Source organism: Roseovarius sp. THAF27 (assembly GCF_009363655.1).
GTDB lineage: Bacteria > Pseudomonadota > Alphaproteobacteria > Rhodobacterales > Rhodobacteraceae > Roseovarius.
This window is the reverse complement of the sequence record NZ_CP045393.1, coordinates 1-448153: the sequence shown is the minus strand read 5'-3', so window position 1 is coordinate 448153 and position 448153 is coordinate 1. Positions and strand designations below refer to the sequence as shown.

Annotated in this window: 450 protein-coding genes, 4 tRNA genes, 1 other RNA gene, 3 pseudogenes and 1 riboswitch; of the genes and pseudogenes, 236 read left to right on the top strand and 222 right to left on the bottom strand. The window is 65.2% G+C overall.

Going from position 1 to position 448153, the window contains the following annotated elements; genetic code table 11:
- Nucleotides 1-101: 101 nt before the first annotated feature.
- Nucleotides 102-287 (bottom strand): XRE family transcriptional regulator, encoded by a 186-nt coding sequence (locus tag FIU89_RS02245; protein WP_152491106.1) that lies wholly within the window; start codon nt 285-287, stop codon nt 102-104.
- A 169-nt stretch (nt 288-456) separates the two neighbouring features.
- Between FIU89_RS02245 and FIU89_RS02240 the strand changes: the two genes are divergently transcribed.
- The 6 genes from FIU89_RS02240 (at nt 457) to FIU89_RS02215 (ending at nt 3236) form a co-directional block, all read left to right on the top strand.
- Complete coding sequence (locus tag FIU89_RS02240) at nt 457-1068, top strand: hypothetical protein (protein ID WP_152491105.1); 612 nt, start codon at nt 457-459, stop codon at nt 1066-1068.
- 15 nt (nt 1069-1083) lie between these two features.
- A complete protein-coding gene (locus tag FIU89_RS02235) occupies nt 1084-1284 on the top strand; it encodes a hypothetical protein (protein ID WP_152491104.1) in 201 nt (66 codons plus the stop codon).
- A gap of 14 nt (nt 1285-1298) precedes the next feature.
- The gene (locus FIU89_RS02230; protein WP_152491103.1) at nt 1299-1547 is read left to right on the top strand and encodes a hypothetical protein; all 249 of its coding nucleotides are present in this window, start codon (nt 1299-1301) and stop codon (nt 1545-1547) included.
- The gene (locus FIU89_RS02225; RefSeq protein WP_152491102.1) at nt 1547-1744 is read left to right on the top strand and encodes a hypothetical protein; all 198 of its coding nucleotides are present in this window, start codon (nt 1547-1549) and stop codon (nt 1742-1744) included. The genes FIU89_RS02230 and FIU89_RS02225 overlap by 1 nt, the downstream gene beginning before the upstream one ends.
- Nucleotides 1745-1819: 75 nt before the next feature.
- Nucleotides 1820-2317, top strand: a complete 498-nt coding sequence (locus FIU89_RS02220; protein WP_152491101.1) for a hypothetical protein — start codon at nt 1820-1822, stop codon at nt 2315-2317.
- Between the two features lie 274 nt (nt 2318-2591).
- Nucleotides 2592-3236, top strand: a complete 645-nt coding sequence (locus FIU89_RS02215; RefSeq protein WP_172977995.1) for an NYN domain-containing protein — start codon at nt 2592-2594, stop codon at nt 3234-3236.
- A gap of 140 nt (nt 3237-3376) precedes the next feature.
- Here FIU89_RS02215 and FIU89_RS02210 read toward each other — a convergent pair.
- Nucleotides 3377-3453, bottom strand: a tRNA-Met gene (locus FIU89_RS02210).
- A 101-nt stretch (nt 3454-3554) separates the two neighbouring features.
- Here FIU89_RS02210 and FIU89_RS02205 point away from each other — a divergent pair.
- The 5 genes from FIU89_RS02205 (at nt 3555) to FIU89_RS02190 (ending at nt 8645) form a co-directional block, all read left to right on the top strand.
- Nucleotides 3555-4988, top strand: coding sequence for an FAD-binding oxidoreductase (locus FIU89_RS02205; RefSeq protein WP_152491099.1), 1434 nt, complete (start codon nt 3555-3557; stop codon nt 4986-4988).
- 433 nt (nt 4989-5421) lie between these two features.
- Nucleotides 5422-6807, top strand: a complete 1386-nt coding sequence (locus FIU89_RS02200) for an ammonium transporter (protein WP_152491098.1) — start codon at nt 5422-5424, stop codon at nt 6805-6807.
- 15 nt (nt 6808-6822) lie between these two features.
- Nucleotides 6823-6993, top strand: coding sequence for a hypothetical protein (locus tag FIU89_RS22155; protein WP_172977994.1), 171 nt, complete (start codon nt 6823-6825; stop codon nt 6991-6993).
- Between the two features lie 139 nt (nt 6994-7132).
- The gene (locus FIU89_RS02195) at nt 7133-7936 is read left to right on the top strand and encodes a PHB depolymerase family esterase (RefSeq protein WP_254701769.1); all 804 of its coding nucleotides are present in this window, start codon (nt 7133-7135) and stop codon (nt 7934-7936) included.
- 67 nt (nt 7937-8003) lie between these two features.
- Complete coding sequence (locus FIU89_RS02190; protein ID WP_152491096.1) at nt 8004-8645, top strand: NAD(P)-dependent oxidoreductase; 642 nt, start codon at nt 8004-8006, stop codon at nt 8643-8645.
- 185 nt (nt 8646-8830) lie between these two features.
- Here FIU89_RS02190 and FIU89_RS02185 read toward each other — a convergent pair whose 3' ends face one another.
- The 13 genes from FIU89_RS02185 to FIU89_RS02125 all read right to left on the bottom strand — a co-directional run bounded on the left by FIU89_RS02185 (nt 8831) and on the right by FIU89_RS02125 (nt 23960).
- The gene (locus FIU89_RS02185) at nt 8831-9583 is read right to left on the bottom strand and encodes a TIGR02186 family protein (RefSeq protein ID WP_152491095.1); all 753 of its coding nucleotides are present in this window, start codon (nt 9581-9583) and stop codon (nt 8831-8833) included.
- Nucleotides 9583-10497 carry a sulfite exporter TauE/SafE family protein gene (locus FIU89_RS02180; RefSeq protein ID WP_152491094.1) on the bottom strand — a complete coding sequence of 305 codons (915 nt, stop codon included), beginning with the start codon at nt 10495-10497 and terminating at the stop codon, nt 9583-9585. Before FIU89_RS02180 ends, FIU89_RS02185 begins: the two co-directional genes overlap by 1 nt.
- A gap of 153 nt (nt 10498-10650) precedes the next feature.
- Nucleotides 10651-11598: an ABC transporter permease gene (locus FIU89_RS02175; protein ID WP_152491093.1), complete on the bottom strand. Its 948-nt coding sequence runs from the start codon at nt 11596-11598 to the stop codon at nt 10651-10653.
- 4 nt (nt 11599-11602) lie between these two features.
- On the bottom strand, nt 11603-12238 hold the full coding sequence (locus FIU89_RS02170; protein WP_152491092.1) for a LysE family translocator: 636 nt from the start codon (nt 12236-12238) through the stop codon (nt 11603-11605).
- Nucleotides 12239-12335: 97 nt separating this feature from the next.
- A complete protein-coding gene (locus tag FIU89_RS02165) occupies nt 12336-13433 on the bottom strand; it encodes an ABC transporter permease (protein ID WP_152491091.1) in 1098 nt (365 codons plus the stop codon).
- A complete protein-coding gene (locus FIU89_RS02160; protein WP_152491090.1) occupies nt 13426-15060 on the bottom strand; it encodes an ABC transporter ATP-binding protein in 1635 nt (544 codons plus the stop codon). The genes FIU89_RS02165 and FIU89_RS02160 overlap by 8 nt, the downstream gene beginning before the upstream one ends.
- Nucleotides 15057-15407, bottom strand: coding sequence for a molecular chaperone GroEL (locus FIU89_RS02155; protein ID WP_152491089.1), 351 nt, complete (start codon nt 15405-15407; stop codon nt 15057-15059). Before FIU89_RS02155 ends, FIU89_RS02160 begins: the two co-directional genes overlap by 4 nt.
- Before the next feature lie 50 nt (nt 15408-15457).
- Entirely contained in the window at nt 15458-16447 is a 990-nt protein-coding gene (locus FIU89_RS02150; RefSeq protein ID WP_152491088.1) for a BMP family protein, read from the bottom strand.
- A gap of 269 nt (nt 16448-16716) precedes the next feature.
- Nucleotides 16717-18306: an ABC transporter ATP-binding protein gene (locus tag FIU89_RS02145; protein ID WP_152491087.1), complete on the bottom strand. Its 1590-nt coding sequence runs from the start codon at nt 18304-18306 to the stop codon at nt 16717-16719.
- On the bottom strand, nt 18303-19409 hold the full coding sequence (locus FIU89_RS02140; RefSeq protein WP_152494368.1) for an ABC transporter permease: 1107 nt from the start codon (nt 19407-19409) through the stop codon (nt 18303-18305). The genes FIU89_RS02145 and FIU89_RS02140 overlap by 4 nt, the downstream gene beginning before the upstream one ends.
- Nucleotides 19410-19413: 4 nt before the next feature.
- Nucleotides 19414-20499 carry a microcin C ABC transporter permease YejB gene (locus FIU89_RS02135; RefSeq protein ID WP_152491086.1) on the bottom strand — a complete coding sequence of 362 codons (1086 nt, stop codon included), beginning with the start codon at nt 20497-20499 and terminating at the stop codon, nt 19414-19416.
- 63 nt (nt 20500-20562) lie between these two features.
- Nucleotides 20563-22509, bottom strand: coding sequence for an extracellular solute-binding protein (locus FIU89_RS02130; RefSeq protein ID WP_152491085.1), 1947 nt, complete (start codon nt 22507-22509; stop codon nt 20563-20565).
- Between the two features lie 212 nt (nt 22510-22721).
- The gene (locus FIU89_RS02125; RefSeq protein WP_152491084.1) at nt 22722-23960 is read right to left on the bottom strand and encodes a cytochrome c family protein; all 1239 of its coding nucleotides are present in this window, start codon (nt 23958-23960) and stop codon (nt 22722-22724) included.
- Between the two features lie 140 nt (nt 23961-24100).
- Between FIU89_RS02125 and FIU89_RS02120 the strand changes: the two genes are divergently transcribed.
- The gene (locus tag FIU89_RS02120; RefSeq protein WP_152491083.1) at nt 24101-24934 is read left to right on the top strand and encodes a prephenate dehydratase; all 834 of its coding nucleotides are present in this window, start codon (nt 24101-24103) and stop codon (nt 24932-24934) included.
- A gap of 333 nt (nt 24935-25267) precedes the next feature.
- Nucleotides 25268-25732 carry a hypothetical protein gene (locus tag FIU89_RS02115; RefSeq protein ID WP_152491082.1) on the top strand — a complete coding sequence of 155 codons (465 nt, stop codon included), beginning with the start codon at nt 25268-25270 and terminating at the stop codon, nt 25730-25732.
- A gap of 75 nt (nt 25733-25807) precedes the next feature.
- On the opposite strand, the gene FIU89_RS02110 is transcribed toward FIU89_RS02115, so the two are convergent.
- Nucleotides 25808-26275, bottom strand: a complete 468-nt coding sequence (locus FIU89_RS02110; RefSeq protein ID WP_152491081.1) for an SRPBCC family protein — start codon at nt 26273-26275, stop codon at nt 25808-25810.
- A gap of 78 nt (nt 26276-26353) precedes the next feature.
- The gene (nudC, locus tag FIU89_RS02105; protein WP_152491080.1) at nt 26354-27310 is read right to left on the bottom strand and encodes an NAD(+) diphosphatase; all 957 of its coding nucleotides are present in this window, start codon (nt 27308-27310) and stop codon (nt 26354-26356) included.
- A 218-nt stretch (nt 27311-27528) separates the two neighbouring features.
- On the opposite strand from nudC, the gene FIU89_RS02100 reads away from it, so the two are divergent.
- Together FIU89_RS02100 and ffs are read left to right on the top strand one after the other, a co-directional pair.
- Nucleotides 27529-29502: a bifunctional 2',3'-cyclic-nucleotide 2'-phosphodiesterase/3'-nucleotidase gene (locus tag FIU89_RS02100; RefSeq protein WP_152491079.1), complete on the top strand. Its 1974-nt coding sequence runs from the start codon at nt 27529-27531 to the stop codon at nt 29500-29502.
- Between the two features lie 9 nt (nt 29503-29511).
- Nucleotides 29512-29610: signal recognition particle sRNA small type (ffs, locus tag FIU89_RS02095), an RNA gene on the top strand.
- A 258-nt stretch (nt 29611-29868) separates the two neighbouring features.
- Here the strand turns inward: ffs and FIU89_RS02090 are convergent.
- From FIU89_RS02090 to FIU89_RS02045, 10 genes are all read right to left on the bottom strand, one after another.
- Entirely contained in the window at nt 29869-31647 is a 1779-nt protein-coding gene (locus tag FIU89_RS02090; protein WP_152491078.1) for a histidine kinase N-terminal 7TM domain-containing protein, read from the bottom strand.
- 433 nt (nt 31648-32080) lie between these two features.
- Complete coding sequence (locus FIU89_RS02085) at nt 32081-33055, bottom strand: dipeptidase (protein ID WP_152491077.1); 975 nt, start codon at nt 33053-33055, stop codon at nt 32081-32083.
- 13 nt (nt 33056-33068) lie between these two features.
- Nucleotides 33069-33767: an ABC transporter ATP-binding protein gene (locus FIU89_RS02080; protein WP_172977993.1), complete on the bottom strand. Its 699-nt coding sequence runs from the start codon at nt 33765-33767 to the stop codon at nt 33069-33071.
- A 7-nt stretch (nt 33768-33774) separates the two neighbouring features.
- Nucleotides 33775-34539 (bottom strand): ABC transporter ATP-binding protein, encoded by a 765-nt coding sequence (locus tag FIU89_RS02075; RefSeq protein ID WP_152491075.1) that lies wholly within the window; start codon nt 34537-34539, stop codon nt 33775-33777.
- A 4-nt stretch (nt 34540-34543) separates the two neighbouring features.
- On the bottom strand, nt 34544-35509 hold the full coding sequence (locus FIU89_RS02070) for a branched-chain amino acid ABC transporter permease (protein ID WP_254701768.1): 966 nt from the start codon (nt 35507-35509) through the stop codon (nt 34544-34546).
- 7 nt (nt 35510-35516) lie between these two features.
- Nucleotides 35517-36386 carry a branched-chain amino acid ABC transporter permease gene (locus FIU89_RS02065; RefSeq protein ID WP_152491073.1) on the bottom strand — a complete coding sequence of 290 codons (870 nt, stop codon included), beginning with the start codon at nt 36384-36386 and terminating at the stop codon, nt 35517-35519.
- A gap of 60 nt (nt 36387-36446) precedes the next feature.
- Nucleotides 36447-37577 (bottom strand): ABC transporter substrate-binding protein, encoded by a 1131-nt coding sequence (locus tag FIU89_RS02060; RefSeq protein WP_254701767.1) that lies wholly within the window; start codon nt 37575-37577, stop codon nt 36447-36449.
- A gap of 112 nt (nt 37578-37689) precedes the next feature.
- Nucleotides 37690-38316: a TetR/AcrR family transcriptional regulator gene (locus FIU89_RS02055; protein WP_152491071.1), complete on the bottom strand. Its 627-nt coding sequence runs from the start codon at nt 38314-38316 to the stop codon at nt 37690-37692.
- A 324-nt stretch (nt 38317-38640) separates the two neighbouring features.
- A complete protein-coding gene (locus tag FIU89_RS02050) occupies nt 38641-39123 on the bottom strand; it encodes a protein-tyrosine phosphatase family protein (protein WP_152491070.1) in 483 nt (160 codons plus the stop codon).
- A gap of 13 nt (nt 39124-39136) precedes the next feature.
- On the bottom strand, nt 39137-39967 hold the full coding sequence (locus FIU89_RS02045) for a neutral zinc metallopeptidase (protein WP_152491069.1): 831 nt from the start codon (nt 39965-39967) through the stop codon (nt 39137-39139).
- Nucleotides 39968-40066: 99 nt separating this feature from the next.
- On the opposite strand from FIU89_RS02045, the gene FIU89_RS02040 reads away from it, so the two are divergent.
- Together FIU89_RS02040 and FIU89_RS02035 are read left to right on the top strand one after the other, a co-directional pair.
- Complete coding sequence (locus FIU89_RS02040) at nt 40067-40459, top strand: YidH family protein (protein WP_152491068.1); 393 nt, start codon at nt 40067-40069, stop codon at nt 40457-40459.
- A 76-nt stretch (nt 40460-40535) separates the two neighbouring features.
- Nucleotides 40536-42314: a DNA polymerase III subunit gamma/tau gene (locus FIU89_RS02035; RefSeq protein ID WP_152491067.1), complete on the top strand. Its 1779-nt coding sequence runs from the start codon at nt 40536-40538 to the stop codon at nt 42312-42314.
- Nucleotides 42315-42333: 19 nt separating this feature from the next.
- Here FIU89_RS02035 and FIU89_RS02030 read toward each other — a convergent pair whose 3' ends face one another.
- Nucleotides 42334-42708 (bottom strand): hypothetical protein, encoded by a 375-nt coding sequence (locus FIU89_RS02030; RefSeq protein WP_152491066.1) that lies wholly within the window; start codon nt 42706-42708, stop codon nt 42334-42336.
- Nucleotides 42709-42779: 71 nt separating this feature from the next.
- Between FIU89_RS02030 and FIU89_RS02025 the strand changes: the two genes are divergently transcribed.
- Both FIU89_RS02025 and FIU89_RS02020 read left to right on the top strand, forming a co-directional pair.
- On the top strand, nt 42780-43193 hold the full coding sequence (locus FIU89_RS02025; RefSeq protein WP_152491065.1) for a hypothetical protein: 414 nt from the start codon (nt 42780-42782) through the stop codon (nt 43191-43193).
- A 67-nt stretch (nt 43194-43260) separates the two neighbouring features.
- Nucleotides 43261-43485 carry a hypothetical protein gene (locus FIU89_RS02020; protein ID WP_152491064.1) on the top strand — a complete coding sequence of 75 codons (225 nt, stop codon included), beginning with the start codon at nt 43261-43263 and terminating at the stop codon, nt 43483-43485.
- A gap of 80 nt (nt 43486-43565) precedes the next feature.
- Here FIU89_RS02020 and FIU89_RS02015 read toward each other — a convergent pair whose 3' ends face one another.
- Nucleotides 43566-43937 carry a thermonuclease family protein gene (locus FIU89_RS02015; protein WP_254701766.1) on the bottom strand — a complete coding sequence of 124 codons (372 nt, stop codon included), beginning with the start codon at nt 43935-43937 and terminating at the stop codon, nt 43566-43568.
- A 442-nt stretch (nt 43938-44379) separates the two neighbouring features.
- Here FIU89_RS02015 and FIU89_RS02010 point away from each other — a divergent pair, with 442 nt between their 5' ends.
- The 4 genes from FIU89_RS02010 to FIU89_RS01995 are packed head-to-tail and all read left to right on the top strand — an operon-like array spanning nt 44380 to nt 46598.
- The gene (locus tag FIU89_RS02010) at nt 44380-44715 is read left to right on the top strand and encodes an SH3-like domain-containing protein (protein ID WP_254701765.1); all 336 of its coding nucleotides are present in this window, start codon (nt 44380-44382) and stop codon (nt 44713-44715) included.
- On the top strand, nt 44712-44984 hold the full coding sequence (locus FIU89_RS02005) for an SH3-like domain-containing protein (RefSeq protein ID WP_152491063.1): 273 nt from the start codon (nt 44712-44714) through the stop codon (nt 44982-44984). Before FIU89_RS02010 ends, FIU89_RS02005 begins: the two co-directional genes overlap by 4 nt.
- A 5-nt stretch (nt 44985-44989) precedes the next feature.
- The gene (gene nthA / locus FIU89_RS02000; protein WP_152491062.1) at nt 44990-45634 is read left to right on the top strand and encodes a nitrile hydratase subunit alpha; all 645 of its coding nucleotides are present in this window, start codon (nt 44990-44992) and stop codon (nt 45632-45634) included.
- A gap of 31 nt (nt 45635-45665) precedes the next feature.
- Nucleotides 45666-46598: a lysophospholipid acyltransferase family protein gene (locus FIU89_RS01995; protein WP_152491061.1), complete on the top strand. Its 933-nt coding sequence runs from the start codon at nt 45666-45668 to the stop codon at nt 46596-46598.
- 166 nt (nt 46599-46764) lie between these two features.
- Here FIU89_RS01995 and hemF read toward each other — a convergent pair whose 3' ends face one another.
- From hemF to clpS, 4 genes are read right to left on the bottom strand one after another with little or no spacing between them, the layout of a single operon-like run.
- Nucleotides 46765-47652 (bottom strand): oxygen-dependent coproporphyrinogen oxidase, encoded by an 888-nt coding sequence (gene hemF / locus FIU89_RS01990; protein WP_152491060.1) that lies wholly within the window; start codon nt 47650-47652, stop codon nt 46765-46767.
- Between the two features lie 49 nt (nt 47653-47701).
- Nucleotides 47702-48502: an SDR family NAD(P)-dependent oxidoreductase gene (locus FIU89_RS01985; protein ID WP_152491059.1), complete on the bottom strand. Its 801-nt coding sequence runs from the start codon at nt 48500-48502 to the stop codon at nt 47702-47704.
- Nucleotides 48503-48548: 46 nt separating this feature from the next.
- Nucleotides 48549-49550 (bottom strand): class I SAM-dependent methyltransferase, encoded by a 1002-nt coding sequence (locus tag FIU89_RS01980; protein WP_152491058.1) that lies wholly within the window; start codon nt 49548-49550, stop codon nt 48549-48551.
- A 1-nt stretch (nt 49551) separates the two neighbouring features.
- Nucleotides 49552-49890, bottom strand: a complete 339-nt coding sequence (clpS, locus tag FIU89_RS01975; RefSeq protein WP_103763109.1) for an ATP-dependent Clp protease adapter ClpS — start codon at nt 49888-49890, stop codon at nt 49552-49554.
- Between the two features lie 92 nt (nt 49891-49982).
- Here clpS and FIU89_RS01970 point away from each other — a divergent pair, with 92 nt between their 5' ends.
- The gene (locus FIU89_RS01970; RefSeq protein WP_152491057.1) at nt 49983-50684 is read left to right on the top strand and encodes an HAD family hydrolase; all 702 of its coding nucleotides are present in this window, start codon (nt 49983-49985) and stop codon (nt 50682-50684) included.
- 274 nt (nt 50685-50958) lie between these two features.
- On the opposite strand, the gene FIU89_RS01965 is transcribed toward FIU89_RS01970, so the two are convergent.
- Entirely contained in the window at nt 50959-51672 is a 714-nt protein-coding gene (locus tag FIU89_RS01965) for a thioredoxin family protein (protein ID WP_152491056.1), read from the bottom strand.
- Nucleotides 51673-51893: 221 nt separating this feature from the next.
- Here FIU89_RS01965 and acnA point away from each other — a divergent pair, with 221 nt between their 5' ends.
- The 5 genes from acnA (at nt 51894) to FIU89_RS01940 (ending at nt 58072) form a co-directional block, all read left to right on the top strand.
- Nucleotides 51894-54683, top strand: coding sequence for an aconitate hydratase AcnA (gene acnA, locus FIU89_RS01960; protein ID WP_152491055.1), 2790 nt, complete (start codon nt 51894-51896; stop codon nt 54681-54683).
- Between the two features lie 116 nt (nt 54684-54799).
- Nucleotides 54800-55870, top strand: coding sequence for a dienelactone hydrolase family protein (locus tag FIU89_RS01955; protein WP_152491054.1), 1071 nt, complete (start codon nt 54800-54802; stop codon nt 55868-55870).
- Between the two features lie 222 nt (nt 55871-56092).
- Nucleotides 56093-56437, top strand: a complete 345-nt coding sequence (locus FIU89_RS01950; RefSeq protein WP_152491053.1) for a YbaB/EbfC family nucleoid-associated protein — start codon at nt 56093-56095, stop codon at nt 56435-56437.
- Between the two features lie 17 nt (nt 56438-56454).
- The gene (gene recR, locus FIU89_RS01945; protein WP_152491052.1) at nt 56455-57048 is read left to right on the top strand and encodes a recombination mediator RecR; all 594 of its coding nucleotides are present in this window, start codon (nt 56455-56457) and stop codon (nt 57046-57048) included.
- A 346-nt stretch (nt 57049-57394) separates the two neighbouring features.
- Entirely contained in the window at nt 57395-58072 is a 678-nt protein-coding gene (locus FIU89_RS01940; protein WP_216647046.1) for a DMT family transporter, read from the top strand.
- Nucleotides 58073-58081: 9 nt separating this feature from the next.
- Here FIU89_RS01940 and FIU89_RS01935 read toward each other — a convergent pair whose 3' ends face one another.
- Complete coding sequence (locus tag FIU89_RS01935) at nt 58082-58951, bottom strand: AraC family transcriptional regulator (protein WP_152491051.1); 870 nt, start codon at nt 58949-58951, stop codon at nt 58082-58084.
- Nucleotides 58952-59125: 174 nt separating this feature from the next.
- Here FIU89_RS01935 and FIU89_RS01930 point away from each other — a divergent pair, with 174 nt between their 5' ends.
- Complete coding sequence (locus FIU89_RS01930; RefSeq protein ID WP_152491050.1) at nt 59126-59884, top strand: SDR family NAD(P)-dependent oxidoreductase; 759 nt, start codon at nt 59126-59128, stop codon at nt 59882-59884.
- Between the two features lie 94 nt (nt 59885-59978).
- Here the strand turns inward: FIU89_RS01930 and FIU89_RS01925 are convergent, their stop codons facing one another.
- On the bottom strand, nt 59979-60740 hold the full coding sequence (locus tag FIU89_RS01925; RefSeq protein ID WP_152491049.1) for a DUF1013 domain-containing protein: 762 nt from the start codon (nt 60738-60740) through the stop codon (nt 59979-59981).
- A gap of 131 nt (nt 60741-60871) precedes the next feature.
- On the opposite strand from FIU89_RS01925, the gene FIU89_RS01920 reads away from it, so the two are divergent.
- Nucleotides 60872-61501, top strand: a complete 630-nt coding sequence (locus FIU89_RS01920; protein WP_152491048.1) for a ribonuclease T2 — start codon at nt 60872-60874, stop codon at nt 61499-61501.
- 604 nt (nt 61502-62105) lie between these two features.
- Here FIU89_RS01920 and FIU89_RS01915 read toward each other — a convergent pair.
- The 4 genes from FIU89_RS01915 to FIU89_RS01900 all read right to left on the bottom strand — a co-directional run bounded on the left by FIU89_RS01915 (nt 62106) and on the right by FIU89_RS01900 (nt 65677).
- Nucleotides 62106-62657 carry a hypothetical protein gene (locus FIU89_RS01915; RefSeq protein WP_152491047.1) on the bottom strand — a complete coding sequence of 184 codons (552 nt, stop codon included), beginning with the start codon at nt 62655-62657 and terminating at the stop codon, nt 62106-62108.
- Nucleotides 62654-63772 (bottom strand): exo-alpha-sialidase, encoded by a 1119-nt coding sequence (locus tag FIU89_RS01910; protein WP_152491046.1) that lies wholly within the window; start codon nt 63770-63772, stop codon nt 62654-62656. Before FIU89_RS01910 ends, FIU89_RS01915 begins: the two co-directional genes overlap by 4 nt.
- A 4-nt stretch (nt 63773-63776) precedes the next feature.
- Nucleotides 63777-64760 (bottom strand): NAD(P)H-quinone oxidoreductase, encoded by a 984-nt coding sequence (locus tag FIU89_RS01905; protein WP_152491045.1) that lies wholly within the window; start codon nt 64758-64760, stop codon nt 63777-63779.
- Nucleotides 64761-64993: 233 nt separating this feature from the next.
- Nucleotides 64994-65677 (bottom strand): COQ9 family protein, encoded by a 684-nt coding sequence (locus FIU89_RS01900; RefSeq protein WP_152491044.1) that lies wholly within the window; start codon nt 65675-65677, stop codon nt 64994-64996.
- 126 nt (nt 65678-65803) lie between these two features.
- Between FIU89_RS01900 and rpsU the strand changes: the two genes are divergently transcribed.
- The 9 genes from rpsU (at nt 65804) to FIU89_RS01855 (ending at nt 74179) form a co-directional block, all read left to right on the top strand.
- A complete protein-coding gene (gene rpsU, locus FIU89_RS01895) occupies nt 65804-66010 on the top strand; it encodes a 30S ribosomal protein S21 (RefSeq protein WP_007818122.1) in 207 nt (68 codons plus the stop codon).
- A 149-nt stretch (nt 66011-66159) separates the two neighbouring features.
- Entirely contained in the window at nt 66160-67341 is a 1182-nt protein-coding gene (gene rlmN / locus FIU89_RS01890; RefSeq protein WP_152491043.1) for a 23S rRNA (adenine(2503)-C(2))-methyltransferase RlmN, read from the top strand.
- Between the two features lie 143 nt (nt 67342-67484).
- Nucleotides 67485-67898, top strand: a complete 414-nt coding sequence (locus tag FIU89_RS01885; RefSeq protein ID WP_152491042.1) for a universal stress protein — start codon at nt 67485-67487, stop codon at nt 67896-67898.
- A gap of 192 nt (nt 67899-68090) precedes the next feature.
- A complete protein-coding gene (locus FIU89_RS01880) occupies nt 68091-70331 on the top strand; it encodes a mechanosensitive ion channel domain-containing protein (RefSeq protein ID WP_152491041.1) in 2241 nt (746 codons plus the stop codon).
- Nucleotides 70332-70658: 327 nt separating this feature from the next.
- Entirely contained in the window at nt 70659-70847 is a 189-nt protein-coding gene (locus FIU89_RS01875; RefSeq protein ID WP_152491040.1) for a hypothetical protein, read from the top strand.
- A gap of 68 nt (nt 70848-70915) precedes the next feature.
- Nucleotides 70916-71788, top strand: a complete 873-nt coding sequence (locus tag FIU89_RS01870) for an S-methyl-5'-thioadenosine phosphorylase (protein WP_152491039.1) — start codon at nt 70916-70918, stop codon at nt 71786-71788.
- 14 nt (nt 71789-71802) lie between these two features.
- Nucleotides 71803-72426, top strand: coding sequence for a LysE family translocator (locus FIU89_RS01865; protein WP_152491038.1), 624 nt, complete (start codon nt 71803-71805; stop codon nt 72424-72426).
- Complete coding sequence (locus tag FIU89_RS01860; RefSeq protein ID WP_172977992.1) at nt 72423-73703, top strand: DoxX-like family protein; 1281 nt, start codon at nt 72423-72425, stop codon at nt 73701-73703. Before FIU89_RS01865 ends, FIU89_RS01860 begins: the two co-directional genes overlap by 4 nt.
- Nucleotides 73704-73705: 2 nt before the next feature.
- On the top strand, nt 73706-74179 hold the full coding sequence (locus FIU89_RS01855) for a DUF2269 domain-containing protein (RefSeq protein WP_152491036.1): 474 nt from the start codon (nt 73706-73708) through the stop codon (nt 74177-74179).
- A 5-nt stretch (nt 74180-74184) separates the two neighbouring features.
- Here FIU89_RS01855 and FIU89_RS22150 read toward each other — a convergent pair whose 3' ends face one another.
- Nucleotides 74185-74352, bottom strand: coding sequence for a hypothetical protein (locus FIU89_RS22150; RefSeq protein ID WP_172977405.1), 168 nt, complete (start codon nt 74350-74352; stop codon nt 74185-74187).
- 189 nt (nt 74353-74541) lie between these two features.
- Here FIU89_RS22150 and FIU89_RS01850 point away from each other — a divergent pair, with 189 nt between their 5' ends.
- Nucleotides 74542-75081 (top strand): adenine phosphoribosyltransferase, encoded by a 540-nt coding sequence (locus FIU89_RS01850; protein WP_152491035.1) that lies wholly within the window; start codon nt 74542-74544, stop codon nt 75079-75081.
- Here FIU89_RS01850 and FIU89_RS01845 read toward each other — a convergent pair.
- Entirely contained in the window at nt 75078-75896 is an 819-nt protein-coding gene (locus FIU89_RS01845) for a TIGR00730 family Rossman fold protein (protein WP_152491034.1), read from the bottom strand. The genes FIU89_RS01850 and FIU89_RS01845 overlap by 4 nt on opposite strands.
- Nucleotides 75897-75985: 89 nt before the next feature.
- Here FIU89_RS01845 and FIU89_RS01840 point away from each other — a divergent pair, with 89 nt between their 5' ends.
- The 4 genes from FIU89_RS01840 to FIU89_RS01825 all read left to right on the top strand — a co-directional run bounded on the left by FIU89_RS01840 (nt 75986) and on the right by FIU89_RS01825 (nt 79008).
- The gene (locus tag FIU89_RS01840) at nt 75986-76912 is read left to right on the top strand and encodes a threonine/serine dehydratase (RefSeq protein ID WP_152491033.1); all 927 of its coding nucleotides are present in this window, start codon (nt 75986-75988) and stop codon (nt 76910-76912) included.
- A 125-nt stretch (nt 76913-77037) separates the two neighbouring features.
- Nucleotides 77038-77640 (top strand): DUF1236 domain-containing protein, encoded by a 603-nt coding sequence (locus tag FIU89_RS01835; protein ID WP_152491032.1) that lies wholly within the window; start codon nt 77038-77040, stop codon nt 77638-77640.
- Between the two features lie 174 nt (nt 77641-77814).
- Nucleotides 77815-78642 carry a 2,3,4,5-tetrahydropyridine-2,6-dicarboxylate N-succinyltransferase gene (gene dapD / locus FIU89_RS01830; RefSeq protein WP_152491031.1) on the top strand — a complete coding sequence of 276 codons (828 nt, stop codon included), beginning with the start codon at nt 77815-77817 and terminating at the stop codon, nt 78640-78642.
- Nucleotides 78643-78675: 33 nt separating this feature from the next.
- The gene (locus tag FIU89_RS01825) at nt 78676-79008 is read left to right on the top strand and encodes a hypothetical protein (protein WP_152491030.1); all 333 of its coding nucleotides are present in this window, start codon (nt 78676-78678) and stop codon (nt 79006-79008) included.
- 13 nt (nt 79009-79021) lie between these two features.
- Here FIU89_RS01825 and FIU89_RS01820 read toward each other — a convergent pair whose 3' ends face one another.
- Together FIU89_RS01820 and FIU89_RS01815 are read right to left on the bottom strand one after the other, a co-directional pair.
- A complete protein-coding gene (locus FIU89_RS01820; RefSeq protein ID WP_152491029.1) occupies nt 79022-80092 on the bottom strand; it encodes a Hint domain-containing protein in 1071 nt (356 codons plus the stop codon).
- A gap of 2 nt (nt 80093-80094) precedes the next feature.
- Nucleotides 80095-81681: a Hint domain-containing protein gene (locus FIU89_RS01815; protein ID WP_152491028.1), complete on the bottom strand. Its 1587-nt coding sequence runs from the start codon at nt 81679-81681 to the stop codon at nt 80095-80097.
- Nucleotides 81682-81979: 298 nt separating this feature from the next.
- Between FIU89_RS01815 and dapE the strand changes: the two genes are divergently transcribed.
- The 3 genes from dapE (at nt 81980) to rnr (ending at nt 86160) form a co-directional block, all read left to right on the top strand.
- Entirely contained in the window at nt 81980-83137 is a 1158-nt protein-coding gene (gene dapE, locus FIU89_RS01810) for a succinyl-diaminopimelate desuccinylase (RefSeq protein ID WP_152491027.1), read from the top strand.
- The gene (locus FIU89_RS01805; protein ID WP_152494365.1) at nt 83137-83715 is read left to right on the top strand and encodes a TIGR04282 family arsenosugar biosynthesis glycosyltransferase; all 579 of its coding nucleotides are present in this window, start codon (nt 83137-83139) and stop codon (nt 83713-83715) included. The genes dapE and FIU89_RS01805 overlap by 1 nt, the downstream gene beginning before the upstream one ends.
- A 153-nt stretch (nt 83716-83868) precedes the next feature.
- The gene (gene rnr / locus FIU89_RS01800; protein WP_152491026.1) at nt 83869-86160 is read left to right on the top strand and encodes a ribonuclease R; all 2292 of its coding nucleotides are present in this window, start codon (nt 83869-83871) and stop codon (nt 86158-86160) included.
- Here rnr and FIU89_RS01795 read toward each other — a convergent pair.
- On the bottom strand, nt 86157-87134 hold the full coding sequence (locus FIU89_RS01795) for a calcium/sodium antiporter (RefSeq protein ID WP_368373309.1): 978 nt from the start codon (nt 87132-87134) through the stop codon (nt 86157-86159). The two genes, rnr and FIU89_RS01795, sit on opposite strands and share 4 nt — an antisense overlap.
- 181 nt (nt 87135-87315) lie before the next feature.
- On the opposite strand from FIU89_RS01795, the gene FIU89_RS01790 reads away from it, so the two are divergent.
- Nucleotides 87316-88017, top strand: coding sequence for a YafY family protein (locus FIU89_RS01790; protein ID WP_152491024.1), 702 nt, complete (start codon nt 87316-87318; stop codon nt 88015-88017).
- Nucleotides 88018-88114: 97 nt separating this feature from the next.
- Nucleotides 88115-89452 (top strand): lytic murein transglycosylase, encoded by a 1338-nt coding sequence (locus tag FIU89_RS01785; RefSeq protein ID WP_152491023.1) that lies wholly within the window; start codon nt 88115-88117, stop codon nt 89450-89452.
- Here FIU89_RS01785 and FIU89_RS01780 read toward each other — a convergent pair.
- The 5 genes from FIU89_RS01780 to FIU89_RS01760 form a co-directional block, all read right to left on the bottom strand.
- On the bottom strand, nt 89430-90290 hold the full coding sequence (locus FIU89_RS01780; RefSeq protein ID WP_152491022.1) for a class I SAM-dependent methyltransferase: 861 nt from the start codon (nt 90288-90290) through the stop codon (nt 89430-89432). The genes FIU89_RS01785 and FIU89_RS01780 overlap by 23 nt on opposite strands.
- The gene (speB, locus tag FIU89_RS01775; protein WP_152491021.1) at nt 90287-91249 is read right to left on the bottom strand and encodes an agmatinase; all 963 of its coding nucleotides are present in this window, start codon (nt 91247-91249) and stop codon (nt 90287-90289) included. Before speB ends, FIU89_RS01780 begins: the two co-directional genes overlap by 4 nt.
- Nucleotides 91246-92100 (bottom strand): NlpC/P60 family protein, encoded by an 855-nt coding sequence (locus FIU89_RS01770; protein WP_152491020.1) that lies wholly within the window; start codon nt 92098-92100, stop codon nt 91246-91248. The genes speB and FIU89_RS01770 overlap by 4 nt, the downstream gene beginning before the upstream one ends.
- Nucleotides 92097-93476: a M17 family metallopeptidase gene (locus FIU89_RS01765; RefSeq protein ID WP_152491019.1), complete on the bottom strand. Its 1380-nt coding sequence runs from the start codon at nt 93474-93476 to the stop codon at nt 92097-92099. Before FIU89_RS01765 ends, FIU89_RS01770 begins: the two co-directional genes overlap by 4 nt.
- Before the next feature lie 65 nt (nt 93477-93541).
- Nucleotides 93542-93922, bottom strand: a complete 381-nt coding sequence (locus FIU89_RS01760; RefSeq protein WP_172977991.1) for a hypothetical protein — start codon at nt 93920-93922, stop codon at nt 93542-93544.
- 152 nt (nt 93923-94074) lie between these two features.
- Here FIU89_RS01760 and FIU89_RS01755 point away from each other — a divergent pair, with 152 nt between their 5' ends.
- From FIU89_RS01755 to FIU89_RS01745, 3 genes are all read left to right on the top strand, one after another.
- Entirely contained in the window at nt 94075-94725 is a 651-nt protein-coding gene (locus FIU89_RS01755) for a carbonic anhydrase (RefSeq protein WP_152491018.1), read from the top strand.
- 107 nt (nt 94726-94832) lie between these two features.
- Nucleotides 94833-95810 carry a sodium-dependent bicarbonate transport family permease gene (locus FIU89_RS01750; RefSeq protein WP_152491017.1) on the top strand — a complete coding sequence of 326 codons (978 nt, stop codon included), beginning with the start codon at nt 94833-94835 and terminating at the stop codon, nt 95808-95810.
- Nucleotide 95811: 1 nt separating this feature from the next.
- Nucleotides 95812-96123, top strand: coding sequence for a transcriptional regulator (locus FIU89_RS01745; protein WP_152491016.1), 312 nt, complete (start codon nt 95812-95814; stop codon nt 96121-96123).
- 78 nt (nt 96124-96201) lie between these two features.
- On the opposite strand, the gene FIU89_RS01740 is transcribed toward FIU89_RS01745, so the two are convergent.
- Nucleotides 96202-97839 (bottom strand): DUF4139 domain-containing protein, encoded by a 1638-nt coding sequence (locus tag FIU89_RS01740; protein WP_152491015.1) that lies wholly within the window; start codon nt 97837-97839, stop codon nt 96202-96204.
- A 159-nt stretch (nt 97840-97998) separates the two neighbouring features.
- A complete protein-coding gene (locus FIU89_RS01735) occupies nt 97999-99021 on the bottom strand; it encodes an aspartate-semialdehyde dehydrogenase (RefSeq protein WP_152491014.1) in 1023 nt (340 codons plus the stop codon).
- 156 nt (nt 99022-99177) lie between these two features.
- On the opposite strand from FIU89_RS01735, the gene FIU89_RS01730 reads away from it, so the two are divergent.
- The 6 genes from FIU89_RS01730 (at nt 99178) to FIU89_RS01705 (ending at nt 105392) form a co-directional block, all read left to right on the top strand.
- Nucleotides 99178-99534: a helix-turn-helix transcriptional regulator gene (locus tag FIU89_RS01730; RefSeq protein ID WP_152491013.1), complete on the top strand. Its 357-nt coding sequence runs from the start codon at nt 99178-99180 to the stop codon at nt 99532-99534.
- Nucleotides 99527-100555, top strand: a complete 1029-nt coding sequence (locus FIU89_RS01725) for a permease (protein WP_152491012.1) — start codon at nt 99527-99529, stop codon at nt 100553-100555. Before FIU89_RS01730 ends, FIU89_RS01725 begins: the two co-directional genes overlap by 8 nt.
- A gap of 206 nt (nt 100556-100761) precedes the next feature.
- Nucleotides 100762-101421 (top strand): ABC transporter ATP-binding protein, encoded by a 660-nt coding sequence (locus FIU89_RS01720; RefSeq protein ID WP_152491011.1) that lies wholly within the window; start codon nt 100762-100764, stop codon nt 101419-101421.
- Nucleotides 101399-103039, top strand: a complete 1641-nt coding sequence (locus FIU89_RS01715; RefSeq protein ID WP_152491010.1) for a capsule biosynthesis protein — start codon at nt 101399-101401, stop codon at nt 103037-103039. Before FIU89_RS01720 ends, FIU89_RS01715 begins: the two co-directional genes overlap by 23 nt.
- 3 nt (nt 103040-103042) lie before the next feature.
- Entirely contained in the window at nt 103043-103885 is an 843-nt protein-coding gene (gene kdsA / locus FIU89_RS01710) for a 3-deoxy-8-phosphooctulonate synthase (RefSeq protein ID WP_152491009.1), read from the top strand.
- A gap of 10 nt (nt 103886-103895) precedes the next feature.
- A complete protein-coding gene (locus FIU89_RS01705) occupies nt 103896-105392 on the top strand; it encodes a phosphomannomutase/phosphoglucomutase (RefSeq protein ID WP_152491008.1) in 1497 nt (498 codons plus the stop codon).
- Nucleotides 105393-105544: 152 nt separating this feature from the next.
- Here the strand turns inward: FIU89_RS01705 and FIU89_RS01700 are convergent, their stop codons facing one another.
- From FIU89_RS01700 to FIU89_RS01640, 13 genes are all read right to left on the bottom strand, one after another.
- Entirely contained in the window at nt 105545-107995 is a 2451-nt protein-coding gene (locus tag FIU89_RS01700) for an FAD-dependent oxidoreductase (RefSeq protein ID WP_152491007.1), read from the bottom strand.
- The gene (locus FIU89_RS01695) at nt 107988-108662 is read right to left on the bottom strand and encodes a hypothetical protein (protein WP_152491006.1); all 675 of its coding nucleotides are present in this window, start codon (nt 108660-108662) and stop codon (nt 107988-107990) included. Before FIU89_RS01695 ends, FIU89_RS01700 begins: the two co-directional genes overlap by 8 nt.
- A gap of 13 nt (nt 108663-108675) precedes the next feature.
- Nucleotides 108676-109575, bottom strand: a complete 900-nt coding sequence (locus tag FIU89_RS01690; protein WP_152491005.1) for a homocysteine S-methyltransferase family protein — start codon at nt 109573-109575, stop codon at nt 108676-108678.
- A gap of 22 nt (nt 109576-109597) precedes the next feature.
- On the bottom strand, nt 109598-110668 hold the full coding sequence (locus tag FIU89_RS01685; RefSeq protein ID WP_152491004.1) for an alcohol dehydrogenase family protein: 1071 nt from the start codon (nt 110666-110668) through the stop codon (nt 109598-109600).
- The gene (locus FIU89_RS01680; protein WP_152491003.1) at nt 110665-111291 is read right to left on the bottom strand and encodes a LysE family translocator; all 627 of its coding nucleotides are present in this window, start codon (nt 111289-111291) and stop codon (nt 110665-110667) included. Before FIU89_RS01680 ends, FIU89_RS01685 begins: the two co-directional genes overlap by 4 nt.
- Nucleotides 111288-111845: a hypothetical protein gene (locus FIU89_RS01675; protein WP_152491002.1), complete on the bottom strand. Its 558-nt coding sequence runs from the start codon at nt 111843-111845 to the stop codon at nt 111288-111290. Before FIU89_RS01675 ends, FIU89_RS01680 begins: the two co-directional genes overlap by 4 nt.
- Before the next feature lie 4 nt (nt 111846-111849).
- Nucleotides 111850-114294, bottom strand: coding sequence for an FAD-dependent oxidoreductase (locus FIU89_RS01670; protein WP_152491001.1), 2445 nt, complete (start codon nt 114292-114294; stop codon nt 111850-111852).
- A 39-nt stretch (nt 114295-114333) separates the two neighbouring features.
- Complete coding sequence (locus FIU89_RS01665) at nt 114334-114702, bottom strand: GFA family protein (RefSeq protein WP_152491000.1); 369 nt, start codon at nt 114700-114702, stop codon at nt 114334-114336.
- On the bottom strand, nt 114695-115096 hold the full coding sequence (locus FIU89_RS01660) for a GFA family protein (RefSeq protein WP_152490999.1): 402 nt from the start codon (nt 115094-115096) through the stop codon (nt 114695-114697). The genes FIU89_RS01665 and FIU89_RS01660 overlap by 8 nt, the downstream gene beginning before the upstream one ends.
- A gap of 1 nt (nt 115097) precedes the next feature.
- Nucleotides 115098-115718 (bottom strand): LysE family translocator, encoded by a 621-nt coding sequence (locus tag FIU89_RS01655; protein ID WP_152490998.1) that lies wholly within the window; start codon nt 115716-115718, stop codon nt 115098-115100.
- Between the two features lie 10 nt (nt 115719-115728).
- Nucleotides 115729-116277 carry a helix-turn-helix domain-containing protein gene (locus tag FIU89_RS01650; protein ID WP_152494363.1) on the bottom strand — a complete coding sequence of 183 codons (549 nt, stop codon included), beginning with the start codon at nt 116275-116277 and terminating at the stop codon, nt 115729-115731.
- A gap of 162 nt (nt 116278-116439) precedes the next feature.
- Nucleotides 116440-116895, bottom strand: coding sequence for a GAF domain-containing protein (locus FIU89_RS01645; RefSeq protein ID WP_152490997.1), 456 nt, complete (start codon nt 116893-116895; stop codon nt 116440-116442).
- A gap of 69 nt (nt 116896-116964) precedes the next feature.
- Nucleotides 116965-118137, bottom strand: a complete 1173-nt coding sequence (locus tag FIU89_RS01640; RefSeq protein WP_152490996.1) for an acetyl-CoA C-acyltransferase — start codon at nt 118135-118137, stop codon at nt 116965-116967.
- Between the two features lie 112 nt (nt 118138-118249).
- Here FIU89_RS01640 and FIU89_RS01635 point away from each other — a divergent pair, with 112 nt between their 5' ends.
- The 3 genes from FIU89_RS01635 to FIU89_RS01625 all read left to right on the top strand — a co-directional run bounded on the left by FIU89_RS01635 (nt 118250) and on the right by FIU89_RS01625 (nt 120850).
- Nucleotides 118250-118588 (top strand): STAS domain-containing protein, encoded by a 339-nt coding sequence (locus tag FIU89_RS01635; RefSeq protein WP_152490995.1) that lies wholly within the window; start codon nt 118250-118252, stop codon nt 118586-118588.
- Between the two features lie 9 nt (nt 118589-118597).
- Entirely contained in the window at nt 118598-119044 is a 447-nt protein-coding gene (locus tag FIU89_RS01630) for an ATP-binding protein (protein WP_152490994.1), read from the top strand.
- Nucleotides 119045-119272: 228 nt separating this feature from the next.
- Nucleotides 119273-120850 (top strand): gamma-glutamyltransferase family protein, encoded by a 1578-nt coding sequence (locus tag FIU89_RS01625; RefSeq protein WP_152490993.1) that lies wholly within the window; start codon nt 119273-119275, stop codon nt 120848-120850.
- Between the two features lie 67 nt (nt 120851-120917).
- On the opposite strand, the gene hspQ is transcribed toward FIU89_RS01625, so the two are convergent.
- Complete coding sequence (gene hspQ / locus FIU89_RS01620; protein WP_152490992.1) at nt 120918-121244, bottom strand: heat shock protein HspQ; 327 nt, start codon at nt 121242-121244, stop codon at nt 120918-120920.
- A gap of 201 nt (nt 121245-121445) precedes the next feature.
- Here hspQ and FIU89_RS01615 point away from each other — a divergent pair, with 201 nt between their 5' ends.
- The gene (locus FIU89_RS01615) at nt 121446-122039 is read left to right on the top strand and encodes a lytic transglycosylase (protein WP_152490991.1); all 594 of its coding nucleotides are present in this window, start codon (nt 121446-121448) and stop codon (nt 122037-122039) included.
- 20 nt (nt 122040-122059) lie between these two features.
- Here FIU89_RS01615 and FIU89_RS01610 read toward each other — a convergent pair whose 3' ends face one another.
- The 5 genes from FIU89_RS01610 to FIU89_RS01590 all read right to left on the bottom strand — a co-directional run bounded on the left by FIU89_RS01610 (nt 122060) and on the right by FIU89_RS01590 (nt 129142).
- Nucleotides 122060-122656, bottom strand: coding sequence for an outer membrane lipoprotein carrier protein LolA (locus tag FIU89_RS01610; RefSeq protein WP_254701763.1), 597 nt, complete (start codon nt 122654-122656; stop codon nt 122060-122062).
- A gap of 112 nt (nt 122657-122768) precedes the next feature.
- The gene (locus tag FIU89_RS01605) at nt 122769-123347 is read right to left on the bottom strand and encodes an exopolysaccharide biosynthesis protein (protein WP_152490989.1); all 579 of its coding nucleotides are present in this window, start codon (nt 123345-123347) and stop codon (nt 122769-122771) included.
- 86 nt (nt 123348-123433) lie between these two features.
- Nucleotides 123434-126409: a DNA translocase FtsK gene (locus FIU89_RS01600; RefSeq protein WP_152490988.1), complete on the bottom strand. Its 2976-nt coding sequence runs from the start codon at nt 126407-126409 to the stop codon at nt 123434-123436.
- Nucleotides 126410-126424: 15 nt separating this feature from the next.
- On the bottom strand, nt 126425-127603 hold the full coding sequence (locus FIU89_RS01595; protein ID WP_152494362.1) for an aminotransferase class I/II-fold pyridoxal phosphate-dependent enzyme: 1179 nt from the start codon (nt 127601-127603) through the stop codon (nt 126425-126427).
- 210 nt (nt 127604-127813) lie between these two features.
- The gene (locus FIU89_RS01590; RefSeq protein ID WP_152490987.1) at nt 127814-129142 is read right to left on the bottom strand and encodes an amidase; all 1329 of its coding nucleotides are present in this window, start codon (nt 129140-129142) and stop codon (nt 127814-127816) included.
- Nucleotides 129143-129230: 88 nt separating this feature from the next.
- Between FIU89_RS01590 and FIU89_RS01585 the strand changes: the two genes are divergently transcribed.
- Nucleotides 129231-130481, top strand: a complete 1251-nt coding sequence (locus FIU89_RS01585; RefSeq protein ID WP_172977990.1) for an FAD-dependent monooxygenase — start codon at nt 129231-129233, stop codon at nt 130479-130481.
- Between the two features lie 128 nt (nt 130482-130609).
- Here FIU89_RS01585 and rsmD read toward each other — a convergent pair whose 3' ends face one another.
- Together rsmD and FIU89_RS01575 are read right to left on the bottom strand one after the other, a co-directional pair.
- Nucleotides 130610-131164 (bottom strand): 16S rRNA (guanine(966)-N(2))-methyltransferase RsmD, encoded by a 555-nt coding sequence (gene rsmD, locus FIU89_RS01580; RefSeq protein WP_152490986.1) that lies wholly within the window; start codon nt 131162-131164, stop codon nt 130610-130612.
- Nucleotides 131161-132366 carry an NAD(P)/FAD-dependent oxidoreductase gene (locus FIU89_RS01575; RefSeq protein WP_152490985.1) on the bottom strand — a complete coding sequence of 402 codons (1206 nt, stop codon included), beginning with the start codon at nt 132364-132366 and terminating at the stop codon, nt 131161-131163. Before FIU89_RS01575 ends, rsmD begins: the two co-directional genes overlap by 4 nt.
- A gap of 90 nt (nt 132367-132456) precedes the next feature.
- On the opposite strand from FIU89_RS01575, the gene FIU89_RS01570 reads away from it, so the two are divergent.
- The gene (locus FIU89_RS01570; protein WP_152490984.1) at nt 132457-132945 is read left to right on the top strand and encodes a peroxiredoxin; all 489 of its coding nucleotides are present in this window, start codon (nt 132457-132459) and stop codon (nt 132943-132945) included.
- Between the two features lie 290 nt (nt 132946-133235).
- Here the strand turns inward: FIU89_RS01570 and FIU89_RS01565 are convergent, their stop codons facing one another.
- From FIU89_RS01565 to FIU89_RS01535, 7 genes are all read right to left on the bottom strand, one after another.
- Entirely contained in the window at nt 133236-133670 is a 435-nt protein-coding gene (locus tag FIU89_RS01565; RefSeq protein WP_172977989.1) for an ester cyclase, read from the bottom strand.
- Between the two features lie 367 nt (nt 133671-134037).
- Complete coding sequence (locus FIU89_RS01560) at nt 134038-134337, bottom strand: 4a-hydroxytetrahydrobiopterin dehydratase (protein ID WP_152490982.1); 300 nt, start codon at nt 134335-134337, stop codon at nt 134038-134040.
- A complete protein-coding gene (locus FIU89_RS01555) occupies nt 134334-135521 on the bottom strand; it encodes a GNAT family N-acetyltransferase (protein ID WP_152490981.1) in 1188 nt (395 codons plus the stop codon). The genes FIU89_RS01560 and FIU89_RS01555 overlap by 4 nt, the downstream gene beginning before the upstream one ends.
- 60 nt (nt 135522-135581) lie before the next feature.
- Nucleotides 135582-136349 carry a glycerophosphodiester phosphodiesterase family protein gene (locus tag FIU89_RS01550; protein ID WP_152490980.1) on the bottom strand — a complete coding sequence of 256 codons (768 nt, stop codon included), beginning with the start codon at nt 136347-136349 and terminating at the stop codon, nt 135582-135584.
- Nucleotides 136346-136807, bottom strand: a complete 462-nt coding sequence (locus FIU89_RS01545) for a RidA family protein (protein ID WP_152490979.1) — start codon at nt 136805-136807, stop codon at nt 136346-136348. The genes FIU89_RS01550 and FIU89_RS01545 overlap by 4 nt, the downstream gene beginning before the upstream one ends.
- A gap of 217 nt (nt 136808-137024) precedes the next feature.
- On the bottom strand, nt 137025-138332 hold the full coding sequence (locus tag FIU89_RS01540; protein ID WP_152490978.1) for an HlyD family type I secretion periplasmic adaptor subunit: 1308 nt from the start codon (nt 138330-138332) through the stop codon (nt 137025-137027).
- Complete coding sequence (locus tag FIU89_RS01535) at nt 138329-140065, bottom strand: type I secretion system permease/ATPase (protein WP_152490977.1); 1737 nt, start codon at nt 140063-140065, stop codon at nt 138329-138331. The genes FIU89_RS01540 and FIU89_RS01535 overlap by 4 nt, the downstream gene beginning before the upstream one ends.
- 206 nt (nt 140066-140271) lie before the next feature.
- On the opposite strand from FIU89_RS01535, the gene FIU89_RS01530 reads away from it, so the two are divergent.
- The 3 genes from FIU89_RS01530 (at nt 140272) to FIU89_RS01520 (ending at nt 142743) form a co-directional block, all read left to right on the top strand.
- The gene (locus tag FIU89_RS01530; protein WP_152490976.1) at nt 140272-141030 is read left to right on the top strand and encodes a VacJ family lipoprotein; all 759 of its coding nucleotides are present in this window, start codon (nt 140272-140274) and stop codon (nt 141028-141030) included.
- A gap of 1 nt (nt 141031) precedes the next feature.
- Nucleotides 141032-141625 carry a phospholipid-binding protein MlaC gene (locus tag FIU89_RS01525; RefSeq protein ID WP_152490975.1) on the top strand — a complete coding sequence of 198 codons (594 nt, stop codon included), beginning with the start codon at nt 141032-141034 and terminating at the stop codon, nt 141623-141625.
- A gap of 131 nt (nt 141626-141756) precedes the next feature.
- Nucleotides 141757-142743 carry a YihY/virulence factor BrkB family protein gene (locus FIU89_RS01520; RefSeq protein ID WP_152490974.1) on the top strand — a complete coding sequence of 329 codons (987 nt, stop codon included), beginning with the start codon at nt 141757-141759 and terminating at the stop codon, nt 142741-142743.
- Nucleotides 142744-142781: 38 nt separating this feature from the next.
- Here the strand turns inward: FIU89_RS01520 and FIU89_RS01515 are convergent, their stop codons facing one another.
- On the bottom strand, nt 142782-144974 hold the full coding sequence (locus FIU89_RS01515; protein WP_152490973.1) for a transglycosylase domain-containing protein: 2193 nt from the start codon (nt 144972-144974) through the stop codon (nt 142782-142784).
- Between the two features lie 329 nt (nt 144975-145303).
- On the opposite strand from FIU89_RS01515, the gene FIU89_RS01510 reads away from it, so the two are divergent.
- From FIU89_RS01510 to FIU89_RS01490, 5 genes are all read left to right on the top strand, one after another.
- Nucleotides 145304-145642, top strand: coding sequence for a P-II family nitrogen regulator (locus FIU89_RS01510; protein ID WP_152490972.1), 339 nt, complete (start codon nt 145304-145306; stop codon nt 145640-145642).
- Between the two features lie 28 nt (nt 145643-145670).
- Nucleotides 145671-147014 carry an ammonium transporter gene (locus FIU89_RS01505; RefSeq protein WP_152490971.1) on the top strand — a complete coding sequence of 448 codons (1344 nt, stop codon included), beginning with the start codon at nt 145671-145673 and terminating at the stop codon, nt 147012-147014.
- 125 nt (nt 147015-147139) lie between these two features.
- Nucleotides 147140-148036, top strand: coding sequence for a CPBP family intramembrane glutamic endopeptidase (locus FIU89_RS01500; RefSeq protein WP_152490970.1), 897 nt, complete (start codon nt 147140-147142; stop codon nt 148034-148036).
- 61 nt (nt 148037-148097) lie between these two features.
- Nucleotides 148098-149060 carry an acetyl-CoA carboxylase, carboxyltransferase subunit beta gene (gene accD, locus FIU89_RS01495; protein ID WP_152490969.1) on the top strand — a complete coding sequence of 321 codons (963 nt, stop codon included), beginning with the start codon at nt 148098-148100 and terminating at the stop codon, nt 149058-149060.
- Nucleotides 149057-150331 (top strand): folylpolyglutamate synthase/dihydrofolate synthase family protein, encoded by a 1275-nt coding sequence (locus tag FIU89_RS01490; protein ID WP_152490968.1) that lies wholly within the window; start codon nt 149057-149059, stop codon nt 150329-150331. Before accD ends, FIU89_RS01490 begins: the two co-directional genes overlap by 4 nt.
- Nucleotides 150332-150447: 116 nt before the next feature.
- Here the strand turns inward: FIU89_RS01490 and FIU89_RS01485 are convergent, their stop codons facing one another.
- Together FIU89_RS01485 and FIU89_RS01480 are read right to left on the bottom strand one after the other, a co-directional pair.
- Complete coding sequence (locus FIU89_RS01485; RefSeq protein WP_152490967.1) at nt 150448-151314, bottom strand: SDR family oxidoreductase; 867 nt, start codon at nt 151312-151314, stop codon at nt 150448-150450.
- 9 nt (nt 151315-151323) lie between these two features.
- The gene (locus FIU89_RS01480; protein WP_152490966.1) at nt 151324-151767 is read right to left on the bottom strand and encodes a VOC family protein; all 444 of its coding nucleotides are present in this window, start codon (nt 151765-151767) and stop codon (nt 151324-151326) included.
- A gap of 96 nt (nt 151768-151863) precedes the next feature.
- Here FIU89_RS01480 and FIU89_RS01475 point away from each other — a divergent pair, with 96 nt between their 5' ends.
- From FIU89_RS01475 to FIU89_RS01460, 4 genes are all read left to right on the top strand, one after another.
- On the top strand, nt 151864-153348 hold the full coding sequence (locus FIU89_RS01475; protein WP_152490965.1) for an AMP nucleosidase: 1485 nt from the start codon (nt 151864-151866) through the stop codon (nt 153346-153348).
- A gap of 205 nt (nt 153349-153553) precedes the next feature.
- Nucleotides 153554-153988, top strand: a complete 435-nt coding sequence (locus FIU89_RS01470) for a universal stress protein (RefSeq protein ID WP_152490964.1) — start codon at nt 153554-153556, stop codon at nt 153986-153988.
- A gap of 41 nt (nt 153989-154029) precedes the next feature.
- A complete protein-coding gene (locus FIU89_RS01465; protein ID WP_152490963.1) occupies nt 154030-155574 on the top strand; it encodes a sodium:alanine symporter family protein in 1545 nt (514 codons plus the stop codon).
- Nucleotides 155575-155941: 367 nt separating this feature from the next.
- Nucleotides 155942-156631: a metal-binding protein ZinT gene (locus FIU89_RS01460; RefSeq protein ID WP_152490962.1), complete on the top strand. Its 690-nt coding sequence runs from the start codon at nt 155942-155944 to the stop codon at nt 156629-156631.
- A 300-nt stretch (nt 156632-156931) separates the two neighbouring features.
- On the opposite strand, the gene FIU89_RS01455 is transcribed toward FIU89_RS01460, so the two are convergent.
- Complete coding sequence (locus FIU89_RS01455; protein ID WP_152490961.1) at nt 156932-158002, bottom strand: histidine kinase dimerization/phosphoacceptor domain -containing protein; 1071 nt, start codon at nt 158000-158002, stop codon at nt 156932-156934.
- A 111-nt stretch (nt 158003-158113) separates the two neighbouring features.
- The gene (locus FIU89_RS01450; protein WP_172977988.1) at nt 158114-158791 is read right to left on the bottom strand and encodes a Crp/Fnr family transcriptional regulator; all 678 of its coding nucleotides are present in this window, start codon (nt 158789-158791) and stop codon (nt 158114-158116) included.
- Between the two features lie 146 nt (nt 158792-158937).
- Here FIU89_RS01450 and FIU89_RS01445 point away from each other — a divergent pair, with 146 nt between their 5' ends.
- From FIU89_RS01445 to FIU89_RS01425, 5 genes are all read left to right on the top strand, one after another.
- On the top strand, nt 158938-159783 hold the full coding sequence (locus FIU89_RS01445; RefSeq protein ID WP_152490959.1) for a helix-turn-helix domain-containing protein: 846 nt from the start codon (nt 158938-158940) through the stop codon (nt 159781-159783).
- Nucleotides 159780-160778 carry an ArsJ-associated glyceraldehyde-3-phosphate dehydrogenase gene (locus FIU89_RS01440; protein ID WP_152490958.1) on the top strand — a complete coding sequence of 333 codons (999 nt, stop codon included), beginning with the start codon at nt 159780-159782 and terminating at the stop codon, nt 160776-160778. Before FIU89_RS01445 ends, FIU89_RS01440 begins: the two co-directional genes overlap by 4 nt.
- Nucleotides 160775-162055: an organoarsenical effux MFS transporter ArsJ gene (gene arsJ, locus FIU89_RS01435; RefSeq protein WP_152490957.1), complete on the top strand. Its 1281-nt coding sequence runs from the start codon at nt 160775-160777 to the stop codon at nt 162053-162055. Before FIU89_RS01440 ends, arsJ begins: the two co-directional genes overlap by 4 nt.
- 346 nt (nt 162056-162401) lie before the next feature.
- On the top strand, nt 162402-162689 hold the full coding sequence (locus FIU89_RS01430) for an HU family DNA-binding protein (protein WP_057790788.1): 288 nt from the start codon (nt 162402-162404) through the stop codon (nt 162687-162689).
- Nucleotides 162690-162762: 73 nt separating this feature from the next.
- Nucleotides 162763-163632 (top strand): DMT family transporter, encoded by an 870-nt coding sequence (locus tag FIU89_RS01425; protein ID WP_152490956.1) that lies wholly within the window; start codon nt 162763-162765, stop codon nt 163630-163632.
- Nucleotides 163633-163754: 122 nt separating this feature from the next.
- On the opposite strand, the gene aroC is transcribed toward FIU89_RS01425, so the two are convergent.
- On the bottom strand, nt 163755-164858 hold the full coding sequence (gene aroC / locus FIU89_RS01420; protein ID WP_152490955.1) for a chorismate synthase: 1104 nt from the start codon (nt 164856-164858) through the stop codon (nt 163755-163757).
- 172 nt (nt 164859-165030) lie between these two features.
- On the opposite strand from aroC, the gene FIU89_RS01415 reads away from it, so the two are divergent.
- From FIU89_RS01415 to FIU89_RS01400, 4 genes are all read left to right on the top strand, one after another.
- On the top strand, nt 165031-166662 hold the full coding sequence (locus tag FIU89_RS01415; RefSeq protein WP_152490954.1) for an ABC transporter substrate-binding protein: 1632 nt from the start codon (nt 165031-165033) through the stop codon (nt 166660-166662).
- Between the two features lie 555 nt (nt 166663-167217).
- On the top strand, nt 167218-168567 hold the full coding sequence (locus FIU89_RS01410; protein WP_152490953.1) for an aminotransferase class III-fold pyridoxal phosphate-dependent enzyme: 1350 nt from the start codon (nt 167218-167220) through the stop codon (nt 168565-168567).
- Nucleotides 168568-168748: 181 nt separating this feature from the next.
- Nucleotides 168749-170125 carry a cytochrome ubiquinol oxidase subunit I gene (locus FIU89_RS01405; RefSeq protein ID WP_152490952.1) on the top strand — a complete coding sequence of 459 codons (1377 nt, stop codon included), beginning with the start codon at nt 168749-168751 and terminating at the stop codon, nt 170123-170125.
- Nucleotides 170126-170130: 5 nt separating this feature from the next.
- Complete coding sequence (locus tag FIU89_RS01400) at nt 170131-171141, top strand: cytochrome d ubiquinol oxidase subunit II (protein WP_152490951.1); 1011 nt, start codon at nt 170131-170133, stop codon at nt 171139-171141.
- 20 nt (nt 171142-171161) lie between these two features.
- Here FIU89_RS01400 and FIU89_RS01395 read toward each other — a convergent pair whose 3' ends face one another.
- Nucleotides 171162-171449 (bottom strand): hypothetical protein, encoded by a 288-nt coding sequence (locus tag FIU89_RS01395; protein ID WP_152490950.1) that lies wholly within the window; start codon nt 171447-171449, stop codon nt 171162-171164.
- Between the two features lie 158 nt (nt 171450-171607).
- Between FIU89_RS01395 and FIU89_RS01390 the strand changes: the two genes are divergently transcribed.
- A complete protein-coding gene (locus FIU89_RS01390) occupies nt 171608-172024 on the top strand; it encodes a TIGR01244 family sulfur transferase (protein WP_152490949.1) in 417 nt (138 codons plus the stop codon).
- On the top strand, nt 172021-172743 hold the full coding sequence (locus tag FIU89_RS01385) for a 2-dehydro-3-deoxygalactonokinase (protein WP_152490948.1): 723 nt from the start codon (nt 172021-172023) through the stop codon (nt 172741-172743). Before FIU89_RS01390 ends, FIU89_RS01385 begins: the two co-directional genes overlap by 4 nt.
- Here FIU89_RS01385 and FIU89_RS01380 read toward each other — a convergent pair.
- Genes FIU89_RS01380 through FIU89_RS01365 form a run of 4 tightly spaced genes read right to left on the bottom strand, consistent with a single transcriptional unit; the run spans nt 172740 to nt 176639 of the window.
- Nucleotides 172740-173672, bottom strand: a complete 933-nt coding sequence (locus FIU89_RS01380; RefSeq protein WP_152490947.1) for a metal ABC transporter permease — start codon at nt 173670-173672, stop codon at nt 172740-172742. The genes FIU89_RS01385 and FIU89_RS01380 overlap by 4 nt on opposite strands.
- Nucleotides 173669-174868, bottom strand: coding sequence for a metal ABC transporter permease (locus tag FIU89_RS01375; RefSeq protein ID WP_152490946.1), 1200 nt, complete (start codon nt 174866-174868; stop codon nt 173669-173671). The genes FIU89_RS01380 and FIU89_RS01375 overlap by 4 nt, the downstream gene beginning before the upstream one ends.
- 6 nt (nt 174869-174874) lie before the next feature.
- Entirely contained in the window at nt 174875-175669 is a 795-nt protein-coding gene (locus tag FIU89_RS01370) for a metal ABC transporter ATP-binding protein (RefSeq protein ID WP_302849002.1), read from the bottom strand.
- A gap of 4 nt (nt 175670-175673) precedes the next feature.
- Nucleotides 175674-176639 carry a metal ABC transporter solute-binding protein, Zn/Mn family gene (locus FIU89_RS01365; RefSeq protein ID WP_152490944.1) on the bottom strand — a complete coding sequence of 322 codons (966 nt, stop codon included), beginning with the start codon at nt 176637-176639 and terminating at the stop codon, nt 175674-175676.
- A 210-nt stretch (nt 176640-176849) separates the two neighbouring features.
- Here FIU89_RS01365 and FIU89_RS01360 point away from each other — a divergent pair, with 210 nt between their 5' ends.
- From FIU89_RS01360 to rfbA, 5 genes are all read left to right on the top strand, one after another.
- The gene (locus FIU89_RS01360; protein WP_152490943.1) at nt 176850-178265 is read left to right on the top strand and encodes a mannose-1-phosphate guanylyltransferase/mannose-6-phosphate isomerase; all 1416 of its coding nucleotides are present in this window, start codon (nt 176850-176852) and stop codon (nt 178263-178265) included.
- Nucleotides 178266-178369: 104 nt separating this feature from the next.
- Nucleotides 178370-178936, top strand: a complete 567-nt coding sequence (gene rfbC, locus FIU89_RS01355; RefSeq protein WP_152490942.1) for a dTDP-4-dehydrorhamnose 3,5-epimerase — start codon at nt 178370-178372, stop codon at nt 178934-178936.
- Nucleotides 178933-179982, top strand: a complete 1050-nt coding sequence (rfbB, locus tag FIU89_RS01350; RefSeq protein ID WP_152490941.1) for a dTDP-glucose 4,6-dehydratase — start codon at nt 178933-178935, stop codon at nt 179980-179982. Before rfbC ends, rfbB begins: the two co-directional genes overlap by 4 nt.
- A 91-nt stretch (nt 179983-180073) precedes the next feature.
- Entirely contained in the window at nt 180074-180934 is an 861-nt protein-coding gene (rfbD, locus tag FIU89_RS01345) for a dTDP-4-dehydrorhamnose reductase (protein ID WP_152490940.1), read from the top strand.
- Nucleotides 180935-180988: 54 nt separating this feature from the next.
- Entirely contained in the window at nt 180989-181855 is an 867-nt protein-coding gene (gene rfbA, locus FIU89_RS01340) for a glucose-1-phosphate thymidylyltransferase RfbA (protein WP_152490939.1), read from the top strand.
- Between the two features lie 502 nt (nt 181856-182357).
- Here the strand turns inward: rfbA and FIU89_RS01335 are convergent.
- The 3 genes from FIU89_RS01335 to FIU89_RS01325 form a co-directional block, all read right to left on the bottom strand.
- Entirely contained in the window at nt 182358-183470 is a 1113-nt protein-coding gene (locus FIU89_RS01335; protein WP_152490938.1) for a site-specific DNA-methyltransferase, read from the bottom strand.
- 93 nt (nt 183471-183563) lie between these two features.
- The gene (locus FIU89_RS01330) at nt 183564-184208 is read right to left on the bottom strand and encodes a ribonuclease HII (protein ID WP_152490937.1); all 645 of its coding nucleotides are present in this window, start codon (nt 184206-184208) and stop codon (nt 183564-183566) included.
- Nucleotides 184209-184313: 105 nt separating this feature from the next.
- Complete coding sequence (locus tag FIU89_RS01325; RefSeq protein ID WP_152490936.1) at nt 184314-184844, bottom strand: hypothetical protein; 531 nt, start codon at nt 184842-184844, stop codon at nt 184314-184316.
- A 210-nt stretch (nt 184845-185054) separates the two neighbouring features.
- Between FIU89_RS01325 and FIU89_RS01320 the strand changes: the two genes are divergently transcribed.
- The 3 genes from FIU89_RS01320 to FIU89_RS01310 all read left to right on the top strand — a co-directional run bounded on the left by FIU89_RS01320 (nt 185055) and on the right by FIU89_RS01310 (nt 187759).
- Complete coding sequence (locus tag FIU89_RS01320) at nt 185055-185297, top strand: hypothetical protein (protein ID WP_152490935.1); 243 nt, start codon at nt 185055-185057, stop codon at nt 185295-185297.
- A gap of 18 nt (nt 185298-185315) precedes the next feature.
- Entirely contained in the window at nt 185316-186020 is a 705-nt protein-coding gene (locus tag FIU89_RS01315; protein WP_172977987.1) for a hypothetical protein, read from the top strand.
- 128 nt (nt 186021-186148) lie between these two features.
- Entirely contained in the window at nt 186149-187759 is a 1611-nt protein-coding gene (locus tag FIU89_RS01310; protein ID WP_152490934.1) for a BCCT family transporter, read from the top strand.
- A 497-nt stretch (nt 187760-188256) separates the two neighbouring features.
- Here FIU89_RS01310 and FIU89_RS01305 read toward each other — a convergent pair.
- Nucleotides 188257-188333 (bottom strand) — tRNA-Arg (locus FIU89_RS01305).
- A 191-nt stretch (nt 188334-188524) separates the two neighbouring features.
- On the opposite strand from FIU89_RS01305, the gene FIU89_RS22770 reads away from it, so the two are divergent.
- The 6 genes and pseudogenes from FIU89_RS22770 to rpsO all read left to right on the top strand — a co-directional run bounded on the left by FIU89_RS22770 (nt 188525) and on the right by rpsO (nt 193946).
- Nucleotides 188525-190510 (top strand): YadA-like family protein, encoded by a 1986-nt coding sequence (locus FIU89_RS22770; protein WP_152490933.1) that lies wholly within the window; start codon nt 188525-188527, stop codon nt 190508-190510.
- A complete protein-coding gene (locus tag FIU89_RS01295; protein WP_172977986.1) occupies nt 190498-191040 on the top strand; it encodes a hypothetical protein in 543 nt (180 codons plus the stop codon). Before FIU89_RS22770 ends, FIU89_RS01295 begins: the two co-directional genes overlap by 13 nt.
- A 69-nt stretch (nt 191041-191109) precedes the next feature.
- Nucleotides 191110-192138, top strand: coding sequence for a LacI family DNA-binding transcriptional regulator (locus FIU89_RS01290; protein WP_152490931.1), 1029 nt, complete (start codon nt 191110-191112; stop codon nt 192136-192138).
- A gap of 70 nt (nt 192139-192208) precedes the next feature.
- Nucleotides 192209-192349: pseudogene (locus tag FIU89_RS01285) on the top strand (NAD(P)-dependent oxidoreductase); the annotation flags it as partial.
- Nucleotides 192350-192508: 159 nt separating this feature from the next.
- The gene (locus FIU89_RS01280; RefSeq protein ID WP_152490930.1) at nt 192509-193516 is read left to right on the top strand and encodes a calcium-binding protein; all 1008 of its coding nucleotides are present in this window, start codon (nt 192509-192511) and stop codon (nt 193514-193516) included.
- A 160-nt stretch (nt 193517-193676) separates the two neighbouring features.
- Complete coding sequence (gene rpsO, locus FIU89_RS01275; RefSeq protein ID WP_152490929.1) at nt 193677-193946, top strand: 30S ribosomal protein S15; 270 nt, start codon at nt 193677-193679, stop codon at nt 193944-193946.
- A gap of 142 nt (nt 193947-194088) precedes the next feature.
- Here the strand turns inward: rpsO and FIU89_RS01270 are convergent, their stop codons facing one another.
- The 7 genes from FIU89_RS01270 to FIU89_RS01240 form a co-directional block, all read right to left on the bottom strand.
- Complete coding sequence (locus FIU89_RS01270; RefSeq protein WP_152490928.1) at nt 194089-194649, bottom strand: F0F1 ATP synthase subunit B; 561 nt, start codon at nt 194647-194649, stop codon at nt 194089-194091.
- Nucleotides 194650-194654: 5 nt separating this feature from the next.
- Complete coding sequence (locus tag FIU89_RS01265) at nt 194655-195206, bottom strand: F0F1 ATP synthase subunit B' (RefSeq protein WP_152490927.1); 552 nt, start codon at nt 195204-195206, stop codon at nt 194655-194657.
- Between the two features lie 210 nt (nt 195207-195416).
- Nucleotides 195417-195653 (bottom strand): F0F1 ATP synthase subunit C, encoded by a 237-nt coding sequence (locus FIU89_RS01260; protein ID WP_057790696.1) that lies wholly within the window; start codon nt 195651-195653, stop codon nt 195417-195419.
- Nucleotides 195654-195747: 94 nt separating this feature from the next.
- On the bottom strand, nt 195748-196527 hold the full coding sequence (locus tag FIU89_RS01255) for a F0F1 ATP synthase subunit A (protein ID WP_152490926.1): 780 nt from the start codon (nt 196525-196527) through the stop codon (nt 195748-195750).
- Nucleotides 196517-196879, bottom strand: coding sequence for an AtpZ/AtpI family protein (locus FIU89_RS01250; RefSeq protein WP_152490925.1), 363 nt, complete (start codon nt 196877-196879; stop codon nt 196517-196519). The genes FIU89_RS01255 and FIU89_RS01250 overlap by 11 nt, the downstream gene beginning before the upstream one ends.
- Nucleotides 196880-197189: 310 nt before the next feature.
- Entirely contained in the window at nt 197190-197726 is a 537-nt protein-coding gene (locus FIU89_RS01245) for a prolyl-tRNA synthetase associated domain-containing protein (protein WP_152490924.1), read from the bottom strand.
- A 31-nt stretch (nt 197727-197757) separates the two neighbouring features.
- Nucleotides 197758-199059: a hypothetical protein gene (locus FIU89_RS01240; protein WP_152490923.1), complete on the bottom strand. Its 1302-nt coding sequence runs from the start codon at nt 199057-199059 to the stop codon at nt 197758-197760.
- A 364-nt stretch (nt 199060-199423) separates the two neighbouring features.
- On the opposite strand from FIU89_RS01240, the gene ffh reads away from it, so the two are divergent.
- The 7 genes from ffh (at nt 199424) to FIU89_RS22145 (ending at nt 203803) form a co-directional block, all read left to right on the top strand.
- Nucleotides 199424-200926 (top strand): signal recognition particle protein, encoded by a 1503-nt coding sequence (gene ffh, locus FIU89_RS01235; protein ID WP_152490922.1) that lies wholly within the window; start codon nt 199424-199426, stop codon nt 200924-200926.
- Between the two features lie 99 nt (nt 200927-201025).
- On the top strand, nt 201026-201595 hold the full coding sequence (locus FIU89_RS01230; protein ID WP_152490921.1) for a GNAT family N-acetyltransferase: 570 nt from the start codon (nt 201026-201028) through the stop codon (nt 201593-201595).
- Nucleotides 201592-202134, top strand: a complete 543-nt coding sequence (locus tag FIU89_RS01225; RefSeq protein WP_152490920.1) for a GNAT family N-acetyltransferase — start codon at nt 201592-201594, stop codon at nt 202132-202134. Before FIU89_RS01230 ends, FIU89_RS01225 begins: the two co-directional genes overlap by 4 nt.
- Nucleotide 202135: 1 nt before the next feature.
- The gene (locus tag FIU89_RS01220) at nt 202136-202741 is read left to right on the top strand and encodes a GNAT family N-acetyltransferase (protein ID WP_152490919.1); all 606 of its coding nucleotides are present in this window, start codon (nt 202136-202138) and stop codon (nt 202739-202741) included.
- The gene (locus FIU89_RS01215; protein WP_057790679.1) at nt 202734-203033 is read left to right on the top strand and encodes a chorismate mutase; all 300 of its coding nucleotides are present in this window, start codon (nt 202734-202736) and stop codon (nt 203031-203033) included. Before FIU89_RS01220 ends, FIU89_RS01215 begins: the two co-directional genes overlap by 8 nt.
- Before the next feature lie 107 nt (nt 203034-203140).
- Nucleotides 203141-203557 (top strand): 30S ribosomal protein S16, encoded by a 417-nt coding sequence (gene rpsP / locus FIU89_RS01210; protein WP_152490918.1) that lies wholly within the window; start codon nt 203141-203143, stop codon nt 203555-203557.
- 93 nt (nt 203558-203650) lie between these two features.
- A complete protein-coding gene (locus FIU89_RS22145) occupies nt 203651-203803 on the top strand; it encodes a hypothetical protein (RefSeq protein ID WP_172977985.1) in 153 nt (50 codons plus the stop codon).
- Between the two features lie 90 nt (nt 203804-203893).
- On the opposite strand, the gene FIU89_RS01205 is transcribed toward FIU89_RS22145, so the two are convergent.
- Nucleotides 203894-205108 carry a peptidoglycan-binding protein gene (locus FIU89_RS01205; protein WP_254701762.1) on the bottom strand — a complete coding sequence of 405 codons (1215 nt, stop codon included), beginning with the start codon at nt 205106-205108 and terminating at the stop codon, nt 203894-203896.
- Nucleotides 205109-205333: 225 nt separating this feature from the next.
- Here FIU89_RS01205 and rimM point away from each other — a divergent pair, with 225 nt between their 5' ends.
- The 6 genes from rimM to FIU89_RS01175 all read left to right on the top strand — a co-directional run bounded on the left by rimM (nt 205334) and on the right by FIU89_RS01175 (nt 209469).
- Nucleotides 205334-205840 carry a ribosome maturation factor RimM gene (rimM, locus tag FIU89_RS01200; protein ID WP_152490916.1) on the top strand — a complete coding sequence of 169 codons (507 nt, stop codon included), beginning with the start codon at nt 205334-205336 and terminating at the stop codon, nt 205838-205840.
- A 2-nt stretch (nt 205841-205842) separates the two neighbouring features.
- Nucleotides 205843-206658, top strand: coding sequence for a hypothetical protein (locus FIU89_RS01195; RefSeq protein WP_152490915.1), 816 nt, complete (start codon nt 205843-205845; stop codon nt 206656-206658).
- Between the two features lie 31 nt (nt 206659-206689).
- Nucleotides 206690-207487: a tRNA (guanosine(37)-N1)-methyltransferase TrmD gene (trmD, locus tag FIU89_RS01190; RefSeq protein WP_152490914.1), complete on the top strand. Its 798-nt coding sequence runs from the start codon at nt 206690-206692 to the stop codon at nt 207485-207487.
- A 355-nt stretch (nt 207488-207842) separates the two neighbouring features.
- Nucleotides 207843-208226, top strand: coding sequence for a 50S ribosomal protein L19 (gene rplS / locus FIU89_RS01185; protein WP_057790669.1), 384 nt, complete (start codon nt 207843-207845; stop codon nt 208224-208226).
- 12 nt (nt 208227-208238) lie between these two features.
- Nucleotides 208239-208460 (top strand): 50S ribosomal protein L31, encoded by a 222-nt coding sequence (gene rpmE, locus FIU89_RS01180; protein ID WP_152490913.1) that lies wholly within the window; start codon nt 208239-208241, stop codon nt 208458-208460.
- 199 nt (nt 208461-208659) lie between these two features.
- A complete protein-coding gene (locus FIU89_RS01175) occupies nt 208660-209469 on the top strand; it encodes a division plane positioning ATPase MipZ (protein ID WP_152490912.1) in 810 nt (269 codons plus the stop codon).
- Nucleotides 209470-209542: 73 nt separating this feature from the next.
- On the opposite strand, the gene FIU89_RS01170 is transcribed toward FIU89_RS01175, so the two are convergent.
- Together FIU89_RS01170 and FIU89_RS01165 are read right to left on the bottom strand one after the other, a co-directional pair.
- Nucleotides 209543-210205 carry a 5-formyltetrahydrofolate cyclo-ligase gene (locus FIU89_RS01170; RefSeq protein WP_152490911.1) on the bottom strand — a complete coding sequence of 221 codons (663 nt, stop codon included), beginning with the start codon at nt 210203-210205 and terminating at the stop codon, nt 209543-209545.
- Nucleotides 210202-211059, bottom strand: a complete 858-nt coding sequence (locus tag FIU89_RS01165; RefSeq protein WP_152490910.1) for a DMT family transporter — start codon at nt 211057-211059, stop codon at nt 210202-210204. The genes FIU89_RS01170 and FIU89_RS01165 overlap by 4 nt, the downstream gene beginning before the upstream one ends.
- A 320-nt stretch (nt 211060-211379) precedes the next feature.
- Here FIU89_RS01165 and FIU89_RS01160 point away from each other — a divergent pair, with 320 nt between their 5' ends.
- Nucleotides 211380-211847 carry an N-acetyltransferase gene (locus tag FIU89_RS01160; protein WP_152490909.1) on the top strand — a complete coding sequence of 156 codons (468 nt, stop codon included), beginning with the start codon at nt 211380-211382 and terminating at the stop codon, nt 211845-211847.
- A gap of 198 nt (nt 211848-212045) precedes the next feature.
- On the opposite strand, the gene FIU89_RS01155 is transcribed toward FIU89_RS01160, so the two are convergent.
- The 11 genes from FIU89_RS01155 to FIU89_RS01105 form a co-directional block, all read right to left on the bottom strand.
- Complete coding sequence (locus tag FIU89_RS01155) at nt 212046-213266, bottom strand: phenylacetate--CoA ligase family protein (RefSeq protein ID WP_152490908.1); 1221 nt, start codon at nt 213264-213266, stop codon at nt 212046-212048.
- 43 nt (nt 213267-213309) lie between these two features.
- Entirely contained in the window at nt 213310-213897 is a 588-nt protein-coding gene (locus tag FIU89_RS01150) for a hypothetical protein (protein WP_152490907.1), read from the bottom strand.
- Entirely contained in the window at nt 213894-214721 is an 828-nt protein-coding gene (locus tag FIU89_RS01145) for an ABC transporter ATP-binding protein (protein ID WP_152490906.1), read from the bottom strand. The genes FIU89_RS01150 and FIU89_RS01145 overlap by 4 nt, the downstream gene beginning before the upstream one ends.
- A gap of 110 nt (nt 214722-214831) precedes the next feature.
- Nucleotides 214832-216112: an ABC transporter substrate-binding protein gene (locus FIU89_RS01140; RefSeq protein ID WP_152490905.1), complete on the bottom strand. Its 1281-nt coding sequence runs from the start codon at nt 216110-216112 to the stop codon at nt 214832-214834.
- A gap of 91 nt (nt 216113-216203) precedes the next feature.
- Complete coding sequence (locus tag FIU89_RS01135) at nt 216204-217280, bottom strand: branched-chain amino acid ABC transporter permease (protein WP_152490904.1); 1077 nt, start codon at nt 217278-217280, stop codon at nt 216204-216206.
- A gap of 99 nt (nt 217281-217379) precedes the next feature.
- Entirely contained in the window at nt 217380-217628 is a 249-nt protein-coding gene (locus FIU89_RS01130) for a hypothetical protein (protein WP_152490903.1), read from the bottom strand.
- Entirely contained in the window at nt 217625-218014 is a 390-nt protein-coding gene (locus FIU89_RS01125) for a VOC family protein (protein WP_152490902.1), read from the bottom strand. The genes FIU89_RS01130 and FIU89_RS01125 overlap by 4 nt, the downstream gene beginning before the upstream one ends.
- Complete coding sequence (locus tag FIU89_RS01120) at nt 218011-218223, bottom strand: hypothetical protein (RefSeq protein ID WP_152490901.1); 213 nt, start codon at nt 218221-218223, stop codon at nt 218011-218013. The genes FIU89_RS01125 and FIU89_RS01120 overlap by 4 nt, the downstream gene beginning before the upstream one ends.
- Before the next feature lie 3 nt (nt 218224-218226).
- Nucleotides 218227-219216, bottom strand: coding sequence for a branched-chain amino acid ABC transporter permease (locus FIU89_RS01115; RefSeq protein WP_152473376.1), 990 nt, complete (start codon nt 219214-219216; stop codon nt 218227-218229).
- 188 nt (nt 219217-219404) lie between these two features.
- Entirely contained in the window at nt 219405-220223 is an 819-nt protein-coding gene (locus FIU89_RS01110; RefSeq protein ID WP_152490900.1) for an ABC transporter ATP-binding protein, read from the bottom strand.
- A gap of 64 nt (nt 220224-220287) precedes the next feature.
- Nucleotides 220288-222261 carry an AMP-binding protein gene (locus FIU89_RS01105; protein ID WP_152490899.1) on the bottom strand — a complete coding sequence of 658 codons (1974 nt, stop codon included), beginning with the start codon at nt 222259-222261 and terminating at the stop codon, nt 220288-220290.
- A gap of 518 nt (nt 222262-222779) precedes the next feature.
- Between FIU89_RS01105 and FIU89_RS01100 the strand changes: the two genes are divergently transcribed.
- From FIU89_RS01100 to FIU89_RS01070, 7 genes are all read left to right on the top strand, one after another.
- Nucleotides 222780-223382, top strand: coding sequence for a 2-hydroxychromene-2-carboxylate isomerase (locus FIU89_RS01100; protein ID WP_152490898.1), 603 nt, complete (start codon nt 222780-222782; stop codon nt 223380-223382).
- On the top strand, nt 223379-225280 hold the full coding sequence (locus tag FIU89_RS01095) for a PAS-domain containing protein (protein WP_254701761.1): 1902 nt from the start codon (nt 223379-223381) through the stop codon (nt 225278-225280). Before FIU89_RS01100 ends, FIU89_RS01095 begins: the two co-directional genes overlap by 4 nt.
- On the top strand, nt 225277-225990 hold the full coding sequence (locus FIU89_RS01090) for a response regulator transcription factor (RefSeq protein ID WP_152490897.1): 714 nt from the start codon (nt 225277-225279) through the stop codon (nt 225988-225990). The genes FIU89_RS01095 and FIU89_RS01090 overlap by 4 nt, the downstream gene beginning before the upstream one ends.
- 244 nt (nt 225991-226234) lie before the next feature.
- Complete coding sequence (locus tag FIU89_RS01085; protein WP_152490896.1) at nt 226235-226885, top strand: histidine phosphatase family protein; 651 nt, start codon at nt 226235-226237, stop codon at nt 226883-226885.
- Nucleotides 226886-226898: 13 nt separating this feature from the next.
- The gene (locus tag FIU89_RS01080) at nt 226899-227528 is read left to right on the top strand and encodes a glutathione S-transferase family protein (RefSeq protein WP_152490895.1); all 630 of its coding nucleotides are present in this window, start codon (nt 226899-226901) and stop codon (nt 227526-227528) included.
- A complete protein-coding gene (locus FIU89_RS01075; protein ID WP_152490894.1) occupies nt 227525-228571 on the top strand; it encodes a saccharopine dehydrogenase in 1047 nt (348 codons plus the stop codon). The genes FIU89_RS01080 and FIU89_RS01075 overlap by 4 nt, the downstream gene beginning before the upstream one ends.
- 13 nt (nt 228572-228584) lie before the next feature.
- Nucleotides 228585-229727, top strand: a complete 1143-nt coding sequence (locus tag FIU89_RS01070) for a saccharopine dehydrogenase family protein (RefSeq protein ID WP_152490893.1) — start codon at nt 228585-228587, stop codon at nt 229725-229727.
- 66 nt (nt 229728-229793) lie between these two features.
- Here the strand turns inward: FIU89_RS01070 and FIU89_RS01065 are convergent, their stop codons facing one another.
- From FIU89_RS01065 to FIU89_RS01035, 7 genes are all read right to left on the bottom strand, one after another.
- Nucleotides 229794-230408: an outer membrane protein gene (locus tag FIU89_RS01065; protein ID WP_172977984.1), complete on the bottom strand. Its 615-nt coding sequence runs from the start codon at nt 230406-230408 to the stop codon at nt 229794-229796.
- 192 nt (nt 230409-230600) lie between these two features.
- The gene (locus FIU89_RS01060; protein ID WP_152490891.1) at nt 230601-230927 is read right to left on the bottom strand and encodes a DUF3775 domain-containing protein; all 327 of its coding nucleotides are present in this window, start codon (nt 230925-230927) and stop codon (nt 230601-230603) included.
- 70 nt (nt 230928-230997) lie between these two features.
- A complete protein-coding gene (locus FIU89_RS01055) occupies nt 230998-231732 on the bottom strand; it encodes an SDR family oxidoreductase (protein WP_152490890.1) in 735 nt (244 codons plus the stop codon).
- Nucleotides 231729-232313, bottom strand: coding sequence for a DUF3833 domain-containing protein (locus tag FIU89_RS01050; RefSeq protein ID WP_152490889.1), 585 nt, complete (start codon nt 232311-232313; stop codon nt 231729-231731). Before FIU89_RS01050 ends, FIU89_RS01055 begins: the two co-directional genes overlap by 4 nt.
- Nucleotides 232310-233575 (bottom strand): MFS transporter, encoded by a 1266-nt coding sequence (locus FIU89_RS01045; protein WP_152490888.1) that lies wholly within the window; start codon nt 233573-233575, stop codon nt 232310-232312. Before FIU89_RS01045 ends, FIU89_RS01050 begins: the two co-directional genes overlap by 4 nt.
- Nucleotides 233572-234327: a DUF1365 domain-containing protein gene (locus tag FIU89_RS01040; RefSeq protein WP_152490887.1), complete on the bottom strand. Its 756-nt coding sequence runs from the start codon at nt 234325-234327 to the stop codon at nt 233572-233574. Before FIU89_RS01040 ends, FIU89_RS01045 begins: the two co-directional genes overlap by 4 nt.
- Nucleotides 234324-235622, bottom strand: a complete 1299-nt coding sequence (locus tag FIU89_RS01035; protein ID WP_152490886.1) for an NAD(P)/FAD-dependent oxidoreductase — start codon at nt 235620-235622, stop codon at nt 234324-234326. Before FIU89_RS01035 ends, FIU89_RS01040 begins: the two co-directional genes overlap by 4 nt.
- A gap of 115 nt (nt 235623-235737) precedes the next feature.
- On the opposite strand from FIU89_RS01035, the gene FIU89_RS01030 reads away from it, so the two are divergent.
- Both FIU89_RS01030 and FIU89_RS01025 read left to right on the top strand, forming a co-directional pair.
- The gene (locus FIU89_RS01030) at nt 235738-236397 is read left to right on the top strand and encodes a sigma-70 family RNA polymerase sigma factor (RefSeq protein ID WP_152494358.1); all 660 of its coding nucleotides are present in this window, start codon (nt 235738-235740) and stop codon (nt 236395-236397) included.
- Between the two features lie 8 nt (nt 236398-236405).
- Nucleotides 236406-237056, top strand: a complete 651-nt coding sequence (locus FIU89_RS01025; protein WP_152494357.1) for a ChrR family anti-sigma-E factor — start codon at nt 236406-236408, stop codon at nt 237054-237056.
- A gap of 102 nt (nt 237057-237158) precedes the next feature.
- On the opposite strand, the gene FIU89_RS01020 is transcribed toward FIU89_RS01025, so the two are convergent.
- Entirely contained in the window at nt 237159-237569 is a 411-nt protein-coding gene (locus FIU89_RS01020) for a helix-turn-helix domain-containing protein (RefSeq protein ID WP_152490885.1), read from the bottom strand.
- Between the two features lie 68 nt (nt 237570-237637).
- On the opposite strand from FIU89_RS01020, the gene FIU89_RS01015 reads away from it, so the two are divergent.
- Nucleotides 237638-239053 carry an MFS transporter gene (locus FIU89_RS01015; RefSeq protein ID WP_152490884.1) on the top strand — a complete coding sequence of 472 codons (1416 nt, stop codon included), beginning with the start codon at nt 237638-237640 and terminating at the stop codon, nt 239051-239053.
- 236 nt (nt 239054-239289) lie between these two features.
- On the opposite strand, the gene FIU89_RS01010 is transcribed toward FIU89_RS01015, so the two are convergent.
- A complete protein-coding gene (locus tag FIU89_RS01010) occupies nt 239290-240033 on the bottom strand; it encodes a glutamine amidotransferase (protein ID WP_152490883.1) in 744 nt (247 codons plus the stop codon).
- A 192-nt stretch (nt 240034-240225) separates the two neighbouring features.
- On the opposite strand from FIU89_RS01010, the gene FIU89_RS01005 reads away from it, so the two are divergent.
- A complete protein-coding gene (locus FIU89_RS01005; RefSeq protein WP_152490882.1) occupies nt 240226-241446 on the top strand; it encodes a 3-deoxy-D-manno-octulosonic acid transferase in 1221 nt (406 codons plus the stop codon).
- Nucleotides 241446-242438 (top strand): tetraacyldisaccharide 4'-kinase, encoded by a 993-nt coding sequence (lpxK, locus tag FIU89_RS01000; protein WP_152490881.1) that lies wholly within the window; start codon nt 241446-241448, stop codon nt 242436-242438. The genes FIU89_RS01005 and lpxK overlap by 1 nt, the downstream gene beginning before the upstream one ends.
- Nucleotides 242439-242504: 66 nt before the next feature.
- On the opposite strand, the gene FIU89_RS00995 is transcribed toward lpxK, so the two are convergent.
- Genes FIU89_RS00995 through FIU89_RS00985 form a run of 3 tightly spaced genes read right to left on the bottom strand, consistent with a single transcriptional unit; the run spans nt 242505 to nt 244852 of the window.
- Nucleotides 242505-243626, bottom strand: a complete 1122-nt coding sequence (locus FIU89_RS00995) for a CaiB/BaiF CoA-transferase family protein (RefSeq protein WP_152490880.1) — start codon at nt 243624-243626, stop codon at nt 242505-242507.
- Nucleotides 243623-244324 (bottom strand): DsbA family protein, encoded by a 702-nt coding sequence (locus FIU89_RS00990; RefSeq protein WP_152490879.1) that lies wholly within the window; start codon nt 244322-244324, stop codon nt 243623-243625. Before FIU89_RS00990 ends, FIU89_RS00995 begins: the two co-directional genes overlap by 4 nt.
- A 9-nt stretch (nt 244325-244333) precedes the next feature.
- Nucleotides 244334-244852 (bottom strand): DUF721 domain-containing protein, encoded by a 519-nt coding sequence (locus FIU89_RS00985; RefSeq protein ID WP_152490878.1) that lies wholly within the window; start codon nt 244850-244852, stop codon nt 244334-244336.
- 83 nt (nt 244853-244935) lie between these two features.
- Here FIU89_RS00985 and mutY point away from each other — a divergent pair, with 83 nt between their 5' ends.
- Both mutY and FIU89_RS00975 read left to right on the top strand, forming a co-directional pair.
- The gene (mutY, locus tag FIU89_RS00980) at nt 244936-246015 is read left to right on the top strand and encodes an A/G-specific adenine glycosylase (RefSeq protein WP_152490877.1); all 1080 of its coding nucleotides are present in this window, start codon (nt 244936-244938) and stop codon (nt 246013-246015) included.
- 66 nt (nt 246016-246081) lie between these two features.
- A complete protein-coding gene (locus FIU89_RS00975; protein ID WP_152490876.1) occupies nt 246082-247242 on the top strand; it encodes an alkane 1-monooxygenase in 1161 nt (386 codons plus the stop codon).
- Between the two features lie 119 nt (nt 247243-247361).
- Here the strand turns inward: FIU89_RS00975 and FIU89_RS00970 are convergent, their stop codons facing one another.
- From FIU89_RS00970 to petA, 3 genes are read right to left on the bottom strand one after another with little or no spacing between them, the layout of a single operon-like run.
- On the bottom strand, nt 247362-248150 hold the full coding sequence (locus FIU89_RS00970; protein ID WP_152490875.1) for a cytochrome c1: 789 nt from the start codon (nt 248148-248150) through the stop codon (nt 247362-247364).
- A gap of 17 nt (nt 248151-248167) precedes the next feature.
- A complete protein-coding gene (gene petB / locus FIU89_RS00965) occupies nt 248168-249508 on the bottom strand; it encodes a cytochrome b (RefSeq protein WP_152490874.1) in 1341 nt (446 codons plus the stop codon).
- Nucleotides 249509-249520: 12 nt separating this feature from the next.
- Nucleotides 249521-250099, bottom strand: coding sequence for a ubiquinol-cytochrome c reductase iron-sulfur subunit (gene petA, locus FIU89_RS00960; RefSeq protein WP_152490873.1), 579 nt, complete (start codon nt 250097-250099; stop codon nt 249521-249523).
- Nucleotides 250100-250323: 224 nt separating this feature from the next.
- Here petA and FIU89_RS00955 point away from each other — a divergent pair, with 224 nt between their 5' ends.
- The 4 genes from FIU89_RS00955 to FIU89_RS00940 all read left to right on the top strand — a co-directional run bounded on the left by FIU89_RS00955 (nt 250324) and on the right by FIU89_RS00940 (nt 253694).
- Complete coding sequence (locus FIU89_RS00955) at nt 250324-251004, top strand: outer membrane protein (protein ID WP_152490872.1); 681 nt, start codon at nt 250324-250326, stop codon at nt 251002-251004.
- A gap of 40 nt (nt 251005-251044) precedes the next feature.
- Nucleotides 251045-251437 carry a hypothetical protein gene (locus FIU89_RS00950; protein WP_152490871.1) on the top strand — a complete coding sequence of 131 codons (393 nt, stop codon included), beginning with the start codon at nt 251045-251047 and terminating at the stop codon, nt 251435-251437.
- Nucleotides 251438-251481: 44 nt separating this feature from the next.
- On the top strand, nt 251482-252888 hold the full coding sequence (locus tag FIU89_RS00945) for a PepSY domain-containing protein (protein WP_152490870.1): 1407 nt from the start codon (nt 251482-251484) through the stop codon (nt 252886-252888).
- Nucleotides 252889-252992: 104 nt separating this feature from the next.
- Nucleotides 252993-253694, top strand: coding sequence for a calcium-binding protein (locus FIU89_RS00940; RefSeq protein ID WP_172977983.1), 702 nt, complete (start codon nt 252993-252995; stop codon nt 253692-253694).
- A 1-nt stretch (nt 253695) separates the two neighbouring features.
- Here the strand turns inward: FIU89_RS00940 and FIU89_RS00935 are convergent, their stop codons facing one another.
- From FIU89_RS00935 to dapF, 5 genes are all read right to left on the bottom strand, one after another.
- The gene (locus FIU89_RS00935) at nt 253696-254298 is read right to left on the bottom strand and encodes a glutathione S-transferase family protein (RefSeq protein ID WP_152490868.1); all 603 of its coding nucleotides are present in this window, start codon (nt 254296-254298) and stop codon (nt 253696-253698) included.
- Between the two features lie 60 nt (nt 254299-254358).
- Nucleotides 254359-254979, bottom strand: coding sequence for an FMN-binding negative transcriptional regulator (locus tag FIU89_RS00930; protein WP_152490867.1), 621 nt, complete (start codon nt 254977-254979; stop codon nt 254359-254361).
- Nucleotides 254980-255062: 83 nt separating this feature from the next.
- Nucleotides 255063-255452 carry a nuclear transport factor 2 family protein gene (locus FIU89_RS00925; RefSeq protein ID WP_152490866.1) on the bottom strand — a complete coding sequence of 130 codons (390 nt, stop codon included), beginning with the start codon at nt 255450-255452 and terminating at the stop codon, nt 255063-255065.
- A gap of 31 nt (nt 255453-255483) precedes the next feature.
- Entirely contained in the window at nt 255484-256752 is a 1269-nt protein-coding gene (gene mtaB, locus FIU89_RS00920; RefSeq protein ID WP_152490865.1) for a tRNA (N(6)-L-threonylcarbamoyladenosine(37)-C(2))-methylthiotransferase MtaB, read from the bottom strand.
- The gene (gene dapF, locus FIU89_RS00915; protein ID WP_152490864.1) at nt 256749-257582 is read right to left on the bottom strand and encodes a diaminopimelate epimerase; all 834 of its coding nucleotides are present in this window, start codon (nt 257580-257582) and stop codon (nt 256749-256751) included. The genes mtaB and dapF overlap by 4 nt, the downstream gene beginning before the upstream one ends.
- Nucleotides 257583-257689: 107 nt before the next feature.
- Between dapF and FIU89_RS00910 the strand changes: the two genes are divergently transcribed.
- Nucleotides 257690-257765, top strand: a tRNA-Lys gene (locus FIU89_RS00910).
- 217 nt (nt 257766-257982) lie between these two features.
- Here the strand turns inward: FIU89_RS00910 and FIU89_RS00905 are convergent.
- The 5 genes from FIU89_RS00905 to FIU89_RS00885 form a co-directional block, all read right to left on the bottom strand.
- Nucleotides 257983-261105, bottom strand: a complete 3123-nt coding sequence (locus tag FIU89_RS00905) for an efflux RND transporter permease subunit (protein ID WP_152490863.1) — start codon at nt 261103-261105, stop codon at nt 257983-257985.
- A gap of 12 nt (nt 261106-261117) precedes the next feature.
- Nucleotides 261118-262323: an efflux RND transporter periplasmic adaptor subunit gene (locus tag FIU89_RS00900; protein ID WP_254701760.1), complete on the bottom strand. Its 1206-nt coding sequence runs from the start codon at nt 262321-262323 to the stop codon at nt 261118-261120.
- A 296-nt stretch (nt 262324-262619) separates the two neighbouring features.
- Nucleotides 262620-263708 carry an ABC transporter substrate-binding protein gene (locus FIU89_RS00895; RefSeq protein ID WP_254701759.1) on the bottom strand — a complete coding sequence of 363 codons (1089 nt, stop codon included), beginning with the start codon at nt 263706-263708 and terminating at the stop codon, nt 262620-262622.
- Nucleotides 263705-265096: a sensor histidine kinase gene (locus tag FIU89_RS00890; RefSeq protein ID WP_152490862.1), complete on the bottom strand. Its 1392-nt coding sequence runs from the start codon at nt 265094-265096 to the stop codon at nt 263705-263707. The genes FIU89_RS00895 and FIU89_RS00890 overlap by 4 nt, the downstream gene beginning before the upstream one ends.
- The gene (locus FIU89_RS00885; RefSeq protein ID WP_254701758.1) at nt 265086-265757 is read right to left on the bottom strand and encodes a response regulator transcription factor; all 672 of its coding nucleotides are present in this window, start codon (nt 265755-265757) and stop codon (nt 265086-265088) included. Before FIU89_RS00885 ends, FIU89_RS00890 begins: the two co-directional genes overlap by 11 nt.
- A gap of 162 nt (nt 265758-265919) precedes the next feature.
- Between FIU89_RS00885 and FIU89_RS00880 the strand changes: the two genes are divergently transcribed.
- From FIU89_RS00880 to FIU89_RS00870, 3 genes are all read left to right on the top strand, one after another.
- The gene (locus FIU89_RS00880) at nt 265920-266903 is read left to right on the top strand and encodes a tripartite tricarboxylate transporter substrate binding protein (RefSeq protein WP_152490861.1); all 984 of its coding nucleotides are present in this window, start codon (nt 265920-265922) and stop codon (nt 266901-266903) included.
- A 241-nt stretch (nt 266904-267144) separates the two neighbouring features.
- Nucleotides 267145-267627, top strand: coding sequence for a tripartite tricarboxylate transporter TctB family protein (locus FIU89_RS00875; RefSeq protein ID WP_152490860.1), 483 nt, complete (start codon nt 267145-267147; stop codon nt 267625-267627).
- Between the two features lie 12 nt (nt 267628-267639).
- Complete coding sequence (locus FIU89_RS00870; protein WP_152490859.1) at nt 267640-269154, top strand: tripartite tricarboxylate transporter permease; 1515 nt, start codon at nt 267640-267642, stop codon at nt 269152-269154.
- 94 nt (nt 269155-269248) lie between these two features.
- Here FIU89_RS00870 and FIU89_RS00865 read toward each other — a convergent pair whose 3' ends face one another.
- Nucleotides 269249-270229, bottom strand: a complete 981-nt coding sequence (locus tag FIU89_RS00865) for a PleD family two-component system response regulator (protein ID WP_172977981.1) — start codon at nt 270227-270229, stop codon at nt 269249-269251.
- A gap of 94 nt (nt 270230-270323) precedes the next feature.
- Nucleotides 270324-270530 carry a hypothetical protein gene (locus FIU89_RS00860; protein ID WP_152490857.1) on the bottom strand — a complete coding sequence of 69 codons (207 nt, stop codon included), beginning with the start codon at nt 270528-270530 and terminating at the stop codon, nt 270324-270326.
- 533 nt (nt 270531-271063) lie between these two features.
- On the opposite strand from FIU89_RS00860, the gene FIU89_RS00855 reads away from it, so the two are divergent.
- From FIU89_RS00855 to FIU89_RS00845, 3 genes are all read left to right on the top strand, one after another.
- Nucleotides 271064-271798, top strand: a complete 735-nt coding sequence (locus FIU89_RS00855; RefSeq protein WP_254701757.1) for a class I SAM-dependent methyltransferase — start codon at nt 271064-271066, stop codon at nt 271796-271798.
- 25 nt (nt 271799-271823) lie between these two features.
- Nucleotides 271824-272513, top strand: coding sequence for an acyl-homoserine-lactone synthase (locus FIU89_RS00850; RefSeq protein ID WP_152490856.1), 690 nt, complete (start codon nt 271824-271826; stop codon nt 272511-272513).
- A gap of 285 nt (nt 272514-272798) precedes the next feature.
- On the top strand, nt 272799-274139 hold the full coding sequence (locus FIU89_RS00845; protein WP_254701756.1) for a cell wall metabolism sensor histidine kinase WalK: 1341 nt from the start codon (nt 272799-272801) through the stop codon (nt 274137-274139).
- A gap of 167 nt (nt 274140-274306) precedes the next feature.
- Here FIU89_RS00845 and bhcD read toward each other — a convergent pair whose 3' ends face one another.
- From bhcD to bhcA, 4 genes are all read right to left on the bottom strand, one after another.
- Nucleotides 274307-275272 carry an iminosuccinate reductase BhcD gene (bhcD, locus tag FIU89_RS00840; protein WP_152490854.1) on the bottom strand — a complete coding sequence of 322 codons (966 nt, stop codon included), beginning with the start codon at nt 275270-275272 and terminating at the stop codon, nt 274307-274309.
- A 69-nt stretch (nt 275273-275341) separates the two neighbouring features.
- Complete coding sequence (gene bhcC / locus FIU89_RS00835; RefSeq protein WP_152490853.1) at nt 275342-276505, bottom strand: 3-hydroxy-D-aspartate aldolase BhcC; 1164 nt, start codon at nt 276503-276505, stop codon at nt 275342-275344.
- Nucleotides 276506-276616: 111 nt separating this feature from the next.
- Complete coding sequence (bhcB, locus tag FIU89_RS00830; protein WP_152490852.1) at nt 276617-277588, bottom strand: beta-hydroxyaspartate dehydratase BhcB; 972 nt, start codon at nt 277586-277588, stop codon at nt 276617-276619.
- Complete coding sequence (gene bhcA / locus FIU89_RS00825; protein WP_152490851.1) at nt 277588-278778, bottom strand: L-aspartate--glyoxylate aminotransferase BhcA; 1191 nt, start codon at nt 278776-278778, stop codon at nt 277588-277590. Before bhcA ends, bhcB begins: the two co-directional genes overlap by 1 nt.
- Before the next feature lie 166 nt (nt 278779-278944).
- Here bhcA and bhcR point away from each other — a divergent pair, with 166 nt between their 5' ends.
- Nucleotides 278945-279787: an HTH-type transcriptional regulator BhcR gene (gene bhcR, locus FIU89_RS00820; protein WP_152490850.1), complete on the top strand. Its 843-nt coding sequence runs from the start codon at nt 278945-278947 to the stop codon at nt 279785-279787.
- Between the two features lie 57 nt (nt 279788-279844).
- Nucleotides 279845-282028 carry an alpha-ketoacid dehydrogenase subunit alpha/beta gene (locus FIU89_RS00815; RefSeq protein ID WP_152490849.1) on the top strand — a complete coding sequence of 728 codons (2184 nt, stop codon included), beginning with the start codon at nt 279845-279847 and terminating at the stop codon, nt 282026-282028.
- Between the two features lie 184 nt (nt 282029-282212).
- Here the strand turns inward: FIU89_RS00815 and FIU89_RS00810 are convergent, their stop codons facing one another.
- The 6 genes from FIU89_RS00810 to msrB all read right to left on the bottom strand — a co-directional run bounded on the left by FIU89_RS00810 (nt 282213) and on the right by msrB (nt 286680).
- A complete protein-coding gene (locus FIU89_RS00810; RefSeq protein WP_152490848.1) occupies nt 282213-283610 on the bottom strand; it encodes a TRAP transporter large permease in 1398 nt (465 codons plus the stop codon).
- Entirely contained in the window at nt 283610-284239 is a 630-nt protein-coding gene (locus FIU89_RS00805) for a TRAP transporter small permease subunit (protein ID WP_152490847.1), read from the bottom strand. Before FIU89_RS00805 ends, FIU89_RS00810 begins: the two co-directional genes overlap by 1 nt.
- Nucleotides 284240-284242: 3 nt before the next feature.
- Nucleotides 284243-284503 (bottom strand): hypothetical protein, encoded by a 261-nt coding sequence (locus tag FIU89_RS00800; protein WP_152490846.1) that lies wholly within the window; start codon nt 284501-284503, stop codon nt 284243-284245.
- Nucleotides 284504-284561: 58 nt separating this feature from the next.
- The gene (locus FIU89_RS00795) at nt 284562-285578 is read right to left on the bottom strand and encodes a C4-dicarboxylate TRAP transporter substrate-binding protein (protein WP_152490845.1); all 1017 of its coding nucleotides are present in this window, start codon (nt 285576-285578) and stop codon (nt 284562-284564) included.
- 149 nt (nt 285579-285727) lie between these two features.
- Nucleotides 285728-286237 carry a peptide-methionine (S)-S-oxide reductase MsrA gene (gene msrA, locus FIU89_RS00790; RefSeq protein ID WP_152490844.1) on the bottom strand — a complete coding sequence of 170 codons (510 nt, stop codon included), beginning with the start codon at nt 286235-286237 and terminating at the stop codon, nt 285728-285730.
- Nucleotides 286237-286680 carry a peptide-methionine (R)-S-oxide reductase MsrB gene (gene msrB / locus FIU89_RS00785; RefSeq protein WP_152490843.1) on the bottom strand — a complete coding sequence of 148 codons (444 nt, stop codon included), beginning with the start codon at nt 286678-286680 and terminating at the stop codon, nt 286237-286239. Before msrB ends, msrA begins: the two co-directional genes overlap by 1 nt.
- A gap of 410 nt (nt 286681-287090) precedes the next feature.
- Here msrB and FIU89_RS00780 point away from each other — a divergent pair, with 410 nt between their 5' ends.
- Nucleotides 287091-287492 carry a response regulator gene (locus FIU89_RS00780; protein ID WP_152490842.1) on the top strand — a complete coding sequence of 134 codons (402 nt, stop codon included), beginning with the start codon at nt 287091-287093 and terminating at the stop codon, nt 287490-287492.
- Between the two features lie 6 nt (nt 287493-287498).
- Here the strand turns inward: FIU89_RS00780 and FIU89_RS00775 are convergent, their stop codons facing one another.
- From FIU89_RS00775 to FIU89_RS00750, 6 genes and pseudogenes are all read right to left on the bottom strand, one after another.
- Complete coding sequence (locus FIU89_RS00775) at nt 287499-287843, bottom strand: response regulator (protein WP_152490841.1); 345 nt, start codon at nt 287841-287843, stop codon at nt 287499-287501.
- A gap of 22 nt (nt 287844-287865) precedes the next feature.
- Nucleotides 287866-292227 carry a chemotaxis protein CheB gene (locus FIU89_RS00770; RefSeq protein ID WP_152490840.1) on the bottom strand — a complete coding sequence of 1454 codons (4362 nt, stop codon included), beginning with the start codon at nt 292225-292227 and terminating at the stop codon, nt 287866-287868.
- 167 nt (nt 292228-292394) lie between these two features.
- Nucleotides 292395-292859, bottom strand: a complete 465-nt coding sequence (locus FIU89_RS00765) for a DUF4112 domain-containing protein (RefSeq protein WP_254701755.1) — start codon at nt 292857-292859, stop codon at nt 292395-292397.
- A 380-nt stretch (nt 292860-293239) separates the two neighbouring features.
- A pseudogene (locus FIU89_RS00760) lies at nt 293240-293770 on the bottom strand (transposase); the annotation flags it as partial.
- Between the two features lie 714 nt (nt 293771-294484).
- Nucleotides 294485-294560, bottom strand: a tRNA-Ala gene (locus tag FIU89_RS00755).
- A 95-nt stretch (nt 294561-294655) separates the two neighbouring features.
- Nucleotides 294656-294982, bottom strand: coding sequence for a TIGR02300 family protein (locus FIU89_RS00750; protein ID WP_152490839.1), 327 nt, complete (start codon nt 294980-294982; stop codon nt 294656-294658).
- A gap of 114 nt (nt 294983-295096) precedes the next feature.
- On the opposite strand from FIU89_RS00750, the gene FIU89_RS00745 reads away from it, so the two are divergent.
- From FIU89_RS00745 to FIU89_RS00730, 4 genes are read left to right on the top strand one after another with little or no spacing between them, the layout of a single operon-like run.
- Nucleotides 295097-295786, top strand: coding sequence for a M48 family metallopeptidase (locus FIU89_RS00745; protein ID WP_152490838.1), 690 nt, complete (start codon nt 295097-295099; stop codon nt 295784-295786).
- A 45-nt stretch (nt 295787-295831) separates the two neighbouring features.
- Nucleotides 295832-296509, top strand: a complete 678-nt coding sequence (locus FIU89_RS00740; protein ID WP_057791516.1) for a GntR family transcriptional regulator — start codon at nt 295832-295834, stop codon at nt 296507-296509.
- 43 nt (nt 296510-296552) lie between these two features.
- The gene (gene ubiG / locus FIU89_RS00735) at nt 296553-297272 is read left to right on the top strand and encodes a bifunctional 2-polyprenyl-6-hydroxyphenol methylase/3-demethylubiquinol 3-O-methyltransferase UbiG (protein WP_152490837.1); all 720 of its coding nucleotides are present in this window, start codon (nt 296553-296555) and stop codon (nt 297270-297272) included.
- Nucleotides 297269-297667: a DUF4149 domain-containing protein gene (locus tag FIU89_RS00730; RefSeq protein ID WP_152490836.1), complete on the top strand. Its 399-nt coding sequence runs from the start codon at nt 297269-297271 to the stop codon at nt 297665-297667. Before ubiG ends, FIU89_RS00730 begins: the two co-directional genes overlap by 4 nt.
- Here the strand turns inward: FIU89_RS00730 and FIU89_RS00725 are convergent.
- Complete coding sequence (locus tag FIU89_RS00725) at nt 297664-298626, bottom strand: acetyl-CoA carboxylase carboxyltransferase subunit alpha (RefSeq protein ID WP_152490835.1); 963 nt, start codon at nt 298624-298626, stop codon at nt 297664-297666. The two genes, FIU89_RS00730 and FIU89_RS00725, sit on opposite strands and share 4 nt — an antisense overlap.
- Before the next feature lie 109 nt (nt 298627-298735).
- Between FIU89_RS00725 and FIU89_RS00720 the strand changes: the two genes are divergently transcribed.
- Together FIU89_RS00720 and FIU89_RS00715 are read left to right on the top strand one after the other, a co-directional pair.
- Nucleotides 298736-299293 carry a helix-turn-helix domain-containing protein gene (locus tag FIU89_RS00720; RefSeq protein WP_152490834.1) on the top strand — a complete coding sequence of 186 codons (558 nt, stop codon included), beginning with the start codon at nt 298736-298738 and terminating at the stop codon, nt 299291-299293.
- Entirely contained in the window at nt 299290-299817 is a 528-nt protein-coding gene (locus tag FIU89_RS00715; protein ID WP_152490833.1) for an N-acetyltransferase, read from the top strand. Before FIU89_RS00720 ends, FIU89_RS00715 begins: the two co-directional genes overlap by 4 nt.
- Here the strand turns inward: FIU89_RS00715 and FIU89_RS00710 are convergent.
- Nucleotides 299814-300437, bottom strand: a complete 624-nt coding sequence (locus FIU89_RS00710; RefSeq protein ID WP_152490832.1) for a hypothetical protein — start codon at nt 300435-300437, stop codon at nt 299814-299816. The genes FIU89_RS00715 and FIU89_RS00710 overlap by 4 nt on opposite strands.
- A 43-nt stretch (nt 300438-300480) precedes the next feature.
- Nucleotides 300481-301086, bottom strand: a complete 606-nt coding sequence (locus FIU89_RS00705; protein ID WP_152490831.1) for a LysE family translocator — start codon at nt 301084-301086, stop codon at nt 300481-300483.
- 81 nt (nt 301087-301167) lie between these two features.
- Between FIU89_RS00705 and FIU89_RS00700 the strand changes: the two genes are divergently transcribed.
- Complete coding sequence (locus FIU89_RS00700; protein WP_172977980.1) at nt 301168-301611, top strand: Lrp/AsnC family transcriptional regulator; 444 nt, start codon at nt 301168-301170, stop codon at nt 301609-301611.
- Nucleotides 301612-301667: 56 nt separating this feature from the next.
- Here the strand turns inward: FIU89_RS00700 and FIU89_RS00695 are convergent, their stop codons facing one another.
- The 4 genes from FIU89_RS00695 to FIU89_RS00680 all read right to left on the bottom strand — a co-directional run bounded on the left by FIU89_RS00695 (nt 301668) and on the right by FIU89_RS00680 (nt 306129).
- Nucleotides 301668-302828, bottom strand: coding sequence for a cation:proton antiporter (locus tag FIU89_RS00695; RefSeq protein ID WP_152490830.1), 1161 nt, complete (start codon nt 302826-302828; stop codon nt 301668-301670).
- 109 nt (nt 302829-302937) lie between these two features.
- Nucleotides 302938-304248: an ABC transporter permease gene (locus FIU89_RS00690; RefSeq protein ID WP_152490829.1), complete on the bottom strand. Its 1311-nt coding sequence runs from the start codon at nt 304246-304248 to the stop codon at nt 302938-302940.
- Nucleotides 304245-305051 (bottom strand): taurine ABC transporter ATP-binding protein, encoded by an 807-nt coding sequence (locus tag FIU89_RS00685; RefSeq protein ID WP_152490828.1) that lies wholly within the window; start codon nt 305049-305051, stop codon nt 304245-304247. The genes FIU89_RS00690 and FIU89_RS00685 overlap by 4 nt, the downstream gene beginning before the upstream one ends.
- A gap of 88 nt (nt 305052-305139) precedes the next feature.
- A complete protein-coding gene (locus tag FIU89_RS00680; protein WP_152490827.1) occupies nt 305140-306129 on the bottom strand; it encodes an ABC transporter substrate-binding protein in 990 nt (329 codons plus the stop codon).
- A gap of 400 nt (nt 306130-306529) precedes the next feature.
- Between FIU89_RS00680 and FIU89_RS00675 the strand changes: the two genes are divergently transcribed.
- Nucleotides 306530-307915, top strand: a complete 1386-nt coding sequence (locus FIU89_RS00675; protein ID WP_152490826.1) for an aspartate aminotransferase family protein — start codon at nt 306530-306532, stop codon at nt 307913-307915.
- A gap of 93 nt (nt 307916-308008) precedes the next feature.
- On the opposite strand, the gene FIU89_RS00670 is transcribed toward FIU89_RS00675, so the two are convergent.
- The gene (locus FIU89_RS00670) at nt 308009-308680 is read right to left on the bottom strand and encodes an OmpA family protein (RefSeq protein WP_152490825.1); all 672 of its coding nucleotides are present in this window, start codon (nt 308678-308680) and stop codon (nt 308009-308011) included.
- 152 nt (nt 308681-308832) lie between these two features.
- Complete coding sequence (locus tag FIU89_RS00665) at nt 308833-309696, bottom strand: bifunctional helix-turn-helix domain-containing protein/methylated-DNA--[protein]-cysteine S-methyltransferase (RefSeq protein ID WP_152490824.1); 864 nt, start codon at nt 309694-309696, stop codon at nt 308833-308835.
- Between the two features lie 97 nt (nt 309697-309793).
- Between FIU89_RS00665 and nth the strand changes: the two genes are divergently transcribed.
- Together nth and FIU89_RS00655 are read left to right on the top strand one after the other, a co-directional pair.
- Complete coding sequence (nth, locus tag FIU89_RS00660; protein ID WP_152490823.1) at nt 309794-310438, top strand: endonuclease III; 645 nt, start codon at nt 309794-309796, stop codon at nt 310436-310438.
- The gene (locus tag FIU89_RS00655; protein ID WP_152490822.1) at nt 310435-311421 is read left to right on the top strand and encodes an adenosine kinase; all 987 of its coding nucleotides are present in this window, start codon (nt 310435-310437) and stop codon (nt 311419-311421) included. The genes nth and FIU89_RS00655 overlap by 4 nt, the downstream gene beginning before the upstream one ends.
- Nucleotides 311422-311849: 428 nt before the next feature.
- On the opposite strand, the gene FIU89_RS00650 is transcribed toward FIU89_RS00655, so the two are convergent.
- Nucleotides 311850-312668 (bottom strand): sulfotransferase family protein, encoded by an 819-nt coding sequence (locus FIU89_RS00650; protein ID WP_152490821.1) that lies wholly within the window; start codon nt 312666-312668, stop codon nt 311850-311852.
- Between the two features lie 149 nt (nt 312669-312817).
- Here FIU89_RS00650 and FIU89_RS00645 point away from each other — a divergent pair, with 149 nt between their 5' ends.
- From FIU89_RS00645 to FIU89_RS00635, 3 genes are read left to right on the top strand one after another with little or no spacing between them, the layout of a single operon-like run.
- On the top strand, nt 312818-314395 hold the full coding sequence (locus tag FIU89_RS00645) for a DUF5928 domain-containing protein (RefSeq protein WP_152490820.1): 1578 nt from the start codon (nt 312818-312820) through the stop codon (nt 314393-314395).
- Between the two features lie 11 nt (nt 314396-314406).
- The gene (locus FIU89_RS00640) at nt 314407-314793 is read left to right on the top strand and encodes a histidine triad nucleotide-binding protein (protein ID WP_152490819.1); all 387 of its coding nucleotides are present in this window, start codon (nt 314407-314409) and stop codon (nt 314791-314793) included.
- 49 nt (nt 314794-314842) lie between these two features.
- Complete coding sequence (locus FIU89_RS00635) at nt 314843-315673, top strand: ion transporter (protein ID WP_152490818.1); 831 nt, start codon at nt 314843-314845, stop codon at nt 315671-315673.
- A 6-nt stretch (nt 315674-315679) separates the two neighbouring features.
- Here FIU89_RS00635 and FIU89_RS00630 read toward each other — a convergent pair whose 3' ends face one another.
- A complete protein-coding gene (locus FIU89_RS00630; protein WP_152490817.1) occupies nt 315680-316609 on the bottom strand; it encodes an ABC transporter ATP-binding protein in 930 nt (309 codons plus the stop codon).
- Between the two features lie 74 nt (nt 316610-316683).
- Here FIU89_RS00630 and FIU89_RS00625 point away from each other — a divergent pair, with 74 nt between their 5' ends.
- Both FIU89_RS00625 and FIU89_RS00620 read left to right on the top strand, forming a co-directional pair.
- Complete coding sequence (locus FIU89_RS00625) at nt 316684-316863, top strand: zinc-finger domain-containing protein (protein WP_103762793.1); 180 nt, start codon at nt 316684-316686, stop codon at nt 316861-316863.
- Complete coding sequence (locus FIU89_RS00620) at nt 316809-317567, top strand: DUF2459 domain-containing protein (protein WP_152490816.1); 759 nt, start codon at nt 316809-316811, stop codon at nt 317565-317567. The genes FIU89_RS00625 and FIU89_RS00620 overlap by 55 nt, the downstream gene beginning before the upstream one ends.
- A 192-nt stretch (nt 317568-317759) precedes the next feature.
- Here the strand turns inward: FIU89_RS00620 and FIU89_RS22765 are convergent, their stop codons facing one another.
- On the bottom strand, nt 317760-317888 hold the full coding sequence (locus FIU89_RS22765) for a hypothetical protein (protein ID WP_261391447.1): 129 nt from the start codon (nt 317886-317888) through the stop codon (nt 317760-317762).
- Nucleotides 317889-318321: 433 nt separating this feature from the next.
- On the opposite strand from FIU89_RS22765, the gene polA reads away from it, so the two are divergent.
- The 3 genes from polA to FIU89_RS00610 all read left to right on the top strand — a co-directional run bounded on the left by polA (nt 318322) and on the right by FIU89_RS00610 (nt 322320).
- Nucleotides 318322-321120 carry a DNA polymerase I gene (gene polA, locus FIU89_RS00615; RefSeq protein WP_152490815.1) on the top strand — a complete coding sequence of 933 codons (2799 nt, stop codon included), beginning with the start codon at nt 318322-318324 and terminating at the stop codon, nt 321118-321120.
- Between the two features lie 328 nt (nt 321121-321448).
- Nucleotides 321449-321574, top strand: coding sequence for a hypothetical protein (locus FIU89_RS22760; RefSeq protein WP_261391446.1), 126 nt, complete (start codon nt 321449-321451; stop codon nt 321572-321574).
- A 164-nt stretch (nt 321575-321738) separates the two neighbouring features.
- Nucleotides 321739-322320 (top strand): YdeI family protein, encoded by a 582-nt coding sequence (locus tag FIU89_RS00610; protein WP_152490814.1) that lies wholly within the window; start codon nt 321739-321741, stop codon nt 322318-322320.
- A 13-nt stretch (nt 322321-322333) separates the two neighbouring features.
- Here the strand turns inward: FIU89_RS00610 and FIU89_RS00605 are convergent, their stop codons facing one another.
- Nucleotides 322334-322915: a DUF1285 domain-containing protein gene (locus FIU89_RS00605; protein WP_152490813.1), complete on the bottom strand. Its 582-nt coding sequence runs from the start codon at nt 322913-322915 to the stop codon at nt 322334-322336.
- Nucleotides 322916-322984: 69 nt separating this feature from the next.
- Between FIU89_RS00605 and FIU89_RS00600 the strand changes: the two genes are divergently transcribed.
- Genes FIU89_RS00600 through FIU89_RS00585 form a run of 4 tightly spaced genes read left to right on the top strand, consistent with a single transcriptional unit; the run spans nt 322985 to nt 329683 of the window.
- The gene (locus tag FIU89_RS00600) at nt 322985-323992 is read left to right on the top strand and encodes a MoxR family ATPase (RefSeq protein ID WP_152490812.1); all 1008 of its coding nucleotides are present in this window, start codon (nt 322985-322987) and stop codon (nt 323990-323992) included.
- Entirely contained in the window at nt 323989-324867 is an 879-nt protein-coding gene (locus FIU89_RS00595; protein ID WP_152490811.1) for a DUF58 domain-containing protein, read from the top strand. The genes FIU89_RS00600 and FIU89_RS00595 overlap by 4 nt, the downstream gene beginning before the upstream one ends.
- A complete protein-coding gene (locus FIU89_RS00590; protein ID WP_152490810.1) occupies nt 324864-327638 on the top strand; it encodes a DUF4159 domain-containing protein in 2775 nt (924 codons plus the stop codon). Before FIU89_RS00595 ends, FIU89_RS00590 begins: the two co-directional genes overlap by 4 nt.
- Complete coding sequence (locus FIU89_RS00585; RefSeq protein ID WP_152490809.1) at nt 327635-329683, top strand: hypothetical protein; 2049 nt, start codon at nt 327635-327637, stop codon at nt 329681-329683. Before FIU89_RS00590 ends, FIU89_RS00585 begins: the two co-directional genes overlap by 4 nt.
- Before the next feature lie 168 nt (nt 329684-329851).
- On the opposite strand, the gene FIU89_RS00580 is transcribed toward FIU89_RS00585, so the two are convergent.
- Nucleotides 329852-330211 carry a hypothetical protein gene (locus FIU89_RS00580; RefSeq protein ID WP_152490808.1) on the bottom strand — a complete coding sequence of 120 codons (360 nt, stop codon included), beginning with the start codon at nt 330209-330211 and terminating at the stop codon, nt 329852-329854.
- Nucleotides 330212-330356: 145 nt separating this feature from the next.
- Here FIU89_RS00580 and FIU89_RS00575 point away from each other — a divergent pair, with 145 nt between their 5' ends.
- The 7 genes from FIU89_RS00575 (at nt 330357) to FIU89_RS00545 (ending at nt 337044) form a co-directional block, all read left to right on the top strand.
- The gene (locus tag FIU89_RS00575; protein WP_152490807.1) at nt 330357-331796 is read left to right on the top strand and encodes an FAD-linked oxidase C-terminal domain-containing protein; all 1440 of its coding nucleotides are present in this window, start codon (nt 330357-330359) and stop codon (nt 331794-331796) included.
- A 42-nt stretch (nt 331797-331838) separates the two neighbouring features.
- Entirely contained in the window at nt 331839-332975 is a 1137-nt protein-coding gene (gene glcE / locus FIU89_RS00570) for a glycolate oxidase subunit GlcE (protein WP_152490806.1), read from the top strand.
- On the top strand, nt 332972-333328 hold the full coding sequence (locus tag FIU89_RS00565) for a hypothetical protein (protein ID WP_152490805.1): 357 nt from the start codon (nt 332972-332974) through the stop codon (nt 333326-333328). The genes glcE and FIU89_RS00565 overlap by 4 nt, the downstream gene beginning before the upstream one ends.
- Nucleotides 333329-334615, top strand: a complete 1287-nt coding sequence (glcF, locus tag FIU89_RS00560; protein WP_152490804.1) for a glycolate oxidase subunit GlcF — start codon at nt 333329-333331, stop codon at nt 334613-334615.
- Between the two features lie 81 nt (nt 334616-334696).
- Complete coding sequence (locus FIU89_RS00555) at nt 334697-335512, top strand: serine protease (protein ID WP_152490803.1); 816 nt, start codon at nt 334697-334699, stop codon at nt 335510-335512.
- Between the two features lies 1 nt (nt 335513).
- Complete coding sequence (locus tag FIU89_RS00550; protein WP_172977979.1) at nt 335514-336368, top strand: serine protease; 855 nt, start codon at nt 335514-335516, stop codon at nt 336366-336368.
- A gap of 208 nt (nt 336369-336576) precedes the next feature.
- Entirely contained in the window at nt 336577-337044 is a 468-nt protein-coding gene (locus FIU89_RS00545) for an Hsp20 family protein (RefSeq protein ID WP_152490801.1), read from the top strand.
- Between the two features lie 232 nt (nt 337045-337276).
- On the opposite strand, the gene FIU89_RS00540 is transcribed toward FIU89_RS00545, so the two are convergent.
- From FIU89_RS00540 to FIU89_RS00525, 4 genes are all read right to left on the bottom strand, one after another.
- On the bottom strand, nt 337277-339298 hold the full coding sequence (locus tag FIU89_RS00540; protein ID WP_152490800.1) for a VWA domain-containing protein: 2022 nt from the start codon (nt 339296-339298) through the stop codon (nt 337277-337279).
- Nucleotides 339295-339831, bottom strand: a complete 537-nt coding sequence (locus FIU89_RS00535; RefSeq protein WP_172977978.1) for an RNA polymerase sigma factor — start codon at nt 339829-339831, stop codon at nt 339295-339297. Before FIU89_RS00535 ends, FIU89_RS00540 begins: the two co-directional genes overlap by 4 nt.
- Nucleotides 339832-340020: 189 nt before the next feature.
- Complete coding sequence (locus FIU89_RS00530) at nt 340021-340905, bottom strand: dihydrodipicolinate synthase family protein (protein WP_152490798.1); 885 nt, start codon at nt 340903-340905, stop codon at nt 340021-340023.
- A gap of 8 nt (nt 340906-340913) precedes the next feature.
- Entirely contained in the window at nt 340914-342392 is a 1479-nt protein-coding gene (locus FIU89_RS00525; protein WP_152490797.1) for an NAD-dependent succinate-semialdehyde dehydrogenase, read from the bottom strand.
- An 83-nt stretch (nt 342393-342475) separates the two neighbouring features.
- Here FIU89_RS00525 and FIU89_RS00520 point away from each other — a divergent pair, with 83 nt between their 5' ends.
- Entirely contained in the window at nt 342476-343264 is a 789-nt protein-coding gene (locus FIU89_RS00520) for an alpha/beta hydrolase (protein ID WP_152490796.1), read from the top strand.
- 107 nt (nt 343265-343371) lie between these two features.
- On the opposite strand, the gene FIU89_RS00515 is transcribed toward FIU89_RS00520, so the two are convergent.
- On the bottom strand, nt 343372-344370 hold the full coding sequence (locus tag FIU89_RS00515; RefSeq protein WP_152490795.1) for a P1 family peptidase: 999 nt from the start codon (nt 344368-344370) through the stop codon (nt 343372-343374).
- Between the two features lie 163 nt (nt 344371-344533).
- Here FIU89_RS00515 and FIU89_RS00510 point away from each other — a divergent pair, with 163 nt between their 5' ends.
- Nucleotides 344534-345772, top strand: a complete 1239-nt coding sequence (locus tag FIU89_RS00510) for an aminopeptidase P family protein (protein ID WP_152490794.1) — start codon at nt 344534-344536, stop codon at nt 345770-345772.
- A gap of 63 nt (nt 345773-345835) precedes the next feature.
- Here the strand turns inward: FIU89_RS00510 and FIU89_RS00505 are convergent, their stop codons facing one another.
- The 3 genes from FIU89_RS00505 to FIU89_RS00495 form a co-directional block, all read right to left on the bottom strand.
- A complete protein-coding gene (locus FIU89_RS00505) occupies nt 345836-346141 on the bottom strand; it encodes a hypothetical protein (protein WP_152490793.1) in 306 nt (101 codons plus the stop codon).
- A 37-nt stretch (nt 346142-346178) separates the two neighbouring features.
- Nucleotides 346179-346853, bottom strand: a complete 675-nt coding sequence (locus tag FIU89_RS00500) for a PspA/IM30 family protein (RefSeq protein ID WP_152490792.1) — start codon at nt 346851-346853, stop codon at nt 346179-346181.
- A 91-nt stretch (nt 346854-346944) separates the two neighbouring features.
- The gene (locus tag FIU89_RS00495) at nt 346945-347544 is read right to left on the bottom strand and encodes a TetR/AcrR family transcriptional regulator (RefSeq protein WP_152490791.1); all 600 of its coding nucleotides are present in this window, start codon (nt 347542-347544) and stop codon (nt 346945-346947) included.
- A gap of 185 nt (nt 347545-347729) precedes the next feature.
- Between FIU89_RS00495 and FIU89_RS00490 the strand changes: the two genes are divergently transcribed.
- Nucleotides 347730-348326, top strand: coding sequence for a DUF1523 family protein (locus tag FIU89_RS00490; protein ID WP_152490790.1), 597 nt, complete (start codon nt 347730-347732; stop codon nt 348324-348326).
- Between the two features lie 2 nt (nt 348327-348328).
- Here the strand turns inward: FIU89_RS00490 and FIU89_RS00485 are convergent, their stop codons facing one another.
- From FIU89_RS00485 to FIU89_RS00450, 9 genes are all read right to left on the bottom strand, one after another.
- Nucleotides 348329-349201 (bottom strand): DmsC/YnfH family molybdoenzyme membrane anchor subunit, encoded by an 873-nt coding sequence (locus FIU89_RS00485; protein WP_152490789.1) that lies wholly within the window; start codon nt 349199-349201, stop codon nt 348329-348331.
- The gene (locus FIU89_RS00480; RefSeq protein ID WP_152490788.1) at nt 349201-349980 is read right to left on the bottom strand and encodes a 4Fe-4S dicluster domain-containing protein; all 780 of its coding nucleotides are present in this window, start codon (nt 349978-349980) and stop codon (nt 349201-349203) included. Before FIU89_RS00480 ends, FIU89_RS00485 begins: the two co-directional genes overlap by 1 nt.
- A complete protein-coding gene (locus FIU89_RS22140; RefSeq protein ID WP_172977977.1) occupies nt 349977-350129 on the bottom strand; it encodes a hypothetical protein in 153 nt (50 codons plus the stop codon). The genes FIU89_RS00480 and FIU89_RS22140 overlap by 4 nt, the downstream gene beginning before the upstream one ends.
- A 112-nt stretch (nt 350130-350241) precedes the next feature.
- Complete coding sequence (locus FIU89_RS00475) at nt 350242-353067, bottom strand: molybdopterin oxidoreductase family protein (protein WP_152490787.1); 2826 nt, start codon at nt 353065-353067, stop codon at nt 350242-350244.
- Between the two features lie 123 nt (nt 353068-353190).
- Nucleotides 353191-354249 (bottom strand): acetate/propionate family kinase, encoded by a 1059-nt coding sequence (locus FIU89_RS00470; RefSeq protein WP_152490786.1) that lies wholly within the window; start codon nt 354247-354249, stop codon nt 353191-353193.
- The gene (locus FIU89_RS00465) at nt 354246-355178 is read right to left on the bottom strand and encodes a phosphate acyltransferase (RefSeq protein ID WP_152490785.1); all 933 of its coding nucleotides are present in this window, start codon (nt 355176-355178) and stop codon (nt 354246-354248) included. Before FIU89_RS00465 ends, FIU89_RS00470 begins: the two co-directional genes overlap by 4 nt.
- An 82-nt stretch (nt 355179-355260) precedes the next feature.
- A complete protein-coding gene (gene xsc / locus FIU89_RS00460; RefSeq protein WP_152490784.1) occupies nt 355261-357039 on the bottom strand; it encodes a sulfoacetaldehyde acetyltransferase in 1779 nt (592 codons plus the stop codon).
- 245 nt (nt 357040-357284) lie between these two features.
- Nucleotides 357285-358742, bottom strand: a complete 1458-nt coding sequence (locus FIU89_RS00455; protein ID WP_152490783.1) for a PLP-dependent aminotransferase family protein — start codon at nt 358740-358742, stop codon at nt 357285-357287.
- Nucleotides 358743-358836: 94 nt separating this feature from the next.
- Nucleotides 358837-359532, bottom strand: a complete 696-nt coding sequence (locus tag FIU89_RS00450) for a helix-turn-helix transcriptional regulator (protein ID WP_152490782.1) — start codon at nt 359530-359532, stop codon at nt 358837-358839.
- Nucleotides 359533-359607: 75 nt separating this feature from the next.
- Here FIU89_RS00450 and FIU89_RS00445 point away from each other — a divergent pair, with 75 nt between their 5' ends.
- Nucleotides 359608-359934 (top strand): NIPSNAP family protein, encoded by a 327-nt coding sequence (locus tag FIU89_RS00445; RefSeq protein ID WP_152490781.1) that lies wholly within the window; start codon nt 359608-359610, stop codon nt 359932-359934.
- Nucleotides 359931-360278 carry an antibiotic biosynthesis monooxygenase gene (locus tag FIU89_RS00440; protein WP_152490780.1) on the top strand — a complete coding sequence of 116 codons (348 nt, stop codon included), beginning with the start codon at nt 359931-359933 and terminating at the stop codon, nt 360276-360278. Before FIU89_RS00445 ends, FIU89_RS00440 begins: the two co-directional genes overlap by 4 nt.
- 9 nt (nt 360279-360287) lie before the next feature.
- Here the strand turns inward: FIU89_RS00440 and FIU89_RS00435 are convergent, their stop codons facing one another.
- Nucleotides 360288-360680 (bottom strand): VOC family protein, encoded by a 393-nt coding sequence (locus FIU89_RS00435; protein WP_152490779.1) that lies wholly within the window; start codon nt 360678-360680, stop codon nt 360288-360290.
- A gap of 143 nt (nt 360681-360823) precedes the next feature.
- On the opposite strand from FIU89_RS00435, the gene FIU89_RS00430 reads away from it, so the two are divergent.
- The 5 genes from FIU89_RS00430 (at nt 360824) to FIU89_RS00410 (ending at nt 366104) form a co-directional block, all read left to right on the top strand.
- Nucleotides 360824-361987 (top strand): exo-alpha-sialidase, encoded by a 1164-nt coding sequence (locus FIU89_RS00430; RefSeq protein ID WP_152490778.1) that lies wholly within the window; start codon nt 360824-360826, stop codon nt 361985-361987.
- Between the two features lie 81 nt (nt 361988-362068).
- On the top strand, nt 362069-363268 hold the full coding sequence (locus FIU89_RS00425) for a PLP-dependent aminotransferase family protein (protein ID WP_152490777.1): 1200 nt from the start codon (nt 362069-362071) through the stop codon (nt 363266-363268).
- Nucleotides 363269-363313: 45 nt separating this feature from the next.
- Nucleotides 363314-364606, top strand: a complete 1293-nt coding sequence (gene pncB / locus FIU89_RS00420) for a nicotinate phosphoribosyltransferase (RefSeq protein WP_152490776.1) — start codon at nt 363314-363316, stop codon at nt 364604-364606.
- Nucleotides 364603-365034, top strand: coding sequence for a polysaccharide deacetylase family protein (locus FIU89_RS00415; RefSeq protein ID WP_152490775.1), 432 nt, complete (start codon nt 364603-364605; stop codon nt 365032-365034). The genes pncB and FIU89_RS00415 overlap by 4 nt, the downstream gene beginning before the upstream one ends.
- Nucleotides 365013-366104, top strand: coding sequence for a CaiB/BaiF CoA-transferase family protein (locus FIU89_RS00410; protein WP_152490774.1), 1092 nt, complete (start codon nt 365013-365015; stop codon nt 366102-366104). Before FIU89_RS00415 ends, FIU89_RS00410 begins: the two co-directional genes overlap by 22 nt.
- A gap of 30 nt (nt 366105-366134) precedes the next feature.
- Here FIU89_RS00410 and FIU89_RS00405 read toward each other — a convergent pair whose 3' ends face one another.
- Nucleotides 366135-366839, bottom strand: coding sequence for a YafY family protein (locus tag FIU89_RS00405; protein ID WP_152490773.1), 705 nt, complete (start codon nt 366837-366839; stop codon nt 366135-366137).
- Nucleotides 366840-366922: 83 nt separating this feature from the next.
- On the opposite strand from FIU89_RS00405, the gene FIU89_RS00400 reads away from it, so the two are divergent.
- The 4 genes from FIU89_RS00400 to FIU89_RS00385 are packed head-to-tail and all read left to right on the top strand — an operon-like array spanning nt 366923 to nt 368831.
- Nucleotides 366923-367384 (top strand): hypothetical protein, encoded by a 462-nt coding sequence (locus FIU89_RS00400; protein ID WP_216647045.1) that lies wholly within the window; start codon nt 366923-366925, stop codon nt 367382-367384.
- The gene (locus FIU89_RS00395) at nt 367381-368199 is read left to right on the top strand and encodes an isocitrate lyase/phosphoenolpyruvate mutase family protein (protein ID WP_152490772.1); all 819 of its coding nucleotides are present in this window, start codon (nt 367381-367383) and stop codon (nt 368197-368199) included. Before FIU89_RS00400 ends, FIU89_RS00395 begins: the two co-directional genes overlap by 4 nt.
- A gap of 1 nt (nt 368200) precedes the next feature.
- Nucleotides 368201-368383 carry a hypothetical protein gene (locus FIU89_RS00390; protein ID WP_152490771.1) on the top strand — a complete coding sequence of 61 codons (183 nt, stop codon included), beginning with the start codon at nt 368201-368203 and terminating at the stop codon, nt 368381-368383.
- Complete coding sequence (locus FIU89_RS00385) at nt 368376-368831, top strand: hypothetical protein (protein WP_216647044.1); 456 nt, start codon at nt 368376-368378, stop codon at nt 368829-368831. The genes FIU89_RS00390 and FIU89_RS00385 overlap by 8 nt, the downstream gene beginning before the upstream one ends.
- Nucleotides 368832-368867: 36 nt before the next feature.
- On the opposite strand, the gene thiD is transcribed toward FIU89_RS00385, so the two are convergent.
- A complete protein-coding gene (thiD, locus tag FIU89_RS00380) occupies nt 368868-369698 on the bottom strand; it encodes a bifunctional hydroxymethylpyrimidine kinase/phosphomethylpyrimidine kinase (protein WP_152490770.1) in 831 nt (276 codons plus the stop codon).
- A 38-nt stretch (nt 369699-369736) separates the two neighbouring features.
- Nucleotides 369737-369825: riboswitch (TPP riboswitch) on the bottom strand.
- Between the two features lie 242 nt (nt 369826-370067).
- Between thiD and smpB the strand changes: the two genes are divergently transcribed.
- The 4 genes from smpB to FIU89_RS00360 all read left to right on the top strand — a co-directional run bounded on the left by smpB (nt 370068) and on the right by FIU89_RS00360 (nt 373054).
- Nucleotides 370068-370544 (top strand): SsrA-binding protein SmpB, encoded by a 477-nt coding sequence (smpB, locus tag FIU89_RS00375; RefSeq protein WP_152490769.1) that lies wholly within the window; start codon nt 370068-370070, stop codon nt 370542-370544.
- Nucleotides 370545-370640: 96 nt separating this feature from the next.
- The gene (locus FIU89_RS00370) at nt 370641-370931 is read left to right on the top strand and encodes a hypothetical protein (protein ID WP_152490768.1); all 291 of its coding nucleotides are present in this window, start codon (nt 370641-370643) and stop codon (nt 370929-370931) included.
- Nucleotides 370932-371012: 81 nt separating this feature from the next.
- Entirely contained in the window at nt 371013-371870 is an 858-nt protein-coding gene (gene sseA, locus FIU89_RS00365) for a 3-mercaptopyruvate sulfurtransferase (protein ID WP_152490767.1), read from the top strand.
- Nucleotides 371870-373054: an amino acid aminotransferase gene (locus FIU89_RS00360; RefSeq protein WP_152490766.1), complete on the top strand. Its 1185-nt coding sequence runs from the start codon at nt 371870-371872 to the stop codon at nt 373052-373054. Before sseA ends, FIU89_RS00360 begins: the two co-directional genes overlap by 1 nt.
- 85 nt (nt 373055-373139) lie before the next feature.
- On the opposite strand, the gene FIU89_RS00355 is transcribed toward FIU89_RS00360, so the two are convergent.
- Both FIU89_RS00355 and FIU89_RS22135 read right to left on the bottom strand, forming a co-directional pair.
- Nucleotides 373140-373757, bottom strand: a complete 618-nt coding sequence (locus FIU89_RS00355; RefSeq protein WP_152490765.1) for a TetR/AcrR family transcriptional regulator — start codon at nt 373755-373757, stop codon at nt 373140-373142.
- Between the two features lie 126 nt (nt 373758-373883).
- Nucleotides 373884-374045: a hypothetical protein gene (locus tag FIU89_RS22135; RefSeq protein WP_172977976.1), complete on the bottom strand. Its 162-nt coding sequence runs from the start codon at nt 374043-374045 to the stop codon at nt 373884-373886.
- 198 nt (nt 374046-374243) lie between these two features.
- Between FIU89_RS22135 and mbfA the strand changes: the two genes are divergently transcribed.
- The 9 genes from mbfA (at nt 374244) to FIU89_RS00310 (ending at nt 383084) form a co-directional block, all read left to right on the top strand.
- A complete protein-coding gene (gene mbfA / locus FIU89_RS00350; protein ID WP_152490764.1) occupies nt 374244-375221 on the top strand; it encodes an iron exporter MbfA in 978 nt (325 codons plus the stop codon).
- Between the two features lie 45 nt (nt 375222-375266).
- On the top strand, nt 375267-376202 hold the full coding sequence (locus FIU89_RS00345; protein ID WP_152490763.1) for an AEC family transporter: 936 nt from the start codon (nt 375267-375269) through the stop codon (nt 376200-376202).
- A gap of 169 nt (nt 376203-376371) precedes the next feature.
- Nucleotides 376372-377205 (top strand): S-formylglutathione hydrolase, encoded by an 834-nt coding sequence (fghA, locus tag FIU89_RS00340; protein WP_152490762.1) that lies wholly within the window; start codon nt 376372-376374, stop codon nt 377203-377205.
- Nucleotides 377206-377208: 3 nt separating this feature from the next.
- Nucleotides 377209-378639 carry a Si-specific NAD(P)(+) transhydrogenase gene (gene sthA / locus FIU89_RS00335; protein ID WP_152490761.1) on the top strand — a complete coding sequence of 477 codons (1431 nt, stop codon included), beginning with the start codon at nt 377209-377211 and terminating at the stop codon, nt 378637-378639.
- Nucleotides 378640-378694: 55 nt separating this feature from the next.
- Nucleotides 378695-379669, top strand: a complete 975-nt coding sequence (locus tag FIU89_RS00330; RefSeq protein ID WP_152490760.1) for a phosphotransferase family protein — start codon at nt 378695-378697, stop codon at nt 379667-379669.
- A 92-nt stretch (nt 379670-379761) separates the two neighbouring features.
- On the top strand, nt 379762-380211 hold the full coding sequence (locus tag FIU89_RS00325; protein WP_152490759.1) for a YaiI/YqxD family protein: 450 nt from the start codon (nt 379762-379764) through the stop codon (nt 380209-380211).
- On the top strand, nt 380208-381161 hold the full coding sequence (locus FIU89_RS00320) for a DMT family transporter (RefSeq protein WP_152490758.1): 954 nt from the start codon (nt 380208-380210) through the stop codon (nt 381159-381161). The genes FIU89_RS00325 and FIU89_RS00320 overlap by 4 nt, the downstream gene beginning before the upstream one ends.
- A gap of 70 nt (nt 381162-381231) precedes the next feature.
- Nucleotides 381232-382149, top strand: coding sequence for an ornithine cyclodeaminase family protein (locus FIU89_RS00315; RefSeq protein ID WP_152490757.1), 918 nt, complete (start codon nt 381232-381234; stop codon nt 382147-382149).
- Nucleotides 382131-383084, top strand: coding sequence for an alpha/beta fold hydrolase (locus FIU89_RS00310; RefSeq protein ID WP_254701754.1), 954 nt, complete (start codon nt 382131-382133; stop codon nt 383082-383084). The genes FIU89_RS00315 and FIU89_RS00310 overlap by 19 nt, the downstream gene beginning before the upstream one ends.
- Here the strand turns inward: FIU89_RS00310 and FIU89_RS00305 are convergent.
- Together FIU89_RS00305 and FIU89_RS00300 are read right to left on the bottom strand one after the other, a co-directional pair.
- Nucleotides 383081-383689, bottom strand: coding sequence for a hypothetical protein (locus tag FIU89_RS00305; RefSeq protein WP_152490756.1), 609 nt, complete (start codon nt 383687-383689; stop codon nt 383081-383083). The genes FIU89_RS00310 and FIU89_RS00305 overlap by 4 nt on opposite strands.
- A gap of 11 nt (nt 383690-383700) precedes the next feature.
- Nucleotides 383701-384942, bottom strand: coding sequence for an MFS transporter (locus FIU89_RS00300; RefSeq protein WP_152490755.1), 1242 nt, complete (start codon nt 384940-384942; stop codon nt 383701-383703).
- Between the two features lie 135 nt (nt 384943-385077).
- Here FIU89_RS00300 and zapE point away from each other — a divergent pair, with 135 nt between their 5' ends.
- Complete coding sequence (gene zapE, locus FIU89_RS00295; RefSeq protein ID WP_152490754.1) at nt 385078-386139, top strand: cell division protein ZapE; 1062 nt, start codon at nt 385078-385080, stop codon at nt 386137-386139.
- Nucleotides 386136-387782: a choline dehydrogenase gene (locus FIU89_RS00290; protein WP_152490753.1), complete on the top strand. Its 1647-nt coding sequence runs from the start codon at nt 386136-386138 to the stop codon at nt 387780-387782. The genes zapE and FIU89_RS00290 overlap by 4 nt, the downstream gene beginning before the upstream one ends.
- On the opposite strand, the gene FIU89_RS00285 is transcribed toward FIU89_RS00290, so the two are convergent.
- Both FIU89_RS00285 and FIU89_RS22755 read right to left on the bottom strand, forming a co-directional pair.
- Nucleotides 387779-388501: a type 1 glutamine amidotransferase gene (locus tag FIU89_RS00285; RefSeq protein WP_152490752.1), complete on the bottom strand. Its 723-nt coding sequence runs from the start codon at nt 388499-388501 to the stop codon at nt 387779-387781. The two genes, FIU89_RS00290 and FIU89_RS00285, sit on opposite strands and share 4 nt — an antisense overlap.
- Before the next feature lie 92 nt (nt 388502-388593).
- Entirely contained in the window at nt 388594-389553 is a 960-nt protein-coding gene (locus FIU89_RS22755) for a GlxA family transcriptional regulator (protein ID WP_254702881.1), read from the bottom strand.
- Nucleotides 389554-389638: 85 nt separating this feature from the next.
- On the opposite strand from FIU89_RS22755, the gene FIU89_RS00275 reads away from it, so the two are divergent.
- The 5 genes from FIU89_RS00275 (at nt 389639) to FIU89_RS00255 (ending at nt 395752) form a co-directional block, all read left to right on the top strand.
- Nucleotides 389639-390889, top strand: coding sequence for a sarcosine oxidase subunit beta family protein (locus FIU89_RS00275; protein ID WP_152490750.1), 1251 nt, complete (start codon nt 389639-389641; stop codon nt 390887-390889).
- A gap of 13 nt (nt 390890-390902) precedes the next feature.
- Nucleotides 390903-391190, top strand: a complete 288-nt coding sequence (locus FIU89_RS00270; protein ID WP_152490749.1) for a sarcosine oxidase subunit delta — start codon at nt 390903-390905, stop codon at nt 391188-391190.
- Entirely contained in the window at nt 391187-394135 is a 2949-nt protein-coding gene (locus FIU89_RS00265) for a sarcosine oxidase subunit alpha family protein (RefSeq protein WP_152490748.1), read from the top strand. The genes FIU89_RS00270 and FIU89_RS00265 overlap by 4 nt, the downstream gene beginning before the upstream one ends.
- The gene (locus FIU89_RS00260; RefSeq protein ID WP_152490747.1) at nt 394128-394694 is read left to right on the top strand and encodes a sarcosine oxidase subunit gamma; all 567 of its coding nucleotides are present in this window, start codon (nt 394128-394130) and stop codon (nt 394692-394694) included. Before FIU89_RS00265 ends, FIU89_RS00260 begins: the two co-directional genes overlap by 8 nt.
- Before the next feature lie 62 nt (nt 394695-394756).
- Nucleotides 394757-395752 carry a helix-turn-helix domain-containing protein gene (locus tag FIU89_RS00255; protein ID WP_152490746.1) on the top strand — a complete coding sequence of 332 codons (996 nt, stop codon included), beginning with the start codon at nt 394757-394759 and terminating at the stop codon, nt 395750-395752.
- Between the two features lie 53 nt (nt 395753-395805).
- Here FIU89_RS00255 and FIU89_RS00250 read toward each other — a convergent pair whose 3' ends face one another.
- Complete coding sequence (locus FIU89_RS00250; protein ID WP_152490745.1) at nt 395806-398655, bottom strand: hypothetical protein; 2850 nt, start codon at nt 398653-398655, stop codon at nt 395806-395808.
- Nucleotides 398656-398803: 148 nt separating this feature from the next.
- On the opposite strand from FIU89_RS00250, the gene FIU89_RS00245 reads away from it, so the two are divergent.
- On the top strand, nt 398804-399478 hold the full coding sequence (locus FIU89_RS00245; RefSeq protein ID WP_152490744.1) for a thiamine diphosphokinase: 675 nt from the start codon (nt 398804-398806) through the stop codon (nt 399476-399478).
- 3 nt (nt 399479-399481) lie between these two features.
- Here FIU89_RS00245 and FIU89_RS00240 read toward each other — a convergent pair whose 3' ends face one another.
- Both FIU89_RS00240 and FIU89_RS00235 read right to left on the bottom strand, forming a co-directional pair.
- Entirely contained in the window at nt 399482-400396 is a 915-nt protein-coding gene (locus FIU89_RS00240; RefSeq protein WP_152490743.1) for a DMT family transporter, read from the bottom strand.
- 6 nt (nt 400397-400402) lie between these two features.
- Nucleotides 400403-401776 carry an L-serine ammonia-lyase gene (locus tag FIU89_RS00235; RefSeq protein ID WP_152490742.1) on the bottom strand — a complete coding sequence of 458 codons (1374 nt, stop codon included), beginning with the start codon at nt 401774-401776 and terminating at the stop codon, nt 400403-400405.
- Nucleotides 401777-401974: 198 nt separating this feature from the next.
- On the opposite strand from FIU89_RS00235, the gene FIU89_RS22750 reads away from it, so the two are divergent.
- The 7 genes from FIU89_RS22750 to FIU89_RS00205 all read left to right on the top strand — a co-directional run bounded on the left by FIU89_RS22750 (nt 401975) and on the right by FIU89_RS00205 (nt 408693).
- Entirely contained in the window at nt 401975-402103 is a 129-nt protein-coding gene (locus FIU89_RS22750; protein WP_302848999.1) for a hypothetical protein, read from the top strand.
- A gap of 108 nt (nt 402104-402211) precedes the next feature.
- Nucleotides 402212-403000: a ribose-5-phosphate isomerase RpiA gene (gene rpiA / locus FIU89_RS00230; RefSeq protein ID WP_152490741.1), complete on the top strand. Its 789-nt coding sequence runs from the start codon at nt 402212-402214 to the stop codon at nt 402998-403000.
- Between the two features lie 13 nt (nt 403001-403013).
- Nucleotides 403014-404468 (top strand): FAD-dependent oxidoreductase, encoded by a 1455-nt coding sequence (locus tag FIU89_RS00225; protein ID WP_152490740.1) that lies wholly within the window; start codon nt 403014-403016, stop codon nt 404466-404468.
- Nucleotides 404469-404540: 72 nt separating this feature from the next.
- Complete coding sequence (gene hflK, locus FIU89_RS00220) at nt 404541-405719, top strand: FtsH protease activity modulator HflK (RefSeq protein ID WP_152490739.1); 1179 nt, start codon at nt 404541-404543, stop codon at nt 405717-405719.
- The gene (gene hflC / locus FIU89_RS00215) at nt 405719-406846 is read left to right on the top strand and encodes a protease modulator HflC (RefSeq protein WP_152490738.1); all 1128 of its coding nucleotides are present in this window, start codon (nt 405719-405721) and stop codon (nt 406844-406846) included. Before hflK ends, hflC begins: the two co-directional genes overlap by 1 nt.
- The gene (locus FIU89_RS00210; protein ID WP_152494347.1) at nt 406846-407040 is read left to right on the top strand and encodes a DUF2065 domain-containing protein; all 195 of its coding nucleotides are present in this window, start codon (nt 406846-406848) and stop codon (nt 407038-407040) included. The genes hflC and FIU89_RS00210 overlap by 1 nt, the downstream gene beginning before the upstream one ends.
- Before the next feature lie 195 nt (nt 407041-407235).
- Entirely contained in the window at nt 407236-408693 is a 1458-nt protein-coding gene (locus tag FIU89_RS00205; RefSeq protein ID WP_152494346.1) for a Do family serine endopeptidase, read from the top strand.
- Between the two features lie 74 nt (nt 408694-408767).
- On the opposite strand, the gene FIU89_RS00200 is transcribed toward FIU89_RS00205, so the two are convergent.
- The 5 genes from FIU89_RS00200 to rbfA form a co-directional block, all read right to left on the bottom strand.
- On the bottom strand, nt 408768-409526 hold the full coding sequence (locus tag FIU89_RS00200; protein WP_172977975.1) for an integrase core domain-containing protein: 759 nt from the start codon (nt 409524-409526) through the stop codon (nt 408768-408770).
- A gap of 78 nt (nt 409527-409604) precedes the next feature.
- Entirely contained in the window at nt 409605-410162 is a 558-nt protein-coding gene (locus FIU89_RS00195) for a DUF1643 domain-containing protein (protein ID WP_152490736.1), read from the bottom strand.
- Nucleotides 410159-411079 carry a tRNA pseudouridine(55) synthase TruB gene (gene truB, locus FIU89_RS00190; RefSeq protein ID WP_152490735.1) on the bottom strand — a complete coding sequence of 307 codons (921 nt, stop codon included), beginning with the start codon at nt 411077-411079 and terminating at the stop codon, nt 410159-410161. Before truB ends, FIU89_RS00195 begins: the two co-directional genes overlap by 4 nt.
- A gap of 131 nt (nt 411080-411210) precedes the next feature.
- Nucleotides 411211-411942, bottom strand: a complete 732-nt coding sequence (locus FIU89_RS00185) for a phosphodiester glycosidase family protein (RefSeq protein ID WP_152490734.1) — start codon at nt 411940-411942, stop codon at nt 411211-411213.
- A 4-nt stretch (nt 411943-411946) separates the two neighbouring features.
- Complete coding sequence (gene rbfA, locus FIU89_RS00180) at nt 411947-412342, bottom strand: 30S ribosome-binding factor RbfA (protein WP_152490733.1); 396 nt, start codon at nt 412340-412342, stop codon at nt 411947-411949.
- A gap of 84 nt (nt 412343-412426) precedes the next feature.
- On the opposite strand from rbfA, the gene dapB reads away from it, so the two are divergent.
- Complete coding sequence (gene dapB / locus FIU89_RS00175; RefSeq protein WP_152490732.1) at nt 412427-413245, top strand: 4-hydroxy-tetrahydrodipicolinate reductase; 819 nt, start codon at nt 412427-412429, stop codon at nt 413243-413245.
- A 70-nt stretch (nt 413246-413315) separates the two neighbouring features.
- Nucleotides 413316-413669 (top strand): dihydrodipicolinate reductase, encoded by a 354-nt coding sequence (locus FIU89_RS00170; RefSeq protein ID WP_152490731.1) that lies wholly within the window; start codon nt 413316-413318, stop codon nt 413667-413669.
- Between the two features lie 22 nt (nt 413670-413691).
- Here the strand turns inward: FIU89_RS00170 and FIU89_RS00165 are convergent, their stop codons facing one another.
- Nucleotides 413692-413868, bottom strand: a complete 177-nt coding sequence (locus tag FIU89_RS00165) for a DUF1674 domain-containing protein (RefSeq protein WP_152490730.1) — start codon at nt 413866-413868, stop codon at nt 413692-413694.
- A 67-nt stretch (nt 413869-413935) separates the two neighbouring features.
- Between FIU89_RS00165 and FIU89_RS00160 the strand changes: the two genes are divergently transcribed.
- The 7 genes from FIU89_RS00160 (at nt 413936) to FIU89_RS00130 (ending at nt 422505) form a co-directional block, all read left to right on the top strand.
- A complete protein-coding gene (locus FIU89_RS00160) occupies nt 413936-415201 on the top strand; it encodes an RsmB/NOP family class I SAM-dependent RNA methyltransferase (RefSeq protein ID WP_152490729.1) in 1266 nt (421 codons plus the stop codon).
- Between the two features lie 92 nt (nt 415202-415293).
- The gene (locus tag FIU89_RS00155; protein ID WP_152490728.1) at nt 415294-417036 is read left to right on the top strand and encodes a heparinase II/III family protein; all 1743 of its coding nucleotides are present in this window, start codon (nt 415294-415296) and stop codon (nt 417034-417036) included.
- A gap of 36 nt (nt 417037-417072) precedes the next feature.
- Nucleotides 417073-418662: a bifunctional phosphoribosylaminoimidazolecarboxamide formyltransferase/IMP cyclohydrolase gene (gene purH / locus FIU89_RS00150; protein WP_152490727.1), complete on the top strand. Its 1590-nt coding sequence runs from the start codon at nt 417073-417075 to the stop codon at nt 418660-418662.
- Nucleotides 418663-418716: 54 nt separating this feature from the next.
- The gene (lspA, locus tag FIU89_RS00145; RefSeq protein ID WP_152490726.1) at nt 418717-419181 is read left to right on the top strand and encodes a signal peptidase II; all 465 of its coding nucleotides are present in this window, start codon (nt 418717-418719) and stop codon (nt 419179-419181) included.
- 50 nt (nt 419182-419231) lie between these two features.
- The gene (locus tag FIU89_RS00140; protein ID WP_152490725.1) at nt 419232-419771 is read left to right on the top strand and encodes a DUF3035 domain-containing protein; all 540 of its coding nucleotides are present in this window, start codon (nt 419232-419234) and stop codon (nt 419769-419771) included.
- 89 nt (nt 419772-419860) lie between these two features.
- On the top strand, nt 419861-421195 hold the full coding sequence (locus FIU89_RS00135; RefSeq protein ID WP_152490724.1) for a pitrilysin family protein: 1335 nt from the start codon (nt 419861-419863) through the stop codon (nt 421193-421195).
- A complete protein-coding gene (locus FIU89_RS00130) occupies nt 421192-422505 on the top strand; it encodes a pitrilysin family protein (protein WP_152490723.1) in 1314 nt (437 codons plus the stop codon). The genes FIU89_RS00135 and FIU89_RS00130 overlap by 4 nt, the downstream gene beginning before the upstream one ends.
- A 304-nt stretch (nt 422506-422809) precedes the next feature.
- On the opposite strand, the gene FIU89_RS00125 is transcribed toward FIU89_RS00130, so the two are convergent.
- From FIU89_RS00125 to FIU89_RS00110, 4 genes are read right to left on the bottom strand one after another with little or no spacing between them, the layout of a single operon-like run.
- Nucleotides 422810-423709 carry a helix-turn-helix transcriptional regulator gene (locus FIU89_RS00125; RefSeq protein WP_152490722.1) on the bottom strand — a complete coding sequence of 300 codons (900 nt, stop codon included), beginning with the start codon at nt 423707-423709 and terminating at the stop codon, nt 422810-422812.
- A 55-nt stretch (nt 423710-423764) separates the two neighbouring features.
- Entirely contained in the window at nt 423765-424577 is an 813-nt protein-coding gene (locus tag FIU89_RS00120) for a substrate-binding domain-containing protein (RefSeq protein ID WP_254701894.1), read from the bottom strand.
- Between the two features lie 33 nt (nt 424578-424610).
- Complete coding sequence (locus FIU89_RS00115) at nt 424611-425366, bottom strand: ATP-binding cassette domain-containing protein (protein WP_152490720.1); 756 nt, start codon at nt 425364-425366, stop codon at nt 424611-424613.
- Nucleotides 425359-426066 (bottom strand): ABC transporter permease, encoded by a 708-nt coding sequence (locus FIU89_RS00110; RefSeq protein WP_152490719.1) that lies wholly within the window; start codon nt 426064-426066, stop codon nt 425359-425361. The genes FIU89_RS00115 and FIU89_RS00110 overlap by 8 nt, the downstream gene beginning before the upstream one ends.
- A 158-nt stretch (nt 426067-426224) precedes the next feature.
- On the opposite strand from FIU89_RS00110, the gene tsaA reads away from it, so the two are divergent.
- From tsaA to FIU89_RS00085, 5 genes are read left to right on the top strand one after another with little or no spacing between them, the layout of a single operon-like run.
- Nucleotides 426225-426695, top strand: a complete 471-nt coding sequence (gene tsaA, locus FIU89_RS00105; protein WP_152490718.1) for a tRNA (N6-threonylcarbamoyladenosine(37)-N6)-methyltransferase TrmO — start codon at nt 426225-426227, stop codon at nt 426693-426695.
- A gap of 33 nt (nt 426696-426728) precedes the next feature.
- Nucleotides 426729-427520, top strand: coding sequence for a molybdate ABC transporter substrate-binding protein (locus tag FIU89_RS00100; RefSeq protein WP_152490717.1), 792 nt, complete (start codon nt 426729-426731; stop codon nt 427518-427520).
- Between the two features lies 1 nt (nt 427521).
- Nucleotides 427522-428550 carry an iron ABC transporter substrate-binding protein gene (locus FIU89_RS00095; protein ID WP_172977974.1) on the top strand — a complete coding sequence of 343 codons (1029 nt, stop codon included), beginning with the start codon at nt 427522-427524 and terminating at the stop codon, nt 428548-428550.
- On the top strand, nt 428523-429545 hold the full coding sequence (locus tag FIU89_RS00090; protein WP_152490715.1) for an iron ABC transporter permease: 1023 nt from the start codon (nt 428523-428525) through the stop codon (nt 429543-429545). The genes FIU89_RS00095 and FIU89_RS00090 overlap by 28 nt, the downstream gene beginning before the upstream one ends.
- Complete coding sequence (locus FIU89_RS00085; RefSeq protein WP_172977973.1) at nt 429545-430369, top strand: ABC transporter ATP-binding protein; 825 nt, start codon at nt 429545-429547, stop codon at nt 430367-430369. Before FIU89_RS00090 ends, FIU89_RS00085 begins: the two co-directional genes overlap by 1 nt.
- Here the strand turns inward: FIU89_RS00085 and FIU89_RS00080 are convergent.
- Entirely contained in the window at nt 430324-430533 is a 210-nt protein-coding gene (locus FIU89_RS00080; protein ID WP_152490713.1) for a molybdopterin-binding protein, read from the bottom strand. The two genes, FIU89_RS00085 and FIU89_RS00080, sit on opposite strands and share 46 nt — an antisense overlap.
- A gap of 111 nt (nt 430534-430644) precedes the next feature.
- Here FIU89_RS00080 and FIU89_RS00075 point away from each other — a divergent pair, with 111 nt between their 5' ends.
- From FIU89_RS00075 to FIU89_RS00045, 7 genes are all read left to right on the top strand, one after another.
- On the top strand, nt 430645-431799 hold the full coding sequence (locus FIU89_RS00075; RefSeq protein ID WP_152490712.1) for a putative sulfate/molybdate transporter: 1155 nt from the start codon (nt 430645-430647) through the stop codon (nt 431797-431799).
- Between the two features lie 105 nt (nt 431800-431904).
- Nucleotides 431905-432792 carry a LysR family transcriptional regulator gene (locus FIU89_RS00070; RefSeq protein WP_152490711.1) on the top strand — a complete coding sequence of 296 codons (888 nt, stop codon included), beginning with the start codon at nt 431905-431907 and terminating at the stop codon, nt 432790-432792.
- 92 nt (nt 432793-432884) lie between these two features.
- Nucleotides 432885-433361, top strand: a complete 477-nt coding sequence (locus FIU89_RS00065) for a formate dehydrogenase subunit gamma (RefSeq protein WP_152490710.1) — start codon at nt 432885-432887, stop codon at nt 433359-433361.
- Nucleotides 433358-434866: an NADH-quinone oxidoreductase subunit NuoF gene (locus tag FIU89_RS00060; RefSeq protein ID WP_152490709.1), complete on the top strand. Its 1509-nt coding sequence runs from the start codon at nt 433358-433360 to the stop codon at nt 434864-434866. The genes FIU89_RS00065 and FIU89_RS00060 overlap by 4 nt, the downstream gene beginning before the upstream one ends.
- Nucleotides 434863-437796: a formate dehydrogenase subunit alpha gene (gene fdhF / locus FIU89_RS00055; protein ID WP_152490708.1), complete on the top strand. Its 2934-nt coding sequence runs from the start codon at nt 434863-434865 to the stop codon at nt 437794-437796. The genes FIU89_RS00060 and fdhF overlap by 4 nt, the downstream gene beginning before the upstream one ends.
- The gene (gene fdhD / locus FIU89_RS00050) at nt 437793-438623 is read left to right on the top strand and encodes a formate dehydrogenase accessory sulfurtransferase FdhD (RefSeq protein ID WP_152490707.1); all 831 of its coding nucleotides are present in this window, start codon (nt 437793-437795) and stop codon (nt 438621-438623) included. Before fdhF ends, fdhD begins: the two co-directional genes overlap by 4 nt.
- Nucleotides 438613-438819 carry a formate dehydrogenase subunit delta gene (locus tag FIU89_RS00045; RefSeq protein WP_152490706.1) on the top strand — a complete coding sequence of 69 codons (207 nt, stop codon included), beginning with the start codon at nt 438613-438615 and terminating at the stop codon, nt 438817-438819. Before fdhD ends, FIU89_RS00045 begins: the two co-directional genes overlap by 11 nt.
- A gap of 264 nt (nt 438820-439083) precedes the next feature.
- Here the strand turns inward: FIU89_RS00045 and FIU89_RS00040 are convergent, their stop codons facing one another.
- From FIU89_RS00040 to dnaA, 9 genes and pseudogenes are all read right to left on the bottom strand, one after another.
- A complete protein-coding gene (locus FIU89_RS00040; protein WP_172977972.1) occupies nt 439084-439713 on the bottom strand; it encodes a GNAT family N-acetyltransferase in 630 nt (209 codons plus the stop codon).
- Nucleotides 439710-439856: a hypothetical protein gene (locus FIU89_RS22130; protein ID WP_172977971.1), complete on the bottom strand. Its 147-nt coding sequence runs from the start codon at nt 439854-439856 to the stop codon at nt 439710-439712. The genes FIU89_RS00040 and FIU89_RS22130 overlap by 4 nt, the downstream gene beginning before the upstream one ends.
- A gap of 108 nt (nt 439857-439964) precedes the next feature.
- Nucleotides 439965-440264 (bottom strand): NAD(P)-dependent oxidoreductase, encoded by a 300-nt coding sequence (locus FIU89_RS22425; protein WP_216647043.1) that lies wholly within the window; start codon nt 440262-440264, stop codon nt 439965-439967.
- A gap of 12 nt (nt 440265-440276) precedes the next feature.
- Nucleotides 440277-441350 carry a glycosyl transferase family protein gene (locus FIU89_RS00030; RefSeq protein ID WP_152490704.1) on the bottom strand — a complete coding sequence of 358 codons (1074 nt, stop codon included), beginning with the start codon at nt 441348-441350 and terminating at the stop codon, nt 440277-440279.
- Nucleotides 441350-441621 (bottom strand): annotated as a pseudogene (gene nirD / locus FIU89_RS00025) (nitrite reductase small subunit NirD). The gene FIU89_RS00030 and the pseudogene nirD overlap by 1 nt, the downstream one beginning before the upstream one ends.
- 188 nt (nt 441622-441809) lie before the next feature.
- A complete protein-coding gene (gene gyrB / locus FIU89_RS00020; RefSeq protein WP_152490703.1) occupies nt 441810-444227 on the bottom strand; it encodes a DNA topoisomerase (ATP-hydrolyzing) subunit B in 2418 nt (805 codons plus the stop codon).
- Nucleotides 444228-444381: 154 nt separating this feature from the next.
- Nucleotides 444382-445485 (bottom strand): DNA replication/repair protein RecF, encoded by a 1104-nt coding sequence (gene recF, locus FIU89_RS00015; RefSeq protein ID WP_152490702.1) that lies wholly within the window; start codon nt 445483-445485, stop codon nt 444382-444384.
- Nucleotides 445486-445570: 85 nt separating this feature from the next.
- On the bottom strand, nt 445571-446689 hold the full coding sequence (gene dnaN, locus FIU89_RS00010) for a DNA polymerase III subunit beta (protein WP_152490701.1): 1119 nt from the start codon (nt 446687-446689) through the stop codon (nt 445571-445573).
- A 90-nt stretch (nt 446690-446779) separates the two neighbouring features.
- Entirely contained in the window at nt 446780-448153 is a 1374-nt protein-coding gene (dnaA, locus tag FIU89_RS00005) for a chromosomal replication initiator protein DnaA (RefSeq protein WP_152490700.1), read from the bottom strand.

Sequence of the window (448153 nt, the reverse complement as noted above, 5' to 3'; positions counted from 1 at the left end):
ACTGATTTCTATGATGAAAGCGGCGACCGTCTGCGATTGGCGGTTGCCGCATTTTTCATTTTTCAGGGCTGCTTACGACAAAATAATGGCTAGTAGTCGTTCTATTCTTGCGGCTTCAAAGCCACGCCTGGCCCTGTAGCCACCTGACCATCATCGAGGAACTGGATGCCACGCCCCTCCAAAGCGGTCTGAACTTTTTCCAAATTCTGCCCGGAAGACGGAGGCGTGTTCTCGACTAATTCCATGCGTTTTATTGTTGATTCAGCCACGCCGGAAATTTCAGCCAAGCCTTTTACGGAAAGCCTAGCGTACCCTCGAGCCATTCGGATTTGAGCGCCTGTAATCATGTGTATGGCCTATTTTGGTTCATATATGATCTATAATGGTTGACTTCATGCCATACCTGACCTAAATTAGTTCATATACGAGCTGAAAGCAAGGTTAGGAGTTTCTTCCATGCACTACGACCGCGCAGAAATCATGAAAGCCGCCTGGGTGATCGTTCGCCGCTTTCACGGCAATGGCGAACCTTTCAAATCCTTGATGTCCCGGGCGTTGGTCAGCGCATGGGACAAAGCCCGCCAGAAAGCGTCTGTTGCACGGCGCTTGGAGCAATCCCGGCGTGAGGCAGAGACGCTTGCTGCGCGCACTTCCAGCCAGCTTGCAGCCGAAACCACTGACCTCGACAATCGCAGTTACCTCGGCCATGAAGGTCAGGAGAAGCTGCGCGCGCTCAGGGCCGCCCATACGGCTGCATGTGAGCGCGAAGCGCAGGAGGCCAAGCGCGCCCTGATTGATAGCGCAAGGGGCCGCTTTGCGTCTGTCACCTTCACGAAGAAGGACGGGACTGAGCGCGTGATGCGCGTACAGCCCGCGACGCTCAAGTACCACGTCAAAGGTTCTGCTGCATCTGAGGCCGCACAGAAGGCCGTACAGGCCCGCGCAGAGCGTCACCCGCACCTTATGCCCCTCTGGGATGCGGAGGCCCAAGCGCCTCGCTCCGTGAACCTCGCAACCATTTCCCGGATCGCCGTCAACGGTGCGGTCCACGAATACGCCATTCACTAGGAGAGGAGTGACAAATTGGGAAAGAAAAAGACCAAAGGCAAAATGAGCCGGCAAGAAATGCAGGACCAAGCGCTGGTGATCGAAAGCTTGCTCAGCACCGCAATGGCCATGTTGTCCGAGCGTGATCCAACCGACGCCTATGAGATGATCGAAAAGGCTCAGGATCGGGCTACCCGGCTCAACAGCGCTTTGGATTCGATCAACGCAGCAGACTGAGAGAGGATTAGACCATGGCTAAAACAGTTTACGAACTAGGGAACGACGCAGTTTTCCTTGCCGGCCTGATTGGCGGGGCAGAACTTATTGCGGATACGGTCAACACCAGTCAGCCGACCGGAGAAGAATACCGACTGGCAAGCAATTCTCTGCTGCCCATTTTTGAAGACCTGCGCCGACGTGCGGACGCTCTAGTGCGTGATATCGAGACGCTTGATCTTCAGTCGACTGAAGGTGCGGGCACCCACCGGAGGAGCGCGTAATGTCAGAGCAAGCAAGCACCGACGTTTTCTCCAAGGCCGCAGACCTGCACTCGCTACTCCGTTGCGCAATGCTGGCAGAAGAGAACGAAACCTCCGGCCTGGAGTGGACTGGCCTTGATCGCGTCCTGGGCCTCGCTGAGCGCTTGGCCTACGAAATCATGAATGAGGTGGAGAGCGTGAAAGGAGCTGAAAACTGAAAATCGCCCTTTTCCTTGTCGTCGGAGGCAGCCTGCAATCGTGGGCTGCCTTTACCCATTAAGGCTATTTCAAGAATGACATTTCAGTACGACATTAACCGCCAGTGGTCTGACCAGTTCATACCGCAGATCAAGAGCATCGTCGGCAGTCACCTATTGCAAGCGGCTCCCGACATGCTCGACATGACCCAAGCAACGGATCTGGTGATGCTCGATGTCCGCGACATGCGGATTGCGGCACGGGTGCGCAGGCCGGGATATGCCGACCGCTACCCATACCAGTTTACCGTGCGCTCACGGCTTCCCTCAGGTGCTGAGACGGAGCTTTCGAAGATAGTGAACGGGAAAGGCGACTGGCTGTTCTACGGCCACGCCAACGCCTCTCAGACGGCTGTGGAGCGCTGGTATCTGATCGACCTTAACGCATTCCGGGCAGCGCTGATCCGGCAAGGCTCTGAGGGTCTGTGCTGGGGGAACAAATGCAACCCGGATGGAACGCGGTTCACCTGGTTCGATGTACGCAGCTTTCCGGCTGATCCCCCGTTGGTGGTGGCAAGGTCAGCTTCCCAATAAAACGGGGCCTTTAACAGACGCACCGATTGGTAAGCATCTAGGTTGACACACCGGTTAGCCGCAGCAGGAAAGAGTATTGCCTACGGACGACCTAGCCATAGAATTCTTTACAAGATATTGTTAAAAAGCTATGACAGCGGGCTAGAAATAGTAAGCCCCGCCGACCGTAGTCGAGCGGGGCGGCTACTGGGCGCACCATGCAGCGTTGCACGTTTTATATGCCGCCACAGATGCCGAAAGTCAATAGGAGGCGGTTGTGCGCGGGGCGGTATATGTGGACGGTTTCAACCTTTATCACGCAATTGATGATTTGAGGCAACAACACCTCAAGTGGTTAGACCTATGGCGGTTGGGAGAACTTGTTGCACGCGGGCACGCATCGTCAATTGAAGAGGTAGTATTTTGTTCTGCATATTTCCCGGGCAACCACGGAAAGAAAGTTAGGCATACCGCTTACAAGGACGCGCTAGAAAACGCGGGCGTTCGGTGCCTCATGGGCCACACCACAAAAGAGCCCATGGAGTGCAAAACCGAAATCAACGGCTGCGGGAATAGGTGGGACCAACCTCGCGAAAAGGAAACAGATATTAACCTAGCCTTATCGCTCTACAATGGCGCGATTGACGACATCTATGATGTGGCCTTTTTGATCACTGCAGATACGGATCAGGCAGCAACATTGAAGATGGTGCGTCGCAGGTTTGCAGACAAGCAATTGATTGCCGTTTACCCTCCTGGGCGGCAGGTTTCAAAGCACCTTAGAGATTTAACAGACAAACAAATCAGACTGAAAGAGCAGCACATAGATGAGTGCCTGTTTCCCCCAATGGTCATGGCAAAGGGTAAGAGAACGATAATTCGCCCGCACGAATACGCGCCTCCTGAAGATTGGGTTCACCCTGACAAAAGGCCGAAGTAATGCATGCCCACCCTCGCGCCCAGCCACTCCCAATGCTCAAGATTCGACCTTAAGTCAGACCCGATGATGGTATAAATGATGGGACACGGCACTGGCCACGCCACTTTTTCATTAATAATCAGAAACTTACAGGGGTGTTTTGGTAGCGGAGGAGGGACTTGAACCCCCGACACGCGGATTATGATTCCGCTGCTCTAACCACCTGAGCTACTCCGCCAAACCGTGGCGCTAGTTAAGACAGGCACATCACTGCGTCAAGCCGGAAATCCAACGCATTTCACCTTGCAGCCGCCCGGCACCGGGCGCAGTTTGCACATCATGACGACAGATACCACTCTCCTGCTTTCCGATCTGCGCGCGGCGCTCGGCGACGCCTGCGTGCTCACCGGCGAGGCCGCAGCACCCTACCGCATCGACTGGATGGGCGACACGCGCCCGGAACCGCTCGCCGTGCTGCGTCCCGCGGACACGGGCGAGGTCTCGAAGGCGCTGCAATGCGCCTTGCGCCACGGCACCCCCGTCGTGCCGATCTCCGGCAATACCGGGCTGACGCACGGCACCGATGCCGGCGGTGCGCTGCTCTTGTCGCTCGACCGCCTGAACACCATCCGCGAGATCCGGCCCGACGCGCGCGTCGCCGTGGTCGAGGCCGGCGTGATCCTCGCCAACCTGCACGAGGCGGCCGACGCCCACGACCTGATTTTCCCGCTCACCTTCGGCGCCCGCGGCTCGGCGATGATCGGCGGGGCGCTGTCCACCAATGCGGGCGGCTCGAACGTGGTGCGCTACGGCTCAACCCGCGGCCTCTGCCTCGGCATCGAGGCGGTCCTGGCCGACGGTCGCGTGCTCGACCTGATGAGCGCGGTACACAAGGACAATTCCGGCTATGACCTGCGCGACCTTCTGATCGGCGCCGAAGGCACGCTGGGCATCATCACGGCCGCCGTCCTGAAACTCGCCCCCAGGCCCCGCGCCTATGTCAGCGCCATGGCCGCCTGCCCCTCAATCGCCGCGGCCCTCACGCTCCTGCACCGGCTTCAGGCCGAGACCGCGAACTCGGTCGAGGCGTTCGAGCTGATGCCCGGCAACTACATCGACGCGCATCTCACCCGCTATCCCGACGCCCGCGCCCCGTTCGAGCAGCGTCACGACGTCAACATCTTCCTTGAACTCGGCGCCCTGTCGGCCCGTGACGCCACGCCCGACGCCACCGGCGCCGTGCCCATGGCCAGCCATCTGGAAACCGTCCTCTCCGACATGCTCGAGGCCGGCGATATCCTCGACGCCACCGTCGCCCAGAACGCCGCGCAGCGGTCCGAGATGTGGGCAAGGCGCGAGGCCGCCGCCGAACTCACACGCCTTCATTCTCCCGTGGTGGACAACGACATCGCCGTCCCGCTCGACCGCATGGCCGACCTGATCGCCGGGATCGAAACCGAAACCCGGGCCATCGACCCGGGCATCCGCTTCCTGCACGTGGCGCATCTGGGCGACGGCAACCTGCACTTCTCCGGCTGGCCCACCACCGACGATCCGGAGGTGCACGCCGCCGTCAATCGCGCAGTCGAAAACGTGGCGATATCCCTCGGCGGCTCCTTTTCCGCGGAACACGGCGTCGGCCTGTCGAAACGTCCCGCGATGGCCCTGCACAAGGATGCCGTGGCCCTGGACGTGATGCGCAGCATCAAGGCCGCGCTTGACCCGCAGAACATCCTCAACCCCGGCAAGGTCCTGCCCGGTCCGCCCGGCTGAGCCTGTCCTGCGGGCAACCTGATCCGGTACAACTCCGGTCTGGTTGCCTGCATCTTTAGCGCCGGCTGCCTATTTACTGTGCAAACTTTGGTCTATATTTGGACCATCCCAAAACGCGATACCAAATTTTTCACGCACAACCCTGCGGCGACGAAAATGCGCTTGCTTTCCAATACCGAGCGCAACCATACCCCCATGCCCCTCGTGATTACCTAAAAGTTTCATAACCTTACGGCAAACCACGCCTTGTCGGCGCCTCCCGCTCCCCTTTGCCCCGTGCATCCTGCACCCGCGAAAACGGCGCTTTCCCCGCCGCGCGCGGGGAGAAAAAAAGGTTTGGCGGAACGCCGCCGACCCGCTTGAGTAATGGCGTCGCCGGAATCGAAGCGTACGGGACTGCGCGCTCCGGCCAACACGGAGGTTAAAAAGAAAAATGGAAGAACAACTCGCGGAACTTGCGGCCCAGGTGGCCGCGATGGAGGCGAAGGGGAACATGACCAACACCATGTTCGCGGAGACGTATTACTACCTCTCCATCCCCCTCATGATCATCATCCACGCAGGCTTCCTGGCCTATGAAATGGGCGCATCGCGCGCCAAGAACGCGCTCTCGTCGGGGGTCAAGAACATCCTCGCCTTCGCGTTCGTCATTCCGGCCTTCTACTTCTTCGGCTGGTGGGTCTACTGGGGCTTCCCCACGGGCTTCTCGCTGTCCGAGGGGCCGAACGGCATCTCCGGCGCAGCCTATGCCAACTCCATCGCTTTCCCTTGGGGGGAATCAGCGGCCTACATGGGCCCCAATACCGAAGACCAGATCGACGGCGTCTTCTGGGGCGCGTTCACGCTCTTTGCCGCCACCACCGCCTCGATCATGTCGGGTGCCGTCATCGAGCGCATCCAGACCGTGGGCTTCGTCATCCTCGCCATCATCCTCGGCGGGTTCAGCTGGACGCTGGCCGCCGCCTGGGGCTGGCACGCGGATGGCTGGCTTGTGCAAAACTGGGGTGTACATGACTTCGGCGCCGCCGGGCTTGTCCACGCTGTCGCGGCCTTCTTCGCGCTCGGCGTGCTGATCAACCTCGGCCCGCGCATCGGCAAGTTCAATCCCGACGGCACCGCCAACAACCTTGCCGGCCACAACATGCCCTTCACGGCAACGGGCCTCATGCTCATCGTCGTGGGCTTCTGGGGCTTCCTGATGGCCTGTCTGGTCGTCGGCGGCGAGGCGTGGTCCTGGGGTGCAAACTTCACCACGATCTACGGCACGCCCACCAACCTTGGCGCACTGACCTTCAACATCCTGATGGGTGTCTCGGGCGGCATCATCGGCGCATGGCTCTTCACCCGCGATCCGTTCTGGATGATGTCCGGCGCACTGGCCGGCCTCATCTCGGTGGCCTCGGGTCTCGACATCTACTTCCCGTCGCTGACCTTCATCATCGCCATCGTCGCGGGCATCATGCTGAAACCTGCCGCCACGATCCTCGAAAACATGGGGATCGACGACGCGGTGGGTGCCGTCACCGTGCACGGCACGATGGGCATCTTCGGGATGCTGATGTTGGGCATCTTCGCGTCGGGCTACCCTGCCCTCACCGGCGAAGGCGCCCCGACGGTCAGCCTGATCGGCCAGCTTGTCGGCATCGTCGTCTTCGTCGCGATCGGGTTCAGCACCGGCTACGTCAGCTCTCTCATCCTGAAGATGTTGGGAATGCTGCGCGTGCCCGAGGCGGCCGAAATCGCGGGTCTGGACACGGTCAAGGTACCGGCACAGGCCTATCCCGAAGGCATCATGGCGTCGCCCCCGGCGTCGCAGTAACGAAAGGAAAGAACCATGGGATTTCCCTTTGAGAACGCATCCTGGGACGGTGTCAGCGGCGTGATCTTCGTTGGCGGCGCGGGTGGCCACACGCTGGTCTACAGCCTGATCGCCATCGGCATCTGCGTTGCCGCCCTGTTCTTTGGCAACGGCATCGAGTCGACCAAGTACAAGAAGCACAAGTAAACCTCGGCCTGCTTGGCCGAAACGCCCCGCGGGTTGCCTGCGGGGCGTTTTGCATTCGGGCAGGGTCAAATGACCGTGAAATCCCCCATTGGCCCTGTCACCGGGCGCCGGCGGTGCTAATCCTTGCGGCATGAAACACTTGGCTGCCCTCCTCACCCTCACGCTCGCCCTGACGCTGCCCGGTCTTCCGGCCGTCGCCTGCGGCCTCGACACCGACTGCCGGATCGGTGACCGCAGCTACCGCATCTACCTGCCACAGGGGCAGGACGGCTCCATGCCCATGGGCGCGCTGATCTTCGCCCACGGCTACAAGGGCTCGGCGGCGGGCACGATGCGCAACGGTTCGCTGCGCGCCATGGCCGACCGGCTTGGCATCGCGCTGGTCGCGGCCAACGCCAAGGGCGACGACTGGCGCCTGCCCGGCACGCCCTCCGGCGGCGTCACCTCGCCCGACACGGAACTGGCCTATTTCGACGCCCTGCGCGCCGACATTCTGGACAGGAACCCGATCGACCCCGACCGCATCGTCATGGCCGGCTTTTCCGCCGGCGGCATGATGACCTGGACCCTGGCCTGTCACCGGCCCGCCGACTATGCCGGCTTCATTCCCGTCGCCGGCACTTTCTGGGCGCCCACGCCCGACAGCTGCGCGATGCCTCCCGCCGACATCATCCATGTCCACGGCACGTCCGACCGGATCGTTCCACTTGCGGGCCGCGCCATCGGCGAGGCGCGCCAGGGCGATGTCGAAACCGTCCTCTCGATGTACCGCAAGCTCGCCGGGCACGAACCCTCCAAGGCCCCCGCGTTGCATGACGGCCTGACCTGCGAAGCCTGGACCGCCCCCAACGACACCCGGCTGCTCAAATGCCTGCATCCCGGCGGCCACAGCTTTCGCACGGACTGGATCGCCGCCGCCTGGGATCTGATCTTCTCCGGTTGACCCAAGGAACTTTACCTCGCCCCCGCCGCCGCTAGGTCCTGACACGAACGCCACGCAAGGGACCCGCATGAGCCAGCACATCACCATCTTCGGCGCCACCTCCGGCATCGGCCAATGCGCCGTCGAGGAGGCGCTGCGCCGCGATCACACAGTCCGCGCCTTCGCCCGCTCCGCCGGCGATATGACCGCCCGCCCGGGGCTCGAGCCGTTCCCCGGCGACGCGCTCGACCCCGGCAACGTGGCCGAGGCGCTGAGAGGCACCGACGCGGTGATCTACGCGCTGGGGATCAAGGAAAGCGTCTCGATGCTCTGGAAAGAGGTCACGCTTTTTTCGAAGACCACCCGCATCCTTCTGGACGCCATGCAGACGGCGGACGTCTCCCGCCTCGTCGCCGTCACCGGCTTCGGCGCGGGCCGCAGCCGGTCGGCCATGAGCAGCGTCGAAAGCCTCGCCCACAAGGCCATCTTGGGCCGCCCCTACGCCGACAAGGACCGGCAGGAGGCGCTGATCATGGACAGCCCCCTCGACTGGACCATCGCGCGCCCCGTGCTCCTGACAAACGGCACGCGCACCGGCAGCTACCAGGTGCTGCGCGACCCCAAGGCGTGGCGCAACGGCCTGATCTCGCGCGCCGACACCGCCTGCTACCTCATCGACGCGATCGAGCAGGGTCTGGACATCCGCGGGGACGTCGTTCTCGCCCGGTGAATTCGGACGAACTGGACCTATGGATTTTACGTCTTCTTAAGTTTTGATGCTGCGGCCGCGAAATCCGCGCGGTCCGTTAACCTGCTGTGCGACAGAAATCGCACCGTCGCGATACCGCCCGGATACCGACGCGGGTACCGACATGCGAAACATGGTGAATCAGGAACGTTAACCCTGGATCCGGCTCAGCGGTCCCGTATCGCCCGGAACGCCGCCGACGCCCCCCAGCCCGCCGCGATGGCGATGGCCAGCGACATCAACCCGTAGATCAGCGGCTGTTCCCGCGACAGGTTGAAGATCCACCGCTCCAGCCCGACCTTCTGCACGCCGATGGCCGTCTCGTAGGTCGACACGACCTCGCCGCCCCGGGTCAGGAAGATGCGCGTCTTATAGGCCCCTTCCGTCAGGTTCGCAGGCATGGCAATGGAGGTACGGAACAGCGTCTGCTCGTCCAGCGACACCGCCCCTTCCTGCAAAGAGTAGGCCCCGTTGGCCTTGCGGATGCGGATGATCGCCTCGGTAAAGGCCTGCGGATCGACCGTGTCGCTCGCCGTGCCCACCGCCCGAATCGCCCGCGGGATCGAAATGCTGTGCCGCAGGTCCTCGACATTCGACAGCACCCGGTCCAGCGGCCCGGTCGTGGCGATGGCATAAAACGACGGCGCCCGGTCCACCTCGACCGCGTCCGTATTCACCCAGATACCGAACCGCCGTTCCTTGCGGCGCACCACCACCGGCTTGCTCGGACCCGCGATGGCCACGATCACGTCCAGCGGTTCCTCGGGGATCTTCTCTTCCCGCTTGACCGCACCGAACACCAGTATTTCCGAACCATCGAAGGTGGCGGTGATCGCCACCTTGTCGCGGCTCAGGCCCAGCACGACCTCCTCCGCCATCACCGGCCCAGCCATGAACAGAAAGGCGATCAGCCAACGCATCAATGCCCCTCCGCCGCGCCAATGGAATAAAGCTCGGAGGGGACAAGCAGCAGGTCCAGCGCCAGCTTGAAGCACACCGCCAGCACCATCAGCGCCAGCAGGATCCGCAGTTGCTCGGCCTTCATCCGCGTGCCGATCGTGGTCCCGACCTGCGCCCCGATCACGCCCCCGATCAACAGCAGCACCGCCAGCGCCACGTCCACGGTAAAGTTCGTCGTGGCGTGCAGAAGCGTGGTAAAGGCCGTCACGAAAATGATCTGGAAAAGCGACGTGCCCACGACCACCTTGGTGGGCATCCCCAGCAGGTAGATCATCGCCGGCACCATGATGAACCCGCCGCCCACACCCATGATCGCCGCCAGGATGCCCACGCAAACCCCCACGATCACCGGGGGAATGACGCTGATATACAGCCCGCTCGTGCGGAACCTCATCTTGAACGGCAGCTTCTGGATCCAGGTATGTTTCTTGCGCGCCGCGGGCTTGCCCGACTTGCTGCGCCGGATCGCCCGCAGGCTTTCAAAGAACATCATCCCGCCGATGATGCCCAGGAACACCACGTAGCACAGCCGCACCAGCAGATCGACCTGCCCTAGCGACCGCAGGTAGTTGAAGACCACGACGCCCAGCGCGGCCCCTATAAGGCCGCCAATCAGCAGCACCGTGCCCATTCGGAGGTCCACGGTCTTGCGCCTCAGATGCGCCAGCACGCCCGAAAAGGACGACGCCACGATCTGGTTGGCCTCGGTCGCCACGGCCACCGCCGGCGGGATGCCGATGAAGAACAGCAGCGGCGTCATCAGGAACCCGCCGCCCACACCGAACATCCCCGAAAGCACGCCCACCAATCCACCCAGCCCCAAAAGCAGGAACGCGTTGACCGAAACCTCGGCGATGGGAAGGTAGATCTGCATAACCCGTGTTAGCCCCGGCTCAGGGCTTTTTGCAAGCGCGGCATGGGCTTTGCCGTCTCAGGTCTGATCAATTTATGTGAACTGGCCTTACGAAGTGTGAACGCATCGGTCCATGCGCTTCCGTTTCCAAAACTTTTGAGACTCTCGGGGCAGTTAGCGCTCTTTCACGTAAGGCACGCCGCCCGATTTCGGCGGAATCGCCTTGCCGACGAACCCCGCAAGGATCACAACCGTCAGGATATACGGCGCCGCATCCATCAGCTGCGTCGGAACCGCGATCCCGCCCAGCTCGAGCGTCTGGTACCGCAGCGCCACCGCCTGCAACAACCCGAACAAGAGCGTCGCCCACAGCGCGTACCACGGTCGCCACTTGGCAAAGATCAGCGCTGCCAGCGCGATGTATCCGCGCCCCGCCGTCATGTCCTTGACGAACCCGGCCTGCAACGCGGTAGACAGGTACGCCCCCGCGACCCCGCAAAGCGCGCCGCAGATCGCCAGTGCCGCGAACCGCATGCCCGGAACGCTGATGCCCGCCGTGTCGACCGCCTCGGGGTTCTCGCCCACAGCGCGCAGCCGGAGACCGAACCGGGTGCGGTACAGCACCCACCAACTCGCCGGCACGCAGAGAAATGCCAAGTAAACCAGTATCGTATGCCCGGACACAACCTCGCCATAGACCGGCCCGAGACTGCTCGCAAAGGGCAGGTCGATCGGCTCGAACCGCGCGCCCGTGCCCAACGACGGCGTCCGCCCCGCTTCCTGAAACCAGTCCGCCGCGATCAGCACCGTCAGCCCTGCTGCCAGGAAATTGATCGCCACGCCCGAAATCAACTGATTGCCCCGAAACGTGATGCTGGCCAGCCCGTGCAGACCCGACAGCAGCATCGACGACCCGATCCCCGCCAGCAGCCCCACCCAGGCCGACCCCGACACATAAGCGACGGCAGCCGAAAAGAACGCCGCCATCAGCATCTTGCCTTCCAGCCCGATGTCGAAAATCCCCGCCCGCTCGCTGAACAGCCCCGCAAGACACGCCAGCAACAGCGGTATGGCCAGCCGCACCGTGCTGTCGAGAACTTGCAGAAGGGTCAGAAACTCCATGCGGTCAACTTTCCGACGTGGCCATTTTGTACGCGGCAAAGGTGAAAAAGCTGCCCAGCCCCGCCTCGATCCACCGCCGCCCGCCGGCATAGGCCGCGCGGATTGGCCCCGAGGACAGGAACAGCGCCCAGGCCGCGTGCATCGTGAAACTGATCGCAAAGGCCCCGGCGACGAAGGCGGCAATCACGGTCCCCGGCGCCCCTTCGACCGCGCCCACCGCCGCGATGGCTAGCCAGAAGACAATCGCCTTGGGGTTCGTCACCTGCAACGCGTAACCTTGCGCAAACAGCTTCGCCTTCGCCTGTTTCGGCGTCTTCATCACCGACAGCTTCGGCGGGTTCAGCGCCTTTTTGAATGCGCCATAGGCCAGCCACACCAGGTAGGCCGCACCGATCAGCTTCAAAAGGCTCATCGCCCACGCCGCCTGCGACAGGATCAGCCCCACGCCCAGCATCGTCAGGATGTTGATCGTCATGCTGCCGGTGGCGATGCCCGCGCAGGTCACCAATGCCGGCCCCCGCCCCTGGTTGGTCGAGATACCCAGCAGCATCGCCACTGCCGGCCCGGGCGAGGACGCGCCCACCAGCAGGATGGCATAGGCGGCGATAAAGCCCGGAAGATAAGGTGCGAAATCAGTCATGGTACGCGGCTCCGAAAATGTGTGTCTCTCGCACAATGCCACACATCAACACCCATCCCCAGCCTCAACACTTCGCTCCAGACCGAACCATGCACGCTCATGCCTTACGCCTCCGCCGCAGCGCGCCATAGGCCCGCTCCATCGGCATCCGCACCATGTTGTCCAACGCCCCGGTGAACAGGATCACCAGCGCCTGGATCACCACGATCAACTCGCGCGGGATCGAAGTCCAGAGGCCCAGCTCTCCGCCGCCCTGGTACAGAAACCCGAATAGGATCGCCGCCAGGAACACGCCCAACGGATGGTTCCGCCCCATCAGCGCCACCGCGATCCCGATGAACCCCGCGCCCTCGGTGGGGTTCAAGAGCAGCCGCTCGGCCTCGCCCATCACCACGTTCACGGCCATCAACCCCGCGAGGCCGCCCGAGATCAGCATCGCCACCACGACGATCTTCACCGGCCCGATCCCGGCATAACGCGAGGCCGTCTGCGAATACCCCAGCGCCCTGATCTCGTATCCCAGCCGCGTCCGCCAGATCAGCAGCCAGACGATGAGGCAGGCCAGCACCGCCACGAACAGGCTGATATTCACCGGCGCGGCCTTGGAAAACGAAATGCCCAGCGGCGCCAGCATGTCGTGCAGCGTCGGCAAAGTGGCCCCCTCGGGAAACCGCGCCGTGGCCGAATCCACCGAACCCGCCGGGCGCAGAACCCCGCCCAGAAGATAGTTCAGCAAGGCCGCCGCAATCAGGTTGAACATGATCGTCGTGATCACGATGTGACTGCCCCGCGTCGCCTGCAACCACGCCGGGACCAGCGCCCAAAGCGCGCCGAACACCGCGCCCCCCGCCATCGCGGCGGGCAAGGCCAGCGCCCAATGCGGCCAGGGCAGTGCCAGGCACACCAGCGCCACGCCAAGCCCACCCAGCATCGCCTGCCCCTCGGCCCCGATATTGAACATCCCCGCGTGGCTGGCGACGGCAAAGGCCAGCCCGGTGAACATGAAAGTCGTCGCGTAATAGAGCGTATAGCCCCAGCCATAGGTCGACCCGAACGCGCCGGTGATCATGATCCGCAGCGCTTCGACCGGGCTTTCCCCGATGCCAAGGATCACCAGCGCCGACAGCAGTGCCGCCAGCAACAGCGACACCAGCGGCACCAGCACCGCATCGGCCCAGCCCGGTAGCCTATCCATGCCTGCCTCCCTGCCCGGGCCCATGCGCCGTGCCGTGTTCCTCGGCGTGTTCCTGCGCCTGCACGGCCTGTGCCTCCTGAACCGCGGCGGCGGCATCCTCGGGCCTACCCTCGATCCCGGCCATCAGCAGGCCCAGCTCGGTCTCGTCGGTCTCAGCCGGCAGGCGTTCGCCCATGATCCGCCCGTCGAACATCACCGCGATCCGGTCGCTCAGCGCCATCACCTCGTCCAACTCCACGCTGACCAGCAATATGGCCTTGCCCGAATCGCGCAGCGCGATGATCTGGGCGTGGATGAACTCGATCGCCCCGATATCCACGCCCCGCGTCGGCTGGCCCACCAGCAACAGGTCCGGGTTCCGCTCGATCTCCCGCGCCAGAACGATCTTCTGCTGGTTGCCGCCGCTGAAATGCCTGGCCGACAGTTTCGCATCTCGGGGCCGCACGTCGAACCGCTCCATCTTGGCCGCCGCCTCGGTCAGGATGCCAGCGTTGTCCATCAACAGGCCGCCCCCAGAGGCCGGATCCCGATGATACCCGAACACACTGTTTTCCCAAGCGGAAAACGCCATGATCAGCCCTTCGCGCTGTCGGTCCTCGGGCACGTGCCCCACGCCCGCCGCGCGCCGCGCCTTGCCATCCGCGCCACGTCCGGTCAGGGCCAGATCCACGCCGTTCACCGCCACGCGCCCCGTCGCGGGTCGCATTCCGCCCAGCACCTCCAGCAGTTCCGACTGCCCGTTCCCAGCCACCCCAGCCAGCCCCACGATCTCGCCGCGGCGCACCTGCAGGTTGATGCCGCGCAGCCGCTCCACCCCCTGCCCGTCGACCACGTGCAGGTTCTTGACCTCCAGCACCACGTCGCCGGGCCGAGCCGCCTCCTTCTCGACACGCAACAGCACCTTGCGCCCCACCATCAGCTCGGCCAGTTCCTCCGGCCCGGTCTCGGCGGTCTTCACTGTTGCCACCATCTCGCCCCGCCGCATGACGCTGACATCGTCGGTGATCTCCATGATCTCGCGCAGCTTGTGGGTGATCAGGATGATCGTCTTCCCCTCGTCCCGCAGCCGGGCCAGAATGCGAAACAGCTGGTCCGCCTCGGCGGGCGTCAGCACGCCTGTCGGCTCGTCCAGGATAAGGATATCCGCCTGCCGGTACAGCGCCTTCAGGATCTCCACCCGCTGCTGCATCCCCACGCCGATATCCTCGATCAGCGCATCCGGCGTCACGTTCAGCTCGTATTCACGGGCCAGCGCCGCCAGTTCCCGCCGCGCCTTGGCCAGGCTCGGGCGCAACAGCGCCCCGTCCTCGGCCCCAAGGATAACGTTCTCCAGCACGGTGAAATTCTCCACCAGCTTGAAATGCTGGAACACCATGCCGATCCCTGCCGCAATCGCCGCCTGGCTGTCGGGAATGCGGGTTTCCCGCCCTTTTATGAAAATTCGGCCACTATCGGCCTTGTAGAACCCGTAAAGGATCGACATCAGCGTCGATTTCCCGGCCCCATTCTCGCCGATGATCCCGTGGATCGTGCCGGGCGCGACCCGGATCGAGATACCCTTGTTGGCCTGCACCGGGCCGAAGGCCTTGGATATCCCCTGCAACTCGATGGCCGGCGCCACGCTCATGCGCCGGTGCCCTTGAACCCCACCAGCCGGGTCAATTGCCCCGCCGCGTCGGCCTCGATCATGTACTGTCCAAGCTGCATCTGACCGTCCGCCATGATGAACTCCACCGTCGCGCGCGTGATGCCGTCGCGGGTCTCCAGACCCGCGATCTGCGCAATCGCGCCGGGGGCCATCTGCGCGAACTGCCCGACATAATCGATCACCGCCGCCGTCCCCACCAAGGCCTCCTCCAGCCGCGGGTCCGCATAGCGCACGCCCGAGGCCAGCACGTCGTTCAGCACGGCCATCCGCGCCTCCGCGTCGCCGTCGCCCCAGGCGTTGAAAAACCGTCTGACGCTGTCACTCATGGCGGTCTCCGGCAGCGGCCGAGCCACCCTCGCGGCCCGGCCCGGTGTGATCAGGACGCCGGACAGCTGTTGTCGGACATGTAGTCATGCACCTCCAGCCCGCCATTCGCGATCTCTTCGGCGGCGGCGTCCACGGCCTCTTTCATCTCGGCCGTCACAAGGTCTTCGTTATGCTCGTCCAGCGCATAGGCCACCCCGTCATTCTGGAGGCCCATCACGTTCACGCCGGTCTCGACGTCCGCGCCCGCCGACATCGCGTCATAGACAGCGTTGTCCACGCGCTTGACCATCGAGGTCAGAACGCTGCCCGGATGCAGGTAGTTCTGGTTGCTGTCCACGCCGATGCCCAGCACGTCCTCGTCGGCGGCGGTCTGCAACACGCCCGTGCCGGTGCCGCCCGCCGCGTGATAGATGACGTCCGCGCCCTGGCTGATCTGCGCCTTGGTCAGCTCCGACCCCTTGACCGGGTCGTTCCACGCCGCCGGGGTCGTGCCGGTCATGTTCTGGATCACCGTGGCGTCCGGGTTGGCCGCCTTCACGCCCTGCACGTAGCCGCAGGCGAACTTGCGGATCAGCGGAATGTCCATGCCGCCGATAAAGCCCACTGTGCCGGACTCGCTGGCCATCGCCGCCATCATCCCCACAAGGTAGCTGCCCTCGTGCTCGTTGAACACGACCGAGCGCACGTTCGGCTCTTCGACCACCATGTCGATGATCACGAACTTGGTGTCGGGATAGTCCGGCGCCACCTCGCCCAGGATATCGCCGAACGCGAAGCCCACCATCACGATCGGGTTGTTGCCGTTCTCGGCAAAGCGGCGCAGGGCCTGCTCGCGCTGCGCCTCGGATTGCAGCTCGACCTCGTTATAGCTGCCGCCGGTTTCCTCGGCCCAACGCGACGCCCCGTTATGGGCGCTTTCGTTGAACGACTTGTCGAACTTGCCGCCAAGATCGTAGATCAGCGCCGGATCGGCCAATGCGCCCGCCGCGCTCAAAGCCAGCGTTGCGGCGGCGCCCATGAGGCTTTTCATCAATGTCATGCATGTCTCCCTGAGGTTCGGCGGCGGTACATGGCTGACCGGAAGGGTTGAATCACGCCCGCCCCCTTTTTGATTTCGGCAAGTAGGCCGCAACTGGCCCCATGGGTCAAGGTGCTCGGCGGCTTGCCGCAAGGTAAGCCTGCTTGTCCCGCCCCGGTGCGCGCCACGCGGGTCCATCCGCAAACGCCGTTCCGGACCTGATCAGGGACCTCCCGACGCAATCGCGCGCTTGCCGGCCCGCGTAGGGTGGGTGAAAACCCACGCGCCTCCTAGACCTTCAAATCAAGCGCCGCCTGCAACAACGTCTTGGCATACTCGGTCTGGGGATTGTTGAAGATGTCCTCGGACGCCCCGTATTCCACGATATCGCCCTGCTTCATCACCACCACCTTGTGGCTCATCGCCCGCACCACGGCGAGGTCATGACTAATGAACAGATAGGTCAGCCCGTATTTCACCTGCAACCGGCGCAGCAAGTCCACGATCTGCACCTGCACCGTCATGTCCAGCGCACTCGTGGGCTCGTCCAGCACCACCAGCTTGGGCCGCAGGATCATCGCGCGGGCGATGGCGATCCGCTGCCTCTGCCCGCCGGAAAACTCGTGCGGATAGCGGTCCATCGTCTCGGGGTTCAGCTCGACCTCGCGCATCACCTCGGCCACCAGTTCGCGCACCGGCCGTCCGTCGGGGTTGCCATGCACACCCAGCCCCTCGGCAATGATCTGCTCGCAGGTCATGCGCGGGCTCAGGCTGCCCACCGGATCCTGGAACACGATCTGGATGTCCGAGCGTTTGCGCCGCAGCTGCCGCGTGGACCACGCGCGCATGTCCTCGCCCTCGAACCGCATCCCGCCCTCGGAGTCGATCAGCCGCATCAGTGCCAGCGCCAGCGTGGTCTTGCCCGATCCGCTTTCGCCCACGATGCCCAGCGTCTCGCCCCGGCGCACCTCGATATCGGCTTCGTTCACCGCCTTCACATGGCCTACCGTGCGCTTCAACAACCCCTTCTGGATCGGGAACCAGATGCGCAGCCCATGGGTCTCGACCAGCGTCTCGGCCTTCTCCGGCACCGGCTCCGGCACGCCCGAGGGCGCGGCCCCCAGCAGCTTTTTCGTGTAGTCATGCTGCGGATTACCGAAAATCTCTTCGGTCGGGCCGCTCTCAACGATCTCGCCATCCTTCATCACGCAGACCCGGTCGGCAATGCGCTCCACCACGCCAAGGTCATGGGTGATGAAGAGAAGCCCCATATCCTCCTCGCGCTTCAGCTCCGCCAGCAGCTCCAGGATCTGCGCCTGGATGGTCACGTCCAGCGCCGTGGTGGGCTCATCCGCGATCAGCACATCGGGCTTGTTCGACAGCGCCATGGCGATCATCACCCGCTGCCTCTGCCCGCCCGACAACTGGTGCGGATAAGCGCCCAGCCGGCTTTCGGGGTCGCGGATGCCCACGCGGTTCAGCAGCTCCAGGATGCGCTCCCGCACCGCCGCACCGCGCAGCCCCTGGTGCAGCTCGATCGACTCGGTCAGCTGCTTTTCCAGCGTGTGCAGCGGGTTCAAACTCGTCATCGGCTCCTGGAAGATAAAGCTGATGTCGTTGCCCCGCACCTTGCGCAGCAGCTTGTCATTCGCGCCGATCATCTGCTGCCGGTCATAGGTGACGCTGCCCTCGACAATCGCGCTGTCCCCCAACAGCGACACGGTGCTCAGCGCCGTCACCGACTTGCCCGAGCCACTCTCGCCCACCAGCGCCACGGTCTCGCCCCGATCCACGCTGAACGACACGCCATGCACCGCCTGCGTCACCGCCCCGTCCTGGCGGAACCCCACCTTCAGGTCTTTCACTTCAAGCAGGCTCATTGAAAGGTCTTCCGTGGGTCGAACGCATCGCGCACGCCTTCAAAGATGAAGACCAGCAGCGACAGCATGATCGCGAAGGTGAAAAACGCGGTAAAGGCCAGCCACGGCGCCTGCAGGTTCTGCTTGGCCTGAAGCGTCAGTTCCCCCAGCGACGGCGCCCCCGACGGCAGGCCGTAGCCCAGGAAATCCAGCGTCGCCAGCAGGCTGATCGTACCGGTGATTATGAACGGCAAAAAGGTCAGCGTCGCCACCATCGCGTTGGGCAGCATGTGACGGAACATGATCTTCATGTTGCCCACGCCCAGCGCCTTGGCCGCGCGCACATACTCGAAATTGCGCGCGCGCAGGAACTCCGCGCGCACAACGCCCACCAGCGCCATCCACCCGAACGCCACCATGATCCCGACGAGCAGCCAGAACCCCCTTGGCAGTATAGAGAACAGGATGATGATCACGTATAGCTGCGGCGTCGACGCCCAGATCTCGATGAACCTTTGAAAGAACAGGTCGATCCGCCCGCCGAAATACCCCTGCACGGCCCCGGCAACGACCCCGATGACGGACGAAAAGAACGTCACCACCAGCGTGAACATCACCGCCAGCCGGAAACCGTAGATGACAATCGCCAGCACGTCCCGCTTGGTCCCGTCCGTGCCCAGCAGGTTCTGCTCGTTGGGCGGCAGCGGCGCGGCGCCGGGGCGGTCCACGGGCGTGTCATGGCTGTAGGGGATAAGCGGCCAGAGCGTCCAGCCTTTCTCGATCGGCTCACCCATCACCTCGCCGTCCTGGGCATCCTCGATGATCCCCTCGGGATCGTCGAAGCAATCCACCAGCCCGCCCGACACGATCAGGCACTCCACCTCCGGATCGGCATAGACCGCCTCGGTCCGGAAATCCCCGCCGAACTCGGTCTCGGGATAGAACTTGAAGATCGGCATGTAATAGGCGTCTCGGTACTTCACCAACAAAGGCTTGTCATTCGCCACGAACTCGGCAGGCAGGGTGATCACGCACAAAAGCGCAAAGATGATCAGCGACCAGAACGCCCGCCTGTTGCGCTTGAAATTGCGCCAGCGCCGCTGGTTCAGGGGGTTGAGCTTGATCATCTCAGCCCGACCTCTTCTCGAAGTCGATGCGCGGGTCGATCAGCACGTAGGTCAGGTCCCCGATCAGCGCCACGATCAGCCCGATCAGCGTGGTCAGGTAAAGCGTGGCGAACATCACCGGGTAATCCCGCCCGATCGCGGCCTCGAAAAAGAGCCGCCCCAGTCCGTCCAGCGAGAAGATCGTCTCGATCAGCAGGCTGCCCGTGAAGAACACGCTCACGAAAACGCCCGGGAAGCCCGCGATCACGATCAGCATCCCGTTGCGGAACACGTGACCGTAAAGCACCCGCCGCTCTGTCAGGCCCTTGGCCCGCGCGGTCATCACGTATTGCTTCTTGATCTCATCGAGGAACGAATTCTTGGTCAGGATCGTCAGCGTGGCGAACCCGCCGATGCTCAGCGCGGTGACCGGCAGCACGATATGCCACAGGTAATCCAGCACCTTGCCGATGACGCTCAGCTCCTCCCACCCGTCCGAGGTCAGGCCCCGCAGCGGGAAGATCTGCCAGTAACTGCCCCCCGCGAACAGCACCAGCAGCATGATCCCGAACAGAAACGCGGGGATCGCATAGGCCGCGATGATGATCCCGCTCGTCCATGTGTCGAAACTGCTGCCGTCCTTCACCGCCTTGCGGATGCCCAGCGGGATCGACACGAGGTAACTCAGCAGCATCGTCCAGATCCCCAGCGTGATACTGACCGGCATCTTTTCCAGCACCAGGTCCATCACGTCGATCTTGCGGAAATAGCTCTCTCCGAAATCGAAGGTCGCGTAATTCCCAAGCATGGTCAGGAACCGCTCCAGCGGCGGCTTGTCCAGCCCGAACTGCGCCTCCAGCTCGGCGATGAACTCCGGCGGCAGGCCCTGCGAGCCGATATAGCCGCTGTCGCCCTCATTGCCCGTCACGGCCCCGTCCTGCTCGCCGCCCGCAAAGCCGCCGAACACGTCGCCCTGCCCCTGGATGTCGGCAATCGCCTGCTCCACCGGGCCGCCGGGCAGGAACTGCACCAGCGCAAAGTTGATAATCATGATCCCGATCAGCGTCGGGATGATCAGCAACAGCCGTCTTACGATATAGGCGCCCACCCGTGGCCCCCTATGCCCGCGCGGCGCGCGTCAGCGCCCCGTCTTCCAGAACCTGCCAGATCGTCAAAGCGCCCCCGCCTCTCTCAGCTTTTCGGCCTTCTCGGCGTCGTACCACCAGAAGTCCAGCGTTCCCAGCAGGTAGGGCGGAATTTCCTCGGGACGCGCGTACTGGTCCCAATAGGCGACCCAGTGATCGGGCGCATAGCCGTCGGGGATCAGGACGAATTCGTGCCGCAACGCCCGGTCCAGCGCGCGGATCGTCATGTCCTCTTCCTCCTGGCTTTCGGTCATCAGCGATTCCTCGATGATCCGGTCCACCATCGGGCTGCGCAATCCCGCAGGGTTGAAAAGGTCGTCGGCCGCCTCGCTCCCGAACCGCTGCGCCAGGCCCGTGCCCGTGCCCATCAAGGCCGGATAGCCATCGAAAACCAGGTCATAGTCGTGATCGCGCTCACGCTTGGTGAACTGCGCGCTGTCCACGGCCTCCAGCCGCGCATCGAGGCCCAGGTCCTGAAGGTTCGAGATGAAATTCTCGGCCACGGCCTTTTCCGTGGGCTGCCCCGACGCGTTCAGCAGGAAATCCAGCCGCAGCACCTTGCCGTCCTCGCCGCGCATCTTGCCGTCGTCGCCCACCGTGTACCCGGCTTCCTGCATCAGACGCAGCGCCTGCCGCTTGTTCTTGCGCGACGTCAGCCGCGACGGATCGCTCGTATGCGGCACCCACGGCTCGGTCGTCTTGACCTCCTCGGGCACCGCGTCGCCCAGCGAATTCAGGAATTCCAGCTCGTCGCCCTCGGGCAAGCCCGTAGCTTCCAGCGGGGTGCCCGTGGAAAAGGATCGCTGCTGCTCGTAGAACCCGGCAAACAGCGACTCGTTTGTCCACTCGAAGTTGAACATCAGCGCCACCGCCTGCCGCACGCGCTTGTCCTTCAGCACATCGCGGCGGGTGTTGAACACGATGCCCGTCATCTGCGGCGGCGAGCCATCCGGGATCGCCTCCAGCTTCACCCAGCCCTTGTTGGCGGCGGGAAAGTCATAGGCGCTGGCCCACTGCTTGGGGTCGGCCTCGGTGCGATAGGTCACCTCGCCCGCCTTGAACGCCTCGAAGGCAGCGGTGGAATCCGCGAAATACTCCAGCCGGATCGTATCGAAATTGTGCCGGCCCTTGTTGATCGGAAGGTCCCATCCCCAGTAATCGGGGTTGCGCTTTATCACCACGCGGCGGTTCGGCACCACCTCGTCGATCACATACGGGCCCGACCCCGGCGAAATGTCCAGCCGCGGCTCGTCCAGCCGCGCGCCGGTTTCCTCGTACCACGCCTTGGACCAGATCGGCACCGTGCCCACCTGGTCGATCAGGCTGCGGCGCGAAATGCCTTCGGCGAAATAGAACTTCACCGTATGCTCATCCAGCACCTCAACCTTCGGAATGCGCTTGCGCACCGCCTCGGCATAGCTTTTCAGCCCCTGGTCCAGCAGCAGGTTGTGCGAAAACGCCACATCCTCGGCGGTGACCGGCGTGCCGTCGGAAAAGGTCGCTTCGGGCCGCATGTGAAAGATCACCCACGACTTGTCCTCGGGGTATTCGACCGTGTGCGCCACCAGACCATAGAGCCCGTTCATGTCGTCGCCCGGCAGGCTGCCCGATCCGGCCAGCACCTGGCCCAGCAGGCTCTCGTACCCGATCGTCGACAGGGCCGAGGCGCGGCCATTCCGCGTGTAGGGGTTCATCGAGTCGAAACTGCCCGCCAGCGCGATGGAAATCTCGCCGCCCTTGGGCGCATCCGGGTTCACATAGCTGAAATGCTCGTAATCCTCGGGGTATTTCAGCTCTCCGAAATACGAATAGCCGTGGCTCTTGATGATGGTCTCGTCCGCGGCCTCGTCCTGCGCCAGCGCGGTGGTCGCGGCCAGCGCCGCGATGCACAGCCCGGTCAGCGCGGCGGTCAGGAAACGGGTGCGGGAAACGGCGATGGCCCGGGGCGTGGCCCGGCTCTGGCGTCGGGTCATGTGTCTCTCCTCTTGACCTGCCTCATTTGGGGTCAGTCTCATTGCAAGGCAAGCTAAAGGAGGTTTGAAACGGGTTTCAAGCGCCGAAAGCGGGATTCCCGATCAAACTTCCGACAGGGCGACGGCTTGCCGACGCGACGCCGGAGACCGCCAAACAAAAGGCCGCCGCTCCGGGCAGGAACGGCGGCCTTCGCAATCCAGGTCCGACCGGCTCAGTTGGCGGTGCTCTCCAGGTACTTGACCAGCGCCGCGCGCTCTTCTTCCTTGCGCACGCCGCGATAGGCCATCTTGTTGCCCGGCGCATAGCCTTTGGGGTCTTCCAGCCAAGCGTTCAGTTCGTCCGCCGTCCATTGTCCGTCCAGGCCGGCCAGCGCGTCGGAATAGTTGAAGCCGTCGACCGAGCCGATATCGCGGCCCACCACACCCACAAGGTGCGGACCGACGCCGTTGGCTTCTTCCTCGGCCTTGTGGCAGGCGGCGCACTTGCGGAACGCCTTCTCGCCATCGGCCGCGTCCGCCGCCGCGACGAGTTGCTCGAACTCCGAGCCGCCACCGTCGCCGCCCGAGCTTTCCTCGGCGGCCTGCTCTTCCGAGCCGCCCTCGTCAGAGCCTTCTTCGGCTGCGGCTTGCTCGGTGGCTTCTTCTTCCGAACCTTCTTCGGCCGCGGCCTCTTCGGTCGCTTGCTCTTCGGAACCTTCCTCGGCCGACGCCTCTTCGGTCGCTTCTTCTTCAGAGCCTTCCTCGGCAGATGCCTCCTCGGCCGCCTGCTCTTCGGAACCTTCCTCGGCAGAGGCTTCTTCGGTGGCTTGCTCTTCCGAACCCTCTTCGGCAGACGCCTCCTCGGTGGCCTCTTCCTCGGTGCCCTCCTCGGACGACGCGCTCTCTTCCGACGCGCCTTCCTCGGCCGCAACCTCGGTCATGTCGCCATCCGTCTGGTCAAGAAAGGCGATGACGTTGGCGCGGTCTTCCGGCTTGGGCAGGCCGTTGAAACCCATCGTCGTGCCCGGCGCATAGCCTTTCGGGTCCTCCAGGAACGCGAACAGGTTCTCGGGCGTCCAGACGTCCGCCGCCTCTTCCAGCGCGCCGGAATAGCTGAAGCCGTCGACCGCGTCGACGTCACGCCCGACCACACCGTAAAGATGCGGACCGACGCCATTGGCACCGTCCTCCGCCTGGTGGCAGGCCTTGCATTTGCCGAACACGCGCTCGCCTGCGCCCACGTCCGCTTCGGAGTAAAGCGAGGCCAGCGTCACCGCTTCCTCTTCTTCTCCGCCGCCGCCGCCGCCTTCGCCTTCGTCCACCTCGATGACGTAGGCCGCTTGGTGCTCCTCGCCGTGACCGCCGCCGCCAACGTGATAGATCTCTTCCGCAGCCCACTTGCCAAGAAGAAAGACCAGGAACGTGCCGCAAAGGCCGCCCATGATCTTTGTGAAGGTCATTGTGTCAAACATAGCCCGCTTCCATCTGAATCTCTCGCGCGGTATCTATCCGCTTCCCCTCGGGCGGTGCAAGGTGTAGTTTCCGCGACCAAACGCCCGCCTTTCGTCGAATAAAGCGGGAAACAGTAAAAAACAGGCGAAGAACCAAGCAGATGACCAAACGCATCGCCTTTCAGGGAGAGCCCGGCGCCTACTCCCACCAGGCCTGCCGCGACACCTATCCCGACATGGATACCCTGCCCTGCCGCACCTTCGAGGACGCGATCGAGGCCGTCCGCTCGGGCGAGGCGGACCTGGCCATGCTGCCCGTCGAAAACTCGACCTTCGGGCGGGTCGCCGACATTCACCACCTTCTGCCGGCATCCGGCCTGCACATCATCGCCGAGGCCTTCGTGCGCGTGCACATCAACCTTCTGGCGCTGCCCGGCGTGCCGCTGGAACAGATCAAGCGCGCCAAAAGCCACACGATGCTCCTGGGCCAGTGCCGCCAGTTCCTGGCACAGCACGACATCCAGCGCGTCACCGGCGCCGACACCGCCGGCTCTGCGCGCGAGGTCGCCCAAGCCGGCGAGCCCGATATGGCCGCGCTGGCCTCCGAACTGGCCGGAGAGATCTACGGCCTCGACATCCTCGCCCGCGAGATCGAGGACGAGAGCAACAATTCCACCCGCTTCCTCGTCATGTCGCGCGAGCCCGACCACTCCTATCGCGGCGACGACGGCATGATGACCACCTTCGTGTTCCAGGTCCGCAACATCCCCGCGGCGCTCTACAAGGCGATGGGCGGTTTCGCCACGAACGGTATCAACATGACCAAGCTGGAAAGCTACATGGTCGGCGGCTCCTTCACCGCAACCCAGTTCTATGCCGATATCGAGGGCCACCCCGACGATCCCGGCGTCAAGCTGGCGCTGGAAGAGCTGGATTACTTCACCTCGGACGTCACGCTTCTGGGTGTTTATCCCGCCGACCCGCGCCGCCACTGAGCGGGAACGACCGGCCGCACCGTGCGTCGGCACCTGAAATGTTACGAACGTACCGTCACATCCAAAATCGCACCAATTTCGTGCATTTGTGCACAGTCCGGATGTTACAGTAATTTTCGCTTTTTTACAGTTATTTTTTGAAGATTCTCCCGCGCAGAACACGCGGGCCGAGAGCATCACGACAGTTTTCCTCACACTTCTGTGCATTCACGTGAAGCGCCAGTAACGAGAAGCGGAGGCCCCCTGTGCTGGTGCCCTGCTTGTGTCCATCTTGCTTTCAGACGACGCGGACAGACCGCGCCGCCCAGATACAAACAATGAAAGGAACACATCATGCGTATCATCAGTACAGTCGCGGTCATCGCCGCTCTCGCCACCCCCGCCGCCGCCCTTCAGGTCGTCAACGTCCTGGGCCAGCACAGCACGCCGCTCAACAGCAGCGTCCTGACCAACGGCGCTCCGTATTTCGATGAAGACAAGGACAATCAGCTGGGCTTCGGCTTCGGCGCTCCCTTCCAGGACGAAGAGAAAGACAACCAGCTGGGCCTCGCCGCAAACTTCGGCGCCCCTTTCGTCAACCAGGAGCAGGATGACCAGCGCGGCTATGGCGCCGACGCCTCGACCTTCGAGGTTGTCTCCAACTACGGCGCGCCCTTCGTCAACGAAGAAAAGGACAACCAGCTCGGCTTCGGCTTCGGCGCCCCCTACTTCGATGAAGAGAAGGACAACCAGCTGGGCCTGGCCTACGGCTATGGCGCACCTTACTTCGATCAGGAGAAAGATAATCAGCTGGGCTGATATCGGCCCTGCCTGAAACGGGAAAACGGGTCGCCAACCTCGGCGCCCCGTTTTGCGTTCGGCCCGCCACCGCCCTCAAGCCACGTCCTTGTATCGGTCTTCAAGGTCCTTGGCATAGCCCGCGACACGCTGGCGGAACCGCTTCGTCAGGTTGCCCTTCGCCAGCTTCATCGACTGGACCAGCAGCTTGGCCGCCAGCGTCCTGGGGGTCATGTCGATCTTGACATTGATCCGCGTGCGCGAGCGCGACAGCGCAACCAGGTCCAGCACCATCTGCCCGCCCATGTTGGGCGAGCGCGACGCAATGACGATGCCGTTGGGCCGGTCCAGCTCGGTCAGCTCCAGCTGCATCTCGCGCCGTTTTCCGCGCAGGTCGAAGGCCGCATCCCATTTCATGCCGGGCCGCGTCTCCTCCAGGTCGTCGACCCGCTGCACCTCGGCACCGCGCCGCAGGACCGATCGCTCGATCGCGGCAAAATCACTGACCTGATCGAACACGAACTCGATCGGGGCTTCTACATCCTCGTGGGCCACGAATTTCATCTCTGCGCCTCTTTTCGTCTTCTGCATCCGGGTCTTTCTCGCCCGGCTGGGTAACTTCGGTGTTCCGGCTCGTCCGGACTATAGCGTATCCGCCAGCCAGTTGCGCAGCAAAAATTGAGCAATCGCTCCTTTTCGCGCCGGGCTGAGCACAGTATGCGATCCGGCGAAGGCCTGCATCATCTCTTCCCGGCTGATCCACATCGCGTCCTCGATCTCGACCGGGTCGATGGTGATCTCGCGGCTCAGCGCCACGCCCCGGCACCCGAACATCAGCGACGCCGGAAAGGCCCAGGGCTGGCTCGCCAGGTACTCGACCGCGCCCACGCGCACGCCGGCCTCTTCCCGGACTTCGCGTCTCACGGCGGCCTCGATGGTCTCCCCCGGCTCCACGAATCCCGCCAGCAGGGAATACATGCCCGCCGGCCAGTGCGGCGATCGCCCCATCAGCACGCTGTTGCCATGGGTGATCAGCATGATCACCACCGGATCGGTGCGTGGAAAATGATGCGCGCCGCAAGAGGCGCACACCCGCTGCCACCCAGCCTGCGCCGGTGCGCTCTGCGCGCCGCACCGGGCACAGAAACGGTGACTGACATGCCAGTGCAGCACACCCTTGGCCGTGGCCGCCAGTTCCGCGTCGCGCGGGCTCAGCCGGGTCATCACCCGCCGCAGTTCGGCAAAGACCTCCGTCTCGCGCATCAGCGGATGGCGCTGCTCGCTCACATCCACGAAGCTGTTCATCTGGTCGGGATCCACGTCCTCGGGCTCCCAGTCGACCAGTTCCCGCGCCTCGATCAGCCGCCCGTCTTCCTGCCGTCCCAGCAACACGGCCTCGGGGTCGGCCAGCGACAGCACCGAGTGATCCACCGGCAGCCTCACCAGCCGGTCCAGCCCCGGCCCCTCGACCAGCGGCTTGCCGCGCCACAGCAGCACCACGTCGCGCGCGGCCGCGGCAATCTCGTCGGGCTTGTCCCGCAGCTCGGCGGCCCTGTCCAGAGCCGACCCGCCGAAGGTCACTGTTTCAGCATGGCGCATCCCTGTCTCCTTCGGCTGCAGACCTGCCACAGCCCCCCGCGAACGGCAAGCGACGCCGTTCACAGGGCGCGACGATCTTGCCTGGCACTCGGGCGAGCCCAATCTGAAGGCGATCCTAAATAAGTGACATCAACCAAAAGGCGATTGCCCGACGCCACCTCAATGTGCCAATCTGGTGCTTTGAAGGTTTTGCCAAGTATTAAGAGATAGGTTTCGCAATGCCCTCCGACCTGATCTGGCCGCACGAGACCTCAGCGTCGGCAGGGGACCCCAACCACCCGCATGTCTGGCTCCGCCTGCTCGAAACGACCGATGTGCATGGCCATCTCATGCCCTACGACTACACCCGCGACACCGACACGCCCGGCTATGGCCTCGCCCGCACCGCGACGCTGGTCGCCCGCGCCCGGACCGAGGCGCACAACTCCCTGCTGTTCGACAATGGCGACTTCCTGCAAGGCTCGGTGCTCAGCGATATCGTGGCCGCCCCGGACAGCGGGTGGACCGGCCCGCACCCGGTCATCGACGCGATGAACCACATGGGCTACGACGCCGCCGCGCTTGGCAATCACGAGTTCAATTTCGGACTCGACTGGCTGATGCGCACGCTGAAGGACGCGCGCTTTCCGGTGCTGTGCGCCAATGCCCGGCTTTCGGGCCCGGACGAGGCGCCGCTGCGTCCGCCCTCGGTGCTGCTGCGGCGCGAGATCCGCGACTCCGCCGGTCGGACGCACCCGCTGCGGCTCGGGGTTCTGGGCCTTCTGCCGCCCCAGGTCACCACCTGGGACCACGTCCACCTGCAGGGCCGGCTCGTCACGCGCGGCATCGTCGAAACGGCGATGTCCGAAGTGCCCCGACTGCGCGCGGCGGGGGCCGACATCGTGGTGGCGCTGGTGCATTCCGGCATCGGCTCCGCCGTGCGCCGCCCCGAAGAGGCGCAGGCGGACCAGGAACACGCCGCCCTCGCACTTGCCACCGTGCCCGGCATCGACGCGCTTCTGTGCGGGCACAGCCATCAGGTCTTCCCCGACCCGTCCGCAGACACGGCGACGACGGGCGTCGATCATCAGGCGGGCACCTTTGCCGGCGTGCCCGCGGTGATGGCGGGCTTTCGCGGCTCGCATCTGGGCGTGATCGACCTCTGCCTCGTGGCGCGAGACGGCGGCCGCTGGCATGTCGGTGCGGCACACAGCCGCGCGCGCCCCGTCCGGCCCGGTTTTCACGCCGCGCCCGTGCCCCCAGAGACCGGGCTCGTGGATCGCGTGCGCGCCGCCCACCGGGCCGCGCTGACCCACGCGGCCCGCCCGATCGGGCACACGACCCGGCCGCTGCGCAGCTATCTGTCGATTCTGCGTCCCGGTGACACGCTCCGCCCCGTGCTCGACGCCAAGGCAGCGGCGCTTCGGACCGCCCTGGCCGACACGCCCCACGCGCATCTGCCGGTGCTGGCAACCTCGGCCTGCTTCAAGACCGGCGGGCATGGCGGCCCCGATCATTTCATCGACATTCCGCCCGGGCCGCTGACACTGGGCCACGCAGCAGAGCTCTATCCGTTTCCCAACACGCTGGTCGGACTGCGGCTGACCGGGGCCGAGGTCGCGGACTGGCTCGAGCGCGCCGCGTCCTGTTTCCAGCAGGTTCACCCCGGGCTTGGCGACAGGCCGCAACCGCTCTGGAACCCCGCCTTTGCCGGCCACAGCCTGGACACGGTGTCGGAACTGACCTACCGCATAGACCTGTCGCAACCGCCGCGCTACGACCCGATGGGCCGGCTGCTGAACCCCGAGGCCACGCGCATTCGCGACCTGCGCCACCACGGCACCCCCGTCGCCGCCGATGCCGTCTTCGCCATGGCCACGAACAATTTCCGGGCCTTCGGCGGCGGCCCCTTCCCCAAGGCCGGCACGGATCGCATCATCCACGAGACGCGGCGCAAGGTGCGGGACTACCTTGTCGACCGCTTGCGTGACACCGGCGTGCGGTACCCCGCGGCACCGGCCTATGGCTGGTGGCTCGACGGTCCCTGCGATGCGACCGTGCTCCTCGCGACCGGGCCGGGCATCCGGGCCCACCCCGAAGAGATCGCGGCCCTGTCGGCGCGGGATCTCGGGCTCTGCGAAAAGGGCTTCGTGCAGCTCGCTGTACCGATGACTGCCCTTGCACACCTTGCGAATCCCGCCGCGACGTCCTAGATACCCCCTCGAGAGGTTGGCGCGGGCAGGCGCCTCGCCAACCCGGTCAGGTCCGGAAGGAAGCAGCCGTAACGAGCCCCGCTTGGGTCGTTGTCCAGCCTCTCACCCAAGTAAACCGGACGCAGTCCGGTTTATGACGGCCGACAGGGGATGCACCGCATCCCCGAAAGGCCCGCCCAGACCAGCCCTGTGCCCCAACCGTCCGCCGCCTCCGGCATTTTTCGCTTGAGAAACAGCCGTCCGTTCATTGGCTTAAAGCGTTTCGCCTTTTACCTGAGCCATCGGCGAAAGGCGAAACGCGTGCAACGATTGCCCGATGTGCTGCATTTCGCGATAAGCTGTCCTTCAGGTTTATCGCGAAACACTTTAGCCGGCCAATCGGTCTTCATTCTGTGCCATCGCGGCAAACTCCAGATGAAAATTCGTGCCGACGCCCAGGGTGCTGTCATAGGTCAGGTCGCCATGCATCTGACAGGCCAGCCGTTTGGAAATGTGCAAGCCCAGGCCCGAGCCTTGCGTCGAATGCTGGCTCTGGTTGGCGACCTGTCCGAAGCGCCCGAAAACGCGGTCTTCCATCCCCTCGGGGATGCCGTGGCCGGCATCCTTGATCGACAGGCGCAGCTTGCCATTGGTCATATGCACCGCGCCTTCCACGGTGCCGTTCTCGGGCGAAAACTTGATGGCGTTGGACAGAAGGTTGTCGATGATCTGGCGAATGGCGAAGGCATCGCCCTGGACCAACGCGTGCGAAACGGTGGACTTCTTCACGAGCGTTATCTTGCGCTCCGTGGCGAAGATGCGGTTTTCCTCGATGCTGTCCGCGAGCAGCCTGTCGAGATCGACAGCGTCTTCGTCAAGCTGAAGCGCTCCGATGTCCATCTTCTGCGCCAGGAGAATCTGGTCGATCAGGCGCGAAAGGCGAATACCGTTGCGGTGGGAAATTTCCAGCAGCGCGCGCATCTGGTCGCTCATCTCGCCGATATGTCCGCTAAGGGCGAGCGCAAGGCCGCCTTTCAGAGACGTCAGCGGCGTGCGCATCTCGTGGCTGACCACAGAGACGAACTCGTCCTTGGCGCGATTGGCGGCGTCGGCGGCCCTCAGGGCCTCCTGCAACGAGGTATTTATCGCCATGCGGTCGGTGACGTCGACAAGGGTCACGCTCCATCCCAGGATTTCGGCGGATGGGTTCAGGGGGTTACGGACCTTCTGTATCCGGGGTTCGTAAGCGCGGCGGCCAATGTGCAGGTGCGAGCCATCGGCGGCCGTGGCCAGGTCATCATGCCCCGCGAAAAGGTCGCGCAGCATTTGGGTGTTGCCATTGCCCAGCCCGCGCTTGCGGGCCGCGGCATTCGTCAACACGATGCTTCGCTTCCGGTCGATCAGGACGACTGGTTCGCTGCTCGTGTCGAAGAGGACCGACTTGCCGACCGCGGCCATGTCCATGGTTTTGCTCACCACCAGCATCCAGGAGAACGCCAGAACGCCCAGCGTGAACATGAAGGCCGTGGGATCGAGACTGAAGAAGGTGAAGTCCAGACCGACATAGGCGGCGTTCACCACCAGCGGCGACAAGGTGATGGCGGTCAGCATGCTCAGCAGTGGCCAGGCGCTCCGCTTGGCCCGGACAAACCCCCTTATCAGGCAAACGAAGGTGGCCATGACGAAGGTGTAGAGCAAGGCGATGATCGTGAAAAAGCCCGGCCCGTGAACGTATTCGATCTGCTCGCTGCCGACCGGAAGCATCGTGTCCCCGGTATAGACGAGCTGGTGCCACGAATTTGTGGCGACCACGGCAAATATTCCCAGCGTAACGCCAAGCAGAAGCGCGGTTGCGCGACGCGTGCGGACCCAATCGGCGCCTCCGACGTAATTGAAGACAAAGTAGCACCACGAGGTCGTCACCAATCCGTGCCCCAGCCACGCGAGCGTCGCCCATTGCATATTGCAGGCATACGTCGCTGACGCCGCCTCGAGACCAACGCAGAGAAGCGCCCACATGACACCGATGAAGGTGAGCGCGTAGAAGCGCTTTCCGTTGAAATCCTGCGATTTCAGGGTCCAGATCATGGTGAAGGCAGCAAGTGCGATCACCGCCACGGCCACCAGGAAGACCGGGCTGGAGAATGCTCTTTCAAAGCAGGTCATGGAAACCCCAATTGCAAAATACCGAGTTAAAAAGACACTCGAATTTGCTTAGAATACGGCGTCATGGTGACCTTTTGCTTCAACCCCGGTGGAGTGGGTCAAAAATGCCGCTGGCCACGCTATGACTTTTTCAAGCGTTTTCGGAAAAATGCAAGGGATGTGGCGCCCGGACAATCGCGTTTAAGCGCGCAAGCAATTCGGGTTCGGCAGGTGCATCGAACCAAAGAGCACTGTCTATTACCCAAAATCGTACTGATGATCGCTCCAAGCGTCGTCATCTCGCAGAATGTTAACGTGCACCATATAATGGATGCGGCGCCACATTCCGCCTTCGCACGCATTCAAACCTAATTGGGTTCGCAACCTGCCTTGTCGATGACCGCGAAACAATAAAGGGCAGCCACAGGTTTGGCTGCCCCGAGGGGAACCGATATCACCAGACCCGGTCGAGCACCGAAAGCCAGTTCTCGCCCATGACCTTGCGTATCTTGGACTCGGACCATTTAGCCCGCTCCATTGCGGCGGTCAGGTTGGGGAAATCAGCGATGCTTTCGAGCCCATCGGGAAATTCGACATCCCAGATCTCGGTCAGTTGCCGCCCCGTGCCCTTGTCACGATTGAGATACTCGAAAAAAGGCTTGCCGTATCCGACGGTAAAATCTGTGCCGAAGCCGACCCGGTCCTCGCCAACCAGGTTCACGACGTAGTCGATCGCGCTGACATAGTCGTCTACGGTCGAGTCGTTTCCGCGCGGCAGGAAAGGCGGAAACATGGTGACGCCGACGAACCCGTCATGATCCGCGATAAGGCGAAGCTGCTCATCGGTCTTGTTGCGAGGGTGCGCCTTCAGACCATGCGGCAGACAATGGCTGTAGGCGACGGGACGTCGAGAGGCGCGGATCACATCTTCGGACGTTTTCGGGCCGACATGGGAAAGGTCGCACAGCATGCCGACCCGGTTCATTTCGGCGACGATGTCGTGACCGAAATCCGAAAGACCGCTATCGGTGCTTTCATAACAGCCGCTACCGACCAGATTCTGCGTGTTATAGGTCATCTGAACGATGCCCACGCCCTGCTGCTTGAACAGCTCGACGAACTCCACCCGGTCTTCGAACGCGGTCGTATTCTGAAACCCCAGGACGATTGCCGTCTTCCCGTCTTTCTTGGCGCGGCGAATATCCTCTACGGAAGTGGCCTTCGTGATCTGGTCCTCATGCTCGGAAAGCATTCGGTTCCACGCCCCGATATTGAGCATGGTGTCGCGGAAATTCTCCCACACCGAACAGGTGCAGTTGGCGGCTGTAAGACCACCCTTGCGCATCTGCCCGAAGACTTCGCTGCCCCAATTCGAAATTATCAGCCCGTCAAAGACGATGAGATCTTCGTGGAGGTTGTTCTTGGTCATGTTCTTTCCATTCTCAGAGGTAGATGTTCTTGATGATCGCGTCGTGGTCGTGCTCCATCGCCTTGACGTCGCCACCGTCCACCACGACCCCGTCGCGCAGGACGATGAAGCGGTCCGCCGCGCGGAAGGCGAGCTTGAGGTTCTGTTCCACCATCAGCAGGGTGACGCCCTCGGCCTTCAGCCCGTCCATCAGGACAGCGATCTCTTCGCAGAACTCGGGTGACAGACCCCCGGAGGGTTCATCGAGCAGCAGCAGACGCGGTCGCGACATGAGCGCCCGGCCAATGGCGACCATCTGCTGTTCCCCGCCCGACAATGTCCGCGTGGCCTGCTTGCGGCGTTCGGCCAAGCGCGGGAAGCGGCTGTAGACGCTGTCGAGGGTCGCCGCGGACTCCTTGCCGCCCCGGCGCATGGCGCCCAGACGCAGATTGTCCTCAACCGACAGATCGGGAAACAGATCGCGGGCCTGGCTGACCTGTGCCACGCCGTGGGCAAAAACCTGGTGCGGCGCAAGCTGAGCAAGCTCGGTATCGCCAAGGATGACCGATCCCGAACCGGGACGGACAAAGCCACAGATCGCGTTCAGGGATGTGGACTTGCCCGATCCGTTTGCGCCCAGAAGCGTCAGGCATTCGCCTTTGAGGATGTCGTAGCTGGCGCCACGCAGGATCGGTTTCTTGCCGTATGCGACGTGAAGGTCGCGTATTTTCATCAATGTCTCAGGCATGTCCAAGATAAGCCTCCAGCACGGCGCGGTCTTCGCGGATTTCTGCGGGGGTTCCTTCGGCGATGCGCTGGCCTGCCGCCATCACCATGATCCGGTCGGCCCCGGCCATCACCAGTTCGACCGCGTGCTCGATCAATAGGATGCCAACACCCTTTTCGCCGGCCATACGATTGATGATGTCCATCATCTGGTCCCGCGCCAACGGGGACAGGCCGACCGCTGGTTCGTCGAGCAAAAGAACCGGCGGCTCGGATGCCACGGTGCGGACGATCTCGACGATACGTTGCTGCCCGCCGGAGAGATCCGCAGCCCTTGTGTCTGCCATATGATCCATCTGCATGAGCGACAAAAGCTCGCGCGACTTGGCGATCATCTCACGTTCCGACGCCAGGGCACGTCTGCGCCCCAAGATCACGTCCAGGAAAGAGCCGTGGGTCTGGGCGTGCAGACCCGTCAACACGTTCTCGAGAACCGTCAGTGCGGGAAACAGCCCGCCGTTCTGAAAGGTCCGCCGGATCCCGTGTTCGGCGATGCTGTGCGGCGAGAGCCGGGCAACGTCGTGCCCCCTGAGGCGCACGCTTCCGCCGCTGGGCCGCACATAGCCGGAAATGGCATTGAAGAGTGTTGTCTTGCCGGCGCCGTTCGGGCCGATCACGGCCGTGATCTGTCCCGCCTCGAGGCCGAGTGATACATCGCGCAAGGCGTGCAGGCCGGCGAACTGGACATCGAGAGACTCGACTTCGAGAAGCTGCGTCATCGGTTCATTCCCTGTAGTAGCGTTCGACAAATATCGGCGACAGCTTGCGCAGGAGGCTTGCCAGCCCCTCGGGCAGCGCCAGAAGCACACCGATTACGATCAGGCCGAAGAACAGCTCTTCCATGCCGGGAAAACTGCGCAGGTATTCGGGCAGGATGGTCAGCGTGGCCGCCCCCAGCACCGCGCCGATCACAGAGCCGAGCCCACCCACCAGGACCATCGCGAAGCTGACGATCAGGTGAAGCATCCCGAAGCTCTCGGGGAAGACGTAGCTTGTGTGCAGTGCAAAGAGCGCCCCGGCGCAGCCCACGACGAAGCCCGACCAGATGAAGGCGAAGACGATGATCTTCGCGGTCGGAATGCCCAGCGACGCGGTGGCGACCTCGTTTTCCCGGACGGCCATGACCGAGCGCCCGATGCGGGATCGCAGCAAATTCAGCGTCGCCTTGAACAGCAGAACCGCGACAGCCAGGAAGATGTAGAACTTGGCGTGATCCCCGGTCAGCGATATCCCGAAGATCGACTGCGCCGGGAGGCCCATGCCATCCGTCCCGCCGGTGACCGATTTGCCGTGGACATAGAGCCAGCGCATCAGTTCTCCGAAGGCCAGCGTGATGATCGCCAGGTAGTAGAGGCGAATACCGCGCAATGCCGCCGCCGAGGCGAGAAAGCCCCCCGCCGCGCCCGCCACGCCGGCGAGCGGGATGGTCAATATCCATGGCAGGCCGAAGGCGTTGACGAGGATGGCGGAGCCATAGGCGCCCAGGCCGAAAAGCGCGGTGTTGGCAAAGGCCAGCTGGCCGAGATTGCCGATCACGAAATTGAAGCCCAGCGCGACGAGTGCGAAGATGACGATGCTGTTGGCGATGAACTGCACGTAGGCGTTCGCGACCAGCGGCAACAGCAAGAGCAGCAGCGGAAACGCCCAGAACAGGACGGTGCGAAAACGAAGTTGGGAAGCTGTCGGCATCATGGCATCACACCTTCACTACGGCTTTGCGCCCGAAGAGACCCTGCGGCCGGACAAAGAGAACGATCACGATCACGAGGTAGGCGGTGATATCGATCAGGGCGGAGTCGATATAGGCCCCGGCATATTGCTCGCTCAGGCCCAGAAGCAGGGCGCCCAGGACCGCCCCGTAGAGCGAGCCGAAGCCGCCCAGGGTCATCGCCGCGAAGCCCTTGATCAGGAAACTGGCGCCCAGGTCGGGATGCAGGAGCGAGATCGGCGCGATCAGGATACCGCCGATTGCGCCAAGCGCTGCGCCTATGCCCCAGGTGAAGTCGTTGAAACGGTCGACATTGATGCCGATCAGCTGCGCGCCGCGTGCGGACTGATAGACCGCCTGAACCATCTTGCCGATATCCGTAAGTGCAAGAACACTGAAGAACACCACCAGCATGATCGCCGTGGTCGACAGGATGAATATCGCGTCGCCCGTGATGATCAGGTCGCCCAGAAAGATCGGGTCGATGTCGAAGACGCGCGGCATCGGCAGGACCTCCCGGCCCCAGACGATGCGGGCAATCCCCCGAAACACGTAGCCCGCCGAGATGCACATCAGCGCGAAACCGATATGCGGGCCGCCCCGGATGGGCCGGATGAGCCCCCGGCTGAACGCGAGCCCCAGAAGGAACATCGCGACGACCGCCAGCATGGCCGCGGGCACGAAGGCGACGCCAAGCAGGACCACCAGCACGTAGCTGATAAAGGCACCCGCCATCACGAAATCGCCGTGACCGAAGTTGACGATCGTGGTCGAACGGTAAACGATCGTGAGGGACAGGGCGATCAATGCATAGATCGCACCCTGAGAGATCCCACTGATCGTGAGTTGCATCAGCATTTCCAAAACTCCCTGAAGAGACGCTGAGGGTCAGTGACCCTCAGCCTTTGCTTGGATGGATCAATAGGGCGTGTTCCAAGCGCTCAACACGGTGGGCTCGCCATCCACGAACCCGGCAACGGCCGACCCCTTCACGCCCTGGTGGTCCGTCTCGCTCCATGTGATCGGCGCGGACAGCACACCCGTCTCAAAGCTCTCGATGCCTTCCATTGCGTCGATCAGTTTCTCGCGCGTGAGATCGGGCCCCGCGGCCTCGAGTGCGGCGACGAGAGCCTTGGCCGAGCCGATCGAGACGAAGCTGAAGGTCGAAAGCTCTTCATCCGGGGCGTATTTGGCCAGGATGTCACGCACCGGCTGAAGCTTCGGCCCGTCGAGGTTGTCGACATAGGAATGGATCACGAAGTAGTTCTTGACCGTCTCGAAGTCGCCCACGCGCTTCAGCGTGTTCTCGAGGTCGGTGCCGGCCGTGCCCATGACGGGGATATCGCCCAGCCCGTATTTCTTGAGGTCGCGCAGGAAAATCGCCGTTTCGGCTTCGTAGATCGCGGCGATGATGAAGTCCGGCTTCGCTTCGCGCAGCTTGAGGATTTGCGCGGTCGCATCCGTTTGTCCGCGCTCCATCGTAAGCTCGGCGACCGGCTCGATACCATTCTCAGACAGATACTCCCTGGCCGGGTTGGAATAGCTGTGCGCCCAGTCGTTCGAGTGCTCGATGATCGCGACGCGTTCCGTGTCGGGCTTGGACAGCACGAATTGCGCCATGGCGCGTCCGTTCGCGGAGCCGGTCGGCACGCCGTGAAAGATATTCCTTGCCAGGGGCTCCGAGATGGAGTCGCTCACGGCATGGGCGACCAACCAGGGCAGCCCCGCCTCTTCGACCACCGGGCGGATTGCAACCGCCACGCCGGAGCAGGAATTGCCGTGCAGCATGAAGACCTCGTCCTGGTGAATGAGCTTCTTGGCCGCGGCGAGCCCCTTGCTGGGGTCGCACGCGGTATCCTCGGGTATCGCGACCAGCTTGCGACCGTGCACGCCACCTTCCGCGTTGACCTTGTCGTAGTAGGCCATCATCCCGACCAGCGCCTTGCTGTAGGAAGACGCGTTGCCGGAAAATGGCCCCATGACGCCGATGGAGATGCTGTCGTCGGTGACACCGGGCACATCCTGCGCCGTGGCAGGCAGGCCGGCCATGACGAGGGCGGCAATCAATTTCAGGCTGTTTTTCATTTCGTATTCTCCAGTCTGTTGGATTTCGAGGATGCTGGCTACAAACAAACCAGTCTGTTTTTTTATTTTGAAACCGTTACTTTACGATCGGCGCGACCTTTTCTTGAAGAAGATCGGCCATTTCTTTCAGCATGTCGTTCAGGAACTCTCTGTCGGGACGCAGAACCGCCTGAACCGCCATGCCGCGGCACATGTTCATGACGATGTTCATGATGACCACAGGGTCCGAATTCGATCCGGTCGCCGGAGCAAACGTGCTGCGCCAAATGGATTCGAACCGATTGTGAAGCGAGAATATTGCAGGCTGCAGGCGCCTTTGCAGTTCCTCATCACCACGCGCCGCCACGATTATCTCGAGAGAAGCGTAGAACCAGTCGCCCTCGAGCATGCGTTTCCAGACCAGATCCAGGAACTCGTCGAGGCTGACCTTGCCAGAGCGCAATTCAGCGGCCAGTTTCGCCAGGCCTTCCGCGAAGCCGTCGAACATGTCCTCGGTCGCGGCGACGATCAAGTCGATCTTTTCAGGATAGTGATGCGTCTGAGCACCGCGTGATACGCCGGCACGCTTGGCGATACCAAGCGAGGTCGTGTTGGAGTAACCAACCTCCATCAACAGATCCACGGTCGCCTCGTGCAGGCGCCTGCGCGTTCGATCGCTGCGTTCGGTCTGGGTTCTACGAGTCTGTTTCAAGAGATTCGACATACCGACCAGACTGTTTGTAAGTTGGCGGTCCTGTCAAGAATTTCTTTTCAGGAGGTGTCTTCCGGGGTCGAATACGAAAACTGAAACGACATTCTCCATCATTTGCTCGGGGAAACGAGCACGCGTCTTTCTTGATCCACGGTCACAAGTCTGCATCTGACCTATTGTTTTAGGACACACGGCGATGCACCGCCTCCCCGCAAGGCCCGCACAGACCAGCCCGCGCCCCACCCGTGCGCCGCCACCAGAATTTTTCGAAAATTCTGACCCGGAAAATTCGAAATTTTCCGCCCCAAATTTTTCCACGAAAAATTTGCCCGCGTCTCAGCCCGCGCGCGCCCATTGCAGCTGCTCGTCGGTCTCCACCGCACAGGGCCGCACCGAGCGCAGCCGGGCCAACGCGGCCTCGGCCTCCTCGCCCGCTTCGACCATCAGGCGCAGGGCCGCCATGCCCGACCGCCCGCACCCGCCAAAACAGTGGATCAGCACGCGCCCGCCGCCTTGCAGCGCCGCCAGCGCGGTCTTGCTGGCCGTATGCCATTCCTCGATCCGCTCCTGTGCCGGCACGCCCATATCCTCCACCGGCAGGTGGATCCACCGCGTGCCCTTGTCCTGGATCTCGGCGCCCATGTCGGCAAGCCCATGCGTGACCTGCTCGGACACCGTCGTCATCGACACGACCAGCGCCGGCTTCCAGTCCGCGAGGTGCTGCAGATCGTCCTGCCAGTGGCCGCCCCGTCCCGGCATCGGCGCGATGCCGAGGATCCCCTCGGCCACCGGCAACGCGTAGATGACGAAATCCGACATACGCCCGCGCCCCTCAGAGGCGATCCGCCGCGAAAGTGTCACAGGACCGCACGGCACCGCTCTCATAGCCGGTCGCGAACCAGCGCGACCGCTGCTCCGACGTGCCGTGGGTAAAGGTATGCGGCTGCGGAACCCGCCCCGCGCGTTTCTGCAGGTGGTCGTCGCCGATCCGCCGCGCCGCGTTCAGCGCCTCCTCGATGTCGCCGGGCTCCAGCAGCCCTTCGACCGACCGCGCCCAGACCCCCGACAGGCAATCGGCCTGCAATTCCAGCCGCACGGTCAGCCGGTTGGCCTCGACCTGGCTCGCCTGCTGCCGCGCGCGGTTGACCTGCGGCAGGATTCCCAGCTCGTTCTGGACGTGATGCGCCACCTCGTGGGCAATGACATAGGCGGCGGCGAAATCTCCCCTGGCCCCCAGCTCCCGCGACAGCGTGCCGAAGAACTCGGTATCCAGGTACGCCTTGCGGTCCGCCGGGCAGTAGAACGGCCCCGTCGCCCCCGACGCGCCGCCACAGGGGCTTTGGGTCACGCCCGAATACAGCACCAGCACCGGCGGCACGTAGGTCTCGCCCAGCTGCGCCTCGAACACACCTGTCCAGACCTCCTCGGTGGTGGCCAGCACGCGCGACGTGAACTCCGCCGCCGCCTCGTCCTCGGCGCTGATCTCGCGCGGCGCCGTCTGCTGACCGCCCGCGCCTTCCAGAAGCGGCGTGATGTCGATCCCGGTGAAATACCCGATCGCCAGCACGATCAGCAGCCCGACACCACCAAGGCGCAGCCCGCCGCCGCCCATGCCACGCCGATCCTCGATATTCCGGCTGCGCCGAAACCCTTTCAACCGCATGATGTCCCCCCAAGGACGATATACCGCAACCAACATAGCCCGGTTTTCGTTCATTCGGATATACTGAATTTCAAACGGAAAATCCCGACGGAGCCGCACATGCCCCAAGACGATGCCGACCACGGCGAGCAGGACAAGAAAACCAGGTGGGCCGAGAACCGCACCGACTGGGCCTCGGACCGCACGATCCTGGCCAACGAGCGCACCTTCAACAGCTGGATGGGCACCGGTCTGGGCGCGGTCGGCGTCGCCATCGGCCTCAAGGCCGTCTTCGGCGATTTCGAACCCACATGGGCCGCCAAGGCCGTCGCCTCGGTCTTCCTCGGCATCGCCATCGTCGTCTTCTGGGCCGCCCGCCACCAGGCCCGCAAGACCATCAGCAGCATGGAAACCCACGATGCCGCTCCAATGCCCACCCGAAACTTCACCCTGCTGGCAAGCCTGATGACGCTGGCCACTCTCGCCGTCGGCGCCATCCTCTGGAGCCTATGATCCCCGCACCCCCTGCTGGACCCCGGCGCGTGCCGCCTCTACTCTGCTCGCAAATCCGAATCCCAAAAGGCGTGGCATGAGCGAGACCCAAGACAGCGGCTACCAGGTTCTGGCCCGGAAATACCGCCCCGAGACCTTTGCCGATCTCGTCGGACAGGACGCCATGGTGCGCACGCTCAAGAACGCGTTCGCCGCCGACCGCATCGCGCAGGCCTTCATCATGACCGGCATCCGCGGCACTGGCAAGACCACCACCGCCCGGATCATCGCCAAGGGCATGAACTGCATCGGCCCGGATGGCAACGGCGGCCCCACCACCGATCCCTGCGGCCAGTGCGAGCATTGCAAGGCCATCATGGAAGGCCGGCATGTGGACGTGCTGGAAATGGACGCGGCGTCGAATACCGGCGTCGGCAACATCCGCGAAATCATCGAAAGCGTGCACTACCGCGCCGCCTCGGCCCGCTACAAGGTCTACATCATCGACGAGGTCCACATGCTCTCCACGGGTGCGTTCAACGCGCTCCTGAAGACGCTCGAGGAACCCCCCGCGCATGTGAAATTCATCTTCGCCACCACAGAGATCCGCAAAGTTCCTGTAACGGTCCTCTCGCGCTGCCAGCGTTTCGACCTGCGCCGGATCGAACCCGAGGTAATGCTCGACCTCCTGCGCCGCATCGCCACCGCCGAAAACGCCCAGATCGCCGAGGATGCGCTGGCGCTCATCACCCGCGCCGCAGAAGGCTCCGCGCGCGATGCCACCTCGCTGCTGGACCAGGCGATTTCCCATGGCGCGGGCGAGACCACCGCCGAACAGGTCCGCGCCATGCTGGGCCTCGCCGACCGGGGCCGGGTCATGGACCTCTTCGATCTCGTGATGAAGGGCGACGCGGCGGGCGCCCTGACCGAGTTGTCCTCGCAATACGCCGAAGGCGCCGACCCGATGGCGGTCCTGCGCGATCTCGCCGAGGTCACCCACTGGGTCAGCGTCGTCAAGATCACGCCCGAGGCCGCCGAGGACCCCACCATCGGCCCCGACGAACGCACCCGCGGCGGCCAGATGGCCGAGGCGCTGCCGATGCGCGTGCTCACCCGCATGTGGCAGATGCTGCTGAAGGCGCTGGAAGAGGTCGCCGCCGCCCCCAATTCCATGATGGCCGCCGAGATGGCGATCATCCGTCTCACCCACGTGGCCGACCTCCCCACGCCCGAGGATCTCGTGCGCCGCCTGCGCGACAACCCTCCATCCGGGCCTCCCTCCGGCCCCGCGCCCACGCCGCCCTCCGGCGGCAACGGCGCATCCCACGGCGCGCCCGCGCCACAGTCTGGCCAGTCCGGCGGATATGCCCCGACGCAAACGTCCGGCGGCGGCCATGGCGGCGGCGTCACCGCGCTCGCGACCCAGGCCGAAAGCGCCTTGGCCCACTACCCAACATTCGACCACGTGGTCGAACTCATCCGTGCCCACCGCGACGTCAAGCTGCTGGTCGAGGTCGAGACCTGCGTGCGCCTCGCGGCCTACCAGCCGGGCCGCATCGAGTTCGTCCCCACGGATGCCGCCCCCACCGACCTGGCCCAGCGCCTCGGCACCCGCCTGCAAACCTGGACCGGCAACCGCTGGGGCGTCACCGTGGTCAACGATGGCGGCGCCAAAACCATCGCCGAGGTCCGGGACGCCGCCCGCAACGCGCTCGAGGCCGAGGCCCGCGAACACCCCCTGGTGCAAGCCGTCTTCGCCGCCTTCCCCGAGGCCCGCATCGACGACATCCGCACGCCCGAGGACATCGCCGCAGAGGCCCAGGCCGACGCGCTGCCCGAGGTGGACGAGGAATGGGACCCCTTCGAAGAGGACTGACCCCTGTCGCCCCCGCCGCTCAGGGCCGCCGGACGCACGCCCTGGCCGCGAACCGATCGACCGCGGCAAAATCGTCGGCCCGCGCCCGTGTGACCAGTGACACGCGCTCGGGTTCTGGCAGGCCCGGCGCGACCTCCAGCGCGTAGACGTAATCGTCCCCGGCCATGTCCATTCGGCACGCACCGTCGCAGATGAACACGTAAGGCAGATCGTCCCCGTACCCCGTCCGTGTCTCAAGAAAGGCGGAATGGACCGCAACGTCATGGGCGTAGATGCGCAGGACACTCGAAACCAGGCTGGTCCCGCCCCCCGGCGCCAGGCTGCATTCTGTCACCGCCGCCGCTGCGGGCCACGGCGCCGCCAACACGCCGGCCCACATAAGGTGTCGCACCATGCCTCGTCCTTCCAATTGACCGTCCCCGGTAATACGCTCAACTCGGACCCGCTCAAGGAAAGTCTTGCCCGATGCGCCGCTACACCTGCCTGTCGATCTGCGCCGCGCTGCTGGCCGCCCTTCCCGTGCCCGCCCGCGCGCAGGAGGTCTGCGCGCGCGTCCGCCCCGACTGGGACGGCGCGCCCGTGCCCGCGTGGGAGGAAGCGATCCTGCTCTTCGGCTCGCCCGCCTCCCTGGTGCTGCTCCTCGCCTCCGCCCTCGTCCTGCGCTTCCGCAGCGCCTGGGGCGCGCTCGCCGTCTTCGTCGGGTGGAGCCTGCTGGTCTCGGCCTTCACTCTCTTCGACCCCACCGGCGGCCAACGCATCGCCGCCGCTGCCGAGGGCTGCATCGGCTCGCCAGTGCTCTTCATCTCGATCGTCATGGCCATCGGCGTGGGCCTGCTGCTCTATACCGGCAAACCGAAGGACGACACGCCCCGCTCCTGACGCACGCAGCGCCTCATTATCGCCCAAAACCGCTGCTACCTTTCCGCGCCGGGGCAAAGGTGATGAAATGTCAGTCGGATTCAACAGACCCTCTCGCGACTACGCGCAGTTGCGCCGGTGCCACCGCTGCGCCGGCTCGGGCCAGGCACCCTGCCAGGTCTGCTTCGGCCACGGCACCACGCACCGGCGGACGGACCGCTTCGGCAAACCCGTCCACGACCGCTGCGACGGCTGCTTCGGACGCAAGACAACCCGCTGCGGCCTGTGCAACGGCGACGGCTTCATCTCCTGACCACCGGCTTTGTAGGGTGGGTGAAAACCCACGCGCCTTAGTTGATGGGCATGCTGCGCACGCGCCAAAGTGCTGGGACTTCAACCTTTGCCACGTGCACGCTCCTGCGCCTCGAATTTTTCCCAGACGTGCATACGCCCGTTTTGCCGGGCATCTGCTAGCCACAGCTTTTTGCGCACGTCCGGCAGCTCCATTGACTTGTACTTACCCCCGGAAAATTTTGGCCAATCGATGGCCATTCCAATCTTGACCATCTCTGCGGAAATATCCCGACCATCGGGCAGAGAACACTTTGCAACCGTTCTGCCGTGAACATCCTTCTCAGTGACTTCCGCGGTGATCACCTGCCCCTTGCAAAGAGAAACCAAGGCCCACTTCGCTTTTTTCCCGTACGGGTGGTTTAGTTCCGGTGCGTCGACCCCAAAAAGGCGCACCTGGGTTTTCTGGATCACCAAAGTGTCACCATCAATGATATATGCACGCCCTTCCAGTATGACTGGCGGCTTGACCGGCGCCGCACCCTTGGGTTCAAACCTAGGAGACTCCGCACGTCTGCCCTCGTGGGACTTGCTTTCGGAGACTGCGGTTTTGTGCTTGCTAACTCTCGTGATGGTTCGACGCGGCCGACCTCTTTTCACGAAAGCGAAAAGGACACACACTGAGACTATGATGACAATGATTTCCAAGCTGAGAATTCCTAAAAAAATATCGTCAGAAAATTTCGAAAAGCCTGCGTTGTATCCTTAACTCATACCGCCCGCAGGCATACTCGAACACGCGCCTATGGATCGGGCAATGCGCCACGATTGCTTCGCTGAGAATTTCAAGACACCGTTACCTAAAGCACTCAATCCCCATGGACACACCCCGCCCCGCCGTCCTACCCTTCGGCGCATGACAGACACACCCGAACACCGCTGGCATGACATGGGCGGCCGGCCCGCCGGCCCCATCCCGATGGAAGGCCACGATTTCGCGCTGTGGGAAAAACGCGTCGACGCCCTCATGGTCCTCTGCGGCGCCAAGGGCCTCTTCACCGTCGATGGTCTCAGGCGCGCGCTCGAGGACATGGGCGAAGACGCGTTCGAGAAATACTCCTATTACGACCGCTGGATCGCCGCCACCAACCAGAACCTCATCGAGGCGGGCGTCTACACGCTCGAGGAACTGGGCCAACGCATGGAAGAAGTCGCCCGCCGCGGCGCCACCTATGGCGAGGCGCAGGAATGACGCCCGCCGGCACGAAGGTCCGCGTGAAGACGATGACCCCGCCGGGCCATGTCCGCGCGCCGTCCTACCTGCGCGGAAAGACCGGCAAGGTCGAGCGCGTCCTCGGCAGCTTCAGGAACCCCGAGCAACTCGCCTACGGCCTGCCCGCCCCGGAAAAGACCCTCTACCGCGTCCGCTTCACCATGGCGGAACTCTGGGGTGACGCGGCGGAAAACCCCGCCGACACCGTCGACGCCGAGATCTACGACCACTGGCTGGAAGAGGCCTGACGCACATGCCCCACGACCACCACGATCACCTCTCGCCGTCGGGCCACCCCTACCGACAGGACAACGACGCGCCCCTGACCTATTTCCAGCGCATGGAAATCGCCGTGCGCGAGCTTCTGATCGAAAAGGGCCACCTCACCGCGGCCGAGATCGCCACCCAGATCGACGCGATGGATGCCCGGTCGCCGGCCAACGGCGCCGCCGTGGTCGCCCGTGCCTGGACCGACCCGGACTTCAAGGCCCGGTTGATGGACAACGCCGGCGACGCCACCCGCGAGATGGGCTTCGACATCGGCCCCCTGCACCTGGTGGCGGTCGAGAACACCGCCGACACCCACAACATGATCGTCTGCACGCTCTGCTCGTGCTACCCGCGCAACCTGCTGGGCCTGCCGCCCGACTGGTACAAGACCCGCGCCTACCGCTCCCGCGCGGTACGCGAACCCCGCGCGGTCCTGCGCGAGTTCGGCGTGGAGCTGCCCCAGACCACCCGCATCCGCGTCCACGACAGCACCGCCGACATGCGCTACATCGTCCTGCCCGCCCGGCCCCCGGGCACCGAGGGCATGGACGAGGCCGCGCTGGCCAAGCTGGTCACCCGCGACTCCATGATCGGCACCGGCCTGCCCCTCGCGCCTGAAAACACTTGAGGCGACCCCGCCCCCGGCGTATCCCCTGTCCATGAGCCGCGAGACCGACAAAATTCCCCTCGGCGAACGCCTGACCGGCGCGGCCCTCGTCGCGCCCATCCGCCTGGCCCGCCTGCTGCCCTACCGCTGGCGCATCCCCTTCGCCGCCTGGCTGACGACGCGCGTGCTGGCGCCGCTTGCGGGCTACCGCAAACGCGTCCGCGAAAACCTCGCCCTCGTCCGCCCGGACCTGTCGCGCGCAGAAGTCGAGAGCCTCGCCCGCCGCGTCCCCGACAATGCCGGCCGCAACATGATGGAGCTCTACTCGCCCGAGTTCCCCGACAACGCCCGCAAGTCGCCGGTCGTCGGCCCCGGCCTGCCGGATGTGCGCGCCGCCCGCGACGCCGGCCGCCCGGTCATCTTCGTGACTGGCCATTTCGGCAGCTTCAACGCCGCGCGCATGGCGATGATGGAACAGGGCTTCAACATGGGCGTGTTCTATCGCCCCATGGCCAACCGCCCGTTCAATTCGCATTATGTCCAGGCGATGGCCGACCTCTCCGAGCCGATGTTCGAACAGGGCCGCAAGGGGATGATGCAGATGGTCAAGCACCTGCGCTCGGGCGGCGTGCTGGCGATTCTCAACGATCTCAACGCCCATGACGGCGTGCCGCTCGATTTCTTCGGCAAGCCCGCGCTGACATCGCTCGCCACCGCCGAGATGGCACTGAAATTCGACGCCCTCCTCGTCCCGGTCTGGGGCCTGCGCGACCCCGACGGACTGCACTTCACCATCCAAACCGAGACGCCCATCGCCCATTCCGACCCGGTCACCATGACCCGCGAATTCAACGCCCGGCTGGAAGCGGCCGTGCGCGACAACATGGAACAATGGTTCTGGATTCACCGCCGCTGGAAAGACGGCACCGGGCCGCTGGCCGACCGCGGCGCCGACTACCTGCGCGAACTGGAAGAAAAAGCCTGATCCGAAGGTGCGGCTGTGCCGCGCTCTATTCGTTTAATGAGGGGCGCTGCCCCTCAAACACCCCCCTCAAACTCCCCGGAGTATTTCCAGCAGGAAAAGCCCGGACCACTCCAGCTCTTCCTCTGGCCATAAATATCCCCGCCGGAGGCCTGAAACTCTTATCGTCTCACGTCCATTTCGCCACCGGCGGCAGGCTCATCAGCACCGCATCCGCATCATGCCCCGTGGCCAGGCCGAACTTGGTGCCCCGGTCGTAGACAAGGTTGTATTCCGCATAAAGCCCGCGATGAACCAGCTGCGCCTCCTTGTCGGCCTCGCTCCATGCCTGCGCCCGGCGTTTCTCGACCAGCGGCAGATAGGCCTTCAGAAAGGCCCGCCCGATATCCTGCGTGAGGGCGAAATCCGCCTCCCAGTCGCCGGTATTCCGGTCATCCATGAAAATGCCGCCCACGCCCCGCGCCCGGTGGCGGTGAGGGATATAGAAATACTCGTCCGCCCAGGCCTTTAGCGCCGGATAGATTTCGGGCCCGTGCGGATCCAGGTGCGCCTTCTGCTGGTCATGGAAATGCGCGGTGTCCTCGTCATACTCTATGCAGGGATTCAGGTCCGACCCGCCGCCGAACCACCAGGCGTGCGGCGTCCAGAACATCCGCGTGTTCATGTGCACCGCCGGCACGTGCGGGTTCTGCATATGCGCCACAAGGCTGATCCCGCTGGCCCAGAAGCTGGGATCGTCCGCCATTCCCGGCACGCCCCGCGCGGCCATCGCCTTCTGCGCCTGCTCTCCCAGCTGGCCGAAGACTTCCGACACGTTTACGCCCACCTTCTCGAACACGCGCCCCCCGCGCATCACGCTCATCAGCCCGCCGCCCGCGTCCGATCCGTCCTCGCTGGTGCGCCTGGTCGGCTTCACCTCGAACCGCCCCGGCGCCGCGTCCGACACCGGACCGCTCTCGTGGCTGTCCTCCAGCGCCTCGAAGGCCGCGACGATCTCGTCGCGCAACTGGTGAAACCACGTCGCCGCGCGGGATTTCTGTTCTGTCATGTCCGTCATGGTACTTCCTTCGGCCGGGCCGCCCGCAAAGGCGGACGAGCGGGCCTCATTAGTGCGCGGGCGCCGAGACCGGGTCAAGCAGCGACCGGCCGCCATCCACCGTCATGATCTGCCCGGTCATGAAGCTCGACCCGTCGCAGGCCAGGTACTGCACGGCCTCGGCCATCTCGTTCGGCGCCGCGATCCGGCCCAGGGGCGTATGCGCCTCGATATCCTCGCGGTAGGTCTTGTTGTCGCGCAGCGTGTCCTGCAGCGACGCGCTCATGACCGAGCCGAACGCCACCGCGTTCACCCGGATCCGGTGCGGCGCCAGCGCCACCGCCAGGCTGCGCGTCATCTGGTCCACCGCCGCCGAGGCGATGGAATAGCCCAGAAGGTCGGGATGCGTCCGCCGCCCGGCGATCGACGACAGGTTCACGATCGAGCCCACCGGCCCCTCGTCCCGCCCTTCCGCCTGCTTGATCATCCGCTTGGCCACAAGCTGGCTCAGCCGCAGCGCCGTCATCAGGTTCTGGTTCAGAAGCTGCTCCACCGCGTCGTCGTCGGGGTTCAGCGGATCCGACGGCAGCAATTGCCGCCACGCGTTGACCAGGACATCCACATCCTCGTAGGCGTCGATCGTCGCCGACAGGAGGTTCGCCAGCGTCAGCTTTTCCCGCAGGTCGCCCGCGAACCATCGCTTGCTGGCGCCATCCTCGTTCTCGCCCAGCTCGTGCTTGAGCTGCTTTTCGTTGAGGTCCGCGAACATCACGTTCGCCCCCTTGTCGACGAAATGCCGCCCGATGGCGAGGCCCACGCCACTGGCCGCGCCGGTCACGATGACCGTCTTTCCCTGTATCGAAAAGGACATGGCTCGATCTCTCCCTGATGGCCCGCCCGGACCGTTCTAGCGCAACTCAGCCCCGGGTGCGAGACGGTCGTGCCGCCTGCACGATCTTGAACCGGTTGTCGCCGCCGATCTCGCGCACCTCGCCGTAGGCCGCCGCAAGATCGCCCTCGTAAGGCAGGTGTCGGTTGGCCACCATGTAAAGCTGCCCGCGCGGGCTCAGCATGCGGGCCGCCGCCCGGATGAAGGCGCGTCCCAGCTCCGGGTCACTGGCCCGCCCGATATGAAAGGGCGGGTTCATCACCACCGCATCCACCGGCCCCGGCGCGGTCCAATTCCGCGCGTCGGCCCAGTGAAATTCGGCCCGCGCGTCGCTCACGTTCTCGCGCGCGCAGTCCAGCGCGACGCGATCGGCCTCCACAAGGTGCAGCGCCTGCACGGCGTCGCGCCTCAGCACGTGATGCGCCAGGTACCCCCAGCCCGCGCCCAGGTCGACCACCTGCGCGCCCAGCTTCTCGGGCAGTGCCTCGGCCAGCAGGCGCGAGGCCGGGTCCACACCGTCGGCCGAGAAAACACCCGGCGCTGTGACGAACGCCTTTCCGTCATCCTCCACCGTCGTGCTGTCCGCCAGCGCCCAGTCCGGGAAATCAGCGCCCGCGCCGATGCTGAAAAGCTTGCCATGCGCCTTCGACAGCGGCGCGGACACATCGGACCTCTTGCGGCAGGCTTTCAGGATCGATTCGATCCCGTCCGTCTTGGTGCCGTCCACCACGACGATCCCGTCGCTGACGCCCGCGGCCTCGGCGATCAGCCCCTGGCACTGCGCCTTGGCCCGCGTGGCAAAGACCAGCGCCGCGCCGTAGCGCCCCTCGGGCGCCAGCACACAGTCCCATCCGGCGGCCTGGAACGCCTCCAAGTCGGGCCGGAACCGGGTGATGATCTGCGTGCGGTCCTTCGGCAGCGCCGACAGGTCCGCCCCCGTGCGCGGCGCAAACACGGCCACCCGCGCGCCCTCGGGCCACGCGATCGTGCCATCCTCCACGGCCAGCGACAGGCGGGATGCCGTGCTCACCCTATTCCTTTTCCATGGTGCATTGCAGCGGATGCTGGTGACGCCGGGCGAAATCCATCACCTGCCCCACCTTGGTCTCCGCAATCTCGTGGCTGAACACGCCCACGACCGCGACGCCCTTCTTGTGCACGGTCAGCATGATCTCGAACGCCTGCGCGTGATTCATGCCGAAGAACCGCTCCAGCACCGCGACGACGAATTCCATCGGGGTATAGTCGTCATTCAGCAGCAACACCTTGTAAAGCGGCGGCCGCTTCGTCTTGGGCTTGGTATCGACGACCACGGCGGCATCGCCGTCGCCGTCATCGTCCTTGCCCGACATGATCACCTGGTGCTGCATCAATCCCCGTGCTGCGTATGGCGTTTCGTGAGCGGTTTATATAACTTCCCTGAAGCGTCTGAAAAGGGGGCGCGTCGGGGGCAAGGGCCGCAATGACGCAAAATCTCACGACAATCGCCTTCGATGCCGACGACACGCTCTGGCACAACGAACGGTTCTTCAAGCTGACCGAGGACAGATTCGCCGATCTCCTGCGCGATTACGTCGAAGGGCACCACCTGGCCGAGCATCTTCTCGCCGCCGAGAAACGCAATCTCGGGCACTATGGCTTCGGCATCAAGGGCTTCACCCTGTCGATGATCGAAACCGCCATCGACGTCACCGACGGCCGCGTTCCGGCGTGCGTCATCTCCGAACTGATCGCCGCGGGCCGCGAGATGCTGGAACATCCCATAGAGCTTCTGCCGCATGCGCGGGAGGCGGTCGAGGCCGTGGCCGACACCCACCGCGTGCTTCTGGTGACCAAGGGCGACCTTCTCGACCAGGAGCGCAAGCTGGCCCAGTCCGGGCTGGGCGATCTCTTCGACGCGGTCGAGATCGTGTCGGACAAGACGCCCGAAATCTACACCCGCATCTTCGATCGCCACGGCACCGGCGCGGCCCATGCGCTGATGGCGGGAAATTCCCTGCGCTCGGACGTGAACCCGGTGATCGCCGCCGGCGGCTGGGGCGTGCACGTCCCCCACGACCTCACCTGGGGCTACGAGGTGGACGACGCCCCCAAGGACGCCACGCGATTTCGAAAGGTGAAGGATTTGGGCGAATTGCCCGCGCTGGTCGACGCGATCGGATGACGCCGTGCGAAAGCGCGGCCAAGCCGAATGCGTAGGGTAGGTGAAACCCACGCGCCACTCCCGTAGGGTGGGTTTCCAACACACCAAGCCCGAACGCGCACCCCTACTCCTGAACCGCCGCCCCCGGGCTGGCAATCGCACGCCCCCATTCGGCAGGCGTCTCGAATCTCGTCCCGTGCCTCTGCCCTGCTCGGTCAAAACGTAGGGTGGGTGAAAACCCACGCGCCACCCCTGTAGGGTGGGTTTCCAACCCACCAAACCCCGACGCGCACCCCTACTCCAGGACCGCCGCCGCCTCGATCATCCCCGCGCCGCCCTTGTTCTGCAACAGCACCGCCACCGGCGCGTCGCCCCCGGCCTCGGCGCTGACGCGCAACGGGGCGGCCCCGTCCCATACGCCCAGCACCCGCATCTCGGTCACCACGTTGGCATAGCTGATCGTCCGGCCCGCATTCTCGCCGCGCTTGATATGCACTGTGCTCTCGGGCCGGAACCGCACCAGCTGTACCGTCAACGGTCCGTCCAGCCCCTTCACGCTTTCCGCCTCAACCAGCACGCTGTCGCCTTTCCGCGTTAGGTCCAGCGCAACCGTCTTCGGCAGGCGCCGGTGCCGGTCGATCACGTCCACCACGTCCATGGGCCGGTTGCCCACCACGTCGTCGGCCCCGTTGATCACCATCTGCGGCGTGTAGATCACGTTGCGCTCCGCCAACTTGGCATAGGCCCTCTGCCGCTTGGTGTTCGCCGGGCTGGCAAAGCTGTCCTTCCAGCCGATGTAATCCCAGTAATCCACGTGCATCGACAGCGCGATCACGCCCTCGTGGCCCGCCACCTTGTGAAAGAACCTGTCCGCCTCGGGACAGGACGAACAGCCCTGGCTGGTGAACAGTTCCACCACCACCGGGCGGCCCGTTTCCTGCGCCATCGCCGGTGCCGCGAAAAACAGCACAAGGGCCGCGACCCCCGTGAACACTCTGCTGAAATTCATGTCTGGCGCTCTACTTCATTGTTCGTGACACCGCTTCTGAGTATTCATCCCGGCATGAAACTGCCAATCAAGGTTTCGAGAGAGTCGCGTGAAAACTGTAACATTCATCAATTGTGTGCAATAGTATACAAAACCTGCCGACCCCCTCTTGAACGACTCCGCGGATTCGGTCAGAAGCAAGCCAGACAATCCTGCCTTCCTAAGTGAAAGGATATCCAGAAATGCCCATTACAGTCGGTCACGACTCGTCCAACACCCGCAAGACGCTGAAGGTCGGCGACACCTCCGTCGCCTACTATTCCATCGCCGCCGCCGAAGAAGCGGGCCTGGGCGATTTCTCCAAGCTGCCCGCCGCGCTCAAGGTGGTGCTGGAAAACATGCTGCGCTTCGAGGACGGCAAGACCGTCACCACCGACGACATCAAGGCGTTCTCCGACTGGGCCAAGGATGGCGGCAAGGGCACCAAGGAACTGGCCTACCGCCCCGCCCGCGTGCTGATGCAGGACTTCACAGGCGTCCCCGCCGTGGTGGACCTCGCGGCAATGCGCGACGGGATCAAGGAACTGGGCGGCGACGCACAGAAGATCAATCCGCTCAACCCCGTCGACCTGGTGATCGACCACTCGGTCATGATCGACGAATTCGGCAACCCCCGTGCCTTCCAGATGAACGTCGACCGTGAATACGAGCGGAACATGGAACGCTACCAGTTCCTGAAATGGGGCCAGGGCGCGTTCAACAACTTCCGCGTGGTCCCGCCGGGCACCGGCATCTGCCACCAGGTCAATCTCGAATACCTCGCCCAGACCGTCTGGACCGACGAGGATCAGAACGGCGAAACCGTCGCCTACCCCGACACGCTGGTTGGCACCGACAGCCACACCACCATGGTCAACGGCGCGGCCGTCCTTGGCTGGGGCGTCGGCGGGATCGAGGCCGAGGCCGCCATGCTGGGCCAGCCGATCTCGATGCTCATCCCCGAGGTCGTCGGGTTTGAACTCACCGGCAAGATGGTCGAAGGCACCACCGGCACCGACCTCGTGCTCAAGGTCGTCGAAATGCTGCGCGAGAAAGGCGTCGTCGGCAAGTTCGTCGAGTTCTACGGCGACGGGCTCGACACGCTGCCGCTGGCCGACCGCGCCACCATCGCCAACATGGCCCCCGAATACGGCGCCACCTGCGGCTTCTTCCCGATCGACGACGAAACCCTGCGCTACCTGCGCCAGACGGGCCGCGACGAAGACCGCATCGCGCTGGTCGAGGCCTACGCCAAGGAAAACGGCTTCTGGCGCGGGTCGGATTACAACCCGGTCTACACCGACACGCTGCATCTCGACATGGGCACCATCGTGCCCGCCATCTCGGGCCCCAAACGCCCGCAGGACTATATCTCGCTCGACAAGGCCGCCAAGGCCTTCCACGAGTACGTGCGCGGCATCCGCGAAGGCAAGGATGCCGGCCCCGACACCGAGGCCCGCTGGGAAGCCGAAGGCGGCGCACCCGAGCCGCGCGACATCCCCGGCAACGAAGGCCATCACAAGAAAGGCTGGTACACCGACGAGGACGGCGGCAAGCACCAGCTGCATGACGGTTCGGTCGTGATCGCCTCGATCACGTCCTGCACCAACACCTCCAACCCCTACGTGATGATCGGCGCGGGGCTGGTGGCGCGCAAGGCGCACGAAAAGGGTCTGACACGCAAGCCCTGGGTCAAGACCTCGCTCGCGCCCGGCTCGCAGGTCGTGTCGCACTATCTGGAAGCGGCAGAGCTTCAGGACGATCTCGACGCCATCGGCTTCAACCTCGTGGGCTATGGCTGCACCACCTGCATCGGCAACTCCGGCCCGCTGGCCGAACCGATCTCCAAGTCGATCAACGACAACGACCTGATCGGCGTCTCGGTGCTCTCGGGCAACCGTAACTTCGAGGGCCGCATTTCGCCCGACGTGCGCGCCAACTACCTCGCCTCGCCGCCGCTGGTGGTGGCCTATGCCCTGGTGGGCGACATGAATGTCGACATCGCCAAGGACCCGCTGGGCCAGGACAAGAACGGCAACGACGTCTACCTCAAGGACATCTGGCCGTCGCAAAGCGAAATCGCCGAGCTGGTCGAAAAGACCGTCACCCGCGAGGCGTTCCAGTCGAAATACGCCGACGTCTTCAAGGGCGACGAGAAATGGCAGGAGGTCGAGACCTCCGACGCCGAAACCTATGACTGGCCGCCGCAATCGACCTACGTCCAGAACCCGCCCTACTTCCAGGGCATGAGCAAGGACCCTGGCACGATCTCGAACATCGAGGGCGCCCGCGTCCTGGCCCTTCTGGGCGACATGGTCACCACCGACCACATCTCGCCCGCGGGCTCGTTCAAGGAAACCACCCCCGCCGGTGAGTACCTGCGCGAACGCCAGGTGCCGGTGCGCGAGTTCAACTCCTACGGCTCGCGTCGCGGCAACCACGAGGTCATGATGCGCGGTACCTTCGCCAACATCCGCATCAAGAACGAGATGCTCGATGGCGTCGAGGGCGGCTACACCAAGGGCCCCGACGGCAAGCAGACCTCGATCTACGACGCCGCCATGGCCTACCAGGAGCAAGGCACGCCGCTGGTGATCTTCGGCGGTGAACAATACGGCGCGGGCTCCAGCCGCGACTGGGCCGCGAAGGGCACCGCGCTTCTGGGCGTCAAGGCCGTCATCGCCGAGAATTTCGAGCGTATCCACCGCTCGAACCTCGTTGGCATGGGCGTCATCCCGTTCGAGTTCACCGGCGGCGACACCCGCAAGACGCTGGAACTGACCGGCGACGAAGAGGTCTCGATCCACGGTCTGGACGACATCAAGCCCCAGGCCGAAGTGCCCTGCACGATCAAATACGCCGACGGCACGACGAAAGAGATCACCCTCAAGTGCCGCATCGATACGGCGATCGAGATCGAATACGTCGAACACGGCGGCGTGCTGCACTACGTCCTGCGCAACCTCGCGCAGGAGCCGATGGCCGCCGAGTAAGCAACGCCGGACACCACGAACAAAGGGCGGGGATTTTCCCCGCCCTTTCAATTTAGTGACGCCGAACGTTAAACGCGCTATACTCTGCGCGATTTCAACAACTGATTGAACACGACATGCACCGGCGTTCGATTATTGTCGCTTCTGCAGTGGTTGTGTGTCTGGCAACACACTTGGCAAATGCACAGCAGGCTCCCGGCTTGCATAACAGCAGCAAGACATTCACCGACCCCGACGCCATCACCCAAGCCGATATCGTCGACCCCCAAGAGGTCGAACGCACCTGGCAGGCCGCCCTCGTCAGGGTGCCAACCGGGCTGGGTCGCTCCCAACGTACCACGTTCGAAGACCTCGCCGCCCAATACGGCGACGGGTCGCGAAAGTTCCCGGTGGCCATCTATATGCACGGCTGCTCCGGCATCTGGCGCGGCACGCATTTACGCGTGAAGTTCCTGGCCGATAACGGCTTTCTGGTCATCGCACCGGCAAGTTTCGCACGCACCGTTTATGCACAGTCCTGCGATCCCTCGCGCCATGAGGGTAGCATGTTCCGCGATGTTATTAAGATGCGCAAGATGGACGCCGGCCATGCCATCGAACTGGCCAAGTCCCTGCCGTATGTCGATCCCGAAAACGTACTCCTGATCGGGCTCAGCCAAGGCGGCGTTACAACCGCAAAGCACACCGTCTTCAACGAGCGTCGAAGCGTGACCGCCCGCGTGATCGAAGGCTGGACCTGCAACGCAGGATGGTATGAATACATCGGTCTAGACGCCCCGAAGGACGAACCGGTGTTGTCGTTGGTCGGCAGCAAAGACCCCTGGTACCAAAACGAACGGAACGAGGGCGATTGCTGGGAAGCGATGAACAAGGAAAATGGCAGCATCTCCATCGTGTATGACACGGGGCCGCTCGCCACGCGCCATGAGTTACTTGAATTCAAAAGCGTACAGAAAACGACGCTGGAGTTCCTGCACAAACACATGAACTTGCCGCTGAACGCCGTGCAAGTGCAGCGAATTCTGACCGATCAGGGCTACGATCCCGGACCCATCGACGGAATCTGGGGCCAAAAGTCATTGGCGGCGCTGAACGAGTTGCGCGCCGAAAGATCCCTGCCGCCCGTTGCTGACTTTGAAGCTAGTAGTCAAGAACTTCTCAAAAATCTGCTGCGTCGCGAAAACTAGCATCTTCTCAGCTAAAGCCGGTACGAAAACCGGCCTAGCCCCTTGGCAGTAGAATTCGAGCATGCAGCGCTTCGGTCGGCGGATCGACATCGAGTACGTCCAGCCAGGACCCGCAACGTCTTAAGGCGGCTAAAACCCCACGCCTTTCCCACCCTCCCCTTGCCGACACCCCCCACGGCCCGTATCTATGACTCAACACCCCTCAAACCCCGGGAGAGACATATGTTCAAAGGACTAGGCCAGCTCGGCGACATGAGCAAAATGATGAAGGCCGCGCAGGAAATGCAGACCAAGATGGCCGAGCTTCAGGAAGAGATGCACAACATCACCGTCACCGGCGAATCCGGCGCGGGCCTGGTAAAGGCCGTCTGCTCCGCCAAGGGCGAACTCAAAAGCCTCGACATCGACCCCTCGATCTTCAACTCCGACGACAAGGAAGTGGTCGAGGACCTGATCCTCGCCGCCATCAAGGACGCGCAAGCCAAGGCCAGCGACAAGGCGCAGGAAGAGATGGGCAAGCTGACCGAGGGCATGGGCCTGCCCGAAGGCATGAAGCTGCCGTTCTGAGGCGCCCCCCCGCGCTCATGAACTCCACCCGCGACATCGACGCCCTGATCGAGATGATGGCCAAGCTGCCGGGCCTCGGCCCGCGCTCGGCCCGCCGGGCGGTCCTGCACATGATCCGCAAGCGCGAGCTTCTGCTCTCGCCGCTTGCGGACCTCATGGGCCAGGTCGCCCTCACGGCCCGCGAATGCATCGTCTGCGGCAATGTCGGCACCACCGAGACCTGCGATATCTGCCTGTCTGAAAAACGCGCCAACGGCATGATCTGCGTGGTCGAGGACGTGGCCGACCTCTGGGCGATGGAACGCGCGGGCGTCTTCAAGGGCCGCTACCACGTGCTCGGCGGCACGCTTTCCGCGCTCGACCAGGTCGGCCCCGAACAGCTCCGCATCCCCCGGCTCGTGGACCGCATCGAGGCGGAAGACATCACCGAGGTCATCCTGGCGCTGGCCGCCACCGTCGACGGCCAGACCACCGCGCATTACATCGCCGACCAGCTCGAGGACCGCGTCACCCTCACCTCGCTGGCGCAAGGCGTCCCCATCGGCGGCGAGCTCGATTATCTCGACGACGGCACCATCACCGCCGCCCTCAACGCCCGCAAGGCGCTCTGACGCGACCTGGCCGCAACATCCCGTAGGGTGGGTGAGAACCCACCACTTTGGTGGGTGACAACCCACCACTCCGATGGGTGACAACCTACGCCTCCCACACCATGACATCCCCGAACAACACCGCCCGCGCCATTCTCGTCATCACCCTCGCGGTGGCGGCCCTCGCGCTCGGCGACGCGCTCATCAAGCTCTCGTCGGGCGCGATCTCGCTCTGGCAGATGTTCCTCCTGCGCTCGGCCCTCGTACTGCCCGTATTGCTGGCCCTCATGGCGCTCTTTGCGCGGTCGGCGTTCGCCCTGCGCCACCCCGGCTGGACCGGCCTGCGCAGCTTGGTCCTTGTCGCCATGTGGGTCGCCTATTATGCCGCCCTGCCGCCCTGCCGCATGTGCCCCTGTCGGTCGCGGCGGCGGGCTATTACACCTCGCCGCTCTTCATCACGCTCTTCGGCGCCCTGGCCACCCGCAGCCCCATCACCCCGCGTCACTGGCTCGCCGTCGCGATCGGCTTTGCCGGCGTGCTCCTGATCATCAAGCCCACCGCCTCGGGCCTTTCGGCCTACGCGCTCCTGCCCCTGATGGCGGCCATGCTCTATGCCGTCGCCATGCTGATGACCGGAACGCGCTGCCGGGGCGAGCACCCGCTGATGCTCTCGGCCGTGCTGAACGTCGCCTTCATCCTGGCGGGCGGTCTCGCCTTCGCCCTCCCGCCGGCCGCGACGGGCACGCCCGCGCCCTTCACCGCTGCCTGGAAAGCGCTCGACTCCGCCGACTGGCGCACCATCGCGGTCCTCGCCACCGCCATCCTGATCGGCAGCATCGGCGCCGCCTATGCCTACCAGAACGGCCCGCCGGCGGTGATCGGCACATTCGACTTCACCTATGTCGGGTTCTCCGCGCTCTGGGGCTGGCTCATCTTCCACCGAGCGTCCCGACGCGCTCTCGTCGCTCGGGATCGCGCTGATCGTCGGCGCGGGCCTGCTGGCCATCACGCGTCCCGTGCCGGCCCCGCCCCGCCCCGGACCTGATCCGGGGCCTCACGCCCGCATGTCTTCGCGCGGCGGCGCGCCGAACTTGCGCGTGTATTCCCGGCTGAACTGCGTCGGGCTCTCGTAGCCCACGGCGAACGCCACCGACGAGACGCTCTGCCCGCCCAGCCGCAAGTGCTCACGCGCCTGCAACAGCCGCATCTCCTTCTGGTACTGCAACGGCGTCGTCGCCGTCACCGCCTTGAACCGTGCGTGAAAGGTCGACCGGCTCATCCCCGCCAGACGCGCCAGCGCCTCGGTCCGCACCGGCTCGGCCACATGCGCCCGCAAATGCGCGATCACGTCCGAGATTCGCCCGGCGGGCCCGCCCGCCAGCAATGCCCGCAACGTCGCCCCCTGGGGCGACACCAGCAGCCGGTAGTGGATTTCCCGCTGCACCAACGGCCCCAGCACACCGGCCTCGCCTGGCCGCTCGACCAGGTCCAGCAAACGCGCGAACGCATCGCATAGCGGGTCATCCGCCTCGTGCAGCGTCATCGCACGTCCCGTGCCACCGGCCCGGTCCTCGTCCACCTCCGACACCAGTTCCCGCAGGATCGACAGGTCCAGCGGCAGGATCAGCGCGATATAGGGCCGGTGCGGCGTCGCCTCCACGATCCGCGACACGATGGGCACGTCGTGGCTCACCACCAGCATCCGCCCGGCAGAGGCACGCACACCGCCGCCCTGGGTCCCGGTGTCCTTTGCGCCCTGCAGGACGAAACACACCAGCGGCTCATAGATCATCGCCTCCAGCGGCGACAGCGCCGGACGCCGTGCGATGGCCAGCCGCGCCACGCCGGTATCGACCGTGCCATCGGCCACGCCCGCCGCCGCGCAAACCCGCTCCGCCGCGGCGATCATCCTGTCCATCGTCATCTGCGCCTCCGCACTCCGATCCGTCGTTTTATGGCATGTTTCGCGCCCCGGGCCACCGCCCCACCCATCGCTTCCGGAGGATCAGGCAAGTCTTCCGGACAATCCGGCAGGCACGGATGCGAAGCCCGGTGCATATCCCTTCCATCCAAACCAACCCGGACAAGGAGTGTCACAATGACCGACAGAATCGCATTCATCACCGGCGGCAGCCGCGGCCTCGGGCGCAGCATGGCGCTGAAACTGGCCAAGGCCGGCATCGGCGTGGTCTTCACCTACCTGGGCAACAAATCCGCCGCCGACGCCACCCTGGCCGAGATCGAGGCGGCAGGCGGCACCGCCGCCTCCCTGCAACTCGACGTCGCCGACACAGCCCAGGTGGCGGCCCTGCCCGACCGCCTGCGCACCACGCTGCGGGAAACCTTCAACCGCGACACCATCGACCACGTGGTCAACAATGCCGGCACCGGCGTCTGGGCGCTCTTTGCCGACACCACGCCCCAGCAACTCGACGCGCTATTCGCCATGCATGTCAAGGGCCCCTTCCTGCTGACGCAAGCCCTGCTGCCGATGATCGAGGATGGCGGCAAGATCGTCATGATCTCCTCGGGCCTCGCCCGCTTCGCCTTGCCCGGTTACTCGGCCTACGCCGCGATGAAAGGCGCGGTCGAGGTCATGACCCGCTATCTTGCGCAGGAACTGGGGGAGCGGCGCATTTCGGTCAACACCATCGCCCCCGGCGCGGTCGAGACCGATTTCGGCGGCGGCGCCGTGCGCGACAACCCCGAGGTCAACCGGATGATCGCGGACAACACCGCCTTGGGCCGCGCCGGCCTGCCCGACGATATCGGCGGCGCCGTCGCCGCCCTTCTGGCGGGCGAGACGCACTGGGTCACCGCGCAGCGGATCGAGGTTTCCGGCGGCATGAAAATCTGACAGCGCAGCGGACCCCGCTACGAAAAACGCCTGCCGGATCTTCGCCGGCAGGCGTTCCATGATCGTCTCATCAGGCGCAGCCTCGGTCAGTGCCTTACGCCTTGTCGTCATCCTCGTCGTCGTCACCGTCATCGTCGGGCAGGTTGAAGAAGGTCTCGGCGTCGTATTCCTTTTCCTTCTGTTCCTCGCCGGCGGTATCGTCCCCGCCCAGGCTGAACGTTTCCAGCCCCTCGATGGCCGTGGGCATCCGCGGCTCTGCATCCGACTCCAGGCTCTGCTCGGTCGACAACAGCTTGCGCCGCTCGTCATCGTCCATCGGCTGGCCTTCCTTGGCCTTCTTCGCCGCGGCCTTCTGCACGGCGGCATCAAGCTCGGTCTGCTTGCACAGGCCCAGAGCGACAGGGTCGATCGGCTGCATGTTGGCGATATTCCAGTGGGTCCGCTCGCGGATCGTCTGGATCGTCGGCTTGGTCGTCCCCACCAGCTTGGCGATCTGCGCATCGGCCAGCTCGGGGTGGAACTTCACCAGCCACAGGATCGCGTTCGGCCGGTCCTGCCGCTTGCTGAGCGGGGTGTAACGCGGCCCGCGCCGCTTTTCCTCGCCCACGGCGGCGGCGTTGAACTTCAGCTTCAGCTTGTGCAGCGGGTCCTTCTCGGCCTTGTCGATATCGTCCTGCGTCAGCTGGTTGTTGGCGATCGGGTCGAACCCCTTCACGCCGGCGGCCACGTCGCCATCGGCGATCCCCTGGATCTCCAGCTCGTGCATCCCGACGAAATCGGCGATCTGCTTGAAACTGATCGTGGTGTTGTCCACCAGCCAGACGGCGGTGGCCTTGGCCATCAACGGTTTCGACATCCTTCAAAGACTCCTTCACGCATATCTTTCCCCTCGCCTGAAACGGCGGTCCCGGGGGCCGGGACGGGTTCTCGTTGTCGGGGAACTTGGCGGCTATATAGTAGCCTCCGACGCAAAAAGAAAGAGCGAACATGCGCGCGTTTCTCGCCCTGCTTTTCTCCGCCACCGCGGCCCTGGCCGAGGGCGACCGGCCCGGTGAATTCGACTATTACGTCCTCAGCCTCAGTTGGTCGCCCACCTGGTGCGCCATCGAGGGCGACCACCGCAACTCGCCGCAATGCGACGCGTCGCGCGACCTGGGCTGGGTGCTGCACGGCCTCTGGCCGCAATACCACCGCGGCTGGCCGGACCATTGCCAATCGCCCCAACGCCCGCCCACCCGCGCCATGACGAACGACATGGCCGACATCATGGGCACTCCCGGGCTGGCGTGGTACCAGTGGAAGAAACACGGCACCTGCTCCGGCCTCTCCGCCCCCGCCTACTACGCCCTTGCCCGCGAGGCCTACAGCCGCATCGCGAGGCCCGAGGTCTTCCGCAAACTGAAAGACCCCGTCAAACTCCCCGCCTCCGTGGTCGAAGAGGCCTTCCTCAAGGCCAACCCCACGCTCGACCCCGACGGCATCACCATCACCTGCCGCGCGGGCCGCATCCAGGAGGCCCGCATCTGCCTCTCCCGAGACCTCGCCCCGGTCCCCTGCGGCCGCGACGTGATCCGCGACTGCACGCTGGACGATGCGCTCTTTGATCCGATTCGCTAGGCGCCTGCCACGCGCATCTGCGCCTGCGACCCTTGAAACCTCGCAAAAGACCGAATTGCGGACCTTGCTGCTGCCATTCACGACGGAGGCGAGCGTCAGCCCCTGGGGTGGCGATCCGACGGCAATTCTGCAGCACTTTATGCCTGCCAAACATATCCTCGGAAGGATCGTCGTGCCCAGCCTCAGCCAAATCGCCAGCCCGAGGGAGGGGCTGACGATGGCCGGGCCGCTGCGCGGCTGTTAACCGGCTGGGGGCTCGACACTGATGTCTCGCAAATGCTCGATCCCGTCATTCGTTGCGACCACCACGAATGACGGCAGTGCGGGACCTTGCTGCCGTTCACGACGGAGGCCATCGTCAGCCCCTGGGGTGGCGATCCGACGGCAATTCTGCAGCACTTTATCCCTGCCAAATACATCCTCGGAATGATCGGTGCGCTCTGACTCAGCCAAATCGCCAGCCCAAGGGAGGGGCTGACGATGGCCGGGCCGCTTCGCGGCTGTTAACCGGCTGGGGGCTCAAACCCAATGCCTCACAAGGGATCGAAACCGCCGTTGTCTTCGGTGTCCAATCCCCACCTGCAAAGACCACGCCCGCCCCTCCTCAAAACAGCCGCATCACCAGCACCACCGCCGCCACCGGCACCAAGAGCACATGCAGCACCATGTCGAACCAGTTGCTGCTGCCCCATCCCATCACCCAGGCCAACTGCCCCAGCACCGCCACCCCCGCCAGAAACCAGTTCCCCGTCACCAGCGCATAGACACACACCGCCAGCACCATCCCCGCCACCGGCCATGGGGCATAGCCCAAACGGTACACATCCACCGGAATCACCCCGAACGCGGAAGCCAGGAACGCCACGTAGGCACACAGGAACACCGCGATCACCACGCCAGAGAATCCCGGCACCTCGACGCCGACCGACACCGCCACATGCCGCAGCGCCAGCGCCGGCAGCATCACCCCGAACGGCGCCAGCACCGCCACCGCGCCACTCACCGCCACGGTATCGCGCCACAACACGCCGACCAGAACCGCGGCCACCAGCGCCAGCCCGGCGGCCAGCGAGGACGACAGCACCAGCCCGCTCAGCGCGAACACCACCCAGCCCAGCACCACCGCCACGCCCAAAGTCGCCCCGACGGCGCTCATTGCGCTGCCACCCAGGCACCGTTCAGCACATGCGCCCGAAGCCCCGTCTTGTTCCCCACCGAGTAGGCCAGCGCGATCTCTCCCCCGTCCAACCGCCGCAACATCGGGTACCGTGCCCCCGCCCCGTTCGGCTCAAGCTCCCGCAGGACGCGCCAGCTGTCTCCTTCATCGTCCGACAAGAGCAGCCGCAATCGGTCTCCCCCCTCGGGATCGTCATTCGCCGCCATCAGGATGCGGCCCCCGCCCAGGCCCAGCGCCGCCACCGGCGCGCTCCGGTTCGGCATATCCGAGGGCACCACCTCCGACCACGTTCTGCCGCCATCCTCCGAGTAGCTCGCCAACAGCCGCCCCGACGGCGCGAAATCCCGCAGCCACGCCACCGCCCGGGTCTCGCCCAAGGGCACCACCATCGGCTGGATCGGCTGACCCGCCCCCGCCATCCGCGCCGTGTCGCGCACCCGGCCGTCACGCCCGAACCGCACCAGCACCCCATGCGCCGCGCCCATCTCGAAATAGGCCGGCAACCCCATGCTCCCGCCGGCAAATTCCACCATCGGCGACTTCACCAGGTGCGAGCGGTTCAGGAATGGCGACAGGGTCAGCTTCCGCGCGGCCACAGGCCCGCCCGTCCCCATCTTCACATCGGCGACCGAGGCCATGGCCCAGCCGCCCACCGACACCACCGTCGCAAAAACATGCCCCGGCGCGGCCTCGTTCTCCACCGTGTTGCCCAGCGTCACCACCAACTGCGCCGGGTCCATCGCACGGCCCAGCGCGCCCCGCGTGATCCGCACATCCCGGCCCGTCCCGGCCCATCCCTCCGGCCCGCGCCGAAGTGAAACCCCGTGAATATCCACATCCGCCTGCGCCTCCGCCGAGCCTTCGAACCACAGCACGTCAAAGCCGCCGTCGGTCACCACCACCGACGCCGAATGCGCGTGTCCCGCGGCGACATCGTACTGGAACACCGTCTCGAAGCGCGGCGCCCCCGTCTCCGGCACCGCCTCCGGCACCGCGAAGCGCCAGACCGGCGGCACGTCCCGCGCCACCGCCCAGGCGCTCAGGCCCAGGCTCAGCGCCATCAGGCAAAGGATCGCCAACTGCGCCGCGCCCATCGCCTCAGCCCACCTTCAACACGATCTTGCCGATATGCGCGCTCGTCTCCATCCGCGCATGGGCCTCTGCGGCCTCCGCCAGCGGAAACTCCGAATCCATCACCGGCGCCACCCGCCCCGCCTCCAGCAATGGCCAGACCTCGCGCCGCAACTCCGCCGCGATCCGCGCCTTGGCCAGCCCGCTCTGGGGCCGCAGGGTCGAGCCGGTGACGGTCAGCCGCCGCGTCATCACTTGGGTAAAGTCCATCTCCACCTTCGGCCCCTGCAAAAAGGCGATCTGCACCAGCCGCCCCTCATCCGCCAGCGCGGCGATGTTCCGCGGCAGGTACGCGCCCCCCACCATGTCCAGAATCAGGTGCGCGCCCCCGCGCGCGCGCATCTCCTCCACGAAATCCGTCTCGCGATAGTTGAACGCCCGCTCCGCGCCCAATTCCTCGCACACCAGGCATTTCTCGTCCGTCCCTGCCGTCGCGAACACCCGCGCGCCCCGCGCCACGGCCAGCTGGATCGCCACCGTCCCGATCCCGCTCGATCCGCCATGCACCAGGAACCGCTCACCAGCCGTCAGCCGCCCCCGGCCGAACACGTTGGTCCACACGGTAAAGAACGTCTCCGGCAGGCACGCCGCCCGGTCCATCGACATGCCCCCGGGCACCGGCAGACAATGCGCGGCCTCCGTCACCACGGCTTCGGCATACCCGCCTCCCGGCACCAGCGCACAAACCCGGTCGCCCGCCTGCCATCCGGTCACGCCCGGCCCAAGCGCCGCGATCTCGCCCGACACTTCCAGCCCCGGCAACTTGCTCGCCCCCGGCGGCGGATCATACAACCCCGCCCGCTGCAACGCATCGGGCCGGTTCACCCCGGCATAGGCCACCCGGATCACCACCTCGCCATGCCCGGGCTCCGGCCAGTCCCGCTCGGCCAGCGCCAGCACCTCCGGCCCGCCCGGCGCGGTGATCTCGACAACCTTCATCCTGTCCGGCATCATCTTCCCCCCGTCGTCCCGTCGTACCAGCCCCCCCGGAAAAAGCAACAAACGGCACCAATCGGCACCGCTCCGAAGGCCTCCAAAGCCCCACCTCTTCCTCTGGCCATAAATATCCCCGCCGGAGGCTCCCGCGGATGCCACCGGGCGCACCGCCCGCCTGTACGTAGGGTGGGTGACAACCCACAGCCCCGGTGGGTGACAACCCACCGCTCCCACAAGGGAAAAACCCGCTACCGCGTCCAGCGCCCCGGCAATCCGCCGGTCCGCCCCGGCGCGGGCTTGCGGATCTTCGACAATACCGCCAGCGGTCCCGCCATCAACCCGCTCACGACCCGGTTCTCCCGCGCCTTCGCCTTGACCTTCTCGATCTGCATCACGTCCTCGATCCGCCGGTCCAGGAAATCCCAGGTCCGGGCGTGGCCCTCGCTCTCGTCGCCCAGCCAATAAAGCACCGTGGACGAATAAACCCCCGACAGGGTCGCGCGCTTGGTGTACCAGTTCACGTCGTCCGAGGTATCGCCCAGCGCCTCCCAGATCCTGTCGCAGGTGCCCCAGATCGCCCTGGCCCCGTCCACCGCGTGATGCGGCAGCGCAAACAGCGTCACCCCCCGGCGCACCAGTTCCTTGTCCTCGACCGCCTCCAGCCGAAAGCGCACGGCGGCCGCGACCCGCGCGCTGTACCACATCTGGCTCAGGTCCTCCTGTTCCATCCGCGCCAGCATGGCCGCGTCGCCTTCCTCGTGAAAGGCGAGCGCCAAATCCACCGCGCCCCGCGGGCAGGCGGCCTTGGCCACGCCCATGGAAAGCCCCGCATCCTCCACCGCGGCGCGGAACGTGGCCTCGCTCCACCCGTCAAAGGCCACATGCGGTTTCGCCGCCTCCAACAGCTGCGTTTTCACGTCGGGATCACTCATTCCGGGGCTCCTTTTCGTGCTGCGTCCGTGTCGCGCGTCTGCGCCTAGACAAACTAGAACGGCTTTGCTATACGGCCACTTCCTGCAAATTATGCAACTTTAACCTAGAAAGGTGGTGACAACCACATGCAGGTCAGTGTTCGCGACAACAATGTCGATCAGGCGCTTCGTGCCCTGAAAAAGAAACTGCAGCGTGAGGGCGTTTTTCGCGAGATGAAGCTTCGGCAACATTTCGAGAAACCGTCCGAGAAAAAAGCGCGCGAAAAGGCCGAGGCTATCCGCCGCGCCCGCAAGCTCGCACGCAAGAAGGCCCAGCGCGAAGGTCTCCTTTAAGACCCGCCGCCAGGGCCACACGCATTGTCATGACGACCCCCGGGCACCCGCTTCGGGGGTTTGTCTTTATTTCAGGGGGCACTCCCCCGTTTTGGAATCAGCCGCCCGCGCCTATATGATGGCGCAACGCCAACCCGATGAGACGTGCCATGACCGAATCTGCGCCCATCACCCAGGATGTCCTGACCATCCCCCGCAAGCTGCCCGAGGGGCCGATCAACCTTGTCGGCCTCACCCGCGACGCCCTGCGCGACACCCTGATCGCCCATGGCACCCCGGAAAAGCAGGCCAAGATGCGCGTGAACCAGATCTGGCAATGGATCTACCAGTGGGGCGTGCGCGACTTTGCCGCCATGACCAACCTCTCCAAGGCCTACCGCGCCGAACTGGCCGAGAAATTCGTCATCGACCTGCCCGAAATCGTCGACCGCCAGGTCAGCGCCGACGGCACCCGCAAGTACCTGGTGCGAATCGCAGGCGGCCACGAGGTCGAAACCGTCTATATCCCCGAGGAAGACCGCGGCACGCTCTGCATTTCCTCCCAGGTCGGCTGCACCCTCACCTGCTCGTTCTGCCACACCGGCACCCAGAAACTGGTGCGCAACCTTACGGCCGGTGAAATCATCGGCCAGGTCATGCTGGCGCGCGACGATCTCGATGAATGGCCCAAACCCGGCGTCGGCATGGGCACCGACGGCCCGCGCCTTCTGTCGAACATCGTGCTGATGGGCATGGGCGAGCCGCTCTACAATTTCGAAAACGTCCGCGACGCCATGAAAATCGCGATGGACGGCGAAGGCATCGCGCTCTCGCGCCGCCGCATCACGCTCTCGACCTCCGGCATCGTCCCGGAGATTCACAAGACGGCGCAGGAAATCGGCTGTATGCTCGCTGTCAGCTTCCACGCCACCACCGACGAGGTGCGCGACAAGCTGGTGCCGATCAACCGCAAATGGAACATCGCCGCTCTCCTGGATGCGCTCCGTGCCTATCCCAAGGCGTCCAATTCCGAGCGCATCACCTTCGAGTACGTGATGCTCAAGGACGTCAACGACAGCGACGAGGACGCCCGCCGCCTGGTGCAGCTGATCAAGGGCATCCCGGCCAAGATCAACCTCATTCCGTTCAACGAATGGCCCGGCGCTCCGCACCAGCGCTCCGACTGGGACCGGATCGAGAAATTCGCCGATATCATCTACAAGGCCGGCTACGCCTCGCCCATCCGCACCCCGCGGGGCGAGGACATCATGGCCGCCTGCGGCCAGCTCAAGTCCGCCACCGAACGCCAGCGCAAGTCCCGGCGCGAGATCGAGGCCGAGGCCGGCCTTTGAATTTCATCGCATCCCGGGCTTGACCCGGGATCACCGCCTCTCTTAAACCCCCGGACCAAGCCCCGGGGGATCATTGAGCCGACCTCCCTGCCACCCGCCATCCCGCCCGCTTTCGATCCACCACGCATAAACTGGAATACCCGATGGCCAAAGACGTCGAACTGCTCCTCTGCCCCGTGAACCTGCGTCACCTCGAAACCAACACCCGCGCCTATGACGAGGCCGTCTCGATGGCCAAACGCCGTCGCGCCAAGCTCATCGTGGCCACCGTCGCCCCGGAAATGGAACGCAACCTCAACATCCGCGACTCCGAGGCCTACTGGTCCCAGCAGCTGGCGAAGTTCCTCAGCGACAACCCGCCCGATGGCGTCCAGGTGGAAACCGTCGTGCGCAAGGGCGCGATCCACCGCCAGATCGTCAAGCTCGCGGACGAGCGCAAGGTCGACGTCATCGTGATGAACTCGGCCAACCCCAAGGTGCAGGACTACCTGCTCGGCACCACCGCCAGCCACGTCGTCACCCACGCCAAGTGCTCGGTCTACGTGGTCCGCGGCTGACGCACGCACCGGGACCGCCACGGCAACGGGCCCGCCGGCCCCCCCCACACCGGGTATTCGATCCCGGTCCGACCGGCCCTGGTGCCGCGGTTTCCCTCGGCACTGGCGTGGCCGTGCGCGCAAGGCCAAGGTTGCTGTCACCGCTCACAGTGCTAAGTCTCCGGCAAATCGAAGACCAGCACTGGACGACCCATGTATCTTTTGACCCGTATTCTGCTTGTGGCCGCGCTCGGCCTGTTTTTCCTCACCCCCGCCAGCGCGCAAGAGGCCAACGTGCCCTCTGCCGAGGCACAGCAACTCATTGATCTGCTCGAAAATCCCGAGGCCCGCGACGCGCTGATCCAATCGTTGCGCGGCGCGGCCGAAACCACCACCACCGAGGTCGTCGATCCCGAGGAAGACACCTCGATCGGGCGCCAGCTGGCCGATTTCACCAAGTCTTTCTTCGAGACCGCCGCCACGTCCGTCGGCTCCGCCCTGGGTGCGGTAATCGCCCTGCCCACCACGCTCCTGGCGCTCGATGGCGGGCAGCTCGACGTGTTGTGGGAGGCGCTTCAGGCGCTGGCCGTGGTCATCGTCGTCACCGTCGGGGCCTACCTCGTGCTGCGGGCCGGGGCGCGGCTGATCTATCGCCGCATGGGCGACAAGGCCCATGACTGGGGCTTCGTGCGCACCCTCGCGGTGGTCGCCGCCACCTGCCTCATCGACATCTTGGTGGTCCTCGCGGCCTGGGGCCTCGGCTATCTCGTCGCGCTTTATCTGTACGGCGAAACCGGCGTCATCGGCGTGCGCCAGACGCTCTATCTCAACGCCTTCCTGCTCGTCGGACTGGCCAAGGTGGCCATCCGCGCGGTTCTCGCACCCTCGACGCACGAACTGCGCTTCGTCGCCATCTCCGACGTCGCCGCCCGGCGCATGTCCTCGTGGTTCGGCGCCATCGCCTCGGTGATCGGCTATGGCCAGCTTCTTATCGTCCCCATCGTCAACCGGCAGGCCTCCTATGCCGCCGGGCGGGGCATCTCGACCCTGCTGGCCTTCATCGCCATCGCCATGGCCGCCATCCTGGTGGTGCGCTCGCGCAAGGACGTGGCGGGCTGGATCCTCGGCCCCGCCCCCGAAGAGCGGCCCAGCGCCCTGCGCTTCATCGGACGCAACTGGTACATCCCGGTGCTGCTCTACCTGGCGGGCCTCGCCGTCATCGTGGCCGCACGCCCCGACGGGCTGATCCTGCCGCTGCTGATCAGCTCGGCGCAGGTGGTCGGCATCATCATCCTCGGCGTGCTGATCTCGGGCGGGCTCTCGCGCTTCGCGGTGCGCGGCATGCACATGCCGATGAACGTCAGCAGCCGCATGCCCACGCTCGAGCCGCGGATCAACTCCCTTCTGGGCCGCGTGATCCAGGTCGTGCGCGTCTTCATCGTGATCGGCGTCCTGGCCTTCGCGCTCGACGCCATCGGCCTGTGGGACATCTCCGGCCTGATGCGCAGCGAGTTCGGCGTCTGGGCCGCCGGTGCCATCGTCAGCATCGCCTTCATCCTGCTGGCCGGCGCGATCCTGTGGCTGGCGCTGGTGTCATGGGTCGACTACCGCCTGAACCCCGAGTTCGGCTCTGCCCCAACCTCGCGCGAGATCACGCTGCTGACGCTTCTGCGCAACGCCGCCACCATCGCGCTCATGGTCATCATCGTGATGTTCGTGCTGGCCGAGCTTGGGGTCGACATCGCCCCGCTCATCGCCTCCGCCGGTGTGCTCGGCCTGGCGATCGGTTTCGGCGCGCAGAAAATGGTGCAGGACATCATCACCGGCATCTTCATCCAGTTCGAGAACGCCATCAACGTGGGCGACGTGGTGACGCTTGGCGGCACCACCGGCACGGTCGAGAAACTGACCATCCGCTCGGTCACCCTGCGCGACGTGCACGCCGTCGTTCACCTGATCCCGTTCTCCTCCGTGGACATGGTGTCGAACTACGTGCGCGATTATTCCTACTTCGTCGCGGATGTGGGCATCGCCTACCGAGAGAACGTCAACGACGGCAAGGACGCCATGGTCGACGCCTTCGAGGAACTGCGCGCCAGCGAAGCCGGCGAGAACATCACCGGCGATCTGGAATGGTTCGGCGTCCAGTCCCTGGGCGACAGCGCCGTGGTCCTGCGCGCCCGGATCAAGACCGTTCCGGGCACGCAATGGGGTACCGGCCGCGCCTTCAACGAGATCTGCAAGCGGATCATGGACGAACGCGGCATCGAGATCCCCTTCCCGCACCAGACCATCTATTTCGGCGAGGACAAGAACGGCGCCGCCACCCACCTGCGCCTCGACCGCGCCGCGGACGACGCCAGAACAATCGAAGGGTCCAGCCAGGCTCCGGCGCAGGACACCAAGAAAACCCAGGATCCCCATCTCGACATGGAAGACGACGCAGACGTCTGACGGGGGCGGCCCGCACAACACGGTCGGACGCATTCTCCACGCGGAGAATGCCCCGGAGAATGCGCATTTTCCGGGCGCGGAAATTTTGAAATTTCCGCACCGCCCCGTGCGGTTCGTCAAGCCGCCAAACGTGCGAAAATCGCACCGTCGTCATACCACCCGGATACCGACGCGATACCGACGTCCCGTTTCGGCGCCCTGACCCGCCGTTAACCATTCTGTCAGCAATTTGCAGAAATCTTCTCCGCGCCACATTTCGGCACGATTGTTGCCACGTGCCGTGAATATCGCTGTTTCATCAACCTATTTGTGGAAGGGTAGGAAACGATGGGATTTGAGACCAAGAACGACATCCGCAACTTCGTCATGCGCGAACGCGAACTCTGCGTCTCCGACCGGGAATGGAAGTTCCGGCTGCGCGGCTACGGCTTTGCCATCCGCGACACCGACGAGGGCCGCATAATCACCTCGCTGACCGGCCGCGGCGATCTCTGCACGCTGGGCGCCGGCGCCTGATAGATCCCGTTCAGGGTTGAATTTCCGCGCCGCACGGTATTCGCTGTGGCAAAGCGGAAAGGACATCCATGACATCGTATCTCGGCGTGATCGGGGGCTCGGGCCTCTATGAAATAGAGGGCCTGCAACACCCCGAATGGGTCACGGTGGACACCCCCTGGGGCGCACCCTCCGACCAGGTCCTGACCGGGATGCTGGGCGACACCTACATGGCCTTCCTGCCCCGTCACGGGCGCGGCCACGTGCATTCGCCCTCGACGGTGCCCTACCGCGCCAATATCGACGCGCTGAAACGCATCGGCGCGACCGACATCGTCAGCGTCTCCGCCTGCGGCTCGTTCCGCGAAGACATGGCGCCCGGCGATTTTGTCATTGTGGATCAATTCATTGACCGCACCGTCGCCCGCGAGAAATCCTTCTTCGGCCAGGGCTGCGTCGCCCATGTCAGCGTGGCCCACCCCACCTGTCCGCGCCTCGGGTCGGCCTGCGCCGCGGCCGCCCGCGCCGCCGGCGTGACGGTCCATGACATCGGGACCTACCTCGCCATGGAAGGCCCGCAATTCAGCACGCTGGCGGAATCGAAAATGTACCGCGAAAGCTGGGGCGCCGACGTGATCGGCATGACCAACATGCCCGAGGCCAAGCTCGCCCGCGAGGCCGAGCTTTGCTACGCCTCCGTCGCCATGATCACCGACTATGACAGCTGGCACCCCGACCACGGAGAGGTCGACGTCACGCAGATCATCGCCACCCTTCTCGGCAACGCCGACAAGGCCCGCGACATGGTCGCCCGCCTGCCCGCGCTGCTGGGGTCCGAGGACCGCGAGCCCTGTCCCCATGGCTGCGACCGCGCGCTGGAACACGCCATCCTCACCGCCCCCGAGGCCCGCGACCCGGCCCTGGTGGCGCGTCTCGACGCCGTCGCGGGCCGCGTCCTTTAGAAAGGCTTAACCCGATGCCCCTAGATCTCTGGCTGACATTCGTGGCGGCGACCCTCGCGCTTTTGTTCATCCCCGGCCCGACCGTGCTTCTGGTCCTGTCCTACGCTCTCAGCCAGGGCAAGCGAATCGCCGTCGCCTCCGCCACCGGTGTGGCCCTTGGCGATCTCGTGGCGATGACCGCGTCCCTTCTGGGGCTCGGCGCATTGGTGCTGGCCTCGGCCACGCTCTTTACAGTGCTGAAATGGATCGGCGCGGCATATCTGGTGTATCTCGGCATCAAACTGTTGCGCAGCCCGCCCAGCACCGGGCTGGATCACACGACCGCCGCGAAACCCGCCAGCGGCGTCTTCTGGCACGCCGCCGCGGTCACCGCGCTGAACCCCAAATCCATCGCCTTCTTCATCGCCTTCGTGCCGCAATTCGTCAGCGTCGACAGGGCTTTGGCCCCGCAATTCGCCATCCTGATCGCCACCTTCGTGGGTCTCGCCTGGCTCAACGCGCTGATCTATGCGATCCTGGCCGACCGCCTGCGCCAGACCATCGGGCGGCCTTCGGTCATCACCTGGCTCACCCGCGGCGGCGGCGCGGCGCTCGTGGGCATGGGCGTGATGACAGCCGCCCTGCGCCGCACCGCGTGAGCGCCGCGCCCGGCACCGTCCTCGTCCTCGGGGCCGATGGATTTATCGGCCGCCACCTCGCCTACGGTCTCCGCGACGCGGGCTGGAACGTGCGCGCCTGCGCCCGCCGCACCGCACGCCTAGAACGCATGGGGTTCGAGACACTGAAGGTCGACCTCACCGACCCCCAGGCCCACGACCCAGCCTTCTGGCGCAGCCGCCTCTCCAGTGTCACCCACTTCGTCAACAGCGCCGGCGTCCTCGACGCGCCCGAGCCCATCTACACCGCCGTCCACGTCAGCGCCCCGGAGGCGCTTTACGCTGCGCTGCCCGACGCGCAGGGCTTGCTCATTTCCGCCGTCGGCATCGACGGCGCCGCCACCGACTTTGCCCGGTACCGTCACGCGGGCGAGAAAATCGCCTCGGATCATGACGTTACCATCCTCCGCGTCGGGCTGGTGCTGGGCGAAACCTCCTATGGCGGCTCGTCGCTCGCCCGCGCTCTGGCCGCCCTGCCGGTCGTCACCCCGGTCGTCGGCGACGGGCAACAGACGTTCAACCCGATCCACGCCGCCGACCTTGCCCGCGCCGTCGATCACCTGCTGCGCCATCCCCCCGGCCCCGGCCCGCATGACATCGGCGGTCCCGAGACGGTAACCCAGGCCGGGATGCTGCACTCCCTCCGCGCCTGGTTCGGCCTGCCCTCCACCCGCCTGTTACGCCTGCCTGTCGGGCTTGCCAAAGCCATGGGCCGGATTGGCGACGCCATGCGCCTCGGCCCGATCTCCGCCACTTCGGTCGCGCAACTCCAGAACGGCGTCCTGGCCGACCATGCCAAGCTGACCGAGACCCTGCCGGACAAACCCCGCGGCCTCTCGAACTTCCTCGACAGCCGCCCGGCCGGCACACAGGATCTCTGGCATGCCCGCCTCTACCTCGCCCGCCCGGCCCTGCGCATCGTGCTGGCCCTTCTGTGGCTGGCCTCCGGCTTCTTGGGCCTGTTCCTGCCACGCGCCGATTTCCTGCCCCTGATCCCTGACACGACCCTCCCGGACGCAGCCCTCGTCGCGATGGCCCGTCTGGGCGGCCTCCTGGACCTTGCCCTCGCCGCTGCCCTTTTCCGCGGCTGGCGCCCCCGATTGGTCGCCGGGCTTCAGGCGGCGCTGGTCCTCTCCTACACCCTCGCCTTCACGATCCTTGCCCCGGGCCTGTGGCTGCTGCCCCTGGGCGGACTGCTCAAGAACCTGCCCATCCTCGCCCTCATCTCGGTCCACGCCATCCTCGAAGACGAGCGCTGACGATGGACCCCTACCTGATCACCAAATGGCTCCATATCCTCAGCTCAACCGTCCTCTTCGGTACCGGCATCGGCACCGCGTTCCAGATGGTCTGGGCGATGCGCACGGGCCGCGTGCAGACAATCCATTCCGTCGCCTCTGGCGTGGTGTTGGCCGACTGGCTCTTCACCACCCCCGCCGGGATCGTGCAGCCGCTCACCGGCCTTGCGCTCATCCACATGGCAGGCTTCGACCCCTTCGCACCGTGGCTCCTGGCGACCTACGCTCTGTACGTGCTGGCCTTCCTCTGCTGGGCGCCCGTCGTGCGCCTGCAAATCCGCATCCGCGACCTCGCCGCCGAGGCCCTGCGCACCGACGCCCCCCTGCCGCAGGCCGCGCACCGCGCCTACCGCCTCTGGTTCGCCCTCGGCTGGCCCGCCTTCGCGGCGCTGACATGGGTCTTCTGGCTGATGGTCACGAAACCCGCGCTGTGGTAGGCGCGTCAGCTGTTCTTCTTGATGAATTTCCGGATGAACCCGCGGATTTCCCGAGCCGCGCTGGTGTCCATCTCCTTGCACAGCTCGATGAACGTGTCGCGGTCATCCTTGTTCAGCCGCAGGATCAGCTGGCTGTCTTTCTTCCCGGCTTTCTTGTCGTCACTCTTGGCCACGAGAGCTCCTGATTTGCGTTTTCCGTCACCGGCTCGCCAAGGTATATACAAAGCATATGCAGCCTTGGCAAACCCTCTTGCATATCAATTCCCTGACCTCCGAAACCGTGCCGATCCCAGCCAAACCTTGCGATTTTGCGCCAGTTGCGCCAAACGCAAGAGCGGACAGGCCCAACCGGAGACACCGCCATGCCCAACGCGAAAACGGTCAAGGATTACATCCGCACAATCGTCGACTTCCCGCATGAAGGCATCATGTTCCGCGATGTCACCACGCTCTTTGCCGACCCGCGCGGACTGCGCCTTGCGGTGGATCAGTTGCTGCATCCCTACGCCGGTATGGCAATCGACAAGGTCGCGGGGCTCGAGGCGCGCGGCTTCATCCTCGGTGGCGCCGTGGCGCACCAGCTGGGCAAGGGATTCGTGCCGATCCGCAAGAAGGGCAAGCTGCCCGGCAAGGTGATTTCCGAGGAGTACCTGCTGGAATACGGCGAGGCCATCGTCGAGATCCACGACGACGCCATCACCCCCGGCGAAAAGGTCCTGCTGGTCGATGACCTTCTGGCCACCGGCGGCACCGCCGAGGCGGGTATCAAGCTGATCGAACGGCTGGGCGGCGAGATCGTCGGCTGCGCCTTCGTCATCGACCTGCCCGAACTGGGCGGGCGCAAACGGATCGAGGCGCTCGGCATGGACGTCCACACCCTCTGCGAATTCGACGGGGCCTAAAGCTCTTCGTACCAATCGTCGATGATCTTCACCGCCTCCTCGGCGCTTTCGACAAACTGAAAGAGGTCGAGGTCCTCGGCGCTGATCGTTCCGGCCTCCGACAGCGCCTCCCAGTTGATGATCTTGCGCCAGAACTCCTCGCCGAAAAGCAGGAACGGCACACGTTTCATCCGGTCCGTCTGGATCAGCGTCAGCGCCTCGAACATCTCGTCCAGCGTCCCGAACCCGCCGGGGAAACAGCAGATCGCCTTCGCGCGCATCAGGAAATGCATCTTGCGAATGGCGAAGTAATGGAAGTTGAAGCACAGCCCCGGCGTCACGTATTCGTTCGGCGCCTGCTCGTGCGGCAGCACGATGTTCAGCCCGATCGACGTACCGCCTGCATCGGCCGCCCCGCGGTTGCCCGCCTCCATCACGCCGGGCCCGCCGCCCGTCGCCACGACGAACTCGCGCCCGTAGCTCTGCATCGACTTTTCGGTCAGCATCTTCGCAAAGCTGCGCGCCTCGTCATAAAACCGCGACAGCTCCGCCAGCGTCTCGGTCCGCGCGGTGTCCTTGACCGCTGGTTCGGGAATCCGCGCACCGCCGAACAGGACAACCGTGCTTTCGATGCCGCGTTCGTTCAGGATCATCTCGGGCTTCAGTAATTCCAGCTGCAACCGCACGGGCCGCAGCTCGTCGCGACACAGGAAATCGTCATCGGCAAAGGCCAGCCTGTAGGCCGGCGCACGGGTCTGCGGCGTGTCGGGCACCTGCTCGGCGGTGTTGCGGTCGGAATGCGCGTCCCGAAACTGGCTATTGCGGTCGTCTTTCATCCTGAACTTCCCTGTTGGGTTCGTTTTTCCACCCGTATAGGGTTCCACGCGATTTGCCTAGATACGGGGCATACAGGAAAGGCTTTGAAATGGACTGGAAAACCGAGATCGCCGCCGCGAAATTCCGCATCGCTCCGTACCTGCGCCGCACCCCGGTGGCGCAGGTGTCGGGCTTCGGCCTCGACCGCCCCATCGAGCTCAAGCTGGAGCACACCCAGCACACCGGCAGCTTCAAGCCGCGCGGCGCCTTCAACACCCTTCTGTCGCAGGACGTCCCCAAGGCCGGGCTGGTCGCAGCCTCGGGCGGCAACCACGGTGCCGCCGTGGCCTATGCCGCCGCAAAACTTGGCCACCGTGCCCGCATCTACGTGCCCGAAATGGCCGGCCCCGCCAAGATCGCCCTGATCCGCGACCAGGGCGCCGATTTGCACGTGGTCGAAGGCGCCTATTCCAATGCGCTCGATGCCGCCCGCGAATACGAGGCCGAAACCGGCGCGATGCAGATCCACGCATACGACGCGCCCGCCACCGTGGTGGGCCAGGGCACCTGCATGGCCGAGTGGGAGGACCAGGGACTGGAGGCCGATACCGTCCTGATCGCCGTCGGCGGCGGCGGCTTGATCGCCGGCGCGCTGGCTTGGCTCGACGGGCGTCGCAAGGTCGTCGCGGTCGAGCCTGAGACCTGCGCCGCGCTGAATGCCGGACTCGAGGCCGGCAAGGCCGTCGATGTCGAGGTCTCGGGCGTCGCGGCCAACGCGCTTGGCGCGCGGCGCATCGGGTCGATCTGCCTCGACCTCGCGCAAGCGCACGACGTGACCTCCGTCACTGTCAGCGACGACGCCATCACCGCCGCTCAGCATGCGCTCTGGAAAGACGCCCGCCAGCTTGTCGAACCCGCCGGTGCCACCGCTCTCGCCGCGTTGAGCAGCGGCGCCTACCGGCCTGAAAAAGATGAGCGCGTCGCGGTCTTGGTCTGTGGCGGCAATCTCACGCCAGACCCCTTATCGGCGGATTGACGCCCGTTTTCACGCTTTGCCGAAACGACCGGGAACGCTCTTGGAAATCGCCGCGTTGAGGAGTCAGATTGCCGGCGGACATTCCGTCTGCATGGCACGCCCATGTGAGTGAGGAGGATTTCCAAATGAAGACCCGACTTCTGAGCCTGACCCTTGCCGGCACTCTCGGCGCTGGCGCCGCCATGGCGGATGTCGACGCAACCGCTGTGACCGACCTGAACCTGCGCGCGGGCCCCAGCCCGGCGCAACCCGTGATCGCCGTGATCCCCAATGCCAGCGCCGTCAGCATCCAAGGCTGCATCGAGGCCAGCTCCTGGTGCGAGGTCAGTTACAATGGCACCCAGGGATGGGCCTATGGCGACTATCTTGCCGCGTCCACCGATGCCGGTTCGGTCCGCGTCATCGAGAACCGCAGCACGATGCAGCTTCCGACCGTGACCTATGACTACAGCGAAGCCGACACCGTCGCGGCTGGCGGTGCCATCGGCACGGTGGTCGAAGACACCTACGTCACCCCGATCACGCCGCCCGACAACACGGTTGTCTACGTGCGCGACAACCCGGTGGAGCCGATCTATCTCGACGGCGAAGTCGTGACCGGCGCCCAGCTGCCCGCGGCCGTGACGCTGCAACCCGTCCCCGATACCGAGTATCGTTACGCCTATGTGAACGGCGTGCCGGTGCTGGTGGAACCGGCAGAGCGCCGCGTGGTCTACGTGGTACGGTAACGCCGTATCCCGACCCCTTGTCCCTCGGCGGGCGTCCTCGGACGCCCGCCTTTTCATGCGCGCACGGCGGAACCTGCCGCGAATGACCGGCGTCGCGTCGCATTGCGATCCCCCCCGTCCGCCCGTATAGGGCATTTCAGCACAACACGACCTGCCAAGGGGAGCACGCAACAGATGTCCAACGCACAGCTTGAAACCGCAATTGAGTCCGCATGGGAAACCCGCGACCAGATCACACCCTCGACCGGCGGCGAGACGCGCGAGGCCATCGAGGCGACGCTTGACGCTCTCGACAGCGGCAAACTGCGCGTGGCCGAACGGCAGGACAACGGCGACTGGCTCGTCAACCAATGGGCCAAGAAGGCCGTGCTGCTGGGCTTCCGCCTCAAGGACATGGAGCCACAGGCGGGCGGCCCGCAAGGCAGCACCTGGTGGGACAAGGTCGACAGCAAGTTCAAGGGCTGGGGCGACACCGAATGGAAAGAGGGCGGCTTTCGCGCCGTGCCGAACTGCATCGTGCGCAAATCGGCCTATATCGCCCCCGGCGTGGTGCTGATGCCCTCTTTCGTGAACCTCGGCGCCTATGTGGACGAAGGCACGATGGTCGACACCTGGGCCACAGTCGGCTCCTGCGCGCAGATCGGCAAGGGCGTGCACCTGTCGGGCGGCGTCGGCATCGGCGGCGTGCTGGAACCGATGCAGGCCGGCCCCACGATCATCGAGGACAACTGCTTTATCGGCGCCCGCTCCGAGGTCGTCGAGGGCTGCATCGTGCGCGAAGGCTCGGTTCTGGGCATGGGCGTCTATATCGGCAAATCCACCAAGATCGTCGACCGCGAAACCGGCGAGGTCTTCATGGGCGAAGTGCCGCCCTACTCGGTCGTCGTGTCGGGCTCGATGCCCACCAAGAACAACCTCAACCTCTATTGCGCCGTGATCGTAAAGCGCGTGGACGAAAAGACCCGCTCCAAGACCGCCATCAACGAACTGCTGCGCGACTGATCCCTGCGCGGCAGGCCCGGCACGAGGTCCCTCATGGCCAAAGATCCTGACAAGAAAAAGCCTCAGCAGGTCTTCACCCTGCTAGTCGAGATCGGACGCAAGTCCGGCGACGGCCTGCCGGACAAGGCCACCGGGGCCGCGCTGGTCGTCTATGCCTCTGGCGTGGACGAGGCCGAGGCGGTGCGCGAAACCGTGGCGATCCTGAAACAGGCCGACACCGCGCCCCTGGATGTCTCGGGCTACGGCACACTCGACGAACGCCTCGCCGAAGGCCACGAGATCGGCGAGGACGAGCGCGACCTCATGCAGCGCGCGCTCGATGAGAACGCCGTTATCGTCGCCCAGATGACGCCCTTCTACGACTAGACTGCCGCGCGGCTCAGGCCGCGCGGCTGGTGGCCAGCGTCACCGCCTCGAAGGGTTTCAGCACCGGCCAGACCGGCTTGGCATGTTCCGGCAGACGGTTGCGGTCGAACGACGCCAGCACGCTTGCGGCAATGGCCGCGGGCTTGCGCCGCAGCCGCCCGATATAAAGGCTTTCCAGCGCGCATCCCGCCGCCAGGACGGCTTCGTGTCCCGGCAACAGCAGGTGGTGATAGGTCACAAGGTCCGGCCCCTTGGCGTGAAAGGCGGAGCGGTCGTTCACAAGGTGCCGCGCCGGCACAAGAACCGCCTCGCGGCCGAACATGTATTCGACCTCGCTGCCGTGCATCACCAGCCGCTGCTGCGGCGAGACCACGATGTCCTGCGTCAGCTTGAAATAGGGCGCCCGCAGGCGGATGGGCCGGAAACTGCCCCGCGCGGGAACGGTCCGCTTGACCACCTGCAACACCGGCACGCGCTGGCCGTCATCCGTCAGCACAACGTCGCCACGGCGGATCTCGCCTGCCGGACGCTCGCCCCGGTCTGTCATGATCGGCACCTGCGCAGTCAGTGCGGGCAGCGGTCCCACCGGCTCGATCCGGTCGGACAGGGCCAGGAACATCACCTCCTCGTCCACTTCGAAATTGCATCCATGGGCGAAAACCGCGTTCAGGTCGTCGATCGGCAGGGGCAGCGTGGCAGTCATCGCCACGGTGTGCACCTGGTCGGATTCGGGCCGCTCCAGCGTCAGCCGGGCCCACCCTTCGGTGCTGTCCCAGGAATAGGTCAGGCGCAGGATATCCAGCCGCCCGTCGCCATCCACCGGCAGGGTTGCGTGACAGATGTCGTCGCCCTGCGCGTCCACCAGGACGATACCGCCCTGCGGCAACGCCTGGATCGAAAACAGGCCCGGCATCGGCCATGTCCGGCGGAACGCCAGCATGGTCTGCGGCCGTATATCAGCCGAGATGCGGCTCTCGACCACCAGGCTGCCACGGTGCAGCACCCGGTCCGCCCCGGTTTCCGTCAGCCGCGGGTCCGGCTTGAACCAGCCATCGTCGCGATCACGCAGTCCGATCCATCCCATTGTCACGCCACCCATTTCTTTGAAAGGATCTGCGCCTCGAAGCCGCGCAGCATCCGTCTTGCCGCGGGGCTGTAGCCTTCGGCGGTTTCGGGGTCGATTTCGGGGAACAGGGTGCAGATCTCTTGCAGCACCTCGGCCTCGAAACTGTCCTTGATCTGCGGCCCGGGCAGAAAGCTTTCGGTCGGCAACCCTTCCGAGACGATGACCTGATGCCGGTCGAACAGCAGGTGAAAGTAATCCACGGTGTCGACCTCGACGCGTCGCACGCTGCGGTCGTTGACCAGGTCCTTGGCCGCCACCAGCACCTCGCGCTCACCGAACAGCAGCTCGGCCAGGCTGTCGCGGATCAGGATCCGGTGCAGCGGCGAAAGCCACAGTTCACCATGCGCGCCGAACGTGCCCGCCTGAATGCGGATCGGGGCGTACTGCCCCGTTCCGGCAACCTCTCGGTGGCCGATCCAGCGCACCGGCTGCAACCCTTCGTCGCGCGTCATGACAAGATCGCCCACGCACAGGTCCTCGACCGCGACCTCGCCGCGCTCGCACCGAATGCGCGACCCGCGCACGAAACACGGGATCGAATTCAGCGTGACAAAGCCGGTATCGCTCTGCCCGTTCGCGCTTTCGACCGTGTAGGTAAAGTTGACTTCCTCGACGTCGCCATCCCCCACGACCGTAAGGGTGCCGTCCGCGTTCAACTGCACCGTCTGTCCGGTGGCCAGCGTGACCGTGCTGCCCGCAACGACGTTCTGCCCGTTGATCTGCGTGATCGTCAGCGCACCGGAGGTGTTGTTCACGTCGTTGTCCAGAACATCCAGCGTCTTCGACCCTGTCGGATACAGCTTGGACACATCGTCCAGCGCCACCAGCGTCGTCTGCACGCTGTTGCCCGCGATGATCAGCGTCGAGTCGTAATTGGCGTCCGTAACATCCGCGATACCGATCCGGATCGAGTTCACATCGCCCGAATTGACCGGAATCGTCAGCGTCATCGTAACGGTGAAACCGTCCATCTCGGTGTTGTACTGGTCCGAGGTATTGTCGACGTACAGGTTCGCGTTAGACCCGGCATTCAGGTTGTTGGGGTCGATATCCCCGTCCCCTACGCTCAGCGGGACCTGCGTGCCGTTGATCCAGACTCCGACGAAATCCTGAAAGGAACCCACCGCGTATTCGGGGAATTCTTCCGAGGCGAAGACGAACTGCATCGTCATCACGTCGCCCGTCGGAATGAAATCGACGTCGAGGTAAGAGGCGTCGTAGGTATTGGCTCCGGCCGCCGCGTTGAACATCGGGTCGTTGTTGGGACCGCTGGAACTGGTCGTGGTCTGACTGGACTGGTTGGAATCGTTCGACCACCACCAAGTCGAATTGGTGAATCCGTTCAGGTCCCCGGTCGAAAACATGACCCCGGTATCCGACGGCATCACACCCGGCGAGACCGAGTTGCCTTGCGTGTATATCCCCGAAGAATCGTTGTCGCCGGTGTAAGAGGCGCTGATCACCTGAACACCGTCACCAAAGATCGTCTCGGCCATTTCTCTTGCCGACGCGCGATCGTCTATAGGGATTTCAACGCCCCTGACCATACTGCCCACCTCATGTACGTCCAAGGTCAGCGCACGCCAAGAATCGGCTTTTCCGGTGGTCCGGTCTGACACGTCGCGGCTTGTTTTTATGTGCCTGCTTGCGTGTCGGGCGATTTGCCCAGCTGCTCTTTTGCCCTGCCTCGGGTCATTTATTAAGGATCGGTTACCACGTTTTTTTCGCTTTGTTAAGGAATTCCGTCACCGATCCCGATCCGGAGGCAAAGTTTTTTCCCGGCGCGGGTTTGCGGTTACAGACCGTGCAGGCTAGGTCTGTCGAAAGTTCACAGGATAGACCTCCATGCCACAAGACTCCGCCCCCATCGACCCCGTCGACCTGACCGCACAACTGGTGCGCTGCGCCTCGGTCACCCCCGAGGAAGGCGGCGCGCTCGTGTTGCTGGAAAACCTGCTGTCCGAGGCGGGCTTCACCTGCACCCGCGTGGACCGGGGCGGCATCGCCAATCTCTTCGCGCGCTGGGGCGAGAAGGGCGCGGCCCGCAGCTTTGGCTTCAACGGGCATACCGACGTGGTGCCGGTGGGCGATGCCGCAGCTTGGACCGCCGATCCCTTCGGCGCGGAGATTCGCGACGGCCAGCTTTGGGGCCGCGGCGCCACCGACATGAAATCCGGCGTCGCCGCTTTCGCCGCCGCGGCAATCGACTTTGTGCGCACCACGCCGCCCGAGGGCGCGATCCTGCTCGCCATAACCGGCGACGAGGAGGGCGATGCGCAGGATGGCACCGTGGCCCTGCTTGACTGGATGGCAACCAAGGGCGAAGCGATGAGCGCCTGCCTCGTGGGCGAGCCCACCTGCCCCGAAACCATGGGCGACATGATGAAGATCGGCCGCCGCGGCTCGATGTCGGCGTGGATCACGCTGACCGGGGTGCAGGGGCATTCCGCCTACCTGCACCGGGCGCTGAACCCGCTTCCGGCAATGGCACGGCTGGCCGACCGCCTGTCCAGCCACGTGCTGGACGACGGCACCGATCATTTCGACCCGTCAACGCTCGCCGTGGTGACCATCGACACCGGCAACCCGGCGACCAACGTGATCCCCGAAAGCACGCGCATGACGGTCAACATCCGTTACAACGATGCCCATAGCGGCGACAGCCTGACCAGGTGGCTGCAATCCGAGCTGGATGCGGTCTGCGACAGCTTCGGCGTCACCGGCGAGATGACGGTGAAGAATTCCGGCGAAAGCTTCCTCACGCCACCGGGGCCGCTTTCGGACCTCGTGTCGAGCGCGGTTCAGGCCGAGACAGGCCAGACGCCGGTCCTGTCGACCAGCGGCGGCACATCCGACGCGCGCTTCGTCAAGGATCACTGCCCGGTGGTGGAATTCGGCCTGGTGGGGCAGACCATGCACCAGGTCGACGAGCGGGTGGACATCGCCCATATCGAACAGCTCAAGGCGATCTATGACCGCGTGCTGAAAGACTATTTCGCGTGATCCGCCGCCAGCTGGTGGTGATGCTGAAAGAGCCCCGGCCGGGCCGGGTGAAGACCCGCCTGGCCCGCGACATCGGTCCTGTCGCCGCCACGTGGTGGGTCCGTCATCAGACCACCCGTCTCCTGCGCCGCCTGCGCGACCCTCGCTGGGACCTCGTGCTGGCCGTCGCCCCGGACGTCGCCGGCCTGTCCAGCCGCGCCTGGCCGGATGACCGTGAACGCATGCCCCAGGGCCCCGGCAACCTCGGCGACCGCATGGCGCGGGTGATGCGCACGCGACCGCCCGGTCCGGTCTGCATCATCGGCGGCGACATTCCCGGCATCACTCCCGCCCATATCGCCCGGGCCTTTGCCAGTCTTGGCCGGAACGACGCGGTCTTCGGCCCGGCCCCCGACGGCGGCTACTGGCTGATCGGGATGAAACGCACCCGCGCGGTGCCCGCGACCTTCCTGCAAGACGTCCGCTGGTCCACCGAGCACGCGCTGGCAGATAGCCGCGCAACACTACCGGACTCGCGGATCGGTCTGGTCGACACGTTGCGGGATGTGGACACGGCGGACGATCTTCGCGCGCCGTAACCCGTTTCGCCGCGGGCCAAGCCCGCGTCGACCGGCTGGGGGTTTCACCCCCAGACCCCCGAGAGGATTTACGGCAAGAAAAAGCAGGCGCTCCGGCGCATGCCGGCAATCTTCGCATGGAACGCCCCCCACCTTCGTGCTACGTCCCGAGGCATGAGCGAGTTGCCTTCCAAATCACAGGTCCTGCAATGGATCTCGGACAATCCGACCCTGACCTCCAAGCGGGACATTGCCAAGGCGTTCGGCATCAAGGGCGCGGCGCGGATCGACCTCAAGCGCATCCTGAAGGAGCTGGAGGCCGAGGGACACCTGGAGAAGCGCAAGAAGACCTATCGCGACCCCGACAAGCTGCCGCCCGTGAGCGTGCTGCAGGTCAGTGACCAGACGCCCGACGGCGAGCTTCTGGCACGTCCCCTGGAATGGCATGGCGAGGGGGTCGAGCCTGTCGTCCTGCTGATCCCCCGCGCCAGCGATCCCGCGCTCGGCCCCGGCGACCGCATCCTGGGCCGGTTGCAGGAGGTCAAGGGCGAGGCACATCACTACGAGGCGCGGCTCATCCGCCGGATCGGGACCAACCCGCGCAAGGTGCTGGGCGTCTTCAAGAAAACCGCCGAGGGTGGGCGCATCCTGCCGATCGACAAGGGCGACGGCAAGGAATGGCTGGTCGCGTCCTCCACCACCGGCGGCGCCAAGGACGGCGAATTGGTCGAGGCCGAACAGGCCGGTCCCAAGGGTCGCATGGGCTTGCCGCAGGCCCGCATCCTCGACCGTCTGGGCGACCCGACCGCGCCCAAGGCCGTGTCCCTCATTGCCATCCACCAGCACGGCATCCCCGACGATTTCCCGGATGACGTCATCGCCGAGGCCGACGCGCAGAAACCCCAGGGCCTCAAGGGCCGCGAAGACCTGCGCGACCTGCCGCTCGTCACCATCGACCCCGCCGATGCCCGCGACCACGACGACGCCGTCTGGGCCCACGCCGACGACGACCCCAAGAACGAGGGCGGGCATGTCATCTGGGTCGCCATCGCCGATGTCGCCTGCTACGTCACCCCCGGCTCTGCCCTCGATGCCGAGGCCCGCAAGCGCGGCAACTCCAGCTATTTCCCCGACCGGGTAGTGCCGATGCTGCCCGACCGGCTGTCGGGCGATCTCTGTTCCCTGCACGAAGGCGTGCCGCGCGCCTGCATCGCCGTGCGGATGCAGATCGACGCCCATGGCGAGAAAATCGGCCACCGCTTCGTGCGCGGCCTGATGCGCTCCGCCGCCTCGCTCACCTACCAGGACGTGCAGGCCGCCCGAGACGGCGCGCCTAACGACAAGTGCGGGCCGCTCATGGACGAGGTCATAAACCCGCTCTACGAGGCCTTTGCCGCCCTGCAAGAGGCCCGCGCCAACCGCCAACCGCTCGACCTCGATCTGCCCGAACGCAAGGTCGTGCTCAGCGACGAGGGCAAGGTCACCTCCGTCAACTTCGCCGACCGCCTCGATGCCCACAAGCTGATCGAGGACATGATGGTGCTGGCCAATGTGGCCGCCGCCGAGACGCTGATTGCAAAAAAATCCCCCCTCCTCTTCCGCGTCCACGAGGAACCGCCGCCGGAAAAACTCGACACCCTGCGCGACGTGGCCGAGGCCGCGGGCCTGACGCTGGCCAAGGGGCAGGTGCTAAAAACTTCGCACCTCAACCAGTTGCTGCACGGCGCGGCGGGCACCGACCATGTCGAGGTCATCAACCTCGCCACCCTGCGCTCGATGACGCAGGCCTATTACGCGCCGTCCAATTTCGGGCATTTCGGTCTCGCGCTGCAATCCTACGCCCATTTCACGTCGCCCATCCGCCGCTATGCCGACCTGATCGTGCACCGGGCACTGATCTCGGCGCATGGCTGGGGCGAGGACGGGCTTTCAAAGGCCGACGAGGAACGACTGCAAAGCACCGGCGAGCACATCTCGGAAACCGAGCGCCGCTCGATGATGGCCGAGCGGGACACCAATGACCGCTATCTCGCGGCCTTCCTGTCGGAACGCATCGGCGAGGAATTCACCGGGCGGATCAGCGGCATCGCCAAGTTCGGCGCCTTCGTGCGGCTGGACGAGACCGGCGCGGACGGCCTCATCCCCATGCGCGCGCTTGGCAACGAGTATTTCCACCTCGACCGCGACCGCGGCACGCTCATGGGGTCCGATACCGGCATCGTCATCGGCCTCGGCCAGCGCGTCGTCGTCCGCCTCAGCGAGGCGGCGCCGGTCACCGGCGGCCTCGGCCTCGAACTGATACGCCTCGACGGCAAGGCGATCACGCCCGGCGGCTCGGGCACGCCCCGCACGGGGCGCGGACGCGGCAAGCCCAAAGGCGGGCGCGGCGGACCCAAGCGCAAACTGGCGCGCGAAAAGCACAAGGCCGACAAGACCAAGCGCAAGGTCTCGCGCAAGCGTCGCTAAACGCCCGCCGGCAACCAGACCATGTAACCACCGTAGGCCGCCAGCAGCCAGATCATGTAAGCACCGTAGGCCGCCAGCAGCACCGCGCCCTCGCGCCGGTCGATCCGCGCGCCGGTGAAGGCAAACGCCACGAACACCACCGCCGAGCCCAGCAGCACGGCGAGGTCCAGCCCCGCGATCGGCAGAGGCGCGGCCATTGGCACCACCAGCACCGTCGCTCCCAGTATCCCCAGAATATTGAAGATATTGCTGCCGATGATGTTGCCAAAGGCGACGTCACCCTGCCCCTTGCGCGCGGCCAGCACCGAGGTCACCAGCTCCGGCATCGACGTGCCGATCGCCACGACCGTCAGCCCGATCACCGAGTCGCTCATCCCCAGCATCTGCGCCAGCCCCACGGCCCCCGACACCAGAAACCGCGCCCCAGCCAGGATCACCACCAGCCCGAGCAACAGCCCCAACGCCGCACGGCCCGCGCGCACCGGCGCTTCGGGCAACAAATCGCCTTCCGCGACATAAACCTCGCCCGCCGCCGTCGGCCCCTTGCGCTCAGCCATAAACGTAAACGCCAGGTAGCCCGCCAGCGCCAGCATCAGGCCCAGCCCGGCCACGCGCCCCATCTCGCCGCTCAGCACCAGCGCCGCGCAGGCCAACGTCGCGCCCAGCATCACGGTCCCATCCCGCGCCAGTGCCCGCCGCGCCACCAGAATGGGCGAGATCAGCGCCGCGATCCCCACGATCAGCAACGTGTTCCCGATATTGCTGCCCACCACGTTGCCCAGGGCAATCCCCGGCGACCCGACCCAGGCCGCCTGCAAGCTGGTCACCAGTTCCGGCGCGGACGTGCCGAAGCCCACAATGGTCAGCCCGATCACCAGCGGCGACACGCCCAGGCCTCGGGCCAGCTGCACCGCGTTGCGCACCAGCAACTCGCCACCAAGGAGCAGCCCCGCCAGCCCGGCGATCACGAACACGATATCCAATTCGGATAACTCCAATCCCGCGCAAAAGGCGCGTTGCTGGGAATTTGAGCAGGCTCCGTCCCACTTCAAGATAGCGCCGGAAAGAATCCGCTGCCGTGACAGGTTCATCGCGCCTCATGCCCGCAAACCCTGCTGACAAAAACCGTCACCATGTGGCATCATACTCCGCGCCATGACCCGGACCGAACGCCTTTTCAAACTGATGCAGGCCCTGCGCATCGTCCCGGCCCCCGCCACGGCGCAGGCGCTGGCGGACCGGCTCGACGTGACCGCCCGCACCATCTATCGCGATATCGACGCCCTGCGCGGGCTTGGCGCGGTGATCGACGGTGCGGCGGGCTTCGGCTATCGCCTGATAGAGGATGCCGCCCTGCCCCCGCTCAACTTCGACGAGGACGAGCTGGAGGCGCTGGTGCTGGGCCTGCGCGAGGTGGGCGAGGTGGGCGACAGCACCCTGGCCGACGCCGCGCAATCGGCGCTTGCCAAGCTGCGCGCCCGCCTGCCGCAGACGCAGGCGCACCGGCTGGATCACGCCGTCCTCTCGGCCCGCCGCTTCACCCCCCTGCCGCAATCGGGCGTTGACACCGCCCGCCTGCGCCGCGCCACGTGGGAGGAAAAGACCATCCGTTTCGATTATTCCGACGCCGAGGGCCGCGAAACCACCCGCGAGGTCGACCCCCTGTCGGTCGTCCTCATGCAATCCTCGCTCTGTCTTCTGGCCTTCTGCCACCTGCGCGGCGATTTCCGTGCCTTCCGCCTCGACCGGATGCGCGGGCTGGACCTCACCGGCGCGTCCTTCCGGCCCCGCCGCGCGATCCTGTTGCGCGAATGCCTTGCCGCCATGACCTGCGACACGGGCCAGGAAACGGCCTGATCACAGGCGACACTTCGCCCGGCCACATGATTGAATGCTTTTGAAACAAACTGTTTCAGGCTATGCTCCGATCAAACCCAGCAAAAAGGGGCGAGCAATGTTTGTCAGGTATCTCTTTCCAGTTCTGGGCGCGGCGCTATTGTCCGGCGGCGCGGCGGCCACGGCCCTCGAATCGTCGATCCGGCCCGTCGCGCGACCCGCCGCCGCCACGCCAACCCCGCAGGTCACCCGCGTTTCCGTATCCACCAGATCGCTACGTCCCAAGCTGCGCCCCGAGGCGCTGAGCGACAACTCCGGCGAGGCGCAACTCACCCGCGTCTCCAACCCCGCCTTCGACAACTGGGTTCGCTCCTTCCGTGGCCGTGCCCTGTCGCGCGGGGTCAGCGCGCGGGTCTTCGACGCCGCCTTCCAGAACATCAACTACAACGCCGACGTGGTCTCGAAAGACCGCAACCAGGCCGAGTTCAAACGCCAGATCTGGGATTACCTCGACAGCGCCGCCTCGCCCGAACGCGTCGACATGGGCCAACAGGCCCTCAGCCGCCACCGCAGCGCGCTAAGCCGGATCGAACAGGCCTACGGGGTCGAGGCCGAGGTCGTCACCGCCGTCTGGGGCCTGGAAAGCAAGTACGGCACCCGCATGGGCGACATCCCGGTGATCGAGGCCCTGTCCACGCTGTCTTTCGACGGTCGCCGCGGCGCCTTTTTCGAAAAGCAACTGATCGCCGCGCTGAAGATCCTCCAGAACGGCGACACCACGCCGCGCAATTTCCTCGGCTCCTGGGCCGGGGCAATGGGTCACACGCAGTTCATTCCCACCTCCTACGAGGCCTATGCCGTGGATTTCACCGGCGACGGCCGCCGCGACATCTGGTCGAACGATCCCTCCGACGCGCTCGCCTCCACCGCCGCGTACCTCAAACGCTTCGGCTGGCGCAAAGGGATGCCCTGGGGCGTCGAGGTTCGCGTGCCCAATGGCGCCCGCTACGGCAACACCAGCCGGATGCCCTCGCAATGGGCCGCGCAGGGCATCGTCGGCGTCGATGGCCGCCCGGTGCGCGACTATGGCTCGGCCCGCATCCTGCAACCGGCGGGCCCCTCGGGCGCGTCCTTCATGGTCTTTTCCAATTTCGACGTGATCAAGCGCTACAACAACGCCGACGCCTACGCCATCGGCGTCGGGCACCTGTCAGACCGCATCAAGGGCGGCCCCGCGATCCAGGCCGCCTGGCCACGCGGCTACACCCCCGTCAGCTTTGAAGAACGCAAGGAGATCCAGCGCCGGCTCAAGCAGATGGGCTATCCGCTGGAAAAGATCGACGGCATCATCGGACCTAACACCGCCAAGTCTATTATGAACTTCCAGCAAAGCGCCGGTATGAAGACCGACGGCTTCGCCTCGCGCGAAGTGCTCAAACGCCTGCGCTCGCGCTGACCACGTGCACCCGCCCCGGAACGCGCAGCGCGCCGTCCGGGGCCTCGAACTCTTTCAAGGCGTCGCGCAGCTTCTCCGCCACGGCGGCATAGTCCCCGCGGCCGCCGCCCATATCCTTGACGATCCGCCCCGCCGGCCCCTCGCGTGACGCGAAGGTGGCGTTCTGCTCCAGATCGCCAATGGGCGTCAGCGTGATCTCTTCCGTGGTCAGCCCGATCCCCTCGAACCCGGCCTGCCCCAGGGTGTCCCGCACATAGTCCGCCTCTGAAAACGCCATCGGCCCCGGCGCGCGCGGGTCCTGCGGCGGCGGCGCGCCGACCACGGATTTCGCCGCCTCGGCGGGGACACGGAACCACGGGTTGCCGTCCATCCCGGCCCAGCACACGAAGGTCACGCGCCCGCCCGGCTTCAACGCGGTCCGCATGTTCGCGAAGGCCGCCCTCGGGTCGTCAAAGAACATCACGCCGAAACGTGACACAAGGTGATCCGCCGCCACGTCCCCGAACGGATGCACCTGCGCATCCGCCAGAACACAGGTGGCATTTGCGACGCCCTCCGCATCCAGCCGCTCACGGGCCAGGTCCAGCATCGGCCCCGACACGTCCAGCCCGATCACATGGCCAGCCTCGCACACGATCTTCGCTTCGGCGATCAGGCCTGCCCCGGTGCCGCAGCCGATATCGACGACCTTGTCGCCCGCCCGCAACCCGGCGCGGTCCAGCAGCAGGTCCAGAACCGGCGCCATCAGACCGTCGAACATCGCCTGTTCCCGCACCCAGACTTCGCCCGCCTTGCCGGACCAGTGATCCGCCTGCTCGGTGTTGACGATCCCGCTCATGCCGCCCGGCCCGCGGCCATCACGCACAGGATCTCGAACATGATCGATACACCCAGGAACGCGGTGTTGCCGCTGGCGTCGAACGGTGGTGACACCTCGACCATGTCCGCGCCCACGATATTGACGCCCTCAAGCTCCCGGCACACCTGCAACGCCTGATACGAATTCGGCCCGCCTACCTCGGGCGTGCCGGTGCCGGGCGCAAAGGTCGGATCGACGAAATCGATGTCATACGAGATATAGGTCGGTTTACCCCCCACGATCTCCCGAGCCTCGGCCATCACGTCGGCGACCCCACGCTCGAAGAACTCCTCGATCAGGATAAGCCGGATGCCCTCCGCGCGGGCGAAATCGCGATCCTCGGAATCGTACATGCTACCCCGCAGCCCGATCTGCACCACCCGCTTGGGGTCCAGCAGCCCCTCCTCAACCGCGCGGCGGAAGGGCGTGCCGTGGGTATACATCTGCCCGTTGAAATAGCTGTGAAAAAGGTCCGTATGGCTGTCGAAATGCACCATGCCCAAGGGTCCGTCCTTGGCCACTGCGCGCAGCACCGGCAGGCTGGTCAGGTGATCGCCCCCCGCCGTCAGCGGCGTGATCCCCGCATCCACCACGCCTTTGTAGAATGTCGTGATCCGCTCCATGCTGTCGGCGATATCAGCGGGGTTCGGCCCCACATCGCCCAGATCGGCGCAATTCAGCGCCTCGAACGGCCGCACCCCGCTCACCGCGTGCTGCGCACGGATCATGGTGGACGCATCGCGCAACTGCCGTGGCCCGTGCCGAGGCCCGGGCCGGTTGGTCGTCCCGCTGTCCCACGGCACACCGATCACGCCCACATCCACATCGCCATAGCGCGCATGGTCGGGCAGCACATGGGGCAGCCGCATGAAGGTCGGCACCCCCGCGAAACGCGGCAGCTCAAAGCCCGAAACGGGCTGGAAAAACGGGTCACTCATGTCTTTTTCTCCAGTCTCTTGCGGGCCGTCACCGGCCCATCTCCCTGCGCCTCGATCCGCGCGATGGCCTCGGCCATCGGCTCAAAGGCGACGGCCATGTGATGCGCATTGGCATGTAACAGCGTCTCGGGGTCAACCACCCAGGCCACATGCCCCTTCCAGAACAGCAGGTCGCCGCGCCGCAACGGCGCATCTTCGGGCAGCGCTTCACCAAGCTCCGCCTCCTGCATGTCGCTGTCGCCGGGGCAGGCCAGGCCGCAGGCCAGGCAGCCCGCCTGTACCAGCCCCGAACAGTCGATCCCCAGCGCCGAGTTCCCGCCCCAGACATAGGGCGTTCCGATCAGCCGCTCCGCCACGCGCACCGGATCGGGCTCGACCGCACTGGCCACGCGCAAATGCGTTGCCGGCACGTACATCCGGCCCTCCGGTGCAAAAATCTCGGCCCAGCGCCCCTCGGTGCCGGTCACGCTCACCCAGGCCCCCAGGCTCAGTATCAGATGCTCGGTCTGCGCCTTGAAATCCGGTTCCCCCAGAGCATGGGTCATCCGTGCCTGCACCACGTGGTTCGGTGGTCCCTTCGGCACAGCAAGATCCCCCGCGGCGAAATATCCGGCATATCCATCGCGCAGCGCATAGCCGAACACCCAGCCGCCCCGCTCTTCCAACAGGCGCACGCCCTCGCCGAAAACCAGTTCGCGCTCGCGCCTGCCGTCCGGCTCTGACAGGATCGGCGTGACCGGCACGATCACCTGCCGGTCGTCGCCCTCCACGAACAGCTCCGCCTCGACCTGCCCCAGCAGCCCCGCATCGGCCACGCGCCCGTTGGAATGCAGCCGCCGCCGGTCGGTCACAGCGCCAGCACCTCGGGCAGCGCCTGCAAGAGCGCCCGCGCGCCCATGCCGACCCCGCCCTTGGGACGGCCCGGCGCGGCGCTCTGGTTCCAGCCGTAGATGTCGAAATGCGCGTAGCGCGTCGCCCCGGCGAACCGCCGCAGGAACAGCGCCGCCGTGATCGCGCCGGCAAACCCGCCCTTGGGCGCGTTGTCCAGATCGGCAATCCCCGGCTCGATCATCGCCTCGTAGGGCTCGTGGAACGGCAGCCGCCAAACCGGGTCTGCCACCGCCTGCGCCGCGGCGTCCAGCGCGCCCGAGAGTACGCCATCATCGGTGAAATAGGGCGCGATATCCGCTCCCACCGCCACCCGCGCGGCCCCCGTCAAGGTCGCCATCGAGATCATCAGGTCCGGCTCCGCCTCGGCCCCAAAGCTCAGCGCGTCGGCCAGCACCAGACGCCCCTCGGCATCGGTGTTGTTGATCTCCACCGTCATCCCGTTGCGCGCGGTCAGGATATCGCCGGGCCGGAACGCATTGCCGCTGACCGAATTCTCCACCGCCGGGATCAGCACACGCAAGCGCACCGGCAGCTTCAGCGCCATTATCATCCGCGCCAGCCCCAGCACGGTCGCGGCCCCGCCCATGTCCTTTTTCATCAGGCCCATGCTGGCCCCGGGTTTCAGGTTCAGCCCCCCGGTGTCGAAACATACACCCTTGCCCACCAGAGTCAGGTTCGGCCCCGTGTCGCCCCAGCGCATGTCGATGAGGCGCGGCGCCTGGTCGGCGGCGCGGCCCACCGTGTGGATCATGGGGAAATTCTCGTCCAGCAGCGCCTCGCCACGGATCACCTCGATCTCCGCGCCCTGCTCCTTGGCCAGATCGGCACAGGCCGCCTCCAGCTCGACCGGCCCCATGTCCGAGGTCGGCGTGTTGATCAGGTCGCGCGTCAGCGCCTCGCCCGCCGCAATCGCCTCCAGCCGGGCCGCGTCGACGCCCGCGGGGGCCACCAGCGTCGCCTTGGCGGGTTTCTGATCCTTGTATCGGTCAAAGGCGTAGCCCGCGAAGAGCCAGCCCAGCGCCTCTTCCGCAGCGCGCTCCTGCGCCAGCCCTTCCAGACGATAGACACCCTCGGGCAGGCTCGCGGCCTGCGCGGCCAGGTGGAACCGCCCCCGCTTGCGCGCGGCCTCGGTGCCATACCCTGCCACCGCCATCTCCGGCGCGCCATTGCCGTCCGGCACCAGCAGCGATTGGCCCAGCCCGCCGGTAAACCCCGCCGCCTGCACCCAGGTCGCAACCGTGGCCGACTGGCCCGACAGCCAGTCCTCCAGCGCGTCCTGTTCGATCACGTGAAGCGGAAGGGCATCGGCCCCTTCCGGTGCAAACTCAAGCGGCATGGCGCATGTCCCGGGATGGTTTCGTTCACCCGCAGCCTAGCCTGACCCGCAGCACCTGCAAGACCTCAGACGGAATAATCCTGCACGTCCCAGATTTCGTGCAGCGACGTCTCGCCGATCCTCAGAAGCCGCGACAGCGTGGCCGCGATCGCCACCCTGTCATGCAGGTCGATGCTTTGCGTGACGTCCCGCGCCACCCGCGCCAGCTTGCTCATCCCGACCTGCTCGGCAATGGCGATCAGGCTGCGGGCGCTCTTGCGCATGTCCTGCACCCGGTCGCTGCGATAACACCTCTCGGTATGCGACAGGCGCACCGCCAGTTCTTCCAGTGCGCGGCACACGACATCTTCGGCCCCGGCTTCGCCCAGTTGAAGGTAAAGCTGTTCCAGCCGCCCCTGGTCCAGCTGCGCGACCTCGGTCTGGTTCAAAAGGGTAATTCTTTCCACGGTCTTTCCCACATTTCCATGCCCCCTCGGCGGGGCCGACCATGCCTGCAAAGCCTTTTGAATTGGTTTGCCATCCACCAATTTCTATCTCGAATTCTTCTAGAATCCCGATTATCACCCTCCGGACCAGTGACAGACCCAAAGGCGCCATCATGAAAAGAGTCCGCCCGCTCCCCAGCTACCTCGTGCAACGCTACAAGGGCTGGAAGGCCACGAAATATCAGGACAACCAGGCCTGGTACCGTCACCTGGCGCAAGAGGGCCAGCACCCCCGCGCAATGATCATCTGCTGCTGCGACAGCCGCGTGCATGTCACCGCGATCTTCGGCGCCGACCAGGGCGAATTCTTCCTGCACCGCAACATCGCCAACCTGGTGCCGCCCTTCACCCCCGACGGCCAGCAGCACGGCACCTCGGCAGCGGTGGAATACGCCGTCACCGCGCTCAAGGTGGCCCACGTGATCGTGCTGGGCCATTCCAACTGCGGCGGCGTGCGCGGCTGCGACGCGATGTGCTCGGGCGACGCGCCCGAACTCAACGACAAGACCAGCTTCGTGGGCCGCTGGATGGATATCCTGCGCCCCGGCTACGAACGGGTGAAAAAGATCAAGGACACCGAAGAACGCGTCGCGGCTCTTGAAAAGCAGGCCGTTCTCGTCAGTCTTGAAAACCTCGTGACATTTCCCTTCGTGGCCGCGGCCATCGAGAGCGGCCACCTCACCCTGCACGGCCTCTGGCACGACATCGGCGAGGGCGAGATCGAACATTACGTGCCCGAAGAAGGCGGGTTCGTCACGGTCTGACATCGCACCGGGCCTGCCGCACAATCCATTATGCCGCGCGGGGTTCCTGTTGCCTTCCTCCGCCAATGCCATAAATCACTCCAAATTTCATTCGGAGGGGATGCTGGATGATGGAGATACTCGCCCTGGCCGCCGACAACCTGATCTCGCCGATCGTGTTGTCCTTCGTGCTCGGCCTGGCCGCCGCGCTTGCGCGATCGGACCTTTCTGTGCCCGAGGCCGCGGCAAAGGCCCTGTCGATCTACCTGCTTTTCGCCATCGGGTTCAAAGGCGGGGTCAGCGTGGCCGATCACGGCATCGACGCCACGCTGGGTCTGACGCTTCTGGCCGGCGTGATCCTCTCCGGCCTCCTGCCCTTCGTGGCCTACCTTCTGCTACGCATCGTCACCCGGATGGACCGCCTGAACGCCGCCGCCGTCGCGGGGCATTACGGCTCGATCTCCATCGTCACCTTCGTCGCCGCCACCTCCGTACTGGAAAGCCGCGGTATCGGGTCCGAGGGCTACATGGTGGCCGTCGCCGCCGCGATGGAGGCGCCGGCCATCCTGTCGGCCCTCTGGCTGGTGTCGCGGGGCGAGAAATCGGGCCGCATGGATGCCGGCCTCTGGCGCGAGATCCTTCTGAATGGCTCGATCGTCCTGCTGGTCGGCAGCTTTCTCATCGGGTGGGTGACCGGCCCCGAGGGCCTTGAGGAAATCAGCAGCTTCATCGTCGCCCCCTTCAAGGGCGTGCTCTGCCTCTTTCTTCTGGACATGGGCCTCGTCGCCGGGCGTGGCATGGCCAAGGGCCGCCATGACATCGGCCTTGGCGGTCTTGTCTTCGGCCTCGTCATGCCCATGGTCGGCAGTCTCTTCGGCCTCGGCGCCGCGCTGCTTCTGGGCCTGTCGACCGGGGGCGTGGTCCTGCTGATGGTGCTCGCGGCCTCGGCCAGCTATATCGCCGTGCCCGCCGCCATGCGCGTCGCCCTGCCCGAGGCGAACCCCTCGATCTATCTCACGCTGTCGCTCGGCGTGACCTTCCCCTTCAACCTTGTGCTGGGCATCCCGCTTTACGTGGCCATCGCCCGCGCCGCGACAGGAGGCTGACATGCAGACCCATGATGCGAAGCGTGTCGAGATCACCATCGAGAAAGTCATGAAAACCCGCCTGACCAAGGCGCTTCATGACGCAGACGTCACCGGCTATACGATCCTGCCCGTGTTGGGCGGGTCGGGCCGGTCCGGCGAGTGGGACCGCGAAGGTCAGATCGGCCGCGCCGACGGCATGGTACAAGTGGTGTGCATCATCCGCCCCGAACGGCTGGACAACCTGCTCGAGGCCGCGTTTTCCGTGGTCGAGCGGCATATCGGCGTGGTCTGCGTCACCGATTGCCAGGTGCTGCGGGCGGAACGGTTCTAAGGCAAGTATCCAGCCGACACCATATGCACCGCCCCCTCAGGGCCGGTGCATATGTGCTTCCGAAATCCAGAGCGCCGCTCAGCGCAGCACCATCCCGTCCGGCCACTTGATCGTGTGGCTCAGGCGGATCTCCCGGCGTTCGCCTGCGCCCAACTCGAACTCCCACGCCAGCACGCCGCGCTTGTCGTCGACCGTCTCCTCGGCCGGGGTCGGCGTCGCCTCCCAGCTGATCTTCAGATCCTCCTGCTCGGACACCGGCACCCGGTCCAGCACCCGCAACGGCCAGCTCTCTCCGGTCAGGTTCTCGACCTCGATGCGCACCGTTTCCTCGATCCGGTTCGATTTCGAGATCACGCCGCGGTCTCCCTCGGCCCGGTCCTCGACCGTGCGCAAGAGGCGCAACCCGTCGATGGGGCCGAAGGACAGCTCCGCCGCCTCTCCCGCCGGGATCAGATCAAGGTAACGCTGCCCTACGAAGCGCCCGTCGAGATAAAAACTCGCCTCGGCAGTGGGCAGGATCAGTTCGCCCGTGTCATTGGTGAACTCCGCCACCAGGAACGCGCTAGGATCGTTCAGCGGCACCGCCTTGGCGACGGTCTCGGCCTGCGTTTCCAGCGTGCCCAGCGCCAGGCGCACCCGGTCCGCCCCCGTGGCGACGTCGACCGTGCCGGGATAGCTGTAGGTCACCGACAGCCCGTCGAAATCCGCCGCAGCGACGATCGCCTCAGGCGACACGGCCAGGGCTTCTTCCTTCGCGGCGCCTGCGGCCATGTCGGACTCCGCAACGCTGCGCGCGAGCGGCACGGGCTGCATCGGCGGCTCCTCGTAGATCCGGCGCAGCCACGGCCAGACCTCACTGGGCGCGGTCTGTTCGCTGGGGCGCACGGTCGACAGGGTCAGCTCCGCCGCCTGCCAGTTCTCGCCCGTGGACTGCGCAACATACGCGCCCCGCTCCAAGGTCAACGCGCCGCTCTTACGATCCAGCCGCAGATCATACACCGGCTCCCACCCGGCCGCATCGGTGTTGTAGGTCACCGTCAGCACGCCGTCCGTTTCGGCATCTGCGCTGACCGCCACGGCCAGCATCGCGCGGTCCTCCTCCTCGGGCACCAGCGCGGCCTCGGCCTGTTTCGCGCGCTTCAGCTCGTCTTCCAGATCCTCCAGCGACCGCGCCACCGCATCGGCCCGCCGCTCGGCATCCTGGGCCGTGCGCAGCGCCGCCAGGGTCTCTTCGCCGATCATCGCCGACAGGTCGCGCAGGGCGGCAATGTCCAGCGCTGTCACCCCCTCGCCCTCGCCCAGCTTTTCAAGAAACGCCACACGCGCCCGCGCCGCCTCGGCCTCCAGACGGATCGTGTCGACCGCGGCGCGCGCATCGCGCAGCTCGTCCTCCAGCCGCTCCACCTCGGCGCGGGCGGTCTGCAACGCGGCGGTCTCTTCCTCTGTCCGCGGCGGCACGAAATCGCGCCGCGCCGTCACGCTGCCCATCGCCGCGCCCTCGACCGCCACCCGGACCGAGGCCAGCGGCGTCGACCGCGGCAAATCCGTCAGGATCAGCTGATGCTGCCCCGCCGGGATGCTGTAGGGCACCTGCCGCGTAATGGTGGCGCCTTGAGGATACAGCGTGACCGCGCCGACGTCGCTGGTCAGGGCGAAATCTTCGGCCAGCGCGGGAAACGGCAGGGCGGCAAGGATGATCAGGGAAAGCGAACGCATGGTGTCTACTCCAGAATAATTGGCCGGATGATCGGTCTCTAATGGGACGCGCGCAAGTCCGCCCTTCTTGGCCGCACGGTGAAATTTTTCCACGAAAAGAAAACGCGCCGCCCTTGGCAAAGGACGGCGCGGCAAAAATCTCACAGCGATGAAAAGGGCTTAGCCCTTCTGCAGCACCCGGTTGCCCAGCGTCTCGGCGATCTGCACCGCGTTCAACGCGGCACCTTTGCGCAGGTTGTCGCTGACGCACCAAAGGTTGATGCCGTTCTCGATCGTGCTGTCCTGCCGGATCCGGCTGATGAAGGTGGCGAAATCGCCCACGCATTCCACCGGCGTCACGTATCCACCGTCCTCGCGCTTGTCGACGACCATGATCCCCGGCGCCTCGCGCAGGATGTCGCGCGCCTCGTCCTCGTCCAGGAACTCCTCGAACTCGATATTCACCGACTCCGCGTGGCCCACGAAGACCGGCACCCGCACGCAGGTCGCAGTGACCTTGATCGACGGATCGACGATCTTCTTAGTCTCGACCACCATCTTCCACTCCTCCTTGGTGGAACCATCCTCCATGAAGACGTCGATATGCGGAATGACGTTGAAGGCGATCTGCTTCTGGAACTTCTTCGGCGGCACTTCGTCCGTGGGGTTGTAGATCGATTTCGTCTGATCCCACAGCTCGTCGACGCCTTCCTTGCCCGCGCCCGACGTCGCCTGGTAGGTGCTGACCACCACCCGCTTGATCCTGGCGCGGTCATGCAGCGGCTTCAGCGCCACGACCATTTGCGCGGTGGAACAGTTGGGGTTCGCGATGATGTTCTTCTTGGAATAGCCCGTGATCGCGTCCGCATTCACCTCCGGCACGATCAGCGGCACGTCCGCGTCGTAGCGATAGAGCGAAGAGTTATCGATCACCACGCAACCCGCCTTGGCGGCGATAGGCGCGTATTTCTTCGTCGCTTCCGAGCCGATGGCAAAGAGCGCCATATCCCAGCCGGTGAAATCGAACCCCTCGATGTCCTTGGTCTTCAAGGTCTTGTCGCCAAAGCTGACCTCTGTGCCGATGGACCGGCGGCTGGCAAGCACCGCGATCTCGTCGACAGGGAACTGGCGTTCGGCCAGGATGTTCAGCATTTCGCGGCCCACGTTGCCCGTGGCGCCCGCGACGACGATCTTGTAACCCATCTTGGGAAATCCTCTTCGGTTCGGGTCTCTTTGCGCCGCTCATACCGCAGCGCAGCACGATGTTAAAGGGGCTGCACATGGGGCGCACAGTCTGTCATTTCGATATTTCTAGAAATATGGCTTGCAACAAACCTTCATTTCTATAATCCTAGAAATATGAAACAGAAGCCGATTCCCGACCTCGACCTTGCCCTCGCGGCCTCCACCTTTGCGGCACTTGGCTCCGAACAGCGCCTCGCCGTGCTGCGCACCCTCGTGCGCGCCGGCCCCGAGGGCTTGCGAATCGGCGAGTTGGGCGAGCGTGCGGGTGTCACCGGATCCACTCTGACCCATCACATGAAAATCCTGTCACAGGCCGGGCTCGTCCGGCAGGAAAAACAGGGCCGCAGCATCCTCTGCGCCGCCGTCGCCTATGACGAACTGCACGCGCTGGCCGATTTCCTTTTGCGCGAATGCTGCGCCGACAGGGACCACTGCGCCCACGAGGACACCAAGGACCACGATCATGGCTGACATCACCGCCCCCACCCTGCGCCGCAGATGGGCCAGCCTCGACAAGGCCTGGCTGGCGGTCGCGCTGATCCTCGCCGCCGTCGCGGTGCTCGACCCGCCGCAGGCCTGGCCCACCGTCACCTTCACCGCCGGCGCGCTCCTGCACACCGCCCCCTTCATCGTCTTCGCCGTCCTCGCCGTGGCTTATATGAAGGCCACCGGGGCCGAGACCCTGCTGGCCAAGGCGTTCGAGGGCCGCCAGGTCCGCATGATTTTCCTCGCGGCCCTCCTGGGCGGCCTCTCGCCCTTCTGCTCGTGCGAGGTCATTCCCTTCATCGCCGCCATGCTGGCGCTCGGCGCGCCGCTTGGGGCCGTGATGGCCTTCTGGCTGGCCTCGCCGCTGATGGACCCGGCCATGTTCCTCATTACCTCCGGCACCATCGGCTGGGATTTCGCTGTGGCCAAGGCCGCCGCGGCGGTGGGCCTCGGCCTCATGGGCGGATTCGCCACCATGGCGCTGTCCCGCTCGCCCCTCTTTGCCGATCCCCTGCGCGAAAACCGCCAAACCGGCGGCTGCTGCGGCGCCAAGAAACCGTTCGAGGGCAAGCCTGTCTGGCGCTTCTGGTCCGACGCCGACCGCACCGCCACCTTCCGCGAGAACGTCATCGACAACGGGATCTTCCTGCTGAAATGGCTGACGCTCGCCTACGTGATCGAGGCGGTGATGCTGAAATACATCCCCGCAGACGCCATCGCCACTGTCCTGGGTGGCGACGGCATCGGCACGATCCTTCTCGGCGCTCTGGTGGGCGCGCCCGCCTACCTCAACGGCTATGCCGCCGTGCCGCTGGTCGACGCCCTGCTGGCCCAGGGCATGAGCCAGGGCGCCGCCATGAGCTTCGTCATCGCCGGCGGCGTCAGCTGCATCCCCGCCGCCATCGCGGTGTGGGCGCTGGTCAAGCCACGTATCTTCTTCGCCTATTTCGGCTTCGGCCTCACCGGCGCCGTGCTCGCCGGCATTGCGTGGCACGCCGTCGCCTGACCCTGCAAACCCCTCCATCTCAACCACGCGGCGCGAGAACTTCCCCGCTTTCGCGCCGCTTCCTCGTTTTTTCTCATCTCGAGCACAAAATTGCCCCGATTTGTTGTCACATCGTGGACAATTCCGACATAATGTGCGGGATCAAGACCAATACGGTCTTAAGAAAACCTCGCTAAACGAGGGCAAGAGCAGCGACGGAGCCCCTGATGCTCGAGTTCGACAATGTCAGCAAGTCCTTCTGGACGGGCACGCAGCGCAAGGTGATCCTTGACCGCGTCTCGTTCCGGGTGAAGCTTGGCCGTTCGCTCGGCATCCTCGCGCCCAACGGCACGGGCAAGACCACGCTGATCAAGATGATGGCGGGCCTGGAAAAACCCGACGAGGGCGAGATTCGCCGCGGTTGCCGCATTTCGTTTCCGCTGGGTTTCATGGGCGGTGTCATCAGCCGCGTTTCGGCCCGCGAAAACGCGCGCTACATCGCCACGCTCTACGGGCTCGATCCCGATTACGTCGAGGCGTATTGCCGCTATGTCTGCAATCTGGGCGAATATTTCGACCAGCCGCTCGGCACCTACTCGACGGGCATGAGATCGCGCTTCACCTTTTCGTTGATGCTCGCGCTGGATTTCGACATGTACCTCATCGACGAGGGCATGCCCAGTTCCACCGACGTCGAATTCAACCGGCGCGCGGGCGACATCCTTCGGGAACGACTGCGCACGACCACAGTGGTGATCGTATCGCACCAGCCCGCCACGCTCGAGAAATTCGCGCAGGAGGCCGCCGTCCTGATGGACGGCAAACTGCATATGTTCGACACCTTGGAAGAGGCAAAACAGCTCTATGACTACGAAACCCAAGGCTAGAAAGTTCCGCATCCGCCGCACGTCCGGCGGCAGCGCCCATGCCGCCGCCCCCGGCCCGGAGACCCCCGCCGAGGAGGTCCCGCAGACGCCGGACACCACGCCGCAGCAGCCCCCCGCAGACCGCGCCGACGCGCCCCGCCTGCACGAGGGCGAGGTGACATCCGCCCGAGAGGTTTCGGTGTCTCAGAACATCGATGACATCCGCAAGGAGGGCCTGACCGGGCGGCAACTGCGCATGGCGCGGCGCATGGCCCAGAAACACGGCCTCGCGCCGACATCCGACTTCGACGCGGTCCGCCTGCTGCGGGCCCGTGGCATCGACCCGTTCCAGGGCTCCAATATCGTCCAGCTTGTGTCGGCGGGGGAAAACACCCAGCCGGCCCAGACCGGCGACGAGCGCATCCAACTGCCCCAGACCGTGCCGGTAGGGCAGGTGGCCCTGCCCTCAACCGAGCTCAGTCCGGCCGACCGGCGCGCCCAGGAAATCCAGAAGATCCAGCGCGACATCGCCTCGCGCCGCCGCAAGAAGATGCTGCTGCTCATCTCGCGGCTGGCGGCCTTCGTCATGCTGCCCACGCTGATCGCGGGGTATTATTTCTACAACATTGCCACGCCGATGTACTCGACCAAGTCGGAATTCCTGATCATCACCGCCGACGGCTCGGGCGGTGGCAAGGGGGGCCTCGGCGGCCTTCTGCCCTCGCAATTCGCCACCGGGCAGGATTCCATCGCGGTCCAGTCCTACCTTGAATCCAAGGATGCCATGCTGCGCCTGAACGAGGATGTCGGCTTCAAGGCCATGTTCAGCAGCGACGAGATCGACCCGATCCAGCGGCTCGATCCCGACGCCACCAACGAAGAGGCCTACAAGGTCTATCAGAAATACGTAAAGCTGGGCTATGACCCGACCGAGGGCGTGATCCGGCTGGAGGTCGCCACCGCCGACCCCGAAACCAGCCGCGAGTTCTCTGAAAAGCTGATCGAATATGCCGAGGAAAATGTCGACTCGCTCAGCCAGGAAAAACGTTTCGACGCCGTGAAAACCGCCGAGGCCGCTCTTGAAGAGGCCAAGGAAGAACGCCGCGCGGCCCAGCGCCGGCTCGTCGAGTTGCAGGAAGGCTCGATCCTCGACCCCGAGGGCGAAATCGCCAATATCCGTCAGCTGATCGGCAATGTGGAATTGCAGCTCCAGGAAAAGCAGCTGGCGCTCAACACCCAGCTTGCCAACGCCCGGCCCAACACCGCCCGGGTCGAGGCGCTGCGCTCCGAGGTGCAGGTCCTGTCGCGCGAACTCGCCAAGCAGAACGCCCGCCTGACCGAGGCGACCGAGGAACGCACCTCGCTCGCCAGCCAGGCCGCCGAGATCCAGATGGCGCAGGCCGACCTCGCCACCGCCGACCTCGTGCTGCAATCCGCGCTGGAAACCAAGCGCCAGTCCGAGATCGAGGCGAACAAGCAGGTGCGCTACCTCACGGTCGCGGTCAAACCCGTCGCTTCGCAGGATCCCTCCTATCCGCGCAAGTTCGAGAACACTTTGCTTGCGTTCCTGATCTTCGGCGGTATCTACCTGCTCTTGTCGCTCACCGCGTCGGTCCTCAAGGAACAGGTTTCGTCGTAAGACATGAAAACAGTTGAAATCGCAGACCTGCGCGTCGGAAACGACGCGCCGCTCACCGTCATCGCCGGCCCCTGCCAGTTGGAAAGTGCCGATCACGCCCAGATGATCGCGGGCCAGATGAAAGAGGCCTGCGCCGCCGCAGGCGCCCAATACGTCTTCAAGGCGTCCTTCGACAAGGCCAACCGCACGTCCCTGTCAGGTAAGCGCGGCCTCGGCATCGACGACGGCCTCAAGGCGCTCCAATCCGTCAAGGATGCGCTCGGCGTTCCGGTCCTGACCGACATCCACCTGCCCGACCAATGCGCCCCCGTGGCCGAGGTGGTGGATATCCTGCAAATCCCCGCCTTCCTCTGCCGCCAGACCGATCTTCTACTCGCCGCCGGCGCGACCGGCGCCGCGATCAACGTCAAGAAGGGTCAGTTCCTCGCCCCCTGGGACATGCCCAACGTCATCTCCAAGGTGGAGAGCACCGGCAACACCCGCATCCTGCTGACCGAACGCGGCACATCCTTCGGCTACAACACCCTCGTAGCCGACATGCGGTCTCTGCCCCAGATGGCTGCCACCGGCTATCCGGTCGTGATGGACGCCACCCATTGCGTGCAACAGCCCGGCGGCAAGGGCGGCAGTTCCGGCGGCCAGCGCGAGTTCGCCCCCGTCATGGCCCGCGCTGCCGTTTCTCTGGGCATCGCCGCCGTCTTCATCGAGACCCACGAGGCGCCCGACACCGCACCCTCCGATGGCCCAAACATGATCCCGCTGGACCAGATGCCCGCCCTCTTGCAGAGCCTCATGCAATTCGACAAGCTCGCCAAGGAACACCCCTGCCGCATTGATCCAAACTAAAGGTATTTCCGTGACCAAGCCTGCCGCCACCGTGACCCAGAACACCTGGGAATTCCTCCGCGACCCGATGATCACGCCCACGGGGTTCCGCGAATACGACGCCCGCTGGAAATACCCCGACGAGATCAATCTGCCCGGAATAACCGCCCTCGGTCTCGGCCTCGGCACCCAGATGCGCCGTCGCGGCATCGATCCGGTGATCGCGGTCGGCAACGACTACCGCGACTATTCGCTCTCGATCAAGAACGCGCTCATCGTCGGCCTGATGCAGGCCGGTATCCACGTCAAGGATATCGGCCCGGCGCTCTCGCCCATGGCCTATTTCTCTCAGTTCCACCTCGACGTGCCTGCCGTCGCCATGGTCACCGCCTCGCATAACCCGAACGGCTGGACCGGGGTCAAGATGGGCTTCGACCGCCCCCTCACCCACGGCCCCGACGAGATGGGAGAGCTGCGCGACATCGTCCTGAATGGCGAAGGCGAGCCTCATTCCGGCGGCGGCTACGAATTCGTCAATGGCGTGCGCGAGGCCTATCTCGAGGACCTCGTCGGCGACTTCCGCATGTCCCGCAAATTGCGCGTCGTCTGCGCCACCGGCAACGGCACCGCCTCGGCCTTCGCGCCCGAGATGTTCGAGCGTCTCGGCGTCGAGGTCGTCCCCTCGCACAACAGGCTCGACTACACCTTCCCCAACTACAATCCCAACCCCGAAGCCATGGAAATGCTGCACGACATGGCCGCCTCGGTGAAAGAGTCGGGCGCCGACTTCGCCCTCGGCTTCGACGGCGACGGCGACCGCTGCGGCGTGGTCGACGACGAGGGTGAAGAGATCTTCGCCGACAAGATGGGCGTCATCATGGCCCGCGACCTCAGCAAGCTGCACCCCAATGCCACCTTCGTGGCCGACGTCAAATCCACCGGGCTTTTCGCCGCCGACCCCGAGTTGCAGAAGAACGGCGTGAAAGCCGACTACTGGAAAACCGGCCACAGCCACATGAAACGGCGGGTCAAGGAACTGGGCGCACTCGCCGGGTTCGAAAAATCCGGTCACTACTTCCTGGCCGAACCCGTGGGCCGCGGCTACGACTGCGGCATGAGGGTGGCTGTGGAAATCTGCAAGCTGATGGACCGCAACCCCGACATGTCCATGTCCGACCTGCGCCGTGCTCTGCCCACCACGTGGTCGACCCCCACCATGTCCCCCCACTGCGCCGACACCGAGAAATACGACGTGCTCGAGCGCCTGGTGCAAAAACTCGTCGCCAAGTTTGATGCCGGCGAAACCTTCGCCGGGCAGCCCATCAAGGAAGTCGTCACCGTCAACGGCGCGCGGGTCATTCTCGAAAACGGCAGCTGGGGGCTGGTGCGCGCATCGTCCAACACCCCCAACCTCGTCGTGGTCTGCGAAAGCGCCACGTCCGACGAGGAAATGCGCGCCATCTTCGCCGAGATCGACACCGTCATCCGCACCGAACCGTCGGTCGGCGAGTACGATCAGACAATCTAGGCGGACTGGCGGCGCCACGCTGTCTTCGTTGATCGGGGACCAGCCCCAAAACTCAGGTTGAATTGGGGGCCAGCCCCCAACCCCCGGAGTTTTTCCGGAACAGTGAAAGCCGCCCGCCTCTCATCCGTTTTGGAATACCCCCGCCGCAGGCATCAAACCTTCACGCGCTCCGAATTCGGGTCGTACATCGGACGCAAAGACGCCTCCGCCTTCACCCGCGTGCCCGCCACGTCGATCTCGTAGCTCGAGGCCAGCACTTGCTCGGCGCTTTCCCCGGCGCAAGGCACATAACCCATGCCGATCGCCCCACCCAGGTGATGACCATACGCCCCCGAACTGAGGTAGCCCACGATCTCCCCGTCCCGCAGCACGGGCTCGTTATGATAGACCATCGGCTCGGGGTCGGTCAGCCGGAACTGCAGCAGCCGCTTGGTCAGCCCCGCCTCCTTCTTGCGCAGCACCGCGTCGCGCCCGATGAAATCCGGTTTCGAGGTCTTCACCGCAAAGCCCAGCCCCGCCTCCAGCACGTGATCCTCGCAGGTGATGTCATGCCCGAAATGCCGGAACCCCTTCTCGATCCGGCACGAATCCATCATGTGCATCCCGCAAAGCTTCAGCCCATGCGCTTGCCCCGCGTCGTATAGCGTCTCGAACGCATGCCCCGCCATGTCGGCACCGATGTAAATCTCCCAGCCCAACTCTCCGACGTAGCTGACCCGGTGAACCCGGGCGAGCCCCATGCCCAGCTCGATCTCCTGCGCCGTGCCGAACGGGTTGGCCGCGTTGGAGAAATCATTCGGGCTGACCGCCTGCATCAATTTGCGGGCATCCGGCCCCATCACCGCCAGCACGCCTTCGCCTGCCGTCACATCGGTGATCACGACGTTGAGATCACCCCGGTGCCGCGCCATCCAGGTCTGGTCCGCCAGCCGCGTCGCGGCGGGCGTCACCACCAGATACGCCGTCTCGCTCAGACGCGTCACCGTCACGTCCGCCTCGATCCCGCCGCGGTCGTTCAGGAACTGGGCGTAGACGATCTTTCCATTCGGCACCGAATAGTCGCCGCCACCCACATGGTTCAGAAACGCCTCCGCATCCGGCCCCTCGACCCGGATCTTGCCGAAGCTCGACATGTCGTACATCCCCACGCCGGTACGGATCGCGCGATGCTCGGCCGCGGCGTTCTCGAACCAGTTCTGCCGCCCCCAGCCATAGCGATACTCCCGCTCCTGACCGTCCGTCGCAAACCAGTTCGCCCGCTCCCAGCCGGCAATCTCTCCCATCACCGCGCCGCGTTCCAGCAGGTGATGATGAAACGGCGACCGCCGCACGCCCCGCGCCGTGCGCTTTTGCAGGAAGGGAAAGTGATCGGCGTAGAGCAGCCCCAGCGTCTCCTTCGACCGTTGATACAGATAATGCCGGTTCCCCTGGAACGGCTGCATCCGGGCAATGTCCACGTCGCCCAGATCGAACGGCTTCTCGCCGCTGTCCATCCACTGGCTCAGCGCGTGCCCCGCGCCGCCCGCGCTTTGGATCCCGATCGAGTTGAACCCGGCAGCCACCCACACATTGTCCATCTCGGGCGCAAGGCCCAGATGATAGGCGTCATCCGGAGTGAAACTCTCCGGCCCGTTGAAGAACGTGTGAATTCCAGCCTCGGCCAGCATCGGCATCCGGTGAACCGCCGCCTCAAGAATCGGCTCGAAATGGTCGAAATCCTCGGGCAACTGGTCGAACTCGAAACTGTCGGGAATGCCGTTCATCCCCCAAGGCTTGGCGTTCGGCTCGAATGCCCCCAGCAGGATCTTGCCCGCATCTTCCTTGTAATAGGCACATTCATCCGGCACCCGCAGCACCGGCAGTTGCCCCAGCCCGTCGATGCCCTCGGTGACGATATAGAAATGCTCGCAGGCATGAAGCGGCACGTTCACGCCCGCCATGCGCCCCACGGCGTGGCCCCACATGCCCGCGCAGTTCACGATCGTGTCGCAGGCGATATGGCCGGTCTCGCCGCCCGCGTCGGCGGCCCAGTCCACGCCCGTCACCCGACGGCCATCCCGCGCGATGCCGGTGACCTTCACCCGCTCCTTCACCAGCGCCCCGTTCTGCCGCGCCCCCTTGGCCAGCGCCAGCGCGATATTCGCCGGGTCGGCCTGCCCGTCAGTCGGCAACCAGACACCCCCGGTCACGCCATCAAGGTTGATATGCCCGTATCTCTGCTTGATCTCGTCCGGCGACAGTTCATCAACCGGCACGCCAAAGGCCCGCGCCATGGCCGCCTGCCGGTTCAGTTCCTCGCGCCGCTCGGGCGTCAGCGCGACCGAAATCGACCCGCCCTGCCGCAGGCCCGTCGCCACGCCGGTCTCGTCCTCCAGCCCGCGATACAGCTCCGCCGAATAGCGTGCCAGCTTCGTCATGTTGGCACTGGCCCGCAACTGCCCGATCAGCCCTGCCGCGTGCCACGTCGTCCCGCTGGTCAGTTGCTTGCGCTCCAGCAGCACCACGTCCTGCCAGCCCAGCTTGGCCAGGTGATAAGCCACGGAACATCCCACCACGCCGCCGCCGATAATCACCACGCGGGCGTGCTTCGGAAGGTCACTCATCGCCAGTCTCCTTGAACGCGGCATAAAGGTTCTGCCACTGGTTGGTCATCGGCCCCACCGTGCGCCATTCGACGTGCAAGCCATCACGCTCGAAATGCCGCTCGAGCCAGTGCTCGACCGCCCTTGGCCGCGACATCGAATAGTTGCTTGCCCCGACCTCGAACAGCGGCAGATCGGCGTCGATCTCGCACGCGCGCCCGAACTCGTCCTTCGCCTGCACCTGCACCCGGTACCGATCCGGCGGCACATGGCTCAGCGACAGCTTCAGCACATCGGTCGACCCGTAAGACCCTTCCTGAATGGCCGCCGGCGCCTCCGGCACATCGGGCGTCCTGTCCCAATCGAAATCGACCGTCACACCGTCCAGCGCACCCCGGTCCCGGCTGGCCAGATCGGCCTCGCGAATCGTCAGCCATTCCGTCGTCAGCGCGGGCGCCAGCAGATAGGCCATATCCGCATCGCCGCTCTCGTGCGGGATCTCCTGCGGGCGCGCCGCGATCATGATGTTCAGCTGAACGCCCTCGGTCTCCTGCTCGTTCTCAAAACTCTTCCACAGGATGAACTTCGCATGGCTCACGTCGAAATCCAGCCGCCCGAACTCTTTGCTTTCATAGCGGAATCGCCCACTTGCCGGGACCATGCCGGGGGGAAGCGTGCCGTCACTCATCTCGTCACCTCCTTCATACGATCTCGTGCCCCGCCGCCTGAAGGCTGCGGGCAATCTCCGCGATATGCGCCGGCCCGATCTCGCAGCAGCCGCCGACGATGGTGGCCCCCTGCCCGACCCAGCCCATGACATATTCGGCATAATCCAGCGGCCCCATGTCCTTGCGCTGCTCCAGCGCGTCGACGGTGGGCGCATCGCCCAGGAATCCTTCGCTGATTTCCGCGAACCCGTTGCCATAGGCGCCGAACGGCACGCCGAACCCCTTGATCACCTCCAGTGCCGCCCCAATCACCTCGGGGCGCGAACAGTTCACCAGTACCGCGTCGGGCGCATGCCTGGCCACGGTCTCCGCCAGGTCCGCCACCGGCTCGCCCGAGCGCAGGCGCGTGCCGTCATGATCATCAACGCTCACCGCCAGCCACACCGGCAGGCCCTGCCCCGTCACGGCCCTCAGCGCGCCCTCGGCCTGGTCCACCGACGACATCGTCTCCAGCAGGAACAGGTCCACGTGGTCCTTCATCAAACCGACCGGCTCGGCATACATCTTCGCGGCCTCGGCAGGGGGCGGGCAGGTCTCGGGCTTGTAGGACTGCACCAGCGGCCCGATGGCGCCCGCCACCCGGCCCTTGCCACCGCTTGCCGCCCGGGCCCGGCGCGCGGCCCGCACCGCCGTATCGGTCAATTGCCCGACCTTGTCCTCCAACCCGATCCGCACCAGTCGGTCGCGCAGCACCGCGTAGGTGTTGGTCGTGGCCACCGTTGCGCCGACGTTGAAATAGTCCAGGTGCACCTCGCCCACCAGCTTGGGATGGTCGATCATCACCTGTGTCGACCACAGCGGCGTCGCCCGGTCACCGGACCGTTTCACCAGCTCCTGCCCGATCGAGCCGTCCAACAGCGTAACTTGTGCCAAGTCTTTCCTCCCGCGCCCTTGTTCAGATGTCGATGCCATCCGGGATCAGCACCAGCTTCCCGGCATGTCGCTTCGACATGAACTCTTCCTGCGCACTGTCAATCTCTCGCATGGGAAACGTCTTGGCGATCAGCGGTTTCACGGCCCCGTGCCGCACCATCCCGACCAGGCGGGCAAAGACCGCGCGCGACTGGAAGGTACAGCCGTGGATCGTGATGTCCCGCAGATAGATGCGCCGCAGATCCGCCTCCACCACCGGCCCCGCGATGGCCCCCGCCACCGTGTAATGCCCCCCCGGCCGCAGCGCGTCGATCAGCGCGCCCCAGCCCGGCCCGGCCACCAAGTCGATCACCGCGTGAAACGTATCGGCAGTCGGCACGTCATCCCGCCCGATCACCGCCACAGCCCCCGCATCGCTCACACAATCGGCCTTGGGTGCCGAGGACACCCCCGTGACCTTCGCCCCCAGCGCCGTGGCCAGTTGCACCGCCGCCAACCCTACGCCACCGGATGCTCCGGTGATCAGCACGCTTTGCCCCTCACTCACACCGGCCCGGTCCAGCAGCCCCGCCGCCGTGCCGAAGGCACACGGGATCGCCGCCAGTTCTACGTCGCTCAACGGCGCATCAGTGACGTCGAATAGATCTCCCTCCGGCACCACGCAATACTGCGCGAACGCGCCGTCATATTCCGAGCCCAACGCCTCGAACCCCACCGGGTTGTCGTCGGTCGGGCGCGGCTGGTTGATCGGGCAGATCACCCGCATCCCCTCTGCCACCGCGCGCACGCCCGCGCCCAGCGCCACGACCTCGCCGCACAGGTCCCCGCCCTGGATCCGCGGAAAGTCCAGCGCCCCGGACCAGCCGCCCGCCTCGACTCCATCCTGCAATTCTCCGGTCGCCCCTGTCACATCCGCCGAATACCAGCCCTCGCGCGTGTTGATGTCGGTGTTGTTCACCCCCGCCGCCAGCACCCGCACCAACACCTTGCCCGGCCCGGGCCGTGGCACGGGAATATCCTCGCGCCATTCCAGCTTGTCCGGCCCGCCATGGCCGGTCAGGTACACGCCCGACATGGTCTCCGGCAGGCTCATCGCGCCGCCCCCTTGTCCAGATCCTTCAGCCCCAACAGCACCGCCGCGCCCACCATCAGCGCCCCGCTGACCCGGTTGATCCACACCCCCGTCAGCGCCTTGACGCGCCCCAAGGTCCGCGTCGCGGCCCACCCCCACAAGAGCAGCACCAGACCGTCCACCACCAGGTAGGTCACGCCCAGCACCAAAAGTTGCGGCAGGATCGGCGCGCTCGCGTCGATGAACTGCGGAAACAGCGCCCCGAAGAACACCACCGCATAGGGATTGGCCGACGAGGTGACAAAGCCCTGCCGGAACAGCCGCCCCTTGGCCGCAGACCCCGGGGCCTCGGCCCCGCCTCGCGTAAACATCAGCCGCAGCCCGATCCAGACCAGGTACGCGACCCCCGCCCATTTCACGACCCACAGCGCATCGGCATTGGCCGCGATCACCGCCGTCAAGCCGAAGGCGGCCAGCGTCATCTGCACTGCGTTGGCACTGAGGTCGCCCGCCACCGTCGCCAGCGACCGCCGCAACCCGTGCCGCAGGCTGTTGGAAATAATCAGCAACTGACTGGTATCCGGCGGCGTCAGGAAAAACGCCGCCAGCACGCCAAGATAGATCAGGTAGGTCTCGATACTCATGGGGCTGTCCCTTCCGGCTGCGCAATCACGCCGCCCGCCCGCATCTCTTTCACGCTCACCTTCACGCCATCCGGGAACAACGCGCGTGCCAAATCCGCGCCCGGCTCCATCCCGGCCTCCGCTGTCACCGACAGCAGGTGCAGCGGCAAGTCCACGCGAAACACGTGCCCGCTCTCACTCTGCCCTTCGGCCTCGACCGCATAATCGCCCGTCGCATCACATCGCAGAGCGAAACCAAGACGAGCAAGGCTTTCGTGATCCCAGTAATAGAAGAACCCCTGGTCAAACTCAGGCACGCCGTCATAGACAACGGTGCGCCCGCGCAACCCCGTGCGGTCGTCCGGCACGACGTGGTCGCTGACCACAAGGTTCAGCCCGACCGGCGCGTCCCATCCCGGCGCGGCCCGGTCATCAGTCGTCAGGCCCGGCCGCGTGCCAAGCAGGTTCACATCCAGCAAAAGACCTTTCTGCCGCTTCAAGGCAAGCCGCAATTCCGCCCTGTGCACCTCCATCGCGATGGGCGGCTTGTCCTTGAATGTCACTTGAAACGTCATCGGCTCAGGCCCGCAGCCGCGCGTTCTCGGGGTCCCAAAGCGGCTGATCCGGCTGCACGACCGCGCGGCGCCGCTCGCCATAGATCTCCACTTCCAGTTCCGTGCCCGCCGCCGCCACGTCCGTCCGCAACATCGCCAGCGCCACGCTCGCATTCACCCGGTAGCCCCACGCGCCGCTCGTGGTCTCGCCCACGATCTCGTCGCCGCTCCAGATCGTCGACATATAGGGCGCATCCGCCTCGCCCGCGTCGATGATCAGCGGCGCAAAGGCTTTCTTGCGTCCCTGCTGTTTCTCCGCCAGCAGCGCCGCCTTGCCGGTGAAGTCCTGGTCCTTGTCGAACTTCACGAACCGCTCCAGCCCGGCTTCCAACATCGAGTAATCTGTGCTCAGGTCGCCCTTCCAAGCCCGGTACCCTTTCTCGACCCGCAAGCTGTTCAGCGCATACATCCCGAAGGGCTTCGCGCCCGCCTCCAGTATCGCCTCGTAGATCCCAGGCATCTCGGGATTGTCGGCATGAACCTCCCAGCCCAGCTCGCCGGTGAAACTCACCCGGATCAGGAACGCGGGCCGCCCCGCCACCGTGCAGTGCTGATGGCTCAGCCACCCGGCCTCCAGATCCGCATCGCTGATCCCCGCCAGCACCTCGCGGCTCTTCGGCCCTGCCACGAGCAGTGCCGACCGCTCGGTCGTCGTCTCGGTCACGGTCACACCTTCCGGCACGCTGTTCCGAATGAGCTCCCCATCATGCCATTGCGCCGTGGCCGCAGTGATCAGAACGAAATCGTTCTCCGCCAGCCGGATACAGGAAAACTCCGTCACGATCCGCCCTTGGGTATTGGCGACGTAAACCAGGTTCATCCGCCCCACCTTGGGCAGCCCGCCGGTCACGAAGCCGCGCAGCCACTCATCGGCCCCCGCGCCCTGCACCCTGAACCGCGAAAAGCCCGGCAGGTCCAGCACGCCACAGGCATCGCGCACCGCTTCGCATTCCTCGCGGATGCGCTGATCCCACGGGCCCTTGCGGTTCCACGTATGCGTGCTCCCCTCCGACGTGTCGTCATCCGGCTGCGCGAACCAGTTGGCCCGCTCCCAGCCGTTATAGGCCCCCATCACGCCGCCCAGTTCCAGCACCTTGCCGTGATTGGGCGACAGCTTCTTGTCGCGCCCCGCGGGCCATTCGTGCCACGGAAAATGCATGGCGTATTCGTTGCCGTAGACCTCCATCCCCTTGGCGACGCAATAGTCGTGATCGGTGTAGTCGGTATAGCGGCGTGGGTCGACCGACCACATGTCCCACTCGGGCGCGCCGTCCACGATCCACTCGGCCAGCACCTTGCCAGCCCCGCCCCCCTGCGCGATCCCGAAGGTAAAGACACAGGCCTCGAACGCATTCTTCACCCCCGGCATCGGCCCCAGCAGGGGCAGGCCGTCGGGCGCATAGGGGATGGGCCCGTTGATGATCCGGCTGATCCCCGCCGTACCCGCCACCGGCACCCGCTCCATCGAATCCGCCACGATATCCTCGATTCGCTCAAGATCGTCCGACCACAGTTGAAAGCTGAAATCCTCGGGCATCGGGTCCGAGGGCTCTACCCAATGCGCGCGGCAATTGGGCTCGTAGGGGCCGATGTTGAACCCGTGCTTCTCCTGCCGGAAGTAATAGGACACGTCCACGTCGCGCAGCAGCGGCAGCTTGCGGCCCGTCTCCTTGCTGTAGGCCTCGACCTCGGGGATCTCGTCGGTCAGCACGTATTGATGGCTCATCACCATCATCGGCACGGTCCGCCCGCCATAGGGCTTGAACCACTCGCCCACCGTCTGAGCATAATACCCGGCCGCGTTCACCACGAAATCACAAGCGATATCGCCCTTGTCCGTATGCATGATCCAGCTGTCGCCATCCTGCGTCACGCCCGTCGCCGGACAGAACCGCGCGATCGTCGCCCCCATGTCCCGCGCGCCCTTGGCCAGCGCCTGCGTCACCTGCGCCGGGTCGATATCGCCGTCGTTCGGGTCATAGAGCGCGCCCACGATGTCATGCGTCTCGATGAACGGATACCGCGCCTTGATCTCGTCGGGGGTCAGGATTTCCAGCTCCATCCCCTGATGCCTGCCCATGCCGCGGGCGCGCTCGAACTCCTGCATCCGCTCCTTGGAATGCGCCAGCCGGATCGACCCGGTCTGGTGATAGTTCATCGGATAGTCCACCTCGCCCCCCAGCCGGGCATAAAGCTCGGTGGAATACCGCTGCATGTTCATAATCCCCCAGCTGGTCGAGAAGGTCGGCACGTTCCCCGCCGCGTGCCACGTGCTGCCGGCGGTCAGCTCGTTCTTCTCCAGTAGAACGCAGTCGCTCCACCCTTTCCTGGCCAGGTGATACAGCACCGAGCATCCCACGACGCCCCCGCCGATGATGACCACTTTCGCGTTTTTCGGCAGATCAGCCATTTCCATCTCTCCCCGGTCGAGGGCCATCAAGCGGCCCGATCATTTCTGCGGAACCCCGTCCGCGATCTGGTAGTAATCCCCCTTGTCGGCGGTAAAGATATGCTTCTCCAGCCGCAGCCCCGTGGGTCCGTCCAGCGCCCCCAGGGCAAAGCTCATCGTGTCCTCGTCATGCGCCTTCCAGAACAGGAACGCCCCGCAGGTCGCGCAGAAGCCCCGCTTGGCCTGTGGCGTCGCCTCGTACCACGTCACCTCGCCGGTGATCTCCAGGTCCGTCTCCGGCACGAAGGCCGAGGACCACACATGCCCCGATTGCTTGCGGCACTGCCCGCAATGACAGGCCGACACGCCCTGCGGCGCACCCGTCACGCTGAACCGGATATTTCCGCACAAACAACTTCCCTCAAGCATTCTCACCTCCACTGAACCGCGCGAACTGCGGCAACCCGTCGCCGATCTCGTAATAATCGCCCTTGTCCTCCAGAAAGACATGGGCGGTCATCTTCAGCCCATGCCCCGGCTCCAACGATGCCGCGGCAACGACCGTGCGCGGCGCATCCTCCGGCTTCCAAAACAGGCCGGACCCGCAAATCTTGCAGAAGCCCCGCCGCGCCATCTGGCTGGACTGGAACCACGCCAGCCCATCGTCGCGCTCCATCACCAGGCCTTCGTCCGCCACCGAGGTCGCCGCCCAGTAAAACCCCGATTGCTTGCGGCACTGCCCGCAATGGCACCCCAGGATGTCCCGTGCCTTGCCCTCCAGCCGGAACGCCACCGCCCCGCACAGGCACGCACCCTTGATCATCTCAAGCCCTCCCCGGCGTCGAAGCCGCGCCCAGCAGCACGCCGTAGATCACGAAACACGCCGCCAGCCCCCGGCGCAGCCACACGTTGAACACCGCCCCCAGCGCCGCCCGGCCCAGCCCCGCGCCCAGCGCCGTGTAGCCCATATAGCTCAGCGCCGTCAGGCTCAGCGCGGTGGGAAAGATCACCCACATCTGGCTCCAGATCGGCACGTCCGGCTGCACGAACTGGCTGAACGCGGCCAGGTATCCCGCCACGCTCTTGGGGTTGATCGTGGCGATGGCAAGGGCCCGCCAGTAGATGCCGCGCCCGTCCGGCGCGGCCACGACCATCTGCCGCCGCGCCATGATCCAGCCGCGTATCCCGAGATAGATCAGGAACCCGGCCCCGATGAATTTCGCCACCTGGAACGCTTCCGGCGAGGCCGCGATCAGCGCCGTCACCCCCGCCGCCGACAAGGTCAGGAACAGCGCCGCCTGCGTCAGGATCGCCGCCACCCCCCACAGGCTGCGGCGAAACCCCATCGTCATGCCGTTGGTGATGCAATTGACCGCGTTCGGCCCCGGCGTGGTCACGAACACCACCCAGAAGAGCGCGAACACGGTCCATCCCTCCAGGCTCATGCCATCACCATCAATAAACCGGCGGCGCGATCACCCAGATCGCGACACACGGCTCATCATAAGGGTTTGACCACGCATAGGTTTCATGCCGGATTCGAAAACTGTCCCCCGGCCCCACGGTAAAATCCCGGCCGCCGATGCTTAGGTCCAGCCGGCCCGACACCACGTAGCCCACCTCCTGCGTCGGCCGCGTGGCAGGGCGCTGCATTTTCGATCCGGGCCGGAACGTCGAGTGGATCACCTCGAAATCGTCACTCAGGTCCGGCGACAGCAATTCCTCTATCAGGCCTTCCTCGCCCGACCCCATCCGCCGCCGCGATCCTTCGCGCACGATGATACCCTGCTCGTCCGCCGGGGCACTGGCATGGGCAAAGAGAAACGACATCGGCACGTCAAACGCGCCCGCAATCGCCCGCAGGTCGGAAATCGACGGCTCCGACAGGTCCCGCTCCACCTGGCTCAGCCAGCCCACCGACCGACCCAACGCCTGCGCCATATCGCTCAACGTCAGCCCCCGTGATTTTCGCAAGGCCCGCAGATCGGCCCCGAGGCTGCGCATGGCGGAGATCTGGCTCTGTTCCAAAGGGCACTCTTCCCGTGAAATTCTTCGGTCAGTTTTCACGCTGCGCGAGTCGCGTGAAAAAATCAATAAAAATTTCACTGCCCCCGAAACACGCCCGCCGGAGGCTTCACCCCCCGCACCGCGCGCGCCTGCGAATCTCTACAGGCGTCCGAACACCATCTTGAGGATCGCACCCAGCCCGTCGGCGTCCGCCGCGTCGAACGCGGCTGGCCGGTCGCTGTCGATATCGAGCACGCCCAGCAACCGCTCCTGCCCGTCCCATACCGGCAGCACGATCTCCGACCGGGTCGAACTGGCACAGGCGATATGCCCGTCGAAACTGTCGACATCGTCCACCAGCTGCACCTCGCCCGTCCGAGCCGCCGCCCCGCAGACGCCGCGCGAAAACGGGATCTGCAAACAGCCATGCCCGCCCTGGTACGGGCCGATCTTCAACAGCTCCGGCCCGGTCACCCGGTAGAACCCGGTCCAGTCGAAGCGCGCGTCCGCGTGGTGCAACTCGCACACCAACGTGGCCATCAGCGCCACCTCATCGGTCTCGCCCTCGGTCAGCGCCCCGATGGTTTTCGCCAGGTCTTCATAATCCGCACGCATCGCGCACCTCCCACGCCAAGAGTTTTCATGAAAACTCTTGGCAAATCTTTTCCCAAAAGATTTGCGGCCTCAGACCCGCTCGATCGCGATGGCCGTGCCTTCGCCCCCGCCGATGCAGATCGCCGCAACACCGCGTTTCAGATCTCGCCTTTCCAACGCGTTCAGCAGCGTCACCATGATCCGCGCCCCGCTCGCCCCGATGGGGTGCCCCAGCGCACAGGCCCCGCCATGCACGTTCACCTTCTCGCGCGGCAGGCCCATCTCGTGCATGAACGCCATGGGGACCACGGCAAAGGCCTCGTTCACCTCCCACAGGTCCACGTCGTCCTTCGTCCAGCCGATCCGTTCCAGCAGCTTCTGCGCCGCGGGCACCGGCGCCGTGGTGAACCATCCCGGCGCCTGCGCGTGGCTTGCATGGCCCAGGATCCGCGCCCGGATCTTCAGCCTCTGCGCCTCTGCGGCCTCGCGCGAGGCCAGCACCAGGGCCGCCGCCCCGTCGCTGATCGAGCTTGAATTGGCCGCCGTCACCGTCCCGCCCTCGCGGAAAGCAGGCTTCAACTGCGGGATCTTCTCGGGCCGCGCCTTGCCGGGCTGCTCGTCGGTCTCGACCACGACCGTGCCCTTGTGCGTCTCCAGCGTCACCGGCGCGATCTCGCCCGCGAACGCACCCGATTTCTGCGCCTCCAGCGCCCCTTCCAGAGACCCGATGGCATAGGCATCCTGCGCCTCGCGGGTGAATTGATATTTCTCGGCGCAATCCTCGGCGAAGGTGCCCATCAGCCGCCCCTTGTCATAGGCGTCTTCGAGCCCGTCAAGGAACATGTGGTCGATCACCTGCCCATGCCCGATCCGCGCCCCGCCGCGCATCTTGGGCAAGAGGTACGGCGCGTTCGACATGCTCTCCATGCCGCCCGTCACCATCGTGTCGGTGTGGCCCAGCGCGATCTGGTCGAACCCGATCATCGCCGCCTTCATGCCCGAACCGCACATCTTGTTCAGCGTGGTCGCCGGCACCTCTTCGCCCAGCCCCGCCTTGAACCCCGCCTGGCGCGCCGGAGCCTGCCCCTGGCCCGCCGGCAGCACGCAGCCCATCAACAACTCGCTCACGGTCGCGGCGCCCGCATCCTTCAGCGCCGCGGCAATCGCTGCGCCGCCCAGGACGCTGGCCTCGACGCCATCGAAATCCCCCTGGAAGCCGCCCATCGGCGTGCGCGCCGCGCCTGCGATCACAACGTCTTTCATGCTGATTGTCCTTTCGTCCTTGGGTGCCACGCCGGGAAAGCTCACGGGGCCACACGGTTTGGTAAGGAATTGCGCCTAGGCTGCGCGCAACATCCATGTGTCCGGAGGCATCATGCAACTCACCTGCGCCACTCACAACAACATCAACGTTATCACCGTCGAAGACAACCGGATCGACGCCGCCTCCGCCATCCGGTTCAAGGACGAGATGCGCCGCCTCACCGAAGATGGCCCCGCCCATGTGGTGCTCGACCTCTCCGGCGTGGCGTTCGTCGATTCCAGCGGCCTCGGCGCCATCGTCGCCTCGATGAAGCAGATGGGCGACGGCCGGCGGCTGGACCTGGCCGGCCTGACGCCGGACGTGGCCAAGGTCTTTCGCCTCACGCGCATGGATTCGATCTTCGTCATCCACCCCGACATGGCCGCGGCGCTGCAACGCGCGGCGGGCTGATCCTGGGCCGTGGCCACCACCGCCCCCTCCCTGCCCGATCCGCTGATCTCGTGGTGCACGACAGCGACGAACCTGCACGTGCGCGACATGGTCGAAAGCTTGGCCAGCAACCTGGACGAGGCCGGGATCGACAGGGACCTGCGCGGCTCCATCGCGCTCGCGGTCAGCGAAGCGCTCAACAACATCACCGAACATGCCTATGCCGACCGCGCGCCTGGTCCGGTCACCATGACGGTCGACCTGCTGCCCGACCGCGTGGACGTGATCCTGATCGACAGCGGCCGCGCCATCCCCGGCCAGGATCTGCCTCCGGCCCACCTGCCGGACAGCGCCGGCCCCCGGTCGACTCTGCCCGAAGGGGGATTCGGCTGGTTCCTCATTCACAGCCTGTGCCGCGACCTGAGCTACACCCGAACGTCAGGACAAAACACGCTCAGCCTGCGGTTTCCGCGCTGAAACACGCGGCGCGGCAAACCGCGCCACCAAATCGCCCAATTCCCATCGCAACGCCGCCCCAAAGCCCCCGCATATACCAACCTGTAGCTGCATATGGCTTCCCTCGGCGCCGCGTTTAACAGCCCCCACCCAGTGCGCGGCGTCGAGGTACTTCTTCTTCCCATCACATTGGCATTCCCGAGCGCGCCCCCTAAGGTGCCGCACAGCATTGCAATCAACGGGAAAACCATGCGCGACTTCCAACGTCCCGGCCGCTCGGCCGTCCTCGCCACCAACGGCATGTGCGCCACGTCGCACCCCTTGGCCGCCCAGGCCGCCATCGACATTCTGAAACGCGGCGGCAACGCCATGGACGCCGCCATTGCCGGCGCCGTTCTGCTGGGCATCTGCGAGCCGCAGATGACCGGCATCGGCGGCGACTGCTTCGCGCTGTTCACCCGGCCCGGCAGCGACGACATCCATGCGCTGAACGGCTCCGGCCGCGCCCCGGCCGCCGCCAGCGCCGCCGACCTGCGCGCCCGTGGCCTCGACACCGTCCCGTTGCACGGGCCCGAAGCGGTCACCATCCCCGGCGCGGTCGACGCCTTCTGCCACTTGTCGGACGCACATGGCAAACTGGGTCTCGACGCCCTTCTGCAACCCGCAATCCACTACGCCGAAGAGGGTGTGCCGGTGGCCCCCCGCGTCGCCAATGACTGGCCCCGGGCCGCCGAAAGCCTGCAGGGCCACGGCCTGACCCATTACATCAACGGTGGCCAACCGCTGAAGCAGGGCGAGATGTTCCGCGCCCCCGGACAGGCCGAGGTGCTGCGCCGAATCGCCCGCGACGGGCGTGACGCCTTCTACAAGGGCGAGGTGGCCGACGACATGGTCGCCGCGCTCAACGCCGAGGGCGGCGTGCACACCGGCGACGATTTCGCCGCCACCGCCGCGACGCCCACCGACCCCATCAGCGGCAGCTATGGCGGCATCGACCTGGTCGAGCATCCGCCCAACGGCCAGGGCGCCACGGCGATCCTGCTGCTCAACATCCTGGCCCAGTTCGACATCGCGTCGATGGACCCGTTCGGCACAACGCGCGCCCATATCGAGGCCGAGGCGACCAAGCTGGCCTACGACGCCCGCAACCGCTTCATGGCCGATACCGACCGCACCGCGCGGCTGGATCACATGCTGTCGATGGACACCGCCCGCGCGCTCGCCGCCCTGATCGACCCGAAAAAGGCGATGCCGTCCGCCACCTCGCTCAGCGAGGCCGTGCACCGCGACACGATCTACATCACCGTGGTCGACCGCGACCGCATGGCGGTGTCGCTGATCTATTCCATCTTCCACGGGTTCGGCTCGGGTATCGCGTCGGAAAAATTCGGCATCCTGCTGCAAAACCGCGGCGCGGGCTTCACGCTCGAAGAGGGCCACGCGAACGAGATGAACGGCGGCAAACGCCCGATGCACACGATCATTCCCGGCATGCTGCGCGAGGGGGGCCGTGTCACCATGCCCTTCGGCGTGATGGGCGGCGCGTACCAGGCAAACGGCCACGCCCGCTTTGTCTCGAACCTGCGCGATTTCGGCCTGTCCCCGCAGGAGGCCATCGACGCGCCGCGCTGTTTCCCCGACGCGGGCGAGCTTCGGGTCGAAACCGGCTACGCGCCGGACGTGCACCGCGAACTGGCAGATCTGGGCCACAACGTGGTCGAGGCCGACGAGGCGATCGGCGGCGCCCAGGCAATCGAGATCAAGGAGAACGGGGTTCTCGAAGGCGGCTCCGACCCGCGCAAGGACGGCTGCGCCCTGGGCTACTGACCCCGCAGACCGGCGCCATGAACCGGCGCCAAAAAACCGGCATGGGGCGCGGCAGCGCGCCCCGGCCTCAGTTCAGTTGGAAATGCAGCGGGTACTGCCCGTCCTCGAACGGGCCGAAAAGGTCGGGAATGTCAGGATGCCCCACCGGCTCGCCCGAATAGTCGGCGATCAGGTTCTGTTCGCTGACATAGGCCACGTAATAAGTCTGATCGTTCTCGGCCAGCAGGTGATAGAACGGCTGGTCTTTCACCGGGCGGCTGTCCTCGGGAATCGAGTCGTACCATTCCTCGGTGTTCGCAAACTCGGGATCCACATCGAAAATCACGCCGCGAAACGGATGTTTGCGGTGTTTCACGACCTGTCCCAGGTGATATTTCGCGCGTGTCTTCAACATTCAGATAGCCCCTAACGACACACTGTACTGCGTTCAACCGAGTTTTGTCCAATCGCTGTGCGCATTTTGTCGGGAAACAGTCTGTGAACCGCCGTCAGACAGTGCCCCTCCTCCGCCCCGGCTCGAAGGCCCAAATCCGGCATTTCCAAGCGCCGAAATTTTGGTTAAACTGAAAAGAAAAACAAACATAGCGAGAGGCAGATGAGCAGACGTCTTCGCACGATTCTATCAATGGTGGCCCTGGCCACCCTGAACGCCTGTGGTGGTGGTCCCAGCGGCCCGCCGCCCGACAATCTGGACAATGCCTGCGCCATCGTGGCGCAGAAACCGCATTACCTGCGGGCCTTCCGCGCGACCGAGCGTCGCTGGGGCGTGCCGGTGCCGGTGCAGATGGCCACGATCTACCAGGAAAGCAAGTTCGACGGCGAGGCGCGCACGCCCTTCCGCTGGACCCTCGGCGTGATTCCCATGGGCCGCCAAAGCTCCGCCTACGGCTACAGCCAGGCACTGGACGGCACGTGGGACGAGTACGTGAAGGACGGCAACCGGGCCGCGCGGCGCAACGACATCCGCGACGCGACCGACTTCATGGGCTGGTACATGGCGCAGTCGAACCAGCGTCTGGGCATCCCGATGCACGACGCCCGCAACCACTACCTCGCCTATCACGAGGGGCGCACGGGCTACAGCCGGGGCAGCTATAACGCCAAGCCATGGCTCTTGCGCGTTTCGGGAGAGGTCGGCCAGCGCGCCGTCGTCTACGATCAGCAGTTGCGGGCCTGTGGGCGGCGCTAAGCCGCCCCGCTTCGCCCGGCCTACCTGTCGATCCGCTTGAACTTGTCCTTGCCCGGGATGACGAACCTGTCATTGCCCAGCTGCGTGCCCGTGGTCAGATCGCCCAGCACCACGGTGGTCTTGCTGCCACCGCTGTCGTTGATCACCCACTGACGCAACTCCACCGGGCTGCCGGTGAAGACCAGCTCGATATTGCCGTATTCGGGATGCGCCGGGTCCTGCGCGCGCACCGTGGTGGTCTTGCCGTCGCTGCTGTGACCCGTCACCATCCGCGCACGGCCGAAATCCACGTTGCGTTGCAGGATGATCTTCAGCGGCGTGCGGTCCAGCGGATAGGCCTCGCCCCCGGTATTGGACTTGGGGTCGATGATACCCACCGTATCGCCATCGGCCACCACCAGCGTCTGTTCCGGCGGGTTGTACTCGAACCGAACCCGCCCTGGCCGCTTGATATAGATTTGCCCCGTGCTGATCGTGCCGTCATCGTTGATCTGGGTAAATTCGCCGGTCGCCGAACTGAAGCTGTTCAGGTATTGCGAAATCTCGTTCAACGACAGCTTTTCGGCCATCGCGGGCGTGGCCATCAGGAAAGTCAGGGCCAAAGCAACCATACGCATGAGGGGAAACCTCTCCTTTTTCATTCTCGCCAAAAGATAGGCGCACACACGGCGTTATGCGATAGCAATCGGTGCAAATGCGTGTGAACGCCCTTTTTTCCGGTCCAATGCATCAGAACGGCAGAAATCGGATCGCCGCAAAAAGCGCCCCGGCGCTGGCCGCGAACGCCACCACCATCAGCACCCCGTCCCGCACCGTGATCGCCAAGCCCAGAAGCGCTATGGCCGCGAACGGAATGAGCGCCGCAAAGGGCACCACCTCCAGCGGCGGGATCATCGCGCACAGACCCACCACGACAAGCGCCGCCGCAAGCTGCGCCGGACGCCCGGTCAACGCCTCGAGCCTGTGACCGAAATGCCGGTCCATCCACTCTGCGGCGGGGCGCGCCTTGTCGACCGAGCGCGCGACCCTGTCATCGGTCACCGCCCTGTTGCCGATCCGGTCCGGCATCCAGAAACTGCGCCGCCCGAAGAGGATCTGCACCGCGATGAGGATCAGTATGATCGCAAACAGCGTCGGCACGCCCGGGATGCCGCCCAGGGGCGACGCGCCCAACAGCGCCGTGACGAAAATGATCGGCCCAAAACCGCGCCCGCCAATCGCATCGACCACGTCCTTGACCGAGACGGTGTCCCCGCCGTCGGCCAGGTCATCGATCTCGTTCAGCAGCGTCCCGGCATCTCCGGCCATTCACCCGTCCTTCTTCGCGTTGGCGTTTCCTTGCACGCCAACGCAACAGACCGGCAAACGTTTCCCCTCGGCCCTTTTCGGAGGCGTTATTGCTCGGGCACCAGGATTTCGCGCTTGCCCACGTGGTTCGCGGCACTCACGACACCCTCATCCTCCATCTGCTCGACCAGGCGTGCCGCCTTGTTATAACCGATGGCCAGCTTGCGCTGGATATAGGAGGTGCTGCATTTCCGGTCGGTGATGGCGATCTGCACGGCCTGATCGTACAGCGCGTCCTCGCCATCGGTGTTGCCGCCCGTCGACAGGCCCAGGACCGCGTCGATCTTGTCGGCCTTCTCGTCCTCGGGGCCGTCCTGCACGCCGCCCACGTAAACCGGCGGGCCGAAGGCCTTGAGGTGATTCACCACCTCCTCGACTTCCTCGTCGCTGACGAACGGCCCGTGACAGCGGGTGATCTTGCCGCCGCCGGCCATGTACAGCATGTCGCCCATGCCAAGCAGCTGCTCCGCGCCCATCTCGCCCAGGATCGTGCGGCTGTCGATCTTGCTGGTCACCTGGAAGGAAATCCGCGTCGGGAAGTTCGCCTTGATCGTACCCGTGATGACGTCCACCGACGGGCGCTGCGTGGCCATGATCAGGTGGATGCCCGACGCCCGCGCCATCTGCGCCAGCCGCTGGATACAGGCCTCGATCTCCTTGCCGGCGACCATCATCAGGTCCGCCATCTCGTCGACGATGACCACGATGAACGGCATCTTCTCGGGCGCGAACTCCTCGGTCTCGAACACCGGCTCGCCGGTTTCGTCGTCGAACCCCGTCTGCACCGTCCGGCTGAACATCTCGCCCTTGGCCAGCGCATCGGCCACGCGGCTGTTGTACCCGTCGATGTTGCGCACGCCCATCTTCGACATCTTGCGATAGCGGTCTTCCATCTCCGCGACGACCCATTTCAGCGCCACCACGGCCTTCTTCGGGTCGGTCACCACCGGGCTCAGCAGGTGCGGAATGCCGTCATAAACGCTCAGTTCCAGCATCTTGGGGTCGATCATGACCAGCCGCAGCTCCTCGGGAGTCAGCTTGTAGAGCAGGCTCAGGATCATCGTGTTGATCGCCACCGATTTACCCGAGCCCGTCGTCCCCGCGATCAGCAGGTGAGGCATCTTGGCCAGGTTCGCCACCATCGGGTCACCGCCGATATCCTTGCCCAGCGCCAGCGGCAGCTTCTGGTTGCCGTCGCCATAGTCGCGGCTCGACAGGATCTCGCGGAAGCTGACCATCTCGCGGTTGTCGTTGGGCAGTTCGATGCCGATCACCGACCGCCCCGGCACGGTGCTGACCCGCGCCGACAGGGCCGACATCGACCGCGCGATATCGTCCGCGAGGCCGATCACCCGGCTCGCCTTCAGGCCCGGCGCCGGTTCCAGCTCGTACATCGTCACCACCGGACCGGGGCGCACGCTAACGATCTCGCCCTTCACGCCATAGTCGTCCAGCACGGTTTCCAGCATCCGGGCATTCTCCTCCAGCGACTCGTCGCTCAGGTGATGGCGCTGGATATTGACCGGGTTGGTCAGCAGGTTCAGCGGCGGCAGCTCGTACTCGATCTGCGGCTTTTCCTCGAATTGCAGCTTGGGCTGCGCCTCGGCCTGCGCCCGTGCGGACGGCTGCGGCGCGCGGCGCGGCGGATGCTGCACGACCTTCTTCGGCTCGGCGACAGGCACCTCCTGGGGCGTCGCGGCGCGGGTATAGACCGGCACCTCCGGCTCCGCCCCGTAGCTGTCATATGCGCCGTAGCCGTCGTCGATCACCTCGTCCTCCGGCGTCGCCTCGACCATCTCCTGCATCGGTGCGTGCACCGGCGTTTGGGCGGCATCCGGCACGGCGTGCTCGGCGGTCAGCGGCGGCTCGGCCCGCACCGCGCTGCGCGGCGCGGTGTTCAGGATCAGCGGGTCCGGCCCCCGGCCCCGGCCACGGGTCAGCGGCGCGACCGTCTCGACCTGCACGGCGGGGTTCTTGCGCACCCGGCTCTTGATGACATCGGCAATCTTGGCGCTCACCCGGTCGCCGCTAGGTGCGGGCATGTCGGGCATCTCGGACGCCTCGATCAGTTCCGGCTCCGGCGTGCGCTCGGGCCGCCGCATCAGCGACGGCATCCGCGACAACAGCCCGCCGGTCCGTTCCGGCGCTTGGCTCACCTCGTAACCGGGCATGGCGGTTTCGATCGGCGCGGCATGGCCCTGGTGCCGGACGGCTCCGGCCAGGGCGGGCTCGGCACGGCGCACCCGCGGCTCGGGCACGGCGGCCTCGGCCAGGGCCAGTTCGTGGGCCTCGGCGCGTTCCTGCATCCGGCGGTCCCAGCGATCTGCAGCCTTGGCCTGCGCGGTCTTCGCGGCCCCTGCCGCCACCCCGCCGCTGCGGGCCAGCACGGCGCGCAACGTGGCATAGGTCATGATCGTGCCAACCACCAGGAAGCGGGTGATCTGCGACAGCTCAAGCCGGCTGAACCCCAGGATGAACGCGCCCAGCGCCACCATCCCCACCGCCAGAAGCAGCGACAACAGCTTCAGCCCGAAGGTCGCACTGATCGGCAGGAAACCCAGCACCGTGCCCAGCGCCATTTCCCCGAACAGCCCGCCATAATCGAAACTGTGCGACGCCGACCACTCCGCGCTCGGTTCCAGCGACGAGGCATACATCGCCAGAAGCGCGATCCAGATCGGCGCGTAGATCAGCCGACCAATCGCCCGGTCCTGGCCGCGGTGCAGGGCGAAACGCACACCCCACGCCCCCAGGACAATCGCAAGGCCCCACGCGCCCCAGCCCACGATCATGAACAGCGGCGCCGCAATCGACGCCCCCATCCGGCCAAGCAGGTTCTGCACCGGCGCGTCCGTCGCGGCCATCCAGCTGGGATCATCGGGGTTGTAGGATGCGATCATCATCGCGGCGGCCAGACCCAGCGCCAGCAGCGCAAGTCCCAGAAGTTCCTTGCCTCGCTTCTCGATCGCCTCCGCCATCGAGCTGTCCAAAAGCGGGTCACGTCCGCGCGTCTGATATGCCATGTTGCCTCTTCCTCGTTAATTATAAAGACAGTCACGCAGCTGCGTCAGGCCGCGTGCCACCTCTTTCTTTGGGGCCACCATCGCGACCCTTATGTATGCGTTGCCGGGGTTCAGGCCCCCGGCCTCCTGCGCCAGGTACGCGCCGGGCAGCACCCGCACGCCTGTCTCTTTCCACAGTTTCAGCGCCGCCGCCTCGCCATCCTCGACCGGCAGCCACAGGAAAAACCCCGCCTCGGGGCTCTGGTATCCCGGCACACCGTCAAGGATCTCGTCGGCCAGCCTGTATTTTTCCCGGTAAAGCCCGCGGTTCACCTCGACATGCTTTTCGTCCGCCCAGACCTTGGCCGCCGCATGCTGCAACGGCAGCGGCAGCGGCGTGCCCGCATAGGACCTCAACTGCCGGATCCGCTTCATGCTCTGCGGCCCCGACGCCACGAACCCCGAGCGCAACCCGGCCAGGTTCGACCGTTTCGACAGGCTGTGAAAAGCCACCACCCGCTCGGGGTCGGCCCCCATCTCCTTCGCGACTTCCAGCGCGCCCACAGGCGGCGCATCGCGGTAGATCTCCGAATAGCATTCGTCGGCGAAAACCTTGAAATCGTGCTTTTCCGCCAGCCCGATCAGCGTCTTCCAGTACTCCGCATCCGCCACCGCGCCCTGCGGGTTGGACGGCGAGCACAGATAGGCCACCGTCACCCGGTCCAGCACCTCGGCGTCCAGGCTGGTGAAATCCGGCAGGAACCCCGTCTCGCGCGTCGCCGGCAGGAACATCGGCTCGGCCCCCACGCTCAGCGCGGCCACCATGTAAACCTGGTAGAACGGGTTCGGCAGCAACACGATCGGCTGCTTGCCGTTCTTGGTTTCGGGCGACAGCGTCATCATCGCGTTGTACAGCCCCTCGCGCGTGCCATTCAGCGCCATCACATGCCGGTCCGGGCTCAACTCCACGCCATAGCGCCGCGAAACCCAGTCGCAGAACGCCGTGTTCAGCGCCGGAATGCCCTCGTTCACCGGGTACTTGCGAAACTCCTCCGCATGTCTCTCGATCACATCCATGATCCAGCCCGGAAAATCGTGCTGCGGCTCGCCGATGGTCATGTGAATCACATCACCGCCGGGATCGTGCACGTCCAACAGGGTCCGCAAACGCGGAAACGCATATTCCGGAAGGTTCGAAAACCGCTCGGGAAACATCAACACTGCCTCTAGGTTACGGGATCGTTTTCGCCCCGTTTGGATCAAATCTACAAAAGCCCCCGCGTTGCGTCCAGCAAAACCAACCGGGGGTGCGGGGATTGTGGCATTTTTGGCAAGAGGTTAGCGGATACCTCTAAAGTAGGCCAAGTATTGTGGCCGGCTTGCATCAGCCGGGCAACATTTTGCGTCCAGTAACGATTTTGCCCGTCAGGCCAGCGCCGCCTCGGCGGCCTTTGCGACCCGCAGAATCCGTTCCTCGCCGAAGGCTTCACCGCACATCATCAGCCCACAACCGGGCGTCCCGGTGGGCAGGTTGACGGCCGCCAGACCCATCAGGTTGCCCACCCGCGTGTTGCGCAGCGCCAGCAGATTTTCGGTCACGTAATAGTCGTCGTCGGTCATCAGACGGTCCACCTCGGGCGGCAGGTTCGGCGCCGTCGGCATCAGCACCGCATCATAGGGTTTCATCCGTTCGGCCCACTGGATTCGCAGCGCTGTCAGCAGGTTCCAGCCCGCCACGTAATCGCAGGCCCGGAACTCACGCCCGGATTCGAACCGCTCGCGAATGGGCTTGAACATCTTGTCCGGGTTGGCCGAAATCACGTCGCCCCAGATACCATACGCCTCGGACGTGAACAGGATCGCCGACAATGGCATCGCCTGTTCGGCCTCGGGCGACTCGACCTCCTCGATCCGCGCGCCGGCCGCCTTCAGCCGCTCCAGCGCGCTGAAATAGGCGTCGCGCGGTGCGTCGCGGATGTCGTCGAACACCACCGACTTCAACGCGGCAAAGCGCATCCCCTCCAGCGACACGCCCTCCAGGTCCGCCGCCCGCCCGCCTTCCAATGCGGCCAGCACCAGCGCGCAATCCTCCACGCTGCGGCCCAGCGGCCCAACCGTGTCGAACTTCGCGCAAAGCGGCACGACCCCACCCAGCGACACGCGCCCCGACGTGGTCTTCAGCCCCACCAGATCGTTCCACGCCGATGGGATACGGACCGATCCGCCCGTGTCTGACCCGATGCCGCAGGCCGCCAGCCCATGCGCCACGCTCGCCGCCGCCCCCGAGGAGGATCCCCCCGGCACCAGCTTCGGATCGTTCACATTCGGCGGCGTCGCCGTCATCGGGTTCAGCCCCAGCCCGGAAAACGCCAACTCGCTCATATGCGTCTTGCCCAGGCACACCAGCCCCGCAGCCGTCGCGTTGCGCAGCACGTCCGCGTCCCGCTCCGGCACCCGGCCCTTCAGCAGCCGCGTGCCGGCCTCCGTCGCTGTCCCTGCGCTGTCGAACAGGTCTTTCCAGCTGACCGGCACGCCATCCAAGGGCCCCAGCCGCCGCCCGGCCTGCGCCCGTGCCTCTGCCGCCTGCGCCTCGGCCCGGGCGCGGTCATGAGTGACCACCGAATAGATCTCGTCCCGCGCCGGATGCGCGTCGATGGCCGCCAGGTACGCCTCAGCCAGCACCACCGGCCCGATCTCGCCCGCCTCGATCCCGCGCCCCAGCTCCGCCGCGCTCATCGTCAGCCACTCGTTCATCCCCGGATCCTCCGCGCCTTTGCCAAATCGCCTGCATGAACGCAGATGCCCCGGCGCAAGGCAAGCCCGCCCAACGACAATCCGGCGCATGGACAATCCGGCCCGCGCCGGCATATTGATCCGCATGGACCATGACAGCGATATCCTGATCGTCGGCGGCGGCCTCACCGGCCCCGCGCTGGCACTGGCCGCGGCGCAGGCGGGCCTGACCGTGACCGTCATCGACACCCTGCCCCAGACCGTGCGCGAAGATGCCGCCTTCGACGGTCGCGCCTACGCGCTGGCGCTGGCCTCGGTGCGCCTGCTGAGCAATATCGGCATCTGGTCCCGCGTGGCCGACAACGCGCAAGCAATGCTGGAAATCAAGGTCTCCGACGGCCGCGCGGGCGAAGGGGCCGCGCCGTTCTTCCTGCATTTCGACCATGCGGAGATCGAGGAAGGCCCGATGGGCCACATGCTCGAAGACCGCTACCTGCGCCGCGCGTTCCTGGAGGCGATGCAGGACGAAGATCGCATCTCGCAAGTCACCGACACCGTCACCGCGCAGGACGTCACGCCCACCGGCGTCACCCTCACCCTCGCCTCCGGCAAGACCCTCGCGGGCCGCATCGTCGTGGGCTCCGATGGGCGCGCCTCGGGCACCGCGCAACGCGCCGGCATCGCCCGCACCGGCTGGAATTACGGCCAGACCGCGCTGGTGGCCGCCATCGAACACGAACAGCCGCATAACGGCATCGCGCACCAGTTCTTCATGCCCCCCGGCCCGCTCGCCATCCTGCCCCTGCCCGGCAACGTCAGCTCCATCGTCTGGTCCGAGACCGAGGCCACGGCGGCCCGCTTCGCCGCCCTGGACGATGCCGACTTCCAGGAGGTCCTGCGCCCCCGCTTCGGCGATTTCCTCGGCGACATCACCCTGCGCGGCAAGCGCTTCACCTACCCGCTGAACCTCACGCTCGCCAACGCCTTCGTGGCCGAGCGGCTGGCGCTGATCGGCGACGCGGCGCACGGGATGCACCCAATCGCCGGCCAGGGCCTCAACGCCGGCCTGCGCGACGTGGGCGCTCTGGCGCAGGTCCTGACAGACGCCACCCGCCGGGGCGAGGATTTCGCCGCCTCCGACGTGCTGGCCCGCTACCAGCAATGGCGCCGCTTCGACACCGCGACGCTGGCGGTGACAACCGACCTCACCAATCGGCTCTTTTCCAACGACAACCCCCTCCTGCGCGCCGCGCGCGACCTCGGCATGGGCGCGCTGTCGGCCATGCCGACCCTGCGCCGCACATTCATCCGAGAGGCGGCAGGCCTGACCGGCGACCTGCCGGAGTTGATGAAGGGGTGAAGCCGTGCGAGCGGCAGACCTGCCTGTCCCGGACTTGATCCGGGACCTCCCGGCCAAAGATATCCTCGGATCAAGTCCGAGGATGACGGCCGCGCAACGCGTAGGGTGGGTGAAAACCCACGCGCCACCTACCCCGCCTCGAACACCCGGATCACCGTATCCCCGTACCCCCGCTCATCGAGCAGGCTCCACCCCTCCGGCACCGCCACCGCGCCGCCGTCCTCCCAAACCACCAACGCCCCGGCCGCAATCCACCCCCCGGCCATTGCCGCGCCCAAAGCCGCCTCACCCAGCCCCTTGCCATAGGGCGGATCGAGAAACACCAGCCCGCAGGCCTCGCTCGCCGCACCCAACTTGCGCGCATCCCGGCCCACGACCTGCACGCGGTCCCCGACCCCGCAAATCCCGATATTCTCCCGGACCAGCCTTTGCCCCACGCGCCCGTTCTCCACGAACGTCGCGCTTGCCGCCCCACGCGACAACGCCTCCAGCCCCAGCGCCCCGGTCCCGGCAAAAAGGTCCAGCACAACGGCCCCCTCCACCCGGTCGCCGAACCGCGCCATCAACACGTTGAACAGGCTCTCCCGCACCCGGTCCGAGGTGGGCCTCAGGCGCGCGCCCTCGTCCCCCTTGCCAACCGAAGCCAGCCGCCGCCCGCGAAACTCGCCACCGATGATCCTCACGCCTTCAACAGCGCCTTAAGGTCAGCGCCGGGGTCAGCCACCACCGCCGGATCGGCGGTTTTGCCGTTGTCGATCAACCGCTTGCCCACCATGTAGGCCCGCGCGTCATTGGCCGCGTCCACCGCCAACAGCGTGTCACCCTGGTAGTACCAGAAGGAAATGCCGCCCTCGCTTTCGCGTGTCACCACCCGGTCGTAGCCCACGTTCAGCCCCGCGATCTGCAACTTCACATCAAACTGGTCCGACCAGAACCACGGCTGCGGCACATAGGTCTTCTCCGCGCCCATGATGTTCTCGGCCACGCATTCCGCCATGTCGATGGCATTCGGCACACTCTCCAGCCGCAGCCGCTCACCTCGGAACGGAAAGCTCGCGCAATCCCCGGCGGCCCAGATCGACGGGTCGCTGGTACGTCCCTGCGCATCCACCTTGATCCCGTTCTCGACATCGACTCCGGCAGCCTCGGCCAAAGCCGTGGCGGGGGTGATCCCCACACCCACGATGACGAAGTCCGCCTCCAGTTCCGTGCCGTCGCTCAACAGCGCCCCGCTGACCCGGCCCTCGCCGGTCAGCCGCTCCAGCCCAACGCCCTCGCGAATGTCGACACCTTTCGAGCGATGCAACGCCCGGAAGTAATCCGACGTCTCCTGCGCCGCCACGCGCTGCAGGATCCGGTCCGCCATCTCGACCAGCGTCACCTGCAAACCCTTCGAGGCAGCCACGGCGGCGGCTTCCAGCCCGATATATCCGCCCCCCACGATCAGAACCTTCGCGCCGTCGCGAAACTCGGGCGCCATCCTGTCCACGTCGCGCAGGTCGCGCACCACGTAAACGCCGTCCAGCGCACCACCGATCGCCGGCGGCAACCGCCGCGGCACCGACCCCGTGGTCAGCACAAGATGCTCGTAAGGCACCGCCTGCCCGCCCGCGACAACCACCTTGTCAGCGGGATCAATCGCCGACACCGCCGCATCCAGCCGCAGGTCGATCATGTTCTCCGAATAAAAGCTTTCCGGCCGCAGGTAGAGCCGCTCAATATCCATCTCGCCCAAGAGGTATTTCTTCGACAAGGGCGGCCGCTGATAAGGCGGCGCGTGCTCTTCCCCGATCAGCGTCACCTTGCCGTCATAGCCAAGCGCCCGCAGCTTCGCCACCAGCGAACTGCCCGCCTGACCCGCGCCCACGACAACAACTCCTGCCATGTCCCCTCCTGCAAATTCCACATGGCCCTCGGGCCGTCAGGGCCTATACTTACAGGCATTCCAAACGCAAACGAAAGACAGGATGCGACAATGACGATCACCACCGGCGACAAACTCCCCGATGCGACGCTGCTCAAGATGGGTGCGGACGGCCCCGAAGAGGTCGCGCTGTCCGACAAGACCAAAGGCCGCAAGGTGGCGATCTTCGCCGTTCCCGGCGCCTTCACTCCCACCTGTCACTCCGCCCACGTGCCCAGCTTCATCCGCACCAAGGCCGATTTCGACGCCAAGGGCGTGGACGAAATCATCTGCATCTCGGTCAACGACGCCTTCGTGATGGATGCCTGGGGCAAGGACACCGGCGCCAGCGACGCCGGCATCACCATGCTGGGCGACCCGCAATCGGAGTTCACCAAGGCCGTCGGCATGGATTTCACCGCGCCGCCTGTCGGCCTCATTGCCCGCTCCAAGCGCTATGCCATGCTGGTCGAGGACGGCACCGTCAAAGTCCTGCATGTCGAGGACAATCCCGGCACCTGCGAGACCTCCGCCGGCGAGTCGCTGCTCGACGCGATCTGATTGATGTGAAACGTCGAGAATCTTTGACTCAATGGAGCTGGTTTTCTGAAACTTTCTAGGGCGCCGCGTCACGCAATATTGGCCCAATCGTTAAGCACTTCTGACCCAAACCGGACCTTGAGCGCGGTATAGGTCAAGGTCCGGCAGGCGGACCAAGCTGCCATTCGATCAAAACTCCGGAGGTCCGGTTTGAGCCCGATTGCTGACTTGGCCTTATTTCTCGGATGTGCCCAAGTTCAGACATCGGTGCCAATGGTAATAGAATCCGGCTGTTAGGCAAAAGCAGCGAACTACAGGGGCAATCCGAGGGACTCATTGAGGCGTCGATCATCCAGTATTCCCCAGTAATCAGAGATCTTGTCGTCTCGAATCCCATAGATGCTGATAAGTTCCCACTCTACGCGTTTGCCCGTGGCCGCGACACCCATCCACGGCCCGAGGTGAGTCGCCCTGAAAGACTTATGTGCGACTACCTTATCGCCCTCGGCCAGTAGATGGTTGATTGTAACCTCCAAGTCGGGAAACGCGCCCAAGATTGAAGCCAACCCTTGGGAAAGTTGGGCCAGTCCACCGTCAAACATTCCACCAGCTACCCGAGAATGATCGACAAAATCCTCTGCAAAGATTTCCCCGATCGTCGACAACGAGTGTTGCTCTTGCACCTCTTTGACATAGCGCATGACCAAAGTCTTGTTCTTGTCAATTTTTACATGACAGTCGCTCATCATTTTTTTCAACCTGCCTGAAAGCGAACAGCGAGGGGATAGCATTCAATGAGCAGATGCTCAATTCAGATAACCGCAATGGGTCAGAAATACGCATAACGCATGGTTTCTGGACGTCCGTTTGATCTCAGATTGCCGCCGTTCGAACGCGGTGCAGCATTCGGTAGATTGGGCTCAAAGCCGACAGTCGCTGCACCCGGTTCGAATGACAGCTCTCGCTAACTTAGGGCTTCATACTCTTCCGGTTTGTAGTGCCTGGGTCAGTTTATGACGCAAAGGTCAATTTCATCTGACGTCCAACAATTGACAAACGCTAGGGGGCCGGGGCACAGACGCGTCCCGGCCTCCAATTCACGCGCCCTGGCGCTCAGCCTTCGGCCAGCTTGTCCATTTTCCGCGCCAACTTGGTGTCGCGCGAACTAAGACCTTCCACGTCATGGCTGGTCAGCGTCACCTCGACCGTCTTGTAGACGTTCGACCATTCCGGGTGGTGGTCCCACTTCTCCGCCCAGATCGCGCAGCGGGTCATGAAGCCGAAGGCTTCCACGAAATTCTCAAACTCATAGGTCTTGTGGATCGCATCGCGCCCGTCGACCATCGCCCAGCCGCTCTCGAACAGCGGCTCCAGCGTCGTCTTCCGCGCCGTGTCACTCAGTTTCTCACTCATTCCTGCTCCTCCACATTTGCTTTTCTGAACGGGCCGAAGCTCGTCAGGATCTCGATATCCTCCGCCACGGCTTCGCGTTCCGACTCAAGGTAATGCGCCACCGCATCGGAAAAAGGCGGGTCGCGAAACCAGTGCAGCGAGTGGGTCTCGACCGGCAGATATCCGCGGGCCAGCTTGTGCTCGCCCTGCGCGCCCGCCTCGACGCGGCCCAGACCGTGCGCGATGGCGTAGTCGATGGCCTGATAGTAACACAACTCGAAATGCATCGCAGGATGATGCGCCGTGCAGCCCCAATACCGGCCATAAAGCGCGTCGCGCCCAATCATGTTCAGCGCGCCTGCCACCGGCACGCCGTCTTCCAGCGCCAACACCAGCAGGATATCGTCGCGCAGCCGCTCCTGCGCGATGTCGAAGAATTTCCGCGTCAGGTACGGCATCCCCCATTTGCGCGCCCCGGTGTCCTGGTAGAATTCCCAGAACGCCTCCCAGTGCTCGGGCCGGATCGCGTCGCCGGTCAGTTGCACGATCTCGCCGCCAAAGCCCTGCGCCTGCGCCCGCTCCTTGCGGATGTTCTTGCGCTTGCGCGAACTCAGGCTGCCAAGGAAATCGTCGAAGCTCTCGTATCCCCGGTTCAGCCAGTGATACTGCTGCGTGATCCGCGGCAACAGGCCCATCTCGGTGCCCACCTCCCGCTCGAACCGCGTGCAGAAGGTCACGTGCAGCGACGACAGCGCATTCCGGTCCCCGATGCTGACGGCGGCCTGCATCAGCGCATCGCGCCCCGGCTGCCCGTAGCCCGGCCGGGTCAGCATCCGCCGTCCGGTGACGGGCGTGAACGGCACCGCCATCTGCAACTTGGGATAATACCGCCCGCCCGCGCGCTCATAGGCATGGCCCCAGTTGTGGTCGAAGATATACTCGCCCTGGCTGTGCCCCTTCACGTAAAGCGGCGCGCAGGCGATCACCTGGCCGTCCATCTCCGCCACCAGGTAATGCGGCTGCCATCCCGTTCCGGCGCCGACCGACCCGCTGTCCTCCAGCGCCCTCAGGAAACGATATGTGGTGAACGGGTCTTCCGCCCGGCCGCCGTCTTCGGCCTCGGGACAGGCGCAGGCGTCCCAGTCGGCCTGCGCCACGTCGCCCAGGCTTTCGTAGACGCTCACAAGGACAGATCCGCCATCCATCAGGGCCGCTCATTGGTTCGGGAAATCATACCCTTCAATCTGTGGCCTGCCCGCCCCGGTTCAAGCGGGAATCGCGGGCAGGTACCCCTCGAAGGTGATGTTCTGCGCCACGCGCCGCGCCTTTGCCTCGTCCTGCGGCGACCGGATCGTCCAGCACAGAACGTCCGCCCCCGCGCCCTGCAACGCGGCCACCCGCGCACGGCCCAGGTCCTGCGCCTGGTGGCTGAGGAACGCCGCGCCGGCGCGGTCGTAATCCGGGATCTCCCGCAACCGCGCGCGCACCTCGGCCCGCAGCAGTGTCCAGTCCCCGGGGTCGTAATCGCATGTCACGATCCCGCGCGCCACCTCCGGCGCAAGGTCGCGCATCGCCACCATCATCTCGGGGTTGAACGACATCACCGCCACCGGCCCGGAATAGCCCTTCAGCGCCACCGCCGTCGCCGCCTCCAGCCGCCCATCGGTCTGGCCCATCTGCCCCTGCTGGTCCTTCAGCTCGATCAGAAGCGGCACTCGGCCCCCGACCAGCTCCAGCACCTCCGGCAGCGTCGGAATCCCCTCGCCGCCGCCCAGCAGCGCAACGCCACACAGCTCCGCCGCCTCCCGCTGCTGCACCGGCCCGGACTGCCCGGTCAGGCGCTTCAGGTCATAGTCGTGGAACACCATCGCGGCACCGTCCCGGCTCAGCTGCAGGTCGATCTCGATGCCATAGCCATGGGCCATGGCCGCCGAGATCGCCGCCCGCGAATTCTCCGGCCGGCCATCCGCCACGTCATGCAGCGCCCGGTGCGCCAGCGGCGCACGCAGAAACTCCGGGTCGAGCCGCGTCATCCGATCTGGAATACGCCTTCGATCTCGACCGCCACGCCGAACGGCAGCGCCGGCGACGACACCGCGGCGCGGGCGTGCTTGCCCGCCTCGCCCAGCGCCTCGCCGATGAAATCCGACGCACCGTTGATCACCTGCGGCTGCTGGGTGAAATCCGGCGTCGAGTTCACGAACCCGCCCAGCTTCACCACCCGCTTCAGCCGGTCCAGATCGCCTTCGCAGGCCGCCTTGACCTGCGCCAGCAGGTTGATCGCGCAGGCCTTCGCCGCCTCGGCGCCCGCGGCCACGTCCATGTCGTCGCCCAGCTTGCCGATCATCATCTCGTCGCCCAGCTTCGGCAACTGACCCGAGACGAACAGCATGTCACCCACCAGCACGTACGGCACGTAATTCGCCGCAGGCGCCGCCGCCTCGGGCAGGGTCACGCCCATCTCGGCCAGCTTGTCCTCGAATTTTCCCATGGTCCCGACCTCCTCGGTTGCGTTGCCGCGCACGCTAGACGCTCCGGGCACCGATGCAACCGCAAAAACAGGCCCGTGCTTTTTCTTGCGATAAATACTCACTATGCCGTCGCCGGCCACGCGCCCCGTCCCTCGCCCCCGCGCATCACGCCCGCCACGCGCCCCGAGACGTCCCGCAGGGACGCCGAGACAAGCCTGCGCGCCGCAGGCGCTCCGCTTACTCGCGAAACGCCTTGGCGAAGTAGTCCGTCAGCGGTTTCGTCAGATACGCCAGCGGCGTGCGGTCGGCGGTGCGGATGAAGGTCTCGACCGGCATGCCGGGAATCAGCGTCACGTCCTCCGGCAGACGCTCGCGCTGGCCTTCGCTCAGCGCGATCTCGGCCCGGTAATAGCTTTGCTGCGTGGCGTCGTCCCGGAACGCATCGGCCGAAATCTGCATCACCTGTCCCACCAGTTCCGGCGTCGTGCGCTGGTCCAGCGCCGAGAATCGCAGCGTCACCTCCTGGCCGACATATATCTTGTCGATATCCGTGGGCGGGACCCGTGCGTCGATGATCAGCGGCCGGTCCTGCGGCACCACGTAGAGGATCGGATCGGCCGGCCGGATGACCGACCGCAGCGCAAACACTTGCAAGCCGTACACCACCCCGCCCACCGGCGCGGTGACGTCCAGCCGGCTCATCTGCTCGATCAGCGCACGGCGCTCCTCCAGCAGCTCCAGCTCGCGGAACTGCAGGTCGCGCAGGGTCGTGATCGCCTCCTCGCGGCGCCGCGTGCCCAGCTTCAGCACTTCGATGTCGATCTCCGTGATCCGGCCTTCGGATTGCGCCGCCTGCGCCACCAGTTCGCCCAGCTGGCCCAGCAGCCGCGATTTCTCCCGCTTCAGCGCCAGCACGCGCGACGCCTGCGCCAGGCCCCGGTCCAGAAGCGATTGCTGGTCGGCCAGTTCCCTCTCGATCAACGCCAGCTGTTCGTTCATGGCCTTCTGCTGCGCCTCGATCCCGCCAATCTGGTCGGCGATCTGCCCGCGGCGCTTTTCCAACTGCGAAATCTCGCTGGCCACGGTTTCGTTGCGCGCGCTCAGCAGCCGCCGCTGACCGTCCAGCAGCCCGGCCACCTCGGCGCTCCGGGCCGCCATTTCGCGCACGAGGTCGGGAAACTCGATCTCCTCCCGGCCGTCCCGCTCCGCTTCCAGCCGGCCGCGCCGCGCCTGCAGTTCGAACAGCTGGTTCTCGGTGATCGCAAGTTGCGAGCGCAAGGCGGTGGCATCCAGCCGCAGCAGCACCTGCCCGGCCTCCACCGTGTCGCCCTCGTCGACCTCGATAGCAGCCACGACACCGCCATCGGGATGCTGCACCACCTGCCGGTTCTGGTCGACCACGATCTGCCCGCTGGCGATCACGGCGCCCGAGATCTGCGTCACCGCGGCCCAGCTTCCGAACCCGCCCAGCAGCAGGATCAGCCCGGTCAGCCCCACGATGATCGGCGCGCGCACCGACCAGCCGTCGCGCGTCTGCTCGCTCATTGCACGCCTCCGATCCGGGCGTGGCCGATCTCCTCGGCGTTCTTCACCACGTCCCTCAACACCTCGTCCTTGGGCCCGAAGGACCGCACGACGCCACCGTCCAGCATCAGCAGCAGGTCGCATTCGCGGATCGCCGCCGGGCGATGCGCCATGATCAGCACCGATTTGCCCTCGGCCTTGAACTGCCGGATCGCGTGGTTCACCGCCTCGCTGCCCTCGTTGTCGAGATTCGAGTTGGGTTCGTCCAGCACCACCAGGACCGGGTCGCCATACATCGCCCGCGCCAGCCCGATCCGCTGCATCTGCCCGCCCGACAGCCGCCCGCCGCCGGCGCTGATCCGGGTGTCATACCCGTCGGGCAGCTTCAGGATCATGTCATGCGCGTCCGCCTTCCGCGCCGCCGCGACGATCTTCGCGGGGTCGGGCTCTTCGGCAAGGCGCGATATGTTCTCGGCGATGGTGCCTTCGAACAGCTGCACGCGCTGCGGCAGGTATCCGATATGCTCGCCCAGCACCCGCGGCTCGAACTGGTCCAGCGACGCGCCGTCCAGCCGGATCTTGCCGCCCGCGGGCCGCCAGACCCCGGTCAGCGCCCGCGCCAGCGTCGACTTGCCCGCGCCCGATGGGCCGATCACGCCCACCGCCTGCCCCGGCCCGACGGTGAAACTGATGGTCTTCAACGCCGCCTGCTGGTCGCCCGGCGGCACCACCGTCACCTGCCGGACCTCCAGCAGGGCCTTGGGCTTGGGCAGCGGCGTGCGCGGCTGTTCGGGCGGCACCAGGGCCAGCAACCGGGCCAGCGAGTCCCAGCCCTGCATCGCCCGCTGCACCAGGGCCCACTGTCCGACGGCCAGCTCGATCGGCGCCAGCGCCCGGCCCATCAGGATCGATCCCGCGATCATCGCACCGGGCGTCAGCGCGTTCTGCAACACCAGGTAGGCCCCCAGGCCCAGCATCGCCGACTGCAGGAACAGCCGGAAGGTCCGCGTCGTCGTGGTGAACGTGCCCACCAGGTCCGACGACGCGATCTGCGATTTCAGCGACTCGTCGCGGGCCTTTTGCCAGCGCGAGAACGCCTGGTCGCGCATCCCCATCGCCTGCACCATCTCTGACTCGTTGCGGATCTGGCTGGACAACGCCTCCGCCGCGCCGGTGGCGCGCGCTGATTTCATCGCTGGCTGGCGGGTGACCATCTGGTTGACCAAGGTGACCAGGATGATGATCCCCCCGCCGATCAGCGCCAGCGCCCCCAGCCAGGGGTGGAACAGCCAGATCCCGGCCAGGAAGACCGGCGTCCACGGCATGTCGAATATCGCCATCAGCACCGGCGAGGCCATAAGCCGCTGCACCGCTTCCAGGTCGCGCAGGCCGGTCTGCGTATGTTCGTCCGGGGCCAGCGCCGCCTTGCGGATCACCGCGTCGAACACGCGCCGGTCCAGCCGCGCCTGGAACCGCGCCGCGACCCGGCCCATGATCCGGCCCCGTGCGTAGTCCAATAGGCCCATCATGCCGTAGAGGAACACCACCAGAACGCTCAGCGCGATCAGCGTCTCGACCGACCGGCTGCCCAGCACCCGGTCATAGACCTGCAGCATGTACAGCGGACCCGTCAGCATCAGCAGGTTGACGAAAAAGCTGAGCACGCCGACGAACCAGTAAAGCGTGCGGCTTTCGCGACGGGCGGCGCGCAGTTCCTCGCGCCCCGCGTCCAGTCTCGCCTTGCTCAGTTGCATCCCGTCTTTCCCGCCCGCCGCCGCATCATCGCTTGAACGACTCCCCGAATCCGCCTTACATGCGTTGTCACTGATCTGCCACAGGGTTACGCCGACAATTCGCGGTGTCTGGGCATCTCGAACCGATGCTTTAGGTATACCCGCATAGTTTAACCAAAGTCTGACCGTTGCCGAATTTCTCTTCTTCCCGTCGCCCCAAGCGCCTCGTGGCCGGCCTCCTCCTCGCGGTCGGCCTTGCTGTTTCGGGCTGTACGCCAACGCCCGCCGGCCACCCGCCCGGCGAGGTTTTCGATCCTTACGAGGACGAGAACCGCCGGACACACGCCTTCAACCGGGCGCTCGACCGCAAGCTGCTCCGGCCCGCCGGCAAGGGCGCGTCCGGCTTCATCCCCGACGATGTCGAAAACATGATCGGCCGCTTCGCCTTTCACCTGTCGATCCCGGGCGCGGTGGTGAACAACATCCTGCAAGGCAACATGAAAGGCGCGACCGAGGACACGTATCGCTTTGTCGTGAACACCACGATTGGCCTGGGCGGCCTCTTCGACACCGCGACCGAACTGAACATGCCCCAGGCCACCGATGCCGATTTCGGCCAGACACTCCATGTCTGGGGTGTCCGCGAGGGCGCCTATCTCGAACTGCCGCTGCTCGGCCCCTCGACCGAACGCGCCGCCGCGGGCAAGGTGGTGGATCTCTTCACCAACCCGCTCAGCTACGTGCTGGACGAGCCCGCGAACTACGCCATCCCGGCCGCATCGGCCGCCTCGGGCCTGTCCGACCGGGGCCGGTACGCGGACACGATCGATTCCATCCTTTACGAAAGCGCCGACAGTTACGCCCAGGCGCGTTCGCTCTATAGTCAGAACAGGCGTTTCAAGCTCGGCGGTGGATCGGGCGGAGCGCTGGAAGATCCATATGACGCGCAACTCGGCGCGCTGCCGGAGGACCCATACGATGAATGACATGTCCAGACGTTTCCTGATCGGTGCGGGCGCGGCCTTCACGCTGCTGCCCGCCGCCGCAACCCCCGCCCTCGCCCTGACAGAGGGCCGTGCCCGCGCGCTGATCGACCAGGTCGTGGCCGACATCAACCGGGTCATCGGCTCGGGCAAATCCACGAGCGCCATGATCCGCGACTTCGAACGCATCTTCGCGCGCTACGCCGACGTCAACATCATCGCCCGCTCGACCCTGGGCGCCGATTCGCGCCGCGCCTCCTCAGGCCAGATGCGCGCCTTCACCGCCGCCTTCCAGGGCTATATCGCCCGCAAGTACGGCAAGCGGTTCCGCGAATTCGTCGGCGGTCAGGTCAGCGTGACCGGGGTGCGCCAGGTCAAGTCCTGGCACGAGGTCCGCGCCAACGTGAAACTGCGCGGCAAGTCGCCCTTCACCGTGCTCTTTCTCGTTTCCGACCGCTCCGGCCGCGATCTCTTCTTCGACATGGTGATCGAGGGCGTCAGCCTGCGCCTCACCGAACGCACCGAGATCGGCGCCATGCTGGATCGCAACGGCGGCAATATCGACGCGCTGATCGCCGACGTGCAACGCGCGGGCTGATCCCGTGCCCCGGCCCGGGCCTTCCCCGGTCCTGGCCCGAACACGGCCCTCCCGGAAAAAACGGCGGAAAAACGATCTTTTCCGCCGCTCCGCGCGTTTCCCGAACAGGACAAGACAAACGGGAGACTGACATGCCGGACAAAGGCCGGGGGCACACGGCGGACCATCCGCACCACATATCGCGACATGGCTGGTGGGACGTGGTCCTGCGGCTCAAGGACGGCATCGCGTCCGACCACATGTCGGTCGTTTCGGCCGGTGTCGCCTTTTTCGGCCTCTTGGCGATCTTCCCGGCCGTGGTCGCCCTGATCTCCATCGCGGGTTTCCTGCTGAACCCGCAGGACGTGGCGAACAACCTGGAACAGATCATCGCCATCCTGCCCGAGAACGCGGCGGCGATCATCCAGGACCAGATCATGAAAGTCACCGGCGGCGACGAGGCGGCGACCGGCCTTGCCGCACTCCTGGGTCTTCTTCTCGCGCTTTACGGCGCGACCAAGGGCATGATGACCCTGATGGAAGGCATGAACATCGCCTATGGCGAAAAGGAAAAGCGCGGCTTCGTCAGGCTCTACGCTACCGGCCTTGCCCTGACGCTCTTCATTATCGTCGGGGTGCTGTCGGCGCTGGGCCTGATGATCGTGCTGCCCGCCGTGATCGGCTATCTGGGTCTGTCCGAGACCCTCGAGACCACGATTCTCTGGCTGCAATGGCCCGTCCTGGGCTGTCTCGCCGTCCTCGGTCTCGGCGTGCTCTACCGGTTCGGTCCCTCGCGCCGCAACGCAAGGTGGCGCTGGATCACCCCGGGCGCGGTGGTCGCCATGATCCTCTGGCTGGCAGGCACCGTCGCCTTTTCGGTCTACACCCAGAATTTCGCCAGCTACAATGAAACCTACGGCACGCTCGGAGGCGCGATCATCCTGCTGACATGGCTGTGGCTGTCGTCCTTCATCGTGCTGGCCGGGGCCAAGCTCAATGCCGAGCTGGAACATCAGACCCGCCGGGATACCACCACCGGACCCTCACGCCCCGAAGGCCAGCGCGGCGCGGTCAAATCCGATACCTTTCCCGATGCCGGCACCCAGGCGACGCCCGGCGCGGCGCCCGGCAAAGACTGAATCGATCTGCCGGATCGGCAGAGCGCCTCAACCTCGCCTCACCTTCGGTTGCCTGTCCCCTCCAACAGCTCTTCCAGCATCCGGTTGATCGTGTTGTCCCGGCCACCCTGCGGCTGTTGCTGTTGCGGCCACTGCTGCTGAACCTGCGGCTCCGGCTCGGGCTGCACGAAGATCATCGGCAGGTCGCTGACCGGCACGCCCTCGTTCACCCGCACCATCGTCTCGCGCCAGATATCCGCGGGCAGGCCGCCGCCGGTCACGCCTTTCAGCGGGGTGTTGTCGTCGTAGCCCATCCAGACGCCGGTGACGTAATCCGCCGTGAACCCCAGGAACCACGCATCCCGCGCCGCCTGCGTCGTGCCGGTCTTGCCGGCGGCCTGACGGTCGGGCAGCTTGGCGCGCGCGCCGGTGCCGGATTGCACCACCTCGTACATCATGCCCGTCAGCTTCTGCGCCGCCTCCTGCTGGATCACGCGCTCGCCGATGCCGCCGCTCTTGCGCATCAGCGGGTCGTCGTCGCCCAGCAGCTTCAGCTCGACCAGCCCGTAGGGCGTCACCGACGATCCGCCGTTCAGGATGCCCGCATAGGCCCCGGTCATTTCCAGAAGCGTGCTTTCCGACGTGCCCAGCGCCAGCGCAGGCCCCTCGGCCAGGTCGTTGTCGATGCCGAAATCGCTGGCGACCCGGCGAACCAGGTCCAGCCCCACGCTCTCGGCCACCTTCACCGCCGGGATGTTGTAGGACTGCGCCAGCGCCCGGATCAGCGGCACGCGGCCGTGGAATTTCTTGTCATAGTTCTCCGGGCACCATTGGCCCGACCCGGCAATGTTGCGGCAATAGGGCTCGTCCACCACCATCGACGTGGGCTCATAGCCCAGTTCCAGCGCCGTGGCATAGACAAACGGCTTGAACGCGGAGCCGGTCTGCCGCTTGGCCATCGTCGCCCGGTTGAAGGCGCCGGTGACGCGCGACTTGCGCCCGCCCACCATGGCCCGCACCGCGCCGTCGGCGCTCATCACCACGATCGCCGCCTGCGCCTCGGACCCGTCGCTGACCTTGTTCTCGAACACCCAGTCCAGTGCCTCCTCGGCGGCCCGCTGCATCCGCTGGTCCAGCGTCGTCTGGATGATCACGTCCTCGGTCGTGTCGCGGGTGAACAGTTCCGGCCCGCTGTCCATCACCCAGTCCGCGAAATACCCCCCCGCCTGCGCCGCGGCGGCCTCCGACAGGGTGGCGGGATTGTCCTGGGCGGCCTGCGCCTCGGCGTCGGTCAGGTAGCCCTGCTCGTTCATCAGCCGCAGCACCGTCGCCGCGCGGTTCTGCGACCGTTCCAGGTTGGTCGTCGGCGCCAGCCGCGTCGGCGCGGTCAGCAGGCCCGCCAGCATCGCCGACTGCGCCGCGTTCACCTCGCGCGCGCTCACCCCGAAATAGCGTTGCGCCGCGGCCTCCACGCCAAAGGCGCCGCCGCCGAAATAGGCCCGATTGAGGTAGATCGACAGGATCTCGTTCTTGGAATACTTGGCCTCCATCGCCATGGCATAGACCGCTTCCTTGGCCTTCCGGCCCAGCGATCCGCGGCGGCAGTCCCGGACGTACTCCGCCTCGCTCTCCCACTCGGATTCGTCGTATTCCACGCCCAGGCACAACAGTTTCGCGGTCTGCTGCGTGATGGTCGACCCGCCATGGCCCGACAAAGGCCCGCGCCCCTCGCTCAGGTTGATGCGGATGGCGCTGGCAATGCCGCGCGGGCTCAGGCCGAAATGCCGGTAGAACCGTTTGTCCTCGGTGGCCAGCACCGCGTTGCGCAGATCCGGGCTGACCGTATCGGCGGTCACCACGCCGCCGAACTGGTCGCCCCGCCAGGCAAAGACGTCGCCCTCCCGGTCCAGCATCGTGACCGACCCGCGCGCCCGCCCGTCCAGCAGCGCGCGCACATCCGGCAACCCCGCATAGACATAGGCCACCGCCAGGGCCGTCACCAGCAGCGCCACCGCGGTCACGCGCCACGTCACGACCCAGAACAGCCGCAGGATCCAGCGGAACAGGCGCTTGATCCACGCCACGGGGCCGCGCCCGCCGCCCGAACCGCCACCGCTCTTCCGCCGCGTGCGCGCCGGTTTCGCCGGCTTGCGGGCAGCCGTCTTGGCCCGGCTCTTTGCCGGTGTCTTGGTTGTCTTGCCGTATCGCCTGTCTGCAACGAGTCGCGGCGCTTTTCGCCCCTGGTTTCCCATGCCCTACCTGCTCGGACCTCTTTTGTTGCAGTTTACAGGTCCTGTCACCGAAAGTAGACCCCCGAAATGCATCTCCGGGCCTGCTGCGTCGCGTCACGTCGGCCCGCCATCCGCCCCGCCACCGGCGGCATGTCGCCGAAGCGCAGCCCGCCCGAATGCGATTCTTATCTGCCTATTTATTAGTCATTAATGATGAATTGCGCATAATTTGTGCATAATCCGACGATTTCCGCCCGCTTCCCCGGCGCTCACTCTTCCCGCCCGCCGCATCTCCGTCACTTTCTGCATCAGCGAAATCAACCTCGCCCAAGCAACCGAAAGGGACATCTGTGAAACTCATCATTGCAACCATCAAGCCGTTCAAGCTTGAAGATGTGCGCGAAGCGCTGACGGGGATCGGCGTGCGCGGCATGATGGTGACCGAGATCAAGGGCTTCGGCTCTCAATCGGGTCACACCGAGATCTACCGCGGCGCGGAATACGCCGTGAATTTCGTACCCAAGATCAAGCTCGAGATCGCCGTCACCGCCGGCATGGTCGACCAGGTGGTCGAGACCATCGCGACGACCGCGCGCACCGGCAAGATCGGCGACGGCAAGATCTTCGTGCTCGATATCGGACAGGCCATGCGCGTGCGCACCGGCGAAACCAACGATGACGCGCTTTAAGACGCGCGATAGAAGGGATAACATCACTATGAAACGCTTTATTCATCTGGGGCTCGCCGCAACCGCAATCGCGGTCCTGCCCCAACTCGGCTTTGCTCAGGAAGCGGCCGAAGCCGCCGAAGCCGAGGCCGCCGCACCCGGCTTTGACGAGATCGGCCCCTACATCATGACGACCCTGCTGTTCTGCATGGCAGGCTTTCTGGTGTTCTTCATGGCCGCGGGCTTTGCCATGCTCGAAGGCGGGCTGGTGCGCTCCAAGAACGTGACCATGCAGATGACCAAGAACATCGCGCTCTTCTCGATTGCCGCGATCATGTACTGGCTCGTCGGCTTCAACACGATGTACCCGGGCGACTTCAACGGCTACTTCGCCATCGGCGGGCAGACCGTGCTCGATCCGGTCGGCGTCGCCGCAGCCGATGCGGCGCTTGATTACGCGTCGATCGGCTCGGACTTCTTCTTCCAGCTCGTGTTCGTCGCCGCCACCGCCTCGATCGTGTCGGGCGCGCTGGCCGAACGGATCAAGCTGTGGCCGTTCCTGATCTTCGTCGTCATCCTGACCGGCTTCATGTACCCGATCTCGGGCTCGTGGAAATGGGGCGCAGGCTGGCTCGACGCCGCCGGCTTCCAGGACTTCGCCGGCTCGACCGTCGTGCACTCCGTCGGCGGCTGGGCGGCTCTCGCCGGCGCCATCGTGCTGGGCCCGCGCCTGGGCAAGTACGGCAAGGACGGCAAGGTCACCCCTATGCCCGGCTCCAACCTGGCGCTCGCCACCCTGGGCACGTTCATCCTGTGGCTCGGCTGGTTCGGCTTCAACGGCGGCTCGCAGCTGGCCATGGGCACCGTGGGGGATGTCTCGGACGTCAGCCGCATCTTCGCCAACACCAACATGGCCGCGGCGGCCGGTGCCGTGACCGCGCTGATCCTCAGCCAGGTGATGTACAAGAAGCCTGACCTTACCATGGTGCTCAACGGTGCTCTTGCGGGTCTCGTCTCGATCACCGCCGAACCGCTGGCGCCCACGCTCTTCGGCGCGCTCTGGATCGGTGCCGTCGGTGGCGTGATCGTGGTCCTGACCATCCCGATGCTCGACAAGCTGAAGATCGACGACGTGGTCGGCGCCGTTCCGGTGCACCTCTTCGCCGGGATCTGGGGCACCATCGCCGTGATCTTCTACAACGGCGACGCCAACCTGATGACGCAGCTGACCGGCATCGTGGCCTACGGTGTGTTCACCTTCGTGGCCAGCCTGATCATCTGGTTCATCCTCAAGGCTGTCATGGGCATCCGCGTCAGCGAAGAGGACGAGATCAACGGCCTCGACATGTCGGAACTGGGGATGGAAGCCTACCCCGAGTTCTCGAAAGGCTGAGACCAAATCGGAATGGGTCCTCCCGACCCTTGACCCTGACCCGGGCGTTCGCGCCCGGGTTTTTTCTTTCGGCGCAGGGACCCTTCGCCATTGCGGTCCCCCTCCCCGCGCCCTAGCTCTTGCCCATGTCCGACGCCTATCGCCCGTTTGAAGCCCTGGTCGCCCCGGCCCGCCGCACGGCGTCTCTCGTGCGTCTCGTGCTGGGCGGCGTGATGCTGGCGGTGCTGTTCCTGTCGACGATCTTCGCCGCCTCGACGCTGCTCAACCTGGTCCTGCCCGGCGCACCGCTCGACGAAACCGCCGCCGCGCTGGCCAACGGCGGCACCCCTTACGGCGTCCTGGCCAACCTTTATATCTTCGGCTTCATCATCCTCGCGCTGGCCATCACCGGGCGCGCCGTGCACGACCGATCCCTGCCCAGCTTCGTCGGCGACTGGCGTCGCGCGCGCCAGCATTTCGGCCGCGTCTGCCTCTACATGGTGGGCCTGCACCTCGCGCTTTCCATCCTGCTGCCCGCCACGCCCGATCTGACGCCCGAGGCCAACCTCGCCCCGTCCAGCTGGCTTGTCTTCCTGCCCCTCGCCCTGCCCGCCATCCTGGTTCAGACCGGGGCCGAGGAACTGGTGTTTCGCGGCTACCTGCAAAGCCAGCTCGCCGCCCGCTTCGCCAATCCCCGCATCTGGATCATCGTCCCCGCGATCCTCTTCGGCCTGCTGCACTACGACCCCGCGATCAACGGCGACGCCACCTGGCTCATCGTCGGCTGGGCCACGCTCTTCGGCATCGCCGCGGCCGACCTCACGGCCCGCACCGGCACCATCGGCGCCGCTCTCGGCCTGCATTTCGTCAACAATTTCTTCGCCATCCTCGTCGCCGCCCCCGCGGGCAATTTCGACGGCCTGGCGCTCTACACCTACCCCTTCGCCGTGGGAGACACCGATGCGCTCTGGGTCTGGGCCCCGCTCGACCTGATGCTCTTGCTGGTCAGCTGGCTCACCGCGCGCCTCGCCCTGCGCGTCTGATTGCATTTCCCCCGCGCACGGCTTATCTCAAGGGCGATTTGCAACGGGAACTGGGCCACCGATGAACTGGATCACCAATTACGTGCGTCCGCGCATCAACTCGATCTTCTCGCGCCGCGAGATCCCCGAGAACCTGTGGACCAAGTGCGACGAGTGCGGAACCATGCTGTTCCACCGCGAATTGCGCGAAAACCTCAACGTCTGCACCTCCTGCGGCCACCACATGGCCATCACCCCGCGCGACCGCTTCACCGCGCTGTTCGACGGCGGCACCTTCACCCAAGTGTCCGTGCCCCAGCCCACCGCCGACCCGCTGCACTTTCGCGACCAGAAGAAGTACCCCGACCGCCTGCGCGCCGCCCAAAAGGCGACCGGCGAGACCGAGGCGATGCTGGTGGCCTCGGGCGAGATCGGCCGCACCCCGATCGTGGCCGCGGCCCAGGATTTCTCGTTCATGGCCGGCTCCATGGGCATGTATGTCGGCAACGCCATCATCGCCGCCGCCGAGGAGGCCGTGAAGCTCAACCGCCCCCTCGTGCTCTTCTCCGCCGCCGGCGGCGCGCGTATGCAGGAAGGCATCCTGTCGCTGATGCAGATGCCCCGCACCACCGTCGCCGTGCAGATGCTGAAAGAGGCGGGCCTGCCCTATATCGTCGTGCTGACCCACCCCACCACCGGCGGCGTCACCGCGTCCTACGCCATGCTGGGCGACGTGCACATCGCCGAGCCGGGCGCGCTCATCTGCTTCGCCGGCCCCCGCGTCATCGAACAGACCATCCGTGAAAAACTGCCAGAGGGCTTCCAGCGGGCCGAGTACCTGCTCGATCACGGCATGCTTGACCGCGTCACTCCCCGCGGCGAGATGCGCAATGAACTCATCACCATCCTGCGCATGCTGCTGAACCTGCCGCCCGCCGTCACCGCCGACCTCCCCGCGCCTGAACTTCCAATCGAGGAAGAGCTTGAGAGCGCACCGCAACCGGACACGGCTGAGGAGCAGGCAGCGGACGACACCGACAAATGACCGCCCCCACATCGGACGTCATCCTCGACCGGATGATGGCCCTGCACCCCAAGATCATCGACCTCACGCTCGACCGCGTCTGGCGCCTGCTGGACGCTTTGGGAAACCCGCAGGACGCCCTGCCCCCGGTCATCCACATCGCCGGCACCAACGGCAAAGGCTCCACCCTCGCGATGATCCGCGCGGGCATCGAAGGCGCGGGCAAGACGGCCCACGCCTACACCTCGCCCCACCTCGCGCGCTTTCACGAACGCATCCGCCTGGCGGGCGAACTGATCACCGAACCGCACCTGACCGAAGTGCTCGATGAATGCTACGCCGCCAACGGTGGCGAACCGATCACCTATTTCGAGATCACCACCTGCGCCGCGATCCTCGCCATGTCCCGCACCCCCGCAGACTACACCCTGCTGGAGGTCGGCCTGGGCGGACGGCTTGACGCCACCAATGTCGTCGCCACCCCCGCGCTCACCATCATCACCCCGGTCTCGATGGACCACGAGCAATATCTCGGCGACACGCTGGCAAAGATCGCGACTGAAAAGGCCGGCATCCTGAAACGCGGCGTCACATGCGTCGTCGGCCCGCAGGACGAGGAAGGCATGGACGCCATCGAGGCCGCCGCCCAGCGCACGCACAGCCCCCTTCGGGCCCACGGCCAGCACTGGCACGTCACCACCGAACGTGGCCGTCTCATCTACCAGGATGAAACCGGCCTGCGCGATCTGCCCCTGCCCAACCTGCCCGGCGCGCACCAGTACGAGAACGCAGGCGCCGCCATCGCCGCCCTGCGCCACCTGCAACTTGGCGATGCCGCGCTCGAGGCCGCCGTGACCCAGGCCCACTGGCCCGCCCGGATGCAGCGCCTCTCCACCGGCCCGCTGGCCGAGGCCGCACCGCAGGCCGAACTCTGGCTCGACGGCGGCCACAACCCCGCCGCGGGCCGCGCGCTTGCCGCGCACCTGGCCTCGCTGCCGCCTCGCCCCACGCACCTGGTCTGCGGCATGCTCAACACCAAGGATATCTCGGGCTACCTCTCCCCACTCGCCGGCGCCGCGCAAAGCCTCACCGCCATCTCGATTCCTGGCGAGGCCAACACCCTGCCCGCCGACGCCACCGCCACCGCCGCCGCCAACGCCGGCCTGCCGTCAGGCACCGCCGCCAGCGCCCGCGCCGCCATCGAGGATATCGCCGCGAAAGACCCCACCGCCCGCATCCTCATTTGCGGCTCGCTCTACCTCGCCGGCGCCATCCTGCGCGAAAACGGCTGATCTCTACCCCCGCCCCGGACCTGATCCGGGGCCTCGTAGGGTGGGTGAAAACCCACCACGCCCCTCACCCCTCGCGCAACATCGCGTAGGGTGGGTGAAAACCCACGCACCACGCCTCACCCCTCGCGCGCATTCTCCTCGGCCAACAACGCCTCCAACCCCGCCTTGTAATCGGGATACTTCAACACCACCCCCAACTCGTCCTTGATCCGGCTGTTCTCCACGCGCTTCGATTCCGCATAGAACGACCGCGCCATAGGGCTCATCTCCGCCTCCTCGAAATCCACCGCCGGCGGCAACGGCAGGCCCAAGAGTTCCGCCGCATAGCCGATCACGTCCTGCGGCGGCGCCGGATCGTCGTCGCAGACGTTATAGGCCGCGCCCGGATTGGGCCGGTTTATCGACGCCTCCAGCACCTGCGCAATATCCTCCACATGGGTGCGGCTGAACACCTGGCCTTGCTTGATGATCCGCCGCGCCGTGCCGCGGCGCACCTTCTCGAACGGCCCGCGCCCGGGGCCGTAAATCCCCGCCAGCCGGAAGATATGCAGCGGCAGGCCCGGTATCGCCGCCCACGCGGCCTCGGCGACGACGCGCTTCTGCCCCCGCTCGGTCGACGGCTCCAGCGGGCTGTCCTCGTCCACCCAGTCGCCCTCGTGATCGCCGTAGACCCCCGTGGTCGACAGGTACCCGGCCCAGTCCAGCCGCCCCGCAATGGCCGCGATGTCCTCGCCCAGCGCGTTCAGCACCGGGTCGCCCTCCTCGCCCGGGCTGACGGATGTCAGCAGATGCGTCGCCGCCCCCAGCGCCTCCGACAGGTCGCTTCCGGGCCAGACCACGCCTTCCACGCCCTCGTCCCGCAGCGCCTCGGCCTTCTCGGCGCTTCGGGTCGTGCCGATCACCCGCCAGCCCTGCGGCACCAGCCGCCGCGCCAGCGCCCGCGCCGAAAACCCGTGCCCGAAGGACAGCAACACCTTGCCCATGCGTTTCTCCTATGGCTCTCCGCCAGATATATCCTGCAGCGGCCGCGACGCCACCCAGGCATAGCCGTTCTCGCACAGGATGGTGGTCTCGCGCAGGCCATGCGGCTTGTCCGTCGGCGGCTGCAACACGTGCCCGCCCGCCGCCTCGGCCTGTCTGGCGGCCTCGTCCGGGTCACTGTCGAACAGGTGGATCTGCGCCCCCGCCCCGCGCGGGCCGCTTTCGGGCAACAGCCCCAGCGCGGGATGGCTGCCATAGGTGGCATCGACATGCAGCTGCATCAGCTGATCGCCATAGACCATGATCGCGAAATCCCCGCTCACGCGGTGGGCCTTCATCCCGAACACCGCCTCCAGGAACGCCACCTCGCGCGCCACGTCCCGCACCAGCAGGTTCAGGCCCATCCCCCGCAGCGACGCGCCGAACACCTCCGGCTTGACCGTCTCGAAATCCATGACCCTCTCCCTTGCGCCCACACATCCGCGCCAGCTTGCGAACCGTCCCCCGCTCTGTCAACGTGCCCCGCAAAAGTTGAATGTATCGGGTACACCATGGCTCAGACCGCCGATGACGGCCGCTACCACAGTCCAGAGGCCCCGGCGCCGCAGAACTTCACCGAGGCCGCGACGGCCGTGGATCACCTGGTGGCGCTCTACGACGACGCGGTAAGCTTCCTGTGCGAGGCGTTCCAGGCCGCGATGCTGAACGGTCAGCCCTCGCGCCCCGTCCGCGCCTTCTACCCCGAGATCCGCATCAGCACCTCCAGCTACGCCAAGATCGACAGCCGCCTCAGCTTTGGCCACCTGGCCGAACCGGGCACCTACGCCACCACGGTCACCCGGCCGCGCATGTTCCGCAACTACCTCGAACAGCAGATCGGCCTTCTGCTCCACAACCACGATGTGCCGCTGACAATCGGCGTGTCCGACACCCCGATGCCGGTGCATTTCGCCGTCGCCAACGACGCCTCCATCACCGTCCCGCAACAGGGCGCAGCCGACTTTACCCTGCGCGACTATTTCGACGTGCCGGACCTGTCGACCACCAATGACGACATCGTCAACGGCACCTATACCGTCATGCAGCAAAGCCCCGCGCCGCTCGCCCCCTTCACGGCGCAGCGCGTGGACTATTCGCTCGCGCGGCTCGCCCATTACACCGCCACCGCGCCCGAGCATTTCCAGAACCACGTCCTCTTTACCAACTACCAATTCTACGTGGCCGAGTTCGAGGCCTATGCCCGCAAGGTCCTCGCCAATCCCGACAGCGGCTACGACAGCTTCGTCGGCCCCGGCGACGCGACCATCACCGGCCCCGACGAGGTGCTGCGCCCCACCTCCAAGCTGCCGCAGATGCCCACCTACCACCTCAAGCGAAAGGACGGTGCCGGCATCACCCTGGTCAATATCGGCGTCGGCCCGTCCAACGCCAAGACGGCGACCGACCACATCGCCGTCCTGCGCCCCCATGCCTGGATCATGGTCGGCCATTGCGCGGGCTTGCGCAACTCGCAGTCGCTGGGCGATTTCGTTCTCGCCCATGCGTATTTGCGAGAGGACGCGGTGCTCGATGCCGACCTGCCCGCCTGGGTGCCCATCCCGGCGCTGGCCGAGGTGCAGATCGCGCTGGAAAAGGCCGTCGCCGCCGAAACCGAGCTGGAAGGCTACGCGCTCAAGAGTGTCATGCGCACCGGCACCGTCGCCAGCTTCGACAACCGCAACTGGGAACTGCGCGACCAGTCCGGCCCGGTCCAGCGCCTGTCGCAATCCCGCGCCATCGCGCTCGACATGGAAAGCGCCACCATCGCCGCCAACGGCTTCCGCTTCCGCGTGCCCTACGGCACGCTTCTGTGCGTCTCGGACAAGCCGCTCCACGGCGAGTTGAAACTGCCCGGCATGGCCAGCGATTTCTACAAGACCCAGGTCTCGCGCCACCTCATGATCGGCATCCACGCGATGGAGCATATCCGCGACATGCCGCTGGAACGCATCCACAGCCGCAAGCTGCGCAGCTTCGACGAGACCGCGTTCCTCTAGGCTCCCCCAGACCACGAAAAACACCCGTCCCGGACCCGATCCGGGACCTCTCTGCCGTTTGCGCATCCGGTGAACACGGGGCGGAGAGCCGCAAACCCCCTACGGCACCGTTCTGCCAACATAAATTGAAAAAACTCGCGCCGACTCGCCTTTTGCGTCTACGCTGATCGAATTCCGATCCGGAATGACACGACAGGAGAGAACAATGTCAAAAAAACTGGTCCTGGGATTTGACGACAGTGAAAGCGCCAAGGCGGCTCTCGACTTCGCAACCACCCTGGCAAAGGCACAAGGTGCGGAAGTCATCGTCGCCCATGTGCTGGAATGGTCCCCCTATTCCTTTCTCACCAAGGAAGAACTCGAGGAACGGCACATGCGCCGCAAGGAGGAACTGGCCCGCGCCGAGGACGCGCTGCTCAAGCCTGTCCTGAAAAGACTGTCCGACGCCGGCATCACCGCGACGACGGTCCTGCGCTACGGCCATATCGCCGACACGCTGGTCGACATCATCAAGGAAAACAACGCCGAGATGATCGTCATCGGCCGCACCGGCCACTCGGCGCTGTCGTCGCGCCTCTTCGGCTCGGTCGCGGGCAGCCTGGCACAGGCCGCCCCCGTGCCGGTCACCATCGTACCGTGATCATGCGCCACGCATTCAACGACAATAATCGAGGGACACAGATGAAACATGCATTCAAGACGCCCCTGGCGGCGCTCTTCGCCCTGCTGGCGCTCAGCGCCCCGGCCCTGGCGCAATCCATCGACGAAACCGTCAACGAGATCTTCGCCAATTCCACCGGCTGGTTCGTCAGCCTGATCTTCTCCGACTTCCCCGGCACAAGCTTCCCCTGGATCGTCGGCTGGCTGGTCATCGCCGCCACCGTCTTCACCGTCTATTTCGGCGTGGTGCAGCTGCGCTGGGTCGGCCACTCCATCGCGCTCGTGAAGGGCGACTATTCCGATCCCAACGACGCCGGCGAGGTCAGCCACTTCCAGGCGCTCGCCACGGCGTTGTCGGGCACGGTGGGCCTGGGCAACATCGCGGGCGTCGCGGTGGCCGTCGGCATCGGCGGTCCGGGGGCGACGTTCTGGATGATCCTCGCGGGCCTTCTGGGCATGGCGTCCAAGTTCACCGAATGCACGCTCGGCGTGAAATACCGAAATGAATATCCCGACGGCAAGGTCTCGGGCGGCCCGATGTACTACCTGTCCAAGGGCTTCAAGGAACGCGGCATCTTCGGCGGCGGCATCCTGGCCGTGCTCTTCTCGATCTTCTGTATCCTCGGCGCATTGGGCGGCGGCAACATGTTCCAGGCCAACCAGGCCCACGCGCAGCTCTCCAACGTGCTGGGCGACTACCCCGGCTGGATCACCGGCCTCGTGATGGCCGCGGTCGTCTTCGCCGTCATCGTGGGCGGCCTGAAATCCATCGCCAAGGTCACCGAAAAGGTCGTGCCCTTCATGGGCATCCTCTATGTCGGCACCGCGCTCATCATCATCGCGATGAACTATGACCAGATCGGCACCGCCTTCGGGCGCATCTTCGAGGGCGCCTTTACCGGCCTCGGCGTCGCCGGCGGCATGGTCGGCGCGCTGATCCAGGGCTTCCGCCGCGCCGCCTTCTCGAACGAGGCGGGCGTCGGCTCTGCCGCCATCGCCCACTCGGCGGTGCGCACCAAGGAGCCGATCACCGAAGGCTTCGTCTCGCTGCTGGAACCCTTCATCGACACGGTGGTGGTCTGCACCATGACCGCGCTGGTGATCATCATCACCGACCAGCTGATCACCGATCCCGAAACCGGCCTCTTCGTGCTGAACGAGGCAGGCAACGCGGTCCAGACGGTCGACGGCAACACCGGCGTCGCGCTCACGTCGGCGGCGTTCTCGTCCTCGATCGACGGGTTCAAGTACGTCCTGGCGCTGGCGGTGATCCTCTTCGCCTTCTCCACGATGCTCAGCTGGTCCTATTACGGCCTCAAGGCCTGGACCTTCCTCTTCGGCGAGGGCCAGACGAAAGAGCTGATCTTCAAGCTGATCTTCTGCCTCTTCGTGGTGATCGGCGCGGCCTCCAGCCTCGGCCCGGTGATCGACTTCTCCGACGCCGCGATCTTCGCCATGGCGGTGGTCAACGTGCTGGGCCTCTACTTCCTGATGCCGATCGTCAAGCGCGAGCTGCACAGCTACGCCGCGCGCCTGCGCTCGGGCGAGATCAAGAAGTACAAGTAAGCGCGCAGGTCCCCTGACCGGGGACCGTCCCACCAACGACACCGCCCTCGCAGGCTCTGCGGGGGCGGTTTTGCATTGGCTGCCTGCCAGTGCCAGAAGGCGCGGACTTGCCTTCACGCCAGGCCAACAGACCTTGCGAGCGACCCACGCACAACGTGCGGTTCCATCGCGGTTCGCTGTACCGGGCTTGCACATGCAACGGACCGGCGCGCGGCGGCACGTGCCGTTCGGCAGTCTTTCGCGTCCGAACAGGCCTTCAACTGCGTGACCCGGTTGTCAAAGCAAAATCCGTCAGTTAGGGACAAACCGTTATGTAATAACATCTATATTCATGGGGTCGCAGATCCCGTCAACACAGGAGCCTCTCATGCAACAGACATTCGCCAAGTGCGTTGCCGCCGTCGCCACCGGCGCATTGCTCGTGCTTTCCGCGCCGGCGTTCGCCCAAAGCGACAGCACACATGACCACGATCACGATCATTCCGAAGAACACGATCACTCCGAAAAGCACGATCACGGTGACGACAAGGTCTACAAAGGTTACTTCGAGGATGACCAGATCGAGGACCGCACCCTCTCGGACTGGGAAGGAGACTGGCAATCGGTCTACCCGCTGCTGCAGGACGGAACGCTCGACCCCGTCATGGCGCACAAGGCCGAGCACGGCGACAAGACAGCGGCCGAATACACCGACTATTACAAGACCGGCTATGCGACCGAGGTCGACCGCATTCTCATCAAAGGTGACAGCGTGACCTTCTTCGAGGACGGCACCCCGCTGCAGGGCCGCTATGCCAACGACGGCTACGAAGTGCTGACCTACAAGGCCGGCAACCGCGGTGTCCGCTACATCTTCGAAAAGAGCGGTGGCGATGCCGGGGCGCCCGCGTTCATCCAGTTCAGCGACCATGCCATCGCGCCGCAGGATGCCGGGCACTTCCACCTCTACTGGGGCGACGACCGGGCGAAGTTGCTCGAGGAAGTCACCAATTGGCCAACCTACTACCCCGCCGAACTCAGCGGCGAGGACGTGGCTGAAGAAATGATGGCCCACTGAATACGGGTCAATGCGTGCGGCCGGACAGGGCCGCACGCCCTCCGGGCCCCGGTCCGACAAAGCGGCGACCCGCAAAGGAAACGGCGCACGCTGACCCGGCTCATTGCCATGATATCCGGCGACAGAACGTGGCAGAGACGGTCGCCCAAACCGTCGCGGCGCTCCGTTGACTCCGCAACCGCAAAACGGACGTGCCGCGTGGGCAGACCCAGTGCACCGATGTCGATGCAGACGCCCTTGCATCCGGCACCATCTCGACATCCCCGTCCGGCCCAAGCCCCGGGCCGCCGCCTTACCCGGTCACACCTCGACCGTCACCCGCGTGCCCTGCTCCAGCGTCTCGACCGACAGGTCCGCCTCCAGCGATTGCGTCAGCGCCACGACGATGCTGCCGCCCACGCCGGGCTTGCCGCTGTCCCCGGTCGTATCCAGCGCCCCGTCGTGATCCTCCGCCCGCTCACGCTGCGTCTCGATGCTCGCCGCGCCGAACGGCCAGTTGCTGTCTTCCGGCAACCCGATCCCGTCATCCTCGACCGACAGGCGCAAGCCCTGCGCGCCGGTCCGCTGGAACCGCACCTCGACCGTGCCGGTCGACCGGCCCGCGAAGGCGTGCTCGAACGCATTGGTCAGGAACTCCGACAGCAGCAGCCCCAGCCGCGCCGCCTGGTCGACCGGCAACGACACCTCGTCGCATTCCACGTTCACCCGTATCGCCCCGCGCGGCTCCAGGCTGGACACCACCGAGGCGATCCGGCTCAGATAGGCGCCGGTCTCTATCTTTTCGCTGTTTCCGCCGCTCAGCAGCTCGTCATACAGAACCGACAGCGCCTCGATCCGGCGGCCGATCGCCTTCAGCGACTCCTCGGTGACGTCCTGGCGGGCCTGGATGCGGATCATGCTGACGATCATCGCCAGATGGTTTTTCACCCTGTGCTGCAACTCGCGCAGCAGCCCCAGCGTCGCGTCATCCTGCTCCGGCATCGTCACGGTCTGCGGGATTTCGCGCTGCAGGCCGAAAAACCCGGTCAGCGCACCGTCGCTGCCGTGGATCGGCGCCACCAGCAACTGGTTGCGAAACGCCGTGCCATCGGCCCGGTGGTTGGTGATCACGACTTCGAATTCCTCTGCCGAATCCAGCCCCGACCGAAGCTTCTGGACATCCGCCGCATCGGTCTCTTCACCCTGCAGGAAACGGCAGTTCCGCCCGATCGCGTACCGTCGGCTGTAAAGCGTCAGGGACTCGAAGGCGGAATTGACATAGGTGATCGGATTGTCGTCCAGCCGCGGATCGGTCAGCACCATGGACAACGGCGAAAGCCGTATCGCCTGCTCGACCTCGTTTTCGCCCATTTCCATGTCTTCCGGCTTCATCCTGTCGCTTCTCTCCAAACCGCTTCATCCTGAAGCAACAGGAAAAGCTCCTTCAAGCTTACAGGATGGATCGTTCGCTTTCTGTACGCTACCGCACCTCAAATCCACAGGTCAATCACCGCTCCTCTTATCGGGAAGCAGTTCCGCATTGGCCGAACGCACCAAGTCGTAACACTCGCAGCTTGCCCCGCGCAGCCCCTTGATATCGGTGATCTCAAGGCGCCCGCGCGCATACTTGATCAGCCCCTGCGACTGCAGGTCCAGCGCGGCGTTGGTCACCGTCGCCCGCCGCACGCCCAGCATCTGCGCCAGAAAGTCGTGGGTCAGCCGCATCTCGTTGCCGTCGGTCCGGTCCCCCATCGTCAGCAGCCACCGCGCCAGCCGCGGCTTGGCCTCATGCGCCGCGTTGCACGCGCCCGAGACCATCGCCTGGTACAGAACCGACTGCACGACCGAAAAGAGGGCGTTCTCGAAATCCCGATACTCGGATTTCAGCTCCCGGAACCGCTCTGCCGGCAAGCGCAGCGCCCGGCCCGCGATCTGCACCTCGTCCGCGGCCAGTTGCCTTGGATGTCGCAGGATCAGGTTCAGCGCGCTGCACGCCTCGCGTCCCACATTCGCCATCTCGACCCCGCTCCCGTCGCTGTAGGACGCCAGCGTGGAAATCACCGCGGTCTCGGGAAAATAGACAGCCGAGGTCACATCGCCCATCCGGTGCAGGACATCGCCGGCCTCCAGCGTCACAGGTTCGCACCGCGCGCCCACCGCCTCCCGCGTCGACGCGCTCAAAGAGCGCAAGACCCTGTTGTTCGTTGCAAACGACATGTCGGGCCAACGCACGGCACAGCTCCATGGTTCACCGCCAGGCCGGGATCGGGTCGCGGGCCGCAAGACACGCCTTGCATCCCGCTCATTACTTCAATACTTCATGAAGTATGGAAATATTGATTCCCCACCGGCTCGCCACCCTCGGCCATCCCCAGCGCATGGCGGTCTTCCGTCTTCTGATGCGGCGCTACCCCGATGCCGTCCCGGCGACCGAACTGGCCCATGCGCTCGACCTCAAGCCCAACACGCTGTCCACCTACGTGAACGCACTGGCGCAGGCCGGGCTGATCACGCGCACGCGGCAGGGCACCTCCCTGCGCTACAGCGTCGACATGACAGCGATGCGACAAACCCTCGACTATCTCATCGGCGATTGCTGCCGCGGCCGCCCCGATGCCTGTTCCACCACCTCCCTCCACACCCTTCTCGGAGTTCCCCAAATGACCGACCGCAAATACAACGTGCTCTTCATCTGCACTGGCAATTCCGCCCGCTCGATCTTTGCCGAAAGCCTCCTGCGCGCCGAGGCGGGCGACCGCTTCAACGCCTATTCGGCGGGCACCAAACCCCGGTCCGAACTAAACCCCTTCGCCCTCGATGTGCTGGAACAGAAAGGCCACGACACCTCGGTGCTCGAGGCCAAGAACGTCTCGGTCTTCCAGGGGCCCGACGCCCCGCAATTCGACTTCGTCTTCACCGTCTGCAACCAGGCCGCGAACGAGGAGTGCCCGGCCTGGACCGGCCAGCCCGTCAGCGCCCACTGGGGGATGCCCGACCCGGTGAAAGCCGAAGGCACCGACGCGCAAAAAGCGCTCGCCTTCCAACAGGCCTACGGCGCGCTTCAGAACCGCATCAAGGCGTTTACAAGCTTGTCACTCGACAGTCTCGACCGGATTTCCCTACAAAAGGCCGTGGACGACATCGCCAACATCAACAGCGGGGCCTCCGCATGACCACCTACGCCGTCAACGGGCTGGGCCGCATCGGCAAGCTGATCCTGAAACCTCTGCTGGAACGCGGTGCGCACATTGCCTGGATCAACGACGCCGTGGGCGATGCAGAGATGCACGCGCACCTTCTGGAATTCGACACCGTGCACGGCCGCTGGGACGCCGAATTTGCCCATGATTCCGACAGCGTCACCATCGACGGCACCCGCCTGTCTTTCATCGGCACCAAGGACCTGTCGGCGCTGCCTCTTGATGGCGTCGACGTGGTGATCGACTGCACCGGCGTCTTCAAGACCGAGGCCAAGCTCGCCCCCTATTTCGACGCCGGCGTGAAAAAGGTCGTCGTCTCCGCCCCGGTCAAGGACGGCGACGCCGCCAACATCGTCATGGGCGTCAACCACGACATCTACGACGCCGCCCGCCACCGCATCATCACCGCCGCCAGCTGCACCACCAACTGCCTCGCGCCTGTGGTCAAGGTCATCCACGAGAACCTGCGGATCAAACACGGCTCCATGACCACGATCCACGACGTCACCAACACGCAGACCATTGTCGACCGTCCCGCCAAGGACCTGCGCCGCGCCCGCTCGGCGCTGAACTCGATGATCCCAACCACCACCGGCAGCGCCACCGCGATCACGCTGATCTACCCCGAACTCAAGGGCCGCCTGAACGGCCACGCCGTCCGCGTGCCGCTCCTCAACGCCTCGATCACCGACTGCGTCTTCGAGGTCGAGCGCGAGACCACCGCCGAAGAGGTCAACAGCTTCTTCAAGGCCGCGTCCGAAGGCTCGCTGAAAAACATCCTCGGCCACGAGGAACGCCCGCTCGTCTCCGCCGACTACACCAACGACACCCGCTCGGGCATCGTCGACGCGCCCTCCACCATGGTCGTCAACGGCACCCACGTGAAGATCTACGCCTGGTATGACAACGAGATGGGCTATGCCCACCGCCTCGTCGACGTGGCCCTGATGGTCGGCGCCTCGCTGTGACACAGGCCTCCGCCCGCCCCGAGGGCCTCTCGGCCTATATCGCCGTCACCGCGGCCTACTGGGCCTTCATGCTGACCGACGGAGCGTTGCGGATGCTGGTGCTTCTGCATTTCCACACGCTTGGTTTTTCCCCTGTCCAACTGGCCTATCTCTTCGTCCTCTACGAGATCGCCGGCATGGTCACCAACCTCGCCGCCGGCTGGATCGCCGCCCGCTTCGGCCTGACCTCCACCCTTTATGCCGGTCTGGGGATACAGGTGCTGGCCCTCCTGGCCCTCACCCAGCTCGATCCCGACTGGGCCATCGGCCTTTCGGTCGCCTTCGTCATGGTCGTGCAAGGCGCCAGCGGCGTGGCCAAGGACCTCGCCAAGATGTCCTCCAAATCCGCCGTCAAACTCCTCGCCCCCACGACGGGCGGCGGCCTCTTCCGCTGGGTTGCCGTGCTCACCGGCTCCAAGAATGCCGTGAAAGGGCTGGGCTTCCTGCTGGGCGCAGCCCTCCTGGCTCTCATCGGCTTCACCGGCGCGGTGCTCGGCATGGCCGCCATCCTCGCCCTCATCCTCGTGGCGGTCCTCATCGCCATGCCCCCGGGCCTGCCCAGGGGCCGCAAGGGCGCCAAGTTCACCGAGGTGTTTTCCAAGTCGCCCAACGTCAACTGGCTGTCGGCGGCCCGCGTCTTCCTCTTCGGCGCCCGCGACGTCTGGTTCGTCGTCGGCATCCCGATCTACTTCTACGCCGTGCTGTCGGACGGCACCGAGGAGGGCAACCGCGCCGCCTTCTTCCTCATCGGGACGTTCATGGCCGTCTGGGTCATCCTCTACGGAGCGGTACAGGCCGCCGCCCCCCGCCTCCTGCGCGCCGCCTCGCGACCCGAGGCCGATCTGGTCTCCGCCGCCCGCTCCTGGGCCTGGGCGCTGGCCGCCGTCCCCGCCATCCTGACCGTCGCCGCGCTCGCGTCCTCCGGCCCGCAGCCATGGCTGACCGTCACCCTTGTCGCCGGCCTGCTGGTCTTCGGCGGCGTCTTCGCGCTCAATTCCTCGCTGCACTCCTACCTCATCCTCGCCTTCACCCGGGCCGAGCGGGTGACGATGGACGTGGGCTTCTACTACATGGCCAACGCCGGCGGTCGCCTTGCAGGAACCGTGCTCTCGGGCCTCACCTACCAGACGGGTGGCCTGCCCCTGATGCTCGGCACCGCGACCGCCATGGTCGCAGGCGCCGCGCTGGCCTCCGGTCGCCTCGATCCGGGCCTGGGCCAGGAACGCCCCGCCACCTAGCCTCAGCCTCCCGTCAACCGCGTCCGGCCCGTTAACCCCGGCAGATCACGACAGGCGCACCGTCGCGATACCACCCGGATACCGACGCTATACCGACATGGGTTTTCGGCCCTCCCGGCCGCTATAACCATGTTTCATTGGCGATTCCCCGCCCGGCATCCGGCATCGCCGTTTGCGCGTTGAAGGTCCCTGAATCTTGTGTAAAACGGTCCGGACACCAAAAAAACAGGCCCAAACAGCCGAAATCGGCCTTGTTTTGCTACACTATTTGTTGTGTTTGCCTACAAGATACAGTTAAATCCCGCGCAGGAGGCCCAAGAAACGGGCAGTTGAAGGAGACCAGAAAATGGCAAAACCGATGACCAAAACCCAGCTCGTTGCGGCCCTCGCCGAAGAAATGGGCAGCGACAAGAAAACCGCGACCAGCGCCCTCGACTCCATGATCGAGATCATCACCAAGGAAGTGTCCAACGGCGGCGCCGTCACCCTTCCCGGCGTCGGCAAGATCTACTGCCGCGAGCGCCCGGCCCGCATGGTGCGCAACCCCGCCACCGGCGAGCAGATCCACAAGGATGCCGACAAGGTCGTCAAGATGACGATCGCCAAGGCCCTCAAGGACAGCGTCAACGGCTGACCTTGTAATCCTGCCAGGTTTCGGAAAGGGTCGCCCCACCGGCAGCCCTTTTCAGTTCGAGGACGAGTAAATCATGGATTTTCGCGCGCTTTTCATGGGGCTGGCCTTTGCAGTGATGTGGTCCAGCGCCTTCACCTCCGCGCGCATCATCGTCGCCGCCGCGCCCCCCGTGACGGCGCTCGCCCTGCGCTTCCTGATCTCCGGCCTCCTGGGCGTCCTGATCGCCCGCGCCCTGGGTCAGTCCTGGCGCCTGACGCCCGCGCAATGGCGCGCCACGATCGTCTTCGGCCTGTGCCAGAACGCGCTCTATCTCGGCCTCAACTTCGTCGCCATGCAGACGGTCGAGGCCTCGCTTGCCGCCATCATCGCCTCCTCCATGCCGCTGCTCGTCGGCCTCGCCAGCTGGCTGATCCTCGGCCAGCGCGTCAGCGCGCTTGGCTTTGCCGGCCTCGCCGCGGGCATGGCCGGCGTCGCGCTGATCATGGGCACACGGCTTCAGGGCGGCGCCGACCTCTACGGCGTCATGCTCTGCATCGGTGGCGTCGTGGCCCTCACCTTCGCCACCCTGATGGTGCGCGGCGCCACCTCGGGCGGCAACTTCCTGATGATCGTCGGCCTGCAAATGCTGGTCGGCAGCGTTGCACTGGGCATTGTCGGGCTGTCGACCGAAACGCTCGAAATCGCCTGGTCCTGGCCCTTCATCGCCGCCTTCGTCTACACCACGCTGATCCCGGGCCTGGCCGCCACGCTGGTCTGGTTCGCGCTGGTCAACCGCATCGGCGCGGTCAAGGCCGCCACCTTCCACTTCCTTACCCCGTTCTTCGGCGTCACCATCGCCGCCCTCGTGCTTAACGAAGCATTAGGGTTCTGGGATATAATCGGCGTGCTGGTCGTCACCGCAGGCATTCTCGCCGTGCAACTGTCGCGCCAGCAAGATACCTGAGCACCGGCCCGTCTCTTCCTCTGGCCGGAAATATCCTGGGGTGAGCGTCGAAACCCCGTTTCGGCGCGAGGGGCGAAGCCCCTCACCCAATCAAACCTGCGCGGCGCAGCCGCACAATTGAGCTATCCGATCACACCGCGCGGCCCGTCGCCGACCTGCCCGCGATGCAACAGCAGGTGATCGAGCACGACACAGGCCATCATCGCCTCGGCCACCGGCACCGCGCGGATGCCGACGCAGGGGTCGTGCCGCCCCTTGGTGACCACTTCGGTCGCGCTGCCATCCATCCGGATCGACCAGCGCGGCGTCAGGATCGAGCTGGTGGGCTTGACGGCAAAGCGCACCACGATGTCCTGCCCGGTAGAGATCCCGCCCAGGATGCCACCCGCATGGTTGCTGCCGTATTCCGGGCCATTCTCGCCCATGAAAATCTCGTCGGCATTGTCGACGCCGGTCAGCCGCGCCGCCGCCATGCCTTCGCCGATCTCCACGCCCTTGACGGCATTGATGCTCATCATCGCGGCGGCCAGATCCGTATCCAGCTTGCCATAGACCGGCGCCCCCAGCCCGGCGGGCGCCCCGCGGCACACCACCTCGATCTCGGCGCCGACCGAGTTCTGCGCCTTGCGGATCCCTTGCAGGTAATCTTCCCACACCGGCACCGCCCCGGCGTCCGGCAGGAAGAAATCGTTGCGGTCGATCTCGGCCCAGTCGATCCCATCCCGGTCGATCGTCACCTCGCCCATCCGGGTCATGTAGCCCTTGACCTCCAGGCCCGGCGCAAGGCTTGCCAGCGCGGCCCGCGCCAGCCCGCCCGCAGCCACCCGCGCGGCCGTCTCGCGCGCAGAACTGCGCCCGCCTCCGCGATAGTCGCGGATCCCGTATTTCTGGTGATAGGTGATGTCGGCATGGCCGGGCCGGAAGGTCTGGGCGATCTCGCCGTAGTCCTTGGACCGCTGATCGGTATTCTCGATCATCAGCTGCACCGGCGTTCCCGTGGTCTGCCCTTCGAACACCCCCGACAGGATCTTCACCGCATCGGGTTCCTTGCGCTGCGTGGTGTGCTTGCTCTGCCCCGGGCGGCGCTTGTCGAGGAACTGCTGCAAAAACGCCTCGTCCACGGCGATGCCCGGCGGGCAACCATCCACGGTCGCGCCAAGGGCGGGCCCGTGACTTTCGCCCCAGGTGGTGACGCGAAACAGATGTCCGAACGTATTGAGGCTCATGCGGCTCCTCCTTTGGCGCCTGATCTACCCGTGCGCCCCTGCCGTCTCAAGCGAATTCGCGGCGCATGGCACAGCGCCCCCGGGGCGCGTCGCCGATTTACAATCCGCCATGGCGCCTCATAGTAGGGCAGGCCATTGAAGCCGCCCGCCCAGCAGACCAAGGAACGCCCCCATGACGGGCAAGACCCGAAAGTGCCGCCTGCGCCAGTTGGCCCGCGACACCCGCGCCGGCCTGATGGACCGCCGCGAATTCATCACGCTTGCCTCGACCCTTGGGGCCAGTGCCGCCACCGCCCATGGCCTGCTGGGTGCAGCGCGCCCCGCGCTGGCAAGGCAAGGCGAGGGCCGCAAAGGCGGCGTTCTGCGCGTAGCGATGCGCGTGCTCGACATCACCGACCCGCGCAAGTTCGACTGGACCGAGAAAGGCAATCTCGCCCGGCAGTTCTGCGAGCCGCTGGTGCGCTGGAATGCCGACTACAGTTTCTCCGGCCTCCTGCTGAAGAGCTGGGACGTGTCCGACGACGCGCGCACCTACACGCTCCACCTGCGCCGGGACGTGACCTGGAACAACGGCGACGATTTCACCGCCGAGGACGTCGTTCACAACATCACCCGGTGGTGCGACACCTCGGTCGAAGGCAACGCGATGGCGGCCCCCATGGCCGCGCTGATCGACAGCGACACGGGCCGGCTGGCCGATGGCGTGATGGCGCAGCTCGATGACCACACCATAAGGTTGACCCTGCCCCGCCCCGACATCTCGCTGATTGCCGGCATGGCGGACTATCCCGCCCTGATCGTGCACCGCAGCCACGGTGACGACAGCGACCTGGCGCAAAGCCCCATCGGCACGGGCCCGTTCGAACTGGTCTCGCTCGATGCCGGCGCGGGGGCCGAGGTGAAGCGCCGCGAAAACGGTGCATGGTGGGGCGGCGAGGCCTATCTCGACGGTATCCGGTTCATCGACCTCGGCACCGACAGCGCGGCCATGGTCACGGCCTTCGACGCGGGCCGGATCGACGTCAACGACGAGACCACCGAGGATATCGCCACTGCGCTGGACGATCTCGACCTCGTCAGAAGCAGTATGCCCACGGCCGCCACCATCGTGGCCCGGATGCGCATGGACACCGCGCCCTACACCTCGAAGGACTTGCGCAACGCGGTCCAGCTGGCCGTGGACAACGACCTTGTCCTGCAACTGGGTATCGACGGCGATGGTCTCGTCGCCCAGAACCATCACGTGGCGCCATTTCATCCCGAGTATGCCGCGATCCCCGCGAAGGCCCCCGATCCCGCCGCGGCCATCGAGATGGCCCGCGCCGCCGGGCACGGCGACACCGAACTGGAGCTCATCTCGGTCGACGGCGACTGGCGCACCGCGACCGCCGACGCCATCGGCGCGATGCTGTCCGAGGCGGGCTTCAACATCAAACGCAGGGTGGTCCCCTTGTCGTCCTTCTGGAACGACTGGACGCGATACCCGTTCTCGACCACCAACTGGGCCCCCCGCCCACTGGGCGTGCAGGTTCTGGCGCTCGCGTACAGATCGGGCGCGGCGTGGAACGAGACCGCGCATTCCGACCCGGACTTCGACGCCATCCTCGACCAGGCGCTCGGGGTCTTCGACGCGCGGAAACGGCGCGAGTACTCCGCCATTCTGCAGACCCGCCTGCGCGACAGCGGCGTGATCGTCCAACCGTTCTGGCGCAATCAGACCAAGCATTTCGCAAAGCATGTGAAGAACGACCATGTGCACCAGGCCCGGGAAATGCAGTTCGAGACCGTCTGGCTCGACACCTGAGCGCTCCTTGAGCGTCGCGCGCGCCTCGGCGAAGTTCCGAAGCTCGAAACTTTTTTTCGAGTCGCGCCCACCGCTTAGCCGAAACCGCGGGAAAAACGAATCGCCGACGATTGACCGAAACGAATCGCTTCGCCTATACCTTGTAAAACTGCATTCCAACGCACGGGGACAGGGACTTGACCCGTGCCGGCATCGGGGGACGCCGTGTTGCGGACGGCACTGGGGCACATTTTCATAACGGCACCGCGCACCCACGCGGCGGAAGCGGCATGATCCGGCCCGCGACCATGTGGTCAGGCGATACCGCCTTGGTCACGCGCCGCGGCAACATCCAACCACCATGCGAATTCGCCGCGATCCACATATCGCGGCACACCACGACCGGACGGGAAGAAACACACCCGGCGCGGTGATCCTACAACGCGGCAGGAGGGAATGAGGGGCCGAACCAACGGCCCCCTTTCTTTTGCGCCCCTCACCCTTTGGGGTCACTGGACAGAACCCCGCCGTGGTGCCACGTTTGATCAAATCCGCGACTCAGTGACGGGGGCTCCCATGAAAGACGACAATTTCCTGCGCGAGATGAACGCACGCCACCTGTGGCATCCCATGGGCCATCCCGGCGAGCAGCAACAGAACGCGCCCACCATCATCAAGAGCGCCGAGGGTGTCGAGATCACCGATATCGAAGGGCATCGCGTGGTGGATGCCGTGGGCGGGCTGTGGTGTACGAACCTTGGCTATTCCAACGACGCCATCAAGCAGGCCATTTCCGATCAGCTGTGGCAATTGCCCTATTACTCGGCCTTCGCCGGCACCTCGAACCCGCCCGCGATCGAGGCCTCCTATGCCGTGCAGGAATTCTTCGCCGAGGACGGCATGGCCCGCGTCTTTTTTACCTCCGGCGGGTCCGACGCGGTCGACACGGCCCTGCGCATGGCGCGCCAGTACCACCGCCTGCGGGGCGAGCCTACGCGCACCAAGTTCCTGTCGCTGAAAAAGGGCTATCACGGAACCCACTGGGGTGGCGCGTCGGTGAACGGCAACAACCGCTTCCGCATCACCTACGAGCCGCTTTTGCCCGGCTGTTTCCACCTGCCCAGCCCCTACACCTATCGCAACCCCTACCATGAGACCGACCCGGCCAAGCTCGCCGAGAAAATCGCCGCCGCCATGGTGGACGAGATCGAGTTTCAGGACCCCAGCACCATCGCCGCCTTCATCATGGAGCCGATTCAGGGCGCGGGCGGCGTCATCGTGCCCGACGCCAGCTTCATGAAGCACATGCGAGATATCTGCGACCGCTATGGCATCCTCATGATCTCGGACGAGGTGATCTGCGGCTTCGGACGCACCGGCGACTGGTCGGGGGCCCGCCACTGGGGCGTGAAGCCCGACATGATGACCGTCGCCAAGGGCATCACCAGCGCCTATTTCCCCGTGGGCGGCGTGTTGCTGAGCGACAAGGTCGCGGACGTGTTCGAGACCGCCGACGCCAGTGGGGCAATCTGGACCGGCTATACCTATTCTGCACATCCCGTGGGCGCCGCCGCCGTTGTGGCCTGCCTGTCCGAGACGACGCGGCTGGACACCAAGACGAACGCCGCAGAGCGCGGGACACAGCTGTTCGAGGGCGTGCAGCGCCTGATGGAGAAATACGACATCATCGGCGATGTCCGCGGCGGCCACGGCCTGATGACCGGGATCGAACTGGTCAGCGACAGGTCCGCGAAAACGCCGATGGACGCGGCGACCGTCAAGAAGGTCCACCAGGCCACGTACGAGGCCGGCGCGATGGTGAGGATCGGCGGCAACAACCTTCTGATGTCACCGCCCCTGATCATCACGGAAGCCGAAATCGACCAGGTTCTTTCCGCGCTGGACACGGGCTTTGCGGCAGCCTGACCCAAGCGTGCAGGCCAGCGCCTGCCGTAAGCTGCACCTGCCGCCTTGCCGGCGCCATTCGCACAGGTTCCGTCGCCTGCTGCGCCCTCTGGTCGCAACCAGCGGAAATCCGCGGTTTTTGCCCTAGGTCTGTGACAACACAGCCAGGGCGGCCTGCAAGCATGTAGGCATCGCGAGGACAATGGACACACTCATACTTTCGCGCATCCAGTTCGGCGCAAACATTTCCTTCCACATCCTGTTCCCCACGATCACGATCGCCTTGGGATGGGTGCTGCTGTACTTCAAGCTCAGATATACGCGCAGCGGGGAAGACCGCTGGATGGACGCCTATCGCTTCTGGGTCAAGGTCTTCGCCCTCAGCTTCGGTCTGGGCGTCGTGTCGGGTATCACGATGTCCTTCCAGTTCGGCACCAACTGGCCCGGCTTCATGGAAACCGTGGGCAACATCGCCGGACCTCTGCTGGCCTACGAAGTGATGACCGCCTTCTTCCTCGAGGCGGTGTTTCTGGGCATCATGCTGTTCGGCATGTCGCGCGTGCCCGGATGGTTGCACACGCTGGCCACGTTCCTGGTGGCCTTCGGCACCACGATGTCGGCCTTCTGGATCCTGGTTCTGTCAAGCTGGATGCATACCCCCGCCGGGTTCGAGCTTCGAGATGGCGTGGCCCACGCAACCGACTGGTGGGCGATCATCTTCAACCCGTCGATGCCCTATCGCGTCGTGCACATGCTTCTTGCCTCTGGATTGACGGTCGCCTTTCTGCTGGCCGGTATCTCCGCCTATCGCTGGTTGCGCGGGGACCGGGCCGGGGACGTGCGTACCGCCGTGGTCACGGGGATCGGGCTGGGTGCCCTGCTGATCCCCTTGCAGATCCTTGCCGGCGACTTCCACGGCCTCAACACGCTTGAACACCAGCCCGCCAAAGTCGCCGCGATGGAGGCCAACTGGAAGACCGGGCCGAACGTCCCTCTCGTGCTGTTCGCCATCCCCGACGAGATGGCGCGCGAGAACCATTACGAGATCGCCATCCCGAACCTTGCCTCTCTTATCCTGACGCATCACGCGGATGGCGTCGTGCCCGGTCTGAATGAGTTCGTCACCGACGATGGCGCGAAAACCCACCCGCCTGTCGCGCCCGTCTTCTATGCCTTCCGCGTCATGGTCGGCACCGGCCTCACGATGCTGGTCCTCAGCTGGTCCGCGGCCGCCTTCATGATCTATCGGCGTCGCGGTCCCGAGGGACTGCCGAAACCGCTTCTCTGGGCGCTGGTCCCGATGACCTTCTCCGGCTGGATTGCAACCCTCGCCGGCTGGTACACGACCGAGATCGGCCGGCAGCCCTGGCTGGTGACGGGCGTCATGACCACCGAGCAGGCAGTGGCGGATGTCCCCAGCCCGATGGTCGCCACGACGCTGGCAGTCTACCTGACGGTCTATGTCGCGCTTCTGGTCGCTTATATCGGCGTGCTGTTCTACCTCGCCCGGAACGGCCATTATGCGAAGAAACGCGGCCGGCCCGACGTGCCCGGCATGAACCCGACCCCGGCGGAGTAGCCCCCATGGACGCTTTCGGAGACCCGGCAACCTGGCTGCCCTTCACCTTCGCAGGCCTGATGGGGCTTTCTATCCTGGTATATGTCTGCCTGGACGGCTTCGACCTGGGCCTCGGCGTGTTGTTCCCCTTTGCCACGGACACCGAGAAGGACAGGATGGTGGCCTCGATCGGGCCGTTCTGGGACGCCAATGAAACCTGGCTGGTGCTGGCCATCGGGATCCTGCTGGTCGCGTTCCCCGCCGCCCACGGGGTCATCCTGACGGCACTCTACCTGCCGGTCGCGGTGATGCTGGTGGGGCTCATCCTGCGCGGCGTGGCGTTCGAGTTTCGCGCCAAGGCGCCGGCGCGGCGCAAGCGGCTCTGGGACCTGTCGTTCTTCTGGGGCAGCCTCATGGCCTCGCTGTCGCAGGGCTTCATGCTGGGCCTTTACGTCATGGGCCTTGTGATCAGCCCGTTTACCCTGATCTTCGCCGCGACGACCGCGGTTTTTCTGACGGTGGCCTATTCCTTCATCGGGGCCACGTGGATGATCCTCAAGGCCGAAGGCAACCTTCAGGTCAAGGCAATCCACTGGGCCCGACGCGGGATCTGGGGTGTCGTGCTCGGGCTCGGGGCGGTGTCGCTGGGCTCGCCCTATGTCAGCGCCCGCATCTTCGAAAAATGGTTCTCTTTCCCCGAGCTTTACCTGCTTGCGCCGTTGCCACTTGTTTCCGCGGGCCTGCTCCTGGCGCTGTGGTGGGTCCTCAGAACGCTTCCCAGGGAAAACGACGCGCTTTCGTTCCTGCCTTTCAGCCTCACAATTGCGCTTTTCACGCTCGGCTTCGTCGGCATGGCGTATTCGTTCTATCCCTACGTCGTGCCCGAGCGTCTGACCCTCTACGAGTCGGCCAGCGCACCGGAAAGCCTGATGATCATCCTGGTCGGCACGCTCCTCGTGCTGCCGATGATCATCGGATACACCGTCCTGTCCTACGTGGTTTTTCGCGGCAAGGCGACCGATCTGCGCTACGACTGACCCGGGCGCGCCGCGACAGGTCAGCCAAACCGCTTCCACGCATCCTGCATCGCCTTGGACATGTCGTCCCACGCCTTGTCCGCACCGGCCTTGATGTCGTTCCAGGCCGCGGACTGGTTCTTCTGCAACTCGCTCAACTTTTCCTGAAGTTCATCGCGGCGGCTGCGCAGATCCTTGAGTTGTCGCTCGTACTCGATCTGGGAATCGGCCTGCGCCTTCTCGGCCTGCGCCCGCAGCTTGTCGATATTGGCCTGCCATTCCTTCATCTGGGCCTCTAGCTTCTTGGTGTAGGCGTCCTTGTCCGTCATGTTGGTCGATCCTCCCATTCAGTGCGGTCAATGACCGTGAGACTCGGACTATAGCACGGATCGGGCGTGCGTGCCGACAGGCCGCAAACATCCAAGGCCAGCATTGAAATCCGCCCCCGTTTGCGCCCATATGGGCCCATCGGAACAGGAGCCAAGCCATGGACATTCGCCCCCTGACCAAGGAATTCGCGGTCTCGCCACAGATCGACGCGGCCCATATCAAGGAGATCGCCGGCGCCGGGTTCCAGTCGATCCTGTGCAACCGCCCCGATGGCGAAGAATTCGGCCAGCCAGAGTTCGAGGCAATCGAGCAGGCGGCGAAGGCCGAGGGCCTGGAAATCCGCAGCATTCCGATCATCTCAGGCATGATCACCCCCGAAGCGCTGGCCGAATTCGACGCGGCGCTCAAGGACCTGCCCAAGCCCATCCTGGCCTATTGCCGAAGCGGGACGCGCTGCACCATGCTTTGGGCCGCGGTCGAACACGGTCGTCGCGACGACAGCGAGATCATCGACCGCGCCGCCAAGGCGGGATACGACGTGGCCCCGCTGGTGCGCCAGATGCAGGCGCGATGACCCGCTGGATCGCGCTCGTTCCCGATAATGCCGGCCAGTGCGGATACCTTGTCGAGGGCGACCGCGTCCTGAGACATGCCACCGGATCCTCCGAGGAGGCGGTGCTGGCAGAGCTTGGCGACCCACCGCGCATGGTACGGCTGGGGGACGGACCTCCCGATCGGCTGCCCACCGGCATCCTGCCGAAGACCGGCGATACCCTGAGCGCGCTCGAACAGGCCACCCCGCCCGACATCATCAGCGCCAGCGTGCGTCTGTGGATCGCCGGTGCGCTGGCAAGCCGCGTGCATTGGGACGGCGTGATATGCGCCACGCAATCCGACGTGACGCACTGGATCCACATCAGCGCCGGCGAAGCGGTCAGCGTCCAGACGGTTCTCACCCCACGCCTCGTGACCGCGCTCGGCGGTACCGCATCAGCCGATCCCGATGCACTTGCAGACACGCTGAGCCGGCCAGAGCGCCTTGCCGCGCATCTGCGTCAGGCGGAAATCTCGGGCGACCGCGCGGCGCTGACAGGTCATCTTCTGGGCGCGGAACTGGCCGCCACCCGACCCTATTGGCTGGGACAGGAAGTGTTGGTGATCTCTGCCAAACCTGCGCCACACATGACCGCCCTTGCCGCACAAGGGGTGCCTGCCACAGCGCTGGCGCCCGGCGATCTCGTCGCATCCGGGCTTGCGGCGTTGAGCCGCGCGCTGGGGCTGACAGACGGCTAAGATGCCGACGCGCTGGCGCCGCTCCGGTGGCTGCAGGGGCCGAACGCGGCGGCCAGCCCCAGGATGGCCCCTGAAACTGTCGCGATCATGCCTGCCGCGCTGACCGCATCGTCGAATCCCAACCAGAGCGGCCCGTAGCCTGCCAGCACGTAGCCCAACACCGCCGAGACCACGGCGAAACCGACCGACCATGCCACCTGCGCCTCAAGGCCGTTGGTGACCATCCGTGCGGCCGCGGGCGGGCAGATGAACATGGCGATCACGATTATCGAGCCGACCGCGTCGAACGCCGCGACCGCCGCGATGGCTGCTACCACGACCAGTCCCAACCCGATCAGGCTGACGGGCAGGCCCATCGTGCGGGCAAACCCTTCGTCAAAGGTCGACAGTTTCAGCGGTCGCCAGAAAACCCATGTCAGCGCGATCACCAGCACCAGGGTCAGGGCCATCCGGGACAACTCGGGCGGAAGGCCCCGCAACGCGCCGATGTCCCAAAGCGACGCCCAACCCTGCGCATCCAGCCAGATCAGGCTTTCAAGATTGCCGTAAAGCGCGTGTTCGACATCAAGATGTACCGAAGAGGTGTCCGACTGTTCCAGCAACAGGACACCGCCTGCGAACATCGCTGTAAACACCACGCCCATCGCCGCGCCCGGCTCGATCCCGCCCAGCCGCCTGATCGCTTCGATCAGGCCGACCGCCACAAGCGATGCGCCGCCCGCGCCCAGCATCATGGGCCAGGCCGAGACCACGCCGGTCACCAGGAAGGCCACCACGATCCCCGGCAGAACCACGTGACTGATCGCATCGCCGATCAGCGCCTGTCGCCGCAGCAACAGGAAATTGCCGGGTATCGCGCAGGCCACGGCGGCAAAGATGCCGATCAGCATCGGCGCCAGAGACAGAACAACGAATTCCTCGCCCATCACGACACTCCCTTCGGCCGCAACTCGCGGTCCAGCGCACCCAGCTGATCCGGCGTCAGGACATCGTCCAGCGGTGTCAGCCCGTCATAGCTTGCCGCCGCTTCCTCATAGGCCGGGTTCGAGCGCAACACCTGCCAGCGTCGCTCGTCGCGCAGGGCCTGTGCCGCTTGCGCCTGTCCCAGCTCGGTCGCCACGCCATCCGCCCGGATCAGCCCCCGGCGCTGCATCAGGCGCAGCGTCAGGCCCTCGTAGATCGGTTGCCCCTGCGCCAGGGCCAGCAAGCCCTGCCGCTCATGGACCCGCGCCCGGAACCGCTGATGTTTCAGCACCGCGGCAAGAACGCCGCGATTGGGCGCCGCGAACAGGGACAGGGTGAACAGGGCGAAGGACACCAGGACGATGATCGGTCCCGTGGGCAGTGCCGGCGCCGTGGCCGAGAATGCCGCGCCCGCGTAACCGGACAGCCCGCCGATCACGCCGGCCAGGATCACGACCCGTCCGACCCGGTCGGTCCAGAACCGTGCCGCGACCGCCGGAATGATCAGCAGCGCGACGATCAGGATCAATCCCACGACCTTCAGACCCACGACGGTGATCGCCAGCGCCAGGCCCATCATTGCCAGCTCGACCCGCGGAACATTGACCCCCAGGCTCGCCGCGAACACGCGGTCGAACGCAACCATCGTCATGGGCCGCCGGAGCGCGGCAACCAGCAGCAGCACGATCGCGCCGCCGGACGCAATCACCACCGCGTCCTGCCGCAACATTCCTGCCGTCGACCCCAGCAGAAAGCTCTCCAACCCCGCCTGCCGCCCGGAACTCATCGACTGGATCACCGTCAGAAGAACGATACCGAACCCGAAGAACACCGACAGGACGGCGCCGATCGCCGCATCCTCCGACAGCCGCGTCCTGTTGGTCAGGGCGCTGACGCACAAGAGGCCGACCGCCGCCGAAAGGGCCGATCCCGCCAGAAGGCCCGGCAGCGCCCTGCCGTCTCCACCCAGTGCCACCATCGCGACGAAGGCAAGCGCGACCCCTGGAAGGGTCGCATGGCTGATCGCGTCACTGACCAGCGCCCTTTTGCCCAGAAACAGGAACGTGCCCGTGGCGCCGGCGGCCATGCCAAGCAAGGCGGCGCCAAGCGTCACGAGCGTGGCGTTGTATCCAAGTTGCAGCGTCAGTGCGTCCCAAACCATCGCGAATTATCCCAAGGCGCCCATCTGGGCCGTGGCCAACCGTCCGCCATACGCCTCCTGAAGGTTGGCGCGGGTAAAGGCATCGGCCACCGACCCTTCGGCAATCTTGCTGGTGCTGATGACGAAGACGCGGTCGAAATACTCGGTGACCGTCGACAGGTCGTGATGCACCGCGACCACCGTCTTGCCCAGTCCGCGCAGGTCCTTCAGCACGGAGATTATCGCCGTCTCGGTCGCGGCATCGACCCCCGCGAAAGGCTCGTCCAGAAGATAGAGGTCCGCATCCTGCGCCAGGGCTCGCGCCAGGAACACCCGCTGTTGCTGACCGCCGGACAATTGCCCGATCTGCCTGTCCGCAAAGCCGTCCATACCCACGCGCTCGAGACAGTGCAGCGCGGCTTGCATGTGCTTGGTTCTTATCCGCCCCAGCAGGCCGAGGTCCCGGTATTGGCCCATCAACACCACGTCCAGAACCCGCGCGGGGAAATCCCAGTCCACGCTGGCCCGTTGCGGCACATAGGCGATCCGGGCCCGCATCTTTTCGAGCGCCTCGCCCCACGCCGTGACCCGCCCGGAGACTGGCTTGACGATCCCCAGCGCGGCCTTCAGCATTGTCGACTTGCCCGCGCCATTCGGCCCGATGATGGCCGTCATCGCGCCTTGCTGAAACGTCGCATCCAGGGAAAACACGGCAGGCTTTTCCCCGTAGGACACGGTCAGGCCACGCACCGCGAGCGGGCTTGCCGCCAGCGCATCGCGATCCTCGCGCTCGGCCTCGGTCGTTACCACCTTCACGGTCACCGCCTCAGCTCCCTTCCGCCAGCTTGCCCTGCATGCCGCGGTCTGGCACCTCGCCGCCCAGCGCCTGGGCAATGGTCGTGACATTGTGGTCGATCATCCCGATATAGGTGCCGGTATACGTGCCCGGCGCACCCATCGCGTCGGAAAAGAGCTCACCCCCGATCTTCACCTCGTGGCCCTGCGCCGCCGCCCCTTCGATCAGGGCGCGCACGTTGCGGTCGCTGACGGAGGTTTCGACAAACACCGCCCCGATGCCGCGCTCCACCAGCATATCGGCCAATGTCCTGATCCGGTTCAGCCCGGCCTCCGACTCCGTGGAGATGCCCTGAATCCCGACGACTTCGAAATCATAGGCCTCGCCGAAATAGCCAAAGGCGTCATGCGCGCTCAACAGGACGCGAGCAGAAGACGGCACCGTCTCCAGCACGCGGTGCGCATAGGACGCCAGGGCGTCCAGTTCCTTCAGGTAGGCGGCTGCGTTCGCCGCGAATTGATCGGCGTGATCCGGCGCCACATCGCTCAACGCGTCACGGACGCCATTCACCACGTAGGCCCAAAGTTCGGGCACCATCCAGACATGCGGGTCGAACTTGTCGGCGTAATCCTCATGCGCGATCCGCCGGTCCCGCGGCACGCTTTCGCCCACCGGCACCGCGGTCCCGCGTTCGTCCAGCTTCAGCAGGAACTCCTCCATTTGCGCCTCGAGGTACAACCCGTGCCAAAGAACCACGTCGGCGCGCAGGGCGGCCTGGATGTCGGTTCGGGTCTGGCGATAGGAATGCGGATCGATACCCGCACCCATCAGCGCCGTGACCTCCACGAGGTCGCCTCCGACACGCCGCGCGGCGTCGGCGATCATCCCGGTTGTGGCGACCACTGACAGAGCCGCGCCTTGCGCCCGCAGCGGCGTCCCGGCCAGAGCAGCGGCAGACAGCGAGGTGATCAACAGATTTCGGCGAGACAATTGCATGATTTCAGAACTCTCTTTGAGGCGCTTAAAATGATTATGCAAGTCATTCTCACAAAGTCAACCCGGTGCGGTGCCCCAATCCGCCGCGACGGGAACGGAAAATAGCGAAAACGCGGACTGTAAGTGTCACGTCTTGCGCTGTAATAGCGGATCGGCAAGATTTCGGTTTCGACTGAACGATCCTTAATGGTGAAAATAAGGTAAGGCGACATGATCACACCAGTGCTTTTGTGCGGCGGGTCCGGGACACGGCTTTGGCCGCTCAGCCGGAAATCCTACCCGAAACAATTTGCGCCGGTCTGGGATCAGGGCACGCTTTTCCAGCGGACAGCGCAGCGTCTGTCGGGCCGGGATTACACCGCGCCCCTGGTGATCACCGCATCCGATTTTCGCTTCATTGTCGCGGAGCAGTTGCAGGAGGTCGGCATAGATCCCGGCACGATCATGCTGGAACCCGATGGGCGCAACACCGCTCCGGCCATACTTGCCGCCGCGCTTTACCTGTCGAAACAGGACCCGGACGCCCTGATGCTCGTCGCGCCGTGCGATCACGCGTTCAACGACGCGGAGGCCTTTCGCGCCACCGTGCAAGCCGGCGTGCCTGCCGCGCTCAAGGGCGATCTGGTCACGTTCGGCATCACCCCCAGCTATGCCGAAACCGGCTACGGCTATCTCCAGCTTGCCGCAGAGCCGGACGGCACCACCCCCGTGGCCCTTTCGCGGTTCGTCGAAAAACCTGATGCCGCGCGGGCAGCCGAGATGGTGGCCGATGGACGTCACCTGTGGAACGGCGGGATCTTCCTGTTCCGCGCCAGCGATATCCTGACAGCCTTCGACGCCAGTGCGCCGACTCTCGTGGAACCCGTTCGCGCGGCACTGGAGGGCGCACAGCCCGACCTTGGCTTCCTTCGCCTCGCGCCCGAGCCCTGGGCGCGCGCCGAGGACATCTCGATCGACTTCGCTGTCATGGAACGCTCGAAGAACCTGTCGGTGGTTCCGCTGTCGCACGGCTGGTCGGACCTTGGCGGCTGGGACGCGATATGGCGCGAAAGCCCACAGGATGAAAAAGGTGTCGCCACCAGTGGCCCCGCCACGGCATTGGAGTGCGAAAACACGCTTCTGCGTTCTGAATCCGACAGGCTCGAACTGGTCGGCATCGGTCTCAAGGATATCGTGGCCGTCGCCATGCCCGATGCCGTCCTGGTGGCACACGCCTCGCAGGCTCAAAGTGTGAAGAAAGCCGTCGACGCGCTGAAGAAAAAGTCCGCCGCGCAAGCAACGCAGTTTCCCAAGGACCACCGCCCTTGGGGCTGGTTCGAAAGCCTCGCGCGTGGCAAGCGATTCCAGGTCAAGCGCATCCACGTGCATCCCGGCGCCGCGCTCAGCCTGCAAAGCCACAACCACCGCTCCGAACACTGGATCGTGGTCCAGGGCACCGCCAAGGTGACGATCGACGGCAAGGAAGAGCTGATCACGGAAAACCAGTCGGTCTACATCCCGCTTGGCGCGGTCCACCGGATGGAAAACCCCGGCAAGGTGCCAATGGTCCTGATCGAGGTTCAAACCGGCAGCTACCTGGGCGAAGATGACATCATCCGCTACGAGGACGTATATGCGCGGTCATAGGCCCGTAGCGGCCGTCTTAACCGCTGCAAAGGTGCCATCGTCGCGTCGTGACATCGTCCCGATCGGCTGATACTACCGGAACGATTTCAAGCGGAGGCGCGCCTGTGAACATCACCGAAACTGCCTTGCCGGGCGTATTGCTGCTCGAGCCGGCCCGCTTCGGCGACGCCCGCGGCTTCTTCAGTGAAAGCTGGAGCCGCAAGACGCTGGCGGCCCATGGAATCGAAATCGACTTCGTTCAGGACAACCACTCGCTGTCAGCGCAAACCGACACGGTGCGCGGCCTGCATTTCCAGTCGCCACCCCACGCCCAGGCCAAGCTGGTGCGCTGCGGGCGCGGGCGGCTGTTCGATGTGGTCGTCGACATCCGCAAGGGCAGCCCCACCTACGGGCAATGGCTGGGCTACGACCTCAGCTTCGAGAACGGCCTGCAGCTTCTGATCCCCGAAGGCTTCCTGCACGGGTTCGCCACGCGCGAGCCCGCCACCGAAATCGTCTACAAATGCAGCGATTACTATGCGCCCGAATGCGATGGCGCGGTGTTCTTCGATGATCCCGATATCGGCATCGACTGGAACCTTTCCGGCGCCGCGGTCCTGTCGGAAAAGGACGCGGCCGCGCCGCGCCTGGCCGAGTTCGACAGCCCCTTCGTCTGGACGGGTGCGCCATGAAGCTGCTCGTGACCGGCGGCGCCGGGTTCATAGGATCGGCCGTGGTGCGCCTGGCCATCGCGCGCGGCCACGCGGTGGTGAACCTCGATGCCCTGACCTATGCGGCCTGCCTGGACAACGTGGCCCCCGTGGCCTCCGATCCCGGATACAGTTTCGTCCAGGCCGACATCCGCGACCGGCCCGCGCTCGATGCCGCCCTGGCCGAACACCAGCCCGACGCGATCATGCACCTGGCCGCGGAATCCCATGTCGACCGCTCGATCGACGGACCGGGTGCGTTCATCGATACCAATGTCATGGGCACCTACACCCTGCTCGAAGCGTCTCGCGACTATTGGGAGGTCCGGGGCCGCCCCGAGACCTTCCGGTTCCATCACATCTCGACCGACGAGGTCTTCGGCTCGCTCGGTCCGACCGGCATGTTCACCGAGACCACGCCCTACGATCCGCGCTCGCCCTACTCGGCCTCCAAGGCGGCCTCGGACCACCTGGTGCGCGCCTGGCACGAAACCTACAGCTTGCCGGTGGTGCTCACCAACTGTTCCAACAATTACGGCCCCTACCACTTCCCGGAAAAGCTGATCCCGGTGATCATCCTCAACGCGCTGGCCGGCAAGCCGCTGCCGATCTACGGCGACGGATCAAACGTGCGCGACTGGCTTTATGTCGAGGATCACGCCGACGCCCTGCTGACCGTGCTGGCGAAAGGCGTCGTTGGCGAAAGCTACAACATCGGTGGCGAGAACGAGCGCACGAATCTCGAACTGGTCCAGTCTCTCTGCGCGATCCTCGACGACAAGCGCCCGAAGGCCAGCGGCTCCTACGCGGATCAGATCACCTTCGTCACCGACCGCCCCGGCCACGACGCCCGCTATGCCATCGACCCCACGCGCATCCGGCAGGAACTGGGCTGGCGCCCGTCCGTCACCGTCGAAGAAGGGCTGGAGCGGACCGTGCAGTGGTATCTGGACAACGAGGCGTGGTGGCGCGCATTGCAGACCCGCGACGGCGTCGGGCAACGTCTTGGCGCAGGGGGCGTGCGATAGGCCCCGGGACAAACCGTTTGGCAGAACCGCGCGTCAGGGACTATCGACGCGGGGGCCCGTCAGCCGGGTCAACGCAATTGGAGCACGACGGATGAGCACACTCGTTTTCGGCAGCTCGGGCCAGGTGGCAACCGAACTGCGTCTCTCGGCACCCGACGCCAGGTTTCTGGGACGCGACAGCGCAGACCTGGCCGACCCCGCCGCCTGCGCTGCCGCGATCGCCGCGCACCGTCCCGACCTTGTGATCAACGCCGCTGCCTACACCGCCGTCGACCGCGCCGAGGAGGAAGAGGCGCTGGCCCACGTCATCAACGCCGACGCCCCCGGCGCGATGGCGCGCGCGGCGGCGGAGCTGGGCGTGCCCTTCGTTCATATTTCCACCGATTACGTCTTTGCCGGCACCGGCACCCGCCCCTGGGCACCCTCCGACGCGACCGCGCCGCAAAACGCCTATGGCCGCACCAAGCTGGCGGGCGAAGAGGCGGTGCGGGCCGCCGGCGGCGTCCACGCCATCCTGCGCACCTCCTGGGTGGTGTCGGCGCACGGGGCGAATTTCGTCAAGACCATGCTGCGCCTCGGGGCCAAGCGGGACGCGCTGACCATCGTCACCGATCAGGTGGGCGGGCCGACGCCCGCGCGCGACATCGCGACGGCCTGCCTGCGTATCGGCGACGCGCTGCGCCACGATCCTGCGCTGTCGGGCACCTTCCACTTCTCGGGTGCGCCCGATGTCAGCTGGGCCGATTTCGCCCGCGCGATCTTCGACAAGGCCGGGCTGAACTGCGCGGTCACGGACATCCCCACCGCGGACTATCCGACCCCGGCGGCCCGGCCATTGAACTCGCGGCTGGATTGCACCAGAACCGAAAGCGTATTCGGCCTGTCACGCCCCGACTGGCGCGACGGCCTCGACGACATTCTGAAGGCCCTGAAGGAGGCGCAAGATGCTTGATCTGACGACGCAACTGCGTGACCGCGGGACCGGCCCGTGCCCGGAGGGATGCGCATGACACGCAAGGGCATCATCCTCGCCGGCGGCTCCGGCACGCGGCTCTACCCGATCACGATGGGCGTCTCGAAACAGCTTCTGCCGATCTATGACAAGCCGATGATCTATTACCCGCTCTCGGTGCTCATGCTGGCCGGTATCCGCGAGATTGCCATCATTACCACGCCCCAGGATCAGGCCCAGTTCATCCGCACGCTGGGGGATGGCGCCCAGTGGGGCCTCAGCCTGACCTATATCGAGCAACCCTCGCCAGACGGGCTGGCCCAGGCCTATGTCCTGGCCAGGGATTTCCTCGCCGGCGCCCCGTCTGCGATGGTGCTGGGCGACAACATCTTCTTCGGCCACGGCCTGCCGCAACAACTGGCCGAGGCCAGCGCGATCGAAACCGGCGGCACCGTGTTCGGCTACCGCGTCGCAGACCCCGAGCGGTATGGCGTGGTCGATTTTGCCCCCGACGGCACGGTGAAGACGATCATCGAAAAGCCCGCCAGACCGCCCTCGAACTACGCGGTCACCGGACTTTACTTCCTCGACGGCACCGCCCCCGAACGGGCCGCCAGGGTGCAGCCGTCCGAGCGTGGCGAGCTCGAGATCACGTCGCTTCTGGACATGTACCTCGCCGACGGGCAACTGACCGTCCAGCAAATGGGCCGCGGCTATGCCTGGCTCGATACCGGAACCCACGGCTCGCTTCTCGATGCGGGCAACTTCGTGCGTACGCTGTCGGAACGCCAGGGCCAGCAGGTCGGCTGCCCCGAGGAGATCGCATATGAGCAGGGTTGGATCAACGCCGAGGATCTGGCCCGGCGCGCGCGGCTGTTCAAGAAGACCAATTACGGGGCCTATCTGAAGGGGCTTCTCTGAGCCTCGGAACAATGACCATTCCGGAGGTTGGCGTGTCGCGGCGCGGCGATGTGCGACGGTGCAGCGATCGGCACCCTGATTCCGCTCAGGGCGCCTGGTTATCAAGGTCTCCATTGCGGGACGATGCCGCGGTTCACGACGGAGGCGAGCGTCAGCCCCTGGGGTGGCGATCCAACGGCAACTATGAAGCACTTTATGTCTGCCAAAGACATCCTCAGAATGATCGTTGCACCCAGCCTCAGCCAAATCGCCAGCCCACGGGAGGGGCTGACGATGGCCGGGCCGCTTCGCGGCTGTTAACCGGCTGGGCGCTCGACACCAGGGTCTCACGATGGCCTCTGAACTGCCATCTCCAAGTGTAGTGACCCCCCGCCACAGAACCCGCCTCACGCGCCTGGTGTAACCGCCATGAAAAAGCCCCCGCCAACAGGGGCGGGGGCAAGGTGAGTGCCATGTGTCAGGCCACAGGCACCGGCGGTGTTCTTGAATGTCCTGGGACTGGCTAGTTGGCGCGGTCGGCCATCTCGGCCCGGATCTGCTGCCGGAACACGTCGATGGACACCGGCTTGCCGTCGCGCTTGATGCACCAGTACGTCCAGCCGTTGCAGCTGGGCGCGCCTTCCAGCGCGGCACCGACCTGGTGAATCGACCCCTTCACGTCATCGCCCACCAGCGTGCCATCGGCGCGCAGCTTGGCCTTATGACGTCCGTTCATGCTCAAGAGTTCCTCGCCCGGCCGCAACATGCCCCGCTCGATCAGCTGGCCAAACGGCACCCGCGGCTCGGCGCGCTTGCTGGTGCTGACCTGCAACGCCGCGCGGTCGTATTTGCGCACCGAAGCCAGCCGTTTCTCGGCCACTTTGCGATAGGCCGCCTCGCGCTCGATCCCGATGAACTCGCGCCCCAGCATCTTGGCGACCGCGCCCGTTGTGCCGGTGCCGAAAAACGGGTCCAGCACCACGTCACCGGGATTGGTCGTGCCCAGAAGGACCCGGTGCAGCAGGCTCTCGGGCTTCTGCGTCGGATGCGCCTTGTCGCCTTGCTCGTCCTTCAGCCGCTCGTGCCCGGTACAGATCGGCAGCACCCAGTCGCTGCGCATCTGGATGCCTTCGTTCAGCGATTTCAGTGCCTCGTAGTTAAACGTGTATTTCGCCGCCTCGTCCCGGCTCGCCCAGATCAGCGTCTCATGCGCGTTGGTCAGCCGCTTTCCCCGGAAATTCGGCATCGGGTTGGACTTGCGCCACACCACGTCGTTCAGGATCCAGAAGCCCGCGTCCTGCAACGCCGCGCCGACCCGAAAGATATTGTGATAGGACCCGATCACCCAGATCGCGCCATTGGGCTTCAACAGACGCCGCGCGGCCTTCAGCCAGTCGCGGGTGAAGCGGTCATAGACCTCGAAACTGGCGAACTGGTCCCACGCGTCATCGACCGCGTCCACCTGGCTGTTGTCCGGCCGGTGCAGGTCGCCGCGCAATTGCAGGTTGTAAGGAGGGTCGGCGAATATCAGGTCGACGCTGCCTTCCGGCAGGCCGTTCATGACCTCGATACAATCTCCACCAAGGACAGTATTCAACGGGAGCGTTTCCACGCCCTTCTTGGTCTTTGTCGTCATCTTTTCTGCCTCTGTCCCGGCGCCTTGTTGTGCGCTCTGGTCGTTGACGCCAAGGATGAGTCAAAGCGGATTCGCGGTCAATTTCTTTTTGAATCAGTCGGTTAGGTTTTTTTCTTGATACAAGATATTGTGGACCGGCTTGAACGAACGTCTATGGTGTGGGGTCGGCCCGAGATTTTGCAAAGCGGCCATGTGGCTTTTCGAGCCATACCCTGCGTTGGTCTCCCAACCATAGCCCGGATACTGTTGCGCCAAATCCCACATGATGCGGTCGCGCCTCACTTTTGCCATAATCGAGGCCGCCGAAATCGACAGGCAAACCGCGTCGCCCCTGACGATCGCGCGCCCCTCGCAGGGCATGTCGCGGGGCAGAAGGTTGCCATCGACCAGCGCCAGGCAGGGCGGGCGCGACAGCCCCGCCAGCGCCCGCGTCATTGCCAGATGCGAAGCCCGCAGGATGTTGATCTCGTCGATCTCCTCGACACTGGCATGGGCCACCGAAACCTCGGCCACCTCCAGGATCGCGTCGTGCAGAGCCTCGCGTCGCTTCGCCGTCAGCATCTTGGAGTCGTTCAGCCCCTCGGGTATGCGCCCGGGCGCCAGGATCACCGCCGCCGCCGTCACCGGCCCGGCCAGAGGGCCGCGCCCGACCTCGTCCACCCCGGCCACTTGCAACGCGCCAGCGGCCAGCGCCTCGGTCTCGAACTGAAAATGGGGCCCATGCACGGTTATGCTCATGGGCCCTTCAGTAGTCGCGTTTTCATGGAAGGAAAAGAAGGGAGGCGCACGAAGGATGCTTCGAGCCGCGCGCCTCCCCTCACTGCTCGACCGGTATCCGCGCTCTTATTTGCGGTACTTGTCGCTTCTGCGATCGTTGAACCCGTACCGCTCCAGGCACTGGCTGCCATAGATGACGCCGCGCCGGCCGTGCCCGCGTGTCTCCACAGCGCAGCGATGCGGCAGCGCATTGAACCGCGGATAATTTTTCAGCAGGCAATGCCGCCCATACCCGCGCAGCACGCCGCCCCGGACCCGCACGTCGCGGCGGCACTGCTGCGGCAATGCAAACCGATCGCCATGACGCCCACGATGACCATAGCCGTCATGCCCGCGACGATGCCCGCGATTGTCGTACCGGTCGTACCCGCGGCGATGCCCGTTGTTGAACCGTGGCCCGTGGCCGCCCTGAAGGCGCGTCACCGCGCGGTCGTCGCGGCGCTGGTCGGCGATGGCCGCGCCGATCAGCCCCAGGGCGACCGCCCCCGCCACCCATTTGGCCACGTCCTTGTCACCGGCCTGCGCCGGCGCGGCTGTCATCCCCGTCACGGCGAGCGCCGCCGCCAGGATCAGCGATATGAATGTCCGATGTGTCATGTCAGGTCCTTTCTCTGCTTGAGCCTTGATCGGTCCCCACCCCGGTCATGACGTCACCGTGTCGGCCCGGGTCAGGCGATGCATCAAGGATGGGTCCAGCCCGCCGAGACAGGCAATAACGGCCACCTGCTATCCGATAACACGGCGCAAAAGGCCGTTTCCCGCCAACCCGATATTGAATAGCGGCAGGGATACGCGCATCTTGGCGCCATGAAACGCAAAACCCTTCCCCTCGTCGTGACGCTCGGCCTTGCCACCGCCACGACCGGCGCCGCACAGGCCGCCTGCTATGCCGAGTACAAGGCCAAGCGCGACACCCCGTTCGAGCTCATCTACGAGGTCGCGCAGGTCAGCGGGCCCTGTACCGTCGCCAACGCCACCGCCCAGCTTGGCGCCCGCCTTGCCGGACAGGGCCTGACCTTGCTCAAGGTCCTGTCGGTCCGCGAAGGCTAGCGCAGGGGGCAGGGGCACGTGCAGGATCTCGACACTTCCATCACCGACACCCGCCGCTCCGGCAACCGGATCGTGCTCTTTGGCGTCGCGGCCATCGTCACCATTCTCGTCGGTGCCGCCATCCTCCTGGTGCTCACGTTGCCCGACGCCAACGCCTTCAACGACAAGGTGGCGCAGATTTTCGCCGAGAACGACGCGCTCACCTCGGACGCCGAGATCAAGCTCCTGGAAATTCTCGCCCTCTCGGGCACCGCCTTTTCCGAGACCCTGGGCAGCTACCGAATGCTCATCCTGGTGCTGCTGGTCTTCGCCACGGCCCTCCTCGTGGCCGCGCTGGTGTTCCTGGTGATGCTCGCCGGCATGAATCGCCGCCTCGCGCAGATCGAACATTCCGGCATCCAGGTCAGTTCGCTGCTCATCAGCCGCGAGGAAAACGCCGTCTATCTCAACAACATGGGGTTCAAGCTGACCGATGCGGCGATGGAAACGCTCGCCGTGCTGGCCGAGGCGCGGATGGACGATGACGTGCTGTCGGGTGCCGAGATCGAGGCGGTGATCTCGGGCCGCTCCGCCGACGATTGCGAAGAAGCCGCCGGCGCCACTCGGATCAAGCGCCTGCGCGACACGCTGGGCAACCAGATGGTGTCGGAACTGCTGGTCAAGAACATCGCGCGGCGCGGCTACATGCTGGCCATCGACAAGAAAGTCATCCGGGTGATCTGACGCCGCCCGCGCCCTAGGACGCGTGTTTCGCTTGGCGCGCTACCAAAAGTTGTGGAACTCACCGCACCCCCACTGCGTTCAAAACCTTAACGTTCAAGAACGAAAAACGTCCAGAGGGGGACAGTCATATGACTACGTGGGTTGAACGGATGGGCCTGAAAACCGATCCGGTGATTTTTTCCGTATCCGCAATCTTCACCCTCGTTTTCGTCCTCGCACTGGTCATTGCCCCCGAACCCATCGGCGACGCCTTCGCTGCCGGGCGCGCCTGGATCGTCTCTCACCTGGGGTGGTTCTTCATCCTAGGGGTGAACCTCTGGCTTGGCTTCCTGGTGTGGACCGCCATGAGCCGTCATGGCCATATCCGTCTCGGCCCGCGCGATTCGCGCCCCGATTACACCAACCTGTCTTGGTTCACGATGCTCTTCGCCGGCGGCATCGGCACGGTGCTGATGTTCTGGGGCGTGGCCGAACCCATGAGCCATTTCGCCACCCCGCCCCTGCCCGGGGTCGAGCCCTTCTCCCAGGAGGCCGCGCAAGACGCGATCTCCATCGCCACCTACCACCTCGCCCTGCACACCTGGACGATCTTCGCCCTGCCGGGGCTGGCCTTTGCCTATTTCATCAATCGCTACGACCTGCCCGTGCGGGTCAGTTCGGTCTTCTACCCCCTTCTCAAGGATCGGATCTACGGCCCGTGGGGCAAAGCCATCGACATCGCTGCGGTTCTCGGCACGCTCTTCGGCGTCGCGGTCTCGCTCGGCCTCGGCTCGTCCCAGATCGCCGCCGGGCTCGAGGCCCTGTTCGGCTGGGAAAGCGGCGTCATGCTCAAGGTCGCGATCCTCACGGTGCTGACGGCCGTGGCCGTGGTCTCCATCGTAGCGGGCCTCGACAAGGGCGTGAAGCTGCTGTCGAACATCAATATCGGCATGGCCGTGGGCCTGATGATCTTCGTGCTGATCTGCGGCTCGACGCTGTTCCTGCTGCGCGGCATGGTTGAAACCGTCGGGCTTTACCTCGGCAACCTTCCGCGCCTCGCGTTCTGGAACGACATGCTGGCCGATATTGGCCCCGATTCCGACGGCTGGGGCTGGCAGGGCGGCTGGACCGTCTTCTACTGGGCCTGGACCGTGACGTGGTCCCCTTTCATCGGCCTCTTCGTGGCCCGGATCTCGCGCGGGCGCACGATCCGCGAATTCGTCTTCGGGGTCCTTCTGGCGCCCTCGCTCTTCACCCTGATCTGGTTCTCGATCTTCGGCTGGCAGGCGATGGAAATCGACGGCATCGGCGCCGCCGCGCGCGAGGCGCTGGGCGATCAGGCCGGCGCGCTCAGCGATGCGGTGGCCGAGTCGGTGCCGCTCGCCATGTTCGCCTTCTTCGAAAACTTCCCCTTCGCCGACCTCGTACAGGGTATCGCCGTGCTCGTGGTCGCGATTTTCTTCGCAACCTCTTCGGACTCCGCCTCGCTGGTGGTCGACATGCTCTGCACCGGCTCCCCCGATCCCGGCCCGACCCGTCAGCGCGTGTTCTGGGGCGTCTCCGAAGGGCTGGTGGCCACGATGCTGATCGTCCTCGCCGGCGACGCCGGACTGACGGCCCTGCAACAGGTCATCACCGTTGTCGGCCTGCCGATCTTCTGCCTGGTGTTCCTGATGATTCCCGCCCTGATCCTCGGCTTGCGCAACGAGGAGATCGATCACATCACCATCGGCAAGCGTCCCGGTCTGACGAAGTTCTGACGTTGCACGTGCCAACGCACCATAAGCATGTACAGATCGGATGTGCGAGGATATTGCTTATGGCACTCGAGAATGGCGGCTCAGCGGACATAAAAGACGTTTGATCTACAGCCCCGGCGCGGAAACAGGCCGCAGGCCCCGCGCCATCGACGGGCCGCCCCCACGGCCCGGCGATTGGGTGAAGTACGGTGAATCGCTCCATCCTGTTTCGGATTTGGCCTCGATAAAGTGCTGCCGAACTACCGTCGGATCGCCGCGCCGCGGCCCGTCGATGGCGCTCGGGGAAATAGATCACACTTGTCCGCAAAGGGCTCGATGCGGCCATTCGCCAGCCGGGACACGAACGACTGCTAAGCAAGCTCTTAGCATGAACAGCCAGGATACCTCGAAGTTGGGCCGATTGTGTCGGACTTAAAATTCCCCCTTGACTGGCAGTGGGCATGAAAACCGCCCAAACGTGCAAGCTTATGGTGCATTGGCCGTTGCACGCGGAAGACTGGCGACCCCGGCAGGATTCGAACCTGCAACCTGCCCCTTAGGAGGGGGCTGCTCTATCCAGTTGAGCCACGGGGCCGCTGCCGCGTTCATAATCCAGTCGCCCGCGCGTGTCACGAAGAGGATGAAACGTCTCTCTGAGTGCGCCTGCGCGCGATGACATCAAGAAAAACGCAAGAATAGCTTTGCTCCACGCCTGTTTGGCGCATATCGTGGAATAGCCGAGATTGTTTCGGTCTAGGTATCAGTTCAACCAAGGTTAGGGTTTACATGTTCTCCATCACACAATCCCCACGCCGTGCGCTGCTGCGCAGCGGCACGGCCATCGTCTTTGTCCTCGCCGGCAGCCACGCGGCGATGGCGGACACAACCGCACCCTGCAACACGGGCGCTGGCACCAATAGCGTCGAATGCGGCGAAAACAGCACCTCGAACGGTGACTTCTCGGTCGCCATCGGGGATCAGTCGGTGACCGATGCAACGTCGACCGACGGCATCGCCATCGGGTCCGAAGCCGCAGCCACCGGCCCCTCCACCACCGCAGTCGGCGGCGAGACCGTCGCAACCGGCCCCGGCACCACCGCCATCGGCTGGCAAAGCCAGGCAACAGCCGAACGCGCACAGGCCTTCGGGCACCTCGCAACCGCGCAGGGCGTCCGCAGCCTCGCGGTTGGCGAGAACGCCGACGCGCAAACCGACAACGCCACCGCCATCGGCAACGAGGCCATCGCGAACGGCGTCGATTCGATTGCCTTCGGTGACACCTCGCAGGCCACCGGCCCCTCCACCACCGCAGTCGGCGGCGAAACCGTCGCGACCGGCCCCGGCACCACCGCCATCGGCTGGCAAAGCCAGGCAACAGCCGAACGTGCACAGGCCTTCGGGCATCTGGCAACCGCACAGGGCGTCCGCAGCCTCGCGGTCGGTGAAAACGCCGACGCGCAGACCGACAACGCCACCGCCATCGGCAACGAGGCCATCGCGAACGGCGTCGATTCGATTGCCTTCGGTGACACCTCGCAGGCCACCGGCCCCTCCACCACCGCAGTCGGCGGCGAAACCGTCGCGACCGGCCCCGGCACCACCGCCATCGGCTGGCAGAGCCAGGCGACGGCGGAACGCGCACAGGCCTTCGGGCATCTCGCGACCGCACAGGGCGTCCGCAGCCTCGCCGTTGGCGAGAACGCCGACGCGCAAACCGACAACGCCACCGCCATCGGCAACGAGGCCATCGCGAACGGCGTCGATTCGATTGCCTTCGGTGACACCTCGCAGTCCACCGGCCCCTCCACCACCGCAGTCGGCGGCGAAACCGTCGCGACCGGCCCCGGCACCACCGCCATCGGCTGGCAAAGCCAGGCAACAGCCGAACGCGCGCAAGCCTTCGGGCACCTTGCGACGGCACAAGGCGTCCGCAGCCTCGCGGTCGGTGAAAACGCCGACGCGCAGACCGACAACGCCACCGCCATCGGCAACAAGGCCATCGCGAACGGCATCGACTCGATTGCCTTCGGTGACACCTCGCAGGCCACCGGCCCCTCGACCACGGCAGTCGGCGGCGAAACCGTCGCAACCGGCCCCGGCGCCACGGCGATGGGCTGGCAAGCCATGGCAACGGCAGAGCGTGCACAAGCGTTCGGCCACCTTGCCCGTGCAAGCGGTGTGCGGTCCACGGCGGTCGGCGAAGGGGCCGTCGCGTCCGGCGAGCGGTCGCTGTCCTTCGGCAACCTGGCAACGGCCACGGCCACCAACTCGGTCGCAATCGGTGACGGGGCCCAAGCCACCAACGCCAACCAGTTCGTCCTCGGCAACGCGCAGAACACCTATACCACGCCCGGCATCAACTCCGCAGAAAGCACCGCGGCGCAGGGTGCCGTCGTCGGCTACCTGACGACGGACGCCGCGGGTAACCTGGCCGTCGACAATTCCGCGCTGCCGACGGCGGCGCTGACCAGCGCGGTCCAGGCCAATACAGGATCGATTGCGGCAAACTCCCGTGGGATTGCGTCGAACGCGCGTGGCATCGAGAACAACAAGGAAGGTATCGCGATGGCGATGGCCCTCGATGCGCCCTACGTGCCCAGCGACCGGACCTTCGCCTTGTCCACCGGTGTCGGCGCCTTCGAAGGCAAGACCGCCTTCGCGCTCAACATGGGGTTCCGCGCGAGCGATTCCGTGCAGTTCGACGCCGGTCTCGCCCACGGTTTCGACAACAACCAGACCGGTGGCCGTGTCGGGGTGACATGGGCCTGGTAACGGCAACACGTCACGCCAAGAAGGGAGCGTCGCAACGGATCGTTGCGGCGCTTTTCGCCGTAGTGCTCATGACCGGACATGCGGCCGCACAGGAGCAGGTCGAGCGCAGCTTTGCCGTCGCGCTGATACGCGACATCATGACGGCCGTGAATCACGGCAACTGGACGGGCAATTATACCGTGCTGAGGGATTATGCCGCGCCCGAGTTTTCCGCCGCGAACGATCCGACTCGGCTTGCCGGGCTCTTCACGCCGGTGCGCGAGGCCGGTCTCGACATGCTGCCGGTCCTTGTGACCGAGCCTGAAATCCTCCAGGCCAAGATTGCCGCCGGGGGTCAGCAGATGCGGCTCACAGGGTACTTTCCGACCCGGCCACAACATTTCAGCTTTGACATGGTGCTGGTAAACGAAGGCCGGCGGTGGGTTCTGCTGGATATCTCGGTGGGCGCTTTCGATCCCATATCTGCCCCCGCCCCGGACCCCTCCGCAGAGGCGCAGACCGACCCCGACCCGGAAACCGAGGCAGAGTAAGCCCTGCTTGCAGCGGTGGCGCCGGTTCGGCTAGAATCGGCGCACCCCCTGACAGGAACGCCCCGCGCCATGACGTCACAGGATAACCGACCGCTCACGCTTCGCGACGTATCCGAGGCTTCGGGCGTGTCCGAAATGACCGTCAGCCGCGTCTTGCGCAATCGCGGCGACGTGTCCGATGCCACCCGCAGCCGCGTCCTCGCCGCCGCCAAGACGCTGGGCTACGTGCCGAACAAGATCGCCGGCGCGCTGGCCAGCCAGCGGGTGAACCTTGTCGCGGTCATCATTCCCTCGATGTCCAACATGGTCTTCCCCGAGGTCATGACCGGGATCTCCGAGGCCCTCGACGAGACTGATCTGCAGCCCGTGGTCGGCGTCACCGGCTACCGCCCTGAGAAAGAGGAAAAGGTCCTCTACGAAATGCTGTCCTGGCGCCCCTCGGGCGTGATCATCGCCGGCATGGACCATTCCGACGCGGCGCGCGCCATGCTGCGTGCCTCCGGCATCCCGGTGGTCGAGATCATGGATGTGGACGGCACCGCGATCGACTCGGTGGTCGGCATCTCGCACCGCCGCGCCGGCTCGCAGATGGCCAAGGCGATCATCAAGGCCGGATACCGGCGCATCGCCTTCCTCGGCACCAAGATGCCGCTCGACCACCGCGCCCGCAAACGCTTCGAAGGGTTCACCGAAACCCTCGCCAAGGCCGGGATCGAGATCGAGGACCGCGAGTTCTACTCCGGCGGTTCGGCGCTGAAGAAGGGACGCGAGATGACCCGCGACGTGCTGGCCCGCAGCCCCGACCTCGACTTCATATACTATTCCAACGACCTGATCGGCGCGGGCGGCCTGCTCTACCTCACCGAGCAGGGCGTCGACATTCCCGGCGAGGTGGGTCTTGCGGGCTTCAACGGTGTCGACCTGATCAAGGGCCTGCCGCGCGAACTGGCCACCATGGATTCCTGCCGCCAGGAAATCGGCCGCCGCGCCGCGGACCTGATCGTGACCCGCGCCGCCAGCGTCGACGGCCAGGGCGCGCCGTCGCGCATCGTCCTGGAGCCCACGCTCACCTACGGCGACACCCTGCGCCGCCTTTAGGGCGTTCCACGCCTCTCGCCTGTCGCGGACAGAGCAGACCCCACCTCATTCACACCGCACCATCCTGCGAGCGCAGTCCGACGACATGATCCGTCGCCTGGAAGAGGCCACGGGCCTCGACATCACCGCGCCGGGCTTTCCCGCCGAAATGGTCGACGACGACCCCGAAGAACCGGCATTCGGGGTGCGCCCGCGCGGCCATGCGACCTGAGCAATGCCGACCCGGCGTGGAACTTAATGGAAACGTAACCAATATCCATCAATTCTCCGCCTTGTCCCGCAAGGCCGTTAACCATGCCCGGCGGATTGAATTGAAATCCGCCCTCGAATCTGGCTTTGTCATAAGGGGTTTTCTGGTGGATTATTCGCGATGCTGTTTCTTGCAGGTCTGATCAGTATGGTGGCCGTTGGCACCGCCGCGATGTGGGGCTTCGAGGACCTCGGCACCAGCGACGCCCGTGACGATATCGGTACGCCCGGCGACGCATCCGATGAAGCCTCCGACTATGACAACGGCACCGCGGCCTACTCCGGTGCACAAGACTCGCTGCTCGATATCGCCACCGACGACGACCCCGAAGGCGACGATTACGGCATTGCCCGCGGCACGGCCGATGCCGACACGCTGTCCGGCGGCGAGGTCAGTGAATTTCTCGACGGTCTCGATGGTGACGACCGGATCGCGTCGGGGGACGGCGACGATGTCGCGCGCGGCGGCGACGGTAACGACACGATTGACGGCGAGGCCGGCGACGACACCCTTCATGGCGAGGCCGGGGACGACACCCTGACCGGCGGCGCAGGATCGGACAGCGTGATGGGCCACGATGGCGACGATCATCTCTCGGGCGACGCCGGCGACGACAGCCTTGTCGGCGGCGAAGGCGCCGACACGCTCATGGGCGACACGGGCGATGACGCGCTGCACGGCTATCTCGGCAAAGATTCCCTCGATGGCGGCACCGGGGCCGACACGCTCTTCGGCGGCGACGGTAACGACGTGCTGACCGGGGTCGCGCCCGATGGCACGGCGCCCGAGCAGGATCAGGACTATCTCAACGGCGGTTCCGGCGACGACGAGATCACGCTGGGCGCCGGCGATATTGCCACCGGCGGCACCGGCGCCGACAGCTTCATTCTCCGCGATTGGCTGGACGCCGATCACCAGGGCCAGATCGTCGATTTCAACACCGCCGAGGACAATCTCGTCCTGCTCTACGACGATGACGGCACCGTTCCCGACGTGACCATCGAAGAAGACCCCGACGCGCAGAACCTGCACCGCGTGCTGCTGGGGGGCGAGGTCATTGCCAACGTCACCAGCGACGCTGCCCTGACGCTCGCGCATATCACGCTGATCCCGCAAACCACGGGCTGATCCCGCCCTCGCGTCCATACCGGGCGATACCCCCTTTCCAAACGTCCGGGAATCTCCTATACGCCCGCATCTGCCGCTGAAATCGGCAGGTATCTCCACAGGACCTTGCTGGACGACATCCCGGCTCGTGCCCTTCACCCTTCAACCAAAGGAGACCCCGATGTCGATCACTGTCGAAGAAAAAGCCAAGGTGCTGAAAGAATTCGCAACCAAAGAGGGCGACACCGGCTCGCCCGAAGTTCAGGTCGCAATCCTCACCTCGCGCATTTCCACCCTGACCGAGCATTTCAAGACCCACAAGAAGGACAACCACGGTCGCCGTGGTCTTCTGAAAATGGTCGCCCAGCGCCGCAAGCTGCTGGACTACCTCAAGGGCAAGGACGAAGGCCGGTACCAGGACCTGATCAAGCGTCTCGGCATCCGCCGCTGATCGCACCGATCACCAGAGTTTGACAAGAATGCCCGCTCCACCGAGCGGGCATTTTCTTTTGCAGCCATCGCCGGGCACCTAAAGAAAAAGGCCCGGGTCGTTTCCGAGCCCGGGCCAATCTCACTACATCCTGGTCCGCAGGTCAGTGCAGCTTGGCGTCGACCTGTGCGATCGACTCGTCGATCAGCTTGCTGTTGTCGTCCTCGGTCATCGCCTTGGCGACCACGTCCTTGGCGGCGGCCACGGCCACCGCGATGGCCTGGTCGCGCACGTCCTTCACTGCATTGGCCTCTGCCGAGGCAATCTGCTCTTCGGCCGCCTTGATCCGGCGCTTGATGGACTGTTCAAGGTCCTTCTTGGCCTGCTCGGCGGCCTCGGCAGCTTCGGTCTTGGCATGGGCCACGATCCGGTCGGCCTGGTCCTGAACTTCCTTCTGCTTGCGTTCATAGCTGGCCAGCAGGGTCTGTGCTTCCTCGCGCAGCGCACGCGCCTCGTCCAGCTCCGACTTGATGCCGTCGGCCCGCTTGTCCAGCATCTCGCCGATCTTGCCGGGCACCTTCAGATAAACCAGCAGCGCGATGAACAGGATGAAGGCCAGCATCACCACGAAATTGGTGTTGCCCAGCGAGAAGAACGGCCCGGTGGCGGCCAGCGCGGGGCTGGCGACGACCATGGCGGTCAGGGTTGCGATCAACTGTTTCATGGCGCTCACCCTTTCAGCCGCGAATTGACGGCGCTCGTGACGGTCCGCGCATCGGCCTTGAAGCCCATCGCCGCGACCAGTTCCTTGGCGGTGTCCTTGGCCACTTCCTTCACGCTTTCCATGGCATTCGCCCGGATGTCCGCGATGGCCTTTTCGCCTTCGGCGGTCTTGGCCGCGATCTCGGCATCGGCCTTCTGCGTGGCCTCTTCCAGCTCGGCGTTGATCTCCGCCTTGGCCTCGGCAATGATCTCCTGCGCTTGCGCGCGGGCATCGGCCAGGGCCTTGTTATAGGCGTCCTCGGCGTCGGAGGCTTTCTCTTTCAGGTCTTCCGCCGCGGCCAGATCGTTGGTGATCGTGCCCTGGCGCTCGGCCAGCACCGCCGCGATGCGCGGCAGCGCGATCCGCGACAGGATGAAAAAGATCACGATCAGCGCGATGACCAGCCAGAAGATCTGGTTGCCCATCCAGTCCGGGCAAAGCTGGGGAAGGCCAATTGCCCCACCGCCTGCGTCGACGCAAGCGCTGGCAGCACCTTCTCCTAGGGTATCGGTCGCCATCTGCGTTCTCCTTGTTGCGCCTGCCCATGTTGTATCAGGTTTTCCGGATCATGTCCGGTCACCGGGGCCGCGCAAGGCTCAATGTTCGTGTCGTATCGCCATGCCCCGGCTTCGGGCCGGGCGCGGCGCCATCCGGATCTTCCTCACGGGACGCCGGGGGACGGGCATCACGCCCCTCGCCCCGGCCCGTAAGGATGAAACCCGTCTGGCTTAGACGGCGAACATCAGCAGAAGCGCGACGAGGAACGAGAAGATCCCCAGTGCTTCCGCGAACGCGATACCGATGAACATGGTCGCGGTCTGGCCACCGGCGGCCGAGGGGTTGCGCAGGGCACCGGCCAGGTAGTTGCCGACCACGTTGCCCACACCGACGGCCGCGCCGCCCATGCCGACAGACGCCAGGCCCGCGCCGATGAATTGACCCATTTGTGCGATATCGCCTTCCATGTCTTTTCTCCTTACGATGGAATTCAGTGATCTGTTGTTCGTTGCTGGCGCCGGAAACCGACACCGTAGGGTGGGTGACAACCCACGCTATCTCCTAATGATGCGGGTGCAGCGCGTCCTTGAGGTACACGCAGGTCAGGATGGTGAACACGTAGGCCTGGATGAACGACACCAGCACCTCCAGCCCGTAGACCGCGGTGATCGCCAGGATCGACAGCGGCGTGACCACAAGGCCCACCCCGGTCGAGATCAGCACCAGCGGCGCAAAGGCGGCGAACACCTTCATCACGGCGTGGCCCGCCATCATGTTGCCGGCAAGACGGATAGAGTGGCTGACCGGGCGCACGAAGTACGAGATCACCTCGATCAGCGCCAGGATCGGCCGCAGCACCAGCGGCGCCGAGCTGATCCAGAACAGGCTCAGAAAGCTCGCGCCGTTCTTGACGAAGCCCAGCACGGTCACACCGATGAACACCATCATCGCCATCACAGCGGTCACGCCGATATGGCTGGTCGAGGTGAACGAGCCGGGGATAAGCCCGAGGAAGTTGGCGAACACGATGAACATGAACAGCGTCATGATATAGGGGAAATACGGCAGCGCGTCCTTGCCCGCCACGTCCTCGACCATCTTGCGGATGAAGCCGTAGGCCAGTTCGGCCACCGACTGCAGGCGGCCCGGAATGACCGACCGCGCGGACGTGCCCAGCACCATCAGCGCGAACACCGCCAGGCATGTCAGCGCCATCCAAAGCGTCACGTTGGTGATCGTGAACAGGCCCACCGGACCGTCGCCGGCCAGCGGCTTGATGATGAACTGATCCATCGGGTGGAAAACCAGCCCTTCGCTTTCGCCATGCGCTTCAGTGGCCATCTGTCATCCTCTTGTCGTCACCCTCGCGGGCTCGCTCTGCGTCCAGCGTTTCCGCCGCGTTCTTCAACTGGATCTCGTTGGCGCTGCGCATCATCGTCTTGATGCCCGCCGCAAGGCCCAGCAATGTAAACAGCACGAGGAAGATCGGGATCGTCCCGAACAGGTAATCCAACCCGTACCCCATGCCAAAGCCGATCCCCAGACCGGCCACTAGCTCGATCACCATCCGCCAGGCCAGCTGCGCCTGGGAATAGTGGTTCTCCATATGGGGCTTCGGTGCATCCACGCCCTTCAGCGCGTTGATCCTGTCTTCAAGCCGCTTTAGCCGCTCGTGTCGGTCAGGATCGTCCACCTCTGCCCCTCCGGAACCGTTGCGCTGTTGCTATGCCGCACCCGCGCCCGAGTCAAGCGTGCGGCCGCACCCGTCAACCCATTGATAAGTCTACGATTTACCAAGATGCGCCGCTCCGCCGCAGCGCCTCTCGGGCCCCGCAAACCGGATTCCGCATATTCAACCAGGCGGTTGAGATTGCCCGCGCGCGCCCCGGTTCATGGTTCCGCAAACACGCGACATCCCGGCATTGCCGCGCGCAGCACGGGTCCGGCGGTGTTCCTGCCCCCGGCTTTTTCTTGCCAAGAATACTCGACTCCCGACGCCGGCCTCAGGGTTCAAGCCACGAAATATCCGCGCCCCACCCCGCCAGAAGCGATTCGAGGTCCCCGGGCCGGATCGCCACCGTCCGGTCATTGACCAGCGGATGCGCATGGACGAAATCCGCGGCCTTCACCGCCGCGTCCATCCACAGCTGCACGCCGGTCCCTGCGCCGTTGACCATCGCCAAAGGGCTCACCGCGCCGGGCCGCACGCCCAAGAACTCCATCAACCGATCCGCCGAGCCAAAGGACAGTCCGGCCACCCCCATCTGCGCGCCCAGCGCCTTCAGGTCCACCTCCCGGTCCTGTTCCAGCACCACCAAGTGGTTCCGCTTCTTGCGGTCGCGCAGGTAGAAATTCTTGATGTCGATCCGCCCCGGTCCGCCCGGCACGGCCCCGCCCTGCACCGTCTTGGCGTCCTCGACCGTGCGCAGCGGGATATGCTCGTAAAGCTCGAACTCCACACCCGCCGCGCGCATCTGCGCCAGCAGATCGTCGGAACTCACCGGCAAACTGTCCTGAAAGGCGGACGTGGCATCGACCATATTCAAAGGCTCCTTGAACAGACACGGACGGCTAGTCCGCCGGGTCGTCCTTCTCGAAGAACGACTTCAGCCTGTCAATGGCCCCCGGCTTGTCGTTCTCGGTCGTGTCGCCCTCCTCTTCTGCCGTCTCGTCCTCGCGCACGATCCCGCCTTTCATCACCCCCGCCAGCACCGTGTCCCAAAAGAGGTCGATGTCCCCCTCGCGCAGCCGCGCCATCTCCTCGGCATCCAGCTGCAACTGATAGCGAAACTCCGCATTGCCGCCCTGTGCCGCCACCAGCTTGCCTAGCCCCCCGGCCAGCATTCGCTCCGTGCGCGCGGCCCCCTCCGGCACGCTCACACTCATGTCCCGCGCCGCCAGCCGCCAATCCATGTCGACGAAGTCCTCCGACAGGCTCCAGCGGTCCTCGACCATGACCGTCGCCCGGCCCGTCTCGATCCATGTCAGAGGCGCGCGCGGCACCATCCGCTTCAGCTGTGCCGCGTCCACATCCTCGAAAGCCCAGCGCGTCTCGCGCCCCTGCTCGGTGATCTCGCGCGTCTCCACCAACAGCGGCTGCCCCGCCACCTCGGCCTTCAGGTTCGACCGGAACAGCAGATCAAAGAGCGCCAGCCCGCTGCGAAACGGCGCCACCTCCCCGGTCTCGATCGCCAGCGTGTAGCGCTCGGTCCCACGCGGCCGGATCTCCACGTCGACACCCTCGACCGCCAGCCGATCAGCCTTGAACGCCCGGCGCGGCTTGGGCAGGCCAAGATCCTCGGCCGCTTGTCCCTCCTTGGGAAGCGGCGGAATGACATATCCTTCCACCCCCTCGACCTGCCCCAGCTCCAGACGCGACGTATCACCCAGCAGGCTCCACAGGTCCACATCCGCCTCCGCCCGCGCCACAGCCAGATCAAAGGCCAGCCCGGTCTCGTGCGCCCGCGTCATTTCCAGCCCCTCCAGCACCACGTGCCCTCCCAGAAGCGATCCGCTGGCCCCGGCATAGCTCACGCGCATCCCGGCCTTCTCGCTCGCGGTCTCGATCACCGTTCGCAGGATCGGCTGGAAAAAGACGTATGTCGCCACGACCCCCAGCACGCCCAGCACCGCGCTGCCGCCGGCCACCCAATGCACCACCTTGCGCGGGATCAAAGGCTTGCGCGGCGGCGAGGATTTGCCCCTCGCAGAGGCACGCCGCGCCCGCCGGGCCTGGACCCATTCCGCGAACACCCCGCCGAACAGCAGGAAGATGCCTTCGATCACCGCCCCCACGATGGCGCCCAAAATGGCGATCACCGGCGCCATGCACGCCAGGATGATCTCCGCAAAGATAAGAACCAGCGCTTCCATCGCGAAATCCCCTAAAGCAATGGCCGAAGTCTATTCCTGCCCGACGCCCCCTGCCAACGCTTTACATGTCCATGACGCCAGCCGGCCTCGCGCGGTGGCGGTCCTGCATCAGCACCAGTGCCGCCAAGTCCGGCCCGACGCGCTGCACTATATTGACTCGCCCCCCGCAAAAGCCTATCAGCCGCCCAACATCACGGAAGACAGCGCTCTTCCGGTCCCTTGGGCGCAGCCCGGGATCGCCCCCCACCAGCGAGTGTCGCCCGTGGGGGCGCTTCTCGTTTGAATGCCGTGGGGGCGTTTATCGTTTGAACCGTCATCCCTATGTTGGGACGGCATGACAGAAACCGGCGAAGGAGGCCGAGGCATGTTTGAAAATCTTTCCGAACGTCTCTCCGGCGTCTTCGACCGGCTGACCAAACAGGGCGCGCTGAGCGAAGAAGACGTCAAGACCGCCCTGCGCGAGGTCCGCGTCGCCCTGCTCGAGGCCGACGTTTCCCTGCCTGTCGCCCGCGATTTCGTCAAACGCGTGCAGGACCAAGCCACCGGCCAGGCCGTCACCCGCTCCGTCACCCCCGGCCAGCAGGTCGTCAAGATCGTCCACGACGCGCTCGTCGACACGCTCACCGGGTCCGAGGACCCCGGCGCGCTGAAGATCGACAACCCGCCCGCGCCAATCCTGATGGTGGGCCTGCAGGGCTCTGGTAAAACCACCACCACCGCCAAGCTCGCCAAGCGTCTCAAGGACCGCGACGGCAAGCGCGTGCTGATGGCCTCGCTCGACGTCAACCGTCCCGCCGCCATGGAACAGCTTGAAATCCTCGGGCGTCAAATCGGCGTCGACACCCTGCCCATCGTCAAGGGCGAGGATCCGGTCACCATCGCCAAGCGCGCCAAGACGCAGGCGGGCCTCGGCGGCTATGACGTCTACATGCTCGACACGGCCGGTCGGTTGCACATCGACCAGGAACTCATCGCCCAGGCCGCCGCGGTGCGCGACGTCGCCAACCCGCGCGAGACCCTGCTGGTGGTCGACGGCCTCACCGGCCAGGACGCAGTGAACGTCGCCACCGAATTCGACGACAAGATCGGCGTCTCCGGCGTCGTGCTCACCCGGATGGACGGCGACGGCCGCGGCGGTGCGGCCCTTTCGATGCGCGCGGTCACCGGCAAACCCATCCGCTTCGTCGGCCTGGGCGAGAAAATGGACGCCATCGAGACCTTCGAGCCCGAGCGCATCGCGGGCCGAATCTTGGGCATGGGTGACATCGTCAGCCTCGTGGAAAAGGCGCAACAGACCATCGAGGCCGAACAGGCCGAAAAGATGATGCGCCGCTTCCAGAAGGGTCAGTTCAACATGAACGACCTCAAGATGCAGCTGGAACAGATGCAGAAGATGGGCGGCATGGAAGGCGTGATGGGCATGATGCCCGGCATGGGCAAGATGGCCAAGCAGATGGAAGGCGCGGGCATCGACGACAAGGTCATCGCCCACCAGATCGCGCTGGTCAATTCCATGACCAAGAAGGAACGCGCCAATCCCAAGCTCCTCCAGGCCAGCCGCAAGAAACGCATCGCGCAAGGCGCGGGGCTGGAAGTCTCCGAGCTCAACAAGCTTCTGAAGATGCAGCGCCAAATGGGCGACATGATGAAGAAGATGGGCAAGGGCGGGATGCTGAAACAGGCCATGAAAGGCATGTTCGACAAAGGCGGCCCCTCGCCCGAGGACATGGCCCAGGGCATGGACCCCAAGGCGCTCGAAAAAGCCGCCAAGCAGATGGGCAAGGGGATGCCCGGCGGCGGCTTTCCCGGCATGGGCGGCGGTGGCGGACTGCCCCCCGGTCTTTCCGGCTTTGGGAAAAAGAAATAACGCCATGTCCTTCGCTCGGCTCACATACGCAATCCGTCCTCTGTCCGCCTTGGCGCGCGGCAGCGGCGCGCGGTCGTGCGCTTCATCGGAAGGTGCCGCATGACCCTGCGGCTCGACATCCCCCGGATCGAGACCGAGCGCCTCGTCCTGCGCGGGCCGGAAGCCAGCGATTTCGAACCGCTGGCCGGCTTCCTGCTGGACCGCGAGCGCTCCTGGGGCTTCGGCACGGAAAAGAACATGTCCCGCGCCTGGCGCTGGTTCGCCATGTCCATCGGCCACTGGGCGCTGCACGGCTTCGGCTATTTCACCATGGAATGGAAGGAAACCGGCCAGCCCTGCGGCATCACCGGCATCTGGGCGCCCGAAGGCTGGCCCGAACCGGAACTGGGCTGGGTCGTCTATGACAGGTTCGAGGGCCGCGGCATCGCCTTCGAAGGCGCCGAACGCGCCCGCCGCTGGGCCTATCAGGATCTGGGCCTGACGACGCTCACCTCTAACATCGTGCCCGGCAACACGCGCTCCATCGCGCTGGCCGAACGCCTCGGCGCGCAGTACGAGAAGACCTACCAGAATGTCGAGATGGGAGAGGATTACCTCTATCGCCACCCCGGCCCGTCCGAACTGGGCCTCGACTGCGACGCCGACGGCTCCCCCGAGGCCTACGCATGAAAACCACCGTCGACATCCCCGTGCTCGAAACCGAGGACCTGATCCTGCGCGGCTATGACGAGGCCGATTTCGAGGCCTTCGCCGCCTTCGGCACGTCCGACCGCGCGGCCTATGTCGGCGGCCCGCACACCCGCTGGGACAGTTGGCGCGCCTTCATGGCCGGTATCGGCCACTGGGCCCTGCGCGGCTACGGCATGTGGATGATCGAACATCGCGCCACGGGCAGTGTCGCAGGCCGCGTCGGCATGATCCTGAACGATGGCTGGGACGAGCCGGAACTCGGCTGGCACATCTACGACGGGTTCGAAGGCAAGGGATACGCCTACCAGGCCGCCATCGCCGCCCGCGACCACGCTGCACGCCATTTTGGCCTCGACGGCGTCATCTCCTATATCGACGCCACCAACACCCGCTCGCTTCGTCTCGCAGACCGCCTCGGCGCCAAGCACGAGCGCGACGGCACCGTGGTCGGCACCCCCTGCCAGGTCTGGCGCCACCCCCGCGTGGCCCAGCCTACCGCACAGCCGGCGGAGGCCTGACATGGGACACCGCGACATCCCCGTGCTGGAAACCGGGCGCCTCGTCCTGCGCGGCCCCGAGGCGCAGGATTACCCCGACTTCAAGGCCACCTTCGCCTCCTACCGCTCGCGTTTCATGGGCGGCCCGCTCAACCCTTACGAGGCATGGATGCTCTATGCCGCCGAAATCGGCCACTGGGAAATCCGCGGCTACGGCATGTGGATGATCCACCTGCGCGACACGGACGAGACCGTCGGCATGGCCGGCGGCTGGTTCCCCGCCAAGTGGCCGGAACGCGAAATCGCCTGGATCATCTGGCCCGACAAGGCCGGCAAGGGCTTCGCACTCGAAGCCACGCACAAGGTCCGCGACCACCTCTTTTCCACCGCCGGCTGGGACAGCGCGGTCAGCTATATCGACCCCAAGAACCTCGATTCCATCCGCCTGGCCGAGCGCCTCGGCTGCACCAAGGACCACGAGGCGCCCAGCATCGACGGCTCCGACGCGGTCTATCGCCACCCGTCGCCCGCCACCCTGAAATCCGGCCAGATCCGCGACGGGATCGAGCTGGAAATCGGCCACTACCGCGACCCGCTCTTCAAACCGAAGGGGATGCCCATTGACTGACGCCGACACCTCCCGCGCCGCGGCCCTTCTGAAGGGGCACCGCGAAAGCATCGACCGGCTCGATGCCATCCTCGTCTATACCCTGGGTGAACGCTTCAAGCACACCCAGGCCGTGGGTGCGCTCAAGGCCGAACACGACCTTCCCCCGTCCGATCCCGCCCGCGAGGCGCAACAGATCGCACGGCTCGAAGACCTGGCGCACCGCGCCGACCTCGACCCGGAATTCGCCAAGAAATTCCTCAACTTCATCATCGCTGAAGTGATTCAGCACCATAAGCAACACCAGACCTGACGCGGGATCCCCCCGCCAGACCAACCCCGGCGGGAAGCATCCGCCAAACCAACCCGTAGGGCGGGGTTCACCCCGCCATCCCAACGCCATTCAAAAGGAGAACACCAATGGCCATGAAAATCCGCCTTGCCCGTGGTGGCAGCAAGAAACGCCCTCACTACTCGATCGTCGCCGCCGACAGCCGCATGCCGCGCGACGGCCGCTTCATCGAGAAGCTGGGCACCTACAACCCGCTCCTGCCCAAGGACAGCGAAGACCGCGTCAAGATGAACATGGAGCGCGTGCAACACTGGCTGGACCACGGCGCACAGCCCTCCGACCGCATCTCGCGCTTTCTTGAGGCCGCCGGCGTTCTGGAAAAGAAAGAGCGCGCCAACATGAAGAAGGCCGAGCCGGGCCAGAAAGCCAAGGACCGCGCCGAGGAAAAAGCCGCCAAGGCCGCCGAGGCCGCCGAGGCCGCCAACGCCCCCGCCGAGGAAGCCCCGGCCGAAGAGGCCGCCGCGGAAGAAACCAGCGAAAGCTGATCCGCACCTGCCGCTTTCAGCGCTCTGATCTCCGTGCCGCCCTTGCGTTCAGCCGGGGCGGCACGCACCGCTTTCGCTTTCGGGACATCCCAAATGTTCGGCCTCATACGCCTTGTCGTTCTCAGTTCTCTGACCTTCGTCGCGGGCGTCTTCTTCGAACGTCACAACGTCTCCGAGGCCTGCACGGCGCAGGGTGGCCTCGCAACCGACGGGCTGTGCGTGGTGCAAAACACCGGGGCGAACTGAACCGCCGCGTATCGAGAAACGTCGCGCAAGAATCAATCGCTGCCAGCTTTTCGCCCTTCGCTGATACCTCAGGTTAACGGCGAACCGCCGCTATTCCGCGAGACCCAGCGTCGACAGCGTCTTGCGGTCCGGCGCGCCGGTTTCCGGCAGACCCTTCGCGGACTGGAAACGTTTCATCGCCGCGCGCGATCCCGGCCCCCACTGTCCATCCGCGACACCCGCATCGAATCCGCCCGCATTCAGCAGGGTCTGGATCGCCTTGTAATCCTCACGGCTCAACTCCAGCGTCGACCAGCCGCACGCCCTGGCCACGGCCTCGATCGCATCACGGTGCCCGGCCAGGTCGAAGGATGCGTCGTGCCGCTCACCGTTCTTTTCCACCAGGCGCAGGAACAGTGTCTCGGCCTCATAGATCCGCCGCATCATCCGCTCGGCCTTTGCGCCGAACAGGCCCGCGCCCTTGTTGTTGGTCAGAGAACTCCAGCTCTCGGTCCGGGCCTCCTGCTCGTCGATCCGGATCGTCATGTCGAACGCCTGACGCCGGTAGTCGCCGATCAGGAAATCATCCTGGATGAAGATAAAGGCCGTCTGTCCCTCGCTGCACCGCGCCAGCAGCGCCGTCACCCCGGCAAAGGCCTGCGGGTCATACTCCGAGTAATTGATCGCCGTCACCATCGGACTGTCGTCAATCGCCGCGCGCTCTCGTTCGATCGTCCACCAGCCGGAAATCTCGTCACCGTCATCGCTGGCCTGCTCGAAGGGCCTCAGCGTATAATCCACCTTTGGATAGCGCGGATCGGCCCAGTCGAGCGCCGATGCGGCCCCGTCATTGGCCGCGCCGTCTTGCGACTCGGTCTCGGACAAAGCGGCTGTCGCGCCAGGTTCTGTGGTGGTGACAGGGGCCGGGGCCGGAAAGGCAATCCCGTATTTTGCCTGCAAATAGGCCATCTGCAATTGCGCCAGTGTCAGTTTTTCGGTCTCGGCCCGGCTCAGCGCCACCGCCTGGATCAACCCGCCGGAGCGTTTTGCCTCCGCTTCCGCCTCGGCGATCCGCTCCTGGGCCGCGGCCATTTCCCCAAGCAATCTGTCCGCCTTGGCGGGGTCAGGGGTCACCGCCGCCACGACGACGTCCACCGTCGCATCGCCACGGTCGGCCTGCGCGCGATTCTCCACCATCTGCCGCGCCAGCAACAGCGCTTCGCGGCGCGCAACGGCAAGGTCACGCACCAACCCGCCGTCGTAGCGCGCAATCGTTGCATCCACTTCGGCGACCTGCGCGTCGATCGCCGCGATCTCGCGGCTCAACGCGTCCTCCTGCGCCGGGGCAACCCCTGGCATAATCCCCGACAAGACAAGAACCAGCAACAAGACCCGCATATAACCTCCCTCACCGCTATGCGCCAAACTGCGCGTTCTCCGTTAACAGATCGTTAACCGTGAAAAAGGAGCGGATTTCCCGTAGGCACCCCGCTGTGATTGCGGTACATCACCCGCCATGACACGGCAGCCCCGAAACAAGACCATATCTAGATGACCGACCTTATCTGCATAGGCGCCGTCGCCGGCGCGTTCGGCGTCCGGGGCGAGCTGCGGCTGAAATCCTTCACCGCCACGCCCGAGGATATCGCCACCTACGGACCTGTCACCTCCGAGGACGGCACACAAAGCTACACCATCACCCTCACCGGCCAGTCCACCAAGGGCGCGCTCATCGCGCGGCTGTCCGGTGTCGCCACCAAGGAACAGGCCGACGCCCTGCGCGGCCTGCGTCTCTTCGTCGAGCGTGACCGCCTGCCCGCGCTGCCGGACGATGAATATTACCACGCCGACCTCATCGGGCTGGACGTATACGACACCGGCGGCACCCTCCTGGGCCGCGTCAAGTCGGTCCAGAACCACGGCGCGTCGGACATCCTCGAAATCCACGGGCCGGGGCTGAAGGCCACCGTCCTGCTGCCCTTCACGCTCGAGGCCGTGCCCACCGTCGACCTCGCCTCGGGCCGCATCGTCGCCGACCCGCCCGAGGGCCTGTTCTGACCATGCCGCGCCTCCTGCTGCATCCGGGGTTTCACAAGACCGGCACCTCCTCCCTGCAACGCGGCGCGGCGGACCTGCAGCGCACCCTGCGCCCGCATCTGCGGCTGATCTTCACCCAGGACCTCATCGACGCCACCCGCATGGCCAAACGCTTTTCGGCCTATGGCGACCATGCCGACCTGAACCGTTTTGCCGACACGTTCACCGCCGCCATCCGGCGCGTCGACGCGAGCGACCCGCGCGCCCTGATGATCACCTCCGAGGATCTTTGCGGCTATATCCCCGGCAACCACGGCGTCACGACCTACGCCGCCGCGGCCCCGCTGATGAACGTCGCCACCGCCGTTCTGGCGGCCCATTTCGGCCCCGACGCCCCGCTCGGTGTGCTCTTCACCACCCGCGCGCCACGCCACTGGCAGCGCAGCGTCTGGTGGCAGAACTTGCGCGCCCTGCGCCTGACCGAGGATTTCGAGACCTACCGCGCCCACCTCTCCGGTGCCGCCGACCTCGCCACGATCGTCGACAGTGTCGAGGCGCGCATCCGCCACCGCGCCACCGTTCTCGACGCCCGCATCGAAGAAACCGGCGCCGACCCTCTCGGGCCCCTGGGCCTTGCCCTCGATCATCTCGAGGTGCCCCGCGACGGGCTTCCGCCCCTGCCCGCACACAACGTGCAGCCCGATGGCGCCGCCGAGGAGCTCTTGGCGCTCAACCGATCCGCCCTGTCCGACACGGACCTGGCCGAGGCCAAGCGCGCCGTGCTCAAACGCTACCGCGCCGCCGGCGCCACGCGCCAGACCCGCGCCACGCCCGCTTGACGCGACCCGGATTTGCACCGCACATAGCCCCATGTCCGACAAAGCCTCGAAATCCCACGGTCGCAAGTCGATCACCGCATCGCTGAAACCGCGCAGCCTGATGGACGGCCCCGAACGCCTCGCCCGGGCGTGGTCGGCACAGGTCATCACCCTCTTGCCCGACGCGTTTCCCGGCATCCTGGGCCACAGCCTGACCGGCAAGGCGCTGAAGGACGATCTTTGGCAACTCGACACGATCGACCTGCGTGGTTTCGGCGAGGGCAAGCACCGCAACGTCGACGACACCCCCGCCGGTGGCGGCGCGGGGATGGTCCTGCGGGCAGACGTGATGGGCCGCGCCCTCGACCACGCCCTGCCGCGTGCGCCCAAAGGCGCGCCGCTGGTCTACCTCAGCCCGCGCGGCACGCCCTTCACCCAAGGCATGGCCCGCCACTGGGCCACCCGCCCCGGCGTGACGATGATCTGCGGCCGTTTCGAGGGCCTCGACCAGCGCGTCATCGAGCATTACGACATTCAGGAGGTCTCGCTGGGCGATTTCGTCCTCACCGGCGGCGACCTCGCCGCGCAGGCCATGATCGACGCGACCGTGCGCCTTCTGCCCGGTGTCCTGGGCAACGAGGCCTCCACCGAGGAGGAAAGCTTCTCCGACGGCCTGCTCGAACATCCCCAGTACACCCGCCCCGCCGAATGGCAGGGGCGCAAGATCCCCGACGTGCTGATGTCCGGCCACCACGGCGAGATCGCCAAGTGGCGCAAGGCCAAGTCCGAGGAATTGACAAAACAGCGCCGGCCGGATCTGTGGAGCGCACTTTCAAAGCGCGACGACTGACCCCCGCGCCAGCGGAATTTGCGCAAATTCCGCGATAGAAAATACGTATTTTCTATCCCGTTTTCTGCGCAGAAAACGGTTCCGCCCCGCGCTCAACACTGCTCTTGATCGACACACCGTTTCCCCCTATACACCGCCCGTCCGGGGCTCGACCGAGTCGTCCGGACCTGTTTGTTTGGCACGAAGGGCCTGCTTTCTTCGGCACCCGTCCCGCCCGGCACGCAGCGCAGAGAAAAAGACATGACGACCTGACCTCCGGCGGGCACTTCCCAGTGGACCCGATAGAAGACCAGGAGCTCTCTAGGCCGCGCATCACCTTTGCGGGACAACCGCAAGCAACATAGGAGTGGATCAGATGGACCTGATCGCTGAAATCGAGGCGGAACAAATCGCCGAACTGGGGAAAACCATCCCCGATTTCAAGGCCGGCGACACCGTGCGCGTCGGCTTCAAGGTGACCGAGGGCACCCGCAGCCGTGTGCAGATGTTCGAAGGCGTCTGCATCAGCCGCAAGAACGGCGAAGGCATCGCCGGCTCGTTCACCGTACGCAAGATTTCCTTCGGTGAAGGCGTGGAACGGGTGTTCCCGCTCTACTCGACCAACATCGACAGCATCGAAGTCGTACGCCGTGGCCGCGTTCGCCGCGCCAAGCTGTATTACCTGCGCCAGCGCCGCGGCAAGTCGGCCCGGATCGCAGAGGTTTCCAACTACAAGCCCAAGTCGGGCGCAAACGCGTAAGGAGCGGATAGCATGAAAAAAGATCTGCACCCCGATTACCACTTCATCGACGTGAAGATGACCGACGGCACCATCGTCCAGATGCGCTCGACCTGGGGTAGCGAAGGCGACACCCTGTCGCTCGACGTCGACCCCTCCGTGCACCCCGCCTGGACCGGCGGCGGCACCCGCCTGATGGACTCCGGCGGCCGCGTGTCGAAGTTCAAGAACAAGTACGCGGGCCTCGGCTTCTAAGCCAGCCGCGCCAGCACCATCGAAACGCCGCTCCGCCCGGGGCGGCGTTTTTTGTTTGCACCCCCGGCATGGCGCAAATGCAATATTTCCACGAGATCGTGTCGAACCGGCTTCAACCGGGCCGTCATACACCATAAAGTGGCGTCCAAACCTGCAAGGCAATTCGCCGGGTCAAAAGCGGGGCAAAAGGGCAAGGGGCATGGCACATATCATCGTCGTCGGAAACGAAAAGGGCGGGGCGGGCAAATCCACCGTCTCGATGCATGTCGCGACCGCGCTCGCCCGGATGGGCCACAACGTCAGCGCGCTCGACCTCGACCTGCGGCAAAAGACATTCGGCCGCTACGCCCACAACCGGACGGCCTACCTGGCCAAGGAAGGGCTCGACCTGCCCGGCCCGCATTACCACGATCTGCCCGAGGTCGACCCCGACAAGCTGAAGCCCGGCGAGAACGTCTATGACCGCCGTCTGTCTGCGGCGGTGGCCGAGCTGGAACCCGACAGCGACTTCATCGTGATCGACTGCCCCGGCTCGCACACGCGGCTCAGCCAAGTGGCCCATTCGCTGGCCGATACATTGGTCACGCCCCTCAACGACAGCTTCGTCGATTTCGACCTCCTGGCGCATGTCGACACCGACGGGCTCAAGATCCTGGGGCCGTCCGTCTATTCCGAAATGGTCTGGAACGCGCGGCAGCTGCGCGCGCAGGCCGGGCTGAAACCGATCGACTGGATCGTGGTGCGCAACCGCCTCGGCGCTCAGCAGATGGTGAACAAGGAAAAGATGGGCGCGGCGCTTGAAAACCTCGCCAAGCGCATCGGCTTCCGCACCGCGCCGGGCTTCAACGAACGGGTCATCTTCCGAGAGCTGTTTCCGCGCGGCCTCACCCTGCTGGACCTCAAGGATATCGGCGTCAAGGGCCTCAACATCTCCAACGTTGCCGCGCGCCAGGAACTGCGCGACCTCATCAAGGCCCTGAACCTGCCCGGCGTGACGGTGGAATTCTGACGGCACGGGGCCGCACGCGGCAGATTTTGAGTATTTTCGGCAAGAAAAAGCAGCAGGGCGGCGCGTAAAGCTGTCACGCCGCGCGGCGCACATGCGACCCGTCGCCCAGGATCACCTCATCCATCGGCACGTCCCAGGGCTGCGGAAAGATCGTCTGCACTGGGCAGAAATCATGCCCCACCCCGATCACCCTTGGCCGCGGCGCCAGCCCGGCCAGCGTCATGTCGTAATAGCCACCCCCGTTGCCCAGCCTGTAGCAGCCGTCATCGACCCCCAGAAGCGGCGCGATGACGATATCGGGCGTGACGGCGCGCGCCTCGGCGGGAACCGGAATATTCCAGATGCCACGCGTCATTTTCGCGCCGGGGTGCCACAGGTGAAACGCCACCGCCCGGCCCTTTTCCACCACCACGGGCAGCGCCACCTGCGCCCCCGCCGCAATCGCCCGGCGCAGCCAAGGCCGCAGGTCCAGTTCGCCCCGGATCGGCCAATACCCGGCCACGGTCTGGCCAGCGACATCCCCCAGAACACGGGTCAGCGTGGCCATCGCCGCCGCCGCCTGTCCGGCCAGCTCGTCCTGCGACAGCTCCTTTCGCAGGGCATAAAGCCGTGCGCGGTCACTCTTGCGAAACTGCGCCACGTCGGCCCATGTCTGCGCATCCACGATATGGCCGCCCACCAGGTTCTGCGCGAAACACGGCGGCTCACCACCCGGGTCATCCTCCGCGCCGCTCATCGCCGCCGCCTGAGTGCCACCATGTTCGACACCACGAGCGCCCCGATCACCACCGCGCCGCCGACGATGGCCCAGCGCCCCGGGTCCTCGCCCACCACGGCCCAGACCAGCAGCGGCGCCAGCACCGATTCCAGCAAGATCAGCAAAGACACCTCCGCCGAGCTGATATAGCGCGGGCCCAACGTCAGAAAGCACGTGGCGACCGCGATGAACGCCCCGTGCAGCGCAAACAGATGCCATTGCGCCGCCACCGGCACCCATGGCGACACGAAGGGCAGCACCACCAGCCCCGCGCCGATATAGGCCACCGGGATGGCCGGGATCATCGAGACATCCTTCAACTGCCGCACCGCCGTCAGCGCACCGGCGTAAGAGGCGCAGACGATCACCGCCCAGATGTCGCCCTTCCAGCTGGCGATCTCGTTCTCGCCCGAGCCATAGGCGATGATCGCCAGCCCGGCGAACACCCCCAGCATGGTCAGCACCATGCGCTTGCTGATCCCCTCGCCCAGGAATACCTTGCCGAAAAGGGCGGCGAACACCGGCATCGAGGCAAAGATGAACACCACGTTCGCCACGCTGGTCTGCGTCACCGCCAGCACGAATCCCGGCGCGGTCGAGCCCATCAGCACGATGTAGATCACCCCCGGCCACCCGGTGCTGAGCGCGGCGCGGGTCGACCCGCGCGGCATGAAGGCCAGCACGCCCACCAGGATGAAAACCCCGGCGGTGATCCCGCGCCAGAAGGCCACGACCAGCGGCTCCGCCTCGATCAGCCGCACGAACAGGGAATCGGGCACCACGAACAACACGCCCAGCGTGGTCAGCAGCAGCCCTTTGAGATGCGCATTCATAAGGAATAACTGCCCGGAATTTGATCAGAATGTAAAGACCGGCGGCTCGGATTTCGCAACGATGGAGGGCATGGCGAACAGGCGGCTCGGAAGGCCCGGCGCGCGGACCTTTCCAGACCGTCGCAAGCCCCGGCCTCGACACCGGGCCGGCCTTTCAGCACGACCGGGCAGAGCCGGCTTTCACCTTGGAGCGCCCGACGCGCATCCAGGTGCCGGGCTTTGCGACTATGGTTGACGCGAGCGGGCCTTCCATGTCAGGCGCACGGTTTCAATGACACTCTCCGGCGCGTTGGCGCCGCGACCAGCCGAAGGAAGGACCAATGACACTCACCCTGCGCCGCAACCACGACCGCGATCTGGCCCCGTTGGCAAAGATGCTGCCGGACACGGAAATTCCCTTGCTCAACCCCAGCGCAAAGGTGCCCTTCGACGAGATGGAATGGCATCGCAACTGGCTCGGCGAGTCTTCGGATGTCTCCTTCTACCTTCTTGACGCGGAAGGGCACGACGTTGGTTTTTTCGCCCTGCGCGAAGGTATCGGCCCGGAAGTGCGGCACCTGACCTACGTCTACCTCCGCGAAGAGATGCGCGGCGGCGCGGGCGCCGAATTGGCCAAGATCGTCGAGCAGGCGGCAGAGGATCTCGGTGCGCTGGTCCTGACCCTGAAGGTAGAGACCGATAACGCGCCAGCCTTCAACGCCTATCTCTCGGCCGGTTACGAAGAACTGTCGCGTCGCCACGGCATGGCCACCATGCGGCTCGATCTGGAAGCGCGAATCGCCGCATAGGCGTAGCACTCGGAACAGGTCGCCTGAAGGGCCGGCACGGCACGCAGGCGCGGATCAACCTTCCAAGCAGGCCTGTCCCGGTCGATACCGGACACGTGCAAAAGCGTCTGGCCCGCGCGGCTCCTGGGGCGTGGTCGCCTTGGGCTTCGCCTCGGCGTTGAACGCGCGCGCCCCGGAAACGCCCAGCGGCCCACACCCTCACTCGTAACTGCGCAAATCCTCGATCACCTTGCCATCGTTCGGCAGGCTGCCCCGGGCCACGACCTCGATCTTGCCCTTCAGCTTCAGCACGTCGCTCACCGTCGCCGCATAGGCCTCGGGCGCACCGCCATCGGCCTCGATCTGCACGGTCATCACGTCCATCTCGCCCTCGCGACTGGCCACCACCCGGGCGCGCGCAATCTCGTCATGCTTGGCGACCAGCGCGGCCACCTGCTCGGGGCGCACGAACATGCCCTTGATCTTGGTGGTCTGGTCGGCGCGCCCCATCCAGCCCTTGATCCGCATGTTGGTCCGCCCGCAGGGGCTTTCCCCTTCCATCACCGCGCTCAGGTCTCCGGTGGCAAAGCGGATCAGCGGATAATCCGGGTTCAGCGTGGTCACCACCACCTCGCCCACCGCGCCGGGTGTCACCGGGTCGCCCGTGCCCGGCGTCACGATCTCCACGATCACGCCCTCGTCGACGATCAGCCCCTCCTGAGCCGCGCTTTCATAGGCGATGTTGCCCAGATCGGCGGTGGCATAGCATTGCAGACACTGAATGCCCCTGTCCGCATATTCCTGCCGCAGCGACGGAAACAGCGCCCCGCCCCCCACGGCGGCCTTGGTTATCTTCAAAGCCAGCCCCATCTCGTCCGCCTTGTCCAGGATCACCTTCAGGTAATCCGGCGTCCCGGCATAAGCCGTTGTCCCGATGTCATGCGCCGCCTGCACCTGCAACTCTGTCTGCCCGGTCCCGGCGGGCAACACCGTGGCCCCCACGGCCCGCGCCCCGTTCTCGAACATCATGCCGGCAGGCGTCAGGTGATAGCCGAAACAGTTCTGCACGATATCCCCCGCACCGATCCCGCAGGCGTGCAGGAACCGGCCCATCCGCCACCAGTCGCCCCCGGCCCCGCCCGGCTCGTAGATCGGCCCGGGGCTCTGGAACACATGCGCAAAGCCCGAGACCGGCTCCGCCGTCAGCCCGCCAAAGGGCGGCTCAGCCTTCTGCGCCTGTCCCAGGTCCGCCTTGCGCAGCACTGGCAACCCGGCCAGATCGGCCACGCTCTTGATATCCCCCGGAGCGACCCCCGCCAGCGTGTCACCGTAACCTGGCAAGCCTTGCGCCCGTTCGATCTGCGCGCCCAAGGCACGCGCCAGCACCGATGCCCGGTCCCCGGGGTCCCGTGTTTCAAGATCGTCGAAATACTGGCTCATCTGTCGGCCCTCCGCTGGCCAAGGTCTCTGCGTCCAACCGCTTTCATATCCGGTACCCGTCCGATGCGAGCCCCGGTCGCCCCACATTCCGCTCCAGGCTGTCCCTGACCGCATCCATCACCGGCGTGCCATAAGGCCAGTTCCACAACCCCACGCCGAACCCCGCGATGATAAAGCCGCCCTCGGACGCCCATTCATTCACCGATGTCTCGGCCCCGCAGGCGATGCACGTGACAGCCGTGTCGGAGAAATCGGCATCGGCCACCGCCTCTCCGATCTGCTCGAGCTGGTCATTGAACGCCTCCACCTCCCTGGCCGAAACCGTCATCCCGCACCGGGGACATTCCAGCGTCTCGGTATTCAACGGACCGTGGTTGAAGATCAGCGACCCGCAAAACTCCGCACCGTTGGTCAGCAGTTCCGCAAAGGAGTCGTAAGGTCGGGCAAGCGCGATAGCCCCGTCTGCCGGACGATGCACAGGCCCCCTGGGCTCACCCAGAATGGACTCCGGGTCCCGGTCCCGCCGGATGATCCCCTGCCCAACCAGATCGGCAATCGTGCCGCTCAGCAAGGCTCGGGCGTTCGGCGGCGTCGGTTCCGGATAGGCAAAGAACCAGACATGGTCGCTCATGAAAGCCACCGCTTCCGCCGGCGATAGCTGCGCACGTCGCGGAACGATTTGCGACCCTCGTCCGACATGCCCAGGTAGAATTCCTTCACATCCGGGTTCTCGCGAAGCTCCTTCGCGGGCCCGTCCATCACCACGCGCCCCGACTCCAGAATATACCCATACTGCGCGAACCGCAGCGCCACGTTCGTGTTCTGCTCCGCCAGCAGAAAGGTATAGCCCTCCTCCTCGTTCAGCGACTTCACGATGCCGAAGATCTGCTCCACCAACTGCGGCGCCAGCCCCATGCTCGGCTCGTCCAGCAGGATCGTCTCGGGCCGCGACATCAGCGCGCGCCCGATGGCACACATCTGCTGCTCCCCGCCGGACGTGTATCCCGCCTGGCTCCGCCGCCGCTCCTTCAGGCGTGGAAAATATTCGTACACAAGGTCCAGATCCTTCTCGATCTCCCCCTTGCTCGACCCGCGCGTATAGGCCCCCGTCAACAGGTTCTCCTCCACCGTCAGGTGCTCGAAGCAATGGCGCCCCTCCATCACCTGGATCACGCCCTTCTTCACCAGCTCCGACGGCACAAGGTCCTGCACCCGCTCCCCGCGGTACCGGATATTACCCTTGGTCACCTCGCCCCGCTCGGATTTCAGCAGGTTGGAAACCGCCTTCAGCGTGGTGGTCTTGCCCGCACCGTTGCCGCCCAAAAGCGCGGTGATCCCGCCCTTCGGCACGCTCAGGCTCACGCCCTTCAGCACGAGGATCACGTGGTTGTAGATCACCTCGATATTGTTCACCTCAAGCAGGTTCTCTTCGGTCTGGACAGCAGCCTCGGCCATGCTTCGGTCTCCATCGCGCCGGGTCCCGCATGCGACCCGCGCTTTTTCTTGCCAAAAATACTCGAAATCCCCCGGCCGCCACCGCGTGCGGCGGCCGGAGAAAGGTCAGATCAGCAGCCCGGCTCGATGCCGTTCTCTTCCGCGAACGCCGCCGAATCCTCTTCCACCAGCGGCTGGATGACCTCCTGGTCCGACTGGTAGTACTCGGTGATCAGGTCGAACGCGCCGGCCTCCGCGTTCCACTGCGACACGGCGCCAAAGCCGTTGCCGCCATGGTTCTCGCACGACACCTTGAACTCGGGGCCGAAATTCGGAAGGCCAAGCGCGGCCATCTTCTCCTCGGTCATTTCCAGGTTCTCCATACCGTCGCGCATCTGCGCTGCGTTGATCGCGGCGGTACCATGCATCTCCTGCGCAGTCTTGATCGCCTCGGCGGCCAGCATCGCGGCATACATGCCCCGGTTATACAGGACCGAGCCGATCTGGTCGCCCGCACCCGCGGCATTGCCGGTATCCACGACATACTGCTGGATATCGTCATAGACCGGGTAATCGGACCCCAGGTTGTGGAAGGTCAGCGCCTTGTACCCATCGGCGCCGGCGCCCGCCGATTTCACGTCGTTCTCCGAGCCGGACCACCAGATACCGATGAAGTTCTCCATCGGGAACCGGATGTTCACGGCTTCCTGGATCGCGACCTGGTTCATCACGCCCCAACCCCACATGATCACGTAATCCGGGCGCTGCTGGCGCACCTGCAACCACTGAGATTTCTGCTCCTGGCCCGGGTGATCCACCGGCAGCAGCATCAGCTCGTAACCATGCTTCTCGGCCAGCTTCTCCAGCGTGCGGATCGGCTCCTTGCCATAGGCCGAGTTGTGATAGACCAGCGCCACCTTCTTGCCGCTCAGGTCGCCCTCGTTCTGCTCCGCCAGGTGCGTGATCGCGAGGCTTGCGCCGTCCCAATAGTTGGCGGGATAGTTGAACACCCATTTGAACACCTCGCCGGCCTTGGCGCTGGTGCGGCCATAGCCCATCGTATGAAGCGGGATGCCATCGGCCGTCGCCTTCGGGATCAGCTGATAGGTGATGCCCGTGGACAGCGGCTGATACACCAGCGCGCCTTCGCCCTTGGTGGCCTCGTAGCACTCCACGCCCTTCTCGGTATTGTATCCGGTCTCGCACTCGATCAGGTTGATCTTCTCGCCCCCGATACCGCCGTCACGCTCGTTCAGCAGGGTGAAATAGTCCTGGTAGCCATCCGAGAACGGAATGCCGTTCGCCGCATAAGGCCCGGTGCGATAGCTGGTATCGACGATGGTCAGCTCCGCAAGCGCGGGGCTCGCCACCATCGCCACAGCTGCAATCGCTGTCAGCAGTCTCTGTTTCATCGGTTTGTTCCTCCCTTGGTATGTCCGATGTCTTGTCATGGGCGCGAGCGCCCAACCCGTAGGGCGGGATTTCATCCCGCCACGCCGCCCCCTAATGCGGAAACGGCCATAGTCTCAGTTTCTCCTTCGCCACGCGCCACAGCTGCGCCAGCCCGTGCGGCTCGGCCACCAGGAATATCACGATCAGCCCGCCCACTATGATGAACTCGAAATGCGCCGCCAGGTCCGTGGGCCAGCCCAGCCCCCCCACCAGCACGTTTTTCAACAACACCGGCAACAGCACCAGGAACGCCGCCCCGGCGAAGGACCCGAAGATCGACCCAAGCCCCCCGATGATCACCATGAACAGCACCAGGAACGACTTGTTGATGCCGAAAACCTCGCCCACTTCCACGGCGCCCAGGTAGACGGCAAAGAACAGCGCGCCGGCAATGCCCACGAAAAAGCCCGACACGGCAAAGGCGCTCAGCTTGGCCTTCAGCGGATTGACCCCGATGATCTCGGCCGCGATGTCCATATCCCGAATGGCCATCCACTGCCGCCCCTGCATCCCCCGCGTCAGGTTCCGCGCGACAAGCGCGCAAACCACGGTGAATACCAGGCAAAACAGATACGCCGCCCAAGGCGCCGTCTCAGCACCGGTAATGGGCACGCCCAGCACCGTGCGCTCGGGCGCGTTGATCTGACCCGAGGCCGAGTAATTGTAGAACCACCCTACCCGGTTGAAGAGCCACACGAGGAAAAATTGCGCCGCCAGCGTCGCCACCGCCAGGTAGAACCCCTTGATCCGCAAACTGGGCAGACCAAAGAGCACGCAGACCCCCGCCGTGATCCCGCCCGAGATGATCACGTGGAAAAAGATACTCACCTCCGGGAATCCGGTCATCAGCTTGTAACAGGCATAGGCCCCCACGGCCATGAACCCCCCGGTGCCCAGGCTCACCTGCCCGCAATAACCCACCAGGATATTCAGTCCGATCGCCGCGATCGAATATATCAGGAACGGCAGGAAAACCGCGTTTACCCAGTAGTCGTTGATCACGAAGGGCACGATGGCGAACGCCACCAGCAACACCGCGTAATAGCGAAACCTGTCGAACTTGATCGGAAAGGTCTGGCTGTCCGCCACGTAGGACGTCTTGAAGTCGCCCGCCTCACGATAAAACATCAGATCTCTCCTCCACCAAAGTCACATGCCCCGGACGAAGGTCCCGGGCGGGCGGGTGCCGTGGCCCGCAGGGACACGCGGTCGCCCGCACGGGGCCGCTCAAACAGGTTCGGCATCGTCATCCTCCCGCTTCGCCACGCGGTTCGCAGGCCTGGCATAGCCCGTCTCCTCCGCGTGCCGCACCAGCCAGAAATACGCCAGCATCCCCGTGCCGCCGCCCAGCGCCGCAAGGACCGCAGCCACCACCATCTGGCCAGCCGACTCCACGCCCGCAGTCAGCGCCAGGTACCCGAAAGCCCAGAACCCCGACCATGCGACCACGTTCAAAATCGCGATCAGCTGTCTCATGCCCCGGCCTCTTCCTCGAACGTGGCCGCGTCGCCGGGCCAGTCGTCGCCCTGCGGCCCCACCAGGCAGAACCTGTGCCCGGTCGGCGCCTCCATCACGATCCAGCCGCGCAGCCGGTCGACCTCGCGCGCGCCCAGCGCCGTCAGCCGCGCGCACTCCGCCTCCTGGTCGTCGGTCTCGATATCCAGATGCACCCGCGGCGCGTGATCCACCGCCTGCAGCAACACCTTCGGGTGCCCGCGATGCCCGTCGAACTCGGTGTATTTCCCGCGTTCGTCGATCTTTGCGTCCTTGCCCAGCGCCGCCGACCAGAACGCCGTCGCCTCCGACAGGTCGTCGGTCTGGCAGTCGATGCAGACCACGCTGATGCGCGCCTTGTGGGTCATGCCCCGCTCTCCCCGTCCTTCAGCATATCCGCCTTCAGCGCCGCGAACTTCGCCTGCGCCGCGCCCCAGCTTTCCTCGGCGCGCCCCGCCATGGAAATCTCCGCGCCGCAAGTGCCGCAGGCAAAAGATGCCCCCTCCATCAGCGCCCGCGTCTCTATCGCGATGGGCGTGCCGCAATCCGGGCAGTCTATGCTCTGCTCAAGGCGCACCGCTCATACCCTCTCGATGATCTTCTCGCCAAAAAGGCCCTGCGGTCGGAACACCAGGAAGATCAGCGCCAGCACATAGGCAAACCAGATCTCCGTCGCCCCGCCGAGGTAGGGCGCGCCGATGGCGAACTCGAAGAGCTTCTCGCCCACCCCGATCAGCAAACCGCCCACGATGGCCCCGGGGATCGAGGTGAAGCCGCCCAGCATCAACACCGGAAGCGCCTTCAGCGCGATCAGCGACAGCGAGAACTGCACGCCCGACTTGGTGCCCCACATGATCCCCGCGACCAGCGCCACGAACCCGGCCAGCGACCACACCATCACCCAGATGAAATTCAGCGAAATGCCCACCGACAGCGCCGCCTGGTGATCGTCCGCCACGGCCCGCATCGCGCGCCCCTGTTTGGTGTATTGCGCGAACACGATCAGCGTGAAGACCAGCGCGGCCGCGATCACCGTCGCCACGATATCCAGGTTGTCGATGAAAAAGCCGTATCCAAACCACCCCGCCGTGGTCTCGTCGATCACCTCGTTGATCCCCTGCGGCAGGCCCACATCCATCGTCTTGATGTCCGACCCCCACATCATGTCCCCGAACCCTTCGAGGAAATAGGCAAGCCCGATCGTGGCCATGAACAGGATGATCGGCTCCTGGTTCACCAGGTGCTTGAAGATCAGCACATTCACCACCCAGGCCAGCGCGACCATCACCACCATCGTCAACAGGATCGCCGCCAGTGCCGGCACGTGCCAGCCGAAATGGTGGATTTCCGTGCCGAAGATCGCGTTGATCAGGTGGCTGAATGGCACCTGCCCTTCCATGATCCCCACCAGCGTCAGCGCCGCGAACAGCGCCATGACCCCTTGCGCATAATTGAAGATGCCGCTGGCCTTGTAGATCAGCACGAAGCCCAGCGCGACCAGCGCATAGAGCACCCCGGCCATCAGACCGTTCAGGAACACTTCCATGCCGAATATCAGTTGATCAGGCATCACGAACCTCCTTCGCATTCCCGCCCCGGACCTGATCCGGGGCCTCCCGGCCACCGAGGTCCCGGCTCAAGGCCGGGACGGCGGACCGCCGGACATCGACCATGCGCCCCGTAGGATGGGTGGAAACCCATCTTTGATGGGTGGAAACCCATCTTTGGTGGGTGAAAACCCACGCAGACCGTCCCGCATCAATCATGCGCCACCCCCAGATAGGCGTCGATCACCGCCTGGTTGCTGCGCACCTCGTCAGGCGTGCCATCCCCGATCTTCTTGCCGTAATCCATCACAACCACACGGTCGGACAAATCCATCACCACGCCCATGTCATGCTCGATCAGAACAATCGTCGTCCCGAACTCGTCATTCACATCAAGGACAAAGCGGCTCATGTCCTCCTTCTCCTCGACGTTCATCCCCGCCATCGGCTCGTCCAGCAGCAGGATCGACGGCTCGGCGGCCAGCGCCCGCGCCAATTCCACCCGTTTTTTCAGGCCATAGGGCAGCCGCCCAACCGGCGTCTTGCGAATATGCTGGATTTCCAGAAAGTCGATGATCCGCTCCACGAAAGCCCGGTTCTCGACCTCCTCGCGCTCGGCCTTGCCTTTCCACAGCGATTGCGAAAACAGCCCCGATTTCATCTGCCGGATGCGCCCTGTCATCACGTTGTCCAGCACGCTCATCCCCTCGAAGAGCGCGATGTTCTGGAACGTCCGCGCAATCCCCTGCTGCGCCACCTGATAGGGCTTCATCTGCGGGCGCTTCTCGCCCTTGTACCAGACCTCGCCCTCCTGCGGATTGTAGAAGCCACTGATGACATTCAGCATCGAGGACTTGCCCGCACCATTGGGCCCGATGATCGCCCGGATCTCGCCCTCGCGCACGTCAAAGCTGATGTCCTGGATCGCCACCACCCCGCCGAAACGCAGCGTGATGTTCTTCATCTCCATCACCACGCCGCCAATCTTGCGACCATCCTCGGTGGTGTAACCTTCGGTCTGATCAAGCATCAAAACTCTCCCAAAACGCCACGGGATGGCGGGCGGGGCGAAAGCGCAGCTGAGCGTCGTCCCGTCATTCCGCCGCCACCTTCTCCTGCGCCACCGGCACCACCTCGGCGTCCACGATCTTCAGCGTGGCCGAGATGCTGCCCTTGCGCCCATCCTCATAGGTGACTTCCGTCGTGGTGAACTTCTCAGTCGAGCCGTCATAAAGCGCCCCAAGCAACTCCTCGAACTTCTCCGAAATGACCCCCCGCCGCACCTTCCGCGTCCGGGTCATTTCACCGTCATCCGCATCCAGCTCCTTGTGCAGCACAAGGAAGCGGTGCACCTGGCAATGCGCCAGCATCGGGTCCTCGGAAAGGCTCCGGTTCACCTCTTCCACGTGTTCCTTCACCGTCGCCAGCACGCGCGGATGCCCCGCCAATTCCTGGTAGGAGGCATAGCCGATATTGTTCCGCTCGGCCCAGTTGCCGACGGCATTCAGGTCGATGTTGATGAAGGCCGTGCACTGCTCCCGCCCATTGCCGAACACCACGGCCTCCAGGATGTTGGGATAGAATTTCAGCTTGTTTTCCACGTATTTCGGGGCAAACAGGCTGCCATCGGCCATTTTGCCCACATCCTTGGCGCGGTCGATGATCTTCAGATGCCCGGTCGCCTCGTCGATGAACCCGGCATCGCCCGTCGCGACCCAGCCCTCGGCATCCTTGGTGCTCGCCGTGCTCTCGGCGTTCTTGTAATACTCCTCGAACACACCATCGCCGCGATAGAACACCTCGCCACTCTCGGCGATGCGCAACTCCACCCCCGGCGCGGCCACGCCCACCGTATCGCTATAGACCTCGCCATCGGGCTGAAGCGTGATGAACACCGACGCCTCGGTCTGCCCGTAAAGCTGCTTCAGGTTGATGCCCAAGGAGCGGTAGAAATCGAAAATCTCCGGCCCGATCGCTTCCCCGGCGGTATAGCCCACGCGCACGCGGCCAAATCCCAGCGTATCCTTCAGCGGCCCGTACACCAGCAGCCCACCCAGCTTGTATTTCAGCCGGTCCCACCCGCTGACGCTCTTGCCGTCCAGGATCGCCGGCCCCACCTTCCGCGCGTGCGCCATGAAGGTATGGAACAGCCATTGCTTCATCCGGCTGGCATCCTCCATCCGGATCATCACGTTCGTAAGCTGCGTCTCGAACACGCGCGGCGGAGCGAAATAATAGGTCGGCCCGATCTCGCGCAGGTTCACCTGCATCGTGTCCGGGCTCTCGGGGCAGTTCACGCAGAACCCGCACCAATAGGCCTGCCCGATGGAAAAGATGAAATCCCCCACCCAGGCCATCGGCAGGTAGGCCAGCACTTCCTCGTTCCGCGTCAGGTGATCGAACTCCGACGACGATTTCGACGCCTCGATGATGTTGCGGTTCGACAGCACCACGCCCTTGGGCTTGCCTGTGGTGCCCGAGGTATACAGCATCACGCAAGTGCTGTCATAATCCAGGGCCTCGCGCCGCGCCTTGAGCTCGGACATCAGCGTGTCCTTCGCCTCACGCCCCTGTTCCTGAACCTCCGTAAAGGGATGCAGCTTGCCATGATCGTACTTCCGCAGACCCCTCGGATCGACATAGATCATGTGCTCGAACTGATGCAGCTGGTCCTGGATGTCGATGATCTTGTCGACCTGCTCCTGGTCCTCGACAATGGCGAACCGCGCGCCGCAATGGTCCAGCACATAGGCCATCTCGTCGCTGGCGCTGTCCTGATAGACCGGCACCGGGATCGCGCCCACCGACTGCGCGGCGACCATCGACCAGTAGAAATAGGGCCGGTTGCGCCCGATGATGGCAATGAAGTCGCCTTTATCGACGCCAAGCTTCAACAGCCCCAGCGCCAGCGCCTCGATCTCCTGCTCCGCCTCGGCCCAGGTCCAGCTTTGCCAGATCCCGTATTCCTTCTCCCGATAGGCGGGGCGGTTGCCGAACTGGGCGGCGTTGCGCTGCAAAAGCGCCGGAATGGACCCAAGCCCATCCGCGCCTCTCGACGACTGTGCCAAATTTTGTCCTCCCTTTGTCCGCTCTCTCCCGCGAACAGACCGCTCCCCCTGGGGACGATTCTTGATCCACCATAGAGTGCGCAGCCGACGCTGAGCGTCAACTTTTTCCTGATCTTTTCCCAATCCTTACGAATTGTAACAGACGCCACGTAAGCCGTGCGATTGCCAGACCGCGGGCTGGCGAGCGACCTTCCATCAGCGCGCTTTATCCACGCCAAATCCGCAAAACCTGCATTCGACGCGCCCACGTCCCCCAATCGCCAGCCCGTCGCACCTCAGGTGCGCAGTTAATAGTCGGCACGCCTTTGGCGTGACGGGCGGCCCCCTTTCGGCGATTGCAGGCAATTGCCTTTCGGTCAGCGGACGATCGCGCGGCGGCCTGCGGCCTCGATTCCGCGCAGGCCATTACCAACCGTCATCCCGGACTTGATCCGGGATCTCCTGCCCCAGCGCAGCCCCACCCTTGACATACCCGCCATTTCCCCGTCGATTGCCCCTCTCGCAAGAGGATCGCCACCATGACGAAACCACGGATGGATTTCTGGTTCGAATTCGCCTCGACCTACTCCTATCTCAGCGTCATGCGCCTGCCCGCCCGCGCGACGCAGGCCGGTGTGGCCGTCCGCTGGCGCCCCTTCCTGCTCGGCCCGATCTTCGCCGCGCAGGGCTGGGACACCTCGCCGTTCAAGATCTACGCCGCCAAGGGCAATTACATGTGGCGCGACATGGAACGCCGCTGCGCCGCCCTCGGCCTCACGTTCAAACGCTCCGACACCATGCCCCAGCACAGCGTGCTGGCCGCCCGCACCGCGCAGCTGGCGCTCGAACACCCCCAGGGCATCGCCTTTTGCCAGAACCTCTATCTCATGCAGTTCGCCGAAGGCCTGAACATCGCCGATGCGGACGTCATCGCCGCCTGCCTTTCGGCGGCCAACCTCCCAGCCGACCTGATCGACAAGGCCCAGGCCGACGCCAACAAGCACCGCCTGCGCGACACCACCGAAGAGGCCATGCGCCGCGGCATCTTCGGCGCGCCCAGCTTCACCGTGGGCGAAGAGCTCTTCTGGGGTGACGACCAGCTCGACACCGCCCTCGCCTGGGCCAAGGAGCATCCCGCATGAGCCCGCGCGATACCACGCAGATGACAACGGCGGGCCTCAACCTCATCCAGCAGGCCCTGACGATCTACGACGCCAATCTCGATCTCGCCGTCTGCAACCGCCGCTTCCAGGAGATGTTCGACCTGCCCGACCGGCTGGTCACCCCCGGCGCGCATTTCGAGGACACCATCCGCTTTCTGGCCGAGCGCGGCGACTATGGCGAGGTGACCGACCTCGACCGTTTCGTCGCCGACCGGGTCGAGACCGCCCGCGCGTTCGAGCCGCATTACATGGAACGCACCCGCGCCAACGGCCGCACCATCAGCGTCGAAGGCTCGCCCCTGCCCCAGGGCGGCTGGGTCACCGTCTACACCGACATCTCCCGCGCCAAGCAGCAGGAGGCGCTGCTCGCCGCCCGGTCCGAGGAACTGTCGGACCGGCTGGTCACCTATTCCGACGACCTCGCGGCGGCCAACCGGCAACTGGAATCCACCATCATCGCGCTGGAAGAGGCCAAGCGCCAGGCGTCCGAGGCCGAGGCCCGAATGCGCCTGACGACCGAGATGGTGCCCGCCCATATCGCCCATGTCGGCCCCGACCGGCGCTACACCTATTCCAACCGCCGCCTGTCGCTGGTCATGCCGGGCAGCACCGCCGACCCGGTCGGCCTTCACCCCGCCGACGCGCTGGGGGACGAGACCAATGCCATCATCGCCCCGCATCTCGACCGCGCCTATGACGGCGAGCCGTCGGTCTTCGAGTTCACCCACGCCGCCAGTTCCCGCCGCATCCGGGTCGCGCTCACCCCCGATCCGGCCACCGGCGGGGTCTACATCCTGTCCATGGACATCACCGAAGAGGCCCAGACCCGCGCCGCCCTGGGCCAGCACCGCCGCCGCGAAATGGCCGCCCAGCTGACATCGGGCCTCGCCCATGATTTCTCGAACCTGCTGACCATCATCCTCGGGATGCAGTCCCGCCTGCAATCCATGTCCCTGCCCGAGGAGGCCGCCGACCTCATCGCCGCCACCTTGGGCGCGGCGCGGCGCGGCGGCACCCTGCTCGACCGCATCGCCGACATGACCGGCCCGCGCGAACACACGCCCGTGCCCACCGACCTGCCCGCCTTCCTCAACGACCTGGAACCGCTGGCCCGCTCGGTCCTGCCCGACACGATCACCCTCGATATCCTCCCCGCCGACGCGCCCCGCACCTGCCTGCTCGATCCCGGCATGTTGCAGGATTCTCTGATCAATCTCCTGCTCAACGCCCGCGACGCCATCGCGGGGCCGGGCCGCATCACGCTTGCCGTCACCACCGTGCAGGACACCTGGCTTGACGTCTCCGTCTCCGACACCGGCCCCGGCTTTTCCGACCACGTCCGCAGCCACGCGTTCGATCCGTTCTTCACCACCAAGGGCGGCGAAGGCTCGGGACTGGGCCTCACCATGGTTTACAACATGACCAAGCTCGCCGGTGGTCGCGTCATGATCGACAACACCGACGCGGGCGGCCAGGTCACCCTGCGCCTGCCCCTGCGCGAGGCCAGCGCCGACGACACTCCCGGCTTCGTCCTCCTGGTCGAGGACAGCGCCGACCTGCGCGAAAGCATCCGCGCCATGCTGCGCGCCGACGGCCATCAGGTGATCGAGGCCACCAGCGCGACCGAGGCGCAGGCGCTGCTGAACGGCCTGCCCGAGATCACCGCCATCCTCAGCGACATCACCCTCGAAGGCGAGGCAACCGGGCTCGACCTCATCGACGCCCTGCCGGCGCGGCACCCGCCCGCGGTGCTCATGACCTCGCTGCCGCCCTCCGATCCGCTGCACGCCGCCGCCCTCGCCCGCGCGCCGGTGCTGCGCAAACCGTTCCAACCCGGCGCCCTGCGCGCCGCCCTGTCTGGCGGAGCGACACCATGACCGACACGTGCCCTCTCGTCACCATCCTCGATGATGAGCCGGCCATTCGCACCATGCTGGCCCAGACCCTGGAAGAGGCCGGCTTTCGCACGCTCACCTTCGCCCGCGCGACCGAATTCGAGGCCGCGCTGCGCTCCACCTCGCCCGATATCTGCCTCGTGGACCTCTCGCTGCCCGACCGCGACGGGCTGACGCTGGTGCATCGCCTGGCGCTGGAACAGGGCGCGCGTGTCATCATCATCTCCGGCCGCGCCGAGGTGCAGGACCGCGTCACCGGGCTGGAGCTTGGCGCCGACGACTACATCATCAAACCCTTCGATCCGGCCGAGGTCGTGGCCCGCATCCGCGCCCGCCTGCGCCGCGACGCGCCCACCTCGCAGATCGGCAACACCGCCCGCTTCGGTCCCTGGACCGCGCATTTCGACCGCTACGTGCTGGAAGACGACACCGGGCAGGAAACACCCTTTTCCCATGCCGAGGGCGAGGTGCTGCGCCTCTTCCTCGACCGCCCCAAGCGCCTGATCTCGCGCCAGGCCATGCAAGAGGCCCTGGGCGGCGCCGCCGGCGAAAGCTTCGACCGCGCCATGGACGTCCGCATCTCGCGCCTGCGCACCAAGCTGCGCGAAGACCCCAAGAACCCCCGCCTGATCAAGACGATCTACGGCGCGGGCTATATCTTCCTCGGCGATGTCAGCTGGGGCCCTGCATAACGCACGCGCAACCGCGTAGGGTGGGTGACAACCCACGCGCCCCCACCCCGAAACACCCCTCACCCGCCACCAACGCCCTCCGATCCATCCTGCCGCGACTCATTCCAGACCCGTCACAACCACCACGTAGGGTGGGTGAAAACCCACGCGTCCCCGTCCCCCGAAATAATCCGCCCCAACCGCCTTCACCCTCCCGCGCCGCGGCGCTAGGTTGCCCGCATCTGACACGACGAAAGCACCCACCTTGGCGGAACTCATCCTTGTGCGGCACGGACAGGCCAACAGCCACGCCACCGACGAAGACAGCTACGACCAACTCTCCGACCTCGGCGCCGACCAGGCCCGCTGGCTGGGCGAGCATCTGGCCGCCACCAACCCGCATTTCGACCGCGTCCTCACCGGCACGCTGCAACGCCAGGTCGACACCGCCCACCACATGGGCGTCACCGTCACCACCCGGGACCCGCGCCTGAACGAGCTCAGCTATTTCGCCCTCGCACAGGCCGCCTTCGACGCCCATGCCATCCCGGTGCCCACCGACCCCTCGCAATTCGCCACGCATCTGCCCCGTGTCATCACCCTATGGACCACCGGCGACCTGCCCGGCGTCCCCGAAAGCTTCGACGCCTTCGCCGCCCGCATCGTCGAGGTCCTGACCGAGCAATGCGCCGACGCGGGCCGCACCCTTCTGGTCACCTCCGGCGGGGTCATCGGCATGGCCCTGCGCCACGTGCTCGACCTCGACAACACCGCGATGGCCCGCGTCATGCTGCAAATCAACAACGCCTCGATGCACCGCCTCAGCTACGTGCACGACACGCTGATGGTCGCGGGCTTCAATGCCATCCCGCATCTCGATCGTCCCGACCGGGCCCATGCCCGCACCTATGTCTGAAGGACCCACGCCCATGAAATTCTACTACGCCCCCGGCACCATCTCCGTCGCCACCGGCCTGCTTCTGCAAGAGGCGGGCGTGGACCATACGCCTGTCGCGCTCAGCTTCGCCGATGGCGACCAGACCAAACCCGACTACCTCGCGCTCAACCCCAAGGGCCGCGTCCCGGCACTGGTCACCGATCAGGGCGTCCTCACCGAAACCGGTGCCATCGCCGAATACGTGGCCAGCCTCGCCCCGGAAAAAAACCTCGTCCCCGCCGACCCGTGGCAGGCCGCCCAGATGCGCAGCGTCTGCTACTACCTCGCCGCGACAATGCACGTGAACCACGCCCATGGCCCCCGGGGCATCCGCTGGGCCGACAGCGACGCGGCACTGGCCGACATGAAGGCCAAGATGCCCCAAACCATGGCCGACAGCTGCACCTTCATCGAGGAAAACTGCGCCCTCGCCCCCTTCATCATGGGCGAAGAAATGACCATCGCCGATCCTTGGCTCTTCGCCATCTGCTGCTGGCTCGAGACCGACAATGTCGACGTGGACCGTTTCCCCAAGATCAAGGCCCACCGCGCCATGATATCCGCCCGCCCCTCGGCCGCAGCCATCCGCGCCTACGGCCTGCTGACGAAAGACTTCGCATGACCCACCTCTGGCTCCGCGCCGAACAGCGCGACAACGAAGACCGCACCGGCCTCACCCCCGAGGGCGCGGCGGCGCTCATCGCGCAAGGCATGATCCTCAGTGTCGAGGACAGCCCCGACCGCATCATCCCCACCGACCGCTATGCTGACGTAGGCGCCACCATCGTGCCGCAGAACAGCTGGCCCGACGCGCCCCGCGACGCCATCATCTTCGGGCTCAAGGAACTGCCCGACGACGGCACACCCCTGCCGCACCGCCACATCATGTTCGGCCACGCCTTCAAGGGCCAGCATTCCGGCCGCCGCCTGCTGGACCGCTTCAAGTCCGGGGGCGGCACGCTCTACGACCTGGAATACCTGGTGGATGAACAGGGCCGCCGCGTCGCCGCCTTCGGCTACTGGGCGGGCTATGCGGGCGCCGCCGTCAGCCTCTTCGCCTGGGCCGCCCAGCAACAGCGCCGGACCTGCGGCCCCGTCTCAGCCTACCCGGACAAGGACGCGCTGCTGACCGACCTGGCGCAGGCGCTCGACACCACCGGCCACGACCGTCCTTCCGCCATCGTCATCGGCGCGCTCGGCCGCGTCGGCACCGGCGCCGCCGACCTCTGCACCGCGATGGACGTCACCCCCACCCGGTGGGACATGGACGAAACCGCCCATGGCGGCCCCTTCCCCGAGATCCTGGACCACGACCTTTTTCTCAACTGCATCTTCGCCCGCCCCGGCACGCCCGTCTTCGTGCCGGCAGAGGCCCTGACCGCCCCCCGCCGCCTGACCGTCATCGGCGACGTCGCCTGCGACCCCGACAGCGATTACAACCCCGTGCCGGTCTACTCCCAGGCCACCACCTGGGACGCGCCGGTGACCCGCGTGCACGACGCGCCCCCGCTCGACGTCATGGCGATCGACAACCTGCCCTCGCTCCTGCCGCTGGAATCCTCGCAGGACTATGCCAGCCAACTCTTGCCATCCCTGAAAACACTGGACAAACTGGACGCCGGAGTATGGGCGCGCGCGGAACGGACCTTCCGCGAGCACGTTTGAAGGGGACACCAACATGACAATCCACTGGTGTGGCACCGGCCTTTCGGCGGTGCCCGGCCTGCGCAGGCTGATCGAGACGGGCCATTCCGTCACCGTCTGGAACCGCTCTCTGGACAAGGCCGAGGCCGCCGTGGGCGACCTCACGAACCGCATCCGCGCCTTCGATTTCGACATGCTCTCGTCCGAGGTTCAGGAGGGCGACATCGTGGTGTCCATGCTCCCCGGCGACTGGCACGTGCCCATCGCCGAGATGTGCATCAACAAGGGCGCACACTTCGTCTCAAGCTCCTACATCGCCCCCGAGATGCGCGAACTCCACGCCAAGGCGCTCCTGCGCGGCGTTTCCGTGGTCAACGAAATCGGCCTCGATCCCGGCATCGACCACCTGATGGCCCACCACCTGATGGCCGACTACCGCGCCTCGGCGGCCTTCAACCCCGAAAACGACCTCAGCTTTCTCAGCTATTGCGGCGGCATCCCCCAAAACCCCAACCCCTTCCGCTACAAATTCAGCTGGTCGCCCCTGGGCGTGCTCAAGGCCCTGCGCTCGCCCTCCCGCTCGATCCGCAACTACTCGGAGTTGAACGTCCAGCGCCCCTGGGACGCGCTCGGCACCTACACCGCGCCCCTGCCCACGCCCGAAACGTTCGAGGTCTACCCCAACCGCGACAGCCTGCCCTTCCTCGACGATTACGGCTTCGAGCCCGCGTGGCGGGTCAAGGAATTCGTCCGCGGCACACTGCGCCTCAACGGCTGGTCCGACGCCTGGGCCGATGTCTTCGCCGAAATCGAAACGCTCGAAGGCCCCGAAGGCGAGACAAGGCTCAAGGAAATGTCCGACCAGTTCTGGCGCGACAACGCCTATGGCGAGGATGACCCCGACCGCGTCGTGCTCTGTGTCGACCTCAAGGCCGAACGCGGCGGCGACGCCGTCTGGCACAAGACCTTTGTCATGGATGCCTGGGGCGACGCGCGCGGCACGGCGATGTCGCGGCTGGTGTCGGTCCCGGTGTCCCTCGCGGTCGAGGCTGTGGCGCAAGGCCAAATCCCCGCCGGCGTCAGCCCCGCACCCAACGACCCGAGGCTGGTGGAACGCCTGCTGTCAGAGGTCGACCGGCTGGCGCAGCACCTTCAGGTCGTGGACCACCTCGGCTGACGGCCTTGCAAAAGGCGTAGGGTGGGCGCAAGCCCACGCGCCACCCTCGCCACTGTGGCCCCGGTCCTAGAACCGATAGGACATCCGCAGACGATAGGTCATGCCGTCGACGCTGCCCGACGGGGACACGTCGTCGAACTCGTGGTACAGCGCATCGGCGCCCGCGACCCATTTCTCGCTCAGCTTGAAATCCACCCCGGCACCCGCCACCCAGCCCCAGCTGTCGATGCTGACCGCACCGCCGCCACCGCTCATGTAGGCCGCGCCGCCGGTGCCGTAGACGAACGCGCTGCCGGTATCGAGACCGACGCGCAGGCGCAGGCGGGAAATCGAGTCGACATCCACGGTGTTGAACGAGATATCGGTAAAGTCGATATCCCCCTCGACGCCGTAGACCAGCGTGCCGCGATCCCAGTTGTATCCGGCGTGAACACCGCCCAGGAAGCCATCGTCGTCAAGGTTGATGACCTGCGGAATGTTCGCCCCGGCAGGCGGAGGCAAGGTTGCGTCAAAATCGAAATCGCCGAAACCCAGCTGCACACCGACATACGGCCCGGCCCAGTCCGAAACCGGCACGGGCGGCGGCGGCACGTAGGGATCCGCCGGCGGCGTTAGGTTGCCTGCCAGTGCGGGGGCGGCCGTGATTGAAACGATGGCTGCGACGACGACAGATGTTTTCATTTCATCCTCCTGAAAACGCCTTTGCCCCGGAGCATACCACATTCCGCGCCGTTTCGGGCACTCTCCGCGCGGCCGGCTGCAATTTCCCGGCCCCGCGGGCAAAGGCGCAACACTGCGTCGGGTGGGTGAGAACCCACCTGTGGTGGGTGAGAACCCACCTGTGGTGGGTGAAAACCCACCACGCCGCGAAAATCACCCACCGCGCACCAGGTCGTCCTCGTCGTCCTGCGCCGACAGGCCCAGCTCGTCCAACCCGTTTTCCAGATGATCCGACAAATGCGGCGTGCCCAGAAGGTAATCCGCCGTCGGCGTCGTGGCCTCCTCCCGCGCGGTCGCCTTGGCCTCTTCGATCTCGTCGGCCCCGAAGCTGCCGCGCCCGATCCACATCAACGCCACCAGGCTGGCCTGCTCGTCCTCGGCCAGCCGCTCGATGAACGCCCTCAGCTCTCCTTCCGCGCGGTCCAGTTCGCGCGACATGAGGATCACCTGGGCGACTTTGTACGTGCTGATATCCAGCATGTCCCGACCTCCTTTTCCGTATTTCAGTCTAGCGGAAATCTGGTCTCGAAAACAGGCCGCGACCTTGATCTCACGCAAACAGGCGGAAATATAACCAGTTGGGCAGGAACCGCGCGCCGCGAAATACAAGGCTGAACCAGCTGGGAAAGTTCCGGTCGAACGCGTTCTCGTCGTTCATCAGCTCGAACATGATCTGAGCGGCCTCTTCGGGCTCCATCAGCCCCGGCATCTTGAAATCGTTCTTATCGGTCAGCCGCGTGCGGATGAAACCCGGGTTGGCGCATTGCACCAGCACGCCCGTGCGCCACAAATCCGCCCGCATACTCTGCGCCAGCGACATGATCCCGGCCTTCGACGCGCCATATCCAATGGCCCCCGGCAGCCCGCGAAAGCCCACCAGCGAGCCAGTCACAACGATGTGCCCGTGGTCCCGCGTAACCATCTTGGGCACCACGTGGTTCAGCACCCGCACCGTGCCGGTGAAATTCACGTCCGCCATGGCGGTCACCTGCTCAGGCTCCCACTCGGTCGCCTTCATCGGCCAATAGACCCCGGCGAGCGTCACCACCCCGTCGATCTCGCCCACCTCTTCGGCGGCGGCCTTTACGCTTTCCTCGTCGGTCACGTCCACGGTCACGATACTGGATCGCCCCGGCAGCATCTCCGCCACCTCTTTCAGCCGGTCCTCGCTGCGCGCCGACAGGATCACCTCCGCCCCCACCGCGCTCAGTTTCCGTGCCAATGCCGCGCCAAGGCCTTCGCTGGCACCCACCAGCCAATAGCGTTTTCCAGTCCAGTCCATTATGCCGCTTTCTGAATATCCGTATCGTCCAACTTTTGCAGGGTCGCCACAAGCTCGGCGACCTTGATCCCATACTTGCGGAACTGGCTGCGGTTCACAATGGTTCCAGCCGGCGTCAGGTACATCCAGTCCTCGACGCTCAGAACATGACCACCCGCATCGGCGGGCAGGCGTATATCATAGCACAATTGCACCGCCGCCCCCGCGTGCCGGCCCTGCCCGGTGCCGACCACGTCATCGGCCTCGGCCCGGATGCGCCCGTCATTGCCCAGCTCCAGCCGCCACTCGCGCTCCTGCACCGTGCCGCTGTCATAGGTAAACCGTTCGGCCATCACGCCCTTGTTGCCGTCCCATCTCGCATCGAACCGGGCGGAAAACCGCGAGGCCACGCGCCCCAGCGGTCCATATATAACTCCCTCGCAACGCATCGGCCCGTTCAGATGCTGGCGCAGGTCGAACCGCGGCAGTGTCTCGGCATAATCCTCGACGCTTTGCGCCCGAAACCCGGCGAACCGATTGCGCAGCACCGCAACCCCGGTCGCCAGCGCCGCGCCGCACATGATCAGAAATCCTTCGAACATCATCTCCGTCTCCCCGCTTCAACCATGGCCCCCTGGGGCGCGTCCCCGCCCCCGGGCACCGTTGCCAGCAGCGCGATCGCCGCCAGTTTCAGAACGCACGGCACCGCCCCGTACAGCAGGCCCAGCGCCCACAACGCATCTTCCGAATTCTCCTGCCCCGAGGCATAGCCGACCGACTCCAGCAGCGGCAGCAGGCCCACCGCCGCAATCGCCAGCGTGATCTTCGACACGAAGGACCACAGGCTGAAGCCCTCGGCAGCCCCCGGCGACACCTCCGCCATCCGGTCGGCAAAAAGCGCCGGCAACAGCGTCATGTCCGCCCCCAGCGCCACGCCGGTCAGCACGCAGATCACGGCAAACGCCCAGATGTCGCCCGCGCCCAGCATCACGGCAAACGCGAAGGCCACGATGGCCAGCACCATCGCCCAGATCAGCACCCGCCGCGCGCCATAACTCTCGGCCAGCTTGCCCCACATCGGCGCCGCCGCAGCAGCACTCAGGAAAAAGACCAACAGAAGCGGCCCTTCCCAGCCCGGCGCCGCCAGCCGGTCCTCGACATAGAACAAAAACAGCGTCGAACTCACCGCAACCGGCGCCGAGTTGGCCAAGGCCACCAGCAACAGCCGCCGCGCTTTCGCATCGCGCAGCACCGTCCCCAATTGCGAGGTCACGCCCTCCTCCGGCGGCTGCCCGCGCCATTCGGTGCCCATCGCCCACAGCGCCACCAGCCCCAGCCCGGCAAAGGCCACGGCAAAGGCCGCGTACCCGCCCAGCGCCACGGGGGCCACGGCGGCGGCACAGATCCCCAACAGCGCCCCGGTCTCGCGCCACCGCGCCACGCGCAGGTGCCCGCCCGTGCCCATACGGCCTGCCACCGACACGCCCTGCGCATAGAAACAGATCGTCAGGTAGCTGAACGCCGAAAACACCAGCGTCAGCATCACAGCGAACCACCACAAGGGCGGCAACACCGGCTCCACCGCGAACAGCCCCAGCATCCCCGCGATCATCGCCACCCCGGCGATCAGCACGGTCAGCCCGCGATAGCCCGCCGTCATCGCCGACACCCGCCCCAAAACAGGGTCCTGCACGAAATCCAGCAAGCGCAGCACCCCCAGCACCGTCCCCAGCGCCGCCAGCGACACGCTGTACTCGTCGACGAAAAACTTCGGCGCGTGCATGTACAGCGGCAGCCCAGCCGCCGACAGCATCGCCGCGAACAGCGCAAAGGCCGGCAGGCGCGGCGATTTGCCGGCCCCGCTCATCGGCTCACTTCCCGTGTCGGCGGCTCGGGCCGGTTCTGGAATTTCGCGCCCTTCCACCACAGCTTCAGCGCCTGCCAGTGGATCAGCGCCAGCACCCGGCGCGACCCCAGCGGCCGCCGCGCCAGCGCCTTCAGAACACCCGCCGTGGTCAAGGGCCTGCGGTCCCCCACCAGCGTCGCGATCACCCCGTCCTTGCCCCGGCTCAGGTCGATCCAGATCCCGATCCGGTCGGGCCGGATATCGAACCGGAACGTGTAGTCGCCCTCAATCGTCTGAAACGGCGAGACATGAAACACCTTCTTCGCCCGCAGCCGGTCCTCCGGGCCTATGGGGCTGCGATCATCGTGGTGACACAGGTACGAATGCCTGTCGCCATAGGTGTTGGTCACTTCCGCGATCACCACCATCAGGTCATCCGCCGCGTTGTAACACAGCCAGAACGACACCGGGTTGAAGGTATGCCCCAGCACCCGCGGTTGGGCCAACAGCTCGATCCGAACGGGGGCCGCGAACTGGTGCGCCTCCAGCACCTCGCGCACCCAGGCCGCGCCACGCCCCTGCCCCGGCGGGCCGCCATGATCCCGGTCCCGCAAGCTGAAGAGGCCGGCGCGGTTGCGCCCGAACACACGGCTCTTCGGCAACGCGGCCTCCGCATCGACCATCACATAGTCGATACTGTACCGGAACGCGTTGCGGACCTCGCCCTTGCGGCCATGCCACGTGTGGCCCGCGATATGTTCGGGCCCATTCACGCCGCCGCCGCCGCGCTGTCCCGCGCAAGGATCGCATCGGCCACGTCATAGGCGCTCGAGAGCCCGTCCTCGTGAAACCCGTTCTTCATCCAGGCCCCGCAGAACCACGTGGCGGTGTCGCCATTGATCCGCGCCACCTCGGCCTGCGCCCGCAGCATGTCCATGTCATAGACCGGGTGCCGCAGCACCGTCTGGTCATAGATCATCTCCTCGCGGATGGGCCGCGTACTGTTCAGCGTCACGAAATGCGGATCGTCCATCGGAATGGGCTGCAAAGAGTTCATCCAGTAGGTCAGGTCGATCTGCCCGTCCTGCTTGGCCGGCCCTTCCATGTAATTCCACGACGACCACACCGCCCGCCGCTTCGGCATGACGGATGTGTCGCAATGCAGCACAACGTCGTTGGGCTGGTATTTCACGCGGCCCAACGCGGCACGTTCCTCGGGCGTCGGGTCTTCCAGCATCTTCAGGCTGTCGTCGCCATGGGTGGCAAAGATCACTTCGTCGAATGCCTCCCACTCGGCCCCATGCGCCCGAACTTCGACACCATCCTGCGCCCGCCGCACTCCGGCAATCGGCGCACCGGTACGGATGTGCACACCAAAACCCAGCAACGCCGCCTCCAGCCGCGTCACATACGCGATCGACCCGCCCTGAACGGTGTACCACTGGTGCTGCCCCTCATAGCCAAGCAGCGCGTGGTTCTCCATGAAACGGATCAGCGCATGCGCCGGGAAATCCATCACCTTCTCGGTCGGCGTCGACCAGATCGCGCCGGTAAACGGGCTCAGGTACCGCTCGCGAAACCACTTCCCCAGCCCCATCGTCCGCAACAGCTCGCCGATGCTGGCCTCGGGATGCGCCTCCGCCGTGCGCACCGCCCGCGCGTTGAACCGGAAGATATCGCGCAGCATCATCCACATGCGCGGGTCCAGCACGTTGCGCGTCTGGGCAAAGAACGCCTGCGCCCCGTCCAGCCCGTATTCGAACCGCGTGTCCCGGAACGACGCGCCAAAGCTCATCTTGCTTTCCACCACCGGCACGTCCAGCGCCGCGAACAGCTCTGCCAGATGCGGGTAATTAGCATAGTTGAACACGATGAACCCGGTATCCACCGGCTGCGTCCCGTCCTTGCCTGCCATCCTGGTCCGCGCATGTCCGCCCAGCCGCGGCTCGGCCTCGAAAAGCGTCACATCGCACGCGCCGGCCAGCCGCCACGCGGCCCCCAATCCACTGATCCCCGCGCCGATAACTGCGACTTTCTTGCGCAACGGCGCAACTTTCGTAACTGGCATTCCGTGTAGTACCTTTAATTGTCCCTGCTTAAGGTACGACCATGCGTCGAAATCGGATGCAAAGAAACCGACTGAATTTTTTGATCCGATCCGGCAACGGTCGCGTAGCAAGGACATGTTCAGTGACGCTGACGCCATCGATATCACCGGCCTCCGTGCCGACACCCCGCCTCAGGCGGGCGTGCTCCTTTCGATCCGTGGCAAAGGCAAGAGTATTGAACCGGTGATCGAGAAGACGGAAGAGCATACCCAGGACTGGGAGCAAATCATCGACCGGATACGCGACCAGCGCGACCGCGCCGCCTTTCAGCGGCTGTTCTCGCATTTCGCGCCGCGGGTCAAAGCCTTCCTGATGAAGTCCGGCACCGACGCGTCACTGGCCGAGGAATGCGCACAGGAGGTCATGGCGACCCTCTGGCAGAAGGCCCACATGTTCGATCCCTCCCGCGCCAGCGCGGCGACCTGGATCTTCACCATCGCGCGGAACCGCAGGATTGACGCGATCCGCAAGCAAAGACGACCCGAGCCCGAGGATTTGCCCTGGGGCCCGGAGCAGGAACCGGACCAGGCCGATGCCCTGGCCCTGCAACAGGAGAGCGAAAAACTGGGCGCCGCCATTGCGCAGCTGCCCGAAAAACAGAAGGACCTGATAGAAAAGGCCTATTTCGGGGATCTCACCCATTCCGAGATCGCCGAGGAAACCGGCCTCCCGCTCGGGACCATCAAATCGAGGATCAGACTGGCGCTGGACCGCCTGCGCCACCAGATGAAGTGATGACGACGATGACAGACACGATCAAACACCACCTGAGTGACAAGCTGCTCATGGGCTATTCCGCGGGCACCCTGCCCGAGGCGTTCAGTCTCGCGGTGGCCGCGCATATCTCCATGTGCGACGAATGCCGCGCCCGTCTTGCGTCCTTCGACGCGGTCGGCGGCGCCCTGATGGAGGATTGCGGCGATGCCGCCCTGTCCGACACCGCGTTCCAGGACACCCTGGCCCTGATCGACGCCGCCGACCTCTCCGCGCCCGAGCCTACCCAGAGGGCCTCCGGCACGTTGCCGCGCCCGGTGCAGGACTATATCGGCGGCGACCTCGACGCGGTCAAATGGAAATCCGTCGGCATGGGCGTGAAACAGGCGATCCTGCCCACCTCGCGCGAGGCCACGGCCCGCCTCCTCTTCATCCCCGCCGGCGCCGCCGTCCCCGACCACGGCCACCGCGGCACGGAACTGACACTGGTGCTGCAAGGCGCCTTCGCCGACGAGGTCGACCGCTTCGGCCCCGGCGATATCGAGATCGCGGGCGAAGAGCTCGACCACACGCCCGTGGCCGAAGTGGGCGCCGACTGCATCTGCCTCGCCGTCACCGACGCCCCCCTGCGCTTCCGCGGCTTCCTGCCCCGCATCGCGCAGCCCTTCCTGCGGATCTGACGTTTCAGCGGCGGCAGCTTTACCGCGTGCCGGTCCACCATCCAGGCGAAGTTTCCAATGCGTTCCGACCTGGCGACGTCGGCTTTCAGACCGGCTGCGAACTCATCGCTTCCCGGCGCTCATAGAGCGCGCTGCAAACTGCATGAGGCGTTTGAATTTTGGGCAATCCATATGGTTCTCCTCCGGGCAATCCGCCACGTGCCGCAGCGCATCGCGCAGTCTGGTGAGGCCGCGTATCTGGTCATCAAGCGCGTCTGCACGAAGATGCAACTCCGCGCGAGGCAACTGCGGTGATCCATCCCGGGCGAACATCGCTTTGATGTCCTCAAGCGAGAACCCAGCCATTTTGCCAAGTGAAATCAACGCAATCTGGGTAACGACCGGGGCGTCGAACTGTCGTCGCAGGCCGTGCCTTCCGACCGACCGGATCAGTCCGATTTCCTCGTAATATCGCAACGTCGAGGGAGGCAGGCCGCTCTTTTCCGACAGCACACCGATATCAAGCAGTTTCATGGTTGACCTCAAGTTGACTTGAAGTGGCAATGTAGCAACCGACCGCATCAAGAACAAGAGCGCCCCCTATGACCAGAACCGAACAGACCCGATTGCCCATTGCCACGTTGATCACTCTTGCCGCCGCCACGCTGACCGCATCTCTGGGCATAAGCATCGCGTCGGTCTTGCTCCCGAAACTTACACAGGTCTTCTCGGCGACGGTCTCGGGCGTCCAATGGATTGTGCTGATCTACCTCATGTCCATAACCATCGCCATCGTCCCGGCCGGACGGTTGGGCGACCTGTACGGTCATCGCCGCGTGTTCACCTGCGGTCTCTTGATCTTCATCGTCGCATCGGTTCTCTGCACCACCGCGCCAGACCTTGGCGTGCTGATCGCCGGACGTGCATTGCAAGGGCTAGGCGGCGCTGTTCTGATCGCGCTTCCGATGTCGATGGCGCGCGATCTTGTTCCGACCGAGCGGCTTGGCACGGCAATGGGGTTACTGGGTACGACCTCCGCCGCAGGCACCGCACCTGGTCCCTCGCTTGGCGGTGGACTGCTCTCTTGGAGCGATTGGCGGATGGCCTTTTGGCTCCTTGCAGCGCTTGGAACTGCCACACTCATTCTTGCCGTCACCGCGTTGCCCCGAAATCCCGCAACGCGGGTCGCATCCATCAAGGAACTGGATCTGCCGGGAACATTTGTACTGGCTATTGCTCTGTCTGCCTATGCGCTTGCGACAAGCGGTGACGCGGCCGGCATCCTGATTCAGCCCATGATGCTGTTCGCAGTTGCCCTGATCGGGATCGCCTTGTTTGTGATTGTCGAAACCAGGGTGTCTTCACCGCTCGTTCCGCTGAGACTGCTTCGCGACCGCACAACCTGTATTGGCTTTGTCATGAACATGACGGTTGGCACCGTCATGATGTCCACCCTCGTCGTCGGGCCATTTTTCCTGGCATTTTCTCTTGGATTGAACGTCGCGCTGGTCGGGTTGGTTCTGGCCGTCGGTCCAGCCGTATCCGCGCTTTCCGGCGTTCCAGCGGGCCGATTGACGGATCGGGTGGGCGCATCCCGCGTGATCCTGATCGGCCTCCTGCAGGCTGTCTTCGGATTGCTGTGTCTTGCTTTTCTACCCCTATTTTTTGGGGTTGGCGGGTATGTCGTGGCGCTTGTCGTGCTGACCCCGGCCTTTCAGCTGTTTCTAGCCGCCAACAACACACTCGTGATGGTGGGGTCCGACAAAAAGCAACGTGGCCGTCTCTCGGGTTTGCTTGGCTTGTCGCGAAACCTGGGGCTGATGACGGGTGCTTCCGCTATCCCCGCCTTGTTTGTCGGGTTCCTTGGCACAGGCAATGTCGCGGAAGCATCGGCGAGGGATGTGGCACATGCCTTTTCCCTGACGTTTGTCGTCGCCGCAAGTTTGGCAATGGTCACGTTGAGTTTGGCGATCTACGACCGTGCCGGTCGCTCGCGTGGCGTAACGCCTGTTGCTTAATGAGCCGCCATTCGTTCAAAGTACAGCACTCGTCAAAGAGCGCTCGAAGCCGACAGTCCACCTGGCCGACCGGGCCGCTATCATCACCCCCCCTCCCGGGCTTGACCCGGGACCTCCCGGACATGCGCCGACCCTCCGCACCTTCCGTTAACCAACCGGCGCCTGACAGTTGCACCGCCGCGATACCACCCGGATACCGACGCGATACCGACGCGGTTTCGGACGCCCCGGCGGGCTTAACCCTTGCCGTACCTCTGTACGAAATTCCGCAGGATCATCTCGGGTGCGAACACGTCCGCCGCGCGGCACATGGCGATCAGATCCTCCGCGTCCTCGGGCGGGAAATAGCCCCGATCGCGGTAGATCCTGATCCGCGTCTCGAACCCGTCCGCATCCGCCTCGGGGTGGAACTGCGTGGCATAGACATTCTCTTTGTACCGCAACATCTGGTATGGACACGCCTCGGATCTCACAAGATGCACGCATTCTTCCGGCAGGTCCTGCAAGGCCTCCTTGTGCCCCACGAACGCGTCGAACGCCGTCGGAACGCCCGCCAGCAGCGCATCGTCCTTGCCCTCCGGCGTGACTTCGCAGGCCGATGTGCCCACCGCCTCGCCAAAGGCCCGCTTGCTGACATCGCCCTGCAGGTGCGCCCCAAGGATTCCGATCCCGTAACAGCAACCCAGGAAAGGAAAATCCCGCTCCGTCACCTTGGGCATCAGCCCCAGAACATCCGCCTCGATCCGCGCCTCGATCTCGGATTTTTGCTCCGGCGCATCGCTCACACAGCCCGGACCGCCCCCGACGATCACACCCGAAAAAGCATCCAGATCAATGTCTTCCGGCAACCTCTCCCGGTCCATCCGGATCCGCCGCGCGGCGCCGGCCTCCAATCCGCCCTTGCGCAGGATCGCCGCGAACTCGTCATCGGACGCCTCGGTTTCCGGGCGCAGTTGCAGGATCAGGAAAGGCTTGGTCATGGTCCATGGCTCCGGCAAGGGGTCCTGTCCATTGGCCTCATTCCGGCGCGCAGGTCAACCCACCCGCATCCCTTGACCCCGCTTGGCAATAGAATACCCTGCGCCACGACCGGCCGCCGCGAGGAATGCAACGGTGCCATTCTGCTACAGACATGATTTCACGGCGTTATTACGCATCGCAAGGGGTCCGGCATGAGCCGCTCCCTCAGCCTCGCGGCGTATCTCGCCTATGCCCGTCGCGGACCGGCCCGGCCCTACACCCCCAGCCGGGAGCGCCCCTCCGGCCCGTTGTTCTGGGCTCATGCCGCCGACAGCGGCCACGCCGGCGCCTTGCTGCAGCTCTTCGACCGCCTGCGCCTCTACCGTCCGAAACTCTCGCTTCTGCTGACCTCGACGGACACGCCCCCGGCAACGCCCTATCGGGACCGGACCGAAGTCATCTTCGAACAGCTGCCCGAAGACAGTGTCGCCACCGCCGAGGCGTTTCTTGGCTGCTGGCGTCCCGACATCGCCCTCTGGACAGGTGGCGGCCTTCAGCCCGCCCTGTTGGATCGCACCGCGGAGATGCACATTCCCATCGCGCTCGTCGATGCCACCGAATCCGCGCTGGCGCGTCCCGCCTGGCGCTGGTTTCCCGACCTGCCCCGCGCCCTGTTGCGCCAGTTCGAGTTCGTCATGGCCCGAGACGAGGCCTCGGCCCGCTTTCTGCGCCGCATGGGCGTGCCCGAACGCGTGGTCTCGGTCACCGGCCCGCTGCTCGAAGGCACCGTGTCCCTGCCCTACAACGAGTCCGACCGCGCCGACCTCGCCGCCACCTTGCTGGGCCGTCCGATCTGGCTGGCCGCGATGATCCGCCCCGAAGAGATCGAGACCGTGCTTGACGCCCATCGTGAGATCAGCCGTTTCTCGCACCGGACCCTGCTGGTCATGGCGCCCGAAACCCCGGAGGAGACGGCGCCTTTCCGCGCCGCGCTGGGCGACGCCGGAATGCGGCATATCACCTGGTCCGAAGGCGCGCTGCCGGACGAGACCACCCAGGTGATCCTGGCCGACACACGCGGCGAAATGGGGCTTTGGTACCGCCTTGCGCCGACCACCTTTCTCGGCAGTTCGCTGGTCTCCGGCGCGCATGGATACGACCCGAACGAACCCGCGGCGCACGGCTCGGCCATCCTTTACGGCCCCAATATCCGCCGGTATCTCAACAGCTATTCCCGCTTTGCCGAGGCCGGCGCGGCCCGCATCGTTCGCGATGCCGAAACCCTGGCCGCCGCGGTCAAACGCCTGATCCCCCCCGATCAGTCCGCCGGCATGGCCCATGCGGCCTGGGAGGTCGCCTCGCGCAGCGCCGGGCTGACCGACCGTATCGCCGACCTGCTGAACGACCGGCTCGACCGGCTGGAGGAACATTGATGCGCGCACCCGGCTTCTGGGACAGCACCCCCGACCGGCCCGGACTACGGGCACGGCTTCTGTCGCCCCTGGGCCGCGCCTATGCCCGCGCCACCGCCCGCCGCGTGGCCAGGGCGCCGGAGTTCCGCGCAGAGGTTCCGGTGATCTGCGTCGGCAACCTCAATGCCGGCGGCACCGGCAAGACGCCGACGGTGATCGCGCTCGTCCAGCACTTGCAATCGCGCGGCAGGACCGTTGCCGTCATTTCCCGCGGCCACGGCGGCGCGCTCGACGGCCCCGTCGAGGTGAACGAGCGCACTCACACTGCCCGGGATGTCGGCGACGAACCCCTGCTGGTCGCCGCCTTCACCCGCACCTGGATCGCCCGCGACAGGGCCGCCGCAGCAAGGGCGGCAGCGGCCTCGAACCCGGATGTGATCATCATGGATGACGGTCACCAGAACCCGTCCGTGGCGCGCGACCTGTCGCTTGTCGTGGTCGATGCGGTCAAGGGCTTCGGCAATGGCCGTTGCCTGCCGGCCGGCCCCCTGCGCGAGCCCGTGGAAACCGGCCTCGACCGCGCCGATCTTCTGCTGTCGATCGGCCCCGACGCCGCGCAGATCGCGTTTCGCAAGACCTGGGGCCACGTCATCCTGATCCCCCACGTGAACGGCAGGCTGGACCCGTTGCAGACCGGCATGGACTGGACCGGCACGCGCTTTCTCGCCTTCGCGGGCATCGGCCACCCGGAGAAATTCTTCGCCACCCTGCGCGGCCTCGGCGCCGACCTTTCGCGGGCCGAGGCGCTGGACGATCACCAGCCCCTGACCGAGGCTCTGATGACCCGGCTGGAAAACGAGGCCGCGCTCATTCACGCCCAGCTCGTCACCACCGAAAAGGACGCGGTCCGCCTGCCCCCGGCCTTCCGCCGCAAGGTCCTGACCTTGCCGGTCCGGCTGACGCTGTCCGACTGGGCGCCGCTGGATGCCAAGCTGGAAAACCTCGGCCTCTGATCCGGCTTTTTCTTGCCCTAAATACTCAAATCAAAAAATAGAGCGTGGCGCAGCCACACAATTTGATCACGCCGGGTCATCCTCGCCCAGCTTCGGCGAGGCGCGTCCCAGCGACAGATCCGCATCGGAAAACCGCATCGGGCTGCGCACGCCCGGCACCCCGTCAACCTCCACCATCAGCCCCCGCGCAACGACCTGCGGATCGGCAAATACCTCTTCCATGTCGTTGATCGGCCCCACCGGCACGCCCTGCGCCTCGCACCCGGCTTGCAACGCGGCCTTGCTCAGCCCCTTGGTGTACCCGGTCAGCGCCTCTGTCAGCGCATCGCGATGCGCCACCCGGTCGGCATTGGTGGCATAGTCCGGCGCCGCCTTGACGTCCGTCGCGCCCAGCACGTCGCAGAACCGCCCGAACTGCACGTCGTTGCCCACCGCCACGATCAGGAAACCGTCCGAACATTCGAACACCTGGTAGGGCGACAGGTTCGGATGCTGGTTGCCCAGCCTTTGCGGCGGCGTGCCCGTGGCCAGATAATTCATCGCCTGGTTCGCGGTCACCGCCACCGCCGTATCCAGAAGCGCCATGTCGATATGCTGGCCCTTGCCCGTCGCCTGCCGCTGGTGCAATGCGGCCAGGATCGCGGTGCTGGCATAGACGCCGGTGAAGATATCCGTCACCGCCACGCCCACCTTCACCGGCTGGCCTTCGGGATCGCCGGTCATGCTCATCAGCCCCGACATGCCCTGGATGATATAGTCATACCCGGCCTTGCCCGCATAGGGCCCGTCCTGCCCGAACCCGGTGATCGAGCAATAGATCAACCCCGGGTTCACTGTCGCAAGGCTCGGGTAATCCAACCCGTATTTCGCCAGACCGCCGACCTTGAAATTCTCGATCAGGATGTCGGCCTCCGCCACCAGCTCACGGACACGGGCCTGTCCCGCCCCGGTGCGGAAATCCACCGTGACGCTCTGCTTGCCACGGTTGCACGAATGGAAATAGGCGGCCGAGCGGTCGCCGTCACGCTCGATGAACGGAGGCCCCCACTGGCGCGTATCGTCGCCCGCGGGGCTTTCCACCTTGATCACCTCTGCGCCCAGGTCCGCCAGAACCTGCCCGGCCCAGGGGCCGGCCAGGATTCGGGCTAGCTCGACGACCTTCAGCCCGGCCAGCGGTGCGGGCTTCATTCCGCCAGTTGGTCGTCGATCATCGCCTTCAACTCGTCATAGGACATGTTGGAATGCGTCTCGCCGTTGATCACCAGCGTCGGCGTCGAATTCACGTCGTCGGCCTCGGCATTCTCCTGGAACCAGGCCACCAACGTCTTGGCCTTGTCGGCATCGTTCAGGCAGGCATCCAGCTGGTCGTCGTCCAGCCCCGCGACCTTGCCGATCTTGCGCAGCCGCTCCGAGATGGCCACCGGGTCCTGCCCGTCGCCGATCCAGTCCTTCTGCTGGTCATAGATCATCTCGGTGATGCCAAAGAACCGCTCTTCGCCGCCGCAGCGCGCCACCATCGACGCCCACAGGCCATAGCGGTCGAAATAGACATCGCGATAGGTGAAATGCACCTTCCCCGCGTCGATATACTCGGACTTCAGCTGCTTGAACTGGTTCTCGTGGAAATTCGCGCAATGCGGACAGGTGAAGGACGCGTATTCGACGATCTTCACCGGCGCGCTTTCCTCGCCCAGGGTCATTTCCACGATCGAGGACGTGTCGATCTCTTCCGCCGGCGCGTCCGACCCCTCCTGCGCATTGGCGGCACCCGGCAGGTCGATCACACCGCTGCTTTCGGTGAGTTTTCCGGTCTGCCCGCTCAGCCACCAGCCGCCGCCGGCCGCCAGGACAAGGGCCGCGGCCCCGGAAAGAAGCACGTTTTTCATCTCATCACCTTACGATTTCTGCGTGTTGCTTTTCGATAGTACGTTGCGGCCCAGCATTTCCAGCGCATCGCGCAGCCCGGCATCGCCCACGGGCTGCGCCAGCTTGGCGGCCGCGGCCACGGTCATTTCGCTGGGCGCGGGCTTGGCTGCCGGCTTGGGCCGGTGCTCGAAGCTCGCCTGCCCTTCGGCAAACCCGGTGGGAGCGGTCTGGGTGATCTGAACGCGCGCGATGGCGTTATAGCCATATGCGGTGTTCACCCGCTCGCGCAGCGTTTCCTTCTGCATTTCCAGCATCGGCGCCTGCGCGCCCGTGGTCAGCACGACCAGCGTCGCGCCCAGGCCATGACGGGGATAGGTCACCTTGACGGGTCGGCATATCGCGGCGATCTCTTCCCCCGCGATCTCGGGCCAGTGCGTCACCACGCGCGACACCGCAAAGCCCCGGCTTTCCGAGGCTTTCCGGATCCGCGCCCCCAACAGGGCACCGCTGCGCTTGAAGCCTTTCGTCGTGCCCCGATACGCGGGCATGGCTGACCTCCCGTTTCCTCGCCCTAATGTAGAGGGTATGAGGATGAACGACAAACGCAAAGCTGGCAAAGGCGGGATAACAGATGCGTGACACCGAGATGAGCACGGCCTTGCTGGACTGGTACGACCGCCACGCACGCCAGATGCCGTGGCGCGTGCCCCCGGATGCGAAAAAGGCCGGGGTGCGCCCGGACCCCTACGCCGTCTGGCTCTCCGAGGTCATGCTGCAACAAACCACCGTCGCCGCCGTCAAAAGCTATTTCGAACGCTTCACCGCGCTCTGGCCCACCGTCACCGACCTCGCCGCCGCCGAGGATGCGCAGGTGATGGGAGAATGGGCGGGCCTGGGATATTATGCCCGCGCCCGCAACCTGTTGAAATGCGCCCGCGTGGTGGCGTCCGATCATGATGGACGGTTCCCCGGCACCGCCGCCGAGTTGCAAAAACTCCCCGGCATCGGCCCCTACACCGCCGCCGCCATCTCGGCCATCGCCTTCGATCAGACTTCGGTGGTGGTCGACGGCAATGTCGAGCGGGTCATGGCCCGCCTCTACGACATCCACACCCCTCTGCCCGCCGCCAAGCCCGAACTGACCGAGGCCGCGGCAACCCTCACGCCCCGGGACCGCCCCGGCGACTATGCCCAAGCGGTGATGGACCTCGGCGCCACCATCTGCACGCCCCGCAGTCCCGCCTGCGGCATCTGCCCCTGGCGCACCCCCTGCGCCGCGCGCATGAATGGCACGCAGGTCGATCTGCCCAAAAAGACCCCGAAAAAGGCCAAGCCCACGCGGCTCGGCATCGCATATGTCGCTCGCCGTGCCGATGGCGCCTGGCTGCTGGAACGCCGCCCCGACAGCGGCCTTCTGGGCGGGATGCTCGGCTGGCCCGGCAGCGACTGGTCCGACGCGCCCACCCCCGCCCCGCCGCTGGAGGCCGACTGGCAGTTGCTGGAGGCCGAGGCGCGCCATACCTTCACCCATTTCCACCTGCGCCTGAAAATCGCCCTTGCCTGCCTTGGCCCGGACGCGGACAGTCCCTCCGACACCACCCGCTTCGTCCCCGCCCACGCCTTCAAACCGACCGACTTACCCACCGTCATGCGCAAGGTTTTTGACTTGGCCCGCGAACCCTTGCAAGACTGCGCCGCGAACCCGTCCTGAGGCGATTTGCGCAATCGTCCCGCACCCGCGCATCACGCTACAATCGCGGGCAAAAAGGTGAAGGCCATGCAGACCACCACGCCCAAATACCTTCCCGCCGACAAGGTCGAAACCCTCCGGCGCGCGCTGCCCTTCTGGGCCGCCTTCTCACTTGTCCCGCTGGCCGTCATCAGCGCCACCCAGGGCGGCTGGACGGTCTTCCTGCTGCCGCTCTTCACCTGGTATTTCTTCGCCGCGCTCGACGCCGTGCTAGGGCTGGAGCTCGACAATCTCGACCCCGAAACGCGCCAGCAGCATATCCGCATGTACACCGCCGTCACCGTGCTCTGGCCGCCGGTGCAGTTCTGCCTGCTTTTCTGGATGATCTGGTACGCCACCGGCCCCGGCGACGCGCATCTGAACGCTTTGGAAACCATCCTTCTGTTCTTCGGCATGGGCGTGATTTCCGGCACGGTCGGCATCAACTTCTCGCACGAACTCATGCACCAGAAAGGCAAGGGCGAGCGTTTCCTGGGCGACGCGCTCCTGTCGATGGTGCTCTACTCGCATTTCCGGTCCGAGCACCTTCAGGTCCATCACCGCCACGTCGGCACCCCGCGCGACCCCGTGACGGCCCGCTACAACGAGGGCTTCCACCGCTTCTTCCCCCGCGTCCTGCGCGAAAGCCTGATGTCCTCGTGGAAAGCCGAAAAGGCCCTGCTGGCCCGCAAGGGCAAGCCGTGGTGGGACCTCAAGAACCCGTTCTGGAAATACTGGGGCTTGCAGGCCTTCATGCTGCTCCTCGCCGCGCTCATCGGCGGCTGGATTGGGTTGGCGCTCTTTGTCTGGCAGGCCTTCATAGCCATCTGGCAGCTGGAACTGGTCAACTACGTCGAACATTACGGCCTCACCCGCAAGCACTTGGGCGACGGCAAGTACGAGCACGTCAAACCCCAGCACAGCTGGAACGCCGCGCAGAAGGCGTCGAACTGGCTGCTGATCAACCTGCAACGCCATTCCGACCACCACTACAAGCCCAACCGCCGCTTCCCGCTCCTGCAGAACTACTCCGAGGACGAGGCGCCGCAACTGCCCTATGGCTACCCGGTGATGACAGTGGCCGCGATGATCCCGCCGCTCTGGCGCCGGGTCATGAACCCCCGCGTCCGCCGCTGGCGCGAGAAATACTACCCCGAGATCACCGACTGGGAGCCCTACAACAAGGCGCTGAACCCGCTCCCGCGTTAGTCGTCGACCCTACACGGGATCGAGGCGCAGCAAGCGCGCATCGCCAATCCCCACTCCCCAAGCAAAAACCCCCGCTGCATCGCAACGGGGAATTCCATATCTCAGCGAAGGCCGGTCGTTCAGCTTTCGTATTTCTTCTTGATCGGCTTCCAGATCCGCTTGTTCGTCAGGTACAGCAGCACCGACAGCAGCGTCAGGAAGATCACCCCGGTCAGGCCCGCCTGCTTGCGATCCATCATCTTGGGTTCCGCCGTCCACATCAGGAAGGCCGCGACGTCCTTGGAGATCGCGCTCAGGTCGTTCTCGTGACCGTCGGCATACTCCACGTCCTCACCGTAAAGCGGCGGCGCCATGGCGATCCAGCCGCCGGGGAACGCCTCGTTCTCATAGAACGTGGTGCCGGCTTCTTCCTTGGTCTCGCCGGTATAGCTGGTCAGCAGCGAATAGATGTATTCCGGGCCGCCCATACCTTTCACAAGCTGGTTGATCCCGGTGCCTTCCGGCCCGTGGAACCCGGCGCGGGCTTTGGCCATCAGGCTCAGGTCCGGCGCGTTCTCCATGTTCGAGCCGGGGAAATGGTCGACCGGGCGTGCCGCGCGGAAATCATCCAGTTCCTCGTCGAAAACCTCGTAATTCTCGGCATAGGCGCGCACCTCGGCCTCCGAGAAATGCGGTCCGCCTTCATCGCCCAGCGTGCGCAGCGGCACGTATTGCAGGCCGTGGCACGCCGAACAGATCTCGGTATAGACCTGCAGGCCGCGCTGAAGCTGGAACTGGTCGAAGCTGCCGAACGGCCCCTCGAACGAGAAGTCCACGTCCTTTACGTGGCCCTCGCCGCCCGCGGCCATCACGCCGCCGGTCGAAAGGGCCAGGGCGGTAACTGCGCTGATCGCGACTGTCTTGAACATTTGCCTCGTCCTTTCTCTTACTCGGCCGGGCTGGCAACGGTGGCCGTGCCGCCGCTTGCCGCCTTGTGCGCCTCGAAATCCGCCTCGATGGTCTCGGGCTGCGGCAACGGTTTCTCGATCACGCCCAGCAGGGGCAGGATGATCAGGAAGTAGGCGAACCAGTAGGCCGACGCGATCAGCGAGTAGGTCGCGTAGGGCTCTTCCGCCGGACGCGCGCCCAGCCACATCAAGACGACAAAGTCGACCGCCAAGAGCCAGAACCACCACTTGAACATCGGGCGATACCGACCCGACCGCACCATCGAGGTGTCCAGCCAGGGCGCCAGCGCCATCACGGCAATCGCGCCGAACATCGCCAGCACGCCAAAGAACTTGGCGTCGATGATGCCGCCGGTGATGAACGATGCGAACTGCACCACCCACACTTCCGACGTGAACGCCCGCAGGATCGCGTAGAACGGCAGGAAATACCATTCGGGCACGATATGCGCCGGCGTCGCCAGGGCGTTGGCTTCGATATAGTTGTCGGGGTGGCCCAAGTAGTTCGGCATGAAGCCGACGATGGCAAAGAACACCGCCAAGATCACGGCCAGCGCAAAAAGGTCCTTGATCACGAAGTAGGGCCAGAACGGAACGGTGTCCTTCTCGGCCTCGGCCTTCGAGGTGCGGCGCACTTCGACACCCGTGGGGTTGTTGTTGCCCGTGGTGTGGAACGCCCAGATATGCACCGCGACCAGCGCGGCAATCACGAAGGGCAGCAGGTAATGCAGGCTGAAAAAGCGGTTCAGCGTGGCGTTGTCCACCGCCGGACCACCCAGCAGCCAGGTCTGGATCGGCTCACCGATCAGCGGGATCGCCCCGAAGAGGCCGGTAATCACCGTGGCACCCCAGAACGACATCTGCCCCCAGGGCAGCACGTAGCCCATGAAGGCCGTGCCCATCATCATCAGGTAGATCAGCATGCCCACGATCCATGTGATCTCGCGCGGAGCCTTGTAGGAACCGTAATAGAGCCCGCGGAAGATGTGCAGGTAGACCGCGAAGAAGAACAGCGATGCGCCGTTCATGTGCAGGTACCGGATCATGTGCCCGCCATTGACGTTGCGCATGATGTGCTCGATCGACGAGAACGCGTAATCCACATGCGGCGTATAGTGCATCACCAGCACGATCCCGGTGATGATCTGCAACGCCAGGCAGAAGGTCAGCACGATGCCCCAGATCCACATCCAGTTCAGGTTCTTGGGCGTGGGGATCATGATCGTGTCGTACAGAAGACCGACAATGGGAAGGCGGCGGTTCAGCCACTTTTCACCGCCGGTTTTCGGTTCGTAATGGTCGTGAGGAATTCCAGCCATCGTTGTTATTCCTTATCCCAGCTTAACGGTCGTTTCATCGACGAATTCGGCCACCGGCACCGGCAGGTTCTCCGGCGCGGGTCCCTTGCGGATGCGTCCCGCCGTGTCGTAGTGCGACCCGTGGCAGGGGCAGAACCAACCGCCCACACCGCTGTCCAGCACGTAATCGCCGGCATTGCTCAGCGGCACGCAGCCCAGGTGCGTGCAGACGCCGATCTGCACCAGCCACTCGCCGGTCTCGTCCAGCGCGCGGTTCTGGTCGGTGGCATCGGCCTCGCCCTGCAGGTTCTCGTTCCGGGCAATCGGGTCCGGCAGGCTCGAGACATCCACGTCACGCGCGGCCTCGATCTCGGCCTCGGTGCGGCGGCGGATGAAAACCGGCTTGCCCAGCCATTTCACCGTCAGCTGCGAGCCCTGGTCGACGCCCGAGACATCCACCCGGATCGAGCTGAGCGCCTGAACGTCGGCAGAGGGGTTCATCTGGTCGATCAGCGGCCAAACGGCTGCCCCGACCGCCACGGCGCCGGCGCCGCCGGTCGCGTAGTAGATGAAATCTCTGCGTGTGCCTTCGTGATCTTCTGCGTGGGACACGAGCCAATCTCCAATCTGTCTGAGCCTTCTCGGCAAACTCCCGCAAGCGGCGAACGGACGACTCCCCGTGCCGCGGTCAATCGGGTTATTATCCAACGATGACTGAGGCGTCCAGTGCACAATGCCAATCATTTGACCAGGGCGCTCATGTGTCGCGCTTGTGGCGTCTGAACAGCGGGTGTAAGCACGGCGCGACCCGACCTGTCGCTGAAAAGGCCCGTATCATGCTGAATTCCGTCCGAGTTTCCCTGTTTGCCCTCTTCGCCATGGCCAGCCCTGCCGCCGCCGAGATCGAGCTCAGCTTCTATCTTGGCGCGCAAGGCGCGAGCGAAAGCTCCGCCAGTGGCGTCCTGCCCAACGGTGGCGCCGCGTTCAACCGCAACATCGGCTGGGAAGGCAAGCCTTTCGACGCGCCCATCTATTACGGCGGCCGCGCGATGTACTGGACCGACACCAACTGGGGCTTCGGGCTCGAGGGCACGCACACCAAGGCCTACATGCCCAGCGGTGACGCCGCTGCCGTCGGCCTCACCCGGTTCGAGCTGTCGGACGGCCACAACATCTTCACCGCCAACGTCATGAAACGCTGGCCCGGCGCCTTCAACCAGGGCCGCTTCACGCCCTATGTCGGCGGTGGTCTCGGCGTTGCCATCCCACATGTCGACGCATTGGCTGTGGGCGCCACCAACCGCACCTACGACTACGAAAACACCGGCGTCGCGGTGCGCGGCATCGCCGGCATCAAGTACAATTTCACCGACCGCTGGGCGCTCTTCGGCGAATATCAGATGACCTATTCCGAGAACGACATCACCATCGACGGCGATCCCGGCCAGCCTGACGGCAAACTCAGCACCGACCTGCTGACCCACGCGGTCAATGTCGGCATCAGCTACAGCTTCTAAGATCTGGCGCGCCCCCGCCGGGGCGCGCTATTGACCCCACATGAAACCGAAACGCCCTCCCCGCTCCGGCGCGACACGCAGCATCGGCCTGATGCTGCTCTGGGCGTTCGTTTCCGTCTTCACCGCCTTTTCGTCCTTCGCGCCGGGAACCATGCCCCAGTTCCAGCCCGGCGGCATCACCGTCGTTCTGTGTACCGGCGACGCCCAGCGCAGCATCACCGTCGATGAAAACGGCACCCCGGTCGAGGCGCAGGACGTGCCTTGCCCCTGGGTCACCCATGCCAAGGCCGCCGATCCGGCCGTCTCCCCGATCGTCGCGGCACATACGATCCGCGCCACCCACCGCAACGCCGTCGTCTATCACGCGGCAGCCCCGCTTCCGCGCCCCGGCTTCCCCCCGGCGCAACCCCGCGCACCCCCCGCATACCTTTGATCTGACTGCACTTACCCAACTGCTTCATTTCAAAGGAGAACCTCATGGTTTCCGACCCTACTCCCATGGGCGCGGCCCCGACCGCCGCGCATGACCCGCAAAAACTCTACCGCGCCGCGTGGCGCTGGCACTTCTACGCCGGGCTCTACGTCATCCCCTTCTTCGCCCTTCTGGCCATCACCAGCATGATGATGCTCTGGATCGCGCATCTTGATGGCCGCGACGGCGAACGCATCCCGGTCACGGCCCTCGACGCCCCCGTCGCCCTTTCCGAGCAAGCCAAGGCCGCCCTCGCCGCCATCCCCGATGGCGATCTCCGCGCATATATCGCGCCCCGCACCGGCGATGTCGCCGCCGTCTTCCGCGTCGACGATACCACCGGCCCGCAAATGGTCGCCGTCGATCCCTACACCGCCCAGGTCATCCAAAGCTGGCCGCGCCGCAGCGGCTGGTACGACTTTGCCGACAACCTGCACAGCGACCTGATGCTGGGCGTCACCGGCGACCGGATGCTGGAAATCGCCGCCTCGATCGGCATGGTCCTGATCGCCACCGGCCTATACATGTGGTGGCCCCGCGGCGGCAGCACCTGGCGCGACGCTCTGTTGCCCCGGCTTGGCAAAGGTCGCGCCGGCTGGCGCTCCCTGCACGGCGCAGCCGGCTTCTGGATCTCGATCATCCTGATCTTCTTCCTGCTTTCGGGCCTCTCTTGGACGGGTGTATGGGGCGCGAAAATGGTCCAGGCCTGGAGCCAGTTCCCCGCCGAGAAATGGGACAACGTCCCCCTTTCCGACGCCACCCATGCCAGCCTCAATGCCGGCCGCGCCGATGTGCCCTGGGTGCTGGAACAGACGCCCCTGCCGGCCTCGGGCAGCCAAGCCGGCACAGACGTCCTCGCCCCCGGCACGCCTGTCAATATCGACAGCATGGATGCGCTCGCGCGCCAGATCGGCTTTGACGGGCGCTACCAGATGAACCTGCCCTCGGGCAAAACCGGCGTCTACACCTTCGGGCGGGATTCGATGAACACCGACGACGTAAACCCCACCACCGACCGCACGACGCACGTGGACCGCTACACCGGCAGGATCCTCGCCGATATCCGCTACGAGGATTACGCGCTCGCGGGCAAGGCCATGGCCGTGGGCATCGCGTTGCACATGGGCACGCTGGGCCTGTGGAGCGTTCTGGCCAACACCGCCTTCTGCCTGACCGTGCTGATGCTCTGCGTCACGGCGGTGGTGATGTGGTGGAAACGCCGCCCATCCGGCAGCGCCCGCCTCGCCCCGCCGCCGATGCCGTCCAACATGCCGCTCTGGTCCGGCGCGGTGCTGGTGGGTCTCTTGGTGTCCCTGGCCTTCCCGCTGGCGGGCCTGACCCTGATCGCGGTGATCGCACTCGATGTATTGGTCATTTCCCGCATCCCGCCGCTGCGACGCCTGCTAAGCTGAACCACATGGAATGGCCCGGGGATTCTCCACCCCGGGCCGCTTTCTTTGAACGCTTCCGCTCTGCGACCCGACACAGGATCATGTTCAACGCAGAGGACCACATTATGAAACGCGACAGCTTCCAGTTCTTCGGCAGTGCCAGCGACGACCTCACCGGCACGAAGTCCCCCAATGACGGCATTTTCAGCTTGGGCGGCCGTCCCGACCTGCCCGGCGACTTCACCGATGGCGAAGACAGCCACGATGGCGCACCCGGAGGCCGCGTCCTGCCCGGCGAGGTGCACGGAACGAAAGGCGACGACCATATCTTCGACACCAATACCGCCGATGGCTCGCGATACTACGGCTTCGCCGGCGACGACACGATCGAAACCGGCGCGGGAAATGACAGCGTCTTCGGCGGGCTGGGCAAAGACGTGATCATCGCCAATGGCGGCAACGACGTGATCGTTGGCGGCGAGGGCGACGACAACCTCTACGGCGAGGCCGGCAACGACAGCATCCACACCGGCGAAGGCGCCGATATCGTCTTTGGCGGCACAGGGGACGATTTCATCTTCCTGACCGACGACGGCGACGTGGACAGCGTCTATTTCATCCAGGGCAACGGCAACGACGTGATCGACAATTTCGAGATCGGGATCGACCAGGTCGGCATCGGCGGCTTCGGCTTCACCTCCTTCGCCGATATCGAAGGGCTTATCACCTATTCCGGCGATCAGGCGCTGATCGACTTCGGCAATGGCGACACGATCATCTTCACCGGCCTCGAAGCGCCGCTTGCCGCCGACGATTTCATCTTCTGACTCACTCCGGCGCGCTGGATTTCATGCTGTCGCGCTCGGAAAACGCCGCGAACCAGTCGTCCAGCGCGTCATTCCCCTTGCGCCACCCCCGGTCACCCAGCCGGAAATCCAGATACCCCAGCGCACAGCCCACCGCGATCTGCCCGGCATCAAGCGGGCCGCGCAGATGGCTCATCCACCGTGCGTTGATCGCCGCCACGCTGCGCGCGACCTTCTCCCACTGCGCCTCGATCCATGGCTCGTAGACCATGTTCTCGGGCCGCACCCGCCGCTCGTAGACCATGGCAAGCGCCGCGTCCAAAATCCCGTCCGCCGTCGCCTCCAGCGTCAGCGTCTCCCAGATCCGCCCTTGCGGATACAGCTTCGTCCCCGCCCGCGCATCCAGGTAGCGGCAGATCACCCGGCTGTCATAGAGCGTCGGCCCCTCGTCCCGGATCAGCGCCGGGATCTTGCCCACCGGGTTCGCCGCCGCCACGGTGGCATCGGTCGCCACCGGCGTGGTCGACACCTCGACCATCTCGACCTCGTCGATCAGCCCGGTCTCGATCAGGGTCACCTTCACCTTGCGCACATAGGGCGACGGTTTGGCGGAAATCAGATGCATCGTTCATGTCCTTCCGGTTTTTCCGGACGCTACGCCCTTCATGGCGCCCGGTCCAGCGGTCTAGCCTGTCGCATCCCGCATCAGCGCCGCGAGTGCCCCGACCTCGACGCCCATCCCCGACGCCTCCACCGCGTCGGCGGCCCGCAGCCGCACGTCATCGTCCTTGTTCTGGTTCAGCTTCCAGGTGCCGTGGATCTCGTCCACCCGCATCCGGCAGGGCACGATCTGCCGCATCATCCGCGCCATGACGTCCGGCGTCATCTTGTCGGACGTCCAGGGTGCCTTCGGCAACAGCTGATCCTCGAAATGCGCCGATTGCCGATCCAGAAGGTCCCGCAGCTCGGCCTCTGGCCGCAATTCCACCTCCCCTACCAGGTGCACTGCAACGTAATTCCACGTCGGCACCTGGTCCTCCACCCCGTACCAGTCCGGCGAGACATAAGAATACGGCCCCACCACAGCCAGCCGCGCATGCAAAGGCGCGGAGAGCGCCCGCGCGATGGGGTTCGACCGCACAAGATGAAACTCCGCGACCGCGCCATCCTCCGACAACAGGAACGGGATGTGGCTCACCAGCGGAGCGTCCTCGGTGCCAACCGCCAGCATCCCGAACGCCTGCGCCCGCGCGAATGCGATGTTCCGCGCCTCGGGCGTCTGGCGAAAGATCGGGTTGGGATGCATGGCGGGTCTCCTTCACGCTCACCATGTCGCGGTGGCGCCGCTCAAGGCCAGCAAAGAATTGTCCCCGTCACAATCGCGGCGCGTCACGGCTCCCGCGCCAGCGCGGCGGTATCGTGATACTCCACGATCTCGGTGATCTGCTCGTCCTTCACGGCAAAGAACAGCGCCAGACGCGTGTCGAACTGCCGCCCCGTCCCCTTGTGCGTGGCATGATGCGCGACCTGCGCCGCCGCCCGCTCACCGCTCACGATCAGGTCCACGATCCGGTAGCCGGTGATCTCCCACCGCGCCAGGATCGCGCCCACGGCGTCATAGAACGCCGCCTTGCCCGACACGTCACAGGTGAATTTCCCGCAATCCGGCTGGCCGTTGATCCGATACCGCAAATCCTCGGCCAACAACGCATCCAGCGTGGCGCTATCCCCACCCGCATAGGCCTCGACCGCCTTTTCGATAACATCCTGCGTCCGCATGTGAGCCTCCCAAGGGCCGATCGCCCTCAGACTAGCACAGGGCCGGGTCCGCCGTCAGCCGCGCCGCGTCGTGCCCGGTCACCTTCGCGGTAACGATCTGCCCCTCGGGCTGATCCGTGCCAAAGGCCACTTCCGTGAACTGCTCGGTCCGTCCCATCCGGGCATTCTCGAGCAGAACCCGGTGCACCCGCCCCTGCTGTTCATCCAGATGCCGCGCCACGCGCGCCTCGCCCGCCGCCCGCAGCCGTGCCGCCCGGTCCTTGATCGCCCGCCCGTCCACCTGCGGCATCCGCGCCGCCGGCGTGCCCGGGCGCGGGCTGTAGGGAAAGACATGCAGCCAGGTCAGCCCGCACTCCTCGACCAGCCGCAGCGAGTTCTCGAACGCCGCCTCTGTCTCGGTCGGAAAGCCTGCGATGATGTCCGCGCCAAACGTCATGTCGGGGCGCAACTTGCGCGCGTCCTCGGCAAACCGGATCGCATCGTCCCGCAAATGCCGTCGCTTCATCCGCTTCAGAATCAGGTCGTCACCATGCTGAAGGCTCAGATGCAGATGCGGCATCAGGCGGCGTTCGGTGGCAATCGCCTGCATCAGGTTCTCGTCCACCTCGATCGAATCGATCGACGAAATCCGCAAGCGCGGCAGGTCCGGCACAAGCTTCAGAATCCGCATCACCAGGTCGCCCAGGCGCGGTTCCGCCGGCAGGTCCGCGCCCCAGCTTGTCAGGTCCACCCCGGTCAGCACCACCTCGTTATAACCGCGATCCACCAGCCGCTTGATCTGGTCCACCACCACGCCCGCCGGCACGCTGCGCGAATTGCCGCGACCGTAAGGAATGATGCAGAAGGTGCAGCGATGGTCACACCCGTTCTGAACCTGCACATAGGCCCGGCTCCGCGTGCCGAACCCGTCGATCAGGTGACCCGCGGTCTCGGTAACGCTCATGATGTCGTCGACCTGCACCGCCTCGGTCTCGCCGATAAAATCGGCGGCAAGGCCAGCCCAGGTGTCGCGCACCATCTTCTCGGTATTGCCAATGACGGCATCCACCTCGGCCATGGCCGAAAACGTCTCGGGCTCCGTCTGCGCCGCACAGCCCGTCACGATCAGCCGCGCCTCCGGGTTCTCTCGCCGCAGCTTGCGGATCTCCTGCCGCGCCTTGCGCACCGCCTCGGCGGTCACGGCGCAAGTGTTCACCACCACGGCGTTCTCCAGCCCCACCGCGCCGGCAAGCTCCTTCATCGCTTCCGTCTCGTAGGCGTTCAGCCGGCACCCCAGCGTGGTGAAGACCGGCGCGCTCATGACGCAGCCCTCAGGAAATCCGCCGTCAGCATGCCGTCGCAAACATGCATCGTCGGGCCTGTCATCCAGACGCCATCCTCGCGCCACTCCACCCGCAGCGTGCCTCCGTCCAGATCGACCCGCACATCCCGCCCAGTCAGCCCGCGCCGCGCCGCGGCCACCGCGACCGCGCAAGACGACGACCCCGAGGCCAACGTCAGACCCACGCCCCGCTCCCACACCCGCATCCGGATGTAATCGGGGCCGATGACACTGGCCACCTGCACGTTGGTGCGCTCGGGGAAGAGCGGGTGATGCTCGTACCGTGGACCGAATGTTTCCAACGGGATCGCCTCGGCATCCTCAACGAAGAACGTGCAGTGCGGATTGCCCATGCCCGTGGCCACCGGCCCGCCCTCTATGGGCAGTTCCAGCGTGTCCATCTCCTCGGCCAGCGGCACGCCCTGCCAGTCCAGGAACGGCGCGCCCATGTTCACCGAGGTCAGCCCATCCCCCGCATCGACGGCATGAAGATCCCCACGCGACGTGGTCAGGTGCAGGCTTTCCTTGCCCGTCTCGTCCAGCAGATACCGGGCAATGCACCGCGTCGCGTTCCCGCAGGCGGCGGCCGTCGTGCCATCGCTGTTCCAGAACTCCAGATGCGCATCGCCCGCACCCTCGCGGATCACCGCGAGCTGGTCGCATCCGATCCCGCGATGCCGGTCGCCGATGGCCCGCGCCAGCCCCGGCGTCACCTCCACGTCACGCGCACGCCCGTCCAGGACGACAAAGTCGTTTCCCAGCCCGTGCATCTTCATGAAGGGCAATCCGGTATCCTGCGCAACGCTCATGGCCGCGCATATAAAGCGCCCGCGCAGACGAATCCAGCCACAGCGGAAAATTCCGTGCAATTGGGGCTTGACCCCCCTCTCCCCTCTTTCTAGATAGGCCGCCTAGTGGGCCGTTAGCTCAGTTGGTAGAGCAACTGACTTTTAATCAGTGGGTCGCAGGTTCGAATCCTGCACGGCTCACCACTGAAATCAGATACCCAGGATGAGTCTCGGCGTCTCCGGCCCTCGCCGGCAGCACGCGTCCCGCCGTCATGGGGCGCCCAGGACAGGCCCTGTCGAACAAGCACCATAGCGGGAAGGACCTCCGGAACGTGACCCCGTCGCGGAACGGGAGCGTCGCGGCACAGCGGCCGCCTGCCCGTTCAGAGCAGGGCAACCACGAGCGAACCCCGGCCCGTCCCTATCCCGCGTCGGTGTCTTTGGCGGAACCGCGTCCGAACCTGAACAACCTGGTCACGATCACGAAGAACAGCGGCACGAAAATGACGCCCAGCACCGTGCCGGAAATCGTGCCGCCAAGAACACCCGACCCGATCGCGTTGCGCCCGCCGGACCCCGCGCCAGAGCTCAGCACAAGCGGCAGAACCCCAAGCGAGAACGCCATCGAGGTCATGATGATCGGACGAAAGCGTTGCCTTGCCGCCTCCACCACAGCGTCGATGACACGCTCCCCCGCCACGTGCCTGTCGCGCGCGAACTCCACGATCAGGATCGCGTTCTTGCCGGTCAGGCCGATCACGGTCAGCAGCCCGACCTGAAAAAAGACGCCATTGTCGAATCCGCCAAAGAAGGCCGCCGACAACGCGCCCACGACGCCGATCGGCATGGCCAGCATGACCGCGAACGGGATCGACCAGCTTTCATAGAGGGCCGCGAGCGACAGGAACACCGCCGCAAGCGATAGCGCATAGAGCAGCGGCGCCTGGTTGCCCGATTGCCGTTCCTCCAGCGACAGGCCGGTCCAGGACAGCGCGAAACCCGGTGGCAGCTCCGCGGCCAGGCGCTCCATCTCGGCCATCGCGGCGCCGGTCGACACGCCGGGGGCCGGCGCGCCCTGCAACTGCATCGACGGGATGCCGTTGAAGCGGTAGAGCCCCTGCGGTCCGTAGTTCCACGAGCCCTTCGCGAAATTAGAGAACGGCACCAGGCCGCCGCTGGCATTGCGCACCCGCCACTTGTCGATGTCGGACGGAATCGCGCGATCCGGCGCGTCGCCCTGCACGTAGACGCGCTTGATCCGGCCCTGGTCTATGAAGTCGTTCACGTAGGACCCGGCCCAGGCCACCGTCAGCAGCTGACCGACGTCGCTGGCCGTCACGCCCATTGCGCCCGCCTTGCGCCAGTCGATATCCAGGTTGAACTGCGACGCATCCTCCAGCCCGTTGGGCCGGGCCGACGCGATCAGCTCGCTCTGCGCGGCCATCCCCAAGAGCTGGTTGCGGGCCTGCAGCAATTCCTCGTGGCTCTGCCCCCCGCGCGCCTGAAGGTACACGTCAAAGCCCGACACGTTGCCAAGCTCGATCACCGAGGGCGGCACGATCGGGAACACCATCGCGTCCCTGATGCCGCTGAGCGCGCCATAGGCCCGTCCCGCCAGGGCCTGCACGCTCTGGTCGGGCGACTTGCGCTCCTCCCAGTCCTTCAGCTGCACAAAGGCGATACCCATGTTCTGGCCACTGCCGGCAAAGCTGAACCCGACGACGCCGAACATCGAATTCACCGTCTCCGTCTCCTGGGTCAGGTAATACTCCTCAACCTGCTCCAGCACATCCAGCGTCCGCTCCGCGGTGGCGCCGGTCGGTGTCTGGATCAGGGTGAAGAGGATGCCCTGGTCCTCTTCCGGCAGGAACCCGGTCGGCGTGCGCGTGAACAGGAAGGCCATCGCGACCGCCAGCGCCAGATAGACCAGCCCCACCCGGAAGGGCCGCTTGACGCTCCAGGCGACGGTGCCGCCATAACGCTTCAGCAGCGCGTCGAACCCGCGGTTGAACCAGCCGAACGCGCCCTTGGTCTTGTCGCGGTCCTTGTGCTTCAGGATCGTCGCGCACAGCGCGGGCGTCAGGGTCAGCGCCACCACCACCGACAGCGCCATCGCCGACACGATGGTGATCGCGAACTGCTTGTAGATCACCCCGGTCGAGCCGGGAAAGAACGCCATCGGCACGAACACCGCCGACAGCACCAGCGCGATCCCGATCAGCGCGCCGGTGATCTGCCCCATCGACTTGTAGGTCGCCTCGCGGGGCGGCAGACCCTCTTCCTCCATGATCCGCTCGACGTTCTCGACCACCACGATGGCGTCGTCGACCAAGAGGCCGATCGCCAGCACCATCGCCAGCATCGTCAGCGTGTTGATGGTAAACCCGGCCGCCGCCAGAACGCCGAACGTGCCCAGCAGGACCACCGGCACCGCCAGCGTCGGAATAAGCGTTGCGCGCAGGTTCTGCATGAACAGGAACATCACCAGGAAGACCAGGATGATCGCCTCGAACAGCGTCTTGATGACCTCCTCGATCGAGATCAGCACGAAGGGCGTGGTGTCATAGGGAATGACGTATTCCACGCCTTCGGGAAAGAACTCCGCGAATTCGGCCATCCGCGCCTTCACCGCCTCGGCGGTGTCCAGCGCGTTGGCCCCCGGGGCCAGGCTGACGGCAAGGCCCGCCGCCGGGTCCTGGTTGAAGCGCGCGATGGTGGCATAATTCTCGGCACCGATCTCGACACGCGCCACATCGTCCAGCAACACCAGCCCGCCATCGGTCTCGGCCCGCAGGACGATCTGCCGGAAATCCTCGGGCGAGGTCAGCAGCGACTGCGCGGTGATCGTGGCATTCAGCTGCTGGCCTTCGACCGTCGGCCGAGTGCCGAACGCCCCCGCCGAGATCTGGGCGTTCTGCGCCGACACGGCGTTCACCACGTCGGCAGGCGTCAATTCAAAGGCGGCCAGCTTGGACGGATCCAGCCAAATCCGCATCGCGTATTGCGCGCCGAACACCTGGACCGATCCGACCCCCTCGACCCGGCTCAGCTCGTCGACCAGGTTGGTGACCATATAATCCGACAGGTCCACCTGATCGAAGCTATCTCCGCGCGAGATCATCCCGATCACCATCAGGAAGCCGGCCGAGGATTTCTCGACCGTCACGCCCTGCCGCTGCACGGTTTCCGGCAGCAGGGGCGTGGCCCGCGACAGCTTGTTCTGCACCTGCACCTGCGCGATATCGGCATCCGTGCCGGTCTCGAAGGTCAGCGTGATGCTCGACTGCCCCGCCGATGTCGAGTTGGACGAGAAATACCGCAACCCGTCCAGCCCGGTCATCTGTTGTTCGATGACCTGCGTCACCGTGTTGGCCACCGTCTCGGCAGAGGCGCCGGGATAGGTCGCGTTGATCGAGACCGAAGGCGGCGCGATTTCCGGGTATTGCGCGATCGGCAGGATGCGGATCGCCAGAACCCCGACCCCCATGATCAGGATCGCGATGACCCAGGCAAAAACCGGGCGATCAATGAAAAAGCGCGCCATGGGATATGATCCTTATGGGGATGTCTTCTCGCCCGCCTCGGCAGGCTCTTCGGTTGCGTCGCCGGTTGCGTCGCCGGTCGCCTCGGCCTCGGGGGCCGGGCGTTCCTCGGGGGCCACGGTGGCACCGACGCCGGTCTTCTGGAACCCGGCGACGACCACGCGGTCGCCGTCCTGCAGGCCGCCGTTGACCACCCAGTCGGCACCGCGGTCCTGAAGGATGCTCACCTGGCGCTCCTCGACCACATTCTCGGCCGTCACAACCCATGTAAACGGGCGCCCGCGCCGGTCGCGCTGAACAGCTTCCTGCGGCACCAGCAGCACGTCCTCGGCGGTACCGACAGGCATCTCGACCTGAACGTACATCCCCGGCAAGAGCAGCCGGTCGGGGTTGTCGAACTGCAGGCGCAGCACCACCACGCCGGTCTGCGGATCCACGTTCGGCTCCGCGGCGGTGATCGTGCCGGTCTCGTCATATTCCGACCCGTCCGCCAGCGTCAGCCGCACCGTCGTATCGGCGTTGGTCAACTGGTCCTCGGTCTGTCCGCGCGTCCACCGCAGCAGGTCGGCAGCCGATTGGGTCACGTCCACGTAGACCGGGTCGATCTCCCGGATCACGGCAAGCGGCTCGGCCTGGCTGGCCGTCACCAGCGCGCCGGGGCTGGTCCGCGCCAAGCCGATCTCGCCCGAAAGGCGGGCCTTGATCGTGGTGCGTTCCAGCTCGATCTCCGCCGAGCGCAACTGCGCCTCGGCCACCTCCACCGCTGCCGCGGCGGTGTCCCGAACCGCCTTTGCCTCGTCGAAGGCCCGTTCGCTCGTCACGTTGCGCTCGCGCAGCTCCACGAGCCGTTCGGCCTCGACCTCCGCCGCGTCCAGCTGCACCCGCGCCTGCGTCACCGCCGCCTGCGCCTGTTCGACCGCGGCGGAGTAAGTGGCGGAATCGATGCGATAAAGCGCGTCGCCGGCCTCGACAAATGCGCCTTCCCGGAACAGCCGTTCCGTGATGATCCCGTTGACCTGCGGACGCACCTCCGCTTCCGCCGATGCGGCCACCCGCCCCGGAAGCGTCGAGGTCAGCGTCACCGTCTTCGCCTGCAAGGTGACAACCACGACCGGCACCGGGTCCTGTGCCTGCTGCGATAGGGCGCGTCCGGCGAACAGGCTTGACACGGTCAGGCCCAGAACGACGGTTGCGATGGCTAGGATGGAGCGGTTCATCATGCGTTTCGACCCCCGATTGCGGATGTTTACCGCGATGTCTTAACTAGGCCCGCTTCGTAAACCCTTCCGTTCAGTTTATCCATAGCAAACCGCAAATGCCTGTCACGCGACCGCACCGCATCGCAGGATGGCCCAAAGGTTTGAGCACTCCAGCCACCACCGCCACCCTCCCGCGCCGCCCCCCTCGTGATCATGACCGTCCCGGCCCTCAGCCGCCCCTGCCACAAAGCCTGGCCGCCGGAATCACGCGCCGCGCCAGCGGGCGACCGGGGCGATCTTCGCCGCGGCGGTCGCGGTCATTCCGGCGTCACCTCGGCGGCGCCCCCTCCATTGGGAAAGGTCGACCGCCAGAGAGCGATGAAATCCCGCCGCTTGTGCCGGTCGAGCCCGACCAGCAGGGACGGCGTCAATGCAATGGGCCGGAAACTCGTTTCCGCGGTCTCCGGCAGGCGCAGGTACTCGGGTCCTCCCTCCTCGGTACTCACGATCAGCTGCGCCGATCTCAGCGCCGACCGCCCGGCCTCGGACAGCAGGAAATCCAGGAACGCGCCCGCCAGGTCCGGCTCGGCGGCCAGGCGGGGGATCAACGCGGCGCGGGCCAGTACCAACGTGTAATCGTCCGGTGCCACGGCGACGATGTCCGGGTTCTGCTCGGCCCGCGCCAGGGCATAGGAGCCAAGGACGTTATAGGCGATCAGGTAGGTGCCATCGGCCACCCCGTCGATGATCTCGGCCGAACAGCAGGTGGCCACCGCCCCGCTGCGCCCGAAGGCTTCGATCAGGCTGCCGAACGTCGTGGCCTGTTGCGCATCCGCAAAGGCGAAAAGATACCCCAGCCCCGAGGCTTCGATATCGTAGGTGGCGACCCGCCCGCGAAACCGGCTGTCATCGGGCCGCAAAAGGTCGATCAGGTCGAACCGGGACCGCGGCACCTCCGCATCGTCGATCAGGCGCCTGTTATAGACGATCACCGCAAGTTCGCGGGTGATGCCGAACACCTCGTCACGCCAGTTGGCGACCTGCGGCAGACGCGCCGTCGCAGCCGACCGATGCGCCCTGGCGCATCCGTCATTGGCCAGCTTGAACTGCAGGTCGACGGCCGAACTGATCACCATGTCGGCGGCCTCGACGCCCTGCCGGCAATCCGCCACGGTCACCTGAAACAGGTCGTTCGACCCCCATTGCTCGTAATCGATACGCGTATCGCCGCGGCGGGACGCGAAAAGATCCATCACCGTCTCGAACCGGGCGATGTCGGTCGTGCCGCGCACCAACAATCGGCGCCCGGCATCGTACGGGCCATAGGATTTCACGGCTTCGGGCGCCGGCTGGGCCACCGCCGCACCGGCCAGCATCATCGCGAACATCAGGCCGATCGCCTTCATGCCTCCACCTCGCTGACTTTCGGAAGCTCCACGAAAACCTCGAAACGGTCGTCGGCGGGGCGCCGGATCTTCATCCGGCCGCGATGCGCCTGCGCCACGGCACTGACGATCGACAGCCCCAGCCCGGCACTGGTCGAGGACACGCCGGACCGTTTCGCAAAGCGCGAGCCTGCATCCGCCCACATCTCCTCGGCCATCCCGTCGCCCCGGTCGCGCACTCCAAGTCGGAACGTCGCGCCGGCATCTTGCACGAAGACGGTGATCGGCGGCTTGCCATAGGCGACGGCATTGTTGATCAGGTTCTTGCAGGCCTCCACCAACGACAAGGCGTCGCCGTCGCAGATCATCGGCTCCTCGGGCAGGTCCATCCGCACTTCGAGTGCGGCGCCTGTCAGCGTCTGATCGAACTGCGCGACGGCCTCGCTGGCCACCACCCGCAGATCCACCGACGTCAGTTCGACACTGTCCGCACGGTGAATGATCATCGCGTGGTTCAAAAGCTGGTCGGTCAACTGGCTCAGGTTGCGCGACCGATCATGGATCCTCTCGACGATACGCCTCATTTCTTCGGCATCCGGCGCCTCTCGCGCAAGCTCGGCCTGCGCCCGAAGCGCCGCGATCGGGGTCCGCAACTGGTGCGAGGCGTCGGCAATCAACGTGCGCATGATCCGCAACTGACGGTCGATCCGCCCGATAAAGCGGTTCAGGGCCGCCACCAGGCTGCCAATCTCCTGCGGCACCTCGACATCCACCGGCGTCAGGTCGCGACTGGAACGTGCCGCGACATCGCGCTCCAGCCGGCGCAACGGGCGCAGGGCAGAGTTCACCGCCAGGAAGGCAAGCCCCGAGATCACCAGGCCGACCGCCGCCACAACCACCAGCGCGTTTCGCGTGACCTGCTGCGCCAGGTCCCGGCGCGCCTCGATGGTCTGGCCGACCACGACGTCCACCGCGCCCAGGAACGACCGCTCCGAGATCAGCCGCCTGACATGCGCGTAGCGCACCGGCTCGCCGGCAAAGCTGCCGCCGAAAAACTCGTCGTCCCCGTCCGGAGGGTCCACGGCGTCATACCCCGTGATCAGCTGCCCCCGGTCATCGAACACGGCATAGACCACGCGGTCCCTCGGCGCGAGCGACAGCAGATCGAAGGCCGAGACCGGGATATCGACCATGATCTCGCCGCCACGCAGCCTCAGCGACCCGGCAATCTGGTTGGCCGCCCCGACCAGCAGCCTGTCATACGAGTTCTGCGCCGCGCTTCGGCCATAGGCATAGGCCGCCAGCGACACCGCCACGCCGCCGATGGCCAGCACCACCGCCAGCGCCACACCGAGCCGAAAGCTCAGGGACCCGGTCAGCCGCGTTCCGCTCCGCGCCCTACTCTCCATCGACCATCTGGTAGCCAAGCCCCCGCAGCGTCTTTATCGTGATCCGGCTGTCGCACAGCTTCTTGCGCAACCGCCCGACGTAAAGTTCGACGGCGTTCGGGCTGACCTCTTCGCTGTTGAAGGAATAAAGACGTTCCAGCAGCGTATCCTTCGTCACCACGCGTTCGCGGTTCGCCAGCAGGATCTCCAGCACGTTGAACTCGCGCCGGGCCAGCGAAACCGGGCTGCCCTTGACCTCCACGGTCAGGCCCGCCGGATCGAAGGTGATATCCCCGAACTCGATCCGCCCTGAGCGGTCCATGTCCTGCCGTCGGAACATCGACCGGACGCGGGCGTGCAACTCGCGCAGGTCGAAGGGCTTTATCAGGTAATCATCCGCCCCCTTGTCGAGCGCGGCGACCCGGTCCTCGATGTCCGAGCGCGCGGTCAGCATCAGCACCGGCGTCGGTTTGCCCCGATCCCGAAGGTTTGCAAGAATATCCGTGCCCAACCCGTCGGGAAGGCCGATATCAAGGATGATGACGTCGTAATCCTGCACCGCCAATACGTCCGCGGCCTCTTCGACCGACCCTGCGTGATCGACCGCATCGCCGCGATTCGCAAAGCTCGCGACAATGGCATCCGCCACGTCAGCGGTATCTTCCACCAGAAGCAGACGCATATCCGCTATTGTACCTCCCTGCCCCAGCATCCGCCAATTCTGAAAGAAATTCCAGTCGTCTGACGCCCCCCGCGCCCATGGGTCCGGCATGACAGCTTCACGACAGGTTGAGACGGTAGCAAGGAGGGCATCGAGAAAATAACAGCATGAATGGAGGAGATAATGCTGACACTAAATATGACCCGGCGCATGGCGCTGGCGGCGGCGGCCGCCTTTGCATTCACCGGACCGACCCTCGCCGACGACACCCAGGTGCTTGACAGCGTGCACTTCCTGATCCCCGGCGGCGCCGGTGGCGGATGGGACAGCACGGCACGCGGCACGGGCGAGGCCCTGACGAAGTCCGGCCTGGTCGGCACCGCGTCCTACGAAAACCTGTCAGGCGGCGGCGGCGGCAAGGCGCTCAACTACCTGATCGAGAATGCCGAGAGCAACCACGACACGCTGATGGTCAACTCGACCCCGATCATCATCCGGTCGCTCACCGGCGTCTTCCCGCAAAGCTTCCGCGACCTGACGCTGGTCGCGGGCACCATCGGCGACTACGCGGCCCTCGTGGTCCACGCCGACAGCGACATCGACACCATGGAAGACCTGGTCACCAGGTTCGCGGACGACCCCAACGCCACCGCCATCGGCGGCGGGTCCGTACCGGGCAGCATGGATCACCTGGTGGCCGCGATGACGATGGAAGCGGCCGGCCAAGACCCGCTTCAGATGAAGTACATTCCCTACGACGCGGGCGGCAAGGCCATGGCGGCGCTGCTCTCGGGCGAAATCGCGGCCCTGTCGACCGGCTTCTCCGAGGCCGTGGCGCTGGCAGAGGCCGGCGAGGTCAAGATCATCGGCGTGACCTCGGACGAACGCGTTCCGGCCTATGACAGCGCTCCCACGATGAAGGAACAGGGCATCGACACCACCTTCGTCAACTGGCGCGGTTTCTTCGGCGCCCCGGGGCTGCCCGAGGAAAAGCTGGCGCAATACCAGGAAGCCCTTTCCAGGATGTACGACACCGAGGAATGGGAAACCGTGCGCGCGCGCAACGGCTGGGTCAACATCCACAACTCGGGTGACGACTTCCAGACCTTCCTGGAAAACCAGGAAAAGCAGATCGGTGACCTGATGAAAAAGCTGGGCTTCCTCTAATCTCGACGGGTCTGCGCGAGGGGACCGTCCCCTCGCGCGTCTCCGGGCCAATGGCGCCCGGAACGCGGAAAAACCGCAAGGTCCCCCGTCCGCACGGATCCGACCTGCGCCGCCCGCGACACCTCGACCCTCGACACCCCGTCTTTCGCAGTGCCGGACGTGTCCCGGGCAACCGCCCATGACGGCGGTCCCGGATCCGGGCCTTCCGGCAGCAACACCAACCAACCCAAGGAGACATGACATGGCCCTCGATCGCTGGATCGCCTTCGTCATCCTGTGCGTAGCATCGGTCTATGCCTATGCCGCGTTTTTCACCATGGACGACCTCCTGCCGCCCTTCATGCAGCGCAATCCCATCTGGCCGTCGACCTTTCCCAAGGTCCTGTCGGTCCTGGCAATCTTCACCTCACTGGTGATCGTGCTGGGGTTCGAAGCGCCGCCCGAAAGGTCCGCCAAGCCCGAGATCGATTACCGGCGCCTCGGCGATTACCACATCTTCCAGGCACTGACATTGCTGGGCCTGATGGTGGCCTACGCGATCTTCCTGCGGCCCGCCGGGTTCCTGCTGTCGACGGTCGGCTTCCTGTCGATTGGCGGCATCGTGCTGGGCGAACGCAAGCTCCACATCCTGATCCCCGTCGCGGTCTTTGCCACCGGCATCGTCTGGTACCTCGTCGACCGGGTTCTGGGGATTTTCCTCAGCCCGCTGCCCTATTTCATGTAAGGAGGCTGACCGATGCTCGAAGGACTTCTTATCGGCCTGCAAACGGCCCTTTCGATCCAGAACCTGCTGATGGTCATCGCAGGCTGTCTGATCGGCACATTCATCGGCATGTTGCCCGGCCTGGGCCCGATGTCGATCATCGCCATCATGATCCCGGTCGCCATTTCCATGGGCGACCCCTCGGCCGCGCTGATCCTGCTGGCCGGCGTCTATTACGGCGCGATCTTCGGCGGCTCGACCTCGTCGATCCTGCTCAACGCGCCGGGGGTCGCAGGCACCGTGGCCAGCAGTTTCGACGGTTATCCGATGGCGCGCCAGGGCAAGGCGGGCAAGGCGCTGACCATCGCCGCGATCTCCAGCTTTGCCGGCGGCACGATCGGGGCGATCCTGCTGATGATCTTCGCCCCCGCGCTGTCGTCCGTGGCGCTGCTGTTCCACTCGGCAGAGTATTTCGCGCTGATGGTCGTGGGCCTGTCGGCCATCGCCGCCTTTGCCGGCACGGGCCAGGTGGCCAAGGCGGTGTTGATGACTCTGGTCGGCCTGATCATGGCAACCGTGGGCGAAGGGGCGCTCTTCAACATGCCGCGCTTCACCATGGGGCTGATGGACTTGCAGTCGGGCTTCGGCTTCATCACGCTGGCCATGGCCATGTTCGCCCTGCCCGAGGCGCTGTTTCTCGTGCTCAAGAAAAAGGACATGGGCGGCGACGGCGGCGGCAAGATCGAAAACCTGCGCATCTCCCGCAAGGAAGGGCGCGCCATCGCGCCCGTCATCGGGCGCCAGTCGCTGCAGGGCTTCTTCATCGGCGTGCTTCCCGGTGCCGGCGCCACCATCGCCAGCTTCCTGGGCTACGCGGTCGAGCGCAACCTCGCCACCAAGGAGGAACAGTACGAGTTCGGCAGGGGATCGGTCAAAGGCCTCGCCGCACCGGAAACGGCCAACAACGCGGCCTGCACCGGGTCTTTCGTGCCGCTGCTGACGCTGGGCATTCCGGGGTCCGGCACCACGGCGATCCTGCTGGGCGCGCTGATCGCGCTCAACGTCACGCCCGGCCCGCGCCTGATGGTGGACGAGCCACAGGTGTTCTGGGCGGTAATCATGTCGATGTTCATCGGCAACCTGGTGCTGCTGGTTCTGAACCTGCCGCTGATCCCCTACATCGCCAAGGTGCTGAGCATTCCGCGCAACTACCTGATCCCGTTCATCTTGTTCTTCACCCTGATGGGGGCCTATATCGGCCAGAACAACGCGACCGAGTTGCTGATCCTCGTAGGTTTCGGCATCTGCGCCACGGCGCTGAAATTCGCCGACTATCCGCTGGCGCCGCTGCTGATCGGGTTCATCCTCGGCCGGATGATGGAGGACAACTTCGCCCGCTCGATGCAGCTCTACGACGGCATGGGATTCATCATCGAACGCCCGATGACGCTGGCGCTCCTGGTGCTCGCCGCGCTCCTGGTGATCCTCCCCAGCTACCGCGCGCGGCGCGCGGCGGCCCGCGCCAAGGGCGTGGCCGAAGGCGACTGACAAACGGTCAGGGCGATGATTTTCATCGCCCTGCCGCATCCCGAAGCATTGCCCGTTGCCGGTTCCGGCCTCCGCCGGTGCCGGCCGACGCGCGTTAGATGTTCATGCTGTGCTTGTCGTACCAGAAGTCTTCGAGGTTGCGCGCATGGCGACCGCTTGCGCGCTCCGCGCTTTCATGCGCCTGCGCCAGGGCATCCACCGCGCTCTGGCCGGACTTCCACACCAGGCGGACCTGCTCCCCGGCCGACACGAACGCGTTGATCGGCGAACCGTCGTTGGAATACAGGTCCATGCTGCGCATGATCAGGTTCACCTGATCCGCCAGCGTATCCGGCTTCAGTTGCGATCCGCACTCCAGAACGCACAGGTACGTGCCGTTCCCGGCATAGGATATCAGCGCTCCGAACTCTTCCAGCGCGATCGAGATCGCCTCGGCCACATCGGTCACGATGCACTCGTATTCGTACCGCGTGGATGTCCGGTGCAGCTCTTCGATGTTGCGGATGGTGAACCCGATGATGGAGGAGCCAAACAGCTTTTTCCTCGACATCAGCGACACGTAGTTCTCCATCGCGAGATACGTGATGCACCCGTCCACGTCCTGGACGAAAATCGGTTCGTGCAGGGCCAGCGTGGTCGACTCCTCCGGGATAGCCTCGTTCCTGGGCTTGGCGCTGATGACGGCCTGCCGGCTGGTCTTGGACATGTCGCCGATCAGCTGGATGCGGCCGCGCAGGTTGTCGATATCGAACGGCTTGGTGATATAGTCGCTGGCGCCTGCCGCGAAGGCCCGGTCGATATACGACTTGTCGGTCATCGCGGTCAGCATCAGGATCGGCGTCAGCTGATACTCGGGCTTCGACCGCAGGGTCTGGCACAGCGCCACCCCGTCGGTATCCGGCATCTGGATGTCGACCAGGAAACAATCTATCGCCGGGGTCTCCGGATTGTCCAACAGCTCCAGCGCCTCTGCGGCAGAGGTCGCGGTGATCACGGTGTGATCCCCTAGCGTCTGGATGATCAGCTGAAGCAGCTCCAGGATTGTCGGTTCGTCGTCTACAGCAAGTAGATGCATTTTCATCGCTCCCAACAGGCCAAGCGGTTTCGGGTCCTGTTGCTTTCGGTTGCGCGTATTACCACTTGACAGTCAGTAAGCGGATGAAAATCGGCTAAATTAAGACAACTTTAAGGTGTTTTTGCTCCCCCAGGACCGCCGCGGCTGGCCGGGGCGCGATATCCAGCGGGCTGTACGACGCCGTGCGGGCGGTCGCAGGCCGTGAAGGGGCAGCATTGATGTTGTCATGCGTGGCAATGCCAAGGAAATGCGCAACCAGGTCCAGATCGACTGAACCATCAAAATTTAGCGAAACCAGCATGACATCTCCACGATTCTCGCACCTCAGCGCGTCATGGCAGGGGGTTTCGCCGACGAATCGGGTTGTTTTTTGTCAGAACCGGGACATTTCTCCTGCAAGCCCGGCGTCTCCGCCATATACCTGCCACACTCGGCCGTTGGCGCATCGGACTAGGGCTAAAACGCCGGCCGCCGTTGCGCCAGCGTGACGCCATGGGCGCGAAGGTCCGCGCCGGGGCGATGCCCAACGGGCCGTAAAATACACCTATAGGATGATGATCGTCGGAAAGCGCCGCAAAGCAGCGACCGACCGTGCCACGCGCGTTGACCCTGTCCGCCAACAGCGACCGGCTGATGTGGCTGATCTGCCTCAGGATTAACCTGAAATGGAAACAATATGAACTAATTCAACCCGCTGTTGCGCTTATGGGTTGCAATATCGCGCTGACATATTAACAATTTACTAATGTAATTATTGGTTTGCGATTGTTTCCGCAAAAAGCTTGGAGGCCGTGCGCTCACCCTCTCAAGCATATTCGGAAGGACAGGTCAGTTGTGAACTATGGTGAAGTCAAGCGTCCCGACCCTGGATCGAATGCCGACTGGAGCGCTTACGCAGCGGCCTACGACCTGCTGTCAAAGCACAACCCAGAGTATAAGGCCCTGATGCGGGATTTCGAGGACTTCCTGTCCGGAATCGAGACGCCAGGGATCATCTACGACGTGGGGGGAGGAACCGGAAACTATACCGATATTGCGGCGCGCCTCTGCCCCGGCAGCCGCATCTGCCTGGTGGAACCCGATCCCGGCATGATGCAGGCCGCCCGGGCGAAACTGGCCGCCCGCAAGAACGTCACCTACCAGAATGTCGGCCTGGAAAGCGCCGAGGCGCCGGAAAAGGCCGATCTCGTCATCAGCGTGCATTCGCTCTATGCCATGCCGGACCCGCGGCAACGGCTGGTCGACATCCGCCGGATGCTGCGTCCGGGCGGGTTGCTCTTTCTCGTCGATCTCGGCCGTCCGATGGATGTGCAGGACTGGCGCCGGTACCTGTTCACCACGCTCAAGAAGGAACACGGGCTCATTCGGACGCTGGAAATATTCTGGCAGGCCCGGCAGATCGCCAAGCAGAACCAGGCGATCTTCAAGGCCCAGATGAACGGCACCTACTGGACGCACACCCCGGCAGAGATTGCGTCGGCCGTCACGGCCGCAGGCTTCGAGATCCTCGACCAACGATCCGTCTATCGCGACTACAGCGACCTTCTGGTGTGCCGCGCCGCGCCCTGAAAACCGCAGCATTTAAGGAAAGCCCATGTACGAGCAAGTCATCGAGGCGCTCAAGCCGGCGCGTTACTCCGTTCTCACGGACGACGACGATCTCGAAGAGCTCTATCGCCTGAGATACACGTGTTACCGCGCCGAAAACACCGTGTCCGCAAGGGCGGACAAGAGGATGTCGGACGCGTTCGACGAAACCGAGAACTGCGTGCATGTCGCGGTCAGGATCGACGGCACGATGCTGGCGGCGGTCCGGCTTCACCTGCTGTCGAAACTGTGCTGGAAATCACCGACCCTCGAGGTCTTTCCGGAACTTCTGGACGAGCTCAAGCAGGAAAGAACCATCCTCGACCCGACCCGCTTCGTGATCTCGTCATCGGCACGCCGGCAACGCATCCCGCTGAACTTCCTGACGTTGCGGATTCCGTTTCTCGCGTCGATCTTCTACGACGTCGACCTGGCCCTGGCCCCGGTGCGCGCCGAACACACGGCGTTCTACCGTCGCTACCTGGGCTACGAACCCGCGCTCGAGCCGCGCAGCTATCCCGGCCTGGCCAAGCCGATACAGCTCCTGACGGCCAATTTCAAAGAGCAGCGGGAAAAGGTCCTGGCCCGCACGCCGGTCTTCGGCCCGATCGAGGATATTCCGCACGCGAACATCCAGTTCCCGTCGCTCTCCGGCGTCTACGCGGCGTCCAAATCGGGCAGCTCCGAGGCAGCATGACCTGACCTTTCGCCGCCCCGGCGAACCGCAGGCTGCGCAGGCCCCGGGGCCTGGCCCGCGTTCTTTTTAACGTGTGAACTGCATTAAAAGAAAACGCGTCCGATCCGGTCTGCCTTGGATTGTTCGACGAAATACCGCTTTCTGCCCGATTAAGGGCAGAATTTAAACAAATAGGGCCTGTAGGTCGAAACAATCCGTGTTGCGACAGAGGCAATCATGCGAACGCTACTAAGGACTTGGTCCTCGCCGACAGACTGGTTCTCCTCGCAAGGCCGCGAACAGCGGATGAAGGACTATTTGACCCTGGCCAACGAGCTGATCTGGCAGAGGCAGACCAGCTTCTTCACGGCGGCCTTCCTAGCCGCGTTCTATTTCGATCCGGTCTCGATCTTCGCGTGCTACGGCATCGTCGTCCTGACCGAGATCCTCGACCAGATCCTCGGCGCACGTGCCAAGACCTGGGATGGCAAGGACCCGGTTCTCGGTCGGAAACTCCTGACAGCCATCGCCATCAACACCACCGTCAGCGCCCTGGCGATCAGCGTCTTCATAGCCAACATCGCCGTCCAGCAAACCACGGGGGGCCAGTTCACCTCGCTGTTCTTCCTATTCTCGGCGTCACTCTTCGCGGCGATGCACAACAGCCAGATGTTCGGCATCCTGATCCTGCGCCTGTCGATCTATGGCATCACGTTTCTCTTCATCGCGTTCCTAGACGTCGTGCGGTACGCGCCGCCGATCACATCCCCGATCTGGCTCCAGTTCTTCACGATCATGTTCGTGCTGTTTTTCATCGCCGACATCTCCGCGAAATTCTATCGCGGCTACCAGGAACGCCTGAAACAGATGAAACTGATGGAGGAAGAGCACGACCGCACCAAGGCGGCGCTGGAGGTGAAATCCCAGTTCCTCTCCACGGTCAGCCACGAATTGCGCACACCGCTCACCTCGATCATCGGCTCGCTCGAACTGGTGAACAACGGCGTTCTGGGAGACATTCCCCAGAACTTCAAACCCGTCATCGAGATAGCCACCAAGAACAGCCGCCGGCTGGCCAACCTGATCGACGATCTGCTCGACCTGCAAAAGATCGAAGCCGGCGAAATCCGCTTCAACCTGCAGCCGATCTGCGCGAACGACCTCGCCCGCGAGGCCGTCGACTCCATCTCGGGCTATGCCAGCATGCTCGGGATCAGCCTCGAGATGCAAAGCTGCAAGGGCGAATGCTACATCATGGGCGACCAGAAACGGCTGATCCAGGTGATGAACAATCTTCTGTCCAATGCCCTGAAGTTCTCCAAGGAGAATGGCGCCGTAAAGGTGCGTGTCGAAAACGTCGCAAGCCGCGTCCGCATCTCGGTCGAGGACAAGGGCACCGGCATCCCCGAAAACGCCGAGGAGCGCGTATTCGGCAAGTTCAGCCAGATCGACTCCTCCGACGTGCGCAAGGTCGGCGGCACCGGCCTCGGCCTCAACATCACCAAGCAGATCGTCGAACACCACGACGCGCGCATCGGATATGTCAGCGCCCTTGGCGTCGGATCGACGTTTTACGTGGACTTCGACCGGCTTGAAGACGCGGACGACACCGACGGGATCTCCGGCAACGTCTCCGAAGTCGCCTAGACTTTTCCCGCTTCGGCAGGCTCAAGCGCCGTCCTGCGGGTCCGGCGTCGTCCAAGGTTGCCGCCTGACCTCGTTCGGCCAGGGGCCGGCAAGGGACACCCCCCATAAGAAAAGGCGCAGAGCAACCTCCGCGCCTTCCTTCAGTCTCATGCATTGGCGCGTGCGCCTCAGAAATCCACTTCGATGGCGCGGCCTTGCTCCACGGCCAGATCCACGACACTCGCCGCCACGGCCAGGTCCTGCAAGCCCACGCCGGTGCCGTCGAACAGCGTGATCTCGTCATCGCTCGTCCGCCCCGGATGGGTGCCGTTGATCACCGCGCCGATCTGGTGCACGTCGCCTTCGGTGATCAGGCCCTCGCCCACCGCGTGCTGCGCCTCGCCGATGCTGATCGACTGCGCCACCTCGTCGGTGAACACCGTCGCCTTTTGCAACAGCGCCGCCTCGACCTCCTGCTTGCCCTTGGTGTCCGTACCCATGCAGGCCACGTGACAGCCCGCGGCCACATGATCGGCCATCAGCGTCGCGTCAAAAGACGAGGTGATCGAGATGATCACGTCCGCCTCCGTCATGCCCTCCAACTCGACCGCCTCGAAGGCCACGCCGGCCTCTTTCGCGACCTTCTCGATATTGGGCAGCATCTCGGGGTGATAGTTCCAGCCGATCACCTTCTCGAACTCCCGCTGCTCCAGCGCCGCGCGCAGCTGGAACGTTGCCTGATGGCCCGCGCCAACCATGCCGATCACCTTGGCGTCCTTGCGCGCCAGGTGCTTGATCGACACCGAAGAGGCCGCGGCGGTGCGCAGCGCCGTCAACAGGTTGCCGCCCACCATCGCCTTGGCCTTGCCGGTATCGGGATCGAACAGGAACACCGTCGACTGGTGGTTGATGATGTCCCGCTTCTCCAGGTTGTTGGGCCAGTAGCCCCCGGCCTTCAGCCCCAGCGTCAAGCCCGCCTTGTCGAACCCGCCCTTGAAGCCGTAAAGCGCATCCTCGTGCCCAATCGCCTCGCGGACAACAGGAAAGTTATACGCATCACCCGCCGCCATCGCGGCAAACACCTTCTCGACGGCCTCGAACGCCGCCTCCCGCGTCATAAGGTCTGCAATCTCGCGCTCGGGAACAATGATCATGTTTGGGGGCCTTTCAAAAAAGCGGGGTCAGCGAAATGCCAACCCCGACAGTCCACAGGAAGAATGGGTTCAGTATGCGTGGCCGCGGGCCGACACCGGCCAGACGGTCTCCACCTTGCCGCCGCGCACGCCGACATACCAGTCATGCACGTTGGCGGTGGGGTCGCAGTGGCCCGGCACCAGCTTCAGCTTGTCGTTGACCTTCAGCGCGCCGCCGGGGTCCTTCACCACGCCATGCTCGTCCGAGCACTTGATGTATTCCACGTCGTCCCGACCAAAGATCACCGGCAGACCACTGTCGACCGACTGCGCCTTCAGGCCCGCGTCGACGATCGCCTTGTCCGCCTTGGCGTGGGACATGACCGAGGTCAGGATGAAGAACGCGTTCTCCCACTCGCCCTGGTCGATCCGCTTGCCGTCCTTGTCCAGGATGCGGCCGTAATCGGCGTCCATGAACGCATACGACCCGCATTGCAGCTCGTTATACACGCCCGAATTGGACTCGAAGTAATACGACCCGGTGCCGCCACCGCCGACGATGTCGCAGTCCAGCCCTTCGGCCTTCAGCGTGTCGACCGCGTCCTTCACCATCGCCACGGCGATGTCGATCTTTTCCTTGCGGTCGTTGTAATCGTCCATGTGCTGCATCGCGCCCTGGTAGGCCTGGATGCCGGTGAATTTCAGCCCCGGCGCCGCGTCGATCGCCTTGGCAATCTCCACCACTTCTGGCGTCGTGGTCACACCGCAGCGGCCCGCGCCACAGTCGATCTCGACCAAGCACTCGATCTCGGTGCCATGCTTCTGCGCCGCCGCCGACAGGTCGGCCACATTGGCCAAATCATCGACGCAGCAGATCGTCCGCGCGCCCAGCTTGGGCAGCTTGGCCAGCCGTTCGATCTTGGCCGGGTCACGCACCTGGTTCGACACCAGAATGTCCTTGATGCCGCCACGGGCGAACACCTCGGCCTCGGATACTTTCTGACAGCAGACGCCGCACGCGCCGCCCAGTTGCTCCTGCAGCTTCTGCACGTCCACGGACTTGTGCATCTTGCCGTGGGTGCGGTGGCGCATCCCGTGTTCCTTGGCATAATCGCCCATCTTCTTGATGTTGCGCTCCAGCGCGTCGAGGTCCAGCACCAGGCAGGGCGTCTGAATCTCGGATTCGTCCATGCCCGGCTTGGCCGGAATGTCGAAGCCCACTTCGAAATCGTCGAGATTGCTCATGTCTTTCATCGGATCTCTCCCTATCCATGAATGTCTTTGTCACGCAGGGCCACGCCGCCCTGCCGGCTCATATCGTCTACGTAAGTTTCCTATCGGAAACCGCAACCGGGTGCAAAGGGATCACGAAGTCATCCACGGCAGCTTGTCGAGGTCCACGTTCCCGCCGGTCACGATCACACCCACGCGCTTGCCCTTGAAGGCGTCCTTGTTCTTCAGGATCACCGCCAGCGGCACGGCACAGCTGGGCTCCATCACGATCCGCAGGTATTTCCACGTGATCTTCATCGCGTCGACGATCTCTTCCTCGCTCGCGGTATACATCTCGCTCACGTGGTTCGACACGAAATGCCAGGTCAGGTCCTTCAGCGGCACTTTCAGCCCGTCCGCGATGGTATCCGGCGCGTCATCGGCGATGATATGCCCCGCCTTGAAGCTGCGATAAGCGTCGTCCGCCTGCTCCGGCTCGGCCGCGATGATCTTCACCTCGGGGGCCAGGTTCGACAGCGTCAGGCAGGTGCCCGAAACCATGCCGCCGCCCCCAATGGGCGCGACCATCATCTCGAGGCCATCGACCTGCTCCATGAACTCTTTCGAACAGGTCCCTTGCCCGGCGATCACGCGCGGGTCGTTGTAGGGATGCACGAACTCCCCGCCGGTCTTTTCCTGCACCTCGGCGAACACCGCCTCGCGGCTGCTGGTGGACGGCTCGCATTCCGTGATCGTCCCGCCATAGCGCCGCACCGCATCCTTCTTGGCTTGCGGCGCCGTGTGCGGCATCACCACGTTGCACGGGATGCCCCGCCGCCCCGCCGCATAGCTCAGGCACAGCGCGTGGTTGCCGGACGAATGCGTCGCCACGCCCTTTTCCGCCTGCTCGTCGCTCAGGCCGAACACGGCGTTCGATCCGCCACGGACCTTGAACGCCCCCGGCTCCTGAAAGTTCTCGCACTTGAAGAACAGCTCCGCCCCGGTCAGTTCGTTCAGATAGGCCGACTGCAACACCGGCGTCCGGTTGATATGCGGCTTGATCCGCTCGTGCGCGTCCAGCATGTCCTGGTATGTGGGGATATACATCTCCGCTCCGTCTTTCATCACGCGGCATCCTTCTTTGCCAAGGCCGGGCGCTTGCGCCACACGTCCTGTGCCGCGGCCACGCCCGAACCCAGTTCTATGTCGAGGCCCAGGTCGACCATGCACATCTCGGCCACGCCAAGGCCCGAGATCATCATCGCGTCGGTCAGGCTGCCAAGGTGGCCGATCCGGAACACCTTGCCGGCCACCTCACCCAGCCCCACGCCGAACGCCATGCCATAGACATCGGCGGCATGAGTCACGATGTCGGTCGCGTTGAACCCATCGGGCGTTGAGATAGCACTTACCGTATCCGAGTAAACCTCGGGCGTCTTGGCACACAGCGGCAATCCCCACGCCTGCGCCGCCGCCCTGACACCGTCGGCGATCCGGGTATGACGGGCAAAGACCGCCTCCAGCCCCTCGTCCAGCAGCATGTCGCAGGACACTTTCAACCCATTCATCAGCCCGGCGGCGGGGGTGTAGGGATAGGCGCTGTTGGCATAGCCCTTCAGCATGTCGTGCACGTCAAAGAACGTACGGTGCAGTCCGGCGCTCTTCGTCGCCTCCATCGCCTTTTCGCTGAACCCCACGATGGCCAGCCCCACGGGCAGCATGAACCCTTTCTGCGAGCCGGTCACGGCCACGTCCACGCCCCACTCGTCCATGCGGAAATCCATCGACCCGATCGAGCTGACGCCGTCGACGAACAGCATCGCGGGGTGCCCGGCGGCGTCCATCGCCTTGCGGATCGCCTCGATGTCCGACTTCACGCCGGTCGCCGTCTCGTTATGCGTGGCCAGCACCGCCTTGATCTCGCGGCCCTTGTCGGCCTCCAGGATCTCGCCATAGCGCGCGGCGGAAATGCCCTCGCCCCAAGGCGTCTCGTCAATGATCAGGTCCAGCCCGTGCCGTTCGCACATGTCGATCCAGCGATGGCTGAACATGCCGTTGCGCGCCACCAGAACCTTGTCGCCCGGCGACAGCGTGTTGGTCAGCGCCGTTTCCCAGCCGCCCGTGCCGGTCGACGGAAAGATGAACACTTCCGCATTCTTCGACTTCAGGACCTTTTGAACGCCTGCGCGCGCGGGATGCAGGATGTCCCCGAACAGCGCCGAGCGGTGGTCGATCGTCGGCATGTCGCACGCCTTGCGCAGGTTTTCGGGAATGTTGGTCGGGCCGGGAATGAACACCGGATTCTGAAAACTCATGGATCTCTCCTCCAAAACTCACCCCTTGTGTACAGATCCGGTGCTCGCTTGAAAATTTTTTTGAAATCGTTTTTCATTTTTCGACAGGCTGATTTTATTTAGACTTGTCAGACTCTTATATTTTTCATAACGTGAAGTAATATTTCAAAAATGTTTGAGGCACGCGATGGCCACCCCGAATCCCTCCTCCCGACGCGCCCGTGGCCGCCCCCGCGGCTGGGACGACAAGACCGACCAGAACACCATCAAATCCCTCGACCGCGCTATGGAGGTGCTCGATTACGTCAGCCAACACCAGGGCAAGGCGCTCTCGGAACTCGCCACCGAGATGGACCAGTCGCCGGCCACCCTCTACCGTGTGCTCGTCACGCTGGAGACGCGCGGGCTGGTGGAATTCGACCCCGAGGAACAGGCCTGGCATATCGGCCCGCAGGCCTTCATCATCGGTGCCCGCTTCCTGCGCCGCACCACGCTGGTCGAACGCGCCCGCCCCGTGCTGCGCCGCCTGATGGAAGTGACCGGCGAAACCGCCAACCTCGGTATCGAGACATCCGGCCAGGTCCTTTTCGTCAGCCAGGTCGAGACCCATGCCAGCATCCGCGCTTTCTTCCCCCCCGGCACGCTCTCGCAGATGCACGCCTCGGGCATCGGCAAGGCGCTGATGGCCGAAATGGACGATGCCCGTCTGACCCGCCTGCTGACCAATCAGCCCCTCACCGCCTATACCGAACATTCCATCACCGACGCGAACGACCTGCGCACCGAACTCGCCCTCACCCGGTCACGCGGCTATGCCATCGACGGCGAGGAAAAAAACATCGGGATGCGCTGCATCGCCGCCCCGGTCTTCGACTTCAACAACGAGCCCGTCGCCGGCATCTCCGTCTCCGGCCCCACCAGCCGCGTCGGCACCGGCGACATCGACCGGCTCAGCGCCGCCGTGATGCAGGCCGCGACCGACCTCACCACGGCCATCGGCGGCGTCGCCCGCCACGATCCCGGCACCTGACGCTTCCCTTTCCGCAGCGGCTTGACTACGCCTTCCCTCACAAGAAGGAGTCAGCCCATGGACCGCGCCCGGATCGTGCACGATAATTTCCTGTCCCGCACCGCTTCGGGAGACCTGCCCCCGGGCCGCGACCCATCGGGCCCGCTCGACGCCGACACCGCCCGCCTGATCTTCCGTGCGCAATGCCTCTCCCGCGCGCTCGACGCCCAGGCCCGCGTCATGCAGAAAGCCGGCCAAGGGTACTATACGATCGGCTCCTCGGGACACGAGGGGCTCGCCGCCGTCGCCGCCGCCCTGCGCCCCACCGACATGGCCTTCCTGCATTACCGCGACGCCGCCTTCCAGATCGCCCGCGCCCTGCAGGTGGGCCATCAGGACATCACAATGGACATGGCCCTCTCCTTCGCCTGCTCCTCCGAGGATCCCATCAGCGGCGGCCGTCACAAGGTGCTGGGGTCAAAGGCGCTCAACATCCCGCCCCAGACCTCCACCATCGCCAGCCACCTGCCCAAGGCCGTCGGCACCGCCTACTCCCTCGGCCTCGCCCGCCGTCACGCGCCCGAACATGAACAACTGCCCCGCGACAGCATCGTCATGGCCAGTTTCGGCGACGCATCGGCCAATCACGCCAGCGCCCAGGCCGCCTTCAACACCGCCGCCTGGACCGCCTACCAGAACGTGCCCCTGCCAATGCTTTTCGTATGCGAGGACAACGGCATCGGCATCTCGGTCAAGACCCCCAAGGGCTGGATCGCCGCCAATTTCGCCCATCACCCGGGCCTGACCTACGTGGCCTGCGACGGGCTGGATATCTACGACACCTACGCCACGGCCCAGCGCGCCGCTCACCACGCCCGCACACACCGCCAGCCGGTCTTCCTGCATATCCGCACCGTGCGCCTCTACGGTCATGCCGGCGCCGACGTGCCCACCACCTACCTGCCCAAATCCGAGGTCGAGGCCGACGAGGCCAACGACCCCCTCCTGCACTCCGTCCGCCTGCTGCAAAGCGCCGGCATCCTGACCCCGCAGGACGCCCGCACCCTCTACACCGACACCTGCGCCGAGGTCGAAAAGACCTGCGATACCGCCGCCACCCGCCCCCGCCTGCAAACGGCCAAGGACGTCATGGCCTCCCTCATCCCGCCCAAGCGGACATGCGCCTCCACCAACGGCCCCACGCCCGAGGCCCGCGCGGCAGCCTTCGGCCCCGACCTCAAGGCGATGGACGAGCCGCAGATCCTGTCGCGCCACATCAACTGGGCGCTCACCGACCTCATGCTCACCCACCCCGAAATCATATGCATGGGCGAGGATGTGGGCCGCAAGGGCGGCGTCTACGGCGTCACGCAAAAGCTGCAAGCCCGCTTCGGCCCCGCCCGCGTGATCGACAGCCTGCTCGACGAAACCTCGATCCTCGGCATCGGCATCGGCATGGCCCATAACGGCATTCTGCCGATCCCCGAAATCCAGTTCCTCGCCTATCTCCACAACGCCGAGGACCAGTTGCGCGGCGAGGCCGCCACCCTGCCCTTCTTCTCCAACGGCCAATACACCAACCCCATGGTCCTCCGCATCGCGGGGCTGGGGTACCAGAAAGGCTTCGGCGGGCACTTCCACAACGACAATTCCATCGCCGTCCTGCGCGACATCCCCGGCCTGATCCTCGCCTGCCCCTCCACCGGCGCCGACGCCGCGCGTATGCTCCGCGAATGCGTCCGTCTCGCGCGCGAGGAACAGCGCCTCGTCGTCTTCCTCGAACCCATCGCCCTCTACCCCATGCGCGACCTCGCGGAACCCGGCGACAACGCCTGGCTCACCCCCTATCCCGACCCGTCCGAGACCATTCCCCTCGGCCAGGTCGGCCAGCATGGCGACGGCACCGATCTGGCCATCGTCACCTTCGGCAACGGCCACCACCTCTCGCGCCAGGCGCAGGCCCAGCTCGACACCGACGGGATCAAGACCCGCGTCATCGACCTGCGCTGGCTCTCGCCGCTTCCCGGCCCGGCCCTGCTGGACGCTGTGGCGGGCTGCAAGCGCATCCTGATCGTGGACGAGACCCGCCACTCCGGCGGCGTGGCCGAGGCGCTGATGGCGCTCTTCACCGAGCACACCGACATCCCCCACAGCCGCCTCACCGCCACCGACAGCTTCATCGCCACCGGCCCGGCCTACGCCGCCACGATGCCAAGCGCCGACACGATCCTCGCCACCGCGCGCAGCCTCTGCCGCGATTAGACCACCCCGGCTTTTTCTTGCCAAAAATACTCAAATCGCCACGCGAGCCGCGGGGCGCAACGCCCGATCCGTTAACGCCGGAGGCCGGAAAAAATCGCACCGTCGGAATACCACCCGGATACCGACGCGATACCGACACGGGTTTTTCCGGCCAAACCCCTGATTAACCAAGTGATTCGCAGGGCTACGCCAACCCCGGCAGCCACAGCACGATGATCGGAAACGCCACCAGCAGCCCGATCGTCACCGCATCGGCGATGAAGAACGGCATCACCCCCTTGAACACGTCCTGCACACTCAGGTCCGGGCGCACCCCGGCCACCACGAAGCAGTTCAGACCGATGGGCGGCGTGATCAGACAGAACTCCGCCATCTTGACCACGAGGATCCCGAACCAGATCGCGCACATCTCGCCCGACATGCCGAAGGCGCTGTCCTCGACGCTGACGAACTCGCCCCCGTTCAGCGCCATGACCGCCGGATAGACCACCGGCAACGTCAAGAGCAGCATTCCGATCGCGTCCATGAACATGCCCAGCACGGCATAGGCCAGCAGGATGCAGATCAGGATCAGCATCGGCGACACGGTCAGCGACGTGATCCAGTCGGCAAACGCCCCCGGCAGGTCCGCAAACCCCAGGAATCGCACGTAAATCAGCACGCCCCAGATGATGGTGAAGATCATCACCGTCAGCTTCGCGGTCTCGATCAGCGCCGATTTCAACTCGCGCAGCCGCATGCCGCGCCACAGCGCCATCAGGAACACGATGAACGCCCCCACCGCGCCGCCTTCGGTGGGCGTGCCCCAGGCATCGCCAAAGGGGTTGTAGACGAAGAAGATGATGATCACGACCACCGCCACGATCGGCAGCGCAGAGGGCAAGGAGGCGAATTTCTCGCGCCAGGTGAACCCGCCCACCGGCGGCCCCACGGACTTGAAGATCAGCGCGATCCCGATGATCAACGCCGCATAGACCAGCGCCGAGAACGCGCCGGGGATGAACCCCGCAAGCAGCAGTTTGCCCACGTCCTGCTCCACGATGATCGCATAGATCACCAGGATGGCCGAGGGTGGAATCAGGCTCGCCAGCGTGCCCCCGGCGGCCACCACGCCAGCAGCGAACTGTTTGTTATACCCAATCTTAAGCATTTCGGGGATAGCTATACGGGCAAACACCGCCGCCGTGGCCACCGACGCCCCCGACACCGCCGCAAAACCGGCAGTGGCGAAAACCGTCGACACGGCCAGGCCCCCGGGCACCCAGGCGATCCACCGCTTGGCGGCCTCGAACAAGGCGCGTGTCAGGCCCGCGTAATAGGCCAGGTACCCGATCAGTATGAAGGTCGGGATCAGGGAAAGTGCGTTCGCCGACACCTTGGAATGCGGCACCTGCCCCGCGGTCTTGACCGCCACCGTCAACGCCCACCAGAAATCCTCGCCGCCGAAATCCTTCTTGGACCAGAAGATGACGATCAGCCCGACAAAGCCCGCAAGCCCCGCCGCAAAGGCCACGCGCATCCCGATGACCACCATTACCAGCATGAATCCGGTGGTCCACAGCCCGATGGTGATCGGATCCATCAGTCGCGCCCTTCCAGTTGTTCGGCTTCAAGCGCGGCCTGCTCGGCCACCGACAGCGTCAGCGGCACCGCCACGGGCCGCTCGAGGCCAAGCGCAAAGGCACGCGCATATCCCACCGCCTGCAGAATCAGGCGCAGCACCAGCACGCCGAACGCGACCGGGACGACCAGTTTCGCAGGCCATACCGGCAGGCCGATATCGATCGTGCTGTCGCGCGAACACAAGGGCCTTGCACAATCGAAGGACCTGTCGAAATGCGCCCAGGCCCCCCAGACCAGCGCGATCATCAGAACCAGCACCAGCAGAACCGTGATGAACTCCAGCAGCCAAAGCAGGCGACCGTGCAGGTTCCCGATCAGGATATCCATGCGAATATGCCCGCCCTCGCGCTGCACGTATGAGATGCCCATGATCGCGATCAGCGGCATCAACACCTCGATGTAATCCACGTATCCCGCCAGCGGCGCGTCGAAGAACTTGCGCCCACCTACCGAGTAAGCTGCCAGAAACATGAGGGAAAATGCAGCAATCCCGCTCAACAACGCCATGAACCGCTCCACCGGCAGCAGCGCGCGGTCCAGTCGGCTCAGCAGGCTGCTGTCGCTCAGGACGGTCGAAGCCCCCGCCATGCGCTACTCTGTCCGTTCCACGGCGATGCTCAGGGTGGTGCCCAGCCCCTTGCCGCCAAAGCTGGTGGTCACCGTCTTCTTCAGCACGATGCAGGGCCAGTTCTTGCCGTCGACCCACAGGTTCCACGACTGCCCCACATCCGGGATCGGCGGCGCATAGGCGGTGGCCGGGATGCGATATTCCTCGGAATGGATCTTCTGACCGTCCGGGTCAGTGACCTTCAGAAGAATGATCAGCGGCTGTTGATTCACTTCTACGACCATGCTCGGCACCCTTTATAGAAAAGCCGTCCGGGGTCGGCCCCCGGACGGCCAGCCGCGCTCAGTTCGACGCGCGTTGCTCTTCCAGCGTGCTCTGCACGAGGTCATACAGCTCCTGGCCCGGCAGGCCCTGCGCTTCCATTTCCTCGATCCAGGCTTCGCGCGCAGGGTCCGCGGCCTGCGCCTTGAACTCTTCCTTCACGCTGTCGTCGATCATCACTTTCTCGACGCCCTTTTCCTCCAGAACGCTGTCCCAGCGCTTCAGAAGCTCGGCATAATTGGCCAGGTAGTGGTCCAGCGCCTCTGGCACCGAGCTGTCCAGCGCCTCGCGGTGTTCGTCGCTCAGCCCTTCATAGGCGTCGATGTTCACCACCACCGGGCAATTCACCGTGCCGGGGTTCAGGTTGGCCGTCCACCAGTCCGCCTGGTTGATCGTGCCAAAGCTCAGATGCGCGTGCTGCGCGAACGACACCGTGTCGACGACGCCCGATTCCATCGCCTGGTAGGCTTCGGTCGCGGTCACCGAGGTGGGCACCGCCCCCACCGCCTTGAACGCCTCGCCAAGGCCGCCGGTGGCGCGCACCCGCATCCCTTCGAAATCGGCCAGTTCGTCACGCGGCTCGCCCGTGCCGACAAGGTTGTATTGCGGCATCGGCGAGGTCATCAGCAGCTTGGCATTCCACTGCGCCATCTCCTCGGCGGCGGCCGGGTGGTTGTACACGGCAGTGGACACGGCGACCTCTTCATCGAGGTTGGTGACACCCAGGAACGGCAGCTCCAGCACGGTGATCACGCGGTTCTTGTCGGGGTGATAGCCGGCACAGAACTGGGCCATCTCGAAGGCACCGATGGAAATCCCGTCAAGATTCTCCTTGTTCTTCGACAGCCCGCCATAGCTGACATTCATGGTAAACTCGCCGTCGGTCTTTTCCGCGACCAGCTCGGCCAGCTTCTCGACATGCTCGGTGAAGGCACGGCGCTTGCCCCACACGGACACGTTCCATTCGACGGCCAAGGCTTCTCCGGCAAACGCAAAGGACAGCGCGGCGGTGACGCCGGCTCCGATCATCTTGTTCATTGGTTATCTCTCCCTGTTTGTGGCAAGAATACTAAGTGTCTCGACCCACGACGCAACAGGGTATTTTTGGGTAGATTTGTAGCAAATCAAAAGAGCCGCCCCGCATGGGACGGCCCTGAATGGCAGTTCGTCAGAGTGTCGGCGCCGCCCTATTCCGCCGCGTCGCGCCGCGGCAGCACCCAGTCGGGGCGCGGGAAATGGCAGGTGTATCCGGCCGGAAACCGCACAAGGTAATCCTGGTGTTCGGCCTCGGCCTCCCAGAAATCGCCCACGGGCTCGACCTCGGTCACGACCTTGCCGGGCCACAGGCCCGAGGCGTTCACATCCGCAATCGTGTCCTCGGCCACGGCCTTTTGCGCGTCGTTCACATAGTAGATCGCCGAACGATAGCTCATGCCCATGTCGTTGCCCTGCCGGTTCAGCGTGGTCGGGTCGTGGATCTGGAAGAAGAACTCCAGGATCTGCCGATAGCTGATCTTGTCAGGGTCGAACCAGATCTCGATCCCCTCGGCATGGGTGCCGTGGTTGCGATAGGTGGCGTTGGGCACGTCGCCCCCGGTGTAGCCGACACGGGTCTTGCCCACGCCGGGCATCTTGCGGATCAGCTCCTGCATGCCCCAGAAGCATCCGCCGGCCAGCACTGCGCGTTCCTCAGCCATTACACGTCCTCCACTTGATCCAGGTAGTCACCATAGCCTTCGGCCTCCATCTCGTCACGCGGGATGAACCGCAGCGAGGCCGAGTTGATGCAGTATCGCAGGCCGCCGCGGTCCTGCGGCCCGTCGGGAAAGACGTGGCCGAGATGGCTGTCGCCATGGGCGCTGCGCACCTCGGTGCGGACCATGCCAAGCGAGGCGTCTCGCAGCTCGGTCACGTGGGCGGGTTCGATCGGCTTGGTGAAACTGGGCCAGCCGCAGCCGCTCTCGAACTTGTCGGACGAGGCGAACAGCGGCTCGCCAGAGACGATGTCGACGTAGATGCCCGCCGCCTTGTTGTCGTTGTATTCGCCGGTGAAGGGCCGCTCGGTGCCGTTCTCCTGCGTCACGCGGTACTGCTCCGGCGTCAGCCGCGCCACGGCGTCTTCTGTTTTCTGGTAGGTCATGGATACCCCCGTTTTTGCGTCCTTAAGAAAAATGGCCTGTGTCGCCCGCTTTGCAAGCCCCGGACGCGGGACCGTGATTGAACCGAAACAAACCTCTCCGCGACCCATGGTCATGATTGCGAAAGGATCAGGCCATGCACACCCGGACATGCGACAGCTTCAGACCGGCCCACGTCCAAAGGACCCGTGACCAGCCCGGTGGCGCACCAACCCACACCCAGTTTCTGCCTCCCGACCGCGCGACTCAAATTCTGTTGCAGCAGTTTCTGTAGGGCCCGTCCCATGCCCCCTCTCGCCGCAGAACGCGTATGGCTACGGCGATGCTCCGCGCACGACGTGCATTGCACGTTGTTTCCAGGCCCTTCTACTGATATGTTACACTGCGCGCGCAGAAAAAATTGAGGAATGTGATGGCACTGTCTTCGGTCCTTGTCGTCGAGGACGACCCGGTGATCTGTGTCGGGCTGGAGGTCGCTCTGAGCGATGCCGGCTGCCAGTCACTGAAAAGCGCGTGCAGCTACGAAGACGCGCTTGCCGCCATCAACGCGCGGTCCTTCGATTACTGCATTCTCGACCTGGATCTCGGCAATTCCTTCAAAGGTCCGTTTCCCAACGAGCCGGAAGGCAGGCGCCTGCTTGCGATACTGCAGTCACGCGGCGTTTCCACCGTCGTTTACAGCGGCATCCTGGATGAGCAGCGGCGTATCCGGGATCTGGATCCATCGGTGATCACGATCGACAAGACCGAGCCTGCACAGACGGTGATCGAGGCGCTTGGTCGTTTCAAACGCTCGAACAGCGCTCTCGCCTGACCCGCCTCAATTCCGCACGGCGCCCAGGAACTTCTCCAGATCCGCTTCGGTGTAAGGCTTCTCGATCACCAGAACCTCGTGCAGGTCGGATGGCAGATGCTGGCGTCCATGGGCCGTCAGGAACGCGAAATTTACACCGTCCCGAAACAGCCGCCGCGCAAAGTCGGAACTGTTGCGGTCCTTGCCAAGGTTGTAGTCGACGAACGCTGCATCCGGAAGGGACGCATCGCACGACCGCATGGCCGGGTCTTCCTCGCTGAAGGGGCCGACCACCTCGTGCCCCATGATTTCCAGGACCTCTGCGAGATCAATCTGCAAAAGGGGATCGTCTTCAAGTACGAGAACCTTCATCGCGGTCCCTCCTGACGCGATCTCACGCCAAATTGGCTAGCGATATCCTGACACGAATGCCGGTATCGGGATAGTCCATTGTTACGTCAGCTCCCTGGGCTGCAAGAATTCGGGTCAACAACGTGGTGCCGAAACCCGATGAGGACGGTGGTGTAACGCCGGACAGGCCTGTTTCGATCCATTCTATTTCCAGACCGTCATCGGTTTTCCAGTTGATATCAAGCTGGCCCTCGTCCTGCGACAGGGCGCCGTACTTGCTCGAATTCGTGGTCAACTCGTGAAATGCCAGCGCCAGGGTCTGCACCAGGCGGGGCGGCAATTGCACATAGGGGCCGTGCATGACGATCGAGTCGTTGCGGTTGGCGCGATACGGGTCGATCTCCGTCTCGATCAGTTGTTCCAGCGGCATCCCTTGCCAGTTGGCATCGGCCAGTTGCCTGTGCGCCGCGGCCATCGCCCGGATCCGTGCCTGAAGCGCATCGCGATAGTCCTCCAGCGTGTTCGAGGACCGCCCGGTCATGCGCGTGATCGTCGAAACCGTCGCAAGGATGTTCTTCACCCGATGGTCCAGTTCCGCCGAGATGACCCGCAGCCGATCCGCCTCGGCCTTGCGCTCGGTGATGTCCAGGTTCAAACCGACCCAGGAGGTGATCCGGCCATCGGGATCGCAGATCGGCCGGCCCAGTGCCAAGGTGTGATACAGCTTGCCATCCGCCCCGATGATACGAATTTCCCGCTCCCACGGCTCGCCGCTTGCTAGGGTCTTGCGCCACAACTCTTCGATCTCTTCGCGCATCGCGGGATCGATGCAGTCGATCAGCCCGTCCGACCGCGCTTGTTCCATCGTTTTCCCGACAAGCTTCAGAAAGGCCGGACTGACATAGGTCAGCTGGCCATCGGGATCGTTGATCCAGACCCCAAAGGGGATGGACTCGCCAAGCGTGCGGTATTGGTCGAACCGCTCCGCAAGATCGCGCTCCAGCTGCTTGCGCTCAGAAACGTCCAGCGCGGCGGAATAGAACCCTGTCACGTTGCCGTCGGTATCGCGGCGGGGCGCGTAACTGACCAGGACATCGCGTTTTTCCGCGTCGGCTCCGGGGCCGATCCTGACCTCGAACGTCTGGTCCTGGCCTTGCAACGCTGCGGCGATATGCGGGGCGACCGCCTCGTAAGCCTCGGGATTTACCAGGTCGGAAACGCGTTGTCCCTCGATCTCGTCCGGCGAGGCCCCCCAGAATGCGTAACCGCTGTTGACGAACTCGTACCGCTGGTCGGCGTTTATCACGGCAAACAGGATCGGCAGGCTGTCAGCCATGTTGCGCAGCTGCCATCGTTCTTCATCGATGCGCTTCAACGCACGCCCCCGCGAGATCACGAGCCACAACACGTTGGCCGTGGCCTGCAGGTAATTGATGTCATCCGTGTCGAAACGGCTTCGGGACGGATTGTCCTCGTGCACCCCCAGAACGCCCCAGGGGGCATCCGTGGGGCCGATGATCACGCTCACGCCGCACAGGATGTGATGATCCTTCAGCAGGCGGGGCGCAGAAAACCGCCGTTCCTCGCGGAAATCGTTGACCACGACCGGGCCGCGCTGTTGCAGCGTATACCCCGCCTGGCTTTCGATCCCCGACCCCACCTTGGATGACCCGATGGTCGCATGGGTCCAGCCGACGCCAGAGCGCAGGGTCAGGTTCAGACCGTCCGGGTCAAGCTCCAGCACCTTCGTGAACCTTACGCCCATGTGTTCCGACAAATCGCGCACCGCCATGTCGAAGATGGCCTGAAGCTCCCCCCCTGCCAGCGCCGCACGGCCCAGCTCGGCCACGGCCTGCTGCTGGGCCTCGCGCCGGCGTGCGGCCGCGCGCGCATTCTGCAGGTTTGTGACATCCGTATAGGTGATCACGACACCCTGTATCTGGTTCTCCGAGGTGCGGTAGGGGCGCATGCGGCGGATCCTGTGGTGCCCGTCGTCCGTGCTGATCTCCGCCTCTATCTCGGTCAGCTTCTCCAGGCAGGTTTGCGCGTCTTCGATCAGCTTGCTGTCATGCACCCGCATCGCGATATCTTCCGCCGGACGCCCGATATCGCCGTCGATGATGCGCATCACGTCCTTCATCGCCGGGGTGAATCGGCGGATCAGCAGATTGGTATCCAGGAAGATCACCCCGATATCGATCGAGGTCAGCAGGTTGTTCAGGTCGTTGTTGGTCTGCTCGAGTTCCTCGATCTTGTCTTCGAGTTGACTGTTGACCGTCGACAACTCCTCGTTCAGCGACTGCAATTCCTCCCGGGACGTCTCCAGTTCCTCGTTGGTGGACTGAAGCTCCTCGTTCATGCTCATGACCTCTTCGTTCGAGGCCTTCAGCTCTTCGTTCGAGGTTTCCATCTCCTCGATGGTCGATTGCAGATCCTCGCGGGTCGATTGCAATTCGTATTCCAGCGCCGCCACCGCATCGCGTTCTTCGGGATCGGCCTCTTCGCGCGCCTTCTCGCGCGCAGCCTGGCCCGCGGTCGCATCGCGCGGTTCCGACGCGTCATGGAAATGGATCAGGTAGGCCGGATCCCGGTCCAGCGCGTCGACCCGTTCCCCGTTGATCCGCACGTTCAGCTCTCGATCGCCACGCGGCACCCTGAGCGCCTCGGCCTCTGCGTCGGCCTGGCCCGATTGCAGAGCGTGTATCACGAAGCGCAGCTTGCTGCGCATTTCCGGCAAGATCATTTCCGTCAGGATGCTGGTCGGCTCGCCGGCCGGAAAATCCAGGTATTCCCGCACCGGCCCATGGAAATACAGCACCTCGAGCCGCATGTTGACCACGACAGACGCCGGCACGAAACGGTCCATCAACCTGCGGCGCGCAAGGTCCGAAACCGTCGCATAGGAGGTTTCCTTTGCCGCGGGCCTCGATTGCTGGCGCTTGCCGCCCGCCGCAATGGCGAATTTTCCGGGCCGCACGCGCGCGCTGACCGTTTTGCGGTAAATCCGGTTGGCCTTGTCTACCGGCACGAACAGGCGGCCGGGACGTTCGGCATTCTCCGAATTGCCAAGCAGCAGGTGCCCCTCGTCGCCGAGTGCGAAATGAAACATCTCGATCATGCGCTGTTGCACATCCGATTCCAGATAGATCATCAGGTTGCGGCACGTGATGATGTCCAGCCGCGAGAACGGCGGGTCGGAGATCACGTTCTGCGTGGCAAAAACGACAGTTTCGCGCAGGCGCTTGTTGACCATGAACCACTCGTCTTCCTCGACGACAAAGCTCTGCCGTATCCTTTCCGGGATATCCGGCAGCGCCGCCAGCGGATAGCGCCCGGCGCGGGCAACTTCGATGGCCCGCGCGTTCAGGTCGGTTGCAAAGATCTGTACCGGATGCGCCGCCCGCCGGCGGTCCATGCGGGCAAACAGGGTCGCCGCCAACGTATAGGCTTCTTCCCCGCTGGCGCAGCCCGGCACCCAGGCGCGGATCACGTCATCCTTTTTCTTGCGGTCCAGCATCGGTTCGATCACCCGGTCGGCCAACGCGTCCCAGACTTCAGGCTCCCGGAAAAAGCGGGTCACGCCGATCAGCAGATCACGGAACAGGTGATGCACCTCTTCGCTGTTGTCGCGCATGTGCGCAACGTAACCTGACAGCGTTTCGAACTGCCCCAGCCCCATGCGGCGCTGGATACGCCGTTCGACCGTGCCTTTCTTGTAGCACCGAAAATCGAAATCGGTCTGCGTGCGCAAGAGGTGCAGCACCTCGTTGAATCCATCCGGCGCGGCCTTGGCCAGCCCCGCCTCCTCTTCCCGCGGTTCGCGCAGGTAGGGATGCTTGATGAACTGCGCCAGCCGGTCGGGCATTTCCGCGACTGGAAGAAGGAAATCGACTAGCCCGGTATTGGCTGCGCTGCGCGGCATGCCGTCGTGCTCGGCTTCTTCGGGGTCCTGCACCATCACCATGCCGCCCGCGGCCTTGATCTCGCGCAGGCCCAGCGTGCCGTCGCTTCCGGTGCCCGAAAGAACGATACCGATCGACTTTTCGCCACGTCCCTCGGCCAGCGACCGAAAGAAATAGTCGATCGCCATCCGCATGCCGCGCTTTTCGACCGGCTCGTCGAGGATCAGACCTTGATCCAGAAGCCGGATGAATTTGCCGGGCGGAATCACGTAGACGGTGTTCGGCGCCAGGCGCATCTCGTTCTCGGCCTGCACCACTGTCATCTTGGTTTGCCGTGCCAGCAGGTCTGCCATCATGCTGGGATGATTGGGATCGAGATGCTGGATCAGGATAAAGGCCGCGCCGGTGTCGTCCGGCATGGAGCGCAGCAGGTTCTTGTACGCCTCCAGCCCGCCAGCAGACGCGCCGATGCCCACGATTGGAAAATCCTTCTTGGCTGGCATCCGTTCTCCTGACCGCAGCACCGCACCTTTGCCGTAATCTTGCACCCGTCCCAATTTATGCAGCCGGATGGCGCTCGAGTCACCCCCGCATCGTTCTCTCCAGTCCGCGCATCCAGGCGAACAGCCCGAACCCGCAGAGCCGTCGCCCCCACCCGGTCAAAATGCCGTCAAGCGTGGACCGCGTCCTTCGATTCGCCGTGATGAACCAGATCGCGCTCGGCCAGGTCGCGCCGCAACAAGGCGACGTTCCGGCGGTGAGATTTGAAGAAAACGTCGAATGCGTCGCCAATCAGGGGAATGCCGCCCAGTACGGCGTCAATGCCGGTATTGAGCGTCATCCGAGCCAGAGCGCGCTTGCGAGCACCAAGACGATGACCTTCGATGATCGTCCAGGCCCCCGGCCCGACAGTCACCAGATCACCGATGCCGGGCACAAGCCCCAGGATCGAATCCCACCCCACCGGGATACCGACGAGCGGCAGCCGGAATTTCGTGTCCAGCGTGTTCGCCATCCGCTCCAGCCGGGCGAGGCGTCGCTCACGATCCGCATGCATCTCGCCGGGCGTGTGACGCGATTGCGCAGGCGACGTTGCCGTTCCCCTGTCACCACCCGGCTCGGACCCTTGAGGCATCGCAACATTCCTTTCGTCGCCACACTCGTCGCGGCGCGGCACTATCACCCGATCAACTTGCGGAAGACCGCAGTTGTTCCAGCGCTTACGGGCGATACTCCAGACAGTACGTTTCAGGAGGTGGCCGGGTCACGAGGTCCTGCCTCTCGGGCGGGGCAGTATCGTTCGAAAACAGGAATGCGGAAGGTCGGCTCCGCGCCAAAGTTGCCTCTCTCGTTAGAAAGGTATGCCTCTCACGGGCCACGTGGCATTCCTCAGCGCTGGAAGCTGCCGTTCAGACATCGTGCAGCGACTGTCGGCTCTCCGCCGATTCTGTGGAAAAACAGCGTGTTGCTTGCGCAGAAAGTCGCGCCCTGAAGAGCGTGCGAGTGCCTTTCTGATCAGGCTTTTCGCGTTTGCTGCGGTGCGGGAAGCATCTTGGCCAGTTTCCTGAGGTTCTGGGCGGTGGCGGCGAGGAGGAATTCGTCGTTTGCGCCACATGGGCCGCGTAATCGGAGCCGTCCCGGTCCGAGGATGCGCTTCAGGTGCGCGAAGAGCATCTCGACCTTCTTCCTCAGCTTCATCGAGATCTCATATTGCTTGGTCTTCGCGATATCCCGGGCGATTTGGCAGGCGTCTTCGTGTTCCTCACGGGTGATGGATCGGAAGTCCATGTTAGGGCAGCAGCGAGGCTTCGAGGGGCAAGCCTGGCAGGTGAGCTTCAGGCCACGGCATTTGGCGACGCCCTTGCCTGTCGGCCTCCGGCTCGGGTCGGAATAGTTTCGGCGAAACTGCTTCAGTTCATGGCCTTCCGGGCAGATGTATTGATTGTTCTCGGCATCCCACTCGAAGTCGGCGCGGGTCCATGTTCCACCGTTGCGCCCGGACTTGTCGAAGACCGGAATGTGCGGGGCGATCTTGCGGTCAACCATGACGTGATCCTCCAAGGAGAAATCGTGGAACAGTGCCGGCTGCGCCTCCTGCCTCGGTCCCATCATCGCCGTTCCTCCCACCCATTGGCGGAATTGAAGCAGCGTGATGCCCACCGATCAAGCGAGAGTTTTTCAACAGAATAAGCCCTTCGCGGACACGTATGATCTATATCTCCGAGCGCCATCGACGGGCCGCGGCGCGGCGATCCGACGGTGGTTCGGCAGCACTTTATCCAGGCCAAATCCGAAACAGGATCGAGTGATGCACCAAGCTTCACCCAATCGCCGGGCCGTGGGGGCGGCCCGGCGATGGCGCGGGGCCTGCGGCCCGTTTCCGCGCCGGGGCTGTAGATCAAACGTCTTATATGTCCGGTCCGAGTCCGTTGCTAGACACTGGTATCGAGCACCCGGCCGGTTAACAGCCGCGAAGCTGCCCGGCCATCGTCAGCCCCTCCCTCGGGCTGGCGATTTGTCTGAGGCCGGGCGCAACGACCCTTCCGAGGATGTATTTCGCAGGCATAAAGTGCTTCAGAATTGCCGTCGGATCGCCACCCCAGGGGCTGACGCTCGCCTCCGTTGTGAACGGCGGAAAGGTCCGCACTGCCGACGCTCACGACCATCGCAGGGAATGACCGCTTCGGCGTAGGTCGCCCTGTCAGAGGCAACGCTTCTGACGGAAAAGGCAGACCTATTTGGTGCTGTTCAGAAGGATTTTGGTGGAGCCTAGCGGGATCGAACCGCTGACCTCCTGCATGCCATGCAGGCGCTCTCCCAGCTGAGCTAAGGCCCCAAACCGATGGTCCGTCGCCGGACCGTCATTTGCCGCCTTCTAGGTAAAGCGGCAGGCGGGATCAAGTGGAAAATCCCGCCCTCTCGCAACTTGGTTCAGCTTTCGTCGTCGTCCGACGCAACGTCCGCGATCTCGTCCAGCGAGACGTTGTCGTCATCGTCGTCGTCTTCCAGAACATCATCGCCCAGGTCGACATCGACATCGTCGTCATCATCCTCGATGACCTCGTCGTCGACCTCGTTACCCTTCATCTTCTTGGTCTCGGCGTCTTCCGCATCCGCGGTGATCGACCGGCTCTTGCCGGAATGCATCTCTACGACCTCGCCCGTGTACGGGCTGACGATCGGATCTTTGTTCAGGTCGTAAAACCGTTTGCCCGTCGTCGGGCATACGCGCTTCACACCCCATTCTTCCTTGGGCATCCTTATCCCCTTCGGTGTCTGTGGACTTGCAGGCATTCGACGTCCCCTGCCATAAGACGTATCAGGTGTCAAAGGCATAAAGTGCGGCGCGGCGCTGCAAGAGGTGAGCGGCATATGGGGCATTATGTTCTGCCCGGCAACCCCCCGGTCGATGTGACCCTGCGCCGCTCGGCGCGGGCGCGGCGGATTTCGCTTAGGGTGTCGGGCGTTGACGGGCGCGTGACGCTGACCATGCCCCCCGGCGTGGCCGAGCGCACCGCGTTGGAATTCGCCAACGAAAAGGCCGCGTGGCTGCGCGCGCAGCTCTCGCGCCAGCCGGACATGACCGAGGTGCGAATCGGCTCGGACCTGCCCGTAGAGGGCCGCCTGCGCCATATCACCCCCGGCTCGGGCCGCCGCATCCAACTGAGCGGCGACACGCTGATGGTGCCCGCCCCGCCCGAGACCGCGCCACGCCGCGTCCAGGCCTGGCTCAAGGCACGCGCCCGCGACCAGCTTGCCGCCGCTTCGGATCATCACGCAAGGGCGATCGGCCGCTCATACGCCCGCCTCACCCTGCGTGACACCCGTTCGCGCTGGGGGTCCTGCACCCATGATGCCGGGCTCATGTATTCCTGGCGACTGATCCTCGCCCCGCGCGAGGTGCTCGATTACGTCGCCGCCCACGAGATCGCGCATCTTGTCGAGATGAACCATTCGCGCGCCTTCTGGGAGATCGTCGCACGGCTTTGCCCCGGCTATGAGGCCCCCCGCCGCTGGCTGCGGGAAAACGGCGCGGAACTGCATCGCTACCGCTTCGAGTGATGCGACGGGATTGACCGCGGACCAATCCGTGATCACAAATGCGCCATGAACTTTCCGCCGCGTTCCGAAGCCGGGCTTGTCCCGGCCCCCGGCACCGCCCCGACCGGGTCGGCCCATGATCGCGTTTATCGCGGTCTTCGCAGCCGCATCATGCATGGCGAGCTGCGCCCCGGACAGGCCCTGACCCTGCGCGGCGTCGGTGCCGAGTACAACGTTTCGATGACCCCCGCCCGCGAGGCCGTGCGCCGTCTCTCCGCCGAGGGCGCCCTGACGGTCAGCAGCTCGGGCCGCCTTGCCGCGCCCGAGCTTGGCAATGAACGGATCGAGGAGTTGGCCGCCCTGCGCGCCCTGATCGAGGTCGAACTGGCCAGCCGCGCCCTGCCCCGCGCACACATGGCCCTGATCGACCGCCTGCAATCCATCAACGCTCGGATCACCGATCACATCGCCCACCAGGACGCGGTCGGCTACATCCGCTCGAACCTCGAATTCCACCGCACGCTCTACCTGCGCGCCCAGGCCCCCGCGATGTTGGCCATGGCCGAGACCGTCTGGCTGCAACTGGGCCCCACCATGCGCGCGCTCTACGGCAAGCTGCAACAAAAGGAACCGCCGCGCTATCACCGCCTGATCATCTCGGCGCTCAAGGCCGGGGACGAGCCGGGCCTGCGCCTCGCCGTGCGCTCGGACGTGACGCAGGGGCTGAAGATGCTGCTGGCCTGACGACGCCTCTGGATGCCCGCGCTCGCCGGCCTATCTCCGGCCCATGACTGCGAACACCCGCAACAAGCAAGAGATTTACGACGCCGCCGCCACAGCGTGGTGGTCGGACGAGTTGCGCTGGGTGCGCACGCTCAAGAACCTCGTGCCCGCCCGCCTGAAATTCTTTGACCGGCATTTCGACTGGGCGGGTAAACGCGTGCTCGACCTTGGTTGCGCGGGCGGTTTCATGGCCGAGGCAATGGCGCAGCGCGGCGCGCAGGTCACCGGCATCGACCCCGCGAAAGAGGCCATCGCCGCGGCCCGCAGCCATGCCGCGCAATCGGGCCTCGACATCCGCTATGACACCGGCATGGGCGAGGCGCTGCCCTATGACGATGCGGCCTTCGATGCGGTCGTCTGCGTCGACGTGCTGGAGCATGTCTCGGACCTGGAGCAGGTCCTGCAAGGGGTCGCCCGCGTCCTGAAACCCGGCGGTCTGTTCTTCTACGACACGATCAACCGCAATGTCGTCGCCCGGCTGGCCACCATCACCGTGGCCGAGGACCTGCTTGGCCTCTTGCCCAAGGGCACCCACGATCCCGCGATGTACATCAAGCCCGGCGAGCTGGAGGACGGGCTGCGACAGGCCGGGCTGACCCCCGGCAAGATGGCCGGTCTCGGCCCCACCGGCCTGAATCGAAAGCTGGACTTCACTTTCGGCGTGCTGCCGTTCAGACAGGTGATCTATATCGGCACCGCACGAAAACCGGAGAAGGTCACATGACGATCCTCGCCCTGCTTCTGACCGCGCTGCTGTTCGGCGGCATGACACTCTATTCCTTCGGCTTCGCCGCCTTCGTCCTGCGCGCCCTGCCGGAAGAAACGGCGCGCCCGCTGATCCGCCGCGCCTTTCCGCATTTCTACCTGTTCGTGCTGGGCACGTCCGGCCTTGCCGCCCTCTGCGCGGCCTTCGCCGACCTGCTGTCCATGGCAATTCTCGTGGTCATAGCGCTCACCACGCTCTATGCGCGCCAGTCCCTGATGCCGCGGATCAACGCCGCGACCGATGCCGGGCACTCAAAGCGGTTCAAGTTGCTGCACCTTGCGTCGGTGATGATCACGCTGGCCCATATCGCGGGCGCGGCCTGGGCGCTCATACGGCTGGGAGTCACCCTTTAGGCGGCCAGCCCCTTCGCCCCCATCTTCAGGAACTTCTCGCGCCGGTCGCGGACCAGTTCTTCGCGCGACAGGTCCTTCAGCCCGCCGAGCATAGACCCGATCGCATCTCCGACCGAGGCCATCGCCCCCGTCGGATCGCGATGCGCCCCGCCCTTGGGCTCGTCAATCACGCGGTCGATCACACCCAGCTTGATCAGGTCCTGCGCGGTCAGGCGCAGCGCTTCGGCCGCCTCGCGCATCTTCTCGGAATCCTTCCACAGGATGCTGGCGCAGCCCTCGGGGCTGATGACCGAGTAGACGGAATGCTCCAGCATCGCCACCCGGTTGGCCGAGGCAAAGGCGACCGCCCCCCCCGATCCGCCTTCGCCGATGATCACGCTGACCAGCGGCACACCGGCCTTCAGGCACATCTCGGTCGCGCGCGCAATCGCCTCGCTCTGCCCGCGCTCCTCTGCCCCCTTGCCGGGATAGGCGCCGGGCGTGTCGACCAGCGTGATGACCGGCAGATCGAAACGGTCCGCCATGTCCATCAGCCGGATCGCCTTGCGATAGCCCTCGGGCCGCGCCATGCCGAAATTCCGCTCGATCCGGGACTTGGTGTCGTTGCCTTTCTCGTGGCCGATCACCACCACCGGGGTGTCGCGGAACCGGGCCAGACCGCCCATCACCGCTTGGTCGTCGGCGAAATTCCGGTCACCGGCCAGCGGCGTGTATTCCTCGAACAGGGCCTCGATGTAATCCTTGCAATGGGGCCGGTTCGGGTGCCGCGCCACCTGGCATTTCCGCCACGGCGTCAGGTCCTTGTAAAGGTCGGTCAGCATGGTGGCCGCCTTGCGGTCCAGCGCCCCGGCCTCGTCCTCGACATCCATGCCCTCGGTCGTCCGCGCCATCGCCCGCAGCTCTTCGGCCTTGCCTTCGATTTCCGCGAGGGATTTCTCAAAGTCGAGGTAATTGGTCATGCCCATGCTCCTGTTTGGCCAACGGGATATATGGAAATGGCCGGAGGGTTCAACAGACTTCGCAAGTTCCGGCTTGCGCGAATCCCGAAAGTGGAATTTATTCCCATTTATGGAATCATCGCTCGCCACACCGCCCCCGCTGGCCAGACACATCCGCGACCTGCGCCAGTCGCGCAACCTCACGCTCGCGGATCTGGCCGCCGCCAGCACCATCAGCCGCGCCAGCCTCTCGCGGATCGAAAATGGCGAGGTCAGCCCCACGGCCGACACGCTCGCCAAGCTCTCGACCGCCCTGCGCCTGCCGATCTCGCATCTGATCTCGCCGCTGGAAAGCCGCTTTCAGGCGCTGGTGCCTCGCGATGCCCAGCCGGTCTACCACGATGCCAGCCACGGCTTTCACCGCCGCAACGTCTCACCTCCCAGCGCCGATCTGCAAATCGAACTGGTCGAGGCCACGCTGGAACCCGACGCGCACATTTCCTACGACCACCCCAGTGTGCCGGGCCACGAACATCATTTCGTGCTGCTGGAAGGGACGTTGCACATCACCGTCGACGGCGGGACCCACAGCCTCGGGCCCGGCGACTGTCTGCGCTACCGCCTTCACGGCGTCTCGGAATTTCGCGCCGGACCGGACGGCGCCCGCTACCTTCTGGCGCTCGCATGACCGCGCCCCGGATTACCGCGCTGACCGGCCCCGCGCTACAGCAAAACCTCGATGACCTCGCCCGCCTGCTGATCGACACTGTGGCCGATGGCGCCGCCGTCAGCTTTCTGCACCCGCTCGCCCCCGAGACGGCCAGCGCCTTCTGGCGCGACAATGTCTTTCCGCATGTGACGGCCAACGCCCGCAGCCTGTTCGCCGCCCACCTTGGCGACACGCTTGCCGGAACGGTCCAGCTGATCACCGCCATGCCCCAAAACCAGCCGCACCGGGCCGAGATCGCCAAGATGATGGTCCATCCCATCGCCCGCCGCCGCGGCCTGGGGCGTATGCTGCTTTCCGCCGCGCTGGACCACGCCCGCACCCTGGGCAAGACCAACGTCACCCTCGACACCCGCAGCGGCGACGTCTCGCAATCGCTTTACGCGTCCGTGGGTTTCGAGGTGGCGGGCATCATCCCCGACTTCGCCCTCGATCCCGACGGGCGCACGCTGCATTCCACAACCTACATGTTCAAACGGCTTTAGCCGCCCGCCACGTCCAGCACCGCTCGCAGCGCCAACTCCGGCGAGCTCAGGACGGGTACACCCAGATCCTCCAGCCGCGCCGCCGCGCCCGCCATCGAGGCTTGCGCCAACACCACCACCGCCACGTCGCCCTGCGCGGCCACGGCCTGCCGCACCTCGCCGGCGATCACGGCCTCAAAGGCGTCCGTCTCGCCCGCCTCGAACAGCGGCCAGTATTGCGGCATCGGCAGGGGATAAACCTTCTGCGGCGTGCCGCCCTCGGCCAGCGCCCGCTCCAAAAGGGCAAGGCTGGGCGCATAGGTACTCTCCAGACAGAACGCCATCAGAACCGGCCCTTGGGCGTGCGCCGCCGCCCGCATCATCGGCCAGTCCACGCGCATCGCTCCTGCGCTCTCGGCCACCGGCCCCAGCGTCGTGCAAGTACACAGCACCGGCCCCTGCGCCCGCGCAACGACGCCTGCGATCTCTTCCTCCAGCGCCGCTGCGCTGCCGTCCTGCGCCCGCTGCAACCAACGCGGTCGCACCACGTGGCGTAACTCCGCGTCCGGTGAAATCTGGTCACGCAAATCATCGAACCGCGACCGGTGCACTTCGGCCGTATGAAGCAAGGTAACCGTCATGCCCGCCGTCATCGCAGCATACCCGGCACGGCGCAAGTCCGGACTATCCCGCGCCCTGCTGTGCCAACACCAAGACCAGCGTCAGAACCAGCAAGGCCGCCATCACCCTGTTGAATACCCGCAACCGTTTCGGGCTGTTCAGAAAGCGGCGCATCTGCTGGCCCAGAACCGTCCAGCTTGTGGTGCTGACGACCGACACGACCACATAGACCCCGGCCACCCACAAGACCGCGCCAAGGTCCCGGCTCGTTGCGTAAAGCGTGATCGCCGACAGCGCCATGCTCCACGCCTTCGGGTTGACCCACTGGAAAGCGGCCGATTGCAGAAAGGTCAGCGGCTTGCCTTCCGTCTCGGCCTCCCTCGGCGGGGCGGCATTGGCGATCTTCCACGCCAGGTACAGCAGATACGCAACGCTCAGCACCATTAAGATCGTATAGGCCGGCGGCCACAGGTCGAACAGCTGCATAACTCCCAGCCCCACCAGTACGATCATGCAGGGAAATCCCAGCGTGATGCCCAGCATGTGCGGCACGGTCCGGCGAAAACCGAAATTCGCGCCCGAGGCCATCAGCATCAGGTTGTTGGGCCCCGGCGTGATCACCGTTGTGAAAGCAAAGCCGGTAAGGAGGATCAGTAGCTGGAACGTCATGAACGCAACATATGGCGTAAGTAGCGCAGTGAAATTGCGTTCCTTTGCGCAAAAATCTCTTTTGTGCAATTAATCGCACCCATGGATCATATAAACGACAAAATATTGCACGCACTCCAGCGGGACGGCCGGATCAGCAACCTCGATCTCGCCGAACGAGTCGGCCTGTCCCCCTCCGCCTGCCTGCGGCGGGTGCAGGATCTCGAACGCCGCGGCATCATCACCGGCTTCCGCGCCGTGCTCGACCGCTCCAAGCTGGGCGTCGGCTTCATCGCCTATGCCACGGTCGGCCTGAACTCCCACACAAAGGACAGCCAGGTCGCCTTCGAACGCGCCATGGCCGCGGCACCCGAGGTGGTGGAGTGCCACAACATCACCGGCTCGGTCGAATACCTTCTGCGTATCGAGGTCGCCGATCTGCCCGCCTACAAGGCGTTCCACACCGATGTCATCGGCACCCTGCCGCAGGTCAACGCGATCACCTCTTTCGTGGTGATGGGCTCACCCAAGGACATGCGCGCCTGAAGCTTTTCACCTGCGTCTCGCGGGCAAGCTGCACATCAGTTTTATTGCGAAACGCTTTAACCGTCCTGCCGGGCCACCCGCCGGATCGCCAGCAGGGTCAGCGGCGGGCCCACGATCTCGAACACCACCGTGCTGGCGATGGTCAGCGCCATGATCGTGCCCGACCAGTCGGGCAGCGCCTCGCCCGCGACCAGCGCGATGCCCACAGCAACACCCGCCTGCGGCAACAGCGCAGGGCCGTACCACCGCCGCTCCGCCGCGCTGGCCCCGGCCAGCCAGCCGCCGGCAAAACTGCCCAGGACACGGGCCAGCATTCGCAGGCCAAGGTAAAGCACCCCGGCCCAGCCCAGCGCCTTCAGGGCCTCCACCTCCAGCGTCGCCCCCGCCAACAGGAAGAACAGGATCATGAACGGCCACTGCACGTGTTCGATCTCGTGGAAGGCCCGTTCGTGGTGCTGCGCAAAGTTCACCACCACGGCCCCGGCCGTCATCCCCGCGATCAGGAACGACACCTCCAGCCACAGGGCCAGCCCCGCGGTCAGGAACACGATCCCGATCGCCTCGGCCTGCTGCGGCTCTCCCGGCGTCAGCCGTCCGGTCAACAGCGCCGCCGGCAGGCCCAGCGCCACGCCCAGCGCGACGCCGCCCAGGATGTCATGCGCCGCGCCCGCCAGCATCTCGCCCAGGCCGCTGGATTGCGACACCAGCGACAGGACCAGGCTGAACAGGATCAGGCCCCAGACATCGTCTATGGCGACGATCCCCTTCAACGTCTCGGTGAACCCAATCTTCACACCCGCCTGCCGGATCACGTCGGTCATCGCCGCGGGGTCGGTCGCCGTGGCGATCGCCCCCAGCACCAGCGCCAGGCGCCAGTCCACTCCGATTGCTGTCAGACCGCCCGCCACCACCAGCGCGGTCCCGCCCGCGATGGCCACCGACAACATCAGGATCGCCCGCCCGTGCCGCGCCAGCGTCTCGCGTGTCAGCGTCCCTCCCAGCAGGAAGGCGACCATCGTCAACGCCACGATCGACAGGATCTCGAACCATGCGATCAGGTCGCCCGGGATCAGGTCCAGCCCGGCCTGTCCGGCAACAAGCCCCAGAAGCAACAGCATCGTCACCCGAGGCAGGCGCGTGAACCGGCCCGCCTGGTCCGCCGCCAGCCCGGCCAGGAACAGCACACCCAACGCCATTAGAAGTTCCGCGATTTCCATGGCCTCACCCTGCCCGGTTGCAAGCGCAGGTTTCCTTGATCGGCATCAACTCACCACCACGAAAAACGCCCGGCACGGGTGGCCGGGCGTTTCGCGGTATTCCTGGCCGTCAGACGCGCCCCTTCCAGGGCACCAGCCATTTTTCCAGCATCCGGATGCCCACGTCGATCAGGAACCCGATGATTCCGATCAGGATGATCCCGACGATCACGATATCGGTCAGCTGGAACTTCGACGCGACCATGATCATCATGCCAAGGCCCCGCTCGGCGGCTACCAGTTCGGCGGCCACCACCGTGCCCCAGCAGACCCCCATGGCCACCCGTGCACCGGTGAAAATCTCCGGCAGGCTGTTGGGAATGATCACCTTGGTCAGCACTTGCAACTTGCTCGCGCCCAGCGAATAGGCCGCGTGGACCTTGGAAATCGCCACGCCCGACACGCCGGCCCGCGCCGCAATCGCCATGATCCAGAGCGCCGCCAGGAACAGCAGGATCACCTTGGACTGCTCGCCGATGCCGAACCAGATGATCATCAGCGGGATCAGCGCAAGCGGCGGCACCGGCCGCATGAACTCCACGATCGGGTCGAACCAGCCACGGGCCCAGTTGGTCAGCCCCATCGCATAGCCCAGGGGTATCCCCACCAGCGCGCCGAAGAAAAAGCCCAGCAGAACCCGCTGCAGCGAGATCCACGTATGCTGCCAAAGCGTGTAGTTGCGATATCCTTCCTCGTTCAGCTCAAAGAACCTGTCCACCGTGACCTCGGGCGCGGGCAGGTAAAGCCGCTGCATGCGGTTGCCGGTCGAGGGCGAGAAGGTCGGCGTGCCCTTGTCGGTCAGCCCCACCGTGCCCTCGGGCAACTGGATCATCTCGCCCGCCTGCACCTCGGTGCCATTGAGCGCGGTCACGACCGCATCGTCGCTCCGGCCCAGTTCGTCATTGCCCAGGACATTGATCACCTTGTAGCCGTATCGCGGCACCACGATGCTGTCGTTCTTGGCAAACCCGTCGCCCGGCTCCACCTCGGGCGCGGCCGGGATGCGGCCCGGATTGCCCTCGGCATCCACCGTCTGGCTGATATCCTCGCGGTAGACCAGCACCGTTACCTCGGCATCGTCCGCCCGTCCGTCCGGCAACGTGGAGGTATAGGTGAACGTGACCTCACCCAGATACGGCGACGAGGCCTGCGGCAACGGCAGGCTCGAATTGGTAAAGGCCACCCACAGCAGGAAGATCGTGATCACCGACAGCACACTGGCCGCCCGGTTCGGGCGCACGGCGCTTTCATCGCCAAAGGTGACCGTCTTCAGCGCAGTGAAATCGGCCCGCGCAAAAAACGCCCGGTACAGCGCCGAAACCGCGAGATACGCGACAAAGAACGCGGCGACATAAAGCGCGAGAACGATGAACCCGGTCATGCGCTTTCCTCCACCCGGCCCATGATCTCTTCTTCCATGTTCCAGATCATCTCGAGAATCTCTTCGCGACGCTCAGAAAACTCGGGATGTTTCTTCACCTCGCGCAGATCCTTGCCCACGCCCAGGTCGGCAAAGGGCAGGCGGTATTCCTTGTGGATGCGCCCCGGCCGCGGCGCCATCACCAAGAGCCGCTCGCCCAACAGCAGCGCCTCTTCCACCGAGTGGGTGATCAGGATGATCGTCTTGCCGGTTTCCTTCCACAGCTTCAGCACAAGCCCCTGCATCTTTTCGCGCGTCAGCGCATCCAGTGCGCCCAGCGGCTCGTCCATCAGGATCACGTCGGGGTCGTTGGCCAGGCACCGCGCCAGCGCCACGCGCTGCTGCATCCCGCCCGACAGCTCGTAAATCGCCTTTTCCTTGAAATCCTTCAGGCCGACCACATCCAGCAGGTGGTTGACCGTCGGCATGTACTTGGACTTGCTCTCGCCTTTCATCCGGGGGCCGAAGCTCACGTTGTCGCGCACGCTCATCCATTCGAACAGCGCGCCTTGCTGAAACACCATGCCGCGTTCCGCATCGGGGCCGGTCACCTTGTGATCGTTCAGCGTGATCTTGCCCTCGGTCGGCGCCAGAAACCCCGCCACGATGTTCAAAAGCGTGGTCTTGCCACAGCCTGACGGCCCCAGCACGCTCATCAACTCGCCGCTCTGCAACTCCAGCGAGACGTCCTTGAGCGCCTGCACATGGCCGCCATTCGGCAGATCGAAGCGCATGGAAATATTGTCGATCTTCAATGTCGACATGCCTGCCCCCTTCGTTTCGAGATTTTGTAGTGGTATCGGGAGCCGCGGGCCAACTGTGCGGCCCGCGGTCTGTCCTTTGCGAACCGCCTTATTGCACCGCTTCCAGCGGGCCGGTGTTCACGTTCGTCTCGTAAGAGGCCTTGGCCGCGTCGATCGAACCAGATTCCACAAAGACGTTCGCGACACCCAGCATGAATTCCTGCGCGCCGCCGCCCAGCCACTTCTCGGTCAGTTGCTCGTCGACCGGCGGAAAGACGAAGGTTTCGATGGTGGCCATCGTGTCTTCTTCGGACATGCCCGCATCTTCGGCGATCACCGGTAGCATCTTGTCGTGGTTGGCCTCGTCCGCCCACATGGCGTTGGCGTCCGCCGTCACCTTGAGAAAGCTCGACACCACGTCCGGGTTCTCGGCGATGAACGATGCCGGGCCCGATGTCACGTCGAACACAAGGATGCCCAGCTCTTCCTTCTCGGCGCCTGACAGCAGGACGTTGCCGCTTTCCTTCATGCGGCGCAGCGCACCGCCCCAGCCACACGCCATGTCGACGGCACCCTGCGCCAGCGCGGCCTGCCCTTCGGCGGGGGCCATGTCGACGACCGTCAGGCTGTCCAGCGACACGCCGAAATGGTCCATCTGCTTCAGAAAGCCGTAATGCGCCGCGGTGCCAAGCGGCACGGCGACCTTCTTGCCGGCCAGTTCGCCCGCGCTGTCCTTGTCGATTTCCAGCGCCGCCGACACGACGCAGTTGTCGTTGTCCGAATAGGACACCGCCACGTCGACGATCTGAAGGTCCTGGCCGGCGCTGGTGGCCACCACGAAGGGCGGCACGCCCTGACTCACGCTCAACTGCACGTCGCCCGAGGCCATCGCGGCGCTCATCGCCGTGCCGGTGTCGAAGCTGACCCAGTTCACGGTCATGCCCATCGCCTCGTCATACATGCCTTCGGCCTTGGCATACTGGAATGGCATCGGCCATTCGAGGAAGTAACCGACCGTGATGTCCTGCGCCGAAGCGGATGCCCCGGCCAGAAGCGCCGCGCCGGTGGTGGCGGCCATGAATTTCGACTTGAGTGTCATTTTTCCTTATCTCCCTGGAGTGTCGTTTCTTTTTCGTTGCGCCATCCTTGCGGGGGCGTCGTGAGCCGCACGGCAGAAACCATATCGCCACGCTGCCCCCGATGGCAGATGCGGCCTCATCCGAGCCGAATTTACGATTCCGATCAATGATTTTGTCTGGCTGGAGGCACTTCTTCCACCTTTCCGAACCGAAGTTTCGGGAAAACTGTCTCAGAAATCAGCAGAATAGCACGAAATCGCCATCACTCTGGACGCAAAGCACAATTTCCTGGACTTAAACAATGACCCCACCTGGCCCTATCGACAGTCGCGGTTTCAAGGCTGATTATACGGCAATCGCACGCACGTGCACCTACGCGCCCCCGGCCGCCGCGCCGGGCCTGACTTGATGGAGTTTGAGATGGATGGCAACCTGCTGAATGATATCGACAAAGTCGTGGACGCCGACCGCGCTCATGTCTGGCACCACCTGGTTCAACACCAGCCGTTCCAGACCGGCGCCCCCAAGATCATCGTCGAGGGCAAGGGCATGCGCGTCTGGGACCAGCACGGTAAGGAACATATCGACGCCGTCTCGGGCGGGGTCTGGACGGTGAACGTCGGCTATGGCCGCGAGCGCATCGCCAACGCCATCCGCGACCAGCTGATCAAGCTGCCCTATTTTGCCGGATCCGCCGGCTCGATCCCCGGCGCGCTCTTCTCGGAAAAGCTGATTTCCAAGATGCCGGGCATGAGCCGGGTCTATTTCACCAACTCCGGGTCCGAGGCGAACGAGAAAGCCTTCAAGATGGTCCGCCAGATCGCGCACAAGCGCTATGGCGGCAAGAAGTACAAGATCCTCTACCGCGAGCGCGACTACCACGGCTCCACCATCGGCACTATGTCGGCGGGCGGCCAGGACGAGCGCAACGCGCAATACGGCCCCTTCGCGCCCGGTTTCGTGCGTGTGCCGCACTGCCTGGAGTATCGCGCCCAGTGGGACCTGACCGGCGAGGAGTACGGCATCGCCGCGGCCAACGCGATCGAGGAAGTAATCCTTGCCGAAGGCCCGGACACCGTCGGCGCGCTTTGCCTTGAACCTGTCACCGCCGGCGGCGGTGTCATCACCCCGCCCGAAGGCTACTGGCCCCGCGTGCAGGAGATCTGCCGCAAGTACGACATCCTGCTGCATATTGACGAGGTCGTCTGCGGCGTGGGCCGCACCGGCACCCATTGGTTCGGATACCAGCATTACGGAGTCGAGCCCGATTTCGTGACCATGGCCAAGGGCGTCGCCTCGGGCTATGCCGCCATTGCCTGCTGCGTGACGAACGAAAAGGTCTTCGACATGTTCAAGGACGATGTAGAGGATCCGCTCAACTACTTCCGCGACATCTCGACCTTCGGTGGCTGCACCGCCGGCCCCGCCGCCGCGCTGGAAAACGTCGCCATCATCGAAGAAGAAGGCCTGCTCGAGAACACCACGAAGATGGGCGACTACATGACGGACCAGCTGAACGCTCTGGCCGACAAGCACGCCGTCATCGGGCAGGTGCGTGGCAAGGGCCTCTTCCTCGGCGCCGAGCTGGTCTCCGACCGCGCCAGCAAAGAGCCTGTGCCCGAGAAACAGGCCCAGGCCGTCGTCGCCGACTGCATGGCGCAGGGCACGATCATCGGCGTGACGAACCGCTCGATCCCGGGCTTCAACAACACGCTGTGTTTCTCTCCCGCGCTGATTTCGACCAAGGACGACATCGACCAGATCGTCGCCTCGGTCGATGAGGCCCTGGGCCGCGTCTTCGGCTGAACGCAAGCCTTGCAACGCAAACGCCCCGCCGGGTCCTCCGGCGGGGCGCTTTGTTTCAGGACCAGATTATTCGCAGAATAATCTGCGCCGGCGTCACGCCGCGTTGGGCAGGATCACGATCTCGACGCGGCGGTTCTGCGCCTTGCCATCCTCGGTCAGGTTCGACGCCACCGGCGCGTCCTCGCCGCGACCGAACGCGTCGATCCGGCTGAAGGCCACGCCACCGTTCATCAGCACGTCCGCCACGGCATTGGCGCGCCGCTCGGACAGCGCCTGGTTGTGCTCGGCCCCGCCGGAATTGTCCGTGTGGCCGACGATCTGCACCCGACTGTCGGGGTAATCCTGCAGGTTCTGCGCCACCGCAGACAGGTCGCTGCGCAGGCCCGGACGTACCGCCGCGCTGTCCACGTCGAACAGAATATCCTGCGGCAACGTCACGATCAGGCGGTCGCCGGTGTTCTGGATATCGACATTGTCATTGCCGATGTTGTTGCGAAGCTCGGCTTCCTGCCGGTCCAGCATGTTGCCGGCCACGGCACCGCCCGCCGCGCCGACAGCGCCGCCAATCAGCGCGCCCTTGACCTTCTTGTCGGCGACAAGCGCGCCCGCGCCCGCCCCGATCAGGCCGCCCAGCAGCGCACCCTGCTTGGCCTTCTGGTTGCGGTCGACAGCGGTGTCGTCAAGGTAGGCCGGGCTGGTGCAGGCCGTGGCCCCCAACATCGACAAACCCGCAATAAGGGTGACTGTTTTTTGTGAAATGCTCATCCTGATGCCTCATGTTCCAAGCGCCCGTTTGCCGGGTCTGACATCGATTCTAAGCAATTTACGACCAAGGCCCAAGCGTTTTTTACGGGGAAACCGGCGGCGATCCGCGCAGAACCGCCGCGCCCGCCGCCCGGCGGCGGCAGAAAATGCGCTCACCCGGCCTCGGCCCGCGCACTTTCCCATGCCAGGATCGCGCGTTTGACAGGCAGACCCCAGTGATACCCGCCAAGCCCGCCCGACTTGCGCAGCGCCCTGTGGCACGGGATCAGGAAACTCACCGGGTTGCGCCCCACAGCGGTGCCCACGGCGCGCACGGCCCTCGGGTTTCCGATGGCCTGCGCGATTTCCGAATAGGTCGTCACGTGGCCCGACGGGATCTGCATCAAGGCCTCCCAAACCTTGATCTGGAACGGCGCCCCGATCATGTAGAGCGGCACTTTTTCTGCCGTCTGGTCGCCCGCGCCGAAGGCCTGCAACACCCACGGGCGCAGCATCATCGGGTCCTCCACGAATTCCGCGTTCGGCCAGCGCGAGATCATGTCCCCCATCGCCGCCTCCTCGCCCGTTTCGCTGGCAAACCCGATGCCGCAGATGCCCTTCTCGGTGCCCATCACCAGCGCCAGTCCGAAGGGGCTGTCGAACCACCCCCACGTGATCTTCAGCCCCTCGCCCCGCCGCGCAAACTCGCCCGGGCTCATAGCCTCCCACCGCAGGAACAGGTCATGCAGCCGCCCGGTGCCCGACAGACCCAGCTCATGCGCGGTGTCCAGCGTCGTGAACCGCCCGGCCAGCAGATCCTTGGCCTGGCCCAGCGCCAGGTATTGCTGGTACCGTTTGGGGCTCACGCCCACCCATTGCGTGAACAGCCGCTGGAAATGCGCGGGGCTCATGTTCATGTCGCGGGCAAGGTCCGCCAGGCGCACACCCGGCCCGCCCGCGTCGATCAGGTCGATCGCCCGGCGCATGACATTGAAATGATACCCGTCGCGGATTTCGGTGTTGATTTCGGCGCTCATGACGGCTCTCCATTCGATATACGGAATGTAGTCGCACACCCGCATCGCCGCGACCCGAATGTTGCGCATCCCGACCAAAGCGGGCACAAGGTAAACCATGGCCAAGCAACTCGACTACCACACGATCCGCGAGATCTTCACCCGGTTCCAGGAGTCGTCTCCCGAACCCAAGGGCGAGCTCGACCACGTGAACGCCTACACGCTTCTCGTGGCCGTGGCGCTCTCGGCGCAGGCGACCGATGCGGGGGTCAACCGCGCCACGCGCGAGCTGTTCAAGATCGCCGACACCCCGCAGAAGATGCTGGACCTGGGCGAGGAAGAGCTGATCGAGCATATCAAGACCATCGGCCTTTACCGCAACAAGGCCAAAAACGTGATGAAGCTGTCGCGCATCCTGATCGACAAGTTCGACGGCGAGGTGCCCAATTCCCGTGCCGCGCTGCAATCGCTGCCCGGCGTCGGGCGCAAGACGGCCAACGTCGTGCTGAACATGTGGTGGAGCTATCCCGCACAGGCGGTCGACACGCATATCTTCCGGGTCGGCAACCGCACGGGCATCGCCCCGGGCAAGGATGTGGACGCGGTCGAACGCGCCATCGAGGACCACGTGCCGGTGGATTTCCAGCAGCACGCCCACCACTGGCTGATCCTGCACGGCCGCTACCACTGCAAGGCGCGCGCCCCGATGTGCCGGTCCTGCATCATCCGCGACCTCTGCCAGTTCGAGGAAAAGACCATATGAGCAAGTACCAGGCCGTGGGTATCGGCAACGCCGTCGTCGACGTGTTCTCGCAGGCCGATGACGGGTTTCTGTCCCGCATGGGCATCGAAAAGGGCATCATGCAGCTGATTGAGCAGGACCGGGCCGAACACCTTTACGACAACATGCAGAACCGCACCCAGATGGCGGGCGGCTCGGTGGCCAACACCATCGCCGGGCTGGGGGCCCTGGGCCTCTCCACCGCCTTTATCGGACGCGTGGCCGACGACGCCCTGGGGCGCGACTATGCGCGGGAAATGTCGGATGTCGGAACCGACTTCGTGAACGCGCCGGCCAGCGAAGGCGAACTGCCGACCTCCCGCTCGATGATCTTCGTCTCGCCGGACGGCGAGCGCTCGATGAACACCTATCTCGGCATTTCGACCGAACTTGGCCCCGATGACGTCGACGACGCGGTCGCGGGCAATGCGGGCCTGCTCTTTCTCGAAGGTTACCTCTTCGACAAGGACAAGGGCAAAGCGGCCTTCCTCGCCGCCGCGCGCGCCTGCCGCGACGGCGGCGGCATGGCCGGCATCACCCTGTCGGACCCGTTCTGCGTCGACCGCCACCGTGCCGACTTCCGCAAGCTGGTGACCGAACTGGACTACGTGATCGGCAACGAACACGAATGGTGCGCGCTCTACAAGACCGACGACCTTGGCACCGCGCTGGAACAGGCGGCCTCGGAAAGCGGCCTGATTGTCTGCACCCGCTCGGGCCGGGACGTGGTGATCGTGCGCGGCGAAGACACCGTGACCGTCCCCGTCGATGAAATCACCCCGGTCGACACGACCGGCGCGGGCGATCAGTTTGCTGCAGGCTTTCTCTATGGCCTGGCCACCGGCGCGTCGCTGGAAGTGGCCGGGCGCATGGGCTGCATTGCGGGCGCGGAGGTGATCAGCCACTACGGCGCCCGGCCAGAGGCGGACGTGAAGGCGATGTTTAGGGCCGAAGGGCTGGTCTGAGAAAGGCCATTTTCTTGAAGAAAGAAAATGGTCCGGAAAATCCTGGATTTTCCGCGCCGGTTGCGACGGGCCGCGCGTTCGACACGCGGCCGCCCGAAAGGCCGGCGTCAGGCCAGTCGAGTATTTTCAGCAAGAAGAAGCCATGGATGCGCTTCCGGGCCGGGCGTCGTTCGGCACGGCGCCGATGCAGACCCGAGACCCGGATGCGACTTTTCCTTGCACGGTCATCGGCTCTCCAGCCTGTACCGCAGTCCGATCGTGCCGCGGCTTCGTTAAAATACCGTTCCCGGCTTTTTCTTGCCGCAAATACTCAGATCACCGCGCTCGCCATCTTGTCGAGGGTCGGGCGAAAGCGTCACGCCCGCCATATGCCCGAGGAGGAGGCACGACGACGAGACAGACCTGCGCGCGCGGCACGCGCGCCCCGCCTAGGCGCCCAGCTTGGCGTGGACCTCGTCCAGGTCGATCTCGCCGATGGGCATCTTGTTCGACGGATCGTCGAAATCGTATTTGAACAGTTCGAAATCGCGGTGATAGATTTCCTTCACCAGGTGCATCGACAGGTCGTCGAAATAGTCCTCGACCGGGTGCGCCCGTTTCGGCCCGTGCCCTTCGCTCTCGTTGAAACGCGGGATCGTCTTCAGGTCCACCTTCTTCGGCGTCCGGGTCGCCTTCAGGACATCCGCCATCCCGTCGTTGAACTGCTCCGTCCAGAAGATCCTGTCATAGGTGCCGCCGTTCACGATGAAGGTCGACACGTGCCCCGACATCGACGACCAGTGAATGTCCGGTTCCATCGGGCGTTTCCAGCGGATGGTATCGCGGGTGAACAGCAGGAACCGCCGGAAGCTCTTGATCTGGTCGAACTCCTGCTTGCCGTCCTCGCCGCCCACCTCGATGCCGTATTTCTGGATCAACAGGGGCACCAGCTTGCCGCGGTACCGCTTGCCGTTGCGCTGGATGCCGCAGATCTTGTCGAAGAACGACGACAGGATGCGGGTATAGGGGTTGCGCACGCAGGTGAACGCGTAAGACGTGTGCGTGCGCACGTTGGCCTTGATCAGCGGCTGGCTTTCGTCGCGGGCCCATTTGTGCAGGCCATCCGTGGCGTCGTGGATGTCACCGTCAAAGAATTCCCCATGGTCCGAGAAATACATGATCTGCCCAATGGTCGAGCAGGCGCATTTCGGCACCACGCGATAGACCATGCTCTCGCTTTCCGTCATCCATGTACCGGGAAAGCCCATTCGCCTGCCTCCAACCCCGCTGCTTTGGTTTTCTCGGGTCAAGTCGTGTTTAACCCGTTAAAAAAACCAAAGAAAGCCTGTTTATTCAACGGACGTTCACCTCTATCACTATAATCAATCGACGAAAGAGCAGGTCAATCGTTTCGCCCATGGCCAGGATCGCCTTCATTCTGCTGTGCCACAAGGACCCCGATGCGATCATCGGACAGGCCAACATGCTGACCGCGGCGGGCGACTACATGTCGATCCACTTCGACGCCCGCGCAAATCCCGATCATTACAGGAAGATACGCGCGGCGCTGGCCGACAATCCCAACGTCACCTTCGCCAGCAAGCGGATCAAGTGCGGCTGGGGCGAATGGTCGCTCGTCCAGGCCACGCTGCACGCGATCGAGGCGGCGGTCGACGCCTTCCCCCGCGCGACCCATTTCTACATGCTCTCGGGCGATTGCGCGGCCATCAAGTCGGCCCGCTACACCCATGATTTTCTCGATGCCAACGATGTCGATTACATCGAAAGCTTCGACTATTTCGCATCCGACTGGATCAAGACCGGCATGAAGGAAGAGCGGCTGATCTACCGCCATTTCTTCAACGAGCGGAACCGCAAGTGGCTGTTCTACACCTCGTACAACATCCAGAAGAAGCTGCGCCTGACCCGCGAGATCCCCGCCGACCTGCAGATCCAGATCGGCAGCCAGTGGTGGTGCCTGCGCCGGCGCACGATCGAATGGATCCTTGCGTTCACCCGCAAGCGGCGCGACGTGATGCGCTTTTTCCGCACCACCTGGATTCCGGACGAGACCTTCTTTCAGACCCTCGTGCGGCACCTCGTGCCGGAAGACGAGATCCGGACGCGGACGCTGACCTTCCTGATGTTCACCGATTACGGGATGCCGGTCACGTTCTACAACGACCATTACGACCTGCTGCTCAGCCAGGACGCCCTCTTTGCCCGCAAGATCAGCGCCGAGGCGACCGAACTGAAGACGCGCCTGGGCGCGCTCTATGCTGACGAGACCGCGCGGTTCAACATCTCGGACGAGGGGCGCAGCCTGTTCAAGTTTCTCACCGGGCGCGGGCGCATCGGCCGCCGCTTCGCCCTGCGTTTCTGGGAAACCGAAAGCACCCTGGGCCGCGAGCGCGAGCTGATGATCATCGTCTGCAAGAAATGGCACGTCGCCAAGCGCATGATCGACAAGATCCGGCAAATCACCAACGTGCCTGCCATCGAATACCTCTTCAACGAGGAAAACACCCACCTGCCCGACCTGGGCGGCATCCAGGCCACGCTGGGCAAGCGCACGCGCCATCGCCGGGCGCTCATGCGGATGCTGTTCGACTATTTCGAGACCGACCGCCTGATCGTCTGCATGGATCCCGGCAATCTCGACCTGCTCGAGGATTTCTGCAACGACCGGTCCACCACCAAGCTGCTGGAAATCCAGTGCGAGTTCACCGACCACTACCTCGTCGGCCATGCCCGCCGCGTCGGCCTTGCCGGCGAGCAGACGCCCAAGGAAACGCTGGAACGCCTGCTGCCCACCATCCGCGGCGACATCAACTTCGAATCCGACCGGATCCGCGATGCCGAGTTCGAGAACCACGGCATCATGAAACAATCCAACGACCCCGAGGAAAACGCCGGGCTGATCGCCCGTTTCCTTGATATCGCGCCCGACAAGGCGCTAGAGATCGCCCGAACCGACCATCTTTATGCCGACTGAGGCCGCACATCATGTCCTTTGCCTATGACGACCAGAATATCTTCGCCAAGATCCTGCGCGGCGAGATCCCCAACGACACCGTGCTGGAAACCGAGCACACGCTCGCCTTCAATGACATCGAACCGCAGGCGCCGGTGCATGTGCTGGTCATCCCCAAGGGACCGTATGTCTGCCACGACCATTTCGCCGCCGAGGCGTCCGAGGCGGAACTGGTCGACTTCATGCGGGTCACCGCGCAGGTCTGCGCCATGACCGGCGTCTCCCCGGGCGGCGGCAAACCGGGATATCGCACCATCTCGAACGCGGGCGAGGCCGGGGTCCAGGAAGTGCCGCATTACCACATGCACATCCTTGGCGGGCGCGGCCTCGGGCGGATGCTGGCCAAGGCCGACAGCTGATCGAACCCCTACCTTGCGCCCCTGCGCAGCCTGCCCCATATCCAGCGCCATGAGCCAGTCAATCCAGTCCAGTCCACAGGGCCTGCGCGCCCGCGTCGAAACCCTCGTCAGCCGCACGAGCTTTCAGAATTTCATCCTCGCGGTGATCCTCTTCAACGCCGTGGTGCTGGGGCTGGAGACGTCGCAAACCGCGATGACGGCCGCCGGTCCGCTGATCGTCATGCTGGACACGATCTGTCTCGCGATCTTCGTGGTCGAAATCGGGCTGAAACTCTTCGCCCGCGGCACGGGGTTCTTCCGCAACGGCTGGAACGTCTTCGACTTCGTGATCGTCGGCATCTCGCTCATTCCTTCGGCTCAAGGTCTCTCGGTGCTTCGCGCCCTGCGCATCCTGCGCCTGTTACGGGTGCTGTCGGTCACCCCGTCCCTGCGCCGCGTCGTCGAGGGTTTGATGAACGCCCTGCCCGGCATGGGCTCGGTCTTCCTGCTGATGGGGATCATCTTCTACATCGGCTCGGTCATGGCGACAAAGCTGTTCGGCGGCGGATGCCCCGCCTGCACCCCCGAACAGGCCGCGCTGTTCGACCAGTGGTTCGGCACCATCGGACGCTCGGGCTATTCGCTCTTCCAGATCATGACGCTGGAATCGTGGTCGATGGGCATCGTCCGCCCGGTGATGGAGGTTTACCCCTACGCCTGGGCCTTCTTCGTGCCATTCATCCTGGTGACCACCTTCGCCGTGGTGAACCTCGTCGTCGGCCTGATCGTGAACTCGATGCAGGACGCCCACAACCTCGAAGCCGAGGAACGCACCGACACCTACCGTGACGAGGTGCTGCAACGCCTGAAATCCATCGAGGACAAGCTGCAGGACAAGTAGGCGCCCTCAGCGCGAGCGCGTCAGCTCCAGGAACACCTCTTCCAGGTCCGCCTGCTCGGTCCGCACGTCCCGGATGCGCATCCCCGAGGCCCGCACCGCCTCCAGCACCGCCTCGGCCGACATCCTGGTCGCGCGATAGCTGATCGCCACCTGCCCCCCGGGGCGCGTCTCGACGGTCAGGCCTTCGCCCTCGGGCAGCTTGCCGGGCTCTTCCTCGGGCTCGATCACCATCGTGCGCCGGTCCATCTGGCCCAGCAGATGCGCCGTGCTGTCCCGCGCCACGACCGAGCCTTCGTTGATGATGGCGATCTCGTCGCACATCTCCTCGGCTTCCTCCAGGTAATGCGTGGTCAGGATGATCGTCATCCCCTGCTCGTTTAGCTTGCGCACGTTCTGCCACAGCATCTGGCGCAGCTCGATATCCACGCCCGCCGTCGGCTCGTCCAGCACCAGGATATGCGGGTGATGCACCAACGCCTTGGCCAGCAAAAGCCGCCGCCGCATCCCCCCCGACAGGGTACGCGCATAGGCCTCGGCCTTGTCGCTCAGCCCCACCAGTTCCAGTATCTCGTCGCTGCGCCGGTCCTTTTTCGGCACGCCATACAGCCCCGCCTGCACCTCCAGCGCCGCGCGCGGCGCAAAGAACGGATCAAGGTTCAACTCCTGCGGCATCACCCCGATCGACGCCCGGCTTTGCCGCGGGTTCACGTCCTGGTCGAAGCCCCAGATCTTCACCTGCCCCTTGGTCTTGGTCACCAGCCCGGCCAGGATGTTGATCAGCGTCGACTTGCCCGCACCATTGGGCCCCAAAAGGCCAAAGACCGACCCCTTGGGCACGTCCAGGTCCACGCCCGTCAGCGCCGGCTTGGACATGCCGTGCTTGCCGCCGCCATAGACCTTCTCCAGGCCTCTCACTTCGATTGCATTTGTCGGCATGGCGGCTCTTGTCCCCGGGTGTCTGTCGGATATAGTCTGCCCGGACCTACTTGCAGCCAAAAGGAACGCCGTCAATGGTGACCGAAGCCCCCGAGACCCGGATCGTCGACAGCTACCGCGTGGCCTGCGATGGCGGCGAAGGCGCATTGGGCCACCCGCGCGTGTGGCTGACCATCCCGCAGGACATCGGCTTCGTCGAATGCCCCTATTGCGACGCCAAGCTGGTGCACCGCGATTTCGAGGGAAAGGTCTGAGCCACGCAGTCCGGACGATCGGCAAAGCCGTCTTCCGCATCGCGCTCGGCCTTGTCGCACTGGTCGGCCTCTATCTGTTCGCCTCTATTGCAGGCGCCCTCATCCCCGGCCCGCTCTCTCCCAACCCGTCAGCCGAAGACGGCCCTCCGGTCGAGATCCGGCTGGTCGCGGGCCCCATCCACTATGACCTTCTCCTGCCGCTGACACCCCGCACACGGGCGCGCTTCTTCCACCTCGAACAGGCGGGCCTTCCGCTCTCGGACCCCCAGGCCGAGTGGCTGGTGATCGGCTGGGGCAGCCGCGCGTTCTACACCCACGAAGGCCCCTACAGCGATGTCCCCGCCGCCACGCTCTGGCGCGCCGTCACCGGCGACGATGCCGTCCTGCGCGCCGACGTGATCGGGCCGCTTCCCCGAGGGTATGAAAGCCCGGTCCTGAAGGTGACACAAGCAGAGTACGCCGCGCTTCTGACGGCAATCCTGCAACAGCTGAAACCGGACGCCGACTTCGCGGCCATCGCGCTCACCGCCCCCGGTTTTACCGGCACGGACATGTTCTTCGAGGCGACAGGCCGCTTTCACATCTTCAGCACCTGCAACACCTGGGTCTCTCGCACCCTGCGTCGCGCGGGCATCCGCTTCGGCGCGTGGACCCCGACACCCTACGCCGTAACGCTCTCGCACCGCCGCTTCCATCCCGGCTGACTGCACGCAAATCTTACCCTTCCATCGCCACGCCGGTGCAAGACGCATTGGGGGATGATTTCTGAACATCGCCAGCCAGCCTAGGAAATGTAAGCAGGCGGCTGACCTATGGCCCTTGAAATGTCATCCCTCGCATATCGCGCGGTCACGACCTGGCCGATCCTGAAATTGCTTTTTCGACGGTTCCGCGCCTCAAATCATCGCGAAATCGCTGAACACCCGTCTCGAAATGACGATTGGCTTCTCGGTATCGCTGGTCTTGACCGGCTCACCGGGCTTGGGCCGTGTCGCATCAGGGGGTTTGGGATCTGTCTTGGCCATTTTCCTTCTCCGCTTGAGGCGGCGTCCGGGCCAAGGCGCGCTCGACCGGCGCCACAGGTTTCAAGTTTCGTGCAGAAAGGCCGACCGTAATACAGCGGTCACATCTTCAAATCTCTTTAAAAAATCAGCCTTTCTACACCTGACAGTGTGCCCGATGCAGGATGTTCGGTCCAGCGTCACGGCAGAAAATCAGTGTCTCCAAATCCGGCAAAATCAGACAACCACCTGTTAGACAACAATTTCTCCTCGCCCCACCAACGGATATGCACGCACTGCCACGTCCATCGCCTTCGGCGGATGGACGCCAACGCCCCATGCCGTGGCCCTCTGGCACCGCTGGTTCCACCCCCGCTGATCCCCGGCAAAAACTCAGGCTGGAACTGCCATGGCGGGCGTGAGATATGTAACCCGACAGCAAGGAAAGGCGCGGCACATGGCATTCGGCAAGGGACATCACCTGCACCTGATCGACGGGTCGGCCTTCATCTTCCGCGCCTACCACGCGCTGCCCCCGCTCACCCGCAAATCCGACGGGTTGCCCATCGGCGCGGTCTCGGGCTTTTGCAACATGCTGCAGAAATATGTCGAAGACAGCACCGGCGCCGATGCGCCCACCCATGTCGCCGTGATCTTCGACAAGGGCAGCCACACCTTCCGCAACGACATGTACCCCGAGTACAAGGCCAACCGCGACGAGATGCCAGAGGACCTGCGCCCGCAGATACCCCTCACCCGCCGCGCGACCGAGGCGTTCAACATCGCCTGCAAGGAAATGGAAGGCTACGAGGCCGACGACATGATCGCCACTCTCGCCGTCCAAGCCCGTGACGCCGGCGGGCGTGTCACCATCATCAGCTCCGACAAGGACCTGATGCAGTTGGTCGGCGGCGGCGTGGAAATGCTCGACGCGATGAAGAACCGCCGCATCGATCGCGAAGGGGTCGAGGAAAAATTCGGCGTCGGCCCCGAACGCGTCGTGGACGTGCAGGCCCTGGCCGGCGACAGCGTCGACAACGTCCCCGGCGCCCCCGGGATCGGCATCAAGACCGCCGCGCTCCTGATCAACGAATTCGGCAGCCTCGAGGAACTTCTCGACCGCGCCGGGGAAATCAAGCAACCCAAGCGCCGCGAGACCCTGATCGAAAAGCGCGAACAGATCGAACTGTCGAAGAAACTCGTCCAGCTCGACTGCGAAACCCCGCTCGATTTCACCCTCGACGACCTCGAGGTCCGCGAGCCCGATCCCGAGACCCTGCTGGCCTTCCTGACCGAGATGGAATTCCGCACGCTGACCAAGCGCATCGCCGACGCGCTGGATGTCGAGGCCCCCGCCATCCCCGAGCCCACCGCGCCGGAGTCGGGCGAGGACAGCGCCCCCGACTGGCCCGCCATCGACCCCGCGAAATACGAACGTGTCTCGGACATGGATGCGCTGCAAGGCTGGATCGACCGCATCATCGCCCGCGGCTACGTCGCCGTGGATACCGAAACCACCTCGCTTAACGAAATGCAGGCCGATCTGGTGGGCATCTGCCTTTCCATCGACCCGGGCGAGGCGTGCTATATCCCGCTCGGCCACAAGGACGGCAATGCGGATGATCTCTTCGGCTCCGACGCCCTGCTCGACGGCCAGATCCCGATGCAGGACGCGCTCGACGCGCTCAGACCCGTGCTCGAGGATCCCTCGATCCTCAAGATCGGGCAGAACATGAAATACGACACCAAGATCATGGCCAACTACGACATCGCCATGGCGCCCATCGACGACACGATGCTGATGTCCTACGCGCTTTATTCCGGGATGCATGGCCACGGCATGGACACGCTCGCCGAACGCTACCTGTCGCACACGCCGATCCCCATCAAGGAGCTTCTGGGCACCGGCAAATCCGCCATCACTTTCGACCGCGTGCCCATCGACGAGGCCGTGAAATACGCAGCCGAGGATGCCGACATCACCCTGCGCCTCTGGCACACGTTCAAGCCGCAGCTGCACCGCGCGAAAGTCACCACCGTCTACGAGACCCTCGAACGCCCGCTGGTGCCCGTGCTGGCGCAGATGGAGCGTAACGGCATCAAGGTCGACAAGGACACGCTCTCCCGCATGTCCGCCGCCTTCGCCCAGAAGATGGCCGGGCTCGAGGCCGAGATTCACGAACTGGCCGGCGAAAAGTTCAACGTCGGCTCCCCGGCCCAACTGGGCGATATCCTCTTCGACAAGATGAGCCTGCCGGGCGGCAAGCGCGGCAAGAACGGCAAGTATTCCACCCCCGCCGACGTGCTCGAGGACCTCGCCACCGAACACGACCTGCCCGCCCGGGTGATGGACTGGCGCCAGGTCTCCAAGCTCAAGTCCACCTATACCGACGCCCTGCAGGACCACATCGACCCCGACACGGGCCGCGTCCACACCTCCTACGTGCAGACCGGGGCCAGCACGGGCCGCCTCGCCTCGACCGATCCCAACCTGCAGAACATCCCCATCCGCACCGAGGAAGGCCGCCGCATCCGCGAGGCCTTCGTGGCCGAAAAGGGCAACACCCTCGTCGCGCTGGACTACAGCCAGATCGAACTGCGCATCCTTGCCCATATCGCCGATATCCCGGCGCTCAAGGAGGCGTTCCGCGACGGTCAGGACATTCACGCCATGACGGCGTCAGAGATGTTCGATGTTTCGATGGACGACATGACGCCCGAGATCCGCCGCCGCGCCAAGGCGATCAATTTCGGCGTGATCTACGGCATCTCGGGCTTTGGCCTCGCGCGGAACCTGCGCATTCCCCGCGCCGACGCACAGGCCTTTATCGACCGCTATTTCGAGCGTTTTCCCGGCATCCGCACCTACATGGACGACACCGTCGCCTTTGCCAAGGAACACGGGTTCGTCCAGACCCTCTTCGGCCGCAAGATCCACACGCCCGAGATCGGCGCCAAGGGGCCGCGCGCCGGTTTTGCCCGCCGCGCCGCAATCAACGCGCCGATCCAGGGCACCGCCGCCGATATCATCCGCCGCGCCATGATTCGCATGCCCGACGCCATCGCCGACCTGCCTTGCCGCATGCTGCTCCAGGTCCACGACGAACTGCTGTTCGAGGTCTCCGATGGCGCCGAGGACAAGGTCATCGACACCGCCCGCAAGGTGATGGAAGAGGCCGCCCGCCCGGCCCTGCATCTGGACGTGCCGCTGGTGGTCGACGCAGGCCGGGGAAGCAACTGGGCCGAAGCGCACTGAACTCCGCATAAAGCCTTGGAACCAAGCACTCCGCATAAAGCCTTGGAACCAAGCACGAGTTGCCGGAATCAAGCGCCCGCGCAGTAGGTCGTTTCGCGGTCCGGGAAAGTGACTTTTCCAAGGCGAAGTGCAAAAGTAGCACAGTTGCAACAGTGTCAAACCCACTGAAAATCGCGGAATCCCGCTCAAAAAGGCATTTACGTGACAAAAATGCTGTCCTAGAAGCCATAGCAGCCGGAGATTCGCGTTTTTACGCAAGCTCTTGTGTTGACAACAAATCGCGTTCAAACACAGTATCGGGCGCGTGACATGGAAGGAATTTGTTCACATGAAAAACAAGATCGCAATGATTGCTGCTCTCATCGCAACCGTCGGCCTGGCCGCCTGTGCACAGCAACAACAAGAAGAAGTCGTGGTTCCGGTTGAGCCTGAGCCCGTAACGACGAAGTACTAATCTTCGACGTTTTCCCGGGTCGGGGCATAGCACCTTCGGGTGCCCGTTCCGACCCGGGTTATCCTTCCTGAGCCTGCAAAGGCCAATGCGCCTGATGCCCTCCGCATCGGGTTTTTTTGTGTCTGCAAGATCCGCCTTCAACGATCCCGCGTATCCATTACATCATGGTCAAACGCGCCGCAGACACCGCAGAAAGCATTGAGGTCAAATCTCTTGACGAACTGCACGCGTGGCTTGCCGCCAATCACGCCTCGTCGCCATCGGTCTGGCTCGTCACCTTCCGCAAGCATACCGCATTCCACCTGCCCTACGATGACATCGTCTCGGAACTGCTCTGCTGGGGCTGGATCGACAGCCAGCCGCGCAAGGTGGATGACGACCGCACCGGTCTCCTGATCGCCCCGCGCAATCCCCGATCCGCGTGGTCCGCGGCAAACAAGGCCAGAGTCGACGACCTGCGCGCCGCAGGACGGCTTCAACCTGCCGGCGAGGCCCTCGTAACCGCCGCCCAAGAATCCGGCATGTGGACGTTCCTCGACGATGTCGAACGTCTCGAACGCCCCGACGACCTGACCCGTGCGCTGGGCGATCTGGTGTCTGTCTGGGATCACTGGCCGCGCAGCGTCCGGCGCGGCACGCTCGAATGGATCAAGACGGCCAGGACCACGCGAACCCGCAATAAACGCATCGAGGATGTGGTCGACAGCGCCGCTTCGAACCGGCGTCCGACACCGTTCCGCCGCTGAGGCTGCCCGAGATTTACGAGGTCGGCAGCTCGTCGGAGGGGATCATCGGAAAGAACGCCCCGTCCGACCGCACACCGAACCAGCCGTCCTCGTGCGCGCCCAGATCCACCAGCCGGTAAAACGACTTGCGGTCGATCAGCGCCTCAAGCCCGGCCCGCACATGCAGGTAGGGCGACGGCTCGCCCGTCTCGGGGTCGCGCTCCACCCGGATCGCGTTGTCCGGCCCCGCCAGCACGTGGTCGCCCACGTTGGTCACGAAGACCAGCATCTGCGCCGCGCCCTCGCCTTCCACCTCGAAATCCACCGCCACGAAAGGCGCGTCGTCCACGACGATCCCGACCTTTTCCACCGGCGTGACAAGGTAATGGCGGTCGCCTTCCTTCTTCAGGATCGTAGAGAACAGCCGCACCAGGCCCTGGCGCTCGATGACCGTGCCTTCGTGATACCATGTCCCGTCCCGCGCGATCCGCATGTCGATCTCGCCGGTAAACTCGGGCGTCCAAAGGTGCACGGGCGGCAGGCCTTTGCCGCCTTCCCGGCGCGCCGTTTCGGCAAGGCTTTCCGCTGACGGGGTTGTGACCGATTTATTGCTCATTGCTTTTGCCATTTTGCTTGTGCGCGATACACTCTACCCAAGCGATATAGCCCATACCGGAGTTTTGCCATGACCGACGACGCCGACCTGCTGGCCGGGATCGAAGCCCTCGAGGACAAGCTGGCCCAGGCCCGCGCCTCGATCACCCGCCGCTTCATCGGGCAGGAACGGGTCGTCGACCTGTCGCTCTCGGCGCTGCTTTGTGGCGGGCACGGCCTGCTGGTGGGCCTGCCCGGCCTCGGCAAGACCCGGCTGGTCGAAACGCTCAGCGTCGTCATGGGCCTTGATTCGAACCGGGTGCAGTTCACGCCCGACCTGATGCCCGCCGACATTCTGGGCTCCGAGGTGCTTGAAACCGGCGCTGACGGCACCCGCGCGTTCAAGTTCATTCCCGGTCCCATCTTCTGCCAGCTTCTGATGGCCGACGAGATCAACCGCGCCAGCCCCCGCACCCAGTCCGCACTCCTGCAAGCCATGCAGGAACGGCAGGTTTCCGTCGCGGGCGAAGACCGCCCCCTGACCCCGCCCTTCCACGTGCTGGCGACGCAGAACCCCATCGAGCAGGAAGGCACCTATCCCCTGCCCGAGGCCCAGCTTGACCGCTTCCTCGTGCAGATCGACGTGCCCCATCCCGACCGCGACACCGAGCGCGCGATTCTGCTCGCAACCACCGGCGCGACCGAGGATGTGGCCCACCAGGTCTTCACCGCCGAGGACCTCATCGCCGCGCAGACCCTCCTGCGCCGGATGCCCGTGGGCGAGGCGGTGATGGAACAGATAATCGACCTTGTCCGCGCCTTCCGTCCCGACGACGCCACCTCGTCCGAGACGGTGCGCGAAAACGTCGCCTGGGGTCCCGGCCCCCGTGCCGCGCAGGCGCTGATGCTGACCGTCCGCGCCCGCGCCATGATCCAGGGCCGCCTTGCCCCCGATGCCGACGATATCGCCGCCATGGCCCAGCCCGTCCTGACGCACCGCATGGCGCTCAACTTTGCCGCGCGTGCCCGGGGTGAAAACCTCGACGACCTCATCGCCGCCACCGTCGCCCAAGTGACAAGGACCGAGGCCGCCGCTTGACCCAGATCGCCCCTCTCCGCGCCCGGTCCGAGGCCGAGGCCGCCCGCTTTCCCGCGCTCCTGGCGCGGGCAGAGCATCTGGCGGGGACCGTCCTTCTGGGCGAGCATGGCCGCCGCCGCGCGGGCATGGGCGACGATTTCTGGCAGTACCGCCCGGTGCAGGCCGGGGACGAGCTGCGCCACATCGACTGGCGCCGCTCGGCCCGCTCGGACACACAGTTCCTGCGTCAGCGCGAGTGGCAGATCGCCCAAAGCGTCACGCTCTGGGTCGACGGCGCGGCGTCCATGCGCTTCGCCTCAGATGACAGCCTGCCGCAAAAAGCCGACCGCGCCCGCCTGCTTTCGCTGGCCATCGCCATCCTGCTGAACCGCGCTGGCGAACGCATCGGCTTATCCGGAGCCGACCTGCCCCCCCGTCGCGGCGACGCCCAGATCGAGCGCCTAGCCATGGCCCTCGGTCAGGATGGCCCCGACGATTACGGCGCGCCCCAGACCACAGGGATGCTGTCGCACGGACGCGCGCTTTTCCTGTCGGACTTCCTCGGTGATCTCGACCCGGTGCGCCACGCGCTGACCGCCGCCGCCGACCGGGGCGTGCGCGGTGTCCTCTACCAGATCCTCGACCCCGCCGAGGAAAGCTTTCCCTACCGCGGCCGCACCATCTTTGAATCGGTGGGCGGCACCATGGTGCACGAAACGCTCAAGGCGTCCGAGCTGCGCGACCGCTACCTGGAACGCCTTGCCGCCCGCAAGGACGACCTGCGCCACCTCTGCGCCACCACCGGCTGGCTCTACGGCACGCATCACACGTCGGACTCCGCGCAATCCGCGCTCCTGTGGCTCTATAACGCATTCGACGGGGGGCACGGACGATGACCATCGGCCCCATCGGATTTGCCGCGCCCTGGCTTCTGGTGGCGCTGGCAGCACTCCCCATCCTGTGGCTGATCCTGCGCGCCGTGCCGCCCGCCCCCATCCGTCGCCGCTTCCCGGGCGTGGCGCTTCTCCTGGGGCTGCGCGACGACGACAGCGTGTCAGACCGCACACCCTGGTGGCTGCTGCTGTTGCGGATGCTGGCCGTCGCCGCCGTCATCATCGGCCTCGCCGGCCCCATCCTCAACCCGCAGGACCAGGCCCAGGCCAACCGCACCGGCCCCATGCTGATCGTGCTCGATTCCAGCTGGGCCAGCGCCCGCGACTGGCCCGCGCAGGAAGATCTGCTGGATTCCCTGCTGGCCGAGGCCGGGCGCAACGCCCGCCCCGTCGGCATCATGCAACTCTCCGACCCCGAAACCCCGGTTTTCCAGTCCGCCGAGACGTGGCGCACCCGCCTGACCGGCCTTTCGCCCGCCGCATGGGCGCCCCAGCCCGAGGACTACGAGCAAGCCGCCACCATGCTCGGCGAAGAGGATTTCGAGACCCGCTTGTTCTCCGACGGCCTTGCCCGCGAGGGCCGGCAAACTCTTCTCGACGCCTTGCAGGATCGCGGCCCTGTCACCATCCACGAAAGCGCCGTGCCGATCTATGCGCTGACGCCAGCAGTGGTCGAGGACGACGCGATCCGCCTGACCGCGACCCGCGCCAATCCCGGACCCGCCCGCGATATCACGGTCGAGGCGCATGGCCGCGACCCCTCCGGCGCCCAACGCCTTCTGGCGACTCAGGACATAACTTTTGAGGCCGGCGCGAAAGAGGCCACCACGCTCCTGTCCCTGCCCGCCGAGCTGCGCGCCCGTCTCACCCGGTTCGAAATCGCCGGCCAGTCCCATGCCGGCGCAGTCACCCTGACCGACGACAGCCTCAAGCGCCGCGAGGTCGCTCTGATCGCCGGCCGCGAAGACCGCGAAGGGCTCGAACTCCTGTCGCCGCTCCACTATCTCGAACAGGCCCTCGAACCCACCGCCGACCTGCTCGATGGCAGCCTGTCGGACATTCTACCCGCCAATCCCGATGTCGTCGTTTTGGCCGATGTCGCCACGCTCTCGGGCGCGGAACAGGCCGACCTTTTGGACTGGACCGATCGTGGCGGCATGCTTTTGCGATTCGCCGGGCCGCGTCTCGCCGCCTCGGACGTCTCGCGCAGCGACGAGGCCCCGCTGATGCCCGTCCGCCTGCGCGCCGGTGGCCGCTCCGTCGGCGGCGCCATGAGCTGGGGCGAACCCAAGGAACTGGCTCCCTTCCCAGAATCAAGCCCTTTCTTCGGCCTCGACGTGCCGGATGACGTCACCGTCACCGCCCAGGTCATGGCCCAGCCCGACCCCACGCTCGCCGACCGCGTCATCGCCCAGCTCAGCGACGGCACGCCGCTGGTGACCCGCAAACGTATCGGTCAGGGCCAGGTCGTCCTCTTCCATGTCACCGCCAATGCCGAGTGGTCCACCCTGCCGCTCTCGGGCCTCTTCGTTCAGATGCTCGAACGGCTGGCCATCTCCTCCAGCCTCGCCCTGCCCGATCTGGCAGAGCTGGAAGGCACCACCTGGCAGCCCGTGCAGGTCCTCTCCGGCTCCGGCCTCCTGGAAGATGCCAGCACCCTGCCCGGCGTCGACGGCACCCGCTTCGTCGAGGATGTCCCTGGCCCCGATTTCCGCCCGGGTCTGTACGACGGCCCCGACCGGCGCCTCGCGCTCAACGTGCTGCCCTCCGGCACCACGCTCACCCCGGTCAGCTGGCCCGCGAACCTGCCCGTCCTGGGCCTCGACCGCCCGCCCGAGGCCGCGCTCGGCGGCTGGTTCCTCGCCGGGGCGCTCCTGATACTGATGGCCGACATCCTAGCGTCGCTGGGGCTCTCTGGCCACCTGATGCCCACCCGCGCAACCATGTCCGCCCTCCTTCTAGCGCTCCTGCTCAGCCCGCAGATGGCCGACGCCCAGGACGACACCATGACCGAGGCCGACGAAAAGGCCCTCATGGCCGCGTCCGAGGTCGTTCTGGGCCACGTCCTCACCGGCGACAGCAGCCTCGACAACGCGGCCCAGGCCGGCTTGCGCGGCCTCGGCGAAACCCTCTTCTTCCGCACCTCCGTGGAACCGGCAGACCCGGTCGGCGTGAACCTCGAAACCGACGAGCTTTCGGTCTATCCGTTCCTCTACTGGCCGATCTCCCCCGATCAGCCGATCCCGTCCGAGGAAGCCTATGTCAAGCTCAACGACTACCTGCGCACCGGCGGAATGATCCTCTTCGACACGCGCGACGCCAATGTCGCGGGCTTCGGCGCCTCCTCTCCGGCGGGCCGCAAGCTGCAACGCCTCGCACGCCCGCTCGACATCCCCCCGCTGGAGCCCATCCCCGAGGACCACGTGCTCACGCGCACCTTCTACCTGCTCCAGGATTTTCCCGGCCGCCACACCGGCCGCTCCGTCTGGGTCGAATCCGCACCCGCCGACGCCGAACAGGTCGAGGGGATGCCCTTCCGCAACCTCAACGACAACGTCACGCCCGTGGTCATCGGCGGCAATGACTGGGCCGCCGCCTGGGCCATGGACGACCGCGGCAACCCGCTCTTTCCCGTGGGCCGCGGCTTTGCCGGCGAACGCCAGCGCGAACTCGCGTACCGCTTTGGCGTCAACCTCGTGATGCACGTGCTGACCGGCAACTACAAATCCGACCAGGTGCACGTGCCCGCCCTTCTCGACAGGCTTGGCCAATGACCGGCAGCATCGTTTTCGAGCCGCTTCTGAACCCGTGGCTGATCGCGGCGCTCGCCGGCATGATGATGACCGGCACGGCGCTCGCCATCTGGCGCGGCCTCTCCGGCTGGCCCTTCCGCGCGCTCGCTGGGCTGGTCGTCTTGGCCGCGCTCCTCGGTCCTGTCTACCAGGCCGAGGACCGCGAGCCGCTCACCGACATCGTCCTGATGATCGAGGATGAAAGCGCCAGCCAGGCCCTTGGCGACCGCGCCGCCCTCACGTCTTCCACCGCCGACGATCTAGCCGCCCGCATCGCCGCGCGCGACAACACCGAACTGCGCCGCATCACCGTCCCCGACGGCGCCGACAACTCCGGCACCCAGCTCATGACCGCCCTGTCCGAGGCGCTGGCCGAAGAACCCCGCGCCCGCATCGCCGGCGCGATCCTCATGTCCGACGGCCGCCTGCACGACCTCGACCGCGCCCCCGACATGCCCGCGCCCATCCACCTGCTGCATACCGGCCGCGAGGACGACTGGGACCGCAAGCTGGTGGTCGAAAACGCCCCCGCCTTCGCCATCCTGGGCGAGGAAATCCAGATGACCCTGCGCATCACCGACGACGGCGCCGCCCCCGAAGGCACCAGCACCGTGCCCGTCGACGTCTCGGTCGACGGCGAGGACCCGCAGCGGTTCAACGTCCCCCTGGGTGAGGATATCGACCTGCCCCTGCGCCTGCCCCATGGTGGCCGCAATGTGCTGCAATTCTCCACCCCCGCCATCGATGGCGAACTCACCGACCGCAACAACACCGCGCTCGTCCAGATCAACGGCGTCCGCGACCGGCTCAGCGTGCTGCTCGTCTCCGGCGAGCCCCACGCCGGCGGCCGCACCTGGCGCAATCTGCTGAAATCCGACAGCTCGGTCGATCTCGTCCACTTCACCATCCTGCGTCCTCCGGAAAAACAGGACGGCGTACCGGTCCGCGAGCTGTCCCTCATCGCCTTCCCCACCCGCGAGCTCTTCCTCGAAAAGATCGAGGATTTCGACCTCATCATCTTCGACCGCTACAAGCGCCGCGGCATCCTGCCCTCGCTCTATCTCGACAACGTGCGCAACTACGTCGAAGGCGGCGGCGCGGTCCTGATCGCCGCCGGTCCCGATTACGCCGCCGCCGACAGCCTCTACCGCACCCCGCTCGAAGCCATCCTGCCCGGCCGCCCCACCGCCCGCGTGCTCGAGGAACGCTACAGCCCCTCCATCACCGACCTGGGCCAACGCCACCCGGTCACCGCAGGTCTCGAACAGGAATTCGGCGGCGAATGGGGCCGGTGGATGCGCCAGATCGAGGTCGAGGAAACCTCCGGCGACACCGTCATGACCGGCGTCGGCGACCGCCCTCTCCTGACCCTCGACCGCGTCGGCGAAGGGCGCGTGGCACTTCTCGCCTCCGACCACGCCTGGCTCTGGAACCGCGGATTCGAGGGCGGCGGGCCGCAACTGGAACTTCTGCGCCGCCTCGCCCACTGGATGATGAAGGAACCCGAACTGGAAGAAGAGGCCCTCTGGGCCGAGGCCACCGGCCAGCAGATGCGCATCGTCCGCCGCTCGCTCGAAGACAGCGTCGGCCCGGTCACCATCACCACCCCAGAGGACGAACAGATCGAGATGGAGCTGGAAGAGGTCTCGCCCGGCCGGTTCGAAGCCCTCTTCGACGGCCCCGCCATCGGCCTCTACCGGCTGGAAAACGGCGAGCACAGTGCGGTCATCGGCCTCGGCCCCGCCTCCCCGGTGGAATTCGAGAACACCATCGCCGACACCGAAACGCTCGAACCTTACATCACCGAGACCGGCGGCGGCATCCACCCGCTGGCCGACGGCCCGCCGCGCATCCGCACCGTGCGCGAAGGCCGCGCCATGTCCGGTCGCGGCTGGATCGGCCTCCTGGACCGCAACGCCTACCAGACCCGTTTGGTCACCCAGACGCCGCTCCTGCCCGCCTGGCTGGTGCTGCTGCTGGCCGCGACCCTCATTGTCGGCGGCTGGCTCCGCGAGGGCCGCCAGTAATCGCGCCCCGCTTCCTCTGGCCCAAAATATCCCCGCCGGAGGCTCCCACGCCGGCCCCCCGCCCCGCGCTCAAAAAAAACGTCACGCCGCCACGGGCCACCGAGGTGTCGGACCCCAGGTCCGCCGCCGAGACAAACCGGCACGCGCCCCTTGGGCGCGTTCATTCTGTCAGGGTTGCAGCGCCACGCGCTTTTGCGAGCCCGACCAGCCATCGACCGAACAGCGCGCCCGCACGAAAATCTCGCGCGTCCCGTCCGGTATCACCACGCCGCTCAACGACCGGGTGAACGGCTGCTCGTTCACGTGCGGATGCATCAGCTCACGATAGCCCAGCCGGTTGCCTGCCGCATCCAGCACTTCCCAGCCGTCGGCATAATGGTCCCACCCGGTGTCCGGATGGCGAATCGTCACGTGGATATTCCAGACCATGCCCGCCTTTTCGACGGTCACGTCCAGTACTTCCGGTTCGTCGGCAAATGCCGGCGCGGCCAACAGAATGGCCAGGAAAAATGCGGCGAGTCTCTTCATGTCTGTTAATATAGGCGAGCGCTGCGGCACATGCACTCACAACCGCGTGCAGGCCGCATTCTTCTTGCGACCGCGTCACGGATGCCGCACTTGCGACTGGCGCAAATTGGTTATATTATCTTACCAATCCACCGGGAGGACTGCCATGGACATGCCAAAGCCCAATCCGACCATCCTTGCCCGCAAGTCGCAACTGCTCGACCGGCTGGCGTCTTTCCTCCCGCCCGAGGCGCTCATCCACGACCCCGCCGAGACCCGCGCCTATGAATGCGACGGGCTGACAGCCTACAAGTGCCCGCCGCTGGCCGTGGTCCTGCCCGCCTCGACCGCAGAGGTGTCCGAGACTCTCAAGATCTGCAACGACATGGGCGTGCCCGTCGTGCCGCGCGGTGCGGGCACCTCGCTCGCCGGCGGCGCGCTCCCGACCGAGGACAGCGTCATCATCGGCGTCGCCCGCATGTCCGAAGTGCTGGAAACCGACTACGACAACCGCTTCATCCGCGTGCAGACCGGGCGCACCAACCTCTCCGTCACCGGCGCGGTCGAGGAAGACGGCTTTTTCTACGCCCCCGACCCCTCCAGCCAGCTGGCCTGCGCCATCTCGGGCAACATCGCCATGAATTCCGGTGGCGCGCATTGCCTGAAATACGGCGTCACCACCAACAACCTGATGGGCGTGACCATGGTGCTGATGGACGGCACCGTGACCGAAATCGGCGGCGCCCATCTCGATGCCGAGGGGCTCGACCTTCTGGGCCTCATCTGCGGTTCCGAAGGCCAGCTTGGCATCGTCACCGAGGCGACCCTGCGCATCCTGCACAAGCCCGAGGGCGCCCGCCCCGTCCTGATCGGCTACGATTCCTCCGAGGTCGCGGGCCAGTGCGTCTCGGACATCATCAAGGCCGGCGTCCTGCCCGTGGCGATCGAATTCATGGACCGCCCCTGCATCCGCGCGACCGAGGCTTTCGCCGGCGCCGGCTACCCCGATTGCGAGGCGCTCCTGATCGTCGAGGTCGAAGGTTCCGACGCCGAGATCGACGAACAGCTTGAAACCATCATGGATATCGCCCGCAAGCACGACCCCGTCGAGCTGCGCCAATCCTCGTCCGACGACGAAAGCAAGCGCATCTGGCTCGGCCGCAAATCCGCCTTCGGCGCCATGGGCAAGATCAACGACTACATGTGCCTCGACGGCACCATCCCGGTCAACGAACTGCCCTATGTGCTGAAACGCATCGGCGAGATGTCCAAGGAATACGGCCTTGACGTCGCCAACGTCTTTCACGCGGGCGACGGCAACATGCACCCGCTGATCCTGTTCGACGCCAACAAGGAGGGCGACCTTGAACTCTGCGAGGAGCTGGGCGCCGAGATCCTGAAGCTCTGCGTCGAGGTCGGCGGCTGCCTCACCGGCGAACACGGCGTGGGCATCGAGAAGCGCGACCTGATGCTGCACCAATACGACCCGCCCGATCTCGAAATCCAGATGGCCGTCAAGGACGTGTTCGACCCGAAATGGCTGCTGAACCCCGCCAAGGTCTTTCCGCTGGCGTCCTCCGACACCCGCCGCATCGCGGCTGAATGACCTTCCGGGGCGCCGCCCCGGACCCCGGAGTATCTTGCAACGATGAAAGCCCTTGCCCCCACCTCCGAGGCCGAACTGGCCGAGATGGTCGCCTCCGCCTCCGAGCCGCTGCGTATTCAGGGCGGCGGCACACGCCCCATCGGCGTGCCGGTCAACGGACAGCCGCTGACAACCTCGGGCCTCTCGGGCGTAAACCTTTATGAACCCGGCGCGCTGACGCTGGTGGTCCAGGCCGGCACCCCGGTCGCAGAGGTGCGCAAGACCCTGGCCGCAGAGGGCCAGCGCCTCGCCTTCGAACCGATGGACCATCGCGGCCTCCTGGGCACGACCGGCGAGCCCACCATCGGCGGCGTCTTCGCCGCCAACGTCTCGGGGCCCCGCCGCATCCAGGCCGGCGCCGCGCGCGACTTCCTCCTGGGCGTGCGCTTCGTCGACGGGCAGGGACAGGTCACCCGCAACGGCGGGCGCGTGATGAAGAACGTCACCGGCTACGACCTCGTCAAGCTGATGGCGGGTAGCTACGGCACCCTTGGGGTGCTCACCGAACTGGCGCTCAAGGTCTTGCCCGCGTCGCACCACACCGCCACGATCACGCTCTCGGGTCTCGACGACAGCACCGCCGTCACCGCTCTCTCCCGCGCGCTCGGCTCGCCGTTCGAGATCACCGGCGCCGCCCACCGCCAGACCGGGGACGGTCCCCAGACCTGCCTGCGGATCGAGGGCTTCGAGAAATCCGTGGCCTATCGCGCAGGTCAACTCCGGACCCTTCTGGCCGACCTCGGCACCGCCGAAATCGAGACCGACCCCGACGCCAACGCCACCCTGTGGCAGGACATCCGCGACGTCGCCTGTTTCCACGACGGTCCGGGCGATATCTGGCGCCTCTCGGTCAAACCCTCCGACGCGCCCGGGATCACAGCGCAGATCGACGGGGCCGAGGCGCTTTACGACTGGGGCGGCGGCCTCGTGTGGCTGCGCGTGCCGCAGGACACGGGCGCCGACACCATCCGCACTGCCGTCAACGCCACTGGCGGCCACGCCACGCTGATCCGCGGCAACCGCGCGGGCGGTGTCTTTCAGCCGCTCTCGCCACCTGTCGCAGCACTTCAGGACGGGCTGCGCGCGCGCTTCGACCCTCGCGGCATCCTCAATCCCGGCCTTATGGGTCGCGCCGCATGATCGACGCCCTGCTCTTTGCCCTCGGCTTTCTCGCCGGGCCGGTCATCTTCTGGGTGCTGGCCAGGCAGATGCCCACGCGGCGCTATGTCACCGCGCTCTGGGCCGTCTCCGTCGCCCTGATTGCAGGCGCCTTCGTCCTGCGCCAATGGGGCGGCGCGCACGGCGCTTACGGCGCGCTTGCCGTCGTGCTGCTGGTGTGGCTGGCCTGGATCACCGTCCTGTCGCTGGTGATGCTGGCCATACGCACCAGCGCGCTGCCGCAGCGCCCCCGCCGCATCGCCTATGGCGTGACCGCCGCCGCCACCACCCTGCCCTGGTTCGGGCTCTACACCGCACAGATGATTGCCGACTGAATGAAAACAGAATTCACCGCCGAACAGCTCAAGTCCCCCGCCATCCAGCGCTCGAACGAAATCCTGCGCTCCTGCGTGCATTGCGGTTTCTGCACCGCCACCTGCCCCACCTACCAGGTGCTGGGCGACGAATTGGACAGCCCCCGCGGCCGCATCTACCTCATCAAGGACATGCTGGAAAACGACCGCGACCCGGATCGTGAGACCGTCAAGCATATCGACCGCTGCCTGTCCTGCCTCGCCTGCATGACGACCTGCCCCTCGGGCGTGCACTACATGCACCTTGTCGACCACGCCCGCGAATATATCGAGGACCGCTACCAGCGCCCGATGTTCGAACGTGTCCTGCGCTGGACACTGGCGCGCATCCTGCCCTACCCGAACCGATTCCGCATCGCCATGCTGGGCGCGAAAATCGCGAAACCCTTCAAATGGGCCCTCCCCGACGCCCGCCTGCGCGCGATGGTCGAGATGGCCCCCAAGAATGTCCCGCCCGTCAGCCGCAATGACGACCCGCAAACCTTCCCGGCCAGGGACAAGCCGGTGAAACGCGTCGCCCTGATGACCGGCTGCGCGCAAAAGGCGCTCAACACCGACATCAACGACGCCACCATCCGCCTGCTCACCCGGCTCGGCTGCGAAGTCGTGGTTGCCAAGGGCGCCGGATGCTGCGGGGCGCTGACGCACCACATGGGCAAGACCGGCGAAAGCCACGCCACGGCGGCCCACAACATCCGCGCCTGGACGGCCGAGATGGATGGCGACGGCCTCGACGCCATCGTCATCAACACCTCCGGCTGCGGCACCACCGTCAAGGATTACGGCCACATGTTCCGCACCGAGCCGCTGGCCGACGACGCTGCCCGCGTCTCGGACATCGCCATGGATGTCTCGGAACTGCTGATGCAGCTCGACCTGCCCGAGGGCACGCCCCGCGACACCCGCGTCGCCTATCACGCCGCCTGCTCGCTCCAGCATGGCCAGCAGATCAAGACCCACCCCAAGACCCTGCTGAAGAAGGCTGGGTTCGAGGTGGTCGAACCGGCCGACGCGCATCTTTGCTGCGGCTCGGCGGGCACCTACAACCTGATGCAGCCCGCCATCTCCAAGCAGTTGAAAACACGCAAGGTTCAGACGCTCGAGGCCAAGTCACCCGACATCATCGCCACCGGCAATATCGGCTGCATGATGCAGATCGGCTCAGGCACCGGCGTGCCCGTCGTGCACACCGTCGAACTGCTCGACTGGGCCACCGGCGGACCGAAACCGCCCGCGCTGCGGCAATAACCCCGGGCCAGCCCTATTTTCGACATATTGCGCCGGTAGCACGCTTTCAAATCAAGCGAGGCACCCGGTTTGTTCGACAGAATGCGTTTCACAGGGCTGGTCGTGGTCCTGCTCTGGTCCATGTCGCCTGCGACCGCGCAGGATGCCATGCTCCAGCGGCTGGACACCACCGATGACGGCCGCCAGTGGCAGGCTGTGGGGCGTATCGACATCGGCGGCAGCGGCTTTTGCACCGGCGCCCTGATCGCACCGGACCTGGTGCTGACCGCCGCCCACTGCCTGTTCGATGCCACGACGGGCAAGCCCGTCGACACCCAGCAGATCGAGTTCCTGGCCGGCTGGCGCAATGGCCGCGCCACCGCCTATCGCTGGGTCCGCCGCGCCGTGGTGCATCCCGAATACGATTACTCCAACCGGATCGACGCCGCCCGCGTGCGCAACGATATCGCGCTTCTGGAACTGCATCATCCCATCGCCAAGTCCGGCGTCGCCCCGTTCCTGACCGACACCCAGCCGCGCAAGCATGAACGCATCGGCTTGGTCAGCTATGCCCGCGAACGCTCCGAGGCGCCGTCGCTTCAGGATATGTGCCAGGTCCTGGAAAAGCGCAGCGGCGTGCTGGTGATGTCCTGCGACGTCGACTACGGCGCGTCCGGCTCGCCGGTCTTTTCCTTCGATGACAAGGGCGATCCGCGGATCGTCTCTGTGGTCTCCGCCATGGCCGAGATCCACGGCAAGAAGGTCGCGCTGGGGGCCTCGCTCGACCGCCCCCTCGCCATGATGCGCGATGCGCTCGACAGTGGCGCCCGCCTGGAAAACCAGGCCCGGTCCGAGATGTTCTCGACCGGACAGAACCGCGACACCGGGGCAAAATTCGCCTCTCCGGACCTGGACTGACATGATCCGCCGCCTGCTGTCTCTGTCTGCCCTTGTCGCGAGCGTCGCCCTGCCGACCCTGGCCACGCCCAGCGAGTTGATCCGGCTGACCGACCGCGACGACCTGCTGGGGTGGGAGGCCGTGGGCCGAGTCGACCTCGGGCAGGACAGCTATTGCACCGGCACGCTTATCGCGGACAACCTCGTGTTGACGGCGGCCCATTGCGTCTTCGACAAGCACGGCGCACCGCTACTGCCCGAGCGGATCGTCTTCCGCGCCGGGCTGCGCGACGGGGCCGCCATCGCCGCGCGCAACATTCGCCGCTACGTGGTGGCCGACGGCTATGCGCCCTCCGACGGGATGTCGGCGGACAATATCCGCCGCGACGTCGCCCTGCTGGAACTCAGCATCGCCATCCCCACCGCCACCGCCAGCCCCTTCGCGCTGCACATGAACCCCACCCGTGGCGATGACGTCAGCGTGGTGTCCTATGGCCGGCACCGCGACGACGCCTTGTCATGGGAGCGGGAATGCGATGTCCTGCGCCGGGGCCAGGGCCTGATTTCCTTCGACTGCAACGTGACCTTCGGCTCGTCCGGCGCGCCGGTGTTCTCGGATGGCGGGTATCGCGCGCGGATCGTCAGCCTCGTGGTCGGCGGCCGCAAGACCGAACACGGAACCACCATCGCCTACGGCATGGAACTGCCCGACACGGTCGACGCCCTGAAACGCAAGCTGCGCGCGATGCCCAGCACGTTTCCGACCAGCACAGGCATACGCCGCAACAGCGCCAAGACCGTGCTCTTTCCCCCCACCGGATCGAACGGCCAAGCCACCGCGGGCACGCATCCCGGTCCGAAATTCGCAAAACCCTGAAGCGTTTCGCCTGTGACCCGAGGCATCGGCCAGGCGACGCGCGCGACGATTGGATGTTGCACCGCGTTTCAAAGCCGCACGGAGGTCTTGAAACCGGGTTTTTCGCTCCCCAAATAACGGTCGTCCGACGCCGCGTCGCGGGTCGGACATGACCGCCTGTCCCATCCGGGAAGGCACCCACATAGGTATCGCTCAACGGAGGATTCCAATGCGTAACTTTGATCTTGCCCCGCTCTACCGGGCATCCATCGGGTTTGACCAGATTGCCGACATGATGGACCGCGTCCTTGCCGGTGACGTCAATCACCCCACCTACCCCCCTTACAACATCGAGAAAACGGCCGACGATGCCTACCGCATCTCCATCGCCGTCGCCGGTTTCAGCGATGACGAACTGTCGGTCGAACTGCGCGAAGGCGCGCTGATCGTCTCGGCCCGCAAGGCCGAAGAGGATGGTGACCGCACCTACCTGCATCGTGGCATCGCGACCCGCGCCTTCGAGCGCAAGTTCCAGCTGGCCGACCACGTCAAGGTCACCGGCGCGACCCATACCGACGGGATGCTGCATATCGACCTGGTGCGCGAAGTGCCCGAGCGGCTGAAACCCCGCCGCATCGAGATCGCCAGCGGCACGTCCACGCAGAAAGACGTCGTCGACGCCGAAACTGTCAACTAAACGACAGATCCTACCGCGCGAAACGCCCCGTGGCAGCCACGGGGCGTTTTTCGTTTCCAAGCCGCGCGATTGCCAGACCGCGGGATGGCGACCAAGATTTGTTCAGCTCACTTTATCCTCGCCTCCTCCGCAAGGCCTCCGATCAAAGCACCAACGTCACCCAATCGCCAGCCCGTCCGGGCGGTCTGGCGATAGCGCGGCGGCCTTCGGCCTTGACTCCGCGCGGGGCCTCTCACCGAGACAGGCTTTCCGCCAGCCGCATCAGCTGCACCGCCTCGGCCCGATAGCCGAACGGGTCCTCGCCCTTCGCCCCATTGGCCAGCGCAATCGCATCCGCATACCCCCAATCACCAAGATACGTCTCCCCGCGCAGCAACTGCCCGAACCCGGCAATCGCCGCCGCAAACCGCGCCTCAGAACCAGCCCCGCTACCCTCGACGATGGCCTGCTCGATCAGCCGGCTCTCATCCTCACCGGGCGCCTTGTACCGCAGCTTGAAATACCCAAGCTCATCGGCCTCTCCGCTGACCGCCTCCGCCTCGCCATAGCGCAGCGCGTCACTCATCTGCGCGGGCGAGCCCACCGGCGTGATCTCGTAAAGCGCCGTCACCTGGTGCCCGGCCCCGATATCACCCGCATCCACCCGGTCGTTGTTGAAATCCTCCCGCCGCAGCGCACGCGTCTCGTACCCGATCAACCGGTATTCCACGACCGCCGCCGGGTTGAACTCCACCTGGATCTTTACGTCGTCGGCAATCGGGTACAGCGCCCCGCTCACCTGGTCGACCATCACCTTCTGCGCCTCGGACAGCGTGTCGATATAGGCCGCCTGCCCGTTCCCGTTCTGCGCCAGCGCCTGCATCGTCGCATCGTCCAGGTTGCCGCGCCCGAACCCCATCACCGACAGGTAGGTGCCGCTCTCGCGCTCTTGCGCGATATAGTCCGTCAACGCCTCCGGGTCGCTGATCCCCACATTGAAATCCCCGTCCGTCGCCAGGATCACCCGCGACACCTCGCCCTCGGCGCCCATTTCCCCGGCCAGCGCATAAGCCTGCTGCAATCCCGCCTGCCCGGCGGTCGAGCCTCCGGCCTCCAGCCTGTCCAGCGCGCCCAGGATCGTCTCGCGCTCGGTCGCCGGTGTCGGCGCCAGCGCCTTCCCCGCGCTGCCCGCGTAGGTCACGATCGCCACGCTGTCCCGCTCGGTCAGCTGCGGCAGCATCAGCGCCAAGGACTGCTTCAACAACGGCAGCTTGTTCGCCGCCTGCATCGACCCGCTCGTGTCGATCAGGAAGACAAGGTTCAGCGGCGGGCGGTCCGCCACGGGGGGGACCTCGCCCTGGATCGCGATATGCACCAGCTTCGTGTCCGGGTTCCACGGCGTGTCCGTCACACTCACCGTCGGCTCGAACGGCGCGTCACCCTCGGGCGCGGCATAGTCATAGGGGAAATAGTTCACCATCTCCTCGATCCGCACCGCCTCCCGCGGCGGCAGGTATCCCGCCCGCAGCGATGACCGCACAACACCATACGAAGCCGTATCCACGTCAATGGAAAACGTCGACACCGGCTCTTCGCCGGTGATCTTTAGCGCGTTCGGCGCGGCCTCGGGAAACGCCTCGGTATCGCTTTCGGGCAGGACCACCCCGTCATCCGCGTCCGGCTGCGCGATGCCCCCGACCGGCGTCGTGTTCGCCGCGCTCCCGGCATATCCCTCCGCATCGGACAAAGCTTGCGACTGCATCGCCTGCGGGGCCATCTGCCTCTGCTTTGCAACGCCTGACTCCGGCCGCGCCACCTGCGGCGACGGCATCGGCACCGGCCGGGGCGCCTCGGCCTCCGGTGCCGGCTCGGCCGGGGCGACGTCCAGCACCATCTCCTCCGCCGCTTCCTGCGCAGGCGCTTCCCGCCGAACTGCATCGGCCATGTCGCCATCGGCTTCCGTCACCACCGGCTGCGCCCCGCGCAGCGCCGGCGCATCCTGCCAATCCGGCACGACCACGACCATTCCCAGCGCCACCAGCGCCGTCGTCGCCGTCAGCGCCCCGCGCGTATTCATCCGCATCAACATATCCGTCACTCCTCTGATGAGCCCCTTTCCCGGGCGATCAAAGGTTTGACGCGCGCCGTCCCGCGCGTCTTGGAGATCGGCAAAGTTTTTCCGCGCCAACGCCAGATCCGCCGCTTTCCTGTCGGCATCCGGCTTCGGCGTCGCGGCCCGCATCATGGCCTTGAGATCGTCGAGGTCGTCGCTCATGCGTCCTCCTCTCGCGCCCGCATCGCGCGCAGATGTTTCTTGGCCTCCGACACGCGCCACCCCACCGTGCCGCCCGAGATGCCCAGCACCTCGCCCGCCTCGGCATGGCTCATGTCATCGAGCACCAGGGCCAGCGTGTCCCGCAACTCCTCCGGCAGGGCGCGCATCGCTTGTGTCAGCCAGTCGACGGCCTCCGCCACCTCCGCATCCGCCGCCCGCCGGTCCACTTCCCAGTCGCCCCAGCCTTCGGAATACTTCGCCCGTGTCGCCGCCCTGCGCCGCCGGTCATGGGCGGCATTCACCACCACCCGCCACAGCCACGTGGTAAACTTCGACGCCCCGCGAAACCCGCCCAGCTTCCCCGGCAGCGCCGCACACACATCCTGCGTCAGGTCCTCCGCCTCGGCCCGTGACCCGGTCAGCCGAAAGGCCAGACGGAACACGCCATCGTAATGCCGCTCGACCAGGGCCGAGAACGCCGCCGCGTCACCATCTGCGGCCGCCTGGGCCAGGGTTTCGTCACTGACTGTCATGCGCATCACGATTGTAGGACGCCGCCCGAGCGTCAATCCTTGGCGATCCGTGGAACTTTCTTCACACCGTCATCCCCGACTTGATCGGGGATCTCTTTGCCACAGAAATCCTCGGGTCAAGCCCGAAGCTCCGCGTAGGGTGGGATTTCATCCCACCTTGACGGGATTTCATCCCACCTGTCGTGCTCCTTAAAGAGCCCCGACCCGCTCCAGCACGGCCTTCAGATCGGCCCGGCCCGCATCGCTCAGCCCGTCCTGCGGCGGCAGCGGCGCGCCCACGTCGTAGCCCTGTAATTCCAGCCCGCCCTTCACGCAGGCCGCAAGGTTGTACTTGGCAAACGCCTGATTCAGCGCCCACAGCTCGCGCTGCAACTCCATCGCCGCCTGGTACTGCCCGACCTTGCACAGCTCATAAAGCTTCACGCTCTGCTTCGGCACGATACACGCGGGCCCGGCCATCCAGCCCTTGCCGCCGATCAGCATCACGCAGGCCGGGATATGCGCCGACGCGGCAAAGATATCCAGCTTGTCGCCCACCCGGTCCATGATCGACAACAGCCGCCCGGTGTTGCTCGACGCGTCCTTCAGACAGCGGATGTTCTCCACCTCCGCCAGTTCCGCAATCAAGGCCACGCTCAGGTCACTGCGCTGGAAATTCGGGTTGGTGTAAATGACAATGGGCAACTCAACCGCCGCCGCTACGGCGGTGAAATAGTCCTTGATGCCCGCATCGCTTACCGGGAAATAAGCCTCCAGCACCGCGAGGATCCCGTCACAACCCATCGCCGCGAACTCCCGCGCCTGCCGCACGGCCTCGGACGTGGTCGTCGCCGCCACGCCGGCCACCACCGGCACACGACCGTCCGCGGCGGCCACGACCGTCTCGACGATATCGCGCTTCTGCGCCCAGCTGAGATAGGCGAACTCCCCCGTCGACCCCAGCGGAGTCAGCCCATGCACCCCCGCGTCGATCAGGTCGTCGCAAAGCCGGGTCAGAACCTCCCGGTTGACCCGGCCCTCGCCATCCAGCGGCGAGACGAGATAGGGAAAGACCCCGTGAAACCCGCCGTCCATGCCGTGCCTCACACGCTCATGCAGACGTATTTCAGCTCCAGGAAATCCTCGATCCCGTGGTGGCTGCCTTCCCGGCCCAGCCCCGATTGCTTGACCCCGCCGAACGGCGCCACCTCGGTCGAGATGATCCCGGTGTTCACGCCCACGATCCCGTATTCCAGCGCCTCGGCCACCTTGTAAACGCGGCTCAGATCCTTGGCGTAGAAATAGCTGGCAAGGCCAAAGATCGTGTCGTTCGCCATGGCGATCACGTCATCCTCGTTCTCGAACTTGAACAAGGGCGCCAGCGGCCCGAACGTCTCTTCCTGGCTCACCTTCATGTCCTGGGTCACACCCGTCAGGATCGTCGGCTTGAAGAAATTGCCGTCCATCTCGCCATCCGCGCCGCCCAAGATCACCGTGCCGCCTTTCGATTTCGCATCCTCGATATGCTCCACGACCTTCTCCGACGCTTCCGGGTTGATCAGCGGGCCGAGTTCGACACCCTCTTCCAGCCCGTCGCCCACCTTCATCTTGCTGACCCGGTCCTTCAGCTTTTCGGCGAAAGCGTCATAGACCCCGGCCTGCACATAGATCCGGTTGGCACAGACACAGGTCTGCCCGTTGTTGCGGAACTTGCACATGATCGCGCCTTCCACGGCGGCATCCACGTCGGCGTCATCGAACACGATGAAGGGCGCGTTCCCGCCCAGTTCCATCGAGCATTTCATCACCTGGTCGGCGGCCTGCCGCAGCAGGATGCGCCCCACTTCCGTGGACCCGGTGAAGGTCAGCTTGCGCACGTTCGGGTTCTCGCAGAACTCCTTGCCGATGTCCGACGACCGCGACGAGGTCACGATGTTGAACACCCCCGCCGGGATGCCCGCCCGCTCGGCCAGCACACCCATCGCCGTCGCCGACAGCGGCGTCTCCGCCGCCGGACGGCCAACGAACGCACAGCCCGCCGCCAGCGCGGGGGCCGCCTTGCGCGTGATCATCGCGTTCGGGAAGTTCCAGGGCGTAATGGATGCGGCCACCCCGATCGGCTGCTTCAGCACCATGATCCGCTTGTCGCGCTGGTGGCCGGGGATCATCTCTCCGTAAACCCGCTTGGCCTCCTCGCCGAAGAACTCGATGAACGACGCGCCATAGGCGATCTCGCCCTTCGCCTCGGCCAGCGGCTTGCCCTGCTCGGCGGTCAGGATCGTGCCCAGGTCGTCCTGGTGCTCCATCATCAGGTCGAACCACTTGCGCAGCACGGCGGCGCGCTCCTTGCCGGTCCACTTGGCCCACTCCTTCTGCGCCTTGGCGGCGCCCGCGATCACGTCGGCCACCTGTTTGCGGTCAAGGTCCGCCACATTGGCGATCACGTCGCCCCGCGCCGGGTTCACCACCTCGAACGTGGCGCCATCCGTGCCGTCGACCCACTTGCCCCCGGCATAGGCCTTCTCGGCCAGCAGATCGGGATCCTTCAAAAGCGATTTCAGGTTGGTGGCAGTATCGAGCATGGCGCATCCTCCGGCAAAAACTGTTGCTCATGGCAAAGCATCTGGGGCACGGAATGTCTAGGGCCAGACCGAAGGAGAAAATCATGAAACTGGACGACGCCTATGCCAACGTCCCCTACATCCCCGGCGGCGAGGGTTACCCGCCCCGCTGGGCCGCCGAAGCCGCCGCTTTCCGCGAAGCGCGCCCGCGCGAGCGTGACGATCTTGGCTTGCCCTACGGCGACACACCGCGCCAAGCCTACGATATCTTCCGCCCCGAAGCCGCGCCCGAAGGCACGCTCATCTTCGTGCATGGCGGCTACTGGCTCCGCTTCGACCGCAGCTACTGGTCCCACTTCGCCACCGGCGCGCTGGCCCGTGGCTGGTCCGTCGCCATGCCCTCCTACGACCTTTGCCCCGATGTCCGCATCGCCGACATCACCCACCAGATCGCCCGCGCCATCCGGACCATCGCGGGCACGACCGATGGCCCCCTCGCCCTTGCCGGTCACTCCGCCGGCGGCCATCTCGTCTCGCGCATGGCCCAGCCCGGTCTCCTGCCGCCGGACCTCACCAAACGCATCACCACGATCACCCCGATCTCCCCGGTCTCCGACCTGCGCCCGCTGCTGCAGACGTCGATGAACGACCAGTTCCAGCTTACCGAAGCCAGCGCCGCCGCCGAAAGCCCGGCCCTCATGACCGACCGCCTCGCCATCCCCACCCGCATCTGGGTCGGTGCCGAGGAACGCCCCGTCTTCCTCGACCAGGCCCGCTGGCAAGCCGACGCCTGGTCCTGCCCCCTGCGCATCGACAAGGGCCGTCACCACTTCGACATCATCGACGCCCTCAAGAACCCCGAAAGCCCCCTGATGCGCGATATCCTCGGCTGACCCACCCCGGCTTTTTCTTGCCGAAAATACTCAAATCCCGCCGCGCGCCACGCGCCCGACGCGATGGTCCTGCGTAGGGTGGGTGAAAACCCACGCGTCCCCCCGCCTCATCCCTGACCGAACCGCTCCACCCAACACGGCACCCCGTCCCTCTCCGCCGGACGTGCCGCAAAAACCGCCCTCGCAATCGCCCGCGCCACGCAACTCGCCGCCGCATGTCCCAGCGCCAACTGCCCCGCCACGTCCGGTGCCTCCCCACGCCCCGTGGCCGCGGCAAAGATCAGATCCCCGTCCATCGGCGTGTGCGACGGCATCAGCGCCCGGGCATAGCCGTCATGCGCCGCCACCGCCATCCGCGTGCACTGCGCCTGGGTCAGCGTCGCATCCGTCGCCACGACCCCGATCGTCGTCGCCGCGTGTTGTCCCAGCTTTGTGCGCGGCTCCTGAACGTCGCCGAACCTCCGCGCCACGCCCAATCCGCCAAATTCGCCCTCCATCTCGAACGGCGCCGCCCAGAACTCTCCGCGCTCGCCCGCCACGGCGGACCCCAGCGCGTTGACCGCCACCAACGCCCCCACCGTCACGCCCGACGCCAGCACGACCGAGGCCGAGCCAATTCCACCCTTGAAATCCGCCGTCACCGCACCCGCGCCGGCGCCAAACGACCCCAGTTCGAACACCTCTCCCCGCGCCGCCAGCGCCGCGCGCCCCAGCCGCTTGTACGGGTTCTCCCCCCAGTCCTTCTCCCCGCCGTTCAGCAGGTCGAACAGGATCGCCCCCGGCACAATCGGCACGCGCTGGTCGCCCACGACGAACCCGCGCCCCTCGGCGCGCAGCGCGTCCGCCACGCCCGACGCCGCATCCAGGCCAAAGGCCGACCCGCCCGACAGCACCAACGCATCGACCTCCTCGACAACCTTGTCCGGCGCCAGAAGGTCCGTCTCCCGCGTCCCCGGCGCCCCGCCCATCACATGCACGCCCGCCGTGAAAGGCGTATCGCCCACCACCACGCTCACCCCGGTCTTCACCGCCGCATCTTCGGCCTGCCCCACCAGTATCCCCGGCACATCCGTGATCAGGTTCCGCTTGCCCGGTCTTGCCGTCATGTTCCGTTCCCGTCCTCGCAATGTCGCAATCCATCTTGCCAGACCAGCCCCGCTCTGCAAGAACAGCTTCAGACCCGCGGGCGATGGCGTCGCCCCAACCACGGGTTTTTACCCCAACAGTCCTGAACGCCGGGACCTTTCTTTTTGCAAGGAGGGTCACACGATGACTGCACCCCAAATCCAGACAGACCTTACGGGCGCACGCCCCGAATTCTACCGCTTCCACAACGGCGAAAAGGCCCCGTTGCCCTTCGCCGCGTCCGAATACGATCAGCGCCTTGCCGGCCTGCGCCGCATCATGGCCGACACCGGCGTCACCGCCGCCGTCTTCACCTCGATGCACAACATCGCCTACTATTCGGGCTTCCTCTACTGCGCCTTCGGGCGGCCCTACGGCCTTGTCGTGACGGCGACAGACAGCGTCACCATCTCGGCGGGCATCGACGCGGGCCAGCCCTGGCGCCGCTGCCATGGCGACAACATCACCTATACCGACTGGCAGCGCGACAATTACTGGCGCGCCATCGGCTCCGTCACCGGCACCGGCGGCGTGATCGGCTTTGAGTCCGACCACATGACGCTTCAGCAGCGGGACAAGCTCGATCACTTCCTCGCCCCGGCAAAGGTGATCGACATTGCACCCCACACCATGCGCCAACGTATGGAAAAATCCCCCGCCGAAATCGCCCTCATCCGCCAATGCACCGCCATCGCCGACGTGGGCGGCCACGCCATCCGCGGCGCGGTCCGCATCGGCACCCGCGAAATTGACGTGGCCATGGCCGGGCGCGACGCGATGGAACTGGAAATCGCCCGCCGCTTCCCGGATGCCGAATACCGCGACAGCTGGGTCTGGTTCCAGTCCGGTCTCAACACCGACGGCGCGCACAACCCAGTAACCGCACGGGCCATCCAGCGCGGCGATATCCTGTCACTCAACACCTTCCCGATGGTCTCGGCCTATTATGTGGCCCTCGAACGCACCATGTTTGCGGCCGAGGTCGATGCCGCCTCGCTCGCGATCTGGCAGGCCAACATCGCCGCGCACGAATACGGCATGTCCCTGCTACAGCCCGGCATCTCCTGCGCCGAGGTCACGCACAAGATCAACGCCTTCCTGGCCGAGCGTGACCTGCTGCAATACCGCACCTTCGGCTATGGCCACAGCTTCGGCATCCTGTCGCATTACTACGGCCGCGAGGCGGGCCTCGAGCTGCGCGAGGATATCGACACCGTGCTGAAACCCGGCATGGTCATCTCGATGGAACCGATGCTGACCATCCCCCAGGGCCAGCCCGGCGCCGGCGGCTACCGCGAACACGATGTACTGGTCATCACCGAAAACGGGAACGAGAACATCACCGGCTACCCCTACGGGCCGGACTTCAATGTGGTCGGCTGAAACACGAAAACGCCCCCCGGAAAAATCCCGGGGGGCGCTTCAGCCCTGATCTGTGGCACTAACCTATGCCGCGTCCTTGCGCTCGGGCCCATAGCTCTCGCCCACGTAATCCTCCAACAGTTTCTCGTTCCTGGCTTCTTCGATCCGGTTGATCCGGTCGATCCGCGCCTGGTTCTCGAACCGGTATTTCACGAAATTCACCAGGCTCAGCGTCAGCAGCAGCACCGCGACCCCCCAGAACCCTTTGGTCGACAGCGGCACTTCGGTCGAAAGCCACAGCGACATGCCCAGCAGCACATAAGCCGCCGCAACGCCAATCGCGTTGAAGGCCATGATCACGGTATTGTCGGGTTTGTCATTGAATTGCATTGGTCGTCTCCTCGTTCAGTAGAAAATAAAAGCTCGGTTACTTGCGCTTCAGCCGGTCCAGCACCTGGTCCGCCGTCACTTTCGTCACCGGGCCGAAACCCTGCGCCTCCATGCGGGCATCCAGGCTTTCGTGGTTCAGGTCCGCCTCGATCCCCTGAAGGATCTGCGATTGCTCGAACGGGTCATCCCGTCCCACGACCCGCGCGATCAGCTCTTCGGCCTCGTCCGCGGCCGAGGTGTTTCCGATCGTGGTCCGCAGCGAGCCCTGAACCTGCTGCTCGCGCCGGATGGCCCGGGCCGTCACCGCGCCTTGCTTGAGGTCAATCAGCCGGCGATGCGCCACTTCCACGCTTCCGCGCAGCCGGATCACCTTGGCCTCCAGCCGGTCGACCGTGCCCTGTCGAAGCTGCGCCTCGTTTTCCATCGTCGCGACGGCATCCGCCGCCTGTCGGGCAAGGTCTTCGCGCTCTGCAGCCAAGGCATCTTCCGCCCGTCGCACCATCGTGTCGATCCGACCTTGCAACGCGTCGAGGATCCGTTTTTCCGACCTCTGCCGCTGAATAAGCGAGGCCAGGGTCGCTTTCGCCGCCCGCAACTGCGCATCCGAGTCGCGGATCTTCTGATCGATCAACTCGATCGCGAAGGCGTCCTTGACCTGCTCCTCCGCCCGCGCATTCGCCCCGGCGATCAATGTCTTCAGTGTCGTGAACATATTCCAATCCCTTTCTTGAACAATGTTCATGATTAGACATATACAGTGTTTTGAACGATGTTCAAGAAATATTTTGAACGATGTTCAGAAACTATTTGTTTCCGGTGACATTCCCGATCACCAGTGCGATCATCCGGGTCATGTCGGCGCGCGACACCTCTGACACCTGGTTGTCCAGTCCGAGTGCGACGATCCCGTGCACCGACGAAAACAGCGCCCGCGCCATCAGCACCACGTCCTCGTCCGACATGTCCGGAAAGCAGTCGCGCACCGGGTCTTCGATGAGGCCGAACAGGCGTTTCATCTGGTCGTGGTACCAATCCGGCGCCTCGACCCCGGCCACTGTCTGCACCTCGAAAAGGGTGCGCCAGGCGTTGCGATTGCCCTCCGCAAAATCAAGATAGGCCTCTGACATCGCGATCATGCGATCGGTCGGACTGTCATGCGCGCGATCTTTCAGGCTGGTCTCGACGGCCTGCCCAAGCCGCCCGAAGGTCCGTCCGTTCACCGCGATCACGATGTCGTGCAAGTCGCCGAACACATTGTAAATCGCCCCCAGCGCGCACCCCGCCTCCCGTGCCAGCTCCCGCGCCTTGACCGCGGCCAGACCGCCTTCCGTCACCTTCACCTCTGCCAGGTCGATCAACGTCTTTCGCAGCGCGTCGCGCCGCGCTTCAACTTTACCCGCCATGCAGCCTCCGAACTTGAACTTCGTTCAGGAGTATACATCATGGCGCAAAAGCCAACCCCGAAGCGACACCGCAAACCAGATCCCGGTTTGCCCTGTCCCCCGGGTCAATGTCACACTATATCGCGCACAACAGCCGGCGCATCGGCGCTGAACCGAAAGCAAACACACAACCGCAAGGGGCCGCCATGCACTACGTCAAATGGATCTTCGTCGCCGCCTTCTGGCTGCTGGTCGCGGGCTTTCTGCACTACACCCTGCCGCAACACGACATCGCGCGCATCACAGACACCTATGAGAAGCGCATCGACTTCGGCGAAAACTCGATCTTCTGGTCGAACGTCGGCAGCGGCGACGCCGAAGGCACGGTCAACCGCGACATCTTCTTCATCCAGACCCGCCTCGCCGATGGCGAGGTCATGGTCTACCGCAACGAGGATACCGGCTGGGGCTGGCCGCCGTATTTCAAGTTCGACACCACGAACCTTCAAGCCGAGGCCGCCGATCAGCGCTCCACTTCTGAGACGCCGAAATGGGTATCGATCACCCATTACGGCTGGCGCAACGAGTTCCTGTCGATCTTTCCCAACGCCATCTCGGTGGCGAGAGTCGAGGGCCCGAACGTCACTATCATTCCGTGGTTCAACATCATCTTCCTGACGATGCTCGCGGCGCTCGTCTGGGCCATCCGCGCCCGCTGGGTGCGCTTCCGCGAACGCCGGGTGGATCCCGTCACGGATGAATGGGGCCTGACCGATCCGAAACCGGGCCGCGACCGCCTGTAAGCCTAGCGTTTGCCGTAATAGAGGCCCACCACGTGCTCGGCCTCGGCAAAGAACAGCCAGCGCGACGCCGCGATCCCGCCCAGATGCGCCAGCACAGCGACCAGCGCCGCGATATGCGAAAACGGCACCAGCAGCAGGACGAACGGCACCGTGTAGCCGAACAAGAGCGCGATCATCCGCAGCTTCTGCGCATGCTTGCGCCCCACCACGTAGACGAACTCCCGCAAGAGGTAGTTGTTGCCCGTATGCGGCGGCTCGAACGCCCTGACCGTGCCGATGCTCCCCAACCCCGTCGCGGTGGCCATATCCGTCCCGCTCTGCGCCAGCGCCTTGTCCCCGCGCAGCCACCAGATGACCTGCACGGCGGCCGCGACGGGCATCAGGATCAGCGCAAGCGCCACCTGCCCGGCCAGCAAGGCGCCACCCGCCAGCGCAATCGCCATGAACAAGAGCGGCGTCAGCGGCGTATTCCAGCGCGGCACCGTCTTCATCTGCGTGTAGATCATCGAGGTGGTGAACACCGTCACCGCCGACAGCCCCGCGCCGATCATCCCCACCAGCATCCAGGCCGTGTCGAAAAATACCAGCCCCGCGCCATAGATCGCCATCACGACCAGCGCCGCGACCGAGGACACGCCCTCCCGGCTCAGCCATGACGACCGCCATTGCGTGAACGCCTTCAGCGCCCGCTCCGGGTGCCCCAGGTGAAAGGTCGACGCCATCAGCCCGCCCACCGCCAGAAGGTAGGCGATCACGAAGAACGTGAACGCGACCCATCCGGTGGGCACGATGACCCCCAGCCCCAGCCAAAAGAGCAAGCCGAACCCAAGGCCCGACAGCGTGGTGAATACGATAACGGACGGTGCAGGATGCATCAGATCTTCTCCAGAGCCTTGTCGAGCCAGCCAATGAACCCTTTCGGCTCCTCGGCCACCGGGGCCAGCAGCGGCGCCAGAACGTCGATCTGCGCGTCGGGGGCCGCCATCACCTGGTCCTTGGGCCGCGGCGGCAGGTACTGGTTCACGGGCTTCGTGCCCTGCTCGGGCATCAGGTCCATTCCGCCGCGCTCCTCGACCAGTTTCGACACGTCGCTCTCCGGATCGCCCAGATCCCCGAAATGCCGCGCCCCCGCCGGGCAGGTGCGCACGCAGGCCGGCACCCGGTCCTCCTCGGGCAGATTGTCGTTGTAGATCCGGTCGACACACAGCGTGCATTTCTTCATCACGCCCTCCGCCGCGTCCATCTCGCGCGCGCCATAGGGACAGGCCCAGGCACACAGCCCGCAGCCGATGCAATCGCTCTCGTTCACCAACACGATCCCGTCCTCGACCCGCTTATAGCTTGCGCCGGTCGGACATACGGTCACGCATGGTGCGTCCTCGCAATGCAGGCAGGACTTGGGGAAGTGAATGAGCTGCGCCGCCGGATGCGACATCCCGCTCTCGGCCAGAGGCTGCACCTCGTAGGAATGCACCCGGTTCAGGAAGGTGCCGCGCGGGTCATCGCCATAAGGGTCCTGATCGCTCAGCGGCGCGCCGTAATTCTCGGTGTTCCACCCCTTGCAGCTTACCACACAGGCGTGACAGCCGACGCACGTGTCCAGGTCGATCACTAGCCCCATCTTGCGCCGTGTTGTCTCGGGAAGCGTCGTCATGCCTGCCGCTCCTCTGTCTTGGCTGGGACGGCGCCGGTCAGGGCCTCGTCCTCGCTCGCATTCCATTTGCCGATGAACCACACGAAGGTCCCGACCACGAAGATCACGAACGCCAGTATGGCGATTAACGTCAGAGTCTTGCCGCTCACCGCCGCACCTCCGCACCATTTTCTGCGCAGAAAATGGGCCGGAAAATACGCATTTTCCGCCAAAGACTTTTCGAAAAGTCTTGGCAATTTTCTTTCAAGAAAATTCCCGCGCTCATTTGCCCACCTTCCAGCGCAACTCGTCCGGCCCGGTCCCCACCGGCGACCGGATCGGCGCGAATGTCGGATGCACCTCGTCGGGCGCCGCCGTCTTCTCGATCTTCACGCGCAGATCGAACCATGCCGCCTGCCCGGTGACCGGATCACTGTTCGCCCAACGTAACCCGTCCCCCTTGGGCGGCAACAACTCGTGGATAAGGTGGTTCAGCAAGAAACCCTTCGTGGCCTCCGGCGCGTCTTTTTCCAGCGCCCAGGCGCCCTTGCGCTTGCCAATCGCGTTCCACGTCCAGACCGTATTCTCGTTCAGCGCCGCCATGTGCGCCACCGGCACCGTGATCTCTCCATGCGCCGAGGTCACACGCGCCCAATCCCCCTCGGCAAACCCGTTCGCCTCCCAGATCTTGGTCGGCAGGTACAGCGGATTGCGGCCGTGAATCTGCCGCAGCCACGCGTTCTGGCTTCCCCAGGAATGGTACATCGCCATCGGCCGCTGGGTCAGCGCGTGCACGGGATATTCCACCGGGTCCACATGCCCGTCCTCGAAGGGCGGGTACCACACCGGCAGCGGGTCCAGCGTCGCCTTGATCCGCTCACGCAGATGCTCGGGGGGCTGCCGTTCGCCATGCCCCTCGGCGGCCAACTGGAACTTGCGCATCGTCTCGGCATAAAGGTCAAAGATATAAGGCTGTTGGCTGTCATACAGGCCCATGCCCACTGCCCATTCCTGATAGCCCATGTTCCATGGCTTCATATAGGCGTGCTCTTCGGCGATATGGTTCACGAAGAACCCGCCATTCTCGATATACTTCTTCAGCTGATCCTCATTGGGCGCCCCGCGCCCGTGGGTCAGCCCCTCCTCGCCTTTGCGCCATCCAGCCAGCGGGCCGATCCCCGGCTTGCGCTCGTGGTTGACGATGTAATCGGCATAGTCCGCCCACTTGGCGCTGCCATCCTCGTTGGTGAAGCCCGGCAGCTTCATCTTGTTGGCCAGCAGGACCAGCGCCGTCTGGAACCCCTTCACATCTCGGTCCGGCTCCACCACCGGCCAGCGGATCGCGTCCGCGGCGGCATCCGCCTCGCAGATCGGGCGGTCCAGCAGGCTGATACAATCATGCCGCTCAAGATAGGTCGTGTCGGGCAGGATCAGGTCGGAATAGGCGACCATCTCGGAACTATACGCATCCGAATAGATGATATGCGGAATGACGTATTCGCCGTCCTCGTCGGTGTCCGTCAGCATGTCGATCACGCCGCGCGTGTTCATCGTCGAATTCCACGCCATGTTCGCCATGTACATGAACAGCGTATCGATCTTGTACGGGTCCCCCGCATGGGCATTGCTGATGACCATGTGCATCATGCCATGCGCGCTCATCGGGTTCTCCCAGGTGAAGGCCTTGTCGATCCGCGCAGGTGTCCCGTCGTCCTTCAGCGCCAGATCCTCCGGCCCGCGCACGAACCCAAGGTGCGGTCCATCCAGCGGCTTGCCCGGCGTCACCTTGCAATGCGGCGTCGGGTGGATGCTCACGGGCTTGGGATACGGCGGCTTGAACCGGAAGCCTCCCGGCACCTCGACCGAGCCCAGCAGGATCTGCAACAGGTGCAGGCTCCGGCAGGTCTGGAATCCGTTGGAATGCGCCGAGATCCCGCGCATCGCGTGGAAACTCACCGGACGGCCCACCATCGTCTTGTGGGTCTGCCCCCGGAAATCCGTCCACTCCCGGTCCAGAACAATCTCTTCCTCGAAGGCCACGCGCGCCAGTTCCGCGGCAATCGCCCGGATGCGCCGCGCGCTGACGCCACAGCGTTCCGCCACGGCCTCGGGCGCGTATTCCTTGCCCATATAGCGTTCGGCCAGCAGGTGCATCACCGGCCGGTGCGTCACGCCATCCGTCTCATAACTGGCCGACAAGTCCGGCTTCACGCCTTTCTTGTCGAACGGCGCAGGGTGCCCTGTCGCCCGGTCGATCACCAGCAGCTTGCCGTTCTCATCGCGCATCAGCAGCCCATGTTCGGGCGAACTCTCATCGCAATTCACCAGCACCGGCGCGTTGGTATACTCCGCTAGGTACCGCAGGTCGATCTTCCCCGCGCGCAGCAGTTCATGCACCAGCGCCAGTATGAACAGACCATCCGTCCCCGGCGTGATCCCGACCCATTCATCGGCCACCGCGTTATATCCCGACCGGATCGGGTTCACCCCGATCACCTTGGCGCCGCGATCCTTCACCCGACCTATTCCCATCTTGATCGGGTTGCTGTCATGGTCCTCGGCCACGCCGAAAATCATGAACAGCTTGGTGTTCTCCCAGTCCGGCTGCCCGAACTCCCAGAACGCGCCGCCCATCGTGTAGATGCCCGCCGCCGCCATGTTTACGGAACAGAACCCGCCATGCGCCGCATAGTTCGGCGTCCCGAAATTCTGCGCCCAGAAGCTGGTAAAGCTCTGGCTCTGGTCGCGCCCGGTGAAGAACGCCAGCTTCTCCGGCGCCTTCTGCCGCAGCGGCTCCAGCCATCCGGTGGCGATCTCCAGCGCCTCGTCCCAGCTGATCTCCTCGAACTCGCCCGACCCCCTCGGCCCGACCCGCTTCAACGGCGCGCGCAGACGCGCCGGCGCGTTGTGCTGCATGATCCCCGCACTGCCCTTGGCGCAAAGAACACCCTTGTTCACCGGGTGGTCGCGGTTGCCCTCGATATAGGCAACCTTGCCCTCCTTCATATGCACGTTGATCCCGCAGCGGCAGGCGCACATGTAGCAGGTCGTCTTGCGCACCTCGTCGGATACCTTGGGCGAGGTGTCCAGTTTGGGCTGATCCAGCATGTCGTCGCCTCCCTTTGCTTGTCCCGGTCACGCTAGGCCAGTTCGCACCGCCCCGCGACCGCTTCTCTCGGTTCGTTCGCTTTCCCGAAGTGCTCTGCCGGGAAAGCCGAAATTCTCATGCGCTCAGCCGGGCAACAGCCCGACCACATCGCGCGCAATCTGCCGTTCCTCGTCGGCGGGCACCACGTGCACCGGGATCTCCCCCAGCCACTTCAGATGTGCCATGATACGGTCCCGTATGGTTTCGGCGTTCTCGCCGATCCCGCCGGTAAACGCCACCGCGTCCACGCCGCGCATTGCGGCAATCGCCGACCCGGCCTGCCGCGCCGCCCAGTAGCAGAAGTGCTCGACCGCGAACCGCGCATCCTCATCATCGCGACTTAGCAGCGTCGCCATATCGTTCGTTCCGGCCAGCCCCTTTAGCCCGCTTTCCTTGTTCAGGATCGTGCCCGCAGCCTCGATCCCGTGATCCTCGGCCAGTCGCAGCACGGCCATCCCGTCGATGCACCCCGTCCGCGTGCCCATCACAAGGCCGTCTAGCGGCGAATACCCCATCGAGTTCGCCACCGATTTTCCCTCGACCATCGCGCACAGGCTGGCCCCGTTGCCAAGATGCAGCCCCAGCAACCGCCGGGGCAGGTCATCCCCGAACTGCGCAACCATCCCGGCATAGGACAACCCGTGAAACCCGTAGCGCCGAATGCCCTTGTCCCGCTCCGCCTGCGGCAGGGCATAGGTCACCGCCACATCGGAGTTGGTCGCATGAAACGCCGTGTCGAAACTGGCGAATTGCGGCAGGTCCGGGGCCAACCCGGCCAGCGCCCGCACCCCCGACAGGTTGTGCGGATTGTGCAGCGGCGCCAGCGGCACCACCGCCTCAATCCTGGCGATCACGTCATCGGTCAGCCGCTCCGGCGCCGTCAGATGCGCCCCGCCATGCACCACGCGATGCCCTGCCGCGATCAGCGACGACACCGGATGCCCCGCCGCCTCCAGCTTCTCCAGAACCATACCCAACGCAGCCGTATGGTCGGCAACCGAAACGTTCTGCTTCTCACCCCCAAGGCTCAGCCGCCCCGGCCCGCCGATCTCGGTCACCGACCCCGAAAGGACCGACTCCAGCCCGGGCGTGAACAGCTCCACCTTGACCGAGGACGACCCGGCATTGACGACCAGGATCATGCCGCGCCCCCGATCACGCCCAGCTCCGCCGAAGCGATGCGCTCTTCCGCGCCCTGCGCCCGGCTGGTCAGCAATATCGGCACCTTCGCGCCCAACACCACGCCGGCGCAGCAGCACCCCATGCCGAACGACATCAGCTTGAACAGCGCGTTGCCCGTGGTGATGTTCGGCGTCAGCATGATGTCGGCATCGCCCGACACTTCCGACTCGTAGTTCTTCGCCTCTGCCGCCGCCTTCGACAGGATCAGGTCCATCGCCATCGGCCCCTGCACCACGGCACCGGGCAGCGCGCCCTGCGCCCACTCCGCGATCTCGACTGCCTCCATCGTGTTGGGCACCGTCGGGATCGGGTCTTCGGTCGGGGCCAAAATCCCCGCCTTGGGCCGCTCGATCCCCAGCTTGTAGGCCAACATCACCGCATGGCTCAGGCACGCCTGCCGCGTCTCCACGTCAGGGTCCACGTTCAGCGCCGCGTCGGTCAGCAAGAGTGGCCTCTCCGACCCCGGCATCGTGATGTGAAACACGTGTCCGCAGCGCGTCCCCCTCTCGCGCAGCCCCGCCGCCGACGGCAGCAGGCCCTTCAGAAAGGTCGACGTATGGATCTGTCCTTTCATGATCGCCCCCACCTCACCGCCGCGCGCCATCTCGGCCGCCACCGGCGCGGCGCTTTCCTTCGGCGCGTGTATCAGCGGCAGCCCCGCGATATCCCACCCGATCTCTTTCGCCGTCGCCTTGATCTTGTCGCTGTCCCCGATCAGCACCGGATCGGCCAGCCCGGCCTCTGCCGCCTCGCGGATCCCCTGCAACGGGTTCGGCGCCCCGGCATTCACCAGCGCCACACGTGGCCGTGGCAGGCCTTGCGCCCGCTTCAACAACGAAGGCGGGCACTTGGGCTCACTCGCGGCGAGAAAGGGATATCGGTCTGTCATGTCTTGTCCTGTCACTCTATCCAGGGCCCTTATCGGCCCCGCGTGGCACAGTATGCCCGCGGGGCGACAGGTTTGCGACGTCTCAGACCCGTTGCTCGACCATGTCGTCGGCGCTGATCCCGGCCACTTCCACCGGCTTCTTCATGGCATCCCGGCGGAACGGCTCACCCAACTCCTGGTTGATCATCGCCTCGATCAGCGTGGTCGTCCCGTTCTCCATCTGCTCCTTGATCGCGGTGTTCAGCGCATCGGTCAGCTCGTCCATCGTCCGCGCCACGACACCTTTCAGCCCGCAGGCATTGGCGATTCCGGCATAGCTGACATCGTCATCCAGTTCGGTGCCCACGAAATTGTCGTCGAACCACAGCGTCGAGTTCCGCTTCTCCGCACCCCACTGGTAGTTACGGAACACGATCTGCGTGATCCCCGGCCACTCGCTACGGCCAATTGCCGTCAGTTCGTTGACCGCGATGCCGAACGCACCGTCCCCGGCAAAGCCCACCACGGGCACGTCCGGGCACCCGATCTTGGCCCCCACGATCGCCGGCAGGCCGTACCCACAAGGCCCGAACAGCCCCGGCGCCAGGTATTTCCGCCCCTCATCGAAATCCGGGTAGGCGTTGCCGATGGCACAGTTGTTGCCGATATCCGAAGAGATGATCGCGTTGCGCGGCAGCGCACCCTGAATGGCCCGCCACGCCATGCGGGGGCTCATCCAGTCCGGCTTGTCCTTGCGCGCCCGCTCGTTCCAGGTGGTGCCTGGGTCGTCATCCTCGTGGTCCATGCTGGCCAGTTGCTGCGCCCATTTGCTCTTGGTCTCGGCGATCTTCGCCTTGCGCGCCTCGCGCTCGTGATCCCCCGCCGTCTCGCCCAGGTTCTTCAGGATGCCCTGCGCCACCTTGGCCGCATCGCCCACGATCCCCACGGTCACCTTCTTGGTCAGGCCGATCCGGTTGGGGTTGATATCCACCTGGATGATCTTGGCATTCGTGGGCCAGTATTCCATCCCGTACCCCGGCAGGGTCGAAAACGGATTCAACCGCGTGCCAAGGCACAGCACCACGTCCGCGTCCTTGATCAGCTCCATCCCCGCCTTGCTGCCGTTGTAGCCCAGCGGCCCGGCGAACAGCGGGTGCGAGCCCGGGAAGGCGTCGTTATGCTGATAGCCCACGCAGACCGGCGCGGTCAGCCGCTCGGCCAGTTCCATCGACGCCTCGATCCCGCCTTTCGACAGCACGACGCCCGCGCCGTTCAAGATCACCGGGTTCTTGGCCTCGCTCAACAGCGCAGCCGCCTCGGCGACCGAGTTGCTGCCACCGGGGCTCACCTCGAACTCGATCGCGCTGGGGATCTCGATATCCACCACCTGCGTCCAGAAATCGCGCGGAATGTTGATCTGCGCGGGCCCGCACAGGCGCTTGGCCTGGCTTATCACCCGCGCCAGCACCTCGGCCACGCGCGTCGGGTCGCGCACCTCTTCCTGGTAGGCCACCATGTCCTCGAACAGCTTCATCTGCTCGACTTCCTGGAACCCGCCCTGCCCGATCGTCTTGTTTGCCGCCTGCGGCGTTACCAGCAGCAGCGGCGTGTGGTTCCAATAGGCCGTCTTCACAGCGGTGACGAAGTTGGTGATCCCCGGACCGTTCTGCGCGATCATCATGCTCATCTTGCCGGTCGCGCGGGTATAGCCATCGGCCATCATCCCCGCGCTGCCTTCGTGCGCGCAGTCCCAAAACGTGATCCCGGCCTTCGGGAACAGGTCCGAGATCGGCATCATCGCCGACCCGATGATCCCGAACGCGTGCTGGATCCCGTGGCGTTGCAGCGTTTTGACAAAGGCTTCTTCGGTGGTCATCTTCATGACAGTGCTCCTGAACATTGGAAAAGGGCCGGTCCTCCCCCGGCGCGGTTTGAGGGGAAGCTACCCTTGCAGTCACCCCCATTCTAGGGCCAGTTTGCCGCGCATACTATAGCCAGAGAGTATTTTTATTGAGACTTTTGGTCTCAAAAATCTGCAATTTCGACATGCCGCGCTTTCGCCCAGGCTCCGTTTCCGCCTCTTGAACAAGGCCTTCGCCCGATTTCGCACCATGTCGCCAACTGGCCTTACGGCCCCAGCTCATCCGCCAGTATCCCGATCCCGTCCGCGATCCGCTCCGAGGGAATCGAGGAATAGGCCAGCCGGTAGAAATTCCGCGGCGCCCGCGCGGCCTCGAAAAACGGCCGCCCCGGCTCGATCAGCACGCCACGCGCGCGCAGCCGCTCGGCCAGGTTCTCGGTATCCACCCCCTCCGGCGCCCGCATCCAGATAGAGCTTCCGCCGAACACCCCGCGCCCTTCCACGCCAAGCCCGTGATCTTCCAGCGCGGTCTCCATCACCTGCCGCCGCCGCGCATAGGCCTTGCCGATCCGCCGGATCAGGCTGTCGTAATGCCCCAGGCTCAGGAAATAGGCCGTGGTCCGCTGCACATGCCCCGGCGGATGCCGCAGCACGCTGGCCCGCAGCGCCCGCGCCTCGCGGATGAACGCCTGCGGCCCCACCAGATAGCCCAGCCGCAGCCCCGGAAAGATCGACTTGGAAAAGCTGCCCACGTAGATCACCCGCCCATCGGTATCGAGCGATTTCAGCGACGGCAGCGGCGCGCGCAGAAAACTGATTTCGAACTCGTAATCATCCTCGACGATCAGCGCCTCCATCTCCCGCGCGCGGGCCAGTAGGTCCTGCCGCCGGTCTAGCGGCATGGTCGCGTTCGTCGGCGCCTGGTGGCTCGGCGTTGTGAAAATAACATCCGCCCGCTCCGGCAGGGCGTCGGGGCGCAGCCCGTCGCGGTCCACCGGCACCGGCGCCATGTGACAGCGCGACTGGGTCAGGATATCGCGCAGCGCGTGGTAACAGGGTTCCTCCACCGCCGCCGTCCGCCGCTGCGTCAGCAACACCTGCGCCGTCAGCCACAGCGCGTTCTGCGCCCCCATCGTCAGCAGGATCTCCCCCGGCTCGGCCAGGATCCCCCGGCGCGGCAGGGTGTGCCGCGCGATGAACTCGATCAGCTTGGGGTCATCCTGGTCATAGGCATCCGCCGCCAGCGCCTGGAACTCCTTCTGCCCCAGCGCCCGCAGCGCGCAATGCCGCCAGCTTGCGTGATCGAACAGGCTCGGGTCCGTCTGCCCAAAGATGAAAGGATAAGGATAGCTCGACCAGTCCCGCGGCTTTTCCGGCGTCGCCCCGCCCGTGTACCGCCGCCCGATCGCCCGCCCCCAGTCGATCAGGTCCCCCTTCGCCGCACTGGGCGTGAATGCCGGCGGCTCCGGCGCGTTCTGCGACACGAAATACCCCGACCGGTCCCGGCTCTCAAGATAGTCGTTGGCCTGCAACTCGGTATAGGCCAGCGTCACCGTGATCCGGCTCACCCCCAGGTGCTCGGCCATCCTGCGCGAAGAGGGCAACTTCTCGCCCTTGCGGAATCGCCCCGACAGGATTCCCTGCGCGATCATCTGCTGGATCTGCGCCTGCAACGTTCCTTCCGCCTCGGGCGACAGGAAAAAGCTTTCCACCGATATGGCCATGCGCCGGATCCTACACTGGCCTCATCGCCTCGACAATCTGGACCGATGAACGTCAGGATTTTCTCGTAGGGTGGGTGAAAACCCACGCGCCCCGTCAGGTCAGACGCGCACCTTCGCCGAAGACCTCGGAAAACGCCGCCTCGCCCGTGCGCGAAAACCGCACCACCCGCGTGCCATCCACCCGCGCCGCCCAGCCGATCTCTTCCATCCGGCTCAGCATCGCTCGCCCAAGCTGACCCGCCAGGTGCGACCGCCGCTCGGACCAGTCCAGGCAATCGCGGCAAAGCGGCGCCCGCGATCTCGGCAAGGCGTGCAGATCGATCCCGAACCCGGTCACAAACTCCCGCCCCGCCTCCGTCAGCTCCAGCGCCTGACCGCTCCGCCGCAACACGCCCTGCGCCAATAGCGCGTCATACATCTGCGTGCCCATGTCGCCCGCCAGGTGGTTGTAACAGACCCGCGCCCGCCGCATCTCCGGGTCGCGCGGCCCCGGCCTCGTCCGCAATGCGCCGGTCCCGGCCGCCAGCCCCATCAAGGCCTCCAGCACCTCCGCCACCTCGTCGCCCGCCAGCCGGAAATACTTGTGCCGCCCCTCGCGCCGCAGCGCGATCAGACCGCCCCCTTCCAGCTTGGACAGATGCGCCGAGGCGGTCTGCAGCGTCACCCCCGCCTCGCCCGCCAGCTCGCTGGCGGTCAACGCCTTCCCGCTCATCAGCGCGGTCAGGATATTCGCCCGCGCCGGATCCCCGATCAGCGCGGCCACGCGGGATATGTCAGGGCCGTCTTTCATAGTTCGATGTTAGCCGAACCATCATGACCTGTCCATCGGCTAGAATATGTCCGGAACCATCCAAGGAGACCCACCATGCTCACCTGCATCATCCGCTACCACATCGCCCCCACAAAACACGACCAGTTCGCGCAATATGCCCGCAACTGGGGCATCGCCATCCCGCGCTGCGGTGCCGACCTGATCGGCTATTTCGCACCGCACGAAGGCTCCTCGACGCTGGCTTATGGCATCTACAACATCCCCAGCCTGGCTGAATACGAAGCCTACCGCGACCGCCTCGCCGCCGATCCGCTGGGGCGCAAGAACTACGCCTTCGCCCAGGCGGAAAACTTCCTCTTGCGCGAGGACCGCACCTTCCTGAAATGTGTCTCCACACCGCAGGAAGGAGCCCCCAAATGATCGCCGTCATCTTCGAGGTCATGCCACACCCCGACCAGAAAGACGCCTATCTCGACATGGCCGCCAAGATGAGACCGCTCGCCGAGGGCATCGACGGCTTCATCTCGGTCGAGCGCTTCCAGAGCCTGACCAACCCCGAGAAACTCCTCTCGCTCAGCTTCTGGCGGGACGAGGCCGCCCTGGACGCATGGCGCCGGCTCGAGGCGCATCGCGGCGCCCAGCGCGCGGGCCGCGAGGTCATGTTCGACGACTACCGCCTGCGCGTCGTGTCGGTGATCCGCGACTACGGCATGTTCGAACGGGACGAGGCCCCCGCCGACAGCAAACAGGTGCATGGCGGCTAGGCCTCCGCGTCACTCCGGGGCATGGCAGCACACGCACACCTTGTTCCCGTCCGGGTCGCGGAAATAGGCACCGTAGAAATCCGCATGGTACTCGGGCCGCAGCCCCGGCGCGCCCTCATCCGTCGCCCCGGCCGCCAGGGCCCGGCGGTGGCACTGGTCGACGATCCGGCGCTCCGCCGCCTGAAAGGCGACCATCTGCCCGTTCCCCACGCCCGGCGCAGCCCCATCCAGCGGCCGTCCGACCACGAACAGCGGGCGGTCCGCATCGGCAGGTTTCCACCCGGCCCAGCCTCGATCCGCGTCGATGAATTTCTGCACGATCCCCAGCGGCTCCAGCACGGCGCCGTAGAACTGCACCGCGCGGTCGAGGTCCGCCGTGCCAAGATGAACATGCGAAATCATGGCGCGATCCTAGGCCGCGTCCGCAGCGAGCGCCAGTAAGAGGCATCCGGGCCGACCGGCCCCCGCGCGCGTCGGCCACTCTCCGCTCTCGGGAATCGACCGACGGCGTGCTAGGATCCGGCAAACCAGCCGGAGCCACCCTCATGCCCGCCATCCCGCTCACCCTTCTCGTCGGCACCACCAAGGGCGCCTTCCTCGTCGCCGCCGACGCCGACCGGCAGACATGGGACATCTCCGGCCCCCATTGCGGCGGCTGGTGCATCAACCACATGGCCGGCGACCCCAAGACCGGCACCATCTGGGCCGGAGGCGGCGGCGACTTTTTCGGCGCGGGCGTCTGGCGCTCCGACGATCAGGGGCAGAACTGGGACCTGACGCGCCTCAGCAAGGGCCAGATGGATGACTGGGCCGCGCAGGACCCCGATTTCGCCGCCATGGTCGGCTGGACCGGCGCCCCCCTGCCCTTCGCCACCGAGTTCCAGCAGGTCTGGTCGCTCGGCTTCGCGCATGACACGCTCTATGCCGGCACCAAGCCCGCCAACCTGCTCAAGAGCACGGATCGCGGCATCACATGGGCGCGCGTCGATGCCCTCACCGATCACGACTCCGCCAAGGACTGGAACCCGGGCGCCGCGGGCCTCGTCCTGCACAGCATCGTTTTCGACCCGGGCTCGGCTGAAAAGCAATGGGTCGGCATTTCCGCCGCCGGTGTCTTCGCCACCGAGGATGGCGGCCGGTCATGGCAGCGCCGCAACCGCTTGTCGAATGCCGAGGCCTGCGGTCACCATGACCACCCCGCCGCGCCGCGCGACGGCGAAACCGGCCATTGCGTCCACAATATCGTCCGGGCCAACGGCGACACCGACCTGCTCTACCAGCAGAACCACCACGGTGTCTGGCGCTCCCCTGATGGCGGGCGCAGTTGGGACGATATCACCCCCGGCCTGCCTTCCACCTTCGGCTTTCCGATCCGCGTCCACCCGCACGATCCGCGCACCATCTGGACCCTACCGCTCAACGGCGACATGGCGGGCCGCTTCCCGCCCGATGCGGCCTGCGCCGTCTGGCGCTCTCGTGACGGCGGCGAGACTTGGGAGGCGTTGCGCGAGGGCCTGCCGCAGACGAACTGCTATTTCACCGTCCTGCGCCAGGCCATGGCCGGTGACGCCCAAGACGCGCCCGGCCTTTACTTCGGCACCAATTCCGGCTCGGTCTTCGCCAGCCTCGACGAAGGCGACACCTGGCACGAGATCGCCCGCCACCTGCCCACCATCCTCTCGGTCGAAACACTGGACCGCGCGGGCTGACGCCCGGAAGACAATAATTGAACGTTCGTTCAGTTTGTTCTATGACCGCGTCACGCCGACACCGAACCCGGGAGGTTTCACATGCCCCAGCGCCCCGCTTTCGCCAAGTGGCTCGACGACACCAACGACGTCACCGCCACCTTCCTCGCCGCCGGGCGCATCCCCGGCCTGGTGAACCTGGGCGGCGGCCTGCCGGGCACCGAGATCTGGCCGATCCCCGAAATGGCCCGGCTCGCCACCTCCGCCGTCACCGACCATGCGGACGAAACGCTGGCCTACGCCCCCGTTGCCGGCCTGCCCAAGCTGCGCGACCTCATCGCCAGCCGCTATTCCGAGGGCGACCTCACCCTCACCCGCGACAACGTCCTGATCACCTCCGGCGGCGCCCAGGCGCTCAACCTCATCGGCACCGTGCTGCTGGAACAGGGCAGCCCCATCGCGTCGCAGACCCCGGCCTATCTCGGCGCGCTCGACAACTGGCGCCCGCGCCAGCCGACCTATCGCCCGATGCGGCTCGACGCCAACGATCTCGATCCGGTCGCCGCGATGACCGGCGCGCAATTCGCCTATACCGTCCCGAATTTCTCGAACCCCACGGGCAAGCTGGTCGACACCGCCACCCGCCGCCGCCTCGTCGATGCCGCGCACCAGACCGGCACCTGGCTGATCGAGGATGACCCCTACGGCACGCTCTACTACGACGACGCGCCCCTGCCCCGGATGCTCACCCTCTCGGCCGACCGCGCCGGCACGCCCTATGACGGCCCCGTCATCTATCTCGGCACCGTGTCCAAGGAACTGGCGCCGGGCCTGCGCATCGGCTGGATCATCGCCGCACCGGAACTGATCGAGGTGCTGAAAGCCGCCAAGCAAAGCGCCGACATGTGCAGCTCCGGCCTCTGCCAGCAGATCACCCACGACGCCTTCGTCACCGGCCTCGCCGACGACATGCTGCCCGGCATCCTGTCGCTCTACCGCGCCCGCCGCGATGCGCTCTGCACCGCGATGGACACCCACCTCACCGACCTCTTCACGTGGGAACATCCCTCGGGTGGCATGTTCGTCTGGGCCACGGCAAAGGACCCCGGCCTCGACACCAACCACCTGATGCAGGTCGGGCTCGACCACGGCGTCTGCATCTCGCCCTCGTCCGTCTTCGATCCCGAAGGCCGCGACCACACGTCGATCCGCATCAACTTCACCTACAATACCGAGGACAAGCTGGCCCTGGGAATCGAAAGGCTGGCGACGGCGACCCGCGCCGCGCTTGCGGAGACCTGACCCTTTTGCTCTAACGGGTGGCGCAACCACCCTCGGAGGCCGCCCATGGTCGACATCGCAACCCGTGTCTGGAACCACAAGTGGAAGATCGACCCGATCGTCCGGTCCCTGATCGACACCGATTTCTACAAGCTGCTGATGTGCCAGTCGGTTTTCCGCAACCGGCCCGACACCACGGTCACCTTCTCGCTCATCAACCGCACCAAGGACGTGCGCCTGGCCGACCTGGTGGACGAGGGCGAGCTGCGCGAACAGCTCGACCATATCCGCTCGCTGTCGCTGTCGCGCGGCGAGAGCACGTGGATGCGCGGCAACACTTTCTACGGCAAGCGCCAGATGTTCACGCCCGAATTCATGGACTGGTTCGAGAAACTGCGCCTGCCGCCCTACCACCTGGAACAGCGCGACGGCCAGTACGAACTGACCTTCGAGGGCAAGTGGCCCGAGGTCATGCTGTGGGAAATCCCCGCGCTCGCGGTGCTGATGGAACTGCGCTCGCGCGCCGTGCTGCACGACATGGCAAGGTTCGAGCTGCAGGTGCTCTACGCCCGCGCCATGACCAAGCTGTGGGAAAAGGTCGAGCGCCTGCGCGGCGTCGACGGGCTGCGCATCGCCGATTTCGGCACCCGGCGGCGGCATTCCTTCCTGTGGCAGGACTGGTGCGTGCAGGCGATGACCGAACGGCTGGGCGAGAATTTCGTCGGCACCTCCAACTGCCTCATCGCCAAGAACCGCGACCTAGAGGCGATCGGCACCAATGCCCACGAACTTCCCATGGTCTATGCCGCGCTGGCCGAGGACGACGCCACGCTGGCCCGCGCGCCCTATGACGTGCTGTCCGACTGGCACGACGAGCACGAGGGCAACCTGCGCATCATCCTGCCCGACACATACGGCACCGAAGGGTTTCTGGACAAGGCCCCCGACTGGCTCGCGGGCTGGACCGGCATCCGCATCGACAGCGGCGACCCCGCGACCGGCGCCGAGATCGCCATCGACTGGTGGAAAAAGCGCGGCGAGGATCCCACGCGGAAACTCATCATCTTTTCAGACGGCCTCGACGAGGAAAAGATCCTCGCCCTGCACAAGCAATTCGCCGGCCGCGTCCGCGTTTCCTTCGGCTGGGGCACGCTGCTGACCAACGACTTCCGCGGCCTCATGCCCGACGACTCGCTCGCCCCCTTCTCCCTCGTCTGCAAGGCCATCGCCGCCGATGGCCGCCCCACCGTCAAGCTCTCGGACAACCCCCGCAAGGCAATGGGCCCCGAGGCCGAGATCGACCGCTACAAGCGCGTGTTCGGCGTGGGCGAGCAGAAGGAGATGGAGGTGGTGGTGTGACCACCCCCGGCCTCTGCCTCACCTTCGACGACGTCAATGTCGAGACTTGGCACGCCGCCCGTCCAGTCTGTCAGGCGCATGACGCCCGCGTCACCTACTGCGTCCGCTGGAGGCACGCCGCCACGCCCGCGCAGATCGACGGCCTGCACCGCTTGCAGGAGGACGGCCGTGAAGTCGCCTGTCACGACCACACCCACGAGACTCGGCAACCCGACTTGCGCCGGTACGGGCTCGACCTCTGGCCGGAGAACGGGATCGCCCGTGGCGTCTCCGAACACCGCGCGCCCGGCTTGCCGGCCACCCGCCATGCCAGACCATTCCATGGCTCCACCCGGCAAACCCGCGCCGCCACCGCGCCCTGTTTGCTGGTGACCCGCCCCGCCCGGACCGATCAGGAGGCACCGCAATGCTCGCCGGCATCCAGGTAGTCGAGTTCGAGGGCCTCGGCCCCGCCCCCTTCGCCGCCATGATGCTGGCGGATCTCGGCGCGAGTGTCACGGTCGTCCAGCGCCCAGGCCCCGCCAACCCCACCATGGGCGAACACAACATGCTCGACCGGGGCAAGCGGGCCATCACGCTCGACCTCAAGGACCCTGGCGACCTCGCCGTGGCCCGCGCGCTGGTGACCGACGCCGACGCCCTGATCGAGGGTCTGCGTCCCGGCGTGATGGAACGCCTCGGGCTCGGCCCCGACACCTTTACTCAGTCCAATCCAAAACTCGTCTACGGCCGCATGACCGGCTGGGGCCAGGACGGCCCGCGCGCGCATCTGGCGGGGCATGACTACAACTACATCGCCACCGCCGGGGCGCTCTACTATGCCTCCAACCCCGGCGACGCGCCCCTCACGCCGCCCACCATCGTCGGCGATATCGGCGGCGGCGCGCTCTATCTCGTGGCCGGCATCCTCAGCGGCATCCTCAACGCCCAGCGCACCGGAAAGGGCACCGTGGTCGACGCCGCCATCACCGACGGCTCGGCCCACATGATGGCGCTGTTCATGGCCATGGCGGGCGGTGGCAACCTGTCGGAAACACGCGGTCAAAGTCTGCTCGACGCGCCACCCTGGGGCCGCACCTATGCCTGCGCCGACGCGCGCCACCTCTCGGTCCAATGCCTCGAACCGCAGTTCTACGCGCTCTTCCTCGACACGCTCGGCCTCTCGGACGATCCCCTGTTCGCCGACCAGTACGACCGCGCCCGCTGGCCCGACCAGACCGCCCGCCTGACCGCACTCTTCGCCGCGGAGCCTGTCACCCATTGGGCCACGCTCTTCGACGATTCCGACGCCTGTGTCGCTCCTGTCCTCACCCCGTGGGAAGCGGCCAGGGACCCCCACATCGCCGCCCGCTCCATCTGGCACGAGGACCGGGGCACCCTGCAACCGGCCCCCGCGCCCCGCTTCGACGGACAGGCGCAGGCGCCGAACCCGACGCCACGGCGCGGGCAACATACCGAAGAAATCCTGAAAGACCTCAGACAGCGCGGCCTCGTCTGACCTCGTAGGGTGGGTGAAGACCCACCCGCCTCACCCGCGCCTCGACGCGGTGTAGAGGACCCAGTCCTCCCCCTCCAGCGTCGCTTCCCATGCCGCCCGCAGCGCCGCCGCCTCTCCGGCAAAGCCCTCCCCGGTCGGCACGCTCTCCACGATCCGGTCGATGCGGAAACTGCGAAACCCCTGCCGCAGCGCGCACCACGCCGCCAGCACGACCGCGTCGATGTGATAGGTCAGCGCCACGGGCCGGATCACCCGCTCCGTCCGCGCCTCCTGCAGGTCAACGTAAACGATCCGCAATTCCACCGCATCGCGGATCTGCGCCCGCAACGCTTCGGCATCCACACCGTCGCGCGGGATGCGGTTCCAGCCCGACACCCGCAACGGCACATGCGGCGCGCCGCCCGGCAACGCGGTGGCGATCTTCTCGCCCGCACGCCGCGCCGCCCGCTCCAGCCCAGGATCCCCGGTCCGGTGCAACAGCGCCATGCCCACGTAAAGCGCCTCCAGCTCCTCGGCGGAAAACATCAGTGGCGGCAGGTCATAGCCCGCCCGCATCATGTACCCCACGCCCGCCGCGCCCTCGACCGGCACGCGCAACGCCTGCAACGCCACCACGTCGCGGTAGATTGTCCGCTTGGTGACCTCCAGCTCCTCGGCCAGCATCGCAGCGGTCACCGGCGCATCGGCGCTGCGCAGGATCTGGATGATGTCGAACAGGCGGGTCGATCGGGTCATGCGGACACCCTAGCATGATTGCTGACAGTATGGTGTCAGCAGCGTTGCAGTAGGCTGATCCCGGATCAACAAGGACCCTCACCATGCTGCAAGACTACACCGCCAGGACCGGCACGCTCAGTCCCGTCTGGACGCTGGAAATCCAGACCCTGCCGCAAGACACCGACCGGATACTGGATGCCGTGATGCAGGTGCATCCCCTGGGCTATGGCCGCTATCACCGCACCGCGTCCGTATCGGCCACCGGCGCCGAGACCACGACACCGCAGCCCAACTCCACCACCACCACGCACAAGAGCACATATATGCCCGGCAGCGCCGAGACCTACCCGGTGGTCGAGCTGAAAATCTCCATCGAACGCGACCTTCCCGCCCTGCAACAGGTCATGGACGCGATCATGGACGCCCAACACTACGAAGAACCCGTGATCTTCGTGCGCGAGGACTGGGCCAACCGCGCCAGTTACGACCCGAACCGGACCAACCCGAACCGCTGGTGGAACGATGGCCGCGGCCTGCCGGACATGGTGGCGTTTTCCCGATGACGGCCCAAGACTTCCGCGCCCTGCACCACGGCGACAAGCCCTTCGTCATCCCCAACCCGTGGGATGCCGGCTCCGCCCGCATCCTCGCGTCCATTGGCTTTCCGGCGCTCGCGACAACCAGCGCCGGCATGGCCTTTTCCATGGGCCGCCTCGAAGGCACCGTGCCATCCGCGGATGTCCTGGACCATTGCCGCACGATCGTCGGCGCCACTCCCCTGCCGGTCAGTGCCGACCTCGAACGCGGCTTCGGCGAAAGCCCCGAGAGCGTAACCGAAACCATCCGCGCCGCCGCCGCCACCGGCCTTGCCGGCGCCTCGATCGAGGACCACACCGGCGACCGGAACGCGCCCATCTACGACCACACCCTGGCCGTCGAACGGATGATCGCCGGGGTCGAGGCCGCCCGGACCCTTTCGCAGGATTTCGTCCTCACCGCCCGCTGCGAAAGCCTGCTCTGGGGCGAAACGCGCCTCGACCCGGTCATCGCCCGCCTGCAGGCGTTCGAGGCGGCGGGGGCCGACGTCCTCTACGCCCCCGGCCTGCCCGACCTCGACGCCATCCGCACGGTCTGCGCGGCCGTGACCCGGCCGGTCAACGTGGTCATGGGCCTGCCCGGCCGCACCTTCACGCTGGATCAGCTGACAGAGGCCGGCGTGGCCCGCATCAGCGTCGGTTCGGCCTTCTTCCGCGTGGCCTACGGCGCCCTCATCGGGGCCGCGCGGGAAATCCGCAACACCGGCCATTTCGACAAGACCGCGCAGGGCATCGGCTTCGCGGACCTGGAATCCCACCTCGCCCCATTTACGGAGACCTGACATGATCAAGTACTATTACCCCGACGGCAGCCACTGCTTCCGCGCGCTGCACACCACCCACGCCGTCTATACGGATGCGAATGGAAAGCTGATCGCACGCACCTTGCGGCCCGACAATTCCGAGCTTTACGAATTCGAGATCACCGGCTTCGAACTGCTCGAGACGGGGGTGCGCTATGACTAACCCCTCGATCCTCCGAACCGGCTTCGACACAAGGCCCATCGAGATGCAGCCGATGTGGGCCCTCATGTTCCAGGCGCCCTCGGAAGACGTCGACCGCATATTCGACGCCGTGACACAGGTCGCGCCCCTGACCCAGGGCAAGACCGACCGCAACGGCTATCGCGCCCCCGGCGGGCTGGAATATTACCGCCCCCGGGAAGGCACCCCGACAGGCGCCGAGGACGACACGCGCCACCGCCCCGGCGTCGACGAGATGCGCTTCTTCCTGCCCCGCGACCCCGCCATGTTGACCGCGGTGATCGAGGCGATCTACGCGGTCCACAGCTACTACGAACCGGTCATCACCGTGACGGATGTGCTGCGCAGCCAGTGCAAGGGCCTCGACGACAGCGACAATCCCCACCGCTGGTGGAACAGGGACGGTGACTGGAAAACATCGCCCACGTAGGGTGGGGTTCCACCCCACCTTCACCGACCCCCGCCTTCACCAATCCGGCCACAGCCCCGCGAAATGATGCGTCGGCCCGTGCCCCGACCCCACCTCCAGCGCCCCGGCCCCGGCAATCGCCCGCGCGACATAGGCCTTCGCCGCCCGCACCGCCTCGGGCAGGGCCACGCCCCGCCCGATCCGCGCCGCCAGCGCCGCCGACAGGGTGCATCCCGTCCCGTGGGTGTTCCGCGTCGCCATCCGCGCGCCCTCGAACCAATGCACGCCGTCCGCATCGGCCAGCACGTCGGGGCTGTCCTCGCCCTCCAGGTGCCCGCCCTTCAGCAGCACCGCACTGCAGCCCAGCGCCCGCAGCGCCTGGGCCTGCTCCGCCATCGCGTCCCGCGTCACCGCCTCGTCGCAGCCCAGCAGCACCGCCGCCTCCGGCAGGTTCGGCGTGATGACGTGCGCCTTCGGCACCAGCGCCTCGCCCAGCGCCGCCACCGCGTCCTCGGCCAACAGCGATGCGCCGCCCTTGGCCACCATCACCGGATCCATCACCACCGGCACGTCCGGCAAGGCGTCCGCCACCGCGCGGGCGATCTCTGCCGTGGCGATCATCCCAATCTTCACCGCGTCGATCCGCACATCCTCGGCGACGGCCCGGACCTGGTCGGCCACGAACTCCGGCGGCACCAGGTGCACCCCCTGCACACCCCGCGTGTTCTGCACCGTCAGCGCGGTCAGCGCCGCCATCCCGTAGGCGCCGTTCGCCGAAATCGCCTTCAGGTCCGCCTGCACCCCGGCCCCGCCCGACGGGTCCGACCCTGCGATCGACAGGATGTTGGCGATCCCGCCGCTGTCCGCGTGAAATGTCCTGGGGGTCATCCGGCTCCTTTCGCGGCGCGCGAAAAGCAGGGGTCCGACCGGGTCCGGTCCCGCCTTCCTCCGCCAGCATGATCTGGGTCAGGTTCAAAGGGTGCATCTCAGCCCGAAGGCGCCCCTGGCTCGTGCCGGACGATAGGCGCGCTGGCCCGCCTGTCAACCGCAACCGCACCCGCGCAACGCACGCTTCGTTGATCCGGCCACCTGCAAAAAACCGCACCGTCGCGATACCACCCGGATACCGACGCGATACCGACGTCCGGATCTGCCCTCCCGGGGCCCGTTAACCTCTCGATTCGCTTCAGGGGGTTGGAAGCCTTCGCCGCAGGGGCTATCTTGCTCTCTTGCACCGCCCGGAAGGCAGAACTCGACATGGTCAAGCCCAAGATCAATCCGAACTACAAGGTCGTCGCCGAGAACCGCAAGGCGCGGCACGACTATGCCATCGAGGACGATCTGGAATGCGGCATGGTCCTCGCCGGGTCCGAGGTCAAGTCCCTGCGCCAGAAGACGTCCAACATCGCCGAAAGCTATGCTGCGGTCGAGGATGGCGAACTGTGGCTGGTCAACAGCTACATCGCGCCCTACGAACAGGCCGTGCCGTTCGGCCACGAGGACCGGCGCAAGCGCAAGCTCTTGGTTTCGCGCAAGGAAATGGCGCGCCTGTGGAACGAGACCCAGCGCAAGGGCATGACCCTCGTGCCGCTGGTGATGTATTTCAACGACCGTGGCATCGCCAAGATCAAGATCGGCATCGCCAAGGGCAAGAAGAACACCGACAAGCGCCAGACCGAGGCCAAGCGCGACTGGAACCGCCAGAAGCAGCGGCTTTTGCGCCACGGTATGTAAACGCTTCGGATTCCACCCTCTGCGGGTGCCGCCCGTTTTGCTATCCTCCCTTAGTTCCCGGCGCGACGCGCGGGACTGCACGGGGGACCGGGAAGCATGGACTTACTGATCAGCCTCATTGCCGGCGCCATCGGCGGCAACATCGCCGGCGGCCTTGTGCCCCGCCTCAACCTCGGACTCCTGATCAATTCCCTTGCCGGCAGTCTGGGTGGTCTTATGGGGGGCCATGCCCTTGCTTTGCTGGGCTTTGGCGGGCTTGCGCAGACAGCGCCCGATAGCGTGTCCCTCGACCCCACGGCCCTGACCACGCAACTGGCCGCGGGCGGCCTGGGCGGCGGCGCGTGCCTGCTGGCCGTGGGTCTTCTGCGCAATCTTCTGACCCGCTGACCCGCCGCAGCGCCTGCCCCCTCCGCTTGCACTGTCCGGCGTCCCGCGCTACGTCACTGTCAACGGTTTCAGGGGGCTGTCATGGCAAACGACGATCCGAAAACATTGGTATCCACCGATTGGCTGGCGGCGCATCTGGGCGACCCGGACCTGCGGATCCTCGATGCCACCTATTTCCTGCCCGGCGTCGACCGCGATGCCAAGGCGGAATACGAGCAGGCCCACATCCCCGGCGCACGCTTCTTCGATATCGACGATATCTCGGACCACCGTTCGGACCTGCCGCACATGGCCCCCCCGGTGGAAAAGTTCATGTCCCGCATGCGCCAGATGGGCGTGGGTGACGGGCACCAGGTGGTGGTCTACGACACCCACGGTCTCTTTTCGGCGGCCCGCGTCTGGTGGCTCTTCCGCCTGATGGGCCAGACCGAAGTCGCCGTCCTGGACGGCGGCCTGCCCAAGTGGCTGGCCGAGGGCCGCCCGACCGAGGACCTGCCGCCGATGATCCGCGACCGGCACATGACCGTCCGGCGCGAGGCGCACCGGGTCAAGGACGTCACGCAGGTCGCCGCCGCCTCCAAGCTGGGCGACTACACTATCCTCGACGCCCGTGCGCCCGGACGGTTTCGCGGCGACGAGCCCGAACCGCGCCAGGGCCTGCGGGCCGGGCACATCCCCAATTCCCGCAACGTCCCCTACAGCTCCCTGCTCAACGATGACGCCACGATGAAATCCCCCGACGAACTGCGCGCGATCTTCGAAGCGGCCGGTGCGGACTTGTCGAAACCCGTCATCACAAGCTGCGGCTCTGGCGTGACCGCCGCGGTGATCAACCTTGCGCTGGAACGGATCGGCAAGACCGACCACGCGCTTTATGACGGATCATGGACCGAATGGGGCGCCTTCCCCACCGTCTCCGTCGCAACCGGAGAAGCCTGATGTTCGAACACCTCAAGGAACAACCCGCCGACAAGATCCTCGCATTGATGCAGGCCTACAAGGACGATCCGCGCGACACCAAGATCGACCTCGGCGTCGGCGTCTACAAGGATGCCGAAGGCCGCACGCCGATCATGCGCGCCGTCAAGGCCGCCGAAAAGGAATGGTGGAACGAGGAAGAGACCAAGGCCTATGTCGGCCTCGCCGGCGACCCGGCCTTTTCCGACGCGATGATCAGGCTGATCCTGGACGATGCCGCGCCCCGCGATGCGGTGGCGGCGGTGGCGACACCCGGCGGCACCGGCGCGGTGCGGCAGGCCTTCGACTTGGTGAAGATGGCCAACCCCGGCGCCCGCGTCTTCGTGTCCGACCCGACCTGGCCCAACCACCTCAGCATTCTCAAGCACATGGGGATCGAACACGTCCCCTACCGCTATTTCGACAACGAGACCGGCGGCGTCGATTTCGACGGCATGATGCAAGATCTGGACGGCGTCAAAGCGGGCGACGTGATCCTCTTGCACGGCTGCTGCCACAACCCGACCGGCGCCAACCTGACGATGCAGCAATGGGGCGACGTCACAGACCTGGCCAACGCCAAGGGCGCCATCCCGATGATCGACATCGCCTACCAGGGCTTCGGCGACGGCCTGGATGCCGACGCGGCCGGCACCCGCCACGTCGTGGCCTCCTGCCCCGAGGTCCTGATCGCCGCGAGTTGCTCCAAGAATTTCGGCATCTACCGCGAACGTACCGGCCTGCTGATGGCCGTCTGCCAGGACAGCGCCCGCCGCCCCACAACGCAGGCGAACCTCGCCTATCTCAACCGCCAGAACTATTCCTTCCCGCCCGACCACGGCGCGCGGCTGGTCTCGCTGGTTCTGACCGACGACGCCCTGCGCGCCGACTGGCAGGCCGAACTGGAGGAAGTGCGCCGCGGCATGCTTGGCCTGCGCGAGCAACTCGCCCAGGAACTGCGCAAGCTTTCGGGCTCGGACCGTTTCGGCTTCATCGCCCAGCATCGCGGCATGTTCTCGCGCCTGGGGCTGGACGCCGACAAGGTCGAGGCGCTGCGCAAGGATCACGCGATCTACATGGTGGGCGACAGCCGCATCAATATCGCGGGCCTGAATGCCAGGACGGTCCCGTTGCTGGCGCAGGCGATCATCGACGTGGGCGCCTGAACGCGCCGTTAACCTTTGATGAAGTCGCGGGTGTGATCTTCGGGCGGTGATGCCAAGAGCCGCCGCCCGATCCCGTGCACCGACCTCAGGCGCCGTACCGCGCCATGAAGGTCTCGACCGCGCCGCTGGCGATGCGTTCGATCGCGCTCTCGGACGTGTCGCACTCCACCCCGCACAGGCACCGCACGAACAGATCGCACTTGCACAATTCGCCGAATTGCTTGGTGGCCAGGTCCATGTCGTCGATCTTCAGCTCGCCGCGCTCCACGTAAGGTGTCAGCAGCCGTCCCATGCGTTCGCTGAACAAGCCCGGCCCGGACGCATAGAACCTCTGACCCAACTCGGGAAACCGATAGGACTCGGCGACGCAGATCCGGAACATCTGCTGTCCGAAATCCGACAGGAAAAACCGTACGGCGCGGCTCGCCGCCTCGTGCAGGACCTCATGCGCCGGGGCCTCGGTGTCGATCTGCTCCAGCGCGCTTTCGGCCTGACGGTTGCACTCCACGCGCGCAACCTCGGAAAACAGCAGGCGTTTGTCGGGAAAATAGCTGTAAAGGGTGGCCTTCGACACGCTCGCCGCCTTGGCGATGTCGTCAACGCTGGCCCCTTCGAACCCGTCCCGCATGAAAATCTGCCGTGCGCCCTCAAGCACCTGGTCGAACTTGCGACCCTTCTTGATTTCGGCGTCCATGGCCGTCATGCGTCTCCTCCTGCCTTTTCCTGTCAGCTTACAGGTCGCGGGTGGCGAACTGCAAGCATGTCTGCGGACGGGCCGTTTCGGGGAAGGGGAGGAAGGAACACCCGCCCGCAGACCTGGCGCGCACGTTTATTGCGCGTCAACGCCACCGGCCCCTTGCGTGACAGGTTCGGGCGCGGGTGCAGGGAAGGTCAGAACCGGCGTCAGGCTCGACATGTCGACACTGAACGCCATGGCGGGCGCGGCGAAGGCCGAGGCGGCAATCGTCACTGTCAAAAGAAGATGTTTCATTTCGCGTTCCTTTATCTGAACCATTCAGTTCATATCAGCCAATCTAAACAGATCGGTTCATTTTGCAATGGCAAAAATGAACTGCTTGGTTTAGTTTATTGCATACCTGCTATTTGCTGATGACTGGACAGCCCCGCACTTGACCTGATCCGCCGGCGTAATAGATTAGAACCATTCTAAACTACTGGAGGCCACCCGATGATCCCCGGTGTCTCGTCCCGCCGCCGTTTCTCGGACCTTTCCGAACAGGAAGTGCTCGCGCTCGCCATCTCCTCGGAGGAGGATGACGCCCGCATCTACCGCAGCTATGCCGAGATGCTGCGCGCGGACTATCCCGATACCGCAAGGATCTTCGACGGCATGGCCACCGAGGAGGACGAGCACCGCCGCCGCCTGATCGCCCTGCACCAGGACCGTTTCGGCGACATGATCCCGCTCATCCGGCGCGAGCATGTGGCCGGCTACTACACCCGCCGCCCGGTCTGGCTGATCGAGAACCTCGGCATCGAGCGTATCCGCGCCGAGGCCGAGGCGATGGAACGCGACGCAGAGCGCTTCTATCTCAAGGCGGCGCAAAGCACGCAAGACGCCACGACCCGCGCGCTTCTGGGCGATCTGGCCGCCGCCGAGGCCGGGCACCAGGACCGCGCCGGCGCGCTCGAAGAGCAACACCTCGACGCCGACGCCCGCGACGCCGAAGAGCGCACCGCCAAGCGCCAGTTCCTTCTGACCTGGGTGCAACCGGGCTTGGCCGGGCTCATGGACGGATCGGTCTCGACCCTCGCCCCGATCTTCGCCACCGCCTTCGCCACGCAGGACACCTGGACGACCTTCCTCGTCGGCCTCGCCGCCTCAGTCGGCGCCGGCATCTCCATGGGCTTTACCGAGGCCGCCAGCGACGACGGCGAACTCTCCGGTCGCGGCAGTCCCGTCAAGCGCGGTTTCGCCTCAGGCATCATGACCACCGTGGGCGGGCTGGGTCACGCCCTGCCGTATCTCATCCCCGATTTCTGGACCGCGACGATCATCGCCGTCATCGTCGTCTTCGTCGAGCTTTGGGCCATCGCCTGGATCCAGAACCGCTACATGGAAACCCCGTTCTTTCGCGCCGCCTTCCAGGTGGTGCTGGGTGGGGCGCTGGTGTTCGCCGCCGGGGTGCTGATCGGCAGCGGCTGACGTCATCGCGATTGACGCCCCCCGCCAGCATGCTACGACCGCTTCATGCTGGACATCTTCTTGCAAACCCTGCCCTTCTTCCTGCTGATCGGGCTTGGCTACTGGGCAGGACGCACCGGGTTCTTCAGCGAAGAGGCCACCGCCTACCTCACCAAGTTCGTGTTCTATTTCGCCCTGTCGGCCATGCTGTTCCGGTTCTCCGCGAACCTGACGATGAGCGAGATCTTCGACTGGCGGTTCGTCATGGCCTATCTCTGGGGCACGGCCTTCGTTTACGGGCTGGTCACGCTGGTCGCCTTCTTCCGCCGCCTCAAGGCCGAGGAAGCCGCGTTCGAGGCACAATGCGGCGTGATCGGCAACGTGGGTTTCCTGGGCGTGCCGATGCTGACGCTGCTGCTGGGGGAGGATGCGATCGGCCCCGTGATGCTGGTACTCGCGGTCGACCTCATCGTCTTCGGCTCGCTGATCGTGATCATCGTCACCGGCACACGCGACGGGCGCATGAGCCTCGGCGTCTTTCGCACCGTGGGCATCGGCCTCGTGAAGAACCCGATGATCGTCTCGATCACGCTCGGGCTTGCCTGGTCCGCCTTCGACCTCCCCATTCACCCGGTCATGAACGATTTCCTGTCCCTGCTGGGCGGCGCGGCGACACCCGGCGCGCTCTTCGCCATCGGCGCCTCATTGGCCACCAAGTCCGCCGAACGGCCCTTCGTCGCCGGCTGGCTCAGCTTCAACAAGCTGATACTGCACCCGCTCTTCGTGGCCTTTTCCGCGCTCTACCTTTTCCCCGTCGATCCCTACCCCGCCGCCGTGATGATCACCGCCGCTGCCCTGCCCGTTGCGGGCAACGTCTATATCCTGGCCGAGCATTACCGCATCGCACCCCAACGGGTCTCGGCCTCGATCCTGATCTCGACGGCCATCGCGGTCATCACGGTGTCAGTCGTCATCGGCTGGGTCAGCCGCCTTTATCAATAGACCGCTGCGCCACCCGCCGATTTTTGCAATTCTGAAACCTGTGCGCGCTAGGCCTGTGCCGACCAATTTCACGGTTGGCCGCAGGGCTGAGCGTGATACGGTCCGCGCGACCGCCGCCGGATGGCGGCATTCGGTGTCTCACCGCTCATAGGACGGAAGGAAGATCGTGATGGAAACCGTTTCGGAAAACGCCTGCTTCGGCGGCACGCAAGGTGTCTACACCCACAAATCCAAGGCGTGCGATTGCGACATGACCTTTGGCCTGTTCCTGCCGGAGGAGGCGAAATGGGGCAACGTGCCCGTGCTGTGGTACCTCTCTGGCCTGACCTGCACGCACGAAAACGCCATGACCAAGGCCGGCGCACAGCAATGGGCGGCGGAACAGGGCATCGCGCTCGTGTTCCCCGACACCTCACCGCGGGGCGAGGGCGTGGCCAATGACGACGCCTTCGACCTCGGGCAGGGCGCGGGCTTCTACGTCAACGCCACGCAGGACCCGTGGGCACCGCATTTCCGCATGTGGGACTACGTGACCGAGGAATTGCCGGTCCTGATCGCCTCGAACTTCGCCATCGACAGCGCGCGCCAGGCCATCACCGGCCACTCCATGGGCGGGCATGGCGCGCTGACCATCGCGATGAACATCCCCGACCGCTTCGCCTCGGTCTCGGCCTTCTCGCCCATCGTGAACCCCACCCAAAGCAGCTGGGGCCGCAAGCAGTTCGGCGCCTATCTCGGCTCGGACGAAAGCCTCTGGGCCAAGCATGACGCCACGCTGCTGATGAACGAAAAGGGCTTCGATGGTCCGATTCTGTGCGATACCGGAACATCGGACCAGTTTCTGGACCTGCTGATGCCCGAAAGCTTTGCCAAGGCTTGCGCCACCCGCCGCCAGCAATCCATCCTGCGGATGCAGCCCGGTTACGACCATAGCTACTTCTTCGTGTCCTCCTTCATGGAGGACCACATCGCCTTCCACGCCGAAGCGCTCTACGCAGGGTAAGACATGAGCCACTACGACCTCATCATCATCGGCTCCGGCCCCGCCGGACGCTCTGCCGCGATCCAGGCCGGCAAGCTGAAACGCCGGGTGCTGGTCGTGGACCGCAAGGAGCGACTGGGCGGGGTGTCGGTGCATACTGGCACGATCCCGTCCAAGACCCTGCGGGAAACCGTGCTCAACCTCTCTGGCTACCGCGAGCGCAGCTTTTACGGACGATCCTACCGCGTGAAAGAGGATATCGGCGCGCAGGACCTGAAAATGCGCCTGCACAAGACCCTTGATTACGAGATCGACGTGCTGGAGCACCAGTTCAACCGCAACCACGTCGATACCCTCCACGGGTTGGCCAGCTTTACCGGGCCCAACGCCATCGATGTGGCAACCGAGGCGGGCGAGACGGTGGCGCTGACCGCCGACCGCTTCCTGATCTCGACCGGGACCAAGACCTATCGCCCCGATTACGTGCCCTTCAACGGCAAGACGGTCGTGGACAGCGACGAGTTTCTCGAACTGGGCCAGATCCCCCGCAGCCTCGTCGTGGTGGGCGCGGGCGTGATCGGCGTGGAATACGCCACCATGTTCTCGGCCCTCGACGTGCGCGTCACCCTGATCGAGCCGCGCGACAGCTTCCTCGACTTCATCGACAAGACCCTGATCGACGATTTCACCCACCAGATCCGCGAGAACGGCGTCGACCTGCGCCTCGGTTCGGCCATCGAGACGATCGAGGACGCGGGCGAGCATATCGAGACGACGCTGGCCAACGGTCGGCACGTCCGGTCCGAAATGCTGCTCTTCGCCGCCGGCCGCATGGGCGCCACCGACCGCCTGGGCCTCGACAAGGCAGGGCTGAAGACGGATCACCGCGGCCGGCTCGAGGTCGACCGCAAGACCTACCAGACCAAGGTGCCGCATATCTACGCCGCGGGCGACGTGATCGGGCACCCCTCGCTCGCCTCGACCTCCTTGCAGCAGGGTCGCATCGCCGCGTGCCACGCGCTCGACACGCCCACCCTGCCCGAAAGCCCGTGGTTTCCCTACGGCATCTACTCCGTGCCAGAGATTTCCACCTGCGGCATGTCCGAGGAAGAAATGCAGGAACGGGGCATCGCATACGAGGTCGGCATCGCCCGCTTCCGCGAGACATCCCGCGGCAACATCATGGGCTTGGAACACGGGATGCTGAAAATGCTCGTGTCGCTGAAAACCCGCCGCGTGCTGGGCGTCCAGATCGTCGGCGAAGGCGCGACCGAGCTCATTCACATCGCGCAGGCCGTGCTGAACCTGAAGGGCACGGTGGACTACTTCGTGCAGAACACGTTCAATTATCCCACGCTGGCCGAGGCCTACAAGATCGCCGGTCTCGACGCCTTCAACCGGATGCCCATCCCCGAGGAATACAAGGTCACCCGCGGCGCCAAGGCGGCGGAATAGCGTTTTGGCCCATATGTCGATGCCAGCCAGACCGACGATGAACACGGCGTTCTAAATGGCCAATCTGCTGAACTACAACCGCAGACGCATCAACGGCTATGCCAAGGAATTCGTTGCTCAACAGCACCCGGCACAGGACTACAACTTCGCCTGCATCTACCGCTCAGCCGACTACCCGAAAGAACGTCAGGTTTTCGTGGTCGAAATCGGTGAGCGGCGCTATGCGCTGAAGGTCGATACCAAATCCGCGAAGACCGAAAGACTGGTGCGCGAGTTTGAAACGCTGCGCGAACTGCATGCCCATTTCGAGAAGTTTGAAAAGCTGGATGTCGTGACACCCGTCTACATGTCCCCTTCCGGCGAGTTCTTCGTCACAGGCTATATCGACAACCGGACGGCGACAGAGGCAATCTATGAACAGGAGGCCGACAATCGCGCGCGCCAAATCTATCGCAAGGCCGGTCACTGGCTGCGCGCACTACATGGCTTTGAACCGATCACCACAGAGAAGTTCTGGTACGACTGGATGCTCGAGACCCTCGCCACCCTGACCGGCAGCCGGGCCTGCCCTCATGCGACGCCCGAGCAATACGGGCCGATGATCGACCAGATGCACCGGGACGTCAGGCGGATTGAAGGCGCGGAAGATACGCATGTCTTCAGTCACGGTGACTTCCATGGTCGCAACCTTATCTTGGGTGCGGGCGTGACCTACGGTTTCGACTTCACGGAAGTGACGCGCAAACTGGCCGTTTACGACATCGTGGATTTCCTGAAGACGGATGTCTTCCGGCCGGCCAGCCCGGACGAAATCGACCGCAGCGGACTCATTGCCAAAAACAAGGCGATGTTCTTCAAACTCTACCGGCACCCGATAAACATGGATGTGCTGGACTTCTGCATGCGGGCGCGTCTGCTGATTGACTGGTTGAGCATCACGACCGAGCGGCATGACCGCACTCAATTCCAACAAAAGAAATTCGACCACCTGCACTCCCGCCTGTTGCTTGCATTTGAACACTCGCTCTAGGATTTAAGAGTTCGCGGTGGGTTTGCGTTGTTGGAAGATTCCGATCCGAGATCTACCAAGGCCTCGCCGGACAGAAAAAGGAACCCGCTTGCATGTCCCTCTACGTCGATGCCGATGCCTGTCCGGTCAAGGACGAGGTCGAGCGGGTGGGCACCCGTCACAAGCAGAAGATCTTCATCGTCTCCAACGGCGGCCTGCGCCCCTCGCGCAATCCGCTGGTGGAAACCGTCATCGTGCCCGACGGCCCCGACGTGGCCGACATGTGGATCGCCGAGCGTGCCGGGCCGGGCGACGTGGTCATCACCAGCGACATCCCACTCGCGGCCAAATGCGTCGAAGCCGGTGCGCTGGTGCTAAAACACAACGGCGAGGCGCTGACCCAAGCCAATATCGGCAACGCACTCGCAACCCGCGACCTGATGAGCGACCTGCGCGCTGCCGATCCGTTCCGGCAAGGTGGCGGCAAGGGGTTTACCAAGGCCGACCGCTCGCGCTTTCTCGATGCGCTGGAACGCATGGTCCGCAAGGCGGCGCAGACATGAGCGTGTCGCGCACGAACCTTGCCGGGGCGGGCTGCGCCCTGCTGGCTGTCATGTGCTTTTCGCTGAACGACGTGGGCATCAAGTTCCTGTCGGATGACTACGCCCTGCACCAGATCGTCTTCTTCCGGTCGGCGATCGCCTTGCTCACCTTCGCAATCGTGTTTCTGCCCATCTACGGTCTGCGGGTGCTGCGCACGCGGCGGCCTGGCGCCCACCTTCTGCGCGGGGTCTGCGTGGTCGGCGCCAACTCCTGTTTGTTTCTCGGCCTGGCGGCGATGCCCATCGCCGATGCGGTCGCGGTGTTCTTCATCTCGCCGCTGGTCATCACCGTCTTCTCGGTGATCTTCCTGCGCGAAACCGTGGGCGCCCGCCGCTGGGCCGCCATCGCCGTCGGCTTCGTCGGCGTCCTGGTGATCGTCAAACCAGGCACCTCGGCCTTTCAGGTTGCAGCCCTCCTGCCGATGGCCGCGGCCGTGCTCTATGCCGTGATACACATGGTCGCGCGCAAGGTCGGCGGCACGGAATCGGCGGCGACCATGGCGGTCTATATCCAGATCACCTTCATTATCGCCTGCAGCATCATCGGCCTCTCCATCGGCGACGGCAAATTCGCCCAGCAGGATCACGCATCGCTGGCCTTCCTGTTCCGCGCCTGGGGGCCGATCGCGACGCATGACTGGTGGATCCTGATCATGCTGGGCGTCAGCGGCGTGATGGGCGGGTTCTTCATCAGCCAGGCCTACCGCATTTCCGAGGCCGCCTTCGCCGCACCGTTCGAGTATGTCGCCATGCCCATGGCCATCATGTGGGGCGTGACCGTGTTCGGCACATGGCCCGACCGCACCGCGTGGATCGGCATCGCCTTGATCCTCGGCTCGGGCCTCTACCTTATCTGGCGCGAATCCCGGAAGGACCAGATCGTCGCGAGTGACGAGCCCAGCCACCTGTGACCCCTGCAGGGTTTGACGCGCCCCGCGCCAGCACGCATACCTTGCGATACCAACAGCAAGGAGCGCCCCCATGAGCATTTCCATCATCCCCTTCGACGAAGGCGAGGCGCTGCTCGACTGGCTGGCGCTCTGCGACACCTTCGAGGCGGGCCATGAACGCCCCAAGGCCGAGATCGGCGATACCTTCCTCTACCGCAATCCCGACACGCTGCTCAGCCGGTCAGCATGGATCGACGGCATGGGGCTGGCGGTCAAATCCGCCACGATCTTTCCCGGCAACCCCGACAACAGCGAACCGATGATCAACGGTTCGGTCAGCGTCTTTTCCGACACCAATGGCAGCCTAGAGGCCGTCATCGACTTCCATCTCGTGACCAAGTGGAAGACCGCCGGAGACAGCCTTTTCGCCGCCCGCCGCCTCGCCCGGGCCGACAGCCGCAACATTCTGATCGTTGGGGCGGGCACCGTGGGCCGGTCGCTCTTCCAGGCCTACAGCGCCGGCTTCCCCGACGCGCAATTCACCGTCTGGAACCGCACCCGCGCCAATGCCGAGGCGATGGTCAAGGATTGCCCCGGCCTGACCGTAGCCGATGATTTGGAGGGCGCCGTGCGTGCCGCCGATATCGTGACCTCGGCCACCATGTCCACCGACCCGGTGCTGAAAGGCGACTGGTTCCAGCCCGGCCAGCATATCGACCTCATCGGCGCCTACCGCCCCGACATGCGAGAGGCCGACGACACCGCCCTGCAACGCGCTCGCGTCTTCGTCGACAGCTACGACACGACCGTCGGCCATATCGGCGAGATCAAGATCCCGCTCGAGGCCGGAACGATCACGCGCGATGACCTTGTGGCCGACTACTACGAGCCGGAAAATTTCACCCGGCGCTGCGACCAGGAGATCACCCTCTTCAAGAACGGCGGCGGCGCACATCTGGACCTCATGACCAGCCGTTACATCCTTGACGCTTGGAAAGCGGCCAAGTGATCGGCTGGGCGGTCCTGTCCGCCGGGACGGCCCTTGTCGCCGCCCCTTTCATTGCCGAGGCATTCCGTCCCCGTGTGACGGACAAACAGCGGGCCTCGGCCCCGGGGCAGGTGGCGGATCTGCCGAACGGCCCGACATGGTTCCAGTGGCGCGGACCCGAGGACGGCCCTGTGGCCGTCTGCGTGCACGGGCTGACCACGCCCAGCTTCGTCTGGGGTCCACTGGCCGACCACCTCGCCGGGATGGGCTTTCGCGTCCTGACCTATGACCTTTATGGCCGCGGCCTGTCGGCCCGTCCCAAGGGCGAACAGAACAGCACGTTTTTCAACGCCCAGCTTGCCGCGCTGCTCGATCACCAGGGCATCGAGGGCGGCTTCACCCTGCTCGGCTATTCCATGGGCGGGGCCATCGCGACCGGGTTCGCCGCCGCACATCCCTCACGTGTGCAGCAGCTTTGCCTGATCGCTCCGGCCGGGCTTGGACATGATCTCGGGCCGGTCGCGGGGATGGCCATCAACCACCCCAATATCGGCAAATGGATGATGCTGGGTTTCTATCCTCGCAGCCTGCGCCGTGGCTTGGCGGCCGAACGCGGCCTGCCGTCGGCCATTCCGAACATGGTCGACTTGCAAATGGCTGAAAGCCGCAAACGCGGGTTCGCGCCCGCCATCCTGTCATCGCTCAGGGGCATCATGGACGAAGACCTTGCCCCCGCCCACCGCGCCATCTGCGACGCCGGCATTCCGACCCTGGCGATCTGGGGCGAAACCGACGACGTGATCCCGCTAGCGGGCCGCGACCGGCTGACAGAACTGAACCCCGAAGCGCGCAACGTGGTCATCCCGGGCGCCGGGCACACACTGGCCTATACCCATGTGACCAAGGTCGCCCGGGTCCTGGACACGCTTCAGGTCGCGCAGGACACGGCCCGCTAATCCAACCGGGCCCGCGCGGCGTCGCAGGCACTGCCATCGGGGTCGACATCGCAGGCGCGCTGCCATGCATCCTGCGCCTTGCCGTTGTCACCCGCCTGCGCCCATTCCGCGCCCAGCATGTAACAGCCCCAGGGCGCCCGCGCCGTGCAGGCCGTCTCATACGTGCGCACCTGGCACGCCGGCGCTGCGGCGGCGGCCGGCTGCGATCCGGCGATCCAACTGCCCCGCGCAGCCGTCGCGCCGGCGTTCGTGCACGCATTCGCGTCTCCCGCCGCGCAGGCGGCCATGAAGAAGGGATATTTCACCGTGGCCTGGCCTTCGACGTCCAGCTCGATTTCAACCGACCGCGCCAGCCCGAAACAGGCCCGCGCCTGCCCCGCCCGGCACAGGCCCAGGCACCATCCCGGCCTTTGGGTACAGTCCCGCGATCCGCCCGGCTCCCGGCCCAGGTCGCGAAAGACATCCGCCGGACACATCTCGCGAAACGCCGAGAACGTCGGATCCTCCTGCCCCGCGCGCAACGCTTGTCTGTAGCGTTCGGGCGTGCCGGCGATCCAGTCCTCCACCTGATCCGCCGCCGCCGGGCCTGCGGTCAGCCCCAGCACCGCGGCAAGCGTCAGGCCAAGGCACTGCGCGGCAGCACCCGCTCTTTTACCGGAAGATGCACGATTGCCGAAAATGCGCCCACTCCCACGCCGATCCACCAGACCATCGAGTAGTTCCCGTAGATATCATACAACTGCCCTCCCAGCCAGACACCCAGGAAACTGCCCAACTGGTGGCTGAAGAACACAATACCGTAAAGCGTGCCCATGTAGCGCAGCCCGTAGATATGCGCGATCAGCCCGCTGGTCAGCGGCACGGTGGCCAGCCAAAGTGACCCCATCGCGGCCGAGAACAAGAGCACGCTGGTCGGCGTGATCGGAAACAGGATGAAAGCCGCCGCGACGAGCGTCCGCCCGGTGTATATTCCGGCCAGCAACAGCTTCTTGGAATGGCGTTTGCCCAGCCACCCCGCCGTCAGCGTCCCCGCGATATTGGCCAGCCCGATCAGCGCGATGGCCACCGCCCCCAGCGCCGAGGTCGTGGTCACCCCCATGTTGTGCAACACGCTGCCCGCCGCGATCGGCCCGCAATACTCCGTCACGAAGGCCGGGAAATGCGCGGTGATGAACCCCAGCTGATAGCCACAGGAAAAGAAGCCCAGGAAGATCAGCGTGTAACTCGGATCCCGGAACGCCTTGACCAGGATCTGGCCCATCGTCTCTTCCAGCTCCGTCGTGCTGACAGGCTCCGGCGCCCGCATCAGCGGCAGGCAGGCCAGCACCGCCAGGATCGCCGCCGCGAAGATCAGGAAGACCGACTGCCAGCCCATCATCGACAGCAGGTACTCCGCAACCGGCGGGCCGAACACCTGCCCCGCCGATCCGGCCGCCGTCGCGATGGCAAGGCTCATCGAGCGGTTCTCGTCGCTGCTCGCGCGGCCCACCACGGCCAGGATCACGCCGAACCCGGTGCCCGCGATACCGAAGCCCACCAGCACCTCGTAAAGCTGGTGCGCCAGCGGCGTCGTTGCAAAGGACGACAGGACCAGCCCGGCGGCATACATCAACGCACCGAGGATGATGGCCTTGCGGTCGCCCACCTTTTCGGCAATCGCGCCGAATATCGGCTGGCCGATCCCCCAGGCCAGGTTCTGAACCGCGATGGCAAGGCTGAACTCCACCCGCAGCCAGTTGAATTCCTCGGCGATCGGGATCTGGAACACCCCGAACGCCGCCCGGATCGAGAAGGACACCAGCATTATCAGGCAGCCCGCCACCAGCACAGGCGTGAAAATCGACGCGGATTTCTGCATTGGGTCCTCCGAGCAATGCGGCGACATTACCCGCCCGTTGCCGGGCGTCAATTCAGCGATTGTGATGCACACAATTCCGTTCCGCGATCTGCTTCCTGCTTTCCACGCCGCCCCGGCTTCGGTATCCACGAGGGCATGGAAACGGTTCCCGACAGATACGAACGGCTGATCGACGAGGGCGTCTTGAAACGCGACGAGGCCCAGGTCGCCGTGGTCGAGGAGCTGGAGCGTCTGCGCGCCGATCTGGCACAACCCCAGAAGAAGGGCTTTTTCCGCAAGCAGGTCGAAGCGCCCAAGGGCCTTTACATCTGGGGCGGCGTCGGGCGCGGCAAGTCTATGCTGATGGACATGTTCGTGGAAACCCTGTCGGTGCCCAAGCGCCGCGTGCATTTCCATGCCTTCATGCAAGAGGTCCACGCCGGGATGCACAAGGCGCGCGCCGCCGGCAAGGAAGACGCGCTTGCCCCCGTCGCCAAGGCGGTGGCCGAATCCGTCCGCTGTCTTGCCTTCGACGAGATGCAGATCACCGACATCACAGATGCCATGATCGTCGGTCGCCTCTTCGAGTCGCTCTTCGAGTCGGGGGTCACCGTGGTGACAACCTCGAACCGCGTGCCTGACGACTTGTACAAGGACGGTCTCAACCGGCAGCTTTTCCTGCCTTTCATCGAACTTCTGAAAGAGCGGATGGTCATCCACGAGATGGTCAGCCCCACCGACCACCGGCAAGGTCGGCTGGCGGGCAGCCCGACCTATTTCACGCCCGTCAACCCCGAGGCGCGGGCGAAGATCAACGAGGTCTGGAAGGACCTGACCGATGGCAAGGGCGAGCCGCTGACACTGGTGGTCAACAAGCGCGAGGTCGAGATCCCGGCCTTTCACAACGGCGTCGCGCGGGCCACCTTCTATGACCTTTGCGGTCGGCCCCTCGGCCCCGCCGACTATCTCGCACTGGCCCAGGCCGCGCGGGTGCTGGTGCTGGAGAACATCCCCCAGCTCAGCCGCTCCAACTTCAACGAGGCCAAGCGCTTCGTCACCCTGATCGACGCCCTCTACGAGGCGAAGGTCAAGCTGATCTGCTCTGCCGCCGCCGCGCCGGAATACCTGTATGTCGAAGGCGAAGGCAGCTTCGAATTCGAGCGCACCGCCAGCCGCCTGCGCGAGATGCAGTCCGAAGGCTGGGGCAAGGACGCATGAGCCAACCGGCGCGCGAGTACGACTATATCATCGTCGGCGCCGGTTCGGCCGGATGCACATTGGCAAGCAAGCTGGGCCAGGACAGATCCAAGTCCATCCTCGTCCTTGAGGCCGGACCGATGGACCGCGATCTTTTCATCCACATCCCGGCAGGCGTCTACCGCACGTGGTGCGATCCCAAGCTGAACTGGAACTACGAGACCGCGCCCGAACCCGCCGCGCAGGACCGCGAGATCTTCATGCCGCGCGGCAAGGTCGTCGGCGGGTCCTCCTCGATCAATTCGATGGTCTACATGCGGGGCCATCCGCTGGATTATGACAGCTGGGCCGACGATTTCGGTCTGTCCGACTGGCGCTACGAGAACTGCCTGCCCTATTTCCGGGCCGGGGAAACCTATTCGCGTGGCGGCGATGCGTATCGTGGCGATGCGGGCCCCCTCGGCGTCACCCGTGGCGACTATGACAACCCGCTTTTCGATGCCTTCCTCGAGGCCGGCGCGCAGGCGGGCCAGGGCCGATCCGACGACCTCAACGGCCACAACCCCGAAGGCGTCGCGCGCTTTGATGCCACCAAGCGCCATGGGCGGCGGTGCAGCGCGGCGGTGGCGCATCTGCGCCCCGCCTTGGCGCGTGGCAACGTCACCTTGCTGACCGGCGCGGCGGTCCAGCGGATCGAACTCAGCGGCAACCGCGCCACCGGCGTGCGCACCCTCCATCTCGGCCAGGCACGGACCTTTCACGCCGCGCGCGACGTGATCCTCTCGGGCGGCGCCATCAACTCGCCGCAGCTTTTGATGCTGTCAGGCATCGGCCCCGCCGCCCACCTGTCGGAGACGGGCATCGAGGTGGCCAACGACCTGCCCGGCGTGGGGGCCAACCTGCAGGATCATGCCAGCGTCATCGTGCAATGCAAAAGCCGCGTCAGCTTTCCCATCCACCGCGTCGACCGGCCCTGGAACAAGATGCGCGCCGGGGCGCAATGGGTCTTTGCCCGCAACGGCGTCGCCGCCTCGAACATATGGGAGGCCGGCGGTCTGATCCGGGGCAACGCCGACGTCGCCTATCCCAACCTGCAATATCATTTCGGCCCCGTCGGATTCGAATACAACGGGCCAAAGATCACCCTGCTGCAAGCCTTCGCCTGCCATGTCGACCAGTTGCGCCCGCGCAGCCGGGGAACGCTGCGCCTCGCCTCGACCGACCCGTCAGACCACCCGGACCTGCAGTTCAACTACCTGTCCGATCCCCATGATCTCGACGAGCTGGTCGAAGGCATCCACCGCGTCCGCGACCTGATCGGCCAGAGCGCCTTCGATCCCTTCCGCGATGTCGAGATCGACCCCGGCCCGGACGTGAAAACCGATGCACAGATCCGCGACTGGATCCGCGCCAATGTCACCACCGATTTCCACCCTTGCGGCACATGCCGGATGGGCCACGACGCCGAGGCCGTGGTCGACAGCCGCTTTCGCGTGCACGGCATCGAGGGCCTGCGCGTGGTCGACGCCTCGGTCATGCCCCGCGTGATCAGCGCCAATCTCAACGCGCCCACCCAGATGATCGCGGCGCGGGCGGCGGATTACATCGCGGGGCATCCCCAGCTTGCGCCGGAAACCCTACCCTTCGCCTTTCAGTCGCCTTAGGTCCGCGCCGTCGCCTGAAGCCAGTTGATGTAGATGCGCTCGGCCATGTCGTTGAACGTGTTCATACGCTTGGCGCACTCGGCCTGGAAACCGGGCAGCGATCCGGGGCCTAGCGCCTTTTCCAGCGCCTCGGCGTATTCCGGTATATCCCCCCACGCCTCGACCGTGTCCTGCTCGATCTCGATGTGGAACTGCATCGAATAGGCCCGCGTCCCCCATTTCATCGCCTGCACCGGACAGGCCGGGGAGGTGGCCAGCACCTGCGCACCTTCGGGCAAGGCCGTCACCTCGGCCGAATGCCACTGCAAAGCCTGAAAGACCTCCGGCAGCCCGTCGAACAGAACGCCGCTCGCGCCCGCCTCGGTCAACTGCACGTCCAGCACGCCGATCTCGGGCGTCTTCGACGGCCCCACCGCACCGCCAAGCGCATCGGCCAGCAACTGGTGCCCCAGGCACAGGCCGAGATACGGCACACCCTGCCCCTCGACCGCCTCGCGGATGAACGCCTTTTCGTCCCTCAGCCAGGGGTGCGCGTCCTCCTGCCAGGTGTCCATCGGCCCCCCCAGCACCCACAGCGCATCGTAGCCGTCCATGCTGTCGGGCAGTGCCTCGCCTTCGTCCAGTTCGATCGCATCCCAGCTGTGCCCGTCCTCCTTCAGGAACTTGCGAAACACCGCCGGATGCTCGACGCGCTCATGTTGCAGGACCAGAATATGCATGGGGACCCTCACCTTTGCCTTGCCCGCACCGTAACGCGGCACACGGGCAAGACAAGCCATACTGCGCAAACCGAACGCCGCCTGACGCAAACCTACCGATAGGCCGAGGGCGGCTGCCCGAACCGCGCACTGTAGGCGCGCGAAAAATGCGCCGAACTGGCAAAGCCCGTGGCCAGCGCGATCTCGGTCAGGCTCAGCGGCGAGTTTCGCAAGAGGCTCTGCGCCTTCTCCAGTCGCAATTCGCGGTAATACCGCATCACCGACCGCCCCAGCTTGTCGTGGAACAGCCGGTTCAGCTGCCGGGGCGACAACCCCGCCACTTGCGCCAGCCGCGACAGTTCCAGCGGATCGGCCACGTTTGCCTCCATCGCCTCCACCGCGTCCAGCACCGCCGGCACCGTCGTGCCCACCCGCTCGACCAACCCCGACCGCTGCGGCCCGGCCGAGGGGCGAATCTCGGTATGCATGAACCAGTCGCTGACCAGCCGCGCGAAATGCGCGCCATGGTGCTGCGTGATCAGCGCGTGCATCAGGTCCATCGGCGCGGTGCCGCCCGCACAGGTCACCCGGTCCCGGTCGATCACGTAAAGCGAACGTTCCAGCACCAGGCTGGGCGAGATTTCCGCCAGCGCCGCGGCATGTTCCCAGTGCACCGTCATGCGCCGCCCGTTCATCAGCCCTGCCCGCGCCAGGATGATCGGCCCGCCCGAGACACCGCCCAGCGGCACCCCGGCCCGGGCCAGCCGCGCCAGCCAGTTCAAGACAGCGCGATCATCGTAAAGCGTGGGGTCCCCACCCGCGATGACGAACAGGTAATCGAACGCGTCCGTCTCGCCCACCTCGACAAGCGGCGCGACCATGCCCGCCCCGGAACTCTGGATCGGCTGCATGTCCGAACCGACGGTCACGACCTCGTACAGCTCACGCCGCGCCAACAGGTTCGCCGCCCGCATCGGTTCGGTCAGCGCCGCGAAGGACATCATCGCAAAGCCCGGGATCGGCAAGATCCCGACGCGCCGCGAGGTGGCCGGATTTGAACCAATATTGTCCATAATAGAAAAATATCCGTCTGTTCTGGAAAAGTCCATTCGTCTGGATTGCCGCACACTGGGTGCCAGCAATCGTGGGAATCATCTTATGCGCTACAGTGGGTTCAAGGTCCTCTGGGAAGGCCTGACCGGCAACAAGGGTTGGACACGCGCCTGGCGCGAGCCCGAGCCCAAGGCGGAGTACGACATCGTCATCATCGGCGGCGGCGGGCATGGCCTCTCGACGGCCTATTACCTCGCCAAGGAATTCGGCCTGACCAATGTCGCCGTCCTTGAAAAGGGCTGGCTGGGGTCGGGCAATATCGGGCGCAACACCACGATCATCCGCTCCAACTACCTGCTGCCCGGAAACGAGCCGTTCTACGAGTTCTCGATGAAGCTGTGGGAAAACCTCGAACAGGACACGAACTACAACTCGATGGTCTCGCAGCGTTCGATCCTGAACCTCCTCCACACCGATGGCCAGCGCGATGCCTTCGTGCGGCGCGCGAACGCGATGTTCCTTGCCGGCGCCGATGCCGAACTGGTCGATGCCGCGCAGCTGAAGAAGGAACTGCCGTTCCTCGACTATGACAACGCCCGCTTCCCCATCAAGGGGGGCCTGTTCCAGCGCCGCGGCGGCACCGCCCGGCACGACGCCGTCGCCTGGGGCTATGCCCGCGGCGCCGACAGCCGCGGCGTCGACATCATCCAGAACTGCGAGGTCACGGGCTTTCAGATCGAGAATGGCCGCTGCCTCGGGGTCGAGACCTCGCGCGGCCCGATCCGTGCCAAGAAAGTGGCGATGTGCGTTGCCGGGTCCTCCGGCCGTGTGGCCGCGATGGCCGGTATGCGCCTGCCCATTGAAAGCCACGTGTTGCAGGCGTTCGTGTCCGAGGGGCTCAAGCCGACTCTCCCCGGCGTGATCACCTTCGGCGCCGGCCATTTCTACGTCAGCCAGTCCGACAAGGGCGGTCTGGTCTTCGGCGGCGACATCGACGGCTACAACACCTACGCGCAGCGCGGCAACCTGCCGGTGGTCGAGGACGTCTGCGAAGGCGGCATGGCCATCATGCCGATGATCGGCCGCGCCCGCCTGCTTCGGTCTTGGGGCGGCATCATGGACATGTCGATGGATGGCTCGCCCTTCATCGACAAAACCCATATCGACGGTCTCTATTTCAACGGCGGCTGGTGCTATGGCGGGTTCAAGGCCACGCCCGCCTCGGGCTTCTGCTATGCCCACCTGCTGGCCAAGGACGAACCGCACCCCACCGCCACGCAGATGCGGCTGGATAGGTTCATGACCGGCAACCTGATCGACGAAAAAGGCATGGGCAACCAGCCCAACCTGCACTGAGGGGCAGAAAGACATGATCATCGACCATCCCCTTCTGGGCCCGCGCGACGCCGCCGAATTCGTCTATCTCGGCGATGCCTGCCTCATCGACCGACCCGACTGGCAGGCCGACGACGCGATGGAGAAATTCCACAGCTATGGCTACCTGCGCGACAACCCCGCAGGCCAGCACCAGGAGCTTTGGTATCACGAACAGGGCGACCGCTCCTGGCTGGTGGTCACACGCAACACCCTGACCCACGAGATCACGGCGGTCGAACTGGCCCGCGACGTGGCACGCAAACGGGGGCGCGGCAAATGACCGGAGAGAACCGTATCAAGGGCGGTCTGATCGACCGCTCGAAAGAGATCAAGTTCCGCTTCAACGACAAGTGGTTCCGCGGGCACCCGGGCGACACACTCGCCTCAGCGCTTCTCGCCAATGGCCAGCTGTTGGTGGGCCGCTCGTTCAAGTATCACCGCCCGCGCGGCGTGTTCACCGACGGCTCAGAGGAACCCAACGCGCTGGTCCACCTGCGCGACGGCGCCTACCAGGAGCCGAACACACGCGCCACGATGGTCGAGCTCTTCGATGGCCTCAACGCCACCTCGCAGAACCATCGCGGCTCGCTGGAATACGACCTCCTGGCGGTCAACGACTTCTTCTCGCCTTTCCTGTCGGCGGGTTTCTACTACAAGACCTTCATGTGGCCCAAGGCGTTCTGGGAAAAGCTTTACGAGCCGATCATCCGCTCCGCTGCCGGCCTTGGCCGCCTGTCGATGAAGGACGACCCCGACACCTACGACAAGGGTTTCCTGCATTGCGACCTGCTGGTCATTGGCGCGGGTCCCTCGGGCCTGATGGCGGCGCTGACCGCCGCGCGCGCCGGTGCCCGCGTGATCCTCGCCGACGAGGATTTCCGCGCCGGCGGGCGCCTCAACTCCGAGACGCTGGAACTGGGCGGGATGTCCGGCACAGACTGGGCGGCGCAGACCGCCGCTGAGTTGGGGTCGATGGACAACGTCCGCCTCATGCCGCGCACCACTGTCTATGGTGCCTACGATCACGGCATCTACGGCGCGCTCGAGCGCTGCACCGATCACCTTTCCGATGGCGGCGGCAAGCCCCGGCAGGTCCTGTGGCGCATCTATTCCAAGCGGGCCGTTCTGGCTGCAGGCGCCACCGAGCGTCCCATCGCCTTCGGCAACAACGACCGGCCCGGCATCATGCTGGCGAGCGCCGTGCGCAGCTATGCCAACCGCTACGCCGCCACGCCCGGCAAACACGTCGCCGTCTTCACCAACAACGATGACGGCTGGCGCACCGCCGCCGACCTGATCGCCAAGGGCATCGAGGTTCCCGTCGTGGTCGACAGCCGTGACAAGCCCGCCCCCATCGACCTGCCCGGCGTGCGCCACGTCGCGGGCGAGGCGGTGATGAACACCATCGGGCGCAAAGGCGTGAAGTCGATCACCCTGACCAATGGCAAGGTCATTCCCGTCGATGCGCTGGCCGTGTCCGGCGGCTGGAACCCCAACGTCCACCTCACCTGCCACCAGCGCGGCCGCCCCACATGGCGCGACGACCTCTGCGCCTTTGTACCGGGCGGCGATTTGCCCGTCGGAATGGTCGTTGCCGGGGCCGCGAACGGGTCCATGACCCTCGCCGCCGCATTGGCTGAAGGACAGGCTCAGGCGACCACACAGCTCGACGCGATCGGGATCAAGGCCACCGCCGCCGACCTGCCGAAAGCCGAGGATGAGCCGCGCGAGACCGCCGCCTTTTGGCACGTCAAACAAAGCAAGCACCGCGCCTGGGTCGACCTGCAGAACGACGTCACCGTCAAGGACATCAAGCTCGCCAATACCGAGGGTTTCCGCTCGGTCGAACTGCTCAAGCGCTACACCACGATGGGCATGGCCACCGACCAGGGCAAGACGTCGAACATTGCCGGCCTCGCGATCCTGGCCGAGGAGCGCGGCAAGACCATCCCCGAGGTCGGCACCACCATCTTCCGCCCGCCCTACACGCCCGTGCCCATCGGCGCGCTGGCCGGGCGCGCGCGCGGCAAGGATTTCCGCCCCTACCGCCTGACCCCCAGCCACAAATGGGCCGAGGAGAACGGCGCCAGCTTCGTCACCGTGGGCAACTGGCTGCGGGCCGAATGGTACACGCGTCCGGGCGAGAAGGGCTGGCGCGATTCCGTCGACCGCGAGGCGCTCACGGCCCGCACGAGTGTCGGCATCTGCGACGTCACCACGTTGGGCAAGATCGACATCCAGGGCAAGGATGCCGGCGCCTTCCTCGACAAGGTCTATGCCAACACCTTCTCGACCCTCAAGGTCGGCCGGGTCCGCTATGGCCTGATGCTGCGCGAGGACGGCATCTGTTACGACGACGGCACCACCGCGCGGATGGGCGAAAACCACTACGTGATGACCACCACTACCGCCAACGCGGTCACGGTCTTCCGCCGGCTCGAATTCGCACGCCAGTGCCTCTGGCCCGACATGGACGTGCACCTGATCTCCACCACCGACGGCTGGGCGCAGTTCGCCGTCGCCGGGCCGAAATCCCGCGACCTTCTGCGCAAGGTGATCGACGCCGAACACGACATCTCGAACGAGGCGTTCCCCTTCATGGCCTGCGGTCAGATCACCGTCTGCGGCGGCACGCCCGCGCGGCTCTTCCGGATCTCGTTCTCGGGCGAAATGGCCTATGAAATCGCCGTGCCCGCCCGATACGGCAACTCGATGATGGCGGTGCTGAACGAGGCCGGCAAGGAGTTCGATGCGGCACCGTATGGAACCGAGGCACTGGGCGTCATGCGCATCGAGAAAGGCCACTGCACCGGCAACGAGCTGAACGGCCAGACCACAGCCCACAATATCGGGCTGGGCAAGATGGTCAGCCAGAAGAAGGAATGCATTGGTCAGGTCCTGGCGCAACGCCCCGAACTGATCCGCGAAGATGCCGTGCGGCTGGTCGGCTTCCGCCCCGTCGACCGCGACAGGAAACTGATCGCCGGCTCGCATTTTCTCAACAAACATGCCCCCGCCGACATGGAGCACGACCAGGGCTGGATGACTTCGGTGGCCTATTCACCCAACCTCGGCCACCATATCGGCTTGGGCTTCCTCAAGAGCGGGCACGAGCGCATGGGCGAAATCGTCCGCGCGGTCAGCCCCGTGCACGGCACCGAGATGGAGGTCGAAATCGTTTCGGCCCATTTCGTCGACCCTGAAGGAGAGCGTCTGCGTGGCTGATTTCACCCTCACCTCGGAACCGCCCCTCAAGGGCTTTGACCACGGCTTCGGCGACACGCGGCTTCACGCGCCCGCCAACCTGGCGATCGTGTCCATCGCCCTGCCCCTCGGGGCCGAGGACGCGGCGCTGAAAGCGATCAGATTCGCCTTCGACGCCGACCTGCCCGCGCCGGGCCAGTCGGTCATGGGCAAGGACGACACCCGCCTGGTGCGGCTTGGCCCCGACCAGGCCTTCGCGATCTTCACCCGCGCGACGCCCGATGCCGAACCGTATGTGCAAGGCCTGCTCAACGGCGCGGCCTACACCACCGACCAGACCGATGTCTGGTCCGGCCTCATGCTCGACGGCCCGCTGGCCCGCACCGCGCTGGAACGCATCTGCCCGATCGACCTGCACCCCGATGCCTTTGCCGAAGGCGCCGCCGCGCGCACGGTCATGGAGCACCTGGGCGTGCTGATCCTCCGCACCGGCCCCGACGCCTATCTCCTCCTCTCCGCATCCTCCTCTGCAGGGTCCTTCCTGCACGCGGTAGAGACCTCGCTCCTCAACGTAACCTAAAGGCAAGATCACCAAGCACGGAATTCAGGGATCCGTTCGCAACAGGGAAAGTCAGACAAGACATGTACCTTTCAAACCTCGATCCCCTCGGCACCCCCGATCCGCGCCCGCTGCGCGACCAGCGCAGCTTGTCGGACACCTTCGTTTTCGTTGTCCAGGAGGCCTCCAACGCCTTCGTCGCCGAAACCTGCATACACGTCCTGCGACGCGCCAACCGGATTCTCGGCCAGGACATCTACAGCTGGTCACTGATCGACGCGACCCGGCGGGCCTGCCGCGACATGACCCTCTGCGCTCCGCACCAGGTGCTCGTCCTGGTCGGCGGAACCGATCAGCCCTGGCGCCCCGCCAAGTCCGACCTGTCGCCGCTGCGGGCGGCCATCCGCAACGCGGCGCGGGTCTGCGTCGTCGGCGGCGCCGTCTTCGTGCCGCTGGCCGCCGGAGTCCTGGGGGCCAAGCGCGTTTCGGTGCATTCCGCCTTTCGCGCCGGCGTTCAGGAAAGCTGCGCCAATGTCGAGATGCATGACGACACCACCTGCCATCACAAGGCGCTCAGCAGTGCCACGGGGCCTGCCGCCGCCATGCGGATGATGGTCGAGTTGATCGGCGCCCGCGAGGGCAAGTTCACCGAAGTCGCACTGGCCTGCGACCTCGGCCTGCAAGAGACCGGCACCCAACCCGCCGCCGGGTCTGGCGAGCGCTGGCGGATGCAGCGCCTGGCGCAGGGCTGCGACGTGATAACGGATGCGCTTCAGATCATGGAAGACCATATCGAAGATACGCTGAGCGTTGCTCAAATTGCTGAAATAATTGGGATTTCCGCGCGAAAACTGGAGCGCGGCTTTTCCGAGAAACTTGGCCGTTCGCCCTTGAAGGTATACCGTGACCTGCGGCTTGACCGGGCCAACGACCTGATGATGCAGACCGCCTTGCCGTTGGGCGAGGTTGCCCTTGCCTGCGGATTTTCCAACGTCACGCTGATGAAGCGCTGGTTTCAACGAAAGTACGGCCAGGCGCCCTGCGACGTGCGACGCCAGGCGTTCAGCGGAATTCACTGAAACGGCAAAAGCCCCGGCACACGACCGGGGCTTTTCAGGTCTGCCGCCACATGTCAGCCGACGTTGCGGGCCTGGGCGCGAAACTCGGTCTCTTCCGTGGCCGAGAACCGGCCCCCCTGCACCTTGCGCAGCTTGCCTTCGCGCAACAGCTGGCCGAACGAGCGCAGGCCATCCTCGCGGCTGTAATTGCCGTTCTTCGCTTCCTTCAGTTTGCCCATCAACATCGGGCGCGTGAATTCGGAGTGGCCTTCGACATCGGACATATACGCCGCCGCGGCCTCCAGCAGCTCGGACAGTCTGGTCGCGCCCATCTCCTCCGCAAAGGCGGTAAAACCGCCGTCGTCAGACGAAGACACGTTTGCGTGTATCGAGGACACGCGCCGCGGCCGCACCGGCGCCCGTTCGGTATCGACGCGCTGCTCGGCAACAAGTTTCAGCGGCGCGGGACGCTCCTCGTTCGGACGTGCTGACCTGGAAGAGGCCGATGGTGCATTCGGCCGGCGCGGGCGCACGACTTCGGCCAGGTCCGAGCGGTAAGGCGCGTCGTCCACGCCCTGATCGACATCCACGCCGGCGATTTTCTCTGCCTTGGTCGCGGCCACGGCAGCCCGCAGATGCTGGATCGCGGTGCGCCGCATGCTGGCATCCTTGTCGCCCATCTGGCTGTCGGTCTCTTTGAAGAGCCGCGTTTCATCCTCGGGCGCGCGTTTGCCTATTCCAAGCAGTCGCGACAGGCCCCGGCTCTGCGTTTGCGACGGATCGTCCTCGCCGATCTCCTCCGTGCCCAGGGCGTCGGCACCCTGCCGAACCTCGGCCTCCGGCGCGTTACTGTCATCCACCGCCACCGCGGCAATCGGGCGTTGGACGTCGCCATCATCATCGGCATGCGCTTCGGACGTGTCGTCATCCTCTGCCTCGAACGCCGCATCCTCGGCGTCCAAAATCTCATCGTCCGCCTTCCGGGTGCCCTGGTCCGCCAGTTCCGCCTCGACCTTGGCCAGCTCGCGCTGTAGATCCGCTTCCTCCTCGGGGCTGAGCACGGCCTCGTCCCCAAGCGCGCCCATCTCGTCTTCGAGGTCGTCCTCTTCTTCGATCACGCCTTGCGCAATCGCCGCCTCGAACTCCGTGCGCTTCATTTTCAGCACACGTGCATTCATCGGACGCTGCGCCGCCTCGGGCCCGTCCGTGTCCGCCACGCGGGCCTCCTTGCCCAGCACGAAAGGCGTTTCCGCATGGTCCGCGTCGGTCTCGTCCTCGGCATCCAAGGCACCGTCCAGGTCCGAGAAGAGAGAGTCCGACGCATCGTCGTCCTCAAGGTCTTCGGTAAAATCCCCGTCCAGATCCGCCGCAATGTCCGGCACCTCCGAACGCGCGGCGTCCGCCGGCATCGCATCCGCAAGAAGCTGGGCCAGCGTGTCCTCGTCAACCGTGGCAGCGGTGCCGAAATCGTCCTCGTCGTCCTCCGCCTCGGTCGCATCGGCCCGCTCCTGCGCGACAACGGGCGCTTTCCCGACGGGCGCGTCCGGGATCGACGCATCGGTCTCGTCCGGCAAGGGCTCGAGACCGGCCATCACCGCACCGAGCGTGTCCTCGTCCGACCCGGTCTCTTCGAGGTCAGCCTCCTCGACATCATCCGATTCGAACGCGGCGTCCTCGTCTTCCGCGACGGGGGCCGCAAACGCCGCGATATCCGCGTCCTCCGCGTCGTCCGTGTCTTCGAAACTCTCGTTCAACAGGGCGTCCAGCGCGTCGGCAGAGCGGTTCATCACCGCGCCTGCATGTTCGTCTTCGCTGTATTCCGAGACTTCATAGTCCAGGTCGCTCTGCGACACGACCGATCGGATCCGGCGCAGCTTCTCGGCAACACTGTCCGCCGATACCGCTTGCACGGACGCAACCGGCTGCGGGTCGACAGCGGTTCCGGCGTCTTCATCTGCACCGAGAGCCTGCGGCACAAGCGTTGCGTCCTCCGCCTCGCCCGTTGCCGGCTGAGACGCCTCCTGCGCCACCGCGTCGTCCTCCGCCGCCGCCGCGTCCGCGACAAACGCCTCTATATCGGCATCTTGCGGCGCCTCTGCTTCGTCGGCGTCGTCCTGCTGCGGCTCGGACATGTCAGAGGCGGTATCGACCGCGTCTTCGGCCTCGTCCGAAGCGAGACCGGCAATCGCCTGGTCGGTGATCTCGATCCCGGCATGGGCATCGGGGGCGAGAGCGCCGCCGGATGTCGCCGCGCCATCTTCGTCCGGCGTGTCTTCGTCCGGAGTCTCGTCGTCCGAGCGCCGTGAAGCCTCCGGCGACTCCTGGTCATCGCCCCCGGCCTCTGCCCCGATCACGGCGGCCTCTTCCTTTTCTGGCTCGAATTCACTGTCCTGTCCGACGCTCTCGGGCGCGTCCCCACCATCCAGAGCACGTTCCATCACCGGGTCCGGTGTCCCGATGTCGCCGGCACCGGCAGCCGGTCCGGCCACCTCGGCCACGGTCGCCGGCGTCTCGGCCTCCGCCTCTTGCGTCGGCGCTTCGGCCTCCTCGGGCGCGGCGGGCTCTTCCGCGGCAACAGTCTCTTCGGGCGTGTGCTCTTCGGGCGTGTGCGGTTCGGCAGGCGCAGCCACGGGCGCGGCATGGGTCAGGGCCTCGGCGGCCCCGCGCCCCTCGTCGGCGCGCAGATGGATTTTCCCCTGGTCCTCGCGCGCCTCGACGCGGCGCGAAATCTCGCGTTCGGCAATGCGCGCCAGCATCTCGGCATCCGGCGTCGGCGGCTCGGCCCCGAAATACCGATCATCGGCAGCCAGGTCGCGGAAATACTCTGCAATCGCCTTCATGGTATCGAACGAATCATCGAAACCTTCCAACGTGCACGAGAACGTGCCGTAGGATACGGTCAGAATTTTGCTTGTACTTACCATCTTTTTGCTCGCCCTACTTTGCCTGCAATCATAATTTTTACCATGATGCCCGCGACGAAAGCGGTCCGATTCTTAGAGTTTTACCGTATCATTTCGAGGCCAGAATGTGTCTTGTTTCCAAAATAGGCATTAATAACGGGAATTCACCGTGATTGTTCACCGTCCGCAACCCATTACTCTCATCGGCGGCAGCAAACTGTCCGATTCCGACCTCGCGCGCGCCGTGGCGATCGGCGACTGCGTCGTCGCGGCGGATGGCGGTGCCGACCTGGCGCGCCGGGCGGGCCTCGATCCCGCGGCGGTGATCGGGGATTTCGATTCGATCAGCGCGGAAACCCGCGCCGGTCTGCCCGAGGATATACTGCACCATATCACGGAACAGGACAGCACCGATTTCGAAAAATGCCTGCGCAACATCGAGGCCCCTCTCATCCTGGGCGTGGGCTTCACCGGGCGGCGGATCGACCATCACCTGGCCAACCTCAACGCCCTCGTCAGGTATCCCCGCCAGCGCTGCATCCTTCTGGGCGACGCGGATATCGCGTTTCTCGCGCCTCCCTCCTTCGCCCTGGATCTCGATCCCGGCACGCCGGTCTCGCTCTTTCCGCTTGGCGTCGTCGAGGGCATCTCCGACGGTCTTCAATGGCCGATCGCGGGCCTGACCTTCACGCCGGATGGGCGCGTCGGCACGTCGAACGTGGCCACCGGGCCGATTTCCCTGCAGGTCACGGCGCCGAAGATGCTGATCATCCTGCCCGCCTCCGCGTTCGAGGCCGCCGCCGAGGCGCTCACGCACAGCGCCTCCAGGTGGGCCACGGCCTGAGCGTCAGGGGGCCGGCATCGGGCGCCGTTCCAGCCGCCGCTCCCGGAAGAACACGTACAGTCCTGCCGACACGATCAGCGCGATCCCGAAAAACGTCAGCGCATCGGGCAGGTCCCCGAATATCACGTATCCCAGGACGGTCGCGCCGACGATCTCGAGGTATTGAACCGGGGCCAGAACCGAGGCCGGGGCCAGCTTCAGCGCGAAACTGATGCAGACATGGCTGGCCGTCGCGATCAGCCCGACCGCCGCCAGCAACATCAGTTCGCGCTGTTCCGGCCAGGACGGATCCAGCGCCGCGACACCGCTGCCATCGAACGCCCACAGGGGCGGCAGGATCAGGACCAGCGCGGCCAGCCCGGTATAGGCCTGCATCGAGATCGGGTGCATCGACGCCGCCATCCGCCGGGTCAGTATCATGTAGAAGGCAAAGCACACCGCCGTCACCAGCGGCAAGAGCGCGGCCAAGCCGACATCGCTGAAACTGGGCTGTATCACGAAGAGCGCCCCGACGAAGCCCACCGCGCAGGCCGCGTAACGCCGCGGTCCGATCGGTTCGCCCAGGAAGACACCGCCCAGAAGTGTCAGGATGAACGGCTCCACGAAGAAGATGGCGATGGCATCCGCAATCGGCATGAAACGCAATGCCTGAAAGAAACAGGCCGTCGCCAGCAGGATCAGACCGCCGCGCACCAGGTGCAGCGCCGCCTCGCGCCCGCCCGGCCTGTGCAGCCATCCCAGCAGCAGGGCCAGCGGCAGCAGGATCGCCGCCTGCACGCCGAATCGCGCCGCCACGATCTGTCCCACGGCCAGCGCGTCGCCGATCAGCTTGGCCGAGGCATCCATCGCCGGCGCGATCAGGGAAAACCCGACCATCAGCAGAATGCCGAGCGAGATCGTGCCCTTGTTGTCCTGCATGGCCGGTCAGCAGTTCGGAACGTTGACAGCCAGGCCTCCGAGCGAGGTTTCCTTGTAACGCTCGCTCATGTCCGCGCCGGTCTGGCGCATGGTCTCGATGCACGCATCCAGCGGCACGAGGTGGACGCCGTCTCCGCGCAACGCGAGGCTTGCCGCGCTGACCGCCTTGATCGCCCCCAGGCCGTTGCGCTCGATGCAGGGCACCTGCACCAGACCCTTCACCGGGTCGCAGGTCATGCCCAGGTGATGCTCCAGCGCGATCTCGGCGGCATTCTCGATCTGCGCCGGCGTGCCGCCCAGCACCGCGGCCAGCCCCGCCGCCCCCATGGCGGAGGCGCTGCCGACCTCGGCCTGGCATCCCGCCTCGGCGCCGCTGATCGAGGCGTTGAACTTGACCAGCCCGCCGATGGCCGCCGCGGTCAGCAGGAAGGTCTCGATATCGCGTTCGTTGGCGCCCGGCACGTGGTCCAGCCAATACTTGATGACCGCAGGCACGACACCCGCCGCGCCATTGGTGGGCGCGGTCACCACCTGCCCGCCGGCGGCGTTCTCCTCGTTGACGGCCATGGCATAGATGCTGATCCAGTCGTTTATCTTGTGCGGGGCGTTCAGGTTCGTGCCCCGCTCGGCGATCAGCGCCTCGTGAATCGCCTTTGACCGGCGCCGCACCTGCAAGCCGCCGGGCAGGATGCCGTCATTCGCCAGCCCCCGCTCGATGCAATCGTTCATGACCTGCCAGATTCGTGCCACGCCGCTGCGCAGGTTCTCGGACCCGCCGCGCGAAATCTCGTTGGCCTTCTTCATCTCCGCGATGGTCTTGCCGCTGGTCTCGGCCATCTCCAGCATTTCGGCGGCACTCTTGAACGGATAGGGCACCGGCGCGCCATCGTCCGTGTCCTTGCCCGCCGCCAGCTCGTCGGCCGTCAGCACGAAACCGCCCCCGACCGAATAATAGGTCTCCTGCAGGATCACGTCGCCCTGCTTGTCGGTGGCCATCAGGATCATCCCGTTGGCATGGCCGGGCAGGTTGGGCCCGAAATCGAACTGCAGGTCTTCCTTCGGGTTGAACTGCAACTCCGGCAGGCCCGGCGGCGTCACGGTGTGGCTGTCGCGGATCTGCTCCAGCACCGCTTCGGCCTTTTCGGCGTCGTAGTCTTCGGGCCGGAACCCCGCCAGGCCGAGGATCGTCGCCCGGTCCGTCGCGTGGCCGACCCCGGTAAAGGCCAAAGAGCCGTGCAGGGTGCCGCGCACCCCGTGAAACTCGAACGGCGAGTCGCGCATCGCGTCCAGGAACCGCGCGGCGGCCACCATCGGCCCCATCGTGTGAGAGGAGGATGGGCCGACGCCCACTTTGAACATATCGAAGACTGAAAGAAACATGCGCCCTTACCTACGGCATTCACCGTCGCTGCCCAAGTAATCTCTATGCGGTCACGGGTCAAAGACGTCGTGCAAAAACGACTTCGACGCGACGGTCCACGCCAAAACCCGGCTCCGATTCACACTAGCTTAACCGACTCGCGCCAAGGTGGAACACATTGCCGGTTCGCAAGTTATCTTCAGATAAGGAGCACGCAGATGCAGACCACTGGTTTCATTCTTCTTCTGGCGGCGGGAGTCATCGTTTTTTTCGGCGGCAACACGACAAGCGGCACGACCCTCCCCTCCGTCGTATCTCCCGACCTTGCCGGAATCAGGGCGCAGTAGACGCACTAACTAATGTCTCTTGCGGGCGGGGGTGAAATGACCCCTCGCCCCTGCCGCGCAAACTCCCTATAAACCGGGCGACGAAACCCGCCAGGTGGAGAGATGCGCATGACCGGAGAGCTGTCACCGATCGACAAGGCCAAGTTCGTGGCCGCAAAGCGGTCCGTCGACTATATCGAGGACGGAATGCGCGTGGGCCTCGGCACCGGCTCCACCGCCGCCTGGATGGTGCGCTGCCTCGGCGAGCTCGTGCGCGAAGACGGCCTCAAGATTCGCGGCATCCCCACCTCCACCCGCACGGCCGAACTCGCCCGCGAGGTCGGCATCGAGGTCATCAGCCTCGACGAGGCCCGCTGGATCGACGTCACCATCGACGGCGCCGATGAATTCGACGGCAATCTCAACCTCATCAAGGGCGGCGGCGGCGCGCTGTTGCAGGAAAAGATCGTGGCCACCGCCTCGGACCAGATGATCGTCATCGCCGATGTCGGCAAGGAGGTCGAGAAACTCGGCGCCTTCCCCCTGCCCGTAGAGGTCATTCCCTTCGGCTGGCAGACCACCAAGTCGCTGATCGAGGAGTTGCTGATCTCGATGGACGTTCTCGGCCGCGACGCCACCCTGCGCATGAACGGCGACAGCCCCTTCGTCACCGACGAGGGCAATTACATCCTCGACCTTCACTTGGGCCGCATCGGCAACGCCCACCAGCTTTCCATGGTCCTGAACCAGATGCCCGGCGTGGTCGAGAACGGCCTTTTCATCGACATCTGCGATGTGGTGATCCTCGGCTACGGCGATGGCCGGGTCGAAACGCGTGACATCAACGAAGGCACCGTCGCCGAGGACCGGCTCGATTTCGTCGAGACCGACAACCTCTTTTCCGACCTGCAAGACTGAAAGGCCCGCCCATATGGCCTATGACTACGACCTATTCGTGATCGGCGGCGGCTCCGGCGGGGTGCGCGCCGCCCGCGTTGCCAGCGCCACCGGGGCCAAGGTCGCCCTGGCCGAGGAAGACCGCTATGGCGGCACCTGCGTCATCCGCGGCTGCGTGCCGAAAAAGCTGATGGTCTTCGCCTCCGAGTTTTCCAACCTGCCCGACGAGGCGCGGGCCTATGGCTGGGACATGTCGCTGGGCGACTTCGACTGGTGCGGCTTCCGCGACCGCCTGCACGGCGAACTGGACCGTCTCGAGGGCGTCTATCGCAGCCTGCTCAGCAATTCCGGCGTCACCATGTACGACGCCCGCGCGCAGCTGAAGGACGCCAACACCGTCACCCTGTCCACCGGCGAAGAGGTCACCGCGAAACACATCCTCGTCGCCACCGGCGGCCATCCCGTCCGCCCCGAGATCCCGAACGCGCATCTCGGCATCGTCTCCGACGACCTGTTTCACCTGGACGCGCTGCCGAAATCCATGCTGATCGTCGGCGGCGGCTATATCGCCTGTGAATTCGCCTGCGTCATGGCCGGTCTGGGTGTCGACGTCACGCTCTACTACCGCGGCGCCCAGATCCTGCGCGGCTTCGACGAAGAGGCCCGCGGCATCATCGCCGAAGGCATGAGCGAAAAGGGCATCGACCTGCATTTCGGCACCAATATCGTCGACATGGCGCCCGCCTCCGAGGATCACAGCGTCAGCGGCGCGCTCACCTCGTCCGACGCCTCCATGGGTGCCCCCGCGAACGAGCCCGAATCGCACGACATTCCCGAGCGCCACGACGGCCCGATCTGGGTCAAGGCGACCAACGGCAAGGAAGCGGTCTTCGACAAGGTTCTCTTCGCCACCGGCCGCGCGCCCAACACTCAGGACATGGGGCTGGAGGAGATCGGCATCGAACTCGGGCGCGGCGGCGAGATCGTCGTCGACGACTACAGCCAGACCGCCGTGCCCTCGGTCTATGCCATCGGCGACGTGACCAACCGGGTCAACCTGACGCCCGTCGCCATCCGCGAAGGCATGGCTTTCGTGGAAACCGTGTTCAAGGACAACCCGACGCCGGTCGATCACAAGCTGATCCCCTCGGCGGTGTTTACCCAACCCGAATTCGGCACGGTCGGCCTGACCGAGGACGAGGCCCGCGAGCAGGAGCCGGTGCATGTCTACTGCACCTCGTTCCGCCCCATGCGCACCGCCTTCGCCGGTCAGCCCTACCGCGTGCTGATGAAGCTGGTCGTCTCCAAGGATACGGACAGGGTCCTGGGATGCCACATCGTCGCACCGGGCGCGGGCGAAATGATCCAGCTGGCCGGCGTGGCGATCAAGATGGGCGCGACCAAGGCGGATTTCGACCGCACCGTGGCCGTGCACCCGACCATGTCGGAAGAGATCGTGACGATGCGCGACCCGATGCGGACAGGTTGAATTTTTGACTGTTGTGCACAGTTATGACACAGGGATGGCGCTCTGCGCGATAGGATGAAGGGAAGAGATTACATGGCTGGACATTCTGGCGGCCCCTGGGGCGGCGGCGGCGGTGGCAACCGTGGCGGTGGCGACGACGATGATCGCGGCAACCGCGGCAATGACAACCGACGGCCCCCCGAAGGCGGGTCGCAGATTCCGGAAATCGACGAACTGGTCCGCCGTGGACAGGATCAACTGCGCGTCCTGATGGGCGGGCGCGGCGGCAAGGGCCGCGGCAACGGTGTCGGCGGCGGCGATGGCGGCGGCGGCCCCGGCTTCGGGCGCGGCACCATCGTGATCGGCGCCCTGATTGCGGTCGCGCTCTGGGGGGCTGCCAGCTTCTACACCGTCAAGCCCGAGGAACAGTCGGTCGAGCTCTTTCTCGGCAAGTACTATTCCACCGGCGATCCCGGCCTGAACTTCGCGCCGTGGCCCCTCGTGACCGCCGAGGTCGTGAACGTCACCTCCGAGCGGACCGAGAATATCGGCAGCGGGCGCGGCAGCGCTTCGGGCGGCGACGGCCTGATGCTGACCACCGACGCCAACATCGTCGACATCGACTTTCAGGTCGTCTGGAACATCAACGATCCCGCCAAGCTTTTGTTCAACATCCGTGACCCGCAGCTGACCGTGCAGGCCGTGTCCGAGGCCGTCATGCGCGAGATCATCGCGGCGACGAACCTCGCGCCGATCCTCAACCGCGACCGGGGCATCATCGCCGACACCGCGCGGGAAAACATCCAGTCCACGCTCGACGAATACGACAGCGGCATCAACATCGTCCGGGTCAACCTCGACACCGCCGACCCCCCGCGCGAGGTGATCGACGCCTTCCGCGAGGTGCAGGCCGCCGAACAGGAACGCGACCGCCTCCAGCGTCAGGCCGACGCCTACGCCAACCGCGTTCTGGCCGAGGCCCGCGGCGAGGCCGCGCAGGTGCTCGAACAGGCCGAAGGCTACCGCGCCCGCGTGGTGAACGAAGCCATCGGTGAGGCCAGCCGCTTCATCGCCGTGGCCCAGGAATTCAACGAAGCCCCCGAGGTGACGCAGCGCCGTCTCTACCTCGAAACGGTGGAACGCACGCTGGGCAAGATGGACAAGATCCTGCTCGACGAATCCAGCGGGGCCTCGGGCGAGGGCGTGCTGCCCTACCTGCCCCTTGACCAGTTGCGCCGCTCGAACCAGACCGGCAACGGAGGATCGAACTGATGCGTAAATCCGCTCTGCTACTTCCCGTCCTCGCCGTTGCCATCATCGGCATCCTGTCCTCGCTCTACATCGTGGACGAACGCGAAAAGGCGCTCGTGCTGCAATTCGGCCAGATCAAGAAGGTCGTGGACGAGCCCGGCCTCGGCGTGAAGATCCCGATCATCCAGGAGGTCGTGCGCTATGACCGCCGTATCCTGTCGCTCGACACCGACGCGATCGAGGTCACGCCCTCCGATGACCGCCGCCTGGTGGTCGACGCCTTCACCCGCTACCGCATCGCCGACGTGGTCCAGTTCCGGCAGGCCGTCGGCATCGGCGGCACCCGCGTCGCCGAAGACCGGCTCGCCTCGGTCCTCAACGCCCAGATCCGCGAGGTTCTCGGTGCCGACCAGGTGACGTCCGACACCATCCTGTCGCCGCAGCGGCGCGACCTCGCGGTGCGCATCCTCGAACAGGCCCGCGCCAGCGCGGCCGGCCTGGGGCTCGAAATCGTCGACGTCCGGCTGAAGCAGACCAACCTGCCGCAGCAGAACCTCGACGCCACCTTCGCCCGGATGCGGGCCGAGCGCGAACGCGAAGCCGCCGACGAGATCGCCCGCGGTAACGAGGCCGCCCAACGGGTGCGCGCCGCCGCCGACCGCACCGTGGTGGAAACCGTGTCGAACGCCGAACGCGAGGCCGAGATCACCCGCGGTGAGGCCGACGCCGAGCGCAACCGGATCTACGCCGAGGCCTTCGGCAACAATCCCGAGTTCTTCGCCTTCTACCGCTCGCTTGCCGCCCTCGAACGCTCGATGAACGAGCAGAACTCCACCCTCGTCTTCTCGCCGAACAGCGAATTCCTCGGCCAGATGTTCGACGCCGTGCGCGCCGATGGCCTGGGCGAGGTCGCGCTCGAGGAGATCGACATCGACCGCCTGCGCGAAATGGCGCCCGAGACGGAAATCTCGCCGGACCTGCCCGAAAGCGAGCGCCAGCGCCTCGAAGAGGACGCGGCCCAGCAAGAGGCCGAGGCCGCCGAGGAAGAGGCCAGCGAGCAAGCCGCCGAGGAGGCCGACGAAGAGGCAGAAACCGAAGCCGAGGAGGCCGAACAGGATAACCCGGTCAACGAGGACGTGACCAATTGATCGCAACGATCTTCCTGGCCTTCGGGCTCGTGCTGATTGTCGAGGGGCTGGTGTACGCACTGGCCCCTTCGCTTGTGGAACAGATGCTGGCCGCCCTGCGCGCGATGCCACAGGACCAGCGGCGCCTGGTCGGCCTCGTGGCACTGGCCTTCGGGGTCGTGCTGATCTGGTGCGCCAAAATGCTGGGCGCATGACCCAAGGCGCTTGCGTCATCGTCAACAAAACGTTCACATGGGCGTGACATCGTGTTGTGAATTTTGCGTTCTCGCCCAGCGCGCCTAAATAGTCTTCAGGACAGTCTGCCCGCGCATGGCTGCGGCAGGCCCTTCGAATTTCAAATACCGATCAAGGAGTGGTCTCGCGTGAAAGCACAAACTCTCTCTCAACCCATGACACCGCCCGCGGCGATCCGCGCGATCTGGCTCACGGCGCTGGCGATGGCCCTCGTCATCGCCCAGGCGATCAGCGCCAGCGCCCGCCCCGAAAGCTTTGCCGACCTCGCGCAAAAGGTCAGCCCGGCCGTGGTCAACATCACGACGTCCACCGTCGTGGCCCAGGGCACGGGGCCGTCCCCCATCGTCCCCGAAGGCTCGCCGTTCGAGGACTTCTTTCGTGACTTCCAGGACCGGAACAACAACGGCGAAGGCGACCGGCCCCGTCGCACCTCCGCGCTTGGCTCAGGCTTCGTCATCTCCGAAGACGGCTACATAGTCACCAACAACCACGTGATCGAAACCGCCGACGAGATCATCATCGAGTTCTTCTCGGGCAAGGAACTCACGGCAAACGTGATCGGCACAGACCCCAAGACCGACATCGCCCTGCTCAAGGTCGACGCCGACGAGCCGCTGCCGTTCGTCAGCTTCGCCGACAGCGACACCGCCCGCGTGGGCGACTGGGTCATTGCCATGGGCAACCCGCTCGGCCAGGGCTTCTCGGTGTCCGCCGGGATCGTTTCGGCCCGCAACCGCGAGCTCAGCGGCACCTATGACGACTACATCCAGACCGACGCCGCCATCAACCGCGGCAACTCGGGCGGCCCGCTCTTCAACCTCGACGGCCAGGTCGTCGGCGTGAACACCGCGATCCTGTCGCCCAATGGCGGCTCGATCGGCATCGGCTTCTCGATGGCCTCGAACGTCGTCACCCGCGTGGTCGATCAGTTGCAGGAATTCGGCGAAACCCGCCGCGGCTGGCTCGGCGTGCGCATCCAGGACGTGACCGATGACGTGGCCGAGGCGATGGGCCTTGAAAAAGTGGCCGGCGCCCTGGTTACGGATGTCCCCGAAGGTCCCGCCGCCGAGGCCGGCATGGAATCGGGCGACGTGATCATGCAGTTCGACGGCTACGATGTCGAAGACACCCGCGGCCTCGTCCGCCGGGTCGGCAACACCTCCGTCGGCAAGACCGTGCGCGTCGTGGTCTTCCGCGATGGCAAGACCCAGACCCTGCGCGTGACGCTTGGCCGCCGCGAAGCCGCCGAAGGCGTCGTGCCAGCGGCCCAGCCCGGCGAATCCGAGGCACCGTCCGAGGTCGAAATCCTCGGCCTCACCCTGTCGCAGCTCGACGACGAACTCCGCAGCCAGCTGGAGCTGGACGACAACGCCTCCGGGCTCGTCGTGGCGGATATCGACAATCTGTCGGAAGCCTACGAAAAGGGTATGCGCGCCGGTGACGTCATCACCGAGGCCGGGCAGCAGAAGCTGTCCAGCATCTCCGATCTGGAAGACCGGATCGCGGATGCGCGCGAGGCGGGCCGCAAGTCGATCCTGCTGCTCGTCCGCCGCGCCGGCGAACCGCGCTTCGTCGCCCTGTCTCTGGACGCGGAAGAGGAAGACCCGCAGTAACACCGGCAGGTGATCGAACAAGAAAAACGGGCGCTCCCTCGGGGCGCCCGTTTCACGTTGGCCTCTCTGCTTGGCTAGCTGTGACTTCTCATAAGGTTGTTCAGAGCCATTGTCGGAGCTTGGCCATTGAGGGCTGAGTGTGGTCTTCGAAGGTTGAACCAGTCAAGCCATCGCTGCAGGTCAGAGTTGCGCGCAGCGGAGGAGGCGTAGGTCGCCCCAAAGGCCCAGTCGCGGATGAGGGTCTGGATGAAGCGCTCTGCCTTGCCGTTGGTTTTGGGCGTGTAGAGCCGGGTCCGGATGTGGCGGATGGTGTGTGCGTCGAGGACCTGGCGGAAGAGGCGCGATCGGTAGCATGGCCCGAGGTCGGTCCTCATCCGTTCGACCCTGATGCCGCGCGCGGCGAGCCAGGCCCGCTCGCGGCCCAAAAAGGCTGTGGCGCTCCCCTTGCGCTCGTCGGGCAGGACCTCGACATAGGCCAGCCGGGTCGCGTCATCGACGGCGACATGGACAAGGTCCCAGCCCGCGCCGCGGCTCGATCCCTTCGTCCGTGACCCCGTGACGCGATGGCCCGACCGGTCGAAGCGACCCGGCTTCTTGATGTCGATATGGATCAGTTCGCCCGGCCTCTCCCGCTGATAGCGCCGGACGCGTGGCGGCGGATCGAGCGCCGCGCGTCGTCCGACACCATGACGGGCCAGCCACCGCGCGACGGTCGAGCGGGCCGGATCGAGGCGCTCGGCGATCTGTCGGGCGGGCCGACCTGCGGCATGGCGGGCGACGACAAGCTCTCGACTATGAACAGTGAGACGTGCACCTTGATGTGGGTTGTTCACCCTTCGGGGTCCTCGGCTGGAGTTTGGCGATTGCAGCCTAACTCCGAACCGGATGAACAAACTACTGAGAGTTCACATCTACGCCGGCATCGGAAAGTCCCGCAGCGGCGTGTCCTTGCGCAGGTACAAGGGGTGCTTTGCGGATCCGTCCTTGTTGAGGCCCAGGCATTTCAGGGGCCGCCCGGTCGCTTCGACCGCCATCAGCGCATCGCGCACCACGCCGGCAAAACGCTGGTGCAGCTTGCCATAGGCCAGCACCACAAGCTCGGACTCCTGCGCCATCTCGACCAGAGCCGGCACGTTGTCGCCACTGCACGCCACCTCAGGATCGTGCGGGATATCCCTGGGCGACGTCGCCCGCCAGTCCAGCACGTTTCCCTTCAGGTACCGGGTGAATTCCCAGTCGCGGGCGAACATCAGTTCCCTGTGGCAGGTCGGGTCCGACGCCGCCGCATCCGCCACCGACGGGTTCATCCCGATGAACAGCACGGTGCGGGGCGCGGCCCCCTCCGGCGTCCAGTCCCGGATCAGCGCCTGACGATACCGCCCGCAGTCGGAAAACCGCGCGCCACCCAGCACGCCGTCGGGCAGGCGCAGCCGGACCTTGCCGCCCGGGTCGTGCGCGGCTTGGGTCATTGCGCCACCGGCGCCAGGTTGAACACCCGGCTGGGGTAGAGCTCGCCCCCCTTGAAATGCCCCACGGCCACCGCGCGCCCTTTCAGAGCGGCCCAGCACTCGTCGCCATACTCGACCGACCCGCCGATCACCGGCGCCGGGTTGCCGTGCCGAAGCCGCGCCGCGCTCATCTCGTTGCAGGTGACCATCGGCAGGTCGCACAAGCCCTCTTCCAGCGGCCTCAGGTGGGCGTCCAGCGCCGGGTCCTGCGCCAGCGCGTTCACCTGTTCCAGCGTCACGCCGTCCTCGGCCCGGAACGGCCCCGACCAGACCCGCCGCAGCGAGGCCACATGCCCGTGACAGCCCAGCGCCTCGCCCAGGTCGCGTGCGATCGACCGCACGTAACCGCCCTTGCCGCACACCATCTCAAGCTCGACCGTGTCGGCATCGGGCCGGTCCGTCAGCAACAGCTCCTCGACCCACAGCGGACGCGCCTCGACCTCGAAATCCTCGCCGTCGCGGGCGCGTTTATAGGCGCGCTCGCCGTCGATCTTGACCGCCGAGAACTTCGGCGGCACCTGCTGGATCTCGCCCACGAACCCGCTCAGCGCCTCCTTGATCTCGGCGTCGCTCGGGCGCGCGTCGCTTTCGGCCACGACCTCGCCTTCGGCATCGTCGGTATTGGTGGCCTGCCCCAGCCGCACCAGGAAGCGATAGGATTTCAGCGCATCGGTGATGAACGGCACGGTCTTGGTGGCCTCGCCCAGCGCCACGGCCAGAACGCCCGTCGCCTCGGGGTCCAGCGTCCCGGCATGGCCCGCCTTCCTGGCCTGCAACGCCCAGCGCACCTTGTTGACCACCGCGGTCGAGGTCATGCCCGCGGGCTTGTCCACGACAAGCCACCCCGAAATATCGCGTCCCTTGCGCTTGCGCCCCATGATGCCGTCGCCTCTTTGCTGTCCGAAGGCCGCCGCGTACCGCAGCCCCCGGCACCTGTCAATTCGCGGGTCAATGCGCGGGCGCGATGCCCCGCCGCTCCCCCGGGCCGCCCGGAATCATCGGCGCCGGGTCAGGGCGCCACGACCCCCACGATCGGCCCCATCGGGAACCCGCCATCATGCCGGTCGAGCGCGGGCGCATACAGCCGCGAGATGCTCCCGTCGAAATACAGCGCCTGCGGCGTCTTCAGCACATCCCGGAACACCCGCGCGAAGCTGTGGAAATTCACCTTGTCCTCGGAAATCAGGAACCACGCGGTGCGCCCGTCGGCCGAGGTGCCGACCCCGTTGCGCACATGCAGGCTGTCGCTGTTCTTCAGAAAACGCGGATGCAGCTGGCCGTCGATCACCAGCATCGGCCCGGACTGCGTGGCATGGGTGCAGACCGGCCCTTCCCGGTCGAACCGCCTTGTCTCGAACACGTCGGCCCGGCCCTCGCCGATGCAGAACACACCGTTGGGCAGCAGGCCGAAATTCCCCGGTCCCTCGCGGGTGATCAGCCCCTTGGCCTCGCGTCCCGCCTCAACGTAATGGCCCACCGGGCTGCGGTCCTGATGATACATCCCGGCATTCATCGCAAAAAGCAGCTTACCGCCCTCGCCGCGCACCTGTCGCTCGACGCTGCTGAAACTGCCCAGCGGCGCGCCGGTCATCGGGTCGTTCAGGAACAGGCGCAGCGTTTCACTGCCGGCATCGACCTTGCAGGCGGTATACCGGCTGCCCTCGACGCTGATCTGCTGGCATTCCACGGCCTTGGCCGGGCCCGCCAGCAACGCCACAGCCAAAAGGACCCACCGCCACATCGGCTCAGTTCTCGACGTCGCGCCGCACGGCGTCCTGCGCAAAAAGCCGCCGCGTCTCGTCCAGCTGGTCGAACGTCTCGTCCAGCCGGAACCGCAGCTCGGGCGCGAACTTCAGGCCGACCTTCTTGCCGATGATCCGGCGCAACTCGCCCTTGTTGCGGCCCAGCAGGTCCAGCACATCGTCCTGGCCCTGCCCGCCCAGCGGCAGCACATAGGCTGTCGCCACTTTCAGGTCCGGCGAGGTCCGCACTTCGCCGACGGTCACCGACAGGCGGTTCAGCTCGGGGTCGTGAATGTCTCCGCGCGCCAGCACCTCCGCCAGCGTCCGCCGGATCAACTCGCCGACCCGCAACTGCCGCTGCGAGGGTCCGGGTCCGTCATGAAACTTGTTCTTTGCCATGGAACTGCATCTAAGCCCTGCATGGGTCTTTGCCAAGCGATGATCGCCGCGCTATGCAATGCGCACCAAAGAACGGAGATGGAAATGACCGACCTGCCGGGGATCGTGGTGACAGGCGCTTCGGGGCGCATGGGCCGGATGCTGACCGAAATCGTGACCGCCTCGGACCGGGCAAATCTGGTCGGTGCGCTGGAACGGCCCGGCCATGCCTGGATCGGTCAGGACCTGGGCGAGGCGATGGGCGGCGCGGCAAACGGCGTCACCGTCTCCGACGACCCGCTGGACACCATTTCCAGGGCCCATGCAATCCTGGATTTCACCGCACCAGCGGCCACCGTGGACTTTGCCGCGCTGGCGGCACAGGCCCGCTGCGTGCACGTCATCGGCACCACCGGGCTTGCCGACGAGGACCTGGCCAAGCTGGACGCGGCCGCCCGTCACGCCACGATCATACGCGCCGGGAACATGAGCCTCGGCGTCAACCTGCTCGTGCAACTGACCAAGAAGGTCGCCGCCGCGCTGGATGACGACTACGACATCGAGGTGATCGAGGCGCATCACAACCAGAAGGTCGATGCGCCCTCGGGCACCGCGCTGATGCTGGGGCAGGCAGCGGCGGACGGGCGCGGCGTGTCGCTGGATCAGGCCGCCGACCGCGGGCGCGACGGCATCACCGGCGCCCGGACGAAGGGCAATATAGGCTTCAGCGCCATTCGCGGCGGCGACATCGTCGGCGAACACGACGTGATGTTCGCCGCGGCGGGCGAACGGATCATCCTGCGCCACGTCGCCTCTGACCGGGCGGTCTTTGCCCGTGGGGCGCTCAAGGCCGCGCTGTGGGGCCAGGGGCGCAAGCCGGGGCAATACGACATGCTCGACGTGCTTGGCCTGAAAGAGGACTGACCGGGCCGAAACTGATCCAGATCGGCCGGCGCGCCGTAACAGACATTGTTTGTTACAGGGAGTTCCGATGATGCGCCTGACTGTTCTTGCGGGTATCGCCGCGCTGTTGAGTGGCCCCGCTGCTGCGGAAAGTTTCGACCAGATCGACGACAGGTCCGAATTCGTTTCGGTCGTCGCCAACAAGAACCTCACCCGCTTGGGTATCACCCTGACGGTCACGCCGTCGGGACAGATCGAAGGCCGCGCCTTCGGTCGACCCGTCACCGGCGCGTGGCAGTGGAAATCCGGCTATTTCTGCCGCGACCTCTACTGGGGTCAGCGCAACCTCGGCGCCAATTGCCAGGCGGTGAGGGTTCAGGGCTCCACCGTCCGCTTCATCTCGGACCAGGGCACAGGCGACTACGCCGACCTGCAACTGCAATAGCGTCAGCGGTGCGTGGCATCGCTCAGAAGTCGATCGCGATGCCCTTCATCTCCCAGTCGCCATAGCGCACGGGTTCGGGGCCCTTGCGCCCGCCCAGCTCCTTCGGCAGGGCAAGCGCCTCGGCGTCCTTGCGCCGCGCCTCGGCTTCGGCCAGGGCGCGTTGGGCTTCGGGTGGCAGGTCTTTGCGGTCTTCCGACATGGCCGGGCTTCCTTCCTCTTGATGCCACTGATATAGGCCAGCCCTGTTCAAAGGCCAAGGATGACCGATGCCCGCGCCCACCCCCCGCAGCACAGCCGTGGCCCTGCTCGACAAGGTGCTCGGCGACGGCCGCCTTCTGGCCGAACTCACCGCGCCGCTTGCGCGCCTCTCGCCGCCCGACCGCGCCCGGGCGCTGCGGCTGGTTAACGACACGCTGCGCGGCATGGACCGGGCCGACCGCCTGCTGGCGCGGCAATTGCGCAAGACGCCGCAGCTTCACGTGATGAACATCCTGCGCCTCGGCACGGTCGAGCTGTGCATGGGCGGCGACGCCCATGGCGTGGTGGACGAACTGGTGACCCTTGTCGGCACCCATCCGCGCTACAAGCGCCTGCGCGGGCTGGTCAACGCGATCCTGCGCCAGATGGCCGGTGACGCCGGCAAGCCGTGGAAGGACCTGCGCATCCCCCGCCTGCCCAACTGGCTGCGCTCTCCGCTGGTGTCGGCCTGGGGCAATGGCGCGGTCGCGGCGATGGAAAAGGCGCATTTCGCCGGCGCCCCGCTCGACCTGACGCTGAAGCCGGGAGAAGACCCCGCCGCCTGGGCCGACCGCCTCGGCGGCACGGCGCTGCCCACCGGCTCCGTCCGGATCGGCGACGCGGGCCAGGTCTCGGCCCTGCCCGGTTTCGAGGACGGCCACTGGTGGGTTCAGGATGCCGCCGCCGCCCTGCCCGTGCGCATCCTGGCGCCCCGCCCCGGCGAATTCATTCTCGACCTCTGCGCGGCACCGGGCGGCAAGACCCTGCAACTGGCCGCCGCCGGCGCCCAGGTCACCGCCCTCGACACCTCGGAAAAGCGCATGGCCCGCGTCACCGAGAACCTCGACCGCACCGGCCTGTCCGCCACCTGCGTCACGCAGGACGCCTTCGCCTTCACCGAAGGATCCTTCGACGCCATCCTCGTCGATGCGCCCTGCTCGGCCACCGGCACGATCCGGCGGCATCCCGACCTGCCCCACGCCAAGGACGGCTCCGACTTCGGCACGCTGATCGAGCAGCAGGCGCGGATGATCGACCACGCCCTGACACTGCTCGCACCCGGCGGGCGGCTCCTGTTCTGCACCTGCTCGCTGCTGCCCGACGAGGGCGAGGTGCAGGTCGAAGAGGCGCTGGCCCGCCATCCGGGCCTCGCAACCGACACCGCCGCGCTGGACCGCCCCGGCATCGACCCGGCCTGGATCACCGAGGAAGGCGGCCTGCGCCTGCGCCCCGATCACTGGCCCGACCTGGGCGGCATGGACGGCTTTTACATCGCGCTTCTGCGCAAGACCTGATCCCGCGCCCGCCTTCCTTGCGTGACTTGGTGCGCGCGGCGGCGTATACTGACCCGACAACGCCAGAAAGAGCGTGCCGAGGCTGGGATTCGATGTCGACATCCGATCACGATCTACCGCGCGTGACGCGGTTCCTGAACCGTCTGGAGGCCCGGCGGTCCACCTTCGGCGGCCGTGTCGCGGCCTTCGTGTCGCAACCCGATCCCCGCACCATCGGCAGCTTCGCCCGCGGCCGCCAGCTCTGCGCAGGCAACTTTCTCTTTGCCGGCCACCTCGTCCGCGACCCCGACAAGACCCCGTGGGACATTCCGCCCCCCGACCTCGCCTTCTCGCGAGAGGTGCACGGCTTCACCTGGCTCGATGACCTGGCCGCCGCGGGCGACGCCCCGGCGCGGGCCTGCGCGCAGGCCTGGCTCTGGCGCTGGATCGAGCTTTACGGACGCGGGCGCGGCCCGGGCTGGCGGCCCGACCTGACCGGACGGCGCCTCATCCGCTGGATCAACCACGCGATCTTCCTGCTGTCGGGCCGCACGCAAAAGCAATCCGACCTGTTCCTGCGGTCGCTGGCGCAGCAAACCCTGTTCCTGTCCCGCCGCTGGCGCGCCACCACGCCCGGCCTGCCGCGGTTCGAGGCGCTGACCGGGCTTGTCTATGCCGGGCTGTCGCTCGAAGGCATGTCGGCCCGGGTCGCGCCCGCCTCTGCCGCGCTGGCCCGCGAATGCGCCCGCCAGATCGACGATCAGGGCGGCCTGCCCACCCGCAACCCCGAAGAACTGCTCGAGGTCTTCACCCTGCTCACATGGGCCGCCGAAACCCTGACCCAGGCCGGCCAGACCCCCCATCCCGCCCACTGGGCCGCGATCGAGCGCATCAGCCCCACCCTGCGCACCCTGCGCCATTCCGACGGCGGGCTCGCCCGCTTTCATGGCGGCGGGCGCGGGCTCGACGGGCGGCTCGACGCGGCGCTTGCCGCCAGCCAGATCAAGGGCCGCCATGCCAACGGCCTGTCGATGGGCTTTGCGCGGCTCAGCGCGGGGCGCTGTTCGCTGATCATCGACGCCGCACCCCCGCCCGAGGGGCGGGCATCGGCGGGGGCCCATGCCTCGACGCTGGCGTTCGAACTGACATCGGGCCGACGTCCGCTGATCGTCAATTGCGGCGCGGGCGCCAGTTTCGGCACCGCGTGGCGCCGCGCCGGCCGGGCCACGCCGTCGCATTCCACCCTCGTGCTGAACGGCCATTCCAGCAGCCGCCTGGGCAAGACCGCGCCCAAGCAGGACATGCTGACCGAAGGCCCCACCGAGGTGCCGATCCGGGTCAACCACGCGCCGGACGGCCTGACCTTCGAAGGCGGGCATGACGGTTATGTCAGGGGCTACGGCCTGACCCATGTGCGCAAACTGGAAATGACCTTCGACGGCCGCGGCATCGCCGGAGAGGACATGCTGCTGGCGCTGACCGACGCCGACAAGCGACGCTTCGACCGGGCGCTCGACACGATGACACTGCAAGGCATCCCGTTCGATATCCGGTTTCACCTGCACCCGGACGTGGATGTGTCCATCGACATGGGCGGCGCGGCGGTGTCGATGGCGCTCAAGAGCGGCGAGATCTGGATCTTCCGGGCCGATGGCACCGCCCGCCTGTCGGTGGACTCCAGCGTCTATCTGGACACCAACCGCCTGAAACCGCGTGCGACCAAACAAATCGTTCTATCCGGGCGCGCGATGGAGTATGCGACCCGCACGAGGTGGTCACTGGCCAAGCCGCAGGACTCGCCGATCGGGATGCGCGATCTGGCGGAAGACGGGCGAACGCCGGTGGCCCTCAGCTGAACACGACCCAGGACTGCCACAAGGAATAGCTGCCCCATGACCGATCTCGCCCCCGTGCGCCGCGCACTTCTTTCAGTTTCCGACAAGACCGGGTTGATCGACCTGGGCCGCGCCCTCGCCCAGCGCGGCGTCGAGCTGCTGTCGACGGGCGGCAGCGCCAGGGCGCTGCGCGACGCCGGGCTCGACGTGCGCGACGTGGCCGAGGTGACAGGCTTTCCCGAGATGATGGACGGGCGCGTCAAGACACTGCACCCGATGGTGCATGGCGGCCTTCTGGCGCTGCGCGACAATGACGACCATCTGGCGTCCATGGACGAGTACGGCATCGGTCCCATCGACCTGCTGGTCGTCAACCTCTACCCGTTCGAGGAAACCGTCGCCAAGGGCGCCGTCTATGACACCTGCATCGAGAATATCGACATAGGCGGCCCCGCGATGATCCGCGCGGCGGCCAAGAACCACGCCTTCGTCAACGTCGTCGTGGATGTCGAGGATTACGAGGCGCTCCTGTCGGAACTGGACGCGCATGACGGTCAGACCACCTATGCCTTCCGCCAGAAACTGGCGCTCAACGCCTATGCCCGCACCGGCGCATATGATGCCGCCGTCTCGGGCTGGATGGCCAGGGCCCTGAATCAGACCGCCCCGCGCCGCCGCGCGGTCGCCGGACAGCTGGCCCAGACCCTGCGCTATGGCGAGAACCCGCATCAGGGTGCGGCGTTCTACACCGACGGCTCCGCCCGTCCCGGCGTGGCCACCGCACGGCAGGTGCAGGGCAAGGAACTCAGCTACAACAACATCAACGACACCGACGCGGCCTTCGAGCTGGTCAGCGAATTCGCCCCCTCCGATGGTCCGGCCTGCGCCATCATCAAGCACGCCAACCCCTGCGGCGTCGCCCGCGCCGAGACGCTGAAAGAGGCGTATATGCGCGCCTTCGACTGCGACCGCACCTCGGCCTTCGGCGGCATCATCGCCCTGAACCAGCCGCTCGACGGCGCCACCGCCGAAGAGATCGCCGGCATCTTCACCGAGGTGGTGATCGCGCCCGGCGCCGACGACGACGCCAGGGCGGTGTTTGCCGCGAAGAAGAACCTCCGCCTTCTGGTCACCGACGGGCTTGCCGATCCGGCCGAGGCGGCGCTGATGCTCAAGCAGGTCTCGGGCGGCTACCTGGTGCAGGACAAGGACAGCGGGCAGGTCTCGACAGGCGATTTAAAGGTCGTGACCAAGCGCGCTCCGTCGGACCGGGAAATGGCCGACATGCTGTTCGCCTGGAAAGTCGCCAAGCACGTGAAATCCAACGCCATCGTCTATGTCAGGGACGGCGCGACCGTCGGCGTCGGCGCCGGCCAGATGAGCCGCGTCGACAGCTGCCGCATCGCCGCCCGCAAGTCCCAGGACATGGCCGCCGAACTGGGCCTCTCCGCGCCGCTGACCCAAGGCAGCGTCGTGGCCTCCGACGCGTTCTTTCCCTTCCCCGACGGCCTGCTGACCGCCGCCGAGGCCGGCGCGACCGCGGTGATCCAGCCGGGCGGCTCGATGCGCGACGACGAGGTGATCGCCGCCGCCGACGAGGCCGGGCTGGCCATGGTCTTGACCGGCATGCGCCATTTCCGGCACTAAGAGCCGAAACAATAAGCGGCCGGCACACGCAAGCGGGCCTTGAAGGAGAGCAGTATGCGCACGGTTGCTTGGGTCGCGGGTCTCGTATTCGTGCTCGACCAGATCACCAAATACTGGGTCGTGCAGGTGCTGGACCTCAAGACCGTCCGCTCGATCGAGGTCCTGCCGCCCTACCTGAACCTCGAGATGGCGTGGAACACCGGCATCAATTTCGGCGCCTTCGCCGGCGCCAGCAAGTGGATCTGGATCGCCGTCGCCCTGGTGATCGTGGCCGCGGTGCTGTGGTGGGTCCGGACCGATCCGCAGGGCCGCTGGCAGAAGATCTCGGCGGGCCTCCTGGTGGGCGGCGCGCTGGGCAACGTCATCGACCGGCTGATCTACGGCGCCGTGGCCGATTTTCTGAACATGTCGTGCTGTGGCTTCACCAATCCGACATCTTTCAACGTGGCCGACATCGCGGTTTTCATCGGCGCATTCGGCATGGTAGTCTTCAGCGGCGACAGTAAAAAGGCGGCGTGACGTGCCGGTCCGAATACGATAAGGCTGGCGGAACGATGCAGGAGTGGGAAATGAAACGTCCGGCGATAATGGTCATGATCCTTGCGATGGCGCTGTCTGCCTGCGGCGCGCGCGACGGCGACGTCAAGCTGTCGCGGATCAAGAACACGGGCAACGGTCCCGAGGAGTTCAACATCGTCCCCGGCAAGCCGCTGCAAGCGCCCGACAGCTACCGCGCCCTGCCGGCGCCCACTCCGGGCGGCACCAACATCACCGATCCGACCCCCCGGGGAGACAGCGTGGCGGCCCTCGGCGGCAATCCCGCCGCGCTCGCGGATACCGGCATCGGCCGCGCCGACGGCGGCCTCGTGAACTATGCAAACCGCTTCGGCAGCGCCCCCGGCATTCGCCAGACCCTCGCGCGCGAGGATGCCGAGGTCCGCAGACAGCGCGGGCGGGTCAACATCCTGAACATCGGTATCAACGACGATTACAACCTCGCCTACAAGCGCCAGTGGCTGGATGCGCGGTCCGAGGCGGCGCGTTTGCGCAGCAGGGGCGTGCCCACACCGTCCTACCCGCCGGCAAACTCCAGCGACAGACGCCGCTGACCCGCTCACAACAAGGTCAACACCGTTGAAACGCGGCGCGGGCCGCGTATCTTCTGATCAACGCGTTTTCTGACCTCAGGGGGTTCTTCATGCGCAACTGGCTGTCCGGCCTATGCCTTTGTTTTCTCGTCGCGACTCCGGCCTTCGCCGACGACGCGGTAACCACGTTCAGCCTCGACAACGGCATGGACGTCGTGGTGATCGAGGATCACCGCGCCCCGGTCGTGGTCCAGATGGTCTGGTACCGCGCCGGTTCCGCCGACGAAAAGCCCGGTGTCTCGGGCGTCGCCCATTTCCTCGAACACCTGCTTTTCAAGGGCACCGAAACCATGGAGCCGGGCGAGTTCTCGGCCACCGTGGCGCGCAACGGCGGCTCGGACAACGCGTTCACCAGCTATGACTACACCGCCTATTTCCAGCGTGTCGCCGCCGACCGGCTGGAGCTGATGATGAAGATGGAAAGCGACCGCATGGTCAATCTCCAGCTCGACGAGGAAGACATCCTGACCGAACGCGACGTCATCATCGAGGAACGCAACCAGCGCATCGAGAACAACCCCTCCGCGCTTTTCCGCGAACAGCAGGGCGCGGCCCAGTATCTCAATCACCGCTACGGCGTGCCGATCATCGGCTGGCAGCACGAAATGGTCGATCTCTCGCTCGACGACGCGCTGGACTATTACCAAACCTACTACGCCCCGAACAACGCCATCCTCGTCGTCGCCGGCGACGTCGATCCCGGCCAGGTGCGCGATCTTGCCGAAACCTATTACGGTGTGATCCCCGCCAACCCGGATCTGCCCGAGCGCACCCGCGCACAGGAACCGCGCCAGCTTGCCGAACGGCGGATCTACTATCAGGATGCCCGGGTCGCGCAGCCGTATCTTCAGCGCTCCTACCTCGCCCCCGAGCGCGACAGCGGCGATCAGGAAAAGGCCGCGGCCCTGACGATCCTGGCCGAGGTTCTGGGCGACGGCACCACCTCGATACTGAACGAGAAGCTGCAATTCGATTCCCGCGTCGCGGTCTATTCCGGCGCCTATTACGGCGGCCTCTCGCTGGACGACACGACCTTCAACCTCACCGTTGTCCCAGCCCCCGACGTCACCCTCGAAGACGCCGAAAAGGCGATGGACGACGTGATCGCCGGTTTCCTCGAAGACGGGTTTTCCCAGGAACGGCTCGACCGGATCAAGACCCAGATCCGCGCCTCGGAAATCTACGCCCGCGACGACGTCAGCGCGCTCGCCAACCGCTATGGCCGCGGCCTGACCCAGGGGCTGACGGTCGAGGATATCCAGGCCTGGCCCGACATCCTGGACCAGGTCACCGTCGATGACGTCATGGCCGCCGCACGCGATCTCTTCGCGCAGGACAACAATTCCGTCACGGGATACATCACCGCACAGGAGGTGACTCAATGATCCGCTTGGTTCTTGCCGCGTTCATGCTGTTCACCGCGCTGCCCGCGCGGGCGGACGTCGACATTCAGGAAATCACCACGCCCGGCGGCATAGACGCGTGGCTGGTCGAGGATCACTCGATCCCCTTCGTCGCGCTGGAGTTGCGATTTCGCGGCGGCACCTCTCTCGATGCTCCGGGCAAACGGGGCGCCGTCAACCTGATGACCGGCCTTCTCGAGGAAGGCGCCGGCGATCTCGATGCCCGTGCCTTTTCGCGCGCGGCGGACTCCCTTGCCGCGTCGTTTTCCTACGACGCGGGCCCGGATTCGCTTTCGGTATCGGCCCGCTTCCTGACCGAGAACCGCGACGAGTCCATGGCGCTTCTCAAGGACAGCCTCGTCGAGCCGCGCTTCGACGAAGAGGCCATCGAACGGGTTCGTGCGCAGATCCTGTCAATCATCCAGTCCGACGCGAAGGACCCGCAACAGATCGCGCGCGCTCGGTTCGACAGCCTGGTCTACGGGGATCATCCCTATGGCAGCGACGAAAACGGCACCGCCGACAGCGTCGGCGCCCTTAGCCGCGAGGATATCGTCGCGGCGCATCGGGCGACCCTGGCCCGCGACCGTCTCTATGTCAGCGCGGTGGGCGACATCGACAGCGAAGAGCTCGCGTCGCTGCTCGACATGCTTCTGTCCGACCTGCCCGAGACCGGCGCGCCCCTCCCCGATGACGCCACGCTCAACCTGCCCGGCGGAATCAAGGTGGTCGATTACGCGACGCCGCAATCCATCGCCATCTTCGCGCAGCCCGGCCTGGAACGCGAAGACCCCGATTTCTTTCCGGCCTTCGTGCTCAACCACATCCTCGGCGGCGGCGGCTTCGAAAGCCGGCTGATGACCGAGGTGCGCGAAAAGCGCGGGCTGACCTATGGGGTTTATTCCTACCTCGCCGACCGTGACGACGCGCAGGTCTGGATGGGCAGCGTCGCGTCCGCCAACGATCGCGTGGCCCAGGCGGTCGAGGTCATCCAGGCCGAGTGGCAGCGCATCCGCGAAGAGGGCGTGACCCAGGAGGAACTGGACGACGCCAAGACCTATCTCACCGGCGCCTATCCGCTGCGGTTCGACGGCAACGGCACGATTGCCAACATCGCCGTCGGAATGCAGATGGACGGGTTGGGGACCGAGTATATCGCCAACCGCAACGACAAGGTGAATGCCGTCACGCTCGAAGACGTCAACCGCGTGGCCCGGGAATGGCTCGACCCCGAGGCGCTGACATTCGTGGTCACCGGCCAGCCCGAAGGCCTGATCGACACGCTGAACTGAAGCGTCACGCGCCCCGCGCCGGACCGTGCAGTGCGTTCATGACCTCGCAATATTCCGGTCGAACCGCACGGTGCGTTCACCTTTTTCATCGCCCGCCCGCCGCACCGCGGCGGTGTACGGGGGGTGCACGGGGGGTGCACGCGTGTCACCCCCCTGTTTCCGGGCTTCGCGCCTGCGTTAACCAGCCCGTCCGGTGGTTCAGGGAAATCCCGGATTTACCGCTTCCGGCGCGCGTCGCCCGAGTGCCTCCCGCACGTCGGCGGTCATATACGTGGCGGCCCCGCTCGCATCCCGATCGGCCCCGCTACGCGTTCCACTGAACAGCGCCGAAACCCTCGATATCGTAGCCCCCATAGGCCTCCGCCCGCGCCCGGAAGGCATCCGAGCCACAGAAGGTCATAAGCGCCTGGAAAGGCGGCTCAAACCACGCCTTTCGGTCAACCAGCAACGCGAATTCCTCGTCGATGACAGGCACGAAATCCAGCCCGTAACTCCGCGCAACCGCTTCCAGCCCAAAGGTCGTATCCGCCGCCCCGCGCCGGACCGCCTCCACGGCCTCGTCCTCGGTCCTGGCGACCTCCGCCAGGTCCAGCGCGCCCAGGTCCAGCCCCTCCCGCTCCGCCAGGTGCCGCAACAGCGTATCGGTGCCCGATCCCGCCTGCCGCGGAACAAGCCGGAAACCCTCAAGATCCCCAAGAGAATCAGGCACTTGTCCTCCGGGCCGGACCACGAGTCCACGCCGCCGCACCGCGAACCGCACAAGAACCGCATTCTGCCGCGAGGCCGCTTTCGAGACAGCGGGCACGTTCCAGAGATTGGTGGTGGCATCGAGGATATGCAGGCCCGCCGCGATGCCCTCGCCGGTGGTGAACCGTTCAAGCCCGTCATTCGAGCCGTCATGCAACGTGGCCAGCCCACAGCGCGACTGGCGGATCGCCCAGTCCAGCAAGGGGTCGTGACTGCCAAGCACGATGGGCGAGCGCGGCTTGGAAAGCTTGCCCTGCCCATCCCCCCCGCCCGACTGTGCCCGAGCGATCCAGGTCCGGATTTCGTTGGCCGGGAACAGCAGCTTTCCGGTCGCGCGCGAACACGGCACCGCGCCCGAAGCGGCAAGGTCATAAACCTTGCGTTCCTTGAGGCGCAGAAGCTCGGCCAGCTCCCTGACGGTCAGGTATTCGTGATCGGGAAGGTCAAGTTCGGCCATGGCACCTGATTAAGGATGTTGGGACGGCGGGTGCACCACCGCCCCGACATATCTATCAGTTTTCCGATGCGTTAGGGAAGAACAGTTGCTGGTCGGCCACTTTGTAGGCTGCGATCGCCTCCTGCCCTTCGTCCGAGACCAGCCAGTCGGCAAATGTCTGCGCGGCGTCCACGTTCACGCTGGGACACTTCTCGGGATTGACCGGAATCACTCCGTACTGGTTGAACATATCCTCGTCGCCCTCGACCTGGATCTGGTAATCCTGCTTGTTGTCGAAGCTGATCCAGGTGGCGCGGTCGGTCATGACATAGGCGCCCATGCCGATGCCGGCATTGAGCGTGGCGCCCATGCCCGAGCCGGTCTCGCGGTACCAGTCGCCGCTGGCCGCCGTGGGGTCGACGCCGCTGTCGGACCACAGCGCCATTTCCTTCTTGTGGGTGCCACTGTCATCCCCGCGCGAGGCGAAAAGCGCACCCGCCTCGGCGATCTTGGACAGCGCGCCCTGCACGTCGTCCGTGCCGCCCACGCCCGCCGGGTCGCCCTCGGGGCCGACGATGACGAAGTCGTTATACATCAGGTCCGTGCGCGCGGTGCCGAACCCCGCCTCAACGAATTTTTCCTCGGACGGCTTGGCATGCACCAGCAGCACGTCGCCATCGCAATTCTCGGCGTTCTTGATCGCCTGGCCGGTACCGACGGCCACGACGTTGACCTGGATGCCGGTCTTGTCCTGAAAGATCGGCAGCAAGTAGTCGTAAAGGCCCGAGTTTGCCGTCGAGGTCGTGGATTGCACGATGATCGACTGATCCTGCGCCCAGGCGCCGCCCGTGAGGGCCAGCACGACTGCGGCCGCACCGAATGATTTCATTTGCATGATGGATACTCCCTTTCGTGAAGTCATTCAGACGACGATTTCGCCGTTCAGGTAGTCCCGCGCCGCCTTGCTCTGCGGTTCGGGAAAGAAGTCTGCGGCGCGGCTGTGTTCTGCGATGCCGCCACCGCTGAGAAACAGTATGTCGTCGGCCATGCGGCGCGCCTGCCCCATGTCGTGGGTCACAAAGACGATGCGCACGCCGCGCGCGCTGGCGTCCCGGACGATCTTTTCAATGGCCAAGACCGACGCGGGGTCGAGGCTGGCCGTGGGTTCATCGAGGAACAGCACTTCGGGATCCGCCGCCAGCGCGCGGGCCAGCGCCAGTCGCTGCGCCTCGCCCCCCGACAGGAGGCGCGCCGGCTGATGGGCCTTGTGGGCCAGCCCGACGTGATCGAGAAGCGCCGCGGCCCGCGCGCGGTCCTTGCCACGGACCTTCAGGACGAAATCGACATTGGCCGCCACCGACCGCCGCAGCAGAACAGGTTTCTGAAAAACCAGCGCCTGTCGCGCGGTGACGTCCCGCGGCCCCTGCCCGCGCCAGTCGATACTGCCCGAGGTCGGGGGAAGTAGCCCGTGCAAGAGCTTCAGCAGCAGGCTCTTGCCTGCGCCATTGGGGCCCATGACCATGGTGCAGCCGGAGGGCCCGAGATCAAAACCGACGCCATCGAGCACGGTCGTCTTGCCGAAGCGCAGACCGAGGTTACGCACCGCCAGCGGCAGGATCGCGGCAGGCCGCGCGGACGGGGCCAATTCGCGGCTCAGAGGAAGCGCCGCATCAGACATAGGCTTGCCGCGCCGCGGTCATGCGCACCGATTGCACGGCGGCATTGACGCCCAGGGCAATGACCAAAAGGACGATGCCAAGCGCCAACGCGAGCGCGAGGTCGCCCTTGGAGGTCTCCAGCGCGATTGCGGTGGTCATGACCCGCGTCAGGTGGTCGATATTGCCACCGACGATGATGACCGCGCCCACCTCGGCCACCGCACGGCCAAACCCGGCCAGCCCCACCGTCAGCAACGAATACCGCGCATCCCACAAAAGCGCTTGCACGGTGTGAAGCTTGGTCAGGCAAAGCGACCGGAATTGCTCGGCATACTCGGCGTGCAGATCTTCCAGCACCTGTCGTGACAGCGCCGCGACGATCGGGGCGATTAGGATGGTCTGGGCGATGATCATTGCGGTGGGCGTGTAGAGCAGCCCCAGAAAACCAAGCGGACCCGAGCGTGAGAGGTGAAGATAGACGAGCAGGCCGACGACCACCGGCGGAAGCCCCATCAGCGCGTTCATGACGATCAGGACGGCGTTGCGCCCGGGAAAGCGCCCGGTGGCCACCAGCGCTCCGATCGGCAGGCCGATCAGGCAGGCCAGCACGGTAGCCGTCAGGCTTACGCGCAGAGACAACAGAACGATTTCGATCAGATCCCCATCACCCGAGGCGACGAGGTCGAGCGCGAGGCCGAAAGCTTCTCCAATAGACTGCAAAATTTCCCACCTTGCAAATCTTACGTTCCCTCGCACACTATGCCATCCAACGGATAAAGTTCAAGTACGGCAATGCTTGAAAAGAAATTCTACGTTCCGACGACGGCTGCCTTGTTTCTTGCGCCGTACCGGGAACTGCAAAATTTACGGAGGTCGCCGTGAGTGGCTCTGACATTCGCCCCGGTGAGACAATCGTGGACCTGCCCGCTCCCGGCGACGCGGCGCTGCGCTTTATTGGCACGATCCACACGCCCTGGCTGCGGCGCGAGGACTGTCCGCGACAGGGCCGAAGCGACGGGCCGCAGTGCCGGATCGAGTTGGATCCAGTCTGGCGTCCTGCCCTGAAAGGGCTGGAAGACTACGAAATGATCGAAGTGCTTTACTGGCTGGACCGCAGCCGCCGCGATCTTGTTTGCCAAAGCCCGCGCAGCGACGGCGCGACCGTCGGAACCTTCGCCTTGCGCTCGCCGGTGCGGCCCAACCCTATCGGCACGTCGCTTGTCCGGTTGCTGAGCATCGAAGAAAACACGCTGATCGTGCGTGGCCTGGATTGCCTCGACGGCACGCCGCTGATCGACATCAAGCCTGACCGCTGCGCCTTTACCCCCGTGGCGCCTCCGAAATCCTGAACAACCCTGAAGACGAACAATGGGAAACTCACCATGCGACACGCATTCCTGCTGGCAGCGGCCCTCTGCCTCACGATGAACCAAGCCCAGGCGCAGGACCTCTCGCTTTACGCCGCGGGCAGCTTGAAAGCCGCACTGTCCGACGTGGCCGCGGACTTTGCCGAGACCTACGGCACGCCTGTCGCGACCAGCTTCGGTCCGTCCGGCCTGATGCGCGAGCGGATAGAGGCGGGAGAGACGGCGCATGTCTTCGCCTCTGCAAACATGCGCCACCCCCGGACGCTGGAGAGCACCGGCAAGGGCGGCCCCGTCGCGCTCTTTGCCCGCAATCGCTTGTGCGGTCTGGCACGACCCGAGGTGGAGGCGACGTCCGAGACGTTGCTCGATGTCATGCTCGACGAAAACATTCGCCTGGGCACGTCCACGCCCAAGGCGGACCCGTCCGGCGATTACGCGTTTCAACTGTTCGACAAGTCCGGCCATGCCGACGCGCTCAGGGCCAAGGCCCTGCAATTGACCGGCGGGCCCGACAGCGCCACGCCGCCCGAGGGGCGCAGCACCTATGCCTGGGTTCTCGACAGCGACCAGGCCGACCTGTTCCTGACCTATTGCACCAACGCCGTTCTGGCCCGCAAGGAAGTGCCGGACCTGCAAATCGTGCAGGTTCCCGACCCGTTGTCGGTGGGGGCCGATTACGGCCTGATCGTGCTTGATGGCGCCCCACCCGAGGCATCGAAACTCGCGCTGCACATCCTGTCGCCGGCGGGCCAGTCGGTCTTGGCGGAGTACGGTTTCGACGCCGCCGCGGTGCCGAAAGGAGAGTGACGTGAGATACCTGCTTCTGCTTCTGTTGCTGGTGGCGCTGCCGGTGCAGGCGCGCACGATCACCGACAGCACCGGGCGGATCGTTGAGATTCCAGACGACGTGACCACCGTGTTTGCCGCCGGGCCACCCGCCGCCATCCTGCTCTACATCATGAAGCCCGAGGCGATGACCGGCTGGCCGCGCGCCCTGCGACCCGAGGAGCGCGCCTATATCGCCGAGCCCTATCGAGACCTGCCCGAAACTGGCCGCCTGACCGGGCGCGGCGGCGAGGCGAACCTGGAGCGTGTGCTGCAGATCGAGCCTGACCTGATCCTCGATTTCGGCTCAGTCCGGGACACTTATATCGATCTCGCCGACCGGGTTCAGGAACAGACTGGAATCCCCTATATCCTGATCGACGGGCGGTTCGAGAACACGCCCGCCGCGCTGCGCCTTCTGGGCGAGGCACTCGGCGTGCCGGAGCGCGGCGCGGCGTTGGTCGAAGACGTCGAGGCCACCTTTGCCCGGATCGACGCCATCCTCGAAGACGTCCCGGAAGAGGAGCGTCCCCGCGTCTATCTGGCCCGCGGTCCCGAGGGGCTGGAGACGGGCATGAAAGGGTCGATCAACACCGAGATCATCGAGCGCGCGGGCGGGCGCAACGTGGCGGACGATGGCGGCGCGACGCGCGGTCTGGTGCAGGCGTCCATGGAACAGGTGATCGTGGCCAACCCGGACACAATCGTGACGTGGGACCCGAATTTCTTCGGCAAGGTCTTCGACGAACCGCTGTGGCAGGGCATCGATGCGGTCGAGGACGGGCGGGTCTACCTGTCGCCAACCGCCCCCTTCGGCTGGATCGATCGACCACCATCGCTCAACCGGATAATCGGCCTGAGATGGATGGCCGGATTACTGTATCCTGACCGGTGGGAGGGCGATCTGCGCGCAGAGACCCGCGCCTTCTACGAACTCTATTATCATGTCGACCTGAGCGACGAGGAACTTGAAAGGCTGCTGGCATGGGCCGAGGGACGACCGCCGAACTGAAAGGCTCAAGGCGCGGCCTGACCTTGACCGGCGGCCTTGCCCTGAGCGTGGCCGTGCTTGCCTTCGGCGCGGTCATGATCGGCCCCTATGGCCTGTCTCCGGGCCAGACACTGGCGGCATTGCTGGGGCAAGGAGAGAGCCAGGCCGAGATCGTGGTATGGAACATCCGCCTGCCTCGAGTCGGCGCGGCGCTGCTGGTGGGGGCGGCGCTGGCGGCAGCGGGGGCCAGTTATCAAGCGCTGTTCCGCAACCCGCTGGTGTCGCCGGATATCCTGGGCGTGTCCGCCGGTGCCGGGCTTGGCGCGGTTGCCGGGATTTTCCTGTCGCTGCCGGTGGCGGCGATCCAGGCGTCGGCCTTTGTCGGTGGCATGGCGGCGGTGGGTGTCGTGACGCTGGTGGCGTCGATGGTGCGCAACACCGACCGGACGCTGACGCTGGTGCTGATCGGGGTGGTGATCGGCGCGCTGGCCGGGGCGGCGACGTCGCTTCTGAAGGTCATGGCCGACCCCTATGACCAGTTGCCAGCGATCACCTTCTGGCTTCTGGGCTCGCTGGCTGCGATCACCACCGAGGATATCGGGCCCGCCCTGCCCATGGTGCTGATCGGCCTCGTACCGCTGGCCCTGCTGCGCTGGCGGATCAACGTCCTCAGCCTCGGCGACGAGGAAGCGCGCGCGCTGGGCGTCGAGGCCGGGCGCACGCGGTTCCTGGTAATCGCCGCCGCCACGCTGATCACCGCGAGCGTCACGGCGCTGGCCGGCGTGGTGGGCTGGGTCGGCTTGGTCATCCCGCATATCGCGCGAATGATCGTCGGCCCCGGCTTTGGCCAGCTCCTGCCCGCCTCGGTGCTGATCGGTGCGGGATATCTTCTGATCGTGGACACGGCGGCGCGAACCATGGCGCAGGCCGAAGTGCCGCTGGGTATCCTGACCGCGGTGATCGGCGCGCCTTTCTTCGTCTGGCTGCTGGCCCGGGGCCGGCGGGGTTGGTCGTGATGCTGGAGGCACAAAACCTTGCCATCGGATATGGAAACGCGCAGGTGGGCGCGGAACTGCGCCTGTCGGTTCAGGCCGGAGATATTCTATGCCTGCTTGGTCCCAACGGGTGCGGGAAAACCACGCTCTTCCGCACCTTGCTGGGGCTGCTGCCGCCGCTGGGCGGTGAGGTCCGCCTAGGCGGCACGCCGATCTCGGCGCAGCGCCGCGCCGAGATTGCCCGGCGCATCGCCTATGTCCCGCAAGCCCACGCCCCGCCATTTCCGTTCGAGGCGCTGGAGGTGGTCCTGATGGGGCGCACCGCGCGGCTGGGGCCGTTTGCCCAACCGGGCGAGGCGGATCGTGATGCGGCACAAAAGGCCATGGATCAGCTTGGGATCGGCGACCTTGCCGCCCGCGATTATTCGCGCCTGTCGGGCGGTCAGCGCCAGCTTGTGCTGATCGCGCGGGCGCTGGCGCAGGACACGCCGCTTATCGTGATGGACGAACCCACCGCGAGCCTCGATTTCGGGAACCAGGCGCAGGTTCTGGCGCGGATCGCCAGGCTGGCGCAGGGCGCGTCGTCCGAGCGACGCGGGATCATCCTGTCGACCCATGACCCCGACCAGGCCTTTGCGCTCAATGCCCGCATCCTGCTGATGCACCAGGGCCGGATCATCGCCGACGGCCCGGCCAGCGATGTGCTGACCGCGCGCAACCTCAGCACGGTCTACGGCATCCCCGTGACCGTCGAGACCACCGGGTCAGGCCGAAAGGTCTGCCTGCCGTCCCTTCACCCTCAGTCGGACCCGACGATCACGTCCGACGCCTTGACGATTGCGTAGGCCGTCTTGCCGACCTCAAGCCCCAACTCCTCGACCGACGCATTGGTGATCATCGCTGTCACCATGGTGGCGCCGCCAACGTCGATCTGCACGGTCGCGTTGACCGCGCCCTTGTCAATGGCGGTCACGGTTCCGGCGAGCTTGTTGCGTGCGCTGAGTTTCATGGCTTGTATCCCCTGTCATCGTGAATTTCGTGCTGACGATATGAAGCACAAGTCCGGTCTCGGCAACCCCGCGCAAGTTTCGCGGCGTCGTCAGCATCGGGAGCAGTTGCGATGAGGCGTCACGCGTCGGACCGGCTTCGCTTTGACCTGCGCGAAGTGAACGGGGCCCTGGGGGATCTCGGCACGCTGCTGCCGCTGACTATCGGGGCCATTGCCCTCGTGGGTCTGTCGGCGACACAGGTGCTGCTGGGCTTCGGCCTCTTCTACATCGCGACCGGCCTGATCTACCGGCTGCCGGTCCCGGTCCAGCCGATGAAGGCTATCGTCGCCGTGGCGCTGATGGCCGAGATCTCGCCGGCCTCCATCGCGCTCAGCGGAATGCTGATCGGCTCGGCACTGCTATTGCTGGGAGGAACGGGCATCATAGACCGCATCGCGCGCCGGGTGCCGCAATCGGTGCTGACCGGGCTTCAGTTGGGACTGGGCCTTGGATTGGCCTGGATATCGCTTGGGCTGATGGCCGGGCAGCCGCTCATCGGGCTGCTGTCGCTGGGGCTTGCGGCTGCGGCGTTGCGGCTGGGGACACACGCGGCCCTGATGACGCTGGGTTTTGGCGTGACGGCGGGCCACTTCGTCGGTCACGAGGCCCTGCCCGATCTGGCTGGCGCTGCGGCTGCGGGCTGGCTGGCGCCGGTTCCAAGCCTTGAAGACATGCGCATCGCCATTACCGACCTCGCCCTGCCGCAGCTTGCCCTGACCCTGACCAACGCGGTGATCCTGACCGCGATCGTGGCCCATGACAGCTATGGTGCGCGCGCCGCGCGGGTGACGCCGAAGCGTCTGTGCCTGACCTCGGGTATCGCCAACCTGGCCTTGTCCCCCTTCGGAGCGCTTCCGATGTGCCACGGCGCCGGGGGTGTCGCGGCGCATCACCGTTTCGGCGCGCGCAGCGGCGGCGCGCCGGTGATGCTGGGGGCCGCGCTGCTGCTGGTGGCGCTGCTGCCGGAAGACCTGCGGCACATGGCACTGCTGGCGATCCCGTCCGCAACGCTGGGGGCCTTGTTGCTGGTTGCCGCGGTCGAGCTTGCCGCCAATCGCCGGCTGTTCGATGCCAGGCCGTCGTGCAGACCCGTCATCGCGGTCACCGCCCTTGCGACGTTTCTGGGCAATCCTCTGATCGGGCTGATCCTCGGAACGCTGGCCGAGGTGGTTCGGAAGGCCGTTCTTGCCCATCTGTCGGACCAAAAAGCGGACCGCCCGCAATGACGACGCCACAGCGTTGCGCCCTGATTTCGAGACAGCCGCATCCGGGAAAAGACCGATCATTCAGGAAATCTATCAGGACCGCCGATTTCGATTGGCTTTACCATCATGATTGACAAGCTGGAAATGTTCATCGCCGTCGCCAGGGAAGGCCATTTCGGTCGCGCGGCCTCCGGCCTGGGCATCACCCAGCCGACCCTGTCTAACGGGATCAAGACGCTGGAAGACCAGCTTGGCGTGCAGCTGATCTTTCGCGGGTCTCGGTTTGGCGGGCTGACGCCGGAAGGCCAGACCGCGCTGGACTGGGCCAAGAAGATCGTCGGCGACACGCGGCAGTTGCGCGAGGAAATGCGGGTCAAGCGCGATGGCTTGTCGGGGCAGTTGCGCATTGCCGTCATTCCGACGGCCCTGACGGTGGCGGCGCGGCTGTGTCAGCGCTTCAATGCCAGGCATCCGAAGGTTCACTTCACCATACTTTCGCGCACGTCGATCGAGATCATGTCGATGCTCGACAACCTGGAGGCGGATGCGGGCATTTCCTATCTCGACAACGAACCGATGGGGCGGGTCAGTACCGAGCCGTTGTACGAAGAGCGGTACATGCTTGTGTGCACGAACGATTCCCCATTCGCGAACCGGCATAATGTCGCGTGGGAGGAACTGTCGGGTGAAAAGCTCTGCCTGCTGACCCCGGACATGCAGAACCGCCGCATCATCAACCGGAATTTCTCTGCGGCCAATGTCTCGCCGGAAACCTGCATCGAATCCAATTCGACGATCGTCCTGGTGGCGAATGTCGAATCCGGCGGCTATCTGACAGTGCTTCCCGAGGAGCTGGCGCGCTTCCTCGTGGCCGGAAAGCCGCTGACCGTCGTGCCGCTGACGGGCCGCGAGCCGTCTCACGCGGTCGGCCTCGTGGCCCCGTTCCGAGAGCCCCATACCCCTGTTCTGGATGCCCTTCTGCGGACCGCGAGGAAGCTGTCGAAAGCGGATTGATAGCCTATCTCTATCGGTCGACCGATCTGCGATATTGTCGTCGGCCCGCACCTTCTGTCTGCTTGGCGCAATTGGACGCAGGAGGTTAGCCCATGCAATCAGCCGCCCCCATACCCACCGAAGACGAGATCGCCGCGCTTATCGAGGCGAATGCCGATCTGGAAGGTCCGTTGCTGCCGATACTGCACGCGTTGCAGGAGAGCTTCGGGCACATTCCGCAGCCTGCCATGCAGATGATCGCGGATCGGCTCAACATCACCAAGGCCGAGTTGCACGGTGTCATCAGCTTCTACCACGATTTTCGCGAGGCCCCTGCCGGCAAGCATGTTCTGAAGATCTGCCGCGCCGAGGCCTGCCAGGCGATGGGCGGCAACGCGCTGGCCGAAGAGACGCTGGCAAAGCTGGGGCTGGACTGGCACGGCACCACGATCAACGGCGCTGTCACGGTCGAGCCCGTCTATTGCCTTGGCCTGTGCGCCTGCGGCCCGGCCGCGATGCTGGACGACCGCTGTGTAGGCAAGGTGGACCGCAATCGCATGGATGCACTGCTGGCCGAGGCGGGCGCATGAAGATCTATGTTCCCATGGACAGCGCCGCCAAGGCGCTTGGCGCCGAAGAGGTTGTGGCGGCCCTGAAACAGGCCGCGCCCGAGGCGCAGATCATACGCACCGGGACCCGTGGCATGATCTGGCTGGAACCGCTTGTCGAGGTCGAGATCGACGGCATCCGCCACGGTTTCGGACCCACAACGCCGGACGACGCGGCAGCCATCCTCGATGGCAGCAGCGCCAAGGCGCTTGGCCCGGTGGACGACCTCGAATGGATGAAGCGCCAGACCCGGCTGACCTTTGCCCGCGTCGGTGTGATCGACCCGCTATCGCTGGACGACTACGAGGCGCATGGCGGCCTTGCCGGGCTGAAACGCGCGCTATCGATGACCGGCCAGCAGATTGTGGACGAGGTCAAGACCTCCGGCCTGCGTGGCCGTGGCGGCGCTGGCTTCCCGACGGGGATCAAGTGGCAGACCGTGCACGACGCGGACGCGCCGCAGAAATACATCGTCTGCAATGCCGACGAGGGCGACAGCGGCACCTTCGCCGACCGCATGATCATGGAGGGCGACCCCTTCACCCTGATCGAGGGCATGGCCATCGCCGGACTGGGCGTCGGCGCCACCAAGGGATATGTCTATCTGCGCTCCGAATACCCCGATGCCATCACGATGATGACCCGCGCTGTCGAGATCGCCCGCGCCGAGGGCGTCCTCGGCGAGAATATCCTCGGCTCGCCGCACAGCTTTGACATGGAGATCCGCAAGGGCGCGGGCGCCTATGTCTGCGGCGAGGAAACGTCGCTGCTGAACTCGCTTGAAGGCAAGCGAGGGGTTGTCCGCGCCAAGCCGCCGCTTCCGGCGCTCGAAGGGTTTCTGGGCCGACCCACCGTGGTCAACAACGTCATCAGCCTGGCAACCGTGCCGGTGATCTTCGAGAAAGGCGCCGAGCATCACGCCAGCTTCGGCATCGGCAAATCACGCGGCACCATCACGCTTCAGATCGCGGGCAACGTCGCGCGCGGCGGCCTCTTCGAGACCGGATTCGGCGTGACCCTGGGCGAGGTGATCGACGACCTTGCCGGCGGCACCGCAACCGGCCGCCCGTTCAAGGCGGTGCAGGTCGGCGGGCCGCTCGGCGCCTACATGCCGCAGTCGAAATTCGACGCGCCCATGGGATACGAGGAATTCGGCGCCGAAGGCGGGCTCATCGGCCATGCCGGGCTGGTGGTGTTCGACGACACCGCCGACATGCTGGGCATGGCGCGCTTCGCGATGGAATTCTGCGCCGTGGAAAGCTGCGGCAAGTGCACCCCCTGCCGGATCGGCGCGGTGCGCGGGGTGGAAACCATCGACCGCATCGCGCGCGGCGACGCCGACGCCGTGACCATCCTCACCGACCTCTGCGAGACGATGACCGACGGGTCGCTTTGTGCTCTGGGCGGCTTCACGCCCTATCCTGTCATGTCCGCGCTGACCCACTTCCCCGACGAATTCTCGACCGCCAAGGAGGCCGCAGAATGAAAGACCTGATCATTCCCGACGACCGCGACATGGGCACCCCCGCCAAGACGGGCGAACCCGTGACCCTGACCATCGACGGCTTCGAGGTGACCGTCCCCGAAGGCACCAGCGTGATGCGCGCGGCGGCCGAGGCGGGCATCCAGGTTCCCAAGCTCTGCGCCACTGACAGCCTTGACGCGTTCGGCTCCTGCCGCCTTTGCGTGGTGGAGATCGAAGGCCGGCGCGGCACGCCCGCGTCCTGCACCACGCCCGTTGCCCCCGGCATGGCCGTGCACACGCAGTCGAAGAAAGTGCGCAAGATCCGAACCGGGGTGATGGAGCTTTATATCTCGGACCACCCGCTGGATTGCCTGACCTGCTCGGCCAATGGCGATTGCGAGCTGCAGGACATGGCCGGTGCCGTGGGCCTGCGCGACCAACGATACGAGGCCGGGCGCAACCACTACGACGCCATGGGCGGCACGCTGGCGCAGGGCGACACCCGTGCCCGCGCGCCAGAGGGCGACAAAGGCAACCCAGAATACATTCCGGCGGATGCGTCGAACCCCTATTTCAGCTATGACCCCAGCAAGTGCATCGTCTGCAACCGCTGCGTCCGGGCCTGCGAAGAGGTGCAGGGCACCTTTGCCCTGACGATCGAGGGGCGCGGTTTCGAGTCCCGTGTCAGCGCGGGCACCGCCGAGGACGATTTCCTCGCGTCGGACTGCGTCAGCTGCGGCGCTTGCGTGCAGGCCTGCCCCACCGCGACGCTGCAGGAAAAATCAGTGATCGAGATGGGCACGCCCGACCGGTCTGTCGTGACAACCTGCGCCTATTGCGGCGTCGGCTGTTCCTTCAAGGCCGAGATGCAGGGCGACGAGCTGGTCCGCATGGTGCCCTACAAGCACGGCAAGGCGAACCGGGGGCATTCCTGCGTCAAGGGGCGCTTTGCCTATGGCTACGCCCATCACAGCGACCGCATCCTGAACCCGATGATCCGCGACCGGGTGAACGAGCCCTGGCGCGAGGTCAGCTGGGATGAGGCGCTGGACTTTGCCGCGTCGAAAATGCTGGCGCTGCAAGAAACCTACGGCAAGAAATCCATCGGCGTCATCACCTCCAGCCGCTGCACCAACGAGGAAACCTACCTGGTGCAGAAACTGGCGCGCTCGGTCTTCGGCAACAACAACACCGATACCTGCGCCCGCGTCTGCCACTCGCCCACCGGCTACGGGCTGGGCCAGACCTTCGGCACCTCCGCCGGCACGCAGGATTTCGACAGCGTCGAAGACACCGACGTGATCATCGTCATCGGCGCCAACCCGACCGACGGCCACCCCGTCTTTGCCAGCCGCATGAAAAAGCGCCTGCGCCAAGGGGCCAGGCTGATCGTGATCGACCCGCGCCGGATCGACCTGGTGAAGTCGGCCCATATCGAGGCCGCGCATCACCTGCCGCTGCGCCCCGGCACCAACGTCGCCGTGGTCACGGCGCTGGCGCATGTGATCGTGACCGAAGGGCTGATGGACGAGGACTTCATCCGCAGCCGGTGCGACTGGGAAGAATTCCAGGAATACGCCGCCTTCGTGTCGGACCCGCGCCACAGCCCCGAGGCGACCGCGCTGCTGACCGGCGTCGATCCGGCACAGCTGCGCGCCGCGGCGCATCTCTATGCCAGCGGCGGCAACGGCTCGATCTATTATGGCCTCGGCGTCACCGAGCACAGCCAGGGCTCGACCACCGTCATGGGCATCGCCAACCTCGCCATGTTGACCGGCAACCTTGGACGGCGCGGCGTGGGCGTGAACCCCTTGCGCGGGCAGAACAACGTGCAGGGCGCCTGCGACATGGGGTCCTTCCCACACGAACTGCCGGGCTATCGCCACGTCAAGAACGCCGACGTGCGCGAGATGTTCGAGGCGCTCTGGGGCACCGAGATCGACCCCGAGCCGGGCCTGCGTATCCCAAACATGCTGGACTGCGCGGTCGACGGTACCTTCAAGGGCCTCTACTGCCAGGGCGAAGACATCCTGCAATCGGACCCGGACACCAAGCATGTCGCGGCGGGCCTAGCGGCGATGGAATGCGTCATCGTGCATGACCTCTTCCTGAACGAGACAGCCAACTACGCGCATGTCTTCCTGCCCGGTTCCACTTTTCTGGAAAAGGAAGGCACCTTCACCAATGCCGAGCGCCGCATCAACCGCGTGCGCGAGGTGATGAAGCCGCTCAACGGCTATGCCGACTGGGAGGTGACGCAACTGCTGGCCAACGCGATGCTGAAGAAATCCGGGCGTCCGGAATGGAACTATACCCATCCCGCCCGCATCATGGAGGAGATCGCAGCCACCACGCCCTCTTTCGCCGGCGTGGATTATGCCTTGCTGGAAACCAGGGGCAGCGTCCAATGGCCCTGCAACGAGGAACATCCAGACGGCACGCCGCTGATGCACGTCGACAGCTTCATGCGCGGCAAGGGCAAGTTCATCATAACCGAATACGTGGCGACCGACGAAAAGACCGGCCCGCGCTTCCCGCTGTTGCTGACCACCGGGCGCATCCTGTCGCAATACAACGTGGGCGCTCAGACACGGCGCACGGACAACACCATCTGGCACGAGGCCGACGTGCTGGAAATCCATCCCCACGACGCCGAGAACCGGGGCGTGAACGAAGGCGACTGGGTCAAGCTGGCCAGCCGCTCGGGCGAGACGGCGCTGCGCGCCACGATCACCGACAGGGTCAGCCCGGGCGTTGTCTACACCACCTTCCACCACCCCGACACCCAGGCCAACGTCATCACCACGGATTTCTCGGACTGGGCCACGAACTGTCCCGAGTTCAAGGTGACGGCGGTGCAGGTCAGCCCTTCCAACGGGCCGACCGACTGGCAGGAGGACTACGCGGCGCAGGCCGCGCAGGCCCGCCGCATCCTTCCGGCGGCGGAATGATGGCTTTGGGTTTTCCTCCTTCCCAAAGCCGCTCGGGCCTGTCCGTACAGGCAGAGGGCGCGCGCAGGGTCAGCCGCGCCCTTCCCGAAGAGTTGCCGGTGGCGCTGGTCTTCGACGGCTCGACCCAGGCAGTGATGATGGCCACACCCGACGATATCGAGGATTTCGCGCATGGCTTCGCCGTGACCGAGGGAATCGTGACCGACCCCGCGCAGATCGAAGGTTTCGAGATCGCGGAACACGATCTGGGCATTGAAGCCCGGTTCTGGCTGCGCGCCGACCGGCGCGAGGCGCTGGCGGCGCGTCGCCGGTTCATGGCCGGGCCGGTGGGCTGCGGGCTGTGCGGCATTGACTCGCTGGATCAGGCGGTGCGCGACGTACCAAGCGCGGCGCAGGTTGGCCCGACTTTCAGCCGTGACGACATCGCCCATGCCGCCGACGCGCTGTTCAATATCCAGCCCCTGCACCGCCGCACCCGCGCGACCCATGCGGCGGGCTTGGTCCTGCCGGGCAAGGGCGTCGTCCTGGCGCGCGAGGACGTGGGCCGCCACAACGCGCTCGACAAGCTGATCGGCGCGCTCTGGCGGGCTGGGCGCGACCCGGGCTTGGGCGCTTTCGTCATGACCAGCCGCCTTTCGGTCGAACTGGTGCAGAAATGCGCCATGGCCGGCTGCGGCACGCTGATCGCAGTCTCCGCCCCCACGGCCCATGCCCTGCGCCTAGCCGACACGGCAGGCATCACGCTGGCCGCCTTTGCCCGCGGCGGCGGTTTCGATCTCTATTCCAACCCGCACCGCATTTCCCACGAGGTTCCAGATGTCGCCTGACAAACTAGTCATGATGGCCAACCAGATCGCCACGTTCTTCAAGTCCCAGCCCGGCAACGACCACGCCGAGCGCGTCGCGAACCACCTGCAGGATTTCTGGGACCCGAGGATGCGCCGCCAATTCTGCGACTACGTGCAAAACGGTGGGGAGAACGTCGATGACATCGCGAGAAAGGCAGCGGGACTGATCACTTGAAACGATCCGAAGATTTCTCACCGGCCTCGGGCGCAGAGCGCGGCGGTCTATTTTGAAAAAGCTTCGGCGTAGCGGGATACATAAAGCATTTCGCGATAAACCTGAATCACAGCTTATCGCGAAACGCTTGTCTCATGACTTTTCTCGTTTCCATGCGAAGACTTTGAGGGTTTCGCAAGACATTCATCGTTCCGCAGCCAAATCGATTGTTCGCGTCAAACCACTTCACCAACAAAAAGACCTTGATCCGTTTCGCTCGAAAGTTCACGTTTCCGAATGACCGTGGCCTGAGTCCCATGCCTGTCGGGTGATGCCGAAGCCGGCACAATCCTCGGCATAAGCACGCCGCGGCCCTTCGGCAGAAAGACCGCATTTCTGAAGAACCCGCTGCGATGCCAGGTTGCCGAGGTCGGTGACGGCCTTGATCTCGTCCAGTGCCGTGTGTTCGGATGCAAATTGCAAAAGACGTGTGCAGATCTCGGTGGCGAACCCCTGCCCCCAGAAATCGGGCAACAGCATGTATCCCACTTCGATTTCGGCGTCCGGGTAGCGATCGCTGATCATCTGCGACCAATCGGTATCGTTGGTTTCAATCGGAAGGGGCAGCAAGACGCCGGTTCCGATCTTCGCGCCTGTATCCACGAGGGTTGCTGCCCATATCCCGATACGGCCACCAGCGGCGCGTCTTACTTCGACAGGCAGGTGGTTTCGTATCTCATCGGGGCTGTAGACGTCACACACGTACTTCACCACTTCCGGATTGGTGAAAAGCGCAACCGCCAGATCCTCGTCCTCCAGCGTGAGCGGGCGAAGCTCCAGCCTTGCCGTTCTCAAAACCAGATCCTCTGGCGGCAACGGCGGGACACGCCGATTTCTCCATGAGGGCGAGGTCATGACCCAAGCGCATTGCTGACGGCCTGGGCCTGGGCCTGCCCGCCATAGTATGCGCCGCTGCACAGGGCGGCGCAGGGGCCGGCGACCGCTTCGCCCGCAAAGAACAGCGTGTGGGACCGCTCCCAGACTCTTCCGCACAACATAGCTGGGATAGCCCTCATCCATTTCCCATTAGTCCAACATCGAAAGGTCGCGGAAATCGACGCCCTGATCCACGAGCACCCCAGGTCGAACGGTTGCCAAAGTTACCTCTAATCGGTGAAGGCACGTCCGCCATGACGGACCAAACACTTACCGGAAATCGAGTGTCGCATGCGAACCGGCACTCGGCAAGCTGGTTCGGTCGGTGACTCTGTGGCTCCGAGGCCGCGCGCGGCGTCCTGCAAAACGCGGCCTATCCTTGGGCAGCAATCTTCCAAGCTGTCGGCGACGAGAACCAGGCTGGCATCGGTCTTCAGCATCAGACGCGCCTTTTGAGCCGCCTGCTCGCCACCACCGACGACGACGATCCGGCGGCCTGTGGTGCGTATGAACATGGGAAAGGCCTTCATCGGGGTCTCCTTTCAGGCGGCGCACCGCCGGGCGCGGTTCTGCCAGAGCAAGTCTGCCTGCCGCACCGCATTGGCATGGCCAAGCGTATCGAGGGCGAGGGCGGTGGTGGTGACAACGAGGTCGGTCTCAAAAGGCGGGCGGCGGAGGCCCTGCCAGAGATCGGACAACGCAAGGTCGCCTTCGGCATTGAGCTTTCGGGTTTCATCGCGCAACACAGGCCGCGTTTCCTGCCAGGGGCGCCCTTGACGCAGCCCGAAAGCGGTAATGTCCTTGGCCGGATTGCTCTCGAATTCTCCACCGGCCCCCTTGATGATGCTCAATGCCTGCCAGCCGAGATGCATCGCGGCGTCCGCCTGAAGTTGGCGGTAAAAGGGGTGAAAAACGCCTTGAACACTGGCCGCGGCGCGGGCGGGGTTGAGCATCCGGCAAACGGTATTGACGCAGGAGCGCAGACCAAGAACGTCCCGCAAGTTCAAAAGACGAAACAGGCCGGGATGAAGGGATTTCAGCGGCATATAGGCAATGCGATCACGGTCCAGCAGGCGGGCGGCGTCCTCCGGGTCCCCCGCGAGACCGATCCCCGCCTCTGCCAGTCCGTCACGTACCTTTCTGTCCGGCCCGTTCCAGCCATGCAGCAACACCCGGTGCCCCGCATCCGTCACAAGACGCGCAGACAGCAGGAACCAGGGCTGGCCCCGTGTCCGTCCGGCGGCGTAGCTCGGCCAGTCGAGGTCAGCAGGCGGCAATGCAGGCGCCGAGCTGGACGCCGCCTCGGCAAAACCCGCGATTTCTTCCGCGGTCTCCCCTTTCATGCGCAAGAGCATAAGCAGGGCACCCACCGCTCCCGGCGCGTCGTCCCAGCCTGCGTCCTGCCCATTCACACGGGGGCGCAGCAGACGATGGTCAAGCCCCACGGTCTCGGCCAGAGCCGTGCCCTTGGAACAAAGCCTTCCCAGATTGGCCGGATGCGCGTCGTCGCCCTTGACCTCCAGCCCGCCGTCGCCGTCCCGCCGCAGCAGGACGCCGCAGCCAACGCCCCAATACGGACAGGTGGACCGGGTCCAGGGCTGGTCGGCGCCATCCATCACGCGGCGTCCCGCGCGCTCAGGCCTGCGCCGTCGATCAACACGCGGCCATCCTCGACCTTCAGCGGATAGGTGGCGATCTCTCCGTCCTCGCCTTGTGCCTTCCCGGTCTCAAGATCGAAGACCCAGTTGTGCAACGGGCAGGTCACCGACTGGCCGTGAACAATCCCCTCTGACAGGGGCCCCGCCTTGTGCGGCAGGTGTTGGACGTGGCGAACACCTCGTTCTCGGCGGTACGGAACACGGCGATACAACCCTGCGCCGTCTTCAGCTTTCGCGCACCGCGCCGGGGGAAGACGCCCGATCAGATCCGGCCAAGAGCAGTCCTACCCCAAATAACTGCCGAAAAGGAAAGATCACCCAAGCCTCTGATACTTCAAGAAGAAATAGAACACGTGACCTTCCGCGGCACGAAAAAATGTGCGCACCGCGAAAAAATATGAGCTCACCTACAATTTCTCAGAAGTCGAGGTTTTCCACGCTCAGCGCGTTCTGCTGGATGAACTCACGCCGCGGCTCCACCACATCTCCCATGAGCTTCGTGAACAGGTCGTCGGCCTCGGCCACGTCATCCACCTTGACCTGCAGGAGCGTGCGGGCTTCGGGATCCAGCGTGGTCTCCCAAAGCTGGTCAGGGTTCATTTCGCCCAATCCCTTGTAGCGCTGCAGGGCCAGTCCCTTTTCGCCTTCCTTGAGGATCGCGTCCAGCAGGTCCAGCGGGCCGTAAATGGCTTGGGATCGCTCCTTACGATGCAGGGTCGCAGGCTGGTTGTAAATCTCGCGCAGACCCTCGGTAAGCTGGCCCAGCCGCTTGGCCTCTCCGCCGCGCAGGATAGGGCCGTCCAGCGTACGAACCTCCTCGACGCCGCGTAGCACACGGGCCAGGCGGATGCCGTGATCCTGCGTCTGCCGCCCCTGCCAGCCCCGCTCGTATTCCAGCGCAATAAGGTCCAGCCGTTCGGCGACGGCATCGGCAACCGATTGGATGTCCGCATCCGCGCGGCCCGCCTCGAACGCCTCGGCGATCGCCGCCTGTTCCAGAATGTGGCGCGGGTAATGTGTTGGAAACGCATCGAGAATCCGGTTTGCCTGCCGCGCTTCCTCGACAACCCGAACAAGGTCCTGCCCGGTGATGTCCTCTCCGGATCCGAGGCGCAGCACGGCGTCATCCGTGCCTTGGGCAATCAGGTAATCTTCCAGTGCCGGCGTGTCCTTCAGGTACACTTCTGACTTGCCCCGGCTAACCTTGAACAGCGGCGGCTGCGCGATGTAGAGGTATCCGCCTTCGATCAGTTCGGGCATCTGACGATAGAAGAACGTCAACAGCAACGTCCGGATATGCGCCCCGTCCACGTCGGCATCCGTCATGATGACAATCTTGTGGTAGCGCAGTTTCGAGATGTTGAACTCGTCCCGCCCGATCCCGGTGCCCAGTGCCATTACGAGGTTCCCGATTTCCTGGCTCGACAGCATCCTGTCGAAGCGGGCCCGCTCGACGTTCAGGATCTTGCCGCGCAGGGGCAGAACCGCCTGCGTGGATCTGTCCCGCCCGGTTTGCGCCGAGCCACCGGCGCTGTCACCCTCGACGAGAAACAGCTCTGTCTTCGACGGGTCCTTCTCGGAACAATCCTTCAGCTTGCCGGCAAGGTAGTTCACGTCGAGCGCCGTCTTGCGGCGCGTCAGCTCGCGCGCCTTGCGCGCCGCCTCGCGGGCCATGGCTGCTTCCATGATCTTGCCGACGATCATCTTGGCGTCGTTCGGGTTCTCCTCGAACCATTCCGACAGCTTTTCGTTAACCAAGCCTTCCACCGCCGGGCGCACCTCGGAACTTACCAGCTTGTCCTTGGTCTGGCTGGAGAACTTCGGATCTGGGACCTTGACCGACAGCACGCATGTCAGCCCTTCACGGGCGTCATCCCCGGTGAAGGTGATCTTCTCTTTCTTGGCGATACCGCTTTCGGCGGCATATTTCTGCAGGACACGTGTCAACGCCCCGCGGAAGCCGGCAAGGTGTGTGCCGCCGTCCCGCTGGGGAATGTTGTTGGTGAAGGGCAGAACCGTCTCGTGATAGCTGTCGTTCCACCACATCGCGACCTCAACGCCGATGTCATCCCGCTCGCCGGTCACGAAGATGGGGTCGGTCATGAGCGGCGACTTGCTGCGGTCGAGGTAGCGCACGAATTCCTGCACGCCACCGTCGTAGTGCAACTCTGTTTCCAGCGGCTCGGCAGGCCGTTCGTCGCGCAGGATGATGCGCACGCCGGAATTCAGAAAGGCCAGTTCGCGCAGCCGTTTCTCCAGTGTTTCAAAGCTGTATTCGAGATTGGAGAACGTATCAAGCGATGCCAGAAACCGAACTTCGGTACCACGCTTGCCGGACGCGTCGCCGACGACTTCCAGGTGCTTGGCGGTCTCGCCGCGCTCGAAACGGGCGACATGTTCCTTGCCCGCGCGCCAGACGCGCAGTTCCAGCCAATCGGACAGAGCGTTGACCACCGACACGCCGACACCGTGCAACCCCCCGGAAACCTTGTAGGAATTGCTGTCGAACTTCCCGCCCGCGTGCAGTTGGGTCATGATCACCTCGGCGGCGGACACGCCCTCTTCCTCGTGCATCTCGACCGGGATACCGCGGCCATTGTCGCTGACCGAAATGGAACTATCCCTGTGAATACAGACACTTACATGGTCTGCGTGGCCAGCGAGGGCCTCGTCGATGCCGTTATCGACGACCTCGTACACCATGTGGTGCAGGCCAGAACCGTCATCGGTGTCGCCGATATACATGCCAGGGCGCTTGCGAACAGCTTCTAACCCTTTGAGAACCTTGATGGAATCGGCGCCATATTCTTCGGCGGACGCGGCGGGTTCTGCCATGCAGATTATCCTTCGTTCATTTTCGTATTTTATACGATTTCCGGGGGGGAATGTCACGCGATAGACACAATATTTTGTGGTTAACGATCAGCATCTTAATATCGGTATTGCGTCGGTATCCGAGTGGCATCGCGTCGGTGTCATTCTCGCCGTTTCAGCGCTGGTTAACGCACGAGATCGCATCCGTTTCGGTCACCTCGAAAACCTGCGCCCGGTCGCCCAATTCCGAGAACAGCTCCGGCCCCGTTCCCGTCATCCAGGCCTGGGCACCCAAGGCGCAGATCTCGTCGTAGAGCGCCGCACGCCGCGCCGCGTCCAGATGCGCGGCGACCTCGTCCAGAAGCAGGATCGGCGGCGCGCCGAAATCCTGCGCCAGCGCGCGCGCGTTGGCGAGGATCAGCGACACCAGCAGCGCCTTCTGTTCGCCGGTCGAGCACTCGGCCGCTGGCACGCCCTTGGCGGCATATACGCCGTGAAGATCGGCGCGGTGAGGGCCCACGAGCGTACGCCCGGCGGCGATGTCGCGAAAGCGGCTTTCGGACAGGGCATCGCGGAAATCGGACTCCGTGTCGGGCATTTCGCCTTCGGTCATGGTCAGCTCCAACTCGGCGACGGGAAAGGCCGTCTCGGCCTGCGCCTGCGCCTCGGCGAGCTGTTCCAGCGCCGCGACGCGGTTGGCGTGGATCGCGGTCCCCGCCTCGGCCATCTGCCGCTCCAGCGCGACGTACCAGTGACCGTCGCGCACCTGGTCCTTCAAGAGCCGGTTGCGCTCGCGCATGGCCTTTTCATAGGCCAGCGTCGCCTCGGCATGGGCGGGCACGAAGCTGAGCGTCATGCGGTCGAGAAAACGCCGGCGCCCCTCCGCCCCCTCGATCCACAGCCGGTCCATGGACGGGATCAGCCACAGCACCCGCGCGACACGGCCCAGCGCCACCTGCGACGCGGCCTTGCCGTCGATCCTGAGCTGTCGTGCGCCGCCGTCCTCGGACCAGGTCTCGATCTCGTGGACCTGGTGCATCGACCGCAACACGCCGGTCAACTTCCAGCCGATCGCATCCGGCCGCCGTGCCATGTCCTGCGCCGCGGCCCGGCGCAGGCCGCGCCCGGGTGAGAACAGCGAAACTGCTTCAAGGATGTTGGTCTTGCCCGCCCCGTTCGGCCCGTAGAGCGCCAGGGGCCGCGCATTCGCCTCGATCCGCACGCCCTTGTGCGACCGGAAATGCGACAGGCTGAGCGATGACAGGTACAATCCGGTCATTCAGAGCACCACGTTTTCTTGAAAGAAAACGGCACGGAAAATTCAAATTTTCCGATCCGGAATTTTTGAAAAATTCCGGCCCGCGTCACACGCGCATCGGCATCACGACATAGACCGCCGAGGTGTCATTGCCTTCGCGCATCAGCGTGGGATCGCCCGAGGAATTGAACATGAACACGGCATTCTCGCGGTCGACCTGGCTGGCGATTTCCAGCAGGTACTTGGCGTTGAAGCCGATTTCCAGCCGCTCGTCGCCATAGGCCACGGCCAGCTCTTCCTCGGCGGCGCCGCTGTCGGGGGCGTTGACGGACAGGATCAGGCGATCCTCGTCCAGTGCAAGCTTCACGGCGCGGGAGCGTTCGGAGCTGACGGTGGCGACACGGTCGACGGCCTGGGCGAATTCGCTGGCGTCGACCTCCATCTTGCGGGTGTTGCCCTGCGGGATGACGCGGGTGTAATCGGGAAAGGTCCCGTCGATCACCTTGGATGTCAGGGTGATGTTGGGCGTGGCGAACCGCACCTTGGTTTCGCTGACAGACACGGCGATGGCCATGTCGTCATCGTCCAAGAGCTTGCGCAGCTCGCCCACGGTCTTGCGCGGTACGATCACCCCCGGCATGTCCTCGGCGCCCTCGGGCAGGTCGGCGTCGATCCGGGCCAGGCGGTGGCCGTCGGTGGCCACGCAGCGCAGCACCTTGCCGCCCTCGCCATCGGCGACGTGCATGTAGACGCCGTTGAGGTAGTACCGCGTCTCTTCGGTGGAAATGGCGAATTTCGACTTGTCGAACAGCCGGCGCAACACCGGCGCCTTGGCCGAGAAATTGCAGGAATATTCCGACGAGGCCATGACCGGGAAATCTTCCTTGGGCAGGGTCGCCAGAGAAAAGTTCGAGCGTCCCGCCTCGACCGTCAGGCGCCCCGAGGCGCCATCGTCGCTCAGCGTAACCAGCGCCCCGTCGGGCAGCTTGCGCACGATTTCGTGCAGCGTCACGGCAGAGACGGTCGTGGCGCCGGCGCGCTCGACCTGGGCCGGGGCCTTGTCGACCACCTCGATATCGAGATCGGTCGCGCGGAAATGGACGGCGTCGCCCTCGGCCTCGATCAGCACGTTGGCGAGGATCGGAATCGTGTTGCGCCGTTCGACCACGGACTGGGCCTGCGAAACCGCCTTGAGCAGCGTTCCGCGTTCGATGCTGAGTTTCATGCCCTCGCTCCCTGCGTGCGTGCCTCTGCCGGGCACCGGGACCGGCACGTTAGCAAGTTTCGCCTTATGCTCAAGCCTTTTATTGCGCCCTTAACCCTCAAGCGCGCGGCGCAGAATCTCGAGGTTGTCGGCGATGTCGCTGTCCTGCGCCCGCAACTCCTCGATGCGACGCACCCCGTGCATGACCGTGGTGTGATCGCGGCCGCCGAAACGCCGCCCGATCTCGGGCAGGGAGCGCGACGTCAGCTGTTTGCACAGGTACATCGCGATCTGGCGCGGGCGCGCGAAGGTGCGCACCCGCTTGGGTCCGATCATGTCGCTGAGACGGACATTGTAATGCTCCGACACCTTGCGCTGGATTTCCTCGATCGAGACCTTGCGTTCGGACGCGCGCAGGATATCGGCCAGGCAGTCCTGCGCCAGTTCCATCGTGATCTGGTGCCCGACAAGCGAGGCGAAAGCGTAAAGCCGGGTCAGCGCGCCTTCGAGCACGCGGACGTTCGTGGAAATGCGGTGCGCCAGGAATTCCAGCACGCCCTCGGCCATTTCGAGGCTGGGATACTGCTCGGCGAAGCGGTCCGCCTTGGATTGCAGGATCCCGAGCCGCAGTTCGTAATCGGTGGGATGCAGGTCGACGACGAGGCCGCATTGCAGGCGCGACTTGATCCGCTCTTCGAGATTGGCGATTTCGCCCGGCGCGCGGTCGGCGGAGATGACGATCTGCTTGTTCTGGTCCACCAGCGCGTTGAAGGTGTGAAAGAATTCCTCCTGCGTGCTGTCCTTGCCGGCTATGAATTGCACGTCATCGACCATCAGCACGTCGACGGAGCGGAAAAGCTCCTTGAAGTCCATCATGCGGCGGTCGCGCAAGGCCTGCACGAAACGGTACATGAATTGTTCGGCCGACAGGTACAGGACGTTCAGTTCCGGCTGAGACGATTGCAGTTCCCAAGCGATCGCGTGCATCAGGTGCGTCTTGCCCAGCCCCACGCCGCCGTAAAGGAAAAGCGGGTTGAAGGTGACAGGCCCGCCTTCGGCGACGCGCTTGGCGGCGGCATGGGCCAGTTCGTTGGGCTTGCCGACAACGAAACGGTCGAAGGTGAACCGCTCGTCCAGCGGGGCGGAGGACAGCACGTCGTCGGTCAGGCGGGTCGCGGTGCGTGCCGGCTCGGCGGCTGTCGCGGGCGCGGCTTTCGGTGTCGCGACCGGCTTTTGCGTCGAGTTCGCGGCGACCTGGAAATCGATGCGGCGGATGGAGGGCGCGAAGCCGTTGACCTTGAACAGGATCAGTTCGCCGAAGTTGCGCGAGACGTAGTTGCCCTGGAAGGTCGTGGGAACCTTGAAGGTGACCACGTCATCGCTGATCGCGGTCAGTTCCAGCGGCTCGATCCAGTTGGTGAAGTTGTTCTTGCCTATCGTCTTGAGCAGGTCCTGTTTGATCTGTCCCCATTGTTCTTGCGTCAT

Excerpts from the sequence above, each read along its gene's own strand:
- fdhD (WP_152490707.1), top strand. The coding sequence starts at position 437,793 with ATGATGGCTTTGGGTTTTCCTCCTTCCCAAAGCCGCTCGGGCCTGTCC.
- dapF (WP_152490864.1), bottom strand. The coding sequence starts at position 257,582 with ATGAGCGTTGCGCAGGATACCGGATTGCCCTTCATGAAGATGCACGGG.
- FIU89_RS00225 (WP_152490740.1), top strand. The coding sequence starts at position 403,014 with ATGGCCTATGACTACGACCTATTCGTGATCGGCGGCGGCTCCGGCGGG.
- FIU89_RS01865 (WP_152491038.1), top strand. The coding sequence starts at position 71,803 with ATGCCCCTAGATCTCTGGCTGACATTCGTGGCGGCGACCCTCGCGCTT.
- FIU89_RS01645 (WP_152490997.1), bottom strand. The coding sequence starts at position 116,895 with ATGCGTGCGGATTATGAAGACCTGGCGAAAACCATCGGGGCGCTGACC.
- FIU89_RS00545 (WP_152490801.1), top strand. The coding sequence starts at position 336,577 with ATGCGTAACTTTGATCTTGCCCCGCTCTACCGGGCATCCATCGGGTTT.
- FIU89_RS00500 (WP_152490792.1), bottom strand. The coding sequence starts at position 346,853 with ATGTTCACGACACTGAAGACATTGATCGCCGGGGCGAATGCGCGGGCG.
- FIU89_RS02175 (WP_152491093.1), bottom strand. The coding sequence starts at position 11,598 with ATGGAGTTTCTGACCCTTCTGCAAGTTCTCGACAGCACGGTGCGGCTG.
- FIU89_RS00995 (WP_152490880.1), bottom strand. The coding sequence starts at position 243,626 with ATGAAGCCCGCACCGCTGGCCGGGCTGAAGGTCGTCGAGCTAGCCCGA.
- FIU89_RS00625 (WP_103762793.1), top strand. The coding sequence starts at position 316,684 with ATGGTGACCGAAGCCCCCGAGACCCGGATCGTCGACAGCTACCGCGTG.
- FIU89_RS00450 (WP_152490782.1), bottom strand. The coding sequence starts at position 359,532 with ATGAAAGACGGCCCTGACATATCCCGCGTGGCCGCGCTGATCGGGGAT.
- FIU89_RS22155 (WP_172977994.1), top strand. The coding sequence starts at position 6,823 with ATGGGATTTCCCTTTGAGAACGCATCCTGGGACGGTGTCAGCGGCGTG.
- FIU89_RS00080 (WP_152490713.1), bottom strand. The coding sequence starts at position 430,533 with ATGAAACTCAGCGCACGCAACAAGCTCGCCGGAACCGTGACCGCCATT.
- FIU89_RS00525 (WP_152490797.1), bottom strand. The coding sequence starts at position 342,392 with ATGCTCGATACTGCCACCAACCTGAAATCGCTTTTGAAGGATCCCGAT.
- FIU89_RS01325 (WP_152490936.1), bottom strand. The coding sequence starts at position 184,844 with ATGACACATCGGACATTCATATCGCTGATCCTGGCGGCGGCGCTCGCC.
- gyrB (WP_152490703.1), bottom strand. The coding sequence starts at position 444,227 with ATGGCAGAACCCGCCGCGTCCGCCGAAGAATATGGCGCCGATTCCATC.
- FIU89_RS00445 (WP_152490781.1), top strand. The coding sequence starts at position 359,608 with ATGCTCACCTGCATCATCCGCTACCACATCGCCCCCACAAAACACGAC.
- FIU89_RS22760 (WP_261391446.1), top strand. The coding sequence starts at position 321,449 with ATGAAAAACAAGATCGCAATGATTGCTGCTCTCATCGCAACCGTCGGC.
- rfbD (WP_152490940.1), top strand. The coding sequence starts at position 180,074 with ATGAGCACACTCGTTTTCGGCAGCTCGGGCCAGGTGGCAACCGAACTG.
- FIU89_RS00535 (WP_172977978.1), bottom strand. The coding sequence starts at position 339,831 with ATGACAGTCAGTGACGAAACCCTGGCCCAGGCGGCCGCAGATGGTGAC.
- bhcR (WP_152490850.1), top strand. The coding sequence starts at position 278,945 with ATGGCCACCCCGAATCCCTCCTCCCGACGCGCCCGTGGCCGCCCCCGC.
- FIU89_RS01855 (WP_152491036.1), top strand. The coding sequence starts at position 73,706 with ATGGACCCCTACCTGATCACCAAATGGCTCCATATCCTCAGCTCAACC.
- FIU89_RS01075 (WP_152490894.1), top strand. The coding sequence starts at position 227,525 with ATGACCCACCTCTGGCTCCGCGCCGAACAGCGCGACAACGAAGACCGC.
- FIU89_RS01535 (WP_152490977.1), bottom strand. The coding sequence starts at position 140,065 with ATGCAACTGAGCAAGGCGAGACTGGACGCGGGGCGCGAGGAACTGCGC.
- FIU89_RS00635 (WP_152490818.1), top strand. The coding sequence starts at position 314,843 with ATGAGCCAGTCAATCCAGTCCAGTCCACAGGGCCTGCGCGCCCGCGTC.
- FIU89_RS00715 (WP_152490833.1), top strand. The coding sequence starts at position 299,290 with ATGACCGCGCCCCGGATTACCGCGCTGACCGGCCCCGCGCTACAGCAA.
- FIU89_RS01165 (WP_152490910.1), bottom strand. The coding sequence starts at position 211,059 with ATGAATGCGCATCTCAAAGGGCTGCTGCTGACCACGCTGGGCGTGTTG.
- FIU89_RS00185 (WP_152490734.1), bottom strand. The coding sequence starts at position 411,942 with ATGTGGCGGTGGGTCCTTTTGGCTGTGGCGTTGCTGGCGGGCCCGGCC.
- FIU89_RS00240 (WP_152490743.1), bottom strand. The coding sequence starts at position 400,396 with ATGCAGGACAACAAGGGCACGATCTCGCTCGGCATTCTGCTGATGGTC.
- FIU89_RS01565 (WP_172977989.1), bottom strand. The coding sequence starts at position 133,670 with ATGAGCGACTGTCATGTAAAAATTGACAAGAACAAGACTTTGGTCATG.
- FIU89_RS00470 (WP_152490786.1), bottom strand. The coding sequence starts at position 354,249 with ATGATCCTGGTCGTCAATGCCGGGTCGTCCTCGGTCAAGGTGGAGCTG.
- FIU89_RS01900 (WP_152491044.1), bottom strand. The coding sequence starts at position 65,677 with ATGAGTGATCCCGACGTGAAAACGCAGCTGTTGGAGGCGGCGAAACCG.
- FIU89_RS01920 (WP_152491048.1), top strand. The coding sequence starts at position 60,872 with ATGCGCGCGTTTCTCGCCCTGCTTTTCTCCGCCACCGCGGCCCTGGCC.
- FIU89_RS01605 (WP_152490989.1), bottom strand. The coding sequence starts at position 123,347 with ATGGCCGGAGATGCCGGGACGCTGCTGAACGAGATCGATGACCTGGCC.
- FIU89_RS01820 (WP_152491029.1), bottom strand. The coding sequence starts at position 80,092 with ATGGGATGGATCGGACTGCGTGATCGCGACGATGGCTGGTTCAAGCCG.
- FIU89_RS01965 (WP_152491056.1), bottom strand. The coding sequence starts at position 51,672 with ATGAATTTCAGCAGAGTGTTCACGGGGGTCGCGGCCCTTGTGCTGTTT.
- FIU89_RS00950 (WP_152490871.1), top strand. The coding sequence starts at position 251,045 with ATGAAACCGAAACGCCCTCCCCGCTCCGGCGCGACACGCAGCATCGGC.
- FIU89_RS00510 (WP_152490794.1), top strand. The coding sequence starts at position 344,534 with ATGACTGCACCCCAAATCCAGACAGACCTTACGGGCGCACGCCCCGAA.
- FIU89_RS00030 (WP_152490704.1), bottom strand. The coding sequence starts at position 441,350 with ATGGATGGCGCCGACCAGCCCTGGACCCGGTCCACCTGTCCGTATTGG.
- FIU89_RS01885 (WP_152491042.1), top strand. The coding sequence starts at position 67,485 with ATGGCCAAAGACGTCGAACTGCTCCTCTGCCCCGTGAACCTGCGTCAC.
- dapD (WP_152491031.1), top strand. The coding sequence starts at position 77,815 with ATGTCCAACGCACAGCTTGAAACCGCAATTGAGTCCGCATGGGAAACC.
- FIU89_RS02100 (WP_152491079.1), top strand. The coding sequence starts at position 27,529 with ATGCCCTCCGACCTGATCTGGCCGCACGAGACCTCAGCGTCGGCAGGG.
- FIU89_RS01130 (WP_152490903.1), bottom strand. The coding sequence starts at position 217,628 with ATGAGACAGCTGATCGCGATTTTGAACGTGGTCGCATGGTCGGGGTTC.
- FIU89_RS02230 (WP_152491103.1), top strand. The coding sequence starts at position 1,299 with ATGGCTAAAACAGTTTACGAACTAGGGAACGACGCAGTTTTCCTTGCC.
- FIU89_RS01115 (WP_152473376.1), bottom strand. The coding sequence starts at position 219,216 with ATGCCTGATCAACTGATATTCGGCATGGAAGTGTTCCTGAACGGTCTG.
- FIU89_RS00255 (WP_152490746.1), top strand. The coding sequence starts at position 394,757 with ATGTACCTTTCAAACCTCGATCCCCTCGGCACCCCCGATCCGCGCCCG.
- FIU89_RS01095 (WP_254701761.1), top strand. The coding sequence starts at position 223,379 with ATGAGCCCGCGCGATACCACGCAGATGACAACGGCGGGCCTCAACCTC.
- FIU89_RS00475 (WP_152490787.1), bottom strand. The coding sequence starts at position 353,067 with ATGCTGGATCAGCCCAAACTGGACACCTCGCCCAAGGTATCCGACGAG.
- FIU89_RS01155 (WP_152490908.1), bottom strand. The coding sequence starts at position 213,266 with ATGAGCCAGTATTTCGACGATCTTGAAACACGGGACCCCGGGGACCGG.
- FIU89_RS01660 (WP_152490999.1), bottom strand. The coding sequence starts at position 115,096 with ATGATCAAGGGTGCGTGCCTGTGCGGGGCGGTGGCGTTCCGGCTGGAG.
- FIU89_RS00805 (WP_152490847.1), bottom strand. The coding sequence starts at position 284,239 with ATGGCGGGGGCTTCGACCGTCCTGAGCGACAGCAGCCTGCTGAGCCGA.
- FIU89_RS00235 (WP_152490742.1), bottom strand. The coding sequence starts at position 401,776 with ATGTTTCTTTCAGTCTTCGATATGTTCAAAGTGGGCGTCGGCCCATCC.
- hspQ (WP_152490992.1), bottom strand. The coding sequence starts at position 121,244 with ATGTTGAAGACACGCGCGAAATATCACCTGGGACAGGTCGTGAAACAC.
- FIU89_RS02070 (WP_254701768.1), bottom strand. The coding sequence starts at position 35,509 with ATGCCGACAGCTTCCCAACTTCGTTTTCGCACCGTCCTGTTCTGGGCG.
- FIU89_RS02125 (WP_152491084.1), bottom strand. The coding sequence starts at position 23,960 with ATGTTTGACACAATGACCTTCACAAAGATCATGGGCGGCCTTTGCGGC.
- FIU89_RS00685 (WP_152490828.1), bottom strand. The coding sequence starts at position 305,051 with ATGTCGACATTGAAGATCGACAATATTTCCATGCGCTTCGATCTGCCG.
- FIU89_RS02020 (WP_152491064.1), top strand. The coding sequence starts at position 43,261 with ATGTCAGTCGGATTCAACAGACCCTCTCGCGACTACGCGCAGTTGCGC.
- FIU89_RS01640 (WP_152490996.1), bottom strand. The coding sequence starts at position 118,137 with ATGAAAGACGTTGTGATCGCAGGCGCGGCGCGCACGCCGATGGGCGGC.
- FIU89_RS01440 (WP_152490958.1), top strand. The coding sequence starts at position 159,780 with ATGACCACCTACGCCGTCAACGGGCTGGGCCGCATCGGCAAGCTGATC.
- FIU89_RS00205 (WP_152494346.1), top strand. The coding sequence starts at position 407,236 with ATGACACCGCCCGCGGCGATCCGCGCGATCTGGCTCACGGCGCTGGCG.
- FIU89_RS00990 (WP_152490879.1), bottom strand. The coding sequence starts at position 244,324 with ATGAAAAACGTGCTTCTTTCCGGGGCCGCGGCCCTTGTCCTGGCGGCC.
- FIU89_RS01515 (WP_152490973.1), bottom strand. The coding sequence starts at position 144,974 with ATGGGAAACCAGGGGCGAAAAGCGCCGCGACTCGTTGCAGACAGGCGA.
- glcE (WP_152490806.1), top strand. The coding sequence starts at position 331,839 with ATGAAAGCCCTTGCCCCCACCTCCGAGGCCGAACTGGCCGAGATGGTC.
- hflK (WP_152490739.1), top strand. The coding sequence starts at position 404,541 with ATGGCTGGACATTCTGGCGGCCCCTGGGGCGGCGGCGGCGGTGGCAAC.
- FIU89_RS01835 (WP_152491032.1), top strand. The coding sequence starts at position 77,038 with ATGAAGACCCGACTTCTGAGCCTGACCCTTGCCGGCACTCTCGGCGCT.
- FIU89_RS02040 (WP_152491068.1), top strand. The coding sequence starts at position 40,067 with ATGCCCCAAGACGATGCCGACCACGGCGAGCAGGACAAGAAAACCAGG.
- FIU89_RS00275 (WP_152490750.1), top strand. The coding sequence starts at position 389,639 with ATGCGCTACAGTGGGTTCAAGGTCCTCTGGGAAGGCCTGACCGGCAAC.
- FIU89_RS00740 (WP_057791516.1), top strand. The coding sequence starts at position 295,832 with ATGAACTTTCCGCCGCGTTCCGAAGCCGGGCTTGTCCCGGCCCCCGGC.
- FIU89_RS01410 (WP_152490953.1), top strand. The coding sequence starts at position 167,218 with ATGAAAGACGACAATTTCCTGCGCGAGATGAACGCACGCCACCTGTGG.
- FIU89_RS22755 (WP_254702881.1), bottom strand. The coding sequence starts at position 389,553 with ATGGACAATATTGGTTCAAATCCGGCCACCTCGCGGCGCGTCGGGATC.
- FIU89_RS01195 (WP_152490915.1), top strand. The coding sequence starts at position 205,843 with ATGCCGCGCCTCCTGCTGCATCCGGGGTTTCACAAGACCGGCACCTCC.
- FIU89_RS02075 (WP_152491075.1), bottom strand. The coding sequence starts at position 34,539 with ATGACGCAGCTTCTCGAAGTCGAGTCTCTCGATGTCCAGTTCGCCGGC.
- ubiG (WP_152490837.1), top strand. The coding sequence starts at position 296,553 with ATGACTGCGAACACCCGCAACAAGCAAGAGATTTACGACGCCGCCGCC.
- FIU89_RS22750 (WP_302848999.1), top strand. The coding sequence starts at position 401,975 with ATGCAGACCACTGGTTTCATTCTTCTTCTGGCGGCGGGAGTCATCGTT.
- FIU89_RS01415 (WP_152490954.1), top strand. The coding sequence starts at position 165,031 with ATGACGGGCAAGACCCGAAAGTGCCGCCTGCGCCAGTTGGCCCGCGAC.
- FIU89_RS00250 (WP_152490745.1), bottom strand. The coding sequence starts at position 398,655 with ATGGTAAGTACAAGCAAAATTCTGACCGTATCCTACGGCACGTTCTCG.
- dnaA (WP_152490700.1), bottom strand. The coding sequence starts at position 448,153 with ATGACGCAAGAACAATGGGGACAGATCAAACAGGACCTGCTCAAGACG.
- rimM (WP_152490916.1), top strand. The coding sequence starts at position 205,334 with ATGACCGACCTTATCTGCATAGGCGCCGTCGCCGGCGCGTTCGGCGTC.
- FIU89_RS00640 (WP_152490819.1), top strand. The coding sequence starts at position 314,407 with ATGTCCTTTGCCTATGACGACCAGAATATCTTCGCCAAGATCCTGCGC.
- bhcC (WP_152490853.1), bottom strand. The coding sequence starts at position 276,505 with ATGAAAGACATGAGCAATCTCGACGATTTCGAAGTGGGCTTCGACATT.
- FIU89_RS00890 (WP_152490862.1), bottom strand. The coding sequence starts at position 265,096 with ATGGAGAGTAGGGCGCGGAGCGGAACGCGGCTGACCGGGTCCCTGAGC.
- FIU89_RS00515 (WP_152490795.1), bottom strand. The coding sequence starts at position 344,370 with ATGACGGCAAGACCGGGCAAGCGGAACCTGATCACGGATGTGCCGGGG.
- FIU89_RS01675 (WP_152491002.1), bottom strand. The coding sequence starts at position 111,845 with ATGACGTTTCAAGTGACATTCAAGGACAAGCCGCCCATCGCGATGGAG.
- FIU89_RS01505 (WP_152490971.1), top strand. The coding sequence starts at position 145,671 with ATGAAACGCTTTATTCATCTGGGGCTCGCCGCAACCGCAATCGCGGTC.
- FIU89_RS01480 (WP_152490966.1), bottom strand. The coding sequence starts at position 151,767 with ATGGATTTCGAGACGGTCAAGCCGGAGGTGTTCGGCGCGTCGCTGCGG.
- FIU89_RS01230 (WP_152490921.1), top strand. The coding sequence starts at position 201,026 with ATGACCCTGCGGCTCGACATCCCCCGGATCGAGACCGAGCGCCTCGTC.
- FIU89_RS01295 (WP_172977986.1), top strand. The coding sequence starts at position 190,498 with ATGGGCCTGGTAACGGCAACACGTCACGCCAAGAAGGGAGCGTCGCAA.
- FIU89_RS01260 (WP_057790696.1), bottom strand. The coding sequence starts at position 195,653 with ATGGAAGGCGATATCGCACAAATGGGTCAATTCATCGGCGCGGGCCTG.
- FIU89_RS00930 (WP_152490867.1), bottom strand. The coding sequence starts at position 254,979 with ATGCATCCCAACCCGATCTTTCGCCAGACGCCCGAGGCGCGGAACATC.
- rnr (WP_152491026.1), top strand. The coding sequence starts at position 83,869 with ATGAGCGAGTTGCCTTCCAAATCACAGGTCCTGCAATGGATCTCGGAC.
- FIU89_RS01145 (WP_152490906.1), bottom strand. The coding sequence starts at position 214,721 with ATGGCCGAGGCTGCTGTCCAGACCGAAGAGAACCTGCTTGAGGTGAAC.
- FIU89_RS00745 (WP_152490838.1), top strand. The coding sequence starts at position 295,097 with ATGGGGCATTATGTTCTGCCCGGCAACCCCCCGGTCGATGTGACCCTG.
- FIU89_RS00480 (WP_152490788.1), bottom strand. The coding sequence starts at position 349,980 with ATGACGACGCTTCCCGAGACAACACGGCGCAAGATGGGGCTAGTGATC.
- FIU89_RS01310 (WP_152490934.1), top strand. The coding sequence starts at position 186,149 with ATGACTACGTGGGTTGAACGGATGGGCCTGAAAACCGATCCGGTGATT.
- FIU89_RS01240 (WP_152490923.1), bottom strand. The coding sequence starts at position 199,059 with ATGGAAGCGCTGGTTCTTATCTTTGCGGAGATCATCCTGGCGTGCATG.
- acnA (WP_152491055.1), top strand. The coding sequence starts at position 51,894 with ATGCCCATTACAGTCGGTCACGACTCGTCCAACACCCGCAAGACGCTG.
- FIU89_RS01785 (WP_152491023.1), top strand. The coding sequence starts at position 88,115 with ATGTTTGTCAGGTATCTCTTTCCAGTTCTGGGCGCGGCGCTATTGTCC.
- FIU89_RS01740 (WP_152491015.1), bottom strand. The coding sequence starts at position 97,839 with ATGCGTTCGCTTTCCCTGATCATCCTTGCCGCCCTGCCGTTTCCCGCG.
- FIU89_RS00850 (WP_152490856.1), top strand. The coding sequence starts at position 271,824 with ATGTACGAGCAAGTCATCGAGGCGCTCAAGCCGGCGCGTTACTCCGTT.
- rfbB (WP_152490941.1), top strand. The coding sequence starts at position 178,933 with ATGAAGCTGCTCGTGACCGGCGGCGCCGGGTTCATAGGATCGGCCGTG.
- FIU89_RS02090 (WP_152491078.1), bottom strand. The coding sequence starts at position 31,647 with ATGACCTGCTTTGAAAGAGCATTCTCCAGCCCGGTCTTCCTGGTGGCC.
- FIU89_RS02045 (WP_152491069.1), bottom strand. The coding sequence starts at position 39,967 with ATGCGGTTGAAAGGGTTTCGGCGCAGCCGGAATATCGAGGATCGGCGT.
- mutY (WP_152490877.1), top strand. The coding sequence starts at position 244,936 with ATGCGTGACACCGAGATGAGCACGGCCTTGCTGGACTGGTACGACCGC.
- FIU89_RS02115 (WP_152491082.1), top strand. The coding sequence starts at position 25,268 with ATGCGTATCATCAGTACAGTCGCGGTCATCGCCGCTCTCGCCACCCCC.
- FIU89_RS00315 (WP_152490757.1), top strand. The coding sequence starts at position 381,232 with ATGAGCATTTCCATCATCCCCTTCGACGAAGGCGAGGCGCTGCTCGAC.
- FIU89_RS00975 (WP_152490876.1), top strand. The coding sequence starts at position 246,082 with ATGCAGACCACCACGCCCAAATACCTTCCCGCCGACAAGGTCGAAACC.
- bhcD (WP_152490854.1), bottom strand. The coding sequence starts at position 275,272 with ATGATCATTGTTCCCGAGCGCGAGATTGCAGACCTTATGACGCGGGAG.
- hemF (WP_152491060.1), bottom strand. The coding sequence starts at position 47,652 with ATGACGGACATGACAGAACAGAAATCCCGCGCGGCGACGTGGTTTCAC.
- FIU89_RS02005 (WP_152491063.1), top strand. The coding sequence starts at position 44,712 with ATGACGCCCGCCGGCACGAAGGTCCGCGTGAAGACGATGACCCCGCCG.
- rplS (WP_057790669.1), top strand. The coding sequence starts at position 207,843 with ATGGACCTGATCGCTGAAATCGAGGCGGAACAAATCGCCGAACTGGGG.
- truB (WP_152490735.1), bottom strand. The coding sequence starts at position 411,079 with ATGGGGCGCAAGCGCAAGGGACGCGATATTTCGGGGTGGCTTGTCGTG.
- FIU89_RS01475 (WP_152490965.1), top strand. The coding sequence starts at position 151,864 with ATGGCTCAGACCGCCGATGACGGCCGCTACCACAGTCCAGAGGCCCCG.
- trmD (WP_152490914.1), top strand. The coding sequence starts at position 206,690 with ATGTCCGACAAAGCCTCGAAATCCCACGGTCGCAAGTCGATCACCGCA.
- FIU89_RS00490 (WP_152490790.1), top strand. The coding sequence starts at position 347,730 with ATGCACTACGTCAAATGGATCTTCGTCGCCGCCTTCTGGCTGCTGGTC.
- FIU89_RS00270 (WP_152490749.1), top strand. The coding sequence starts at position 390,903 with ATGATCATCGACCATCCCCTTCTGGGCCCGCGCGACGCCGCCGAATTC.
- FIU89_RS00505 (WP_152490793.1), bottom strand. The coding sequence starts at position 346,141 with ATGCAATTCAATGACAAACCCGACAATACCGTGATCATGGCCTTCAAC.
- FIU89_RS01100 (WP_152490898.1), top strand. The coding sequence starts at position 222,780 with ATGACGAAACCACGGATGGATTTCTGGTTCGAATTCGCCTCGACCTAC.
- FIU89_RS00430 (WP_152490778.1), top strand. The coding sequence starts at position 360,824 with ATGCCCGCCATCCCGCTCACCCTTCTCGTCGGCACCACCAAGGGCGCC.
- FIU89_RS01815 (WP_152491028.1), bottom strand. The coding sequence starts at position 81,681 with ATGGTCAGGGGCGTTGAAATCCCTATAGACGATCGCGCGTCGGCAAGA.
- FIU89_RS01335 (WP_152490938.1), bottom strand. The coding sequence starts at position 183,470 with ATGACGACAAAGACCAAGAAGGGCGTGGAAACGCTCCCGTTGAATACT.
- FIU89_RS00710 (WP_152490832.1), bottom strand. The coding sequence starts at position 300,437 with ATGACGGTTACCTTGCTTCATACGGCCGAAGTGCACCGGTCGCGGTTC.
- bhcB (WP_152490852.1), bottom strand. The coding sequence starts at position 277,588 with ATGAAAGACGGAGCGGAGATGTATATCCCCACATACCAGGACATGCTG.
- FIU89_RS00465 (WP_152490785.1), bottom strand. The coding sequence starts at position 355,178 with ATGACAGACCGATATCCCTTTCTCGCCGCGAGTGAGCCCAAGTGCCCG.
- hflC (WP_152490738.1), top strand. The coding sequence starts at position 405,719 with ATGCGTAAATCCGCTCTGCTACTTCCCGTCCTCGCCGTTGCCATCATC.
- nudC (WP_152491080.1), bottom strand. The coding sequence starts at position 27,310 with ATGCGCCATGCTGAAACAGTGACCTTCGGCGGGTCGGCTCTGGACAGG.
- FIU89_RS00520 (WP_152490796.1), top strand. The coding sequence starts at position 342,476 with ATGAAACTGGACGACGCCTATGCCAACGTCCCCTACATCCCCGGCGGC.
- FIU89_RS01175 (WP_152490912.1), top strand. The coding sequence starts at position 208,660 with ATGGCACATATCATCGTCGTCGGAAACGAAAAGGGCGGGGCGGGCAAA.
- FIU89_RS01715 (WP_152491010.1), top strand. The coding sequence starts at position 101,399 with ATGACTACGAAACCCAAGGCTAGAAAGTTCCGCATCCGCCGCACGTCC.
- FIU89_RS00320 (WP_152490758.1), top strand. The coding sequence starts at position 380,208 with ATGAGCGTGTCGCGCACGAACCTTGCCGGGGCGGGCTGCGCCCTGCTG.
- FIU89_RS02030 (WP_152491066.1), bottom strand. The coding sequence starts at position 42,708 with ATGGTGCGACACCTTATGTGGGCCGGCGTGTTGGCGGCGCCGTGGCCC.
- FIU89_RS00695 (WP_152490830.1), bottom strand. The coding sequence starts at position 302,828 with ATGGAAATCGCGGAACTTCTAATGGCGTTGGGTGTGCTGTTCCTGGCC.
- FIU89_RS00815 (WP_152490849.1), top strand. The coding sequence starts at position 279,845 with ATGGACCGCGCCCGGATCGTGCACGATAATTTCCTGTCCCGCACCGCT.
- FIU89_RS01320 (WP_152490935.1), top strand. The coding sequence starts at position 185,055 with ATGAAACGCAAAACCCTTCCCCTCGTCGTGACGCTCGGCCTTGCCACC.
- FIU89_RS00495 (WP_152490791.1), bottom strand. The coding sequence starts at position 347,544 with ATGGCGGGTAAAGTTGAAGCGCGGCGCGACGCGCTGCGAAAGACGTTG.
- FIU89_RS01135 (WP_152490904.1), bottom strand. The coding sequence starts at position 217,280 with ATGTTTTATCGTGAGGCGGGCGACTTCAAGACGTCCTACGTGGCGGAC.
- FIU89_RS02080 (WP_172977993.1), bottom strand. The coding sequence starts at position 33,767 with ATGAAAATACGCGACCTTCACGTCGCATACGGCAAGAAACCGATCCTG.
- FIU89_RS02180 (WP_152491094.1), bottom strand. The coding sequence starts at position 10,497 with ATGCAGATCTACCTTCCCATCGCCGAGGTTTCGGTCAACGCGTTCCTG.
- FIU89_RS00765 (WP_254701755.1), bottom strand. The coding sequence starts at position 292,859 with ATGCCTCAAGGGTCCGAGCCGGGTGGTGACAGGGGAACGGCAACGTCG.
- FIU89_RS00845 (WP_254701756.1), top strand. The coding sequence starts at position 272,799 with ATGAAGGACTATTTGACCCTGGCCAACGAGCTGATCTGGCAGAGGCAG.
- FIU89_RS01635 (WP_152490995.1), top strand. The coding sequence starts at position 118,250 with ATGCAACTCACCTGCGCCACTCACAACAACATCAACGTTATCACCGTC.
- FIU89_RS01925 (WP_152491049.1), bottom strand. The coding sequence starts at position 60,740 with ATGTCGAAACCGTTGATGGCCAAGGCCACCGCCGTCTGGCTGGTGGAC.
- FIU89_RS01070 (WP_152490893.1), top strand. The coding sequence starts at position 228,585 with ATGACAATCCACTGGTGTGGCACCGGCCTTTCGGCGGTGCCCGGCCTG.
- FIU89_RS00195 (WP_152490736.1), bottom strand. The coding sequence starts at position 410,162 with ATGACCCAAGCCGCGCACGACCCGGGCGGCAAGGTCCGGCTGCGCCTG.
- FIU89_RS00690 (WP_152490829.1), bottom strand. The coding sequence starts at position 304,248 with ATGACCGGGTTCATCGTTCTCGCGCTTTATGTCGCCGCGTTCTTTGTC.
- FIU89_RS00435 (WP_152490779.1), bottom strand. The coding sequence starts at position 360,680 with ATGATTTCGCATGTTCATCTTGGCACGGCGGACCTCGACCGCGCGGTG.
- FIU89_RS00795 (WP_152490845.1), bottom strand. The coding sequence starts at position 285,578 with ATGAACAAGATGATCGGAGCCGGCGTCACCGCCGCGCTGTCCTTTGCG.
- FIU89_RS01430 (WP_057790788.1), top strand. The coding sequence starts at position 162,402 with ATGGCAAAACCGATGACCAAAACCCAGCTCGTTGCGGCCCTCGCCGAA.
- FIU89_RS00810 (WP_152490848.1), bottom strand. The coding sequence starts at position 283,610 with ATGGATCCGATCACCATCGGGCTGTGGACCACCGGATTCATGCTGGTA.
- FIU89_RS01625 (WP_152490993.1), top strand. The coding sequence starts at position 119,273 with ATGCGCGACTTCCAACGTCCCGGCCGCTCGGCCGTCCTCGCCACCAAC.
- rpiA (WP_152490741.1), top strand. The coding sequence starts at position 402,212 with ATGACCGGAGAGCTGTCACCGATCGACAAGGCCAAGTTCGTGGCCGCA.
- FIU89_RS02120 (WP_152491083.1), top strand. The coding sequence starts at position 24,101 with ATGACCAAACGCATCGCCTTTCAGGGAGAGCCCGGCGCCTACTCCCAC.
- FIU89_RS02110 (WP_152491081.1), bottom strand. The coding sequence starts at position 26,275 with ATGAAATTCGTGGCCCACGAGGATGTAGAAGCCCCGATCGAGTTCGTG.
- FIU89_RS01520 (WP_152490974.1), top strand. The coding sequence starts at position 141,757 with ATGCCGGACAAAGGCCGGGGGCACACGGCGGACCATCCGCACCACATA.
- FIU89_RS01140 (WP_152490905.1), bottom strand. The coding sequence starts at position 216,112 with ATGAAACAGAGACTGCTGACAGCGATTGCAGCTGTGGCGATGGTGGCG.
- FIU89_RS22425 (WP_216647043.1), bottom strand. The coding sequence starts at position 440,264 with ATGAAGGCCTTTCCCATGTTCATACGCACCACAGGCCGCCGGATCGTC.
- FIU89_RS00455 (WP_152490783.1), bottom strand. The coding sequence starts at position 358,742 with ATGGCCATATCGGTGGAAAGCTTTTTCCTGTCGCCCGAGGCGGAAGGA.
- FIU89_RS01725 (WP_152491012.1), top strand. The coding sequence starts at position 99,527 with ATGGCTGACATCACCGCCCCCACCCTGCGCCGCAGATGGGCCAGCCTC.
- FIU89_RS02010 (WP_254701765.1), top strand. The coding sequence starts at position 44,380 with ATGACAGACACACCCGAACACCGCTGGCATGACATGGGCGGCCGGCCC.
- lspA (WP_152490726.1), top strand. The coding sequence starts at position 418,717 with ATGCGCACGGTTGCTTGGGTCGCGGGTCTCGTATTCGTGCTCGACCAG.
- FIU89_RS00725 (WP_152490835.1), bottom strand. The coding sequence starts at position 298,626 with ATGACCAATTACCTCGACTTTGAGAAATCCCTCGCGGAAATCGAAGGC.
- FIU89_RS01005 (WP_152490882.1), top strand. The coding sequence starts at position 240,226 with ATGAGCCGCTCCCTCAGCCTCGCGGCGTATCTCGCCTATGCCCGTCGC.
- FIU89_RS01950 (WP_152491053.1), top strand. The coding sequence starts at position 56,093 with ATGTTCAAAGGACTAGGCCAGCTCGGCGACATGAGCAAAATGATGAAG.
- FIU89_RS01395 (WP_152490950.1), bottom strand. The coding sequence starts at position 171,449 with ATGACGGACAAGGACGCCTACACCAAGAAGCTAGAGGCCCAGATGAAG.
- FIU89_RS22130 (WP_172977971.1), bottom strand. The coding sequence starts at position 439,856 with ATGTTGTGCGGAAGAGTCTGGGAGCGGTCCCACACGCTGTTCTTTGCG.
- FIU89_RS00620 (WP_152490816.1), top strand. The coding sequence starts at position 316,809 with ATGCCCCTATTGCGACGCCAAGCTGGTGCACCGCGATTTCGAGGGAAA.
- FIU89_RS01360 (WP_152490943.1), top strand. The coding sequence starts at position 176,850 with ATGATCACACCAGTGCTTTTGTGCGGCGGGTCCGGGACACGGCTTTGG.
- FIU89_RS01575 (WP_152490985.1), bottom strand. The coding sequence starts at position 132,366 with ATGGCAGGAGTTGTTGTCGTGGGCGCGGGTCAGGCGGGCAGTTCGCTG.
- FIU89_RS00555 (WP_152490803.1), top strand. The coding sequence starts at position 334,697 with ATGCGTTTCACAGGGCTGGTCGTGGTCCTGCTCTGGTCCATGTCGCCT.
- FIU89_RS01755 (WP_152491018.1), top strand. The coding sequence starts at position 94,075 with ATGAAAAGAGTCCGCCCGCTCCCCAGCTACCTCGTGCAACGCTACAAG.
- FIU89_RS00675 (WP_152490826.1), top strand. The coding sequence starts at position 306,530 with ATGGATGGCAACCTGCTGAATGATATCGACAAAGTCGTGGACGCCGAC.
- fdhF (WP_152490708.1), top strand. The coding sequence starts at position 434,863 with ATGAAAGACCTGATCATTCCCGACGACCGCGACATGGGCACCCCCGCC.
- thiD (WP_152490770.1), bottom strand. The coding sequence starts at position 369,698 with ATGACCCCCAGGACATTTCACGCGGACAGCGGCGGGATCGCCAACATC.
- dapE (WP_152491027.1), top strand. The coding sequence starts at position 81,980 with ATGCCACAAGACTCCGCCCCCATCGACCCCGTCGACCTGACCGCACAA.
- FIU89_RS01880 (WP_152491041.1), top strand. The coding sequence starts at position 68,091 with ATGTATCTTTTGACCCGTATTCTGCTTGTGGCCGCGCTCGGCCTGTTT.
- smpB (WP_152490769.1), top strand. The coding sequence starts at position 370,068 with ATGGTCAAGCCCAAGATCAATCCGAACTACAAGGTCGTCGCCGAGAAC.
- FIU89_RS00285 (WP_152490752.1), bottom strand. The coding sequence starts at position 388,501 with ATGCATATTCTGGTCCTGCAACATGAGCGCGTCGAGCATCCGGCGGTG.
- FIU89_RS01570 (WP_152490984.1), top strand. The coding sequence starts at position 132,457 with ATGACGATCACCACCGGCGACAAACTCCCCGATGCGACGCTGCTCAAG.
- FIU89_RS01735 (WP_152491014.1), bottom strand. The coding sequence starts at position 99,021 with ATGGGTTACAAGATCGTCGTCGCGGGCGCCACGGGCAACGTGGGCCGC.
- FIU89_RS00670 (WP_152490825.1), bottom strand. The coding sequence starts at position 308,680 with ATGAGCATTTCACAAAAAACAGTCACCCTTATTGCGGGTTTGTCGATG.
- FIU89_RS01090 (WP_152490897.1), top strand. The coding sequence starts at position 225,277 with ATGACCGACACGTGCCCTCTCGTCACCATCCTCGATGATGAGCCGGCC.
- FIU89_RS01470 (WP_152490964.1), top strand. The coding sequence starts at position 153,554 with ATGTCAAAAAAACTGGTCCTGGGATTTGACGACAGTGAAAGCGCCAAG.
- FIU89_RS01695 (WP_152491006.1), bottom strand. The coding sequence starts at position 108,662 with ATGAGTGACGGCACGCTTCCCCCCGGCATGGTCCCGGCAAGTGGGCGA.
- FIU89_RS01985 (WP_152491059.1), bottom strand. The coding sequence starts at position 48,502 with ATGTCCTTTTCGATACAGGGAAAGACGGTCATCGTGACCGGCGCGGCC.
- FIU89_RS01220 (WP_152490919.1), top strand. The coding sequence starts at position 202,136 with ATGGGACACCGCGACATCCCCGTGCTGGAAACCGGGCGCCTCGTCCTG.
- FIU89_RS02225 (WP_152491102.1), top strand. The coding sequence starts at position 1,547 with ATGTCAGAGCAAGCAAGCACCGACGTTTTCTCCAAGGCCGCAGACCTG.
- FIU89_RS00130 (WP_152490723.1), top strand. The coding sequence starts at position 421,192 with ATGATCCGCTTGGTTCTTGCCGCGTTCATGCTGTTCACCGCGCTGCCC.
- FIU89_RS01060 (WP_152490891.1), bottom strand. The coding sequence starts at position 230,927 with ATGCTGGATATCAGCACGTACAAAGTCGCCCAGGTGATCCTCATGTCG.
- FIU89_RS01665 (WP_152491000.1), bottom strand. The coding sequence starts at position 114,702 with ATGCTTGAGGGAAGTTGTTTGTGCGGAAATATCCGGTTCAGCGTGACG.
- FIU89_RS00165 (WP_152490730.1), bottom strand. The coding sequence starts at position 413,868 with ATGTCGGAAGACCGCAAAGACCTGCCACCCGAAGCCCAACGCGCCCTG.
- FIU89_RS00610 (WP_152490814.1), top strand. The coding sequence starts at position 321,739 with ATGGTCAAACGCGCCGCAGACACCGCAGAAAGCATTGAGGTCAAATCT.
- FIU89_RS02200 (WP_152491098.1), top strand. The coding sequence starts at position 5,422 with ATGGAAGAACAACTCGCGGAACTTGCGGCCCAGGTGGCCGCGATGGAG.
- sseA (WP_152490767.1), top strand. The coding sequence starts at position 371,013 with ATGGCAAACGACGATCCGAAAACATTGGTATCCACCGATTGGCTGGCG.
- FIU89_RS01595 (WP_152494362.1), bottom strand. The coding sequence starts at position 127,603 with ATGTTTCCCGAGCGGTTTTCGAACCTTCCGGAATATGCGTTTCCGCGT.
- FIU89_RS01490 (WP_152490968.1), top strand. The coding sequence starts at position 149,057 with ATGACCGCCCCCACATCGGACGTCATCCTCGACCGGATGATGGCCCTG.
- FIU89_RS00645 (WP_152490820.1), top strand. The coding sequence starts at position 312,818 with ATGGCCAGGATCGCCTTCATTCTGCTGTGCCACAAGGACCCCGATGCG.
- FIU89_RS01010 (WP_152490883.1), bottom strand. The coding sequence starts at position 240,033 with ATGACCAAGCCTTTCCTGATCCTGCAACTGCGCCCGGAAACCGAGGCG.
- FIU89_RS01465 (WP_152490963.1), top strand. The coding sequence starts at position 154,030 with ATGAAACATGCATTCAAGACGCCCCTGGCGGCGCTCTTCGCCCTGCTG.
- FIU89_RS01930 (WP_152491050.1), top strand. The coding sequence starts at position 59,126 with ATGACCGACAGAATCGCATTCATCACCGGCGGCAGCCGCGGCCTCGGG.
- FIU89_RS01995 (WP_152491061.1), top strand. The coding sequence starts at position 45,666 with ATGAGCCGCGAGACCGACAAAATTCCCCTCGGCGAACGCCTGACCGGC.
- FIU89_RS00865 (WP_172977981.1), bottom strand. The coding sequence starts at position 270,229 with ATGCATCTACTTGCTGTAGACGACGAACCGACAATCCTGGAGCTGCTT.
- FIU89_RS00385 (WP_216647044.1), top strand. The coding sequence starts at position 368,376 with ATGACTAACCCCTCGATCCTCCGAACCGGCTTCGACACAAGGCCCATC.
- mtaB (WP_152490865.1), bottom strand. The coding sequence starts at position 256,752 with ATGAGCGCGCCGGTCTTCACCACGCTGGGGTGCCGGCTGAACGCCTAC.
- polA (WP_152490815.1), top strand. The coding sequence starts at position 318,322 with ATGGCATTCGGCAAGGGACATCACCTGCACCTGATCGACGGGTCGGCC.
- FIU89_RS00770 (WP_152490840.1), bottom strand. The coding sequence starts at position 292,227 with ATGCCAGCCAAGAAGGATTTTCCAATCGTGGGCATCGGCGCGTCTGCT.
- FIU89_RS00115 (WP_152490720.1), bottom strand. The coding sequence starts at position 425,366 with ATGTCTGATGCGGCGCTTCCTCTGAGCCGCGAATTGGCCCCGTCCGCG.
- FIU89_RS01650 (WP_152494363.1), bottom strand. The coding sequence starts at position 116,277 with ATGCGCAGCCTCGGGGCCGATCTGCGGGCCTTGCGAAAATCACGGGGG.
- FIU89_RS01245 (WP_152490924.1), bottom strand. The coding sequence starts at position 197,726 with ATGGTCGATGCCACGTCCGCCTTTCAGGACAGTTTGCCGGTGAGTTCC.
- FIU89_RS00720 (WP_152490834.1), top strand. The coding sequence starts at position 298,736 with ATGGAATCATCGCTCGCCACACCGCCCCCGCTGGCCAGACACATCCGC.
- FIU89_RS00905 (WP_152490863.1), bottom strand. The coding sequence starts at position 261,105 with ATGGCGCGCTTTTTCATTGATCGCCCGGTTTTTGCCTGGGTCATCGCG.
- glcF (WP_152490804.1), top strand. The coding sequence starts at position 333,329 with ATGAAAACAGAATTCACCGCCGAACAGCTCAAGTCCCCCGCCATCCAG.
- FIU89_RS00985 (WP_152490878.1), bottom strand. The coding sequence starts at position 244,852 with ATGCCCGCGTATCGGGGCACGACGAAAGGCTTCAAGCGCAGCGGTGCC.
- FIU89_RS01875 (WP_152491040.1), top strand. The coding sequence starts at position 70,659 with ATGGGATTTGAGACCAAGAACGACATCCGCAACTTCGTCATGCGCGAA.
- FIU89_RS01170 (WP_152490911.1), bottom strand. The coding sequence starts at position 210,205 with ATGAGCGGCGCGGAGGATGACCCGGGTGGTGAGCCGCCGTGTTTCGCG.
- fghA (WP_152490762.1), top strand. The coding sequence starts at position 376,372 with ATGGAAACCGTTTCGGAAAACGCCTGCTTCGGCGGCACGCAAGGTGTC.
- FIU89_RS00895 (WP_254701759.1), bottom strand. The coding sequence starts at position 263,708 with ATGAAGGCGATCGGCCTGATGTTCGCGATGATGCTGGCCGGTGCGGCG.
- FIU89_RS00440 (WP_152490780.1), top strand. The coding sequence starts at position 359,931 with ATGATCGCCGTCATCTTCGAGGTCATGCCACACCCCGACCAGAAAGAC.
- FIU89_RS00775 (WP_152490841.1), bottom strand. The coding sequence starts at position 287,843 with ATGAAGGTTCTCGTACTTGAAGACGATCCCCTTTTGCAGATTGATCTC.
- FIU89_RS01280 (WP_152490930.1), top strand. The coding sequence starts at position 192,509 with ATGCTGTTTCTTGCAGGTCTGATCAGTATGGTGGCCGTTGGCACCGCC.
- FIU89_RS01910 (WP_152491046.1), bottom strand. The coding sequence starts at position 63,772 with ATGGGCGCGGCGCAGTTGGCGATCCTTTGCCTGATGGCGCTGAGCCTG.
- FIU89_RS00360 (WP_152490766.1), top strand. The coding sequence starts at position 371,870 with ATGTTCGAACACCTCAAGGAACAACCCGCCGACAAGATCCTCGCATTG.
- rbfA (WP_152490733.1), bottom strand. The coding sequence starts at position 412,342 with ATGGCAAAGAACAAGTTTCATGACGGACCCGGACCCTCGCAGCGGCAG.
- rpsU (WP_007818122.1), top strand. The coding sequence starts at position 65,804 with ATGCAGGTCAGTGTTCGCGACAACAATGTCGATCAGGCGCTTCGTGCC.
- FIU89_RS01365 (WP_152490944.1), bottom strand. The coding sequence starts at position 176,639 with ATGCAATTGTCTCGCCGAAATCTGTTGATCACCTCGCTGTCTGCCGCT.
- FIU89_RS01050 (WP_152490889.1), bottom strand. The coding sequence starts at position 232,313 with ATGATGTTCGAAGGATTTCTGATCATGTGCGGCGCGGCGCTGGCGACC.
- FIU89_RS01915 (WP_152491047.1), bottom strand. The coding sequence starts at position 62,657 with ATGAGCGCCGTCGGGGCGACTTTGGGCGTGGCGGTGGTGCTGGGCTGG.
- FIU89_RS00425 (WP_152490777.1), top strand. The coding sequence starts at position 362,069 with ATGCCCCAGCGCCCCGCTTTCGCCAAGTGGCTCGACGACACCAACGAC.
- accD (WP_152490969.1), top strand. The coding sequence starts at position 148,098 with ATGAACTGGATCACCAATTACGTGCGTCCGCGCATCAACTCGATCTTC.
- nth (WP_152490823.1), top strand. The coding sequence starts at position 309,794 with ATGGCCAAGCAACTCGACTACCACACGATCCGCGAGATCTTCACCCGG.
- FIU89_RS01265 (WP_152490927.1), bottom strand. The coding sequence starts at position 195,206 with ATGGCGACCGATACCCTAGGAGAAGGTGCTGCCAGCGCTTGCGTCGAC.
- rpmE (WP_152490913.1), top strand. The coding sequence starts at position 208,239 with ATGAAAAAAGATCTGCACCCCGATTACCACTTCATCGACGTGAAGATG.
- FIU89_RS02185 (WP_152491095.1), bottom strand. The coding sequence starts at position 9,583 with ATGCGTTGGCTGATCGCCTTTCTGTTCATGGCTGGGCCGGTGATGGCG.
- FIU89_RS00170 (WP_152490731.1), top strand. The coding sequence starts at position 413,316 with ATGCGCCTGACTGTTCTTGCGGGTATCGCCGCGCTGTTGAGTGGCCCC.
- FIU89_RS01840 (WP_152491033.1), top strand. The coding sequence starts at position 75,986 with ATGGACTGGAAAACCGAGATCGCCGCCGCGAAATTCCGCATCGCTCCG.
- ffh (WP_152490922.1), top strand. The coding sequence starts at position 199,424 with ATGTTTGAAAATCTTTCCGAACGTCTCTCCGGCGTCTTCGACCGGCTG.
- FIU89_RS00800 (WP_152490846.1), bottom strand. The coding sequence starts at position 284,503 with ATGGTCGTAGAAGTGAATCAACAGCCGCTGATCATTCTTCTGAAGGTC.
- FIU89_RS01400 (WP_152490951.1), top strand. The coding sequence starts at position 170,131 with ATGGACGCTTTCGGAGACCCGGCAACCTGGCTGCCCTTCACCTTCGCA.
- FIU89_RS22770 (WP_152490933.1), top strand. The coding sequence starts at position 188,525 with ATGTTCTCCATCACACAATCCCCACGCCGTGCGCTGCTGCGCAGCGGC.
- mbfA (WP_152490764.1), top strand. The coding sequence starts at position 374,244 with ATGATCCCCGGTGTCTCGTCCCGCCGCCGTTTCTCGGACCTTTCCGAA.
- FIU89_RS01765 (WP_152491019.1), bottom strand. The coding sequence starts at position 93,476 with ATGCCGCTTGAGTTTGCACCGGAAGGGGCCGATGCCCTTCCGCTTCAC.
- FIU89_RS01935 (WP_152491051.1), bottom strand. The coding sequence starts at position 58,951 with ATGACGATGGACAGGATGATCGCCGCGGCGGAGCGGGTTTGCGCGGCG.
- FIU89_RS00120 (WP_254701894.1), bottom strand. The coding sequence starts at position 424,577 with ATGAAATCATTCGGTGCGGCCGCAGTCGTGCTGGCCCTCACGGGCGGC.
- FIU89_RS00400 (WP_216647045.1), top strand. The coding sequence starts at position 366,923 with ATGCTGCAAGACTACACCGCCAGGACCGGCACGCTCAGTCCCGTCTGG.
- FIU89_RS00870 (WP_152490859.1), top strand. The coding sequence starts at position 267,640 with ATGCTCGAAGGACTTCTTATCGGCCTGCAAACGGCCCTTTCGATCCAG.
- FIU89_RS02060 (WP_254701767.1), bottom strand. The coding sequence starts at position 37,577 with ATGGCCGGCCTGCCTGCCACGGCGCAGGATGTGCCCGGTGTCACCGAC.
- FIU89_RS01080 (WP_152490895.1), top strand. The coding sequence starts at position 226,899 with ATGAAATTCTACTACGCCCCCGGCACCATCTCCGTCGCCACCGGCCTG.
- rpsP (WP_152490918.1), top strand. The coding sequence starts at position 203,141 with ATGGCCATGAAAATCCGCCTTGCCCGTGGTGGCAGCAAGAAACGCCCT.
- FIU89_RS01750 (WP_152491017.1), top strand. The coding sequence starts at position 94,833 with ATGATGGAGATACTCGCCCTGGCCGCCGACAACCTGATCTCGCCGATC.
- FIU89_RS01780 (WP_152491022.1), bottom strand. The coding sequence starts at position 90,290 with ATGAGCGGGATCGTCAACACCGAGCAGGCGGATCACTGGTCCGGCAAG.
- FIU89_RS00065 (WP_152490710.1), top strand. The coding sequence starts at position 432,885 with ATGCAATCAGCCGCCCCCATACCCACCGAAGACGAGATCGCCGCGCTT.
- dapB (WP_152490732.1), top strand. The coding sequence starts at position 412,427 with ATGACCGACCTGCCGGGGATCGTGGTGACAGGCGCTTCGGGGCGCATG.
- FIU89_RS01825 (WP_152491030.1), top strand. The coding sequence starts at position 78,676 with ATGGCCAAAGATCCTGACAAGAAAAAGCCTCAGCAGGTCTTCACCCTG.
- FIU89_RS01270 (WP_152490928.1), bottom strand. The coding sequence starts at position 194,649 with ATGAAACAGTTGATCGCAACCCTGACCGCCATGGTCGTCGCCAGCCCC.
- purH (WP_152490727.1), top strand. The coding sequence starts at position 417,073 with ATGACCGATCTCGCCCCCGTGCGCCGCGCACTTCTTTCAGTTTCCGAC.
- FIU89_RS01485 (WP_152490967.1), bottom strand. The coding sequence starts at position 151,314 with ATGGGCAAGGTGTTGCTGTCCTTCGGGCACGGGTTTTCGGCGCGGGCG.
- FIU89_RS02160 (WP_152491090.1), bottom strand. The coding sequence starts at position 15,060 with ATGAGCGTGGCGCCGGCCATCGAGTTGCAGGGGATATCCAAGGCCTTC.
- clpS (WP_103763109.1), bottom strand. The coding sequence starts at position 49,890 with ATGCAGCACCAGGTGATCATGTCGGGCAAGGACGATGACGGCGACGGC.
- FIU89_RS00750 (WP_152490839.1), bottom strand. The coding sequence starts at position 294,982 with ATGCCCAAGGAAGAATGGGGTGTGAAGCGCGTATGCCCGACGACGGGC.
- FIU89_RS22135 (WP_172977976.1), bottom strand. The coding sequence starts at position 374,045 with ATGAAACATCTTCTTTTGACAGTGACGATTGCCGCCTCGGCCTTCGCC.
- FIU89_RS01970 (WP_152491057.1), top strand. The coding sequence starts at position 49,983 with ATGACGCAAAATCTCACGACAATCGCCTTCGATGCCGACGACACGCTC.
- FIU89_RS00575 (WP_152490807.1), top strand. The coding sequence starts at position 330,357 with ATGGACATGCCAAAGCCCAATCCGACCATCCTTGCCCGCAAGTCGCAA.
- FIU89_RS01540 (WP_152490978.1), bottom strand. The coding sequence starts at position 138,332 with ATGAGCGAGCAGACGCGCGACGGCTGGTCGGTGCGCGCGCCGATCATC.
- FIU89_RS02035 (WP_152491067.1), top strand. The coding sequence starts at position 40,536 with ATGAGCGAGACCCAAGACAGCGGCTACCAGGTTCTGGCCCGGAAATAC.
- FIU89_RS00605 (WP_152490813.1), bottom strand. The coding sequence starts at position 322,915 with ATGAGCAATAAATCGGTCACAACCCCGTCAGCGGAAAGCCTTGCCGAA.
- pncB (WP_152490776.1), top strand. The coding sequence starts at position 363,314 with ATGGTCGACATCGCAACCCGTGTCTGGAACCACAAGTGGAAGATCGAC.
- FIU89_RS02170 (WP_152491092.1), bottom strand. The coding sequence starts at position 12,238 with ATGACTGATTTCGCACCTTATCTTCCGGGCTTTATCGCCGCCTATGCC.
- FIU89_RS00925 (WP_152490866.1), bottom strand. The coding sequence starts at position 255,452 with ATGCGGACGCAGGATGTTATCGAAAAGGCGGTCGAGGCCTATGCGGGT.
- FIU89_RS02065 (WP_152491073.1), bottom strand. The coding sequence starts at position 36,386 with ATGCTGATGCAACTCACGATCAGTGGGATCTCTCAGGGTGCGATCTAT.
- FIU89_RS00955 (WP_152490872.1), top strand. The coding sequence starts at position 250,324 with ATGCTGAATTCCGTCCGAGTTTCCCTGTTTGCCCTCTTCGCCATGGCC.
- FIU89_RS01330 (WP_152490937.1), bottom strand. The coding sequence starts at position 184,208 with ATGAGCATAACCGTGCATGGGCCCCATTTTCAGTTCGAGACCGAGGCG.
- FIU89_RS01065 (WP_172977984.1), bottom strand. The coding sequence starts at position 230,408 with ATGAAAACATCTGTCGTCGTCGCAGCCATCGTTTCAATCACGGCCGCC.
- FIU89_RS02165 (WP_152491091.1), bottom strand. The coding sequence starts at position 13,433 with ATGGATAGGCTACCGGGCTGGGCCGATGCGGTGCTGGTGCCGCTGGTG.
- FIU89_RS00600 (WP_152490812.1), top strand. The coding sequence starts at position 322,985 with ATGACCGACGACGCCGACCTGCTGGCCGGGATCGAAGCCCTCGAGGAC.
- FIU89_RS01290 (WP_152490931.1), top strand. The coding sequence starts at position 191,110 with ATGACGTCACAGGATAACCGACCGCTCACGCTTCGCGACGTATCCGAG.
- FIU89_RS01460 (WP_152490962.1), top strand. The coding sequence starts at position 155,942 with ATGCAACAGACATTCGCCAAGTGCGTTGCCGCCGTCGCCACCGGCGCA.
- FIU89_RS00530 (WP_152490798.1), bottom strand. The coding sequence starts at position 340,905 with ATGGACGGCGGGTTTCACGGGGTCTTTCCCTATCTCGTCTCGCCGCTG.
- FIU89_RS01405 (WP_152490952.1), top strand. The coding sequence starts at position 168,749 with ATGGACACACTCATACTTTCGCGCATCCAGTTCGGCGCAAACATTTCC.
- FIU89_RS00075 (WP_152490712.1), top strand. The coding sequence starts at position 430,645 with ATGAGGCGTCACGCGTCGGACCGGCTTCGCTTTGACCTGCGCGAAGTG.
- FIU89_RS01225 (WP_152490920.1), top strand. The coding sequence starts at position 201,592 with ATGAAAACCACCGTCGACATCCCCGTGCTCGAAACCGAGGACCTGATC.
- FIU89_RS01670 (WP_152491001.1), bottom strand. The coding sequence starts at position 114,294 with ATGGCTGATCTGCCGAAAAACGCGAAAGTGGTCATCATCGGCGGGGGC.
- FIU89_RS00300 (WP_152490755.1), bottom strand. The coding sequence starts at position 384,942 with ATGCAGAAATCCGCGTCGATTTTCACGCCTGTGCTGGTGGCGGGCTGC.
- FIU89_RS01870 (WP_152491039.1), top strand. The coding sequence starts at position 70,916 with ATGACATCGTATCTCGGCGTGATCGGGGGCTCGGGCCTCTATGAAATA.
- FIU89_RS01610 (WP_254701763.1), bottom strand. The coding sequence starts at position 122,656 with ATGCGTATGGTTGCTTTGGCCCTGACTTTCCTGATGGCCACGCCCGCG.
- FIU89_RS00880 (WP_152490861.1), top strand. The coding sequence starts at position 265,920 with ATGCTGACACTAAATATGACCCGGCGCATGGCGCTGGCGGCGGCGGCC.
- FIU89_RS00580 (WP_152490808.1), bottom strand. The coding sequence starts at position 330,211 with ATGAAGAGACTCGCCGCATTTTTCCTGGCCATTCTGTTGGCCGCGCCG.
- FIU89_RS01850 (WP_152491035.1), top strand. The coding sequence starts at position 74,542 with ATGCCCAACGCGAAAACGGTCAAGGATTACATCCGCACAATCGTCGAC.
- FIU89_RS02240 (WP_152491105.1), top strand. The coding sequence starts at position 457 with ATGCACTACGACCGCGCAGAAATCATGAAAGCCGCCTGGGTGATCGTT.
- FIU89_RS01255 (WP_152490926.1), bottom strand. The coding sequence starts at position 196,527 with ATGGCCACTGAAGCGCATGGCGAAAGCGAAGGGCTGGTTTTCCACCCG.
- rlmN (WP_152491043.1), top strand. The coding sequence starts at position 66,160 with ATGACCGAATCTGCGCCCATCACCCAGGATGTCCTGACCATCCCCCGC.
- FIU89_RS00940 (WP_172977983.1), top strand. The coding sequence starts at position 252,993 with ATGAAACGCGACAGCTTCCAGTTCTTCGGCAGTGCCAGCGACGACCTC.
- FIU89_RS00780 (WP_152490842.1), top strand. The coding sequence starts at position 287,091 with ATGGCACTGTCTTCGGTCCTTGTCGTCGAGGACGACCCGGTGATCTGT.
- FIU89_RS00290 (WP_152490753.1), top strand. The coding sequence starts at position 386,136 with ATGAGCCAACCGGCGCGCGAGTACGACTATATCATCGTCGGCGCCGGT.
- FIU89_RS01615 (WP_152490991.1), top strand. The coding sequence starts at position 121,446 with ATGAGCAGACGTCTTCGCACGATTCTATCAATGGTGGCCCTGGCCACC.
- FIU89_RS01585 (WP_172977990.1), top strand. The coding sequence starts at position 129,231 with ATGGACAATCCGGCCCGCGCCGGCATATTGATCCGCATGGACCATGAC.
- FIU89_RS00655 (WP_152490822.1), top strand. The coding sequence starts at position 310,435 with ATGAGCAAGTACCAGGCCGTGGGTATCGGCAACGCCGTCGTCGACGTG.
- xsc (WP_152490784.1), bottom strand. The coding sequence starts at position 357,039 with ATGAAGATGACCACCGAAGAAGCCTTTGTCAAAACGCTGCAACGCCAC.
- FIU89_RS01550 (WP_152490980.1), bottom strand. The coding sequence starts at position 136,349 with ATGACGCGGCTCGACCCGGAGTTTCTGCGTGCGCCGCTGGCGCACCGG.
- FIU89_RS02050 (WP_152491070.1), bottom strand. The coding sequence starts at position 39,123 with ATGTCGGATTTCGTCATCTACGCGTTGCCGGTGGCCGAGGGGATCCTC.
- FIU89_RS01655 (WP_152490998.1), bottom strand. The coding sequence starts at position 115,718 with ATGAGCCTGGAGGGATGGACCGTGTTCGCGCTCTTCTGGGTGGTGTTC.
- FIU89_RS01555 (WP_152490981.1), bottom strand. The coding sequence starts at position 135,521 with ATGGATGGCGGATCTGTCCTTGTGAGCGTCTACGAAAGCCTGGGCGAC.
- FIU89_RS00325 (WP_152490759.1), top strand. The coding sequence starts at position 379,762 with ATGTCCCTCTACGTCGATGCCGATGCCTGTCCGGTCAAGGACGAGGTC.
- FIU89_RS01680 (WP_152491003.1), bottom strand. The coding sequence starts at position 111,291 with ATGAGTATCGAGACCTACCTGATCTATCTTGGCGTGCTGGCGGCGTTT.
- FIU89_RS01955 (WP_152491054.1), top strand. The coding sequence starts at position 54,800 with ATGCACCGGCGTTCGATTATTGTCGCTTCTGCAGTGGTTGTGTGTCTG.
- FIU89_RS00070 (WP_152490711.1), top strand. The coding sequence starts at position 431,905 with ATGATTGACAAGCTGGAAATGTTCATCGCCGTCGCCAGGGAAGGCCAT.
- FIU89_RS00345 (WP_152490763.1), top strand. The coding sequence starts at position 375,267 with ATGCTGGACATCTTCTTGCAAACCCTGCCCTTCTTCCTGCTGATCGGG.
- FIU89_RS01385 (WP_152490948.1), top strand. The coding sequence starts at position 172,021 with ATGACCCGCTGGATCGCGCTCGTTCCCGATAATGCCGGCCAGTGCGGA.
- FIU89_RS00330 (WP_152490760.1), top strand. The coding sequence starts at position 378,695 with ATGGCCAATCTGCTGAACTACAACCGCAGACGCATCAACGGCTATGCC.
- FIU89_RS01590 (WP_152490987.1), bottom strand. The coding sequence starts at position 129,142 with ATGAACGAGTGGCTGACGATGAGCGCGGCGGAGCTGGGGCGCGGGATC.
- FIU89_RS00900 (WP_254701760.1), bottom strand. The coding sequence starts at position 262,323 with ATGATGAACCGCTCCATCCTAGCCATCGCAACCGTCGTTCTGGGCCTG.
- FIU89_RS00585 (WP_152490809.1), top strand. The coding sequence starts at position 327,635 with ATGACCGGCAGCATCGTTTTCGAGCCGCTTCTGAACCCGTGGCTGATC.
- FIU89_RS00265 (WP_152490748.1), top strand. The coding sequence starts at position 391,187 with ATGACCGGAGAGAACCGTATCAAGGGCGGTCTGATCGACCGCTCGAAA.
- FIU89_RS00040 (WP_172977972.1), bottom strand. The coding sequence starts at position 439,713 with ATGACCTCGCCCTCATGGAGAAATCGGCGTGTCCCGCCGTTGCCGCCA.
- FIU89_RS00860 (WP_152490857.1), bottom strand. The coding sequence starts at position 270,530 with ATGCTGGTTTCGCTAAATTTTGATGGTTCAGTCGATCTGGACCTGGTT.
- FIU89_RS01150 (WP_152490907.1), bottom strand. The coding sequence starts at position 213,897 with ATGAGCGACCATGTCTGGTTCTTTGCCTATCCGGAACCGACGCCGCCG.
- FIU89_RS00085 (WP_172977973.1), top strand. The coding sequence starts at position 429,545 with ATGCTGGAGGCACAAAACCTTGCCATCGGATATGGAAACGCGCAGGTG.
- FIU89_RS00665 (WP_152490824.1), bottom strand. The coding sequence starts at position 309,696 with ATGAGCGCCGAAATCAACACCGAAATCCGCGACGGGTATCATTTCAAT.
- rpsO (WP_152490929.1), top strand. The coding sequence starts at position 193,677 with ATGTCGATCACTGTCGAAGAAAAAGCCAAGGTGCTGAAAGAATTCGCA.
- lpxK (WP_152490881.1), top strand. The coding sequence starts at position 241,446 with ATGCGCGCACCCGGCTTCTGGGACAGCACCCCCGACCGGCCCGGACTA.
- FIU89_RS01035 (WP_152490886.1), bottom strand. The coding sequence starts at position 235,622 with ATGCCAGTTACGAAAGTTGCGCCGTTGCGCAAGAAAGTCGCAGTTATC.
- FIU89_RS00140 (WP_152490725.1), top strand. The coding sequence starts at position 419,232 with ATGAAACGTCCGGCGATAATGGTCATGATCCTTGCGATGGCGCTGTCT.
- FIU89_RS00680 (WP_152490827.1), bottom strand. The coding sequence starts at position 306,129 with ATGACACTCAAGTCGAAATTCATGGCCGCCACCACCGGCGCGGCGCTT.
- FIU89_RS01425 (WP_152490956.1), top strand. The coding sequence starts at position 162,763 with ATGGATTTTCGCGCGCTTTTCATGGGGCTGGCCTTTGCAGTGATGTGG.
- FIU89_RS00885 (WP_254701758.1), bottom strand. The coding sequence starts at position 265,757 with ATGCGTCTGCTTCTGGTGGAAGATACCGCTGACGTGGCGGATGCCATT.
- kdsA (WP_152491009.1), top strand. The coding sequence starts at position 103,043 with ATGAAAACAGTTGAAATCGCAGACCTGCGCGTCGGAAACGACGCGCCG.
- FIU89_RS00485 (WP_152490789.1), bottom strand. The coding sequence starts at position 349,201 with ATGCATCCTGCACCGTCCGTTATCGTATTCACCACGCTGTCGGGCCTT.
- FIU89_RS01845 (WP_152491034.1), bottom strand. The coding sequence starts at position 75,896 with ATGAAAGACGACCGCAATAGCCAGTTTCGGGACGCGCATTCCGACCGC.
- sthA (WP_152490761.1), top strand. The coding sequence starts at position 377,209 with ATGAGCCACTACGACCTCATCATCATCGGCTCCGGCCCCGCCGGACGC.
- FIU89_RS00935 (WP_152490868.1), bottom strand. The coding sequence starts at position 254,298 with ATGCATCTGATTTCCGCCAAACCGTCGCCCTATGTGCGCAAGGTGAAG.
- FIU89_RS00370 (WP_152490768.1), top strand. The coding sequence starts at position 370,641 with ATGGACTTACTGATCAGCCTCATTGCCGGCGCCATCGGCGGCAACATC.
- FIU89_RS00540 (WP_152490800.1), bottom strand. The coding sequence starts at position 339,298 with ATGAGCGACGACCTCGACGATCTCAAGGCCATGATGCGGGCCGCGACG.
- FIU89_RS00125 (WP_152490722.1), bottom strand. The coding sequence starts at position 423,709 with ATGGCCGAACTTGACCTTCCCGATCACGAATACCTGACCGTCAGGGAG.
- FIU89_RS01790 (WP_152491024.1), top strand. The coding sequence starts at position 87,316 with ATGACCCGGACCGAACGCCTTTTCAAACTGATGCAGGCCCTGCGCATC.
- FIU89_RS00705 (WP_152490831.1), bottom strand. The coding sequence starts at position 301,086 with ATGACGTTCCAGCTACTGATCCTCCTTACCGGCTTTGCTTTCACAACG.
- FIU89_RS01525 (WP_152490975.1), top strand. The coding sequence starts at position 141,032 with ATGTCCAGACGTTTCCTGATCGGTGCGGGCGCGGCCTTCACGCTGCTG.
- FIU89_RS01560 (WP_152490982.1), bottom strand. The coding sequence starts at position 134,337 with ATGAGTGAGAAACTGAGTGACACGGCGCGGAAGACGACGCTGGAGCCG.
- FIU89_RS01015 (WP_152490884.1), top strand. The coding sequence starts at position 237,638 with ATGACCAGAACCGAACAGACCCGATTGCCCATTGCCACGTTGATCACT.
- FIU89_RS01745 (WP_152491016.1), top strand. The coding sequence starts at position 95,812 with ATGCAGACCCATGATGCGAAGCGTGTCGAGATCACCATCGAGAAAGTC.
- FIU89_RS01160 (WP_152490909.1), top strand. The coding sequence starts at position 211,380 with ATGACACTCACCCTGCGCCGCAACCACGACCGCGATCTGGCCCCGTTG.
- FIU89_RS01030 (WP_152494358.1), top strand. The coding sequence starts at position 235,738 with ATGTTCAGTGACGCTGACGCCATCGATATCACCGGCCTCCGTGCCGAC.
- FIU89_RS00630 (WP_152490817.1), bottom strand. The coding sequence starts at position 316,609 with ATGCCGACAAATGCAATCGAAGTGAGAGGCCTGGAGAAGGTCTATGGC.
- FIU89_RS01500 (WP_152490970.1), top strand. The coding sequence starts at position 147,140 with ATGTCCGACGCCTATCGCCCGTTTGAAGCCCTGGTCGCCCCGGCCCGC.
- petB (WP_152490874.1), bottom strand. The coding sequence starts at position 249,508 with ATGGCTGGAATTCCTCACGACCATTACGAACCGAAAACCGGCGGTGAA.
- FIU89_RS00700 (WP_172977980.1), top strand. The coding sequence starts at position 301,168 with ATGGATCATATAAACGACAAAATATTGCACGCACTCCAGCGGGACGGC.
- recR (WP_152491052.1), top strand. The coding sequence starts at position 56,455 with ATGAACTCCACCCGCGACATCGACGCCCTGATCGAGATGATGGCCAAG.
- FIU89_RS00970 (WP_152490875.1), bottom strand. The coding sequence starts at position 248,150 with ATGTTCAAGACAGTCGCGATCAGCGCAGTTACCGCCCTGGCCCTTTCG.
- FIU89_RS02055 (WP_152491071.1), bottom strand. The coding sequence starts at position 38,316 with ATGTCGAATCTCTTGAAACAGACTCGTAGAACCCAGACCGAACGCAGC.
- FIU89_RS00135 (WP_152490724.1), top strand. The coding sequence starts at position 419,861 with ATGCGCAACTGGCTGTCCGGCCTATGCCTTTGTTTTCTCGTCGCGACT.
- FIU89_RS01720 (WP_152491011.1), top strand. The coding sequence starts at position 100,762 with ATGCTCGAGTTCGACAATGTCAGCAAGTCCTTCTGGACGGGCACGCAG.
- FIU89_RS00650 (WP_152490821.1), bottom strand. The coding sequence starts at position 312,668 with ATGGGCTTTCCCGGTACATGGATGACGGAAAGCGAGAGCATGGTCTAT.
- FIU89_RS00155 (WP_152490728.1), top strand. The coding sequence starts at position 415,294 with ATGTCGACATCCGATCACGATCTACCGCGCGTGACGCGGTTCCTGAAC.
- zapE (WP_152490754.1), top strand. The coding sequence starts at position 385,078 with ATGGAAACGGTTCCCGACAGATACGAACGGCTGATCGACGAGGGCGTC.
- dnaN (WP_152490701.1), bottom strand. The coding sequence starts at position 446,689 with ATGAAACTCAGCATCGAACGCGGAACGCTGCTCAAGGCGGTTTCGCAG.
- FIU89_RS02085 (WP_152491077.1), bottom strand. The coding sequence starts at position 33,055 with ATGACCAAGAACAACCTCCACGAAGATCTCATCGTCTTTGACGGGCTG.
- FIU89_RS00160 (WP_152490729.1), top strand. The coding sequence starts at position 413,936 with ATGCCCGCGCCCACCCCCCGCAGCACAGCCGTGGCCCTGCTCGACAAG.
- FIU89_RS02205 (WP_152491099.1), top strand. The coding sequence starts at position 3,555 with ATGACGACAGATACCACTCTCCTGCTTTCCGATCTGCGCGCGGCGCTC.
- FIU89_RS00730 (WP_152490836.1), top strand. The coding sequence starts at position 297,269 with ATGACGATCCTCGCCCTGCTTCTGACCGCGCTGCTGTTCGGCGGCATG.
- FIU89_RS01390 (WP_152490949.1), top strand. The coding sequence starts at position 171,608 with ATGGACATTCGCCCCCTGACCAAGGAATTCGCGGTCTCGCCACAGATC.
- FIU89_RS00045 (WP_152490706.1), top strand. The coding sequence starts at position 438,613 with ATGTCGCCTGACAAACTAGTCATGATGGCCAACCAGATCGCCACGTTC.
- FIU89_RS02150 (WP_152491088.1), bottom strand. The coding sequence starts at position 16,447 with ATGACATTGATGAAAAGCCTCATGGGCGCCGCCGCAACGCTGGCTTTG.
- FIU89_RS01445 (WP_152490959.1), top strand. The coding sequence starts at position 158,938 with ATGGAAATATTGATTCCCCACCGGCTCGCCACCCTCGGCCATCCCCAG.
- FIU89_RS02145 (WP_152491087.1), bottom strand. The coding sequence starts at position 18,306 with ATGAGCCTGCTTGAAGTGAAAGACCTGAAGGTGGGGTTCCGCCAGGAC.
- FIU89_RS00090 (WP_152490715.1), top strand. The coding sequence starts at position 428,523 with ATGGGCCGAGGGACGACCGCCGAACTGAAAGGCTCAAGGCGCGGCCTG.
- FIU89_RS00565 (WP_152490805.1), top strand. The coding sequence starts at position 332,972 with ATGATCGACGCCCTGCTCTTTGCCCTCGGCTTTCTCGCCGGGCCGGTC.
- recF (WP_152490702.1), bottom strand. The coding sequence starts at position 445,485 with ATGACCGGATTGTACCTGTCATCGCTCAGCCTGTCGCATTTCCGGTCG.
- FIU89_RS01025 (WP_152494357.1), top strand. The coding sequence starts at position 236,406 with ATGACAGACACGATCAAACACCACCTGAGTGACAAGCTGCTCATGGGC.
- FIU89_RS00355 (WP_152490765.1), bottom strand. The coding sequence starts at position 373,757 with ATGACGGCCATGGACGCCGAAATCAAGAAGGGTCGCAAGTTCGACCAG.
- FIU89_RS01125 (WP_152490902.1), bottom strand. The coding sequence starts at position 218,014 with ATGACCCACAAGGCGCGCATCAGCGTGGTCTGCATCGACTGCCAGACC.
- FIU89_RS02025 (WP_152491065.1), top strand. The coding sequence starts at position 42,780 with ATGCGCCGCTACACCTGCCTGTCGATCTGCGCCGCGCTGCTGGCCGCC.
- FIU89_RS01375 (WP_152490946.1), bottom strand. The coding sequence starts at position 174,868 with ATGGTTTGGGACGCACTGACGCTGCAACTTGGATACAACGCCACGCTC.
- FIU89_RS02220 (WP_152491101.1), top strand. The coding sequence starts at position 1,820 with ATGACATTTCAGTACGACATTAACCGCCAGTGGTCTGACCAGTTCATA.
- FIU89_RS02155 (WP_152491089.1), bottom strand. The coding sequence starts at position 15,407 with ATGAGTGACAGCGTCAGACGGTTTTTCAACGCCTGGGGCGACGGCGAC.
- aroC (WP_152490955.1), bottom strand. The coding sequence starts at position 164,858 with ATGAGCCTCAATACGTTCGGACATCTGTTTCGCGTCACCACCTGGGGC.
- FIU89_RS00410 (WP_152490774.1), top strand. The coding sequence starts at position 365,013 with ATGCTCGCCGGCATCCAGGTAGTCGAGTTCGAGGGCCTCGGCCCCGCC.
- FIU89_RS00060 (WP_152490709.1), top strand. The coding sequence starts at position 433,358 with ATGAAGATCTATGTTCCCATGGACAGCGCCGCCAAGGCGCTTGGCGCC.
- FIU89_RS01685 (WP_152491004.1), bottom strand. The coding sequence starts at position 110,668 with ATGAGCCTGCCGGAGACCATGTCGGGCGTGTACCTGACCGGCCATGGC.
- msrA (WP_152490844.1), bottom strand. The coding sequence starts at position 286,237 with ATGGCTGAGGAACGCGCAGTGCTGGCCGGCGGATGCTTCTGGGGCATG.
- FIU89_RS22145 (WP_172977985.1), top strand. The coding sequence starts at position 203,651 with ATGTTCGGCCTCATACGCCTTGTCGTTCTCAGTTCTCTGACCTTCGTC.
- FIU89_RS01110 (WP_152490900.1), bottom strand. The coding sequence starts at position 220,223 with ATGCTTGATCAGACCGAAGGTTACACCACCGAGGATGGTCGCAAGATT.
- FIU89_RS01730 (WP_152491013.1), top strand. The coding sequence starts at position 99,178 with ATGAAACAGAAGCCGATTCCCGACCTCGACCTTGCCCTCGCGGCCTCC.
- FIU89_RS00590 (WP_152490810.1), top strand. The coding sequence starts at position 324,864 with ATGACCATCGGCCCCATCGGATTTGCCGCGCCCTGGCTTCTGGTGGCG.
- FIU89_RS00550 (WP_172977979.1), top strand. The coding sequence starts at position 335,514 with ATGATCCGCCGCCTGCTGTCTCTGTCTGCCCTTGTCGCGAGCGTCGCC.
- FIU89_RS02190 (WP_152491096.1), top strand. The coding sequence starts at position 8,004 with ATGAGCCAGCACATCACCATCTTCGGCGCCACCTCCGGCATCGGCCAA.
- msrB (WP_152490843.1), bottom strand. The coding sequence starts at position 286,680 with ATGACCTACCAGAAAACAGAAGACGCCGTGGCGCGGCTGACGCCGGAG.
- rfbA (WP_152490939.1), top strand. The coding sequence starts at position 180,989 with ATGACACGCAAGGGCATCATCCTCGCCGGCGGCTCCGGCACGCGGCTC.
- FIU89_RS01545 (WP_152490979.1), bottom strand. The coding sequence starts at position 136,807 with ATGGGAAAATTCGAGGACAAGCTGGCCGAGATGGGCGTGACCCTGCCC.
- FIU89_RS00945 (WP_152490870.1), top strand. The coding sequence starts at position 251,482 with ATGGTTTCCGACCCTACTCCCATGGGCGCGGCCCCGACCGCCGCGCAT.
- FIU89_RS00875 (WP_152490860.1), top strand. The coding sequence starts at position 267,145 with ATGGCCCTCGATCGCTGGATCGCCTTCGTCATCCTGTGCGTAGCATCG.
- FIU89_RS00405 (WP_152490773.1), bottom strand. The coding sequence starts at position 366,839 with ATGACCCGATCGACCCGCCTGTTCGACATCATCCAGATCCTGCGCAGC.
- bhcA (WP_152490851.1), bottom strand. The coding sequence starts at position 278,778 with ATGAGTTTTCAGAATCCGGTGTTCATTCCCGGCCCGACCAACATTCCC.
- FIU89_RS01020 (WP_152490885.1), bottom strand. The coding sequence starts at position 237,569 with ATGAAACTGCTTGATATCGGTGTGCTGTCGGAAAAGAGCGGCCTGCCT.
- FIU89_RS02130 (WP_152491085.1), bottom strand. The coding sequence starts at position 22,509 with ATGACCCGACGCCAGAGCCGGGCCACGCCCCGGGCCATCGCCGTTTCC.
- FIU89_RS22765 (WP_261391447.1), bottom strand. The coding sequence starts at position 317,888 with ATGGCCAAGACAGATCCCAAACCCCCTGATGCGACACGGCCCAAGCCC.
- FIU89_RS01905 (WP_152491045.1), bottom strand. The coding sequence starts at position 64,760 with ATGCCGGACAGGATGAAGGTTGTCGAGATCACCGCGCCGGGCGGGCCG.
- FIU89_RS01700 (WP_152491007.1), bottom strand. The coding sequence starts at position 107,995 with ATGAGTGACCTTCCGAAGCACGCCCGCGTGGTGATTATCGGCGGCGGC.
- FIU89_RS01455 (WP_152490961.1), bottom strand. The coding sequence starts at position 158,002 with ATGAAGCCGGAAGACATGGAAATGGGCGAAAACGAGGTCGAGCAGGCG.
- FIU89_RS00390 (WP_152490771.1), top strand. The coding sequence starts at position 368,201 with ATGATCAAGTACTATTACCCCGACGGCAGCCACTGCTTCCGCGCGCTG.
- FIU89_RS00100 (WP_152490717.1), top strand. The coding sequence starts at position 426,729 with ATGCGACACGCATTCCTGCTGGCAGCGGCCCTCTGCCTCACGATGAAC.
- nthA (WP_152491062.1), top strand. The coding sequence starts at position 44,990 with ATGCCCCACGACCACCACGATCACCTCTCGCCGTCGGGCCACCCCTAC.
- FIU89_RS01045 (WP_152490888.1), bottom strand. The coding sequence starts at position 233,575 with ATGAGCGGGGCCGGCAAATCGCCGCGCCTGCCGGCCTTTGCGCTGTTC.
- FIU89_RS00395 (WP_152490772.1), top strand. The coding sequence starts at position 367,381 with ATGACGGCCCAAGACTTCCGCGCCCTGCACCACGGCGACAAGCCCTTC.
- FIU89_RS01600 (WP_152490988.1), bottom strand. The coding sequence starts at position 126,409 with ATGGCATATCAGACGCGCGGACGTGACCCGCTTTTGGACAGCTCGATG.
- speB (WP_152491021.1), bottom strand. The coding sequence starts at position 91,249 with ATGAGTGACCCGTTTTTCCAGCCCGTTTCGGGCTTTGAGCTGCCGCGT.